The organism is Aliidiomarina sedimenti (assembly GCF_003986955.1).
Classification (GTDB): domain Bacteria; phylum Pseudomonadota; class Gammaproteobacteria; order Enterobacterales; family Alteromonadaceae; genus Aliidiomarina; species Aliidiomarina sedimenti.
Window position 1 is genome coordinate 230,687 of record NZ_PIPN01000001.1, and the last position, 461,373, is coordinate 692,059.

Below are 461,373 nucleotides of genomic sequence, written 5' to 3' on the forward strand. Positions count from 1 at the left end.
GCTCCCCCAAGGTTGCCGGACTAATGACATTTGTAGTCAGTTGTATCAAATGACTGCTGAAGTAGAGGTTACGGCGCGTTGCTTCAAACTGGCTAATAATCTACATAGGCTGCGGGCACGCGCGGTGGATGTCGGGGCGGTAAACTGAAGCCGCCACTTTGGTAACGCAGATAGAGGGTGCCGTTATTCGGCGCAAAGGTGTCCGACCGTTGCGCCGTAATAGTGGCGCCAAGATACCAGCGTGAAGTAAGGCGGTACTCAAACTGACCGGACAAACTGTAGTTAAAGCCTGAGCTTGTGCCACCGTTGAAAACGGGTTCGATAGAGCCGTTGTTAACAGCCTCCCATGCCTGCTGTTGCAAGTCGGGATCGTTCGGGTAGAAGTCACTGGCGTGCTGACGCGCAGTGGAATAACCACCCGCCAGGCGGACACTGTAACTGAGTCGATTACGGCGGCCAAACAGGGTGATGGGTACACTGAGCGAATTGTACTGCGCCGGACTGTAATACCCACCATGGCCAAAGGTATTTTCGCTTAACGTTTTCTGAAAACCCCAGTTGAGGTTAGTCAGGCCAACAGTTACTGCCAGCGCTTCGGTGTCATATGCGCGCAGGTAGACACCATTGTGTGCATACCAGCGCGAATTCGAGGCGACATTATGGCCGGTATAGTATTCGGCACCAGCAACACCCCACCAGCCGACCAGGCCACCCTGATCCCAGCTTAAACTGGTGTACAGCCCATTGCGCGTGACGCCACCCCAGCGTCGATCCGAGTAGGGGTCGCGACGGCCTGCAAAGCTCAGTAAATTAGCACTCTGAACACGGCGCTCGGCACCGGCCCGCCAACTGAAACTGGCCAGATCGCCGTCGACTTCAATACCGCCGACCCAGGTCGAGAGTTCAAACCCGATGGGAGAAACGCCCAAATCAGCCGTCACCCGCGAGCCGGTACGACTGATACCCAAGGCGATACCCGAATCTTTCGTTTCGCTCTGAATACCGTTTACCGGGCAGTCTTCAAGTACACAGATAAGCCCGCTGCCGACTCGCGGGCGCCAGAAGCTATCGTCGCTATCAAACTCACCGGCTGACACCGAGGTTGGGTCGATGCGCAGTTGCCAGCGGGCACCAGATTCAGTGGTGGGTAAATCGATTCCGATAAGCAGGGTACGCGACTGCCAGTCTGTCACCCCTGCGGTGCCTGAACTGGATTGGTTTTGCCAGGCTAGATCAACCGCATATTCACTGGCCTGCGCCGATCGCTCTAATCGCGAACGGGCATTGCTAACCTGCCAGTCATCGCCACTGCCGTATTGCCAGATAGTGTTCTGGCTTGAAGCGAGCCGCGACTCGAGTGCCTGCTGGCTCCAGTTTGCAGCGAGCTGTGTTGAGTCAGTGGCTTCAGCAATGCGGCTGGCAGCGAACAGAACCTCGCTGCTATCCTCGCTACGGTTTTGTTCGGCGTGTTCGGTCAGCGCCTGAATCTGCGGCAGGACCCATTTGTCGCTTGAAGTCACCTGATCCGCAATAGCATTCAAGGCTCTGTGCTGGTCATTTTGCGCCAGGGTCTGTAGTAACTCAGGTTCTTCTCTGAGCACCTGGCGCCAGTCATTTTGCAGGCGGCTGATGGTTAATTCGGTCTGCACCCGGGACTCGAGTTCATTGATCGCGTCTGTGCGTTGAGGCTGATTAATCGCATTCAACTGAGTGGCTGCCTCAGGCCAGCGTTGCTGGCGGGAGAGGGTTAGCGCGTAGGCATAATGTGTGTCCGCTGTCGCCTCGGACGCAAGCAGTGGCGCAAATAACGCGCGGGCGGCCTGGTGCTCGCCGTCAGCATCCAGTTCGCGAGCGAGGCGGAACATCAGCCAGGGATCAGACGGCGTCAGTTGTTGCGCCTGCTGCCAGAGTTCAACCGCCTGAGCGGTATCGCCGCGGTCATAGAACTCATCACCCCTTGCGATCAGTGCCTGAGCGCGCAGGCGATCAACTTCGCCGGCAATGCTGGCATACTGGGCCGGCGATAAACCAGCTAGCCATGCGTTAAGCGGCGGGGTCAGCTGATTGTCGTGTTGCTGCAGCCGCAGCTGGAAGCTCCCCCACAGTGCGGCTTCACTGTCGCTATCGCTGGCCAATACCTGCTCATAAAGTTGAATCGCCTGGGCGCTATTGCCGAGCATTGCCTGCAGGCGAGCCTGACGTAATTTAACTTCCAGTGGCGCTTCGCTGCTGCTGGCCAGTAAGTCTAATAAGTGGCGAGCTGATTCCAGATCCTCATTGTCCAATGCGCTATCCACTTGCTGTAACCGCCACCAGAACAAGGCGATCTCGCGTAGCTCCATCCACACCTGCTGTTGCGGGGCCAGGTACGCCGCCTCTGAGAACCAGTGGTGAGCCTGCTCGTGTTTGCCCTGGCGCATAGTCGCGTAACCGAGATTGCCGTAAAGCTCCGGGAAGGGGTCTAACTCGCGGTAGGCTTGCTCGAAAATTCGTTCCGCCTGTTCATTCTGCTCCGCTTCCAGGGCGTCCACGCCGCGCTGATAGCGTTGATAGGCCGGGTCGCTTTGACGTTCCTGTAACGCCTCATAGCTGCGTTGAAAGCGAGCGCAGTTCGCCGCTATCTCATCGCTGTCGGGATGCAAACTAGTTAATGTGGTAAACAGCTCAAAGTACTCGTCTGTCAACGGCAATGTAGAGTAAAGCCGTTGCCAAAGTCCGAGTGCTTCGCTGCCAAAGACCGGATCGGTGGTTAATTGCGTCAGGGCTGCTAAGTGCTCAGGTGTCAGCGAGTCGTTCAGATAGTGCATCCGGTAGAGCGCAATTTCGACCCGGCCGTTATAAGGATGCCGGGTATGCAGATCCTGCAAAGCGTCCACAGCGGTTTCCGGTTCTCCGGCAAGGCTTCGTGCCTGCCAGTAATCAATGGCGAGCCCTGTTTGTCGGGGTGGGGTCGGAAACACACTTTGATACTGCTGCGCCGCCTGCTGGTATTGACCAGCAAGAAACAATAGCCGTGCTTCGCCCAGCTTTGCGCCTGATTCGCTTTCCAGCTGCAGTGCTTCCGTGGCACGCGCGGTAACCGGATGGTCCGCCGCTATCGACTGCAGTCGTTCGACGTGGCGGCGGGCGCTGTCGAGATCATTGCGTTGCAACGCAAGCGAGAAACTGGCTTCAATCAGGTAAGGGTTATTGGGGTCGACCCGTAGCAGCTGTTCTAACATCGGCTCCATACGGTCCGGACGGCTGCGCTGGTACCAAAGCGAGAGGTTGTCCTCAAGCAGACGCACGGACTCGCGTTGCAGCGAATTCTCTGCGGCGGCCTGAGTACTCAGCGCAAGCCAGCCTATCAGTACAAGCAGGCTAGCAGTTTTCAGCATGCCAGTTAACCTCAAGGGTGCCGTTGTTGTTGAAGCCGAAGCATTGCTGAGCAGCCAGCCCAAACAGGATCAACATGCTGTCATAGTAACGCTGGTCGTAACCGGCAGCACCGCGGGCGAGCAGCCGTTGATACTGCAAGCTTTCCAGTTCCGGGTCAAAGCGACTCAGGTAAGGAGCGAGGGCAATTGAAAACCCAATTGGTCCGGTCCCCGACGTCTTGCCATTGGGGTAAATATGCTCGGGTGGCGTCTGCTGCTGTTCGATGTAGTCAACCAGTGGCTGAGTCTTGTCCAGTAACGCCTGAACCTCAGGGCTGGCATTCGACCGAGTGGCATCAAGGTGCAACCATAAGTAGGTGCGTATCGCATCATAGCTGCCATGCAGGGCGTCCTGGTTAATCACGTTAAGGTCATAGTCGATGCTTACCCAGTCGCTGAAGAAGCCGCCAAACACATCGGCGTTTGCGCTAAGCTGACGCAGGCTGCTTTGGTAGATACCCTGCCAGCGTTCGTCGTCGAGTATATGAGCAAGCCCGGCAAAGACACTTAAGCTGAAATAGCTTGGGTTTAAGGTCACCCGCTCAGACTTAACAAAGCCGTAAGGGGCTGGCAACAGCACCGTCTCGTCGCCAACCTCTGCAACGGATTCACGCAGAATGCGCGATGCAAGCAAGCTACCAAGCTCTCGGTAATCTGCTCTGTCCCACAAGCGGCCTGCTTCCAGTAGTGAGAACGCCATCCAGACGTCGGCGTCAGAGGCCGGGTTTGAATCAAGAATACCCCAGCGGTCGGTGTCCTCGTCGTGGCCCCATTGCCAGGCGGGCAGCTGCGCATCCAGTCCGGCCGGTGCGAGGTTGTTTTCAGTCCATTGCAGCAGGCGCTGGAAGGTCGCCTGATCATTGGCGACCAGGGCGAAAAACATGCCGTACGACTGTCCTTCGGAGGTGGAAATACTTCCCTCTGAACCAAGGTCAATCACGCGCCCGTCTGCACTGACAAAATCATCGACCAGGCGCTGCCAGTGGTACGCAAAGGTGGCCTCTTTGTCGACCGTCGGTGGCGGTTGAAACTGATAGTCCCGTGTGTTGCCGCCGGTATCGGCGCAGGCGCTCAGCGGCAAGCTGAAAAGCGAGGCGACTATCAGTGTATGCCGGATAAATACCTTCATGAGTTAGCAGCCTGTCGTTTTTGAGCGATCCGCGCCAGGCCTGCGTAGACCATTAAGGCAATTAAAATGACCGCAAGCAAGGCAAAGAAGACCACCACCACCGGGTGTTGCGCCACGTGATAGGTCATTCGGTTCCACCAGCTAAGCTCACCGACATAATAGGGTGAACGGGGCTCATAACTGACAATGCGCGACGGCGTGAGCATCGTTAAGAAGCCGTCGATCTGGTCACTGAGCTCGGCCGAGGTAAGCACCTGGCGTAAGCGAGGTAAATACTCATCGTCAGATGCCAGTAGCGCCACCACACTTCGCTCATCGTTTAACGGAGACTCAAAAGCAAGAAAGGCAGCGCCGGGGCCATCGCTGGTAAAGGTCAGGTCAGCACCACTAAGGGTGTCCGGGTGCCCAGCCAACTGCTGACCGCGCAACTGGCGCTGCAGCGTGTCCTGGCCAAAGCGGTCGCTGAACTGCTGCAAGGCGTAATGGCTAATCAGCACAAAGTCTTTTTCAGGGTGTTCGGTGTCAGGCTGGTAGTCGTCGATCGTACGGACCTGCAACAACACACCCGGGTAGCCAGTTGATGCCCCCATATGAGCAACGGTGTCGAGCAGCGTGATCATTTGCTCTGAGCTGGTTAAATCACCAAGCAAAAATACACTTTGTGAGAGGTCATCGTAACGGGTGAACGGGAACCCAGCCTTGGCAAATAAATGCAGATTGGGCAGCGCGGTGTAATGGTGATAGCCACGCAGATCAATGGTGGAATTGCCATCAATCACACCCATGGTGTTGTTCGCAGGCTCGTAGTCACACCCGCCAATAGGCCGCGGGAATGAATACTCGAGACTCAGGTTATTAATAGTTGAGAGCTGAAACGCCGGTAACTGCAGGCGGTTGGCGTCATTAATATCGCTCACCAGCGGAATACGCACGCGCTCGGTGGAGCTTTGTCGGCCGGACTGGTTCAGGGTATAGGCCTGAGTGAACTGCCCATTGATGAACACGCGCAAGCGGCTTTCATCTGCTTGCACAGGGGGCGTGTAACGAAAACGAAGGTCAATCGGAATGCCGTAGCGTTGCCAGGTAAAGAGATCAGGCGGTAAGCGCAAGCCGACATTGATCGGGGCCGGGCGGTACCCTTCACGTTGCAACTCTGAGGGGTGGCTTACGAGTTCGCTAAAAGAAACCTTGCGTTGCGTACTGACCCAGTTTGGAGCGGCGTACGGCTGACGCGGGTCGATAGTTTGCGGGCGCAGGTCAGCCTGGTCACCACTTAGACCAGCGCGGGTCAGCACCAGCGACTGTGCAGTTTGCTTTACTTCGCTGTCATCAGACCCGGTGACCAGCATCACTTTGTAAGCAGGGTGCTGCGGGTTATCGGTCATCAGCACTGCACCCGTATCCGGCGTTTCGACTGGCAAGCCCAGTTGGTCTAATTCAGCGTGCGTTGCAAACACAATACTGTGGTACTCCGGCCATTCCGCGTCATCGTTCAATGCCGTGTAGGTAATATCGAGATCGCGCCAGTAGGCCTGGGCACCAAAATAGCCCGCAACCATTGCCATGGCTTCAGCTTTGCTGCTGGAAGGCTGCTCAGGGGTGAGTAAATTAAGCTGCACTGGGTCAAAGCTGCGTTCATCGAAAAACGGCTCAGGGAAAAAGGCCAGTTCGTTTTCCAGTCGTAGCTGTTGCTTGGTCAGCTCCAGGGTACTGGCGCCGGACATTTCCACCCAGGTGCCCGGTGACGCGGCACCGCACTGCATGGCCGCGCGGCCAGCAATCAGCTCAATGCTAAGTTCATTGTAGGTCGAGAAGTAATGCGGTTCGATATCGAACTGGTAGCGGGTCAACTGACTTTCATCATCACTGCGAACGCTGCGCGCGCCAATCGTCTCGCCATTCAGGTTAATCACCAGCTGTGCGGTATCGCTTTCAATCAACGGCGAACTGCGCACCAGCAGGGTAAGCGACGCCGCGGTTACCAGTTCATCGATACGACTGCCGAACGCCACGGTAATGACAGGGTTCTGGCCGCTGATGCGCAGGTTGTCGAGGTCAAAGTCGCGCAGTTCGATACTATCCAGCCGGGTTGGCAGGCTGTCCTGCGCCTCGCTGGCCGCTTCATCCTGACTAAACGACGGCAGCGAGACCGTGGCCAGTACGGCGAATGCAAACACAAAAGACAGATACGAATTAACCATTGTCAGAAACCTTTTTGCCAGGAGTGCGTGGAAGTACGCTTTTACATTTTGCCCAGAACCTGATGATGACACTGATAACCGGGTTTAAAATTGGGGTGAATTGATTAACCAGTCGTTTGTAGCCTTCAAGGCTAATGGTGATCACTTCACCAAAACTGGTTACAGGTGAATCTTTTTGCTCTGGCCGCCAATCGGTCCAGGCATCCGCACGCGAGAAAGTTGCCGTGATAAAGCTCTGCTCCTGCGCCAGGCTGGCAAAGCGAAATTGGACGCCCACTTTGTTTTTACGAACACTCACCACGTCCGCGTTAAAGGCATTTTCCGTTTCTGCGCTGATTAATGCAACTTGTACCTGGCTACCCGGTTTAATGGTGACCCCGTCAGGGACACTTAAACCAGCACCGTTGTCAGAGAAGTCATCGAGGGTAACCTGGTAACTGTGGCCACTGTCGGTAATCAGGGTGGCGGGTCGGTTAACCGATATACGGTGCGACACACGCACCTGTTTCGCTTCTTCGGCAACTGAAATAGCGCCGCCTAGAATAATCAGGTTGTAGGTTAGCCAGACCAGGTTCAGGGCAATACTAAGGTACTCATCTGCTGGGCCATTAATGAGGCGCCAAATACCGAAGGCAGCCCCAATCAGACTCAAACTGATCAGGATCAGGTACGGGCTGGAGATTTTCCAGTCATAAAACTCTGATTCGTTCAGCCCGCCTTTTTCAGTTACGTTGAACTTGCCCTGTTTGGGGGCAAATAAGGCCACGGTGGTTGGGCGCAGAATATACCAGGCCAGTACGGTTTCATACATTTCGGCCCAGAATGAATGCCGGTAAGGGCCCTGATGGCGCGAATTGGTTAAATAAGAATGCACAATATGGGGCAGCGCGTAGGCCGCAATCATAACCGCCGGGGCAAAAATGATATAGGCACCGAACAGCAAAAAGGCTAACGGAGCGAGCATAAAGATCATGCGTGGAATGCCATTAAAGAAATAGAGCATCGCATTGGCGTAGCATAGCCGCTGGCCGAGGTTAAGACCTTTGCCAAACAGCGGGTTATCGAGCCGGAAAATCTGTGCCATGCCTCGTGCCCAGCGAATACGCTGACCAATATGGCTGGATAAACTCTCGGTCGCCAGGCCAGCCGCTTGCGGAATATTAAGGTAGGCCGAGTTATAGCCCAGGCGGTGCAGTTTCAGCGCGGTGTGGGCATCTTCGGTGACGGTCTCGGTTGCGATGCCGCCGATCTCTTCCAGTGGGCCACGCTTTAAGACCGCGCATGAACCGCAGAAGAACGAGGAATTCCATAAGTCATTGCCGTCCTGAATCAGGCCGTAGAAGAGTTCGTTCTCATTCGGCTTGGAACGGAAAATAGACAGGTTGCGCTCGAAGGGATCAGGCGAGAAGAAATGATGCGGTGTTTGCACCAGTGCCAGCTTGGGATCTTTCAGAAACCAGCCCATGGTCATTTGCAAAAACGAGCGGGTAGGGATGTGATCACAGTCGAAAATAGCGATGTAGTCGCCGCCGGTTTTGCCCAGCGCATGGTTGAGGTTACCGGCTTTGGCGTGGCTGTTGTCCGGGCGCACCATATAGTCGACCCCAGCCTCATCACAGAACTGGCGGAACTCGTCGCGCTTACCGTCATCCAGAACATAAACGTTGAGTTTGTCCTTCGGCCAGTCGATGGCCAGGGCCGCCAGAATAGTCGGCCGAACCACTTTGAGCGGTTCGTTGTAACTGGGAATGAAAATATCGACACTGGGCCATTCGGTAAGGTCGTCAGGCAGTTTGGCCACGCCGCGTTTTAATGGCCAGGCGGTTTGGATATAACCAAGAATAAGAATGGTCCAGGCATAGATTTCGGCACTCAGCAGAATGATCGCGAAGGTGGCGTCCAACGGCACATCCCAGTTAATGGTCTGGGTCACCCGCCACCAAAGGTAGCGCGAACTGACCAACACGGAGAGCACTATCATCAGTAACAGCGGCAGCCGTCCTGAGGTATCACGAACCCACAGCGCAACCGCCCAGAACGCGAGCAACATCAGCGCCTGTGCGCTGGCATCCATAGGCAATGAGATGGTAAAGGCCACAAACAGCGCTGATACCACGGTCAATGCCACGCGCATAAGGGTCGAGCCCAGTAATTTGGGTGCCAATGCGGTTAGCGCACTGAATGACGAAGTGGTCAGGCGTTGTAAAAGACGCACTGGCCGTGCATGGCGGGCCTGATAGGCCGACAGCTTGAGCGCGGTAAAGCCTTGGTTATCAGTTTTTTGCCGCGGTGCCCGGTTGGCAAAAACCAGCCAGACTACCTGAATGACAATGCGCAGGGGGTCCAGTAAGGACCAGCGTTGCCGCGCCACATGAGGAAACCAGAAACGCGCCTGAAGGCCCTGCATCGAGGTGCGTTCCGACAACAGCACGAGCCCGATCAGGGCAGCACTAAGCACGCCAACTGAATGGGTTCTTGAATGGTTGCGGCGCAGGGTTTTCCATTGCGCCTGAAGTGTCTTTAGCACACTCATTCAGCCACCGTCACTTCAGCACCGTTTTTAGCCACAGTGCGAGGGCTTCAAAATCGCCGGCGGCGCGTGAAGCGATGGCGTAATCGACCACAGGCTGCTGTGTGGCGAGCGCCTCAGGTACATGCTGGTCATGGTGTACCATCATCGGCGCAAGAATACGGGGGTTCAGTTCTGCTTTTAACAGGTTAAGGATGTCTTTGTTCAAGGTTAAATTAGGCGCCACTTTATTAAACACAAAATACACCGAGGAAAATGACTGCGGCGTGCTCCTTAAGTCCCGAGATAACCCCCGATACAGGTAGGCGTAGGTTAAAGGCGCTGGTTCAAGCACACACAACAGGATATCAAGGCTGTTTTGCAGCTCATGGAGGTCGTTCAGATCCCGTGTGCCGAGGCTAATAGTGCCGAGGTTAATACAGCAATACGTATAGTCATCCGGCAGTCGCTCAAGTACCTGCGTCAGTTGCGAGCCGTTTGCAGACTGATCTCTGTCGAGCTGAGAGCTGGCGCCCTGCAGGCTCTCTCCGTAAGGCAGGTAATGAACACCGGACGGATACTCGAATACCTCCAGCGGATCCTGGTTTATCAGACCACGGCGGTCCTCTAACGGCATGCCAAAATGCAGCCGCAGCATATTTTCTGGGGTTAAGTCCACCGCCAGCGTAGGGGAGGCCGCCGTCGCCAGCTCATTGGCGAGGTTCGCACACAGTGTTTTCGCGCCCGCCCCGGGAGTCAACGAGACAATACCAATCGAAAGCATACTTAACGGTCGTCTTGGACTGGGTCGGATGCTGCTTCAGCGCTGGCAACCAGGCTTGAAAGCGGCGAATGGAAGAGCCGCCATTTAGTGCGTGTTGTGGTGATTTGCTGAGAAAGGTTTAATTCGCGAAATTGTAGCCCCTGCTCACCAGTGTGAAGCTGCAACATGGCGATATCTTCCGCTTCAGAAAGGCGGGTCGTCGCCGTTGTGCCGGACGGAGGGGTGAGCATACTTTTTGTGATCATGTTGCTCCTTGCTTATTTATAAGCAGTTCTTTATATAAACAGGCGTTATAGTACTTGCTTAACAACTTCTTTTCTTTAATCATAGGGACCTGTACCCCCTGATGGCAAGGAGAATTCATTGCTAACACTGAAGCATTCGACGGACAGTGCGCATGATCAGTTTCCTGATGTTAAAGCTGGCGAAGTCCATGCCGTATCGGTGCTCTCTAAACAACGTGCATTTCAGTTAGCGGAATTCATTGCCGTTCAACAACCCAGCCTGGTTATTTCGCCGTGGCATGACGAGCGAAATGACGAACCTGATGCGTTATCAGCCAACTGCACCCTCGCCACATGGAAGTACACCAAGCGCCTCAAAACCAGCTCGATCCGACGCTCGTTAGAGGTGTTAAGTAAAGGGCTCGAAGCCATCGTTTATATTATCGAGAAACAGGCCTCTGATGAGGCACCGGCCAGGCTGCAAATGGTGGTACAGGGTGAGCTGGCGCAATTTGCCCGGCGTCATATGCTACCGGTGGTGGTCCTCTTAGTCGACTTTCCCCTTGATCAGGTGCGTACCGCACTGATAACCCCGCTAAGCCAGCTTACCAGCGTGCAGTCAATCGAACCGGCTGAACACGGCGACGACTGGCTGGTTCATTACTGGTTTAGCCATGGTCGCGTATTGCAGTTTGATATTGATGTACTGGATGAATCCGCCAGCGCTGAAGCGGCTGGAACAACCTCGTCACACGCTGCAGCCCATGAGCCGGTGTTGCTTGGAAACCGTGCGCCTAGGTATGCAGTGGCGGACGCACTGGCGAGCACTGAATCGCTGCCGAAAGAATGGCGGGTGATCGAGTCCTATAACGATATTCAGGATTACATCGAGCCCGGGGTCGATGGCGTTATTTTACTGCCTTTTACTAAGCATTCAGAAATACAAACACTGCTTAAGACCGTGCATGGGATCCGAAAGTACGCCGGACCTTACTGGAAAATTGTCATTCGCGAGCGCAACTCAAGCGTTCGTTTGTATGAAGAAAAAGTCTTGCTGCAAGCCGGGGTGACCCTGGTGGTGCCGCAGCAACTGCCACTGAATCGTCTGTTGAGTCTGGTCGAGTCAGTGTCGGGCTGGAAATTTGAGCAGCGCCTGGCGACCCTGGAAACACTCAGTGGCCGGCTTAAGGTGTCATCGTACAAAGGGTATCTGGAAGCAGCCGAATTCTTTCAGGTGGTGCCTCAAATAGCCCAGCGCAATGCCGCTTACAAATTGGATTTCTCATTAATTTTTGCCCATCCCGCTGCAGGGGTTAGCAGCTCAGAGATCCTCTCGCGCTGTAAGATCCAGCGTGAGGGTGATCTGATAACCAGCACCCGGGAGGGGGTTTATATTTTCCTGCCCGCGTGTCGCGCAAACGATGTCGACAAAGTTCTGTTTAGCTTGTTCAGCATGCCGGTGTCTCATCTTTTCTCGGGGGAAGACAGAGCACAGTCGCTGCATGCCGTGCAGTTTATCTGTGAACGGGCGCTGCAGGCAGAACGGGCTTTGCCAAGTAAACCCATGCCTGTGTTAGCCTTGTCAGACGACGAGGATTCCCGGCGTACTCTGTTCTACCCGCAGCCAGCTCCGGTTTCGTCAATTCAGCTGCGCAAAAAAGGGGGCGGCAATGCTACCAATTGATCTGGTGATGGTATTGGTTGTACTGGCTTTTGGTTGCGGTATTTTGTTTTTTGTTCTGCTCAAAGCAATTAGCGCCCGGGTCTGGCGCCGGAACTGGGCGCTGCTGACCATGAATCGCCACTTCCGTGTAAAAAAAAGATATAGCAACAAAGAAGGACGTTCCGAATGACCAGCCATTCACCCGCTGCTTTTCGACGTGAGCTTGTGGATGCAGGCTGGCCGCTACTTTCCATCGGCGGTTGGAGCTTTTACTTCCTGCTTAAGGCGGTACTGGCGTTTACCGACAACATCGAACTGATGCTGTGGGAGAACCTGGCGTTAATTGCTGTTCTGCTGGTTCCGATTGAACGCAAATGGCTGCGCTATACACGGCATGTGCTAATGGCGGTGTTAGCCGTTGCTGTGTTGTATCAGGAAAGCTTTCTGCCGCCGTTTGAGCGACTGACCGCGCAGTGGGACTTTGTCAGCGGCTTTACCTTCGGCTATCAGCTCGAATTGCTGCTGCGCTTTGTCGATGCACAGGTCGTCGCCGCAATGCTGGTTTTCGCCATTATTTACTGGTACCTGAGTAAGCTGCTCAACCTGACGACCGTTTCCATTGTCGCTATTCTCGGCGTGAGTCTGTGGGGGCCTAATCAGTCTCAGGTGTTTGTCACCGCCTCTGAACAAACCGAGGACGATGCTGGCGCTTCAGAGCAAAATACCGGGCAGAGTGCCGGCCAAAGTACCGGAAAAAACCGCGAGAAAAATCAGGATGAAACAAATACACCTGATCAGGCGTTGCAACAATTCTATCAACAGCAGCAGGATCTGGCCTGGAGCGATCAGGTAAACGCACCTGAAGACGGCGTCGATGTATTGTTGCTTAATATCTGTTCGTTATCGTGGCAGGACTTAGAAATTAGCGGCCTGAGTGACCATCCGGTGCTGACAGGGTCTGATCTGACCTTTACCAACTACTACAGTGGCAGTTCCTATTCTGGTCCTTCAACCTTGCGTTTAATGCGCGGCGCCTGTGGCCATGAACCTCATAATGGGCTGTTTACGGAGGACTCATCGTGCGCTTTAGGGTCGATGTTTGCCGACGAACAGTGGGATCAGCAGGTGGTGATGAACCATCACGGTGACTTTGACGACTACCTCGACATGGTGCGCCAATACGGGCAGTTGCAGGAGGCTGCATTTTACCCACTGCAAGACGTTCCGCAAACCATGCTCGGTTTTGACCAGATGCCAGTGTATTCGGACGCCCACCTGTTAAATCAGTGGCAGTCGGAGCGGGCAGGGAGCGGCTCAGGCTTTACCCTGTACAACTCGGTTAGTTTGCACGACGGCAATCAGTTGTTTGGTTTCCGCGGTAATTCGATGGCCAGTTATCGGGAGCGGGCTGAACAGTTACTGGATGATATTCAGGAGCTCTACGACCGGGTTGAGGCGAGCGGTAAGCCGACCATTATTGTGATGGTGCCTGAACATGGTGCAGGCCTGCAGGGCGACCGTTTCCAGGTTCCAGGCATGCGTGAAATTCCTAGCCCGGCTTTGACCCATGTGCCAGTGACCGTGCAGTTTTTCGGTATGCCAGTTGAAGGTGACGGCGTTCGCTTCGAACCCGTAACAGGCCCTTCAGCCGTGGCGAGCCTGGTGCAGCAGGCAGTGGACCAGTTAAACGGCGAACCGCAGCCGCTGAACTTAAATGAGCTGAGTCGTAATCTACCCACCTCGAAGGTAATCAGCGAAAATGACCAGGCCATTATGTTCGAGTTTCAGTCGGAAATTCTAATTCAAACCTCGGCTGGCAACTGGGTTCGCTATGCAAGGTAAGCAACTAAGGGAGTTCGCATAATGCAGTCGCAAACACCTGATAACAAGCAGCTAGATTGTCTGATTTTAACCGACAGCAACGGGCCGCTGGCAGAGGTCAGGGACGCCTTGCACGATGAAGGTCTGCAAACCCGCTGCGCTGACAGCCTGAGTGACTTTCAACGGCAAAGTTCAGAGCAAGTACCAGACCTGGTTCTGATTGACCTCGATTTACAAGGGCAACGAGTCAGCGCCAGTGACGAGCTACTGTCGTTTAAAGAAGAAAACCCCGGAGTGCCTTGTTTCATGCTAAGTGAACGTGGTGATTTTAAATCACGTCTTGCTGCCGTTCGCGCCGGCGCCAGTTTCTTCTTTCAGGCACCGCTCAATACCGCGCAGTTAATTGAAAAAATACGTCAGGCCTGCGGCCAGAGCGAGCCCTCGCAACGGCTTATCGTTGTGCTTGAAGACGAGCCCGTACAGGCCGATCTGTATGGTGCCGTATTGAAAAGCGGCGGCTTTAACGTGGTCATCGCCGATGACCCGGAACAGGCGCTGCAATACCTGCTCGACAACGACGCCGGCCTGTTAATTACCGACGTCCACCTGCCCAAATGCTCCGGCCTTGAGTTCGGCCAGTTGCTACGCCAGCACGAAGCACTTGCAGACTTACCAATCCTCTTCATGTCCAACGACACCGCCGTCGACATCAAGCTCGCCGCCCTAAGCATCGCCTTCGACGAATTCATCACCAAACCCATCGAACCCTGGCGCCTGCTGATGATCGTCGAAGCGCGAATGATGCGGCTCTACGGCTAATCAGTCAGCCCGGCCTAACGTTGCTAACGCGTCGTAAACTTTCCGGCACCATTGCGCCGGAAAGCGGGCGCATTTGTGCTTGCCTGGTAAAAATAACTCTTGTAAGGTCAATACAATAAGAAAGCGTAGCCAGGGATATCAGGCATAGCGTAAAAGCAACACGAGCATGCTCAGATTGTTTTCCAAGGGAAAGAGCCTCCTCAGTAAAATCCTCTCGCTATTTCAATGACCCGCTGCCTTTTCCGCTCGAAAACCCGAGCTGGGGGGGTGTGCTGGCACACTATACAACTGTTAAGGATATTATGGTCAAGTTTGAGCTAGAGAGCGGAGAACAACTCCACGCAGAAGCCCCGGATACCTTTTGGATACCGCCATTGGATGCTAGACAGTCTCTTTCCTCAGGGGACATCGTAAAGCTTGTGTTCCGTATAGAAGAGGATGGTGAGGTCAACGTCGAGAGAATGTGGGTGGTGGTTCAAAAGGCAACCACAGAGGGGTACGTCGGTTTATTGGATAATGACCCATACTGCACTGATCGAATCCAGGCAGGCTTGGAGCTAGAATTTGCTCCAAAGCATATTATCGATATCTATGCTGACGACTGACATCCTTAACAAGGCCAGTCACGGCGACGTCTAACTACATTGCGGCTTCGCCTCCATTACGTAGCCGCGCGTGCTGAGGGGCGTTATGGCATATGACTATGGAAAAAATTGTCAAAGGTCCTGATGACTGTAACGATGCTGAACTCAAGTCATTTGAAAAATTGGTGACTGAGGGTGGAGAAGTTGCGTTGGCAGGTCTCCGACAAAGAATTCAACGCGCAGAGAAGCTTGTATTTATCAACGATGGTGAATGCGTGGCTGTTGGGGCAATTAAGAACCCTAATGCCGGGTATAAAGCTCGTGTATTCGAAAAGTCGGGAGCTCCTGAGCCAGATAAGTATGAATATGAGCTGGGCTGGCTTTATGTGTCGAAAGTAGCGAGAGGCCGAGGCTACGGGCGTGCTTTAATGGAGTCAATTAATGACTCGTTGTCTGGCAGAGCGTGTTTCGCCACGACTCGTGCGGATAATGCTTCTATGCATCATTTGTTCAGTCGATTTGGCTTTTCTAAGCTCGGGCAGCCATACCAAAGCGAAAATGGAAGTTATTCTCTTGTACTCTACGCAAAGCCATAACAAGGCCAGGCACAGCGACGGCTTTTCCGTTACGGCTGAAGTAGCGTCTAGTTGATGCGAATGCATTTTGCTAGAACAATCAAATAAACCAAGATAAAAGTGGATTACACAAGAAATGGCAGCGGATGGAAAACAGCTCAGTAACCCTTTTTCGACAGGGAATGGTGGCCCAAGATTTGAAGCCAATATTCAGGCCACATTTGTTACCTTGATGCTAAGTGGTGGTTACGCTCCCTGCCTGCCATCATGGCCAATTGTGGAAATAAAGTTACAGGGCGCAGTAGCAGGCTATGCCACAGATGATCTGATAGTTTTCGTTGAAAACCCGGCAAACAATGATCGTCGACGGTTGCTTGGTCAGGTAAAGAACTCGATAGCAATTACCGCCAAGAGCACATTATTTTCTGAGGTTATTCGAGCAGCTTGGAAGGATTTTAATAACGCCAATGTTTTTACTAAAGGAAAGGACGTAATTGCTCTGATTACGGGGCCAATCAATGCCACCGACACCGATGGGGTTAATGGGCTATTAGAGCAAGCACGCCATACACGTGACGCTGATGAGTTTTTAACTCAAGTCGAACGGGCTAATTTTTGTTCAGAGAATGTAAGGAATAAACTGGCTGCATTTAAAGCTCAACTCAAAGTCGCTAATAAAGGCAATGATGTTGAAGAGCAGGACTTATATGAATTCCTTAAACATTTTCACTTACTTGGTTATGACCTTGCGAAAAAGGGAAGTATCGTTTCGTCACTTTTGCAATCGCATATTGCACAATTCAATAAGGATATTCCCGATAAGATTTGGTACCAGATAGTCACGGAAGTACAGGATTTTAACCAGTATGCAGGGACAATTACTTTCGATACCCTATCTGATGATTTGCTCGAACATTTTAGAGAGCCTGAGATCGCATACATTCCTAAAGAGTTTGCCAAGGAAAAAGTAGTAGTTCACCGGACAGTACAGCCAATCGCAACTGATTGGAATCTGCACGCTTGTGCTCAAAAGTTAGCAGTTGCAAATCTAATCGGCAGCTGGAATGAAAGTAGTAAGGATGATATTGAGGTTGTCACGCAGATTATTAGAGAGGATTACAGCAGCTGGATAGCGGGTCTGAGAGAGACATTACATGTCCATGATTGTCCGTTATCTTATAAAAATGGCGTATGGCGCTTCAAAGATCGTTTAAAGTCTTGGCAAGAGTTAGGAAGCAGGCTTTTTGACGATCACTTAGATACTTTTAAGGCCGTTGCACTAGAGGTTCTCCGAATTGACGACCCTTCTTTTGAGCTACCTGGTGAAAAACGATATGCCGCTGCCATCTACGGTAAAGTGCTACCGCATTCTGGAAATATACGTGAGGGCTTGGCAGTAGCGTTAGCACTCATTGGTAGCCAAGCAGCTTCATTAACTAATTGTACCCAGGGCAAGGCAGGTGAAATAGCGGCGTTATCAGTGCGTGAATTATTGGATGAAAGCGATTGGATCCGCTGGGGCAGTCTCAATAGCTTACTACCAAGCCTTTCTGAAGCGTGTCCAGACGAGTTTCTATCGGTTGTAGAAAGCTCTATCGCTGCCACACCTTCGCCCTTTGAAAAGTTATTTGAGCAAGAAGACACGGTTTTTTCCGGCAGAAACTATATTACTGGTCTTTTATGGGCGCTTGAGGGAATCGCTTGGGAGGAAGCTTACTTGAGCCGCACTGCCGTTGCTTTAGCAGAAATAGCATCACATGACCCCGGAGGTAACTGGGCAAACAGTCCTGGCAATTCACTGACAGATATTTTTCTTCCTTGGATGCCGCATACATTAGCGTCAGTTGAGAAACGACAAGCAGCACTTAAGACCATCTGCTTTGAGCAGCCCGAAGTGGCCTGGAGGTTGCTGGAGAGCCTGCTTCCAAAGCAACATTTAACAACTTCAGGTACTCATAAACCGAACTGGAGAAAAACGATACCTGAAGACTGGAAGAAAGGTGTTACGAATGGAGAGTATTGGGAGCAGTCTCGATTTTGTGCTGAGTTGCTTGTTGAGCAAGCAGGTAGTGATCTCGTCAAACTCACGTCTTTGGTGGGTAACTATGATCATTTGCCACCGCCTGCCTCTGAAGCATTGAGAGATAAGCTAAAATCTGACTATTGCTTAAACCTCCCTGAGCAAGAGCGTATGCCGCTCTGGACGGCATTATGCAAATTGATTGCGCACCACCGCCGTTTTCCTGATGCTAGTTGGTCGTTGGGGGATGAGTATTTGCTTCCAATCGAGGAAATAGGCAGGCAACTTGCGCCCCAAAGTCCAACTCTCCTCCATACACGCCTGTTCTCAGACGCTGATTCTTATCTCTATGAAGGTGATGGGGATTGGGAAGAAGAGCAAGAGAAACTATTCCAAATACGAAAAGCTGCCATAGGGGATATCCTGAGTGAAGGGGGTCTCCCTCTGGTATTAAAGTTTGCTTCGTCGGTTCCTAATGCCCACCTTGTGGGTGACGTTTTGGCGGATATGGATCAACCTGAGTTTGATGCAGAGCTATTACCTGCTTTGTTACGTAAGGCAGATCAAAAACTTTGGTCTTTAGTTGCGGCCTACGCATGGCGTCGCAGGTTCATGGGCAACTGGCAGTGGTTTGATGATATTAACAAGGTAGGCTGGGAGCCAAAACAGATAGCCTTACTGTTGTGCGCTTTGCCATTTGATAAACATGCCTGGGATAGAGCAGCACAGTTGCTTGGTGAAAACGAAGGTGAGTACTGGAGTATTACAAGCGCTCATACCTATCAGACAGAGGACGATACCGAATATGCTCTCAGGAAGCTGCTTGAATTCGGACGTCCAAATGCTGTGATAGATGGTCTCAGCAGAGACTTATTTAAGAAGAAAGATATAAACACGGACTTAGCGTGTGATGCTCTGTTGTCGCTGGTCCAAACTGAAGAACTTACCCGAGGAATTGACGGGTACCAAATCACCAAAATAATTAAAGCTCTTCAAGAGAATGGTGCTACCGATCAAGATAAGCTCTTTCATGTTGAATGGGCATATGTGTCTTTGCTTGACAGGCACAGTGATGGTTCCCCTATCACCTTGGAAAATAGGCTAGCTTCCGACCCCCATTTTTTCTGTGAACTTATTCAAATTATCTATCGTGCTGAGGGTGCTGAGCCAGAAGAGCCTTCGGAACAGCGTCGAAATATTGCCACTAACGCATACCGCTTACTTTCTACGTGGCAAGTTATCCCCGGTTCTCAAGCGGGCGGTGAGTTTGAGCCAGATGTATTTACGGAATGGCTGACTGCTATGGAAAAGATAGTCAAAGCCTCGGGGCACCATGATGTTGCGATGATTCAACTTGGTGATGTGCTCGTTAATGCACCAGAGGGGCCGGATGGTTTATGGATTCATCCTGTGATTGCAGAAGCAATGAATAGCAGAGCGCGCACTAGCCTCCGCGATGGATATAGCACAGGTATTTTCAACTCTCGAGGAGCCCACACAGTTGACCCAGAAGCTAAGCCTGAGAGAGCACTGGCCGAAAAATACAGGCAACGAGCCGATCAGGTTGAAAATGCTGGATACCAACGATTAGCAACTACCTTGAGGGGTGTAGCCGATAGTTATGACCGAGATGCTGAACGAATCATTTCTCGCGGTGGTATTCCATATTGAGGAACCGTATAACAAGCCACTGCACTCGGAAATTTTACTCGTTTTGCTCCTAAAATTCTGGTGAGTGGAGCGTTAGGCATTCAAGGAGGAAAGATGCATTCTGCAAATAATAAGTACCTTCTGGCTGCGGCAATATGTTGTTTTGCGGCCGCGTTTGCTCATTTGGGCTGCATAGTATTTGGTGGCGATTGGTATCGTTTCTTTGGTGCAGGTGAGCAAATGGCTCGGATGGCGGAGGAAGGGCTTTGGTATCCGACAATTATAACCGCTGTCATTGTCTTGGTGCTTTTGGTTTGGGGGCTTTATGGCCTGTCGGGTGCGGGTGCAATCAAACGTTTACCTCTGACAAAACCAGCGTTAATAGTCATAACCAGTATATTTTTACTGCGTGGCGTTTCCTTCGTCGGATTAATGCCAATGTTTCCAGAAAACAGCCTGACGTTTTGGTTAATTAGTTCTGGTATATGCTTGTTTATTGGCGGCCTTTTTGTTGTAGGTACTTGGCAGCAATGGTCAGTTTTAGGCGGCAAAAATGCCTGACAAAGCACAGCACTCGCGGCTTGCCGCCCGTGTACTTGGGGTTAGGAATTAGTATGAGACTTTACCATTTTCTCAATGAACAATTTGGCCTAGAGGACATTCGAAAGCGCCGTCTGAAAGTTGCCAGAATTGATGAACTGAATGACCCCTTTGAGTTTGCCGGAGTTAACTTTAAAGACAGGCCGCTACGTGATGCTTTTCGGAAAATGAAAAGAGAAATTTCGCAAAATAGCGGCCTCCTCTGCTTCAGCACCAAATGGAGCAACCCGGTAATCTGGAGCCACTACGCAGATAGACATAGAGGCCTTTGTCTGGGTTTTGATGTGGCCGATATGTCCGTAGGTCCGGTTTCTTACTCAGGAAGGCGCCTCGCCGTAGAGCTTGATAGCCTACGAACACCTCGTGATTTGTCGGAGGAGTATGTCAGAAAGATACTTTTCACCAAGTATGCGCATTGGAGGTACGAGAATGAATATCGAGGCTTCGTTACTCTTGATGAAGTAGATGAGGCCACTGGCCTGTATTTCGTTGAATTCTCGGAACGCTTAATTCTTAGGCAAGTAATAATCGGTGCTGAATCAGCTATATCCAGGAAGAGTCTTTCTGAAGCATTAGGGGAGGAGCTGCAAGATGTTGAACAGATCAAGGCACGATTGGCATTCAAATCATTCTCTGTTGTTCCTCAGAGAAGTAGCAAGCTCTGGCCCTAACAATCTCAGTCACAGCGACAGCTTTCCATCGCGGCTTTGCCCTCATTTTGTCGCCGCTGCGCTCAGCGTTTTCAAAGCTAGACAACAGTTTGGCAGTTATGAGAATCAAAAATGATACGTGAATATATTACTTCAGATATGGATAGTGTTTTGAGTATCTGGCTTGAATCCTCGGTTAAGGCGCACGACTTTGTTGAGCGTGCGTTCTGGGAATCCAGACTGGATGATATGAGAAGTATTTATATACCAAACTCGGAAACTTATGTGTATGAATCGGACAGTGAAGTAAAAGGTTTCTTCTCATTGCACGATGACACGTTGGCGGCTATTTTCGTGGCTCCTGGTTGCCAGGGCGAGGGGATAGGCCAGAAGCTGATAGCAAAGGTCAAATCGCTTCGTCAGCATATTAGATTGAATGTTTATAAAGAGAATCAAAAGACCGTGGCATTTTATAAGCGCTGTGGCTTTCGCGAAGTATTGGAAAGAAAAGACCCGCATACAAGCCACCTTGAGTTGGTGATGGAGTTCAACTGAACCAGTTCAGTTAGCAGGAGCATTCACTTAGCAGCAATAGAAGCGCCGGCATACTGGCTTGGCGTCTGGCCCAGCCGCTTTTTAAACGCGACACTGAAGGTGCTCGACGAGCCGTAGCCTACCAAGTGGGCGATTTCAGCGATTGGTAAGTCCCCTTGTTGCAGCAGGGCTTTTGCCAGCTCCATACGCCAGCTGACGACATAGTCCATTGGCGTCATGCCGAGGGTGCTGGTAAAACGTTGAAAGAATGCAGAGCGGGACAGGGCAGCGAGTCTGGCTAGCTGAACAACCGTCCATGAGTGCGCAACATCAGCGTGAATGGCCTGCAATGCCCGCGCCAGGCGCTTATCGCCGAGACCCCGCAACAGGCCGGGTGGTGCGCTGTCGGATGTGGTTGCTCGCATTGCTTCGATCAACAGTATTTCTGCCAGCCGTGAGAGCATGTAGTCGCTGCCTGGTTGGTCGTTGGCGGTTTCTTCTGCTACCAACTGCACCAGCTGCAACAGTCTGCTTGAATCTTGTACGTGGATCACGCCCGGCAACATGCCCACCAATAAATCCGGGTTGGCGCAATTAAACTGAAATGACCCTCCTAATGACCGCATATCGGCAGCACCGCTTTGCTCACCATAACGCAGCTCGTCTTTTCGTCCTGCCACGGCGTTAGGGTCCAGGAGCACCGGCGGTGCCGGGGTGAAGCTTGAAATCATAAAGCCCGGTGTCGCGGGCAGCAAGATGAAGTCGCCGGCATTGATGGTGATAGGTTCATGGCCGTCGACCGTTAGCAGGCAGCTGCCTTCGAGCATGATGCAGAAACTGGGTAGGCCGAACTCCGAGTAGCGAACAGCCCAGTCGCCACGACCGCTAATAATGTTGGCTAACAGGGCCTGAGGCTGAAGGAATTTAACGACTTCGGATAAAGGATCAGACATAAATGGACTATCTCTAAAATTATATGGACTTTACATTAGCAAAAGTTCTTAAAGGCTGAATTATAGTTCACTCCAGGTCAACCACTATGAACGGAGTAAATTATGAAAACAGTACTTATCACTGGCTGCTCGTCTGGCTACGGTTTAGAAACTGCACGCTATTTTCTAGCCCGGGGCTGGAATGTCATCGCCACCATGCGTAACCCTGCTATCAACGTTTTGCCGCAGTCCGCTAACCTTAAGGTGCTCGCGCTGGATGTTACCCAGCCCGACAGTATTGCCCAGGCTTTGAGCGACAGCGGGCCCATCGATGCGCTGGTCAACAACGCTGGCATTGGTCTGTTCGGTGCGTTTGAGGCGACGCCCATGAGCACGGTGCGCGAGGTATTCGAAACCAACACCTTTGGCGTGATGAACATGTGTCAGGCGGTCATTCCGCAGTTTCGCAGTAAAGGGGCGGGCACTATCGTGAATGTCACCTCCAGTACAACCCTGGCGCCGTTTCCGCTGGTAGCGGGTTATACCGCCAGCAAGACGGCGGTCGAGGGCTTTACCGAATCGCTGGAGCACGAGCTGAAGTTTCTGGGTATCCGGGTCAAACTGGTGGAACCTGGTTACGGGCCTTCGACCAGTTTTACAGCGAATGGTCAGGAGCGTATGCAGGGGCTTATTCCAGAGGCTTACGAGCCGTTTGCGCAGGCCGTGTTTAGCGGCATGTCGACGCTAAGCGCAGTCACCCAGGCAACCGACGTGGCCGACGTGGTTTGGCGCGCTGCCAACGATGAGTCCGGCCAACTGCATTTTCCTGCCGGAGCCGACGCCGTCGCGCTGGCAGATAAAAAGTAACAGAGGCCTCCATGACCGTTCAATCCTCAATCCTGGCGGTTGAGGATTGAATTCCTGCCATTCAGGAAATCCTTTGTTGTAAGCCATTACCCGCTGGGCTAGCTTAGCGGGTAAATCACTCCATGTATTTTCTATGAATTTGAATTTTTATTTTAATAACAGAGAAAAGCTTTTTATCTCGGCGCTGTTGCTGCTTTTGTATCTTATTCCGGCAGGTCTGGAGTGGCTGCAGTTAGAGAAAGAGCAGCTGTCGCGGATTCTAATTAGCCTGCCCATTTGGCTGACGTTCTTTTTCATTGGGCCATTCTGGCTGTTTTACCTTCTGCAAAAGGTGAAGCCGGTAGCTAACTTCAACGTTGTCGCGCAAGGTGTTGTGTATGTGCTGATGATGTTTGCCGGGGCGCACATGGTTAGCAGATTACACCTTCTGGCGTTTCCGCAGTACCAGTTTCCACTGGAAGAGCAATTTGTGTCGGCGTTGCTGTGGGGTGTGTTTATCTTCTCGATGACCCACATGTACCTGTTGTATCAGCGTTTTTTGTCAGAGCAGAAGCTGCGCAAAGAAGCGCAGTGGGCGGACTTAACCAACCGGCTTAACCCGCATTTTCTGTTCAATTCGCTCAATACTATCTCGGCGTTGATTTATTCGTCGCCACAAAAAGCCGACGACGTATTGCACAAACTTGCCGACATTTTGCGTTACTCGGTTGATCAGCAAAAAGAATGGGTGTCGCTGGATCAGGAGCTGAGTATTTGCCGAACCTATCTGGCGATCGAGCAAGCGCGTTTTACTGACAACCTGGTGATCGATTGGCAGCTCGACGAGTCGCTCAACCCCGCGTTGTACAAAGTTCCGCCGTTATTGCTGCAACCCCTGATTGAAAATGTGGTGAAGCATGTGAAGCGCCGGCCTATTGAGCTGACTATTAGTGTGTATACAGAGAAGAGTGTGCATGCAAAGAAGGGTGTCCATGCAGATAGGGGCAGCCTTATCTTCCTGGTTTGCGACAACGGGGACGGCTTCAATGAATCGGTGCTAAGCGAGCAGGAACAACAAGGGCAGGGGCTCGATATTGTGAAGAAACGGGTGGCTATTGCGGGTGGTAGCATGACGCTCTCCAACCAGGATCAGACTAAAGGAGGGGCGGTTTGCAAAATCAGCCTGCCAATACATTGATGCGCGTGATCATTGTTGAAGACGAAGCGCCGGCACGATTAAAGCTGAATATGCAGTTGCAGCAGCTTGACGGCGTGTCGGTTATCGCGGAATGTGATGATGCGGTGAACGCAATAAGCGAGATTAATGCGCTAAAACCCGACCTTGTATTCATAGATATCGAGCTTGGCCAGTTATCGGGCTTTGATGTGCTTGAGGCGATCAGCCAGCCATGCCATGTGATCTTTACCACTGCGTATAGCCAGTATGCGGTGAAAGCGTTTGAAAAACGCGCCCTTGATTACCTGTTGAAGCCCTTTGATCTTAACCGTTTGCGCGAGGCACTGGTGCGCGTCGTGATGCCCTATGAGCAACGCTCAGATGAAAGTTCTGATCAGCTAATTGCCAAAGCGGGCGACAAAATGAATGTACTACAGGCATCGGATATCTTCTTTGTCAGCTCTGTTCAGGGCATTTCGGTGGCGCAGTGTCTGGAGCGGGATTATCACCTCGATCTGAGTCTGGAAGCGCTGTCTAACCAGCTGCCTTCAGCATTTTTACGCGTGCACCGCAACTGCATCGTCAACACCAAACTCATTAGCCAGATAGAGAAGTGGCACAACGGCACCTTTCTGCTGCGTTTTAAAGACTTAAGGGCCACCGTTACCACCAGCCGAAGTGGTGCTGTGGCGATTAAAAAGTACTTCAGGCTTTAAGCAACACCACAACAAGGAAAATCAGATGAGAAACCAACGCTTACTGCTCGTTTTGTTCCTGTGCTTGGTAAGCTCGCCGAGCTTTGCCACCAGCTTCGTATTAAACAATGTGTTGCTGCCAGACTTCGCCACGCGCGAATTAAACCCGGTGAATGTTGAGATTGCCGACGGCGACATTAAGCGCATTGTGGATATTGACGTTAACCTGTCGCATGCAGATGTCCGTGACGGGCAGGGTAAGGTGATCATGCCTGCGTTCATCGATATGCATTCACACAGCATGGGAAATTCGTCGTTAGACCGAAGCGACTACCAGTACATCGGGGTTCGGGGCACGGCGAATGCGATGATGTATGCCGGTGTGCATGGCTGGCTGGATCTGTATAGCAACGAAGAGGACATTTTCGGCTATCGGGATGAGCAATTCCCCGGCGAGCGTAATGAAGCCTTCGTGTTCGCTGCGGGCCCATGCTTTACGGTGCCAACAGGGCACTGTGACTTTGGCGAAACACGCCTTATCAGCACGCCTGAAGAAGCAATTCATGAACTGCGGGATCTCAATAATGCCCGGCCAAACGTGGCAAAAATCGTGTATGACAACGCCGGGCGTCGACCTACGGTTGACAGAGCGACCCTTGAAGCCTTTTTGAGTGAAGCAAAGCGTTTGGGTATTAAATCGGTGGTGCATGTGGGCTCATGGGATGATATTCGCACCGCAACCGAACTGGGTGCCGATGCGGTGACTCATTTACCAATGGACGCCATGCCCGACGATATTCCTCAGCTCATGGCAGCACAGGGCACAGCGTTTATTCCAACGACCGGCGTGGTGGCGGAACTGATGCTATTACATCAACCCAGCGACAGCGAGTTAGCCGCATCGGTACTGGCAATCCCGATGACAGAGAAACTGGTTAAGGACGACCTCTTGCAGGACTACCCAGTGGTAGCGGGCAATGAGCGTCATCAAAGTACTTTTGACTGGCTCGCCGGGTTAAAGACTGAGGGTGTTTTCAGTATCCGGCACGACGCCATGAGCCAGCTGGATCAGGCCGGTGTGGAGATATTGGTCGGTTCTGATGGAGGAAACTTTGCAGTGTTTCAGGGCGTAGGCTTTCACCGCGAAATGTATTTCCTGCAACAACTGGGTATGTCGCCATGGGATATCGTGATGGGCGCGACTCATAACGCCTACGACTTCCTCGGCCTGGAGTGGGGGCTTGAAGAAGGCCGCCCCGCACACTTCACCCTGCACGACAGCCGCATTTTCGAAGACCTAAGCCTTTCAACGGAGTTCGAACACATGTACCTGCACGGCAGAGAAGTAAGCAGAGAGCCTTTGCTGCGCTACGCCAAACCAGGTTTCTTTCAGTACATGAAACTGTTTTTTGGCTTTGAGGTGTGAGGTGTTGAACGCTAAGCACTCGGATTCGTCTGCAATGGCGCATATACAACTGTTAAATTGCCTTTCTGACACTCGAAAACTACAATGTATTACATTGTTATTAGTTGGAGAGGTTCACCATGAGTGTTACTACGGTTCGATTACAAGCTGAGGTTGAGCATCAGTTAGAAGCAATTGCGAACAGGCTTCACCGGAGCAAAGGATGGGTGATCAACCAGGCTTTATCGGAATACGTTGAAAAACAGCAGTTAGAGCAAGAACGCTGGCAACAAACCCTGGATGCTATGGAATCAGCTGCTCACGGGAAAGTGGTGGATGCTCAAGAAGTCCACAGCTGGTTGAGCAGTTGGGGTGCAGAAAATGAACAGGATGCACCAGGGTCTGATAAGTGAAGTTAGTTTATACCGACAACGCAATCGGAGATTTAAAGTGTTTGCGAGCGTTTATCGGGGCTCACGATGGAGCGGCAGCTAACAGAATCGCGGCAGAGTTGATTGCCAGGATTGCTCTATTGCCAGACTTTCCAAAGCTGGGCACTCCGGTTCAAATGGCGCCAGTACCTGAAAATATCCGTGATATGGTTTTTGGAAAATACGTAGTTCGTTATTCACTGCATACCAATACCATCATTATTCTTCGGGTATGGCATGGACTGGAAAATGAGCGCCGGTCATTTTCCAGTGAGTAACTTCGAGCCCAGACTTTTGATTGCGCAGGTTAATGCTTGAGCGTGAGTACGGCATTTAACAACTGATTGCGCTGAAGCAAAAGGAATTTTATATACTCCAGGGGAAGCCTACTCTTGGAGATGCAACATGGCACTCAAAAAGCAAAATGGCAATGAAAATGGATTTGTCCATCATTCTAACTAGTTTGATAAAAGAGCAGGGCTGGACTCAGAAAGAAGCGGCTGAAAAACTGAAAATCCAGCAGTCCAGTGTCTGACTTGAAAAATGTCAAGATTCAAAAATTCACCATTGATGCGATGTTAGACATGCTTGACGTGTTAGGTTTTAAGGCTGAGATGTCGATGCCCACCCTACATGAGGCATCAATATCTATCTCAAAAGTCAACGCTGCCTAAATTAATCAGAGTTCGACTTTTAGACTTCTTAAGCGTTGCTCGGCTAATTTCATAGCTTGCCGATCAATGCCATTTAAGTCCTCTATGGTAATTTCTGGGGCCTGGCCATACTGAATTCTCCGCAGGTCTTTTCCAAATTCATCCTGATAGAGTGTCACGCCGTGTTTTATCAAGTGCTTGAAGCCGAAGTCCTTCTTGTCGTGTGCTGCACGAGAATATGGAAGCACCTCAAAGGCGTCTGGATTACCGAATACGCCGCGCATTTATTCTTGCCTGGATAAATTAAGTCTTGTAAGGTCAATGAGATAAGAAAACGTAGCCAGGGATATAAGGTGCAGCGTATAAGTAAAATGAGCCTCCTCAGTGCGAATTCTTCGCTATTTCAATATCCTGACTCCACGCCTGGCTGCAACAACGGTTTGAGAAAGCGTGCTGGCACATTATACAAATGTAGGTTTCCATATGTACCCTGAAGATATCGAACGTTGGATAAACGAAAAATTCGCAGAGCCTGAGAGAGCCAAAGCTGCTCTGGCACCATTAGCCGGCATGGAGTTTCAGAGGGAAAGGGTAATGCGTAGTATCTTGTCACTTTCAGAGAGTGATTACGACTCAGTGGTAGCATGGGCAAGGAAGGCGAAAGCGAATCCAAAGCATGTGATTGGCCTTGCAGAGTACGATAATAGAGAGGTTAGGAAATTTAATTTTCATAACGAGCTCTTTTCACAGAAACCCTACTCATATACTGATGAAGCCTAACGCTTTCAAAGAAAACATCGAGGGATGATGGTACCTACTGAGTTATTCAAATATAAAAATTTCGAAAAGTACACAATCCTAAGTCTATTGAATAAGGGACTTTGGATACCAAAACCTGTTCAGCTTAATGATCCATTTGATTCACAGCTTAATTTACTGGTTAGCGATGTGAGTAAAGCTGAGTTTATCGAATATTTTGGTAAGTTCCAGCACTGGTACAAAAATAAGACTGGCAAGTTTATCACTTACAATGGTTTTGATGATTTATTTGAAAATGGAAAGCCAGCTACATACCTCAAACAAAAGGCTGGTATGGTGGCTGATTACTGGAATGAGAAAGCGGAAACAGCTGGAGTGCTGTCGTTATCATCAGACCCAATTAATACTTTGATGTGGTCACATTACGGAAATAATCACTCAGGTATTTGTATCGGTTATTGTCCTAAAAAAATATTTCCAAAGTCTATTTCAATGGTCAGTGATTGGTTACACGAAGTTGAGTATAAAGAAGAAAGTGAAATTACCAGAAACGCATATTTGTTGTATGCTGCAAGTGGAATGTGGCATTCCAACGATGCCGCATTCAGATTGTTCTTTAAGACTCTTTGCACTAAATCTATAAATTGGAAATATGAGAAAGAGTGGCGTTACTTATTACCAGAAAATGGTGGGCGGGTTTTCAATTTAAATATTGAAGCCATCACGAGTATTACTTTTGGACTTAATACTTCGATTGAAACTAAGACAGCGATAAGCCATTTGCTTAGGTATCATCAAAAGAAAACACGCTTTTACCAAACCGTTCGTGATGATCACAGCGCAAAATTATGTCGATATATCATGGATATAAATTCACGATATTGGGGGGAATCCCCAGAAAGGCACTAACAAGCATGGGCAGCCGACGGCTACCACGCAGCTGCTTTGAACGTTATGCAGGAGAAACAATGAGTTCGATTGACGCTCTGATTGATTACACAAACGAATTTTTCCTTCGGCACTGGACGTCTTGCATTGGACATTCTACGCCAGAATGGAAAGCCGACTGGGACTGGAAAGGCTCGGTGCCACATCATGATAAGCGCGGTGTTTACGCGCTCTTTGACGAAGCAGGTAAAATTATATACATAGGTCTTGGCGCTTCGGTAGGTGGTGGAGATCGCATAGGCTATGGAATCTCGCGACGGTTGCTGGGGCATGTAATAACCACTGACAAGACGAAAGGTCGGGGGCATTATGTCCCTCAAAGGAAGTGGTCGGAAGTTAGCTCGTTAGCTGCTATCGGCTTCCCTAATGAGTATTCCTATTTAGCTCCAGCGCTTGAGGATTATCTAATCGAGAGGCTTGCACCGCCAAGAAATAGCAGCAAGAGAAGAAAAGAAAGCGTTGACACTAGCAACGCATAACAAGGTGTATCAATTTGCGCCTCACGCGGACACTTGCTTTGCTCCCGCAGTTTTTCGCGGCATTAGGCACCACCTGAAAGGAAAGATGATGGGCAGGCACATTATTCGAACGGAAGTTGAGATTGACGCGTCGGCTGAGCAAGTGTGGAGCGTTTTGTCCGACTTTAACTCCTATCCCGAGTGGAACCCTTTTATTAAGTCTGCCGTTGGGCAGCCAGTCAAAGGGGAGAGACTCCAAATTACGATTCAGCCTGGTGGAGCTAAGCCAATGCGTTTTTCTCCCAAGGTTCTTGCTTCAGAGCCAGGGCGCGAGCTCCGCTGGATTGGGCGGTTAATCGTTCCGGGCATATTTGACGGGGAACACTGTTTTATTATCGAGAAACTATCAGACACTAAAGTCCGATTCGAACAGAGCGAGAGGTTTAGTGGCCTTCTCGTTGGGTCGCTGCGTGCTACTTTGGAGCGTGATACCAAGCGCGGATTCGAAGAAATGAATCAAGCCCTCAAGACAAGAGCAGAAACAATAGTGTTCGATAAACGTGCCTAACCAAGTGCAGCAGGCGAAGCTATGCGTGAAATTATGAACGAATCTAAATGCAAGGCTGAAGCTTATCTCTATGGCTTATTGAATGATCTCGTATCCGATCAGGATGTGATTGCGTGGGCAGATTCTTTGATTATGGAATATGATGTTCCAAATGATTGGTTGATTGATCTTTGTGGCTGCAAGAAGGGGGAGTCTAAGAAAATCATAGGTATTCTTAATAGCGTAAAAGGTACTGCGGATACCGCTCGTATTAATGAAGAAATACTCTCTCTTTATAGTAATAAGACACGGCCATTTTCTTTATATAGTATAGATGAGCTCCCTGATGGCTTTATCTATCCAACTGATTTAGAGAAGATGGCAATGAATGGAGGGTATGTCTATAACGCATTAGTAGAATGGCTGGATAGAAAATGGTCCTACATGGGCAGACTCTTACGGCATGTTCAGGAAGTTAATCCCTCTTTCGTGCCATTCGCCAAGCTTGATGATCGATTCTTATGTCTAGACGAGAAACATGAAGTCTATATTGCGGATATTCTTGAAAAACAACAAGTTAAAGTTGGTAGTTTCGGTCAATGGTATGCAGACTATGTTAATGAGGCAAGACAAGGGGTCTGGCATGCTGGGGCATAATAGGCGCTAAAGATGCAGTCCTTGATTATGACCATCGAAGAGTCTTTTCAGATATCTGGTGCAATACGAGGGCGGAGCGGTATCCATTGATGACTAAGCGCTCTAACAATGCTAGTCAAAACGAGTCCGCAAGATGCGTCAAAGCGTCAGGCTTTTCGATGCTCCTTATTTTGCTGCTGGCAGCGCCAGCGTAACCTCGAGCCCGGCCTTTTGATTGCGCAGGTTAATGCTTCCACCGTGTGCTTCAATAATGTCACGGCAGAGCGTTAGGCCAATACCAGACCCGGTTACTTTTGTGCTGTAGAAGGGGATCAGTGCGTGCTGAAGCTGCTGGTCGCTCATTCCGCCGCCTGCATCCTGCAGAGTGATTTGTAACTGAGAGCTCTGCTCGCTTATACGAAGGCTGATATGCTCTGGTGGGGAACCGCTTTCATGGGCATTTTTTAGCAAATTCAGCAGTACCTGATGCAGCTGACCTGGGTCTGCCTGCCACGGGCGTTGTGGTAGGTCGCCGAGCAATTCGAACTCGTATAGGTTCTGCAATTGGTTGACTAACCGGGGCCAGTTCACGGTGCTCATGGTGGGCGGTGGTAGTTTGGCAAAGTGGATATAAGCCTGCACAAACTGATTGATATCTGTGGCTCGTGCACTGATGGTTTCAAACAGGCTGGTCAGTTCCGTTTGCTCTAATTGCTGGGCCCGTTGCTGACCTGAATAGGCTAATGACGACAAAGGCGCCAACGAATTATTCAGCTCGTGACCAATTACCCGCAGCAGTTTCTTCCAGGCGGTTAGTTCTTCCCGTTGGATCTCGCGGGTCAGCGGTTTCAATAAGTACAGCCAGTGCTGGCTATGATTGAGCTTAAATTGGTTAACTGACAGGTGCCACACACTCTGCTCGGGTAAACGCAGCAACCCCGGTTGCTTATTAGCTATGGCATCAGCCAGAACCGCAACCTTTGACGCGGCCTGAGTTAGCTTGCTGCCTTCCATTGCGCTACCTGCAGTCAAAAGCTGACGCGCTGCCGGGTTGCTCATGAGGATCGTATCCTTGTCGTCCGTTAACACCAACGCCAGTGGGCTGCTTTGCAGCACCGTATCTAACAGCAGTTCGCGCTGATACAGGCTTGCACGCTCTGCCCGCAGCTGGGCCGACATGCTTTGCAGGGTCTCTGCCAGACTACCAAGCTCACGGATGTTGAGTTGATTGGCACTGGTATTAAAGCTGCCGTCCTGCAGGTTCTGTGCGTGCAGGTTGAGAGCCTGTATTTCTGTCATTAAAGGCTGCAGCATCCAGCGCAGCAATAACGCCAGAAGTATCCCCGCCACGCAGATACCAATGCTGATTAAGGGGGCGCTTCCGGAATCAGGAATCCCTGAATCAGAAAAACCGGGGTAAGCATACTGAACGCCTAACGCCAATAGCGTCAGCAGGAGGCAAAGCAGGTAGAGCCGATGGCTCGTGCCCAACCTGAGTTTGAACGGAATAGGTTTAAGGCGTTTCAATACCGTAAAACTCCATGCGTCGGTAGAGTGCCTGGCGGCTGATGCCAAGCTGCTTAGCCGCGCGTGAAATAACGCCGCCAGCCTGCAACAGGGCCTGCTCGATAGATGCGCGGTCAATATCATCCAGCACGCGCTTTGCCGCAGTTGCGCTCTCCGGAAGGCCTAAATCGGCGCCCTGAATGTCGTTCCCGTTACTCAGTAAAAGTGCTCGCTGACACACATTTTGCAGTTCACGCACGTTACCCGGCCAGTGGTAGCTAAGCAGCAGTTGCTCGGCATCATGAGCAAGGCTTTTTTTGCCGCTGATAAAATACCGTGCCAGTGGCAAAATATCATCAGGTCGTTCAGCCAAAGCGGGCAGGGCGAGCTGCACTACATTGACACGATAGTACAAGTCCTGGCGAAACTGCCCCTGGGCAATGGCGTTGGTTAAATCGGTATTGGTGGCACTAATCAGGCGCACATCGACGCGGCGGGTGGTACTGGAACCTAAGCGTTCATATTCACCGGTTTGCAGCACGCGCAGCAGCTTGGCCTGACCCGATAACGACAAATTACCAATTTCATCTAAGAATAAGCTGCCTCCGTCGGCGGCCTCGAAGCGTCCAATGCGGGTTTTGTTGGCACCACTGTAGGCACCTGCTTCCGCACCAAACAGCTCAGCCTCCATCAAATCGGCTGGCAGGGCACCCATGTTCACCTTGATAAAAGGCTTGTCTTTGCGTGGAGAGTTGGCGTGCAAGACATTGGCGATGCCTTCTTTACCGGCGCCATTGGGGCCGGTGATCAGCACCGCAGCATTGGCCGGTGACAGCTGCAGTGTCATCTGCATCAGTTGCTGCATCTGACTGCTGGCGAAGACCAAACCACAGAGATCTTTGCCAGCAAAGGCGGCTTGCTGCTCTTCGTCTCGGCGTGCTTGTTGTTCGCTCAGCTGTTTTAACTTCAGCGCATTGGCGACTGTGAGTAGTAACCGCTGGTCGTCCCATGGCTTGGCGATGTAATCGGTCGCCCCGGCCTTGACCAGTTCGACCACCATGTCCAGCTGGGTCCAGGCGGTCATCAGCACAATCGGTAAGGAGGGATACTGCTTCCGCAGTTGGTAGAACAAGACTCTGCCCTGATCACCCTGCATTTCACCGGCGGAGAAATTCATATCCTGCAGGATCAAATCGACAGGCTGTTCGTTTAACAGTTGCCATGCCTGTTCTGGTGTTGTCGCGCAGCAGACCTGGTAGCCCTGCAGCGAAAACAGCGTTTGCAGGGCCTGGCAAATGGACGAATTGTCATCAATAACCAATATATTCAGCATGGGTTACAAGGCTTTGGTGGCAGTGGCGGGCGACACCCGGGTAGCAATGGCAGCAGGATACCATGTGGCCAGGGTGACAGAGAATAGCAAAATCGCACTGGTTATCAGCGGTAACCACCAGTTGAGCGGAGGTAAGCTTATAACCTGTGCTAAGGCCTGGTTCAGGATCAGCGCGCAACCGATGCCAAGGACCGCGCCGACCAGGGTACACACCCAGCTTTCACTTAGTAGCTCAATAAAGATCAACCGCTTGCTGGCACCTAACGCACGTTTAACACCAATTTCCTGATGTCGCTTCAAGACATGAAAATGCGCGCTGCTGTAGCTGGATACCATGGTGACCAAAAGCATTAATGCGGTCAGGATGGTGAGCAGAGCGGCCAGTCCGTATTCATTGCGATAAAGCTGGTGTTGTTGCTCAGCCAGGCTGCGTATGTAGTAGATTTCGATGTTCGGTTCTACCTGCTGCAATACACTGGTTAACTGCTCGCGAACCGCAGTGGTTTGACCCGGCTCCGTTCGTAGCAATAAGGTATAGCCCCAGTCTACGGAATAGGGCGGGGCGACCTGCATACTGTTGTACATTACCTCGTCCGCACCATGCATGCGTTGGCCATAAAAATCACTAATTACGGCACTAACCGGCCCCAGATTAAGCTGGCGGCCGACTATGGATGACTGCCCCTGAAAAAGCTGCTCCGCCAAACTTTCCGTGAGCACCACACCGGGCTGAGTCTCGCTATCCAGAAAGCCAGAGTGCTGCGGCAACTCGCCCTGCAGCACGTCGACATTCAGTACCTTGAAAAAGTCTGGCGAGACAAAGTAGGTTGGCACACCTGGAATGTTGCTTCGCTCCTCGTTATCGACGTCATACAGATTGTTATTATTACCGCCTTGGGTAAGCATCGGCTGGTTACTGTAGGCAGAGGCGACAACGCCCGGAATATTTCGCAGGGCGCGAAGTTGTCGTTGCAGTAAGTCCTCAAGTAACGGGTAGGTTCGAAGTTGCGGTGTCGTCGGCTTTAGCTGCACCAGCACGGTTTCTTCCAGTTCAAGACCGGTCGGCCGGTTGAGTTGCTGGTGGGTTTGCTGAGCCAGCAGCACACTGTTAAGCAACAGCGCGAGGGTGATAGCCAGTTGTACCAGCAGTAAGATGGTGACAACTTTGCGGTTGAGCATCACTTTGAGCAGTAGTGATAATGACATGGTGGTTATTCCTTCAATTGCTGGTTCAGCGAACCAAACGAGGCACGCAGTGACGGGTATAAAGTCACCAGATAACTGCAAACCAGTGCGGCCAGGATGAGCGCTGTGATTAAGGTCAGATCCCAGGTTGAGAACAGGCTATTTTGGGGTAGCAGCGCGTTCATTAATGAGACGCCTGCATAGCCAATCAAAAGCGCCCCAAGAAGGGAAAACACCGTCATTAGCAGCACGTCGGCCAGCATTTGTAACTGCAGCTGGCTTCGGTTAGCCCCCAACGCCCGACGCAGACTGAACTCATATTGGTTGCTCAGGTAGCGATTGAGTGCCAGGTGGCTGGCATTAAAAAGACAGACCACCAGGAAAAGCAGGGTAACCAGAGCAAAGGCTTTGATATCGCCGGGGTCGTCACCAAAATAGTCAACGATCTCGTTCATCGGCACTAACTGGTTATTGATCGGGGCCGGGTGACGTCCCGCCGCTTTTTCGTCTTCCGCCAGGCTTTGCATATACTGCTGATAATCGTGCTGCTGTGCCGCGGTATCAAGCTGTACCCAGTATTGCAGCTGGTGCAGGGCGCCCGAGCGGCCTTCAGTGGCTAACTGGCGGTAATCCGTATCGTCATAGGTTTGTGAGTAGGAGTTCGACAGATAATTCAGGTCGTACCCTGTTTCCAGCGGCAGAAAAATATCTTCGGTAGGACTCAGGTGGTTGCGGCCATTGGCATCGTATAATCGCGGCAACATCTGCCATTCGTCGAGCACCCCGATAACACTGAAGTTTCTGTCGTCGAGCACCAATGATTCACCGACTACCCCGGTCCGGCCAAACAGTTTCAGCGCCATCGACCGACTTAGTATGACCTGATTATGAGCATTGTCGTCGGCCCACACTGAGCCATGTAATAGGGGTACTTCAAACATCTGAAAAAAGTCGCGTTGGGTAACCCGAACCCGCGCTGGTGTCGGTGGCTGATCTATGGTCAGTCGGGCATAGCCAGCGGAACTGTACATGGCAGCCTGAGCTGACGGGATATCACTTGCGGCCAGCTTTTGTACATTGCTGTAGCTAAGTGCTCTGGGCGGGCGACAGTCGTTACATTGATAGGGCGCTATCAGCGTCATCGGGAAAAACAGCTTGTCACTTTTACCCGGCAAAGGGTCAGAATTCAGTTGGTAGTAAAAGGTGGCATTGGCAAAAAACACCCCCAGGCCTACGCTGAGAATGAAAACCGTTAAGGCATAGGGCAGCGGGGCCCGTTTAATGCTCAGCAGGCTCACTTTAAGGTAATAAATAAACTGTTCCATGGGTTATCCCTTATGCGCTTTGCGTTGCCAGCGGTTCATACATGGTGCTGTCATGCAGCTGACCGTCGATGATTTGAATATTGCGCCCAGCGCGACGAGCCTGGTCCGGGTCATGGGTGACCATCAAAATGGTGCAGCCTTGCTGATTGATCTGTTCGAGCAATTCCATCACCTGGCGCGCCATTAAGGAGTCGAGGTTACCAGTGGGCTCATCCGCTAACAGAATGCGCGGCCGACCTGCAATTGCACGGGCAATCGCGACCCGCTGTTGCTGTCCGCCGGACAGCTGGGCGGGCAGATAGTCACGCCGTGCGTGCAGGCCGACTAGCTCTAGCGCCTGTTCAATACGCTGCTTGCGCTCCGCTGCTTTTAACCCGCGATAGCGCAATGGCAGTTCGATATTGTCGTAAATACTGAAGTCTTTAATTAAGTTAAAGCTCTGAAAGATAAAGCCGATTTTCTCGTTGCGCAGCTGTGACAGCGCAGCATCTGATAACCCTTTCACCGATTTACCATCGAGCAGGTAGTCACCGCTATCAAAGCTCTCCAGCGTGCCAAGAATATTCAGCAGCGTTGATTTGCCGGAGCCCGATGGCCCGGTCAGGGCGGCAAACTCACCTTCGTTGATCTGCAAATTCACGTCGCGCAACGCATGGGTTTCAATCAGTTCAGTGCGAAAAATTTTGCTCAAGTTTGTTAGCGTAATCATTGCTTGGTCCCTGTGTTAATTAAGATTGACCCGGTTTTGGTCTTTAAAATCGCTTAGGTTTGAAATCACCCATTGCTCGCCCTCGGTGGCGCCGTCGAGTATTTCGACCCACTGCACTGACAGTGCGCCAAGCTCCACCTGCTTGCGCACCGCCTGGTCGTCGATAACCTGGTAAGCCTGACGCCCACCCCCTGAACTGACAAAGTCACCGCGGGCTATTTTCAGCACGTCTGCTTTATGTTCTAGGATTACGCGCGCTGTCAGGCGCTGACTCTGCCGCAACTGGCTGCTGTCGGCCTCTGTGAAACGCACGCGGGCGCTCACCTGGCTATTGCGCACTTCCGGTGCAATGTAGCTAATCGCACCACGCAACTGCTGGTTTCCAAGCTGCACTTCGACTTGTTGGCCTGCCATTAGATCACGGGCGTAGCTTTCAGGCACCGCAAGTTCCGCTTCATACTGACTCAAATCAATCACCGTCAGTAGCGGCTGGCCCGGCAACACATGGCTTTGTTGTTCAACCAGCCAGTTACCCAACTGGCCAGTTACCGGCGCGGTAATATTGAGTGCAAAAACCTTGCGCTGCAGTTCGTCCACTATCAGCTGCTGGCGGTGAATGGACTGAGCGCGCGAGCTTTGCTCAAAATTCAGCATATCGCGCGCCAGTTCGACCTTGCGTTTGGCATGGTCAAACTCCAGTTCGGACGTGGTCAGGTTGTCTTCGGCGATATCAAAATCAAGCTGGCGGATGACCCCCAGCTCAATCGACTGACGGGCGCGCTGCAGTTCGCGGCGGGCAGCCAGCAGATTGATTTGCGCTGTATTCATAACCTGTTCCATATCCAGTTGCTGATTGCGCGCTTCCAGCTCCGCACGTTCCGCGTCACTTTGCATGCCGGCCAGTACTGCCTCTTGTTGCTGTAAATCATTTTGTAATGCCGGGCTGGTAATAGTCGCCAATAAATCGCCCTGATTTACGGCTTCACCGGGCTGCTTGAACAACTGCACCTGGCCAACCTCCTGACTGTAGAGGGTAGGGGCGTTGGCGGCGACAATTCGGCCCTGCACTGAGATATCCCGAACCAGATCCCCCCGTTGTACCGTGGCGAACTGCATCTGATTCCGCGGCAGTACCAAGCTGGCACCTTCTCCAAACGATTGAAAAAAGACCACCGCCAACACCATCAAGGTGCTGACGATGGCAACACTTGGGAAGAAGCGACGCAGCGCACTCTTTGCCTGGCGCTGGATAATATGGTCTTGCTGGCTGGTGCCCTGGATCATGTGCGCTTGTCCTGACGTTTCAGTAATGCTTAATTTCATCCTGTATTGCACCTTTAATGCCAGGTTTCACATTGTTGATTTTAAAGGGGTTTAGACGGCTTTTGGACGAAGAAAGAGTGTCCGCGGACACTCACAGTGTCCGTTGAAAACAGGCGGACACTGCGTAGTTGCGGCACCGGAATAACTTTAGTAAGGTCAGTTACATAGAGTTAACCTGCCATGGATAGCAGACATAGGCAGAGAGTACCTTCCGCGCTGACAACCTGTGCTGGCGCACTATATAAACGTTAGGCTCTGCAGAGAATACGATGACAGATGTGAAAAATAACGAGCACTATTTTGACCTTGCGTTTGAGAAGCTTTCTTTACCTGATGAGCACTACAGCGGCATCGAGTTTGAAGATTGCCAGTTCTCCGACTGTGATTTCTCAGCGTCTAAATTTCAGAAATGTAAATTTATAAACTGCACATTTGAACGCTGTAATTTAAGCTTGGTTGATTTCTCAAACTCAAATCTATTTGAGCTTAAATTTGAAGATAGCAAGTTAGTTGGTGTGGACTGGACAAAAGCAACCTGGCCGGTTTATCACTCAGATTTTGAGTTAAGTTTTAAGCGTTGTATTTTGAATGACTCGTCTTTTTTTGGGCTGACCTTAAATGAACTGGTTTTTGACGAGTGCAAGTTGCATGATGTTGACTTTCGTGGCGGTAACTTTGTAGGTTCGACAATGACTTATAGTGACTTCAGTCATAGTTTATTCATGGGAACAAATTTACAGGCAGTCGATTTTAGCGAATCAACGGCGTACACAATTGACGTCCTGGAAAATAATGTAAAAAAGGCCAAATTTTCACGATATGAGGCCTTGAGCCTGTTAGAAAGCTTAGGTATTGAGTTGGTTGATTAATAGCTTGACATCCGCTGCAGGAGGGACCGCCAACGCGTCTCCTTCTCAGTTTAAATAAGTATTTTGAGTACGGCTATTATATTTTAGTCCAGGGCTTTGTTTGGTCTGCTTAAGCAGACGTTAAGAGGCGAGTAACCAGTGCAACCATCGCAGATTAAGAAAGATGAAATTGTTTCAGCAATAAAGAATTGTTCTAACTCGATAAATTCGGAACGAAAAGTCGTAGCTGATATTTCTTCATTAATTGATGTGACATCTCAGTTGCCTCTCTCCAGTTTTGATTTTTGGGAGCGGTTGATTCGTTCTGAATTCTCCTTAGCTCTAAGAGAATCTACTCCACCAAAGTGGAAAATATGGTCAAAATCCAACGAATTGTTAACTTGGCTAGACCTGGTTAGCTGGGATGGGCATAGGCGCGAGAAAAGCCTACGAGCTTTATCCGGAGCGGCACCAAATACATTCTTCTTTTCGCTTGCTGTTCGTAGGCTTAATGATTGGGTACCGCAAGTACGTGCTGCCGCAGGAGAAAAGCTTCCGGAGATAGCAAAAGCGACTGATCCAAGATATGTAGTTGAGGCTCTGTGTATTGCGCTTTCCAATTGGACTTCGTGGGGTAGGATTGAGGAAGCAGGTAAAAAGGTTCTTTTACAAATAATTTGTGAAAAAGAAATAGCAGACTCGCTTAGGTTTAAGTTAATTTCATCGACATCAGGGCCTATGCCTTCTCTTTTTTCTCAACTTGGACGCACTCCGATCCTTGATGGATATGTCAATGAGATAGCCAGTCTTGCCATCCAGCCATCTGTCCGTGCTAAGGCTTACCGAAGCTTATTTGAAGGCCGAATTGCGTGGGTTGAAGGTCGTAAATGGGAATGGACTGATAAAAGTTATGGTGAAGGAAGGTTAAAGCCCGTCGTTGCTGAGCGAAAACTGGACGTTCAAACCCCGCTGTACGACTTGATTAAAAAATCTTCTGAGGATCGTTCGTCTATTGTTCGTCGTATTTCAGCAGAGATACTAATACGAGAACTAGAAAATCTGGGGTCTGTTGCTTGGGAATTAGCTGAACAGTTTATTTCGGATAAGTCTCACCCCGTATCTGAGAGAGGGCGATTTGCAGTAAGAAAGCTTGAAGAAGCGGAACGTGCCAATGCCTCTTAACAAACAACTTCAGCGGAGCAATTTACGCTGTGCTCCAATTACCTGTTGAGCTAGGCGTTAGGTGGCTGAACCGGAGGCTCCGTGAAGCCTGAAATACAAACCAAATTTGCGACATACCCTGCTGAAGCGCAAACGCAGCTGGATGCCGTCCGTCTTCTCATCTTTGCCGTCGCGGAAGAGAATGATTTGGGCGCAGTGGAGGAAACGCTTAAGTGGGGTGAGGCCAGCTATCTGGTAAAAGGTGGCACTGCGATTCGAATCGACTGGAAGCCAGCAGATCCCGCCGCCATAAAGATATATTTCCACTGCCAGACCAGACTGATCGAAACCTTCAGGGAAATATATCGGGATGAATTCGAATATGAGGGGAAACGAGCGATTATTGTCCCCCTGGACGCTGCTATCCATGAAGGGCCTCTAGCCCATTGCCTGCAAATGGCATTGAAATACCATAGTTTGAAACACCATCCATTGCTTGGCGCTTAGGCTGCCCAAATACGTAGCATAGCCATTACATAGAGGTTTACTGCAATGGCAGATTCAGATGCCATTGAGATAAGTGGTGAAATGAATGAATGGAGCAGGGTTGCTGCGAGTGGAAATACAAGCTCAGCCAAGTTCTGTCCGGTGTGCGCTAACCACATATACCATTACAACCCAGGCAATCCTCAGCATCTTATGTTAAAGCCATCTACGCTTGCAGATACAAGCGATATAAACCCAACCATTCACTTGTGGGTTTGTGAAAAACAAGACTGGGTACAAATACCTGAGGGTGTCATGACCTATGAGACGCAACCATAGGTAGCTAACTAACACGTTAATTAAGGAATACCCTATGAAGGGAGAGTGTCTTTGCGGAGCGGTGAAATTTGCGATCGACGGGGAACTGCCGAATTTATATCAATGTCATTGCTCGCTATGCCGTAAAACCACGGGAGCAGCGGCTAATACGGCTACATTTGTAACTCAGGAGCGCTTTCAGTGGGTTACAGGTCTATCTAAAATCAGTTCCTTTCAAAAACCAACAGGGTATCGGAATGATTTCTGCTCGCATTGTGGTAGTTCAGTACCCAATAAATTGAGAAATACTGATTTAGTATGGATCCCTGCTGGCTTACTTGATGAAACAACGACATCCGAAGTAGCCGTTCATCTTCACCTATCATCATCGGCTACTTGGGAGTCTGAATCAGGTAGCTGCGTTCGACTAGACGCTGGACCCGACAGTCTGCAAGCACTTAACAACGCATTGCAGCGGACAAGCCGGTAAGCGCCCTGATTTCTTGGGAGCCGGTTAGAGTTAGCAACGATGAGATGATAGAAGTGCAGCACCCCTTAAGTACCTCGAACTGTGCATACTGTGCCGACCTTGTAACCGGGAATAATGGCGCAGAACTTGCTTATTGTTACTGACTAAGAACAAGCAATCAGCAGGGATGTGACCTGTTGCCACACTTTAAAGGAGTAAAGTTAGTACGCGATCACAGACTAAACCTATAATATTCGCCGTGTTGGCGGTGATCTTACTATCGATTTTACGTGTGGAAGTGGAAGTACGTTTCGGAGTAGATCTTTTATATGTTTGGTTGGGCGCTATCTGCGCGATCATTGGGGTTTTTGTTGGTCGACTCTATAAGTAAACGTAAGCAGCATTGATCAACCGTGCATGTCATGTAGATACATGTAGGTCATAGCGCCCTTAAAACTTAAACACCACACAAACAAAAAGGCCCACAGCTTTCACTGTGGGCCTTTTTTGAATTTGGTGCGTCCTAGTAGACTCGAACTACCGACCTCTGCCATGTCAAGGCAGCGCTCTAACCAACTGAGCTAAGGACGCAAATGCTTCGGCAGCGTTGCTGCGTTGAAGACGGCGCTAATAATAGTGAGTTGGGCCTGGTGGTGCAAGTACTTTTTCCTGTTGCCTGAACTGTTTGCACAAAAGCTGAGCGGTGCGCGGCGATAGCTCGGCTACACTGGGAGTTGGTTAACAACTGTGGAGTAGCTGCCGGTGCAAAAGATTAATGAGGATATTTCCGCGTTCATGGAGCAGGTGGTTGAGGAAGAAAAAGCCATTGAACATCAGGGTGAGCGGGTAACTACGTTCGGCGTGAGTGATAGCAATGAGCATGAGTTGTTTGGGGTCTGTGCGGTGGGGCTGGATGGTAAAACCTGCTGTGGCTCGAATGACAGGGTTCGTTTTCCCCTTGAAAGCACCTCAAAAGCGCTGACTCTGGCGCTGGCACTGGAAGATGTTGGTCATGATGAGTTCTTTCGCCATATTGGTCAGGAGCCGCGTGGCGATGCGTTTAACTCGGCGGCTGCAATAGAAGAGGGCATTCATGGTATTCCGTCGAACCCGATGATCAATGCGGGTGCCATTGCGACCACGGCCATGATCCACGGCCAGAACGGCACCGAGCGCTTTGCCCGTATTCTTGATTTTGTTCGTCGTCTGGCGGACAACGACAGCATTGATTACAACCATACAATGTACGAAGAGGAAGACAAGGATCTCAACCGGGGGCTGTTTTATATAATGCGCAGCCATGGGGTGCTGCAGGGTCGCGAAGAGGACAAACTGACGCCGTATTTTAAGCAGACCTCGATTGAAATGAACTGCGTGGATCTGGCGCGGATTGCCGCGGTGTTTGCCAATTACGGGCGTGATTTGAAAAGCGGCAAACAGCTGATTTCCGAGCGTACTGTGCAAACGGTATTAACCTTGATGTTTACCACGGGCATGTATCAGGCATCGGGTCAGTACGCTCTGGAGGTGGGAATGCCCTCAAAAAGTGGTATTTCCGGCTGTATTATGGCGGTGGCTCCGGGCCGAATGGGGCTGGCTACTATAGGCCCGGCACTGGATGACAGTGGTAATAGCATTGCCGGGGTCCGGATTTTGAAAAAGCTCGCTCAGCGCTGGCAGCTGGGTGTTTTTTCACGTACCTAACTATCCAGTGGATCTGTGGTGAGCTGACATTGAGCGCGCAGCTGCTGCCATAGGCGGCTGTGCTCAACTGTTAACGCACGAACCTGTTCAGCATGGCTGTCACTGCCAATCAGCTGATTAATATACTGCTGCCACTCAGGCTGAACACTGAACGCGCTTAACTTATTGAGCTGCGAGGTAATCAGCTGTTGGTCTGCGTTCCAGCGTGTCAGGCGTGGCTCAACCTGAGCGAGATAAACAGTCTGCATCAGCGTCTGCAGGCGTTGCGATTGGGCAGGGGATCCAGAGGCACTGGTTGAGGTGCATTCAAGCTGCTCGGCGGCGCCAGCAAGCTGTTGATTGATAGCGCGCAGCCAGGCTTCGGTCTGGTGCATGGTTCGCCATTGCCGCGGCAGCGCGTCTGATTGCGCTAAGGTTCGTAAGTGCTGATTGTAGGGTTCGAGATCCAATTGGCCGAAGTGGCCTGCCACCGCCTGCGTGAAAAGCTGTTGCAGATACTGAAGCGCAGCCAACGCTGCCTCTAAATCAGAACTGTCGTCGCTGGCATGGCCGGCAGAATGGGCGCGCAAGGCCTGACGAAAGCTGTCGCCACGGGTGAGTAGCTGGTCGATGTAAAGTGGCAGGGTTTGCACTTTGTGCGCTCGGGCGTCGGTCAGCATGCTATGGATACGCGGGTCGTTGTCCACTGCACTTTGTGCATTTTGCAGGCACTCGTCAATAGCTTTAAGACTGTCCAGTTCATAGCGCAGCCTGGCTTGTGGCGACTGCGCGATACCCAACGCACTGTTACGCTGCGCAATTAGCTGGCTTAGTCGGCAATGGTCGAGGCGCAAGGTATCGAGCAGACCGACACTGAAGCGCTCAATTTCAAGGCGCAACGCGTCTGAACGCGGCATTACTGGCAGCGGAGTCGGTTGGACGGGGACGGGCTGTTCACTGAGACTGTCACTCAGCGCCTGGTGGTAGCGCTGCCACAGCCGTTCGCTGTCACTGCCACCTGAGCAGGCCACCAGCATAAGCAGACTGGCAATGACAATGGACTTTCCCAGCCTGGCTAAACTGAGTACACTTGTGGTCAATTTTACTGACTGAGGTTGCTGCATGTTCACCGGTATTGTCCAGACTCAGGCGCGTGTTGACGCCATCGAAGATAAGAACCAGTTTCGCCATTTACGCCTGGCCGTCAACCCCTTGCATCTGCAAAACCTGGAAGTGGGCGCTAGTATTGCAATTAATGGCTGTTGTTTAACGGTGACCCGCTTCGAAGAGCAGGGCGAACAGGGATTTGCTGAATTCGATGTGATTGACGAAACCTTGCGGTTAACCAACCTCGGCCGTTTGCAGCAGGCTGACACCGTTAATTTTGAACGCTCGCTGACCGTAGGCCGTGAGCTGGGTGGCCATATCGTGTCGGGCCATGTGCATTGCGTCGCCACCGTGACTGAGCGCAATGACAGCGCCAACAATTGCAGTATGCGACTGGAGGTGCCGGTAAAGTGGATGGACTATATTCTGGCGAAAGGCTTTGTTGCGGTGGATGGGGCCAGTTTAACGGTCGGCGAAACCGACGAAAATGGCTTTTGGTTGCATCTGATCCCGGAAACCTTGTCGGTCACTACGCTGGGCCGGGTTCAGGTTGGTGACAGCTTAAACATTGAAGCGGATCAGCAGACTATCACCACTGTTGAAACCGTGAAGCGTGTTCTGGCTAAACAAATGGCTGGCTAAAAAGGCACCTGACACTCAATAATATTGTTCATCATCGGCGTCGACGCTGACATGCAGTTTACCGTCGCCGATGTCACGGTGGATGCGGATGTGGATATCGCCGCCACACGCCGCGCACTCGTCCTGATAGTCCTGTTCTTCCTCACTAATATCAATATCGAGATGAACATTATGTCCACAATGCGGACAGTGTAAAATTGCGTCTTTTAACTGCGTAGTTGCTGCCATGGCGCGCCTCGGTTGCCTTTTTGTTGTTTGCTGCCCGGATTCGGATAGCTTGGCTTGGTAAATAAGTGTAGCAAGCAGGCGAGATTTTGCCTGCTGCTATGCCAGCACGGCTATGCCAGCAAAACTATGCCAGCAAGCAACCAGAGGCGGTTAACGTAAAAACAGCAGTGCAATACCAGCCAGAGCCAGCAGGGTTCCGAGCAGGGCTCGTAGCGACAGTGTTTTTCCCAGAAGTACATTAATTGCAATCATGAACAGCGGTGCTGTGGCGAGCAGGGTTTGCGCAATGCCGGGTGTCACATAGGCAATAGCCACCTGCTGCAGACCAATGGCCATAAAGGTGCCAAAAAAGATTGCCACCATCAGCGGCAGCAAGCGGGTTTTCGCCAGTGCCTGACGGGTACTGGTTAGAATGCCGGGGGCGACCAGCAAAAGGCCGATGGTTAAGGCTAAAGTGCCACCGCCGAGCCGCACCAATGCTGCCTGCAAGGCGTTAATTTCAAAGGCCTGCAAGGCGTGAAAGGCCATCACCAGACCCACCGCCTGACACCAGGCCGCGGTGACCGCAAAGGCCAGTCCGGAACGGCTCAGGCGCGCGGGCATCTGGTCGTGTTGCATACGTTTCTCGCTGAGCACAAAGATTACCCCGGCAATAACGGTTAATGCGGCGATAATTTCCAGCAGGCTGAGCCGCTCACGCAGAAACATCCAGGCCAGTACGGCAGCAAAGGGTGGGGCCAGGTACTCAAGCAATATGGTGTGTGCAGGACCAAGGCGACGCAGGGCGGAGAAGTAACAGGTGTCGCCGATGGTTATACCGATGACACCGCTGAGCAGTAACCACCACAGGGCCGGTGAGCGCAGGTCAAGTTCAAAGCCAAGACCAAACAGGTACAGGCTGCCAAGTAACAGGGGGCAGGCAACCAGGCCTTTTACCAGGTTTAACTGCGCGGCACTGAGGTGCAGGCTTGAGCGATTATAGAGTAAGGTCGCCAGCGCCCAGAACAGGGCTGCCAATAACGCGGCTAGTTGGCCAATAAGCAAAGTCATAATTGAACTGCATTCATGTTTGCAAACAAAGTCGCTAGCTTACGTGGTTAATGGCATCCGGGCAAAGGTTGCGTTGCGCTAAGGCCCTGCTTTAGGTATAGTTTCTGCCACGTTATAGCCTTACCGACAAACAATGCATGTGGCACTTGGTAGGTGTCACCACTGTGAAAGGAACTATCATGCCTGTAATTACACTTCCTGATGGCAGTCAACGCGAGTTTGACCGCCCTGTTTCCGTGTTAGATATTGCGCTGGACATTGGTCCCGGCCTGGCCAAAGCAACCGTAGCTGGTCGCGTGAATGGTGAACTGGTTGACGCCAGTGACCCCATAGATACCGATGCAAAAGTCGAAATTATCACCCCAAAAAACAGCGAAGGCATCGAGATAATTCGCCATTCGTGTGCGCATTTACTTGGCCATGCCATTAAGCAGCTGTGGCCAGACACCAAAATGGCCATCGGCCCGACCATCGATAACGGCTTTTATTACGATGTCGATATCGATCGGCCATTGAGCCAGGACGATTTGCAGGCACTGGAAAAGCGCATGCAGGAACTGGCTAAGACTGACTATGACGTGGTCAAAAAGAAAGTCAGCTGGGCTGAGGCGCGGGAAGTGTTCGTCGAGCGCAGTGAACCGTACAAAGTTGAAATCCTGGATGACAATATCAGTAAAGATGATCGTCCAGGGCTGTATCACCACGAAGAATATGTCGACATGTGCCGCGGTCCGCACGTGCCGAATATGCGTTTTTGCAGGCATTTTAAAGTCATGAAAGTGGCCGGAGCCTACTGGCGCGGTGATTCTGATAACAAGATGCTGCAGCGTATTTATGGTACCGCCTGGGCCGACAAAAAAGAGCTCAAGGCTTACCTGCAGCGTCTGGAAGAAGCAGAAAAACGGGACCACCGTAAAATCGGCAAGATCCAGAATCTGTTCCACTGGCAGGAAGAAGCGCCGGGAATGGTGTTCTGGCACCACAACGGCTGGACTATTTTCCAGGAACTGGAAAAGTTCATCCGCGAAAAGCTGCGTGAATACGATTACGATGAAGTAAAAGGCCCATTTATGATGGACCGGGTGCTGTGGGAAAAATCAGGTCACTGGGAGAAGTTCTCCGAGCTGATGTTTACCACTCATTCTGAATCGCGCGATTATGCCATTAAGCCGATGAACTGCCCGGGGCATGTGCAGATCTTCAACCAGGGTCTGAAGTCGTACCGTGACCTGCCATTGCGCATGGCCGAGTTCGGCTGCTGTCACCGTAATGAACCTTCAGGCGCGCTGCATGGCTTAATGCGTGTGCGCGGGTTTACCCAGGATGACGCCCATATTTTCTGTACTGAAGAACAAATTCAGGAAGAAGTCGCTGGCTGTATTCGTATGGTTTACGAGACGTACCAGGCATTCGGTTTTGATCGTATTGACGTCAAGCTGTCAACGCGGCCGGAGAAACGGCTGGGTGATGACGCCATGTGGGACCGCTCAGAAGCGGCGCTGGCTGAAGCACTGAAAAGTCATGACATCGAATTTGAATACCTGCCAGGCGAGGGCGCTTTCTACGGTCCTAAGATCGAGTTTACCTTGTTCGATTGTCTCGGCCGGCACTGGCAGTGTGGCACCATTCAGCTAGACTTTGCCTTGCCTGAGCGTTTAGGCGCAACCTATGTGGGCGAAGACAACGAGCGCCATACGCCGGTGATGATTCACCGTGCAATTCTGGGCTCGCTGGAACGTTTTATGGGTATTTTGATTGAAGAATATGCTGGTTTCTTCCCGACCTGGTTATCGCCGAGACAGGCAGTGGTGATGAATATCACCGATAAACAGGCCGATTATGTCAATGAAGTGGTCGCAGATATGAAAAAACAAGGATTTCGCGTGACCGCCGACTTGAGAAATGAGAAGATAGGCTTTAAAATTCGCGAGCATACTTTACAGCGTGTTCCCTACCTCATTGTCGTTGGTGACAAAGAGGTCGAAAACGGCGAATTAGCCGTCCGTACGCGCAAAGGTGACGATTTAGGAACATTCAGCGTGGCTGAGTTTACTGAGCACCTGCGTCAGGAAGTGGATACACGCAACTTATAATTCTGTTTGGAGGAATACACAATTAAAGGCGGAAAAAGAGGCCAAAAGGTCGATAAAACCCGAATTAATGATGACATCACTGCTGCTGAGATCCGTTTAATCGATCTGGAAGGCGAGCAGGCTGGCATCGTAAGTTTGAATGAAGCACTAGACGCTGCAGCAGAAGCGGGGGTAGACCTCGTCGAGATCAGTCCTAATGCAGAGCCGCCAGTGTGTCGAGTAATGGATTACGGTAAGTTCCTTTACGAAAAAAGTAAGGAACAAAAGGAAGCGAAGAAGAAGCAAAAACAGATTCAGGTTAAGGAAGTTAAATTCCGACCTGGAACTGATGAAGGCGATTACCAGGTAAAACTGCGCAACCTGCGTCGCTTTCTTGAGGGTGGTGACAAAACGAAAGTCACTATACGTTTCCGTGGCCGGGAAATGGCACATCAGGAACTGGGTACTGAGCTGTTGGAACGGGTCAAAAAAGACCTTGAAGACATTGCTTTGTGCGAGTTCTTCCCTCGCCGGGCCGAAGGTCGCCAGATGATTATGGTGCTGGCACCTAACAAGAAGTGATTGAGGTCTTCAAGTAAGCGCAGCTGTTTACAGCTGCGTTTCACCCTGTCACACATTTAACTGTTACCCCGTTAATGGGGATTACAATGCGGAGTTTTAGCAATGCCTAAAATGAAATCGGTAAAAAGTGCAACTAAGCGCTTTAAGAAAACTGCTTCAGGCGGTTACAAGTGCAAGCAGTCTCACCTGCGTCACATCCTGACCAAAAAGAGCTCTAAGCGTAAGCGTCATCTGCGTGCCAAGTCCATGGTACACCAGAATGATAAAGCCCTAGTTGATCGTATGTTGCCGTACGCGTAAGCGTACGAAAGAGGAGAGATAAAGCATGGCACGAGTAAAACGTGGTGTGGTCGCGCGTGCGCGTCACAAGAAAATACTGAAGCAAGCGAAAGGTTATTATGGTGCACGTAGTCGTGTTTTCCGTGTAGCGAAACAGGCTGTCACGAAAGCAGGTCAATACGCATACCGTGACCGTCGTGTGAAGAAACGTACGTTCCGTCAACTGTGGATCGTTCGTATCAACGCTGCGGCGCGTCAAAGTGGTTTGTCTTACAGCCGTTTTATCAACGGTCTGAAGAAAGCTTCTGTTGAGATCGATCGCAAGATTCTGGCTGACATCGCGGTTCACGATCAGAAAGGCTTTGCCGCTCTGGTTGAGAAAGCAAAAGAAGGTCTGGCGTAAGCTAGTCACTCTCGCGAGTAAGTAAGAATAGAGAAAGGGAGCCAGTGGCTCCCTTTTTTGTGCCTGTTTGCTGACAATTTTCACAAGCATGCCCATTTACACCTGCATTTCGTACTGACATTCAGGTATCATGAGCACTTTATTTTTCACGTGAATCAATGCATTGGCTGCGGTGCAGAGCCCGTTCTCAGGTGCTAGTCGCCAGCCCAGTGCAACTCAAACCCTGGTTGAGGAAAATCATGGATTTAAACGAAATACTGACGCAGGCGAAAGCGGCGGTTGCAGCCGCCAGTACGCCCGCAGAGCTAGATGACGTTCGGGTCAACTACATGGGTAAAAAAGGCCTGTTAACCGAACAGCTAAAGCAGCTGGGCAAGCTTTCTGCTGAAGAACGTCCCCAGGCTGGCCAGGCGATCAACCAGGCAAAACAAGAGCTGCAGCAGATCCTGAATGCGCGTAATGACGAGCTTAAGCAGGCGGAAATGAACCAGAAGCTTGCCGCTGAGCGCATTGATGTCACCTTAGCAGGGCGCCGTGCTAACCGCGGTGGTATGCACCCGGTTACACGCACCATTCAGCGCATTGAAGACTACTTTGGCCAGTTAGGCTTTAGTGTCAAAGTTGGGCCTGAAGTTGAAGACGACTTCCATAACTTTGATGCCCTGAATATTCCGGCGCAACATCCTGCGCGGGCTGATCACGACACCTTTTATTTTACCCCGGCAACCATGCTGCGGACGCAGACCTCGGGCGTGCAGATCCGCACCATGGAAACTGAGCAGCCGCCGCTACGAATCATATCGCCGGGCCGGGTCTATCGGAATGACTATGATCAGACCCATACCCCGATGTTCCATCAGGTTGAAGGCCTGATGGTTGACACCGATGTCAGCTTTACCGAGCTTAAAGGTATTTTGCACGACTTTCTGCATCACTTTTTTGAAGAAGATCTGGAGATCCGTTTCCGTCCGTCGTACTTCCCGTTTACTGAGCCGTCGGCTGAAGTGGACGTGCGCCGCGCCGGTGGTGACTGGCTGGAAGTATTGGGCTGTGGAATGGTTCACCCCAATGTATTGAAAGCAGTTGGCATTGATAGTGAAAAGTACACCGGTTTTGCCTTTGGTATGGGCGTTGAGCGCCTGACCATGCTGCGCTACGGCGTGAATGACCTGCGTGCATTTTTTGAGAATGATCTTCGTTTCCTCGAGCAGTTTAAATAAGGACCAGAGCCAATGAAATTCAGTGAACAATGGCTACGTGAATGGGTCAGCCCGGATTTAACCAGTAACCAACTGGCCGAACAGCTTAGTATGGCCGGTCTGGAAGTAGACGCCGTGGAACCGGTTGCCGCCGCCTTTGATCAGGTGGTGGTGGGTGAGGTTGTTGAATGCGGTCCACACCCGGATGCCGACAAGTTGCAGGTGACCAAAGTAAACGTCGGTGGCGACGAGCTGCTTGATATCGTCTGCGGTGCGCCTAACTGCCGTCAGGGTTTGAAAGTGGTCGTGGCCACCGTGGGTGCGACACTGCCTGGTGATTTTAAGATCAAGAAAGCCAAACTGCGCGGCGCGCCGTCACACGGCATGCTTTGCTCCAGTAAAGAACTCGGTCTTGATGACGAGCATGCGGGTATCATTGAGCTACCGGCTGATGCGCCTGTGGGTAAAGATTACCGTCAATGGCTTGGTCTTGATGATTCCATGCTGGATGTCGATTTAACCCCAAACCGTGCCGATTGCCTTGGTATCAAAGGTATTGCCCGTGAAGTAGGGGTACTGAATAACCTCGACGTGAAAGAACTGGCAGTTAGCCCGGTCGCCCCGACGATTGACGACACGCGACAGATCACTTTGCAGGCACCGCAAGCCTGCCCGCGCTATCTTGGCCGTGTGGTGCGTGGTATTGACGTGACCAAGCCAACACCGTTGTGGATGAAAGAGCGTTTACGCCGCAGTGGTGTGCGCTCAATTGATGCCGTGGTCGATATTACCAACTATGTCTTACTGGAGCTTGGCCACCCGATGCACGCGTTTGATTTAGCGACGCTAGAGGGTGATATTCAGGTACGCATGGCGAACACCGATGAGTCGCTGACGTTGCTGGATGGGCAAACAGTTAGCTTGCAGGACGACGTACTGGTGATTGCCGATGAGAAAAAAGCACTGGCGATGGCGGGTATTTTCGGTGGTGAACAAAGCGGTGTGACTGCAGCGTCCAGCGATATATTCCTTGAAAGCGCCTTTTTTGCGCCGACTGCGATTATGGGCCGTGCGCGCCGCTTTGGTTTACATACCGATGCTTCACATCGCTATGAACGTGGCGTTGACCCGGAATTACAGCGCACTGCGATGGAGCGCGCGACTGAGCTGTTGCTCGAGATCTGTGGTGGTCAAGCTGGCCCGGTCGTCGAAGCCGCTTCAGCGGAACACGTGCCAAAGGCTGCTGAGGTGTCATTGCGCCGCGAGCGTCTGGCCGCGGTGCTAGGTATTTCGGTTGCGGATACTCAGGTCACCGAAATCATGCAACGGCTTGGTTTTAAAGTGACCGCAAATGACGCTGGCTGGCAGGTTGAAGTGCCTACCTATCGCTTTGACATTGCGATTGAGGAAGATTTGATTGAAGAAGTAGCGCGGGTGTATGGCTACAACAACATTCCGTCGGTGGCACCTAAAGCCGCGCTGAAAATGTCCCGTCGTAACGAGGCTGAACTAAGTTTGCGTGACGCGCAGCGTAGTTTACAGGCGTTGGGTTATCAGGAAGCTATTACCTACAGCTTTGTCGACCCGAAACACCAGGCGGCACTATTCCCGGAACAGGCAACACTGACTTTGCCTCATCCGATTTCGGTAGAGATGTCATCGATGCGCTTGAGCTTATGGCCGGGCTTATTAAGTGCAGTCGGCTATAACCAGAAGCGTCAGCAGGCCAGTGTGCGCATGTTTGAGTCGGGACTGAGCTTTGTCCCCGACGCAACAGCTGAAAATGGTGTCCGTCAGCAGTCGATGATTGCCGGTGTGATTGCCGGCAGCGTGCAAGGTGAACATTGGGCGGATGGTGAGCAGGCGGTTGATTTCTATGATATCAAAGGCCATGTCGAGAACCTGTTGCGGCTGACAGCGCACGCCGCTGATTTCCGCTTTGTCGCCAGTCAACACAGTGCGTTGCATCCGGGGCAGAGCGCCGCTATTTACTTAGGCGAGCGTTTAGTTGGTTATGTCGGAGCGGTTCATCCGCAGTTCAGTAAAACCTTTGGTTTAAAAGGCCGGGTGTTTGCCTTTGAATTGCAGCTGGATGCAATTTTGCAACGGACATTGCCCAAAGCAAGCAAGATTTCACGCTATCCATCGATTCGCCGCGACCTGGCTTTACTCGTTGATGAGCAGGTTGCAGCAGGGGAAATCCTTGTTGTTATTGAGAAATTTGGCGAAAGTCGTTTAGTTGACCTAAACTTATTTGACGTTTATCAGGGTGAGAATACGCCTGCAGGTAAAAAGAGCCTGGCGATTTCGATGGTTTTGCAGGATGTTGAACGAACCCTTGAAGAAAACGAAGTGAACGAGTTTGTTAATGGCGTTGTCGAATTGCTGAAAAACGAATTCGACGCGGTACTAAGGGATGGCTAATATGGCACTGACGAAGGCTGAAATTGCAGAACACCTGTCTGAAAAGGTTGGACTGAGCAAAAAAGACGCCAAGGACATGGTGGAACTGTTTTTTGAAGAGGTTCGGGCTGCACTGGAAAGCGGAGAGCAGGTTAAGTTATCAGGTTTTGGTAACTTTGAGCTACGTGATAAAGCGGAGCGACCGGGGCGGAATCCAAAAACTGGTGAAGACATTCCAATTTCAGCCCGTCGTGTTGTTACTTTCAGGCCCGGTCAAAAGCTTAAAGTACGGGTCGAAGACGCGAAAATCTGAGACAAGTCCGAGACTGTCTGAAACGAAAAAAGCACGCCATAATTGGCGTGCTTTTTTGTGACGCTACCGAGCGTGCTCAGCGGTATGTACTAGCGAAAAAACAAATTGCTGAATGGATTCAACAAGCGGCTAATACCTGAGGTGAAATGGAGTGGAGCGTCCATGACCGCTAAAATCAGGCAATCTTCGTCGTTGGTATGCGGTGTATGTTTATGGGTGCCGTCGAGTAGCAGTAAATCGCCATCTGAATATTGGCCGTACTCGTCCGAAAACGTCCCGTTAATAACTACCTGCAGTTCGCTACCACGGTGGGTATGCTCAGGTACGCTGCAATGCTGACCCATATAGATAAGGTTAGCGACTTCGTCAGTACCCAGAGAAAGCGATGCCCGCCACATATTGCCGATCATCTTATTCCAGGGGCCAATACGGGCTTGCTGACGTGCCAGCGAGCGGGGCAGTTTAAAGCGCTTGCCTTCCAGTGAAATCATACCATCATGGCTGGTTTCAGCGGTGAGGGGGCGCTGCTCAACGGCGCTCTCAGAACTGAATATGGCATCCAGCATCAGCTGCATGTCACTGTCACCAAGTTGGGCAGAGTTCTGAAACACTTCTGCGCTCAGTTCAGCCTCGATAGCACTACAATGGCGCTGACAATGTGGGCACATATCAACATGGGTCGCAACAACCAGGGCCGACGCGGAGTTAAGGTCACCGGCTACGTAATCGCGCAACAAATTCTGGGCTGGGTGTGATTTAATCATTCGGTAATCAACTCTTTTAGTTTACGTAATGCGAGTCGAGTCCGTGATTTAACGGTACCCAGCGGAATTCCAAGTGAATCGGACACTTCCTGTTGTGACTTGCCTTCCACATAAATCTTTTCGATGACGACGCGTTGTGCATCAGGCAGTTTGGCGTAGTAACCGCTGATCTCCTGCATCAAAATACCATGGTCGAGGGCATAGTCGTCCCCCCACGAATCCGAGGTTTCTGCCAGTACTGGCCATAATTCGTCGGCACTGATTTCGTCGCGGCGATGTTTGTTCTTACGCAGGATATCGAAGCGAATGTTACGCGCTATGGTAAAAATCCAGGTAGCAGGGGCGCCTTTGTCGGCGTTGAATAAATGCGCTTTATGCCAGACATTGGTCATCGTTTCCTGAACCAGATCGGCAGCAATTTGTTCGTTGCCAAACTGGCGTGAGCCATAGGCAAGTAATTTAGGCGCAAAATGGCGGAACAGTTCACTAAAGGAACGGCGACACCGATCACCGGCTACTGTCGCCAGCAACCTTGTCAGGTGCTCTGCTTCGTCCGGCTTGGTCGTTTTCATAACGGTACGGGGCGCATCTCTGTTTGGTTGTAACTGCATATCGTTTCAGCCTGTTCGCTACTCACTAAGGAGTTTAATGCCACTAGTTATTACTAACCATTACGTGTGTATAGATGTAAACAGATCACTCTACCAGCGAACGAATGAATTCTTTCACAGGTTGGGTATTGTGGCTCGCTAAAAGTTCCTGTTTCTTTTGCGGCTCCAATGGAAGAATCTCCAGCCAACGTTGACATATCCAGGGTTCATCGTCGAGCTTTTTTTCCGGGTAAAGCTCTGCCAGCTCAGGGTAGGCTTCAAATACTTCCTGTAAGCGCTGACGTAACAGAATGTCCTCATCGCTTAATTCAGTTGCCTGCCATTCTTCGCGCAGCGTGACATTGGCGGTGCGCAAACCATCTTTGGCGGTGTCGATATGTCCGACTTCGAACAGTTGCTCGCCAGCCACGGTGATCCCCAACATGCCGTCGGGCAGTGATTCAAAGTCGATGATATTGACCAGAGTACCAATTGGCAGTATGTGTGAATTGTTGTCACTGCGGCCTTTTGGATTCAGCATGCAGACGCCGAACCCTTTCTGTTCGGACAGGGCCTCTTTGATCATTCGAATGTAACGCTGCTCGAAAATTCGTAATTGTAATCTGCCACCGGGAAGCACGTGCGACGTCAGTGGAAACAGAGCTATCGATGTTGGCTTAAATGGTGTCATAGTATACTTCTAACGTTTATGAACCTGATGACCATATTTTACGCACCAAGTTTAAAGATGGATCTCAAATAAAGCGCGATCCATTTAATTAAAACACACGTATTTTTCGAACAATCATAGAATAATGAGGATGAGTCTAGTGATCAAAGTGGGCATCAGCTCCTGTTTAGTTGGCGAAAAGGTACGTTACGACGGTGGCCATAAACGATCGGATTTTTGTGATGTCGAGTTGCGACGTCACCTTCAACTGGTTCCTTACTGCCCTGAAGTGGGCATTGGCCTGGGTGTTCCGCGACCGACTATACGCTTGCAGGGTGACAGTCACGCCCCCGATGCGGTGATTGTAAAAACGGCTGAGTCGGTGACTGAGCGGCTGGCCGACTTTGCGAGCAACCGGGAACGTCAGTTTGAGCAGCTAAGTGGCTATATTCTTTGCGCGAAGTCGCCAAGCTGTGGCATGGAACGCGTCCGGGTATATAAAGAAGGAAGCAATGAAAATACCCGCGATGGAATGGGCATCTTCGCACGCCGAGTGCAGCAGATGTTTCCCGCTATGCCGTTGGAAGAAGACGGACGCCTGAATGACCCGCTGCTGCGGGAGAATTTTATTCTTCGGGTGTATGTGTATTCTGCCTGGCAGCAATTACCACGACCATTAACGGCGTCGGTTCTGCAAGGCTTTCATGCGCAGCAGAAATTCACTTTGCTTGCTCACAACCAGCCTGTGTATCGCGAACTTGGGCGTAAGCTGGCGGAGCAACGGAGTTTTGATGAGGACTTTACCACCTGGTATATCGAGACCTTAATGGATGCCTTGTCAAAACCAGCATCGCGGAAGAACCACACCAACGTTTTACAACATATCCAGGGCTTTTTCAGCGACCAGATGGACGCCGATGAGCGACAGGATTTGACCGAAGTGATACTAGGGTACAATAGTGGACAGCTGCCGCTGGTGGCGCCGCTGACCTTAATTAATCACTATCTGCGTAAGCACCCGGATACGTACCTGCAAGAGCAAAGTTACCTCCATCCGTACCCGGATGACCTTAAATTACGCTACGGTTTGTAAGCCATGACTGGATTAGTTTGGTTCCGCCAGGATTTACGTCTGGACGACAATGACGCCTTGCTACAAGCCATGCAAAACCACCGCAAAGTGGTCGCTGTGGTGGCGTTAACTGAGGCTCAATGGAGCGACCATGAATGGGCACCGATTAAGCGTGATCTCTACCAACGGCAACTGAATTTTCTCGGTGAGGCACTTGCTGAGCTGGGGATCGAACTGCGGGTAGTGCAGTGCGATTATTACCGCGAACTACCGCGCTTGTTATTGCAACTGGCAAACGAGGTTCAGGTTTCGGCGTTGTATGCCAATCGTGACTATGCGTTGGATGAACGCCGTCGTGATGCTGCCGTGGATGCCTGGTTTGAACAGCATGACCTGCAATGCCACTGGTTTGACAGTAACTTGCTGGTGCGACCGCTGGAGGTTAAGCCGCAAACCTCCGGGTACTACAAAAAATTTACGCCGTTTTTCAAATCCTGGTGTGCGCGCCTGGCCGAGCTGGGTATAGCCGAATCCAGTAAGCGAACGCTTGCCGGTTATAAGGGAAAGGCCGAGGCGCTGAATTTCACGCCGATAGATCTCGACGCAGCGAAAAGGGATGCCAGCCAATGGGCCCGAACTGAGCGTGATGCGGGCGTCCAGCTACAGGGTTTTATTGAAGAGCAGGTGGCAGATTATCAACGCAAACGCGACGTACCCGCCGACGATGCGACGTCGCGACTGTCGCCACTGTGGGAAGTGGGCGTGTTGTCACCGCGTGCCGCCGCCCGGGCACTGCAGGCACTCAGCCCAGAATTTCCCTATGGCTTGGACGAGGGTGCGAAAACCTGGCTTAGTGAGCTGGCCTGGCGTGAGTTTTATCAGCATCTGATGTTTCATGTGCCAGCGTTGAGTATGGGCAAAGCGTTTCAGGCGTATACTGAAGAATTCCCCTGGCGGTATGATAAAGCGGATTTCGCTCGCTGGTGTGAAGGACGTACCGGGTACCCGATTGTGGATGCGGGCATGCGACAGCTGCAGGCCGAAGGCTGGATGCATAATCGGGTCCGCATGATAGTGGCAAACTTCCTGGTCAAAGATCTGCATATAGACTGGCGCTGGGGTGAGCGCTTCTTTATGCAGCACCTGGTTGACGGTAGCTTTGCGGCGAATAATGGTGGCTGGCAGTGGAGTGCGTCGACGGGGACTGATGCGGTTCCTTATTTTCGGGTGTTTAATCCGACCCGACAAAGTGAACAAGTTGATCCGCAAGGTCTCTATATTCGTAAATGGGTAAGTGAATTAAATAATGTGCCTGCGAAGTATATTCATACCCCGCATGATTATTTACGAGCCAAGGGTTCAACCGACTACCCGCAACCTATGGTTGATCACAAAGCAGCCAGAGAAACATTTATTAGCACCTTTAAAGGATTAAAAACGGCGGTCAACAAATGAGGTTTACACAATGAAACACGATGAACTGCTAGACCAGCTTAAAGAATTCTACGCTGAGATGGAGAAAGGTAAGCTGCAGTCGCTGGGTGATTTTTATCATCAGGAAGTAACCTTTGAAGATCCGGTGCAACAGGTTTTGGGACTCGAAGACCTAAAGTCCTACCTGGAACATAGCATTGAAAATGTCGACTACTGTCACTTTACCTTTGAAGATGAACTGGTCAACGAGAAAGGTGGTTTTCTGACCTGGCAAATGCGCTTTGCCCATCCCAAAATCCGCGATGGTGCGGAAATTGTGGTTCCCGGCGTGACCCAACTGAAATTCGATGACGACAACGGCCTGATCCGCGAGCATCACGATTACTATGACATGGGTGCGCTGGTCTATGAGCACATCCCTGTCGTCGGCTGGCTGACCAACAAGGTCAAAGACCGGATGAAAACCTCATGAACATTCTTATTACTGGCGCGACCTCCGGAATTGGCGAGCAGGTTGCGCGTGACTACGCAGCGGCAGGGCATCAGGTCTGGGTCTGTGGCCGTAACCAAGAAAAGCTTTCGCAACTGGCTGCGCTTGGCGATGTGCATCCGCTGCAGTTCGATGTGACCGATACAAAACAATGTCAACAGCACCTCGGTGGTCTGCAGGGTCTGGACCTGGTGATTTTGAGTGCGGGTGTCTGTGAATACATCGACTATGCTCAGCATTTCGAGGTTGAGCTGGTAGAACGCGTGTTTCAGGCCAATTTCTTTGGCATGGTCAACTGTGCCCAAAGCCTGTTACCAAACCTGAGTAAGGGCAGTAAATTAGTCTTTATTGACAGCATGAGCCGACTATTGCCATTTACCCGTGCGCAAGCCTATGGCGCGAGTAAAGCAGCGACTTTTTACTTCGCCAAAAGTCTCGGTGTCGACTTAAAGCCCAAAGGCATTGAGGTGGTCACGGTGTCGCCAGGCTTTGTCAAAACCCCAATGACCGATGCCAATGATTTCGCTATGCCAATGCGGGTTACGGTGGCCCAGGCGTCTGCCGCATTGCGCAGTCAGTTGGCAAAGGGCCGCAGAACGATTTACTTCCCCCGTGTATTCGGCTGGATACTGCGCTTTATGCATAAATTACCTACCGCCATGCAGCTCTGGCTTGCACAGCGAATGAAAGATTAACTCTGGGTTCACCTGAACCTTATCTGAGCATCATTTGAGGAATAAACGAACGATGAAAATCGCCGTAGTCGGCAGTGGAATTGCCGGGCTGACCAGTGCCTATCTGTTGAGTAAGCGTCATGACGTGGATGTATTTGAGGCCAACGATTATATCGGTGGGCACACGGCCACGGTCGATGTCGATGGCCACGCCATTGATACCGGATTCATTGTTTTCAATGACCGCACCTACCCGAAGTTCCGTTACTTGATGCGTACCCTGGGCGTTGAGTGGCGCGATACCGAGATGAGTTTCAGCGTACATAACCCGACCACGGGACTTGAATACAACGGCCACACATTGGCCACCATGTTTGCGCAGAAACGCAATCTGCTGCGCCCCTCGTTTTATCGCATGCTGTGGGATATTGTGCGCTTTAATAAGGCGGCTAAGCAGGCGTTGGCCACGCTTGGTGAAGATGCGGATCAGCGTACTTTGGACGAGTTCGTTAACAGCCTCAGAGTAGGCACGCTGTTCAAAGAAAACTACTTGTATCCGATGTGCGCAGCGATCTGGTCGGCCAGCTTACGGGATGCGGCACAGTTTCCGCTCGGTTTTTTCCTGCGCTTTTTTATGAATCATGGCCTGCTTAATGTGACCGACCGGCCGCAATGGGCGACCATTTGTGGTGGTTCACGTGCGTACATTGAGCCAATGACGGCGTCATTCAAAGAGCGTATTTACCTGAATACCCCCGTACGCTCAATCGTCCGCGATGAGCAGGGGGTGCTGTTGACCACCGACGATGGCGAAGCACGGCGCTACGATGAAGTGATTCTGGCCTGCCACAGCGATCAGGCCCTTAAACTGTTAGCTGATGCCAGTGACGATGAAAAACACGTACTTGGGGCGATAGGCTACCAGGCCAACGAGGTTGTACTGCATACAGATACCAGCCTGTTACCGCAGCGAAAAGCCGCCTGGGCGAGCTGGAACTACTGGCTTCCGCAAGGTGATAAACGCGAGCAGAAACTGAGTTCGGTCACCTACAACATGAACATTCTGCAGGGGCTGCAAAGTGATACCACCTACTGCGTGACTCTGAACAACAGCGAGCGAATTGATCCGGACACCATCCTGCGCCGTTTCCAGTATCATCATCCGGTTTATTCGCTGTCGTCGATGGCAGCGAGAGAACAGCGTCCGTCGATTTGTGGCAAACGCCATACCCACTTTGCCGGGGCGTACTGGTACAGCGGTTTTCATGAAGACGGTGTGCGAAGTGCGTTTGATGTGGCGGCGCGCTTTGATCTGGCACCAGAGGTTGAGAGCAACTAACTATGCACAGTGCAATTTATACCGGGCAGGTTCGTCACCGCCGTTTTCAGCCAACTCAGCACCAGTTTACTTACAAGCTGATGCAATGGTGGCTGGCGTTGGATGAACTTGAGGAAGCGGGGGCGCAGAGCAAGTGGCTCAGCACCTCAGCCAGCTTTGCGCCACTGCACTTCAAAGCGACTGATTATCTGCGCGACCAATGGCAGGGAGCGCCGAATTTAAGTGCTGCAGTACTGAACAAGATCAATGCGCTGAATGAAGGCGAGCCGCTGCAGGGGCGTGTTTTCTTTCTCGGCAATATACGTTGTTGGGGGCTGTTTTTCAGTCCTCTCAACTGCTATTTCCTGCAGCAGTCGGATGGCCGCTTCAGCCATATGCTCGCGGAAGTTTCGAATACCCCCTGGAATCAGCGTCATTACTATTTGGTCGACCTGGCTGAGCAGGCACCGACTGAAAAGGCGTTCCATGTTTCCCCTTTCAACCCAATGAAAATGCAGTATCAATGGAAGATCAACCAACCCGGTGAACGTCAGTTTGTGCATATTGAAGCCCATCGCAGTGAGCGGGAATTCGATGCCACCATGGCATTAAAACGCCAGCCATTGAACCGAGTCGGCGTTCGTGACGTATTAAAGTCGTATCCGGTGATGAGCCTGAAGATTGTTGCAGGGATTTACTGGCAAGCATTGAAACTTTTCGTTAAACGGACCCCGTTGTATGGGCACCCGGGTAGCGGCAAGCGTTAAAAGAAACCATTAAAAAAATTACGTGTTAAGCAGGACGAAGTAATTATGGCAGAGCAACAACGAGCGATTGGTGCCCCATTAGAGGCACGGGGTATAGAGAAGTGGAGCCGCGAGATTGCCTTGCGCGCGTTCGCCCGGTTGAAACATGGCCATCTGATACTGACTGAGCAGGGCCACGTGGTGGGGGAGTTTGGTAACAAGCAGGACCCGCTGCATGCCCGTATTGATGTGCAGAGCGCCCGCATGTATCGCCGCTTTTTACTGAACGGAGATATCGGCGCAGGTGAGTCGTATATTGACGGTGACTGGCAAACACCTGATCTGGTTGCGGTGATTCGCATTTTTGCCCGTAATCTGGATGCGATGGACGAGATAGCGAGCCGCTTTGGCTGGCTAACCTGGCCGTTGCAAAAGCTTACGTTCATGTCGCGACGCAATTCGAAGCGCAAAGCCAAAGAAAACATTCTGTCGCACTATGATCTGGGCAATGAGTTATACAGCCGTTTCCTCGATCCGCAAATGCAATACTCCAGCGCAGTCTATCCAGACCAGGATGCTTCGCTTGCGGATGCTCAGAGTTATAAACTGAAGCGCCTTTGCGACATGCTCGACCTGCAGCCTGGCGATCATTTGCTGGAAATTGGCACGGGTTGGGGCGGACTCGCTGTGTACGCGGCTAAGCACTACGGCTGCAAAGTGACTTCTACCACTATTTCCGATGCACAACTGGCGTACGCGCAAACGCGGGTTAGTGCGGAAGGGTTAGATAAGCAGGTGACATTGCTCAATCAGGACTACCGTGACCTCGAAGGGACCTTCGATAAACTGGTCTCGGTGGAGATGATAGAAGCGGTCGGGCAGCAATATCTGGCTGGATTCTTCCGCAAGTGCAGCCAGTTGCTGAAGCCTAGCGGCCGTATGGTGCTGCAGGCTATTACTATTGCCGATCAGCGTGCCGAGCGTTACAACCGCGATGTCGACTTTATTCAGCAGCATGTTTTTCCTGGCGGGTATTTACCCTCGGTGGAGTTAATTGGCCGCCTGACCCGCAAGAAAACCGACATGGTTATTCGCCAGCTTGATGATATCGGTCTTGATTATGCACAGACGTTAAGTGACTGGCGTCAGGCGTTTAATCAGCATGCGAAAGAACTTAGCGAGCTTGGCTACGATGAGCGCTTTACTCGTTTCTGGAATTATTACCTCTGTTATTGCGAAGGTGGCTTTAGCGAGCGCCGGGTCAGTGCAGTCCAGCTGCTTGCAACCAAGCCAGCTGATAAGGGGGCCTTACGAACAAAATTAGCAACGCACTAAAGCACTTAACCAGGCTGGTTCACTTCTTTCTGTTTGATCTGATCTGGTTCCTTGCCGTCTGGGGACGGGAGCAATGGTTGTGGCTGACGATTGGGCTGGTCGTTGTACTCTATCTCAGTGCCTGGCGTTATTTATGGGCACGCAGGCGAACACTGGCCCTTTATATAGTGCTCGGCCTGGCCGCGGAGTATCTGGTGGTGCAGGCGGGTATTATAAGTTTTACCGGCACTGACCACTTACCCTGGTGGCTGGTTGTGCTTTGGTTTGGCTTTGCCGCTATGGCGATGGTGGTGTTTACCTGGTTGCGTGAACGCTACGTACTGGCCGCTATTGCAGGTCTGGTATTTGGCCCTGTTACCTATTTTGCCGGTGTTGGGCTGGGGGCAGCACAGCTTGAGGTTGACGCCTTCTGGGTTGGCGTTACGTATTCGCTGGTCTGGGCGTTACTGATGATGGTGCTGGTTTACCTACTGGCGCGGGATACTGATAAGGAGCAACGCTATGTTTAGAACGATTACAGGGCTGGTCGCATCACTTGGATTGGCACTATGCACCTTAGCATTTACAACCTCGACCGCCCACGCGGCCTGTCAGGTCGGGGTCGTTGAACCCTTGGAAAAAGTCGGTGAAACCCGGTTACGGGTCTATTTTTTCAAGGTGTATGACGCTGTCCTGTACACCGATAGCGGTAACTACCCGGAGGACCAGTCACTGGCGCTGGAGCTTAGTTACCTGCGTGACATCGAGGCCCGACAGTTGGTCGATACAACACGTGATGAGTGGCAGTCACTGGGCTATTCGATGGGTCAGCGGGAAGAGGCCTGGCTCGAAACTCTATCCGAAATATGGCCAGATGTAGCGGATGGTGACTGTCTGCTGGCGTATGCCGGTGAACAGGAAGGTGTTCGTTTTTACAACGCCGAGGGCGAGTTAGGAGGAATCGACGACGACGAGTTCAAACAGCGCTTTTTTGCGATTTGGCTCAGTGAAGATTCCAGCTTTCGTCGTAATCGTGATGAGTTAACAGGAGAACGATAATGATCGTGAAATCTATACTAATTGCCGTCGCTACTATGGCACTGCTTACCGCCTGTTCAGCCAGTATTGATGACTATCAGGGCGAGAGCCCGGAACTGAAACTGGAAACGTTTTTTAATGGTCCGCTGGTTGCCCATGGCATGGTCCAGAACCGTTCAGGTAAAGTCACTCAGCGTTTTACCGCGACCATGGAAGGCACCTGGGACGGTAATGAAGGTGTCCTCGATGAGCAGTTCTATTGGGACGACGGGCGCGAGCAGGAACGGGTCTGGCGGCTGACCAAGGTGGATGAAAATACCTATGAGGGGCGCGCAGGCGATGTCGAGGGTACTGCCGTTGGCACCACCGCGGGAAATGCACTGAACTGGGTCTACAAGCTGCAGGTTGAAACGGGTGGCCGAACGCTGAACGTGACGCTGGATGACTGGATGTATTTATTGGACGACGATCGCATGATAAACCGGACTAAGATGACCTATTTCGGTTTCCATGTTGGCGATATCACTTTATATATTGAACGGACCCAGCCATAATGGCTGAAGATTTTTGCGTGGCGGCCGATAGTAATAGGACGCAGCATTTCAATAAATAAAGAGGTAGGTCCATGGCAGGGGTATGTTTTACCTATAACAGTCGCCAGTTTCTGGGGCAAACCGTGTTTGTTAAACGCGGTGCGCATCAGGGCAAAATGGGCCAGGTTATCCGAGAGCTGGACGATGAACGTTACCAGGTATCGCTGGGCGATTTTGGTCAGGAAACCGTAGTTTTCGACCGCAGTGACTTTTTGGTCCACCGGTATCGTAAAATTAAAGTGCCGGTTTCACGTACCTGACGTCGACTGACCTGAGAACCTGAGAAAAACAAATAAAAAAGCTGAGCCTTATGCTCAGCTTTTTTGTTGCCTGATATCAGATCCACATCTTGGTAACGATCCGAACCTAACGCACACCGCGTGGGAGGCGGGCAGTACCGTCTTGTTCTTCAAGACGCTGACGCCAGAGTTCTTTCGCGGTTAAGCCACCGTTTGAAGATGAACTCTTTTTGCTTTCAGTTTTCTTGCTAGCGGTTTTTGTCTTAGCTGCTGGTTTCTTTGCTTTACTACTAGTCGCTTTTTTTGCTGCAGGTTTGCTTGCAGCTGGTTTGGCTGGCGTGGCTTTCTTGTTACCGGCCCCGCTTTTTAATTCCTGGGTCCACTCGTCGAGCTGGGCAAGACGCATGTTTTTACCACCATCTACACTGTACCAGCCATTTGCTGCTTCCACGTCGGGCGCTTTGCCATTGGCTGCTTTGTAGGCTGCTGTAAATTCGTCGAGTACCGCTTCTTTGTCGAGATTGCTCATTCGGATTATCCTGTTGTGATACTATATGATTGCTATATCTATATTTTTATACATTCTTTTTGCCGTCCTGTCTAATTTGCATCGGGGGTTTAATTGTCGCTATGAGTATTCAGCGTGATGCACTGCATAAATTACTTAACCAGTGGACTGACGCTGGCCAATTTCAGGATTATTGCCCCAACGGGTTGCAGGTCGAAGGCCGCTCCCATATTCAAAAAATAGTCACAGGGGTCACCGCAAGTCAGGCACTTATCGATCAGGCGTTAGCCCGTAACGCGGATGCCATCCTGGTTCACCACGGATACTTCTGGAAGGGTGAGTCGGCCTCGGTGACCGGCATGAAAAAACGTCGTCTGCAAGCACTGCTCGGTGCTGATGTTAGTTTGTTTGCCTATCATTTACCTCTGGATTGCCACCCTGACTTTGGTAACAATGCCGAACTGGCACGTCGCCTTGGTTTGACTGAGCTGAGTCCTGCCGATCAGGCGCCACCGGGTATTCTTATGCTTGGAGATGTCACTGGCGAGGTTACCCTGAATGCATTTGTCGAGCAGCTGGAAAGCGCTGTTGAACGAAGCCTGATAGCCCGGGTTGACGGTGGCGAGCATGCAGTCAGGCGTGTCGCTATTTGTACCGGTGGTGGTCAGGGCTTTATTGAAGCGGCTGTTGAAGCCGGTGCCGATACCTTTATCAGTGGTGAAATTTCAGAGCAAACGGTACATGTGGCGCGCGAACGCGGCATTCATTACCTGGCGGCAGGGCATCACGCGACTGAGCGCTATGGGGTCAAAGCGCTGGGTGAGAAACTAGCGCGTGAAGCAAACCTGGACGTGGAGTTTATTGACATTGACAGCCCCGCGTAAAGGTCAGGATCGAAGCTTTGCGGTTGACGTGCAGCGCTTTGAAAAGAATATTTATCACACCTCGAAAGGGCGTATACGACAGGCCGTGCTCGCTGCCGACCTGGCTGCTTTGATTGCCAGCCAGCGGCCTTTGCGAGTACTCGATATTGGCGCGGGCTTAGGTCAGGTAAACCAGTTATTCGCCGAGGCCGGGCATCTGGTCTGGCATTCTGATATAGCTGCCGAAATGGTCGCGCAGGCGAAAGAACAACATTCACAGGCCGGTCTTAGCGCGCAGTACCAGTATATAACTGCGCCGCTACAGGACTTACCTGCTCAACTTGCCGACCAGCCCCCGTTTGATGTCGTACTTTGCCATGCGGTGCTGGAGTGGCTTGAGCAACCTGCCGCAGCGATATCAATTCTAAGTCAGTTAATGGTGAAGGGCGGTTGGCTGTCGCTGATGTTCTACAACCGTCGGGCCAAAGAAATGGCTAACCTGATTTATGGCAACTTTGACTATGTTAAAGCGGGCCTGCAGGTTAAAAAGAAAGTTCGTTTTAGTCCACAGACGCCCCTTTATATTGAGCAGGTCAGTGACTGGACCTTACGTCACCGCTTGCAGCTGGTTGCGCATAGCGGGGTACGCTGTATCCATGATTACCTGCGTGACCTTGAGCACCAGCAGCGCGACGATTTAATTGAGATGGAATTAAGGTATCGGCGACAGGAGCCTTTTCGTCAGCTCGGGCGATACCAGCATTTTTTATTACGTAAAGAAATTGAAGGAGTATCAGGATGACAACAAAAGTAGCCTTTATCGGTATGGGTGTAATGGGATACCCAATGGCCGGCCACTTGCAGCGCGCAGGGTACGATGTCTGCGTGTACAACCGCACTGCCAGCAAGGCAGAAGCCTGGTGTGACGAGTATGCCGGACGTGCAGCCAGCACACCAGCAATTGCAGCGGAAGACGCTGATGTAGTGATGCTCTGTGTCGGCAACGATAACGATGTACGCAGTGTTGTTTATGGTGATGACGGTGTGCTGGCTGGGATGCGTGAAGGGGCGGTGCTTATCGACCATACTACCGCCTCGGCAGAGCTGGCCCGGGAGCTCGGTGCTGCCTGTCAGGAGCAGGGCTTGGAGTTTCTCGATGCACCCGTATCCGGCGGTGAGGCAGGCGCAGTGAATGCCAAACTGACTATGATGGTGGGCGGCGACGAAAAGGTCCTGAGCAAGGTTCAGGCAATGCTTGAGGTGATGGCGCACCATGTTGGTCTGCAGGGGCCAGTCGGCAGCGGGCAGTTGGCAAAGATGGTCAATCAGGTATGTATCGCCGGGGTCTTAGCCGGGTTGTCTGAGGGGCTTGCCTTCGGCAAAAAAGCGGGACTTGATCCGGAAGCACTGGTTGCAGCCATTAGCAAAGGGTCGGCAGGCAGCTGGCAGATGGAAAACCGCTCTCATACCATGTGGAATGGCGAGTATGACTTTGGTTTTGCAGTGGACTGGATGCGCAAAGATTTGAATATTGCGATGACCGAGGCACAAAAAAATGGCGCAAGTTTACCGGTAACCGCGTTGATTGATCAGCTTTATGCAGAAGTGCAGGCGTTAGGCGGTAATCGCTGGGACACCTCATCCCTGATGCAGCGTTTAGTGAAACTGCATTAAACCAGGCACCCTGGAAACGCTAAAACGAAAAGGCCAGCTTTACAGCTGGCCTTTTTATTAACGAACTTGCGTTAGCAATAACCCGGATTAACGGATACCCATACGACGTAATGCGTTGGTGCTAAAGTCACTGCGACGTGGTTCGATATCGAAGTCCATGTACTCATCTTCTTCGTTCGCCAGACCCAGTGAAATGTAACGGCCGTTGTTCAGGTCGTAAACTGATTCCATTGCCATCCAAGGCACGTCGTTACCATAGAACTGAACATGGTAAGCCTGAGACACACGCCATAGCTCGCCGCGACCATCGTATTGATCAATCACTGACGCAGTCCAGGTATCTTCATCGATGAAGAATGAACGGCGTGAGTAAATCATCCGCTCGCCTTCTTTCAGCGTTGCTTCAACGTGCCACACGCGGTGCAATTCATAGCGCGTGTATTCTGGGTTTTCATGACCAGGCTGAATGATGTCGCTGTATGCAAGATCTGTATTCAGCAGCTCATAGTTGTTGTACGGAATGTACATCTCTTTCTTGCCAACCAGTTCCCAGTCGTACTTGTCTGGCGCACCGTTGAACATGTCGAGCTGATCTGAAGTACGTAAGCCGTCAGCCGCTGTACCCGGACCATCGTACGCTACGTTAGGAGCACGACGGACACGACGCTGACCCGCGTTGTAAATCCATGCACGACGTCCTTCACGAACCTGATCGATGGTATCGTGAACCAGCAGTACGGTACCGGTCAAACGGCCCGGAGCCAGTACTTGCTGTAAAAAGTAAAAGAGGATGTTGTCATCGGCAGATTCGTCGCGGCCGCCTTGCAGGTATTCAGGCCACACCAGCTGTTCACGCAAACGAACTGCTTCAAAATTACCGTTTGACTGCACTGGCAGCTGGTTTACCAGGCGCTCAACCTTACCACCACGGTAACGGGTCAAATGGTTCCAGATAACTTCCAGACCAGTTTGCGGGATAGGAAATGGAATCGCCATTTCAAATCCTTCAAGGCCAGATCCGCCTTCTACCAGGCTTGCCTCGGTCGCGTTTTGTTTGACCAGGTCAAAGATTTCCTGAGGGTAGGTAGACGTACGTCGAGTTTCATAGACCGGCATGTAGAACGAATCGTAACGTTCAAACATCGCGATCTGACCTGGAGACAAGCGATCACGATGCTCATCCAGATTGTCATGAGTAATGGTATACAGAGGTTCATCGTCGGCAAATGGGTTGACAGGACGTTCGACGTCTTCCCCCGGACGTGACAAACCGCCATCCCATGCAGGGATTCGCCCGTCAGCGCCACCAGCGCGTTCTGCGCCAATCGGCGTTAAATCGTTACCAAGGCGAGCGGCTTCTTCGTTGGAAACGGCTGCCACAACACTGGCAGAAACCAGCGATAGCGCCATTACGCCAGCGGTAAGAATTGTTTTTCTCATCGTGTTTATCCTTGTTACTGTGCTTATGCTTATAAACGTGGCTTATATAAAGTTAAGCTACACCAAAAAATGTAAAAATTAAATAAGCGTTGCCTCACCTGCCTAGGATGAAACCAACGTTACAAATTTGCAACTGTTTGTAAGACCAGCTGTTAAAAAATTAGTTTCTTTTGCAAATGCTGATCTCTGCCGATAGTCATAGCTGAGCAAAACTCCGACGATTAACGCTTTTTTTGCACAAAGGGGTTTTCAAACGCTTGTTAGACTATACAATCGGGTGTCTGAAGTAAGATAGACTCCTTAGGAGAAATACATGAAATGGATCGCGATGTGCGCAGCTTTGCTGTCGGCGACCGGAACCTCGGCGTACGCCAGTCAGGCTGGTGACGATTATGATGTTATTTTTGCACCATCCCCTCAGGCCCAGCGGGCCGAGCACGGGGTGCTAATCGGGTTAGAACGTTATTTAACGAAAACCATCGCGGTTGGTGCATTTGGTACCGTGCTGGTGCGTGAAGGCAATGAAGACTGGCAGCAAGCCGAGGTGCCAACCAGTGTGCTGTTGACCTCGCTGCATTATGTCGACGCGAATACTATTTGGGCTTCCGGCCATGACGGCGTATTGATTAAAAGCACCGACGGTGGTCAAAGCTGGCAGCGGATGATGGACGGTTACCAGTTGCTGGAAATGGAACTGGACTGGCTGCAGCAACGCGAAGACTATTTGACCGAGGCCATGGAAAACGCTGACGACGAAGAGCAAGCCTACGAGTATGAATACCTGCTTGATGAATTATCATTTCAGCTGCAGGCCGCTTCAATTCAACAGGAAGTCGGTCCAACCAAGCCATTTCTTGATGTGTTCTTCATCGATAATCAGCATGGTTTCGCGATCGGAGCCTACGGCACCATGCTGGAAACCACTGATGGTGGCAGCAGCTGGACCATGGTCAATGAACGTCTGGAAAACCCAACCGCTTTCCACCTTAATAAAATGATTACCAATGAGCGTGGTGATTTGTTCATTATTGGTGAAGCCGGGCAGCTGTTCCGCAGTGAAGACTCGGGAGCCAACTGGGATATCCTTGATTCTCCTTACCACGGTTCTTTATTTGGTGGTCTGTTTGACCAGCAGGGGCGTCTGTGGGTTTATGGCCTGCGTGGCAGCGTCTTTGTCTCGGATGATAACGGCGATAGTTTCCGCCAGATCGATGCCAATACCCGCTACAACCTCAATAGTGGCACCGTGATGGCAGATGGCACCGTAGTACTGGCAGGCCATTCCGGCACTATGGTCTTTTTTGACCCGCAAAACTTGCAGCCACAACGCTATGAACATAGCAGTAACGTACCGTTAAGCGATGTGCTACAGGATGCCGGGAATCAAATGATCATGGTCGGTCGCTCTGGCCTGATGCAATTCATCTATCCTGCAACTGCGCGCTAATTAAGGATGCTGTAATGACTCAATCAACTAATGCTTTCGCGCAGGGGCGAGCGTCACTCGTCGAGAACCTGCTGTTTCGTTTTCGCGGTTTTTGGCTGCTATTTTTCGCCGTAATTACTGCCTTTTTATTGTACAACGCATTGCAGGTTCGTCCGGATGCCAGTTTCAACAAAATGATCCCGGAGAACCACGAGTTCATTCAGAACTACTACGAGTATGCGGATGATCTCTCCAGTCTAGGAAATGCAATTCGGGTCTCAGTAGAGACCACCGAAGGAAATATTTTCGATCAGGAGTACCAGGACGTTTTACGCCAGGTGACAGATGAATTGTCCTATATCCCCGGGGTAAACCGCTCTCAGATACGTTCGGTGTGGACTCCTAACGTGCGTTGGTCCGAGGTTACTGAGGACGGCTTTGTTGGTGGTCCGGTCATCCCGGACACCTATGACGGTTCTGAAGAGTCCCTTGAGCAATTACGCCAGAACGTGTTGCGCTCTGGTGAAGTGGGTAACCTGGTTGCCAATAACTTCGAATCCGCACTTATTTATGTGCCGCTCAACGAAATTAACCCGGAAACCGGTGAGCAGCTGGACTATGCGGCCTTTTCAGAGAATCTGGAACGGTTAATTCGTGACCAGTACAGCTCAGACACCATCAATATTCAGATTGTTGGCTTCGCCAAAGTCGTTGGTGACTTGATCGACGGTGCAAATCAGGTCGGGATGTTCTTTGTCCTGGCGATGATTATTACCTTCATAATGCTGTTTTTATACAGTCGCTGTGTCCGTAGTTCGTTAATTGTCCTGAGCTGTTCGGTTATCGCCGTCATTTGGCAGCTGGGGATCATTCACCTAATTGGCTCGGGTATTAACCCGTATTCAATGCTGGTGCCGTTCCTGGTGTTTGCCATCGGCGTCAGCCATGGTGTGCAGATTATAAATGCGGTGATGGCAAACCGGGTCGATGGCGCCGATAAAATGAAGGCCTCGCGTTATGCCTTTCGTGGGCTGTACGTCGCCGGCCTGACCGCATTGGCGAGTGATGCTATCGGTTTCACCACCTTAATGGTTATTGATATCGCGGTGATCAAAGAGCTGGCGATTGCTGCCAGTATCGGTGTGGCCGTTATTGTTCTGACCAACCTTGGCTTACTGCCAATACTGACTTCTTACCTCGACGTTTCAAAACGCGGTATTAACTACCTGGATAGTAAACGTCACGGTGCACACCCGGTCGTTCGTGTCTTTTCGCGGTTTGCTGAGCCTAAATGGGCGGCTGGTGCGATCATAGTCTCGCTGGTGATGGTTACCTTTGGTTTGTATAAAGCACAGCACCAGGAAATTGGTGATCTCGACAGCGGTGCGCCGGAACTGCGCGCGGATTCGCGCTATAACCTTGATAATGCGTTCATGGTTGAGAACTACAGCTCGAGCACCGATATTTTCGTGGTTATGGCGGAAACGGCTCCGGGAGAGTGCATTGCCTATCAGAATATGGCGCTGATCGACCGCTTCCAGTGGCACATGGAAAATGTCGAGGGTGTGCAGGCTGTGCGCTCCATCGTGTATGCGTCAAAAATGGGCATGGCGGGGATCAATGAAGGTAATCTTAAATGGTATAGCGTTAACCGCGATGACTTCATTATCAATGCCTCTATTTCTCGCGCACCGGGCGGCTTAATGAGCCGTGACTGCTCGATGGCGCCGATCATTATCTATTTAAATGACCACAAAGCGGCAACGCTGGAGCGAGTGGTTGGAAATGTTCGTTCGTTCGGCGATGAGTATCCGTCGGAAGAATTAGATTTCTTACTCGCGGCGGGTAATTCAGGTATTGAAGCGGCCACCAATAAGGTTATTGAGCAGGCACAGCTGGAAATGCTGATCTGGGTTTACGGGGTGGTCATTGCACTTTGTCTGATTACCTTCCGTAGCATTCGTACCGTGCTCTGTATCGTCCTGCCATTGTTGTTCACTACGATTATGAGCCAGGCGCTGATGGCAATGCTCGGCATTGGTGTGAAGGTTGCGACGCTGCCAGTGATAGCCTTAGGCGTTGGTATCGGTGTCGATTACGGCATTTACATTTACAGCAAGATGCGGGAAGCGATGCGGGAAGGCTATGGCCTCTACGATGCCTACGAATACGCGTTAACTAAAACAGGTAAAGCAGTCGGTTTCACCGGTCTGACCCTGGCAATTGGGGTTGCAACCTGGATTTGGTCACCAATTAAATTCCAGGCTGACATGGGGATCTTGCTGACCTTTATGTTCCTGTGGAATATGTTGGGCGCGTTAATACTGATCCCAGCACTGGCCCGGCTGTTTAAAGTCGGTCCTAAGGTGGCGAATAAGGGCACTGATAAAGCCTGATAATCAGTGCCGCAAGCTAGCTGCGATCCGCAGCTAGCGCTCGCGACAGCAAACAAAAAAAGCCAGTTCGTTACGAACTGGCTTTTTTATTGCGCTTCGGCTGGAAGGACTGGTGTTCGGGAGTCAGAGCTCCTGAATATACTCAGCCAAGGCTTTTATGATCGCCATGTTACGGTCATTTTGGGCATGCTCTTGCGCTAGTTGCTCAAGACGCAGAACGAACTCGTCCACACTCAGATGATACTGAGTGCCCTGGGTCAGTCGCTGGCGGCAGTGTTGTCGCCAGCGATCGACTTCCTGCTGGTTCAGGGTTTGTGGATAGTTTCTCGCCCGGTAGCGAAATAACAGTTCTGCGAAACGAGGATCGTCCCAGTTGATATCAAGGGTCGCGAGTTGCTCAGGGCTGGCATGGCGGATCATCTCCATCTGGCTCTTCGCCTGAGCACTGAAAAACGGGCCGGAATACAGCTGCATTTCGACATCGTCCGGCGCAATTTTTTGCTCCCGCTCTATGGCATATGCCGAGACTATCAGTTCACGCAGGGCAGGCTGTTGCTGAATTGTCTGCAGGTGTTGTTGCGCCTGCTGCCAGTTCAAAGCAAAGCGTTCGGCCTGCTCTGAACTTAAGGTATTGACCGGGGCTACAAAGGGGCACTTGTTACTGACAATGACCACCAGGCCCGGACGTTCCTCATCATCACCCAACAAATCCCGCGGGGTGTAGAGTTTTTCGATAAGCTGTTGCGGCGTTAATCCGGCAATTGCTTGCGGGTCACGGTCGAGCCGCCAGGCGATGACGGCATTGGCCTGGGTTGGGTGGTGTGCGACTGGCATAATCCAGCTGACGTTGCCCTGATCAGTACCATAGTAGCTGCTGACATGGACCAGCGGCTTGCTCTGCACCATGGCTTCGTCAAGCAACTGCTGCACGGCCGCTTTTCGGCGCAGGCGGTAATAAAAGTCGTACAGCCGCGGTTGCGCTTCTTTAATTCGTTTGGCCATGCCGATGGTGGCGTATACATCTGACATCGCATCGTGCGCCTGCCCATGTTCAATGCCGTTTGCTTTGCTGAGCAGTTCCAGTTTGAAACTAACCCGGCCATCGACGGTTGGCCACTCAATACCGTCCGGCCGCAGCGCGTAACAGGCACGAACCAGATCCACCAGATCCCAGCGGCTATTGTTGTTCTGCCAGCTATAAGCATACGGGTCGTGAAAATTGCGATAGAACATGACCCGGGTCATTTCATCGTCGAAGCGAACATTGTTGTAACCGACAATAGTCGTGTCAGGCTGGCTGAATTGTTGTTCAATTAGGTTACAGAACTCCGCCTCGCTGCGACCTTCACGGCGCTGTTTTTGCGGTGTAATCGCGGTAATTAAACAGGCTTCCGGGTGGGGCAGGTAGTCGGGGCTCGGCTGGCAATACTGAACCAGAGGTTCACCGATAATATTCAGCGATTCGTCGGTTCGAATGCCTGCAAATTGGCTGGGCCGGTCCACTCTCGGGTTTGCACCACCAGCCTCAAAGTCGTACCAGTAAAGGGTTTTAGTCATGGTGTTTTCTATATAGCCGGTTAGTTAGACTGAGTTAAGGGCAAGGATAGCATTTGCGATGGCTTGTACGCGAGGCTTCTTCGTGGTCATAATAAGTCACACAGCGAGTTAGATGCTAAGCTAATTACTTGAATAATAAAGGGCGACAACATATGAAAACGAAAATATCTGTATCCGTGGGGCTGCTTTTTGCGCTTGGACTGAGTGGTTGTGGACCAGCCGCTGATGCCTCTGCAGAGTCGGAAACTGAGTCGCCACTGGCCATAGCGATTCACGGCGGAGCCGGCACTATAACGCGGGAGAATATGTCAGCGGAGCGCGAAGCTGAATTTGACGCGGCGTTACGCGAAGCAACCGAGGCTGGCTACGCGATACTGGAAGCGGGCGGTGATAGCGTAGATGCGGTAATCGCAGCGGTACAGGTGATGGAAAAGAACCCGCTATTTAATTCAGGAATTGGCGCCGTCTATACTTATCAGGGGGAACATGAACTGGACGCGTCTATTATGCGTGGTGACAGCCGTGAGGCTGGGGCGGTCGCCGGGGTCAAAACGGTGGAAAGCCCGATAGCCTTAGCGCGTGAAATTATGCAGAATTCAAGACATGTCATGTTAAGCGGTGAAGGTGCCAGTCAGTTTGCGCGGGAGCAGGGGTTGTCGGAAGTAGAGAACAGCCACTTCAATAGTGAACATCGTTATCAGCAGCTGCAGGATGCGCTAAAAGAACTGGAACGTAGTCAGCAGGCAGGTGAACAGATTGCCAGTAATCCAAACTGGGACCCAAATTTCAATATGGGCACCGTTGGTGCGGTCGCACTCGACAGTGCAGGGAACCTGGCAGCAGCCACGTCCACCGGAGGCATGACCGCAAAGCAATATGGCCGCATTGGTGATTCGCCGATTATTGGTGCAGGTACCTGGGCTGACAATGAAAGCTGTGCGGTGTCCTCGACCGGCCATGGCGAGTATTTTATTCGTTATCAGGTGGCCGCTGACATTTGCAGCCGTGTATTGTATCAGGACAAAGACATTGTCACCGCCGGGGATGAAGTGATTCATCAGGTACTGCCAGCGGCGGGGGGCACAGGTGGAGTGATCATTGTGGATAACCAAGGCAATGTTCATATGCCGTTTAATACGGAGGGGATGTATCGGGCCAGTAAAACATCAAGCCAACCCCTGACGGTAGGAATTTACAACGACGAGGAGTAGCTACCTATGCCACTACGGTCATTGAAAGTGGGCGATTATATGAGCCGCCACCCGGCTGTATTAACCGCCAATATGCCGATTGAAGAAGCCGTCGAGCGCTTATTGCGCGCCAACCTTGCAGGAGGCCCCGTTGTCGATGCGAAGAAGCAGGTCATCGGTTTTCTCTCCGAGCAGGATTGCCTCGCTCATATGCTTGAAGGGACTTATCATAAAGAGCGTTCAGCCACAGTTGCTGACTGTATGAATACCGAAGTGGTCACCGTGAACAGTGACACTGCCATCCTGGATTTAGCGCAACGGTTCGGTTCTAATCGCCCCAAAATTTATCCGGTGGTTGATTACGAGAATCGGTTGCAGGGGGTAATTTCGCGAACTCAGGTGATGATCGCGCTGGATTTACACCTGCGCGACTCCTATCACAAGCCATAATTCCATCTAACCAGAGCAACGCCTTGCAGGATGCGCCTGTAAGGCGTTGGCGCTTGCCATAACCCTTGCTACACTACGCGCTCATTTGTTTGTAAAGGTTGTTCATGAACGCTCTCCCTGCATCCCTTTTCTCTGCGCTTCCCTTGTGCCGAACCGCAGACCGTCATCGTTTCCGTCAACAGTTGCGTCGCTTGCAGAAGCAGCCGGATGCGGCCCGTGAAGCTGCACTTAAAAAAGAGATGGAACAATCGGTGCAGTCTGTGGCTACCCGCAGCGAACAAATGAGCGCTATTGAATTTCCTGCGGAGCTACCGGTGGTTGAAGCCCGCGACGAGATCGCCGAGGCTATTGCCAGTAACCAGGTAGTAATCGTTGCCGGGGAGACAGGCTCAGGCAAAACAACTCAGTTACCGAAGATATTATTGCAGATGGGATTCGGTGCGGCGGGGCTTATCGGCCACACCCAACCACGTCGACTAGCAGCCCGATCGGTCGCAACCAGAATAGCAGAAGAGCTTGGCCAAAGCATCGGAGGCCACGTTGGCTATAAGGTTCGCTTCCAGGATACATCTAGTGACCAGGTGTCAGTTAAATTAATGACCGATGGTATTTTACTTGCAGAGCTGCAGCGGGATCGCTTTTTAAGCAATTACGAAGTCATCATTATTGATGAAGCGCATGAACGGTCATTGAACATCGACTTCCTGTTAGGGGTCCTGCATCAGCTCCTCGCCAAGCGTCCGGATCTGAAAGTTATCATTACCTCAGCGACGATCGAGACGGATCGTTTCTCCCGCCACTTCAACAATGCCCCAGTGATCAGTGTATCCGGCCGCACCTTCCCGGTAGAAACACGCTATCAGCCAGTTTCAGAGCGCGACGATCAGGATCTCTATCAGGGTATTATCGACGCCGCGGGTGAGCTGATCAACGAAGGGCCGGGTGATATTCTGGTTTTTTTAAGCGGCGAACGGGAAATTCGTGACAGTGCGGATGCCCTCAACGATGCCCATCGGCAGGGTTTACTCGGGCGACAGCCGATGGAAATCCTGCCTCTGTATGCGCGTTTGTCAGCCAACGAGCAGAACCGCGTTTTTCAGTCCCATGGCGGGCGCCGTATTGTGCTGGCGACCAATGTGGCGGAAACCTCGTTGACGGTGCCGGGGATCCGGTATGTGATTGATCCGGGGACTGCGCGCATAAGTCGTTACAGCTATCGCACTAAAGTGCAGCGGTTGCCTATTGAAGCAATTTCTCAAGCCAGCGCGAATCAGCGCCAAGGGCGCTGTGGCCGGGTGGGCCCCGGGATATGCATTCGTTTGTACAGTGAGGATGACTTCCTTAACCGGCCGGAGTTCACCGATCCGGAAATTCTGCGCACCAATCTGGCGTCGGTTATTCTGCAAATGACGTCATTGCGACTAGGTGATATTCGCCAGTTTCCATTTTTGCAGAAGCCAGACGAGCGATTCATTAATGACGGTTTAACCCTACTTGAAGAGTTGCACGCTATTGACTCAAGACGTCGGCGGCAACTTGAACTGACCAGCATCGGTCGTCAATTGGCTCGCTTACCGATTGACCCAAGGCTGGCGAGAATGGTGTTGGCGGCGCCGTCGTTTAGTGCAGTACGCGAAGTGATGATCATTACTGCTGCGCTGTCCATTCAGGACCCACGAGAGCGGCCAGCCGACGCGAAACAGAAATCAGATGAAAAGCACAGCCGCTTCCATCACCCGCAGTCGGATTTTATGGCGTTTCTTAATCTGTGGAACTATCTGCAGGAGCAACGTAAAGCACTTTCGTCCAGTCAGTTTCGCAAGCTGTGTAAGCAGGAATTTATTCATTATCTGCGGGTAAGGGAGTGGCAGGATCTATACACTCAGTTACGCCAGACGGTGCGTGAACTGAGCCTGCCGATTAATGACGAAGCAGCGGATACGGACCAGGTTCATCAGGCGATGATAACGGGTTTGCTGTCTCACCTGGGGACCAAAGACGAAGGGCACGAATACACCGGCGCCCGTAACCGAAAATTTTATGTTTTCCCCGGATCAGGACTGTTTAAGAAGCCGTCGAAGTGGATTATGGCAGCGGAGCTGGTGGAAACCACACGTCTCTACGCCCGCGTGGTGGGCGCCATTAAACCGGAATGGATTGAGCCGGCGGCTGAACACCTGGTGAAACGAAGTCATTCAGAACCGCGTTACGAGAAGAAGCGCGGGGCGGTAGTGGCCAACGAACAGGTGACGCTGTACGGACTTATTGTAGTACCTAAACGTCGGGTTCAGTATGGGCCGGTTGATCCGGTAGTCGCGCGCGAGGTGTTCATTCGTGAAGCCCTGGTCGGTGGTGAGATAAAACAGCGACTGCCTTTTATTGATAAGAACCTGGCCACCATCGCCGATGTACAGGCGTTAGAAGAGAAATCGCGGCGGCGCGATATTCTGATTGATGAAGACGCGCTCTTTGCCTGCTATGACCGACATATTCCAGAGGCTATTTACGATGATCGCAGCTTAGCCGCCTGGTACCGCAAAGCGGTCAAACAGTCACCGGATTTACTCTGTTTTGATCGCGCTCAGTTAATGATGCAGGATGCGGCCTTTATCACAGACGATGCCTATCCTGACACCTGGCAGCAGGGAAATCTGCATTTACCGCTCAGTTATCAGTTTGACCCACAGTCGGTCGATGACGGCGTTAGTCTGGAAATACCGCTGGGTATTCTGAACCAGGTCAACGATGCTGGCTGTGACTGGTTGATCCCGGCCTTGCGTGAAGAGCTGGTGATAGCGCTGATCAAAGGTCTGCCTAAGCGCCTGCGGAGGAACTTTGTTCCTGCCCCAAATTATGCACAAGCGGCGCTGCAGGCGATGCAGGTCGGTGAGGGTCGTTTAACCGAGAGCTTAAGCAAGCATCTGTTACGGATGACAGGGCAGCGGGTCGAAGCGGACGAGTGGGATGTCGCAGCCTTGCCAGCGCATTTACGCTTTAACTTCAAGGTCCTTACGAATGAAGGCGAGCTAGTTGCTCAGGGCCGGGATCTGAAAGCACTGCAACATCAGTTGCAGGGGCAGGTTAAGAAGACTTTGGTTGAGACAGCCGGTGACAGTATTGAGCAGAGCGGGTTAACCAGCTGGAGCTTTGGTGAATTACCCGCCAGCATCGAGAAGAACCAGGGGCAGTTCGCTATTCGGGCGTACCCTGCGTTAGTCGACAGTAAGGACTCTGTTGCGATTGAACTCTATGACAATCCACAGCGCGCCGCGCAGGCGAACCGACAGGGCTTACGCCGCTTGGTACTGCTCAATGTGCCGTCACCGGTGAAATACCTGCGCGATAACTTACCCAATAAATCTAAACTGGCGATGTATTTTAACCCCTGGGGCAAAGTCGATGCACTGGTAGGCGATTGTATCTATGCGGCCATCGACAGTTTGCTGCAGGTGCACGACATTACCAACGAGGAGGCGTTTGCCACGGCACTGGAGGATATCCGGGGGCAGTTGAACGATACTACGCTGGCAATAGCGCAACAGGTTGAACGTTGCCTGGTGTTGAGCCATGAGATCCAAAAACGTCTAAAAGGAAAGATACCACTGGATCAGGTTCAGTCGTTCGGTGACATCAAAGAGCATCTAAACCAGTTGGTTTTCAAAGGTTTTGTCAGCGAATTTGGCCAGGCGCGGCTGACTGATATTGAACGTTATCTGAAGGCATTGAAATACCGGCAGGAAAAACTACCGGTTGACCCCAACCGCGACCGGTTACGCATGCTGACCATGCAAAAGCTGGAGCAGGCCTGGCAGGCTAAATTAAATAAAGTAGCGGCAGGGGACACCCCTTCAGTCGACTTACTTGAGTTTCGCTGGATGCTGGAAGAACTGAGGGTGTCGTTATTTGCGCAGCAGCTTGGAACCGCGTATCCGGTTTCGGAGCAGCGCTTACGTCAGACTCTGGAGAGTTTTTAGGTGGCAGTACCGGCGTTTATCGGTGCGTCAGATAAACAAAAGGCAGACGCTAAACGTCTGCCTTTTGTCCGCACTGGTGAAAATGCTCTCTCACCAACTACTCTCACTCACTCTTAACTTATCGGTACCAACGGCGCTTATGCAGACTGATACAGACCAAGGTTCTCACGCGCATAGGCTTCGAACTCAGTGCAGCCGCCAATATGTTGCTCGTCGACGAAAATCTGTGGCACCGTTAATACAGGTTTGCCTACGGTTTTCTCTAAATCAGCTTTGCTGATGCCTTCGGCGTGGATATCGACGTATCTAAACTCGAAATCATCGCGTTCTTCGCTTAATTGTTCGGCGATTTGTTTAGCCCGAACACAAAAAGGGCACGCGGGGCGACCGAAAATTACAGTTAACATAATGACTCCCAAATTTGATGGATAAAACGAATCTGACTGACGCCAGTATGCCAAAGGTCGCTATGTAAGGAAAACTGATTAATACGATTTGTTTAATCACTTTTATCTATATAGCCTTAACAACGGCGTTTACCAGCTCAGTGTTCTAACTCAAGATCACTGGTGGCAATGCAGACACAGGGCAGAATATCGCCCGGGCGAACATATGCCAATGGTTCTGTTATGTAGGCAACCTGCCCGGAAATCAAGTGGCTTCGGCACGCGCCGCAGAATCCATTGCGGCAGTGGAAGTGAGTCTCAAGGCCAGCCTGCTCCATTGACTGCAGCAAGCTGTCCTTATTCTGCGCCGGTACCTCGAACAATGGTTCACCGTTCACCTTGACGCGCAATGGCTTACTCATGCTGGCAGGTCATAGTTACAAGTCGAAATCGCCAAAGTCTGTGACACTGACTTCACTGTCGATTTGTCCGACCAGATAAGAACTGATTTCAGATTCCTGAGGCGCTACCTGCACGTTGTCAGAGACCAGATATTTGTTCATCCAGGGCAGGGGGTTATTGGTTTGCGAATAACCAGGCTCAAGACCAATCGCGGCCATGCGCATGTTGGCGATGTACTCAACGTACTGGCACAGCATTTGTTCGTTAAGGCCTATCATAGAGCCATTTTTAAACAGGTAACGGGCCCATTTTTTCTCCTGCTCAACGGCAGATTTGAAAATCGCCATGGCTTCGTCTTTCAACTCTTCGGCGATTTCTTTCATCTCAGGATCATCCTCACCATATTGCCACAGGTTCAGAATATGCTGAGTGGATGTCAGATGAAGGTTCTCGTCGCGCGCAATGAGGCGAATGATCTTCGAATTCCCTTCCATCATTTCGCGTTCAGCGAAGGCGAAGGTGCAGGCAAAGCTGACGTAGAAGCGGATAGCTTCCAACGCATTGACCGAATTCATGCACAGGAAGAGTTTCTTCTTCAGTTCGCGTCTGGTGACGGTATAGGTTTCCCCGTCAAGGGTAATGTCACCTTCACCCTGGGTTTGCCACAGCTGGGTGTGGAAAATTAAATCATCGTAGTACTTGGAAATATCCGTAGCGCGTTCACGGATTTCATCATTCGCCACGATATCGTCAAATACTTCACTTGGGTCACTGAACAGGTTACGCAAAATATGCGTGTATGAGCGTGAATGAATGGTTTCTGAGAACGACCAGGTTTCGATCCAGGTTTCCAGTTCCGGCAGCGATACAATTGGCAAAAAGGCAATGTTCGGGCTGCGGCCCTGGACTGAATCGAGCAGGGTCTGATATTTCAGGTTGGAAATGAAAATATGCTTTTCACTTTCGCTCATCGCCTGGAAGTCGACACGGTCACGGCTGACATCGACTTCTTCCGGGCGCCAGAAAAAACTCAGCTGCTTTTCAATCAGCTTTTCAAAAATGCTGTGGCGCTGCTGGTCGTAACGCGCCACGTTGACTGAATTACCGAAAAACATCGGCTCGCCTAATGCATTGGTATGAGCCTGGTTGAACGTTGAGTATTTCATTCTGAGTTAGTACCTGTCTGAGTTATATTTTACAGGCGCCACCGGCGCAATCGTCATCTTCTTCAATGGTGGCGGTGACCGCTTGCTGCTCTGGTTCGGCTTGACGCGCTTTCATGTCAGCCTGGTTGTCCGCAGCACCGTCGCGGGTATTGTGGTAATACATGGTTTTCACGCCAAGTTTGTAGGCATACAGAAGGTCCTGCAGTAGCTGCTTCATCGGAACCTTGCTGCTTTCGAACTTGCCCGGATCATAGTTGGTGTTTGCAGAAATGGTTTGATCGACAAATTTCTGCATGATCGCGACCAGCTCAAGATAGCCTTTGTTGTTCGGAATACTCCAAAGCAACTCATAGGCGTCTTTAAGATTCTCGTAATCCGGTACAACCTGTTTCATCACCCCGTCTTTCGACGACTTAACACTGATATGGCCACGCGGTGGCTCAATGCCATTGGTCGCGTTAGAAATCTGTGACGAGGTCTCTGATGGCATTAATGCAGACAGGGTCGAGTTACGCAGACCATGCGCCTTGACAGATTCGCGCAGGGCGTCCCAGTCGTAGTGCAGTGGTTCATCGCAAATGGTATCGATATCTTTTTTATAGGTATCGATAGGCATAATGCCCTGAGCATAAGTGGTTTCATTGAATTTCGGACACGCGCCTTTTTCTTTCGCCAGGTTGTTCGAAGCTTTCAACAGAAAGTACTGCATCGCTTCAAAGGTGCGGTGAACCAGACCGTTGGCGCTGCCATCCGAATATTTAACCCCATTCTTGGCCAGGTAGTAGGCCATGTTGATAACACCAATACCAAGGGTACGACGGCCATTTGTGGCGTTCCAGGCTGCCGGAACCGGGTAGTCCTGATAGTCGAGCAGGCTATCCAGTGCCCGCACACCCAAATCAGCCATTTCTTCAAAGTCGTCTAATGATTCGATTGAACCGAGATTAAACGCTGACAGGGTACACAGCGCGATCTCACCTTCTTCGTCGTTGACGTGTTGCAACGGCTTAGTTGGCAGGGCGATTTCAAGGCATAGGTTGCTCTGACGGATTGGCGCAACCTTAGCGTCAAACGGGCTATGGGTATTGGTGTGGTCGACGTTCTGCAGATAGATACGACCGGTACTGGCGCGTTCCTGCATAAATAAGCTGAACAATTCGATCGCTTTAATACGTTTCTTACGAATGCTGTCATCCTGCTCATACTGCACGTACAAGCGCTCAAACTCGTCCTGATCAGCGAAGAAAGCGTCATACAGGCCCGGTACATCGGACGGGCTGAACAGGGTAATGTAATCGTCTTTAATCAAACGCTGATACATCACTTTGTTAAACTGGACGCCGTAGTCGAGGTGACGTACACGGTTCTCTTCCACACCGCGGTTATTCTTCAGCACCAGTAAGGATTCGACTTCGAGGTGCCACAGAGGATAGAACAGTGTCGCAGCGCCGCCACGAACGCCACCCTGCGAGCAGCTTTTGACAGCCGTCTGGAAATACTTAAAGAACGGAATACAGCCGGTGTGAAAGGCTTCGCCATTACGGATAGGGCTGCCAAGGGCACGAATACGGCCCGCATTGATGCCGATACCGGCACGCTGGGAAACGTATTTCACGATAGCGCTGGCGGTGGCGTTAATGGAATCAAGGCTGTCGCCACATTCAATCAGTACACACGAACTGAACTGCCGGGTAGGGGTGCGCACGCCTGACATAATTGGCGTCGGCAGTGAAATCTTAAATTGTGAGGTCGCATCGTAGAAGCGGCGGATATAGTCCATCCGGGTTTCTTTTGGATACTTAGCAAACAGGCAGGCCGCAACCAACAGATAGAGGAACTGGGCGCTTTCATAGACTTCGCCGGTAACCCGGTTCTGCACCAGGTACTTACCTTCCAGCTGTTTTACCGCGGCATAGGAAAAATTCATGTCACGCCAGTGGTCGATAAAGTCATTCATCTGGTTGAACTCTTCTTCTGAATAGTCCTCCAGCAGATGCTTGTCGTAACGGTTACCTTCCACCATTTTGCTCACATGAGTGTACAGGTGAGGCGGCTCAAACTGGCCATAGGCGCGTTTACGCAGGTGGAATACGGCGAGTCGGGCTGCCATGTACTGGTAGTCCGGGGCTTCTTCCGAAATCAGGTCTGCCGCAGCCTTAATAATCGTTTCATGAATATCAGCGGTTTTAATCCCGTCGTAGAACTGAATATGTGATTTTATCTCAACCTGAGATACCGACACATTGTTGAGGCCTTCTGCAGCCCAACTGATAACACGGTGGATTTTATCCAGATCTAGGGGTTCGCGGACACCATTACGTTTAGTGACTTCGATCGATTGGCTCATGGTTTCTTTACCTGTTTAGCGCTGCCGTCTTTTGGCGAAGTTATTACCACTATATATAGTGTCTAGGTCTGGGTGCTGACTAGAAATTACACTATATATAGTGTTTAAGGAATTGCCGGATATACTAGACCTGAGCGGGGGCTTTCTCAACCTTAAAATCACCTGAAATCAGGATTTTTCATCTTGCCATTTTTGATTTGAGGCTATAAGCCTTAGCTGGCGAGGGGTGGAGAGGTAATACTATTTGGTTATTAAAATATCCAACATTATTCTACGAGCAATGCGCTAGAGCGAAAGTATTCACTTACATAAAATTTACAATGCGGCATCCGTTAGTTTAAGCAGATCAAGCAGTTGCAGTGCATCTGAAATAGCATAACTGGCCTGCCAGCTATCCGGCTGGTCATGCTCGGCAATATACCCGTAGGCAGCAAGTACGGTGGTCATTCCGGCGCGGCGGCCGGCTTCGATGTCACGCTCGGCATCGCCGACATACCAACAGCGGGCCGGATCGACCTGACTTAACTGGGCGGCATACAACAAGGGCGCCGGATCGGGTTTGGCGACTTTAAGGGTATCACCGCAAACCACCGCCGATGACGCCTGCAACTGGGTAAAATGGGGTAATAGGGCATCGGTAAACTGAGTCGGCTTATTGGTGACAATTGCATATTTGATGGAGGCGCTCTGCAGCCTTGCCAGTAGCGTCTCGACACCGGCGAAGTAGCGGGTATCACGATGCGGGTCGTCCGCATAAGCCTCTAAAAAAGCCTGTCGTAGCGGAAGCCGGTTATGTTCGTTAAAATCATCACCAAACCCAAGTTCAAGTAAACCCGTCGAGCCATGCGATGCCACTGGTCGCGCCTGTTGCAAGGTGACCTCAGGGCGCCCATGCGCCGCTAAAACGGTGTTCAGTGCCCGCTGCAGATCTGGGGCGGTGTCCAGTAGGGTGCCATCGAGATCAAACAGGATTGCTTCTGGCTTTATCACTGAGTTAGTCCTTTTTGCAGTACACAATGTAGTTCACGTCGACATTGCGGTTGCTGAGAAAAAACTGCCGTGACAATGGGTTGTAGTGCAGGCCAGTCATATCACTGGCGCGGATAGCATGGCGTTCAGCCATGGCCAGCAACTCGCTTGGTTTTATAAAGCGCTGGTAGTCGTGGGTACCTTTGGGCACCCAGCGCAGCACATATTCAGCCGCAACGACACCCAACAGGCGTGATTTCAGATTGCGGTTAAGGGTCGAGAAGAACAGTTCCCCACCGGGCTTAACCAGCTTTGCGCAGGCGGCGATCACCGCTTCAGGATCGGGCACGTGTTCCAGCATCTCAAGGCAGGTAACGACATCAAACTGGCCCGCGTGCTGTTCTGCGAATGTTTCTGCGGTGTTTTGCTGATAATCAATGCTGACGCCGCTGTCGAGCGCGTGCAAACGCGCTACGTCGAGTGCTTCCGTACTCATATCGAGGCCAGTCACTTCGGCGCCCAGTTTGGCCAACGCTTCGCTTAACAAGCCGCCGCCGCAACCAACATCAATCACCTTTTTACCGAACAGACCATTACTTTGAGTTTCGATGTAATTCACACGCAGTGGATTAATAAGGTGCAGTGGCTTAAATTCACCGTCCGCATCCCACCAACGCGAAGCGACGCTGCTGAACTTATCAATTTCATTAAGATCCACATTTTGCTGCATGCTGTTTACTTCCTGTTCAAAGTGAAAATCAACGGCGCACAGTGTACTCAACCTCAGGGTTTGATACTAGCTTTGTGACTACTCAAGGTAATCAGGCTATGGTATGCTCACTCGATTAAAACGAGCGTGCATGCGTGGCTTAACCAACTATTCTGGTGCGGTCGTGCAATGTCGATTAGAAGCAAACAAACAACGCTAATTTGTAGGGAATTTCTGTATGAGCGATCATGCCCAGGAAGTGGTTCCGGTCAATATTGAAGACGAACTGAAGAATTCATACCTGGATTACGCAATGAGCGTAATCATAGGCCGCGCGCTACCGGATGTACGCGATGGTCTGAAACCAGTACACCGTCGCGTACTCTTTGCGATGAGCGTGCTCGGCAACGATTACAACAAACCCTATAAAAAATCGGCTCGTGTAGTCGGTGACGTGATTGGTAAGTATCACCCACATGGTGATACCGCTGCCTATGACACCATTGTTCGGATGGCACAGCCTTTTTCCTTGCGTTACATGCTGGCTGACGGACAAGGTAACTTTGGTTCAGTCGACGGTGACAGTGCTGCGGCCATGCGTTACACCGAAGTACGGATGTCAAAAATTGCCCATCAGTTATTAGCGGATCTGGATAAAGAGACCGTTGATTTTGTGCCGAACTATGATGGCACTGAGCAAATTCCTGATGTCATGCCAACGCGAATTCCAAACCTGCTGGCCAACGGTTCGTCTGGTATTGCCGTGGGCATGGCCACCAATATTCCGCCACACAACCTGAACGAAGTCGTCAATGGTTGTCTGGCGATGATTAAAAACCCGGATATCAGCTTTGAAGAGCTGATGGAATACATTCCAGGGCCAGACTTCCCGACGGCGGGTATCATTTCAGGCCGCCAGGGCATTATCGATGCGTACCGCACCGGTCGCGGCAAAATTTATATTCGTGCCCGCGCCGAAGTGATTGTTGAAGACAATGGCCGTGACACCATTATTGTTCACGAATTGCCGTATCAGGTGAACAAAGCCCGACTGATTGAAAAAATAGCCGACCTGGTGAAAGAAAAACGCCTTGAGGGTATCAGCGGACTGCGCGATGAGTCTGATAAAGACGGACTGCGTGTCGTGATCGAAATGAAACGCGGCGAGTCCGGCGAAGTCATGCTTAACCATTTGTATCGCAATACCCAAATGCAGGTGGTATTCGGTATCAATATGGTCGCGCTGGATAAAGGGCAGCCGAAACTGTTCGCGCTGCGTGAAATGATCGAAGCCTTTATTCTGCACCGTCGCGAAGTGGTTACCCGCCGTACCGTCTATGAATTACGTAAAGCACGTGAACGCGCGCATATCCTTGAAGGTCTTGCCATCGCGCTGGCCAACATTGAAGAAATTATTGAGCTGATTAAAGGCTCATCGTCCCCAGCAGAAGCAAAAGCAGCCCTGGTTGCACGTGGCTGGAGCCTCGGTGATGTCGCCATTATGCTTGAGCGTGCCGGTGTTGACGCTGCACGGCCAGATTGGCTGGAAGACGGTTTTGGTGTTATTGATAGTATCTACCACCTGACTGAAAACCAGGCTCAGGCAATCCTTGAACTGCGCTTGCACAAGCTGACCGGCCTTGAGCACGAGAAGATCCTGGGTGAATACAAAGAACTGCTTGAGCGCATCGCCGAGTACCTGCACATTTTGTCCAGTGCAGAGCGCTTAATGGAAGTGATTGAAGAAGAGTTAGAACAGGTTAAAGCGGAATTTGGTGACGAGCGTCGCACTGAACTGAGTGCAGCCGCCCATGATATTAACCTGGAAGATTTGATCGAGCAGGAAGACGTGGTTGTGACGCTGTCGCATCAGGGCTACGTGAAGTACCAGCCGCTGACCGAGTACGAAGCGCAGAAACGTGGTGGTAAAGGCAAAGCCGCGACGAAGATGAAAGACGAAGACTTCATCGAGCGTCTGCTGGTGGCCAATACCCATGACACCGTGCTTTGTTTCTCGACCCGTGGACGGGTTTACTGGATCAAAACCTATCAGTTGCCGTTGGCAAGTCGCGCCTCGCGCGGCAAGCCGATTGTTAACTTACTGCCGTTGGAAAATGACGAGCGGATCACGGCTATTCTGCCGATTGGCAATTTTGATGAAGACAAGTTTGTGTTCATGGCAACCCGCAACGGTACTGTCAAGAAAACCCCATTGGTCGACTACTCACGTCCACGTGCCAGCGGCATTATCGCGCTGAACTTGGCCGATAACGACGAATTGATTGGCGTTGATATCACCGATGGTCAACAGGATATTCTGTTGTTCTCGGACGCAGGTAAGGTGGTTCGCTTTAAAGAAGAACAGGTTCGCTCGATGGGCCGTACCGCCACCGGCGTACGTGGTATTCGTCTGACCGACGAGCAAAAAGTTGTGTCATTGATTGTACCGCGCAGTGTGGAAGGGACCGAGAACGAAGGCGCTGTGCTGACCGTGACCGAAAATGGCTTTGGTAAACGCACCATGTTGAGTGAGTACCCAGCGAAAAGCCGGGCCACCATGGGGGTTGTCTCGATTAAAGTCAGTGAGCGTAATGGTGCGGTAGTCGGTGCGTTGGAAGTGGTTCCGGGTGAGCAGATGATGATCATCAGTAACCGCGGTACGCTGGTTCGTACCCGTGTTGACGAGGTCTCACTGGTGGGCCGTAACACCCAGGGCGTGACGTTGATCCGTACTGCCAGTGACGAGTTTGTAGTTGGCTTGCAGCGCATTGCAGACAGCGATGAAGCCGAAGCGGAAGCTGGCGTGGAAATCGAAGGTGAGGTTGCCCAGCAGGGTGACACGCCAGCCGCAGACGATGCGACAGAGACAGGTGGCGATGACAATTCATAACTTTTCTGCAGGGCCGGCGATGTTGCCGGCCGCTGTGCTGAAAAAGGCACAGGCTGAATTACTTGATTGGCAGGGCCGTGGCGTGTCGGTGATGGAAGTTAGTCACCGTTCGCCGGAATACGTTGCGATGGCAGAAGAAGCGGAGCAGAACCTGCGTGATCTGATGGCCATTCCGGACAATTATGCGGTGTTATTTATGCATGGTGGCGGGCGTAACCATTTCTCAGCGGTACCGCAGAATATTGCCAGTGCGGATGCCACTGTCGATTACGTCACCACTGGCAGTTGGTCACAGATTGCGTTTGACGAAGCGAAGAAGTATGTCGGCAAGGTCAATCTGGCAGCCAGCGCTGAAGATACAGCCCAAGGTAAAGCCATTCCGCAGTTCGAAAACTGGCAGTTAAGTGACGGCGCCGCCTACTTGCACTATTGCCCGAATGAGACCGTCGATGGGATTGCCTTGCATGAGATCCCGAATAGTAAAGCACCACTGGTGGCTGACATGTCATCGGTGATCCTTGCAGAGCCGCTCGATGTGAGTAAATTCGGTGTGATTTACGCCGGCGCGCAAAAGAATATCGGACCGTCAGGCTTTTCGGTGGTTATTATTCGCAAAGACCTGCTTGAAACCCGGCAAAACCGTGTCTGCACAGTAATGAATTATCAGGTGCAGGACCCAGAACGTTCAATGTACAACACCCCCAACACCTGGGCCTGGTATCTGTCTGGTGAAGTATTTAAGTGGCTTAAAGCAGAAGGTGGCGTCGCCGCTATGGGTGAGCGCAACCATGCCAAGGCTCGCTTGTTATACGAGTGCATTGATAATAATCCGTTTTATCAGAATCAGGTCCACCCGCGTAACCGCTCAATCATGAATGTGCCTTTTCAGCTGGCTAAGCCTGAGCTTGACGCTACTTTCTTAAAAGAAGCGGCGGAGGAAGGTCTGGTGGCGTTGAAGGGACATCGTTTTGTCGGTGGCATGCGAGCCAGCATGTACAATGCGATGCCGTACGAAGGTACCCGGGCGCTGGTCGATTTTATGACCCGCTTTGCTCAGCGAAACCGCTGATAACGAACAATAAAAATTACTTTAAAACACCAACAAGTAGGATAACAAGATCAATGACTACTAGCTTTAACCCTGCAGAGTTGGCCTTACCAGGCATACGCGAACTACAGCCGTATCAGGCCGGTAAGCCAATTGAAGAGCTCGAGCGTGAACTAGGTATCAAAGATATTGTGAAACTAGCGTCCAATGAAAACCCGTTAGGGGTAAGCCCGGCTGTTCAGGCAGCGCTAACCACCGCCATTAGTGGTCTGGCCCGTTACCCGGACGCCAACGGCTTTTATCTGAAAGACGCCTTAGCGACTAAATTTACGGTTGATATCAACCAGGTTACGCTGGGCAACGGCTCCAACGACGTGTTGGAATTACTGGCCCGGACCTTCGTTCAGCCTCAGCATGAAGTAATCTTTTCGCAGCACGCGTTTGTGGTGTACCCCCTGGTAACTAAGGCCATAGGCGCTACGCCGGTGCAGGTCAAAGCGAAAGACTATGGCCATGATCTGGATGCAATGGCAGCCGCTGTTACTGATAAAACCCGGATGATTTTCATCGCCAACCCGAACAACCCGACCGGAACCTTCCTGCAGAAACAGGACATCGAAGCGTTTTTACAGAAAGTACCGGCGCATGTTTTGGTGGTGCTGGACGAAGCCTACTATGAGTATGTGCCAGAGCATGAACGCGCGCCGTCGATGCAGTGGATTGACCGTTTTCCGAACCTGGTAGTCTGCCGCACCTTTTCAAAAGCCTATGGGCTTGCTGGTTTGCGTGCTGGTTTTGCGGTGTCACATGCTGCAGTAGCAGACCTGATGAACCGTATCCGTCAGCCATTTAATATGAATCAGCTGGCACTAACGGCAGCCCTTGCAGCGCTGACCGATGAGCATTTTTTAGCGGAATCTATCGACGTCAATCAGGCCGGTATGACGCAGCTGATTGATTTTTGCGACCAGCATGGCCTTAACTATATTCCGTCGCATGGTAATTTCCTCACCATCGAAGTAGGGCCGAACGCAGCGGATATCTATCAGAAGCTGTTGCTGGCTGGTGTCATTGTACGCCCAGTGGGCGGCTATGAGCTGCCAAATCATCTGCGTGTGAGCATCGGCCTGGCTGATGAAAATGACGCGTTTTGCAAAGCAATGGAGTCTATTCTTAGCGAATGAACACCCTAAAACTGGATCCGCAACGGTTAGCCAGTGGCAAAGTCCGCTTACCAGGCTCGAAGAGCATGGCTAACCGTGCCTTATTATTGTCCGCATTAGCCAGTGGTACGACGCGTTTGCGTAATATGCTGGATAGTGATGACACGCGCTACATGCGTAGGGCGCTGATTCAGTTAGGTGTCGGCTTGCGCGAGCAGACGCTGGATGGTGAGCTGGTTATTGAGGTCGATGGCCTTGGCCGGTTGTTCCAATGCTCAGAGTCGCAACAACTCCATCTGGGGAACGCAGGAACCGCGATGCGGCCGCTGGCGGCCGCACTCGCATTCAGTCAGGGTGACTATGTTCTGACTGGTGATAAGCGCATGTTTGAGCGGCCAATCGGGCCGCTGATTGAAGCCCTGACTGCAATGGGTGCTGATATAGAGTACCAGCAGAACGAAGGCTACCCGCCGTTGTTGGTCCATGGCCAGGCGTTTAGCGGCGGCAGTGTCTGCATTGACGGTAGCCTTTCCAGCCAGTTTATTACTGCGTTGTTAATGGTATTGCCGTTTAATCAAGTAGCGACACATGTCACCCTGACCGGAGAGTTAGTGTCGCTGCCGTATATTGAACTGACCCTTGCTATGATGGAACGCTTTGGGGTGGTGGTCGAGCGCATATCAGACCGCGAGTTCATGGTACCTGCCACCGGCGGCTACCAGTCGTCCGGTGAGTTTCTTATCGAAGGGGACGCCTCCAGCGCATCTTATTTTCTTGCCGCAGCAGCGATCGCAGGCGGCACCGTGCGGGTCGAAGGCACTGGTCAGAAAAGTCTGCAGGGTGATATAGCCTTTGCCAGCGTGCTCCAGCAAATGGGCGCAAAGGTGACCTGGGGTGACGACTTTATTGAAGTTGAGAAAGGCCGGCTGGAAGGCGGTCAGTTTGATCTCAATGCCATTCCCGATGCGGCAATGACCATAGCAACCACCGCGCTTTTTGCTGCGGGGGCAACCGAAATACGCAATGTCTACAACTGGCGCCTGAAAGAAACCGACCGTCTTGCCGCGATGGCCACTGAATTGCGCAAAACAGGCGCTGAGGTGGAAGAGGGCGAAGACTATTTACGCATTGTCCCACCCACCACTATTAAGCATGCTCAGATAGCAACCTATGACGATCATCGCATGGCAATGTGCTTTGCATTGCTTGCCTTTGCGCCGGCAGGCGTTGAAATTGAAGACCCTGCCTGCTGTGCAAAAACCTATCCCGACTTTTTTCAAGACTTCGCGAAAATCTGTCATCTCTAGCTGCCAACATGGCTTTTTCGGCCAAAGTCCGTATAATTACGCCGCCTGATTCATGCACTGGTGAAGTTCCCGGTGCGTGACTACATGTTCCAAATACGTAAGAGGAAGTTATGTCAGCGAACCCACCTGTAATTACCATTGACGGTCCAAGTGGCTCCGGGAAGGGCACTATCAGTCGTATGCTGGCAGATAAACTGGGGTGGTACCTGCTTGACAGTGGAGCCATTTATCGAGTGTTAGCCGTGGCCTCACTGCATCATAATTTTGGTCCTCAGGATGAAGAAAGCCTGGTCGCACTGGCGACCGATCTGGATGTTAAGTTCATTGCTAATGACGAAACCGGCCTGACCCATGTGATACTGGAAGGTGAGGACGTCACCATGGCCATCCGGACGCAGGAAGTGGCTAATCAGGCGTCAAAAATTGCGGCGTTACCACGGGTGCGCGAAGCCTTGCTTAGGCGCCAACGTGCGTTTCGTGAAATGCCCGGCCTGGTCGCAGACGGTCGCGATATGGGCACCGTGGTTTTCCCTGATGCCGAAGCGAAAATATTTTTAACGGCGAGCGCCGAGGAACGTGCCCGGCGACGTTTTAATCAATTGCAAGAAAAAGGCATGGATGCTAATATGGACGCACTCGTCACAGAAATTCGTGAGCGTGACGAACGGGATATGAATCGCTCCGCGGCACCATTAAAGCCAGCGGAGGGTTCGCTTATGTTGGATTCGACAGCGATGTCAATCGATAAAGTCTTGGACGAAGTGCTGCAGTACGCACATCACAAGCTTTCAGCATAAGCCGGTACATGTTCTGAAACCTGTGTAAGCAGGTTTTCACGGTCAGCGCCAGGAGGGTGCTGATAATCATTCACAACCCCATTCGACAGTGACGTCAATGGATGTAACCTAACCTAAAGTATCTAATCATATGACCGAAAATTTTGCCCAGCTTTTTGAAGAAAGCTTACAAGAAGTCGAAACACGTCCTGGTGCCATCATTAAAGGCACTATCGTTGCCATTCAGAAAGACCTTATTTTGGTTGACGCAGGTCTTAAATCTGAAAGTGCTATCCCAGCTGAACAGTTCCTGAACGCCGAAGGCGAGCTGGAAATCGAAGTTGGTGATGTAGTTGATGTAGCATTGGACGCGGTAGAAGACGGCTTCGGCGAAACCATCCTGTCTCGTGAGAAAGCGAAGCGCTATGAAGCTTGGCTGCAGCTTGAGAAAGCCTACGAGAACGAAGAAACTGTTATCGGTGTTATCAACGGTAAAGTTAAAGGCGGTTTCACTGTTGAACTGAACGGTGTTCGCGCATTCTTACCAGGTTCTTTGGTTGACGTACGTCCAGTACGCGACACGGCACACCTGGAAGGTAAAGATTTAGAATTCAAAGTGATCAAGCTGGATCAGAAGCGCAACAACGTTGTTGTGTCTCGCCGTGCTGTTATCGAGAAAGAGAACAGTGCAGAGCGTGAAGAGCTGCTTGAGAACCTGCAGGAAGGCCAGGAAGTTACTGGTATCGTTAAGAACCTGACTGACTACGGCGCGTTCGTAGATTTAGGCGGTGTTGACGGTCTTCTGCATATCACTGACATGGCCTGGAAGCGCGTTAAGCATCCAAGCGAGATCGTAAATGTCGGTGATGAAATTAACTGTAAAGTATTGAAGTTTGACCGTGAGCGTACTCGCGTATCACTGGGTCTGAAGCAACTGGGTGAAGATCCGTGGAGCGATATCGCTACTCGTTACCCAGAAGGTGCTCGCCTGACTGGTCGCGTAACTAACCTGACTGACTACGGCTGCTTCGTTGAAATCGAAGAAGGCGTTGAAGGCCTGGTTCACGTGTCTGAAATGGATTGGACCAACAAAAACGTTCACCCATCTAAGGTTGTAAACCTGGATGACAGCGTTGAAGTAATGGTTCTTGAAATTGACGAAGAGCGTCGTCGTATTTCTCTGGGTCTGAAACAGTGCAAGCCTAACCCTTGGGAAGAGTTTGCGAAGACCTACCAGAAAGGTGACAAAGTTAGCGGTAAGATCAAATCTATCACTGACTTCGGTATCTTCATTGGTCTTGAAGGCGGTATCGACGGTCTGGTTCACTTGTCTGACATTTCCTGGAATGCAAACGGCGAAGAAGCTGTTCGTGAGTACAAGAAAAGTGAAGAAGTGGAAGCCGTGGTACTCCAGGTTGACGCAGAACGTGAGCGTATCTCATTGGGCGTGAAGCAAATTTCTGAAGATCCAGTTAACAACTATCTGACAGCTACCAAGAAGGGTGCTATTGTTACTGGTACTATCACAGAAGTTGACGCTAAAGGTGCAACTGTAGAGTTGACTGAAGGCGTTGAAGGTTACATCCGTGTAGCAGACATTTCGCGTGACCGTATTGAAGATGCATCAGACGTGCTGAAAGCTGGCGAATCTGTTGAAGCACGCTTCATGGGCGTTGACCGTAAGAACCGTGTTCTTAGCTTGTCTATCAAAGCGAAAGACGAAGCTGAAGAGAAAGTTGCGGTTGAGTCGGTTAACAACCAACAGGACGACAAAGCATTCGGTAACGCAATGGCTGAAGCGTTCAAAGCGGCAAAAGAAGACTAAGCTTCTTTTGAAAGGCGATGTGGCTGCGCGCGAGTTGAAAAGGATCAGGTATGACTAAATCAGAGTTGATCGAACAACTGGCAGATAAGCAGCCGCATTTAAGCCCCAGAGACGTGGAACGCTCGGTTAAAGAGGTGCTTGAGTCATTGATTCATGCACTCTCTAACGGAGACCGGGTCGAAGTTCGCGGCTTTGGGAGCTTTTCATTGCATTACCGCGAGCCCCGCATGGGGCGTAACCCGAAAACGGGCGATAAAGTGCAGTTGGACGGTAAGTACGTTCCACACTTTAAGCCAGGTAAAGCGTTACGGGATCGTGTGAATGCGGTGCACGCTGGCTAAACGTAGGTTTGTGAAAAAGGCATGCTATAATGGCATGCCTTTTTTTTAACATGTACTGATTAACTTGCGAAGGAAAGCCTATGTGGCGAGCGCTTTTTGTTCTCTTACCCTTGGCGGTGTTATTTATTTTTGCACTGGTGTTTGGTGCCCATAATAAAGTAGTGGTTCCTGTTAATTTTATTGTTGCTCAAAAAGAGATGACCGTAGCCAGTTTATTGGCGTTGTTCCTTGCCGTCGGTTTTGTCTTTGGTGCATTGAGTCTGTCGCTAAGTTATTGGCGGGAAAAGCTGAAGAACCGTCGCTTGCGCAAAGAACTTAATAAACGTAAGCACTGAGAGTCCTATGCTTGAGCTGTTGTTTTTGCTGCTACCAATTGCTGCTGCCTATGGCTGGTTCATGGGCCGCAATAGTGTTCGCGCTGAGCAGCGTAAAGAGCAGGAACAGTTTTCACAGAAATATGTTACCGGTATCAACCTGTTGCTCTCTGATCAGAGCGACAAAGCGGTTGACCTTTTCGTCGATATACTCGATGTCGACAGTGAAACCCTTGATACGCATTGGGCCCTGGGCAAGCTATTTCGCCGCCGTGGCGAAGTCGAGCGAGCCATCCGTATCCACCAGAACCTGATATCACGGCCATCACTGGCCGACCACGACAGGCATCAGGCGTTGTTCGAATTGGGCGAAGACTATTTATCTGCCGGTTTATATGACCGGGCAGAGAATATGTTTAGTGACCTGCAAAACCAACCCCGTTTTCGTGAACCCAGCTTATATAATTTAATCGCCATCTACGAGTCAACGCACGAGTGGCATAAGGCGATTAAAGTTGCTCTGAAAATTTCCCGCACCGACAAAAGCGTTGAACCTACGGTGGCTCAGTTTTACTGCGAGCTCGCCGACTTGCAGGAAGATGCTGAGACCTCCTTAAAATATTATGAAAAAGCGCTTAAACATGACCGCAGTTGCGTGCGTGCGGCTCTTGCACTTGGCCGCTGGTGGTTAGGCCAGGCCCGTTATAAAAAGGCGCTGGGCTATTTAACCCTGGTTAAAGATCAGGACATCGACTTTGTCAGCGAAGCGCTGCCGTTAATTCGGGATGCCTACCATGCCATGGGCGATACGCAAAGTTTCGCGGCATACTTACATGAGTGCCTGCAGATCTATCCCTCGGCCAGCGTGGTGAACATGCTAGCCGATTTAATTGCAGAGCAAAATCACGTCGAAGAAGCGGAGAATTTTCTCACGCAGGCGTTGGCTGAGAACCCAACGGCGAAAGGGTTTCATAAGTTGATTCAGTTGCATGTTCGCGAAGCAGAGCAGGGCAGAGCCAGAGAAAGCCTGGTGATGTTACAGAAAATGGTTGCTGAACGGTTGAAACTGAACGCGAAGTATCATTGCCGTCATTGTGGCTTTGCGACCCAGACATTGTACTGGCATTGCCCTTCCTGCAAGGCCTGGGCAGCAATTAAGCCGAGTAAAGGGCTGGATGGTGAATAAAGGAGCTGGAACTGAATGAACAAAGTGATTGTGGCGCTGGACTATGCGCAAGCGGATGAAGCGCTGACCTTCGTTAAAACCCTGGATAGTTCGCTATGCCGGGTCAAGGTAGGCAAAGAACTTTTTACCAGCGCAGGGCCGGCGCTGGTCGATGAACTCCATCGGCTGGGATTTGAAGTGTTTCTTGATCTCAAATTCCACGACATCCCAGCCACGGTGGCGAAAGCTGTCGCTGCGGCAGCACAACTTGGTGTGTGGATGGTCAATGTTCACGCCAGTGGCGGCGAAGAGATGATGAAAGCCGCGGCGTCTGCATTGCAACCGTTTGCCGGCAGCGCGCCCAAGCTGATTGCAGTGACGGTCCTTACCAGTATGTCGGAAAAGGAGCTGCACCAACTGGGTGTGCAACGATCGCTGCGGGAGCATGTTAGTGCGCTGGCTAAATTAAGCAAAGACTGTGGCCTTGATGGCGTCGTATGCTCGGCACAGGAAGCGGCAGATCTTCGGCGCGAACTGGGTAGTGACTTTCTGTTAGTGACCCCGGGGATACGCCCTCAGGGTAGTCAGGCGGATGATCAAAAGCGGGTGATGACACCTAAACAGGCTATCGACGCCGGTGTCAGTTACCTGGTGATGGGCCGCCCGATACGTCATGCTGATGACCCGGTTGCGGCTCTGCATGCAGTCAATCAGAGCATTGCGGGTTAACTCAAAGATGTCAGTTATTGCTGAAAGATAATTCAGCGTAGCAAAGCAGGTATACACTAAGAAGGCTGCAATGGATGCAGCCTTTTTGTTTATAAGGACGATGCTATGTTATATAAAACGCTGATGTTTGCTTCTCTGTTAACTCCAATGGCCTTTACCGCACCCGCTCTGGCTGAGCCGTGGCAACCTGCTCAAGCACAGGCAGAAGCAGCACAACAGGCTAAGGTTAATATCAATCATGCGTCTGCTGAGCAACTTGCTCAGGCATTACGCGGGGTGGGTATGGCCAGAGCCCAGGCGATCATTGAATTACGTGAGCGTCTGGGCGGCTTCACCGAAATCGAGCAGCTGTTACAGGTGAAAGGCCTGGGAATTCGAACACTGGAAAACAATAAAGATAAAATTGAGCTGTGATCTGCTGGCACAAAAAAGCCAGGCGATGGCCTGGCTTTTTTCTTTTAGCTAACCGCTACGCCTTTTAGTCCGGCGTGACCGTGCACTTGGCCATGCCAGAGGTGGCGTGGTTCTTAGCCTGAGTCACTGTGGCTATCTGCTGTGGGCGAGGAAAGTCACCACGGGTCTCTATGCGAGCGGCAGATAACACCTGACCCAGGTCATCAGACGCAGATGGTGAGGCTTTCGCCATTTCTGCTCGTGCATGATTGCGGGCTGGTTGTACTACTTTAGTTTCAGCCTTAGGTGTCGAGGCTGGAGCAGCCGGTGTTTTGGCTGGCTCTGCTTGCTTAGCAACCGCAGGTTCATCCATGGAAGCTTCAGGGGCAGGGGTCTTCTCTGCCGAAGCTTCTGCGTCTTGCTTGTTACTTGCTTCAGCTACTTCAGCTGGTTGCTCTTGCTCAGTAACCTTGGCTTTCTCAGGCTGCACTTCAGCAGTTTCCGCCTGCTTAGCCGCGTCGTCCTTAGCCTGGTCGTCACTGGCGGTGGTCTCTGCTGCAGTGGCTTCATGATTTACGTCAGGCGCACTAAGCTCAGAAGACGGGGACTTTTCTTCACTTGTGGCTTGTTCAGCGACAGTGGTGTCAGTATGCCCTTTGTCAGCAGTGTTTTGTGAGCCATCCACAGACTGAGACTCTTCGCGTTCATGCTTACGTCGTTGTCCGGCTGCTCGCATGTGACGAGGTGAGCGACGGTCCCGCTTTTCACCTTTTGCTGGTTTACTGTCAGCATTCTCTGCGTCAGCACGCTCTACTTCCGTATTATCTTCTGTTGAAACCTCTGCTGAAGACGGCTGGGCAGAAGACGATTCGCTAGTTGCTTGCGCTGGTTTCGCTGCAGGGGCAGTCGCATTATCGTTGACGGCTTCAGGCTCGGAAGCCTGCTTGTTCTCAGTTTCAGCAACTTCAGCTTCAACCACAGTCGCTGCTGGTTTGGTGGTCGCTGCAGGCGTTTTCGTTTCTACAACCGAGCTCTCAGTGGCAGAGGTATCTGACGAGGCCTCTTGCTCACCCTGAACTGGCTGCGATTCAAGACGTACCGATTTCGCCAGTTTGCGACGCGAACGGCGCTCTTTCAGCTGTTCGGTTTGCGGCTTGCTCTCAGTCGATATGGTTGCGCTTTTTTCTGCAGCTACCGGCTCTGAAGTCGGTGCAGCATTATCGGCTGCAGTATCAGCCCGATTATCAGTCCGCGTGTCGCTATTTTTACGACGACGGTTGCGTCTGTTACGGGTTTTCGGCTCTGCCTTTTGCTCAGTTGATGAAGACTGTTCGCTGGCTGGCGACGTCTCGGTTGCATCATCACGGCCGTTGCTTTCGGGCTTCGCTGACTTTCTGTCCTGATTGCGATTGTCAGAACGGTTGTCAGCAGGCCGACGTCGGTTCTGGTTACCGCCACGACGGTTATTGCTGCTATTGCGGCGACGCTCGCTGTTGTTACGCGATGGGGCAGAGCGTTCTGAGGCCTGCTGGCGTGATGACGTCTGCGTTTTGGTATCGTTTTCGTCAACGGTAAACAGTGCTTTTAACCACTTCGCTAAGCGACTAAATAAAGACGGTGTGCTCGCAACTTTGCTGCTGGGTGCTGCTGCAGTCGGTTTAGGAGCCGGTGCTTCAGGGGCAACCAGAGTTTTCAACGCGGGTTCATCCGTGCTGCGTTCTTTGGTTGGTGTGATAACAATGCCGCGTGCTTCGCTCTGAGTTATTAATTCGATACTTTGCACACCGTCTAACTCATCATGGCGTAAACGCTGCACGTCAAAGTGAGGAGTGTCCAGGTTCGGATTTGGAATAATCAGAACTTTTACTTTATGGCGGCTTTCAACGTCGTTGACCGAGCCGCGCTTTTCATTCAGCAGGTACGTGGCAACATCCACCGGTACCTGCGCATTGATTTGCGCGGTATTGTCTTTCAGCGCTTCTTCTTCGATTAAACGCAGAATTGATAGTGCCAGCGACTCGTTACTACGAATCGTGCCCTGACCATTACAGCGTGGGCAAACGTGATTTGATGACTCGCCAAGTGACGGACGTAAACGCTGACGAGACATTTCCAGCAGACCAAAGCGAGAAATCCGGGCGGTCTGGATCCGTGCCCGATCCTGCTTAAGCGCTTCTTTTAAACGGTTTTCGACTTCACGCTGGTGGCGTGGCGGGGTCATGTCGATAAAATCAATCACGATCAAACCACCGACATCGCGTAACCGAAGCTGGCGGGCGATTTCTTCTGCCGCTTCCAGGTTCGTTTGCAATGCGGTTTCTTCGATATCACCACCTTTGGTTGCTTTGGCAGAGTTGATATCGATAGAGGTCAGCGCTTCTGTCGGATCAATCGACACCGAACCGCCTGACGGCAGACGCACTTCGCGTTGGAAGGCTGATTCGATCTGTGATTCGATCTGATAGTGGTTAAACAACGGCACGTCGCCCTGGTAGAGTTTTACCCGCTGAACAAAATCAGGGCGGACCAGGTTGATGTGTTCTTTTGCACGTTCAAAGATGGTTTCGTCATCGATCAGGATCTCGCCGATATCACGACGCAGATAATCACGAATAGCGCGGAAGATGACATTGCTTTCCTGGTGGATCAGGAATGGAGCAGGGCGCGATTCCGCGGCTTCTTCAATCGCCTGCCAGTGGTGACGTAATACTTTTAAATCCCAGGCAAGCTCTTCTGCGGACTTACCAACACCTGCAGTACGCACGATAAGGCCCATGCCATCTGGCAGTTCCAGTGTTGATAATGCGTCTTTTAACTGTGTGCGCTCGTCACCTTCGATACGGCGAGAGATACCACCTGCACGTGGGTTGTTCGGCATTAGTACCAGGTAGCTACCTGCCAGTGAGATAAAGGTTGTTAGTGCCGCACCTTTCTGGCCGCGCTCTTCTTTATCAACCTGGACAATAACTTGCTGGCCTTCTTTGATAACTTCCCGAATATTCGGGCGGCCATCAAATTTATAACCTGCAGGGAAGTAGGTTCGGGCAATTTCTTTAAGGGGGAGGAAACCGTGCCGGTCGGCACCATAATCGACAAAAGCGGCCTCTAAACTAGGCTCAACGCGGGTAATCTTACCTTTGTATATATTAGCTTTTTTTTGTTCGTGACCCGGGCTTTCGATATCCAGATCATAGAGTTTTTGGCCATCGACCAGCGCAACGCGGAGTTCTTCCTGCTGCGTGGCATTGATTAGCATTCTTTTCATAGTTTGTGACTCTTCAAATAAGTTACGAAAATAGCCACAACACTACACGACACACAGTAATCTTAGCCTGTGTACGCACGTATCTGTTTGCTTTATATGCTTTTTCAACTGCTCACAGGCTGCCGATGGTATCTAATTATTGCCATTGCTGCCTGTTTACCTACCCGTTGCTTTCAAATTGAAAACAACGTGTAGTAAAAATTTTTTACTAAGCCTACACACGTTACGCCGTGTTGGTGCTGTTGCTTCGAAATATGTACCTATGGAATGAACCGAGCGTGGCGACACAGCATTAAACATGTACGCACTTTAATGCTGTTTGCGGGACCTGACACATCAACATCTCTAACCGTATGCTGACGAGGTACTCACAGCTAGCCATTCCAATGACTTATTGTGCATGGTTTAGCTGGCTTTGACAAGCAGAGTTTAATAGAATGCGCGCCATGAATGAGAGCACTCAAGATACACATCACCAGGTTCGCTGGCTGGACATCGATGCCGATATGGCTGGCCAGCGCATCGACAACTTTTTACGCACCCAGTTAAAAGGGGTGCCTAAGAGCATGATTTACCGCATTTTACGCAAAGGCGAAGTGCGCGTGAATAAGAAACGGATTAAACCAGACTACAAACTGCAGGCTGGGGATCAGGTTCGGGTTCCGCCCGTGCGGGTCTCGGCGCCGACTGATTTGCCCAATCCGAACCTCGCCCAGGTCAGCCAGCTTACGGATCGTATTCTGTATGAAGACGATTATTTGCTGGTGGTGAATAAGCCTGCCGGGATGGCTGTGCATGGCGGCTCCGGAATTAGCTTTGGTTTAATTGAAGCACTACGTAGCCTGCGTGGCAGTGACACCCTGGAACTGGTTCATCGTCTGGATCGGGAAACATCGGGTTGTTTATTGGTGGCGAAGAAACGCTCCATGTTACGTTTACTGAATGCCCAACTGCGTGAAAAACAGATGAAGAAAATCTATCTGGCACTGGTGCAGGGTGAATGGAGCAAGTTGGATCGGGCGGTAACGGCTCCATTGAGAAAACAGGTTCTGCAAAGCGGCGAACGTATGGTGCGTGTTGACGGTGAAGGGAAACCCTCGGAAACGCGGTTTAAAATTCGCCAGCGTTTTGCCGAAGGGACCCTGGTTCAGGCAAGCCCGGTGACAGGGCGGACGCACCAGATCCGCGTTCATACCCAGGCGGCGGGCCACCCTATTGCAATGGATGACAAGTATGGTGACCAGGAATTCTCAGCCGCGATGCGTTCACTAGGTCTGCAACGCCTGTTTTTGCACGCAGAAACATTGAGCTTCTATCACCCGAAAAGTGAAGACTGGACCACCGTCGAGGCGCCCCTTGATGCAGAGTTAGTTCAGGTGTTGGACAAGTTAACCAAGGTTTGAGGCAGGCGATGCAGTATAAGCTGGTAATTTTTGACTGGGACGGGACCTTGATGGACTCGGTACCGCGGATTGTTTCTTCATTGAAGTCGCTGGCTCAGCATTGTCAGCTTCCGGTGCCCAGCACGGAGGCGATTCACGATATTATTGGATTAAGCCTGCCGATTGCCCTTGAATGTTTATTTGATTGTCATGGCGACGAGGCCCAGCAGGCGCTGATTGACGTCTATCGTGATTTTTACGTGGAGCGGGACACCACGCCGACGCCAATGTTTGAAGGGGCTACAGCCACTTTGGACTATTTAAAGCAGAGTGGTTATCAGCTGGCGGTTGCAACCGGCAAAGCACGCCCTGGTTTGCAGCGTGCCTGGTTAGCCAGTGATACTGAGCACTTTTTCCTCAGCTCGCGCTGTGCCAAAGAAGTTCCTTCAAAACCTCACCCGGCGATGCTGGAAGAAATCCTCGAGGAAACTGGCTTCGCTAAAGAACAGGCGGTGATGGTCGGGGATTCGATTCACGATCTGATGATGGCACAGAACGCCGGAGTGGATAGTATTGGGGTAACCTACGGGGTGCACTCGAAAGAACGTCTGCAAAGTGCAAACCCCAAACTCATTATCAATGCTGTTGCAGAGCTTCGTCAGCATTTATAAGCCAGTTAAGCGAGTACGTCAGCCCCTTGCTGGCGGAGTAGTTGCAGCAGCCTTATTAAAGGCAGACCAATCAGGGCATTGGGGTCATCGCCATGCAAATAGTCAAATAAAGCAATGCCTAGACCTTCACTTTTAAAGCTGCCAGCGCAGTTATAAGGTTCTTCCTTATCTACGTAGGATTCAATTTCTCGTTCAGATAGGGTTCTGAACCCAACTTCATAGGGTTCAACCAGCGTATCGATACGGTCACTCTTACTGTTATATAAAGAGAGGCCGGTTAAAAACGTCACTGTTTGTCCACTGCAACGTTGCAATTGTGCAATCGCATTGTCTTTATTACCTGGTTTACCAAGGGTCGTGGTGTCGTTATCCAGCACGGCGACCTGATCGGAGCCAATAATTAGATGAGCGGGAAAGGCTTCTTTAAGCGCTTTTGCTTTAGCCGCAGCAAGCCGGGCCACCAGTTGGCGCGGTGACTCATCCGCCAACCGGGTTTCATCGATATCGGGCGACTGACAACTAAAGGACAGACCAAGCTTCTCTAATAAGGCCTTACGATAGGGTGAGCTGGAAGCGAGTACAATGGGTAGCGGGTGTGACATGTTTAATCGGTGCTCCACAAATGAAAGGTGTCAATATAGGGTTGTGTGCAAAAAGCCGGCATAGTGTAGCGAAAACCTTGTCCGCTCACGAATTTCTTTTGACTCCAGGCCTGACAGGCTATATCATTCGCGCGCTATGCAAAAGGTTCGAATACCGATATCGGTAGACCCCGTTAAGAGCGCACAGAAGCAGTTGACCTACGATGGCCTTGTGCCAGCAGGTAATATGCAGCGTTTAGGGGAAGCACTCATAAACACACCACAAGATATTGCGGTGTCGCTACGGTTTGATATTGATCAGCAACGTGTTAGTTATTTCGCAGGTCATGCGGAAGTAACCGTTGATGTTATATGTCAACGCTGCAACCAGCCGATGCAAATTCACTTAGTAAGTGACTTCGCCTATGCGCCCATTACGAAGCGCCAGACCGAAGAGAACTTGCCAGAAGCCTATGAGGCTGTGGAGTTGAATGAGCTTGGTGAAGTTATGTTGCACGATGTTGTGGAAGATGAACTTCTTCTGGAAATGCCAATCGTAGCCATGCATGCGCAGGAAGATTGTGAAGTTGACCGTGATGCCATGACGTTTGGTGACCTTCCGCCTGAGGCAGAAGAGAAAGCCAACCCGTTCGCGGTGTTACAAGGTTTAAAACGAAAGTAAATAGTTAGGAGATAGGGTAAATGGCTGTACAAAAAAGCAAAAAGACACGTTCAAGACGTGGCATGCGTCGTTCACACGATGCGCTGAGCGGGCCTACACTGTCGGTGGATTCAACCTCTGGTGAAACGCATCGTCGTCACCATGTGACTGCTGACGGCTATTACAAAGGCAAGCAAGTTATCGCCAAGTAAGGCGTATGACTGAACTAACCATTGCGTTAGACGCGATGGGGGGCGACCAAGGCCCCGGCATCGTGGTGACAGCGCTCGAAAGAGCGCTGTCTTCGTTTACGCATGTGCATTTCATTCTGGTCGGTGATGAAGCCGTCCTGACCCCGTTGTTGCAACGCTATCCTAAAGTTGCGGCATCTTCCCGCGTTTCTCTGCAACACGCCAGCCAGGTCGTGGCGATGGACGACAAACCCAGTGCGGTGCTTCGTGCCAAGCCGGATTCGTCAATGCGTGGCGTGCTCGAACTGGTTCATAACGGAACCGCTCAGGGATGCGTCAGTGCCGGTAACACCGGTGCCTTAATGGCGATGTCCTACCTTACCCTGAAAACCTTGCCTGGTGTCTTACGACCAGCCCTGGTGGCATCGCTGCCGCAGCAGGACGGTGGTCAAAGCTTGTTGCTTGATCTCGGCGCGAATCCAACCTGTGATGCAGAAACCCTGTGCCAGTTTGCGGTGATGGGCTCTGTCATGGCGCAGCAGGTAAATAAGCAGGCGCAGCCCCGGGTTGCTCTACTTAACATGGGGCGGGAAGACCTCAAAGGGCACGATGTGGTTAAACACGCGGCTCAGCTGCTGAAGGCCTCCACCCATGTGAATTACATTGGCTTTGTGGAAGGCAACGATCTCTTCTCGTCGACGGCGGATGTCATAGTCTGTGATGGCTTTACCGGCAATATCGCGCTTAAAAGCTGCGAAGGCCTGGCTGAGCTGCTATACGATAACCTGCGCAAAAGCTTCAGCGGTCATTTCTTTACCAAGCTGGTGGCTAAACTACTGTTCCGTCGCCACCGTAAATCCTGGCAATGGCTCAACCCCGACCAGTATAACGGTGCTAGTCTGTTAGGATTGCGCGGAGTGGTCATGAAAAGCCATGGGAATGCTTCTGCGAACGCCTATTTTAGCGCGATTTCTCACGCCATTGACGAAGCCGCGGCGGATCTCCCCAGTCTTATTCATGACCGAATTGAAGATGCGCTGCTCGAACGGGTTACCGACCAACGAGATTGAGTAGCGCGTAAGCTGGGACAGTGAGCGCTATGTACGCACGAATTTCTGGAACTGGGCATTTTCTGCCTGCCACGCGCTTGACCAATCTGGATTTAGAACAGCGCGTCGACACCTCAGACCAATGGATCCGCGAACGCACCGGCATCCGTGAACGACGTATTGCGGACCCCTCTGAGTCGGTGGTTTCTATGAGCGTGCCGGCTTGCCAGCAGGCCCTTGAGGCGGCCGGGCTCAGCGCTGATCAACTGGATATGATTGTAGTCGCGACCACCTCCGCCGAGCGCGCCTTTCCGAGTGCTGCCTGCGAGTTGCAGCATGCACTTGGGGTTACTAATATTCCTGCCTTTGACGTAGGGGCTGCCTGTGCGGGTTTCATGTTTGCCATGAGTATCGCCGATCAGTACATACGCAATGGGCAGGCAAAACATATTCTGGTGGTTGGCGCGGATGTACTTGCCCGCTTATGCAATCCAAATGATCGCAACACCATTGTTTTATTCGGTGATGGTGCCGGTGCCATGGTATTAAGTGCCAGCGATGAGCCAGGTGTGCTCTCGACCCATTTGCACAGTGCCGGCGAGTTCGCCAGTTTACTTGGCTCTGGTCATACGCCAAGCGTCGACGATGAAGCCTGGTTGTATATGAAGGGCTCCGAGGTTTTCAAAGTAGCGGTCAGTAAGTTAAGTGAACTAGTCAGTGAAACCTTGCAGCATAATAGTATGACCAAGGCTGATCTCGACTGGTTGATTCCGCATCAGGCCAACCGACGCATCATCGAGGCGACAGCAAAGAAACTCAGTATGCCAATGGAGCGGGTGGTGATGACGCTGGAATATACCGGCAATACCTCTGCCGCGTCGGTACCTATTGCGCTCGATGTGGCAGTACGTGATGGTCGCGTTCAGCGCGGCCAGCGGCTATTATTGGAAGCCTTCGGCGGCGGTTTTGCCTGGGGTTCTGCTCTTGTTGAGTATTAACGTAGAGTATTGAAATCCGGGTATCCGCCCCATAGATTGAGGTGTCCGCACCGCAGAAACGAATAAACGAAAGCGATTAACTTAAACGAACAACAATGAGGCTTTATGGCAGAACGATACGCACTTGTGTTTCCCGGACAGGGATCACAGACCGCCGGCATGTTGGCTGATCTGGCTGACGAGTACGATGAAGTGAAGCAAACCTTTGCGCAGGCATCCGATGTGCTGGGTTATGACTTGTGGGATTTGGTTCAGTCCAATCCTGAAGACAAGCTTAACCAGACAGAGTTTACCCAACCGGCATTACTCGCAGCCAGCGTGGCCATCTACCGCTGTGTTGAAGATCGGGTCAGTAAGCCGGCGATAATGGCAGGGCATAGCCTGGGTGAATATTCTGCGTTAGTCTGTGCAGACGCGCTGGATTTCCAACAGGCCATTAAATTAGTTCAGCTGCGCGGCCAGGCAATGCAAAAAGCCGTGCCAGAGGGCACCGGCGCCATGGCGGCGGTAATTGGCCTCGATGACGCAGCGATCGAACAAGCCTGTGCTGACGCTGCGCAGGGCGATGTTGTCGCGGCGGTGAATTACAACTCGCCGGGTCAGGTGGTGATCGCGGGGAGCAAAGATGCCGTAGCCAGAGCAGCGGATGGCTGTAAAGAGGCGGGTGCTAAACGGGTATTGCCGTTACCGGTCAGCGTGCCGTCGCATTGTGAGTTGATGCGGCCCGCGGCTGAAACTCTGGCTTCAGAGTTAAAAGATATCAGTATTAACAAGCCAGTGGTTCGCGTATTGCACAACGTTGATGTGAGCGAAGCACAGGCTGAGCATATCGCCGACAATCTGGTGGCGCAGCTCTATTCACCGGTTCGCTGGACACAAATCATGCAGGCAATTGCCGCTGAAGGTATTACCGAGATTTATGAATTCGGTCCAGGTAAAGTATTAACCGGTTTATGCAAACGGATTGATAAATCGTTAAATGCCAGCGCAGTAAACGATGCAGCGTCGGTGCAACAGTTTTTACAGGAGCAGGAGAGTTAATGTTTTCATTAAATGAACAAGTCGCGCTGGTAACGGGTGCGAGCCGTGGTATCGGTCGTGCCGTTGCCGAAGCGTTAGCTGAGCAGGGTGCCTTTGTTGTGGGTACTGCGACCTCAGAAAAGGGTGCTCAGGCAATTAGTGATTATCTGGGTGAGAAGGGCACAGGGATGGTTCTGAACGTCGCTGATGCAGCCTCAGTCGAGCAGGTCATCAGCGAAATTCAGAAAGTCCATGGCGGGCTTGATATTCTGGTCAACAACGCCGGCATCACGAAAGATAACCTGCTGATGCGGATGAAAGAAGATGATTGGAATGAGGTACTGAATACCAACCTGACGTCGGTATTCCGGACCTGTAAAGCGGTCATGCGTGGAATGATGAAAAAACGCAATGGGCGTATTATTAATATTGGTTCAGTGGTTGGAACAACAGGTAACCCGGGGCAGGCCAATTATTGTGCAGCAAAAGCTGGTTTAGTCGGCTTTACCAAGTCGTTAGCCAAAGAAATTGCAGCGCGCGGCGTCACTGTAAATGCTGTTGCACCGGGTTTTATCGACACTGATATGACCAAGGCCTTGACTGACGAGCAAAAAGAGAGCATTTTTAGCGGTATTCCGGCCGCTCGTTTAGGCAAGCCCGAAGAAATTGCGGCGGCAGTCGTATTTTTAGCATCGCCAGGCGCAGCCTACATTACAGGCGAAACCATTCATGTAAATGGCGGTATGAGCATGGTTTAACGGGTGAAAAATTGCCCTTGCGAGGTAAGACCTCGTGTTGAAAGGGCAATTTTTGCTTTTAACTGATGCTTGGTTTTACTACACTACTCGCAAATTAAGACGAGCTATACCTATTTGAGGGATAACAATGAGCACTATCGAAGAACGCGTAAAAAAAATCATCGTTGAGCAACTGGGCGTTAAAGAAGAAGAAGTAAAGCTTGAAGCTTCTTTTGAAAATGACCTGGGCGCCGATTCTCTGGACACCGTTGAACTGGTGATGGCACTGGAAGAAGAATTCGAAACTGAAATTCCTGACGAAGAAGCTGAGAAAATCCGCACTGTTCAGGCTGCAATTGATTACGTATCTGCTCATTCTGAAGACTAAGCAGCTCCGGTAAAAAAAGGCGGAATGCTTATATTCCGCCTTTTTTTGTGTCTGCAATTCAAGTAATTCGAGCTATAAGATAGAACTATAAAAATAACGAGGACGTGGCAATGACAAAACGACGCGTGGTAGTCACTGGGTTAGGTATGGTAACGCCGCTCGGCCTGAATGCTGATTCAACCTGGTCTGCCTTACTTGACGGGCGCTCTGGAGCGGGCCCGATAGAACACTTTGACACCAGTGCTTTTGCCACTAAGTTTGCCTGTCTGGTTAAAGACTTCGATGTGTCGCAGTATATGTTGGCAAAAGATGCCAAGAAAATGGATGTGTTTATCCAGTACGGTGTGGTTGCGGGGATGGAAGCGGTCGCTGATGCGGGGCTTGAAATCACCGATCACAACCGTCATCGCATTGGCGTGATGGTCAGTTCAGGCATTGGCGGGATTCTTGGCATTGAAGAAAATCACACTAAATTGCTGAACAGCGGGCCCCGTCGCGTATCGCCATTTTTTATACCCGCCTCGATCACGAATATGTTATCGGGTCAGTTGTCGATGCATTATGGTATCACTGGTCCCAGTCTGGCGATTGTCACTGCCTGTACCACGGGTGTGCATAACATTGGCCAGGCGGCTCGTATGATCGCCTACGGCGATGCAGACGTTATGTTAGCAGGGGGTGCTGAAAAAGCCTCCACGGAGCTTGGCATTGGCGGCTTTAATGCTGCCCGGGCACTCTCCACGCGGAACGATGACCCTCAGGCTGCCAGTCGTCCTTTTGATGCCGACCGTGATGGTTTTGTGCTCGGTGATGGCGCGGGTGTCGTAGTGCTGGAAGAGTACGAACAGGCGAAAAAACGCGGAGCGCGGATTTACGCCGAACTAACTGGTTTCGGAATGAGTTCAGATGCCTATCATATGACGCTGCCACCGGCCGATGGCCGTGGTGCCGCCGCGTCAATGAAGAATGCGTTGCAGGACGCAGGCATCAACCCACAGCAAGTTGGCTACATCAATGCCCATGGCACCTCGACCGGCGCAGGGGATGTTGCTGAAACCGAGGCGATTAAGTCGGTATTCAGCGAGGCTGCGTATCAAATTCCGGTAAGCTCGACAAAGTCGATGACCGGTCATTTGCTTGGGGCTGCAGGGGCCGTTGAAGCCATTTTCAGTATTCAGTCGCTGTATTACCAAAAAGTGCCGCCGACCATTAACCTGGACAATCCGGACCCTGACTGTGATTTGGACTATGTGCCGCATACGGCACGGGATCTGGCATTTGATGTCAGCTTATGTAATTCTTTCGGCTTTGGTGGTACCAATGGCTCGTTGCTGTTTAGCCGAGTCTAGCTGTTAAAGGAGCCTGTGTTGACGCAAATCCTGCTTAATGGCAAACCTGCCGAGTCCATTGCATTGCAGGACCGGGGTTTGTTGTATGGCGACGGCTTTTTTACCACTATCCGCCTGCTCGATGGCGAGCCTCAGCTCTGGCAGCGTCATCAACAGCGTTTACTGCTCACCGCACAACGCCTGCGTTTTGAACTGGCTGACAGTAGTCTGCTTATGCAACAATGCTTGCAGGAGTGCCGTCAGCTTGGAGCAGACAGCGCAGAGTGCGCAGTCCGTATTACGCTGACCCGTGGCTCAGGCGGCCGGGGCTATCAGGCGCCGGCAACCAGTCAAACCCAGCGTATTCTGAGCCGAACGGCAGTACCAGCGCATTACGCTGAATGGCGGCGACAGGGCATCGCGCTGCAACTGAGCCAGCAGACCCTTGCTATTCAGCCCATGCTCGCTGGATTAAAAACCCTGAATCGTCTGGAACAGGTACTGCTGAAGCAGGAGCTGGCCGAGACGGACAACGCTGATGAGTTAATTGTCTGTGACAGCAACGGCTTTGTCTGTGAAAGCACCGCGTCAAATCTGTTTTGGCGGCGCCACAATACTTGGTACACTAGCAAGCTTGATAAAAGTGGTATCAAAGGTGTAGTACGGGCTGAATTGCTCGCTCACAATTCGGTCGCACAGGGCGATTATCCACTGCACCACCTGCAGCAGGCTGAACAGGCCTTTATTTGTAACTCGCTGATGGGGCTGGTACCGGTTCACACCATAATGGGCCGGCGATTAGCCCAGACTGCGGACTATCCTGACCAACTTACTACGCGCTTAAATGAGGGCCGTTAACAGCATGGCACGACTATTGAAGTATATTTTGATTCTGCTGGTGCTGGGCGCATTGCTGGCCGGCGGATCGGTTGCTGCGCTTTACTGGTGGTTTAATCAACCCCGCGTCACTATGCAGGAAGCCGATCTGTTTTCGCCTGTGTTGTTTGAAGTACCGCGGGGGTCTAACGGTCGTCAGCTGACAGAAAAGCTGGCAGCCGAAGGCTATATAGAACACAGCCTGATGAATTATGTGGCGGCGCGCCTGTTTATGAATGCTGACCATATCCGGGCTGGTGTCTATGCCGTACACCCGGCCGATAGCCCGCGTTCGATTTGGCAACGGGTGGTGAACGGACAACAGCACTTGTTTCAAATGACCTTTATCGAAGGCAGTGAATTTAGTCAGTGGCGCGACCAGCTTGCTACGCACGACTATCTGGAAACGGTGACTGAGGGCCTCACTGATCAGGATATTGTCGCCATGATTGATCCGGATGCGCCGGCGCAACATCCGGAAGGACTTTTCTTTCCCGACACCTACCGTTTTACCGCAGGCACCACAGACCTGCAGTTGCTACGGCAGGCGTATGGTCGAATGCAGCAAACTCTTGACGAATTATGGGCTGAGCGACAAGACGGGTTGCCGATAAGCGCTCCGTATCAGGCACTGATCCTGGCGTCCATTGTGGAAAAAGAAACGGGTGCAACGCATGAACGGGGTTTAGTTGCCTCGGTATTTGTAAACCGGCTCCACACCGGGATGCGACTGCAGTCGGACCCGACCATTATTTATGGGCTGGGCGACGATTATCGGGGCGTTATTTACCGCTCTGATATAAATCAGTATACGCCCTACAACACCTACCGAATTAATGGTTTACCACCAACACCGATTGCGATGCCAGGGTATGAAGCGATTCGCGCAACCCTGAACCCGGAGCAATCGGACTATTTCTATTTTGTCAGTAGCAACGATGGTCAGCATATATTTTCGCGTACGCTGGAAGAACATAACCGGGCGGTTTATCAGTATCAGAGGAACCAATGAGCGGTCAGTTTATTGTCATCGAAGGTTTGGAAGGCGCGGGTAAAAGCACGGCTGTTGCCTGCCTCGAGGAGGTCCTCAACCAGGCTGGGATCCGCCATGTCCATGTTCGCGAACCTGGCGGCACCCCCATGGCCGAAGCGTTGCGCGAGCTGGTCAAGGGTGACTGGGAGGAAAAGGTCAGCGCAGATGCTGAACTACTTATTATGTATGCGGCCCGTTTGCAGTTGGTGGAAAATGTAATTAAGCCAAACCTGGCAGCGGACACCTGGGTCGTTGGTGACCGCCATGACTTGTCATCGCAGGCCTATCAGGGCGGCGGACGACAGTTGGGGCGCGCCAAACTGCAGGCATTGCGGGATATTACCTTAGGTGATTTTAAGCCCTCGTTAACTCTATATCTGGATATTCAGCCCGAAGTAGGGCTTCAGCGCGCGCTAGGCCGTGGCCAGTTAGACCGTATCGAACAGGAAGACATCAGCTTTTTTCAGCGGACCCGTAACCGCTACCTCGAACTGGCCAGCGAAGATCCGACGATTAAGGTGATTGATGCGGGCCAGCCGTTGCATGAGGTAAGCGCGAGTATTCGTCAGCAGGTCGAACAATTTATGCAGGGTCTACCAAGCGCATGAAACTACCCTGGTTACGAGCAACCTGGCAAGCCTTGATGCAGGCGGCGCAGAATCAGCGCCTAAGCCATGGTCTGGCGATAATCTGGAATCCTCAGCTTGGCAGCGACCGTTTGCTTGACCAGTTGAGCCAGTGGCTGTTGTGCCAGCACTCACAGGGCCAGATGAAAGCCTGTGGGCAGTGTAAAAGTTGTTTGTTGTGGCGTGCTCAGGGACACCCTGATTACCATCGTATCGGCGACAATGATGACAGTAGTATTGGAGTTGATGCCATTCGCCAGTTGCAACAGCGTCTCAGTACCTCGGCCAACCAGGGCGGTCATAAAGTTGCGGTGATTGCAGAAGCGGAAAAACTTACCGTGGCGGCTGCCAATGCCCTGCTAAAAACACTCGAGGAGCCCCCCGCAGCGACTACTATCATTGTCGCCAGCCGTCGTTATCAGGCGCTGTTACCAACGATCCGCAGTCGCTTGCAGTATTATCCTGTGACCCGTCCGGGTATAACCCAGTTAGCACAGTGGCTAACCCAGTACGGGGAGCAGCCGGTGAATGCGACTGAGACCTTGCGTGTCTGGTGTGATGCGCCGCTGACCGCGCTGGAGAGGCTCGGTCAGGGTACATTGCAAAGCGCCAATAGCATGGCGCGTGTGGTTGGCGGAGAGACGCCCGATACTAAGTCCTGGGCGAACAAAGAAGGTGCGCTGGGCGCACTCGATGAGATGGAACGTTTACTGCGTGATACGTTGTGCTATCAGCAGACACATAATGAAAGCCTGCTGATTGACGCGGACGGCCTGATGCAAAGCGGGCTTGTCGGCGACACCCGGGAACCGGTTGCAACCGCGGCGCTGAATGACTTTTTACAGCAGTGTCATCAGTTAAGAGCGCGTCTGCGCCAGCAAAGCGGTCTCAATACGCAGCTGGCTATTCAGCAATTGCTAAATCAGCTGCGCCAGCTTGCCCAGCGTTGATAGTTGACTAGTAGTAGCAATTTTTAATGAAGTGGAAGCCCTTATTATGTTTGTAGATTCCCATTGTCACCTGGATAAAATAAAGCGCGTCGAAGAGGTCGGGCTTGAGACGGTACTGAATGATGCAGCGGCTGCCAAGGTTGAGCATATGCTCTGTGTTGGCGTAACCCTGGATGACTTCTATCCGATGGCTGAGCTGATAGCTGGTCGCTCTAACATCAGTATGTCCTGCGGTCTTCATCCCTTGTATGTAGCTAAGAATCGCGTCGACTACGACGAACTGACTACTATTTGCCAGCGGGACGATGTGGTAGCGGTGGGTGAGACCGGGCTGGATTACTACTATGATAAAGACAATCACCACACCCAGCAGGAAAGTTTTGCTAAGCATATTGAACTCGCCAACCAGGTAAACAAGCCGTTAATTATCCACACCCGCGACGCTCGCGAGGACACCATTGCGATGCTCAAAGAAGGGCGCGCTGAGCAATGTCGTGGCGTGCTGCATTGCTTTACCGAAAATCAATGGATGGCCGAGCGGGCACTGGAACTTGATTTCTATATCTCGATTTCCGGCATTGTCACCTTTGCCAGCGCCTCTGAACTGCGCGAGGTGGTAAAATCAGTCCCGTTGCAACGTTTACTGATAGAAACTGATGCGCCCTGGCTGGCTCCGGTGCCGCACCGCGGCAAAGAGAATCAGCCTGCTTATGTAACTGAAGTCGCCAAATGCATTGCTGAGCTAAAAAATATTGACGTTGAAGAAGTGGCAGCGGTCACCAAGCGTAACTTCTATGAGCTTTTTCACCAGGTAAAGGCGGGCGCTTAAGGTCGGGTAGAAAAAAAAAGGCTCGGGGCCAGGGGGACCCCGAGCTCAGGGGAATGGCTCAATGGGATTGAGCCGTGCGCTAACTGGTGCAGAATTTGTACAATTTGAGTGTAGAACAGAGTTTATATTTTGCTAGTTTTTTAACCTGATATTGCAAAAAAAAGACAACATTAGTTGAGCTTACCCGGTCATTTAGTATAGAGGCTGCTCACTGCACTTTTTATCTGCTGCTCCATTCTGTATTCTTATCTAATATAAGCAGTTATTAAGGTACGGTAGTGAAATCAGTGGCCCGTCGTTTGTCGACGCGACTTTATTGGATCGTAGGTTTGTGTGTCACTCTGACTGTGCTTATTCTGATCAGTGTGTCAATGAGTGTGCAGCAGCGTACGTTGATAGCACAGGCTGAAGCCAAACTTACGCAAACCGCAGACGTTTTTAAAACAACGCTGGATGTGATTCTTCTCACCCGCCAGGAAGCGCTCCGTAACCTGGCAGCGAATTTGAGTCGTTGGCAGGACAATACCCATCCGATGCTCGAAGATGAAGCGGCGCTGAAGCAGCTGTTCGACCATTTGTGGGTGGTCGATGCCAGAGGCAGGGTGGTCGACGAATACCCGAAGCTTGGTGCTCTGGATGAAAATCTAAGCATTGAGCGCAATGCCATGTTTCTGCGCGCTCAACAAAGCGATGACTATTTCCTTACCTCCCCGCAAAACTCCTATTACACCAGCGAATTAATTGTCAATGCAGTGGTGCCTGTGCGTGATGCTGACGGGTCCTTTGCCGGTGCTGTGGTGGGGGCATTTTCGCTGCATAATAATATGGTGCTGAACCGGATTATTACCACGCCTATCGGGCGTAACGGCTATGTAGCTATTGTGAATCGACAAGCGCAGGTTATTGCGCATCCGGAGCCGCGCATGGTGGGGATGCCATTGGGGGATGATTTTGAGTTTTTGCAAGGTGCCATTTCAGACTCCCGCCAGCAGACAGGTATGACCGAAGATGCGCAAGGTACCGAAAGTATACAGGTTGTGCGTTCACTGGCCGGAGGCGACTGGTTCCTGGTTACCTCACTAAGTCTTGCTGAAGCGATGCAGCCCGTGCATCAGCTGCGCCGGGTGCAATGGATAGTGGGGGGGATTACGATCGTCATGAGCTTGCTGTTCCTGACCTGGATTGTGCGTACCTCGTTACGCCCCTTGGTCAGGTTGCAAAATGAAGTATCCGCAATTAAAGAAGGGCGCCTGATCCAGCTTACCGAGCCGGGCCTGGATGAACTGCGTCAGTTAGTCTTTCGCTTCAATGGCCTGTTGGCACAAAATGAAGCGGCTCAACATGCTTTGCAGCAGCGCCAGGCTTATCTCGATCAGATCCTGAAAACCTCGTCGGCGGGTCTGTTTATGGCCGATGTAACTGGTCAGATTGAATATGTTAACCCTCGCTTAACCACGATTACCGGCTTCAACGCGCGTGAATTGCAGCAAAGTGGCTTTTTACCGCATCTTAGCGGTATTCACCGCGACCGCTTTGCGCAACGGGTTCACTTAGCACTGGAAGAAGAAGCCTCGCTTAGTCTGGAACTCGAAATGCGTCACAGTGAGGGGCAGCTGCTGTGGCTGAGCCTGGAAACGGCTCCGGTCTTTTCCGAAGGGCTTTGCATTGGCCATGTCGGTACCGTCACTGATATCACGGCACAGCAGCAAAAAATCGAAGCCCTGCGTCATGCCGCTCATGAGGATACGCTCACCGGGCTATTGAATCGCCGCGGTATCGAAAAAGCGATGCATAATCTGTTTATTGAAGCGCGTTCGAATCAACAGGCACTGATGGTACTGGCCCTTGATCTGGATAACTTCAAGCAGTTAAATGACGACTACGGCCATGCGTTTGGCGATTCAATTCTGAAAAACGTTGCCGCTATGCTGCGTCGCTTTACCCGTGACACCGATGTGCTGGGTCGTCTTGGCGGCGATGAGTTCGTTATATTCTTACCAAACTGCCCGTTGCAACAAGGGGAACGTATTGCCAGTGAGCTGGTTCGTGCGATTGGCAACCTTAAAGATACTAAAGGGACGGTCTTACCGGTAACGGTCAGCATTGGCGTAGCCGCCTTGCAGGACGACGACAGTTCAGTTGCAATGTTGCTTGGTCGTGCAGATATAGCGGCCTACGAAGCTAAGCATGCAGGCCGCAATCAGTGGGCTACCGCGTCTGACTAGACAGCGATCAATGGTCTTTTAACAGACGTTCCTGTCTATTGGGTGGATTACTGGTCAGTTCACCACGCAACGACTGTTCCAGCGCAGCTTTCAAGTCATGGCCACGGATGTCACAGCTAAGCAGATAGTGCAGTTTGGTCAAAGCGGCCTCAATGGTCATGTCATGACCGCTAATCACGCCAATATCCGCTAAGGCGTTGCCAGTCGCATAGCCTTCCATGTTCACTGTGCCTTTGTAGCACTGTGTACAGTTAAGCACCACCACCTGTTGCTCAATAGCGCGGCGCAGGCTATCCAGCAATCCAGCGCTTTGAGGTGCATTACCAACGCCGTAGCTGAGCAGAACCAGTGCTTTAACCGGTTGCTGCACCAGGCTGTCGATGATCGCGGGGCTCATTCCCGGATACAGGGTGACCACACCAATGTCCTGGGGGGTCACTGACTGCACCCGTAAGGATGATTTAATATTCTGCGCCAGCTCGGTGTTCAGCACCTCAATTTCTATGCCTGCTTTAACCAGTGGCGGGCAGTTTGGAGATGAAAATGCATCGAAACCATCGGCGTCAGACTTGGTCGCGCGGTTACCTCGAAAGAGGCGATTATTAAAAAACAACGTCACTTCGTGAATAGGGTAGTAGGCCGCGATATACAGAGCATTCAACAGGTTGATCTGACCATCCGAGCGCAACGCCGCTAACGGGATCTGTGACCCTGTGATGATGACGGGTTTATCCAGATCTTCAAACATAAAGGATAATGCGGACGCGGTGTAGGCCATGGTATCTGTGCCATGCAACACCACGAAAGCGTCGTAATGGGCATAATTAGTCTGAATATCTTCGGCTATTCGCTGCCAGTCAGCCGGCGCCATATCTGACGAATCCATTAATGGATTGTATTCATGAATGACAAACTCGGGCATTTCCGGACGCGTAAATTCGGGAAGGCTTGCTACAGTTTCGGTCAGAAATCCCGGCGCAGGGACATAGCCCTGCGCCGATTTTTTCATCCCGATAGTACCGCCCGTGTAGGCGATATAAACCTTCTTACGAGAAGTCTGTGAAGTCACTAGTCAACCTTACATTGCAGGCAGCGCATATAAACGCCTTCCTGATCATTAAACTGGTTGAGGATTTTCACATCTTGCCACACTTGCAGCAACGCTTTTTCGGCCAGACCTGATGGTTGAACTGCTGTTTCGCGTTCTGGCAACCAGGTCATTGCAGTACCAAACATTTCAGCCACGAAGGCTTCTGCAGGGCTAAGGTGGGTTTCAGGCCAGCTCACTTTAAAACTGTCCGCTTCCAGCTCGGCTAACTCAGCAACCCGGGCAATTGCCGAATCAATTTCACCCAGCGCGTCGACCAGGCCCAGATCCAGTGCTGCCTGTCCGGTCCAGACACGGCCCTGGGCAACCTCATGAACTTCAGCGGTTGTCATGTTGCGAGCATCCGCAACCAGGGTTAAAAATTGCTGATACACTTGCTCAATCGAGTTCTGAATGAGCTGCTCAGCAGCTGGCTCAAGTTGTTTAGCCGTGTTGAAGTAGGGCATTTCAGTGGTCGACAGACCGTCCATATTCACGCCGATATGCTCAAGGCTGTCTTCGAACGTAAGGAACAGGCCAAAGACACCAATCGAGCCGGTAATTGTGGTCGGTGCTGCAATGATTTCATCGGCACCTGCTGCGATCCAATAGCCGCCTGACGCCGCAGTAGAGCTCATCGAGGCTACCACTGGTTTACCGGCTTCACGCAGTTCGACGATTTCCTGACGAATAATCTCTGACGCAAAGGCACTGCCACCTGGGCTATCAATGCGCAACACAACAGCTTTCACATTATCATCGAGGCGAGCTTCACGAAGTTCAGCGGCCAGACTATCGCCACCAATCTCGCCGGCGCGACGTGAGCCGTCCATGATCGCGCCACGGCCGACAATAACCGCAACTTCCGGTTGCCCGGTTTCACCGATTTGTGGGCGCTGGGCAGCACGTAACGCGTGCTGGTAGTCCTCGAGCGTAATATGGCGATAGGTATTCTTGTCCGTATCCAGCCCTGCCATATTGATTAAATCAACCCGCATTTCCTCGCGGCTTGCCAGTCGGTCAACCAGACCGCTGTCTAAAGCCATCTGGGCCTGATCGTTGCCAGCGCGCTCAAACACCCGCATGAAGTCTTCAATCCGACCTGAGGCAATTTCAGGGGCGATGTCACGATGCAACTGAACACCGTTAAGATACTGTGTCCATAGCTCGTTTAACCAGGCCTGGTTCGCTTCCCGGGCTTCGGCGGACATGTCTTCGCGCATGAAAGGCTCGACCGCCGACTTATATTGGCCAACCTGAAAAATGTGCTGGTTGATCTTAAGTTTTTCCAGCAGATTCTTGAAATACATCTGATAGTAATGGAAACCTTCGATATTGACCGCACCCATTGGATTCAGGTACAGAGTGTCGGCGTGGCTTGCCAGGTAGTACTGGCTCTGCGTGTAATAGTCGCCGACTGCAAAGACTGGGCGGCCACTTTCACGAAACGCATTCAGTCGTTCGCCGACCATTTGCATTTTACTCAGCCCGCCACCTGAAAAGTGGCGCAGGTCGAGGACAATCCCGCCAATCCGTTCATCGTTAATCGCTTCATTAATAGTGGCGACTAAATGATGAACATTCACTTCAGGAATTTCGGGGCCGCTGTTAAAAGCTTCCTGGAAAAATATATCGAAAGGCGCAACATAGGTTTCTTCTTCAACCAGGATGCCATGCGGGTTTATTACCAGCAGGCCATCTTCAGGCACTTCAGGGATATTCTCACCGGTACTTAACACCGCAATAAAGAGAATCAAAAGAACAAAGAAGATTACGTTAAGTAAAACAATTCGCGTGGCGTTAATGATTCGCCACAGCTTGCTCAAGAGGTTGCGCAATAATTTCATAAGAATCCGCCTGTGAGGCCTGACAAGTAAAAATAAGGGGGTCTATGGTAACCAACTTAGACCTTTAGTACAGCTTAAACTTTGTAACAAAAGACTTCGTTTATGCTATGTTTGCGGCTTTCCGAAGCTAGTTACCAAGGTAGATTCCCATGCAGGCGATAGACTTACTGACCCAGCGCTCCTCAATGCCTCGTTTGATTGCGCCGGCTCCGGATGAGGCGGCGTTGCAACTTATTCAACGGGCTGCATTGCGGGTGCCCGATCATATGAATTTGCTGCCGTTTCGCTGCCAGTTGGTGGGCGGTGATGAACTGGTCAACTTAGGTCTGCTATTTCAGCGAGCCTGCGAGCAGGAGAGTGGTTTTAACCTTCGCGATCGGGAACGCGCGGGGCAGCTACCGTTACGAGCGCCGTTGATCATTGTCGTTAGCACGGATTATAAGGAACATCCTGCGGTGCCACGGCAAGAACAGTTTGCCAGTGCGGCATGCGCAACTATGGCGATGCAGCAGGCTTGCTTTGCGCTGGACTATGGCGCTATCTGGCGCACCGGGCCCTACGCTGAATCGACAGTGGTTAAAAAAGGGCTTGGTATTCGTAGCGATAATGATCTGGTTGGCTTCCTCTATGTTGGCACCCCCGCTGTACCGACCCCGATCAAACCTGAACGAGAAGCCGCGCTGTTGCAATGGACGACACTGAAGCTGGATGAATAAAGTGAATATTAATATCAAATAACTGAATAAAAATTCTTTACAGCTGCATTTGTATCCCGTATTCTGCTGCCATTGGTTTAAACAATGCGCAGCTAGTCGGGAGTACGCATGCAACAGTCTCATCAGGTTTGGGTTTTAGGTGCCAGTGGTTATAGTGGTGCGGCCTTGTGTCGCATCCTGGCGCGACATCCCTCGGTGAACATTGCTGGTGCCTTTAGTTCCGCAGGATCCTCGCCGGTTGAAATAAACAAACTCTATCCAGAATTAAGCGGCCAGCTCGAGCTGATGGTAGAGCCATGGTGTGACAGCCTGATAGCCGAGGCCGCTTCTGCAGTGGATAGTGTTTTCCTCGCGCTACCCCATGAAGCAAGCGTTTATCTGGCTCCCTTGCTGTTACAACAGGGCTGTCGGGTGTACGATCTGTCCGGCGCGTTCCGTCTCAACGATGTGAATAACTATCCACTTTATTATGGTTTCGAGCACACGCACCCCGAGTTGCTCGCTGCTGCCAACTATGCGCTGCCTGAGCTGAATCAATCCAGCGCAGCCTACGATGCGCCTTTGCAAAGTCTCCCCGGTTGTTATCCCACCGCTGCAACACTTGCGCTTGCCCCGTTGTTGCAAAGTGGTCTCTGCGATTCAGCCCAGATGCCGGTTGTGACCGCAGTAAGCGGTGTGTCCGGCGCAGGTCGCAAAGCATCTCTGACCACTAGTTTCTGCGAAGTAAGCTTGCAGCCCTATGCTGTGCTGACCCATCGTCATCAGATTGAGCTTGAGCAAAACCTGAACTGTGAACTGATATTTGTCCCTCAGTTGGGTAATTTTAAGCGCGGTATCGTGGCGACCGCTGTGGTAACGCTGAAAGCCGACCCGGACGGCCGTGTCCCGGACAAGGCGGTGGTAGAGGCGTTGTACCAGCAGGCCTATGGTCATCAGCCGGCGATTCGGCTGCGCGATCAGCCAGCAAAGATCGATGATGTCGCACATACCCCATTTTGCGATCTCTACGTGCAGGTTGTTGGCCGTAAAGTGGTCATTATTGCTGCGCTGGATAACCTACTCAAAGGTGCGGCCTCGCAGGCGGTGCAGGTATTTAATCTAAGCAACGGATTTGACAGCATGGAGGCACTGCTATGAAGCAACCTTCTTTAGTTGTCAAAATCGGCGGGCGGGCGCTGAACGATCTGGCGGCCCTGGAATCGCTGTTAACCAGGCTGGCAGCAACTCACCAGACCCGTCCTACTGTGCTGGTGCATGGCGGCGGTGATCTGATCGATGCCTGGCTGCAACGTTTCGAGCGTCCGGTGGTTAAAAACCAGGGACTCAGAGTCACTCAGGCGAGCGACATGCCAGTGGTGGCAGGGGCCTTAGCTGGTGCGCTCAATAGTCAGCTGGTTGCTACCATCAATGCGTTAGGAACACCGGCTTGTGGTATGTCGTTAGCCGACGCCCATTGGTGTCGCCTGGTTGAGGACACTGCCCGTGGTGCTGTGGGCATACCCGACATCGCGCAGAGCAATGCAGGGTATCTGACGACCTTGTTAGATGCCGGTTTGCTGCCCGTGGTGAGTTCCGTGGGGATGCTGGCCAGCGGCCAGTTGGTTAACGTCAACGCGGATCTTGCGGCAGCGGCAGTTGCCGCCGTGCTGGAAGCTGATCTGCTGTTGCTGACTGATGTGGATGCCATTCTTGACCAGCAGGGCAACCCGGTGACTGATGTTACACCGCTGCAGGCGCAGGCGCTGATCGACAGCAATGTGGTCCATGATGGCATGAAAGTAAAACTGGAAGCAGCGCTGCAGGCTGCTCAGCTCTCCCGACGAAGCACCGCGGTAGCGGCCTGGTATAGCCAGGCGCCGCTTACCGCCATCCTCAATGGCCAGGCTCTGGCCAGCCGGATCGTTCTCGACGATTCAGCGTCAGCTTAATCCAATTTATTTTAATTCAAGGAACTTCAATGCAGTCTAAACACTGTTTATCACTGCTTGATCTGTCGCCAGCCGATATCCGGGATGTCCTCGATTTGGCCAGACAGATGAAAGCAGAACCGGCCGCGTACGCGAATTGTCTGCGTGGTAAAAGTATCGCACTGTTGTTTGAAAAGCCGAGCCTGCGCACCCGGGTTAGCTTTGACGTGGGGATCTATCAGTTAGGCGGCCAGGCTATTTACCTCGATAGTAAGCAGGTTGGCCCTGGTTCACGCGAAACGGTTCAGGACATCGCCAATAATCTGGGTTGCTGGACCCATGCCATTGTGGCCCGGGTCTACCAGCATGCGACTCTGAAGGCCTTAAGCCAGGGGCGTATTCCCGTGGTCAACGCGTTGTGTGATCAGCATCATCCCTGTCAGACACTAGCCGACTTACTGACCTTGCAGGAACTTTATGGCGACGACCTCAGCGAGACCCGGGTTGCCTACCTGGGCGATGGCAATAACGTATGCCAGTCGCTGATGGTCGGCGCCGCGGCGATGGGCCTTTCGTTGCAGGTGGCAACGCCGCCATCGTTGCAGCCCACTAAGGAAATTCAGGCGCAATTGGATCAGTTGTATCCGGCTCACCGGGTAACAACCCACAATGCGGTCGATGCACTCCACACGGTGGATGTCCTCTACACCGATACCTGGATCTCGATGGGTGAGGAAGGCGGCGAGGTTGAGGCAAAGAAAACGGCGCTAAGCGGTTACCAGGTCAACGCCGGGCTACTTAAGCAAACTGGTGCCCGTCATGTCATGCATTGCCTGCCGGCCCACCGCGATGAAGAGATCAGCAGTGAGGTCCTGAATCAGCAGCAAGCTGTGGTCTTGCGCCAGGCAGAGAACCGCATGCACGTACAAAAAGCACTTTTAACCATTATGATGAACGAGGAATTCCAATGAGCACGTCTATTAACAAAGTTGTTTTAGCCTATTCGGGCGGTCTGGATACCTCGGCGATTGTGCCTTGGTTAAAAGAAACCTACCAATGTGAGGTCATCGCTTTCGTTGCTGACGTGGGTCAGGGCGACGCCGAATTAGAAGGCATTGAAGACAAAGCGCGTAACTCAGGTGCGTCAGCCTGTTATGTGGTCGACTTGAAAGAAAAAATGATGCAGCAGGTGGTGGTTCCGGCGATGCAGGCAGGCGCCATTTATGAAGGTGATTACCTGCTTGGTACCGCACTGGCACGGCCGGTGATTGCCCAGGCTCAGGTCGAGCTTGCGCTGGAGCTGGGAGCGGACGCGGTGTCGCATGGCTGTACCGGGAAAGGCAATGATCAGGTACGTTTTGAAGGAACCTACGCAGCATTAGCGCCGCAGCTAAGCGTGATTGCGCCATGGCGCGAATGGCCCTACAAGTCACGTGAAGATTTGCTCAATTACCTCGCTGAGCGCCAGATCCCCTGTGCCGCGAGTAAAGAAAAAATGTACAGCCGGGATGCTAACCTGTGGCATATCTCGCATGAAGGTGGGGAGCTGGAAGATCCATGGCAGTCGCCGAGCGATAAAGTCTGGACCTTAACCAACAGCCCGAAGGAGGCACCCGACGAACCTCTGGAGGTCAGCTTACGCTTTGTGCAGGGATGTCTGAATGCCGTCAACGGACGCCAGGGGACACTTAGCTCCATGCTCAGTGAACTGAACGAGCTGGCTGGCACCCACGGCGTAGGGCGGATTGATATTGTGGAGAACCGGCTGGTCGGCATGAAGTCTCGCGGTTGCTACGAAACTCCGGGTGGAACCCTCTGGTACCGCGCGTTGCAGGGGCTCGAGCAGCTCACGATGGATCGTCCCAGTGTGCAGTTGCGCAAGTACCTCGGCAATCAGTTGGCCCAGGTTCTGTACGATGGTAACTGGTTTACACCGGTTCGCCATGCACTGACTGCCGCTGCAGGCGAACTGGCAGCGGTGCTAACCGGCGACGTAGTGGTGGAGCTGTATAAAGGGCAGTGTACCGTGGTGCAGAGACGATCGCCGCAAAGCCTCTACTCAGAAGCATTTGCCACCTTTGAAGATGACGATGTCTATAATCAGAAAGACGCCGCGGGCTTTATTCGTTTGCACAGCTTACCGAGCCGGATCCGGGCGCTGCAGCAAACCAAAGGAGGTCAGCTATGAGTATGTGGGGTGGGCGCTTTGCGGCGCCTTCGGCGGAGGTTTTTACCCGTTTTAATGACTCATTACCGTTTGATTATGTGCTGGCACCGTATGAAATAATCGCCAGCAAAGCCTGGTCAAAATCGCTGCAGGGCGCTGGCATTATTAATGCCGATGAATGCCAACAGTTGCTGCAGGGGCTTGATGAACTGGCTGAGGAGCTCAAGCAAACGGCGGACTTGCCGGTACGCGACCGCGCCGAGGACATTCATAGCTGGATTGAAGCTAAGTTACAGGACAAGTTGGGCGCGGTGGGCCGTAAGCTGCATACAGGGCGAAGCCGCAACGATTTGGTGGCGACCGATCTCAGGCTGTGGCTAAAGGCTGAGTACCAGGCTTTGCAGGCCTCTCTTATCAGCTGCATTAACGCGCTTATCCAGTTTGCTAAACGCCACCAGGCGACGGTATTGCCCGGCTATACCCATTTGCAACGGGCACAGCCGGTATTGCTGGCCCACTGGGCACTGGCCTACGTCGAGATGCTGGAACGTGATCATATGCGTTTGCAGGCTGCTGTCCTGCACATGGATCAGTCACCACTTGGCTGTGGCGCACTGGCCGGGACCGGACTGGATATTGATCGCGAGGCACTGGCGCAGGAGATGGGCTTTCAGAGTGCGTGTGAGAATAGCCTCGACGCAGTCTCTGATCGCGATTTTGTAGTGGAGTGTCTTAGTGTTGCCAGCCTGTCAATGGTCCATTTGTCGCGGCTGTGTGAAGACGTGGTGTTCTATGCCTCCGGTGAAGCGGGCTTTTTCCTCCTTGGCGATGCCATAAGTAGTGGCTCGTCATTGATGCCGCAAAAGAAAAACCCGGATGTTTTTGAGCTGGTACGGGGTAAAAGTGGCCGCGTTGCGGGCCACTTGCAGGCGATGCTGATGACGCTGAAAGGCTTGCCACTGGCGTACAACAAGGACCTGCAGGAAGACAAAGAAGCCTTATTTGATGGCGTCAGTCAATGGAAAAATAGCCTCGATATCATTACCTACAGTTTGGCTCATATTGACGTCGACTCCAACGCCACCGCGGAGGCTGCCAAACGAGGCTACAGCAACGCCACCGATTTAGCCGACTATCTGGTCAGCAAAGGCATTCCGTTCCGCGATGCGCATGAGCAAAGCGGTAAGCTGGTGCTGCAGGCGATCGATAAAGGGGTGAGTCTGGAACAGCTTCCGCTCGAGCAGATGCAACAGATCAACCCGGCGATTGCAGAGGATGTCTACCCGGTACTGGAAGTGGAAGCTGGCTTGCAGGCACGTAATGCACTTGGTGGTACGTCACGGCAGCAGGTGAAACAGGCGTTAGTGCGTGCAGAGACTCAGTTAAACGCGCAAAAAGCTGAATTGAAACAAGTTCGCCAGGCCAGGTTGTCTGATGTCGATGCAATATATGAGCTGATCACCTACTGGACCGGTAAAGGCGAGCATCTGCCACGGCCAAAAGCCGATATTATGCAGGCCATTCACACCTTTGCAGTGGTTGAAGTGGAGAATAAGGTGGTTGGCTGCGCCGCGCTCTATGTCTATGGAACTGGCTTAGCGGAAATCCGTTCGCTCGGCTTAAAGCCAGGGCTGGAAGGGCGTGGATTAGGTGCTGCCATTGTTCACTTCTTGCTTGGCCAGGCCCGTGATCTGCATATCAACCGGGTTATCGTACTCACCCGGGCTGCTGAGTTTTTCCGCCGCCTTGGCTTTAAAGACGCGGATAAATCCCGTTGGCCAGAAAAAGTAATGAAGGACTGTGAGCTGTGTCCGCGTAAGCATAATTGCGATGAAAGCGGGCTGGAGTTCTACCTCTATACGGACTGATGTAAAAAAGCCCGCAACCAGTTGTTTGCGGGCTTTTATCTGTGGTGCAGTATTGCCGATTTGCTGCTTTAGAAATCAGCGCTTTTCGGCGCACGCGGGTAGGGGATAACATCGCGAATGTTGGTCATGCCGGTGACATAGGCAACTAGGCGCTCGAAACCAAGACCAAAACCAGCGTGAGGTACCGTGCCATAGCGGCGTAAATCACGGTACCAGCTGTACTCTTCAAACGGCAAATCCATCGCGGCTAAGCGGTCGTCCAGTACATCCAGTCGCTCTTCACGGGCGCTGCCGCCGATGATCTCACCAATACCCGGCGCGAGTACGTCCATCGCGGCCACTGTTTTGCCGTCGTCGTTCTGACGCATATAGAAGGCTTTAATGTCACGTGGGTAGTTTTTCAGGATAATTGGTGCGCCAACGTGTTCTTCGGCAAGATACCGTTCGTGCTCGGATTGCAGATCGACACCCCACTCGACAGGGTAGTTGAAGGTTTTGCCACAGTTTTTCAGGATCTCAATGGCATCGGTGTAATCCATATGGACAAACTCATTGTCGACCACATGCTGCAGGCGTGTAATGGCTTCCTTGTCGATACGCTGGGCAAAAAACGCCATATCGTCTGCACGCTCTTCAAGCACCGCTTTGAACACGTACTTGAGCATGTCTTCAGCTAGTCGGGCGATATCATTTAAATCGGCAAAGGCCACTTCCGGCTCGATCATCCAGAATTCAGCCAGGTGACGGCTGGTGTTAGAGTTCTCAGCGCGGAAGGTTGGACCGAAGGTGTATACCTTGGACAGTGCCGAGGCAAAGGCTTCGACATTGAGCTGACCTGATACGGTAAGAAAGGCTTCTTTACCGAAGAAATCTTCGCTGTAGTCAATCTCGCCTTTGTCAGTGCGTGGCAGGTTCATCATATCCAGCGTTGAAACGCGGAATAACTCACCGGCACCTTCAGCGTCACTGGTGGTTATAATCGGAGTGCTTATCCAGTAATAGCCCTGTTCATGAAAGAAGCGGTGAACCGCCTGCGCCAGGCAATGACGAACCCGGGTGACCGCGCCAGCGACATTGGTGCGAGGGCGCAGGTGAGCGTATTCACGCAGGTATTCCATGCTATGGCGCTTGGGTGCCATCGGGTAGGTGTCGGGGTCTTCAACCCAGCCGTACACATGCACGTTAGTAGCTTGCAGTTCAAAGTCCTGGCCCTGGCCTGCCGACTCTGCAATAGTGCCTTCAACAGCCACCGAACAGCCCGTGGTCAGTTTGAGCACATCGCTGCTGTAATTGTCGAGTTCGCTTGGGACGACCGCCTGAACGGCATCAAAGCACGAACCATCATGCAGATTAACAAAAGAAATGCCGGCCTTTGAGTCCCGTCGGGTGCGGACCCAGCCGCGCACGGTTACTGTGTCGCCGATGGCAAACTTGCCAGCGAGAACGTCCTTAACAGCAGCATATTGCATGAATGATTCACTCCGGTTTATACATTCTGGATACGTTTAATTGGGCTGCTATGTTACCGCGCTTTGCGCTAGACTCAAGTAGGCAAGGGCCTAAAAGCATGGAAATTTAACAAAAAAGCGTCTCTTACTTCAGTTTACTGCTCAAAGCGCCGATAACCAGGCAAAGGTAAAGCATTGGAACCGGTTTTGGATGACACGGATTGCACGGCATGAATTGAAAAAATAACCAACGCGACATTAAATGGAATAGGTGGGATGGAACACTCATGATGAAGCAACAATCACCTGCAAGGTTACGCAAGCTTAATAAAGTGCTTGGCACACTCAGCCTGGTCGGCTGGTCCTTCTTTATCGTTGCGCTTTATATGTACCATTACGCAGCGCCAAACCCGGACAATTTTTACGACCAAATCCTCGATAGTTCAGTTAAGACCACCTGGAACGCCACTTATGCCGATATGTTTATGTTTTTTATGAGCGTCGGTGTGTTAGTCACCTTAGTGGCACTGACGCTCAATGTGTATCTTTACCGTATGCACCGTACCCATATCTGGATAAACCTTATCCTCCTGTTATTGGCTGGTTGCGGTATCCTGCTTTACTTTGTGCGTGCCATCTCCAGTTAACAGAATCAGCTAACACAGACCGTTACCTGCTGAGTCGCTGGCACAGTGCAAGCATGGCGTCGGTTAACCGGCGCAGCTGATCCCGCTCAATAATGTAGGGAGGCATGATATACAGCAAGCGCCCGAAAGGCCGGATCCAGACCCCTTGCTCGACCAGCCACGCCTGGGTGGAGGCCATCTCTAAAGGTTCCGCCAGTTCTATTACACCAATTGCTCCGAACACCCGAACCTCGTTTACCGCGGTTAACCCCTTACAGCGCGCCAGTTCATGCTCCAGTTGCTGCGAAATGGCGGCGACCTGGTGCTGCCAGTGGCCCTCTGCAATAATATCAAGGCTGGCACAGGCAACTGCACAGGCTAATGGATTGCCCATGAAGGTAGGGCCATGCATTAATGATCCGCCGCCAGGTCCCTGACCAATTTGCTCAGCCACATGCCGCTGGGCAACGGTCGCCGCCAGGGTCATATAACCGCCAGTAAGGGCTTTACCCACACACATAATGTCAGGCACTACATCGGCATGCTCACAGGCAAACAATTTGCCGGTGCGACCAAAACCGGTGGCGATCTCGTCGCATATTAATAACACATCGTACTGGTCACATAGCTCGCGCACCCGTTTGAGATAAGTAGGGTGATAGAAACGCATACCGCCTGCGCCTTGCACCACCGGCTCGAGGATAATTGCAGCCAGACTGTTGTGATTGTTCTCCAGCAAGGTTCGTAAACTGTCAATATCGCTTTCGTCCCACACATCCTGCGGGCTCAGTGTCGGTGCATCGGCGAACAGGTGTTTCGCTAACACCCCCTGAAACAGGCCATGCATTCCATTCACCGGATCGCACACTGACATCGCCGCGAACGTATCGCCGTGATAGCCACCACGAACCGTCAGTAACATGTTTTTGTCACTGCGCTGGCGGCTGACCTGATACTGCAATGCCATCTTAATCGCTACTTCCACACTGACCGAGCCGGAGTCGGCCAGAAACACCGCATCCAGCGGGGTAGGGGTCATTGCAACCAGTCGGCGCGCCAGTTCAACCGCCGGTTTGTGGGTAATACCGCCGAACATGACATGACTTAACTGAGTAGCCTGCTGTTGCAAAGCCTGATTGAGTTGCGGGTGGTTGTACCCATGAATAGCGGCCCACCAGGAGGACATGCCGTCGACCAGCTGACGGCCATCATCGAGGATCAGGGTTGCGCCACTGGCGCTGTTAACGGGGTAACAGGGTAGCGGGTTGGTCAGTGATGTGTAGGGATGCCATAGATGAGTCTGGTCAAACTGCAGATCATCATTTGTACAAATATCCACCATAAGTAAACCTGGCTAACTTCATTTGGTTGACAGTGTAAAGCGGATGCCTAAGCTAGTCGAGTATTGCGTCGTGCAAAGGTGACTTAAACACCGGGCACGCCAACCAGTCAATCAACCCAACGATTAGAGTATTGCCGTGACTATACAAACTTTATCCGCCAGTGATTCATCAGCCAATCCACCGACTCGCCGCCGCTGGACGCGTGCTGACATCGATGCGCTATTCGCCAAGCCGTTTATGGACCTCGTGTTTGAAGCACAGCAGGTGCACCGTCAGCATTTCCGCGCCAACGAAGTACAGGTCAGCACCTTGCTGTCGATTAAAACCGGCGCCTGTCCGGAGGATTGCAAATACTGCCCGCAAAGCGCGCGCTATGATACCGGGCTGGAAAAAGAACGCCTGATGGAAGTTGAAAAGGTACTCGAAGCCGCCGAACGCGCTAAATCGATTGGCTCGACCCGATTCTGCATGGGCGCTGCATGGCGTAACCCGAAAGATCGCGACATGCCCTATATCATTAAAATGATCGAAGGCGTGCGCGATTTGGGTCTGGAAACCTGCATGACTCTGGGCATGCTGTCACCGCCGCAGGCGATGGCGCTGAAAGAAGCAGGACTGGATTACTACAACCACAATCTGGATACCTCTGCGGAATACTACGATCAGATTATTACCACCCGAACTTTTGCGGACCGGCTGAATACCCTCGACAACGTGCGTCAGGCGGGGATGAAAGTCTGTTCCGGCGGCATTGTTGGGATGGGCGAAGAGGCGGCTGACCGCACTGGCCTGTTAATGGAGCTGGCGAACCTTGAGCAACCGCCGGAAAGCGTACCGATTAACATGCTGGTCAAAGTCGCAGGCACGCCAATGTCTAATGTGGAAGACCTCGACCCGTTTGAATTTATCCGCTGCATAGCGGTGGCGCGTATTCTCATGCCGCAATCTCATGTTCGTCTGTCGGCGGGCCGCGAGGAAATGAACGAACAAATGCAGGCGTTGTGCTTTATGGCCGGAGCGAACTCGATTTTCTACGGGGAAAAGCTACTGACCACGTCGAATCCAGACGCAGAACGCGATCAGAAATTGTTCGAACGCCTTGGGATCACACCTGAAGCTCGTCAGGACTATTCCGATGAAGTTCATACCGCGGTGGCTGAAGAAGCGATTCAGGCAAGTCGGCAACCGGCGAGTAAGCCACTGTTTTATGATGCATCCTGAGCGCCAGCATGGACAGGTTTCGAACTAAGCTGCAAAGCAACAAACAACAGCGGCTGGCGGCTGGCCTTTGGCGCCAGCCGAATGTTGCCGACCCTGATCTGCTCAATTTTTGCAGCAATGACTATCTTTCACTGCGCTCACACCCGGCGGTGATTGAAGCCTATCAGCAAGGCCTTGCCCGGTATGGCACCGGATCCGGGGGCAGCCCGTTAGTCAGCGGCTATCAGCAACCGCATTATGCGCTGGAACAGCGTCTGGCAGAATGGCTGGGGCGCGACGCTGTGGTATTACTGGGCAGCGGCTATGCAGCCAACCATGCAGTGGTATCGGTGCTGGCCGAGCACGATGTGAGCTTTCTATTTGATAAACGCAATCACGCTTCCATGTATGACGCCTGTACGGCGAGTCAGGCTGTGATGCAACGCTTCAACCACAACGATATGGATAGCCTGTGTAAGCGGGCGTCACGCCAGTCCGGGGGGACCTGCGCGATTGCCAGTGAAGGCATCTTCAGTATGGATGGCGACGCAGTCCCATTAGCGAAATGTGTGCAGACCAAAGCCAGCCTGAGTAGTCAGCATCGCGAAGTACTGCTGTGGCTTGACGATGCCCATGGGCTTGGCGTAACAGGGCCGGGTGGGCGAGGTGTTGGTGGCATGACCACCGCCGATGAGGTGGAGATTATCAGTGCGACCTTCGGTAAAGCCTTTGCCATGAGCGGCGCCTTTGTCGCTGGTGATAAGGACTTTATCGAGGCTATCTGGCAGAGCGCACGGCATTATATCTATAGCACCGCATTCAGTGCGGCGCAGGCGATGGCCATCAGCAAAGTGCTCGATATTCTGCAGTCAGAGCCCGAGCACCTACAGCGTTTGCAGGCTAATATTGAGCACTTCAAACAGGGCCTGTTGCAGCGCGGCTGGCGCACGCCACAGAACAACCTCCTGCTCAACCATGCGATTCAGCCGGTGCTTTGTTACAGCAATCAACGCGCACTGGCGCTGAGCGAGGCGTTGCGCCAGCAAAACATTCTTTGCTCAGCTATTCGCCCGCCTACAGTTCCGCCAGGCCGGGCCTGTCTTCGTTTCACTCTGAATTCGGGTCATACCCGCGAACAGCTTGATCATGTTTTAGATGCGCTCGGAGAATCTCCCCATGCTTAGTCAGGTAGCCATCGATAAGCAGCATATTCAACACAGCTTCGACCGCGCCAGCACAAGCTATCAGCGGTATAACCAACTGCAACAGCAGGTGGCCAGCTCCATGCTAACCATGCTGGGTGCAACGAATTACCCCAGTCTGCTTGACGCGGGCTGTGGGCCGGGGATTAATTACCCGGCCCTGGCAGGCCATTGTGGTGACTACATTGGCCTCGACCTGAGCCGAGCCATGGTTAACAAAGCGGTCGCCGTATTGAGTGCTGCGGAAGCTAAGACTAACAGTACGCTCATTCAGGGTGATCTGGAAGCTATCGGATTAGCCACCAACAGCGTCGATGCGGTGTTTTCGAGTCTCGCCATTCAATGGGCGCACCAGCCTGCTGAGGCATTGGCTGAACTGGTTCGGGTCAGCAAACCGGGCAGTCCGATTCTGATAAGCACCGTGCTGGCAGACAGTTTACAGCCACTTAGCCAGTTACGGACGGCAATTGACGGTCAGCCCGGTGCTAACCCGCAATTGAGCCTGAGTGACTGGCGTTATTTGCTGACACAACAGCAGGGCCTGGCACGCTGGCGCTGTGTTGAAGAACAACTGACGGTATACAGTCCGGATCTGAAAACCCTGCTACTGGGCATTAAGGGCGTGGGGGCAACCGCACGCAACGGAGGGACTTTAAGCCCCGGTACCTGGCGACAATTAGCCGCCGATTACGAAGCGTATCGCAGCGTGGCAGGGTTGCCGCTGACCTATCAGATTGGCTTTATTGAGGCATATAAAGAGTAAACAGAGTCGCTAAACGCGTTGCTAAACTGGCTTTTTGTTGTCTATTTTGGTGAGAAAAACTCATAATGAAGAAACTTTTTATCACAGGCACCGATACGGATTCGGGTAAGACGCTCATTTCATCCCTTATTTTAAAGGATCTGAAGAAGGAGCGCTTACTAACTATAGGCTTCAAGCCTATTGGTAGTGGCGGTCAACCCAACCCGGACGCAGAGCAGTTACGCCAACTCAGTACTATCGCGGTGCCCGCGCAGGCGGCAAACCCGTTTTGCTTCACACCGGCAATCGCCCCCCATATTGCAGCAGCCCAGGCAGGGGTGCAAATTGAACCGGCTGCACTCACGAGCCATTTGCACCAGCTTAGCCAGCATAACCCCGATCTGGTACTCACCGAAGGCGCGGGCGGCTGGCTGTTACCGATCAATGACGATGACTATTTGAGTGATTGGGTAGTTAGCGAAACCATGGATGTCATCCTGGTAGTGGGGATGAAACTAGGCTGCCTTAACCACGCCTTGCTGACCGCTAAAGCCATTGCCGCAGACGGTGGACGTTTAATAGGCTGGGTCGCGAATCAATGTACTCAGCAGCCGATGGATTATTTGCACGACAACCTGAGCTACCTGAAAGCACATATGCCAGCCCCTTGTCTGGCGTATGTGCCGTACCATAGCGATACTCAGCAGGCTGAATTTACTGAGGATGAACGCCGGGCAGTGCTTACAGCCATTGACTGCAATCCTGCTGTGGCTGAATAGGGCGTTTAACGCCTGCATGAAAGGAGTAGCCGGGTTTACTGCCAAGTAAACGCATGCGGCCATTGCTAACGTCCAGGGCCGTGCCTTCCTGAATGGCCAGCACCGGGGTATGACCGTCTAGCGCCATGAATTCAGCAAGTCGTTGATCGCGGGTTTCGCCGTGGAAGCCAACAGGCGTGAAATCGGAATAGTGCGGGTTAATCTGCACTGGCAGCAACGCAAGGGCCTTGAACGACGGCGGTTGAACGATCGGCATGTCATTGGTCGTACGGATACTAAGGCCCGCCAGGTTCGACCCTGCACTCCAGCCAGCGTATGGCACGCCCTGATTAACCCGGCGTCGTATCACATCGAGCAGACCGTAGCGGTACAGAGTATCGAGGAGTACGAAGGTGTTGCCGCCACCGATTGCAATCGCATCCGCCTGCTCAAGAGCGGCTTTAGGGTCGCTGTAACTTTCGATACCACGCAGATTGATCCCTGCCGGGCGCAAGGCTGTGGCGACTTTACTGGTGTAGGCCTGATGAGACATGCCCACGCCGGCATAGGGAATAAAAAGCACTTCACGGTCCGCGAAGTGGTCTGCAAGCCAGCTGCGGGCGTGTTCAAGGTAGGGCGTGTTATCGGCTTTGGATGCGCTGATCAGTAACAGTCTGGCCAGTGGGGAGACAAATTTAGACATGGAAATACCTCGTTGATGATGAGCTACTAGCTTAACGTCCCCAATTAAGCATGGCAAAGACTTGATTTAGCAGACTTAAGCCGCATATTAACGGAAGTATATAGAGCCTGTTCGCCACTCTTTGCAGCAAAGAGGGCAACCTGACTAAGAGGAACATCGAGCATGAAACGTATCGCGTTGTTTTTAGCCACTAACCTGGCTGTTATCCTGGTGCTTAGTGTCGTACTAAACATCCTGATGACGGTATTCGGCGTGGAGTTTGGCAGTTATCAGGGGCTGCTTGTATTTGCAGCGGTATTTGGCTTCGGCGGTGCGTTCATCTCACTGTGGATGTCCAAATGGATGGCGAAGCGTTCAACCGGTGCTCAGGTTATTGAACGACCCCGTAATGAAACCGAGCGCTGGCTGGTTGAGACGGTCGCCGCACAGGCTCGCAAAGCCGGTATTAAAATGCCCGAAGTTGCGGTGTATCAGTCGCCTGAGCCGAATGCTTTCGCCACCGGCGCGAGTAAAAACAATTCATTGGTGGCGGTGTCCAGTGGCCTGCTGCAAAGCATGAACAAAGACGAAGTTGAAGCGGTGCTGGCGCATGAAGTCAGTCACGTTGCCAATGGTGACATGGTCACTCTGACCCTGATCCAGGGGGTGGTAAATACCTTTGTTATTTTCCTTGCCCGGGTCGTGGCCGGTTTTATCAACAATGCGTTGCGCGGTAATCAACAGGGTGGTCAGCAGACCATAGGTGGTGGTTTTGCCTATTACGGTATTGTGATTGTACTGGAAATTCTGTTTGGTATTTTAGCCAGCATCATTGTGATGTACTTTTCCCGTCAGCGTGAATACCGTGCCGACGCAGGCGCCGCAAACTTAGTCGGTGCGCATAAGATGATCAGCGCGCTGCAGCGCTTAGCTGGCGGCCGCGACTCACAGCTGAACAGCAGTATGGCGGCGTTCGGCATTAAGGGGAAACGCGCGAAGAGCGAGTTATTTCTGAGTCACCCACCGATTGAAAAGCGCATTGCCGCGTTACGGGGAGGAGGCCAATGATTTTATCGACGGATTCGATGAGCCCGGAGCAGATCTACCATACGACGGTACAAACTCTACTACCAAGGCCGATTGCCTGGGTCTTAACCGAGCATGAAAGCGGCCACTATAACCTGGCGCCGTTCTCCTATTTTACCGCGATATCCAGCGACCCGGCGTTACTGATGTTCTCGGTCGGTGACAAAGCACCGGGCGAAGGGAAAGATACCAAGGTCAATATTGCCCGACTCCCGTACTTCACTGTGCACATTCCATCGTTTCGACACGCCGAAGCGGTGACAGAAACCTCGCGGACATTGCCAGCTGAGCAGTCAGAATTGCAGCGGATAGGGTTACAACTAACTGACTTTGAAGGTTTTTCGATGCCACGCCTGGCCGACTGCAGTGTCGCGTTTGGCTGCAGCCTGCATGACATACAACCGGTTAAAGGGGCTCCTCAGAGCATGGTGTTTGGTCGTGTTGAGCATATCTACATTGCGGACCAGTGTGCCCGCAATGAAGTAGTTACCAAAGCAGACGGCAGCAGTAGCCAGCGGTTGACTGTCGATGCCACGGCGATTGATCCCTTAGCGCGTTTAGGTGGTAATCAATATGGACGTCTCGGGGAAACCCTGAGCGTGCCACGCCCCAGATAATACAAGCGGTTGCCTTGCTTTTGGCAAGGCTTCTTTATACATTGGAAAACCATATAAAAGCACTCGTGCATGAACAACAGGTGGTAATGCAGTATGACCTCATGGAAAGCTAACAGCTGGCGCTCGAAATCTATTCAGCAGCAACCCAATTATAAGGATAGCGAGCAGGTAAATTGGGTAGAAGGCCAGCTCCGCAGCTTTCCTCCACTGGTTTTTGCCGAAGAAGCACGCCGTTTACAGCAGCATTTAGCAGATGTGTGTCAGGGGCAGGGCTTTTTGCTGCAAGGCGGAGATTGTGCGGAGTCGTTTACCGACTTCAATGCGCCGAAAATTCGTGACACCTTTAAAGTCATGCTGCAGATGGCTGTGGTACTGACTTTTGCCGGGTCATGCCCGGTGACCAAAGTGGCGCGAATGGCAGGGCAGTATGCCAAGCCTCGTTCCAGTGATATGGAAACCATTGACGGCGTGACACTTCCAAGCTATCGCGGCGACATTATCAATGGCATTGACTTTACCCCGGAGGCCCGCGAGCCGCAGCCGGAGCGTATGCTAACGGCCTACAACCAAAGTGCGGCAACACTCAACTTACTGCGTGCGTTTGCCCAGGGCGGGCTGGCCGACCTGCACAAGGTTCATAAATGGAATATGAGTTTTGTTGCGGCGAACCCGTTAAAAGACAAGTATCGTCAGGTCGCTGAGCAGATTTCTGAAACCTTACATTTTATGGAAGTGCTGGGTATCAATGCGCAGAGCCATCCGACCATTCATGAGACCGAGTTATTTACCTCGCATGAAGCCTTATTGTTGCCCTATGAAGAAGCATTGACCCGCATTGACACGCTGACCGGGTTACCCTACGACTGTTCCGCGCATATGCTGTGGATCGGCGAGCGGACACGACAGCTTGATCATGCGCACATTGAGTTCTTTCGTGGCATTCACAACCCGGTTGGGGTTAAGATCGGGCCAACCATGGAGCCTGACGAGCTGATGAAGCTGTTGGATGTACTCAATCCAGGCAACGTCCCCGGACGGATCACACTGATTACCCGGATGGGTGCTGATGCACTGGGTGAGCGACTACCGGCCCTAATCCGTCGCGTCCAGCGCGAAGGCAGACAGGTGGTGTGGTCGAGTGATCCTATGCATGGCAACACTGTGAAGGCTGAGAACGGCCTTAAAACGCGCAATTTTGACGCAATCATTCGTGAGTTAAAGCAGTTCTTTGCGGTGCATCAAGCCGAAAACAGCTATGCTGGTGGTATACATTTAGAAATGACCGGGCAGGATGTGACTGAATGCACCGGTGGTGCGTATCAAATCAGTGAATCTGACCTGGCTAAGCGCTATAAAACCCAGTGTGATCCCCGTCTCAACGGCGACCAGGTACTGGAACTGGCGTTTCTTATTGCGGACACCCTGCGTGATGCACGCAATGGCCGCGTTTAATTTGCAGTGAAAGCAGGTGCGGCGCTAACGCCCACCGCTTCCCATACAGAACAAGGAATTATTAACATGTCGCAAGACGCTGAGCAGTTTTTCGCTAACTTATGGCAAGACTATATTGGCAAAACACCGAGTGCCGAAAAGGTCCATCAGGTGTTAGGCGGCGGTGCTGAGATCATCAACGATCACGTGGCTTTCAGAACCTTTAACATAGCCCCGGTGCGTTTGGAGAAACTGGCTGAACTGTTTGAAAACATGGGCTACTTCGCAAATGGCGATTACCATTTCGAAGCCAAAAAGCTGCGTGCGAAGCACTATGAGCATGCCAACAAAGACTTACCCAAGATTTTCATCAGTGAGTTGCTGGTAGAAGAATTTTCCGAGGACACGCAACAGGTGATCGCCGATATGGTGGCGTCTATTGACCCCTCAGTGGTTGAACAGCCGGAGTTCCTGTATTCCGGAACGCATTGGCAGGTGACTCACGCCCAGTATGAAAAATTACTGGAAGAGAGTGAGTACGCCGCGTGGATGAGCGCGTTCGGTTTTTGTGCCAACCACTTTACCGTTAGCATTAATCGTTTACCTGGTTATACCGATATTGAGGCGGTGAATGCAAAGCTGAAAGAGGAAGGCTTTACCCTTAATAGTGCAGGCGGTGAGATCAAAGGAAATCCTGAGGTCTATCTTGAGCAGTCATCGACCATGGCTGACCGTATTCCGGTGTCCTTTGCGGATAAAGTTGCTGAGATCCCAAGCTGTTTCTATGAGTTTGCTAAACGTTACGAAATGGCGGACGGTGAACTCTATACTGGCTTTGTCGCGGCCTCGGCCGATAAGATCTTTGAAAGCACTAACGCCAAAGGCTAGGCCAAAGGCGCTGAGAGGCAAGCACTGCAATAGTCGCTTACAACAAAAAAACGCTGGCATTTTGCCAGCGTTTTTTTATGGAGCTACCCATGGGGTGGGAAAGCCTAGTATCTGTGGCGCTCCAGTTTCGCTTCATCCATAATTTTGGCCGCAAGCTCTTCAACTGACGCATGGGTTGAATTAAGAAATGGAATCGCTTCCTGACGGAATAAATGTTCAATTTGATTAATTTCTAACTGACACTGTTCAAGCGAGGCATACCGGCTATTGGCGCGGCGTTCCTGGCGGATTGACTGCAAACGCTCGACGTCGATGGTAAGGCCGAATAGCTTGTGGCGATGCATTTTCAGATCATAACTGAGCTGCAGGTTATCCAGGTCGTCCTCAGTAATAGGATAGTTCGCCGCTTTGATCCCGTATTGCAACGCCAGATACAGGCAGGTTGGGGTTTTACCGGTGCGGGAGGCGCCAATCAGAATAATATCGGCCTGACCATATTCTTTGGTGCTGACCCCATCGTCATTGTCCAGGGTGTAATTTACCGCGTCGATACGAAAGTTATAGTCCTGATGAATACCATGAGTGCGGTTGGTTTTCGGCTGTGCTTTGATACCCAGCTCAGCTTCCATCGGCTCCACGTAATGATCAAGAAAGTCATAGCTTATGCCCTGACTCTGATTGATGATGTGTTTGATTTCAGTATTGACGAAGGTGTGGAAAATTAACGGTTTTTCGCCATCTTCACTGGCGGCGGCGTTGATTTGCTGGCAGCAACGGGTGGCTTTTTCTGCGCTATCGATAAACGGCAAAGTTCGGTGTTTAAATTTCATCGGAAAGAGCGACAGCATGGCGTGGCCAAAGGCTTCAGAGGTGAGTGCAGTGCCATCAGAAATGTAAAACGCAGTACGCATGGGTATAAATCCTTAGTCAATGTGACACAGATATTAACTTGTTGGTGAACACCGTGTAAAATAGCCGCCACTCACCACGCATACATTAAATCTCAATAAGGACTGTATTGTGCAAGATTACGTGCTTTGGTACCAGCAGCTGGGTATGAACGATGTCGGCCGCGTAGGGGGCAAAAATGCCTCTCTCGGGGAAATGATCAGCAACCTGGCAGGTGCTGGCGTAACGGTTCCCGGGGGCTTTGCTACCACTGCCGACGCGTTTAACGAGTTTTTAGAACAAAGCGGGATCAACGAAAAAATTCACCAACTCCTCGACACCCTTGACGTCAATGACGTAAAAAAACTCGCAGAAGTTGGCAAACAAATCCGTCAGTGGATTATTGATACCCCCTTCCAAGCCAATTTAGACCAAGCCATCCGCACCGCCTACAACGAACTCACCACCGACAATGCAGACGCCAGTTTCGCCGTGCGCAGCTCAGCTACCGCTGAAGACATGCCGGATGCCTCGTTTGCGGGTCAGCAGGAAACCTTCCTTAACGTGAAGGGCATCGATGCGGTGATGGAAGCTATTAAGCACGTATTTGCCTCATTGTTTAATGACCGCGCCATTTCGTACCGTGTTCATCAGGGTTACGACCACCGTGGTGTTGCACTGTCGGCGGGTATCCAGCGCATGGTACGCAGTGACTTAGCAGCCTCTGGCGTGATGTTCTCAATCGACACTGAGTCAGGTTTTGACCAGGTGGTCTTCGTGACCTCGTCGTACGGCCTTGGCGAGATGGTGGTGCAGGGCGCGGTAAACCCGGACGAATTCTTTGTTCATAAGCCGACATTAGCGGCCGGACGGCCAGCGGTTATTCGTCGTACCTTAGGTAGTAAGCAGATTGAAATGGTTTACTCCGATGACAGCAGTCACGGTAAGCAAGTCAAAACTCAGGACATCGATGCCGAACGCAGTGGTCGTTTCTCATTAAACGACGATGAAATCGCAGAGTTAGCTAAACAAGCGGTTATCATTGAAAACCATTATGGCCGCCCGATGGACATCGAGTGGGCCAAAGATGGTCACGATGGCAAGCTGTACATTGTTCAGGCGCGCCCTGAAACGGTGCGGTCCAACGAGTCATCACAGTCGATTGAACGTTTTACCTTGCAGGGTAAATCAGAGGTAGTCGCTAGTGGCCGCGCGATCGGGCAGAAAATTGGCCGGGGTAAAGCGCGCTTATTGAGTTCAATTGACGAGATGGATCAGGTGCAGCCGGGTGACGTTCTGGTAACGGATATGACCGACCCGGACTGGGAACCGATCATGAAGCGGGCGAGTGCAATCGTGACCAATCGTGGCGGACGTACCTGCCATGCGGCGATTATTGCCCGTGAGCTTGGCATTCCGGCGGTTGTTGGGTGTGGCGATGCGACTGACTTAGTTAAAGACGGTCAGATGGTGACGGTTTCCTGTGCTGAAGGTGACACCGGTCTGATTTATGACGGCGAGCTTGAGTTTGATGTGACTCAGTCAGAAGTTGGTGCGATGCCTGCGCTGCCACTGAAGATCATGATGAACGTGGGTAACCCTGACCGCGCTTTTGAGTTTGCCCGTTTGCCGCACGCCGGGGTTGGTCTGGCGCGTCTTGAGTTTATTATCAACCGAATGATTGGGGTTCACCCTAAAGCCTTGCTCAACTTCGATCAGCAAAGCAGCGAACTGCAGGCTGAGATCACAAAGATGATGGCGGGCTACAGTGATCCGGTTGAATTCTATATTCAGCGTCTGGTTGAAGGTATTTCTACCATTGGTGCATCCTTCGCGCCGGAGCGGGTCATTGTGCGCATGTCTGACTTTAAGTCAAACGAGTATGCGAACCTGGTTGGCGGCCGTCAGTATGAGCCTGAGGAAGAGAACCCGATGCTCGGCTTCCGTGGCGCATCACGTTACATTTCTAAAGACTTCCGCGATTGCTTCGCGCTTGAATGTGAAGCAATTAAGCGTGTGCGTAATAGCATGGGTCTGACTAACGTCGAGATTATGATCCCGTTCGTTCGTACCGTGGATGAAGGGCGGCAGGTTATTGAGATCCTGGCTGAGCACGGCCTGGTTCAGGGCGAAAATGGTCTGCGTGTGATTATGATGTGTGAATTGCCATCGAATGCGTTGCTGGCCGATGAGTTCCTCGATATCTTTGATGGTTTTTCGATTGGTTCAAACGACCTTACTCAGCTAACCTTAGGGCTGGATCGTGACTCAGGCTTAATCGCGCATCTGTTCGAAGAACGTGACCCGGCGGTCAAAGCGCTGTTATCGATGGCCATACAGACCGCGAAAAAACGTGGTAAGTATGTCGGCATTTGCGGCCAGGGCCCATCTGATCACCCCGACTTTGCCAAGTGGCTGGTCGAGCAGGGCATCGATTCGGTATCACTGAACCCGGACACCGTGCTGGATACCTGGCTTTACCTGGGTAAAGAGCTGGGTAAATAGCTCGGCAAAGAGCAGGCTTAAGCGCTGGTTTACCAGCAGTAAGCCAAGCACAAATCAGGCGGATTTTGATAACCATTATCGAAATTAAGCTTACTTAGTAAACAGCCTGGTCTTTGCCAGGCTGTTTTGTTTTACGCTTAGAGACACTTAAGAAAAGGACCCGAGATCTTGATACTGCCAACTTTATCGCCTGAGCAAACCCTGCAACCTGAGTATGAGGCCTTTATTCAAGCCCTGGAACGCACAGCGTTCAGTGGCGATATTGACCTCACATACGCTGGTCGTCTGATTGCATCAACAGATAATAGTATTTATCAGCAGCTTCCGCAGGGGGTGGTTTACCCGCGTACCCAGGAGGATGTTGGCATTGTGATGGCGCTGGCGGCGCAGGCCGCTCACCAGCAGATTCAGTTCTCCCCGCGCGGCGGTGGGACTGGCACCAATGGACAGTCGCTCACCAGCTGGCTGGTGCTTGATTTGAGCCGCTATCTGACCCGGGTTCTTGAAATCAATATTGAAGAAGGCTGGGTGCGTGTTGAAAGTGGCCTGGTCAAAGATGCCCTGAATAAGGCACTCGCGCCCCACGGTTTCTTTTTTGCCCCAGACACCTCGACCAGCAACCGTTGTACATTGGGGGGCATGATCAACACCGATGCCTCAGGGCAGGGCTCGCTGGTATACGGTAAGACCAGCGACCATATTCTTGAACTGGCCAGCTACACGCTGCATGGTACACGCTTAACCACCCGTCCGGTTCCGCTGAAACAGGCCCGGGAGCTGGCACAGCTGGCCACACCTGAAGGCGGCATCTATCAGCAGGTGATTAAAAGCTGTGTCGACCTGCGCGGTGAAGTGGTAAAACGCTTCCCGCCACTTAACCGTTTCCTCACCGGCTACGACCTCAAGCATGCCTATGATGCAGACAGTGAACAGGTGGATCTCAGTCGGCTGATTGCAGGTTCGGAAGGAACGCTGGCGGTGGTCACTGAGGCCAAACTTAATATCACCCGCATTCCACGGCATAAAGTCCTGGTCAACGTCACCTATAGCAGCTTTCAGTCGGCCTTGCGCCACGCACCAGCGTTAGTCAAAGCGCAAGCCACGTCAGTTGAAACCATCGACAGCAAGGTGCTTGACCTGGCCCGCAATGACATTGTCTGGCATGGGGTTAAAGACCTGCTGGAAAGTGATTCAGCGACGCCGATGGACGGCATCAATATGGTCGAATTCACCGCTACGTCTGAGTATGCGCTGGAGAAAAAATTAACCAGTTTAACCAGCATGCTGGACGGCAGTATACGCCAGCAAAATGGGGTGATCGGGTATCAAATTTGCGATGACCCTGCCAGTATCGGCCGAATTTATGCGATGCGCAAAAAGGCAGTTGGCTTACTCGGCGCGACAAAAGGGGCGCGTAAACCGATTGCTTTTGTCGAAGACACCGCAGTACCGCCGGAGCACCTGGCTGACTACATCAGCGAGTTTCGCGACTTACTCGATGCGCACCAGCTTAACTACGGTATGTTTGGCCACGTCGATGCCGGGGTCTTGCACGTCCGTCCGGCGTTAAATATGCAGGACCCGGAGGACGAAGCGCTGGTGCGGACGATTAGTGATCAAGTGGTTGCGCTGACCGCGAAATACAAAGGTCTGATGTGGGGTGAGCATGGCAAAGGGTTCCGTTCAGAATACGGCCCGGAGTTTTTTGGTGAGCTGCTGTATCAGGAACTGTGTAAGCTAAAAGCGGTGTTCGACCCATTAAATCGCTTAAACCCCGGTAAGATATGCACACCGTATCAAAGCCAGCAGGCATTGGTGAGTGTCGATGCCACCAAACGAGGCTGGTTTGATCGCCAGATCCCGCTGGCTACCCAGAGCGTTTATCAAACAGCGATGGACTGCAATGGCAATGGCTTGTGCTTTAACTTCGATAAAGATACCCCAATGTGTCCGTCCTTCCGCGTCACCGGCGATCGCCGCTACTCGCCGAAAGGCAGGGCCAGCCTGATCCGCGAATGGCTGCGCCTGACAAGTATGGCGGGTCTGGATGCGGCGGTTGAACCCAAGGCGCGTGCGTCCTGGTGGCAGCGCTGGCGTAACCGCAAACAGACAGATGATTTTAATCATGAGGTCAAGGCCAGCATGGATGAATGCCTGGCCTGCAAAGCCTGTGGCTCACAGTGTCCGGTTAAGGTTGATATCCCCAGTCATCGGGCGCGGTTTTTAGCCCATTACCATAGTCGCTATGGGCGACCGCTGAAAGATTATCTGGTCAAGAATATTGAACACTGGCTACCGCGCATGGCGGCGCACCCGCGACTTGTAAATAGTCTGATGGGTGGACGGCCCGGACGCTGGGTTTCGGCTGAATTGCTCGGCTATGTTGATGCCCCCAATTTGTCGGTGCCGGCACTGACCCGTCGGGATGCCTACCGTAAGGCACTCAGCTGGCAGCAGTTTCTGGAATTACGCCAGGGTAATGCGCTGAATGAGGCTGAGCAGTCTCATTTTGTTGGTATCGTGCAGGACCCGTTTACCTCATTTTATGAGGCAGAGCTGGTTGAAGATCTGCTTAAACTTGCCGCACGCCTCGGTGTGCAGGCGGTGATCCTGCCGTACCGGGCGAACGGCAAAGCGGCGCATGTGAAAGGGTTTTTAGCCGAGTTCCGGCAGCTTGCCAGGGTTCAGGCGCAGCAGCTACAGCAAGCGGCCGACATGGGCTTACCGCTGGTAGGCCTCGATGCATCGACGGTGTTATGTTACGCCGATGAATATAAGCAGTTCCTAGGCGCTGAACGCGGTAACTTTAAGGTTAAGTTAGTCCAGCAGTGGCTGCAGGAGGATGTCGATGAGAGCATCCTGCGCGATTTTATTAAGCCCGTACCGGCACCAGCCAGTCACGAACAGCCGGTGGACTTATTGCTGCATTGTACGGAACAGACGGAACTGCCGCAGAGTGGCGCTAGCTGGCAACAGATCTTTGCTAAAGTAGGTGTTGAGTGCCGTCCACTGCAAACGGGATGTTGCGGTATGGCAGGGACGTATGGCCATGAAGCCGAGCACCAGGCGAAAAGTAAACAGCTGTATGCAATGAGCTGGCAGCCTAAGCTGGCATCCAGCGACAAGCCTCTGGCGACCGGCTTCTCGTGCCGCTGTCAGGCTCAGCGAGTGGACCAGCGGCGCTTGCAGCATCCGTTGCAACATTTACTGCAAGTGCTCAGTTAGGGCGTTTACCCGCTACAATTTACCAGGCACAAAAAAAGGGCTCAATTGAGCCCTTTTTCTATCGAACTGCTTGCAGCGGATTAGCCGCGGCTAGCAGCCTTGGCTTTAAGGATTTCCCGCGCCATTTCATCCGCAATTTCACCGGTAGGGCGGTCTTCCGCTTTAGCCCGGCTGAAGATACGGTCCAGCGTGTCGTAAATAGCACGCACACGGGCCGCGGTATCTTCGGTAGTCATGGCAGCGGCTTCTGAACAGACGTGAATAACACCACCCGCATTAATAACGTAGTCAGGCGCGTACAAAATACCCATATCTTTTACGATACGGTCATGTGCAGGGGTCGCCAGCTGGTTATTTGCACTACCAGCGATAACTTTCGCTTTGATCCGCTTTAAGGTGCCGTCATTAATGGTCGCACCCAGCGCACAAGGGGCATAGATGTCCATCTCGACGTCGTAGATTTCATCGATGCCGACAGCAGTAGCACCAAGCTCCTTCACAGCGCGATCAACCGCCTCCTGATTAACGTCACAGACAGTCAGGATAGCGCCGTCTTTCGCCAGGTACTTGGCAAAATCGTAACCCACAGCACCAAGGCCCTGGATCGCAATCTTAAGACCTTTGATGTCATCACTGCCAAACTGATGCTTGGCTGCCGCTTTCAGGCCGAGGTAGCTTCCCAGCGCGGTATGTGGTGATGGATCGCCGGCTTTTCCTTCGGTACCAGCGACATAGCGAGTCTGGGTAGCGACCAGCTCAATATCGCTGGTGCGAATATTAACGTCTTCCGCAGTGATATATTTGCCGCTCAATGAGTCAACAAAACGACCATAGGCTTTAAACAGTTCCGGTGACTTGTCGGTTTTTGCATCACCGATGATAACGGCTTTACCGCCGCCTAACGGCAGTCCGGCGAGGGCGCTTTTGTAAGTCATCCCGCGTGACAAACGCAATACGTCGGTTAAGGCTTCGTCAGACGATGCATAATTCCACATCCGGGTGCCACCTAAGGACGGACCCATAGTTGTGTCGTGTACCGCGATAATGGCTTTGAGACCGGTCGCTTCGTCGTGGCAAAAAACCACTTCTTCGTGATTATCAAATTCCTGATGATCAAATACTGACATACGTTCCTTTCAACCTCATTGTGTTGGTATCTGCGGGCACGACAACTGCCTGGCCCCTTAAAATGCGCGTAAACTACCACTTTCAACTGGCTAAAACCAGTTTAGGGTGTCGAAATATTGCGTAATTCAAACAGATGTTTAGCAACTAGAGTTTACACTTGTTGCAGACCGCGAATTTCCTGTGGTTGGCGCTTCCTTGTCAGCGCGGATATTGGTACGATTTAGCTTTGAAATGTAAACAAGACGTAGGCTTATGAGCGAACAACAACCAACTCCGATGACAGAAGAACAAAACCAGGCGTGGGTGCGGGAGCAATTTCAGAACGCCAACCGCTATCTGGCTGAACGCGGCATGCTAAGTGACCGTATTTTAACCAAAGATTCCCGTTACCTGATCCCAGATGTGGCGATCTGGAAGTTTAAGCTGCAGGACGGTAAAAAAGTGTGGGTGGTTAACGGTGCTGTGACCATGGATCATGTATCAGCCGACGTGGCCAAGTCTGCCCGTGAAGCGCTCCGCCATTTTAGCCTCAACTGGCAATTGAAAGCAGAAAACATTCATGCCTTAGGGGATGCTGCCGGAGAAACGGAATTAAAAATGGCGCAATTACTTATTCGCCATGCAGAACTCTTATATGCAGTGGGGAATGACGAACGTTTGTGGCAGAACGCGCCGGTTTAACGTCAGGCACGGCAAATCATTCAGTCAAAAGCAAAGAGCAGGCGTTATGCCTGCTCTTCTGTTTCGACAAACCAGAACCCTTCATTAATGAACTGGGTCAGCAGTTGCAGCGCCGCTGAGCTCAGATTGAGTTCAAGTAAACTGGCCGTAGCAATTTGCAGATGGGTATTCAGCAACAGGGTAAAAAGCTGCTGACTGCTTGCGTCAGTCAGCTCGAAACGCTGTCCCTGCACCAATCCATAGCGTTGACCAGCTACGTCAGTGGTTAGCATGCGCAAGCCCACTGCGCGCTGAAGACTTGGGTAGCGTTGCAGATAGCGTTTCACCCCGGACTCGGTTACTGCTGTTTCAGGCCACACCAGCAAAGGTGGCCGTGGATTTTGCGACAACAGCTGACAAATCACTTCATCCAGTACCTTGTTGTCATTCAGTGCATCACGCATGAGTTGACGAAACCCTTGCAGGGCATTTTCATCCAGATGCCAGCCCGCAGGTTTAGCGTTGGAGTTGTCATCGCCGACTGAATCTTTGAAACGGCGTTCAAGGGCATCGTTATCCAGTGCGTAATCGGCCAGTGCGGAGAGCAACTCAGCCTGGCTTGGGGCGCGAAAACCGACCGAATAGTTGATGCATTCACTCAGTGACTCGCCAGCATGCGGAAACCCGGCTGGTATATAAATCATATCGCCAGGTTCAAGCACCTCATCCAGCTCAGCCGTAAAGCCCTCAATCTGCTTTAAATCCGGATGCGGGGTAATGGTGGTATAGTCGCCGGGAGAACCGATCTGCCAGCGTCTGCGCCCCTGACCCTGAATAATAAACACATCATACTGGTCAAGATGTGCACCGACTCCGCCACCCGGCGTTGAATAGCTAACCATCAGGTCGTCAATGCGCCAGTCGGGGAGGAAGCGAAAGGGCTCTATCAGGGCCTGCGCCGGTGGGAAGTGTTCGTTAACCGCCTGCACCAGCAAAGACCAGCCCTGATCGGGCAGATACGAATAGTCTTCAACAGGACCATGTTGTAAATCCCATTGACCGTCCTTGCTACTAATCACGCGCGAATCAACCCCGGGTTCGAGAGCGACACCGGCCAGCTCGTCTGCTGAGATTGGATCTGCGAAATTCAGGAATGCCTGACGAATGACCCGCGGCCGCTTTTGCCAGTCGTTACGTACGAAGTCGCTAACATCGAAAGCGGCTGGGTTTAGTTTAAATTCACTCATTCGCTTTGCAGTGCTGCCATCGCCGTGTCTAACTCATCGACAAACTGAATCGCCTGGCCAATATAGGCCGCCGGGGTCCAGCTTTTTAAGTCGGTTTTAACCGCCTCTGGCAGCGCTAAGGTATCGATAAACTCAGCCATCGCCTGTTGATTGACGCGTTTGCCACGGGTCAGTTCTTTCAGTTTTTCGTAAGGCTTTTCAATCGAATAGCGGCGCATCACGGTCTGAATAGGTTCTGCCAGCAGTTCCCAGTTTTGATCAAGTTCACGCAGCAGGCTGGCCTCGTTCACTTCCAGCTTATTAAGGCCTTTCAAGGTGGCATGATAGGCAATCAAGGAGTGCGCGACACCGACTCCCAGATTACGTAATACAGTCGAGTCAGTCAGATCCCGCTGCCAGCGCGACATCGGCAGCTTTTGTGCGAGGTGAGCCATGATCGCATTGGCGATGCCGAGGTTGCCTTCAGAATTTTCAAAGTCGATAGGGTTTACTTTATGCGGCATGGTCGATGAGCCAATTTCGCCGGCCACTGTTTTTTGCTTAAAGTGGTTAAGGGCAATATAGCCCCACAGATCACGGTCTAAATCGATAAGAATCGTATTGAAGCGAGCCAGTGCATCAAACCACTCGGCAATGTAATCATGCGGTTCAATTTGGGTGGTATACGCGTTCCAGTTCAGTCCAAGCGATTCCACGAACTGTTGTGACACCTGATGCCAGTTGACGTCAGGGTAGGCGGCCAGGTGCGCATTGTAGTTACCCACAGCGCCGTTAATTTTACCTAGCAGCGGAACGGCTTTGAGCAGTTGCAACTGACGCTGCAAACGAATGGCGACGTTGGCAAACTCTTTACCCATAGTGGTCGGCGTAGCCGGCTGGCCATGGGTTCGTGCCATCATGGCGACTTCTTTATGTTCTTTGGCCAGCGCAACAACTTTATCAACCACCTGTTGCAACACCGGCAGGATGACCTCATCCCGCGCCGTCCGCATCATTAACCCATGGGACAGGTTGTTAATGTCTTCAGAGGTGCAGGCGAAGTGAATGAACTCGGTCACTTTGGCCAGTTCAGGCTGGTTGGCAACTTTTTCTTTAAGCAGGTATTCCACCGCTTTAACATCATGGTTGGTGGTGCGCTCAATTTCTTTGACCCGTTCAGCGTCAGCTTCGCTGAATTCATTTACGATGGCATCAAGGTGGGCATTGGCTTCAGCACTGAGCGCCGGCACTTCTCCGATGGCGTCGATTGCCGCGAGTTTTTGCAGCCAGCGCACCTCAACCGTAACGCGGAATTTGATCAGGCCGTACTCACTGAATATTGGACGCAGTGCGTCGGCTTTGTTGCCGTAGCGGCCATCAACAGGGGAAATTGCAGTCAATGCAGATAATTGCATGAGCGGAGCTCCATGGTCAAAGTAAGTAAAAGTATCGTAGCAAGCGTTCTGCTAGCGGCCACAGGCCACTAGTTATGTGGTTAAACGCTCAGGGAATTCAGTATATCGCGTGTCGCATTCAGCATCTGCTTGCGGTTCAGCACCACCTGGCGACGTTTGCCACCCAACTGGCGCCAGAGCACGGCACTTCGTATACCAGCCAGTAGCATGGCCCGAATACGCTTTTGTATTTGAGGCTGAGTTAAAAAGTTCGAGTCACCCTGAATCTGAATGCGGGGGCCGATGCCGCTAATGATATCGGAATAGGCCGAACCCAGATTGGCAGTGATATCACTGTCCTCAAAGGCAAAGGTTTCGCGCTGGCGTTTTATCTGGCTAATAGCAGAGCCAAGCTGGTTCATAGCTTTGTCATTGCGTGCTAAACGGCGTTCCAGTTGCAGCATACCGACGACATAACGGGTTTGTTCGACATCTTTGTCGCCGCTAGCGTCAAGTTGGCGTAACAGGACTTTTAAACCAGGTAGCAGGGCGCTGAGCGGTTGATAAATACTTTCAGTGTCTGCAGCATCCACAATCAGGGTTGAGTCGATGAGCACCTGCGCCGCTTCTGGTGGGTTGACCTGGCCACGTCGGGCAAGCTGCTGGACACAGACCGAGGCCAGACACACGCCGGAGAACGCCAGCATCCGTTGATGCCAGATACCACTGCTTAGCTCACTCATAAAGCGACCTCGTGCTCGGTAATTCGTGCCTCGATAATACCGCCACCTAAACAAACCTCGTTCAGGTAGAAAACCGCTGACTGCCCGGGCGTAACTGCCGCAACAGGCTCGTCAAAATGCACTTCGACACTGTCATCATCAAGCGGCACCAGGCGACAGGCAATGTCTTCCTGACGATAGCGTGTTTTTACTGTGCAGGTGAAGGATTCATCACATACCTCGCGGTCAAGCCAGTGTAACTGCTTGGCGATCAGGCCGTTCGAATAGAGGCGAGGGTGGTCACGGCCCTGCGCGACAATCAGTTGATTGGCGTCGACATCTTTATCAACCACATACCAGGGGTCTTCGCCGGCGTTGGCTAAGCCGCCAATTAATAACCCTTTACGCTGCCCTAAAGTATGGTACATCAGACCCTGATGTTGCCCTAATACGTCACCGTCAACACTGACAATGTCGCCCGGCTGCGCTGGCAGGTACTGTTGTAAAAAGTCTTTAAACTTACGTTCGCCGATAAAGCAGATCCCGGTCGAGTCCTTTTTATCATGGGTAATCAGGCCCTGAGCCTCGGCAATAGCGCGTACTTCTGGTTTTTCCAGGTGTCCGATGGGGAACAGGGTCTGGGAAATATGCTGATGGGACAGGGTATACAGGAAATAGCTCTGATCCTTGTTTTCATCCAGGCCACGCAGCAATTGCCAACGCTCGCCGTCAAAGCGACGCTGGCAATAATGCCCGGTCGCAATGTAGTCGGCACCCAGGGCGTCCGCTGCAAACTCAAGGAAGGCTTTGAATTTAATTTCTTTGTTGCACATGATGTCGGGGTTTGGCGTACGTCCGGCTTTGTATTCTTCAAGGAAATACTCGAATACGTTGTCCCAGTATTCAGCGGCAAAGTTAACCGTGTGCAGTTCGATACCGAGTTTTTCGCAAACTTTTTCAGCATCGGCTAAATCCGTTGCTGCTGCGCAATATTCGTCGGTGTCATCCTCTTCCCAGTTTTTCATAAACAGCCCTTCGACCTGGTAGCCCTGCTGCATAAGCAGGTACGCCGAGACAGAAGAGTCGACACCGCCGGACATACCGACAATGACTTTAATTTGAGAAGGATCACGTTCGTCTAGCACTTTGCCTACGACCTCATGGTTAGTTTAAAACGCGCGGATCCTATCACTTTTTCAGGCTTTGCGCCATGTTTGGCGGCAGCTTTGCAGGCACTTCGCGACTAGTTTCCGGGGCCAGACCTTGCAGATCCCAGGGGCCTATCTGATAGCGAATCAAGCGCAGCGTCGGCAAGCCGACCGCTGCGGTCATACGCCGCACCTGGCGGTTTTTACCTTCGCGGATGGTTAACTTCAGCCAGCTGTCGGTGATGCTTTTTCGCTCCCGCACTGGCGGGACACGTGGCCATAGCCAGCTTGGTTCGGCACAGGTTTCGACCTCGGCCGGTAAGGTGATGCCGTCCTTTAGTTCAACGCCTCGTGCCAGGTGCTGCAGTGCCTGTTCGTCAGGTTCGCCCTCGACCAGAACAAAATAGGTCTTTGCCAGTTTAAATTTGGGGCTGCTGATTCTGGCTTGTAACTGGCCGTCATTGGTCAGCAGCAACAAGCCTTCGCTGTCTTTGTCTAAGCGTCCGGCTGGATACACGTCGGGCAGGTCGATGTAGTCTTTTAACGTCTGATCGCCCGGCTCACCACTGAACTGAGAAAGCACGCCAAATGGTTTATTAAACAACAGCAAACGCGGGGTTTGCGGGCGCGGGCGGCGGCTCTTGTGGCGTCGTTGTGCAGGGGGCGTTGTATTCATAACCAGTTAACTCTGCTTGTTCAGTTGTGATTTTGCGGCGTTCTGCATGCTATGATGCGCGCTAAATAGTGTTGAGAATGAACTTTTTAACTGGACGAAGTATACATGAAGCAGGACAAGCGTGTTGGTGGCAATCTGGAGCGGGCCCTACAAGAGAATCACAGCTTTAAACCACTGGATGTGCTGGTGGAGGGCTGGCAACTGACAAAAGTTTCTTTTTTCAGTCTGCTCGGTGCGATTTTTTTTGGGTTCCTGGTATTTTTAGCCATCGCGATGGTGCTCATGCAGGTGTTTATTGGTACCCCGGATCCAGAAGACGCGCGCACGGTCATGACACTGCAGTTAACTCAGACACTGGTTATGCCGCCGTTATTTGCTGCTATCCACGTCATGGGGTTACGCCATAGCGTAGGCGAAAAGACACGGTCCATGGATGTCTTTAACTTTATTCGCCAGCCATTTTCCTTTATTACAGTAGCGGTCATTAGCCAGTTACTCACCTTACTGACTGCCGGGATCTTACCGCCGTTAGTGGCGCTGCCTGTGATGGGCTTCATTCTGCTGACGTTATCAATGGCGTTGCCACTGGTCGCTGACTATAAACTTCACCCGTTCGCAGCGGTTAAGTCCTCATTCATTGCGACCACACGTCGCTTCGGCTCCTTCCTGCTGGTCTACGTGGTTATGTTTGTGCTCTTTTTGCTAAGTCTGCTGACACTGGGGATTCTTTTAATTGTGGTGGCGCCGTATTTTTATAACGTTAAAGCAGTGATGTACCGCGAGGTATTTGGCGTCGCAGTGGGGCAGGACCCACTGGGTGACGGGCCGGACCATGGAATTAAGTCAGAGAGTAGCCGCCGGGGAGCATCCTCAAATACCTTTGATGCGTAGCGACGACGACCTCGTCGCAGCGGAGTGCGAATGACGGATGAATTGTAAAGATAACCTTGGTATAGTAAAGCCTCATTTGTAACGAGGTTAATGCATGAAATGGTTTGTCAGAAGTGCAGCAGCACTGATTGTCGCCGCCGCCATAGCGGTTCCCTTTGTTCAGCATAGTGGTCGGGATGCTCAACAGGACGACACAGCTGGATCACCCAGCCAGATTGAGCGCCAGTCCCAGCCACCGATAGACCAGCCGTTATCGCAGCAAACAGACTTCGTGCCAGCATTCGCTGACATTTATGATGTGACAGAGCGCAAGCGCGAATTCTTCGCCTACTTACTGCCTGCCATTGACGAAGTAAACCAACGCATTACCGAACAACGTGCCTACCTCAATCAGCTGCAGAACAAAGTTGAACAGGGCGAGTCGCTGAACCAGCGTGAACAACGCTGGATAGAAGCCATTGTCAGCTATTACCGGGTCGATGAAGAGCAACTGCAGGAGCAACTCGCGGTATTGAATCGCCGGGTTGATATTGTTCCGGGTACACTGGTATTGATCCAGGCCGCCAATGAATCAGGTTGGGGTACCTCTCGGTTTGCTACCGAGGGTCTGAATTTCTTTGGTCAGTGGTGCTGGACTGACGGTTGCGGTATTGTGCCGGGCTCCAGACCTGATGGTGAGCGTTATGAAGTTCGCCGCTTTGATAGTATGGAAGCCTCGGTAGAGTCCTTTATTCGTAATTTAAATACGCATTTTGCCTATGCAGAATTGCGGCAGATGCGGCTCGAAGAGCGAGAGCAAGAAGACAGCGTCAGTTCAACCACGCTAACCGCGGGTTTAATGAGCTATTCTGAACGCGGCCAGGACTATATTGATGAGCTAAACCAGATGATCCGGATTAATCGTCCGATCATTGAGGATGTTCGTGATGAAGGCCTGCAAGTCGAGGCAGAAGGTACTGCTACAGTCGACAGTTAAGTCGGCTGTAGCAGGTTAACGACCTGGATTTGCTGTGCGTTGGTTGAAGAGTCTTGTGACGCCTCAGCAAATGTATGACTGCCAGGTACCGTTGGCGCATCAAAGGCGGTGTCCCCGTGTTCGGTTTGCTCGCCCGTTGCGCTGACGCTGGCAAAGTCAAAAAGCGCTTTGTCTGCCAAATGAGATGGCACCACATTTTGCATCGCGGTGAACATGCTTTCGATGCGGCCAGGGAATTTGCGATCCCAGTCTCTTAACAGTTCTTTGATTTGCTTGCGCTGCAGGTTTTCCTGCGAACCACAAAGATTGCATGGAATGATCGGGTAGCCCTGTCCCTGCGCATAGCGCTCAATGTCTTTTTCTTTCACATAGGCCAAAGGCCGGATTACCACATGCTCACCATTGTCGCTGGCGAGCTTCGGCGGCATGGATTTCAGCGTTCCACCATGAAACATATTGAGGAACAGCGTCTCCAGCATATCGTCACGGTGGTGACCGAGCGCTATCTTGGTCGCGCCAAGCTCAGCCGCAGTGCGATACAGAATGCCCCGACGCAGTCGGGAACACAGCGAACAGGTGGTTTTCCCTGCAGGGATCTTGTCTTTTACAATTGAGTAGGTGTCTTCTTCGACAATTTTATAGTCGATTGCCAGGGTATCCAGATAAGCAGGCAACACGTGTTCAGGGAAGCCTGGTTGTTTCTGATCGAGGTTAACTGCAACAATGTCAAAGTGAATTGGCGCCACCTTTTTCAGATACATCAGTACCGACAGCAAGGTATAGCTGTCTTTGCCACCGGACAAACAGACCATCACCTTGTCACCATCTTCGATCATTCTGAAATCGCCAATGGCCTGGCCGGCTAAACGACGTATCCGCTTTTCCAGTTTATTCATACTGTATTGCTGCTTGGCGTTCTCTGACATGGTTTTACCTGTGTAACTGCGGGCAAAAAGAAAGGGCGCCAGTATACAGTTCCACTCGCGCCCTTACAATTTAATGCCTGTGTTAACTGGCTTTTAGCGGTGACTTGAAGCCTTCAGGTTTAATCGCGAGAACGTCGCAGTTGAGTTGTTCAATCACGTGCTCGGCGGTATTTCCCAGTAATGCAGCGGTAAAACCAGTGCGACCAATGGTTCCCAGAACTACCAGTTCAGCATCTATTTTCTCAGCCAGTGCCGGTACCTGATCTTCAGGAAGCCCCTCACGGACGTGCAAATTGGCATGATCAATGTGATGTCGGTCAGCCAGAGTGGCGAGCGATTTCTGGTGATAGTCACGAACATTAGCCTGATAATCACTGGTATCGAACTCGGGAATCTCTATCGCCATGTTAAGGGGGGCAGTGGGGTAACAATTCAGCAGGTGCAATTCAGCCTGTAGAATTTCACTCATTTGTTTACCCGCAGCAATAATACGTTCATTCAATGATTGATGTGATTCGTCCTCTGCGCCTGCATTAACGGCACCAATGATCCGGCCATTTGGCGGCCACTCATGCTCTTTAACCAGCAGCACCGGGCACGGGGCTTTGCGTAGCAGATGCCAGTCGGTGGGGGTGAAAATAACACTCTGTAATTTGTCGTGACGGCGGGTGCCTTTGATAATCAAATCATGACCGCCATCAAAGGTGGCCTTAATAATGGCTTCAAAGGGACGGTGGTGCCAGACCACCTCAATGTTGACTGTTAGATCGCGGACATCAAAGGCTTTTAGTAAATCAGCTGCCCATTCACGCTGTTCTTCAATCAGCGCTTTACGCATATTCTCACGCTCTTCCCCGGACAGCATGGTCGTCATTTCATAGGAAAAGTCGTAAATCGAAACAAATAAGGTAAGTGCACTGTGTTCAAGTCGGGCTAATTTGACGGCCCGCGCAAGGGCTTTTTGTTGATCCTGATTAGGATCAAGAACAACTAAAATTCGGTTATACATGAGGCCTCCAGCTCGCTGATATTATTACTTATTTATCAGTGTAGCCGAGACCAACGAATTAGCTATGATGTAGCGCAAGCTCTTAACTGAACACCAGCAATGCTCTGCAGGCGGTCGACGTCGCGCAACAGAATAAACTTCCCGTCTACCTGAATAGCGGCTTCTTTATGCAGTTTGCTCAGGAGCCGACTTACGGTTTCAACGGTTAAACCTAAATAATTGCCAATTTCAGCCCGGGTCATACTGAGGCGGAACTCTTTTGACGACAGACCGCGGCTTTTAAAGCGTTCAGAGAAATCAAGCAGGAAGGTCGCCAAGCGCTGCTCCGCACTTTTATTATTCAGCAAGGACAACATCTGTTTGTCCGCACTGATTTCTGAACTCATCAGGCGCATCATTTGACGGCGCAGTAAAGGAAGCTGGTCACTCAGGGTTTCCAGGCTGGAATAGGGTATCTCACAGACCATTGAGGTTTCCAGTGCTTCTGCAAACGAGGTGTAGTTATTACTGTGCACCGAGTCGAAACCAATTAGATCGCCAGGTAAATGAAAGGCTGTAATCTGGGCGTCGCCGTCGTTGCTGACGGTATAACTTTTAAAGCTTCCTGAACGCACCGCATAGAGTGAACGCAGGGGTTCGCCAGCCTGAAAAATCAATTCGCCTTTATGGTAGGGACGCTTGCGCTCAATAATATTATCAAGCTTATCCAGCGATGAATTATCCAGCGTATAAGGCAGACACAACTGGCTGATACTGCAGTTCTGACAATTGATATTATTTAACCAGTTTCGATCTGACATGCCAACATTCCTTGCGCTTTACGCTACTGCATAAAAGAGGTTCCGTTCAGGCTCCTTCTGCATGGTTGCTGTTACCATTGTTTAAGTGCAACCCAACAAGTCATAACGCCATAGATAAATAAGGCGCCGCCTGCAATCCAGCGGAATCCCTGAGAACGGACAAACGCCCCTAGTGTGCGGCTAAACATGCCGAAAATCAACATCGACGGTAAGGTTCCGAGACCAAAAGCGAGCATCGTCAGTGCACCGTATCCCGGGTGGCCGGACAACGCCGCCCAGGACAGTGCGCTGTATACCAGACCACAGGGCAGCCAGCCCCATAACATCCCGGCAATTAATAACTTCGGCGCCGGTGCGTTAGGTGGAAAATGACGGGTAAGCGGTTGCAGATAGCGCCATAACACAGCGCCCCCGCGTTCAAGGAAAGTCAGCAACATCCACACCCGGGTTAAATAGAGAGCGAACAGAATCATCATAATGCCAGCCCCCAGCCGAACCATGAGCATAGCCTGCTGATGGATCTGCACCACGGCAAGAATTGCTCCGGCGACAATGGCACCGGCTAGCATGTAGGATAGAATACGACCGCAATTATAGAGTAGTAAGCGGGCAGGGGACTGATGCAGGCCCATGGCGCCGGCAAGCCCGCCGCACATCGCCAGGCAGTGGCCGCTTCCGGCCAGGCCCATCAGAAAGGCTGATACAATATCAAGATTCTGCATTGGGCTTCTTGGTTTTCTTTGCCTTTTTTGGCTCTTCATCGAGCAGTATATTCATACCCTGCCGTTCAAGATCATCAAACTGTCCGTGGCGTACGGCCCACCAGAAAATTCCGATGGCGAACGCGACCAGTAAAATGGCTGCTGGTACCGCAATATGTAAAATTTCCACGCAAGCCTCCTTATGATTTACGCATCAGGCGCAATGAATTGGTTACCACAATCAATGAGCTCGCCGACATGCCTAACATAGCCCATAACGGACCGACATGACCAGTCACGGCCATTGGCAGCACCACCGCATTGTATCCCAGTGCCCAGATAAAGTTCTGCCGAATAACCCGCTTAGTCAGCGCCCCGACATCAAACACCTTTTGCAGCGCGTTGAGACGACCATTCAGGATCACGCCATCACTGCCTGCCTGAGCCAGCTCAGTGCCGCTGGCGAAGGTTAATGATGCATCTGCCTGGGCCAAAACGGGTGCGTCGTTGATACCATCACCGACCATCATTACCGGTCCATCCTGCTGCAATGCTTTAACGGCATTCAATTTGTCCGCCGGTTTAAGTCCGGCACGGACGTCTTCAATACCCAGTTCGCTGGCCAGTGACTGGGCCCGGCGCTGGTCATCACCGGTTAGCATCACCACGTGGATACGGCGCTGCTTAAACCAGTTTATCATCGCCAATGCGTCAGGCCGCAGTTCATCGTCTACCTGAAAGGCGGCTAGCAGATCGTTGCGGTCACACAGAAAGACGTTGGCCTTCGGTAGTGGTGAGGTAAGATCCGGATGCCACTGGCGAATATAGGCCAGGCTACCAATCCGGAACTCGGTGTCCGTATGGGTTGCTGAAAGACCTTGCCCGGGCAAGTTATCCACCTCGCTGAGCTGGACGGCCTGTTCCGCCAATTGCTGGAACGGGCGCGCTAACGGATGTTCTGAGTAGTTCTCAATACTGTGCACAATCTGCTTCAGGTGATCGCTGTCCTGATCCGGGTGGTACCAGGCGTCGATAATGGAAAAACGGCCCTGAGTGAGCGTTCCTGTCTTATCCACACAGAGCGTTTTTATCCGTCCCAGACCTTCGAGAATAGTGGCATTTTTAATCAGGATCCCACCGCGGTTGAGGCGATTGATGGCTCCACTCATCGCAGTAGGCGCTGCCAGTGCCAGCGCACAGGGGCAGGTTGCAACCAGCACCGACAGGGTAATCCAGAACGCATCGGCTGGGTCCAAAAACATCCAGCTGGTAAACGTAAGGGCGGCGATTAACAGGGTGGCAAAAACAAAATAACGACCGACAACATCGGCAAAACGGGCAAAGCGGGGCTTTTGCTCCATCGCGGTGTCCTGCAATGAGACAATGCTCGATAGCAGGGTGTCCTGATGAGTACCGGTGACGGTCAACGTAATCGGACTGTGCTGGTTGACGCTACCGGCATATAGTTGGTCACCGGCGCGTTTTGCGACCGGTCGGCTTTCACCGGTTAACAGGGATTCGTCGCACCAGGCCGTCGCAGTCTGCAGGCGCCCGTCAACTGGTAGAGGCTCACCTGGTTTGACTCGTATAGAGTCACCGGCCTGCAGGTACTTGACCATGACTTTGTGCCACTGGCCCTCTTCTTCGCGCTCTGCGATGGCCGGGATAAGCTTCATCAGGTTGGCTGCGTTGGCGATGGCCCGGTGTTTTGCCAGCAATTCAAGGTAACGCCCCGACAGCAACAGAAACGCAAACATTGAAACGCACTCGTAATAGATCTCGCCGGTATCGAAAATGGTGGCATAGAAGCTGGCTACAAAGGCGAGCGCCATGGCCAGCGAAACCGGCACATCCATATTCACCGTGCGGGCCCGCAAGGCGCGAATGGCGTTGGCAAAAAATGGCTGACAACTGTAGACGATAACCGGCGCGGTAAACAGCAGTGACACCCACCAGAAATAGAGCCGGTGCATGTCATCAATGTCGTCGTAGTAGAGACCAAAGGCGACCATCATGGTCTGCATGGAAGCCAAACCCGCCACCCCTAAGCGAAGAATATAGCTGCGTCGTTTTTTCTCAAATGACTGTTCCAGATCCGCTTGCTGGAACGGCAGGGCACGGTAACCAACGGCGTGAATGGCGGCGAGTATATCGCTTAGCTGACATTGGTTGGCGTCCCATTTCACGTGCACCCGGTCAGTGGAGGCGTTGACTACGACATGTTCGACCCCCTGGGTCGCATTGAGCTGGCGTTCGATCAGCCAGGCACAGGCCGCGCAGGTCATGCCTTCAACGGCCAGGGTTACTTCGGCCGTGCTGCTATCATTTGAGGTGCGTACAAATTCGCGTTGAATATCCGGGTCGTCATAGGCTTTAACCTGTTCATTCAGGGCCTGCAGCTGGTCAGGTACCAAAGCCTGGGGGATGCCGTCGGCGTCCACCTCACGGAATTTGTAGTAATGAAAAAGGCCCTGATCAATGATGGTTTGAGCCACGGTCTGGCAGCCGTAACAACACATCGGCTGCTCGCTGTCCTGGATGGTAACAGTCAGGTTCAGCCCGCGGGGGATAGGCTGATGGCAATGAAAACACTGGCTTTCCTGTGTTTGCGGGCGTGCAATGGACTGCATATCGTTTGCGTACCTTCCGTTACCTTAGTGTGCCTGGGACTTCATGACCTTAAACACCGTAGTTTTCAGGTGCCAGGGTAAAGTTTTCTTCCTGGGGCAGTTGAATGTTGTCACTAACGCGCCATTCTTCATCGAAGGGCTCGATAATTATCCGCCAGTGACCGGAAATCTCCCGTGGCAGTTCCGCGCGGTACCAGCCATCCCCAGCGTGCGGTACGCGTAGCTCGAAGTCTTTTTCATCCAGCGTTGGATGATACATAACGACATGCAAAGCGGCTCGTTGCTGAGGTTCATACTCGGTAAAGCGGAACATTAACTGACGCTCACTGATACTGACATCAAACGCAATTCCGAGCTCTTCAGCACGGGCGACTTTGGTCAGCTGGAGGTTTATGGTGCGACCTTCTTTGTAGTAGTCGTCGATAACCATAGAGGCGGGGTTATTATAAATAAGCCAGCCGGTGTAGAAACAGGCACTGATAACGGCAACCTTAGCCCCAATGATCCACCAAACCCAAAAATGTTTGTACCACGGGGTGTTCTCTGCTGATGGTTGGATGGACGATTGCATAGTAGTAGACCTCACCGTTAAGTGCCGGGCAGGGACCGTATCGCCTTGCCAAGCGTATAAAAAAGCCCCGTTGTCGGGGCTTTCCTTAGCACTAAATCCTTGTTTTGACTTAGTTATTTAAACTGTAAATATAACCTGAAAGAATCTGAACTTTGTCTTCGCCGAGAATACTATCCCAGCGTGGCATAACACCGTTGCGACCATGGCGCAGGGTTTCTTCGACGGCTCGTTGTGAGCCTCCGTACAACCATACGTTATTGGTCAGGTCAGGTGCCCCCATTGCTGGAGTGCCTTTGCCATCCATGCCATGACAGGCAGCACAGACTGCGAACTGAGTTTCACCGGCGCGAGCCAGCTCCCGGTCCACATTGCGGCCACTCAGACTCAGTACATAGGCAGCCATTTCGCGAATGCCTTGTTCACCAAGTTGCTCACCAAATGCAGGCATCGCTGCTTCACGCCCGCCCATGATGGTGGTTTTGATATCAGCAGGGTTGTGGCCCCAGTTGAAAACACCATCGGTCAGGTTGGGGAAGCCAATTCCGCCACGCGCATCGGAACCATGACACTGAGCACAGTTTTGCAGGAACAAACGTTGGCCTATGCGCAATGCTTCACTGTCATCGGCAATGTCTTCAATGCTCATACTGGCATATTGCGCAAAGATAGGGCCATAGACGTCTTCAGCACGGGCACGCTCGCGGTCGTACTGTACAATCTGACCGTCTTCAATGGCTTGCAAACGCGCTTGTTCAGACTCTTCCAGTGAACGCACATCCTGGTTGGAACTCGACCAGCCCAGCAAGCCCTGGAAGTTACCCAGGCCAGGGTAGAGCGCCAGGTAGAGGAACGCCCATCCCAGACAGATCCAGAATAAGTATGTCCACCACTTGGGCAGCGGGTTGTTGAGTTCAGAAATACCATCGAACTCGTGGCCCATGTTATCGCCTTCAGCTACATCCGTGTAGTTCTTCATGTTCCAGCGCAGCAGCACGATCAACGCTATCAGGTGACCTATGGTCAGAACAATAATCCATCCGCTCCAGAAGCTACTCATCGCTCTTTGACTCCCGTTTCTGGTTTTGACCTTTGTCGTCGGCTTTTTCGTCTTCTTCGAAGATCGAGTTGGCGTCGTGGTCAAATTTATCTTTGTTTTTACTGCTGTAAGCCCACAGGATGACAATAATAATCACCGCAAAGACTAACAGTGTGTAATACGCATTAAATGTTGGACCGCCCATAGTGATTACCTAAGTGCTGTGCCTAAGGACTGCAAGTACGCAATCAAGGCTTCAATTTCTGTATGTCCCTGAACATCTGTCTGCGCATTTTCGATATCTTCATCCGTGTAAGGCACCCCAAAACGGCGGAAGATTTCCATTTTCTGTGCGGTCAGGGCGCCATCTAAGGTGCGCTCAGCCAGCCACGGATAACCAGGCATGTTTGATTCAGGAACCACTGCACGCGGGTCCATCAGGTGAACATAGTGCCATTCGTCCGAGTAGCGGCCGCCAACACGGGCCAGGTCAGGTCCGGTTCGCTTCGAGCCCCACAAAAACGGATGCTCCCAGACGGACTCACCCGCGACTGAATAATGACCGTAACGTTCTGTTTCTGCACGAAAAGGACGAATCATCTGGCTGTGGCAGCCAACGCAGCCTTCGCGAATATAGATGTCACGACCTTCCAGCTCCAGTGCGGTATACGGGCGCAGGTTCTTTACTGGTTCATTGACCTGATCCTGAAATAACAGGGGAGTAATTTCCACCAGACCACCGATGGAAATTGCAATGATCGACAATATCGCAAACCAGCCTACGTGTTTTTCTACTAATTCATGTTTGTTTTTCTTCATGATTCAGCGACTCCTTAAACTGATTGTGCAGCTGGCAGTGGCTCGCTTGCGCGAACTTTATCACTGCGAATTGTCTTGTAGGTGTTAAATGCCATCAGCAACATACCAGCGACGACAAACACACCACCTAAGAAACGCACGAAATAGAACGGGTACGAGGCTTCCAGGCTTTCCACAAAGCTGTAGGTCAGGGTGCCGTCAGAGTTCACCGCACGCCACATCAGACCCTGCATAACACCGGAAATCCACATTGCAACGATGTACAGAACCACACCAATGGTATGTAGCCAGAAGTGGGTGTTAATCATTTTCACGCTGTACATACGGTCACGGTCAAAAAGTACCGGAATTAGATGGTAGATAGCGCCAATACTGATCATGGCTACCCAGCCTAACGCGCCTGAGTGAACGTGACCTATGGTCCAGTCCGTGTAGTGCGACAGGGCGTTCACCGACTTAATCGCCATCATCGGGCCTTCGAAGGTCGACATGCCATAGAAGGACAGGGAGACGATCAGGAAGCGCAGAATCGGGTCGGTGCGCAGCTTATGCCAGGCGCCAGACAGGGTCATAATACCGTTGATCATACCACCCCAGGACGGCACAAACAGAACCACAGACATCACCATACCAACTGACTGAGCCCAGTCAGGTAGCGCAGTGTAATGAAGGTGGTGAGGACCTGCCCAGATGTAGATTGAAATCAGTGCCCAGAAATGGACGACCGACAAACGGTAGGAGTAAACCGGACGCTCTGCCTGCTTCGGCACGAAGTAATACATCATACCGAGGAAGCCAGCAGTCAGCAGGAAGCCTACGGCATTGTGCCCGTACCACCACTGCATCATTGCATCGACCGCCCCCGAGTAGATCGAGTACGACTTGGTAAAGGACACTGGAATAGCCAGGTTATTACCAATGTGAAGCATCGCCACGGCGATAATAAATGCGCCATAGAACCAGTTCGCCACGTAAATATGTGAGGTACGGCGAATGGCCAGGGTTCCGAAAAATACAATCAGAAAAGCAATCCAGACCACAGCGATCAGAATAGAGACCGGCCATTCCAGCTCGGCGTATTCTTTACTGGTAGTCATTCCCAGTGGCAGGGTAATAACCGCAGCCACGATAACAGCCTGCCAACCCCAGAAGGTAAACGCAGCCAGTTTGTCGGAAAAGAGTCTGACCTGACAGGTTTTTTGCACCACATAATAGGCGGTAGCAAATAACGCACTGGTACCAAACGCAAAAATAACCGCATTGGTATGCAGTGGGCGCAGGCGAGAGTAGGTCAGATACGGAATGTCAAAATTGAGGGCAGGCCACACTAGCTGTGCTGCAATCAGCACGCCGACGGCCATCCCTACAATCCCCCAAATGATGGTCATAACAGTGAACTGCTTGACCACTTTAAAATTATATTCAGTGTTCTGTGGAATAGTTTGGCTCATCACTTAATAGTCCGATACCGTTAAAAAACAGCGCCATTTTACGGTTTTTACAGCCGGAAATATAGCGCTAAAGGGTGAAATAATGATTTCTATCAATATGCTGAGTAGTATATAGGCAATCTTTTGCCTGCAACTCAGTGAGTTAACCCCATGTTGCCGATTTCTCTAATTAAATCATTACTTTTACTTATGCTTGGCGGTGCTGCTTTAGTAGCCTGTACCCCGCAAGAGCAGACCGATGTTAGCAAAAACCCCTTCTGCGCACAGCCCTCCGAGTTGGATAACCACTGCTTATTTGAGCCAGGTCAGGGTATTGCTTTGTGGTTAGTCAGCAGTGACGTCGATATGCCGATTGAACGGGGCATAAAAATCAGCCTGGTAAGCAATGATCCGGTTGAGATCCTGCACAGCGAAATTCGTGGTTTAAGCATGTACATGGGCCGACTGCCAGTTAGCTGGGAGCAAGCTGAAAATGGATTATGGTATGCGGATATACTGTTAGGCGCCTGCACGGATCCGAAGATGGTCTGGGAACTGCGGCTGGAGGTAGCACACGCAGGGCAGTCTTACTCCCTGCGTGTGCCATTTACGTCGTATATTCCCTAGCGTTATTCAGTTCTGAAACGGCGTACCAGTTTGCTAAGTTCCGCACTACTGCTATTTAACGATTCGCTTAAATCACGCAGCGACACATTGTTGCTTTCATTATTTGATGACAGATCACTAATATCGGTGACGTTTTCGTTGACCTCCATAGTGACCCGGCTCTGTTCGTCAGTGGCGTTGGCTATCTGTATGTTCATGGCCGAAATATTTTCCACTGCACGACGAATTTCGGCGATAGCGTTTTCGGCCTCTGCCGCTTCATCGCGGGTGTCGTGAGACGCCTGCTGCACATCATAGATAACGGTCGAAACATCCTTAATCGATTTTTGAATGGTCTGCACCAGGTCATTAATTTCCTGGGTCGAGGCCTGAGTACGCGTTGCCAGCGTACGTACCTCATCAGCCACGACTGCAAAGCCACGACCAGCTTCGCCAGCCCGGGCCGCCTCGATCGCCGCATTCAGTGCCAGCAGATTGGTCTGCTCGGCAATATTCACGATCACACTTAAAATATTACCGATCTTGTCAGAGCCTTTTTGCAGAGTTTCTGCCTGTTCCGCCGCGGTATGCAGCTGTTTAGCCAGTTTCCCGACATTGCTCACCGAGGAGTGAACAATAGTGGCCGAGCGTTCGGCTTCTTTGTCAGCTTCGTTAGCAGATTCGGCCGCATCACGGGCATGACTAGCCACTTCACTGGCGGAGGATGACAGCTCAGTGATTGCGGTGGCGACGGAATTGGTTTGCGTGGCTAATCGACCGCTCAGCTCAGAACTGGAAACCGTCAGCTCGCGTAATCGGTTGGCTGCTTCCTGTTCGTGTTCCGCACTTTCCTGAACCGATTTAACCAGTGCCTGAATTTTACCAACGAAATTGTTGAAGCTGCGGGCTAGCCGCGCTATCTCATCATTGCCGCTGTCGTCCAGGCGGTGGGTGAGGTCACCTTCACCTTCAGCAATATCATCCATGGCTGCAATGGTGGTACGTAGCGGTTTGACGATACTGCGAATAATAACCAGGAACAGCAGTAACAGGGGGACCGATAAAAGCAGCGCAAACATCGCCAGGCGCCAGAACTGGGCCCATAGCTGGCTTGCGACATCATTTATATATACACCACTGCCAAGAACCCAGTCCCATTGGTCAAAGGTCCGCACACGCGTGATCTTAGGACCAAGCTCAGAACTGTTGGGCAATTCCCAGATGTAGTTTACTGTCGCGCGCTCCTGATTTTCGGTGCGCTCCAGCATCAGTCGGAATAACTGAGTGCCATTGGAGTCGGAAAAGTTCAGTACGTTGCGCCCGCGCTGGCCGGAGAAGGGGTGCTGTATCAATACACCGGCCCGGTTTAGGGTGAAGACGTATTCCTGGCCTTCGTAACGAATTTGGTCAAGTCGCTCAATGGCGCCTTGCTGGGCTTCTGTTTCCGTCATTTCACCGTCGCGGAAACGATTGTAGTAGTCCTCGACAATTGTCATCGAGGCATCATTGAGTGCATCCAGTTTCTGCTGTTCACCATCAATAATGACAGTGCGCAAATTAAACAGCATGAAGGTAACCATTAACACGGTGCCCGTTGCCGCTATTACCAGTAGCAGCAGCAAACGGACACTGATGGGCATTCTCTGTAACCATTGGTTCATATACAACTTCCCTCTATAATCCCTGAACATTTACCCCGATCTGTTGTTTTGTAGTTTTCGTACGTGACAGTTGTTACTGTCTTATTAGTATTTGTCGGGGAAACTACGACTATCATCATACGCAAAAGCGACTGCAAGTACAGTTAAGAAAAAACTAATAATAAAGGTTTTTTGAGTCTAAAAAGGAATAAGTTAGATGCCTGATATAATTAAAAATCAGATCCGCTGTGCGTTGCTGGCGACCACGCTGTTCACGCTGAGCGCTTGTGGTGAGAATGCACAGCAGCCATCCGTTTCCGAGGCAGCCGATAGCGCAAGCTATTTCAGCGACGCCAGGGAAACCGGGCAGGGCAGATTGAAAGTTCTGTATGTTCCCGCCCCGGGGTTCGCGTATGAGAATGAAGAAGGCCAACTGAGCGGCGTTAGCATTGCTATTATGAACGACTTTAAAGCCTGGTTTGAGCGCTACCATGGCGTTCGTTTGCAACTGGACTTTGTCGCCGAAAATGACTGGAGCCAGATGTATCAGCGGGTCGCTAATGGCAACGGTGGTGTCTTTGGGCTGGGCAATGTCACCATTACTGAGCAGCGTCGTGAGCAGGTCGCTTTCTCGCCGGCGTATCTGCACAATGTGGCGGTACTGATAACCCCGGACGATGTTGAAACCGTCGAAGATGATCAAGGTCTGGCCGCTGCGCTGGCTGACTTACAGCCGGTGGCCTTTGCCGGCACCTTGCATGAAGTGCGGGTCGGCGAACTACGTGACCAGCTTCAAGGTGATACGCCGTTGCAACGGGTAGATACCAACCAGGCGGTTATCGATCAGGTGGTCAACGGCCATTACAGCTACATCGACGCCTATAACTATCATCGCGCCATAGAGCAGGGGGTTGCTATTCGCCATCACCCTGCCTTTAGTATCGAAGGCGAGCGCTTCGGGATTATTATGCCCAAAGATAACGACTGGCAGACGTTACTAACTGCATTTTTTGCCGCCGAAGGTGGTTACCTGAAAACCGGGCGATACCAACAAGTGCTGCAGGAGCATTTAGGTGACGAAGTGGCAGCGACCTTGTTAAAGGCGCAGTAAACCGATCATTTGCTTTCTTAACAGGGTTTGAATCAAATCCTGCACCTGTGTAAAGGCTGGGTAAATAACGTGCAATAACAAGTCTGTTCTTCAGATTGATGCGTAAACATGTATGAATCAACAACACGAGGAACGACCGATGTTAAATACAAAACTGAATACTAAACTAGCCACTATGGCTGCCGTTGTAAGCATGAGCGTATCCTTCGGTGCGTTAGCAAATCATCATGGTGACCATGATAAAAGTGAATACGATATCGTTAAAGTTGCTCAGCATGACGAGCGTTTTTCCACCTTTGTAACGGCTCTTGAAGCAGCCGGAATGAGCGACGCGCTGGACAAAGACGGTAGTTATACGGTGTTTGCACCGACCAATGATGCCTTTGCGGCGCTACCGGAAGGTACCCTGGATGCTTTACTCGACGATACCGACCAACTGCGTACGATACTGAGCTATCACGTGGTGGCCGATGAAATAGCAAGTAGCGACGTGCCTGAAGAGCAAACCGCGATCGAGACCATTAATGGTGGTCAGCTTCAGGTTCAGGCCAGCTATGGTAACGTCATGGTTAACACCGCGACTGTGGTACATGCTGACATCGAAGCCAGTAACGGCGTCATTCACGGCATTGATGCAGTGATTGTACCGGCCGAATAAAGCGGGCGATGCGGCAAACGACGTGCTTCACTAAAAAACCAGCCTTTCATGGCTGGTTTTTTTTATGCCCTTCAGCGGTTGCAAAAACCTGGTAAAGACGAAGTGATGAGTTCATACCAGTGTAAAATAATGCGCTTCCAAATACTGCATTTGCTACAATACGCAGGTGCCAAGCCTGTGGCACTGGTTAGAAAGGAGTTCCATTCATGCAGCAATCTGCTTTGCCCCCATTGCCAGGTATGCTGGTTCGCGCGTTGCCCACCATAGTTCGCTCAGGCAAGATTGCAGACGACCTGACAGCGATTGAAGCACAGTTTAGCCTGGACGCTATCCGCCCCGCGCACTTAGCCGACTATAAAAGCCAGTTCCCTGGCCTCGTTAGTGCCTACCCGTTGACGTATTTTTACCTGCTGGCACAGCGTGCCCACTTAGCGGCGATGCTTGATAAACGCTTCCCATGGCCCATTCTGGGAATGGTACACGTTGCCAACCGAATGGAGTGGCTGGGAACCTTAAAGCCAGAACAAGGCTTTGTGATTAATGTCCGTATAGAATTACCTGCCAGGGCTTCAACCCGAAAGCGGGTGCGCCCGGTCTACATTGTCGATTTTACTCAGAATGGACATACGATTTTACGCTGCGAGAGTACCTACCAGGTTGGAACTGGTGGTAAAACGCCCGCAAACCGTCGGGTTCGCGCGGAGTCACTCGATTTGAGCCTCTGGCAGCAACTGGATATCTGGCAGTTAAATGCATCGCTTGGTCGACGCTATGCGCGCTTATCCGGTGATTACAACCCAATTCATATCCACCCCTGGTTATCCCGCTGGTTCGGCTTTAATCTGCCGATTATTCACGGTATGTATTCAGTGGCGAGGATGCAGGCGGATCTTGAAAAGCAGTTTCAGAGTCAGGTAACCAGCATGGACGTTACCTTCAAACGGCCTTTGGAACTGCCCAATACCGCAGTTTCACACATCCAGAAGGACAGCGGCCGTTTAATGGTAAGTGACGGGCAGGGCGCGAAGACGTTCCTGGAAGGCACCTTTCATCTCTAGCGGTGCTATTTAGCCGCCAGGGATGAATACAAGCCATCTATTTTTCGCTGATTATCTGTCGCTGAAACGCGGCAGAATATGCGCTTCAACAAAACGGTGCTGGCGGTTAATGTAACCACCCTGAGATGGCGGCGTTGGATCAGATGTCATCACAATACTCAGCTTGTACGCCGGTATAACATACAGTAGTTGCCCGCCATAACCTCGTCCGTAAAACGCCTCGACGTCATTAAACTGGTACGAAAACCAGCCAAGACCATAGGGGTCATCGGTATAAACTGAGTTGGTTCGCGGCTGGAAACTTTGCTCAATCCAATTTTCACTCACCACCTGTTGTCCGTTTGCCATCCCCAGGTTGACATACAGCTGGCCGATCCAGGCCAGACCGCGCGCCGAGATACGCATGTCATTGCCGCCAAAGTAAATGCCTTCGGGGCTTTGTAGCCATGGGTAGATACGAATATTCAATGGACTGCCGACCCAGCCACGCATCAGTTGCAACAGGCTACGTCCGGTTTGCTCAGTTAGAATAGCCGCCAGAATATGACTGTTACCGGTCGAGTAGAGCATATCGCCGCCCGGTTCATCCACCATCGGGCGGGTCAGTGCATACTGGGTCCAGTTGTCGCTGTTCACCCAGGTTCCGTAATTGCGACCCGATGTACGTTGTAAACCAGACTGCATGCTGAGCAAATGTTCGACCTGAATCTGATTTAAATCAGCAGGTGTTTGTGCCGGCTGATGACGACCAAGCAATTCTGAGATTGGCTGGTTGAGCTCGAAGTATCCTTTATCAATAGCAATGCCCGCGAGCAGTGAAAGGATCGACTTAGACAGCGATTTAATATTTGCAGCCTCTGCTGGCTCGGGTCCGGCCTGATGATGCTCGAGCACAATCTCGCCGTCCTGAATGACAACCAGGTTATGCAAACGGGACAGAGCGTTTAAGTCGTCTTCATAACTGGCCATGAGCGGAGTGCTGAAAATTAGCATCCAGCCAACAACAAAGAGTGGAGCTCGAATTGGTCGCGTATTTAGTGCCATATATTCAGTTCCTCTCAATTCTACTCTAGAATACCGTATTTAACATAATATACATTATGCGAAGTCATATAACTAGCGCAATAAGGCCGGTCAGAGCCGGCACGCTGGTTTTAGAAACTGTATGAAACAGCCAGTATCGCGGTGCTGATATAGCGTCCGTCAGCCATTGGGCTGTTCGCAATCTTACTCGACAAGCGTGACGCGCTTATCGCGCCGAACAGATTCCATCGTTCGTCAATCCGATAATAGCCACTCAGACGCAGATTCGGATTAAAGGCATCCTGGCTGCCATATTCGGCAAGACCACTGCGCTCAGCTTCGGTTGCAGACACACCATAGTAATAGTCGGTGTAACCGCTGCTGATATAGGAGACACCAATAGACGGGCTTAACTGCCATTTACGTGGGTTGGGCGACAACGGATAGGCATAACTTGCACTCAAGCGATGGCCATTCCCCCGAATGTCATGCCCGGCACGGGCATCAAAGACTCCAAACGGGGTACTGAACTGGTAATCTAAAGCAAGTTCAGCGGAAAACGAACGACTATCGAGCAGCCTCATTTGCGGGTCGCGACTGTCATTCGGACGGAATCGGAATGGCGCGCCGGTAACGACCACAGCCCACTGGTGTGGAGAGCGTCGACTAGCCTGGTTTAACCGGTAGCCAAGTTCGAGGCCGCGAAAATAGAGCCGCTCGCCTTCATAGCCAACCACCGGAATGACAAAGTTATCACGGTCAACACCGCGATAGCTGGCGTCTGAGCTGATGCCCCCTGCCCCTAAATTCCATTGCGCCTGAGTTGACGAGACAACTAACAGAGTGGCGATTGCAGACAGTCTTACGGCTGTTTTTTTGATCTTCATTGTAATTTTAAATCCTATGCTACGGGCCATCGCTTCCATAATTTACGAAGCGGGGAATAAAAAGTTCAGTATAACCAGCTAATTTTACTGTGGTTCAATTTGTTGAACCCGGTAGCTTGCCGTATCATTGCGGCAACAGAATTACTTAGGAACATTTGTGACCAAGCTACCTATCGAACAACTACGCGCGCAAGCCGGGCGATGGATGCAACAACGACCAAGCCGGGTAACCGCAGACATGCTGGTTGGCCAGCAACGTGCTTTACAGGCAATCGCTCAGGCACAGGCTGTACCCGGGCATTATGCCCATGTGTTCGCGATTGTTCCTGCCGGCTGCGAGCCCGAAGCCATGTTTAGTGCGGTTGCCGAGCAACAGCAATGGCCCGCCCACGATCTGCACGACTGGGTTTATGTGGTAAATCCAGTCGATGAAACCCAACCGATATGTCTCCACTTGCCTGCTGGCAGTGCCAGAGCTGTCGTTGAACGTTTATGGGCGCTGCTTGATACTGAACCGGATAATCGTGCGCCACTTCTGGACAGTCTACAAGCGCAGTTTAACTGGCCGCCATTGAATCGTTATTTGCAGAGTATCAGCGACAAGAAGTTTGAAGATCTGCCGGGCAATGAACTGGCCAATATTGTCGTTACCCAGGACAGCAAGGTCGCCTGGCATTACTGTCCGCGCGTAACTGAGGCCGATTTGTTCGGTGAAATCCGCTTGCAGACGATCTCCGGGACCGTCAGTAGCGAACTGCATTTGATACAGCCCGGCGCCCTGCTGAAAGCGAACGGCGGCACGCTGGTGATTGATGCAGAACAGTTATTACGCCAGGGCGATTACTGGCAACGCCTGAAATACATTCTTAAACGCGGGGAATTTAGCTGGCAGCTACCTGAACAAGGGGCATTTTATGCGCCTCAGCCGGTGCCTGTTCATCTGAAGGTTATTCTTGCTGGTAGCCGCGCCCTACTCGCCCAGTTGCGCGATCTGGACGCTGACTTTGCCAATCTGTTCCCTTACCTGGCGGATTTCACAGATCATTACCCAGCGCAACTAAGCCCGGTGGCTAACTACTTCCAGTATTTAAGTTACCTTCAGCAACGGGTTGAACATCGTCCGTTAACAGACGACGGCATGCATCGTTTGCTGACATTGTCCTCCAGCTTTACCGAGCATCAGGAGGAACTGAGTCTGGATACCTTGCGTTTGATCCAGTTACTGCAGGAAGCTGACGCTATTGCAGCCAGTGAGCACGAATCACGAATTAATACCGACCACTTGCTGCAGGCGGTGAGTAACGATCAGCAACGTGAGCACTATCTGGCAGAAATGAGCCGCCAGGCAATGCTCGAAAACCAGGTCAAAATTGAAACCAAAGGTGAAGTGGTCGGGCAAATAAACGGTCTGACGGTTGTTACCATGGGCGGCAGTGAATTCGGTGAGCCTTCACGTATTACCGCGACGGTTCACTATGGGGACGGTGATATCATCGATATTGAACGCAAGTCCGAGTTAAGCGGCAATATCCACACCAAAGGTGTGATGATTCTGATGGCGTACCTCGCCAACCTGTTTGCCGGCAAAGATCCCATGCCACTGTCAGCCACGCTGGTATTCGAGCAATCGTACCATGAAGTGGATGGTGACAGCGCGTCACTGGCTGAGTTGTGCTGTCTGGTATCGGCATTGTCTGATACCCCGGTGCGTCAGGCACTGGCAGTTACCGGCGCAATTGACCAGTTTGGCAACGTGCAGGCTATTGGGGGAGTAAACGAGAAAATTGAAGGCTTCTATCGCCTCTGTAAACAACGCGGCTTCAGCAAGGATCAGGGGGTGATAATTCCGCGCTCGAACCAGGTTAACCTGCATTTGTCAGATGAACTGGTTGAGTCGGTGGCGGCCGGTGAATTTTCGGTGCACGTTGTTGAACATGTCAGCGAAGCCTTTGATCTGTTGATGCAATGCCCTTGTGGTAACGCCACCGACAGCACCAAAGACACCTTGTTTGGACGAATAAACAAGCGCATCCGGCAAGCCCAGCATCAGGAAATAATTCGCCGCTGGTGGCAGTTTTGGTAATAAAATTCACTGCTCAGAGTTGTGTAGCTTACACATGTACGCTAGATTAGCGCCAGATTTACTGACCATTGGTGCTGAATGAAACAATCAAGTTATACAAAAGAAGAATTACTGGCATGTAGCCGTGGCGAGATGTTCGGTCCTGGCAACTCTCAGCTGCCAGCCCCGAATATGCTGATGATGGACCGGGTTACCGAAATGAATGACGACGGCGGTGACTTCGGCAAAGGCTACGTGGAAGCAGAATTGGATATCCATCCGGATTTATGGTTCTTTGCCTGCCATTTCCCCGGCGACCCGGTTATGCCTGGGTGTCTTGGACTCGACGCGATGTGGCAGCTTCTTGGCTTTTTCCTGGCTTGCTCTGGTGGCCCGGGTCGCGGTCGCGCGTTGGGTGTGGGTGAAGTGAAATTTACCGGTCAAATCCTGCCTACAGCAAAGAAAGTGACTTATCATATTCATATGAAACGCGTTATTAAGCGTTCATTGTATATGGGCGTCGGTGACGGCGAAGTACGAGTCGATGGCCGCACGATCTATACCGCTAAAGACTTAAAAGTGGGTCTGTTTACTGATACCACCTCGTTCTGATGTGCAGTCGGGGCCGTTGAGCCTTTACTTGCGTTGCAGAAACAAGAAAGCCCCTGCTTAACAGGGGCTTTCTTGTTTCTGATAACCTATGTCGGAGAATTTTTAAAGTTTAAATCGAATGGTGGTATGAACGCTGTGGGGTAAAATCTTAGCGGAAATGACCGTCATTGCGAGCTTCTATTGCGTCTCGCCAACCGCCTAGCCATTGAGAGCGGGGATCCCCCGTACTATAGGGGCAGAATTCTTTAGAACGACCTCCGATACCTGCTTTGTAACCTTGGGCGTGTGCTCTTTCTAAGCGGTCTCGTTTCTGTCTTTTCATTATCACTTCCTCTTCTTGGTATAAGATATTGCAAGATGAAGATGAGCGCTTCTCAGCAGGTCATAGTTAATTGATAATGACATTCCGATGAAAGTTCAATGAAAAAAAAGCTCAAATCAGAATGGCTAGCGTAAGCACCTGATTTGAGCGTTGTTTTTTGATAGACGAATTTTATTTAGGAGCGAGCTCTGAACCGACGTAGTGTAATAAGTAAGGCAAACAGTGCCATACTGCCTGCTACCAACGGGTGCATACTCGCCCCCTGCCGTTCCCGCGTTTCCTCTTCGACGCCACACGCCTCGCCACTACCGGCTTGCAGGCGCACAGCCCGGATTCGATCCGCACTGCTTTGAGTATCGTCGATGGGAATAATAATCTCGGTTAATGCAATGGCTAGAATTTCACCACGGTCATTAATATCAACCGCATCGATAATCTGGTAACCGCTGTCACAGGGTAACAAGGTATTCAAATCGGTGATGGTATCGCTTTCAATGTCATACAAAAAACCGACTGTGGGCCGGACTGCAGCCTGCAACGTTGACACTTCACCCTGACCTACCACCTGCTTGTTGTTATTGATAGCACGCGGGCGCCACGAGGAGGTATTGAAAAAGCCCAGTGGATAGGTCGGCTCCGCTGACGGATCCTCGATATCGACATAAAACGCGCGGTCACGGTTAAACAGTCCGGCTCGTTCGGAGGTATAGCCAACCACGATGTTGTCGTCATTAATAGCTGTTGCAAGGGTGTTCTGCGAACGGTACTCGTCTTGCAGATCCTGCAATTCACCATCGCGGAAAACCACAGCGGTGTTCACCAGCACATTCTCGGTCCCTTCGAAATAGGTCACCACGCGCTGGGCCGTACCTACGGCAATACCCTGCTCGTTGATATCGTAAGCCCGGCTGGTTAACAGGAGTCGCTCAGCATCTTCGTCAGTCGGCTCAGGTGCTTCATAGGCTCCGAGGTGACGTGCTTGCCATTCGCCCTGCTCGCTCTGCTCCCAGGCATGCGCCTGTTCAACAAAAATTGGGCTGCGCGAGCCTCCGTTGGCTACGGTGCCAACTTCCTGGCTGTACCAGTAACGCCAGATGCAGACATTGAGTTCTTCATAGCTGGGATCTGACTCGGCGTCGTCCTCTGATGGCTCTGCACATACGTCAAAGCGATTAGTCAGGTTGGGCGTGTTAGCGACAGCAGCATAACCAACAGCCTGGTTTTGATTATTGACTGCGGTGGCACGGCTGGTACCGCCCTGGTACAGGTCACTAACAGACGAGGGCAAGAACGTAATCGCATCTGCTTCTTTGACAAAGGCTCGAGGAAAGCTATCACGCATGAAGTACTGCACTTCCTCTTGTTCCCGGTTTGTGGTCACGCGGCGCTCATAGGGTTCACCCGCCTGGCCGACAATCACATCAAGGTCATTAATATCAGTGCCGATATAATTCACAGAGTCGGTTTCGCGGTTGGTTTCCGCATCAATACTGTCGAAGCCTTCCAGTGCAACTGGCTGGCCGTCGTACTTATGTGAAATTTGCTGGCCCAGTTTTTGCGAGGCCGGGTCACCACCAAGCACACCTGGATCATTTAATGCGTTGCGTACCAAACGATACGTATTGTCATCAGGATTGTCTAAATCTTCGTCTTCAAAGCGCTCTGGGTCGATTAGCTCAAAGCGAATGTTCTGGTTCCAAAGGTTGCGGTTGACGACGACAGCGATGCCCGCATCATTCATTCCAGTTGGATAGGTCTCATAGGCACCCTCTAAGGCGCCAAGGTCGACGACCTCAAGACTATCATTGGCATTACTGGCGAAACTAACACTGGCGGCGATCGACGCTGCCAGCAGACTTACCGAATACTTCTTGATCATGCCTGTTCATTACCTTGTTGTTGTTCCAGTTCTTCCCAACGCTCTAAGACATGCATTAATGCCTCTTCTAATTCTGCTACGCGGCTCAGAACTGGCTCTGTGTGTTCATGCGCTTGCTGAAAAAAATCAGCCTCGGCAATAGCTGCCTGCAAATTTCCCAGTTCAGCTTCGATGGCTTCAATTTGCCCGGGCAACTCTTCAAGTTCACGCTGCAGCTTATATGATAGCTTTTTCGGGCGAGACGCTGAAGCCTTGCCCTCTGACTGTTGCGGTGCACTTTTGGTTCCACTGCCTGCGGCACTTTTTGACGCCTGTTGAGTCGCTTCCTGCGCTTTATGCTTGAGGTAGTTTTGCACATCTTCATAGCCGCCCGCTACCTCAGTAATACGCCCTGCTCCTTCAAACAACAATATGCTGCTTGCGGTGTTATCAACGAACTCACGATCATGGCTTACCAGCAATACGGTGCCCTGATAGTCATTGATAATTTGTTCCAGCAGCTCGAGGGTATCCACATCGAGATCATTGGTGGGCTCATCGAGCACCAGCACATTGCTTTCCGGCAGGAACAGCTTGGCCAGCAGCGCGCGATTGCGCTCCCCACCCGACAGCGCTTTAACCGGGGTTTGTGCCTGACGCGGCGAAAACAAAAAGTCCTGCAGGTAACTCAGAATATGGCGCGGCCGCCCCTGATGAATAACGTCCTGCTTGCCATCGCCGACATTCTCGGCGACTGACTTTTGCGGGTCCAGAGCCGCACGGTGCTGATCAAAGTAGGCCACCTTGAGGTTAGTACCAAACTTCACTTTGCCGCTGTCGGCCTCAAGCTGGTTAAGGATAACCTTAATCAGGGTACTTTTACCGCACCCGTTTGGACCCACCAGGGCTATTTTGTCGCCGCGCTGAATAGTCAGATCAAGGTCATCAATAATGCATTTATCAGCAAAACTCAGATTAATATGCTCACCGGCAAATACAATCTTACCCGAGCGGCTCCCTTCACTGACGTTCAGCCGTGCACTGCCAAGCAGCTCCCGTCGTTCAGCACGTTGTTTGCGCAATGCCTGCAATGCACGGACGCGGCCTTCATTTCGGGTTCGTCGTGCTTTAACCCCTTGCCGTATCCAGGTTTCTTCCTGCGCTAACTTTTTATCAAACTCAGCACGTTGGCTCGCTTCTACTTCAAGCAAACGTTGCTTTTCTTCAAGGTAGGCATCGTAATCGCCGGGGAAACTGGTTAACTTCCCGCGGTCGAGGTCGACAATTCGAGTCGCCAGATGACGAATAAAGGCGCGGTCGTGACTGATAAAGATAATGGCGCCGTTAAAATCAAGCAGCTGGCTCTCCAGCCACTCGACCATTTCAATATCCAAGTGGTTGGTAGGCTCATCCAGTAACAGTATCTGCGGCTGAGTAACCAGCGCGCGGGCCAACGCCACGCGCCGCAGCCAACCCCCTGACAACTGCTCAAGGGTGGCATCCGGATCCAGATTTAAGCGAGTTAAGACCTGATCGATGGCAGTGGTAAACTGCCATCCATTCTGTGCTTCGATGCCCTGCTGAACCTTGCCGAACTCAGCAAGAACCTGATCATCACAGTCTCCGAGCTGCATACTTAACTGATGATACCGCTTTAGCAATGCACCAACTTCTGCAAGCCCTTCGGCGACATAGTCATACACTGTATCTTCCGACTGGGCCGGCGGGTCCTGGGGTAAACGCGCGACCCGCGACCCGCTGCTATTCAGGCTCCCGCCGTCGAGCTGGACGTCGCCATCGATAATTTTCATCAGGCTGGATTTACCAGCACCGTTACGACCAACGATACAAACCCGTTCGCCATGCTCGATAGCAAAATCAGCATGGTCCAGAATTGGGTCCGAACCGAAGCTCAGCTGTGCATCTTTTAACTGCAGTAAAGTTGTCATTGCTGCAAAAACTCCGCTAACCGTTGTGGATCAAAAGGCCATTTCAATTCGGCATCGTCACGCTGCCGGATCAGCACCGGAATCAGCCAGCCATACTCATCCTGTAACTCAGGTTGTTCGTCAATATCGATCATATGCAACGACACCGGCTCTTCCAGCTCTGTCTGATGGATCATCAGCAGAGCCTGTTGGCACAATGGGCAAGGATGCCTGGTCAGTAGATAGAACTCAGGCATGACGCAGGAACCAACATTGGTGAATGTGCTTGTTACGTTTGAAATCTTCAGGAATAGACCAGGCACTGCGGTCTTCAGCCACCAGTCCGGCTGTTGCTAAGGCGTCTGTATCGAGCTTAAACTTACGTTTATTGGTCGAGAAAATCAGTAACCCATCGGTAGCCAGTAAGGATGCTGCGTGCTGCAACAGGCCAACATGGTCACGTTGCACATCAAAGCTGTTTTCCATTCGTTTTGAATTCGAAAACGTTGGTGGGTCAAGGAAAATCAAATCCCACTGCTGCTCGCCCTGTGTTGCTTCATCCTCAAGCCAGGTCAGGCAGTCGGCCTGAATAAAGTCGTGTTTGCTGATGGTCTGGTGGTTAAGGCGAAAGTTATCTTTTGCCCAGTTCAGGTAGGTGCGCGACATATCCACTGTGGTAATATGCTCGGCCCCTGCTATAGCGGCATGTACCGATGCACTACCTGTGTAAGCAAACAGATTAAGCACCCGTTTGTCTTTCGCCAGACGTTGAATTTCTTTACGCACTAAACGGTGATCAAGAAAGAGTCCGGTATCCAGGTAATCAGTCAGATTAACTTTAAAGCGTGCGTTGTATTCGGCGACTTCGAACTCGATGCTTTCTTTCGCCTCCTGCTTTTCATACTGCGCTTTACCAGCCTGCCGTTTGCGTTGCTTAACCACCATATGGGCTTCATCAAACGGCAGCACCGCAGGAATTGTCTCAAGAATATGCCAGAAACGGTCATCAGCGACACCGTCCGGAATGTCGGAGGGCGCCGCATACTCCTGAACCACCAGATAGTCACCATAGACATCAATAGCAGCGTTGTATTCAGGCAGGTCCGCGTCATACAGACGATAGCAGTCAACGCCCTCTTTGCGCGCCCACTTCGCCAGCTTCTGTGCATTCTTGCGCAGTCGGTTGGCGACATCATCGTTATGAGTTTTTGTAAACTCAACTTGCGATTCGTTCATATCAAATAGCGCCAAAGTCACTGGAATCGCGCCATTGAACAATTTGTACTTTTTGTGGCTGGTCAGCTTAAGACGTTTTAGCAGTACTTCTTCCGGCGCTAACAAGGCGGCCTGCCAGCCCTGGTAGTGGCTGCGTAAACGCTGACCTAGTTGACGGAATAACAGCAATACCGCAAGTTCATCACCGAGCCGCTCGCCATACGGCGGGTTGCCAAGGACAAGTCCGGGGGTAAGCTCCGATGCGTCGAACTCAAGGGCATCTGCACAGTGAAATTCAAATAAATGCTCCACTTCGAGTGCCTGCGCATTTTCTCGCCCGGCATCGAGCACTTCAGCATCTAAGTCGACCGCAACAAAACGGGTCGCACATTGTGTACGACCGCTTTCAAAACGTTCGATCGCGTCCTGCCGCAAAGCCTGCCACACGGCAGGACGGTGTCCGCGCCAACCTTCAAAGCCCCAGCGTTCACGAGCCAAACCTGGTGCGCGATCGGTCAGTACTTGCGCGGCTTCCAGCAGCAGTGTTGCGGAACCAGCAAAAATATCGAGAATAGTTTGTTCTTTCTGTGCATCCGCCAGCGTTAACCCACACCGAGCTACTACCGCTGCGGCCAGAGTTTCACGCAATGGCGCTGCACCTTTTTGCAAGCGGTAACCACGCTTATGCAGGCTTTCACCACTGAGATCGAGATAAAAGGTGGCCTGATCCCGGGATAAACGGACGTTAATTCGAATATCGGGTTGCTGCGGATCCACATTGGGCCGTGCATGCTGATCTTCACGGAAGCGGTCAACCACGCCGTCTTTTACCACGCGGGCAGAAAACTGAGTGTGATTAAGTTCGGTGGAGGTACCACGGAAATCGACTGCAATGGTCGCGCGGTCCGAAAACAGCGACGGCCAGTCGATATTGGTTGAGGCTTGTAACAGGTCATCCCGGTTGAGAACGTCCTGCTTATCGAGTTGCAGTAGAACGCGACTGGCTAGGCGGGACCATAGGCAAATTCGGTATCCGATTTCTTGCTCGCCACGGAAATAGCAACCGGCTAGCGTTTGTTTAACATCGGATGCACCGAGGGACTGAATTTCTTCGAATAGCAGGGGTTCAAGACCTTTAGCGCAGGTCGCGAAATAATTGAGCATGTAGTTTCTTGGTTTGAAATTGTGCGCTGATTATAGCGAAATAGAAGGAAGAAGTCTTTTTATCTATTGGCACTGGATGTGCCTTGATTGAGTCTTTACTTAAGAGAATCTATACAGAGAATTGGTTGCGGGGGCAGGATTCGAACCTACGACCTTCGGGTTATGAGCCCGACGAGCTACCAGACTGCTCCACCCCGCGTCCGATGAGGTGCACTATACTGATAACCTTGTTCCAGCGCAAGCGGGATTTTACTAAACTAAGTAAATACTTGATTAAGTGCTGATTTTCTCGCCAAAGCGGCTAAAATGGAAGCTATTCACTCTTAAAACGGACCTTCTAACGGATGATATCATCGGATTTACTCTTCATCCTCTACTGGCTTTTTATCGCCAGCGTGACGTTACGTGTGATTTTTAAACGTCAAAGTATGAGCGCGTCACTTGCCTGGCTCCTGATCATCTATATAGTGCCTCTGATAGGCGCTTTCGCGTACTTCTTCTTTGGCGAAATGCAGCTGGGACAACGTCGCGCTGAAAAATCCGAGTCTATGCGCGAACCCTATATGAACGCGCTTAAATCGATGACCGAGCAAATGCATGATGACAGCGATACCCTGCCCGATTCGTCGCTATCGAAAGCCATCCAACAGCTATTGATTAAACGCCTGGGTGTTGGAGTTCTGAATTATCACGACTTTACCCTGTTAAACAGCCCGCAAGCGATTTTTGATTCGTTACGAACAGACATTGAGAATGCGCAGCGCACTATTGATCTGGAATTCTATATCTGGCACTCCAAGGGGCAGGTCAATGAGATCGAGGCTGCCCTGATCAAAGCAGCCGAGCGTGGGGTTGAGGTACGTATTCTGGCGGATGACGCAGGTTCCTGGCCATTTTTCTTTAGTAAGGGGCATAAAGCGATGAAAGAAGCAGGTATTCATATTATACCTGCTTTGCCGGTTTCACCCTGGCGCTTAGCTCTGCGCCGGGCCGATATCCGCTTGCACCGTAAGATTATCGTGATCGATCATCAAATCGCCTACACGGGTTCCATGAACATGGCGGATCCGACCGAATTCAATAAACATGCGAATGTCGGTCAGTGGATTGATGCCATGGCAAGGTTTCGCGGAGCCGCCGCTGTTGGTATGGCTAAGGTGTTTGCCTGGGACTGGGAGGTCGAAACCGAAGAGCATTTGCCGACCTCAATTGAGGTTGAGAAACACGTAAGCCAGCAATGGCTCGCCACCATTCCCTCCGGTCCTGGCCTGGGTCATGATCTGATTACCGAGGTTATGCTCAGTGCAATCTACCGCGCCGATACCAGCATAACCATCTGTACCCCCTACTTCGTCCCACCCGAGCCAGTCTTTGAAGCCTTACTGCAGGCACTCGCCCGCGGAGTCAAGATGACGATACTGGTCCCAAGACGCAACGATTCGCGCCTGGTCAGCTGGGCCAGTCGGGCTTTCTATGACGACTTGTTGCAGGCAGGCGCGGAAATTCGCAATTACCATGGTGGTTTATTGCACACCAAAGCCTTACTCATTGATGATCAACTGGCAATCTTTGGCAGTGTGAATCTGGACGCCCGCAGTTTACAGGTCAATTTTGAAATATCACTGGCCCTGTTCCATCCGTCCAGCTGCAAAGCTATCTGTGACCTGGTTGCATCCTATATAGAGGACAGCGAAACCATATGCCCGGAGCGCTGGCATAAACGCTCAATCTTCTCCCGGTTTCGGGAGCGGCTGGTGTTCTTTTTAAGTCCCCTGCTCTAAGTGCGCATGGCGGTGCTCAGGCAGACGAGGACCAGTTACGGGTGAAAGGACGTTCAAGCGGGTGCATCCGGCTGAATTGTAAGCGGTCATTGAGAACCCGGATACATTCATACCGGTTCAGCGTTTTGGTCGGCGACAGGCGCATGGACTGGTCGAGCAATAAACACAGGCTGCTACGCTCATCCTGCTCCAATAGCAACATGTCACAGCAATCTAACCCCGAATCAAGCGCACAGCTAAGATGGTCTTCAGGCCATGGCTCATGATCGGCGAATTGAAAGTGCCAGCTTTGCGGTAAACTGGGCTTTAGAAAATGCAGTGCGGCCGTGGCATGCAGGCAGGCCTGGAACTGCTGACTAACTGAAAGGCTTGAATACTGTTCAAGGTAGTCCTGGAAACGGTTAAAGTGTTCCACGTCATCCATGCTAAACGCTTCCTGCTCAGGCAGATACTGCTGCAACTGCCGCCGCCGGTAGCTTACATCGAGTAATACATCATCGGTGCTTAACTGTAAGCACTGACGCTCGTCATCAAAAATCCACAACCAGTTCAGGTACGACATCCTGTCCCTCTAAACAAACACATATGATAGTAACGAGGTCACACTTTAACCGCTTATATTAGGTATTACAAGCTGTTAACAATATCCTTAACTAAGCGCGGGCCCTGGTAAATAAAGCCGCTATACACCTGAACCAGACTGGCGCCGGCCTTTAAAACGGCGTTTGCCTGGGCTGAACTATCAATACCACCGACCCCGATAATCGGGATCGCAGCGTCAAGCAGCGGGCGTAACTGAGTAATGACGTGCAGGCTCAAAGGCGCAACAGGTTTTCCACTCAGGCCCCCTGCTTCGTCCGCATGCTGGTGCCCTTTTACCGCCTCCCGGCTCAACGTGGTGTTGGTTGCAATCACTGCATCAACGGCATAGCGGTTAAAGGTTTCAGCCAGACTTCGAATCTCATCGTCACTCAGATCAGGTGCTATTTTCACCGCCAGCGGGACGTACTTCCCGTGTTGTTCTTTGAGTGCCGCCTGACGTTCTTTCAAGGCCGCCAACAACCTCTGTAAATGCTCGCCATGTTGCATGTCGCGCAAACCAGGTGTGTTGGGTGACGATATATTAATCGTTATGTAGTCTGCGTAAGGGTAAACTTTATCCATGCAGAGCAGATAATCCTGCGCGGCATCCGCTTCGGCGGTGTCTTTATTCTTGCCGATATTGATCCCAAGGACGCCTTTATAGCGTGCTTTGCGGACCTGCTCGACAAGAAAATCAACGCCCTGATTGTTAAAGCCCATGCGGTTAATAATGGCGTCATGTTGCGGTAAACGAAACATCCGCGGTTTCGGGTTACCGGGCTGCGCTCGCGGCGTCACTGTACCCACTTCGATAAAACCAAAGCCCATCTGCGCAAACGCATCGATGCAGGTGCCATTTTTGTCCAGGCCAGCAGCCAGCCCAACCGGGTTGGCAAACTCGATCCCCATGCACTGCACCGGCTTATTCTTCACACCCTGACGTAAGAAAGCACGCAAGGGGCTATGCCCGATGCGTGCTAACCAGTTCAGTGTCCAGTCATGTGAAGCTTCGGCGTCAAGCTTAAACAGCTGACGCCGGACCAGACTATAGAGCCCCATTATTTTTGCGTGCCACAGATATGGCTCAGTAACATCAGTTCACGTAAGGCAACTGAGAACTTGGCAAATTCATGGCTCTTGGTTGTTTTGAAGTCCGCCAGAATGCCTTTCCAGCGCTCAATTGCGTTTTTGTTCAACTCCATCCAGTTATCCAGCATGGCATCGGCATCGGTTTCGCCATTTGCAAGTTTGAAGACCGTCTGGGTCAATGACCGCTGCTGCCAGTCCAGTTCTTCACGGAACGCAGCCCGGGCCAACGCCTGCCAGTGGTTTGCTACCGGCTGACTATTGACCTGGTCAAGGAACCAATGCAATTCAACACGAGCACCAAGGCGGAAATACAGTTGCGCCACCAATGGAATGTCGCGTGACTTGTCATCCGCGGTCACATCGGCGATATCAAGCGCTGAGAAGACCGTGCTCAAGGTGCCGACCTCGGTTGCCAGCTCTTTTGGCAAGCCATGCTCAACCAGCTTGTCGATGTTCTTGCGTAGCGCATCGGCTTCTTTCTCCGCCATATAACTCAACGCATTTTTACGCAGGTCATCAAACGCCGGACGATAGAAATCAATGCTCGCCTGTATATTGGCCAGTTCAGTGCGACGATGGCGCAGCATCCAGCGAGTGGCGCGACGAACCATACGGCGTACCTGGAACAGCACATCATTCTGTACATTCGCAGGAACCACATTGTCCAGAGCCCAGATTTCGTTCCAGATGCGTTCACAGCCGAACACTTCACGAGCGACCACATAGGCGTTGGCAACTTCCGCAACCGAGGCTCCGGTCGCTTCAATTTTACGACTGACGAAGTTCGGTCCCATGTCGTTGACAATGTTATTGGCCAGCTTGGTCGCAATAATCTGTCCACGCAGTGGGTGATCTTCCATCGCGTCGCTGAATTTGTCGCGCAGAACCTGCGGGAATGACTCAAGAAGTTCCTTACCGTGGAACGGATCCTGAGTGATTTCGTCGGTTAACAGCTCTTCTTTCAGCACCATTTTGCCGTAGGCAGTTAACACCGCCAGTTCAGGACGGCTTAAGCCCTTACCTGAGGCTGTGCGCTCTGCCAATTCATCGTCATCCGGCAGGAACTCTAAGCTGCGGTCAAGCAAACCATCGCGTTCCAGCTGGTGAATGAAGCGCTGCATTTCTTTGATCTGATCCGGTCCACGCAGTGCGGTGATAGAAATTGACTGGGTCTGACGATTGCAGTCTTCTAAAACCAGTTCAGCAACATCATCGGTCATCTGATACAGCAGCTTGTCGCGCTGCTCGCGGGTTAGTTTGCCTTGGTTGACTAAACCATTCAGCAGGATCTTAATATTGACTTCGTTGTCTGAACAGTCGACCCCACCAACGTTGTCGATGAAATCGGTATTGATGCGGCCACCTTTATTGGCAAACTCGATACGGCCAAGTTGGGTGAAGCCAAGGTTACCGCCTTCACCAACAATTTTCGCCCGCAGCTCGCTACCATTAATACGCAATGCATCGTTGGCACGGTCCCCTACTTCGGTGTCCGTTTCTTTGGCACCTTTAACATAGGTGCCGATACCACCGTTCCACACCAGATCGACTTCAGCAGTCAGCAACGCCTTAATCAGGTCATTCGGTGCCATCGACTTTTTCTGGGTGCCGATCAGTTTCTTTATTTCCGGTGACAGCTCAATCGACTTCGCACTGCGCGAGAACACGCCGCCACCCTGGCTGATCAGTTTTTTATCGTAGTCATCCCATGACGAACGCGGCAGGTTGAACAAACGCTCGCGCTCTTTCCAGGATTTAGCAGCATCCGGATCCGGGTCGATAAAAATATGCATATGGTTAAACGCACCGACTAGTTTGGTGTGCTTCGATAACAGCATGCCGTTACCAAACACATCGCCGCCCATGTCACCAATGGCAACGCAGGTGAAGTCGGTAGTCTGGCAGTCAACGCCCATTTCACGGAAATGGCGCTTAACAGATTCCCAGCCGCCACGTGCGGTAATACCCATTTTCTTATGGTCGTAACCCACTGAACCACCAGATGCGAACGCATCACCAAGCCAGTGTTTGTACTCGGCGGCGATACCATTGGCGATATCCGAGAAGGTTGCGGTGCCTTTATCCGCCGCTACGACCAGATAGGGGTCATCGTCATCATGACGAACCACAGCGTCCGGGTGAATAACTTCGCCTTCAATGATGTTATCGGTAATGTCTAACAGGGCGCGAATGAAGGTACGGTAGCAGGCTTTGCCTTCTTCAAAGAAGCCTTCCCGATCGTCCGGCAATTGCTTACAGACAAAGCCGCCTTTGGCACCTACAGGTACAATCACCGCATTCTTAACTTGCTGTGCTTTAACCAGACCCAGTACCTCAGTACGGAAGTCTTCGCGACGATCTGACCAGCGCAAGCCACCGCGGGCAACCTTGCCGCCCCGCAGGTGAACACCTTCGATCCGCGGTGAGTATACGAAAATTTCGTATTTTGGTAATGGCAACGGCATATCCGGAATGTTTTCCGGTAAGAACTTAACTGAAATATACGGTTTCTCGTTGCCATCCTGATCAGGCTGGAAGAAGTTGGTCCGTAAGGCAGCCAGAATTAAGTCCATGTAACGGGAAATAATACGGTCATCGTCGAGGCCGCTGACGTCTTCCAGTCCGGCCTGAAGCTTCGCAACCAGGTTCTCGAGTTTCTTCTCGGTAAATTTGCCTTTGGGGTCAAATTTGGTGGCAAACATTTTGACCAGCAATTTACCCAGTTGCGGGTAACGGGTGAAGGTACTTTCAATGTAACTTTGACTAAAGGTGACCCCGATCTGGCGCATGTACTTGGCGAACATCCGTAGTACCAGGACATCACGGCCTGTCATACCAGCACCCAGAATTAAGCGGTTGAAACCGTCATCTTCGTAATGACCATCCCACACTTTAGCGAAGGCATCCTGGAAGTTATCACGGCTGTTTTCCAGATCCAGTTTGCCTGCGGTGTGCAGCATAAAGAAGTCAAGAACCCAGAACACATGACCTTCATGCGTCGTAATTTGATACGGGCTTTCATTAATGATGCGCAAGCCGAAGTTTTCCAGCATCGGCAACACATCAGACAAATGAATCGGCTCATCTTTATGGAATAGTTTCAGTTTGACCCGGTTGGAATCGTCCTGAACTTCCTGCGCGCGATAGAACAGCATGCCCAGCTTGTGGTCGTCGTTCAGGCGCTCAAGTTGAGCAATATCGGCCAGCGCAACAGAAGGCAACACTTCTTCTTTATAGGCGCGGGAAAAGCCCTGCGCGTAGCGGCGGACCAGTTCGCGTGCTTTTGATTCACCATGCGCACTGACTAAAACGCGTTCTAAATTGTCTTCCCATGAACGAGCAGCTTCCACTAAGTTGTCCTCTAATTCTTTTACATCAATATCTTGTTCGCTGTCTTTAACACGAACGGTGTACTGCGTGCGGGCCAGTGCCGATTCGGAGAAGAATGTGGTGAAGTCTACTTCTTCATCGCTGCGCAGGGTTCGTGCAAGAATCGCCTGTGTTTTTTGCCGTAACAGGGTGTTGTAGCGCTCACGTGGCACATACACCATGACCGTAATGAAACGACCGAAAATATCGCGGCGTAAAAAGACCCGCGTCATATCGCGTTCCTGGATCTGCAGCACACCCATACCGATTTTTAACAGATCATCATCGCTGGTCTGAACAATTTCATCGCGCGGATACGTCTGCATGATATTGAGCAGCGCTTTGGTCGCATGTGAACCCGGCTGGAATTTTGAATCGCGGATGACCCGTTCGATTTTGTCCCGGACCAACGGGATATCCATCGCGCTGTCGTTGTAAAAGCTGGCCGAATACAAGCCAACAAAGCGATCTTCACCGATCACGTTGCCGTCTTTATCAAACTCTTTAATTCCAACGTAATCCGCATGTGCCGGGCGATGAACCCGCGAGCGTGTGTTGGTTTTGGTTAACAGCAATAACTCGTCCTGCCCCAACGCAGTATGTCGCGCATCTTCTGACATTTTGGACAACAGCAAGGGTGACTTACCCGAGGTGTTTTTCATCAGACCCAGACTGGACTTTTCATCCTGAACCAGTTGGTAGTCGCCTTTAACCGGTTCAACCCGGTAATGGCGATACCCGGTCAGGGTAAAGTTATCTTCAGCCAGCCAACACAAAAAACGCTGAGCTTCTTCGAGCTTCTCTTTGCTACCGGGGAAATTACGCGCCGCAAGGTTGTTAGCAATCTGCTTTAATTTTGCACGCATCGGCTTCCAGTCAGAAACTGCCAGAGTGATTTCTTCCATCACTGAGACCAGCTCTTCCTTCAGTGCCTTAAGATCGCTCTCTTCATGCTGACGATCCACTTCGATCAAAAACACGGTATCAACCTGGGTATCTTTGGCCGTTTCTCCGGCCGCCAGGATTTCAGTGATTCTGCCCTTTTTGTCGCGCTTATGGGCCAATGGTGTATGCAATAACAGATGCGAGGTAATACCAAGACGATTCAGCACCATGCGCACTGAGTCGACCATAAATGGCATATCTGTCTGAATTATTTCAATAATAGTATGTGGAGATTCCCAGCCGTGTTTGCTCACTTCCGGATTATAGACTTTGATCGTCGCTTTACTATTAGAGACATACTTAGCGAAGCTGTGCCAGAGCCCTACTACGGCTCCGTACATATTGCTTTCGTCACGATCCTTTAGATCGCCGGAAGAGATGGTTCGATATAGTCGCCTTGCGAACATATCAACTGTGGCAGCCGTTTCAGACGGCATCTTTTTGCGAATGATTTCAGAGACTTTTTCAAGGAGTACCGGAGGCTGACCGTCGACCAACGCCATTATGCTAATTTCCTTGTGGGCTAGCAGAGAGTGAAACCGTAGCAATGGACTTGCGCAAACCCCTTGCCACGGGGATACGTTATATGAGTATTCTCGGACGTTATGTTAGGAATTGCAATGCTTTATTAGCTGGTGCGAGGAGTCTTTTACCAGACCGCATCAAAGGTTATATATCGTTGGTTTTTTGTAATGAAATAAAGCGGTTGTGGGCATCTAAAGTGAGCAGGAAATGGCCTCGTATACCATGTCCTGTAATAAAAGGAACAAACCTGCGCAGTGGCAGTTGCACGCGCAGGCCTTGCTCTGTTGTTACAACAATGTTTTCAAGCCCCTCCCGGTAATAACGACGTTCCAGTTCGGCGGGGCTGAATACCAGGGCAAAAGTAAATTGCCGGGTCATTGTCGGTCCTCTATTCGGCCAGACTTTGTTCGACTTTCTCAAACAGGTCGTTGGCCAGGTTGGGCAATTTACGCAACGCCTGCAGTTCTGCCTGCAGTAAATCCTGGCGTTGCTGATCGAAACGTTTCCACTGCAGCAACGACGACAATAACCGTGATGCAACCTGAGGATTACTTTCGTTAAGACGACGAATAACCTCAGTCACCAGGCGGTACCCTTCCCCGTCTGCGCGATGTAACTGAGCGAGGTTGTGAGTAAACGTCGCCAGCAAGGCATAGACCCGGTTCGGATTATCATAGCTAAAGGCAGCGTGCCCGGTCAGCGCCTTAACCTGCGCTAAGGTGGAGGCATGTGGCGCTGCGGCCTGAACGGCTAACCACTTATCCATCACCAGAGCTTCACCCTGCCAACGCTCAGCAAACTGGTCGATAAAGTCAGCGGCACAAGGATGGTCCGCCATCACCACGGCTTGCAACGCAGCCAGTTCATCGGTCAGGTTATCGGCTTTAAAGTGGTCAATTAAAGTGTGCTCTATTTCAGCATCCGGGTGCAGGGCGAGGTAGCTTAAGCAGGTGTTAGCCAGCATGCGACGGGCGATATCGTCGGCGTTGAACTGGTACTCGCCACGTGGTTTAAACGCTTTCCAGGTCTGCCACAAGGTCGTTTTCAGCTCGGTTGCAAGCTGCATCTTGAGTTGCTGACAGGCGCTGTGAATCGCTTCCACCGGAATTTGCTCGTACTCACCACTGACCGCTTCCTCACTTGGGATTTGCAGCAATAGCGCGAGCAGTGCCGGATCACGGTCCGGTTGTGTGAGCTGGTGCTGCAAGGCCTCAATTGCATCGCCGGAAAGCTGCAACGGACTATCGTTGGTTACCGCGGATTTAATCGCGCGCAGATAGATCTGTTGGGCACTGTCCCAGCCGATAAAGGGGTCATCGCTATAGGCCAGTAAGTTGAGTAGCTGGCCTTCCGTGTAACCGGCATCAATCCGTACCGGGGCAGAAAAACCAGCGAAGAAACCAGTCACCGGTTTGCTCGCTGCGCCGCTGAATACAAAGGTCTGTTCTTCTTTCTGCAGACTGATCACATCATCGTTAAGCTCAGCACACTGCAACTGCATCGCATCGCCTTGCTCAGTATAGAACTGAACACGCATCGGAATATGAAACGGTTGTTTTTGAGGCTGACCAGGCGTTGCTGGCGTGTGCTGGGTACAGTGCAGACGGTATTGCTGGTTCGCCTCGTCGTAGCTTTCTTTAATCCGCACGGTGGGTGTTCCGGCCTGCTCGTACCAACGGCGAAACTGAGTAAAATCGATCTGGTTGGCGTCTTCCATTGCGCTGATAAAGTCTTCGCAGGTGACCGCCTGGCCATCATGGCGCTCAACATAGAGCTTCATGCCGGCCTGAAAACCTGTTTCGCCAAGTAGCGTATGCATCATCCGAATCACTTCGGCACCTTTGTTATACACAGTCACGGTATAGAAGTTATTCATTTCAATAACTTTATCCGGGCGTATTGGGTGCGCCATCGGGCTTGAGTCTTCAGCAAACTGGTGAGTGCGCATAATACGAACGTCGTTGATGCGGTGTACCGGCCGCATCGACATATCGCCACTGAATTCCTGATCCCGAAACACCGTCAGGCCTTCTTTCAGGCTCAGCTGAAACCAGTCACGACAGGTAATCCGGTTGCCGGTCCAGTTATGAAAATATTCATGACCGATCACCGATTCAATATTGAGAAAATCCTGATCCGTCGCGGTGCGCGAATCGGCCAGCACGTACTTCGCATTGAAAACGTTCAGGCCTTTGTTTTCCATTGCGCCCATGTTGAAAAAGTTAACGGCTACGACCATGTAAATATCGAGATCATAGGCCAGTCCAAAACGCTCCTCGTCCCATTTCATCGACGCTTTCAGCGATTCCATGGCGAAGGTTGCCCGGCCCAGGTTGCCCTTATCAACAAACAACTGAAGGTCGACGTGACGCCCTTCCATGGTGGTAAAGGTATCTTCGAGCAAGTCAAAGTCGCCCGCTACTACGGCGAACAGATAACAAGGCTTCGGATGCGGATCATGCCAGGTCACGAAATGACGGCCTTGCGCTTCATCACCCTGAGCAACCGGGTTGCCGTTGGCTAGTAAATAGGGAAATTTGCTTTTGTCAGCATGCAACGTGGTGGTAAACACCGCCAGCACATCAGGCCGATCTAAATAGTAGGTAATGCGCCGGAATCCTTCCGCTTCACACTGGGTGCAAAAGGCACCGCCTGACTTATAAAGCCCTTCCAGTGCGGTATTGTTTGCCGGGTCGACCAGGGTTTCAATACTCAGCTCACATTCGTCAGGTAACCCGGTAATGGTCAGCTCGGCGTCCGTTTGCTGGAATTCATCATTTGTCAGTGTTTCACCGTTAACCGCGACCGTCTGCAACTGCATATTTTCACCATCCAGCACCAAGGGTCGCTGGTGCTGCCCGTTGCGGCGCACTCGCATGACATTGCGTATGGTGCTGGCATGATCATCCAGTTCAATATCCAGATCGACGGTGTCGATAAGGAAATCGGGAGCCTGGTAATCCAGGCGATACTTTGCAGTCGGTAACTTACTCATTTAGGAATAGGCCTCCTGGCGACTCTGGTTATCACTTAAACGTAGGATTTTGAAATTAGTGAAGGCGAAAATCATCGCTATCAATGGCGTCAGGTAAAGGAAGAATGCAAACGGTGCGTAGGTTAACGGGAACACACCTAGCACTGCAAACATATAGGCACCACAGGTGTTCCATGGAATCAATGCGGAGGTAATGGTACCGCTGTCTTCCAGGGTACGTGACAGGACCCGGGGGTCGAGATCACGATTTGCATACTCTTCACGGAACATCCGTCCCGGCAGAACAATCGCCATATACTGATCGGCGGTCAGCAGATTCACACCGAAGCAGGTAAACAAGGTGGCCGTAATTAAGCCCCCTGTTGAATGAACAACTTTTAACAACCCTTTCAACAGCTGACGCAATAACCCGGTGCATTCCATAACAGCGCCAAACGTCATTGCGGTAAGAATCAGCCAGACGGTGTTGAGCATGCTGACCATACCGCCGCCACTAAGCAGCGATTCCAAATCCGGGTTGTCGGTACTGACCCGGGTCCCGTCGAACAGGGCCACCCAAACTGCACCAATAGGCCCTAACCAGCTGCCTTCTACGGATTCCGGCACCAGCGTTGCGACCACATCGGGCTGAAAGATAATCGCCCAGAGCCCCCCGAGTAGGGCTCCGATAAAAATAGTTGGTAATGCCGGCTTTTTCATCACCGCAAGGGTAAATAAGATCGCCAACGGCACCAGCATCAAAATATTAATATTGAAAATAGAGAGCAGCTCATTCTGCATCACTTCAAGGCTTTGCAAATTGGCGCTGGCAGAGCTGGTAAAGCCGATGAAAGTAAACAAAAGCAGCGAGATAACGAAGGCCGGTACTGCGGTTAGTGTCATATAACGAATGTGGGCAAAAAGCTCGCTTCCGGAAACCGCCGGCGCCAGGTTAGTGGTGTCTGACAGGGGCGACATTTTGTCACCGAAATAGGCGCCGGAAACTACCGCACCGGCAGCAATCGCTATATTCAGCTCCATTCCAGTGGCAACGCCGATTAACGCCACACCAATGGTCGCCGCCGTGGTCCAGGAACTACCAATGGATATCGCCACAATGGCACAAATCAGACAACTGGCCGCATAGAACCAACTTGGGCTGAGCAGTTCGAGACCGTAATAAATCAAGGTGGGGACGATCCCAGACAGCAACCAGGTACCAATCAGTGAACCAACCATGAGGATAATAAGGATGGCACCCAGGGCTACCGAGATCCCCTTGGTAATGCCCTCTTCGATCTGCTCCCAGCTGTAACCATTGCTAAACGCGACAATACACGCCAGTGCGGCTGCGGTTAACAGTGCCAGTTGATTGGGTCCGTACGATGAATCGGCACCAAACATAAAAACCGATGTCGCCAGCATGACGATAAGTGCTATCAGTGGCGTCGCAGCCTGTATGTAAGTTGGCTTTTTAATTGAATCCGACATCTGAAATTATTCCTGAGTTAAAAAGTAAGCACGCCGATAAGTTGCAAAAAGACCAGAGTAATAGCGACCGGTGCCACATACCGCACCGCGAAACGCCAAAGCCTGAATACCTTTGTGCTGGTGTTAAGTTCTTCGCGCATGTAACGGGACTCTATCGCCCAACCTGTAAATAATGCCACCGCCAGGCCGCCCAGCGGCAACATAATATTAGACGTCAGATGGTCGATGACATGAAACAAGGTCGGCGTTTCTTTGCCCATGAAGGCCCAGTCGACCTGAGCCCACCCTGCACCGGCAAACGAGTATATGGTCATCAGGCTGAAAGTAAACAGGATCACACAGGAACCTGCGGCAGCCTGCCACCGCGTTACGGCAAACCGCTCCACCACAAAAGCTGCAATCGACTCGATCATAGAGATGGCAGAGGTAAAGGCCGCTAACAATAGCATAATGAAGAAAACCGTGCCGACGAAGGCGCCGCCCGGCATGGTTGCAAAGGCAAGCGGCAAGGTCTGGAAAATTAGCCCTGGCCCCTCGCCCGGGGTCAGTCCGTAACCAAAAACCAGTGGGAATATAGCCAGACCGGCAATGATAGCAACTAAAGTGTCAGCGACCGCAATCCAGATCGAAGTCGACACTATGGAGGTCTTTTTCGGCAGGTAGGCGCCATACATAATCATCACCCCCGAGGCCAGGCTGAGGGTGAAAAAGGCATGTCCGAGCGCAATCAGTACACTGTTTACGGTCAGTTGACTAAAATCCGGCTTGAAAATGAAGTTTAGGGCTGAGCCTAAGTCACCCACGTTGGCCGAATAGATAGCGATGCCAATCAACAGCAGCAGCAACATCGGCATTAACCACTTTACGCTACGCTCAAGGCCATGTTTAAAGCCTTTGCCGACAATCACCGCCGTCGCGAAAATCAGTAACGCAGTAAACAGCAGCATCTCGCCAGCTGAGGCAGTCATCTGCTCGTAAATGCCGTTAATAAGCTCGGCTGAGGGGCGATCGAAGGTGCCCTGGGCACTTTTGACTACATACGAAAACGCCCACGAGGCTATCACCACATAAAAGGTGAGAATTAAAAAGCCAGCAAGCATGGTAGCCCAACCGGTTAGTTGCCACGACCAGTGGCGGCCGGACTCGACTGCCAGCTTACGTGCCGCATACCCCGGGGAGTTGCGCCCACGCCGACCAATCAGAAGTTCACCGATTAGGACAGGTATACCCAGTGCGAAAATACATAGCAGATAAACGAGAACAAAGGCACCACCGCCGTTCTCGCCCATGATGTAGGGAAATTTCCAGATATTGCCTAAACCAACCGCGGCGGCGGTGGCTGCCAGCACGAATGAAAGACGACTACTCCAGCGTTGACTGGTGGCGGGTCTTGTTGGTGTTGTCATGAGAGACCTTTAACGGTTCTTGTTCTTATTGTGACTGACCGGTGTCAGAAACAAGTAAGCGGGCCTCGCGTCACCACGGGCCCGCTCAATATTCACAGGTTAGCTATCTTGCTTGTGGGCTTCGATAAAGTCTATAGCGATGCGTAGCGTCTCCTGCAAATACGGATCTGCTTCGCGGTAACGCTCATCGGCATCTTCCGCTGCCTCGACAGGCTCTTTGCCGGCCCGCTGCAAACGTTCGTTAATCCGCTGCAAACGGCGTTCGCTGTCGGCATCCGACTCGGCTTCACGTTCACTTTGCACTAAAGACACATAGTCGCGGTCCCGGCGCTCACGAAAACGCTCGATATCATCCAGCACATATGCAAATTCCGGGTCATCCACAATACGGCCGTCATGGCGTTGCTGTAACTGGGTCAGCATGTCGTCATTCAGCCAGTCAAACCGCTGGTACTCAACTGAATCAATTTGATCCCAGGGTAAGGCATTGTCCGCGCGGCTTTCACCGAATTCATCCGGCTCCAGTGCAGACGGGAATAAGATATCAGGCATTACTCCCCGGTGCTGCGTGCTGCCACCGTCAATTCGGTAGAATTTGGCAATCGTGTACTGAATGCTGCCAAGCGGGTTGGAATAAAAATCAAAGCGGCGTTGCAACGGACGGTGTTGCTGGACCGTTCCTTTACCAAAGGTTGGCTCGCCCACTATCAGGCCACGATTGTAGTCTTGAATGGCTGCGGCGAAAATTTCCGACGCTGAAGCGCTAAAGCGATCAACCAGTACCACTAACGGGCCGTCGTAATACGCCTGGCCATCGTCGTCGCCATTGACTTCAACCCGGCCACTGCTATCGCGTACCTGAACCACAGGCCCTTGCTCGATAAACAGCCCGGTCAGGTAAATCGATTCGCTCAGGGAACCACCGCCGTTGCCACGCAGGTCAACCACTATCCCTTCGACGTCTTCTTCTTTCAGCTCACTGATAAGGGTACGAACGTCCTCGGATAAATTATTGTAGAAGCCTGGAATTTCGATGATACCCATACGGCGGCCGGCATAAGCGCCGTCTTCCATGGTTTCCACTTCAGCTTTTGCTTCGCGGTCTTCCAGGCGTACTTTATCCCGAACAATCTCAACTGTCTCTGGCGTGCCGCCGGAACCCTCGCTCTCTTTCAAAACCTGCAAGCGAACGGTGCTACCTTTCGGCCCGGTAATTAAATCAACTACGTCATCAAGTCGCCAGCCGATAACATCGACAAATTCTTTGTCGCCCTGGGCGACAGCAATAATACGATCATCCGGTGCCAACATGCCGGTTTGGTCGGCCGGGCCGCCGGGTACCAGTGAGCGGATAACGGTATAGTCATATTCCGCCTGCAGGACGGCGCCAATACCTTCCAGTTGCAAGTTCATATTCTGCTGGAATCGTTCGGCATTACGTGGCGACAAATAGCTGGTGTGCGCTTCAACACTGCGTGCAAAGGCATTCATGACGGTCTGGAAAGCGTCTTCACTTTGTGACTGCGTTAAACGCTGAATCGCACTTTGATAGCGACGTTCCAGGTTATCAATAATTTCCTCCGTCTCGCGACCTGCCATGGCAAGATTCAGCGCGTCATTCTTTAACCGTTGCTGCCAAATCTCATCCAGTTCATCTTCGCTTTCTGGCCAGGCTTCTTCTGTACGGTCGTAATAATAACGCTCCCCTTCAACTTCAAAGTCGAACTCTGCGTCGTCGAGCAGTTCCAGTGCGTACGAATAGCGTTCATAACGGCGTTCCAGGCTAAGCTGATAAATCTCGTACGGGACCTCAAGTTCGCCTTCCTGCAGATAGTTATGGAACTGCCCTTTTGCGTCAGCAAACTGATCAATGTCAGATTGCAAAAAGAACATACGGTTGTAATCCAGTTGGTCGAAATAACGCTCAAAGACCTGCTCGCTCATCGACTCGTCCAGATCCACCCGTGAATAATGGTAACGGGTAAAATAGGAAGAAATACGCTTGCTCGCCGTTACATGCTGAGACTCAGCGGCCAGCGTTGGCAAATCATCCAGCGTGTAGTTCGGAGAAATGGCAAAGCTTAACGGCGCAACCAAAAGGCTACTGAGGATCAGGCTTCGTAACAATGGCTTACTCATGCATAAACTCCTAAGATTCGGTAAACAGGTTCTCAGCTTTAACTTTTACAGTGATGCCTGACACCAACTGTACCTGCACTTCTGACTTCTCAATCGCGGTAACAGTTCCCGCCATAGGCGATTGTCCCAGTTTAACCTGCACCGATTGCCCCACTTTAATGGCATCGTCAGCCAGTGGCGCTAATTTAATATCGGCTTTTGCAGCAGTGGCTTTACCTTTGCTATTGCTGCGCGACTTGCCAGCAGTCGCCGCGCGTTTCGCTGCGGGGCGCTTAGCCGCTGATTTGGTTGTTTTGTCACCCGGCTCTTTCGCTGCGTGCTCGGCTTTACGCTTTTCAACCCGCTTTTCGGCTGCGCGGGCTTTAGACTCAGCCAGTTCTTCCTGCGCATGTTTGGCATGGTCTTCTTCTACAATACCTGCCGCAGCGCCATCCAGATCAACCCGTTCGGTGCCGGCAGTGACACAGCGCAGATAGCGCCATGAATTGGTGTACTGGCGAAGCGCGCCACGCAACCGCGTTTTGCTAACCTTAGGGTCATCTTCCATACGACTCGCCAGGTCTTCAAAAATACCTATTTTTAAAGGCTTAGCTTCACCAGCGACACTAAAACACTGGGGGAATTGTTCTGCCAAATAAGCGATAACCGCTTTGCTTGTTGGCAATTTCTCGGTAGTTTGCTGGTTTTCCATGTACTAAACCTTGTTACTCATCATCAGGGGTTTCGTTGTCTTCATCACGCTGCTGCTCCATGCGCCGCGCAACACTAAAAACATAATCGTCTATTTCGTCACTTTCCAGTTCGGTCAGTGCTGGTTCACGGAACCAGATAAAGCAAAGCTCTTCTATCAACTCAATTATCTGAGCGTGGGTCCATTCGCGCGACTCACCTTGCGCCACAGCACAATGCAACATGCCGTTCAGCTGGTCAGCAGCTAACTCTGCCTCTTCTTCAAACTCATCCATATCGGCCACCGTGACCAGATACGGGTGAACTACAAACTCATCTAACATACGCCGCCCAGTTAAGTCCCTGAATGACTGGCAATAATGCCTCAAGACCTTGTTGGTCTTCGGCGCTAAAGCGGTCCAGTGAGGGGCTGTCGATATCAAGTACCGCGACCACCTGCCCTGACACTTCGATCGGTAGCACAATTTCTGAGTTGCTCGCGGCGTCACAGGCTATGTGGCCAGCAAAGGCATGAACATCAGCAATTCGTTGGGTCGTCTGTTGCGCCGCCGCGGTGCCACAAACACCTTTGCCAATGGCAATGCGGACACAGGCAACTTTACCCTGGAAAGGACCTAATACCAGCTCGTCAGCACTGTCAGCCAGATAGAATCCAACCCAGTTAATATCATCCAGATTGTCATTCAATAATGCGCTTAGATTTGCCAGGTTGGCAATTAGATCAGGTTCGTCACTGACAATGGCCTTGGCTTGTTCAACGAGTAAAGGGTAATCAGGGGTTGAATAGCTATTCACGTTTTATCAGACTCCGGGGTCTCAGGCTGGATACTAAAGCGGGTAATTTCCTGCTCTCGTTCACGCCGCATTTCTGCTTTCGATTTACTAATAAACTGACCATCTTTGCCAATAGAAAAAGGCTCGGTCTGGTCTAAATGACGGGCCTGGTACATCATCACCAGGCTCAGACTGTCTTCACGCTGCTGCTCCGTTAATGGATTTCCGTCCGGCCAGCGGCCTGTTTCTACCGCTTCGCGCAAGCGCAGGTAAAGCGCGTCTGACATATTTTCAATAAGTTGTTCGGGTTGCATCAGGCCTACTTCCGTCGCGTATTTAACAATCGTACACGGTTGACAATATACCAGATAAAGCCAATCGCCATTAGACCAATTGAAATCTGAGACTGCCAGGTCGGATCAGGCGAGGTTTCATCGCGAAAATAAAACAACCCTCCAATGCCGACTACAAACACCAGCATTGCCAACATACTCTGTGCCGTCAGCTTATTGATATAATCAGCGCGGGCGCGACGACGCTTTCGCTCCAGCGTATTTGCATCAAGACCATCTACGACAAATCCGCAATGCTCACACACCGCGGCCTTATCGGACATTTTCTTATTGCACTCGGGACAATTCACAATTGCCATCACCCACTCCTAGCCTGTTACTTCTCTACGACCTTACTACTGTTACATTGTGCCATAAGCCACAATATCAAGGTAGCCATTAACGTGAACAGCCAGCAAAACAAAAAAACAGCAACAAGTCAGCACGTCAACCTGTTGCTGTTCTATCACAGTACGCTTGCCTAGTCTTTCGAATCAGGCAGTTTGTGCTGGTTTTCAGCCCAGTATTTATCCACTGTCTCTTTCATCTCGCGACGCATCAGCATGATCCCAAGCAGGTTAGGCAAGGTCATCAGGACAATCGCCACCGCCGCAATCTTCCAGATCAGGGTGGTATCGGCAATCGCGGCAATGAAAAAGCCTGCTACATAAATCACCCGGTATGGCATCACCGACCGTGGACCAGCCAGGTAAATCATCGCCCTGTCGCCATAGTATGACCACGCAATCGCGGTCGAGAAGGCGAACATCAGCAGAGCGACAGCGACAATGTACTGACCGAAGTCACCGAAGAAGCCTCGGGTGAACGCAACCGTGGTTAATGCAGCTGAGTGAATTAATGACTCTCCAAACACCTGCACGTTATCGCGGGTAAAACGTCCATTTGTAACATCGAGAGTGCCATTGTACGGGGTATCACCACCGATCAGAATGCTGACATTTTCAGCCACTGAGCGCGCATTCAATATAGTGTAGTTGCCAGGTTCAGGTTCGCCGGCAACGACGTCTATCTGTCCCTCGAACACCTCAATGGTGTTATCCTGATTATTCAGATAACGCGACAATTCTGCACGGTCAGTGTCAATCTGGTCATCGTAAACACCTGAAATAATCCGCATATCGGAGCGATCAAAGTGGTTCTGATGCTTTTCGTGCCACACACCAGAAGCCAGAATAACCAGACCAGTCAGGGTACAGATAAGAATGGTGTCGATAAAGGGTTCCAGAATAGAGACCATGCCTTCTTCAGCAGGTTCTTTGGTTCGTGCCGACGCATGCGCAATGGCAGCCGAGCCCTGACCTGCTTCGTTGGAGTAAAGTCCCCGCGCGACGCCCATATTGAAGGCGTAGGCGAAACTGGCACCGACGAACCCTCCAATTGCCGCTGTGCCGGTAAAGGCGTCAGCGAAGATGGCAATAAACGATGGAATAATATTGTCGACATTATAAAAAATAACCGCAAACGCACCCAGCACATACAGCACTGACATCAACGGCACAATGCGTGAGGTTACCGCTGCAATACGACGAATACCGCCGAGGATAACCAGCGCCAACAGGACGGATAAAACGCCACCAACCCAAATGGTTGGAATACCAAAGGTGGCTTCCATGGCCTGGGCTATATTGTTACTTTGCGGCATGTTGCCGGTACCGAATGAACTTAGCACCGTAGCAAGCGCAAAAATCACCGCCAGCCATTTCATATTCAGGCCACGCGACATGTAATACATAGGGCCGCCAGCCATGGTGCCATCTTCGGTCTGAACACGGTATTTGTGCGACAGCGTGACCTCAACGAACTTGGTCGTCATGCCGAAAAATGCCGTCATCCACATCCAGAATAACGCGGCCGGGCCACCGAGGAACAAGGCCAGCGCGACGCCACCAATGTTACCCGTACCGATGGTGCCTGACAGGGCCGTGGTCAATGCCTGAAAATGAGTGGTGTCGCCCGGATCACGGCTACGATCAAATTTACCGGTAATAACGCGCCACCCATGGGCAAAGAAACGAATCTGAGGGAATTTCAGATAAATCGTGAAGAACAGACCTACACCCAGCAGCAGAAACGGGAAGTAAACCGCTCCGCCGAGAACGCTGTTCATCCAGTCCAGCATATTGTTGATAAAGTTCAAGGTAGCCCCCTGCTGTTATTATCGTTATTTATTGTTTGTATAAACTGGTTTACGTCATTACGCCAAGGGCACTACCAGTAAAGGCCAGGCGTTTTTGCCCGCCTAAAAAGTAGTGCCCCGACATACTAGCGCAACTTGTCTGCAACTGCGAGAACTGCAGCCAGCGTATCGTAGCCAAACTGCTGGCTGCGCACGTCCGACCAACCCGTTTCCGGGTTGGCAATGTCGTTATTATCTTTAAATGGCATTTCTACCGTGAACGAGAGACAGTTAAAGGTCTCGCCCACATTGGCTGCAGCCACCGTCAGATTCGACTGACCCGGTGCATCGAGCTCATAGCCGTGGGTAACCTGAAACTCGGGTGTTGCGTTCAGCAGCGCCTGTTTAAAGTCGCCTTCTAAGCTCTGCAATCGCTGATCGTACGACGGGTTGCCTTCACAACCGGCGACAAAGTTGTATGGAATGGCTTCATCGCCATGAATATCAAGGTACATATCGACCCCGATGCGAACCATTTCCTCGCGAACCAGGTAAACTTCCGGGCTTTTCTCCATGCTCGGAGTCTGCCATTCACGGTTCAGGTTAACCCCTTTAGCGTTGGTCCGCAGGTGACCGCGAACGCTGCCATCCGGATTCATATTCGGCACCACATAAAAGACCGCTTTATCCAACAACAAACGGGCGACCCCATCGTCCTCGTCTAACAAACGGTGCAGCAGGCCCTCGATGAACCATTCAGCCATGCTCTCACCCGGGTGTTGGCGTGCGGTAACCCAGATTTTTTTCTTTCCTTCAGCCGGCTCTCCGATTTGCAGCAGCGTCATATCACGCCCATCCAGAGTCTGCCCCAGCACTCGTTGTTCAACCCAGCTCGACTGCTGTGCCGCTTGCAGCAAATCCAGATGACGCTCATAGCTATACGGCACGAAGTAAGCATAGAACACGGTTTCCTGCTCGGGAGTGTGCTCGATGATCAGGTTTTTGCCATCAAACGAAGTATCGACACGGAACCAGTGTTCACGGTCATAACTGGCCATTGCCCGATAGTCTTTCCAGCCATCCGGGTACGCGGCAGTATCAACCCCTTCAATGGTCAGGCGGTGGGCGCGTTCTGCTTCGCTATAAAGTTTAAAATGGAACCACTGAAAGAAATCAGACTCCGCGTCTTTGCGAATACGTAAACGAATGTCGCTGGCATCTTCAGCCTTAACGACTTCAATGTTGCCACTGTCAAACTGACTGGTAATAAACATAGATGTATCACTCCAGATTCAAACTTACGGCGCCCTGCCCTTGCCATAAGTGGAAAGCAAAAAATAAAGCGCCCTCTGAGGGCGCTTTGCGATAGGTTTAGTTTATTTAGGTAAACTAATCATTTTTTGACCAGCCATGTCCTGCACCACACGCAGTACCTGGCAGCTGTAGCCAAATTCATTGTCGTACCAGATATAGAGCACCGCGCGATTGCCTTCTACAATCGTCGCTTGCGAATCAACAATACCGGCGTAGCGGCTACCGACCAGATCCGAGGAGACAATTTCAGTCGACGCTGTGTAATCCACCTGGTTTTGTAAGTCAGAGAACAACGCCACTTCACGCAGGTATTTGTTCATTTCTTCTTTGTCAGACGATTTTGCCATATTCAGGTTCATAATCGCCATCGACACATTCGGCGTCGGTACGCGAATGGCGTTACCAGTCAACTTACCTTTCAGTTGCGGGAAGGCTTTAGCGACGGCTTTGGCCGCGCCAGTTTCGGTCAGAACCATGTTCAGTGGTGCTGAGCGACCGCGACGGTCTGCTTTGTGGTAGTTATCAATCAGGTTCTGATCGTTGGTGTACGCGTGCACGGTCTCGACGTGACCGCTTTCAATTTCATATTTGTCATGAACTGCTTTTAACACCGGAGTGATGGCGTTGGTGGTGCAGCTGGCCGCTGACAGAATCAGATCATCCGCGGTAATATCCTGGTCGTTGACACCATGCACGATATTTTTGATCTCGCCTTTGGCCGGGGCCGTGAGCAGAACTTTCTTCGCGCCTTTCGCTTTCAGGTGCAGCCCAAGACCCTCTTCGTCTTTCCAGATACCGGTGTTATCAACGATGATCGCGTTGTTGATACCGTATTTGGTGTAATCGACCTGATCCGGACCGTCCGAGTAAATCACCTGAATTTTGGTGCCGTTGGCTTTAATCGCCTGAGCTTCGTGGTCCACGGTAATAGACCCATTGAATGGTCCATGTACAGAATCACGGCGCAACAGACTGGCGCGTTTTTCAAGATCACCTTCACGCCCGCCACGAACCACAATGGCACGTAAACGAAGCTTGTTATTTTTACCGTTTTTCTCAATCAGCAACCGGGCCAGTAACCGGCCAATGCGGCCAAAGCCATATAAAACGACGTCCTGAGGCTCGATATCGTCTGGCTTACCAATCACGTCAGCCAGTTCCTGTTGAAGGTACTCTTCTACAGTCTGACCGTCGTTGTCGTTTCTGAATAAGAAGTTGAACGCCAGCTTACCGATATCAATTCGTGCCGGAGCCAGTTCCATCTCTGAAATTGCTTTTAACAACGGGTAGCTTTCGCGCAAACGCAGTTTATTGCCTTCGTGCTGACGAACCAGGCGATGCGCTTTGATGATGTCGATGGTGGAACCATTCAGTAACGAACGGCCATAAACCAGAATCTCAACGCCTTTGGTGCGATACAGGCGACCCACCAGTGGCTGCATCAGCTCTGCATATTCCTGCCGTTCTTCCCAGCTGGATAACGTACGATCGTTTTGCGCTTCAGTCATTCCAAAAAACCCTTTCCGTTGCAAAAATTTCGCCGGGCATTGTACTGAATTTCGCCTCCGCCCACCACTTAAAAATCAACCTTCGTCCGCTTTGAACTCAAGCGCAACCGAATTTACACAGTACCGCTGGCCCGTTGGTGCCGGACCGTCAGGAAAGACATGGCCCAAATGCCCCCCACATTGTTTGCATGTAATCTCGATTCGCTGCATGCCATGAGTGGTATCTTCGTGATACTCCACCTGTTCGCCCAGCGACGCGTAAAAGCTTGGCCAGCCGCAGCCTGCATCAAACTTAGTTTGTGCTGAAAAGAGTTCTTGTCCACAGCCCGCACAAACATAAATACCCGGGCGGTTTTCATCCAGTAAGGCACCGCTGAATGGCCGTTCGGTGCCCTTCTCACGCAAAACCCGGTAGGCCTCTGGTGTCAGTCGCTTGCGCCATTCTGCCTGGTCGCTCATTTACATCCCCTTCATCGTAATGTCATACCTGTAGAGTCTGGCTTTATGGTAGCATTAACCCCATGCCTAGCAAGAATCATCTCGTCAGGACTCAAGGAGCACCGCATGTTAAGACGTACAAAAATAGTTACTACCCTAGGCCCTGCCACCGACAATCCGGATGTGCTTTCCAGGCTTATTGCTGCAGGAGCTAATACGGTACGCTTAAACTTTTCCCACGGCACCGCGGAAGACCATGTGAAACGGGCCGCGATGGTTCGTGAACAAGCAGCGAAGCATGGTCGTCATGTGGCTATCTTAGGTGATCTGCAAGGTCCAAAAATACGAGTCGCCCGCTTCAGTAATGGTTCCGCTATGCTTGAGCAAGGGCAGACCTTTATTCTCGACGCCAGTCTGGATAAAGACGCCGGTGATTCGAATCAGGTAGGCCTTGATTACGCTGACTTACCCCAGGATGTAAATACCGGCGATGTGTTGCTGCTCGACGATGGTCGGCTGCGCTTGCAGGTCGATTCGGTGAGCGGCAGCCAGGTCATTACCAGCGTGCTGGTTGGCGGTACCCTGAGCAACAATAAAGGGATTAACCGCTTAGGCGGGGGCCTGTCAGCCGCCGCACTGACCGATAAAGATTTACGTGATATTCAGACTGCCGCTGATATCAATGTTGATTTTCTCGCGGTCTCCTTTCCCCGTTCCAGTGACGATATAAATCGCGCCCGCGCCCTGCTTCGGGAAGCCGGCGGTAAAGGCGGTATTTGCGCCAAGATCGAACGTGCTGAAGCAGTCGCCACCGAAGCGGCCCTGGATGATATTATTCATGCCTCCGATGTGGTCATGGTGGCGCGTGGCGATCTCGGTGTTGAAATTGGCGATGCACAACTGGTCGGTAAACAAAAACAGATTATTCAACGTTCACGGGCACTCAATAAAGTCGTCATTACTGCCACCCAAATGATGGAGTCGATGATCGATAATTCGATGCCAACACGGGCCGAAGTCATGGACGTAGCCAACGCCGTGCTTGACGGCACAGATGCAGTAATGCTCTCTGCAGAAACGGCAGCGGGCAAGTTTCCGGTTGAAACCGTACTGGCGATGGCTGACATCTGTAAGGGGGCCGAAACTCACCCCAGCGTCACCATGTCCTATCACCGCGCGGATGAAACCTTCACCTCGATTGCGGAATCAACCGCGATGTCGGCAATGTACGCTGCAAACCACCTCAGTGGCGTCAGTGCTATTATTGCGCTGACAGAATCAGGTCATACCGCCAAGTTGATGTCACGGATCAGTACCGCACTACCAATTTTCGCTCTCACCCGCCACCACAGCACGCTGGCAAAAACGGCGCTGTACCGTGGGGTTTATCCGGTCTATTTCGATACGCGTGAATCAGCCCTGGATACGCTGATTGCGGATGCAATGGCCGTGGTGGAATCGCGTGGGCACTTACAGAAAGGCGACTATGTGATTATTACCTACGGTGATTTAATGGGCACCATAGGGTCCAGTAACACCGTTAAAATCATGCAGGTTTAAAAGGTCATTGTTGCTATATCGAGGTCGCGGCTGCGCAACATACTGCGTAAGTCGCGACGCAACTCTTGCAACTCTGCCGCGAAATGCAGACGTTGGTCGTCAGTGAGCAGGCCATGCAGGGTCATTAAGCGCTCCTGACTGGCTTCTTTCGCTGCGCTGGTCTGTGTTATCAACACATCGCCGCGCAGGTTCTCCGGTTCTAAGAACAGCCCATCCAGATGTTCACTCAACAAATCTGACTGACTGCGCTGTTCAAGAGCTGAGGCAAACTGCTCCGCCCATTCCAGCCGGTACTCAATCCAAAGCATAGTGCTGTCATCGATGCTATCAGCCCACTCATCGAACAACGCCTGCTGCTCCCCGGTTACTGCTCCCAGCCAACGCTGAGCCTGTTTCTGAAACATATCGCGCCGCTCTGCAACACGCTCATCGGCGGTTGAGTCCTGATACTCATCGAGACGCTGCTGAATGGAGTCGGCCACACTCTGAATGAGCTCGTCGACCTGAGCATCACTTAAGTCAGGTAACAAACGCAGTGCCGCTGGCAACGCACCGGAACGCACCTGAAACCAGAAGTCGGCTGCTAGATCGCTATACTGGCGCACCGCTTCCGGGTCGAGAGTGGCCTCAGTAATATCCGCTTCGAGGGTTTCAAGTGTCAGGTGATACCGTGGTATTTGGGTCTCTGCGTGCCATTGTAAAAACGCCTCAACCTCTTCGTTCAACGCTTCATGCTGCTCGCGTTCCAGGCTCACGTAATCGCGTGCCTGCCAGACTATATACGTGTCCGCAAAACGGTAGGCGAAACTTCGCGAACAGGCACCTACCCCAAGAACAATCAGCGCCACGACAATCAGTTTAAGTAGTCTATGCATAAGCTTCACAGGCAAAAAGGGCCGCTATTCTAGCGGCCCAAAATTAATTGTTTGATCTTGTCTTTATAACTACGACTGACCTTTAATTCTTCACCATTATGTAGAATCAGATGGTACTCACCGTTTTGCCTGCTACAGAGTTTCTGCACCTGATTCAGGTTAACAATCGCGGAACGATGAATGCGCTGAAAGCTTTTCGGGTTCAGCTCTTTTTCCAGCTCTTTCATGGTGCGTCGAAGAATATGAGTTTCATTGTCAGCATGAATACACATGTAATCGCCGGCAGCGTCTACCCACTCGATCGCACTGATAGCGACCCGGGTAATCTCGCCACTTTCCTTAATCGCGATATGCTCTGGATAGTCATCGACCCGCAGTGACTCGCCGTCCGCCAGTCGCCGAAGAATATCTTCGCCATCTTCGCCAGTCATTTCTGCAACAAGGTCAACCAGCTTGTGCTGCTGTTCTTTCTCAGACACGTTGACCATGGCCAGCTCAATCCGCTCAAGAGCTGCCGCTAAGCGCTCTTCATCGACGGGCTTGAGCAAATAATCCAGCGCCCGCACATCGAACGCACGAATTGCATACTGGTCATACGCGGTAACAAACACAATCAATGGCATCTGGCTCATTGACTGACTGAGCGCCCGTAATACTTCAAAGCCGTTTAAACCAGGCATCTGAATATCCAGGAAGACCAGATCAGGCGCCGTCTCGGTGATACGTGTCACCGCGTCACGGCCGTTACTGCATTCAGCAACCACCTCAACCTGCTCAAACTGATCAAGACGCACCAGTAAACCGCGTCTTGCCAAAGGCTCATCATCCACTACAACTGTTCGAATTTTCTTACTCATGTCTTCACACAACTTGCCACGGAATCCGAATCTCAACAATGCAACCTGTTGGATCATTTGCAAACAGATTAAAGGAGTACTGCTTTCCGTACAAGGCCTTTAATCGTTCAGCGGTATTGCTCAGCCCGACGCCCCCGCCTTTATTGCTCCGTTTCGGTATCTCATGCACCGCGACCGGCCCGTTGTCTTTAACTTGGATGACCAGAGTCTCCACCTCAACCCGGGCATTTATCTCGATAGTGCCCTGCTCTTCGAGACGTGCAATGGCGTATTTTATAGAATTTTCGATAAGTGGCTGCAAAAACATACTGGGAACCAGCGCGCGCGCTGCATCTTCGGTTATGGCGGTGAAGACCTGCAATCGTTCTTCGAAGCGGACCTTCTCAATATCCAGATACAGCATCAGAACCTCAACTTCGCGCGCTAAGGTAATCCGTTTAATGGGTTCGTTATCAAGGGAAAAACGCAGGAAGTCACTCAACCGTGACATCATTTTATTGGCGGCCTTGTTCTCCTCCACCAGGATCAAGGTGGAAATAGCGTTCAGGGTATTAAACAGAAAGTGCGGATTTAACTGATAACGCAGCATTTTCAGCTGTGACTGATGCGCCATCGACGCGGCAGTGAGCGCTTTTTGCTTTTCATCCTGGAGCATCTGGTAATACTTAATAACAAAGTACAGCCCGCTCCAGCTGAGAATGATATACCACTTAGCGATGGTGTAATTGAAGTAGAACAAGGGATTGATCGGACGATAGCCGAAACGGTAGATCTCCCAGTTGGTGGCGTTATCGATAACTGCCCACAGTGCGGCAGTGACGAAAGATGCCACCAGCACCACAAGGAAAAGCCACGCCGGACGTCGGTTCCAGATGCGCCGATAGAGGTAACGTAACGGAATCGTCAGCAGGAAACCGGCATAGGCGCCCAACGCGACAATTACCATGTAAATGTCACGCATCTCCTGAGTAAAAGAGCCAAGGTACTGAATCAGTCCGTAGCCGATCCAGCCGGTTAGCTGCAATACCCAGAAAAATTTATTGCGGTCGTCGAAAAGTTGTCGCCAGTTCAAGATGTGTTACTGCACCAATACAAAATTTTAACAAAGTATACCGAAATCAGCGTAAAGCTCCGACCCTCTTTATCTCGCGATTGTCGCGCTTGGTCGCATTCGTTACACTGACTAGCTTAAACGGACGATCAGGAGAATCCATGTCGGCTTGCCCATTGCACTATCATATCAAAGCAGCGGACTGCTCGGGACACTATTTCGACGTGTGCCTGCGCATAGAAAACCCCGACCCGGAAGGGCAAACGCTACGTCTCCCTGCCTGGCTACCCGGCAGTTATATGATCCGTGATTTTGCTAAACATGTGGTTGAGTTCAGTGCCAACCATAACAACCAGATCCTGCACTATCACCGGGTCGACAAGCAGACCTGGTTGCTGCAGGCAAGTGACGGTCCGATTGAGGTACGTTACCGGGTCTACGCCAATGACTTATCCGTGCGTACGGCCTTCCTTGATGACACCTTTGGCTTTTACAACCATAGTGCCCTTTGTCTCGAGGTGGTTGGACAGAGCCGGCAACCCTGCGAAGTCGACATAGAGCTGCCGAACGGGTATGACAATTGGTATCTCGCAACAGGGATGCCGCGACTGCGCGGGGATGCCTTCGGCAGTGGTCGTTTCCGTGCCGACGATTATCAGCAGCTGATTGATTTTCCGGTGCTGATGGGCGAATTAACGCTGGATGACTTCATCGTCCATGGTACCCGTCACCGAATCGCCATTGCCGGCCGCCACTTCGCCGATATGGACAGGATCAGCGCTGATCTGGCGAATATCTGCGAGAACCAGCTTGATATGTTTGAAGGCGCAGCGCCGTTCGACGATTATACCTTTCTGGTCATGGTCACCGGGCAAGGCTTTGGCGGACTTGAACATCGCAATTCCACTGCCCTGCTGTGCAGTCGTAAAGACCTGATCCATTCACAGCAGGCTGGAATGACAGATAGCTATCGCACCTTCCTCAGCCTCTGCTCCCATGAATACTTTCATTCGTGGAATATAAAACGTTTACGCCCACGCGAATTCATTCCATTTCACCTCGACAAAGAGCAGTACACAGAGCAGCTTTGGTTTTACGAAGGGGTGACCAGTTATTACGACGACTACATGGTTCACCGGGCTGGTTTAAGCAGCCCCCAGCAGTATCTGGATACCTTGGCGACAACCCTCACCCGTGCACTGATGGGCCAGGGTTCGCAGCGTCAGACGCTAACCGAGTCCAGTCAGCTCGCCTGGACCACCTTCTACCAGCAAAACGAGAATGCGCCGAACGCAATTGTCAGTTATTACAGCAAAGGCGCCATTGTTGCGCTTTGCGCCGACTTGTTAATTCGAAAACAAAGCAATCATAGCTTTACCCTTGATGACGTGATGCGCCAACTGTGGCTGGAGTATGGCAAAGACGAGCGCGGCACCACCATGGACAGCCTGATTGACTGCCTCATCGATGCCGGCGGAGCGGAAATGCGCAGTCTGTTGCAGCGTGCCCTGCACACTACGCATCCGCTGCCGCTCAAAGAACTGCTTAGTTTTGTTGGTGTTGAGGCGCAGACCCTGGCCCTTGAAAGTGACAACGGACCCTTTGGCAAAGCGCCCCGGGTTGAATTCCAGGTTAGCTTAGGGGCTCGTTTTACGGCGCGCGAACACGGGCTTGAGTTAATTCAGGTTTATGAGGGTGGTAGTGCGTATGAGGCAGGCCTTAGTGCCGGTGACCTGCTGATTGCGATTGATAATCTGCAAATTAATGCAACCAATCAACTGGAGTTTTTCAGCCGCTACCAGGCCGGAGACAAGGTGGTGGTGCATGCATTTCGGCGTGACGAACTGAAGCAACGAGAGTTGCAGTGGCAGGCCCCAGAGCGTATCAACTGGGTGCTAACCCTGGCTGACCCGACGAAGGCCAGCCCCTGGTTATCAGTCCCGCGGGGGTAACAAAAGCTGGGGATCGACTCGTGTTGATTCCCAGTTCATGCGCCAGTCCAGATGAGGCCCGGTCGCGCGCCCTGTGGCACCTATTTCAGCAATAGGATCGCCCTGTTGCAGATAATCGCCGACATCCACGTAAATACGATGCAGGTGCAAAAAGCTCGAAAAAACCCCATGGCCGTGGTCAACGATCAAGGTGCCGCCGGACATCAGCATATCCGGGTGAGCCAATACCACGATACCACCTATCGGCGCATACACTGGCGTGCCGGTAGGAGCGGCAATATCGATGCCCCAGTGCGGTGCCCGTGGTTCGCCATTAAGAATACGTTGCGAACCGTACACACCGCTAATACGCCCTTCTGCCGGCCAGGCGTATGGGCCGGTAAAATACGTCATCTCGCTACGAACCTGACGGGCCTCTGCAACCTGCTGATTCTCAGCACGGATTCGCTCCTGAGCCGCAGGATCCGGCGTCACTGTCTGTTGCGGTAACCCTTCGATACGTTGAATATTAAACTCACGTGACGCAACATCCAGTGTCGAGCTATGTTCAGTCCCCTCTGCATCCGTTACCGTGAGCGTTTGTTCAGCATCCGCTTCCCGAGGCAAACCAAAAACAAAATAGCCATACTCACCGACCGTTAATTCTTCGCCGTTCAGGCGCACCTTAAAGCCCGGCTCGGTTTTACCGACCACCAGCGCCCCCTGGGTCAACTGACCTTGCAACTGAACATAGTCGTTGAGGCGATGCTCGCTCTCGTGCTCGTCCGCCTGCACCGACCCAAGTCCAGCGAGTAGTAGCAGTATTCCCGGTAAACCGTACCATTTACGCATAGCCAATAGCTCCTTTGCCAACACCTTCATAAGCGATGACCTTAACGTCAGCCTCAGGTTCCGCCATTTTAATCGTCGCCGCCAGGTAGTTAGAAATGCATTCAACGGTTGAATCGGTATCAATTACCGTATTCTCAGTTCGTGGCACAGCCAGCTCAAATAGCCCCTGATCAGCCTGATAACTATAGCAGACATGATCGTCGCCCACGCTCTCGCGGCCATACTCAGACAGTTGCATTGTGTCCGGCATCACCACGTCCTCGACGGAGCCAACATAGATATCTTCCCACTTACGCGCCCAGTGTTGTTCCAGTCGTGGGGTTCGCATGCCATTCAGATAAACCTGAATCGCCGAGCGGTGGCCGTGGGCAATTCGTTGACAGTTGCCGTCATGTTTCTTCAGGCCATGGGTGTAGTGATAATAAAACCCGTTGATCTGTTCAGCCCGCAATGTCAGTTGCAGACCTTCAACGTTGGTTGGCAGCTGACGTTTTATTACCCCATGCAAATAGGCCTTAACGGTGTCCATCGTCACTTCATCGGCATCGACAAAGGCATAGGCGTCGGCAGGACAGAATAAATGAATAGAGCCATTATCCGGGCGCATGAAATCGACCCAGTAACCACTTTCATCCTGGTTCCGGCTGACTTTGGTAAAGGGGTGTTCAGCGGGGACTGCCAGCTTATGGTCGACGGAGTCGTCAATAATCGCTTTGATTTGCTTTTTAACGCGGCCGAAATCCAGCACCATCGACTGGTCGTTCAACGACCCGTCTAACGTGATATCGACGATCCAGCTTTCGCCGACTATACCCCGCTGTGGACAAAGGTAAGAAAAGTCGATAACAGTCAGATCATTTACAAATAATTGCATGCCGGTGGCGGTCCTTGATTCGCGTTACTACAAAGGCGTTAGTATAACGGAAGTTCAACTCTGCCACCATTGCCACAGCAAGTGCGCTGCCAGTAACCACAGAAACGCCCCCATTACCCGATCAAACCAGTAGCCCTTCGCCAGCAATAAACGACGCATCCAGTCATTGCCGAGCATCAATGCCAGCAAACAAAACCAGGCCATGGTGGCCAACGCCATATACAGGCCATAGCCAGCCTTTACCAGCATCGGCGTTTGCGGCGCTATCAGGGTGGTAAAAAGCGCCAGAAAAAACAACGTCGCCTTGGGATTGAGTGCATTGGTGATAAAGCCAAGCACAAACGCCTTGCCCGCACTCAGTCGATCCGCTTGCTCGGTATCAATGGTCTGAGTCATCGCCGGCGCCCGCATCGCGTTCCAGCCGAGCCAGATGAAATAGCCGCTGGCAGCCAGCAGGAGGGTCTGATAAAGCCAGGGGGTGCGATGGATGACCAGCGCTACACCGAGCAGCGAATAAGCAATATGAACCAGAATACCGGTCCCCACACCGATAGCAATAATACAGCCAAGCCGGATCCCATAACGCACCGCGTAGCGACTGACGACGGCAAAGTCCGGACCCGGGCTCATCACGGCCAATAAGTGCGCGACGGCAATGGTGGTAAACTCGAAAAGATACTCAGACAACGGCTTGTGTCCCCTTAGTTAGCCAGCTAAAATTAACTGTAATTCATACCAGAATGAGAAAAACTCACAATGAAACGCGCCTCACTCAATGCGCTGCGAGTCCTCGCCGCTGTCGCCGAAACCCGCAGTTTTAAAGGTGCCGCCGACAAACTCGGGGTCACTCAATCGGCCGTCAGCCGGCAAATTCAAACACTCGAAGAGCAACTCGGCCTGCGGTTAGTCCAACGCGACAACCGAATGCACGCATTAACCGACGCAGGCAGTCTGCTCGCCCCGGAGTTGCAGCGCATTTTTTCCCAACTCGACGAGCTTATCAATACCTTAACCCAAAGCAAAGCGGCTGATATACGTACCTTGCGGCTGGCAGTGCATGAAAACTGCCTGCAATGGTTTCTCGCCCCCTGGCTGGATGACTTCCACTCGCTGTACCCTCACCTCAAACTGCAAATACAGCAGGCCGACGAATACCTCACTGAAGCCTCCGCCAATGACTGGCGTAACGCGCTGGAACGCAACGAAGTGGATGTGGTACTGAGTTGTGGCCAGATGCGCGGCAAAGGCGTGGTGATGACCCCGGTGCAGGAGTTTCACTGGCAACTCCACGGCGACGCTAAAGGGCCCCTGTTTTCAGTCATCGGCAGTGGCGACTTAAGCAACCTGACCCAACAGCAGCGTAACGCAGGCACCACGCTGACCTATCGCGGCGTACAGGAAGTGGCAAACACCGGCATGGCATTGACCCTGGCGCAGTTGCAACATGGTCAGCTGCTGATGCCCAGTCATTATTCGCAGCCACGTCAGGGGCAGCGTCTCGCGCTTGATTTACCCGCACAGGAACTGACGGTGGAGGCACCGGGCATGTTGCAAACCTTTCATGCGCGGCATAAAGAAAACGAACTGGCGGTGGTCGCCTTTACCAATTGGCTGCGCCATGTGGTCACGGTTTAAACCGTCGTTGCAGCCATTTTTCCAGCTCAAGAATAGCGAACAGAATAACCCCGACCGCAACGCATAGCAGACCATGCTGCATGCTTAAGGGTTCGCTGGCAAACAGTGCTTGTAACCAGGGGCTATAGGTAAACAAAAGTTGCAGCACAAATACCGCCATCACTGCCAGCAAAACAGGTGGCGTGCCTTTCACATCGGGTATTGAGAACGACGCGCGGCGCAGGTAACGCACACTAAACAGATACCAGACTTCCATCGCCACCAGCGTATTGACTGCCATCGTGCGAGCGTAGCCGTCGCTATAGCCTTGCCATTGTGCCCATTCAAACACCGCAAAAATGCCTGCGGTAAAGAGTGCCGACACCAACCCAATACGCCAGATAATAAATCCCGACAACCAGGGTTCAGTAGGCGCACGCGGAGGACGGCGCATGACGTCGTCCTCACTGGCCTCAAACGCCAGCGCCAGAGCCAGCGCGATTGAGCTAACCATATTCACCCAGAGGATCTGCAACGGCATAATCGGCAGGGTTAGCCCTATCAGTAGCGCCAGAATAATAGCCAGCGACTCACCGCCGTTGACCGGGAGCAAAAAGGTGATCGCTTTCTTCAGGTTATCGTAAACCGTACGTCCTTCGTGAACGGCTTTAACAATGGTGGCGAAATTATCATCCGTCAGCACCATTTCACTGGCTTCACGAGCCGCCGCGGTACCGCCCTTGCCCATTGCAATCCCGATATCGGCCCGTTTCAAAGCAGGCGCGTCGTTCACCCCGTCCCCGGTCATCGCCACTGCTCTGTTCCCGGCCTGCAGCAACGTCACCAGGCGCAGCTTATGCGCCGGCGTGGTACGGGCGAATATGTCGGTGTCCTGTAAAGCCTGTGACAGCGCCTCATCGTCCATCTGGTCAAGCTCACTGCCAGTCAATGCATTATGCGGATATTTCAGGTGCAGCATGCGACCAATGGCCGCAGCGGTCTGTACATGATCGCCGGTGATCATTTTCACCGCAATGCCAGCCTGATGGCACTCTTCAATTGCGCTAATAGCTTCATCGCGCGGCGGGTCCATGATCGCAACCAGGGCCACCAGCTGCAAATCACTGGCGATACTATCGTGGCTTAGCGTCGCGTCTGCTGTGAAAGGTTTACAGGCCAGCGCCAGTACCCGATTGCCCTGCCTGGCAAGCATATCAATATGCGCATGCCAGGTATCGATTTCAAACGGCGCTGCGCTGTTATAGAGACGACTGCAGCGCTGCAAAATGGCTTCCGGTGCGCCTTTCACCAGAGCCAGTGCACCGCCACTGTCAGCTGAATCATGCGCGGTATCACGATGCAGCGTTGCCATGTATTTATAGCCACTATCGAATGGGATTTCGTCGCTACGCGGCCATTGCTGACGAATGCTTTTTGCATCCAGGCCCGCTTTGCCGGCCAGCGCAAGCAAAGCACCTTCCATTGGGTCACCGCGCACCTGAAAGCCGTTTTCATCCTCCACCAGGTGAGCTTCATTGCAGAGTAAGGCGACCTCAAAAATCCGTTGCTCTGCACTAACCCCACTGTCGCCCTGAATATCCCCATGCGGCGCATAGCCTACACCGCTTACCTCAAACCGGCCCTGAGGTGACACCAGTGCGGTCACGGTCATCTCGTTGCGGGTCAGGGTGCCGGTTTTGTCTGAGCATATAACCGACACCGCACCAATGGTTTCGACAGCAGGCAAGCGCCTGATAATGGCATGCCGGGACGCCATTCTGGTCACGCCAATCGCCAGCGCCACGGTCAGAATGGTTGGCAATCCTTCCGGGATAGCTGCAACCACCAGACTCACCACCGCCATAAACATATAGCTGGCGTCGTTACCACGCAGCATACCCAGCGCAAATACCAGCACCCCAACCAGCAAAATAGCCATGGTCAGGTACCGGGCAAACTGGGCCATCTGGCGCAACAGGGGTGTGGTGAGCTGTTCGACACTGGCGAGCATTTGATTGACCTGGCCGAGTTCGGTGTTGGCCCCGGTAGCGACCACGATGCCCTGCCCCTGGCCCTGAGTCACTAAAGTGCCAGCGAACGCCATGTTGCTGCGCTCGGCCAACGGCATAACTTTGTCCAAGGTGCTGCTGTGCTTGTCTACCGCAACCGACTCACCGGTTAACGCGGCTTCCTGCAGCGCCAGATTGTTGACCTTGATCAGACGCACATCCGCCGCGACCTTGTCACCCGCCTCAAGCAATAACAGGTCACCGGGTACCAACTGAGTGCTTTCAATCTGTTGCTTGTGCCCCTGGCGAATGACCTGGCTGTATTCTGCCAGCATCCCCTGAATGGCTTGCAACGCCTTTTCCGCTTTACCTTCCTGAAAAAAACCGATCAGCACGTTGACCAGCACCACCGCCAGAATGACCATGACTTCGAGCCACTCAGCTAATACAGCAGCCAGTGCCGCCGCCACCAGCAGCACCACAATGAGGAGGTTATTCAGTTGTTTGAGTAAACGTTTCCAGGCCGGGTCACGCTTTTTATCTGGCAGGCGGTTGTCACCATACTGCTCTCTCAGCTGGCCAGCCTGGGCGTCCGTGAGCCCGTGTTTATGATCAGTAGCAAAGGCTTTGCTTACCTGATCGACGGTCGCCTGGTACCAGGCGGTTTGTGCCCGCTGTACTGAATCCGAATCCTTGTTCGCCATCTACCCATTTCCTGTTAGCTGAACGTTAGTGGGTTACGCCAGTACCATCATAGCGAAAGACCCCAGTCCTGCCAGAACGCCTGTTCCAGTGTCTCGCGAAAGTTCGGGTGTGCGATTTCAATCAATGCCTTTGCACGCTCTTTAATACTGCGCGCGCGTAGATTCGCAATCCCATACTCAGTGACAATATAGTGCACATGCGCACGTGTGGTAACGACCCCTGCGCCAGGCGACAACATGCTACTAATTCGGGACACCTGGCCGCCTTTGGCGGTCGACGGCAATGCAATAATGGCTTTGCCGCCTTCGGCAAGTGCCGCGCCACGGACAAAATCCATTTGGCCACCCACGCCGGAGTAAATTGAAGTGCCCATCGAGTCGGCACAAACCTGGCCACTTAAGTCGACCTGCAATGCACTGTTAATCGAAACCACTTGCGGGTTTTTGCGAATCACACTGGTATCGTTGGTGTACTCAACATCAAGGAAAGCCACGTCGGGATTGTCGTCAACAAAGTCATACAAGGCCTGAGTCCCCATTGCGAAGGTGGTAACTATGCGGCCTCGATGCTTGCGCTTATTGCTATTGTTAATCACCCCGGACTGCACCAGCGGCAGCACACCGTCTGAAAACATCTCGGTATGGATGCCGAGATTCTGATGGTGCTGCAGGCAACTCAGGGTTGCATCCGGAATCGCGCCAATACCAAGTTGCAAACAGTCACCATCGTCGATCAGGCTGGCCACATTGGCACCAATTTGGCGGGTAATCTCATTTTGTCGGGCCGGCCGGTGTTCGTGCAAGGGGGCCTGATATTCAAAGGTACGGTCAAAATCGCTCAGGTGCACAAAGGAATCACCGTGCGTCCGCGGCATTGACGGATTAATCCAGGCAATCTTACGCTTCGCCACCTGTAACGCAGCACGGGTGGCTTCGACCGAAATACCCAGACTACAGAACCCGTGTTTGTCCGGTGGAGAAACCTGGCATAGAACCGTATCAACGGGTTGTTCGCCACTGCGCATAAGTTTGGGGATTTCAGACAGGAAAATTGGTACGTAGTCAGCCAGTCCCGCCGCCACCGCCTGGCGGGTCGACCCACCAACAAAGAATGCGCGCTGACGCAGGTGCCCCTGCAACGCAGGGTCGGCCAATCTTTCACTACCCTCGGTATGCAGTTGCAGTAACGTCAAATCACGCCGCTGCAGCGCAATATCTGCCAGCCCGTGCAACAACAAATAAGGGGTGGCTGCCATCGAATGACACCAAATAATGTCCTTGTCCTGAATAAGCTCCAAAGCCTGTTGCACTGAGGCTGCCTGCATATTGATCTCCCTGATAAACCATTGGTTGGGTGGAAACTACCGCAAGCCTAGCACATTGATTGGGGGCCGCAGGCTGACCCATATCAAAGCTTTATAGCAACCAGTCAATTGGCAGCCAGGAGAAAAACCGCACTGAGGCACGTTGTAACAGCGTGCTATCGGGTTCTGTATCATGCCGCTGAAGGTGCCCCGGGTTGCGTTCCAGCCAGTACATCCGGCCCGATGGTGCGAGACGAAGCTCATAAGAGTTAAAAGGTACGTCCCTGGCAAAAATATCAGCGGTCTGCTGAGCCAGCATCTCGCTTTCAATAACAAAGCCAAGTTCAGTATTCAGCGCGGCGGAACGGGGGTCAAAGTTAAACGAGCCAATAAACACCCGTTCCCCGTCAATGGCGAAGGTTTTCGCATGTAAACTGGACGCAGAGCTGGCAAAACGAGGTATATCAGGATTGCCATTGTCAGGCTGAACCACACTGGGGCGCATTTCATAAATACGGATCCCCGATTGCAGCAAACGTTGACGCCATTTAGCATATCCAGAATGCACAATCGCGACATCGGTGGCGGCAAGTGAGTTGGTCAGAATATGGATTTCAACTCCACGGGCGGCCATTTCCTCAAGGGTTTCAACCCCCGTTCGGGTGGGTACGAAGTACGGCGAAACCAGATAAATACTCGCTTCTGGTTTGCCCATAATGTCGCGTAAGGCATAGGTCAACAGCTGGTTTTCGTCGACCGTACCCAGCACTTTGCGCGGGTCATCGCTGACCATGCTGGTCTGAGCCCACTCAAGCGGTACCTCACCATCCAGCATTTGATTAAAAAGCTCGCGATCCCGGATGCTTTGCATAAACAGCGTAGCGGCTTCTTCATGTTCAAATAACGTCGCAATAGTGCTCGCTTTCTGCGCGGAAGAGACCGGTGACGTCAGCAGTTCCAGAGGGTAAGCAGACTGACTGTTCCAGAAGTCATCAAAATCGGCGGACACGTCGGCTACGACGTCACCAATTGCCAGCGCATCGAGGTCAGCAAAAAGGACTCCGTCGGCACCGCTGAAATAGTCATCGCCGACGTTACGGCCACCGATAATAGTGACCTGATTATCAGCGGTGAATGACTTGTTGTGCATACGCCGGTTAGCCCGCGCAAAGTCAGTAATAAAACCTAAACTACGTGGGCCACGGATGGCAAAGGGGTTGAACAGGCGCACTTCAATACTGGCATGCTGATTCAGTGCGACCAGCTTGTCTTTAATAGGCGCGCTATTCAGATCATCAATTAACAGCCGTACCCGCACCCCACGCTGGGCAGCATCATACAGAGACTGCATCAAAAGCTGGCCGGTGTTGTCATTGCGCCAGATGTAATACTGCACATCCAGGCTGCGCTCGGCGGCGCTTGCCAGTAATAGACGGGCCGCAAAGGCGTCCTGCGCCTGCGGCAGGGTTAAAATGCCACTTTGTTGCGGATGCGCGGTAACCTCATCCGCTATTGCCTGCCCGATTGCAGTACTCTGTGTAACCGACACTGGGTAGGCAAAACTGTCACTACGACCATCAAGCGCTGGCAGACTTGAGCAGGCTATAAGCACCATCAGGGTAACCACCCCAAGCCCAAGCCAGCGAATCGGTCTCATTAGTTGTTGCGCTCTTTTTCGCCCTTAATAACGGTCGCAATCAAAAACCATGCAAGCAGGGCAATAAACACCACTGGAAAAGCAACTAACATAAATACGCCCATACTAATTAAATCCTCAAAATACTCATGTGATCTGGAATGTCGACGTCAAAACTGGTGGTTTGGGACAAATAATCGCGCATGGCTTCCAACGCATCAGGTTCGCCATGAACCAACTGAATATTGGTCCCGGGGCGAAGCTTGGATTGCTGCAGCCATTGCCCGAGCTCCTGGTAATCGGCATGGCCGGACAGCCCTTCAAGATTACGAATCGATGCCCGAACTTCTATCCACTCGCCGTGCAGCTTAATTCGCTCAGTGCCGTTGATCATTTTAGCACCTCGCGTGCCCCCTGCCTGATAACCGGCAAATAAGACAGTGCTGCGATGATCAGCCAGCCAATGTTTAAAGTGGTGCAGAATACGTCCGCCGGTCGCCATGCCGCTACCCGCAATAATAATATGCGGGCCAGTCTGCTTGCCAATCGCTTTGGACTCATCAACGCTGTGCGTATAGGTCACCACATCTTCGGCATGGCTGCATTGAGCACCGGTTAAGCGAAGATGTTCATGGTAGTCACCATACATATCGGAGACTCGTATCGCCATTGGGCTGTCGAGGAAAATAGGCAAACGTGGGACCTTATTTTCATCCATCAAGGTGACCAGCATGTGCTGCAGCAACTGGGCACGGCCAACAGCGAAACTTGGAATCATCAGCACCCCACCCGCTTTGGCCGTTTCATTGACTACGTCAGCCAACTCCGCAAAGGGGTCATACTCTGCGTGTTTACGGTCGCCGTAGGTCGACTCCAGCAACAGGCAGTCAACCTCTGGCAGTGGTTCCGGCGGGTACATCATAATGTCATTGGGTCGTCCGACATCGCCGGAGAAGCCAACCCGCTTACCGCCGTGCGAAGCAATGACGCTGGCGGCTCCCAGAATATGACCAGCCGACTGCAATTCAAACTCGATGTCGCCAATGCTAAAGCGTTGTTTGAAATCCACCGGCTGCAATAACTTCAGCGCCTTCTTCGCGGTGTCTTCGTCATACAACGGCTCTGGGTCTTCGTGACGGCTTAGCTTATGTTTTTTCAGATACTTAGCGTCTTCTTCCTGAATTCGTCCGCTGTCTGGCCAGAGCACCGAACAAAGCGCCGCCGTGGCGGGATGGGTCCAAACCTGACCACGGTAACCATGCTTATACAACACCGGGAGATAACCAGAATGGTCAAGATGGGCATGGGTCAGGACCACCCCATCGACATGGTTGATCCCCAAAGGTAAGGGTTGCCGGTTGCGTCGGCGCAACCATTTATATCCCTGAAACAGACCACAATCGACCAGCACCCTGGTAGTTTTTGTTTCCAGTAAAAAACGCGAACCGGTAACGGTTTCTGTGCCACCTAAAAACGTAATACGTAAGTCATGCTGATCTGCCATGCCGATAGTCCTATTGTAGTTCGTCAATTGCTGCGGAAATGCCATCCAAGGTTAACCCGTACATGCGACCCTCCATAATGTGCTGGATCAACTCAATGGACTGGTAATACGGCCATCGTGCAGAGTCCTGAGGGTTTAACCAGACAGCTTTCGGGTAGACATCCAGCAAACGACGTAACCAGACTTCACCCGACTCTTGGTTCCAGTGCTCAACGCTACCACCCGGGTACGCAATTTCATACGGCCCCATGGTCGCATCGCCAATAATCAACACCTTATAGTCACTGCCGTAGGTATGCAAAACATCGTTCAATGGTATTTGCTGATTAAAACGCCGCTTGTTGTCTTTCCACACCCCTTCATAAATGCAGTTATGAAAATAAAAGAACTCAAGATGTTTAAACTCACTGCGAGCAGCGCTAAATAACTGTTCGCACTCGTAAATATAGTCATCCATCGAGCCGCCAACATCAAAAAACAGCAACACTTTCACTGCATTATGACGTTCAGCCTGCCATTGCAAATCTAACAGGCCACCCTGGCGCGAGGTTGCGCGAACGGTGTTCTCTAAATCCAGCTCGTTGGCAGCGCCGCTGCGCGCGAAGCGCCGTAACTTGCGCAGAGCCAGTTTCATGGTGCGGTTGTTTAACGCCGCTTCATCATCGAGATCACGAAACTCCCGCTTATCCCATACTTTCACCGCACGCCGGGCATTGGAACCCTCCTGACCGATACGGATCCCTTCCGGATGATACCCATAGGCGCCAAACGGCGAACTACCACCAGTGCCAATCCATTTGTTACCTCCGGCATGACGCTTTTGTTGCTCATCCAGCCGTTCACGAAACTTATCCAGTAACGACTGCAAATCGCCCTCGCCTTCAAGCGCGGCTTTGTCTGCCTCACTAAGCTGTCGCTGAATAGTGCGCTGCAACCACTCTTCAGGTATCGCGCTGGCCAGATCGACGTCATGTACACCCTCGAAGTACTCAGCAAAAGCGCGATCAAAGCGATCATAATGGCGCTCATCCTTCACCATCACCAGTCGTGACAGGGTATAAAAGGCTTCAATATCGGCAAACACCAGTTGCTGGTTCAGCGCATTCAACAGATCGAGCAGCTCAGTTAAGCTGGCCGGCAGACCGTGTTTACGCAGACATAAAAAGAATCCAACCAGCATTAGCGCCCCTGACGGCGGCTCATGAACGCCAGCTTTTCAACCAGTTCAATGTCCTGCTCGTTTTTCAACAAGGCGCCAAACATCGGCATCAGTCCGCCTTGTTTCTGTTCTGCCTGTAACGCTGGCGCATCGATTTGCTCAGCCAGCAACAGCTTAAGCCAGTCCAGTAACTCAGAGGTCGACGGCTTTTTCTTCAGGTTTGGCATTTGCCGTACATCGAAGAAAATATCCAGCGCTGTACTCAATAAGTTTTTCTGAATATCAGGGAAATGAACTCCCACAATAGAACGCAATGTCGCTTCATCAGGGAAACGAATATAGTGGAAGAAACAGCGACGCAAAAATGCATCCGGCAGTTCTTTTTCGTTATTTGAGGTGATAATAACAATGGGCCGTTGCTCGGCACTGACCTGCTCACCGGTTTCATACACATGAAACGACATCTGGTCGAGTTCGTGCAGCAAGTCATTGGGGAATTCAATATCCGCTTTATCAATTTCATCGATCAGCAGCACCGGCCGCTGTGCGGCGGTAAACGCCTGCCATAGTTTGCCCGGGCGAATGTAATTGGCGATGTCATGCACTTTGTCGCTGCCCAGCTGGCTGTCGCGCAAACGCGAGACCGCATCATATTCATAAAGTCCTTGCTGAGCTTTCGTGGTCGACTTAATTTGCCACTGAAGCAGCGGGGTATCCAGCGCTGCTGCCAGTTCTTCTGCAAGCCGGGTTTTACCGGTACCAGGCTCACCTTTTAATAATAATGGTTTTTCCAGCGTCACTGCCGCGTTTACAGCCAGCGCCAGTTCATCAGAAACAATGTAATTATCGGTACTACTGAAGGATGTCACATAACCACCTGTCTAACTAAATTGGGCACTCATCATACCCACCTCACCACGTTACCCCAAGTACAAAAAACACCGGTGCTAACGCAGCCGGTGTTTTTCGTTTGCTAGTGACGGTTAATACCTTAAGGTTGTTACGTTAAGTCATTAACCTTGGCGTTGGGTAATTATTTGCTGCGTACAAAGCCGCGAATGACGCCACCAATGCCGATAATTGCCAGCACAGCGCCGGAAATCAGAAACCAGATAGAGTTATCGGTCGGTTGCCCCTGGAATGTTTCGCTTACCTCAGATGCAATAGACTGTGACTCCTGGTAACCGAAGTACAATAAAATTAAACCAGCAATGAGAATGGCGAGTGAAATAAACTTATCCATAAATTGACTCCTGTATTGTTGTCATAAACAACCGTAGAACAAGACCTTAGGGAACGCCAACTTAATAACTAAGATTTTCGATAGGTTAACTCATGAACATGGGTCAAAGCCTGACGGATTTCGGTCAGACGAAAGGGCTTGGTCAGGTAGGCATTCATTCCCGCCGCCATCGCACGCTGGCGCATGGTCGGCATTGCATTTGCGGTCAGTCCGACAATGTAAGGTTGCTTTAACGCTTGCTGGCGGATGCGAATCGTTGCTTCAACCCCATCCAGATCAGGCATATGAATATCCATAAAGACAACATCAAACTCCTGGCTTTGCAGCACCTGTAGCCCCATTTCCGCTGAGGAGGTGGCCACGTAAACCTGCTCCAGGCTGCTTAGCATTTCACCGAGAATCAACTGGTTGACGTCATTGTCGTCGATGACCAGAATCCGATACACAGGCAGCCGTGTTATGCCTTTACTGGCCGCCATGGCAGGCTCGGTTGCCGCGACCGGTAAGGTGATGGTAAAGGTACTGCCGAAGCCGGGTTCGCTCTGCACCTCTGCCAGCCCTCCCATTAACTGCACCAGGCTGCGCACTATACCCAGGCCCAACCCGCCTCCTGGCTTAGGGTGCATGGACTCCTCGCTTTCCTGCTCAAATACATTCCAGACTTTTTCGGTGTCTTCAATGCCCATCCCTGAATCGGCTACCTGCAAGGTCAGAACATCGTTGTGCCAGCTTAAGGTGACCCGAATAAAGCCGATTTTGGTGAATTTGAATGCGTTATTCACCAGATTCACCGCAATCTGTAAAAAGCGTGACTTATCCAGCAATACCCAGTCGGGTACCCCGTCCCGCCGTTCAACCTGATAGTCAATGCTACGCCGGCGCGCCTGTTCACCGAATAACGACTGCAAATGGGTAAGCAAACTATCGCAACTCTGTACGCTTGGTTTAATCTCCAGCTTGCCCTGGTCGGCGCGGCTGATATCAATGGCATCGTTCAGTGTGTTGAGAAGATAGTCGCCACTTTCCTGAATAGTCTCCAGCAATTGCCGCTGGTAGTCATCCAGTTCAGTGCTCGCTAAGACGGATGCCAGGCCGAGAATACCGTGCAAGGGGGTACGGATTTCATGCGACATATTGGCCAGAAACAAGGTGCGCGAACGGGCTGCTTCGCGTGCGTCCAGTTCCGCCTGACGCTGCTTAGAGATATCAGTGTGGGTTCCGGCAACGCGTACCGGTTCAGCGCCATTCCATTCCACGACTTTACCGCGGTCAAGTACATGCAGGTAGTGGCCGCGGGTGTGGCGAATACGGTAAACATGCTCATAAAACGGTGTATTAGCGGACAAATGCATCTGCAGTGCACGATGCCAGCCGAGGCGGTCTTCAGGGTGGATCAGGCTTTCCCATAGGGCCACAGACACCTGCGGCGGATTTTCGTCGAGCCCGTACATGGTCAGCCAGCGTTGATTAACCTGCAGCGTGTTGTGTTGCGGTGCCCAGTCCCAGCTGCCGAGCCGGGTCCCTTCAAGAACCATCTGTAGCTGACTGCGTTCCGCCAGTAGTGCCAGTTCCAGGTTTTTACGCGTGGTTATATCCAGCAGATAGCCGATCATGTAACGCACGGTCCCCTGCTCGTCCCGCTCCACCATGGTGGTATCAGCCACCCAGACTTCGCGGCCGTCAGCACGCAGTAGCCGATAGTCCTCGTGGGAAAACGAACTCGACGTCTGATCCTCTAGTCCGGCCCGCACCTCGTCACTGACCCGCTCGACGTCATCCGGGTGGACGATATCAATGAACGCCACCCGGCGGCTGTAAAAATCCTCTTTACTGTAGCCGATCAGTTCTCGGACATTGTCAGTGCAATGCAGCACCGGCCAACCCGGCAAATGGTCCCACACGAACAGAGTAATGTCGTCATTCGCCGAAAACAGCTCAGCCAACTCACGGGCAATAATCATCAGCGCTGCCAGAGCTCCACATGCTCGCCCAGGGTCCCTTTTTGCTGCCATTCAGCAAATTGATCCGCCATCCGGTAGCCGACCTCGACCGCTTTTTTCCAGTATGCCTGACGCGTGTCGGCATCCAGTTTAACGAAGTCATTGCGGTCCGGGATTTTGCCGTAGGGTAGAGCGTCGAGGAAAGCCTGACTGGGATGCATAAAAATCACATTTGGCCATTGCTTACCTGAGGTTCGGCGCCAACTCAGCTTTTTATCAAACCAGCCTGGAATCACCTCTGAGTGGAAATGCGGATAGAGCACCAGACCGGACTGTCGCGACAGATCAACATCGAAATGATAGTCGGTAATGCCACCATCGCGATAGACCCCTGGTGGCGCGCCCGGAATATCCCGTACTCCTTCCAGCACCATAGGAATAGAGCCCGTTGCCAGTAGCGTCTGGCGGAAGTTCCTGCTGCTTAACGCAACGCGGCTGGTCGGCAGATCGTCCCAGTGCTCACCCAGATCCGTTCCCGCCTGCGGGTGATGGAAAATAACCCGTTCAAAGGCAGACTTGAGGGCTCGCCGGCTGAGTAAATTGCCGGCCGCCGCCCGGGCCAGGCCTATCGCCTGACGGCGACGCGACTCAAGCGCCGCCCAGCCATTGCAGCGGGCAACAATCATATGGTGGAGAAAGGTCTGCTGGTTCAGTATTTCACTGATATCCTCATCGCTGACGTAGTGCTCAAGTAAGGTTTTGGCATTGTCGGTGATTTCTGCTGCGGTCGGTTTGGCACTGTAGGTTTGTGCCCGATAAAGCTCGCAGAACAGTTCGCTGGCTTTCGCCGCATGCGCGCGACCGAGACTGGCAAAGCGCCACGCCCCGGCTGAGGTACCGAGTAACTGCAGTGGCGTTTTGCGCTGGGCAAAAAACTCTCCAAACAGATAGTTATCCAGGCCCTGCAACACAAACCATTTCGGTCCGCCTGAGGCACCCAGCAACAAATTTATATCTTCCTGCTGCAGCCCCTTTTCCTGAATATGTAAGTACGCCTCCGCACCGGCTTTAATGTCTAACCACTTTGTCATTGCAAATCCTTAAGCCTGACCTTTGCGTTCAGCCAGTACACCCAGCGTAATAGTAACAATCAGTACCACTGGTGCCAGATAGTAATTGGGCAACTGTGCCAACTGACGAGCAAAAAACGGGGTCAGTAAACTGGTTAACAAGCCATATCCAAAGGCACATAACAGGATGAAAAGCGTCGTTCGCAGGACAAAATGATAATGATGAATCTGTCGCCGCACTGCAGCATTAATGTTATTGCCATACAGTACCAGTAAGGTGGCAACGACCATCAGCGAAACCGCCATAAGGTGCGGTCTAACCCACTGACTGGCTTGAACAATCCAGCTCTCAAACATGTTTCTACTACCCTGTTTCCGGTTCACAAAAGGGGGCAGTATAACGCGCTTTGCGGGCTAACGCATAGCGTCTGAGAGTGCTATCATGAGCTCTTCTGAACCCCGTTCGCTAACACAATTGGATTCGTTTTCATGAAAGTCATTAGTTTTAATATCAACGGCCTGCGAGCCCGGCTTCACCAGCTTCAGGCACTTATCGAGAAACATCAGCCAGATGTCATCGGGCTGCAGGAAACCAAAGTACATGACGATGCTTTTCCGTTGCAGGACGTTGAAGCCATGGGTTACCAGGTCGTTTTTCACGGCCAGAAAGGTCACTACGGCGTCGCCTTAATGAGCAAATTGCCGATACAGGACGTGAGCTACGGTTTCCCCACCGACGATGACGATGCGCAGCGGCGTATGATCATGGCAACGGTGACGGCTGCCAACGGTGAACTGGTGCGCGTTATGAATGGCTATTTCCCGCAGGGCGAGAGCCGTGACCACCCGGTCAAATTCCCTGCCAAAGAGAAATTCTACGCCGACCTGATGAATTATCTTGAGCAGGACTTAAGCCCGCAACAGCCTGTCGTGCTGATGGGCGATATGAATATTTCATCCAAGGATTGCGATATTGGAATCGGCGATGCCAACGCCAAACGCTGGTTGCGTACCGGTAAGTGCAGTTTCTTACCGGAAGAGCGAGAGTGGATGCAACGGTTGATGGATTGGGGTTTTAGCGACACCTTCCGTGACGCAAACCCGGATGTAGACGACCAGTTCAGCTGGTTTGATTACCGCTCAAAAGGCTTTCTCGACAACCGCGGACTGCGGATTGACCTGATCCTGGCCACCGCCCCCTTAGCACCCAAGTGTGTCGAGACGGGGATCGACTACGAACTGCGCGGTATCGAAAAGCCATCGGATCATGCGCCGATCTGGTCAACCTTTAAGCTAAGCGACTCATAACAACACTCAGTATTGATCAGGTGGTAACTCGCTAAGCGCTTTACGCAGGATAAGCGCCAAGTCAATATAACAGGGCCCCGGGCGATGTGACGGCAGACGCACATCCTGCCCGGCGACCTGCAGCTTACTTTGCAATTCAAAGTACCAGCCGCGAAGATTCAACGGCAGCTCACTATAAGCCCGCTTGCCCAGCCAGTAATACCCTTGCAACGGCAGCAGCAATAAAAACATAGACGCCATAATAATCATCGGTAAATGCTCAGTACCGAGCCAGAACCACTGCACGCCAAAATTTGTAACCGCCGCAGCTGGTAACATCCAGCTTACCAAGCGGGTTAACGGAATAATCTGCGCTTCGGGTAACGCGCCAACCACCGCATGGTTTGGCCACAGTTTCATATACCGCCAGCCGTTTGCAAACACCTTCATCACCTACCTGCCTCTTTACGTATCGCTGAGCTAGCCCTCATGAGCTTAGTGTAATCCTTTTCCACACAACCACCAATGGCCGTTTTTAGCCCACTACGTTCACAATCTGAGCGTAGCGGACAGATATCAACCAGTGGTATTACTGTTTAATTATCAGTAACTTGCAATCTTGCGGTCAGGTAACTAACAAAGTTATCCACAGAAAATGGGGATAGCCTGCAAATTGCCAAACGGCCAGCGATTTGTCACACTCAGGCTTCTGCTCACAAGGATAAGCTGACACTGTGTATTTATTAGACCATCCGACTCAATATGGCACGCTGCAACAGCGGATTCTGTCACCTGCCAACGGCGTTGCTTCAGCGCTAAGCGAGAGCCCGTTAGCACTCGACCGTCTGGCGATTCCCGGACCAGGTGCGCGAATTAAACTGCGCACCCAACGCATCCTGGCACCGGCCCGCTGCAAAATATTGAGTGTGTCTGCGGACCGCTGTGAATGGCGCTTAGCGCTCAACAAATCACTCCAGTTACGTCTTCTGCTAAGCAGCAGTGCAGCCTTGCCACTGGCAAACAGTCCCTGTCAGCCGGGCGATATTGTAACCCCCAAAGCAACCCTGTTTACACTAACCCCAGAGGCATTGCGTCAGGACCCGGTATTAACCCTCAATCTTCTCAGCGAACAGACTAAGCTCGGCCTTTTTGTCCATAGCGGGCAACACCGTGCCGGTGAAGATGTTTTATTCAGTTTAATTGAGCTTTCACAAGAGGTTATAGAACACGACTTATGAGCACAGTCCTATTTGGTATAAAAAACTGCGATACGGTGAAGAAGGCTCAGCGTTTTCTTACCACTCATGATATCCCGTTTGAATTTTCCGATTTTCGCGACGAGCAACCAACGGCTGAACAAATCCAGAGCTGGATAGCCATCCTCGGCCTGGAAACCCTGGTTAATAAACGCAGCACCACCTTTCGCCAGCTTGACGACGACGCTAAGCAAAGCAACGACGCCGAACGCTGGGTTGAGCTTATTCAGCAACAGCCAACCCTTATCAAACGTCCCTTGTTAACGCACGACGGGAGCCTTTATTGTGGCTTCAGCGATAAAAAGTATCAGGAAATCTTCCATGTCTGAGCAGACGCACCCAACCCTGCAACTGGCCCGCGAGCTCATCGCCCGAGCCTCGGTCACTCCTGAGGACGCTGGTTGTCAGCAAATCATCGGTAAACGTCTGCAGGCACTCGGTTTTCAGCTTGAAAGCATGGTCTTTGAAGATACCACCAACCTTTGGGCCCGGCGCGACAGTCAGCCCGGCGGCCTGTTTTGTTTTGCCGGTCACACCGATGTGGTGCCGGCAGGTGATCTCGACAAATGGAATACCCCGCCCTTTGAACCAACTGACATTGATGGTGTTTTGTTTGGTCGTGGGGCTGCTGATATGAAAGGTAGCCTGGCCGCTATGGTAGTGGCCTGCGAACGTTTTATCGCAAAGCACCCAGAACACAAAGGCTCGATCAGTTTTCTGATCACCAGCGATGAAGAAGGCCCGTTTATCAATGGCACCACACGGGTTATCGATACGCTGGAAGCTCGTAACGAAAAAATACGCTGGTGCATTGTCGGTGAACCTTCCAGTACCAGTTATTGTGGCGATATCATCAAAAACGGGCGCCGCGGCAGTTTAACCGGTGACCTCCAGGTCTGGGGTATTCAGGGTCATGTCGCCTACCCTCACCTGGCCCGTAATCCGGTCCATCAGGCGGCACCAGCGTTGCACGAACTGGCAGAAACAGTCTGGGACGAGGGTAACGACTACTTCCCGCCGACCAGTTTCCAGATCTCCAACCTGCATGCGGGAACCGGTGCAGGCAACGTCATTCCCGGCACGCTGCATGTCTCGTTTAACCTGCGCTACAGTACCGAGAATACCGCTGAGCAGCTAAAAGACCGCATTTTGCGTATTTTTGATGGGTACGGCCTAGACTACGCTATCCACTGGACCCACAACGGGCAGCCGTTTTTGACCACCGACAGTGGCGAACTGGTTCAGGCCACCCGCGAGGCTGTTAAATCGGTGACCGGTCATCTGCCCAAACTGTCCACTGCGGGTGGCACCTCGGATGGCCGCTTTATTGCACCAACCGGCGCTGAGGTGCTGGAACTGGGCCCGGTCAATGCATCGATTCATAAGGTCAATGAATATGTCAGTCATAACGATCTGATCGAGCTGACTGATATGTATGAACAGACTCTAATCAACCTATTGGTGAACGACAAAGAATGACAAACCCGGACTACCAGACGCTGACCGGACTCACTGCGGCCCATGTAGCGGCAGAGGTTGACGGCTGTCCGCTCCACCCTGAGACGGTCGCTGCCTTTACCCGCATGCAGCAGGAAGCAGCAAGTGCAGGCCACGACTTGCGCGTTGCCAGCGGGTTTCGCAGTTATCAGCGTCAACTGGCAATCTGGCAGCGCAAAGTTGAAGCTCTGGGTACTAACCCGGCTGATGAGGATTTGCTGAGCATTTTACACTGGTCGGCCATGCCCGGCGCCAGTCGCCACCACTGGGGGAGCGACTTGGATGTTTTCGACAAGACAGCATTGGGAGAGCAAGGCTTACGGCTGGAGCCCTGGGAATACCAAGCAGGAGGCCCTTGTGCCCCCTTGTATGACTGGCTGCAACAGCACGCCCATCGCTTTGGCTTTTACTGGCCATATGATACAGACCGCGGCGGTGTAGCGCCGGAACCCTGGCATTTAAGCTATGCCCCGGTTTCGCAGCCGTTTCAACAGGCGTTCACGCTCGAACACTTGCAAGCCGCCTGGCTTGAACAGCCACCAGCTGCTTTTGACTGGCTGCAACAAAAAGCGCCTCAGCTATTTGCCCGTTATGTGCAACGGGTTGCTGAGGCGCCTCGCGAGTCAGGTTAGCGAACCGGTTGCCTTAAAGCTCGACACCAATCCGTTTGGCGACGGCTTCATAGGCTTCAACCACCCCACCAAGGCCCTGGCGGAAACGGTCTTTGTCCATTTTATCCAGGGTTTCTGCGTCCCACAGGCGACATCCGTCCGGGGTAAACTCATCACCCAGAACGATCTGGTCGCCAAACAGGCCAAACTCGAGCTTGTAATCCACCAGCAACAAACCGGCTTTTTCAAATAACGAGGTCAGCACCTGGTTCACTTTAAAGGTCAGCGCTTTCATCTGTTCGATTTGTGCCTCAGTGGCCCAGCCGAAGGTAATGATATGTGACTCGTTGATCATAGGATCATGCAGCGCGTCGTTTTTGAGGAAAAACTCAAACGTCGGCGGATTCAGCGCCTGTCCTTCGGTCACACCCAGACGGCGGACCAACGAACCAGCGGCACGATTACGCACCACGCATTCAACCGGGATCATCTCCAGCTTTTTAACCAACGACTCAGTATCCGACAGCAGTGCATCTACCTGAGTAGGCACACCAGCCGCTTCCAACTGCTGCATAATAAAATGATTGAACTTGTTATTGACCATACCTTTGCGGTCAAGCTGGTCAATCTTCTCACCATCAAACGCAGAGGTGTCATTACGAAACTGCAGGATCAGGCGGTCAGCGTCGTCTGTGGTGTATACAGTTTTTGCCTTACCGCGGTACAGCTCTTCTCGTTTTTCCATGATTGTTTCTTATCTCACAGCGTTGGTTAATCAGCGTGCTCACTGAAAGCTTCAGCAAACACTGGGAACAATTTATCGATGGTTTCTTCATCCAGTACTTCATCGTCGTGGCGGATCACGATGTAAAATACATCATCCACTGCATCGACCTGGAACTCATACCCACTGCCTCGGGGTAAACCAAGTAACCCACGATCTTCAGAACTCCAGAACGCCAGACGACTCCAGAAACCCGGGCGTCCACCCGGCTGGTAATTGGCATAGTAAACACCATCGCGCTGGTTGAGGTCTTCAACTTCAAAACCAAGGTATTCAAGCGCGCCAGGCATTAAAACCCAGCCCGCTTCAAAGTTTACATCGAGCGCATATGCGGGGTCACCCTGTGGGCTTTCAGCATGGCGTAAAGCGCGCGTGGCACGAACCTGAGCAACCCGTTGGTCTTCAAAGTTACGCTGCATACGTAACGATAAATCATTCAGGAAACCCGCTTCTACTTCACGTTGCAAACTGACCGGAACCTCCTGCGGTTCACCATCTTCCAGCCAGCTGACATCAGCCGCCGTCACATCCAGGCGGGCAGAACGACCGTGGCTTGGTGCTTGCATTTCGATGCGCAGGCTATACTCAGAGGTCTGTTCAATCCGGTCGCGGCGTAAACGAGCCCAGAAGCCTCCACGGGAACGACTGCCTTCAACCGTTTCAATGGTGCCAGTCTGGATATATTCTAATTCGCTTTGCTCAGTAATTTCGATATCGCGTTCAGCCAGCAAGGTCTGCATCTCTTCCCAAACCCATCCGGCCACGTCGTCCATATCTTCGATCGCATCAAACCAGATCCGTGCGTCGCGGCTTCCCTCTTCAACACGGCTACCTGGCACCAATGGCATAACCTGCCGTGGTGAGCGAATACTCTGTTCAGTGCCTACCGGCCCCTGAGCAGTGTCCAGATTAGGAATACTAAAATCCGGATTCTGGGCAACATTCTGCATACCTTCCGGTACCAGTAATGCTCCCCGTTGATTAATATCGACGTACTCAAATCCACCTTGGGCCTGGTCACGCTGTGATGTGCACCCTGCCAGTGCGATGACCGTTGTTGTAACGGCTAAACCTCGCCAGAACTTCATGCAAACTCCGTTATTTTAGTAATCCAGCATTATGTAACGCTGCTTCGATAGCTTTCTGGCTCTCAAGTTCCGGAGATGTCAGCGGTAAGCGGTAAAACTCGTTAATCCAGCCTAACCGTGCCATCGCCCACTTCACCGGAATCGGGTTCGCTTCAATGAAAAGTTTGTCATGCAATTCGCGCAGTGGCGCGTCCAGTGTTTCAGCCTGCTCCCGCTCACCGCGGCGTGCGGCGTCGACCAATGCTTTGATCGTTTTTGGCACCAGGTTGGCAGTGACGCTGATAACACCATCCCCGCCCTGTAATAAAAACTCACACGCGGTGGGGTCATCGCCACTGAGCAAAATAAACTCGTCACCACAGGCGTCTTTCAGTGCTTTTACCCGGGACACATCACCGGTTGCTTCCTTAATACCTACCACATTGGGTATTTTCGCCAGCTCTGCGACCATCTCAGTCGACAGGTCACAGCACGTACGGCCCGGAACATTATATAGAATCTGCGGAATATCAGCGGCTTCGGCTGAAGCACGATAATGGGCAAGCAAGCCGGCACGGCTTGGCTTGTTGTAATAAGGAGTCACGTTCAGGAAGGCATCAACGCCGAGGTTGGCCATCCGTTCAGTCAGTTGTACTGACTCAGCAGTGGCATTGGAGCCGTTACCGGCAATAACCTGAATGCGGCCATTGGCAATCTCAACGGTGGCCCGCACTACATCGACATGCTCGTCATGGCTCAGGGTTGGTGACTCGCCCGTGGTACCAACCGCAACAATAGCGTCGGTGCCCTGTTTAATGTGCATTTCAATCAGTTCGGCGAGCAAAGTGTAATCAACATTCCCCTGCTTGGTGAACGGCGTCACCAACGCGACCATACTACCTGTCAGCATAATTTCTCCCAGCGTTGTTTAAGTGCTCAATCTTACTTGCGCAACACCCTAAACACAAGGGTGTAAACAACGACTGGCGGAATGCTTTACCCTATGTTTAGATAGATCACAGCAAACAAGATAACCACAAGGAGTTCCCCCATGAAGACCCTGCAAGCGGGCGATCAAGCCCCAAAATTTGAACTACCGGATCAGCAAGGCAACCAGGTTGCACTGAGTGACTTATTAAAGTCGAACCGTGTTCTGGTCTATTTCTACCCAAAAGCGATGACCCCGGGCTGCACCGTCCAGGCACAGCAGCTGCGCGATCACAAAGACCAGCTGGCAGCCAAAAACACCGTTGCAGTGGGTATTAGCCCGGACGCTCCGAAACGGCTGGCTAAATTTACTGAACGCGATGACCTGAATTTCATTCTGCTGGGTGACGAAGACCATCAGGTGGCTGAACAGTTTGGTGTCTGGGGTTTAAAGAAATTCATGGGCAAAGAATACGATGGCATCCACCGGATCAGCTTTCTAATTGAGCAGGACGGCACTATCAGCCAGGTTTTCGATAAATTTAAAACCAAAGAGCACCATCAGGTGGTCCTCGACGCGCTCTAATTCACCATGGTCTAATCAGGCAGCTGCAACAACCAATTCAGCAGCTGCCGGTTCACCTCACTTAAGGTACCGCTCATCGCCGCCACCGCTTCATCAGCGTTTCCCGATCTGAATTCAACCTCAGCACTAAAACTTTCTGCGGCCAGTGACTGGCGGTTTGAGCGTTGCATTACGCCGACATGCAGTTCAATTCGTGCCACGGTTTGTCCGCTTTGCTGACGCACCGAAAAATCACCCAGTTCGGTCAACAAAATCAGTTCACCCGACGCGCCATCCCGTTCATGGGTGACCGATTCAAATGCGCCGCTTGCCCGCAGCTCCTGCACTATCCGGCTCGCCAGCAGAATCGGTGCGCGGTCAGCGAGGCGCAAATTCTGCCAGTAGGCCTGGCCCTGAGCCGTTTGAAATACGCTCAGCCGCGCGCTGTCAAACGCCTGCACGGTTTCCGGCAGCCGCACTTCAAGGCTGTATGGCAGGCGTTGCTCAGCCTCAACGGCAGCCACCTCTGACGGCGCTGGTAAGTGGTAAATGCGGACCCGTTCTGGTTCAGGTAAAATGCTGCAGGCAGTGACAAGGCAGAGCCCAACCACAACTAGTATGAGCTGTTTCATGGGTCCACTTCCTCCACTCGCTGGCGTTGTAGTAAGAACCCTTGCGGATTCTGCTCGATCTCACGAATTAAACGCTGTAATGAACGCATGGTGCGGCTGACATCTTCAATCGCCGGGCCGGTTTGTTGCATTCCCTGCAGCGTACGTTGCAGGGCTTCGTCGTTCTCCTGCAGTAAGTTCTGGATCTCCGTGCTGCTCTGAGCAATCGAATCCATCGCCCGTTGCAGTGACTGCAGCGATGCGTTTCCTTCTTCCTCTAACAAGCGTGCACTCTGCGTCGCCAGAGCGCCAAAGGCATTAATACTGACCCGTATCTCGGCCAGGGTCTCGCCAAGTTCATCGCGCTGTTCAGTCAACATCGCCGTCATTTGCTCGACATTATCGAGAATTCCCGCAACCCGCTGCGAGTTGTCATCAGAAAACATTGCATTCACATTCTGCACCAGGTTGTTGATGTCGCCCAACAGGCTCTCACTGTTCGCCAGTAAGCGGTTCAGGCCCGACTGCTCAGCATGAATCACCGCCGGGTTCTCTGCGCTGCCGGTGAGACGCGGGCTCTCCGGAGTACCGCCATACAAACGGATCAGCGCACTCCCTGTGATATTAGCCAGACCCAACCGGGCGCCGGTATCTTCGCGCACCGGAGTATCAGCATTGACCCGGATACGTACCCGCACCACCCGCGGGTCGTTGTCATCGAGGCGCAGGTTTTGCACGTCGCCCACGGTAATGCCACTGTATTCCACCGGACTGCCAGGGGTCAGGCCACTGACTTCATCGCTAAAGACCACCTCGTAGTAATGCAGGTCCCGATCAATGTTGCTTTTACCTAACCACAGCGCGACCGCCACCATCAGCGCAACCGCGAGCAGGACAAAACTGCCGACTAACACATGGCGTGCATTTGTTTCCATTTAAGCGTCCTCTTTTGCATTGACTGGGTGGCTTTTTCCATGTTGTGCGGCGCGACCGCGCGGCCCCTGAAAGTATGACTGAATCCATTGATCCGGATGCGTCGCCACACGTTCTGGGGTGTCCACCACCAGCACTTTGCGCTCAGCCAGCACCGCGACCCGGTCACTGACTTTAAAAATACTATCTACATCGTGGGTGACCAGAAATACAGTTAATCCGAGCGCGCGCTGCACCGTGACTAACAGCTCATCAAAATCATTGGCGCCAATCGGGTCCAGCCCGGCGGTGGGTTCATCCAGAAACAGAAAATCCGGTTCCAGTATCAAGGCTCTGGCTAGCGCGACCCGTTTGATCATGCCCCCTGATAATGACTGCACACTGTTGTCAGCAACTGCAGACGACAGACCGACCAGACGCAACTTCATCAGCGCCAGTGCTTCCGCATCCTCTGCTGGCAATGACAAATGCTCCTGCAACGGCAGCAATACGTTTTCCAGCACAGTCAGCGACGAATACAGTGCTCCGCGTTGAAACAGAACTCCCATCCGCCGCTCCAGCTGCACGCGTTGCTCGCTGTCGGCGCGCAACAGATCAACGCCATCGACCTCAATCTGGCCTGCACTCGGCCGATGCAGCCCAAGAATACTGCGCATCAGCACCGACTTACCGGACCCCGAACCGCCCACCACGGTTAGAATTTCACCCTGCGCGACATCAAGATCCAGCTGCTCGTGAACCAGGTTGTCACCAAATTGGTTGTGCAGCCCCCGAACGCTGATAATTCCCTTGCTCACCATCCCATCTCCAGGAAAAACAAAGCAAATAAAGCATCCAACAGGATTACCATAAATATCGACTGCACCACGCTGGAGGTTGTATGTTCACCCACTGACTGCGCGCTACCCGCCACTTTAAAGCCTTCCAGACAGCCTATCAGGGCAATCACAAAGGCGAACACCGGCGCTTTACCCAAACCTACCCAGAAATGAACGGGTTCAATGTCGCGTGAAAAAATATGCATAAACAGCGCCGGTGAAATATCCAATGCCAGCCAGCACACCAACATGCCCCCCAACACTCCGCATAGCATCGCAATCAAGGTCAGTACCGGCAGGCTTATCAACATCGCCAGTACACGCGGCAACACCAGCACTTCAACCGGGTTAAGCCCCTGCGCGCGCAATGCATCAATTTCCTCATTGGCTTTCATCGAGCCGAGCTGAGCGGTAAAAGCACTCGCGGTTCGCCCCGCCAGCAGTATCGCTGCCAGCAGGACTGCAAACTCGCGTAAGAAAGCAAACCCAACCAGGTTTACGGTGTAAACCGCGGCGCCAAATTCGTCCAGTACCCGGGCGCCGAGAAACGCAATCACCGCCCCGACCAAAAAAGTCAGCAGGGCAACAATTGGAATCGCGTTGACGCCAATCTGTTCAACCTGCGCCGCGGTAGCGGTATAACGCCAGCGTGAGGGGCGAAAAAGAGTCCTGCTCAGGTTATCCAGCGCCAGTCCGAGAAAGGCCAGTAGCTGCTTTTGTTGCTGCAGGACACTGCAGGTTACCCGGCCTATCTGCTCCAGCCATTGCAGTAGCGGGTTGTCCCCGCGGTGCTGCGGTGCTTGCTCGTCTTTACAGGCTTGCAATACCAGTGTCGCCAGCTTCTGTTGTTGCCCGGCTAACTGCGCAGTTTCAATCAGTTCAGTACCAAAATACTGCTGCAGGAGAAACACCCCTGCACTATCAAGGCGACTGATATCACGACCATCCAGTGTTCTGACCGCAGTGATTTGCGTATCGCTCAGCGCATTCAGCGCCGCTTTTGCCTGCTCATACTGCTGCAATGTCCAGTCGCCGCATAAGCGCAGTTGCTGTTCCGCGGAGTCCTGATTATCGCTCTGCTCAGAGTGCTCGATATGCGGTCGATGCGACACGTTGCGATCCTTTTAATTGACTGTGGCCGACAAAGTTTTCTATAACCATTACGTCATAAACATATCACAGCGCTGAATTGCCGCCAGTTCACCGCCCGTTTAGTTTGCTATGGAACAAGTAATTGATTCATAGTGCTAATCACCTGTTCAACCTGAGCACTGCTGATATCAAGGTGGGTCACCAGACGCATCGCCTGTTGCGGCGGTACCAGAATGCCCTGTTCGCGTAATTCAGCCGACAATTGTCTGGCCTGCTCAGGATCCACAAAATTCAGATACACCATATTGGTTTGTGCTGGCTCGACGCTAAACTGGCCATGTTTTGACGCAATTTCACTTAGTCCCTCAGCCAGACGCTGCGCGTGGTGATGGTCTTCCGCCAGGCGCTGAACATGATTATCCAACGCATAGTCGACCGCTGCGGCAAGCACTCCGGCCTGACGCATACCGCCGCCAAGCATTTTCCGCCAACGCCGGGCGCGCCCGACAATCGCTGCAGACCCACATAGCATCGACCCAACAGGCGCACCCAGGCCTTTCGAAAAGCACACCGACACACTGTCAAACGGGGCCGCTAATTCAGCCACCGACAAACCAGTTGCTATGCTCGCATTGAATAAACGGGCACCATCAAGATGCAAATTCAGGCCGTATTTATCCGCCAGCTCGCGCGCTTCCAGCATTGCCTGCTGTGGCACAACTTTGCCAACGTGGGTATTCTCCAGCGCTATCAGCCGCGAAATAGGAAAATGCGGGTCATCGGCCTTAATCGCGCCTTCAATATCGCTAATCTGCACACTGCCATCAGCCTGCAGCGGAAGCGTTTGCGGCACAATACCGCCCAGCACCGCCGCGCCACCCGCTTCATATTTGTAAGTGTGGTATGGCGCCCCGACCAGATACTCTTCACCGCGCTGACACTGACTCATAATACCGAGCAGGTTACTCTGCGTGCCGCTGCTGCAGAACAAGGCTGCCTCCTTGCCAAGCAGTCCGGCGACGCGTTGCTCAAGGGCATTCACCGTCGGGTCTTCCCCGTACACATCGTCGCCGACTTGCGCGGAGGCCATGGCATCGCGCATCGCCGGGGTCGGTTTAGTTAGGGTATCGCTGCGTAAATCAATCATGGGTTCCGGCTGCATTCAGCATCTCCTGAAATTTTAACTACACTTATTTCGACTACACGTATTTTAACTACACTTATTAGTACACCGTTGTACACAAGGAGTTTTTTACTATGCGAATTCTTATCGCGATCTTATTACCCTGGCTGGCATTTTTCACCATCGGCCGTCCATTCGCAGGTATTATTTGTCTTATCCTTCAGTTGACTTTGATCGGTTGGGCTCCAGCCGCTATCTGGGCCGCTTTCTCAGTCAACAAGCATTACGTTGATAAAAACACCTGATTAAAGAGCGTGATAATTTTTCTAACCAACGTGTTTCTAAATAAAAACGCCGGCGCTTGAGAAAACGCCGGCGTTTTGCTGTCCCCCACCCAGGTGTCTAACCTAAGTGTCTAACCTGAAACATGCACTAAGACTACCAGATTTTTACCCGCACCTCTTCACCACGGTACATGTCATCATCTTCACTGACATCATAGGCTTCATAGAATTCAGGCATATTAGACAAGACACCTAACACGCGGTATTTACCCGGCGAATGAGGACCCTGCACCACCTGACGACGCAAGGCTTCATCGCGGAATTTAATCCGCCAGATCTGACCCCAGCCAGCAAAGAAACGCTGCTCCGCAGTCATGCCATCAATCTCAGGTCCGGCTTCACCATTCAGTGAGTTCTGGTAAGCGCGGTAGGAAACCGTTAAGCCACCCAAATCAGCAATGTTCTCACCCAGCCCCAGGGCGCCCTGCAATTGCAGGTCGTCGATGGGATTAAAGGCACTGTACTGATCAATCATTTGTTGAGCACGCTCGGTAAACTGGCTCTCGTCTTCAGCGCTCCACCAGTCACGCAGGTTGCCCTCGCCATCTGAACGACGACCCTGGTCATCAAAACCATGGGTGATTTCATGGCCAATAACGCCGCCAATGGCGCCGTAGTTAACCGCGTCATCCGCTTCTACATTGAAAAACGGCGGCTGCAGAATAGCGGCCGGGAATACAATCTCGTTCATGGTGGAACGATAATAAGCATTCACCGTTTGTGGCGTCATGCCCCAGTCATCCGGATCAACTTCTTCACCCAGACGGTCAATCATGCGCTGATATTCACACTGACTGCTGCGCTGCATATTGCCGTACAGATCGTCAGCGACAATGTTGAGGCAGTCATAGTCACGCCACTTGCTCGGGTAGCCAATTTTAGCGGTAAAGGTCGACAGCTTGGCCTGCGCTTCCTCTTTTGTTTCGTCCGTCATCCACTCAAGGTCATTGATTGCACCTTCGAACGCTACCATCAGGTTATCGATCATGTCCTGCATACGTTCGGCAGAGGCTTCCTGATAATGGCGGGCGACATACTCTTCACCCACCATAAAACCAAGTGCGTTCTCAACCATTGAAACACCACGCTTCTCGCGGTCACGCTGTTCTTCTAAACCTTGTAAAACCCGGCCATAAAAGTCGAAACTGGTGTCTGCAATTGCAGCCGGCAGGATCTCTGCAGACTGACGCAAAGTATGAAAACGCAGATAGGTTTGCCAGTCGGCCAGATCTACGTCGTCATACATCGCCGCAAAATCAGCAAAATAGGTCGGCTGACGCACTACCACCTCATTAATATCGACCTCAGCGGCAGCAAAGAAAGCGCTCCAGTCAAAGCCTGGCGCCTGTTCAGCCAGTTCATCCACAGTCAGTTTATTGTAGGTTGCCTGACGGTCACGGTTCTGTACCCGGCTCCACTGTGACTGCGCCAGTTTGCTTTCCAATGCCACTATGGTCTCAGCAGCCTGCTCGCCGCCTTCCCACTCAGCCGCCTCATACAGGGCCACAATGAAGGCTTTGTATTGTTGCAGCAGTTGCTGATTGCTTTCGCTGTCGTTGACGTAGTAATCGCGGTCCGGCAACCCAAGGCCAGCCTGACTGATACCGGTAATATACTGATCAGACTGCATTTGATCCTGGCCCACGAACAGCGCCACCGGAATACCAGCGCGACTGCGTTGCTGCTGGCCCCAGAACGATGCCAGCTGGTCATGGCTCTCAAGTTCGTCAATACGCGCCAGGGCGTCATCCAAGGGGCTTAAACCACGCTCTTCAATTTGCTCTTCATTCAGGAACGAGCGATACAGATCGCCAATTTTTTGCGCATCGCTGCCTTCTTCTGCATCCTGCTCAGCAAACTCTTTCACGATCGCCAGAACCTGCTGTTCAGCGCGTTCGCGCAATTCATCGAAACTTCCCCAGCGCGCCCGATCCGTCGGAATGTCCGTGCGTTCCAGCCACTGGCCATTGATATAACGAAAGAAATCGTCCTGCGGGCGAACACTGGTATCCATATTCTCCAGTTCAACGCCGGAGGTCAGTTCACCATATTCGCTGCTAACTGTGCTGCTCTGCTTGTCATTGTCTGTCGAAGACGGTTCCGAACAGGCGGCCGTTCCCAGCGCCATTGCTACACTAAGTGCGAGTAAAGATGTGCGTGTGATCAAAATGAGTCCCCTATAATTTACGAGCGCTTTCTATGGCCTTATGCCGACGCTCTTGATACATCTTGCTAAAAATACTGGTGAAGTTACTGATATTAAACAACACCCCAAAAACACTGCCGACCGCTACGGCATAGATAAGCCCCAGGCCTTCGGCGAGAATAAACCAGCGACGGATACTCTGCGCACTTTCCAGCACGATCGAGCCGACCGTAAAGACCAACGAAGAGGCGTAGGCGATAAAAAGTAACGCGCTATTGCCAATAACAAACCACTCCCACAGGCAAAACACCACATTGAACAGGACGAACAAATACAGAATCCAACGCTGACGGTACTTCATCGCAACGATATTGCGCACCGCGCCTAACAGCAGCGTTATGCCCGCGGCCATCGCCCCGAGCAGGAAAAAATGCCAGCTTAAAAACAGCAGTGCCAGCGCGGACACCAAACGATATCGATTAATCGTATTCTGGCGGTAGCCAATGAAGTTGACGATCAGTGCCAAAGCACCGAACAGATGCAGCGCGTAATCCAAGGTTTTTACCCTTACTCTATGGCGAAGGTATTGTTCTGAAACTCGTAGTCGACCACCAGCCCGGACTGATTAAAAAGCACATTAAGAGCCTTCAGCCCTGCCTGACCGCGGCCTTCGTCACGAAACTGATGCGAATAATTCCAGTAAACCTCTTCACCACTGCGGGTTACCGAATGGGGCCGCCCGAACCAGTTGGCGATTTGCCCGCTGTGGGTTTGCCCGCGAATAATAAGTCGATCCACATCGTCCTGTTGCAGGGTATCAAAGGATTGTCGTTGTCCGGCGGAGCTCCGGGCCGAGTCGCGCTGGCCAGGGATCTGGCTGGTAGCCGGGTCAGTCGGTGACTCATTCACCGAGCGCGTTGTCGTGGTACAGGCCGCAAGCAACAAGGATACTGTAAAAATCAGACCCGACTGTAGGGTGTTCATCGCATCCTCCTCACCAGTTATCCCACGGCGACTGCTGGCATTCCTGGTCATAGACATAATCACCGACCTCAATACCAAAGTCAGCGAAGGCCCCGGCGTTTAATTCAAGTGCCGCTCGAGCCGGTTGCTCGGAGGGGTAGCTGCGACACTGTGCAGGGTCGCCACTGCCACACGGCTCCATCGTTTCAATCTGCAGGATCTCGCCATCCGCGGCCAGATACGCAATATCCAGCGGCAACAGAGTCTGATACATCCAGAACGCGCGACGTTCGCTAAACAGGTAATAGAACAACATACCGCCCCGCTCGTCTAACTCTGTGCGCTGCATCAGGCCGCGGGCGCGGCTTGCAAAGTCACGGGCCAGCTCAACCTTAACCATTTCTGTCTGTTCCTGAGCCGAGCCCTGTTGCGGACTATAAAGGCACAGATCAATTTCCTGGACAGAGTCGCTTTCCAGGCTGGCTGAACAGGCCAGACTACCGCCCAGGCCCAACACTATTACACTCGCCAGGCTTATACGTCGTGTCGAATTCACTGTGCTGTCTCCCCAGCTTGCTGATAGCCGCTCATCAGCGCCTGCCAGTCAGTTTCAGTAAACGCAAAGTGTTCAATGCGTTGCTGTTCTTTATGCAGCGAGCGAAGCAACCGTTGCAGGTTCTGGCTTTTCCACTGCTCGTTATATGTCGTGTTCTGTTGCTTAGACTCTGTCACCCGGTGGCACTTATCAAAATCAATCAACCACACCCGCACCTCTGTGTCGTTCTCAGCCGGGTCGGCCAGCAAGATATTATGGCAATTCAGATCTGAGTGAAAAACCTGCTGCCGATGCAGCGCGCCAATCGCGCGTCCAACCTGCGCCCAGCCAGCTTCAGACAAGGGCTTTTGCGACAGATAAGCAAACAGATCAGAGTTACAGGGCAAACGCTCAATCAGAATGTCGGCGCGGTAAAACAACCCTTTGCTCTGCACCAGCGCCGCAATCGGCCGTGGCACCGGCAGTCCCTGCCCGTGCATCCAGTCTAGCAGTTCAAACTCAGCCACACTGCGTTTTGCGCCAGTGCGCAGAAACCAGTCGCGATTCACCTTACCGACCATGCCACCACGATAATAATGGCGCAACACCATGGGTAAGTCACTTAACTCGTTGTCAGCGGCAATAAAATAGGCCAGGTTTCGGCCGCCAGCCGAGCCACTGAGCATGCCTTGCTGTTGCCAGTATGTCATCTCAAAGTGCGCGGTTTTGGCCGGTGCTTTTAGTAGTGCCTTGTTCTCAACGATGCTCATTGTGCAGAGTCCTTTTGTGCGCGCTTTCTACCCGGCTCAGACCGCGCTAACAGCCCGGTTAACGCCGCCAGACTGCGTTCTGTGGCCCCACGATGACGGGCAAACAGTTGTTGTGCCTGGGCGCCCAAACGCTGTGCCGTGGCAGGTTCCACCAGTAAACCTAACCAGGTCTCGTGCAGGCTTTGGGTGTCATCGACCCAACGTACGGCCTGACGCGCATCGAGCTGACTATAGACGTCGGCAAAATTAAACACATGTCGACCGGAAACAATGGGTAAACCAAAGGCCATCGCCTCAAGCGGGTTGTGCCCGCCGCGTTCAATCAAACTGCCGCCAATGGTGGCAATGGTCGAAACCCCAAACCAGAGCAGCATTTCGCCCATGCTATCAGCCAGCAGTACCTGAGTATCAGCGGCCAGTGCTTGCTGGTCGCTTCGTCGCTGCATCCGCAGGCCACTGACGGCAACCAGTCGCGCCACCTCATCAAAACGCTCCTGATGGCGTGGCACCAGAATCAGCAAGCTGTCAGGCCGTGCCTGCAGCGTTTGCTTAAAGGCATCCAGCGCGATGCGCTCTTCCCCTTCGTGAGTACTGCCCACGGTAATCACCTGACGCCCGCCAAGTTGTGGTTTAAATTCGGCAACAGCGGCCTGTACCGCCTGACTGATCTGCACATCAAACTTAATATTGCCCAGTGCCTGCACCCGCTCCGGCTGACAACCTAAGGCTTTAAAGCGTTCGCTGCTGTCTTCATTCTGCGCGATGACCAGGCTTAGTGCCTGCCACACCGGTTTCATCAGTGCCCTTGCTTTGTGGTAGCCGCGCGCTGAACGCGCTGACATTCGTGCGTTGGCCAGCGCCACCGGAATCCCATGCTGATGGCATTGTGCGACCAGATTCGGCCACAGCTCAGTTTCCAGAATAACAAAGCCACGCGGTTGTACCCGCGACAAAAAGCGGCGCACCGCTAAGGGGGTGTCAAACGGCAGGTAGCAATGGTAAACACGCTCGCCGTACCAACGTTGCACCAGCTCCGAGCCCGTCGGCGTGGTGCAGGTTACGGTCACAGGTTGCTGTGGATTCAGGCTCAGGCAAAGGTCAATCAACGGCTTTGCCGCCATTAACTCGCCCACCGATACACAGTGGAAGACCCAACTGCCGCGAGCGCTTTGCGGAACCTTTTGCCAGCATCCGCGCTCTGACCAACGTTGACGGTAGCCCGGGTTATTGCGCCCGTGCCACCACAAATACAGGTAGATAAAAGGTAAAGCAAAGCTAAGCAGGATGCTGTACAGGGCGCGTAGCCATCCGCCTGGGATGCGCCCTGATCTGGGTTGTGACTTCACTGACAACTCTCTTTTTATTGATAAAAGGCCGGCTGCTGCCGATACACCTCGTTAACTGCCTATGATGCCAAAGGCCGCCGCGCAATTCTATGCATGGGCCCCGGAAAAAAGTACAATGACATTATGCATATTCAACAACTTCGAAAAGTAACAGCGATTGGTGGTGGCCATGGGCTTGGCCGTTTGATGTCGACGCTGTCCTTTCTTCGCCATCGCCTTATCGGCGTGGTTGCGACCACCGACAACGGTGGCGCCACTGGTTTACTGCGTCAGGCGCACAAATGTATTGCCTGGGGTGATATCCGTAACTGCTTATCGCAGCTCTCCAATCAGCCACTGGCCGCCGAAGTACTGAGTTATCGTTTTAATTCAGACTCCTCTCTGCATGGCCATAATTTTGGTAACCTGCTGCTCTACACCCTGGACGAACTGAGCGCGCGCCCGTTAGACGGTATTCAGCTACTCAGCCGCCTGTTAAAAGTCGACTGCCGTGTGCTGCCGATGAGCGAAGCGCCCACCGATTTAATTGCCGCCACCAACGAGCAGTTTGACTGCCATGGTGAAATCAGCGTCGATGATCTACCGCGCATGCCAACCCGATTGCAACTCTCGCCGCAGGTTAAAGCAACTCCCGAAGTACTGCGCCATATTCTGCACAGTGACCTGATTATCATTGGCCCCGGCAGCTTTTTAACCTCGGTGATGCCACCGCTGCTGGTCGGAGAAATCACGCGAGCTATCGCTGAAACGCCCGCAAAGGTAATTTTTATTGATAATCTGCTGGCAGAGTATAGTCCGGCTGGTCAACTCAGCCTCGACGATAAATTGCAGTGGATGAGCAATCAACTGGGGCTCAACCCGGTCGATTTAATTATCAGTAACAAGCCGCAGGGCTACCATGGCACGCTGCCGGTTATTACCGGAGTTGAAGCCGAGCCAGGTATGCCGCACCGGCATCAGCCAGACAGTTTACTGCAAGCACTTGAAAAGGCATTAGCCCAATTATCAAAATTAAAAAGGACAGCCGTATGACACCTCGTGCCCATTGCACTTCAAAGCCCTTAGCATCCCCTCTGAAACAAACGCTTTCTCCGCTCAAAAAGACCTTATTAAGCACCTGTCTGCTGGCCGGCACCGCCGCCATCAGCAGCGCGGCAGCACAAACCCTGCCGGTATTTCCGGATTCCGATTACAGCGACCAGGTCGCCACCGTTGAAGACATTCTCGGCTACCCGTTAGCCAGCAAGGTTTCTACCCCTGAAGCCATTCAGCGCTATTATCAACACCTTGCCGACCAACATCCGGATCGCATTCGCCTGCTGCCCTACGCGACCAGCTGGGAAGGTCGCCAGTTGTTCTATGTGGTAATTTCCAGCGCCGAAAACCTGGGTCAGCTTGACCAGTTCGAAAGCAATATGCGCCAACTGGCCGACCCACGCCAGTTGAACGATGACGACGCAGAGTCGTTGATTGAGCAAACCCCAGCTTCTATCTGGATCGCCAACAGCGTGCATGGCAATGAAATCAGCCCGGCCGAAGCCTCGATGGCAACCGCCTACCATTTACTCGCCGATCAGAGTGAGCGAACTGCTTCTCTGCTGGACGAGACGCTGATTTACATTGACCCAATGCAGAACCCCGACGGTCGCGCCCGCTTTGTCAGCCGCTATTACGCCACGGTTGGCCTGAACCCGTCGACCGACCGTATTTCCGCTGAACACAACGAGCCCTGGCCGAACGGCCGCACCAACCATTACCTGTTCGATATGAACCGTGACTGGCTGGCATTAACCCAACCAGAAACCCGTGGTCGTATCGACGCACTGTTAAACAGCTACCCGCTGATTTTTATCGATTCACACGAAATGGGTGGTGATCTCCCCTACTATTTCAGCCCCGAAGCCCATCCGTTCAATCCGCATATTACCGAGCCTCAGCGCGAAGTGTTGGAATGGGTTGGGCGCAGCAATGCGGGCTGGTTTGACGATTTCGGTTACGACTATTTCACCCGCGAGATTTTCGATGCCTTTTACCCCGGTTACGGAGCCAGCTGGCCGCTGTATCAGGGCGCTATTTCGATGACCTATGAAATGGGGTCCGCCCGCGGTCACCATTTCCGCACCCGCGACGGTGAAGTCCTGACCTACGGCGACGGCGTACAACAGAACTTCGTCGCCTTTATGTCGAGCATCGAGCTGGCGGCGGAACGCGGCGATGAACTGCAACAACGTTTCTACCAATACCGCAAAAACGCCATTGAACAAGGCAGCCGCGGTGACGTACGCAGCTATGTATTCCCGGCTACCCGCGATGCCGCCGGCCATCAAAAGCTGGCTGCTGTATTAAGCGAACAAGGCATTGAGGTTAAGGTTGCCGATGAAGGTTTCAGTGCCTGCGGCACTGACTATCAGGCCGGTGCTTATATCGTCAATGCGGCGCAGCCTACATACCATCTGATCCGCACCCTGCTGGATGAAAATGTGCCGATGGATGAAGACTTTATTGAAGAACAGGAACGGCTGCGGGCCAACAACCTGCCAGACCAGATTTACGATGTCACAGCCTGGTCACTGCCATTGATGTTCAACCTCGATGTCGAAGCCTGTGCAAGCGCACCACGTGTTGCCAGCACCACCTTTAGCGGTGAACGCATCGCCGCAGGCTCGGTAGAAAACCCGGACGCGGAATATGGCTATATCGTGCCCTGGGGCGATATGAATGCAGTTCGTTTCCTCTCGGCAGCAATCCAGCAAGGCTTACGCGTGCGTTCCAGTGATCTTGAGTTTATTCATGACAGCAAAGCACGCTTCCCTTCTGGTAGCCTGGTGCTGAGCCGCGCTGGTAATCCAGATGATCTGACTGAGGTTGTCACTCAACTGGCCAGCGACACCGGCGCTGAAGTCACCGGCATTGATTCAAGCTGGATGCGACAAGGCCCGAATGTGGGTTCAGCCAACGTCAAAACCATGCACGCACCCAACATTGCCATGGCCTGGGACGAACCTACCAATGTACTCAGTGCCGGTAGCACCCGTTTCGTGATTGAGCGTGAAGGCAACTACCCGGTCACTGCCATTCGCCCTGCCCAGCTGCGCAGCGCCGATTTAAGCCGTTACCAGGTGCTGATCCTGCCGGCCACTGCTTCGGGTGACTACAGCCAGGCATTTGGCGAACAAGGCAGTGAGCACATTCGCCGCTGGGTAGAAAACGGCGGTGTCCTTATCACTCTGGGTAACGCCACCCGCTTTGTAGTAGACGGTGAAAACCCGATGCTGAACTCGGCGGTTGAAAACAAAGTTCAGCCGGAAGAAGTGGCACGAATCAACCGTGATACCGCCGAACTGATTACCAATGACGCTCAGCTGAACCACCGCATTCAGGATCACGAAGCAGCACCGGACTGGGTCTCTGGGGTACTGGCCCGGGTTAATGTCGATCAAGAACATTGGCTGACCGCCGGAGTGCCTGAACAGGTGCATAGTTTGTTTGTCGGCCGTGACATTTATAGCCCGCTAACCATCAATCATGGCCGCAACGTGGCTTATTTTGCAGGCCCCGATGAGGTCCTGGCCAGTGGCTACCTGTGGCAAGAGAACCGTGAGCAAATCGCCTACAAACCCTTAGTAATGGTTCAGCCTCAGGGCCGCGGCATGGTCATCAGTTTCACGCAGGAGCCGAACTACCGCGCCTACATGGATGGCATGCAGGTGTTGCTGTTTAACGCCATTTTCCGTGGCGCCGCCCACGCGCAGCCAACGCGTTAGTGCCAAGCCTCGGTTAAGAGTGTTTAGATATGCAAACGGCCCCATTCGGGGCCGTTTTTTGTTCCGTGGGACGTCGTTTAGGTCAGTCACGACATTATGATAAACCCCCGTCACCTGCGAAATAATGGCGTAGACGACGAGCGCTATCAAACAGCGAAAAAAGTTATTCATTTAGTTCTCCTGTTGCCAGCTGGTCCTCAAACCAGGCTGCAGTCTCTGAGTTGGTTAATGAGGTGAGTAAGTCAAGCAAGTCTATGGTTTCTGTAATGTCGCTTGTCATGTAGTCAGCAATAAACTGATCGAACGTCTGCGCCCCCACTCTATTTTCCAGCTGCAGCAGCTTCAACGGCCCTAACCCGTAGTTCACCCGGTGCGAGGCGCGCTGATGCACATTTTCACGCCAGACAAATTCGGTGCCATCAGCCCGTTCCTGCCAGCTTTGCTTTAGTGACTGAAAGGCGTCGTCACCAAACTGAGATTGAATCTCGCGGGCGCCAACCAGCTCTGCAAATGACTCCGGTATCCAATAGTCATGCGACATCACGTTACCAATCGCGGTCCAGTTATGTGCCAGTTCATGACAGACCAACTGATAGCCAAACGGTGGTCGCTGCACATTGTTGCTGTTAATCGATAAGAAGTTAGCCCGCGCGAAACTTGGTCCCTGACGCTGCAAAAGCACCAGCGAGGCTGAATCTAACGGCCTGTTCTGACCAAATTTCTCGTTCAGTGAAGCGAGACAAGTCGCCCCAACTGAAGATAATTCGGTAGCAAGCTGCGTATTGGCGTCGTCGTAGATGACCGTAAACCCGTTTTCTTCCACCGCATTGTCATTTCGCGTGGCAAAGAAAGCTACATCAAGCTGAGGCGATGCACTTTCCAACAGTACCCAATTTTCTGCTCTGGTCGTCGAGCCAGGTGCATACACCCGCCAGGAATCGTCCAGCTGAATAGTGACCGTGCCCTGCATTGGCGTAGCAAAATTGGCAAATATCGGATGCCAGGCAGAATCAATCGTCAGGTGAATTCGCTCATCCGACACTTCATTGCCGTGGCCATCGTCGACATTGAGCTCGCCTGAATAGCTAAAGCTAACCCTGTGCGTGTCGTAACCAGATTCGAATTCCAGCACATGCTCGTTCCAGGGCGGAATCTGCGCGGACGCCTCACTTGAGTGACCCGCCAACGTTTCGCCTTCCACAGAGGCAACGTCAAAGCTGCCATTGAGAAACAACGTGACCTGATTGTTCTCGACAACTGCTTTAGGAATCGTGAGAGACAGTTCCACATCCACCTGACTGGTTGCGTGATTGAAACTTACATCAGTTACGTAGGCTGGTTCTTGGGCGTAAAGCACGCCTGAGGCAAGGGCTAATGCAATAGCTATGGCGTTGGCGCCGAGGTAAGCGTTGTTCATGGCATCCATTCCGATGTTAATTTATGGTTATAAACACCCTGTCCTATGCCATGTTTTGTTCCGTGTACAACCGTTAAAAAGGTACGGTAAGGCATGCTGCGCATGCCAACACGCCATATCCAACGTAGGGCATGCTGTGCATGCCACCGAGCGATATTTAACGGCATGCACAGCATGCCCTACAGAACGTTTACGAGCCGTCGGCGCTGATGCGGCTGGCGACGGCGCCGCGCTGGTCTTTGTATTTGGCGTCTTTGCGGGCGCTGTAGGGGCGTTCGCATGGCTCACTTAGGGTTTCGAAGCTGAGTGCGCCGATTTTCATCAGCGGGCGCAGTGCTAATGGCAATTTGCCGCTGTTGAACAGCTCGAGCACGATTTGCCCTGACCAGCCCGGGTCAATCCGGTGTGCGGTTACGTGCACCATCAGACCTAAACGAGCCAATGACGAGCGACCGTCTAACCAGCCGACCATATCAGCAGGTAGCGTCACCGACTCATGGGTCACCGCGATGGCGAATTCGCCCGGGTGAATAAAGAACTGGTCTTTCTCAGTCAGGATAATCTCGTCGCCGGTTACCCGGTCAATCGCGTTATTAATTTCATCGCGCGTGCCACTTAAATCAATGTAAGCCGCCGCGTGATCCTGCAATACCCGAAACTCGTTGCCGAGATGAATATCCACCGTCACCCCACTGATGTTGCGGCTCTCGGGCGCAGGCTCAATGGCAATGGTGCCCTTGGCTAGTTCTTGTTCTATTTGGGCATCGGTTAATCGCATATCTGAAGTGCTCTCCGGTGGTTTAAAACTCTAATTGTTCTTTGTTTGCTGTCTGTTGCAGCAGCGCATGCGCCCTATTCGGCCGCCTCATGCAACAGCTCCCAGGCGCTACTCGCCATCAACTGTGCGCTGCGCATAATGCGTTCGTTGTAGGGATGCTCCGGTTGATGGTACACCAGCGGCTCGCCCTCATCCATACTCAGGCGCAATGCCTTTAACAACGGCCACTGACCAAGCAGAGGAACTGACTGTTCACTTGCCACCATGGCGCCGCCGTCATGGCCAAAAATATCATCCAGCTTGCCGCAGGCGCTGCACTCAAAGCCGCTCATGTTCTCAAGTACGCCCAAAATAGGTACATCCACTTTGCGGAACATCGCAATGCCCTTCTCAGCATCGTTAAGTGCCACCGTTTGCGGCGTGGTCACCACCACAGCACCGGTCAGCGGTAGTTTCTGCGCCAGAGTCAGTTGCACATCACCAGTACCCGGCGGTAAATCAATTAGCAGATAATCAAGTTCCTGCCACTGGGTGTCGTTATACAGTTGCTGCAGCGCACCGCTTGCCATTGGCCCACGCCACACCGTCGCGTCTTTCGCATCCACCAAATACCCCAGCGAATTAACCTGCATATCGAAGCGCTGCAGCGGCAGCATTTTACGGTTGGGGGTGAAAGTCAGCTTCGCGTCCTGGTTCCCCAGCATGGTTGGCAGCGACGGGCCGTAAATATCCGCATCCAGAATTCCAACCCGGGCGCCGGTACGGGCCAGAGCCAGCGCTAAGTTAACGCAAACCGAGGATTTACCCACGCCCCCTTTACCTGAGGCTATCGCAATCACGTTCCTAGCCGCAGACGCCTGCCCGGCCCCTTTGCTTTGCGGCAAGGCTTCAACCGTGGTGGTGATACTCCAGTCATACTGGTTTAACTCGGTATCATCCGCAATTAAGCGCCTCGCTTCAGGCTCTGCGGCAAATGGTAAGGTCAACGCAATGCTGTCCCCGTCAACCTGCAACCACTTTGGTAAGAAACCCTGACTAAATATTTCGCTGCGTAACGCGCCACAGTGCGCTTTCAGTGCATCTGACATAGCAACCCCTGCTGAATTTCGATAAGATGTCGCCTATCGAAACGAACCTAACCTGATTGAGAAGATTCATGGCAGACACAAAACGACAGATTCTGGTGACCAACGCCCTTCCCTACGCCAACGGCCCGATCCATATAGGCCACATGCTAGGCTACATTCAGGCCGATATTTGGGTTCGCTATCAGAAAATGCGTGGTCATGACTGCCACTTCGTGTGTGCCGATGACGCTCATGGTACGCCTATTATGCTGAAGTCTCAGCAACTTGGCATTACCCCTGAGGCAATGATAGCGCAAATGAGCGACGCACATCAGGCCGATTTTGCCGAGTTCGGAGTGAGTTTTGATCACTATCATTCAACCCACTCGGAAGAGAACCGCGAACTGGCGTCGCTGATATACACGCGCCTGCGTGACAACGGTCATATCCAGACCCGCACCATCGAGCAATTGTTCGACCCTGAGCGCGAAATGTTCCTGCCGGATCGTTTCGTGAAAGGCACCTGCCCGGATTGCGGCGCTGAAGATCAGTACGGCGACAACTGCGATGTCTGTGGCGCTACTTATGGCCCGACCGACTTAAAAAACCCGGTATCCGCGGTGTCAGGCGCAACCCCGGTACTGCGTGAATCCGAGCATTACTTCTTCGACCTGCCCGCTTTCGGCGACATGCTCAAAGCCTGGACCCGTTCAGGTTCCTTGCAGGACGAGATGGCCAACAAGCTCAACGAGTGGTTCGAACAAGGCCTGCAACAGTGGGACATCAGCCGCGACGCACCGTACTTTGGCTTTGAAATCCCCGATGCGCCGGGCAAATACTTCTACGTCTGGCTCGATGCGCCAATTGGCTACATGAGTAGCTTTAAAGCCTATTGTGCGAAGAACGGCCTGAACTTTGACGACTACTGGCAGGAAGACAGCAAAGCTGAGGTGTACCACTTTATCGGCAAAGACATTATCTACTTCCACAGCCTGTTCTGGCCTGCGATGCTCAAAGGCGCGCAATTCCGCCAGCCGACCAATGTGTGGGCGCACGGTTTTATCACCGTCAACGGCACCAAAATGTCGAAGTCCAAAGGCACTTTCATTATGGCGCGCACCTACCTGGATCATTTAAACCCAGAGTACCTGCGCTACTACTTCGCCGCCAAACTGACCTCACGCATTGACGATCTCGATCTCAACCTGACCGACTTCGCCCAGCGCGTGAACTCTGACTTAGTAGGTAAAGTGGTCAATATCGCCAGCCGCTGTGCAGGCTTTATCGCCAAGAAGTTCGACGGCAAGTTATCGGACACCGTGGCCGAGCCTGAGCTGCTCAAACAGTTCACCGACGCCGCCGACAGCATTGCCGAGAGCTTTGAAAAGCGCGAATTCAGCCGCGCGATGCGCGACATCATGACCCTCGCCGACCGTGCCAACGAATACATTGCGATTAAAGAGCCATGGCAGCTCGCCAAAGACGAAACCAAACAGCAGGAAGTGCAGGACGTCTGCTCTATGGGCATTCATATGTTCCGTGCGCTGATGATTTACCTGACCCCTGTGGTGCCAGAGCTTTCCAAGCAGGCACAGGAATTCTTAAACGACGACTTTACCTGGGACAGCGCTAAACAAGTACTGACCGGCCACAAAATCAGTAAGTTCAAGGCGCTGCTGCAACGCGTGCCAATGGAGAAGATTGAAGCGATGATCGAAGACTCAAAAGAAGCGATGCAAGCCCAACAGGCACCGGCCAACCCGCATATGGCCGATGACCCGATTAGCGAAGAAATTGAGTTCAACGATTTCGCCAAAGTCGACCTGCGCGTGGCTAAAATTGCCAACGCCGAGCACGTTGAAGGCGCGGATAAGCTGTTAAAGCTGACCTTAGACTTAGGCGGCGAAACCCGTCAGGTGTTTGCCGGCATTAAATCAGCCTACAACCCGGAAGATTTAATTGGCCAGCACACCGTGATGGTCGCCAACCTCAAGCCTCGCAAAATGCGCTTTGGTATGTCTGAAGGCATGGTGCTGGCAGCAGGCCCGGGCGGTAAAGAAATTTACATCATGAACCCGCACGACGGTGCCGAGCCTGGGATGCGAGTAAGTTAATGGCCGGACAACTGATTATTAAGCAGGGCAAAGAAAAAGCCCTGCTGCGCAAGCACCCGTGGGTATTTACCGGCGCTGTGGCGAAAATTAAAGGCAAACCAGGCCTTGGCGACACCGTTGAGGTGCTCGACACGCGCGGTAACTTCTTAGGCCGCGCCGCCTACTCGCCGCACTCACAAATTTGCGGGCGCATCTGGACCTTTGACGCCAACGAGCAAGTGGACTTTGAGTTCTTCAAAGGCCGCATTGAACGAGCGCTGCGCATGCGCCAGGCGGTATTGCCTGAAGGCACCACCGGCTATCGTTTAATTGCAGGTGAGTCCGACGCATTGCCGGGCATTACCATCGATATATACGCCAACTGGATTGTCTGCCAGCTGTTATCCGCCGGTGCCGAACTGCAACGCGGCGTGATTGTTGAGGCGCTACGCAGCGTGTTCCCTGAGCACAACGTGTATGAGCGCTCAGACGTCGACGTGCGCAAAAAAGAGGGCTTAGAGCAGGTTACCGGTGTGTTGCATGGCGGTTCCCACGGCAAGAACGACGTGCCAGAAGAGCTGGTAATTGAAGAGAACGGATTGAAGCTATACGTGGATATCGTCAAAGGCCACAAAACCGGTTACTACCTGGATCAGCGCGACGCCCGCCAGGCGATTAAGAAGTACGCCAAAGGCAAACGCGTACTCAACTGCTTTAGCTACACCGGCGGATTTGGTTTGTATGCCGCCGCCGCAGGAGCAAGCTTCGTGCGCAACCTGGATATGTCACAGCCATCGCTCGATATCGCCAAGCGCAATCTAACCTTAAACGGTCTGGACGACGTTGACGTAGAGCACGTGCAAGGTGATGTGTTCCAACTACTGCGTGAATACCTTTCCGAAGACAAGGGTGGCGAGAAGTTTGACGTCATCGTGCTCGACCCACCCAAGTTCGTCGACTCCAAAGCCAGCCTGACACGCGCCTGCCGCGGCTACAAAGACATCAACCGCTTGGCAGCTAAACTACTCAACCCAGGTGGCATACTGATGACCTTCTCATGCTCAGGCTTACTCAGCACCGAGCTATTCCAGAAAGTCGTCGCCGATGGCGTACTCGACGCAGGCCGCGAGATGCAAATCATCGACCGCACCTACCAGGCCGCCGACCACCCAGTGTCACTGCCCTACCCTGAAGGGTTGTATTTGAAGGGGTTGGTGGTGAGGTTGGTTGGTTGATAGCATATTTACGGTTTCGGGTTTATTTTCCCAAAGACCATGGGTTAAAATGACACAATGATATTTTTTTATTAAATTTATAGGCGAATTTAAGTGCCACTAGCAGAATTAAGAAAGCTGATAGAGCGTTTTAAGCAACAGGGAGATAACACCCCTATAGCGCTAAATGATATAGATGCTCGTATTTGTGCGATTCAAGAGATTATAAGTATGTGTACTAAAGAGATACGTGCATTTATCTTTTTTGATGAGCATGGAGAAAGTGAGCTTTTTGATGTACTAGCTGATGAGCATGTAAGTAGACAGCTCTCTAAAGCTTTAAACCATACCTCGATAAAAATAGTTACTAATAACACCTCGGAATTAAAAAAACTAAGCTTTGTTAATAGGAATCTTGATGATGGAACTAAAAAGCTATTTATCAACCCCATCCCCAGAAAGCTCAAAGATGAAATAATTCAAGATACTCTTGATAATGAATTTTTTTTAGCAGCGCCCGGACACTTAGTTTTTCTAGGTCGGTATGCAATTGAAAATAATGAGAAACTTGCAGAGGTAAGCTCATTTCTTAGTCTCTTCGACTCAGGTTTTTACGAAACTTTAGCTCAGTACTTTGATACCACAGTGTCTAGAGTTACGGATGGAGAGTTTCGCTAAATGTCTTCGCTAATTGAACCTGTACTACTTAATGATTTTGCACCATTTTTAAGTGTAGCTATGGCTATAAATTTTGTATCATCATTTTGGGATGGAGTTAGAAATAAAGCGGTTAACAATCTTGACTCTCACAGAGATAGCTTCATCTCTGAACTAAATGCTGTTTATACTAGTGGTGATTCTGAGCGGTCTGAGTCTGTTGTAAATTTAAGCAATGAGGCTGAAACTTATAAGCAGAAACTATCCTGGCTATCAATTCTTGCAACTACTATCAGCGTTCTCGTTGTAATATCTTTATTTATTTTATTAGCCTGGATAGGTTTCGTCCCAAAACAGGAGCTTACTGTAGCTCAAGCAATGTTGATTACGAGTTTAAGTATCATCCCATCCGCCTTATTAAGAGCCTATGGAACATATTATTCTAAAATATCCGTCAACAAACTTAAAATAAAAAGCGAAATCATGAAGTCGGCTGCAAAAGCGGCGATACAAGATAATCAGCAAGCCGCTTATAAGAAAAGCCCAAAGAAATAGATTTTTCAATCGATACAGCAGCGGTGAGATTTAAAGTTATCACTTATCGCAATTCCGGGCGTCCGTGCTGAACGCTTTGCTTCCAGCCTAGGTTCAAGCACTACGCCTACATCTTTGTATCGCGCCAAAACATTATCATAGTGTCGGTACCCTTGTAGAAAGAAGCCTATTGTATTTTCCTGCTGAGTCGACCTTTCTCCTGAAATACCACCACATTATCAATGAGATTTCAGTTTTAATGCCAAATGTTTTGCATATTCAGCTGGCGGAAAATATTTCAGTCAGGCGCGAAGCCGCTATTCGTTGAAGTGACCCTGCCACTGTTCAATATGGTACCGAGCTTCATCCAAGGTTCTGAACCAATGCCGATTCAGGCACTCGTTCCTAAACTTACCTTTAAGGCTTCCCCAAAGGCATTCTGTCTTAGTTTACCTTGTTGAATATCGCTCAGGCGAAGACCTTTGGTTTTGCTCCAGAAGAACATCGGTTTGCTAGTAAGTTCAATGCATTCTCGCAAACAATCGATTCCGGCTGACTGCGAGTCTATGTTATCTGAATTAAATAGTGTACCTTGCTGAACTGAAATTGACACTGAAATCGTAGGACATTTATGCGTTACCACTACAAATAAAGAAGTCAAAATGAAGTGCTATCACTTATAGTTCTAGGGTGACCCAAGCCCCTCGAAAACCTGATCCGTTTTCTGGCCTTCGCTTTCGACAACAGAATTTGGGTTAGACCAAACTCTATCAGCCATCTTAGTAGTGGCAACACCGATGACCGCGCCAAACAGTGCTGATACAACAGCGACAATTATCGCGTCAATATTTCTTTTAAAGAAGCCAGGACAATGCTCTCGATGCAACGGACGAACTAGTGAATAACGCCAGAGATGTATAAATGCGACGTAGAGTACCCATGAAAATGTCAAAGCCAAAACAGACAAATAAAGGAAATCATATGATTTGAGTAGCGGCAGATGGAAAGAGTTAGGGATAACGATCGCACTACCTACCACCCACGCGTACTGGTAAAGAATTTTAGGTTTTCGCTGACAGCGACTAAGAATTAAGTCCATCTTGACGAAAAGACCTGACGCTTGTATCTCTCCAGGTGAAGTGATTAGCTATCACTGTAACCGAGAAGTGAGTGAGGACGGGCCTGACCGAAGCTTTAAAAGCTGATTGGTAGATTGTCCCCTTGCTTCAATATCTCATTAACTGAATGGTATCCAAGCGCCTTCTATGAAGTGACGCTGAATGAGAAAGGGGAGTACAAAGAGATGATGCAATACGTTGGCGTTGATGTGAGCAAAGAAAAAGTCGACGTGTGCTGGTTACGCAGCAAAGATAGCGAGTCCGGTAAGACAAAGATTAAAACAAAAGTCTTTAAGAACAGGGACTTTGAAATTATTACCAAATGGCTGAAAGACACGATTGGCGAGGACTTTAGCAATATCGTAGTTGTGTTAGAGCCGACCGGCGTTTATCACGAAGGCTTAACTTATTTCCTGCACGAAGCGGGTCTGCAGGTCTGCATTGGCAATCCGAGTGACGCCAGGGCGTATGCTAAATCGGTTGGATTTAAACATAAAACAGATAAAGAAGACGCTAAAGTGCTGGCTTATTACGCCTCTCACGAGCCTCGCAATCTAAAGGTGTGGGAGCCAGAGCCACCCCTGGTTCGTGAGCTGAAAGCGATGCTAAGACGCCTGGATGCTCTGGACAAAGACCAGCAGCGTGAAATTAACAGGTTAGAAGCCAGTGAAATCAGTGGTGCTTCGCTGCGAGTTACAGATTCAATCCGAGGCATGATTGACGCATTAGAAGAGGAAATACAAAGGCTTAAACAAGACATTGATGACCGGATTAAGAAAGATCCGGTGCTAGCAAAGAACCGAGAGCTGCTGCAGAGCATTAAAGGTGTTGGTGACGTACTAAGTCGTGAAATGGTCGTGTTGTTTGCAGCAAAGAAATTCTCCGACGCTAAGCAAGTCGCGGTATACCTAGGCCTAACACCGGTATTTAGGGACTCTGGTACGCAAAAAGGTAAAACCGTATTGAGCAAGCTGGGCCCGGCCAGAATACGCGCGAAGCTCTACATGGCAGCGGTGGTCGCAGGCCAACACAACATGGATATTAAGCGCCAAAAACATCGCTTAATCGCCAATGGTAAAAGCAAAATGGCCGCTCTTGGCGCGGCCATGCGAAAGCTGGTTCAAATCTGCTATGGCGTGGTGAAGAACCAGCAAATGTATCAACCCCAAACGGTTTAGCAACCGGTTGAGGTCGATGTGGAGAGATGGTATCTACCAGTTCACTCGATGAAACATAAATTCGAGCCCAGCGATGGTACAGCTCAATACTTAAATAGGGACTCCTAGCTGTTATCTTTATATTGGACGGACTTCTACCCCTACTAACCTCAATGAACTCATTAACAGACTCATATCTGACATCCTCTGCAATAAGCTCGATCTCGGAACAACTTTTAAGTTTAACAAGCAGATCTTCGAGGTCACTAGCCCACATTATGAGAGGGCCATATTCTTTAATTTGTGGTTTATCTAGCTTTTGCATTGAAAATTGACTCCTTCTATCCTCACCCTTAAAAACTAAGACTCAGGTCACCGGAGAGTTGGAAATAACGCAGAAAATCCATCGAAGTAAACCAGCTGATTAAAAAACATCCTCAATAGATCTCTTCATGTTTGATTCGAGACCTTACATTTGTCAGCTATTATTCAACAAACTCTTGACCTTATATTTAACATTACTGGAAAACCTACCTGTTTCAAATTCTAATTCTGGCAGTCTTGAAAATTCGATGAGATACTTGACGGGTTTCTGGCCATCAATTTATATATTGAATCATATTCCATCATTACGTTTCGACAATATTACTGATATTTAAAAACGAGTTCATCGTCGAATAAAACTACGTTATTCAAAAAATTGTCACTTAACTCATCTTTATTTTCTAAATATACAGGATACAATTTAAAAAAGTAGCTCGCCTGATGCTAAATTACATCTTGTGATATTTTTCTATTGATGTTTCGTACTCTTGCAAACAAGCATAAACATCCAATAGAGCATTAATTTTTCTTTCATAAATTGAAGAATACCTAAAGATTCCCAATTCAAAACCAATGCTCCTTGAAATGGCTAACGCTTCAATAACCGGTGCAGCTTTGCTGCATCCGGCGCCGAAGGCGCGAAGTTGATTGACTTGTTAAACGTTTTTCTTGCCATGAGTCAACGGAATGCCCGCCCATTCGTTTTGCTTCTTTTCATGCATTACGCCTTGTATGACTACAGGTTTGTTTGTTGGTGAGGTTACCTCGACCAAAAAAGGAAACCCGGGAACTGTTCCTTTTTCGACACCAATGAATTGCCCGTTGTATGTCTTTCCATCATTTAGAGTAATATTTTCATGGAATCCAGTATTACACATGTTTCCTGACTTATATTGGAAGTTGACATCAGACTTATCCATATTGGTTAGAAATATATAATGCGAAATTGGCTCTAGGTAATGTTCAGCGTGAATCTCTACGAATGTCGAGCTGCCCTCAACATATTGATATGCTCGGACATTTGAAAATTGCTGTGGGCCAGAATTAAACGTATTACGACCTGAAAGGACATCTACGACTTGTCGAATCGCAACTTCTAAACCGTTGCCAAATAAATCTATATAGAGGCTTTGCATGAGGAGAGGGGGCATTAAACAGTCATCGAGTTTAACAGGAATTATTTTGGTATCCCCACTTGCAGCTTTCATTACCGCATTTTGCCACTCAAGCTTGACCATGTTGCTCCGCAAGCTGTTCTTCGAAACAAAAAAAGGAAAAGTTTGCACTCACCTAGACCTTCATTCATTTTGTCTACGATGCCGTCACCGGGCTGCATAGACCAAGAATCGTAAAAAACATTATCTTGACCAAAGGCATCACGCAATCTCAGTGCTACCTGCTCTACTATGACTTTATCCTTGTGATTGTGTGATACGAAGATCAATGGGATTCTCCTTGTTGTGAACATTTAACCTTTGTATAGTGCGCCAGCACGCTTTGCCCACACGGCTTTTCGAGCGGTATCGAAGTCAGATAATTGATATAGCGAGGATTTCGTTATGAGGAGGCTCTTTCCCTGAGGAAACAAACTGAGCATGCTCGTTTTGCTATGTCGCTATGCCTATTATCCCTAGCGTACGTTATTATTATGTTATTGACCATATTAAAATTAATCCCTACCCGCAACTCCGAAGCGTGCGCCCTGCTTCGGCTATGCGCGCAGTGCCAGCAGATGGTGAATAAGCCAGGGTGACCACAACCTGTCAGTCATCTCTTTAAAAAGGGCTGGTGCAGTGACCATGACACGGCTCGCCGGTCACCGGATGTTGAAAATATAAATCGCTGGCGTGCAGTAGCAATCGATCTGCCAGCTGTTGACTGGTTGCGCTGTGATATAAATCACAACCAAGAATGGGGTGGCCCATAAAAAGGCTATGGATTCTTAGCTGATGCGTGCGGCCGGTCTCAGGGGTGAATTCCACCAGGGTCCGCTGCGGTTGAGTGAGCCGGTCTATGACACGGAAGTGACTGGTTGCCGCCTTGCCTGTGCTGCTGCAAATTTTAACCCGCGGAAACTGACTTTTATCTTTAGCGATAGGCGCGCTGATGACGCCCTCGTCATCCTTCACCCACCCTTCCAATATCGCGAGATAGCGCTTTTGCACTGTCCCGACCTGGAACTGATGATTAAGGTGCTGTGTCGCCTGCTGGTTGAGGGCAACCACCATCACACCTGAGGTGCCAAAATCGAGCCGGTGCGGTAATTTAGCCTCGCAAAACGGAGGGCTAACCCCTGGCTGACCATTTACCAGTCGATAATGTACCGAGTCGAGGTTACGTGGGTTTTTACCGGATAGAGTAAGCAGGCCCGCAGGCTTGTTAATCAATAAGATGGCTTCGTCCTGGAATAAAATATCCACAAACGCATCGCAGGCGGGCGCGATAAAGTCATCAATACTAGTTGCAGCCCCCAAAAAACCTCCGAAACGTAAAAACGAACCATCATGGCTAGAGCAGTTACAGCGCTAAAGCGCGCTTACCCTGCCAACGACGCCACACTATAAAACTCCCGCCGGTCAGATACATTGCCAATGAATACATGGCAGCAGGCAGTGCAATGGTGCCGTCATTGAGCACGGTGGAGGCAATTAGAATCGCCAGGGTGGAGTTTTGTATGCCCACTTCAACGGTAATAGACGCACGTTGACGGTCATTAAGGTTGAACCACACGGCCAACATAAAGCCGACTGCCATCATCGCCACATTTAATAACAGCGCAGTCGGCCCTGCACTCACTAACTGGCCGAGTAAGCTGTCGCCCTGCTGATACAGGATAATGATGATCAGCAGGCCTAAAAATATCGCGCCAAAGGCGCTAATTTTAGGCTCTAAACGCTGCGCTAGTTGTGTGCGTATAGCACGCACCAACATGCCGAGGAAAATGGGCAATAAGGTAATCAGAAAGAGTGTCAGCACCATGCGTGCGATGGGTAATTCGATTGGTACTTCAGTATTCTTAAATACGGCAAGTGCCAGGCCCACCACAATCGGAATTGTGATGATGGTCAGCACGCTGGTAATAGCGGTCAGGGTCACCGACAACGCAAGATCGCCGCGCGCATGGTATGCAATTAAATTCGACGTGGTGCCGCCAGGGCAAGCTGCCAGTAAGACCAGGCCGACTGCCAGCGCTGGCGTGCCGAGAAACAACGCCGCAATGAGAAAGCCCATCGCCGGTAACAACACCATTTGACCTAACAACCCTATAGCCACTGCTTTGGGGAATTTCACTACACGCGCGAAGTCCTGGCGCTGCAAGCTAAGGCCCATACCAAACATAATAATAAACAGGCTTAGCGGTAATACTAACTGCGAAAAAATACTACTGGTCATAGTGTCGGCTGGCGGTTATTGATTTTATGAGACCCACCATAGCGGATTGAGAGCTAAAAGGCGACCAGGGTAAATGCATGGCAATGATTCACCATCAGCATCTGACTGCCGCCTACATTGGAGCTCGCAAACTGTTGTTCTTCAGGATGCAGGCATCGCTGTAATAGCTCCTCATAAATGAGTTGCCCCTGCACATCAAAAACAGCCAATGCAGAACGCTGAGAGGTAGGTCGCAGCGTCATCAGTACCGCCAGATACTCGTTGTCATGCCACACCACGGGTTGAACCCTGATGAATGATACGTAGCTTATTTCAGGCTTATAGGAAATGGGTTGTTGCAGAAACGGCACACGAATACTAACCGCCCGATCAGCATCGATTGTCAGCGTCGCCTGTTCTGAATTCCAGTTAAACGCATGAGGCCAGTTCCTTTGCGTCGGGCGCATCTCGCTGAGCTCTGGTCCCCCAGGGCTGAGTGTTTGCCTGACAAGGCCTTCTGAATTTAAGATAACCCGCGGTTGCCACCGCTCGGCAACGACCTGCCCCACCTGAGTGCCAAAGTGATAACCCGTGGCCGCTCCGGCTATGGTTAACGCTATCGCAGCAATACTAAATTTCAACGCAGATACTGACGGAGGGCCGCCTAACTTAGCGTAAACACGCATCAGTATACGCCCTAAAAGGTTTCCTACGCCCCACAACACAACCAACACCAACAAAAGGAAAATAGAGCCAAGCGCCGCCGTTGAACTCAGTGGCACATGCTTATTAACGATGGAACCCTCGCGAACCGAAAAGCTCAGCACCAGCACGACAGGAAGCAAGCCAACGAGGCGTGGCAAGTATTTTTGCAGCGATATCGCTGATAATGCAGTGTGTTTCATAATCACAACCTTATCTGGAGAGTTCCCCCGGGAGTACTGCTCACTTTACCCCGTGTATGCAGCCGTAACTCGCTATTTTAATCCATTGCCTTCCGCCGCTACGGGGCGCACACTGCCCTGACCAACTAACTAATTAAGCTACAAAATAAAAGGACAAGATTATGACTCTGCACATCACTCTTATTCCGGTACTCTCCATCATAGCTGGCATTCTGATATTGATTAAGCCTAAGCTGCTTAACTATGTTGTGGCTATTTACCTTATTGCTATCGGCGTCATCCAAATTTTGGGGCTGTAAATCAGGCAAGCGACCCGGGGCAGTTTCTCGACAGTCCTTAAGCCTATGAACGACGGAGCGGCGCCACGTTAGGAACCGCTCCGTTTTTTTAGCTCTCTTTCACGGTGATCTTTGCGATGCTGGCCGCGCTACCTCGCAGTGCTGTTTGGCTTTTTGCCCAGGCATCCTGCTCGATGGAGAACATGCTCCGCAACCAGGCCAGTGTCAAACGCCGGGTTGTTTCCAATGCCTCGGGATCTTCTGCCTCGGTCTCTCGTGCGTCTAGCCCGGCGACTCCGCCCAGCCCATGGCCCACACCATTGATCGTCAGCAGAGCATCAGCCCCCGGCGCATCATAAAAGGCATCCGCGTGCCATTCGGGGCCGCGCGGCGTGAAATGGGGATTATCCTCCGCACCGCAAACTACAAGCGTCGGCAATTCGATAGCGCTAAAGTCCACGTCGAAAAAGGAAAACCGCGAGGCATAGTCGGGCATTAAATCGGCACCGCCGCGGCCCGGAGTCGCCAATAGCATGCCGGCGCGGATGCGCGGATCGGAGAAACTCTCACCCTGCAAACTACCGCCAAGTAGCAGACTGCAGGTATGCCCGCCGAAGGAGTGACCCGCTACGGCTATCCGCTCGTGGTCCAGTCGCCCTGCGAGAGCTGGAGCCTGTCGCTCAATTTCAGCCAGTTGGTCGAGAATAGCGCGCATCTCGGCCACGCGCTCGCGCCAGAAGAAAGGGCCTTCAGGCAGATCGGGGTTAAGTCCGCCAACCCGTGAACTGGCGTGTGTCGGCTGAATCACAGCGATGCCGCGTTCGGCCCAGAACTGGACGAGTGGAGCGTAACCGTCCTTAGAGGGGATATAGTTCGATGGACCATAGCCGTGCGACAGGATCACGATCGGCAAGGCGTCCCCAACTGCGGGCGCGGTAAGTCGCAGTTCCAGAGGTTGGCGGTCAGGCATTTCCAGGCGGATCGGCGTGTAAGCGACTGTCATGGCGGGCTCTGGTGTTGGCAGAGCGCGGGACAGATTAATTAGTCGGTTCATTTAATAGCCTCTTTTGAAATTGCAGCTGCGGTGGCGATGGTCTGGCCAAAGCCCGACGAGGTGCCAGTGATGAATAGAGGGGGCATATCTGATCTCCTTGTTTGATGAACAGGGATAGTATAAATAGTGATTTCCGTGCATTCTATATACAAAAGTCCGCAATAATTCATTAGGAGTCCAAAAGTATGCTTAATGCTAGTGATGATCCCCTCTCAAGTGTGGTCACCCTGCTCAAACCGGCGCTGTCTATATCAAAGATGGTCGAGGCCGGTGGCCTGTGGCAGGTCGAGCGGAAGAATATGGCAAGCCCCTTCTATTGCGCGATGGTCGAGGGGGTCTGCCAGCTTAAGGTGAGCGGTCGCACGCCGGTCACGCTGACAGCTGGAGACTTCGTCCTGATCCCGGATTTGCATGACTTTAGCATGACCAGCGAGGTGCCCCCGGAACTGAAGAGCCCCGGTCAGCCGCTTGAAATCGGGCCCGGACGAGTTCGCCTCGGCCCGGCGGACGCCCCGGTGGAGATGCGCGCCCTGGTCGGGCATTGTCGCTTCGAAACGCCCGCACGCGATTTGCTGGTGTCACTGCTGCCTGAGATGATCCATATCAGCGGGCACGAGCGCCTGATGGCTTTGGTACCGGCGATCCACGATGAGACCCGCGCCGACCGGCCGGGTCGGGAGCTTATCCTCCAGCGGCTGCTGGAGGTGTTGCTTATTGAGGCACTGCGCTCGGAGCCTGCCATAGACATGCCGCCGGGGCTGCTGCGGGGCCTGTCCGATCCGCAACTGGCCACCGCCTTACAGCGCATCCATTCGAATGCAGGGGGTGAGATTTCTGTCGCTGGGCTGGCGAAGGACGCAGGCATGTCCCGCTCCGGTTTCTTCGAGAAGTTTCGCAAGGAAATTGGACAGGCACCGATGGAATACGTAACGGCCTGGCGCATGGCCATCGCCAGGACCCTGCTGCGCCAGGGCAAACTTAACAACACGGAGATCGCGCTGCGGGTCGGTTACGGAAGTGCCAGCGCCTTCGGGATGGCATTCGTCCGGCACGAAGGCCTTTCTCCCGGTGCGTTTGCAGGTAAACGATGACGTTAGCGATAACCATCCAGGCGCCCTAAGATACGAGCCGCTGAGGTTAGTCAATCCCAGGCATGCTGATATAACCAGGCAGAGCCTTGATGCGCTCGACCCAGGCCTCAATAGCCGGGTATTGTTCCAGCGTCACGCCCCCTTCCCAGCCCACTGCAATATAGGGATACACCGCACAATCCGCGATGGTTGGTCGGCCTAATGCCAGCCATTTATGTTTGCCCAGGTGCTGTTCAATCAACGATAAAACCTGAGTGCTGACTTCCAGCGCGCGTTCTTTGTTTAGCGAGGCCCCAAATTTGTCAATTAGACGCGCTGCGTTAGGGCCACTATGAATCTCATTGGCAGCCGTCGACAGCCACTGCATCACCTCACCCTGTTGAGCTGCACCATCCGGCCACCACTGATTGCCGCCATATTGACGGGCCAGATAGACCAGAATTGCCTGCGAATCTCGCAGTACAACCTCACCGTCGCTAAGCACTGGTACCTGACCCCAGTGGTTTAGATCAATTAATGGTGAGCGTTTATGTTCACCAGCGGCAACATCCACTGATTCCAGTTCCAGATTAATGCCTGCCAGAGCAGCGAACAGGCGAACTTTGTAGCAGTTACCGGATACATCCAGATCGTATAATTTCATGGTTTAGTCCTTGATTAAAGTTGGTCTTCGGGCACTAGCTGATTGAACTCCAATACGTTCCTGTCAGGGTCGCGAATAAACAAAGTGATTCGACGTGGCCCAAGTCGGTGAATCCCCTCGGTAATAGGTATGCCCGCCTGCTCTAGCCAGTCTTTCAGCGCATAGAGATCATCGACAATAAATGCAGGATGAGTCACGCCGGGTAGCTTTATCGGCTCATCCAGCAACACGTTGCGGCCGTGGTGTAACTTTGTCGCGTTGTAGATTAGATTAATGCGCACACCATCCGGTGATTCCATCTCATTGGCTTCGTACTTCTCAAAACGGCGCACCTCTTTGAATCCAAGCTGCTCGTAGAATGCCACCGCCTGCTGGCGGTCACTTACCCGAATGCCAACATGGTCGTATTGACGAATGGGCTGCGGTTGCTTCATTGCTGACTCCTGGTGGAAATAGTGTTGCGCCAGTAAACGCCATTTAGCAGATTCAATAAATGCCGCCAGCCTGATATGATTATTCAGCTTTTTGCACAAACCTGATATCTGACGCTGCGGTCCTTACACTGCGATGGTGCCTGCCGATGGACAAACTCAAAGCCATGACTACTTTTGTCGCCATTGTTGACGAGGGCAGTCTGTCTGCTGCTGCAGATAAACTGAACCGGTCCCCTGCTGCGGTGGTGCGAACTCTTGCTGCTCTGGAGCAGAACCTTGGCGTGCGTCTGCTTAATCGCAGCACTCGTCGTATAGCTCTTACTGATGAAGGGCACGAGTACCTGCAACATTGCCGGCGGATTTTAACGGACATTCAGACTATGGAGTTCCAGCTCGAAAGCCGGCGAGCGGAGCCCGCGGGTAAATTGTCGATTACCGCACCGGTAACCTTTGGCCGCTTGCATATAGCGCCACTGCTGAACCAGTGGTTAAAGCAAAACCCCGCCATGCGGGCCGAATTAATTCTGCTGGATCGGGTCGTGGATGTGATTGAGGAGGGCTTTGATTTAGCTCTGCGGATTGGTCACCTGGCGGACAGCTCACTAGTGGCACGACAGATTGGCAGCACACCCTATATACTCTGCGCGAGCCCAGCGTTTATCGAGCAACACGGAGCACCCAGCCACCCACAACAACTGTCAGACTGGCCGACAATCTGTTTCGCGCCATCCGGTGAAGTATGGCAGTTTCAGGTGGACGGAGCGCTCTGGGAGCAGCCAGTAACCCCCATCATCAGCGCCAACCAGATTGATACGGAGCTGGCTGCGGCCCGGGACGGACTTGGCATCTGCAGGGTACTAGGTTATCAGGCCCAAGAGGATTTAGACCGGGGTGCGCTGGTGCCAGTACTAACAAAATACAACCCCGTTCCCCTACCCGTTCAGTTCGTGTTTCCCCACAGTCGCTTGCTGTCGTCCAGAGTGCGACAATTCCTGGATTCAGTGGTCGAGCCCCTGCAGAAACGTTTAAATACTCTGCCCGACCAACGTTAGTGCTCTTTCTCCTCTGATGCTTGGGAGCCAGCTGTATCTGCGACGTAGGCACCACGCTCGCCCATCGGCTTGTCGTCGCCGACCGTTGAGTCGAGTTCGGTTTGGTGCTCCATTTCAGCGTTTATTTCGGCTCCTAGCAGCACCACAAAAGCGCTGATATAGAACCAGAAGATAAGAATAATCACGCTGCCGATAGCGCCGTAGGTTTCATTGTAATTGGAGAAATTTTGTACATAGACAGTGAAACCGATAGACGCCGCCAGCCATAGCAATGTCGCAATAACCGCCCCTACGCTGACCCAGCGCCATTTGGCATTCTCTCTATTGGGGGCGAAGCGGTAGATGCATTCAAGTACAAAAATTAACAGCATTGCCAGAATGGGCCAGCGCAGCGTCCGCAGTAGGGTTTCCAACGCGTCGCCCATAGGTATCACTCCAAGCACGATGGGCAGCAAAATGGCGAGCAGCCCCAGAACTACAAACCCGAAAATCCCTACCACGGTAAATAAGAGCGAGAGCAGCAACAAGCCCCAGAATGGGCGCTTTTCATGTTCATCGTAAATAATATTGCAGGCCTTTATGAGCGCCATCGCGCCCTTACGCGCTACCCAAAACCACACCAGCAGCGACGCTACCAGCGTTAAACTAAAGGTAGCACCGCCAGTTTCAGCAAGTTCGGTCAGCTGCTCGGTTATTATTTCGAATGCCTGCTCGGGCAGCAGCTGCCGCAGCGGTTCGACCTGAGAAATGATGTTTTCCGGGGATGAGAAAAGCGCATACAGCGATACTGCGACATTCAGCGCCGGGAAGATCGACAACATAATGAATAACGCCACCCCGGCTGCGAGCAGCGAAATATCGTGCCGCATCACGTTGTTCATGACTCGTTGCGCGATTTCCCACCAACCTCGCCAGGAGATCTCCCATGGCTTCCTCGCTTGGCGCCCATAACTATCGCTGGACGATGAGTCTGTTTGATTCGCCGTACCGTCATTTGGTGGCATAGAGGCTTCCTTATGTTGCTGGCGTTAGATTCTTTGCTGAAGAAAGTTTAGCAACATAATCGGAGGCTATTCAGTTAATCCTGGTCACACCCACGGTATTTTCATGCTACGTCCTTGTTACCTGGTTGCGGTCTGTTAGGAAGTTTCACGCATAAAAAGTACGCCCAAGCGATTAAGAGAACCTGCAGTGGGGTGCGTATCAGTAAATACTCAGGGCCCCATTGATGGCCGCCAAGACCAACACCGTTTAAAGCAGCATAAACATTGGCCGGAAAGAACACAATAAACACCAAAATGGCGACTTTTGCTGCAGCCTGCTGGTATTTTGGAACGAAAAGCGCGCCCCCTATTACTAACTCGATCAAACCAGTTGCATAGATAAGCTGCACCCGAAGTGGCACCCACTCAGGCAGCATTTGAACCATTCCATCGGTTTCAACGAGATGACCAATGAAAAAGTAAATAAAAGCTATGCCGAGCCCCCAACAAGCATACTTCCTGACAGCTAGCTCGCTATTGGTAAACCTCGACACTATAAATGCCACCAATAGAGGTGATGACAATAAACACAGGATAATAATTGGCGTTATCATAAGTCCCTCATAGAACCCAAAATTTGAACAACTGGTTAAATGTCAGCATTACATTAGCGTAGTTGACGTTGAATGGTCGACATACCAGACAATATTTTCAACTAAATCAAAGGGTCCGCACTACTGGCGCGTATAGTTACCTGCTCACCTGATGCTCACCTTTAAAAAATACGCCATTGTCCCAGTGCTAGCCTTCATGCCCAACGCTAGAATCTGTACGTACCCTTATTCAAGCTACGCATCATGGAAGCAAGGACGCAGTCATGTTGAGATATTTTAAATTCCCGTTCATCTATTTTACTTGTCTGTATTTCGCTACGTTTTACACCTGTGCAGCATTTGCTGCGCAAGCACCGGTGCAGCCCCAACTCGCCAATGTGTATGACCAGGACAGCGCCAACTCCGTCAGCGACTATTTGGTTAGTGAAAAATATGACGGTGTGCGGGCTATCTGGACCGGCGAGCACCTGTTGACCAGGCAAGGCAATTTGATTCCCGCACCTGACTGGTTCACTGCGCCCTTACCTGCCGGCGTATGGCTAGATGGCGAGTTATGGACACAACGTCAGGATTTCGAAGCCCTGACGTCTATCGTGCGAACTCAAACACCGGACCATGAACGCTGGCGTCAGGTACGTTATATGGTGTTTGACATGCCGGATGCGCAGCTTCCTTTTGCACAGCGCTATGCAAACTATTCGGGCTTAATCGAAAGGATAAATAGCGGGCATATCAGGGCGGTGAATCAGCAACGTTTTCACTCAAACCATGCCTTGAACGACCACCTGCAAACCGTGGTTGAAAACGGAGCGGAGGGCCTGATGCTGCACTTAGCCTCTGCACATCATCCAGGTAGAGGCCAGCCCGCTAGAAGCAACGCATTGTTGAAGTTAAAACCTTACTATGATGACGAGGCCGTGGTGATCGCGCATCTGCCGGGCCGCGGCAAATACACCGATATGCTGGGTGCGCTGCGGGTAAGAAACAACCAGGGAATCGAGTTCTCGATTGGCACTGGTTTCACTGACAGTGAACGTGCGGACCCACCACCGATCGGCAGTACCATTACCTTTAAATATCACGGCTACACCAACAACGGTCTGCCCCGCTTCGCCAGTTTCCTGCGCGTCCGGCACGATCCCGGGGATGAATGAGGAAAACAGCATGGTAAGCGTAATTGATTTGCAGTGGCTTGCTCGCTACACTGTACCGAGTTTCCGTACGTTTGAGGTGAGCCCGATGGACTCTGTAAGTGTAAACCGGTTCCGAGATAACCTGAAAGCCTTTGTAGAAGAAGCAATTAGCAACCATACCCCACTAAAAGTGACTCGTCGGTCTGGCGAAGCATTCGTGGTCATGAGCGCCGATGACTGGGAGCGGGAACAAGAAACTCTTTATGTCCTGCAGAACAGTAGCCTGATGCGGCAGCTGGCAGAATCTGCAGCTACCCATACCCAAGGCTCTGGGTACGCCCCCAAGGACGAGGAAGTCGATGAGATCACTCGTCTTTGAAGGCAGCACTTGGGCTATCTATGAACAGTTACGCAAAGAAGATAAAAAGCTGCACTTAGCACTTTGCAGACTTCTGAAGGAAATGCTTCGCGGCGACCCGGCAAAAGGAGCGGGAAAGCCCGAGCCACTCAAACATAACCTTTCCGGTCTGTGGTCTCGCCGCCTCTCACAAAAGGATCGGGTAATTTACAAATTTGACCACCACTATGTCTATATTTTCGCCATCGGTGGGCACTACGATCACAAGACTTAAATAAACACCGCCCGACAAGTTTTGTGCAGTACCATTTTCCTTACAGATTAAACATTAGCGCGCGATGAGCGGCGACGCCGGCCATCGTGCCAGAAGCTATTGCAAAGGTTCCATTTTGCATAGGATTGGACATATCACCCGCAACAAAGACGCCCTTCAACGAGCTTTCCTTAAATTCGTCTACAGCGATAAATGTTCCCATGGGGGTTTCGTTCAACTCCAGGTCCAGTGCATCAACCAATGGCGACTGTATAGTAATGGTCGGAGCAACATACAATCCCCGCAGCACGATACTGCGACCGTCTTTAAGCATGACAGACGAAAGCTGTTCACCATCACCGATAACCTCTCTAACCGGCGTCCGTTCAATCGTCACCCCGCGGTTACCTAATGTTTCTGCCTGCTCACTGCTTAGTTCGAGATTTCCCTGGGTGAAAAACGTCGTTGCCCCCCAGTCAGGGATCATGGCGGCTTGATGTGGCGACATAACGTGAGTCGCCAGCACGCCCAACGGCCCGCCACTTAACTCGTAGCCATGGCAATACGGGCAATGGATGACACTTCGACCCCAGTGAGCGTGCAGACCTGGTATATCAGGCAACTGGTCTTTTACACCGCAGGCGAGAATTATCTTCTTCGCGCGGTATCTGCTGCCTGTTTTGGTGGTAACGGCAAAGCCTTTGTTTATGGCGTTAACCGTTACCGCTTCGTCCTCCTTGTATTCAAACGTCGGATATTGCTGCAACTGGGATAACGCGACAGCGTGAATTCCAGCCGGCTGCTGTCCGTCCAGACAGAAAACGCCGTGAGACACCCGGGCGAAGCGATTGCGCGGTGTTTTAGTATCCAGTACCACCACCTTGCGATGCCCCCGAACCAAAGGCATTGCGGCCGCTAACCCAGCGAAATTTCCTCCAACTATCAGTACATCTAACATCATCAGGTGCTCCTATTATTTAAAGTAACTTTTATTGTTACATCAAAAGACAGTAAAGCACAACACATGTAACTCGAAAAGTTTCATGATAAACTCAACATAGTTTATTTCGACGGCAGCACAGGGTGAACGATGAGAAAAGACAGCAGACTATCCCGGGTCCTCCATATACTTGTGCATATGCAAGCTATCGACCGGCCGGTGACGTCCGAGCAAATGGCCGAGATGATATCGACGAATCCTGTGGTGGTTCGCCGCACTATGGCGCTTTTGCGTACAGCAAATTATGTCACCTCGACCAAGGGTCACCATGGCGGCTGGAAGCTCGCCAAGCCACTTGCGAACATTACGTTACTGGATATTCACCATGCACTTGGGGACGGAAGTATTTTTACGATTGGGTTAAGCGACGAACACACCCAGTGTGTGATTGAACAAGCCGTTAATGAGGCTCTGAATGACGTCATGAACGAAGCAGAAGCGTTAATGCTGAAGAGATTCGGTCAGATCACACTGGACAAGCTAGGGGCTGACAAAATATCCAGCTATCTAAAAGAACGCTAGAAGATGCTCGACGGTTTGTGCCAGGGCCAAACTGGCACTGCTCACTCATCCGTCTACACTTCCCCTATTACTCATTTCCAGCAAGGCGGTCCTATGCACAGTGGTTATTTGCGAACAAAATGGGCCTCTCCGCGTCGCATTCGCTTTTGGCTGCTGGTGCTGCTTAGTCTCTACACCCTGCTTGGCTTCTTCGCTGTGCCCTGGGCCGTTCACTACGTTGCAACGAACACGGCTGAACAAGACTTTGACCGCGAACTGCAAATTGAGGCGGTACGTGCCAACCCTTTCACTCTCACCCTTCGCGTCGATGGCCTTGTGCTGAACGACATCGACGAGCAAGAGCTGATTAGCCTGGACCGGCTGTCCGTGAATTTTGCCTGGGCAAGCATCATCAACAGAGCCTGGACGTTCAACAGCATTCGCCTCGATGAACCTACCATTCACGAAGAACGTTTTGAATCCGGTGAAACGCGGTTTACCCGGCTCGCTGCGGCGGCAACTGACACATCCGGCGAAGAGTCAGACGATGGGTCTGCCCCACCTGCATTGCGTGTTAACAATCTGCACGTTGAAGGCGGTGAGTTGCGCTTCAAGGACAACTTCGACATTGAAGCCGATAGCACCGAAAAAGAGAGCAACGAAACAAACGGAGACACGGATACACCGCAACAGGTGTCACTGGCGCTTGAGAATATCAGGCTGACCTTAGAAAATTTCACCCTGCATGACGACACGCGAGCCGCCCTGCGCGTAGAAGGGCAACTCGCTGACGGCGGTATGCTCGATTTTAACGGCACCCTGCAAATGGTACCCGACCCCACCCTGGAAGGTGATCTTAGTATCGATGAACTGGCACTGGCACAGGGCGCGCCTTATCTGCAGTACTTCGCCGGCGTACGGCTGGATAGCGGAGCCCTGTCGTTGAATGGCCAACTACATACAGGTGCAGAGCAACCTTTTGCATTTGAAGGCAGCGCAGGTATTCGTGAACTGCGTATCAGCCAGGGAGAGGATGATGAAACACTCATCGGCTGGGAAAGTTTACAAACCGAGCAGATTGACCTCAACATACGTGAGAGCGAGCTTGAGACCGGGGTGATTGCTGTCAATGAACTGTCCGGTCAGATCATCATTAACGAGGATAAGACCACCAATTTCGGCAACCTTGGGAAGACTCCCCCGGCCGATCCCGAAGCCAGTGCCGAAGCAAAGGACGAAGAGAGCGAGGCCGAGCCATTCAGTATCACCATTGAAGGCATTGAACTGACTGACGGCGCCATCCATTTTGCGGACAACTCGCTGCCGTTGCCCTTTTCAACCAATATTCAGTCGTTGAATGGGAACGTGTCGACTATCAGCTCTACTTCCTCTGAACCTGCACGCATAGAGCTTGAAGGTCAGGTCGAGGATTACGGACTGGCTCGTGCTGAAGGCAGTTTTCACGCCTGGCAGCCAACCCGCCAGACCACTGTAACAGTGACGTTTCGCAATCTGGAAATCCCCGAGTACTCACCTTACACCGTCGACTTCGCAGGGCGGGCGATTGCAGGCGGCACCATGGATCTTGATCTTGAATACACCATTGACAACGAGCAGCTGGACGGAGAAAACAAGCTGGTACTGCGTAATCTCGAACTGGGCGAGCAAATTGAGTCCAGCGACGCTATGGATTTACCACTGAACCTCGCCATCGCCCTGCTCGAGGACAGCGAGGGTGTAATAGATATCACGCTACCGGTAACCGGGGATGTCAGCGATCCGGAATTCGACTTCAATGCGGTTATCCGCGAGGCGATCGGGCAAGCAATTACCTCGGTTCTGGAAGCACCCTTCAGCTTCCTGGCGAACCTGATTGGCGCTGATTCAGAGGACCTCGGCCAGATTGGATTTGCGGAAGGCAGCTCAGAGCTGAGCCCTCCTCAACGCCAGCGTATCACCGAGCTGCGTGAAGCTCTTAACCAGCGCCCCGCGCTAACCCTGGAGCTTGCTGGTCCGTTCAGCCGAAACTTTGATGGTCAGGCCATCAAACGTGAAAAAGCCATCGACGCCTTACGCCAGCGTCTGGTTGACGCAGACCGCGATGTTGAAGACCCAAGCCTGACCAGCGAGGACAATCAGGACATAGTCGAAGCGATGTTCAGCTCATCCTATCCGGACAGTGACCTTGAGGCCGTGCGCTCACGGTTTACTGAGGAGCAAAATGGTTCATCGGATGAAACAGAGTTCGACGCCCTCGCCTACCGCAATTACCTGGCTGAACAAGTCATCGCCGTGCAATCCGTTAGCGATGAGGAACTGCAAGCCATTGGCAACGCCCGCGCAGCATCGATACGAGATGCATTGGTCAATTCAGACGAGGATTCCGATTTCGCAGCCGACCGCGTGCGTATAATGGAGCCCGAAGCAATCGATTCCGTGGACGACGAACTCATTGCCCTCGAGGTCGGTATCACCACGAATTAAGGTAATCATGCGATCCGCCCCTGCCATCGGGTCGGATCACGACTCCCATGCATCACACCAAAAATGAGGATAAATCCCTCTTCAACTCTATAAAAAATTCCAAATGGAAACCTAGGCATCAACGCACGCCTAATTTTTTTATGAACGGCGGGGTACTTTAGAGGGGTATCTGCGATTGAATTCAGGAAATAAAGCACGGTATCTAAAAATTCATGACCCAAGCCAGGCAATTGACGCTCATACCAGCTGGCTGCTTGTGTCAAATCTTGCGTCGCTTCTTCCCTGAAACGAATTTCATAAGTCATAGCCGAGAACGTATATCCTCTATTGTCTCAGCCGCAGGGCGGCCGGTATCCCCATCTGTAGCATAAGAAGATAGTCTCTTATCCAGTTCATCTCGCTGCTCGTGAGTTAATGGGAGGGAGCCTTGATCAGAGGCAATACTATCCCACAAGTCTTCTACAAGGCGGACTCTTTCAGTGATTGGAAGCTCTTTGATATCTATATTCATATTCAAATATTACTCCTGACTTTAAAGGATAGCAAAACACAAATCGTCATGGCTGCTTTTCCTACATTAGCCACTATGAAGCGGGCAACGCGCCGATGGTGAGCAAAATTTCACGGGTAATTTGTTCACGTTTCGCGAGGTCGGCCATTCGATTTGGTGTGTCTATATTGAGGGCGAAAAAAATCGGCCCGGTTGGCCATTCTACCCAGCCGACCCACCAGCCGAGGCTCCCGTCCCAACCTGTTTTTGCCCGTAGAATCCAGTCGCGTCCGGCTTCCACTACCATCAGATCTTTTACCAGTCTCTGATCCTCGACTGAAAAAGGCAGTTCGTTACGATACAGCCGTTGCAGAAACTCAATCTGCTCATGCGCCGATATGGCAAGCTCCCCATCAATCCAATACATGCCATTTTCTACTGTAGGGTCGGCGTTGCCATAGTCGCTACGCTCTAAATAGCCTTGCGCATTCTCAGCGCCGATTTGTTCTGCAAATCGCTGATACACCCATACCGTCGAGTTACGCATCGCTGAGCGTAAATCCTGATCACCATTATGCCCGGCGAAATCGCGCTCTACCTCGTCCCACTCAAAGACCTGAAATTCATCCTCAACTACCCCTGCGTCCAGAGCAAAAAGCGTATGCGGGATCTTAAAGGTCGACGCTGGTGAAAAGCGTGTTGCAGCCCGCTCCTCATCAAACACCATCGCAGGCTGACGGTCCGAACGCCCGTCAACCACAACGATGGTGCCTTCAGCATCATGCTCTTCAAATACATCGCTCCATTCAGGGCGTTCCTCGCTGGCCGCAAAAGCGGGAAGTACGATGCTGACCAGTAAGAGTGGGAATAGATTAAGTTTCATTTTATAGCTCGCTCACTTAGGCACAACTGGAAAGCGCATTGAGATCACGTTGGATATCGTCATCTAATTCAGTCACATCCATGTTTCTTAAAAACAGAAAAAAACTCTCGTCATCGGTGGTTTTCAAATACACATTCAACTTCGAATCGCTCCAGGAGAAATTCTCATCCCGGCAAGCGGAAACCAGTCTTAAATCGATATTACCGGCGCCACCTTCATGATTACGGCGATACTCTTTTACCGCTTGCTGTGCGTTGTACATGGTAAGAGCGTCGTCTTCTGACAGCTGCATCACGGTTATGCTTTCATCGTCGTCGAGGTCTTTTGTTAAGCTCTCAGGCACCGCATAGTCATCGTTGATCACGACCGGAAACTGATGATCAAAGCTGACATCTGGGTCGTCGGTCCGGAAACTAAAATCAATAACAACATCACCCTCACGTACTTTCAGTCCCTCAGGCGTTTTCACCGCAACCACCAATTGCTGCGGGTCCATATCCAACGGGTTCAGCCTAACCATTTTGATCATAGTGCCAAGCGGAATGCTGCTACATGCAGTCAACACAACAAGCGCACCGATTAATAAGAGCATTTTATTATTTTTCATAATTAATCCAACTATATAAGGAAGGTTGAACAAAACTGAGCGTCAGACGCCTTCCTGCTCTCAAAGTTTCCTTTAAGAGATTTTATGAGCTTAGATTGGGGAATTGTTAAAGTTTGCTTAAGGCTAACTGAACAGCCTGCGCGGCATGAATTTCGGTAGTATCATAGAGCTTCACTGCTGTGTCCGATGCCTGGATCAAAAGACCAATTTCCGTACACGCCAGGATCACCCCTTGAGCGCCACGCGCTGCCAATGACGTCACTGCATCCAAATACAGGGTTTTCGAATCAGGTTTAATCACACCCAGGCACAATTCATCGAAAATAACAGAGTGAATATCGTCTCGTTGTTGTTCCTCTGGCACAACAACCTGAATACCATGATGCTGGAGGCGCTCGATATAAAACGTCTGCTCCATCGTAAATTTGGTGCCGAGCAAGCCGACACAGGTTATCCCATCCTTTTTAAGCACATTGGCTGTTGCATCGGCGATATGAAGAAAAGGGATCTCGACTGCCTGCTCGATGTCGGATGCAACTTTATGCATAGTGTTCGTACAGAGCACTAAAAAGTCAGCACCTGCCGATTCAACCGACTGGCCAACTGCGCTTAGTATTTTAGCTGTTGCAGGCCAGTCTCCCTGGTGCTGTAACCTCTCAATTTCGGCAAAATCGACGCTGTAGAGAACCAGCTTTGCCGAATGCAATCCACCAAGCTCATCTCTTACTTTCTGGTTTATCAGCCGATAATACGTCTGCGTTGACTCCCAGCTCATGCCCCCAATTAAACCTATGGTTTTCAAGATGAACCTCTTTATTCGCCGGATGACTCTTGATAATACTAAAAATAGACTCGAAATCGACCGCGCTGAAACTCTATTTTACCTTCGCAGTTGGCGCCGTCCTGATTTTTAACCAGGTGCGCTAGTAGGCGCTGCAGCCGTGCTGTGATCCCCAGTCTGGTAAGATGGTGCTGGACCGCACTATCAAGACTCCAGATCAGAGTGCCAGGTTGTGATTCTCCCTCATTCATTCGAAAGGCCAGTGTGCCCTGAACATCGTTCAGAATGGGGAATTCGTCGTGCAGTTTTGCTAATTCAACTTGTGGTGCGCCAGTCATACTCATTTCCCTTACTTGGGACTCTTAAACAGGGTGTCGTTTAAGTATCAGTAACTGGTTGTTTTTTGTCCGATAAGAAAGAGAAAAAGCGGCGTAAAGTTATTAAAGGGACTGTAAGCACAACATACTCAGTGATTTCTAATCCTTTCAATTACAGCGCCAAGAATGACCCAGAACCCATACGTTGCGATCGCAAAAATAGGCACGTAGATGAAGTAAAGTACCCCATAAAGTGCGCCTACAGCATCGGGATCGAAATATGGTATAGCGGTTATAACAATCACTGGTACCAGAATACCAACCAAAATAGCGGTTCTTTCTGCAAAAAGCTGAAGAACGCAAGCTAGCAAGAATGGCACTACGATCAGAACAACAAACATCGCAAACATTCACTATCCCTCCATAGAAACTCCGCTTCATACGACGCTACGGTGCCGTAGCAACCACATACCGCTGCACAACCTCGCCGTTTTCATTGAGCTCCGACTGCAGAACCCCGCCATTGGCGAGAATCATCTTGGCTGATGCTTCATTGTGTTTATGGCAATGGATATGAACTGGATTTATACCGCGCTCAAACGCCTTTTCTAAGGTTAGTTTGAGCAACAAACTACCAAGTCCATGCCCTCTTCGAGCTGGCCGAATGCCAAGCCCAATATGGCCGCCGGCGTGTCGTATACGATCATTCAGATAATGCCTGAGATTGGCCACTCCGACAATTTCATCGCCATCCACAAGCCAGTAGGTCGTCGACGCAACAAAGCCGTCGGGAAGATCAGTACCATTTCTGAAGCGCTCTACCTTGGCGAGCAATTCAGCAAAATCGGAATGGTCAAAATCGAGCGGGAACGGGTAGCGCTCTTCATCGCCAAGCTCCGCGATGTAGTCGCGGTAGCTCTGCTCGTAGTTTGCGTGGGGGAGAACTAATTGCACTGTCTATGTATTCCTTAATTAGGAGACCCTATTCGTAGTGGCTCCATATCCGAAGATCAGTGTACGCCTTCAGGTACGTACTTCAAAATGGACGCTTTATACTTCAGTCACATAGAGTCAGGAACCTACCTCTTCGTTTTGCATCGTTTCAAACAGCGATGCGCCCTGACTGTCTTCCCCGGCAATATCATGGGGGTTGCGCAGCGGACAGGCTTTGAGCGACAGGCAACCGCAGCCGATGCAGTCATCCAGCTGGTCTCTTAATAGCTGCAGCCGTTCGATACGCTCATCAAGCAGACTGCGCCAACGCGTGGACAGGTTATGCCAGTCTTCTACCGTTGGCGTGCGGCCATCCGGCAATGCCGAAAATGCGGCGGCGATGTCTTCCAGCGGCATGCCCAGCCGTTGCGCCGCTTTTATCACCGCCACCCTGCGCAATACCTCACGAAAGTAACGGCGCTGACCGCCCGCATTGCGGGTGCTGGTGATCAGGCCTTTCTTCTCATAGAAACGCAGGGCTGAAGCGGCAACGCCGCTGCGTTTTTCAACCTGCCCGATAGATAGAATTGCACCTTCAACCTTGTAGTTATCCATACCTACTCTTGCACCGGGTAGCGACTGGAAATGGCAATCCGATTCCATGTGTTGATCACTATAGCTAGCCATTCAACAGCTGATATCTCCTCTTTACTCAAATTATCTGCTGCGTGCTGATAGAGCTCATCCGGCAACTGACCGTCTGAAATCATGGTTATTGCTTCGATGAGCTCCAGCGCTGCGCTTTCTTTTACACTGAAATACGCAGTTTCTCTCCACGCGGGAAGTACTGCGATTCGGTCACTGCTCTCCCCGCTGGCCAGTGAGTCCCGTGTATGCAACCTGACACAAAATGCGCACTGATTAAGCTGGGACGCACGCAAACGCAAAAGGTGGGAAAACCCTTCGTCGATACCGGCCTTGTTGACGGCTTCCGACGCCAGCCGGTCCAGCTCGATAACTGCCTGATACAGGTCAGGCGCAGACTTTCCAAGGTTTACTCTATCTGGCATTGTCTTTCTCCTTTAAGCCTTGATGCAGGCTTAACTCTTATTGATCGCTTTATCTTCTACTGACGTTACCCATTCATCGACAACCTGCTCTAAAACCAACAGCGGCAATGCGCCATTCCCGAGGACCACGTCGTGGAAGCCGCGGATGTCAAAATGCTCACCCAATCGCTCTCTGGCATTTTCACGCAGGCTTAGCATTTTGAGGTGGCCGATCTTGTAGGAACTAGCCTGCCCCGGTTGCACCAGATAACGATTGATTTCAGCACGGACATCGCGAGGGTTCATACCCGTCTTTTCAATCATATAGGTTTCAGCTTGCTCCGGCGTCCAGCGCTTGCGATGTAACCCAGTGTCGACCACTAAGCGCACGGAGCGGAACATCTCGGCCTGCAACCGACCCAGGTCGCCGAGCGGATCGTCGTCGTATACTCCCATTTCAGCAACAAGCTGCTCGGCATACAGTGCCCAGCCTTCGGTAAACGGACTGGGGTTAAGAATACGCCGTAATAAAGGCAGATCCTCAAGAGTCTGATTCAGCGATATCTGGAAGTGATGTCCGGGCGCACCTTCGTGGTAAGCAAGGGTCGGCAGACTCCAGCGATTGTTCGATTCGATATCACCGAGGTTAATAAAGAAGGTACCGGGCCGCGACCCATCCATCGCGGGCGGAAAGTAGTAACCACCGGGAGACGTTGCCTCCGCATGTTCGGGTACAGGGAGCACCTGCAATGACTGCTCTGGCACCCGGTTAAAGTACTCTGGGATATAAGGTTCAAGACGTGCAAGTGCTGCTTCAATATCGGCAATCACCTCGTCCCTGCCTGCATCAGAGTCTTCATAACCATAGCGCGGGTCCTTTGCTAATTCCGTCACCCGCTCTCCGACGCTACCTTCGTTCAGTCCCTGAGCACGCAGTAATTCATCCATCTGCTGTTCAACACGGGCTACTTCTTCAAGACCTATCTGGTGGATAGCTTCGGCATCAAGATCGGTGCTGGTATTCCAGCGTAGTGCAGCATCATAAAATGCTTTGCCGTCGGGTAACGCCCATACGCCTCTATTCGGTGGGTTGTCATCCAGTGTGCCTTGCAGACGCTCCAATAACCGTGCGTACGCTGGGTTAGTATGCTCTTCAACAGCGGTTTCGGCGTCGCTCAACAGGGCCTGGCGGCGCTCCGCATCGATCTCAGGAACACCTTCCAGTTTTTCCCGCAGAGCTTCAACAAACACACTGGAGCCGATTTCCGCTGCCAAGAGCTGGCGTATTTGCGTAGCCGCACCTTCCAGTGCGACCTTGGGCGGTATCACCCCATGCTCAGCCTGCATGTCAAAGTTGGCGAGAACCTGATCCAGTTTTTGACCAATGGCCTCGAGTCGGGCGATGTAGTTCAGTGCATCGTCTTCATCGCTGATGGGATGATGGTTCTGCATAAACTGTGGGATCATCACCGGGATGCTAAACAGCTGGTCGACTGCATAGACTGAGCCTCCACCCGGCATCCAGGCCGGGGCCCAGTCAAATGCCAACAGATCGAGTTGAGTCCGATACAACCAGGCTGCCATGTCATGACTCCAGCGCTCCTGCCCCTGCAAATCGTTGCGGTCGTATTCCGCCAGCGCTTCCAATGCCTGCCCGAACTCTGCGCGCAATTGCGCTCGCCGTGATAGTGAAACGTCGCTCATCAGGTGAGACAGATCGCCAATTCCGTCGTCGGTCAGCCCTAGTACGCTGCGCAGTTCCGGATCGGCATTGATAATCTGTGAGGTGAAGTCATCCAGCTGCTGGTGGAAGCTGGACGCATCATCCTGTTTCTCCTCAGCCATGGCTGCCGTTCCCAAAGGAACGGTCAGCGCGAGGCTCAAGGCTAACAACAGTTTTTTCATCAGGTTTTCCTTATTATTGTTAGGACCTATTTTGTTAGGACCAGGCAGCCCGGGACTTACCGGTCGTCATAGGCACGATGCAGCGCCGCAAGATCCAATTTCTTCATTTGCAACAAGGCCTGAGTGACTCGGTTTCGTCGCTCGGGGTCGTTATCGTGAATCATCTCGTTCAAAGCGCTGGGGACTATTTGCCAGGAAAGACCATATTTGTCTTTCAACCAGCCGCATTGCTCAGCTTCAGCGACTGCTGAAAGCGTTTGCCAGTAGCTATCTATTTCGTTCTGATCATCACAATTCACCATAAACGAAATAGCTTCGTTAAACGCAAAGTCGTGCTCCTGGGCACTTTCCATAGCCGCAAACCACTGTCCCTCGAGCGTGAAGTCTGTGAACATGACCGCACCTTCTTGATCCGGCTCCATGCCCGCCGGATAGCGCACCAGCTCACCGCGTTTGCTGTCATTGAAGGTAGCAAGATAGAAATCAGACGCCTCTTCGGCCTTCGCGTATACATCGCCGACGAACATAAGCGAGGGGATAATAAAGGGTCGTACTTCAGCGTCAGGATCAGTGAGAATCAACTGCCACGAGAGACCGTATTTATCCTGAATCCATCCGTAACGCTCGCTAAATGGATACTTATCGATAGGCATCAGCACCTTGCCGCCTTCCGACAGTTTCGCCCACACCTCGTCAATTCGTTTCTCAGCATCGTGATCCTGTAACGGATCGAAGTTCAGCATAAACGACACTGAAGGATTGAACTTGAATAACGGTTCGGCACTAATGGCCATAAACGAGTACCCAGACAGCGAAAAAGACACCAGATCACAGTCACCCGACGGGGTATCCTGCAAGGTCGTGGTGTGGGTGATGGCAGAATCTGGAAAAATGGAACAGTAGAAGTCCGCTGCTTCTGTTGCTTCTTTATCGAACCACAGATTAGGCACGATTTTTTGTTTACTCGCAGTCATTGTATTTTCTCCCGTAAAAGCTGACGAGGGGCATCCAGGTTCGCTGTGGGCCCCTCGCCAGTTAGTCGAATGACGTTGCGCCCAATCGACATACTCTGAAACTGCTGTCAGAGGTTGTTAACCGAAGTCAGTTAACGCCAGTCACGGAAAAGCGGTTCGTTACGCTCCAGTAAAGACTTCAGGCCCGAAAGAATCGCTGGCCAGCCCATGCTGATACCCTGCAGTACTTTACTACCCTCTTCAAAGTGGTCATGAGTCAGTGTTAAACGTACTTTACCCATGTACTTGTCGATCTCGAAAGTCACCCGGGATGGTTTTTCCGGATGGTTGAGGTCGATTTTGTCGCCCTCATAATCCGGCATCTCGTCGTCCACTGCGGGGTCAAACGTATAAGACAGACGTTTGGGCGGATCCGCCTCCAGCACTTTGCCAGACCAATCCAGGGTTCCGTCCTCTTTGAGGTGTTTTACTGGCGAGTCTTTCTTCCAGTCTGATTCTATCGTTCGCCCACCCCAGTACTGCCGGGTGAATTCGCCACTGGTCAGTGCTTGCCACAGCTTATCCTGCGTGGTGTCAATGTAAGTTACATATACAAATTCTGGTTTAGCCATGATTAGCTCCTTTTGAATACTTACGCATCATTTTGATCATCAAGAGCCTTCCTTAGCGTGTCCAGCGCTTGCAAACGCTCGCCTTCAAACTTACCAATCCAGCGGTCGTGAATTTGTTGAATTGGCACAGGGTTGAGGTAATGCAGCTTTTCTCTGCCCTGCCAAACCACCACCACAAGCTGAGCAACCTCAAGCAGCGCCAGGTGTTTTGCAACTCCCTGCCGACTCATTGACATGCACTTACAAAGATCACCCAACGTCTGCCCATTCTCTTTATACAAAAGGTCCAGGAGTTCCCGGCGATGAGGGTCAGCGAGCGCTTTAAATACATTGTTCATATCAGTAGTCATAAACCTCATTATGCAACCATATGGTTGCATGTCAAATTGTATTTAAAGCGATGTGCAAAATATGGTTATATTGATTATGCAAAATGAGGCCACAACGGCGGTGTTAAGCGATGTCAGTCTTGAATACGTCTGTAATTTGCAATATCTGCCTCGATGCCAAGTCTTGCCATCGTTTCCTGCGGATTAAATCCGCTCTCCGCATGAGCCTGCACCACAACATTGCGCGCTGCATCAATTGATTGCTGATTTTCCCATTCAGCTATGGTGACTATATTGAACTGGCCCGGGCCGGCAACCTGCTCAAGAAGCGTATCCCGAATGAAACCTGGCTGGCGGCGAAGCACCTGGTCAGTGTCACGCACTTTTTTCAGGAACTCGTCCTTTGCAGCCTGTGGGACTGAAAATTTATCCACCCGGTATATACCTGTTTTAGTTGGCACACTCGACCTCCTTAGTCTGGTTCTGAAGTTTCGCTTGTTACACAAGTGCCAAGCATAAAACTTAAACCTAAGTTGAGGTCAAGGCGCGCCGCCGGGCTTTTTTATCTATGACTCTGATGTCTGTCTCTTCACCGCCTGAAGAATCACTTGCCACTCCTCAGCATGCAGTTCATGCCCTGTGCCTTGTAGTGTAAGCAGTTCCGAATTAGTTATAGCTCCCCCGGTTGCATATAAAACCAACTGGTTAGGGTTTCAACGATCGCGGCAGCTCTTCTGACTGCCACAGCCCTAAACCAAAACCATCAGGGTCCAGAAAATCCGCGCTCCAACCACCAGGCGCTTCCGAAACCGGGGTCACAATAGTCACACCGGCGTCTGTCAGCTCAGCAACCACATCATCAATCCCGCCTTCAATGACATCAAATACTAAGGCCGGCGTATTTCCCCGTTTGCCTTCCATCTGAAAGAAGATCAGGTCCAGGCCATTTTCCAGACGCCCCTGCAACCAGAAGGGTTCAGCGCCTTCCATTCGTTCCAGATCAAGAGACAGAGTGTCGTTGTAGAATTTTTCTGTACGCAGGATATCGCTGACATAAAAAACGATGCTGGCGTGCTTGGGTTTAAAGCTCATAAGGTTTTCCTCATTGGTTTAGTTACCTTAGTATTGCCACCAGACTCCGTTTTGTGAGCACGAATCACAAAAAGATGACCATCTAGGTCATGACTGGCCAAAACTCCCTCCTGATGAAGCAGCTTTGACAACAAAGCACTGCGAATACAGCCGTAATCTACCTCTTTATTTAACCCGATCAATTCAGAGGGCATCACGGTATCAGTTGTGGTTATCCGACATTTTAGATCTTGAATACGCTGGCGAAGCGCGACGTCTGTCAGGTTCAGCAAGTACGCGATCTCTTTTCGAGTATGACCCGACAACACTAACGCTGCGACCGCTTTAAGAGCTGGCGTCAAGGTATAAAGCAGTTGGGAGATCTCCTGCTGATCGTCAAGCGACAAGTTCGAAGGCTCCATTTGCCACTGGCTTTCACGGCTTCTTCTACGAACCGCTCCACGTAAGGCCATTCGCGCTTTATTGCGCACTGTGCCCACTAACCATTTTCTGGTTTCAACGGCGTCGAAATCTAAGCGATTAGACAGAAAAGCCGCCACATAGGCGTCCTGTACAACGTCTTCCGCTTCACTGACATCGTTCATGATATGTCGCGCGAGCGAGCAAAGCTGAGCATATTGGCTGAGGCGCACCGAAGGACTCCAATCGAATACTAACAGGCAGCATTTGGTTAACTGATAACGCAGCATAAGACAGAAATTGGCCAAAATACAGCCAGCTAATAAATTGAAACTTCCTAAATAAGTTCTAAAAACCTCTTTCCTTAGAATTTTTCCTATTGTATATTTTAGACGTCTAGACATCTATATATCTATAATGCAAAAAAGAGGATTTATTTTTATGCCCAAAACGTTCGTGCTCTCATCATTAGCCTACCTGGTAGGAGTCGCTGCGGCTGCAGCATCTCCATCTCTTCTGGCCGTCGATGCCAATTCAGAGATGGAACGTGTTCAGGTCACCGGATCTCATATCCGTCGCACCCACAATGAAGACGCCACCCCGCTGCAAATTCTCTCTGCAGAGGACATTGAACGAAGTGGAAAGATCACCCTGACTGATGTCTTACGTGATCTCACGGTGAACACCGGTAATAGCTATGATGAACAGTTCACCAGTAGCTTTTCCGCAGGTTCCGCCTCTATTGGTTTGCGTGGATTAAGCCCCAAAAACACGCTTCTACTGGTCAACGGCCAGCGCGTCTCCAACTACGGGTTCGCTCTGGGTACGCAAGACACTTTTGTGGACTTAAATGCCCTGCCCCTGGGCGCCGTTGAGCGCATTGAAGTGCTGAAAGACGGCGCTTCGGCTGCTTATGGTTCAGATGCAATTGCCGGAGTGGTCAATATTATTCTGCGTCGTGACTACGAAGGCGCGCGTTTATCAGCTTCCGCCGGTGGCGCGACTGAAGGCGGCCTGAACCAATACAGCGCGGGCATTCTGGCTGGTACGGGTGATTTGTATGACGATGGTTTCAACGTCACCTTAAGCATCGACTTGCTCGAACGCGACGAGCTGAACGCCGGTGAACGAAAAATTACCCGCAGCGGTGACTTCAGGCACCAGCCTGGCGGGCGTTTGGCGGGTTGGTTGACTCAAGGCGGCAATTACCTTGATGACCCTCAGAATCCACGGCCCTTTGAACAATGCCCTGGCGAATCGGAACTGCGCAACTGGACCGATTTTACACCAGGTCGCGACGGTCAGGTCTGTGCCTTTAATGGCCAGCCTTACAACACTCTGCAACCTGAAGTCAGTCGCCGTCAACTTTCACTGCAAAGCACGTATCGGATTACCCGGCAGGTAGAAGCCTTTGCTGAAGCTCTGTATAGCTACAACGAATCGAGCCACACCTTTGGCGCTCCGTTGAGTATCGGGCCAGGCCTGCGTGCTTATGATCAGGCCAGCGGAACCTTAGTCAACATTCCCGTGGTTTTTCCGGTTGGTCACCCCAATAATCAGGGGGACGAAACTTTACCCTTTGAGTACACCTTCTTTGATGTCGGCGAACGGCTTAAATCGAATACCCAGATCTTCAATCGCTTTTTAGTCGGGGCCCGTTATCGCGGCGACGTCTGGGACGTTAATTTTAACGCCCTGCAGTCGCAAAGCCGCCAGCGGGAGTATGTTGACAACTTTATTAACCGATATGCCTTCGAAGAGCTGCTCGAGAGTGGCGATTACGACTTTGTGGGCGGTAACAACAGCGCCGAGGCTATTGAGTCATTACGCCTCGACACCCGTCGTCCGGGCTTTTACCAGACCCAGTCGGTGAATCTGAATGCTTCCCGCACCTTAGCTCACTGGCGCTACGGCGATGTCGGTTTCGCTACCGGCGTCGACTGGCGTAACGAGAAAATGGATGCTGGCACGTCACCAGAAGTGCTCTCAGGTACAGAGCTACGCCCTGCTATTAATCTGGTCAATGGTGAGCGCGATGTGGTGGCAGGCTATGTGGAACTAGACTTTCCACTTCTCGAGGGACTGAACGTAAACACCGCCGTGCGCGCTGATCATTATGATGATTTTGGTAGCGCTGTTTCACCCAAGATTTCAGCTGATTACCTGCTCAGCGATGACTGGTTACTGCGCGGTTCGTGGTCACGTGGATTCAGAGCACCGTCGCTACCGGAAATATCACAAAGTAACACGATTAGTTACGGCTCAGTCATTGACCCTAATGACCCCGTCGAACCCGGCGTCACCCGCGGCTTCACTCAGTTAAGAAGTGGTAACCCTGATCTCGAAGCGGAACGCTCAACCAACGTCAACGTCGGTCTGGTTTGGTCACCGCAACGTGGCTTAAGCGCTGCTATTGATTACTTCCGCATTGAACAGGATAACGTCATTTCGCCTGATAATGCGCAGTTCATTATCAATAATGAAGCGGACTTCGCTGACCGCATTCAGCGTGACGATGCTGGCAGACTGCAAATTATTACCAATCAGTATGCCAACCAGGGAACCCGCACCACCTCCGGCGTCGATCTGGATCTAAGTTACCGTTTCAGTTTCTTGGGCGGTGACACTCAACTCAGTACCAGCTGGTCTCGTTTGCTCGAATACCAGCAAGCTCTGGTGGCTGACCAGCCTGCCGTGAACGGCGCAGGTAACAATCAATTTGGCGCACTGCCCAAATGGAAAAGTAGCAGCGTGGCAAACTGGCAACGCAATGACTGGTCTTTAACATTAAGCGCCAACTACACCCATGGTTATGCACAGCGTATCGCAAGCGAAAGCAGCAACCCTGGCCTTAGTGACCGGGTCAGTAGCCACACCTCGATTAATTCGCAGGTAAGTTATGCCGGTTTTGCGCGCACCGTAATCAGTTTGTCAGTACAGAACCTGTTGGACCGACAACCGCCGTTCGACCCGTCGGCGGGGTCTTACTTTTATGACATTACTCAATACAACGCGCGTGGACGCTTTGTTGACTTAGCCGTACGTTACGAGTTCTAACCCACCAGCCCGGCACTTAGGTTTTTTCTTTGAATCAAGGTGTCGGACTTTTACTTGCAACCGTTACGTTACAGGTTAAGTTTCGAATCCGCGGCTGCATAAAACGCCAGCTGGTCTGCATGAGCTTTTGCAAAGGCTGGGCGAGCAGTCGCTCGCGCAATGTAGGCACGGCTCGCACTGTGTTGCTCTAATCCATTGAATCGATCAACCAGACGCAGCGCGTCGACCATGACAATATCAGCGACTGAAAAGTCATCGGCCAGCCATTCACGCTCAGCCAACTCCTGCTCCATGTGGTGCAGTCGACTTTGCAGAAAGTTATCCAGGATTTTACGCCCGGGTGTAGCTTCATGGTCGTCTGAAAACATAAAAAACGACCAGGGTACCGTTGCCATTTCTACAGAGTTGAGTCCGGCGAATAACCATTCGATCACCTTATTACGACCTAGAGGCTCATGAGGCATTAAAGCAGTACTTCGCTCCGCCAGATACAACAGGATAGCACCGCTCTCAAAGATAAAAACATCACCATCACTCAGCCACGGAACCTGACCAAAAGGTTGTCGTAAAAAATGCTCTTTTTGCCGGTTGTTGAATGGAGTGCTCTCGACACGATAGGCTAAACCCGCCTCCTCCAAAGCCCAACGCAACCGTATGTCACGCACGTAACCACGGGGCGTTTCCGGCACCCAGTCAAAGGTAGTAATAACAAATTCAGACACGTTGTTTCTCCTTTTAGCCTATTTTTCTAACCACTTTCAGGAATTCCAGCCGGGTCCATCCACATAGCTTCCCAGACGTGACCATCGGGATCCATCAGGCTGCGACTATACATCCAGCCATAATCCTGAGAAGAATTGATATCTTTTTTACCACCATTTTCAGCAGCTACGCTGTTCATCGTATCAACAGCTTCCCGGCTATCACACGACACGGCAAGTAACACTTCGCTCGAGGTAGCAGGTGGAATAGGACGGTCGGTGAAGGTACGCCATTTGGCATGAGTCAGTAACATGACATTGATCGCCTCACTCAAAACCATGCAGGCGGCAGTGTCATCAGTAAAGTCGGGGTTATTCTCGAAGCCGATAGCTTTGTAGAAATTCATCGACGCAGCAAGATCAGTGACAGGCAAATTTATGAAAATCATTCGGGACATGGGGTAATTTCTCCGTAATGTTGAAAAGGAGACAGCCGCATACGCTGTCTCTCTGTAGTCGAACAAGCGGAGATGATATCGACAGTGTCGGGAAAATTATCTGCTTAGCTATATCGCGCCTGTCGCATTACTTCACGTAGGCAAAATAGTCAGTAACCCCTGAGTCGCAGCCAAGCTGGTTCAGCAGTGTGGTGATTTGGCCACGATGATGGGTTTGGTGATTAAACATATGAATAGCTGCCAACCAGGCAGAATGTTCGCGTTGTTGCCCCTTTGAATTGCTATAGCGCATGGTTTGCGCAAGCAATTCGTCTGACAATTCCTCAACCCATTGCGTAATGACCTGGTCAGTAGCCTGTCGCTGAACGAGTAATTCGGAGAAATCACTGCACAGTTCCTGCCTCAATGATGAGAACTCATGAACCAGCGCCGCGCCACTCAGCGACGACATCTGCGGAAAGGCGATAGCAAAACGCCCCAACCAAATCCTGTCCGCCAGCAGAATATGATTCAGCGTGCTGTGAATAGAGCCGAAGAACGCACCCATGTCCTGCTTGCGTTGCTCATCGCTAAGTTTTGCAATTTGCCCCAACAGCAACTGATTGAACTCGCGATTGTATTTAGCGAACCCGCGAAACTGCTCTTGATGCGCTCCCATTCAACCTCCTCCCCCGAGTATCTAAATCCTTTTCGCCATTGGATGATCGGGATTCAGTTGCAGTAAATCCCAACGATTTCCATATAAATCCTCAAATACAGCCACTGTGCCATACTCCTGACTTTTCGGTTCACGAATGAATTTTATATCAACTGATTTCATGTATTCATAATCTCGCCAAAAGTCATCAGTACTGAGAAATAGAAATACTCGGCCGCCCGCCTGGTTACCAACCACATCACGCTGCTGTGGCTTTGACGCCTTTGCGAGAAGCAACGTCGTCCCTTGTGAATTCGGCGGAGCAACTACCACCCAGCGTTTATCTTTTTCAGGTTGATAACTATCTTCAATAAGCTCAAATTTCAGCTTATTCACATAAAAATCTATCGCTTCGTCGTAGTCTTTTACTACTAACGCGATATGAATGATGCTCTGTTTCATTTATCTTCCTGTTAAAAGGCGTCAATAGGCACAACGCCTGTGCGCACGACTACGGAGTCCTGTTGTTTTACGCAAGAGCCATTGGGAGGCGTAGCTGCCGCCGCATAAGGGTTGTATTCTATGATTGAAGTTACTGAATTAGTTTTATGACAGCAAGTTCTAAGGCTGAATTTGTTCCGGGTTGAGTCGGTACAAACGCACCGAGCGGCCGTAAAACTCAAGGACTTCGAATGCGCTGAAGCCGGCTTTCTGAGCGACTTTTAATGACGCCACATGCTCGGGCTCGATGATGACCACGACCGATTTACAGAGTTTATGAGTGAATACATAGTTCAGCACGCCTTCGGCGGCCTCGGTCGCCAGCCCCTTGTTCCAGTAGGCTGCGGCGAGCCGGTAACCAAGGTTCATTTCTTCGATGCCGGCGACCATCTCCGGTGAAACACCACAAAAACCAATCAGCGTGCCATCTTCTTTATCGATGAGCGCCCACGGCCCGACGCCATAGGCTTCGTAGCATGCCATACACCATTGAATGAATCCTCGGGTCGCTGTCTCGTCACAGACACCGCCAATCGAGTGTTTCATTACTTCAGGATCATTCAGGATCGCAGTCAATTCGGGAACGTCTGCTAGCGTTAGCGGCCGTATGATCATTCTTTGCGTTTCACAAATCACGCACCTTTTCCTCACTTAAGGTTCCGCTCTTGCAACGCGGTGGCCAGGGTCGTTACAACCTTCCGTCCGGCACATACCAGGTCTTCACCACAACACTAAACCGCCCTGCCTGCACCGCAGGGTCGTTATTTGCGATTCGCTCAGCGTCTTCCAGCGACTCTGCACGCAACAACGTTAGCCCGCTAATGCCATCGCTCGCGTCAGCAAAGCCGCCAGCGGCGACAGCGGTGCCTGAATGCTGCAATCCAAGTTGGTACTGGATATGCTGTTGCATAATCGCCTGAGTGGCGGCCGGGTCACTGTCATCCGCATGCTTTGGCCCTTGTTTTACGACCACTGCATAAAGGGTGTCCCACTCGGTGGGCATGTCATAAATGGTTTCACCATCACCCTGTGTATGTTCATCCTGCGCGTTCGATGCGGCAGTAAAAACTAACAGTGCGCTAACTAATAGTAGTAAGGATCGATACATTGTTTCAGCCCTGGTTTCAATCGTACTGTGGTAGCCATCTTACGCAGGTTCAGACCACACCGCATATTCGTTGCCATTCGGATCGGCAAAATGAAAGCGCTGGCCGCCAGGGAAATCATAGGTATTCTGCACAATGATGCCGCCTGCCGACTTCACCCGCTCCTGGGCTTGGTCAAGATCGGCACTGTACAGCACCACTAATACGCTGCCGTTTTCTGTCGTTGCGACATTGTCTGATTTATAAAACCCACCATCGAGCCCTGCGTCCTGAACTGCCACGTAGTCCGGGCCATAATCAACAAACGACCAGTCAAACGCAGCACTGAAAAACCGCTTCGTCGCTTCAATATCCCGCGACGGTAATTCGACGTAATTTATTTTTCCATTCTCTTTCATATCGTTCTCTCTCAATAATTTGTCCATTAGCCAACTACTGTTCGTTCAGGTACGCTCCTCATCACGCAACGTCAGTACTTCAAAGCCGTTGGCGGTGACCGCGATGGTGTGCTCCCATTGAGCAGACAACTTTTTGTCACTGGTGACGACGGTCCAGCCGTCTCTTTTGGTTTTAATTTTAGCCTTTCCCTGGTTGATCATCGGCTCAATGGTGAAAGTCATTCCTTCGCGCAACTCCAGGCCTTTGCCTTTCTCACCATAATGAAGCACCTGGGGATCTTCATGCATTTCCCGACCAATACCATGACCGCAGTATTCACGCACTACCGAATAGCCGTTCCTGGTCGCGTATTGCTGAATAGCGTAGCCCACATCACCCAGGGTTGCACCGGGCTTCACCACCCGGATGCCTTCCCACATGGCGGCGTAGGTTTTGTCGACCAGGCGTTTGGCTAAGGGGCTAACATCACCAATCAGGTACATTTTGCTCGAATCAGCAATAAAACCGCCTTTTTCCAGCGTAATATCGACATTGACAATATCGCCGGATTTCAGTTTTTGGGTGCTGGCCGGGACCCCGTGACAGACTACCTGATTCACTGATGTATTCAGTACATACTGGTAGCCATACTGCCCTTTACTGGCTGGCCGGGCGTTCAGCTCATCAACGATATAGCGTTCAGCCCAGTCGTTGATTTGCATGGTGGAAACGCCAGCCTCAATTTTATCGTCCAGATACGCAAAAACTAACGCCAGCAAGCGCCCGGATTCACGCATGAGTTGCAGTTCACTCTCACTTTTCAGACTTAGGTTATCCACCGGCAACCGCCTTTATTTCAACATCAGCATGCTTCAATTGCTCACTCATGATTTGGCTAAACGACTTCGACGGATTGGCCTCAGCCAGCATTCCGACTTTAATCCAGAATTCGGCCTGGGCGTTGATTGAACGCACCATAACCGAACTCGATTTTCTGATTTCCTCATGCAGTTCGTCACTGATTTTAACGATACCCATAGTCACCCTCTGTTATACGATCTATATATGAAGCGTATAACAACAAACAGCAGTCCGCAATAGCTCGTCGAGCTGGCGTTACCAGGGGAAATATGGGTTACGGAATACGGGCAATAACTTTTATTTCAAAGTCAAAGCCAGCTAACCAATTTACCCCGATTGCGGTCCAGTTTGGGTACGGCGCTTCGGGGAATACGCTTTGTTTGACTTGCATAATGGTCCCGAACTGATTCTCTGGATCGGTATGAAATGTCGTCACATCGACAATATCGTCCAGTGTGCAGCCCGCTGCAGCCAGTGTTGCCTGCAGGTTTTCAAAAGCCAGTTCAACCTGACGTGAAAATTCCGGCTCCGGGCTGCCGTCTTCACGGCTGCCAACCTGCCCCGAGACAAACAGAAGATCGCCGGAGCGAATAGCAGCCGAATAGCCATGCTCCTGATAAAGTGCATGTCTGTTGGCCGGGAAAATAGCTTCACGTTGTTGCATAACTCAGTCCTCATTTTGGTAAACATTGAATAATTGAAGTGTCGCTTGTGCTATACCCTACTGCGATATTGAAGTAATATACGGCACGTATGTAGAATGAATTTATACGCGTCGTATGTCAATATTTTATACGCGACGTATGTGAAGTATAGGGAGAGACAAGTGAGTAAACGAGCCCAAAGCATGGCAGAGAACCGTGCGAAACTTATTTCGGCAGCGCGTAAAGCCTTTGCGGATAAAGGCTATACAGCGTCATCGATGGATGAGTTAACCGCCGCCGCAGGCTTGACGCGAGGCGCGCTGTATCACAACTTTGGTGACAAACGCGGGCTTCTGGCTGCAGTGGTCGATCAAATTGATACCGAAATGGCTTTGCGGGCGAAGGAAGCAGGTGCTCAGACTGAAGACCTTTGGCAGGGGTTACTTGCAGAAGGCATAGCCTACATACGCATGGCGCTGGATCCTGAAATACAGCGTATTGTATTACTTGATGGACCTGCAGTTCTTGGCGACCCGTCGCAATGGCCGAGCCAGAACAGTTGCCTTGAAGTGACCAGGCAAACAGTCGAGCAGCTTATTTCTCAGGGTGTTCTGCAGCAGGTTGATACAGAGGCCGCCGCCAGACTGCTTAGCGGTGCGGCACTCAATGCGGCGTTGTGGATTGCTGCCAGTGGCACCCCAGAAGAGGTTACCCCTAAAGCGGTCGAAGCATTTCAACTAATGGCATCCGGCTTATTGCGGGACCCCACATAAGCCGTATTCAAATCATTGTATTTAAGAACCTTAAGCAATGAATTGATAGACAGCGATTTATAAAAATACCAGCCCTGAACATGAGCAGAGGAAAAGTACTTCAAAATGACATCAAGCTCACCCTGGGTTTCTACCCCTTCGAAGGTCACTTGCCTGCGTAGGCTTGAAACCATTTCTATGATAGAGAACACCATTTTTTCTTTAAACTTGTCGTTCAGGGCCTGAGTAAAAACCCGATCAATTTTTATGTCATCGAAGGCTATTTCGGTTAACCAGACAAGGTTAGCAACCCCGGTACCGAAATCATCCAGGGAAATACGAAAGCCATACTTCCTTGCTTGCTTAGAGAATTTTGAAAGCGTATCCAGCGGCACTGATATTTCTTCCGTCATCTCAATTTTAATCTGTCTCGTCGCGAGACCTGAACTCTCGACTTTATTCTTCAGAAATAACAGGAAATTCTCGTCGATGACCTCAAAACTAGTGACATTGAGGGAAACGAAAAACTCTTTATTGTGCTTTAGCACAGGGGTCATTTCTGCAATAGATACGGCTGCTATGTGATAAGTAAGGTCCTTATAGATGCCAAGCTTATCGGCGATACTAATAAATAGTTCGGGCGATACATTGCCATAGACCGCATCTCTCCATCGCACCAGGCTCTCGACGCCAATAATTCTGCGCGTGTCTGCCTGCAAAATAGGTTGGTATTCGACTTTAATTAGCTTGCGGTGGATGGCGCGGCGAAACCTAAACTCCATTGAGTTTTGCTTGTATAAATACGACTGCACGGCGTACGCAACTACGAAGCTAAAGGCGAGACTGATAATAAACAGGAGCAGAATAACCGGAGCACTAAAGTAAAAGACCCCTCCCCTGTTACTTTCTGTATAGACACAGTAGCCGAAACGTTGACTGCAACGTGTTGTAACGACTTTAAATAAGCCTAGACTGACGGAGGCGCTAAGCGGCGTTTCCGATTCTTCTGACTGATAGTTTAAAAAGTTATGCTGCCGGTTTGCCATTTCAATCGAGTAAGAAAAGCCATGGTCCTTAGTGACGAAATGCTGAAATGAGAAGTCAACGGTGAACGCGACGATATCGAGAAATCGACTGATATCAAAACTCTGAGGAATGGGAAAAATAGATTCAGCCTGGGAATAGAGTTGGAATTCAGATGACACCTGATAAGACGTATCCGGTAATGTGGCAGGCGGATAAAAAACACCCCAGTTGGCTGTGCATCTAACTTGATTGTCGGCAACAATACCTAAATCGTAAACATACAGATATTGATTAGCAATTTTTCTGAGCTGATCAATATTCTCATCCGTACAATCAGCAATATCGCTCTCTTTCGCGCTTCTGATTGCCTGGATTAACTGCGATGAGACAAGTTCAGCATGTGATAAAAGCTCTTTAGAAAACTCATCCTGAACGTTTCGCTGATACACTTTTGTCAGCGCATGCACAGCGAACATCAGAATTATGAACATGACTAATCCGCTGGCTTTCGCCCAAAATCCATTTATCTTCACTGAACAGCCTCACCTGGTCGAGCAGACAACAGCTTTCATGCTGTACTTAGCGTACAAGGCCCGTGAGAATTGCTCTCTTTAAAATGGACGCATGATGCCTACCCGATAGATATCGGCAAACTTAAGCAAACCTTTATGTAAGCCCGATAATTCCTATCCGTTATTCGTCCTGCAGGCAGCTTCAGCAGCTTCCTTTACCTGGTGCTTAGCCACCCTACTCCGCAGCTTTGGGCGCGCTTAGCGCTTTGCTGTAATACCCGGAGGGGTCAAAACAGCAAACCCGCCGCTTACCGGATGCTAACATGTCACAGGCATCCGCAATCCGTTTTGCCCGTGTTTTTGCTTGCTTCGCTGTGACGATCCAGTGGATCCAGTCGACCCGGGCGATAGTGGTGGTATCATCCCACACAGCCCGAGCCTCTGGCGCAGCGGCCAGTGCCTGCTGAAAATCTGCTGGAATGGCAGGCTCCGGCTCTTTCTCAACCGCAATGATACTAAAGCTGACCAAATCACCTACCCCAACAGACGCTGCATCAAGCTGGTCTTTGCGGATCGGCAACCAATGGCTCAGCTGACCATCAGGCTCAAGGGTGGCCTCAAAGTCATAGCCATTCATGCTCACGTCCACGCTGGTACGGCCCCGCCTGGGCAAGGCCGCACTCGCGCTGTTTGGTAACACAATGAACGCACTGAGGTCATCTGGGCCTGATTTCAAAGGCCGCAGAATAGTCGTCTCAAACTGAGAGTGCGTGTTGTTTTTTGCCATTGTGCTTCTCCCGGGGCGCCATGATTAAAACCAACCATGGGCGTACCACATCCATAATGCCATACCGATCATCATCAGGTTTTCGGTCAGCGAAACGAAACCAAGCGGAACATTGTTGGCGCCGCCAACGCAGGCGCACTTAAGTTCACGTTTATCCACGTACACGGCTTTAAATACCGACACTGCGCCGACGGTACCAATAAAGAGCGCCAGCGGGATCGACAGCCAGTTCAGCAAACCGCCCACCATCAGCACACCTGCCAGGCCTTCAGCATAGGGGTAAACATACCCATAGGGGACCCAACGCCGTGCCACCAGGTCATAGTTGAGAAACATGGTGGAAAAACTTTCCACGTCCTGCAGTTTTAGTAGCGCCAGCACCACCATCGACAACGCAATAAACCACTCCACTGCCTGCACCGACAGCCAGCTTCCATTTACGCCCATATTCAAAGCCAGCGCGGTTAATGCGGTCATCGCGAACAAGGCGGCTACTGGCCGGTAACTGGTCGCATCAGGATCGCGTACAGGCTTTCCGAGGTGCTTACGAACCTCCTCGTAACCACCGATACGTTGATCGCCGATAAACACCTGAGGCGTGGTTTTTACATCGTGCTTTGCTTTAAATTCATCAATTTCCTGCCGCGAGTTCAGATGATGATCGTCCACCTCATACCCAGCCTGATGCAAAAGATGCAGCGTTTTACGGCCGTACGGGCATTGATGCTTGCTTGTCATCATGCGATATAGCGTCGCGTGTTTGGTATTTGTTGTCATGGAACATTTCCTCTGCTTGCTAATGTTAACGAGAAGCTTAAACTACGTACTATGGTACGGAGTCAAGAGGTTGTTATGCTTACTATTGGAAAGTTAGCATTAAATGCAGGTGTAGGGGTGGAAACCCTGCGATTTTACCAACGTGAAGGGTTACTGCAGGTGCCTGAAACCACTGGCAAGGTGCGCCAATACGACGGCACACACCTGCGCCGCATTACTTTTATTAAAGGCGCCCAGGCCGCCGGTTTCACCTTAAAAGAAATCAAACAGTTACTAACAATGGATGCCTCACAGGATCACAGCAAAGCACGTCAGCTGGCGCTGCAGCGCCTCACCGCTATTGATGAGCAACTAGCTCAGCTACAAACCGCGCGCTCTGCCCTGGAAAAGCTCGCTCATGAGTGCGAACACAGCCGCAATCAGCCCTGCCCCATTATTGAGTCATTCGTTGCGGAGGCGAATTAGTGTCGGTAGTTCTGTTCGCGCGCGCGAGCCAATGCTCAATGGGGGCTGGCTTACCAAAGTAGAAGCCCTGAAAACGGGTGAAGCCCATTTGCAGTAACAAAGCGAGCTGAGCTTTTGTCTCAACCCCTTCGGCAATGGCTTCCATATCAAGCGAGTTGGCCAGCTCCAGTGTCATTTTGACAATCTTGCGGTGGCGCTCTGAGGTTTCAATTCGTTCCACGAAATCTCGATCCACTTTAAGAACCGACGCTGACAAATCAATAAGCTGCGATAGCGACGCATGGCCGGTTCCAAAATCATCGATAATAATGGTGGCCCCTACATTGGCCAGCGAGGTCAGTCGTTTTTTGGTTTCATCAAGACTGGATAAGACCGAGGTTTCGGTAAGTTCGAGCTTTAGCATATCGCGCAGCAGCGCGCTCTCCGAATAGCGCCGCAGCAGTTTTTCATAAAACAGATCATCGAGTAGCTCTGGCCCGGCGAGGTTGACCGACAATGGCACCTGAGGTAGTTCAGCTGGCCAGTTTTCCAGTAACGAAATGGTCTTTTCGAGCATTTTCTGACTGAATAAAACGAACCATTTGTGTTTCTCTACCTGAGGCAAAAATTGGTGTGGCTTGAGCGTCTGGTTTTGATTCGGCTCTTCGAGGCGAGCCAGCACCTCGAACCCGGTCATGCTTTGATTCTGATCCACCTGCGGCTGTAACCAGAGTGCCAGATGCCCCTCATCCAACAGCTGCTTAACGCGGTCCTTTCTCCGCGTGTCCTGACGTATTAATTTGACGATGGTCGAATCATAGCGGGCGAATGGCTGGTCAATACTAGTCTGGCTCAATGCAATAGCGCACGCCTCGGCCAATAGTGCCGCCGCATTAAAACCAGCCGCTGTGCAATAGCCTGCCCGCCACTGCAAGTTGAACACCAATCTGGCTTCACCACTACGCTGAAATGCGGTTAATGGCAAGTGTTTATCCAGCCAAACCGAAATCTCGTCGATATGACACTGGTCCTGATCAACGCTAAGCAGAAACTTTGCGCCAGGGAAGCGATACAGGTTCACCGCGGAGGGCAGCTGATTCTGCAGTAACGCGGCGACATCGGCCAGCACCTCATCGCCACGGGAAAACCCGTATTGCAGGTTAATGTCTTTCAGATTGGCAAGCTTTAGCAAAACAACCGCATGCTCCCGGGTTTTATTTTGCGCAAACTGGTGGCTCCAGAAATGATGATTCTTTAGATCGGTTGTAGCGTCAGAATAGTGTTGAGTGAAGTGCTGTCGTCGCAGTTCGCCGATTCGTCGGTCGGTTTCTGCAGTGTGGGTGATATCAAAGCAATGGATTAACTGCTTTTTATGATGAACCAGGCTTGCCGGTTGGATCTTATACATAATGTGACTGTCCGAGCGCAGCCTGGCATCAATTGTCTCCCCGGCGACCAGCGGCTTATTCAGGGTGAAAAGCTGATCAATATACTCACACTCTGTCGGCGCTTGCTGGATTAAATCACGGCCACTTTTATTAGCCTGCAGAATACGGCCTTGCTGGTCGCAAAAAAAAGAAGGTATGCCGCCATTATTAAAAATCTCCTGATACTGCTTAACCAGTTGCCCCAGTTTCCGGCTTTGTTCGCGGTTAAGTGACGATTGCTTCTGCAGCGACGCAAGCACGCGAATAACAGCAACAGGCAGGCAAAAATTAAAGAATAAAAATACCAGAGAACTTAGATAAACATGAGTACCGGGCAAGGTAATATCAATACCAAACAAGGGCGCCACAGATTCGTTTCTGAGCAGCACAAAATACGGAATGATATTAAACAGCATACCCGCCACAGCGGCTTTGTTGCCGTAAAAAAGGCGCAGTATAATTGGCAAAGTGAAGAAGAATAACAGGCCGTAGCGAGCGGACGAGAGCTCGATGGTGAAAAATAATATGGAGCACCCAGCTAAGATGATGGTCAGCGTTAATGACGCTGAGGCAATTGCTATTCGTGCTTTACCCAGTGCCAGAGTCATCCACAGCACGGCGGAGAAACCGAATGTCATGACTAAAACATAATAAAGACTTTGGGTGTACGCGGCATACGAGGAATGAACAATAATAGCAAAGGTAAGTACCACGCCGCTCAGCAAAATTAATCGGAGAACGCTTAGTTTCCAGGTATCTTCATCAGGCGTTAGAAGATGATGCTGTTCAATTAACAGATACTCTTTAATCGCCCTGATCATGCGTTTCAGCAAGAGACAACTTCCTGTTTTATTATTCTTTTTTAGCGCAAAATGCGTTTGCGCTCAGTTGTTAGTGCATAACTATGCACGCTATACCAGAAATAAGAAGTTGTCGAGCAAATGCTGAATTCCCACCAATTTCTGCAAACGGCTGCTCAATTTTGATCCTAAACAAAATACTGCGCGCTTTTTAAACAAGCGCAGCCAGCTCAACTACACTATCCATAAGACAGTGCCCTTCTGTCCCTTATCTCTCAGCGGATACGACCCGAATGACCAAACTCTGAGGACCCATTCCTGAACCAGGTTATCACGATGAACTTGCGCCAATATTATGTTGCTATGAGATATAAGAACCAAGCGCTATGGAAGGACAGAGAACCGATCCGGGAAGAACTGTTTGGCCTCGAACGACTGGAGCAACACGCCGCGAGCCTGGCGCAGGCTCAACAGGTAACCGACAAACCAGCCGCAGTACTTTCACTACGAGACCGCCTGGAACAAAACGCCAGCGCATTGATTAGGATATACCGGGACTGTGTCAATGACATGGAAGCAGGCAAGGAAATGGTACCGGCTGCAGAGTGGCTGTTAGATAATTACCATTTGGTCGAAGCCCAGATCCGTGAAATCCGACAGGATTTACCGGGAGGGTTTTATCACCAGTTGCCGAAGCTTGCCGCCGGACCCTTCGCCGGTTATCCGCGCGTATTTGGTCTGGCCTGGGCGTTTATAGCGCATACCGACAGTCATCTGGACCCGGACATCCTGAGTTTATTTATCACCGCGTATCAGCGTGTCCAGCCACTCACCATCGGTGAACTTTGGGCCGTTCCTATTACCTTGCGCATTGTACTGGTGGAGAACCTGTGTCGTCTCGGTGATCAGATTACCCGTGAACAGGCCCGGCGTGATAAAGCAAACAAGCTGGCGGACCGTTTACTGCAGGGGGAAGGCGCCGACCAGGCACTGGCTGATTATCTCAGCGGTCACCGCGATCAGCGTCTGTCAGAAACCTTTGCCGCACAACTGGTCACCCGTTTACGCGCGCAGGACCCGGTCACGACGCCGGCACTCCGCTGGTTAGATAAAGAGCTGCAACGGCTGAACCTGTCTGTCGACGTTATTGTCGACCATATCGAGAAGCGCCAGGGCGGTGCCAATGTCACCATCCGCAATGTAATTACCAGTATGCGTTTAGTCTCTGACATTGACTGGTCACAACTATTTGAAAGCATCAGCTTGGTCGATGCCGAATTGCGCGCCTGCAGTAACTTTGCGGCGATGAATTTTGCAACCCGCAACCTTTATCGAAATGCCATCGAGGAACTGGCCCGTCATTCAGATCACACCGAGTTGGAGGTGGTACATAAACTTCAGCAAGTCGCACATCAGCAGTCGGACCCTGGCTTCTTTCTGATTGGTCAGCAACGGCCTGAATTTGAACAGCTACTTGGCTTTAAACCGCCGTTTCGGCTGCGCCTGGGTCGTTTCATCGGGCACGTCGGCATCAGCGGTTTTGTCGGCACCGTTATAGTAATCACGCTGGCTCTGCTCGCGCTTACGGTCTGCATGCTCAATAGCACGAATAGCTCAATTGCGACCGGCTGGTTATTTCTCTTCGCCCTGCTCGCCTTTTTGCCAGCCACCGATGTTGCCATGACTCTAATTAGTCGGGTTATCGTCTGGGGGTTTAACCCAACTATCTTGCCAGGTATGGCGTTAAAAGACGGAATTCCGCAATCCTCTCGCACGCTTATCGCCGTGCCAACCTTATTAACCAGCCCTGATGACATCCAGAAGCTGGCTGAACGACTTGAGGTCCATTTCCTGACCAGTGCCGGAACTGGGGCTAATAACCTCTATTTTGCGCTAGTGACTGACTGGGTCGACGCTGACCATGAGCGGAGCCCGGCCGACGACAATTTACTCGAAATCGCCACCTGCGCCATCGATAAACTGAATAAACGCTATGCGGGCGATAAATTTCTCCTCCTACACCGTCGTCGTACCTTCAATCAGTGTGAGAATGTGTGGATGGGCTGGGAACGAAAGCGCGGGAAACTGCATGAACTCAACCGCTTGTTACGCGGCGCCACCGACACTACCTTTCTCTGCAACCAGCAAGAGCTGGCACAACTCCCTGAACACATTCGATACGTCATAACCCTGGACTCAGACACACGCCTTGTCAGTGACACCGTCGTCAGTTTGATTGGGAAAATGGCACACCCGCTCAACCAGCCTTATCTGGATAAGTCACAGGGCCGTATCACCCGGGGCTATGGTATTTTACAGCCGCGGGTAACGCCGGCGTTCCCTACCGACCATCGCGGCTCGCTTTTCCAGCGAATTTTTTCTGGCCCAGGCGGCATTGATCCCTATGCAACCGCCGCGTCCGATATCTATCAGGATCTGTTTCAGGAGGGGTCATACACCGGTAAAGGCATCTACGATGTCGACGCGTTTGAAGCAGCCCTGGAACATCGCATTCCCGAAAACACCCTGCTCAGTCATGACCTTTTTGAAGGTATTTATGCCCGCGCTGGTCTGGCGTCCGACGTTGAGGTGATTGAAGACTTTCCGGCCAGTTACGATGTCGCTATCAAGCGCCAGCATCGATGGACCCGGGGCGACTGGCAGCTCTTGTCCTGGGTATTGAATCTGTCCTCATCCGTCCCGCAAACAGGCTCACAGGCGGTGCCTTTGCTTGGCCGTTTTAAAATGCTCGACAACTTACGCCGTTCCCTGATTGCCCCTTTTACCCTGGCCGCGCTCGTCAGTTGTCTGCTCTTGCCCTGGCCGTCCGCCGTTGTGGCTGCGGCGCTTGTTCTTCTCACTATCATCCTGCCAGCGTTGATACCCGTTCTTGGTAACCTGTTACCCCATCGTTACATGAGCGCGCGAAGCCACTTCAATGCCTTGGTAGCCGATTTTAAACTCGCCTGCTGGCAAATATTGCTGTCCATTGCTTTGTTGCCTGACCAGGCCTGGCGAATGGGCGATGCCATTGGCCGAACCTTAATTCGGCTTTTTATTACCCACCACCACCTGCTCGAATGGACCACCGCCGCTCAGGTTGCTGCGAAACCCTGCCGCACTGTCGCGGAATTCTACCAACAGATGCTTGGCGGTACATTACTCGCCCTGGCTATCGTATTGTTACTGATACTGCCCTCTTTCTGGCCATTGACCCTGCTATTAGGCACGCTCTGGCTGGGTGCTCCATTCCTCGCATTCTGGACCGCCCGCACCACCCCAGTCGACAGTCAGGAGCTGTCCACACAGCAGGCAACGGAGCTACGCTTGATTGCCCGACGTACCTGGCGCTACTTTGAGGTATTTGTCACTGAAGACGCCAATATGCTGCCGCCGGATAATTTTCAGGAAACCCCGGAAGACGCTATCGCTCAGCGCACGTCTCCGACCAATATCGGCGTCTACCTGTTATCGACTCTCGCCGCACGTGATTTTGGCTGGGCCGGAACGGTGCAGACCATTGAACGGCTTGAAGCGACATTTGACACCATGCAAAAATTGCAGCGCTTCAATGGCCATTTTCTTAACTGGTATTCAACCGAAACACTGACCCCCCTTACCCCTGCTTATATTTCCTCGGTCGACAGCGGCAACCTGGCCGGGCATTTACTTGTGGTTGCAAACGCCTGTGAAGAATGGCTGGCAGAGCAAAGCGTAACCGCCCCGTTGACTGGATTAGCAGACAATTGCCAGTTGGCCCAACTTGCACTGCAGGATGTGAAGGGAAACCACACTGAAATTGCATCGTTAATTCGCAACATAGAAACCCAGGCTTTAGCAAGTCCTGCAACGCTCCCCGACGATACCTTGGTTAATCAGCTGCTGACCCAGGTGGACATGATCGCCGACGACCAGGCTGCCTATTCTGAACTTCACTACTGGGTTCGTGCTATCAAGCAGAGTGTTCAGCAGCATCAACGTGACACCCGCTATAGTAACGAAATCGAGTTGTTGCACCAACGCTTACACCTACTGGCCGCGAATGCACGTCAGTTTGCCCTTGCGATGGATTTTGCGTTCCTTATCGATCCACAACGCAAATTGCTCGCCATTGGTTATTCGCTGGAGACCAATAGCCGCGACGAAAGCTGCTATGATCTGCTGGCCTCTGAAGCCCGGTTAGCCAGCTTGTTCACCATTGCAAAAGGCGATGCGGAGAGTAAACACTGGTTTCGCCTTGGTCGTTCCGCGACCCCTGTACTCAAGGGCTCAGCATTGATTTCATGGTCCGGTTCAATGTTTGAATACCTGATGCCATCGCTGGTGATGCAAACACCAGCAGGTAGCTTACTTGCCGGGACCACAGAGTTGGCGGTCAAATTACAACAAAGCTATGCCCGGGCAATGAATATCCCCTGGGGCATGTCCGAGTCCGCTTTTAACGCCCGAGACCACGAATTCACCTACCAGTATTCGAACTTTGGCGTCCCTGAACTCGGCCTGAAGCGAGGGTTAAGCTCCGATCGGGTTATTGCTCCCTATGCCACAGGGCTTGCCGCTATGATCGACCCTGTCGCGGCGGTGGCCAACTACAGCCAATTAACTAAGTTAGGCGCTATGGGCCGCTACGGGTTTTACGAAGCGCTCGACTATACCCGCAGCCGGGTTCCCGAAAATAAGCCCTACGCCATTGTGCGAAGCTTTATGGCTCATCACCAGGGCATGACCATCGCCGCCATCCTCAATACACTAAAACAGGACGTGCTGTGTAAACGTTTTCATCGCGAGCCAATCATTCAGGCTTGCGAGTTGTTGCTACAGGAGCGGATGCCACGCGAAATAGCAGCCCCTCATCAACTGGCTGCGGCTGTTAAATTACCGCTCCACCCCAACGCTGGTGGCAGCTCGACCAGACGTTTTCTGCATGTCACACCGAGTACGCCACTGACCACCCATATACTCGCCAACGGCCAGTATTCGGTGATGCTCACCGCCACAGGGGGCGGGTATAGTCTATGTCGTGACACGGCGATTACCCGTTGGCAGGCCGACCCCTGGCACGATGCCTATGGCACTTTTTTCTTTTTTCGCGACCTGCAGACAAACCGGCAATGGTCCGTCGGTACTGCTGCTGGTTCCGATGAGAATGAAGACGACGAGACCACCGTCGAATTTGCCGAAGACCATGCCGAGTTCATTCATCACCACCCTAAATTAACCACTAGCATGGATGTGGTGGTATCGATGGAAGATGACGGCGAAGTCAGACGCCTTTGCATTAGCAATTTTGACAGCAAAGCAAAAGAAATCGAGGTGACCTCATACGCCGAAATCGTGTTAAACACGCCTGCGGCTGATCAGGCTCACCCTGCCTTTAGCAAAATGTTTATCCAAACCGATTACTTACCTGAATTTGATGCCATTATTGCTACGCGCCGCACGCCAGCAATAACGGACAAGCAAATTTGGGCCGCCCATCTGGTGGTCGTGGAAGGGCAACTGACTGCAGAACCTGAATTTGAATCCGACCGTGCTCGCTTTATCGGCCGCGGACGTACTCTAAATTCAGCCTTAAGTCTGCAACCCGAACAACCGCTATCCAACACCGCAGGTACCGTGCTCGACCCGATTTTTTCATTGCGCCGACGGATTAAGGTCAACGCGGGCAGCGTTGCACGGCTAGCATTCTGGACCCTGGTTGCGGACTCCAGAGAGCAACTGCTAGCCCTGCTTGACAAACATCACGACCGCAATGCCTTTGCCCGCGCCAAAACCTTAGCCTGGACCCAGGCTCAGTTGCAGTTGCGTCATCTTGATATCGGCAAAAACGAAGCGGTAGATTTTCAGCGACTGGCCACACCGCTGCTATATCAGGATGCCGCCTTTCGCTCCTCAGCAGAAATAATTCAACAGGGCGCCGCCCCGCAATCTGCATTATGGGAAACGGGCATCTCCGGTGACTTGCCGATTATTCTTCTCTATATCGACAATATTAAACACATCGGTCAGGTTAAGCAGCTCATACGGGCGCATGAATACTGGCAAATCAAGCAACTCTGCGTGGATCTGGTCATTATAAATGAACAGCCTTCGTCGTATATTCAGGAGTTGCAGGACGCCATCGAAGCAGCGATCCGCAGCAACCATCTGCGTGTCAATATTGGCGCGCCGACTCGTGGGGCTATTTATCCATTGCGCTCCGACCAGCTCAGCCTGAGCGCTCGCGCCCTGCTCGCCTCGATTTGCCGGATAAAACTCTATGCCGCGGCCGGTGCCTTGCGGACACAACTCAACCGAATGAAGCAGAAAACGCCGGTTGCAGAAGCACAACCAGAGCGTGCCCGGCTACACCCTCGCAAGACCGCAAGCACAGCAGCTAAACCCACCACCAGTGCCCCTGAGCTGGAACTCTTTAATGGCACAGGCGGTTTTGCCAACCACGGCTCAGAGTATGTGATTTTGCTTGAACCCGGCGAAACAACACCGGCGCCCTGGATCAATGTGATTGCCAACCCTCAGTTTGGCTTTCAGGTTTCTGCCGAAGGCAATGCCTATACCTGGGCTCTGAATAGCCGTGAAAACCAGCTAACGCCCTGGTCCAATGATCCGGTCAGTGACCCCAGCGGCGAAAAGCTCTATGTATATGATGAAGACAGCATGGTGGAATTCAGTGCCACTGCCAACGGCGTCTCTGCAGAGACCGTTCAGGCCGGGTCGTCGTTTATAGCGCGCCATGGTTTCGGCTACAGCCGCTTCCAGCACCAGGTTGACGACATTGAGCTGGATTTACTGCAACTGGTGCCACTAGAAGACCCGATCAAAATTTCCCGTTTGACGCTACACAACCGGTCGGCCAAGACCAGGCACTTGTCAGTAACTGGGTATGTTAGCTGGGTGCTGGGCGCTTCACGTTGCAATAACGCACCTTTTATTCAGACCGAACAGGACAGTAGCGGCGCTATCCTGGCACGTAATCCCTGGAGCCTGGATTTTTCAAAGCGGGTTGCCTTCGCCGATCTGGCCGGTAAACAAACCAGCTGGACTGCAAACAGAAATGAGTATTTAGGTTCAGCCAGCAATAAAACGCTTTCCGGGATGACTGGCGTCGCGCTGGATCCCTGTGGCGCATTGCGCCAACCGATAACGCTGGCGCCTGGTGAGTCAGCCGACGTTCTCTTCCTGCTCGGCCAGGGGGATTCAGCACAGCACGCCCACCAGTTACTTGCAACCTATCGCCAGTGCAATGCAGATACGCTGCTAGCCGAGGTTCAACAGCACTGGCGTGAGATACTTGGCAGCGTGCAGGTAAAAACACCAGACCGGGCTATGGATATTATGCTGAATGGCTGGCTTACCTATCAGACCCTTGCCTGTCGAATATGGGCGCGCTCCGCATTTTATCAGGCCAGTGGCGCTTATGGCTTTCGTGATCAGCTGCAGGACGGTATGGCACTGGCGTTTGCCAAGCCGGATGAGACCCGTGCTCATATTCTGCGTGCAGCGGCGCGTCAGTTTGAACAGGGCGATGTTCAGCACTGGTGGCTGCCCCATTCTGGTACAGGGGTGCGGACCCGTATTTCCGATGACAAAGTCTGGCTTGTGTATACCACTGCCAGTTACATCCAAAGCTCCGGCGACATTGCCATTCTCGACCAACAGGTACCCTTTGTTGAAGGTCCGACACTGGACGATGAGCAACATGAAAACGTCTTTAAAGCCGAAACCTCCAGCCAAACTCTCTCGTTATTTGAACATTGTGCCCGGGCATTAGACTGCAGCATTGCACAACGGGGTGAACTCGGCTTGCCGTTAATTGGTACCGGTGACTGGAATGATGGCATGAATAACGTCGGAGCAGCCGGCAAAGGCGAAAGCGTGTGGCTCGGCTGGCTGCTGCTGAAGACTCTGAAACTGTTTGCGCCGCAGGCAATGGCTCACGACCGTGAGCGGGCACAGGCATGGGAGGATTACGCCAAAACCCTGAATAAAATTATCGAGCATGTCAGTTGGGATGGTGAGTGGTATCGCCGCGCGACCTATGATGATGGGAGCTGGTTAGGCTCATCGCAAAGTCAGGAGTGTCGCATCGACTCCATTGCGCAGTCCTGGGCAGTGCTGTCGGGCGGTGCGGACCATGCCCGAGCTATGCATGCCATGTCGTCACTGAAGAAGCAGCTCATCTCAGAGCAGGATGGTCTGGTCCTGCTGTTCGCGCCACCCTTTGATTATGCCGGCAAACACCCCGGCTATATTCAGGGCTACCCACCGGGCCTACGCGAAAATGGGGGCCAGTACAGTCACGCCGCAATGTGGGCAGTGGAAGCCTACGCCGAACTAGGCGAAGGCGACCAGGCGACGACCATGTTTAATCAGCTAAACCCAGTCAACCATGCGCTGGATGCTGACGCGGTAGCCAGATACAAAGTCGAACCCTATGTCGTAGCTGCTGATATCTATTCGGTGGCGCCGCATAGCGGACGCGGCGGATGGACCTGGTATACCGGCGCTGCGGGCTGTATGTACCGTGCCGGGTTAGAAGGTATTTTGGGGCTCAAGCGCCGTGGCAACAGGCTGATAATAAAGCCTTGTATCGCCCGGCACTGGCCCGGCTACGAGATCAGCGTCAGGCTCGCTGGTAGCCACTATCAGATAACCATAAAAAACCCGCAGAAACGTTGCCAGGGCATTAGCCACGCAGAACTGGATGACGTCGCGATTGAACACAGCGACACCAGTGTTGAAGTGTCGCTGGACGGCAACTCACATACGCTTTCTATTACGCTTTGATGCTTAGCTTACTTAATCCCAACGCTGGTCACGGTCATTTTCGTCATCCACAGGACGACGGTTAAATACCTTCTTCCCGGTAAACATCGCGGACGTCAGGCTCCCTCCTTCTTTTACTTCAGTGATGATGACCGCCGCTATATGTAAAATAATAAAGAACGTCAGCACAAAGAAATTGTATTTGTGGACAAAAATAAAGGGACTCCGGACGTTGCGCATACTTGCATAGGCTTGCGCATCATACATCTCCGGTGCATACGGCACGAGGGCGTCTGGCTGAACCCCCTGCACCGCGACCCATTGCGCAATCCAGTGCCCGAATGGAGGATAAAACAAATCAGTACCAGCAAGAACCAGCCCGGTAATTGCCTGAATAGTAAGAAGAACAAACAGGACAAATACGCTTAGCCGTCCGAGCGGGTTGTGGCCCAGATAATTCTCCGGGCGCCCGGCGATGAATGCAATGACATAGCTACGAACGGATGAGAAAAATCCTCTTCTCCCCGGAAGTATGGCGTGCCATCGTGCATATCGGTTTCCAAAGAAAGCCCAGATAAAGCGAACCATCAAATTCAGCAAAAAAACATAGCCCACCCAGACGTGGATGACTTTGAGCATTATCTTGCCGTCGTTTGAGACCCCAAGCGCGCCGGCGTTATAAATCACCAGCCCGACCCCTATAAGCAGAAGCACACACAGCACGTTGATCCAATGAAACCAGCGGGTAACAGGATCCCATACAGAATAGGATTTTAATTCAGTCACGGCGGCCTTCCTCAAAAGTTAACGCTATGAGTATGCGCTGCCCCCTTCAGATATCAATGATCTGCGTCAACCATATTCCTTATTTTTAAGGCTTTTTCGAAGTGATCAAGCTGGTGAGTTTGAATCCACCAGGTTGCTGCTTCCATCAACAGTTCCGGATCATCGTTTTTGTTGGCAAAGAACGCATAGAACGACACCCCGACCGTCTCCCCCTTGGTTGCTATTTTCTTTGAGCACACTTCAATTATTTTCTGTCGCAGTTCCTGCCGCATTTAATTTTCCTATCAGTAACTATTCATCAACTCTGGGTAAGAGCATCTCTGAGTTCACGTTCGTAATCTGCGAACTCCATATCATCAATCAACTTCGGTGCATGTTCACGCACGTGACTATAATCCTCGGCGGCACCTTGCAGGTCGCCTTCAAGCTGGCGGATCCGCGCCCGAAGCAGGTAGACCGACTCTGGTAACAGACGGGCCGGAGCGGAGCCGTTATTCTCTAAAAGTTGAGCGATGATGTCGTGCAGATCTGGCGGGATAGATTCCTTCAACACATGGTAACGCGCATATTGATAAATAAGTGGCTGACAATCTTCAGCTGCGGTTCAGCCGGGTTGCCGGTGTCAGCGAATCCGGTAGTCGCGCCCATCAGTAGCGTAAGTAGTAAAATCCGTGTGAGCCAAACCATTGATATGTCCTTAGTAGTCGCCGTGGCATAACATCATGTTTACAAGAATCAAGAGTTTTGTCACTATCAGGAACTAACTAGTTACCAGGCTGAGCAAAAGCATGACCAGCAACCTCAATGGATAAGAAAAGGATCCCAGCCATGACAGTCAGCAAACTAACAATAATAGCGCTTAGCACCGTCACGGCGGCGTTAATCAGCATGACCTACCTGATGTCTAGTTCTACTGGGAACGACGCCGTTGTTGAGACTGAAAAGCCGCAAACAGAGAGTCGCAAGGACAATCCTCAACGGGCAGAGTCGCAGTTGGTTCAAGTCGTGAACCCCGATCAGTCTGAACAGGACGATGTGCAGGCTGCTGAGCCATCGCCACCTGCGGATGACGAAGACACCCACGCCGAGCCGATTAATTTCAGCGACGATGACATTTTCGCCTCTACGGACTCACTGGAGGACATTTTTATTGATAGCACGGGCCGGGTCTCGCAAACAGCATTAACCAGCGCTTTAGAGCAGGATAATTTCGACGGTTTTGTGACCCGAATAAACAGAATTGAAGCCACTGAGGCCGCGGCAGAACGTGAAGCAAAAATGAACCAACAACTAATTGATACCTTCGGTAGTGATGTGTACCAAAGCAATCACGCCTGCAGCGAACGGATATGCGCAATAACTTTTACCTCGACCACGCGAATTGATGAAGAACGCCTTGCCCGCTTCTCAGCATTCGGTTCGCACTACCGTTTTACCAGACTGGACAGCAACGAGTACGACGAGGACGTACTCAAAGCAATCTATATCTCAACAGACAATCCAAGTAACCTGGTATTCAGCCCGAACTAGCAGTCAACACGAACGTATCTGTAATATCCGGCGAGGAACATCTTTTAAACTTACCACATGCGTCGCCGCGTCAATTGCGATCGCTTCTTTCGGCATACCGAAGACGACTGAACTGGCTTCATCTTGTGCATAGGTCACCGCACCAGCGTCCCGCATTAGCTTAAGACCACGTGCGCCATCATCGCCCATGCCGGTCAGAATGAAACCTGTCGCATTGCGACCTGCACAACGCGCAACAGATTTAAACAGCACATCTACTGACGGTTTATGCCTGTTTACTAAAGGCCCGTCTTTGATTTGCACCTGGTACTGAGCGCCGCTGCGCACCACGCTCATATGCTGACCACCCGGGGCTATTAATGCCTGGTTTGGTAAAATACGATCGCCATTGCGAGCTTCCCGCACTTCAATTTTAGCCAATTCGTTAAGGCGTTGAGCGAACATCGCAGTAAACTGAGCGGGCATATGCTGGACAATCACAATGCCGGGGGTGGCATCAGGTAACGCGGTTAATACGGCTTCTAACGCCTGAGTGCCACCTGTTGATGTGCCGATCGCGACAATATGCTCAGTCGTCTGCGCCATTGACTTCGTGTTGTTACGAACAGCCTGAGGTCGTAAGTGCTCCGCTGCCGGTACAAGATTACCTAAGTTGGCGCGAGCCGCGGTTTTGACGGCCTGGATCAAATCACTACTGGCATCCTCTAAAAACTGCTTGAGGCCGACCTTTGGCTTAGTCACTATGCTTACCGCCCCAGCTGACAATGCATCCATCGTAGTAGACGCTCCCTGCTCGGTCAGGGTTGAGCATATCACCACCGGCGTGGGGCGTTCGTGCATGATTTTCTTTAAAAACGTGATGCCATCCATGCGTGGCATTTCAACATCAAGAATAATAACGTCAGGCCATCGTATGCCCATCTGGCGCATGGCAAATATAGGGTCAGATGCGACGCCAACCACCTCGATGGTTTTTTCAATCGCCAACACCTGCTGCAAGACCTGACGCACCACCGCCGAATCATCAACAATCAGGACTGCAATGGTCACGCGACCCGACTCCCGGGATAAGGTCCATACCGGACCCATACATCTCCGGTCCAGACATCGAAATGCAGTGTCCGATAGCGAACGCCGCCGACATCCTGCTTGCTTACTTTAAAGCCTTGCTGACGCAGGCTATTCAAGCCCTCTTCGACATTACGTGCTGCCACATCCATACCACTCTGACGATACACCAGGTCATGAAACATATTGCCGCCGCCAAATACTTTGACTTCGACAGCGTCGGGCTTCACACCCCATTTTTTTATCGTATCGTGAAAAAAGCTCATCGCGCCGCCCATGAAGTAGCCCGGATTTTGCTTTAGTTTTGATTGTCCACTGGCGAGTAAGTAGTGACAGATTGCGCCGCGTTGCGTAGCCGCATGCCAAAGGGTAATCGCAACACAGGATCCCAATAAAGTTTTGACCCTGGTTTGTCCTTGCCCCTGCCACAATTCTCCCGGTTGCAGATAGACTTCACGTGGAACCATAACTATGACGCTCACCCGTCCACAACCTTCTGATATACCGAATTCTGCATAAGTCGTAATCCATCATTCAATCCCTGTAGGCTCTCTGAATGCCCGACCATTAAGGTGCCACCGGGTTTCAATTGCCGGCACACACTGGCCACGACTCTGCGCTTAGTTTCTTGATTGAAATAGATCATCACATTGCGCAGCAAAATCAAGTCAAACTGACCGAGTTCGTGCTGAGATTGTTGCAGATTTGCTGCTTTAAACTCTACCAGCTCTCGCGTCGCTTTATCCACCTGCATGATACCGCTCATGCTACCGATACCCTTTAAACAGTACTTTTTAAGATAGTGCTGAGGGATACGATCCGCCTTCGCCAGCGGGTAACGCCCTCGTTCAGCCGTCGCCAGTACCCGGCGCGAAATATCGGTACCAACGATCTCTACCGGTGCATTACCAGAGTCCCGACAGACCATTGCCAGACTATACGCCTCTTCGCCCGACGAGCTTGCGCCACTCCATATTCGTCGTCGTTGCGAGCTTTCGTTCCATACCGGGATCAAGGTGTCTTCAAGGTAGTCAAAATGCTTGGGCTCACGAAAGAAATAGGTTTCATTGGTGGTCAGTAAATCAACCGCGAGCTGACGTTCTTTGCTCTGTTCATCATCGGGTTCCGGTGCGTTGATATAGTTGTAATACGCCTGGTAACTCGCAAGTCCTAAGTTGCGCACCCGGCGGTTCAGTCGCCCGCTAACCAAAGCCTGTTTAGCATCAGACATCGAAATCCCAGCCTCATCATAGATAAGTTGCTGAAACACTCTGAATTCGGCCAGGGTTAACGGGCAGCTTTGACCAGCTTCCGACTGCATTATTGTAGCGGTTGCGTTCATTGGTCGGTATCACTGTCCGTTTCAATGTGCATCGTATCGCTATCCGGCTGGTCCTCGTCATCAGGCGACTGGGTCTTAGGTTCAAATGGTAATGCCTTCGCATGTGCATCATTCCCAGATCCCTCAAGACGCGACAATTCATCAACTGACAAGACGTTGTCGACGGCTAAAATAATGACAAAGTCACCTTCCAGTTTACCCATCCCCGCAATAAAGTCGGTTCGTATGCGCGTACCAAAAGATGGAGACGGCTCGATTTCTTCCGCAGGGATCGAGACCACCTCCGAGACTTCGTCCACGATAATGCTGATATCCTGGCGGCCGTTATTACCTTCAACCTCTACAATGACGATGCACGAACGTTTGCGTATCTTAGTTCGCGCACCATCAAACCTCATTGCAAGATCAATTACCGGTACCACTGCACCGCGCAGGTTTATTACACCGTGAACAAAATCAGGCATCATCGGCACCTGAGTAATGGGTCGATACTCAAGAATTTCTTTCGTCCGCAAGATGCCAATGGCGTACATTTCATCACGCAAGCGAAATGTTAAGTACTGGTTCGCTTCCTCGCTGACATCCTGTTTTTGCTGTGGAGTCAAATCAGCTGTAGCCTTTTCAATGGGCAACGTCATAGCTTCGCTCCTTTTAAAACCGGACAAACTCAGCTTCGTCGTCGGCTAATGCAGCCAAGCCGTCTGCTTCACCTGACTTACGTGCCGCAACTGGAAGCTCCCGCCGTGTGCCCTTCTCCACCGAACTACTCTGCTTGTCCCGGTTCGTATTACTTGACGCTGAGTTTTGTTCAGACTGACGCGCGTTGCGGTCAAGTTTAAAGAAGGCCATTAACTGCTGCAGTTGCTCAGCCTGCGAACTCATTTCTTCAGACGTCGACGCCAGCTCTTCTGACGAGCTTGCACTTTGCTGAGTAATGCTGTTTAGCTGCTCCATCGCCGCGTTAATTTGCGTCGCACCGCTACTTTGCTCTTCCGAGGCTGCATTGATTTCCTGAACCAGATCAGACGTTTTCTGAATAGATGGCACCATTTCGTTTAACAGATTACCCGCTCTCTCAGCCAATTTAACGCTGCTTCCGGCGACTTCACCAATTTCCTGCGCAGCAACCTGACTACGTTCGGCAAGCTTGCGTACTTCAGCCGCGACCACCGCGAAGCCTTTACCATGTTCACCTGCTCGAGCCGCTTCAATTGCGGCATTCAACGCCAACAGATTAGTTTGGTAGGCGATGTCATCGACAATCGATATTTTTTCGGCAATTGACTTCATTGCATCCACCGTTTCGCCAACAGCATCGCCCCCTTCCTGTGCTTCGCTTGCCGCTTTGGACGCCATATTGTCGGTGATTTTTGCATTCTCGGTGTTCTGAGTAATGGACGCCGACATCTGCTCAATAGAGGATGTAGTTTCTTCTACACTGGATGCCTGCTCACTGGAGCCCTGGCTCAGGCTTTGTGCGGTCGCTGACACTTCTTCGGAAGCCGATGCCAGCGAATCACTGGCTGAACCAACATCCCGGATAACCTGGCCCAGCTTGTTAACCATGGCTTGCAAAGCCTGCATCATTTGGCCAATCTCGTCTTTCCGGTTGGTATCAAGTTCCACCCGTAAGTCGCCATCTGCCAGTTTCTCTGCCGCGTCACGTGCCATTGCAACAGGGCCGGTGATCCCTTTGGTAATAACCAGCGCGAGGAAGATGGCTATAACCACAGCCCCGACAGCGATAATAATCATCAAACGGAAAGCCGCATCGAAACTATTCATCGCTTCAGCTTCGTTTTCATTAATCAGCCGCTCCTGGTGAGCCAGCATTTCTTCAGCGGCCGCAAAGTATTCATCCTGCGGTGCCTGGGCGTCTGTCAGAAGATGTTCAACAGCCTCTTCAAGCCGCCCCGCCATGGCCAGATCAACCACCGTATCAAGCTCCGGACGAAACGCTCGCTGAGCCGCTGTTATTCGATCCATCAGCCGCTGACCATTCTCAGTGACGATCCGGTTATCGAGATCATTGGTCCATCTGACCGCTTCTGCGCGCGCATTATCGATTCGATCAAGCTGTGCTTGTCGCTCAGCGGCTCCATCAACCAACATCAGGTTACGAACGGCCCGCGCGGTGATGTTGGTTTCATGCAAAACGAAGTTCGCTGCACGTGTATTTGGATAGCGGTCATTCGCGATTAAGTCGAGATCGCCGTTGGAGGCATTTAACGCCTGCAAAGCGATAGCCGCTATAGCCACAATGAGTGCTGTGAGGATGGCATAGCCAATTCCCAACTTGAGGCTGATGCGTAGATTTTTAAACATAATGTGACTCCTAAAAGTCCTTTTCTTGTTGTTATGAAATGCCGCTGTTGCTAGTGGATAACATGATGCGGCTGTTTGTCTTTTACCAATTGCATGAGCGTGGGAATATCCAGAATAAGGGCGACTTCGCCATTCCCCATAATGCTGGACCCCCCAATTCCCTGAAGCTGGCTGAACAATTGTCCCAAGGGTTTAATGACGGTTTGCAGCTCACCGTGGAGCCGGTCGACGACAATGCCGGCCTTCTGGTTGCCATAATGAACCACGACTACATTTTCACGAATTGGTCGTTCTGTTTTCATTCCAAACAGCTCGCGGAGGCGTACGAACGGCAACACTTCATTTCGTAAATTCATATACTGACGACCATTTTTCTCAACAGCGTCGTCCTGTTGCAACTCGACGCATTCGCGTATCGAGTCAAGTGGGATTACAAAGGGAGATTCTTCGACGCCGACCAAAAAGCCATCAATGATTGCCAGAGTCAGTGGCAAATGGAGCGTCAACTTGGTCCCTTTTCCCTGCTCGCTGTCGATATCAATGCGCCCACCGAGCTCGACAATATTGTTACGCACCACGTCCATGCCGACGCCCCGACCGGATAAATTAGTCACGGCGTCCGCGGTTGAAAAACCGGGCGCAAAAATAAGCTTATAAATATCCTCTTTATTGAGTTCATAGGTTGAATCGATAAGGCCTTTTTCAATCGCTTTTGCCCTGATACGTTCAGCATCAAGACCGGCGCCATCGTCAATTATCTCGATAACAATGGAGCCCGAGTCGTGATATGCATTCAGCTTAAGCTGTCCATTGAGCGGTTTGCCTTTCGCCTCGCGTTCAGCCGGTGATTCGATTCCGTGATCCAGCGCGTTTCGTACCAGGTGCATGAGTGGATCACCAATCTTCTCGACCACGGTTTTATCAAGCTCGGTATCGGCCCCAGTTATTGACAGGGTCACCTGTTTACCAAGCTCATTGGCTACATCACGAACCACGCGCTGGAAACGATTAAAAGTGGCACCGATTTCAACCATGCGCAGGCGCATGGATGCATCACGCACTTCCTCAATCAGTTCATTCAGCGTGCTCACGGACTCCGTCAACGCATCATTGTTACTGTCTTGGGAATGGATAGCGGTGCTAGCACCGGAAATCACCAACTCCCCTATCAAATTAATGAGTTCATCAACCCGATCCGCTTCCACACGCAACGTACCGCCGTCTTTGCTGGCTGCTCGGTCCTCGTTCTGCGAGCGACCTGCGGTACTTTGCGCTTGCTTTGCAATGGCCGCTTCAACAACCTGAGGTGCAGTGTTACCCCGATTGATTAGAATTTCTCCAAGTGCGTGCTGCGGTTTGCTGCTCTGAATAGCTAATGCCTGCTCCAGTTCTTCGGGGGTTAAGCTTCCGCACTCAACAAGGATCTCACCTAAACGCCTGGGTTCCTGATCCAGTTCACTGATAAGGCTCAGATAACTTTCAAGCTCAGCGAAGGGCGGAATAATACGGACCTGACTATCGTCACGAATAAACTCAAATACATCTTCAATGGTTTGCTTGCTCTCATGACTGACAAAACCGATTTCGAAGCCGAGATAACAAGCTTCCGGGTCAAACTTTTCAAAGTTATCCGGCATCTCGTTACTGACGGTAACAACACTGACAATCTGCCCGAGTTTTTGCAGGTAACGTAGGAAGGACATCGGGTCCATACCTTCGCGCAACGCCTCTGCATGAAAACGAAGCGAAATATGCCAGTGTCCACTGCCGTTGTTACCCAGACGTTCAATCGCCGGAGACTCATTATTATTAGACTCACTGACTGCGAAGGATTGGTTATCCTTCTCAGCTGGCGGCGAGAACGTCTGCAGTTCGTTGACCAGACGCTCTGCCCGCTGAGGGTTGCTCTCTTCCTCTACTCCGTCGGCTAAGCATTCAATTAAGTCCAGACAATGGTCTTTGCACTCGAGTAAGGTCGCAATAAGGGAACTGGTTAGGGTGATCTTTTCTTCACGCAGCTGGTCCAGGAGGGTTTCAACTTCATGCGTAAATTCAACAATATGGTCAAGCCCAAAGACCCCCGCCGATCCTTTCACCGTATGCGCGGAGCGAAATATCCGGTTGATGAGCTCACACCAGGCTATTTCGTTGTCATCTTCTGTCTCCGTCGTTGAGTCGTCGCTAGTATCTAACCCACGCTCCAGCGCCAACAGGTCTCCTTCCATCTGTTCAAGTAATTCGCGGCACTCCTCGACATACGTGATTAAAGCGGCGTCCATACTCATTCGCTTGTCCCCTTAGTAACAGGCACAGCCGTTAAGCCGAAGAATCCATTGAGTCCAAAAAGTCCCACTGCGTCTTTAACTGCCTCACTGCATGTGACAATACGTAATTCCTGATGATGGCGGGCAAACACTTTTTTTAACAAAACCAATAGCTGTACGCCCGAGCTATCAACTAATGAGACCTGACCCAAGTCCAGGTCAAGAGGAGCCTCACCCATATTCGCGGAACTCAGTGCCTGATAAAGCTCGAACGCATGGTAAATCGTCAGTTCGCCCTCAAGTCGGGCGTGCCAAATCATTGTGCTGTTGTCTAGGTTAAACATCGTTTTCCCTTACATGACTAGCTTTTCAACAGCGGTCAGCATTTGTTGCGGTTGAAAAGGCTTCACTACCCAGGCCTTCGCTCCAGCAGCCTTACCCTGGGCTTTTTTGTCTTCCTGTGATTCAGTCGTCAACATGATTACGGGGGTAAACTTATAAGCGGGGTTTGCTTTTAGCTCTTTCACAAAGCTAATCCCATCCATCTTGGGCATATTAACGTCACTGATAATCAGGTTAATTTTGCTCCCATCAAGCTTTTTCAAACCATCCATACCGTCACATGCTTCAATGGTTTCGTAGCCTGCTCCCTGCAATGTTGTACTTACCACCTGACGAATAGACGCTGAGTCATCAACAATCAGAATACGCTTAGTCATTAGTCACCTCTTTTTTCCTATACGCTTTTTTACAGCGGCCCGGCAGCTTAAAAAAATGTAATATCATTATCGTCCGCGTCGCTATTGTGCGATTTCTGCCCAGCATGGTTGGTCCGCTGTTCCTGCATTGCGTAGCTTGATTCCATATCATCTAACCAACTCTGCACATCAATTTGTTCGCTTGGTTGCTCGAGTTTGTCCGACAGCCCTTGCATACTGCCCGTCACCTGCAACAGAATTTGACTGAGTCGATCCTGAAACTGGAGGTTGACCAATATGTCCTCGACATCACGCTGTGTTTCAGTCGCTTTGTTTTGCAACAACACGGATGATTCACTATGTTCCTTCATCAGATGCTTAAGCTTTTTCAGCACCTCTTCCAAATCCTGCTCAGCACGGTTCATTAGTTCCGTCTGGGTATTAATAGTCTGCTCGGTCGCAGCCTGAGTGCTGGCAATTGACTCGTGAATGCGATTGACGTTGTCCGTCATCCTGGCTGCGGTATCTTTAGAGCGAGAGGATAAGGTGCGAACTTCGTTGGCAACCACCGCAAAACCTCGCCCAGCCTCACCAGCTCTGGCGGATTCGATAGCAGCATTCAGAGCAAGTAAGTTGGTCTGTTCAGCGATCCCAACGACTTCCTGGGCCATTCGTTTAAGCTCCCCGGTGTAGTCGGATAGCGCATCCATTTTACTTAGAATGTCGCGACGACTATTTTGGCTCTGCCGCAGCTCTTTCATCACCGTGACAATTTCGTTTTCACTGCTTGCAAAGAGTTTGCTTAACACCTCCGCGTCAGACTGGAAATCACTCGAACCGCTGTCGGACAAACGGTTTACAATGGCTTTAAATCGTTGACTCAACTCCATTACGGCGATTTCAGACTGCTCATTGGCCGTCCGAAGCTGTCGAGACCAGATAGGATGCGAAACCCGGTACATTTCCAGAGTCTGCCTGGATTCTCGTTCGAAACGCTGTTCGATTGCGCTGCGTTCCGCACTCAGCTGCTCCAGTTGCTGCTTCTGTACATTCGCTACCTGGCGCCCCAGCCGTATAGTAATAATGAAAGATAGAACTCCTAACACACTAGCCGGAAGCCACCAAAAGCCGGAAAAAAGTAGCACTGTGGAGAGTGCAAACTGAGGTAGAATCATGTGCCGACAAACTGGATCTATCCATGGATTTTTCCAATCTGATGATACCGGCATGGGTTGAGCGATTTGCTGCACGCGACCTCCAAGATCAACGCGGATTAACGAACAAACAATCAATGTAAAGAGTTCGTAAAGAGATGCGCTAATAATAGAGAAGAAGTAAGAAACGAAGATAGTCGTAAACACCCCGATTGGGGTACGTAGTAATACCTAGACACTGAACCTATACTCAGTGCATTAACGTACGCGGGAGTGAAGAAGCGCTTGGATCCGGGCAATAAGTTCATCGCTTCGGTACGGCTTCATCAATATGCTATTCCGCCAATCTTTGTGAATATGATGTTTTGCCGCCATGTCTGGATAGCCGGAGGTTAGTAGCACGGGTAGTGAGGGGTCCAGTTGATTTGTTTGTTTTGCAAGTTCAAACCCATCGATCTGACCAGGCATGATCACATCTGAAAATAGTACATCAACGGCATTCTGCGAGCGTAAAATCTGCAAAGCGAATTCGCCATTTTCTGCGCTGATGACCTTGTACCCCGCATCCTCTAACGCTTGTTCAGCATAGGTTCTCACCATAGGATCATCTTCAACTAATAAGACAGTGTGGTCGCGTTGCTCTGAGGTATCCTTGTAGCGCGTCAACGCTTGTTTTTCACGATTCGGCAAAGCGTTGCTAAGCGGTAAGTACAGGCGAAACACGCTGCCTTCCCCCAGGTGCGAGGACACATTGATATGGCCGCCTGACTGTTTAATAAAACCATAGGCCGAACTCAGACCCAGACCCGTTCCTTTCCCTGTCTCTTTAGTCGTAAAGAAGGGTTCAAAAATACGGTGCTTAATCTCATTAGGGATACCTGTCCCCGTGTCCATCACTTCTATCAGTGCATAATGACCAGGTACCAGAGAGTCCCGATCGAGCGTGCTCTGCTGAAAACCAGCAAAAGGATACACGCCAACGGTTACCGCTCCTGAACCTGCCATCGCATCACGCGCGTTGATGACTAAATTCAATAAGACATGTTCCAGTTGCCCTGCATCAATACAAACGTGGAGAGGCTCTGAATGCAGTTTCAGAGCGAAGCTATGCTCTGCCCCTAATGTCGTCACTAGTAAATACTCAAGCTCCTTAAGTAGCAGATTCACATCTACCACTTCCGGGGTCAGCTTTTGTCGACGCGAAAATGCCAGCAGTTTATCGGTTAAAGTCACACCGCGCTCAGCTGCATTCATAACCAGAGTAGTCACCTTTATAAGCTTTTCATTATCCGGTTTTTGCTGATCAAAGTAGCGCAGTAGTAAATCTGTATTCCCCACAATAACCGTCAGTAAGTTGTTAAAGTCATGGGCAACTCCGCCGGTAAGGTGGCCAAGTGACTCAATTCGTTGGGCATGATTCAGCTGTTGCTGCAGTTCTCGTTCTTGAGTAACGTCACGAAGAAAGACCGAGAGGCCTTCTGAAGAAGGATAGATACTTACTTCAAGCCAGGTTTGGTTATGTGTAAGGAGTTGCGTGAATGAAATGGATTCCTGCATACGATACGAGGATTGCATGGGCTCAAAAATCTCTTCGCTTAGCCCCGCACTCGGAAACCAGACTGGTTTTCCAAGCAAATCACCGACGGATACCCCGAGCATTTTGCCCGCCTGATTGTTGACATAGGTAAAGTTGAATAAGGTATTCAGGGTAAAAAAACCGTCGGTAATACTTTCCAGTACGTTGTAATAGCGCTTCGCCTGCTTCAGAGTTTGTCCCTGCAGTTCTTTTAAATCCGCGATATTAATCCCGCTCCCATACCATTTCAGGACGCGACCCTGGGTATCGAAAACAGGCTTGGCCTGAACAACAAACCATTCATAACCGCCGGTACGAACCTTAATTCGAAACTCAGCCCTGAACTCTGTTTTTGTTGAAACTGCTTTTAACCAGGCATGCTCACTATGAGCTCTGTCGTCTTCATGCACCATTACCTGCCAGTTTTTTAGCATGGTCTGCTGATCGACCCCGGTATATTCAGCAACAGGTCGAGCAAAATAGTCGAACTTACCATTCGCATCGGCGGTCCAGATCAGGATCGGGAGGTTGTCCGACAGGCGCTGGAATTCACTTTCAGAACGAGCCGTTTCAAGACGACCAATTAGAGACGCGTACTTTTCAATTAAGCTGTGTACTGTCAACAGTACAAGCACTGATAACAGACGATGACTGGCAATCACGTGCAGTGTGGCTTCATCGTCCCACGGCGGTGCCGACCACAGGCTACCGGAAAAAATGAAGATAATAGATACTGCCGTTATCCACCGTAGGACGGTACGATTCTGCAGCGTAGCAGCTAACAATAAGACCGGAAGATATAGAAATCCATGGGCAAAGCCGAGAGGAGTCAAGCTATCCAACACCGCCAGCAAAACTAGCAGTATCGTAATCGCTGCCCCCACCACTATGTTTGTAATAGTAAAATTACGTTTGCCGTGCAACGATATCCCCTCATCCCACTGCTGATTTGCATACCCGTCACTTGCAATGGCATTTCAATGTGCATAGAGTTGTCATCATAGATGCGCAAGCAGAATGCTTCTATGGGTCATACTACCAAAGTCTGTCGGTATTATTACGGATAGTAATCAATCTTTTGTAACGTATCAGAACAACTTACCCCCCTTTCTAGCCAGTTAATTCAGGCGCTGAAGTAAGTAAAGGATAAAAAATGAGTCGAAAAACGCTCGTCTACGTCGTTGATGACGAGCCCGAGATACGCGAAACCCTGCGGAATGTATTTGAATTTTCCGGGTTCGAGGTGCAGTGCTTCGCCGACGCAAATGCATTTTTAGGGTCGACGATACGCAGTATCAACAGCTGTATCGTTTTAGATTTACGTTTACCTGAAATGAGCGGTCTCGAATTACAGTCACGACTACGCCAATTAGACCTTAATTTGCCAATCGTTATTTACACTGGCAATGCAGATGTCGGAACCACCGTAAAAGCGTTGGGTGACGGGGCTTTTACGCTGCTGCAAAAACCCGCTTCTAACGACGAACTTATCAAAACCGTGAAGAATGCAGTTGAGCACAGCGATAAAGAAAATACCCAGAGAGTTCAGATTGAAAATGCACACGAACATTTGCGCTCGCTCTCGGACAGAGAACGTGAGATTGCTGAGCTCCTGGCTGACGGATATCGGGCGGCAGAAGTCGCACAAAGCCTTACCATAAGCGCCCGTACTGTGGAAACTCATCGAACCCATATCTTTCGCAAACTGAACATAAAATCAGTAGCGACCTTAGCCAAGCTCGTTGTATTATCCGATCTATAAAGTAAACAAAACTACAGGGTCAAGGGCCGAACCTGTCAGCGTTCGCCTTTTTCTATCCACTTTACGATAGTTGGCGCTTCATAACTGGCAAATCTGTCTAGTAGCGTATCGGCAACCGCATCCACAATTAGCATGTCGCGATGGGGTTGCTGAACAAACTGCTCCGCTACTGCGTTATCCAGAAAAGCAATCAGCGAGTCAAAATAGCCATCTACATTGAGCAGCCCACATGGTTTTCCATGAAAGCCTAGCTGAGCCCAGGTCCACACTTCGAAGATCTCCTCCAACGTCCCTATCCCGCCAGGCATGGCGATAAAACCATCGGACAGTTCCGACATCAGAGTTTTACGCTCATGCATCGACTGGGTGACAAACAATTCGGTCAGGTTCGCGTGTGCGACCTCCTTACGAACCAGAGCCTCGGGAATCACGCCAACCGCCTCTCCTCCCAGCTCAAGTACAGTGTCCGCAATCAGCCCCATAATACCAACGCTGGCTCCACCATAGACAAGCTTCAGGTCTCTGTTCACCAATTCCCGGGCAAGTTCCCGTGCGGCGCCAGCATACACGGCACCCCGCCCCGGATTAGACCCACAATAGATGCATATACTTTTCATGCGTATTCTCGCTAACGAAACTCTAAACTGACGCTTACCATTCTAGTGCATCATGCGCCAACACCACTAACCTCTTGAGCAACGTCCATGCTGCACATGATTAGCGGCTTTTTGTCTGTAGTGGAATCGAGAGATTCACATTCTTTCAATTGAGGGTACGCTTGTTCGAAGATTGGGGAAGTCTCTGGATGTTGATCTAAAATGAAACACACTTCCATTCGATACATTGCGTGAACGTCTACGTTAAGTGGTTCAGGCGTTGAGTAAATTTCGTCCACAATGGATTGCATGATCACCCCCGCCCAAGGTATCTGAGCCGCTACGAGTGGCACATGGGTTTCTAGCTCTTCCTTTGTCTGTCCGTTATGTCTCGCTTCAATTATTTCCTTAACCATATCGACAGACGCTCGCATCCCTTCCGGTAAAGGACACTTAGACTGTGCTTGACTAATAGCCGGAAATAACAACGCAAACAAAGTAACTATCAGCAATATTTTATTCATCGACTTCCTAAACGAAAGCTTTTATTTGAGCTCAATTTGAGTGAGACCTTCTTCTAAAAAGTAATCAAACCGAATAGAAAAACATTCCATGCTTCCTGGTTCCTGTCCTGATTTAAGCTCATATCTACTTCGAGACAGGCTTCTAATGGACTCGAGATCAAAAAAGTATTCAGGATAGGATTCAATTATATTTATTTCTACAGGAATGCCATCAGCCGTCAAATCAAACTCCATTACTACGAAACCTTCCCTCTTATCAAACAAAGCGGCAGGAGGATACCTGGGGCCCGGCTGCATCCGCATAGCATACTTACCACTCTGAAGGACGCTTGAGTGACTTACACAACGAGAAGGTCTTTTAACTGAATTATCCTCGAACATTTCCAGCTTGTCCTCCATCGATAAGACCTTCTCTTCCTCCGATACGCTTGAACATCCAGATAAAAGCAAAACAATGAACATTACCTGCATCCGGTACAAATTAATTCTCCTCATGAATTCCATTTTTTAAGTAAAACAGGAGCCCGTTGGGTAAGGTCTTGGTTCTGACCGAGCTAAGGCTAATTGCGGAGGGCTAGTCTCTTGAAAGACAAAACGAGATTGCGTGTTTCGAATGCCTTATATCCCTGGCGCATTTTTATTAGTTATTGATACTACAAAGGATACTTACCCTGCGCAACTGAAAAACAGTCGTACTGCAGCAACTATCCGTCGACCGGGTTTTATTGGTGCTTGGGGGCTTTGTGTTGTGGTTATAGCTGAATTGAGAAATAAAAAACCCTCAATGTTGGGAGCCAACAATTGAGGGTTTGATCAATCATACCGGGCTGTGAAGTTCAGTTTACTCAGCGTTCTCCGAACTTATCAGGTATGGGCCCTGCCCGTCCCAGCCGCCGCCCATGGCTTTGAACAGGTTGGCGGAGGCAATGAAGCGCTGGCTTAATGCCTGAGTCAGATTAAGCTCGGCATTTAGTTTTTCGCGCTGCGCATCCAGTAGCTCATAGTAACCGATGGCACCGGCATCATACTGCACCTGAGCCAGCTCTGCGGTTTCACTGATAGCTTCAGTCTGACTGCGCACGGCGTCGACGCGTTGTTGTGCATAGCCGTGCATGCTGATGGCATCCCGCGCATCACGCAGCGCACTTAAAACCGCCTGGCGATACTGCGTTTCGGCCTGAGCTGAAGCGGCTTCGGCACTTTCTACCCGGGCACGATTGCGACCGAAGTCGAAAATCGGTCCGGCCAGATTGGCACCCAGACTCCAGGTTTCGGTGCCATCAGCAAACAAGTCACCGGCCTCCAGTGCCGTACTACCAAACATTCCGCTCAGGTTCAGACTTGGAAAACGGGCCGCCTGTGCCACACCGATCTGTGCGTTGGCTGCAACCATATAGGCCTCAGCAGCACGCACGTCCGGACGACGCTGTAAAAGCTCGGATGGTACTACTTCAGGCAACACATCCGGTACCTTGATGTCTGTTAACCGGACATCACCGAAATCCAGCGCTGAGAGCATTTCACGCGGGCTGTAACCAACCAGCATGGCTAACGCCGTTTGAGTGGACTCCAACTGCTCCAGCAAGTCCGGCAACATGGCCCGCGCACCTTCGGTCATGGCTCGCGCCTGACGCACACTAAGCGGGTCAACCGCGCCGCCCTCGTAGCGCATTTCCATCAGTTCCAGGCTTTCTTCGTAACTGCCAATGGTGTTTTGTGCTACCGCTACCTGCTGCTCTAAAGCACGCATGGTGAAGTAGGTTGAAACCACATCTGTCACCAGGTTGAGGCGAATCGCCTGAGTCCCGTACAAAGACTCTTCAAGCAGCGCAACCGAGGCTTCACGTTCACGCCGTAAGCGGCCCCAGATATCGAGCTCATAGCTTAGACTACCCGCGACGGTAAACTGATTGCGTGGTCTGCCACCGCCAAATTCAGCAGGTAATAAAACGCCAGCCTGCTGAGTTCGGGTTGCTTCGGCCTGGCCACCTAAGGTCGGCCAAAATGCAGCATTACTTAACCCTAACTGAGCACGCGCCTGTTCAATACGCTGGAGTTGCAGCTGCAGCTCCAGACTGTCGTCCAGCGCTCGCTCAACCAGGCTGTTCAGCGCCTCATCGTCAAAACGCTTCCACCATTGTTGCCAGTCACCAAGCTGAGCGTCAGCCTGCTCTACCTGAGCGGGCCAGTCCTCAGTTAAGTCCAGCTCAACTGGCTGATAATCAGGGCCCATGGCGCAGCCCGCCAGGGCTACGCTCAAACTGAAGGCCAATATTGTCTTACCCATTTTGTGTCTCTCCTTTGCGCTCTTTGCGCTCACTGCGCCAGGTTGAGATGTCTTCGAACAGCTTGTAACCAAGCGGCACAAACAACAGGGCCAGAGTTGAGGCTGCTATCATGCCGCCTACTACCACGGTACCGATTTCCTGACGACTGGCTGCGCCTGCGCCAGTGGCGAAGACCAATGGCAAGGTACCAATGATAAAGGTCATAGCGGTCATCAGAATCGCACGGAAACGCTGACGAGCAGCAGTAATAGCCGCTTCTGATGAAGACATGCCTTCTTTGCGGTTTTGTGCTGCGAATTCAACAATCAGAATTGCGTTCTTCGCGGCCAGACCAATCAGTACCAGCAAACCAACCTGGAAATACACGTCATTCGGGAAGCCACGTAGCAACGACGCCAGTGCCGCCCCCAGAACGCCGAACGGTACCGCGGTGCCCACTGCCAGTGGCAGCGTAATCCGCTCGTACTGGGCAACCAGGATCAGGAACACCATCAACAAACCAAGCCCGAACGCAGCACCACCAGCACCAGCTGCTTCATCCAGCTGATAGGCTTCACCGATCCAGCCCAGCTGCATGTTAACGTCGCGGCTGCGTTCATTAACGATACGTTCCAGGGCTTCTTTGGCCTCGCCAGTGGTATAACCCGGCGCCGGATCAGCCATGATTTTCGCTGCTGCATAGATGTTGAAGCGGTTAATAATGTCAGCACCACGCTGACGCTCGACAGTAACCAGCGAGCTCATCGGCACCATGACCCCATCCTGCGAACGAACGAAGACATGACGTAAGTCTTCCGGCTGGGTACGGTACTCGCCCATCGCCTGCACGTTCACCTGCCACAAGCGCCCTAAGTAAGTGAAATCATTCACATACAGGCTACCTAAGGTCGACTGCAGGGTGCTGAACACAGCTTCCAGGTTGACACCCATAGCGTAAGCTTTATCGCGATCCACTTCGATCTGGTAACGCGGCATGCTGGTATCCAGCGTGGTTCGCGCGCCGGTTAATTGCGGACTTTCGTTCGCTGCCTGGGCAATGCCCTGAGCGATTTGCTCAATTTCGGTGACCGACAGATCTTCACGAACTTGCAGGTAACCTTCCACCCCACCAGTCAGAGACAAGCCCTGAATCGGTGGCGGTACGAACACCATTACATTGGCTTCCTGAATACCAAAGCCCATGCCCATAATACGGCCAGCTAACGCCTGCGCATGTTGCTCCGGTGCGGTACGATCCGCCCAGTCCGCCAAATCAATAAAGCCGGCCATGGTATTACTACGCAGGGAACTGGCAATGATGTCGAAACCGGCAAACGAGGTGAAGTTATCCACTTCGTCCATGTCCAGCAGCATCTCAGCAATCCGATCGCGCACTTCTTCGGTGCGGGCCAGATGTGAATTTGCAGGCAGTTGCGCGTACAACATGGCAACACCCTGATCCTCTGCAGGCACCAGGCTCGATGGCAAACGGGTTAACAGGAAGATAGCCAGCACCGTACAGCCAGCAAAAAGCGCAATACCAATCACCCAGCGACGAACCAACCAGGCTACCGTCCCTACGAAACCATTGGTCAGCTTCTCAAAAGCGGCGTTAAACCATTGAAATGGCTTGGCCACTTCCTTTTTCTGTCCATCCAGGAACAGTGCACACATGGCGGGTGTCAGGGTGACCGCAACCACACCAGAGACCACCACTGAGACCGCAATAGTCACTGCGAACTGACGGTATAATTCACCACTTAAGCCGCCGAGGAAGGCAACCGGGGCAAATACAGCAACCAGTACCAGGGTTGAAGAAACAACCGCACCCGTTACCTGCTGCATGGTTTCAACAGAGGCATCGCGCGCTTTCATGCCTTTTTCGGAGATCAGCCGCTCAACGTTTTCCATTACGATAATGGCATTATCAACCACGATACCAATCGCCAGGACCAGACCAAACAAGGTCAGCATGTTGATCGAGAAGCCAAGCATCTGCATACCAGCAAAAGTACCGATAAGAGAGACCGGAATCGCTGCGACCGGGATCAGCGTAGCGCGGAAACGTTGCAGGAACAGGAAAGTCACCAGAACCACCAGCAATACCGCAATCAGTAAAGTGGTAACTACCTCTTTAACTGAAATTTCGATAAATTCTGTGGTGTCATATGGCACATAGTAATCCAGGCCTTCCGGAAAACGACTGCGCATATCGTCCAGTGCTTCATGCACCACCGACGCTGTTTCTAACGCGTTCGCGCCCGGTTGCAGGAAGATCCCCATTGGCACCGCACGCTGACCATTGTAGATGGCTGAGAAGTCATAGTTTTGCGACCCCAGCTCTACGTCCGCGACATCGCGCAAGCGCAGATAACCGCCATCGCCGTCGGTACGCAAAATGATATTTTCAAATTGCTCGGGCTGATTGAGCTGAGTATCCGTAGTCGCACTGTAAGTAAACGCCTGTCCTTCCGGAGCCGGGTTACCACCGAAACGGCCTGCTGCATACTGCGCGTTTTGTGCACCGACAGCCGCGGCCAGATCCTGCGGGATCAGTTTATTTTCAGCCAGTTTGGCCGGGTCGGTCCAGATCCGCATTGAATAGTCCTGCGGTCCGAACAAGGACGCATCACCTACGCCAGGTAAGCGGGACAATTCGTCGAGCACATTGATCAGCGCATAGTTACTGATTTCCAGCGTTTCCATGCTGGCATCAGGTGAATACAGCACTGGCACCATCAGAATGTTGGTCGAACGTGCTTCGACCTGCACCCCTAACTGGCGAACAACCTGAGGCAAGCGCGATAATGCCGCCTGAACCCGGTTATTGACGTTAATCTGTGCCTGATCCGGGTCTGTGCCCATAGCGAAGGAAATCGAAATTTGCAGCATACCGGCATCAGAACTGGTCGATTCCATGTAAATCATGTCATCAACGCCGTTGATTTCCTGCTCCAACGGAGCTGCCAGCGAGTCGGCTATAACTTGCGAGCTTGCCCCCGGGTAGGTTGCAGAAACCACCACCTGCGGTGGCACCACATCCGGATACTGCTCAATTGGCAAGGCGCGCAAGGCGACAATACCAACCAGCATAATAATCACTGAGATGACCGTCGAAAACAGCGGACGGTCAATAAAAAAACGTAGCATCTAGCTCTCCCCGTTACCTTGGTTGGTAACCTGAACATCTGCACCATCACGCAAGGCGACATGGCCATTAATCACCAGTTGGTCACCGCTCGATAAACCGCTTATAACCAGTTGACGACCGTCGATCACCGGACCAAGCTCAACCGGCTGCGCACGCACCTTGGCATCGCCGTCAAGGACAAATACCTGAGCGCCGTCCTGACTTTGGCTGACCGCAGTCGGCTCAATCATAAACACGTCGTCGTACTGACCAACCACAACCCGAACACGAATAAACTGGCCCGGGATTAGTTGCCGTTCGGCGTTGCTGAATTCAGCCCGCATCGCGACGCTTCCCGATTGCTCATCAATTCGCGGATCGATAAAATTGATCTCGCCAACTTCGGCATATTCGCTGCCATCGGGCAGGATAGCCCAGGCTTTATTCACCACATCATCCGCGCTGTCATTGTTATGAGCACTGCGGTGACTAAACGCATCGGTTTCGGGAATGGAAAAGTGCACCCGAATCGGATCAACCTGGGTCACGTGGGTTAACGTCATGCCACTTTGAATGAGGTTACCAACGGTGACACGCTCACTGCCTGCCATGCCGTTCACTGGCGATTCAACGCGGGTGTACCGCAGATTACGTTCTGCATCCTGCAGCGCAGCCCGGGCACGGGCGACGCTGGCTTCCGCTGTATCACGGTTACTCTGAGCCTGTTCGAAATCACGACGGCTTACCGCATCACGCTCGAACAGTCCCGACACCCGGTCCCATTCGCTTTGCGCCTGGCGGTTCGCTGATTCCGCATCGCTTAACGCAGCACGTGCGGTAGCCAATTGAATCTCGTAAGGTTCAGGGTCGATTTGAAACAGCGTTTCGCCCTGTTCAACTTCAGTGCCTTCGTCGAAGCGGCGCTCCTGCAAAATACCTGAGACCTGAGCAGCAATTTCCACTTCGCGTGCGCCACGTACCCGGGCGGCATACTCACCAAAATAGGTTACGTTTTCGCTATCCACCTCGGCTACTGTCACTGGCGCTGGCGGCATTCCACCTTGCTGTTGCTGTTGTGGCTGGTCGCCGCCACATGCAGTCAGGCCCAGTGCGGCCAAACTGACTGCCAGAGCCAAAGGGACTGGCCATATTTTTGTTGCCATCGGTGTATACTCCATCAACTATTAACTAGATATTGTCTTGGCCCGGTTTAATAAAACCGTGCATAAAAATTCTCATCATCAAATCCACCCGTTGCCGGGTGCTTTGAGTAATCGCTGTGTGCTGGCTCAATAAGACAGCGCCATGCACTAACTGGCCACTAATGTCCATCAGCTCCGACGCCGTTACTTCATCGTTTGGATAGACCCGCAGGATATCTTCAAACAAGGCTCGCCACTCATCGCGTGAGCGTTCCAGACGGGTAAAGTAGAGGCTACGTTCCTGATCACGAAAGTAGAGACGCTCTTCGATAAAGAGCTCAATAATATTGTTGTTCTGCTCGAAGAAGCCAATATAGGCGAGCCAGGTGGCTCTTAGCTTCTCCAGCGGATCCTGCTCGCTCTCACGGGCACGCACAACGGTCGCTCGCAACTCGTCAAGGTGCATATCAAGCGTGGCTTTGAACAACTCTTCTTTGGATTTAAAATTACGGTACAGGGTGCCTTTGCCGACACCGGCTTTGTCAGCAACCGTCTGCGTATCGGTCGACTGAAAACCATGCTCAGCAAAAAGTTCGGAGGCAGCTGCCACAATATCGTGGCGGCGCTCTTCTGCACTTTTCTGTGGACGTTTAAGTTTCGCTTTCTCGGTAGTCATCAACAGTAACCATAAATTTCAAGGCGGACCAGCCAGTCCGCGCTATTTTAGTCAGCAAAAACTGACTGTCAATCCAGTAACTACGCGAGTTTCAGAAAACTGGACCAACTAGTGAAGAAATTGATGGATACTGCAAGAAAAATAGAACGAACCAATCAGGTTAGCGAGGTGATTTTACAGCCAAGCAATACTCGCCCATTGTCGGTTTCATCGACTCTGAGTATCTCAGCTTTAGCATCCAGAGGTTTAACGTTGACGCCTTCAATCAGTACTTCTATTGATTCACCCACTGCAATCGGCTTCTCTACTTCCAACGAAAGGCCGGTTGCGCTCAGGTCACGGCAAATCGCTTTTACTTTATGCATCTCATCGTTGTCCGCATAAATCACCATTGCTTCAGCGTTGATCGCCATTCGATGGAAGTTACGTTGATCTTGATATCGCATAGAAACCTCATTTGTCAGGAAAACATCTGCAAGTGCTTGAGTATAGGCTAGTAAATATCTAGAGTAAGATCAGTTATTGGTACAAGCAAGGGCATATTATGAGCAACGAAACTATTTTCGATAAAATCATCAATCGCGAAATCCCCGCTACCATTGTCTATGAGGACGATATAGCACTTGCCTTTGAGGACATTAACCCGCAGGCGCCGACTCATTTATTGATTATTCCGAAGCGCCGCATCGCCACCAGCAATGATATTCAGCAGGATGACCGGGAAACCGTTGGCCACCTGTTCTGGGTAGCCGGGGAAATTGCACGGCAACAAGGTTTTGCCGAGGAGGGTTACCGCACAGTTATGAATTGCAATGAGAACGGCGGCCAAACCGTTTACCATATCCATGTGCACCTGCTGGCTGGTAAAGCGTTTGGCTGGCCGCCCTATCAGGACCGTAAAAAGCAGGCCTGATTAATTTAGTTCATTGGACCGTCAAGGATCCGCGCCAGGTACCATTTGCCGCCTTCGCGCACCATCAGCACGTCGCGAATGGTCTCCACCCGGCGTGAACCGGAAACGCCACCCAGACTGACCTGAACGCGAGCGGTGTTGGCTTGTTCATTGAACAAGGTAACACCCTGGCGGTCAGCATTGACTTCTACTTCGTCAAAATCCATGTTGTAAAGATAACGTCCTACCGAGGCTACTGAGCCATAACGCATGATCAGTTGCCGATGCTCTTCCGTAGCCAGCTTTGCCGCCGCTTCGATATCGCGTTCATTGTAAAGTAATTCAAAGTAATCAATGGCTCGTTCGTGCGCCTCTGGCTCCTGAATTTTCTGTTCCCAGCAGCCAGTCAGTAGTAATGCCCCCATGACTGTCAGCGCTGCCGCCCATGTGTTGCGTAGCTTCATAATGCTCTCTCTTTTTATTGCTCGGTTTTGTCCCCAAGCGCGACGCCTTCACGACGCGGATCAGCACCTCCGAGCAGGTACCCTTGACCACGGGTTATTCCATGCACACCACTGTTCAAATCACGCATGTCCAGCGGATGGCCACGGCTTTCAAATTCATCCTGCCACGAGCCAGGCACGACTTCCAGCTCTATTGCAGTGCGACCGTTTAAATTGGTCACATTCGGCAGCTCAATTGCACTTTGCATATCCAGTTCAAAGTCGATCAGGCCGATCAGTGTTTTCCCCACGTAGTTGATAATTCTGGGTCCGCCCGGCGAGCCCAGCACGTGTTCCACGTCACCCTGCGGGTTAAAGGTAATCACCGGGGTCATTGAACTACGCGGCCTTTTACCCGGTTCAACCCGGTTCGCCACCAGGCCTTGCCCATTTTCAGGCTGCCGCGCGAAGTCCGTCAGCTGGTTATTGAGCAGAAAGCCACCGACCATCACCGCCGAACCAAAGCCCATTTCGATACTACTGGTCATTGACAAGGCATTGCCTTCGGCATCGATGATGCTGATGTGGCTGGTACTCGGTTGTTCATAGCTAATTCCAGCGCTGTACTCCTGGCTAAAGGACTCGGGCGCTCCGGGTTCAGCATGGCCCATGTCCTGCTCGCCAATCAGCGTAGCGCGCTGTCGCAGATACTCAGGGTCAAGCATTGCAGCGACCGGGACATTGCTAAAATCAGGATCGGCCAGATAGTGATCGCGATCGGCAAAGGCAAGCCGTGATGCCTGAGTAAACAGATGCCAGGGCTCCGCATCGCTGACCTGATACTGACTAAAATCAAAATCCTCAAGCATGTTCAGTGTTTGCAATAAGGTAACGCCACCTGAACTTGGTGGTCCCATGCTGCATATGTCGCGTTGACGGTATTCACTGCACACAGGTTCACGCCATTGGGTGGAGTAACTGGCCATGTCCTCCACGCTTAACTGCCCCGGCTCAACCGCTGCATTGTTAACCGCTGCGACAATGGATTCGGCTAACTCTCCCTGATAGAACCCTTGTGCTCCCTGCTCCGCAATAACGCGTAAACTGGCCGCTAATTGAGGATTGTATTTAGTGTCGCCAGCGTGCAACGGCTCTCCATCAGGAAAGAAATAGTCACGGGCAGTTGGCAGACGACGAACACCAGGGTTAATTTCCAGTTCGACCAGCCGTGCCAGCCGCGGTGACACAACGAAGCCCTGCTCTGCTTGCTCAATACTGGCACTGAAAAGTTGCTTCCACTCAAGCTGGCCCCAGCGTTGATGGGCATCTTCAAGTCCTTGTACCAGGCCAGGCACGCCCACCGAGCGACCGCCGACGACCGCGTCTATCCAACTGACCGGCTCGCCACTGTCATCGAGAAACAGTTCAGCGTCCGCCGCCATCGGCGCCGTTTCCCTGGCATCCAGGCTATACAGGCGTTTTTCTTTGGCATCCCAGTACAGAATAAATGCACCGCCGCCGATCCCCGAGGACTGCGGTTCAACCAGCGTCAGCATGCTTTGCACCGCGACCGCCGCATCAATGGCACTACCGCCTTGCGCCAGAATGTCACGTCCTGCCTCGGCAGCATATGGGTTGGCTGCTGCCACCATATAGTTCGAGCTTTGGACCAGCTGATGCTCTTGAGTACCAGTGGCCGCTTCAGGTTCGTAGGCTTCATACTGAGTCGTTGTCGGGCTACAGGCGATCACCAGTGTGCTGCTAATCGCCAGCACCAGGGTTGTCATCGGGCGCATAATCTTCCTTTTGAGAATTGTCATCAAAGCAGGCTACAATCAGCCTCAATTGAGCATACCAAAGTCAACCAAGGAAAACATATGCTTTCAGCCAGGCCCGGTGCAAACCTTGTGCAAAGCCATGCTGCCTGGGCAGTGCCGTTGCTGTTGATTGTCGGCATGCTGTACCTGCAGCAATGGTCTGCTGCACTAGATCTCCTCGACTACGCACCTGAGCGACTGAGCAGCGACCCCTGGCGCTGGTGGAGCGCCCACTTTGTCCATCTCAATGCGACTCATCTGGTGGCTAACCTGCTGGCCTTCACCGCAGTCTGTCTGATCTTTGCTCCCTGGCTACGCGGCTTTATGCTTCTTGGCGTCGTCCTGGTAAGCGCGACCTGTGCATCCTTGGTGCCCTGGCTGGCTAACCAGGACCTTCATTTTGCCGGCTTCTCCGGTGTGCTGCACGGATTACTCCTGTATGGCTGTGTTCGCGTTGCTCGGGAGCATTGGCTTGGCTTTGCCATGCTGGCGTTACTCGCCGCCAAATTACTCGCGGAACTCTGCCTTGGCTACTTCAGCGGCAGCCAGCTTGCCATTGCCTGGCTGGGCAGCCCGACCGCCTATCTAGCCCATCTCGGTGGTGCCCTCGGCGGCGGTTTATCCCTCCTGGCCTTGCTTGCTGGCACTCGTAAAACGTAGCGACAAAAAAACGCGCCCAAAGGCGCGTTTTTTAACCGGGATTTTGTAGCAGGTATCCCTTACTTCAGGTTGCTTTCAAACAGCTTATGAATTCGCCGGTATTGGTTCAGCCAGCTACTTGGCTGTACAAAGCCATGCGGCTCAACCGGGAAAATAGCCGTTTCAAAGTTTTCCTTTTCCAGCTCAATCAAACGTTGCACAAGGCGTACCGAGTCCTGGAAGAAAACATTGTCGTCAACCATCGGCGCGTTAATCAGCATCGGCGTATTCTCATACTGTTCGGCAAAGTAAATCGGCGAACTACGACGGTACGCAATCATGTCGTCCTGCGGTAGGTTAAGAATATTGGACGTGTAACCCGTATTGTAGTGAGCCCAGTCCGTTACCGGACGCAATGCAGCCCCAGCCTGAAACAGATCAGGTTCTTTAAACAGCGACATGAACGTCAGGAAGCCACCGTACGAACCACCATAGGTTCCCACACGCGACGTATCCACGTTGACCTGATCACCCATCCAGCTCACTACATCGACCAAATCTTCAACTTCCGGGGTCCCCATCTGACGGTAAACCGCCGTCCGCCAGTCACGGCCATAGCCTTTCGAGCCACGGAAATCTAAATCCAGTACCACATAACCTTGCTGGGTCAGCATGTTATGGAACATGAATTCGCGACTGTAGTTTGACCAGCCCGAATGCGCATTCTGCAGGTAACCCGCACCGTGAATAAAGACCACTGCCGGGTACCCTTCAGCCTGGTTTGGATCGAAATCATCTGGCAAATACACCCGCGAGTAAATCGGCTCGTCCACGTGACTGGATGGCACAGCAACGATGTCACCCTTCTTCCACGGGATCGAATTAAATTCATCGCTGACCGTGTGAGTCAGACGCTCAGCGTTCGACGCACCCAGCTCCTGCAGATACAGCTCATGGGGCTGCACCGCAGTGGAATGCGTTATCAACAACTGGCTTTCGTCCGGGCTCAGGGCGAAGGTATTAATACCGCCCAGGTCGGTTAACTGCTCGATGTCACCGCTGCTGATAGCAACCCGATAAACTTCATACACCCCAGGGTGTGGCTGGTTCGCCGTGTAGTAGAGGTAGTCACCATCCTGACCGGACACCACATTATTAACTACATACTGACCCTGAGTTAACTGACGGCTGCGACCACTGTCCAGGTTACGCACATAGAGGTGGCCATAGCCGTCCTCTTCCGAGCCATACCACAACGCGTTTTGTCCCGGTACCCAGTCGAAATCATTGTAGTCACGGTTGATCCAGGCCTCATCATGCAAACGGTGCTGGCTTACCAGACGCGCATCGTCAAAGTTTACGGTCGCAATCCAGCGGTCTTTGTTGTCCCAGGCGCGCAGCATAACCGCCACCTGACTGCCATCATGGTTCCAGTTTATATTACCCTGTGGTGCAGACCAGGCAGCCATCAGGTTAATCGCCCGCGGCTTGCGCTCGCTGCGGTAAGTCTCACCGCGTGCCGCATAATTCTCTTCACGCACCGACGCCAGTACATCCTCATCAAAGCCCGGCAGGCTATCAAAGCCTAACGCCTGTTTTTCACCGGAATCCAGGTCGAGCACATACATTTGGTGCTCAACCGGCTTAGCATCAGCCACCCGACGACGCACATCCTGGTTCTCAATACGCCCAGTTTCAGTGACGTATCGCGGCATCAGATCGCCGTCCGCACGCCAGCTTTGTGGTTCCGTAATCACCACAATCGCCTTATCACCAGCCGGCGACAGGCTCAGGTCAACCAGCTCCATGCCCTCACCCATGTAAAATGGCTGTGGTGCCAACGTTGAATTCTGTGCAGCCAGCTGTTGTTGATGTTCAAAACGCTCCGTCCGTTGACGGCGCTGGATCTGGTTGTACTCCATCAGATCGATTTCTTCTTCGGCAATCAAATCCGCAGGCTCCTGAGTGGCCTCAGGTTCGTCACTAAACGCCAGCGTCAACAAAGTTTGGCGGCGTCCACTGGCTGGTTCAATCGCAACCAACCGATTCTCAACGCGATAGCTTAAACGACCATCATGCAAAAATTGCAGCGCCGTTTTGCTTTGTGCGTCACCCGTCAGCTGACTTAGCTCACCGCTGCGCAGGTCGCGCACAAATATATTATTTTCAAATACATAGGCATGCATACTCTGGTCGTCATTCACCACCGCATCACGGTGCGCATAGCCGTGTAATTGCGCCAGCGCCACCCGCTCACCGTTGCCATCCGCAGTCAGGTCGCGAACATAGAGGTCGCGCATCGGCGAACCCTGACGTTTACGCTCAAACAAAATCTGCGAGCCATCATAGGACCAGTAAGCAGACTCAGGTGAACGTGCCACCCAGTCCTGATCAGCCATAATACGCTCCAGAGTCAGCGTGCTCGTTTCGTTGCGCGGTCCCGTTTGCTGTGCCTGCGCCTGATATTCAGTGGCCGCTCGTTCCGTCGGCTGAGCTGAACTTTGATCCGTGCTGGCACAGGAAACAGTCATCAGGGTCGCCGCGACCGCAATGGCTAATTTTGTTTTTAAATGAGTTACTTGCATGGATTGCTTGATCCTTCCAGTTAGTCGTGAGCCTATTAAAACAAAAGCGCCCGCCAATGGCGAGCGCTGCTGCGTTGAGTCGCAGGTTAGGCTGGTTAAAGCACAGCGTCGGGCTGTTGATCAGGCTGCGCTTTCTGAAATGCGTCAATCTGCTGCAAGTTTTCATAAACCTGCAACAGCCGTGGATACGGCGACAAATCAATCTTAAATCGCAGTGCGTTGTACACCTGCGGCACCAGACACACATCTGCCAGGCTCACTTCATCACCCACGCAACATGCACCCGCATGTTTCTCCAGACGCTTTTCAAATGCCGCAAACGCCGACGACACCCAATGCTCGATCCAGGCCTGACGGCCCTCATCACCGGCATTCAACGTGCCACTAACATACTGCAGTACCCGTAAATTGGTAATCGGCTGCAAATCACACGCCATATCCAACGCCAGCATGCGCACAATCGCCGCCTCTTTCGGGTCCTCCGGCACCAGCAACGGCCCCGCCTTGCTGTCCAGATACTCAATAATCGCCAGCGACTGATTAAGCTCCAGCTCACCATCAACCAGCGTCGGCACCAGCTTAGCCGGATTCAGCTTCGCATAGTCGGCACTTTTCTGCTCGCCGCCATCTTTAACCAGATGCACCGGCTTGTAGTCAAACGCCAACTGCTTCAGGTGCAACGCAATCCGCACCCGATAACTAGCCGACGAACGCCAATACCCATAAAGTTCCATAAAACCTCCTAGTTGCGCACTCGGCGCGAACGGGCGTCGCAGTTGGACATTGAGGAAAAGGCTGGCTTCCGTGGGCGCCGGCAGACTCGTTGCTGGGGACGCCGTAAATACATCCCTGTAGGCTCGGCTCGCGCATCCATGCGCTCAACGCCCCAACAACGAGTCCTGCCGTCTCCCACACGCCAGCCTGTCACTGTCCTGTTTATCTTGCCCGAACTTGTCAACAATCCACGCAAGCGCTCTCAAGGCTGATCGCGATGCTTGCAGCATGCAGGATTGGCGCGTGGCGGATGGCATGTTTCCCTGGCGGGGTGTCGGCAGCATGGATGCTGCCGTCAAGCCTACAGGGATGTATTCACGGCGTCCCCTCCAGGGAATATGCCAGCCGCCACAGAAGCCAATCCCTGCATGCTCCCCCGATGCGCGGTTATTCAGGCCCGTCGTAGCGGACGACTTTTTGTTCGATGGAGCCGAAGATGCTTTGGCCGCTGGCGTCGAGCATTTCCATGTGAATGGTGTCGCCGTATTTCATGAAGCCTGTGGCTGGTTTGCCATCGCGGATGGTTTCAATCATGCGCACTTCGGCAATGCAGCTGTAGCCGACGCCGCCTTCTGAAATGGCGCTGCCATGATCGGTGCCCTGCTTGTTAGATACAGTGCCTGAACCGATGATTGAACCGGCCGCTAATGGGCGACTTTTCGCTGCGTGTTCTACCAGGCGCGAAAAGTTAAAGGTCATATCAACGCCGGCGTTCGGTTCACCGAACAATTCACCGTTGTAGGTTGAACGCAGTGGCAAGTGCAGTTTGCTCTCTTTCCATGCATCCGCTAACTCATCCGGGGTTACCGCGACCGGTGAAAATGCTGACGAGGGTTTGGACTGGAAGAAGCCAAAGCCTTTTGCCAGTTCGCCTGGGATCAGGCCACGCAGCGAGACGTCGTTCACCAGCATCACCAAGCGAATGTATTTCTCGGCGTTGTCGGCTTTAACCGCCATTGGTACGTCACCGGTAACAATTGCGATTTCGCCTTCAAAATCGATGCCCCACTCATCCGATGGCATCTCGATATTATCACGCGGGCCTAAAAACGAGTCAGAACCGCCCTGATACATAAGCGGGTCTTCCCAGAAGCTTTCTGGCATTTCTGCATTACGTGCCCGACGCACCAGTTCCACATGGTTTACATACGCACTGCCGTCGGCCCATTGGTAGGCGCGTGGCAACGGTGACTCACACTCGTCCTGATGAAAGGCGATGTCGTCACTGAATTTGCCGTTGTTCAGCGCCATGTAGCTTTCACGCAGTTTTTGTTCAACGTCATCCCAGTGATCCAGCGCGTACTGCATCGTCGGTGCGATTTCCGGCACCATCACCGCCCGTTTCAGATCTTTACTGACAACGACCAGTTGACCATCGCGACTGCCATTTCTATAGGTTGCTAACTTCATAAACTATTTTTTCTCCTGCCAGCTGTACACATAGTCTGGATTCTCCACCCCATCAGCGGCCTGGCCGGCTGACAATGAATCACGGGTGTCCAGCATTACAGCGACTTCGTCAGTGAATTTTTTCTTGTGCTCACGCCCTGCCTGAAAGGCTTTCGGGTGTGGGCCATGGGTAAAGCCCGCTGGGTGAAAGGTTACCATACCGCGATCAATATTATCGCGGCTGAAGAAATCCCCAGCGTGATAGAACAAGACTTCATCATAGTCGTCATTGTTGTGATAGAAAGGTACTTTGAGCGCGCCGGGGTCGCTTTCGATCGGCCGCGGTACAAAGGTACAGACCACAAAACGGTCGGCGACAAAGGTGGTATGCGCCGATGGTGGTAAATGATAGCGATGGCTCATCAGCGGCCGGATATCACGCCAGTTAACACGCACCGGCGCTAAATCACCATGCCAGCCAACGGCATCCAGTGGGTTGTAGGGGAAGGTCACGACGGACACTTCACCATGGCGTTTCACTTCCACCTGCCATTCGTCTTCGCTGTACTGTGCTTTAAAAGCCTCGTTGATTTCCGGTACATCCAGTACCGCCGGATCAAAGATCGCATGGTTACCGACTAAGCCTTTATCGGGCAGCTGATAGGCACTGTTGGTGGCCTCAATCATCAGAATCCGCATTTGTTCATTCGGCACCAGACGCCAGTTGGTAGACCGTGGAATGACCACGTAATCCCCATCGCGCAGACTCATGTGGCCATAGTCACAAAATAGTTCAGCACTGCCGTCATGAATAAACAACAGATCATCACCGTCGGCATTACGCGCGAGCTTTTTCATCGGCTCGCTGATATCCCACAGGCGGAACTTACAATGCGCATTGTGCAGCAAGGTTGGCACCGCCCAGGGTGACGCCGGGTTGATGTCTTTGAGCTGGTTAAAGTCAAACAGGCGCGGACGCAACGGGCCTTGCCAGTCGCTCCACCCGGTTGGTGCATGTTGGTGATGAAAGTGGGTGGCGGGACCGAAGAAGCCACTACGGCCCGCTTCCCGCTCATATATCGCTTCCTCAGGGAAGTCTGCATGCGCCTGGCGCGATGCAGTCCCCTGTTTTTGAGGAAATGAAATCCACTTACGCATCGCTTAACACTCCACGACGGATTTGATCTTCTTCAATCGATTCAAACAGTGCTTTGAAGTTACCTTCACCAAAGCCTTCGTTGCCTTTACGCTGGATGATTTCAAAGAACACCGGACCAATCACCGTCTTAGTAAAGATCTGTAACAGGATACCGTCTTTCATTGGCGCGCCATCGATCAGGATACGCAGATCACGCAAGTCATCGAGGTTTTCGCTATGGCCTTCTACGCGCTCGTTGACTTTGTCATAGTACGTATCTGGCGTGCTCATGAATTCCATGCCCTTGTCACGCAGGCTGCGCACCGTGTTATAGATATCGTCTGTGCTCAGAGCGATATGCTGAATGCCTTCGCCTTTGTATTCGCGCAGGTATTCTTCAATCTGTGATTTATCGTCATGTGATTCGTTGATTGGGATGCGGATCTTACCGCACGGCGAGGTCATGGCGCGGCTCAGCAAGCCAGTCAGCTTACCTTCGATATCAAAGTAACGCACTTCACGGAAGTTACCGATACGCTCGTAGAAACCAGCCCATACGTCCATGTTGCCACGGAACACGTTGTGGGTCAGGTGATCGACGTAGTCCATACCGGCACTGTTTTTGTCCATTTCAGCTTCCCAGTTGTCATAGAACTGGAAGTCGACGTCATAAATGCTTTTGCCGTCTTTATAACGGTCAACAAAATACAGTGCACTTTCGCCGATGCCATAGACTGCCGGAATATTCAGCTCCATTGCGCCGACATCCGGGCGGAACTCTTTCGCCCCATTGGCCAGTGCATGCTTCATCGCAACGTTGGCGTCAGCAACGCGGAATGCCATACCACAGACACTTGGTCCGTGTTCGCGGGCGAATTCTTCGGCCTGTGATGACGGTTGTGCATTAACGATAAAGTTGACGTCATTTTGCTTGTACAGCCAGACATCTTTACGACGGTGCTTGGCGACCTCGGTAAAGCCGAACAAGGTGAACAGCTCTTTTAAATCGTTAATGCCCTTAGGATCAGCTGCGGTGTATTCAACGAATTCAAATCCGTCAGTGCCTAATGGATTAATAGTCTTGTCGCTCATGGGGAAACCTCTTTGTTGTCGCATATCAGTTGTGCGGACTGGCCTTAGCCAAGCCGTTTTTAATTCGAATAGTCAGCCTAGTTGTATCTTCTGTAGGTAGGAAGTGCCAGTACTCAGGAGGTACTACCAGACGCGTAAAAAACAGGCTAACTGGATAGATATGTTTACATACGAGGAGAGTAGCCTGTAATCAGGGGTAGTGTACGGATTAGTTTACACTACCCCTTGAAGGCTGTTCTGAAATCTTTACAGGTCAGCTTTTACGTTGTTTGCCAATTCCGTACTCGCGCAGTTTATTAGCGATGGCGGTATGGCTTAAGCCCAGTTTTCGTGCCAGCTGGCGGGTACTGGGGTAATTCGGATAAAGGCGTCGCAAGAGGCTGGCTTCAAAGGTTTTAACCGCCTCTTCCAGTGAGGTCTGCTCAAGATCGATATCAATCCCTGAAGCCAGGGGCGGTGCTTCCGGCAACTGAATGTCACTGGCCTCAAGCTGCTCCCCTTCAAGCATGGATACAGCGCGAAACAGAGTATTCTCCAACTGACGAATATTGCCCGGCCAGCTGTACTGATTAAGCAGGTTACGCGCCCCGCTGCTAAGACCGACTAAGGGTCTCCCCAGACGCTGACAGGCCTGTTGCAGAAAGTGCCCGGCGAGTAGCAGAATATCACCACGGCGTTCACGCAATGGCGGCAGCATCAGGTTCAGCACATTCAGACGATAATACAGGTCTTCACGAAAATCACCGGACTCAACACGGTCAATTAAAGCGCCACGCGCTGAGCAAATAACCCGCACGTCGACAGTCACTTCAGCTTCTTCGCCAATCCGGCGAAAGGTACCATCCTGTATAAAACGCAACAGTTTTGCCTGCAACTCACGCGACATATCAGCGACCGAATCGAGCAATACGACACCACCTGCCGCCTGCTCGAAAATACCTTTTTTTCCGTCCGGATGGTTATCAAAAATACTGGCACCGTACCCAAATAGTTCGCTTTCTGCCACGTTGTCAGGCAAAGCACCACAGTTCACCGCCAAAAAGGGCTTATCGCCACGCCGACTGGCTTTATGGCAGGCCCGAGCGAGGAGTTCTTTACCGACCCCGGTTTCACCTTCAATCAATAACGGAACATCCAGACTGGCCATGCGTTCTGCATCTTTGAGCACTTTGCGCATCCCCGTGTGCTGGGTCAGGATCCCAGCGAAGGCGGCAGCGGTCGGGCTACTCAGTGACGGCACTGCAATTGGTTCAGACTGACAATGAATCACAGCACCAGCAAAAATGGGTTCACCTTCATCATCGGTAAGCCAGATCGGGAATAGATTGGCATAGTAGCTGGAGCGACCACATTTAACCTGCGCGTTATCGGCCTCGGTCGGTTTGCGTTCGAGCCAGCGTTGAATAGAAAAGCCGCCAAGCCAGTCATCCACCAACTCGCCTTTCAACGCGTTCTTATCCGTGGTCAGTAAGGCTGCACCGGCTGCATTGATAACGTCAATGTGCCCTTTTGCGTCGACCGAAATAACCGGGTTGGGCAAGGTGCTTAGCAACAGATTGAATTCGTAGTGCTCTCGCTCTGAAGGCATGTACGAGGTGGTTTTTACGTCTTCGACGTTGGGAATACGGCGGATCTTAGGCATCAATGCCTGGAAATCAGCAAACTCCATCGCTGGAAAATTAAGGAAAATCTTACCGATGGGGTCGACTTCAATGCCCCGCAAATCGATTTCATTTTCTCGCAAAATGGCAAGGACTTCCTGGCATAAGCCAAGACGGTCCTGGCAGGTAATCTCTAAACGCATAGGTTCTCAGCGCGGCTAAAAAGTGTAAAAAAAATTATACAGGGGCAGCAACAAAAAAGCAGCAACTGTCGACCGACAGATTGCTGCTTGCGATAAATGTAGAAAGGCGGAGTTAACTATCCAGCTTTTCCAGTAAGGCGTCGGTTTTCGCTGCCATAATAAAGTCGTTGCGGTGCAGCCCTTTGATAGCATGGGTCCACCAGGTCACGGTCAGCTTACCCCACTCCAGGGTCAGGGTCGGATGGTGAAATTCATCTTCGGCCATCTGCGCCACCAGCTCATGAAATGCCCAGGCTTTCTTAAAGTTCTTAAACTTATAAGCTCGCTCAAGTTGCATCACACCGTCGCGGCTGACTGGCGCCCATTCCGGGATTTCGCGCATGAGTTCTTTCAGCTCCTGGTCAGACACTGCGGGAGCATCAGCCTGACAGGCTTCACAGGTTTGGTTCTTTAAATCGCTCATTGGTAGTCCTGTTGTTTAAATAAATAGTTTACTTGTTTACGCGGCGTCATTTTTTTCTTTCGGCGGAAACTTCGGCTCGTACAAGCCCAGTTCCATCGCTTCATGGACCATACTCATGATGTCCATATCGGCTATTTTAAACAGCTCATCGACGGACTCAATGGTGTAATACAACGGCTGCATAATATCAATTCGGTATGGCGTGCGCAGCGCATCCAGCACCGTTAGCGGGTGACGCTCAGGGGTGTCACTGTTAACTGAGTAATCGGTTTCGCCAGGCGAGGAAAGAATACCGCCGCCATAAATACGCAGGCCATCTTTCGTTTTCAGCAAACCGAACTCAACTGTAAACCAGTATAGCCGGGCCAGATAAACCCGCTCTTTCGGCGTCGCCGCGTAACCCAGCTTACCGTACATATGCGTAAATTCGGCAAACGCAGGGTTAGTTAGCAGCGGACAGTGACCGAAGATCTCATGGAATATATCCGGCTCCTGCAGGTAATCAAATTCTTCACGGGTACGAATAAACGTCGCAACCGGGAACTGCTTATTCGCCAGCAAACGGAAGAATTCGTCAAACGGGATCAACGCCGGTACCTGCGCTACTTGCCAGCCAGTGGTTTCACCCAGCACTTTATTGATTTCACCCAGCTGAGGAATACGGTCACGGGGAAAATCAATTAAGCGCAGACCTTCCATATACTCATCACAGGCTTTACCGGGCATGAGTTTCAGCTGGCGTTCCACCAGGTCACGCCAAACGGCATTTTCCTCGTCACTCCAGTGAATGATGCCCTGCTCGTCAGGTTCACGGGATACATACTGAGTTTGCTTCTTAGCCATGTTGCACCTTGTTGTCTGTTGTTGCTGACAGTCGCGTGCTGTCGCTGTACTTAGAACTCACGTTAGCCGAGTCTGCTGCACCCTGGCAAACTGCACTCGCCGGAGTGCTGTAAACTTAAAGTTCCATTAATCGGTATTCACCGCCGTGTTTTCAGCGCTGTTTTTCAGCGAAGTAAAGGCCTGACGCAAATCCGTAATAATATCGTCTGCGTGCTCTAAGCCGACTGACAGCCTCACCAGGCCATCACCGATACCTGCGGCAGCGCGGGCTTCCGGCGTTAGCGGCGAATGCGTCATCGATGCGGGGTGCTGAATAAGGCTCTCGGCGTCGCCCAGGCTAACCGCTAATTTGATCATGCTGAGTTGGTCAAGCAGCCGGGTCGCGGCGCGAAAGCCACCAGTCATATCAAAGGCGATGACCGCACCAGCGGCTTTCATCTGGGTCTGCAGCAAGTCACTCTCATGACTTTGCTCATCCTGGTTAACCCCCGGGAAATACAACCGGCTAATCATCCCGGCCTGCTGCATTTCCTGCAGAAAGGCCACCACTGCCAGCGCATTTTCGCAATGCCGCTGCATTCGCACGGGCAAGGTTTTCAGGCCGCGCAAAATCAGCCAGGCATCATGCGGCGACATAGTCGCGCCCATGTCTTTTAAGGTGGTGAACTTAATCAGCTCAATGTCTTCGCTACGCCCGGTAACCAGTCCGGCAACCACATCACCATGGCCATTGAGGTACTTAGTCGCGCTGTGCACGACCAGATCTGCGCCGAACTCACCTGGTCGCTGTAGGAGCGGGGTCATAAAGGTATTGTCGACCACCAGACGGGCCTTGTGCTGATGTGCAAGCTTGCTGACCGCGGCAATATCGACCAGCTTTAGATGCGGATTGGCAGGGGTTTCCAGAAACACCAGTTGGGTGTTGTCACGAAAGGCCGCTTTGGTTTGCTCCAGATCGCTCATATCGACAAAGCTGACGTCGACACCGAAACGACGAAACAAATGGTCAAACAAAGCAAAACTGCAGCCGTAGATAGCGTCCGAGGCCACCACATGGTCACCTTGCTGCAAAAAAGCCATCATCGTCGCGGCGACTGCGCCCATACCTGTCGCTGCCGCAGCACCCGCCTGCATGCCTTCCAGCTCAGCAATACGCTGCTCCAGCTGGTTGACAGTGGGGTTGCCTAAACGGGAATAGATATAACCCGCTTCTTCACCGGCAAACCGCTGACCACCCTGGTGGGTACTATCAAAAACAAAGGTCGAAGTCTGATACAGCGGCGCCACTAACGCACCATGTGGATCCTGCGGCGCATCGCCACCATGAATTGCGATGGTATCGGCGTGCCAGCCAGCGGTCGGTTTATGCATATCTTAGAAGCCATAGTTATAGTTATTTGCGGCTAGAGTATGCAGACATAAAAAATGGCGCAATATGCGCCATCTTCTCGGACCAGTTACCTATGTAACGTTTTTTTGCCAATCAGGTTACAAGCGGTTGATCTCCTGCCGAACCTTGTATTCACTCGAGGTTACATAGCTTTCCATGGCACGTACACTTTGTTCCATGGTCGCAAAACGACCCGCAATATCTTTAATCGCTTCTTTAGGCACCTCACCGGCTTCCCATACCCGGGTCTTTACTTCTATTGAACGGCCATCTTCGGTGCGCTCAACCGTGGTTGTTTCTCGCACCACACGTGGCTCACCGCTGGCAGACTTTGGGCCCTGATCAAGCACCACCCAGGCAATAATGTACCCCAACACAATAAATTTCGTCAGCAACAAGGCGGACGTCACGGCCACGATGCGAACCACCCAGACTTCCCAGCCGAAATAGCGCGCTATACCTGCACAGACGCCGCCTAACTTGCCGCGTTGAACATCGCGGTAAAATCGTTTCTTTTCATCACTCATGCTCCACCTCCCTGATGCTTATGGCGCCAGCTAGGGTGCTCCGCATCAAGAATAGACTCCAGCGTCTGAATACGGTCCTGCAAACGTTCTGCGGTCCGCGCCAGATCCTGCAACGACTGCCGCTCATCATCATTCAGCCCGGCATTGATTTTATTGCGGCTGCGGTAATGCAGTATCAACCAGATGGGAGCCACGAAAATCATAAAAATAATAACTGGGGCCGCCATGATGGCTACTAATCCTTCCATTGTCTCAATCCTCACCTGAGAGTAGATCGGCTGGCCTTGCGATGCTTCTCAGCATGGCCTGACCACCTCTCTTGTGCATTGCTTACGCGTCGTTGCTCTGTTTACCTTTCGCTTCGTTCACCTTCGCCTTCAGAGCAGCCAGTTCATCCTCAACTTTAGCGTCGTTTTCTAACGCTTTGAATTCATCAGCGAGCGTTTTCTTACCCAGGTCATAGGCATCAACCTGCGCCTCGATACCATCAATTTTAGCTTCATAGCGGTCAAATTTCTGCAGTGCTTCATCCACTTTGCCACTGTCCAGCTTGCTCTTCACCGATAACCGCGAAGACACGGTACGCTGGCGCATCAGAATCGACTTCTGGCGAGCTTTGGCGTCTGACAGCTTTTCCTGCAACTGGCCAATCTCTTCACTTAGACGGTCAACATGCTCATCGACCCGGTCGATTTCGCGCTGCACACTGTCCATGGTTTCCTGTAACTTCTTTTTCTCTAACAAAGCTGAACGTGCTAAATCTTCCCGATCTTTGGACAATGCCAGTTCCGCTTTGCTCTGCCAGTCCTGAGCTTCCCGCTCGATCTGTCCCAGATGGCGTGCCAGTTCTTTCTTCTCGGCCAGGGTTCGGGCCGAATTTGAACGAACTTCAACCAGAGTGTCTTCCATTTCCTGGATAATCAGACGCACCATTTTTTGCGGATCTTCAGCTTTATCCAACAGGGAGTTCAAATTAGCGTTTACGATGTCTGTAAAGCGTGAAAAAATACTCATGACCTTTACCTCTGTTTCTCAGTGTATGCTTCCAGTGAAGAACATTCAGGAATTGAGCCAACTTGTGAATTATTTATAATACGTTGAAAATAAAAGATTTTAAATAATAGGCTGAGTAGGTCATTGACTGCTACATTAACTAAAACAACTAAAAGTTAGTCAAAAACACTAACCTTAAGGTAGATCATGAGTCCCCGACGCAACGACAATCTGATTGGTCAGGCGAATAGTTTTCTCGAAGTTCTCGATCGTGTTTCCCAGGCGGCTCCGCTCGGCAAACCGGTATTAATCATTGGAGAACGCGGTACTGGTAAAGAGTTGATTGCAGCGCGACTACACTATTTGTCCCAGCGCTGGGACCAGACCTATATCAAACTCAACTGCGCGGCATTGAACGAAACGCTGCTTGAAACCGAACTTTTTGGCCATGAATCCGGCGCCTTTACCGGTGCCAGCAAACGTCATGAAGGTCGCTTTGAACGTGCCAATGGCGGGTCGCTTTTTCTTGACGAACTGGCTACGACATCGTCGCTGGTCCAGGAAAAGCTGCTGCGGGTCATTGAATATGGTGAATTTGAACGGGTCGGTGGCAGTAAAACGATTAAAACCGATGTCCGTCTGATTGCTGCCACCAATGAAGACTTACCGACGCTGGCGGAACGTAATGAATTCCGCGCCGATCTGCTCGACCGACTGGCGTTTGATGTTATTACCCTGCCCCCGCTACGCGAGCGTCGCGAGGACATCATGGTATTAGCAGAGCACTTCGCGATTCAGATGGCGCGGGAACTTGATCTGGAGCTGTTCAGTGGCTTCACCAGCAAAGCTAAGCAGCATCTGCTTGATTACCATTGGCCGGGCAACGTGCGTGAGCTTAAAAATGTCGTCGAACGCAGTGTCTATCGACTGAATAACGCCCATTTACCAGTCAGTGAAATCGTCACTGACCCGTTTGAAAGTCCCTACAGACCAGGCACACGCCCGCCTAAAACGGGCTCATTGAGCCGTCAGGCCAGCCATATTGTTGAGCAGGATGCAAATGCGACAAGTTCTGCGGAGACCCCGTCGCCACGAATGAATGGCAACGGCGCAGACGAGCATTTTGTGCTGCCTGATTTAAACGACAATTGCGACTTTAAACAGCTCACCCAGGACTTTGAAATCAAAATGCTACGTTGTGCACTGGAAAAAGCGCAGTTTAATCAGAAGAAAACAGCAGAAAAGCTTGGGCTGACCTATCATCAGCTGCGTGGTTACCTTAAAAAATATGCGCTGCTGGATGCTCAAAGTGAATAAACAGACCCCATTCGACCACGCCATAAGAGCCGTCAGCATCCTGTTATCGGCGCTGACAGCGATAGCTTGCAGCCCATCGCCGGAGAATGACCCGCAAATGCTCAGCGAGGGGCTACTCTACTGCGCTGAAGGTAACCCCGAGTCGTTTAACCCGCAGTTGGTGACCTCGGGGACGACCCTCGATATGACCGCCAATCTGCTCTATGACCGTTTAATTGAATACAGTGACGAAGCGAAAGAATATGTCCCTGCACTGGCCGAATCCTGGCAGATCAACGAGGACGGCACCGAATACAGCTTCACCCTGCGCGAAGGGGTCGAATTTCATCAGACCCGCTATTTCACTCCCACCCGGCCGCTGACGGCGACCGACGTTCAGTTTAGTTTTGAACGCTGGCTCAATACCGATCACCCATTCCATTTGATTTCAATGACCGGGTATCCGTTTTTTTCTGCAGTGGGCCTGGATCGCCTTATTCAACGCATAGAAGTGAAGGACGATCATAATTTCACTATCCACCTGCACGAACCTGACAGCTCCTTCATTGCCAATTTGGCCACCGACTTTGCAGTCATTTTATCCGCCGAATATGGCGAGCAACTGATCGCAGAAGACAATCGCGTGGCGCTGGATAACCTTCCGGTCGGCACCGGTCCTTTTAAATTCCAGCATTTTCGCAAAGACGTCAGTCTGAGTTATCGACGCCATCCGGACTACTGGCAAGGAGCGGCGAAATCAGAACGCGTGGTTTTCCGCATCATCCCCAGCGACCACAAACGCATTCTGATGCTGCTGACCAAAGACTGCGATATCGTGCCGTATCCACCGGCACGTGATTTAGATAACCTCGATGCGCGCGACGACATAAATCTATACTCAACGGTTAGTCCAAACACCGCATTCTGGGCCTTTAACACCCAAAAGCCACCATTTGACGATGTCAGGGTACGGCAGGCGCTTATTCATGCAATTGACCGCGAATCCATTGTCAAAGCAGTCTATTTCGGCCATGCGGCGCTGGCTCAGAGTATTTTACCCAACACCTCCTGGGCTCATTTTAGTGATGAAGAGGCCTATACCTATGACCCGGTCGCGGCGCGTGAACTGCTTGCCGACGCGGGCTACCCGAATGGGTTCTCAATGAACATCTGGGCCTTGCCAGTGCAACGTGCTTACAACCCGAATGCGCGCAAAATGGCAGAGCTGATGCAGTCCGATCTGGCGAACATTGGTGTTCAGGTCAATATTGTCAGCTACGAATGGAGTACCTTCCGTCGCCGCCTGGCTGACGGCGACCATGATTCGGTATTAATTGGCTGGTCAGGCGATAACCCGGATCCGGATAATTTCTTTCGCCCACTGTTAAGTTGTGCCGCCGTTCAGTCGGGTAGTAACCGCGCTCGTTGGTGCGAACCGCGCTTTGACCGCCTGGTAATGAGTGCCATTCGTACCGCCGACCGCGACGAGCGTCTTGCCTTTTATCGCGAAGCACAGGAGCTGCTCAATAATCAGGTCCCATTAATGCCTATTGTGCACTCGATGCGTTATAAGGCGACCCAGCCCTATATCGAGGGCATGCATCTTGAACCCTATGGGGGCACCCGCCTGCTGAATACGCATAAGGGGCAACCATGACAAGGTACTTGCTGCGTCAACTTAGCCTGTTACTGGTGACCTTATTTTTGCTTACCGTGCTGTCTTTCAGCCTGGGTTACTGGTTTCCCGGCGATGCGCTGGTTAACTTAAGCGGTGTTCAGACCCTCGACTCGGCGCTCTATCAGCAGGTCGCCAGCAGCCGTGGCTTTGACAGCAATATTCTGGTCCAGTATTTCCGTTACCTCAGTCATTTGCTGCAAGGCGACTGGGGCGTGTCGCTGCAGGACGGAACACCAGTATGGAATGAGGTCAAAGCACGCTTCCCGGCGACCATGGAACTGGCTGTACTGGCCAGTATTCTGGCGCTGATGCTTGGCATTCCGATGGGCATTATCAGTGCCCTCAATCTGGGCCGCTGGCCGGATCGTTTTTTAATGGGCCTTAGCTTGTCAGCCTACTCGATTCCCGTGTTCTGGCTCGCTCAGCTGTTTATTCTGGTCTTCGCCGTCAATTTGCAGTGGTTTCCGATAGCCGGTCAGATCAACCCGCTTTACAACATCGAACCCGTGACTGGCTCCATTGTTCTGGATTTGGCGCGTGCTGATCATCCGGCGAAATCGGCTGCGCTGGTTGACGTACTGCGTCATCTGCTACTCCCATTGCTGGTTCTCGCGGTCATGCCTGCAACCCTGTTAGCTCGCCTTACCCGGGCCGCCATGCATGATGTCCTGCGGCGCAATTACATTAAATCGGCACGAGCCAAAGGACTTACCGCCTCACAGGTGATCTTTAAGCATGCGGTACCTAATACCATGCAGTCAGTTACCCGTGACCTGGGTGTTATTTTTAGTTTTCTGATTACCAATACCATGATCACCGAAGTGATTTTTTCCTGGCCAGGCCTTGGCAGCTGGTTAATACGCAGTATTTACGAACGCGACTATCCGGTAATGCAAGCGGGCCTGTTAACCCTGGCAGCACTCATTTTGCTGGTCAACGTATTGCTCAACCTGCTCCACGCCTGGCGATACCCTCAAATAAGGCAGGAACTCTATGCCAACGCCTAAGCTGTATTACGAAGAACGGACACCATCGCCGCTGGAGCAGGTTTGGGTCCAGTTCCGGCACAATATGTGGGCTATGATTGCGCTTCATATTCTCGGCGCGATCGTCCTGTTTACACTGTTTGCCCCGGTGCTGGCGCCCTATTCACCCAACACCCAGTTTACCGATGCGCTGTCGATGCCGCCGGCCTGGACCGAAGAAGGGACCATCCGCTTTCTGTTAGGCACTGATGAGCTCGGCCGCGATATGTTATCGCGCCTTTTATACGGCGCCCGGCTTAGCTTTGGGCTGCCGTTTCTGGTGGTATTGGCGGCCGCGGCCATCGGCATTCCGTTGGGTGCGCTGGCGGCGATGAGTGTGGGTGTCAAAAGCTCAACCCTGAAGCATCTGCTCGACGTGCTGTTAAGCATTCCCTCGTTACTGCTGGCGCTGATTATTGTGGCCATTCTGGGGCCAGGGCTGGACAACGCCTTGCTCGCTATCTGGCTGGTACTGATTCCGCAGTTTTTGCATGCCACGCGCAACGCCGTGCATGACCAGCGCCATCGTGAATACGTTATTGCCTCGCGCTTAAATGGCGTCAGTCAGTGGTACCTGCTGAGCGTGGTTATCTTTCCAAACACGGTCAAGGTGCTGGTAGTACAGCTGACCATGGCGTTATCTACGGCGATTCTTGATATTGCGGCGCTCGGCTTTCTTGGCCTTGGTGCACAGTCACCCGCACCTGAATGGGGTAGCATGCTGGCGAAGTCAGTCGAGGTTGCCTATAGCTCGCCATGGGTGATGGCGTTACCTGGGTTTGCATTGTTTATGACCCTGGTCAGTGTCAATGTAGTCGGTGACAGTCTGAAATCGGCGATCGATGAAAGGATAAAACGCTAATGTTGCTCGATGTGCGAAACCTGACCATCACCGGTGATAGCGATCACGGCCCTATCGATGTGATTGACCGGGTCAGTTTTAGTGTTGCTGAAGGCGAAGTGCATAGCCTGGTCGGTGAATCGGGCTCGGGTAAAAGCCTGATTGCCAGTGCCATTATGGGCTTTCTTGATCCGCGATGGACCGTTCGCGCTGACCGCCTCTGGTTTGACGGTAAAGACCTTCTGAGCATGCCTGCTGCCGAACGACGCCGCATTATCGGCGTCGATATCGCCATGATATTTCAGGATCCGCGCAGCTACCTGGACCCCAACGACACCGTCGAAGCGCAACTGGGCGAAGCCATTCTCGACAGCGATCTGTCCAGCAAACACTGGTGGAGCCGGCGCAAAGAACGTCACAAGAAGGTGATTAAACTGCTTCATCGGGTTGGAATTAAAGAGCATCAGGCGGTAATGGAAAGTTTTCCATTTGAACTGTCTGAAGGCGCGGCGCAAAAAATCATGATCGCATCCGCCATCGCCCACCGTCCGCGGCTGTTAATTGCCGATGAGCCCACGACCGCGATGGAGCCGTCAACCCGGCAGCAAATTTATCGACTGCTTGGGCGGTTCCATGCCAGTCATAAAATGTCGATCCTGCTGATGTCTCAGGATATGGGCACCATTATGCCCGAGAGCGAGCGACTGACATTGCTCTATAGTGGCCAGATCATGGAATCCGGTCCGGCTCAGGCTTTGTTGAAAGAACCCTTTCATCCGTACACCGAGGCACTAACCTCGACCTCGCTGTACCAACAGAGTCGCTGTGAACCAAAAACACATCTACCAACGCTGACCGGGGCGTCTCCACCGATGCAGCATTTACCGATCGGATGCCGGCTCGGCCCACGATGCCCGAACGCCCGGCGTAAATGCGTGACCACTCCGCAAACACGCAAGTTGCGTTCGCATTTTTACGCCTGTCACTATCCATTAAATAGCGCAGCTAAGGTACAAGGCAATGACTAGTCTGCTCCGCGTTGAGAACCTCAATAAAGCGTACCTGCACAAAGGGCGCTGGTGGGCGCCCAAACGGATTCGTGCGCTCAATAATGTGTCGTTTGACCTCGAAAGTGGTCAAACGCTGGCCATTATGGGCGAAACCGGCTCTGGTAAAAGTAGCCTGGCAAAAATAATTGCCGGTGCAGAACGCCCCAGCAGCGGCACCGTGTACCTGCGCGGGAAGCCGCTCAAAGCGCAGGACTATCGCTTTCGCTGTCGCCATATCCGGATGGTGTTTCAGGACACCGATGCATCGCTCAATCCGCATCTGACGATTGGTCGACAGCTGGAAGAACCCCTGCTTTTTAACACGCATTTAAGCAGTGAACAGCGCCGCGAAACTGTTTCCGAAGCCCTTCTTAAGGTCGGTTTGCTTCCTGAGCACGCGGTTTTCCACTCCCACATGATGTCGACCGGACAAAAGCAACGCGCCTGCATTGCCCGTGCTATCATGCTTAATCCCGATGTCATTGTAGCCGATGAAGCCCTGGCAGCACTGGACTCCTCCATTCGGGCCCAGATTATTAACTTATTACTCGATCTGCAGCGTGATATGAAAATGTCCTATGTGTTTGTTTCGCACAGTCCGGAGATTATTCGCCACATCGCCGACAAAGTAATGATTATGCGTCATGGTGAGATTGTGACCTATGAAGATACCGCCAGTGTGTTTAACAAGCCGGTAGACGGTTATACCGAAAGCCTGTTGCAACAAACCTACACGCTCAGCTAATTAGTGTCAGCTTGATGCTTAGTAAAGATTTTGTTAGCGTAATCCGCTTTCAGTAAGCGCTGCATTTAAACGATGCGGTAACTTTTAATTGTTACAGGAGTTTTTTGTGGAAACAGGTACTCTGATTTCATTAGCGCTCTACTTCATTGCCATGCTCGGCATTGGTGTGTATGGCTATTTCAAATCAACCAGTGATCTGGGTGATTATATGCTCGGCGGTCGCCGTCTCGGCCCTGGTGTTACAGCACTATCGGCTGGTGCGTCGGACATGAGTGGTTGGATGTTAATGGGCCTGCCCGGTGCATTTTTCGTGTCAGGGTTCGCAGAAGTATGGTTGGCTTTAGGCCTGCTTATCGGTGCATACGTAAATTACCGGTTAGTAGCCCCAAGGCTTCGCACGTACACTGAGGTCGCCAAAGACTCGATTACCATTCCTGATTATTTTGAAAACCGCTTCCAGGATAAAAGCCGCGTGCTGCGTCTGGTGTCCGCTGTGGTGATCATTATCTTCTTCACCTTGTACACCGCTTCAGGAGTGTATGCAGGTGGCACCCTGTTCGAAAACGCCTTTGGTATGAACTACCACACTGGTCTTATCGTGACCGCTGCGGTCGTAGTCGCCTACACCCTGCTTGGCGGCTTTCTCGCCGTCAGCATGACTGACTTTGTGCAGGGTTGTATTATGTTCATTGCCCTCATTATGGTGCCCCTGGTGGGCTTTAGCGTGCTTGGTGGTATCGAACCCGTCACCGCTGAAGTTCGCGAGATCGATCCGGCGATGCTCAATCCATTCCATGGCATTACCTTTTTAGGTACCGTCTCATTATTGGCATGGGGTCTTGGCTACTTTGGTCAGCCACATATTATCGTTCGCTTTATGGCAATCAAATCAGTTCGTGATTTCAAAGCCGCGCGTCGTATTGGTATGACCTGGATGACGGTCGCTATCATTGGTGCCATGCTGACAGGCCTGTTGGGTGCAGCCTACATGTCGATCAACGCTGAAGACGTCGAAGTAGGCGCCTATGTCACCGACGGCACCCTGGATAACGCAGAAACTATCTTTATCGTTCTGTCGCAAATCCTGTTCCATCCGTTTATTGGTGGTTTCTTACTGGCGGCGATTCTGGCAGCCATTATGAGCACAATTTCGTCGCAACTGCTGGTGACCTCAAGTGCACTGACTCAGGACTTCTACAAAAGCTTCCTCAATAAAAATGCAAGTGACAAGATACAGGTCGCCGTTGGCCGCTTGTCGGTGTTCCTGGTTGCGATTGTGGCAATAGCCATTGTCTGGGTACCTCAAGGCACTATTCTTGACCAGGTCGGTAACGCCTGGGCTGGTTTCGGTTCCGCATTTGGCCCGCTGATTGTGCTTAGCCTCTACTGGAAGCGCATGACCATGCAGGGAGCTCTGGCTGGTATGCTGACAGGTGCAGTGACAGTGCTGTTCTGGATATACGTCCCTGTGCTTGAAGATGGCGCTACGCTCAGCTCAGTGCTTTATGAAATGGTCCCTGGTGTCTTGTTAGCCACCCTGGCAATTGTTGTGGTCAGTCGGATGACTAACAAACCAACCAAAGCCGTTGATAGTGAATTCAACGATATGGAAGACGAACTGCAAACACAGATGGATAAAACGAGCTAGCTCATTCTCTGTCGACAGATAAACCTAAAAAACCCCCGGTCCACGTCATCCGTGCCGGGGGTTTTTATTGTCTGCTTCCACTCATCATGTAGTGCGCTTAGTGAAATCGCGACAGCTTAATCAACCACCCGCTCGCCGCGTCGGAAGCGGAGCATTTTAATGTCTTCTTCGATCAGATCTTTCAGTCGTCTGGTGGTTTCATAGCCGACATCAATCGCATCCTGGCCACGTTCGAATTCAAGAATACCAATATGACCCAGTTTAGGCTGCAGTAAAATATCCGGTGGATCGCCTGCCATACGCGCTTTGGTGACCCGTTCCTGCATAATATCAATCGCTCCCGCCATGACCCCCATCACCCCGGGCGTCTGATGGTCTTTTTTGAATTTCTGCTTCACATTGTCAAAGTAGGTTTGCCCTTGCGCGAGGAAGCTTTTAAACGGGTTGGTGTCATCAGCACTCGCTTTGTCAGCCGACTGTGGCGCTCTGCGCTTATCTTCTTCCTGCTCAACCTGCTCATTGAGACCCTGGGGGTTCATATCCTGAGGCGGCAGTTTGGGCGGCGACGTATTAAGTTGAGAGTTTAAGTGCACCGCAATCACAAATTCTGCTTCCAGCGCCCTGCATAACGAGACCGGAACCGGGTTGACTAACGCGCCGTCAACCAGCCAGCGATTGTCCATTGGTTTCGGTGACAGCAGGCCGGGCATGGCACATGAGGCGCGCGCAACGTCGTAGACGTCACCTTTTTTTAACCAAATTTCGCGACCGGTATACAGGTCAGTGGCAACGGCCGCAAAGCGAATCGGTAGATCTTCGATGCAAATTGCCCCAAAGTGTTCACGTGCGAAATTAAAAACCCGTTCGCCGGAGACGATTCCACCATTACTAAAACCAAAGTCGAGCAGGTTAAACACCTCCCAACGGTCCATATCGCGAACCCACTTTTCCAGTTCGTCTAATCGACCAGCACAGTACGCGCCACCGACCAGGGAGCCGATCGAGGTTCCGGTCACCACATTGGGTTTAACACCCATTTCATGCAATGCCCGGAGCACACCAATATGGGCCCATCCCCGTGCCGCGCCTGAGCCTAACGCAATTCCAACCTTCATATCCTTCTTCACTTCTAGGCTCCTTTGCTTTTATCTGCTACCATCCGAAAATCGATAACAATATAAGATGCTATGTTCTTTTATCTAGCGCGACAACCAATTCTTGACCGCCATCAAAAGCTGTACGGTTATGAGCTGCTTTTCCGTGATGGCGAAAGCAATGCATTTCCTGATATTGACGCTGATATTGCTACCAGCACTTTAATTCAGGACAGTGAGCTGCAGCATACATTAAGCGAGATCACCGATCATTGCCCTGCCTTCATTAATTTTGCCAGGGGCGGTTTATTAACCTCACTACCCACCCTGCTTAACCCGATGGAAGTGTATATCGAGGTGTTGGAAAATGTTGAACCAACGCCTGAAGTACTCACCCGTATCCGCGAGCTGCGTAATCTTGGTTATCATATCGCATTGGACGACTACCGTTTTCAAAGCGAATGGCTTGAAGTATTCGATTGCATTTCTATTATCAAAGTCGATTTGCAGGCGTACACCTTCCGTCAGTTACAGGCGCTAAAATACCAGGTTCGCGATTACAGTATCGAATTACTGGCGGAAAAAGTGGAAACCCAGGAACAGTTCAACGATGCGCTGGAAGACGGTTTCAGTTATTTTCAGGGCTATTTTTTTTCACGGCCTGAGTTAATTAAGCGTCGGCGAATTAACCCGACCAAAGCAGCCTGCACTGAATTACTGGCGGAAACTGCCCGCGAAGAGTTTGATTTTCGCCGGATGACGGTCATCCTGCAAAGGGACGTTGCCCTCTCCTACCGTCTGCTTCGTTTCGTCAACGCTGCCGCCTTTGGTTTACGCGAAAAAGTGACCTCGTTACAGCAAGCAGTGGTGTTTTTGGGCGCTGCCGAGGTTAACCGCTTTGTGACCATGGCTGTCACCGCCGCACTGACCGATGACAAGCCAAATGAACTCATCCGCCTTAGTATCACCCGAGCACGTTTTTGCGAATTAGTCGCCGAATACCACCAACAACCCAAAGTACAGCCTAATCAGGCCTTCCTGGTCGGTATGTTTTCGTTGCTTGATGCTATGTTTGACGAGGATCTGGAAACGGCTATCCGGCGCATTAATCTCAGCCCTGCTATTACCCAGGCGCTGACTCAACGGCGTGGACTACTGGCGTTCTATCTCGGCTTGATTCGCTGCTATGAAGAGGCGCACTGGCGTAAAGTTGAAGCCATTGCCCGTCGTTTGCAAATTGCCCACAACGAGATTGCCAGAATGTATTTGCAGGCCAGCGAATGGGCACAGGAAATTATTCCAACGGATTATCGCAACGCAGAGTCAGAGAAGTGATGCAGGCGGTCAGGCAGTTCCAGTACCGTTAACTCGCCGCCTTGCTCCTCCGCACGGTAGGCTCCTGTATCGATAAGCCAGACATTACCGCTTTGATGAGCGCCCTGTACGATCTGATGCCCCGCTACAACCTGGCGTACCCCTTCAACCCGATCAGACCGCAGGCCCCGGCCACGTTCACGCGCCCACAGGGTGTCGTATTGCAGCCGGCTGTTCTCGCCGATCGCGCTGGTAAATTGTGACCAGCTCATTCCAACAGGTACATCCGCGTGCACAATACCGGTTTCTGCATGGCCATTCTGATCGCTGATTTCGACGGCGTAGCTGCAGTGTTGCAGCACTCGTTGAGCCAGTGATGTCTGCATTTTAAATGACAGGTCAAAGAACCACTCGCCACCAAAACGACACCAGGTATCCGCAAGGTCTTCGTCCTGGCTGTAAAGGTAATCCAGTAATACCGACTCGTGATTTCCCAGGCAGGCGTAAAACCAGGGCTTACCGAGCCAGCCCATACTGGCTATTGAATCAGGTCCGCGGTCAATCAGGTCACCGACGCTAAACAAGCGGTCAACACGCTCGTCAAACGCCAGTGAATCCAGTGCCGATTGAAGCAAATCAAAACAGCCGTGAATATCGCCGACCACCAGGTCACGCCCTTTCAGATTGGCCTTAACCCGTCGCACGGGGTTAGCAAGTTGCCATCCGCTCATGCTTGCTGATCAGCCACCCAACGCTCGATCTGCTGGCGTAGCACGGACAACGGCAACGAGCCGTTACGCAGAACCTCGCGGTGGAAGTCACGGACATTAAACGAGTCACCCAATGCCTGCTCTGCTTCCGTGCGCAATTTACGAATTTCAAGCTGCCCTATTTTATAGGCAAGGGCCTGACCTGGTAGCGCCATAAAACGCTCGGCTTCAGAAATCGCCCGAGCGTCTGCTACTGGGGCGTTGCTACGCATGTAATCAAGTACCTCGTCTCTCGACCAGCCTTTGGCATGAATGCCGGTGTCGACGACCAGGCGAATCGAACGCCACAGCTCAGCTACCAGCGCACCAAATTGGTCATAGTCATTGTACACACCGAGTTCGTTGCCAAGTGACTCTGCATACAGTCCCCAGCCTTCGATAAACGCAGTTTCACCGCCAAAGCGACGGAACCGTGGCAGGTTCTCCATTTCTCTTTGCAACGCTATCTGATAATGGTGACCCGGCGCGGCTTCATGCAGAACCAGCGCCCCTTTTGCCCAGGTGGGTCGGGCCGACAAGTCATAGGTATTTAAATAGAAAATACCAGCGCGTGAACCGTCTTCCGGTGGTGCCTGATAGCTTCCCGAACTTGCGCTTTGCTCACGAAATTCCTCTACCTTACGAATCTCATAGTCAGCGTTTGGAAACATATCCTGATGGAAAAGCTGGGGCGTCACTTCATCAACCTGTGCGGCGAAGGTACGGTAAGCCTCCAGCATGGCGTCGCGGCTGGCATAAATAAATTGCTCGTTACTCTGGGTAAACTCAAAAAACTCTTCCAGCGTCCCTTCAAACTCAACACGCTGCATAATGTCTTCGATTTCACCATGAATGCGGGCGACTTCATCCAGCCCGATCTGATGGATCTCGTTGGCACTCAAATCGGTGGTGGTACGCCAGCGAACATTAAAGTCATACCATTCCTCACCACCTGGTAAGGCGCCCAGCCCAAAACTATCAGTTCGAGTATGTTCAAGGTAGGTCGTGCGGATAAAATCAGCTAAACGCTGATAAGCAGGTAACACTTCATCGGTCAGGATCTGTTGATACTGAGCACTCAGCTGTTGCTTTTGCTCGTCGCTAAAGTCTGACGGAAATTCCTGCAACGGGGCGAAAAACATGCTGTCTTCCAAATCATCAACAACATGCGCGTCGATTTGCGGCAACGCTTTTTCCATCAGTATACGGGGCTGCACGATATCGAGCTCGATGCCCTGCTCCATGTTGCTGATGGCCTGATCAAATATGGCCGGGATACGACGCAGACGAGCGGCCCAGTTCTGGTAATCTTCGACGCTATTAAAAGGCTGTGCGGATTGACCGGAGCCGAGCATTGCAAAGCGGCCAGCAATATTATAGAACTGATCAACCGGTAATAAATGGGTAGGATATTCTAACTGCTCGAGGGTTGTTTCACGGTCACGCTTAAAAATTTCATAACTCAGTCTGTCTTGCTCTGTCAGATCATCTGGATCCGTTTCTGTCACAAGACTCAGGTATTCTTCTTCCAGCATTCGCTGTCGGGTTCGATGCTCTTCAGTGAGAAAATTTGCCAGCTTATTATTGTACCTGTGTTCGCCGACAAAGGTCGCCTGCAAAGGATTCAGCTGCAGATTAGCGGTAAAGTACTCCGCATAAATGGTCTCCAGGTATGCTGACTTTTGTTCGCTTTGCTGTTGCGCAGACGGGTTTTCAGCCTGGCTACAGGCGGTGGTAACCCCAAGGGATAGCGCAGCAACCAAAGCCATTTTCAAGATAGAATACTTCATCACTTTACTCGACATCTATTTTTACGGTTCAGGATCCTAACCATTACATAAATTTGTCATCGAGAAAAGAAAAACCCACGGTCAGTTATTTAACTGACCGTGGGTTTTTAACTTTAAATTGCAGAAAACCTTATAGCAGGTCGTCTTGCTCTTCTTTCGCAGCACTTGCTGCTTTTGACGCTTTAGTGCTTTTTGTTTCTTTGGCTACTACTGGCTCTCCGTTGGCATTTACATCGTCCAGCTTAGGCTTCAGCAGCAACATTTCACGTAAGCGTGCTTCAATATCTTTAGCGATTTTAGGATTTTCAGCAAGGAAGTTCATTGAATTGGCTTTACCCTGACCTATTTTATCGCCCTGATAGCTATACCAGGCACCCGCTTTTTCTACCAGCTTATGTTTAACCCCCAGGTCAATCAACTCGCCTTCTTTCGAAATACCTTTGCCGTACATGATCTGGAATTCAGCCTGCTTAAAGGGAGGTGCGACTTTGTTTTTCACGACCTTAACGCGGGTTTCGTTACCAACCACTTCATCACCTTCTTTCAATGCGCCGGTACGACGAATATCAAGACGAACCGATGAATAGAATTTCAGGGCATTACCGCCAGTGGTGGTTTCAGGATTCCCAAACATCACCCCGATTTTCATCCGGATTTGGTTGATGAAAATACACATGGTGTTGGACTTTTTCAGGTTCGCGGTTAATTTACGCAACGCCTGAGACATCAGACGAGCCTGCAAACCAACGTGGCTGTCACCCATTTCACCTTCAATTTCAGCTTTCGGTGTTAACGCGGCAACCGAGTCAATAATGACCACATCGACGGCAGCAGAACGTACCAGCATGTCACAAATTTCCAGCGCTTGTTCACCGGTATCCGGCTGTGACACCAGCAGTTCATCGACCTTAACCCCAAGGTTTTCGGCATAAACAGGATCCAAAGCATGCTCAGCATCGACGAAGGCACAGGTTTTACCTACCCGCTGTGCTTCTGCAATAACCTGCAGCGTTAACGTGGTTTTACCACTTGATTCAGGGCCATAAATTTCAACCACACGACCCGTTGGTAAACCACCAATGCCCAACGCAATATCAAGGCTTAAAGAACCAGTCGAAATAGCCTCGATGTCCATTGCTTTGTTATCACCTAAGCGCATGATAGCGCCTTTACCAAACTGACGTTCAATCTGGCCTAATGCTGCGTCTAATGCTTTTGATCTGTTATCACTCATATTCTTGCTCCAAACAATGATGGGCTCCACCCAATGATGGGAGGTCATTTGCACCTAGTATACTGTAGATACATACAGTATCAACCCAGTAGTGCTGATTTCTTACAAAACCGTCTAATAAAAACATGTATCATTTTGATTTAATTAGTTTTAATAACACATTCAGGGCGTAAAAAGTGGTCTCAACACGAACCGTATCACGGTTGCCAGCGAGCAGAATACGCTCACTACGGGTAAAATCAGGTCCCTGCCAGGCAAGCCAGACCGTCCCCACAGGTTTATCATCTGAGCCGCCACCCGGGCCGGCAATTCCGGTGGTTGCGATACTGTACTCACATCCACACAGACGGCGCACCCCTGCCGCCATTTGCTCAGCACAGCTTTGTGAAACGGCGCCATGGCTTTGCAGAGTAAATGGACTGACTCCAAGCAGCTGCTTTTTCATCGCATTGCTGTAACTAACAACCGCGCCTTCAAACCAGGCGGAGCTGCCCGCCTTATCAGTAATTCGGCTTGCAATCATTCCACCCGTGCAGGACTCCGCCGTAGCCAGCCTGGCCCCCTTAGCAGTAAGACAGCCTGCCAGTTCATCAAGTACGCCTGTTAACTCGCTATGCATGGTAAATTCTCTTCGTTTTATTCACCCTGAGGGTTGGCTTTTGCGGACGAAAACGGGATCATACAGACTTCGTATCGAACGCACTATTTCTGGGCAAAGGATAACAAGACAACGACCATGGTGGCGAGTACTCATACCCCAATGATGCAGCAATATCTGCGTATCAAAGCTGAACATCCGCAAACCCTGCTGTTTTACCGTATGGGAGATTTTTACGAGCTGTTTTTTGACGATGCAAAGAAAGCCGCTCAGCTGTTAGACATCTCCCTGACCAAGCGCGGTCAGTCTGCGGGTGAGCCCATTCCAATGGCCGGGGTGCCCTACCATGCGGCAGAAAGCTACCTTGGCCGTTTATTAAGATTGGGTGAATCCGTTGCTATCTGTGAACAAATTGGCGATCCCGCGACCAGTAAGGGACCGGTCGAACGTAAAGTAGTGCGGGTTCTGACACCAGGTACGCTGAGTGACGAAGCACTGCTCGACACCCATCAGGAAAGTCTGTTGGTCGCCGTGAGCGACTACGACAATACCTTTGGCGTTGCCTCGCTGGAGCTGTCCAGTGGACGTTTCAGTGTGTCCGAGCATGCCAGTACCGAGAATCTGCAAGCGGAACTGCAACGCCTTCAGCCCGCCGAGCTATTGATTGCGGAGCAAAGTGACGTGCAGGCGCTGGCGAAAGGCTTCATCGCTGCCTCAACCCCCCTTCGCGCTCGCCCCGCCTGGGAATTTGCAGCAGACTCAAACACCCAGGTGCTGTGCCGCCAGTTTGCCACTCAGGATCTGACCGGCTTTGGCTTACAGCAGGCAGAGGCGGCTATCGCAGCCGCCGGTGCAGTGCTGCACTACGTCAAAGCGACCCAGCAAAGCAGCTTACCGCATATTCAAAGCATCCAGTTTGAGCACCATGACGATGCCATTACCATGGATGCAGCGACACGGCGCAACCTAGAATTAACCGAGAATCTGTCCGGCGGCAAAACACACTGCTTAAGCGCGGTCCTCGACCGCAGTGTCACCGCCATGGGCAGTCGCCTGTTAAAGCGTTGGCTGCATCGTCCATTGCGTAACCAGCAGCTTATTAATCAGCGTCTGGACGCGGTCAGCTGGCTGGCCAGTGAATTTCAGGCTGAAAGTCTGCAGGACAGTCTGAAAGCCGTCGGCGATATGGAGCGTATTCTGGCTCGTGTAGCCTTACAAAGCGCGCGGCCACGTGACCTCACCCGCCTGCGTCAGGCCCTGCAGCAGGTTCCGGCTATTCGCCGTGTACTCAAAGCAAAGCCGGTGTCTTTTCTGGCTGAAGCCATGGACGACTTCACTGAGCTTGAACGCTTGTTAAGCAACGCTATTGTCGATAACCCGCCGGTGGTTATTCGTGACGGTGGCGTGCTGGCCAGCGGCTATCATGCTGAGCTGGACGAACTGCGGGCGTTAAGCCAGGGCGCGACCGATCAACTTGACAAATTGGCTGAACGGGAACGCCAGCGGACCGGAATTAGCAGCCTCAAAGTCGGTTACAACCGGGTCCATGGCTTTTACATTGAAACCTCCAGACAAGCGGATGTGCCTGCAGATTACCAGCGCCGGCAAACGCTGAAAAATGCTGAACGCTATATTATTCCAGAGCTAAAAGCGTTTGAAGACAAGGTGCTGCGCAGTCAGAGCCAGGCGTTAGCCTTGGAAAAACAACTCTACCAACAACTACTTACAGATCTGCTCCCGTTTGTTCCTGCTCTGCAGCGCTGCGCCGCCGCGCTGGCCCAGCTCGATGTCCTGACTGCCTTTGCTCTGCACGCCGACGAACAAAACTACTGCCGCCCTGAACTGCATAGCGGCATGGGCATTCAGATCGAGCAAGGCCGCCATCCGGTCGTCGAGTTTTATAGCGAGAGTCCGTTTATCGCCAATGATCTGCAAATAAATGAGCAGCGCCGGCTGAATATAATCACCGGCCCCAACATGGGCGGTAAATCAACCTACATGCGCCAGGCAGCGCTGATTACGCTACTTGCTCATATCGGCTGTTTCGTGCCGGCGCAAAGGGCCCGAATTGGCGTCATTGAACGGATTTTCACTCGTATTGGGGCCTCTGATGAACTGGCCTCAGGCCGCTCGACCTTTATGGTCGAAATGACTGAAACCGCTAATATTCTGAATAATGCCAATGCCCGCAGTCTGGTTTTAATGGACGAAATCGGGCGCGGTACTTCCACTTACGACGGGCTGTCGCTGGCCTGGGCCTGTGCCCATGCCTTAGCCTCAGACCGTCAGTGTATGACGCTGTTTGCCACCCACTATTTTGAATTAACCGAATTAGCTGAGCAGTTGCCAGCCACCGTTAATCTGCACGTGGATGCCTCAGAGCACGGCGATACTGTCGCCTTTTTACACCATGTCAGAGACGGAGCTGCAAACCGTAGCTTCGGTTTACAGGTGGCGCGTCTGGCTGGAGTTCCGTACGACGTAATCCGCAATGCCAAGGTCAAACTCAGCGAACTGGAAAAGTCTGCCGCCCGCAACGACAAACAAATACCATTATTCGCCGCGCAACCCGAAACCGTGCCGAGCGAAGCGGACCAGGCAGCGGTGCAAATTGCCGATGCACTGCGTGAGCTGGATGCTGATGAGCTAACACCGCGGCAAGCGCATGACCTGCTCTATCGGTGGAAGAAGAAACTTAACCAAATCTAATCTGTGAAACAAAAAAACAGCGCCAAAAGGCGCTGTTTTTGTTTGTAACTTTGCTGCTGTTATTGCTCAGAAGCAAATACAGATTCCAGTGATAGTCCTTGCTGACGTAGTGTTTCACGCAACTTACGCAACGCTTCGACCTGGATCTGACGAACCCGTTCGCGAGTCAAACCAATTTCGCGACCGACATCTTCTAACGTCGAAGGTTCGTAGCCGAGCAGACCAAAACGACGCGCCAGTACTTCACGTTGTTTTGAGTTCAACGTCTCCAGCCAGTGCAGAATATTTCCGCGCATGTCCTCGTCCTGTACTTCGACTTCAGGTCCAGAGGCTTTCTCATCTGCAATAATGTCCAGCAGACCTTTATCAGAGTCGCCACCAATTGGGGTGTCAACGGAGGAAATACGCTCGTTCAGACGGAGCATTTTAGTGACATCTTCAACTGGCTTCTCAAGGCTTTTTGCGATGTCTTCAGCGGTCGGCTCATGATCCAGCTTGTGCGCCAGTTCGCGCGCCGCACGCAAGTATACGTTTAACTCTTTAACCACATGAATCGGCAGACGAATAGTCCGTGTCTGATTCATAATGGCACGTTCGATGGTCTGGCGGATCCACCAGGTTGCATAGGTTGAAAAACGGAAACCACGTTCCGGGTCAAATTTTTCAACAGCACGGATAAGACCTAAATTACCTTCCTCAATCAGGTCCAGCAGTGCAAGGCCGCGGTTATTGTAGCGGCGGGCTATTTTCACAACCAGTCGCAGGTTGCTTTCTATCATTCGTTTGCGGGCCGCTTCTTCGCCGCGCAGCGCTTTACGCGCGTAATAAACTTCTTCTTCTGCACTAAGCAGTGGCGAGAAACCAATCTCGCTCAAGTACATTTGCGTGGCGTCCAACTTCCGTTGTGACTTGCTACTGCTACTAGCCAGCGCGTCAGTTAACTCCGCATCGTCCTGCGCGCGTTCCGCATTTTCTGTTGACTCAACTTCTTCAACTGATGCTATATCGTTAATAATATTCTTAGGTTCTTCACGCATGTACCTTTCTCCTTATTGTGAGACCGGATGACAGCGCTAGCGAGACCTCGGTAAATACTGCTCAGGGTTCACCGAACTGCCTTGATAGCGTAACTCGAAGCGTAAACGAACATCGTCCGCGTCTGAATCACCCATTGTGGCTATTTGTTGCCCTGCTGAGACCCATTGTTGTTCCTCAACCATGAGTTCATCATTGTGAGCATATGCCGTTATATAATCATCGTTATGTTTCAGAATGATTAAGCGACCAAATCCACGCAAAGCACTTCCAACATAAACCACTTTACCCGCTGCCGCGGCTGTCACCGGATCGCCTTTAAGTCCTGAAAATTGAATCCCATTGGCGCCGGGTCGGTTGGTAGAAAATCGCTGTACAATGCGCCCTTGTGAAGGCCACTGCCATTCAATGTCGCCATTTTCAGCCATTTGCCGTGAAGGCGTTTGAGCTGAAGAAGACGAACGTTGAGTGGCATTATTTTGCTGTACTGTTCGATTTTCACCATACTCCTGTTCGATATTACTGGCAACGGAGCCGTTTAGATCATTATTAACGCTATTTTTACGCTCACTACTACTATTCGGACTATTGGTGGTCTGACTACCCGCTGACTGAGCAATCGCGACCGGGCGGGACGCAGCCTGTCGGTCAAGGCGCAGCACCTGGCCCGGAAAAATTTGATACGGCTCCTGCAAATTATTCAAACGTGCGACATCGCGTAAATCCATTTCAGCGCGAAAAGCAATCGAGTACAGCGTATCACCACGCTGCACCTGATAGGTGTTGCTACTGAGAGAACCACGGGCAAAGTCGTGCACTGTACGCCCCTGGTAGACAGCGTCTACCGGCGCAGGCTGACCACGCTGAGCACATCCACTCAGCGTCGCTATGGTAAAAATTGAAAAAAGCAGTGTTGCCCTCAGTCTCATCACCTTTTTGTCGTAGTACATGACACTATTCAGTGTCACCTTCAATTAAAGGGACAAAGCGAACGTCTTCCAGTTCCCGGTAACTGAAATCGTCCCCATCTCGTTCGATCACTAACAGACGCTGCCGCTCTTCACCGACTGGAATCACCATCACTCCGTGTTGCGGCGACAACTGATGGAGCAAAGCTTCCGGAATACGGGCCGCCGCCGCAGTGACAATAATGCCATCAAACGGTGCCTTTGACGCCCAGCCCTGCCAGCCGTCGCCAAGTCGGGTGCGTACGTTGTGCAGGTCGAGCTGCTTAAAGCGACGTTTCGCCTGATACTGCAAATGTGAGATCCGCTCGACACTGTAAACCTGCTCGACCAATGCCGCCAGGACTGCGGTCTGATAGCCGGAGCCAGTGCCAATTTCGAGCACGCTGCGAGCCCCTGCTTTGGTCAGTACGCTGGTCATCACCGCAACCATATAAGGCTGGGAAATAGTTTGCCCGTTGCCAATCGGCAATGCCGTATTCTCGTACGCTTTATGTGCCAGCGATTCCGGCATAAAGGCATGTCGCGGCGTCTGTTCAATGACCTTCAGTACCTGGTCATCGTCAATGCCCAGTGCGCGCAATTGCTCGGTTAAACGGCGGGCGACCCCTTGAAAGTTTGTTACCATCATAAATCGTCTGTTAACCAATCCCTGACGTTGTCTTGTTGAGTCACTGGCGCAGTCATATCCACGGTCAATGGTGTAATCGAAACATAGTGGTCGCGAATCGCAGCAAAGTCGGTATCCGGGCCATCATCCTGGTGCTGCCCTACAGGCCCATACCAGAATAATTCGCGGCCCCGCGGGTCAGTCCCGCGAACCATACCTTCGGCACGGTGGCGACGGCCAAGACGGGTAATCCGCGTCCCTTTTATCCCTTTTAGGCTGCAATATGGCACGTTGACGTTGAGCACAAAGTCCGCGCTTAGCGGTTTCTGCTGCAAACGCAGGACTAAATCAGTGACCACTTTTGCTGCCGTTTCGTAATAGTCATGACCCGGCGCCCCCATCGAAACAGCAATCGCCGGCAAGCCCATAAAACGGCCCTCTGTCGCCGCTGCAACGGTACCAGAATAGAGTACATCGTCGCCCATATTCGGCGCATCGTTAATACCGGAAACGACCAGATCAGGGATCTCCGCCAATGGCGAATTCGTGCCTAAATGGACACAGTCTGTGGGCGTCCCATTAACCGAAATAAAGCCATTTTCAAGTTGTTCAACCCGCAGCGGGTCATGCAGGGTCAATGAATTACTGGCGCCACTGCAGTTGCGCTCCGGTGCGATCACGCGAACATCTGCAATCTCGCTGAGTGCTTTATAAAGTACCGTAATACCCGGCGCACGTACGCCATCGTCATTACTTAAGAGTATTTTCACCTAGTCGTCTCCTGTGCTAACGGGGGCTGAGCGTAATTGCGCGACTTCGCGCAAGACACTGGTAGCGTACGCGCCCGCTGGAAGGTTCATGCGCACTTCGCAGTCAGCGCCTGACCACTGCCACTGCAACCCGTCCGGTATGACTCGCAAAGGCCGCCGTTCCTGCTTTAACCCTGCTTTTTCCAGACCATCCTGCAATTCATTCATCGCGGTCAATGCCTGCTGTTCAAAGTCTGCTGCGCTTCCCTGACTGAGCCGCTCGCCACGGCCCCATAATGGCCCGCCAATATCAATATCGCCTTCGCTAAAACGTTGCAGTAACGCATCGTCCACTTCATCGGCAATAAAATAAGAGTGGCTGCCACGCAACGTCATCACGTCGCCCTCGATGGGCGTTTGCAACATGCCCTGCCGGATCCGCTCGCTAAGGTAATGGTTAAATATATAGGAGCGTGCCGCTGAAATTAAAAGGCCGCGCAGGTTTCTGTCTTTGATCCGCTTACCCGCGAACATGGTCAGCGCCTTGCTAATATTATTGCCCTGATGGCCAAAACGCTGTTCGCCAAAATAATGCGGCGCTCCCTGCTCCTTCACCTGCTGCAACGCTGCGTTTAGCGCCTCTATGTCTGACACATCGCGCAGGGTGATGACAAATTCATTGCTCTGGTGGCTACCGCGGCGCAGCTTACGCCCGCAACGCTTGACCTCAACAATACGAAATTCGTCATCAACCAGTGCCGACCAGTCCACTTCACGAGTCGCCGGTAACTGCACCGAAAACCATTGCCAGGTCCGTGCCTGTCGATCTTTAATCCCGGAGTAACTCACTTCACGAGCCGGAACATCAACAAAGCGGGCCAGCTGCTTGGCAACAAAGTCGGTGTTGGCACCGCTTTTCTCTATCCACAGCCAATGGTGCTGACCTTTCGGCTCCTCTTCAATCTCAAAACCCAGTACTTCACGCACCTGAAAGTCGTCAGGTTGCTGTTTAAACAATGCCTGAGCGGTCGGGGCCGCACCACAGGCATAGGCAAAATCAAAATTAATTGTCATCAGACAGCGCCATTTTCTCAAGGAGTACCACCGCAGAGCAGGCAATGCCTTCCTCACGGCCGGTAAAACCAAGTTTTTCTGTTGTCGTCGCCTTCACACTCACTGCATCCACTGCACAGTCCAGTAAGGCACAAATCGACTGGCGTAGCGCCAGGTTATGCGGTTTTAATTTGGGAACTTCGGCCATCACGGTGACATCAGCATTGACCAGTTGATACCCGGCCTCCTGCACCCGACGGTAAACCTCGCGGGTCAGTTCTTTGCTGTCAGCCCCTTTGTAAGCCGGATCGGTATCCGGAAATAAATGACCGATATCACCCATGGCTAACGCGCCGAGCAATGCATCACACAGCGCATGCAGCAGCACGTCACCGTCGGAATGCGCAAGCAACCCGTGTGCATGCTCAATCGCCACGCCGCCTAAATATACAGGGCCGTCCCCGCCAAATTTATGAACGTCAAAGCCCTGACCAATTCTCATCATACTGAGTAAACCTTACAGATGGTAAACGATTACTGATTACCAATGAATTGTTGCAGCCATAGATCGACAAAGTCCAAGTCGTCAGGTTGCGTTACTTTTATATTACTCGACCGCCCGCTGACCAAATGCGGCTGCCCCCCGGCCCATTCCATCGCAGAAGCTTCATCCGTGATCTCAACTTTGGCCTGCTCGGCTTTTAGTAACACCTCGAGCAATGCTGTTGCCGAAAATACCTGAGGCGTTAACGCATGCCACAGATGCTCCCGTGACACGGTTTGCAGGACCCGTTGTTGCACCGTGCTGCGCTTCATTGTATCGCGCACCGGATAGGCCAGCAGCGCCCCGTCGTCGGGATACTCAGCAGCCGTATCCAGTAAACAGGCCAGATCAGAAGGTTGTAAGCAAGGCCGGGCCGCATCATGCACCACGGCATGCGCATGCGGCCAGTGTTGTACCAGATAGCGCAAAGCCGAGGTTACTGAACTGGCTCTGCTGGCACCGCCAATGACGGTATGCAGGCGCGTATCCTGAGCCAGCGGAAGTTGGCTGAACTGATCATCGTCGGCGTGCAGGGCCACTACCACGGCCTGAATGCGAGGCTCAGCGAGCAAAGTCGCGATGCTGTGTTCAAGAATCGTTTTCCCAGCCAGTTGCAGGTACTGCTTAGGCTGTTCCAACTGCATTCGGCTACCAATACCGGCAGCCGGAACCACTGCGATATAGGGTGTCGCCGGGGTTTGTCGGGTTGTCATTATAATGCTGCTCAGTGCGGGGTTTTAATTGCTATTAACGGGTTGCAACGATTCATCGGGCTGCAAACGAACCAGGCGAAAAAACGTCTCGTCTTCTTTAATCAGTCCCAGCTCATTGCGGGCGAACTCTTCAACGGCTTCCTGCGCATTGCGCAAGTCGTGGATGTCAGCTCGTAATAGCTGATTGCGTTGTTCCAGCTGCTCGTTAGACGCCTGCTGACGTTCTATATCCTGCTGCATTGCGTGCAATTCTGCCAGGCCATTGTCGCCAGCCCAGAACCGATATTGCAATGCCAGCAACAAGGCAAGAGTAATCAAAGTTAATAAACGCATAGTTCAACCTAAGCAGGTAACGGGACAACCTGAGTAAAACGCGGCCACTGTAATGTGGTGGCCAGCAACACCTCACGCAAGCTTAATGTACGCGGCAGCTTACGTCCAGCCACCGACCACTGATGACCGCAACAGGCTGCCGTCATGCTCTGCCTGGTCGGTTTCAGTAACAGCGCCCCGGCTTCATCTAACGGCCTGCCATCAAGGTAGAACCAGCCATAGCGGTTCAGATGAACACGGCCCGCTTCGCTGGCCTCCAGATCTAACTGGTCAATGCTATCCAGGTATACGCTTTGTAGCTGCTGATGTTCAACCTGTACCGGCATCACCAGACCCAGGGCAGCGTTTTTTTGCAACCAGTGTTGCAGTTTCTCGCCCTGATGCTTCCTGGCTGGTGCGTGGGCGGCTTGTTTGCCCTGCCAGCTGGCATTCTGCACATCCAACAACAAACCCTGGTAGCCGCCGTTCTGGTGCTGCTGCAAACGCGTTTGCTCTAAACGAAGTAAAGCGTGCGAGGCACGCTTTACATACGAAGGCAGACTGGCCAGACGGCGCTTCAAAAAGCCCGCGTTGTCTGGCCCATTCCAGCTTAAATCATGCAGCTCCCGTTCATACAGCGCATTGCAAAGCTCAGCAAACTGGCTTTGCCCATAACCGGAGAGAAAGTCCGCCTGATTCATCACTGGTGCCGGGTGGCCTAACTGGCCGCCTTCACTTCGCTACGGCCATTATAAGGCGCGGCATTACCCAATTCACCTTCAATCCGTAGCAACTGGTTGTACTTAGCAACACGGTCTGAGCGACACAGACTACCGGTTTTTATCTGCCCGGCACTGGTACCCACCGCCAGATCAGCGATAGTGGCATCTTCTGTTTCACCAGAGCGATGTGAAATAACCGCGGTAAAGCCCGCATCCTGCGCCATACGAATCGCATTTAAGGTTTCGGTCAGGCTGCCAATCTGGTTGAACTTAATCAGGATCGAGTTACCGATTTTCTCATCGATACCGCGTTTTAGAATCGCCGTATTGGTCACGAACAAATCGTCTCCCACCAGCTGTACGCGATCACCCAGTTTCTCGGTCAGTACTTTCCAGCCCGCCCAGTCACTTTCATCGAGACCGTCTTCAATTGAGATAATTGGGTAGCGTTCACACAAGCCAGCAAGGTAATCCGCAAACTCTTCAGCATTGAAGGTCTTGCCCTCACCTTTGAGGTTGTAGACACCATCCTGATAAAACTCAGAGGCGGCACAATCAAGCGCTAAGGTGACATCGTCACCCATCCGATAGCCTGCGTTTTTAACCGCTTCGACAATCACCTGCAGTGCTTCTTCATTCGACGCCAGGTTCGGTGCAAAGCCACCTTCGTCACCAACCGCAGTGCTTAAACCACGGCTGCGCAAGACCGCTTTCAACGCATGAAAAATTTCAGCGCCCATGCGCAGGCCTTCGGCAAAGTTTTTTGCACCGACGGGCTGGATCATGAATTCCTGAATATCGACGTTGTTATCAGCATGTTCGCCACCGTTGACAATATTCATCATAGGAAGTGGCATGCTGTAGGTATCTTGCTGACCATAGAGTTTAGCGATATGCGCGTACAACGGTGTGTCACTGCTAATAGCTGCCGCTTTGGCTACTGCCAGAGACACCGCCAGAATCGCATTAGCGCCTAACTTTTCTTTGTTGTCAGTACCGTCCAGCTTCAGCATCACGTCATCAATGGCCTGTTGATGCATCGCATCATGACCCTTCAGTGCTTCGGCAATAGCACCGTTGATGTTAGCTACCGCTTTTAATACGCCTTTACCCAGGTAACGACCCGCGTCTGCATCGCGCAGTTCCAGTGCCTCACGGCTGCCGGTCGAGGCGCCGCTTGGCGCACAGGCCCGACCCATCGCACCGCATTCAAGGTAAACATCGGCCTCAACCGTCGGGTTACCGCGGGAGTCCATAATTTCACGACCAATAACTTTTACAATCTTGCTCATCTTGAACGTCCTGTTTATTTACTACGTTGTTTTTTCTGATAATCGCCAGCCGCTGCAATAAAGCCACTGAATAGCGGGTGCCCATCGCGGGGGGTTGAGGTAAATTCCGGATGGAACTGAACAGCAATAAACCAAGGGTGATCTTTAACTTCAATCGCTTCCACCAGACGTTTGTCGTGGGACAGGCCAGAGACCACCAAACCTGCTTTTTCGAGCTGGTCACGGTAGTTATTGTTGACCTCGTAGCGATGACGATGGCGTTCTTCAATCAATTCGCTGCCGTACATTTCATGGATCTTAGTCCCGGCGATGAGGTGACAGCTTTGTGCACCTAAGCGCATCGTGCCGCCCAGATCAGAGCCTTCATCGCGCATTTCGGTCTGTCCGCTTTCGGACATCCATTCGGTAATTAAACCAACCACCGGATGTGCTGACTGTTCATCAAATTCTGTGCTGTTCGCGCCTTCCAGACCTGCCACATCGCGCGCATACTCAATCAGCGCGATTTGCATACCCAGGCAGATACCCAAATAAGGAATGTCGTTCTCACGGGCATAGCGGGCCGCCATGATCTTGCCCTCAATACCGCGACCACCAAAGCCACCCGGCACCAGGATCGCATCACAGCCTTCCAGTTTGGTTAAGCCCTTGCTTTCAATATCCTGTGAATCAATATAGCGGATATTCACCGTTAAACGGTTGTGCAAACCGGCGTGAGCCAGCGCTTCATTGACCGACTTGTAGGCGTCCGGCAACTCGACGTACTTACCGACAAAGCCAACTGTCACTTCACCACTAGGATTGGACTCGAGGTATAACACTCGCTCCCATTCCGCCAGGTCCGCTTCTTTGCATTTAATCCCGAAGCGTTCGATCACCAGTTCATCAAGCCCTTGCGCTTTCAAAATCGCCGGGATCTTGTAGATGCTGTCGACGTCTTTAAGTGAAATAACCGCGCGTTCCTGTACATTGGTGAACAGCGCGATTTTAGAGCGCTCATTCGCAGGCACGGTGCGGTCAGAACGACAAATCAGCACATCTGGCTGAATACCGATGCTGCGCAGTTCTTTTACCGAATGCTGAGTAGGTTTGGTTTTGACTTCGCCGGCGGCACCCAAAAATGGCACCAGAGTGAGATGAATAAACATCGCCCGCTCGCGGCCTATTTCAGTGCCTAACTGACGAATCGCTTCGAGGAACGGCTGCGATTCGATATCACCGACCGTACCACCGATTTCAACCAAAGCGACATCGTAGCCTTCAGCACCTTCAATAACGCGACGCTTAATGTCATTGGTAATATGCGGAATAACCTGAATGGTTGCACCAAGGAAGTCTCCGCGGCGCTCACGACGCAAAACATCTTCGTACACACGTCCGGTAGTGAAGTTGTTTTTCTTGGTCATGCGGGTACGAATAAAACGTTCGTAGTGACCAAGGTCCAGATCCGTTTCAGCACCGTCGACGGTGACGAATACTTCACCGTGCTGAATCGGGCTCATTGTGCCCGGATCCACGTTGATGTACGGGTCCAGTTTAAGGATTGTAACGTTAAGGCCACGGGCCTCGAGAATTGCTGCTAGAGAAGCCGCCGCAATACCTTTTCCCAGCGAGGATACAACACCGCCGGTGACGAAAATATATTTTGTTGCCATGCATAACCTGTAGAGTCAGGGAATTTTTAGGAAAAGTACTTAAGACGGGGAAATAGTATACCCGTTATCCGCACCCGCAACAATCACGATTGTTTCGCCAGCTGCCAGAAAGTCTCTAATTCAACTAAAGAAAAGTCGGCCAGCGGACGTTGCGCGGCCTCGGCCTGGCGCTCCACCGCGTTAAACCGATGAATAAACTTCTGGTTCGCAGCCCGTAACGCTGATTCCGGGTTCACTTTGGCATGGCGCGCCAGGTTGACCACTGAAAACAGCAAATCGCCAATTTCTTCCGCCAGTTTGTCCTCATCCAACTGCGCTGCATCAAGCTCAGCCTGGACTTCATCGACCTCTTCACGCACTTTATCCAGCACTGGCCGAATATCGTTCCAGTCAAAACCAACACTGCGGCAGCGCTTTTGAATTTTCACCGCCTGCAGCAGTGCCGGTAAATTGGCCGGCACATCGGCAAATACACTCGCAGAGGCGTCTTTTTCTGCACGCTCGTCGCGTTTAATCGCTTCCCACTGCTCTTTGACTGCATCGGCGGTCATGCCATCAGAGCCCGCGGCAAAGACATGGGGATGACGTCGAATCAGTTTATCGCCGACACCGGCAGCAATGTCATCAAAGCCAAACCAGCCTTGTTCACGTCCCAGCTGAGCATAAAAAACCACCTGAAACAGCAAATCACCCAGCTCATCCTGAATCGCCTGAGGTTCGCCCCTGGCAATGGCATCTGCTACTTCATAGGCTTCCTCAATGGTGTGCGGCACTATGCTGGCAAAATCCTGCTTTAGATCCCAGGGGCAGCCGGACTCTGGGTCGCGCAACGCCGCCATAATCTGCAGCAAGCGTTGTAGTGGAGATGAATCGGTCGGTACTGATACCTGCATTACCCTTTCCTCAGGTCTGTTATAACTGCATCCGTTGGACGCTGATAACGTCGGTCAACTGGCGAATACGCCCCAGCACACGCTGCAGCTCGTCGTGGTCGCGAACAAACAGCGTCAGCAGCAGGCTCACCTGCGACGAGCGCGGGTCCAGCTTCGAATTAACCTCACTGACGTTCACTTTTTCATTCGACATAATGGTGGTAATTTCGTGCAGTAAACCGCTGCGGTCCATCGCCTGCACTTCGATGCGTGCTTCATATTGTTGTTGCGTGCCACCTGACCAGTGCACGTCGATTCCCCGTTCAGGGCTTATCTCGAGAAGCTGTTGCAGTTGTTCACAGTGTTTCTGGTGCACCGAAACGCCTCGCCCCTGGGTCACATAGCCCATAATGGGGTCGCCCGGCAACGGCTGACAACAGCGGGCAAAGCTCATCATCAGATTGCCTATTCCTTCAACCTGAACGCCTTCTTTACCTTTTTTGCTCGCAGTTTTGCGTTTAATGACCTTTTTCAGCACCTGCTCAGCCGACTGATCTTCGCTTTCCGACGGCGGTTTAAGGTAATTGACCACCTGATGCAACCCTATATCACCAGCACCAATTGCTGCCAGCAGGTCATCGGGGTGGGTCATATTAAAGCGCGACACCGCTTTATCCGCATCGGCCATGGTCAGCTTCTGTCGGGCCAGTTCCGCATCAAGCAGCTCTTTACCGGCATGAATATGTTTATCGCGGTCGAGCTTTTTAAAATAGGTGGCAACCTTGGTTCGCGCCCGACCGGAATTGAGATAGCCCAGGCCCGGGTTCATCCAGTCACGCCGCGGTGACGGTTCTTTCTGCGTCAGTATTTCAACCCGTTCACCGTTTTGCAGATGATAGGTAAAAGGCACAATGCGTCCATCGACCTTGGCCCCAATACAGCGGTGGCCAACCTGGCTATGAATGTAATAGGCAAAATCCAGCGGCGTCGAACCGGCCGGCAGATCAATTACGTCCCCTTTTGGGGTAAACACATAGACCCGGTCTTCGAAAACCTGACTGCGAATTTCCTGCACCAGATCCTCGTTTTCGGCCATGTCTTCATGCCAGGCTAACAACTTACGCAGCCAGGCAATGCGTTCCTCGTAGCCCTGACCACGGCCGCCAGGTGCGCCTTCTTTATACACCCAGTGCGCCGCGACTCCCATTTCGGCGTCGTCATGCATCTGCTCTGAACGGATCTGGATCTCGACATTCTTACTTTCCGGCCCAATCACCACCGTATGAATAGACTGGTAGCCGTTTGCTTTCGGGGTCGCCACATAGTCATCAAACTCCGACGCCAGATGGCGCCATCTGGTGTGGACCACCCCCAGCGCGCCATAGCAGTCTTTCAGTGACTGAGTGACAACCCGCACCGCCCGGATATCGAACAGTTCATCAAAGCCGAGGTTCTTTTTTTGCATCTTGCGCCAGATGCTGTAGATATGTTTGGGCCGCCCATAGACGCTGGCATCGACGTGCTCTGCATCAAGATGGGCCTGTAAATCGGTGACAAACTCGTCGATATAGGCTTCCCGCTGCAGACGTTTTTCGTCCAGCTGTTTGGCGATTTGTTTGTAGGTTTGCGGATGCAGGTAACGAAAGGCGAGGTCTTCCAGCTCCCATTTAAGCTGACCTATGCCTAAACGGTTGGCCAGCGGCGCATAGATTTCACTGCATTCTTTCGCTGCCAGTACACGCTCTTCTTCATCGGCATTTTTCAGTAAGCGCAACTGGCAAATCCGTTCGGCCAGCTTAATCAGCACCGCGCGGACATCTTCCACCATGGCCAGTAACATGCGGCGCACGGTGTCGATCTGAGCGGCATTGGGTTTACCGTGCTGGAAGTGTTGCAGCTCGCTGATACTCTGCATCTGATGCACGGTATCCACCATCGCCACCAGCTTGTCACCGCCCTGCTCATGCAGCCAGTCGTTGTCTATGGCGGCGTGTTCAAACGCCGGCAGACACAACGCCGCCTGCAGTCCCAGCTTATCAAGGTTGAGATCGGCCAGGATCTCAACCATTTCTTCGCCTTTAACCAACAAGGAAGGGTTTTGTTCAATCGCAGGAAGGCGTTGCAACGCTGCAGCCAACGCTTTCAGGTTGTCGCGCACCTTGTCACGTTTAATCGCGGCCAGCCAGCCACCCTGCTGCTGAACCCCTTTGTCGACGTGAATACTGCGAACCTGAACCATGTTATTCCTACCTGCTACCAGAAAAAGCGACTGCCGTAGCTACAATGTGCGAAATCAGGCCTGCCCTGTCAATCAAATAGCAGACAAAACCACGTAAGCTATGGCAAATTCGCGTTCATCGCTGAGGGAAAGGTGAAATTGGGTCGCTCCAAGGGCGGTCGCCTGCGCCTGAGCAGCACCATGCAACTGCAACTGAGGTTGCCCACTCGGCAAGCGGGTGACTTCGATATGCTGGAAGGAAACCTGCCCAATGCCAGTTCCCAGCGCTTTCGCTGTCGCTTCCTTTGCCGCCCAGCGCTTGGCCAGAAAAGCTACCGGCTGGCTGTGTTGAGCAAAGGTTGCACGCTCTGTCGGGGTCAGTACCCGCTCAGCAAATGCCGGGTTGCGTTGCAGTAACCCGGCAATTCGTTCAATGCTGACAATGTCGGTCCCGATCCCAAGCACGCTCATAGTTACACTCGCGCACTTTGCAGAATGTGTTTCATTTCCCGCACCGCCTGCTCCAGCCCGGTAAACACAGAACGGGCTACGATGGCATGACCGATATTCAGTTCATAAAACTCTGGGATCGCCGCGATTTCCGCAGTGTTGTGATAATGCAAACCATGCCCGGCATTCACTGTCAGCCCCAGCGCTTTCGCTTCGCGTGCCGATTTTCTCAGTTGCATCAAAGCATCCCGCTGAGCCTGGCCCGACACCTCGGCGTAATGGCCTGTATGCAGTTCAACCAGCGGTGCACCCACTTCACGGGCGGCTTCCAGTTGACGGGTGTCAGCATCAATAAACAGACTTACCTGAATACCCGCCTCAGTAAGTTGAGTTACCACATCGCGGGTCCGGGAAATCTGACCGGCCACATCGAGCCCGCCTTCCGTGGTCAGTTCTTCGCGTTTTTCCGGTACCAGACACACATAAACCGGCTTCACCCGGCAGGCAATGGCAACCATCTCATCGGTCATCGCCATTTCCAGGTTCATTCGGGTCTGCAGAGTTTCTGCCAACATCTCGACGTCGCGGTCAACAATGTGGCGACGGTCTTCACGCAAATGAATGGTAATTCCATCTGCGCCGCCCTGCTCAGCTACCGCAGCTGCCTGCACCGGATCAGGATAGGCTACCCCACGTGCGTTACGCAGTGTCGCTACATGATCAATATTTACCCCTAATAAAGGTCCCTGCATGCTGCATGCTCCTCTTATTATTTGCTGTTAGTATCGGTTGGTTGATCGTCCGCGGATGCTGCTCCGGCATTGCTTTCGAGCTTTCTCCCGGCGTTGCCTGACGCCGGCTTACCCTGGAAAAGTTCGCGGCTGCGCAATGGCTTATTGCCTAAATAGGCGCCCAGCGCTCTGCGCATCACAAACTTGAACTGGTTAAGAAGCTGCGGGTCCTGCAAGGCAAAGTCGGCCATCCGGGCAATATCTGCACCGCTAAAATGGGGAGTCGGTTCGCGTCCGTGCCAGACCCGTGCAAAGCCTTCACCGGGACGAAAGTAATATACTCCGTCAGCGACCATCGGCTCGCCCTGTTCAACCTCATGCTGCCAGTCAAACTCAAGTTCCAGGTGGCACAACAGTCGCCATTCAAATTTACGCAGCACAGGCTCCATCGGAAGCCCCTGACGCAATAAATCAATGGTGTGCTGATAATCATTAAATAAGGCGGGTATCGCTGCGTGTTCCGGCATTAAACGTTGCAGCAGTTCATTGATATAAAAGCCGCAGTAAAGATAATCGCCAGCCAGGTTAGCGACGTATTCACCGGTGTCGACGCTGGTCAGCGTTTTTAAGTCGCTGCGCCCCCGCCATTCAACCTGTAACAGCCGAAACGGCTGCAGCAACGCTGCCTGACCCTTCTTACTGCGTCTTGCGCCGCGTGCAACCACGCGAACGCGGCCCTGCTCTGCACTGAATAACTCAACGATCAGGCTATGTTCCTGATACGGCCAGCGGTGCAGGACATAAGCTGGCTGCACCTTTTAGTCCTCGCCGTACCCTAAGCTTCGCAATGCGCGTTCATCGTCAGCCCAACCGGACTTCACTTTGACCCACAGGTTCAGGTGAACTTTGCCACCAATCAATTTCTCAATATCGCGTCGCGCCTGCTGACCCACTTCTTTTAATTTCGAGCCGCCCTGGCCGATAACCATGCGTTTTTGCGATTCTCGTTCAACCAGAATCAGGGCATGAATATGGGTGGTGCCCGACTCATGGGTCTCATATTTTTCCACTTCAACGGTCGTTGAATAGGGCAACTCGTCACCGGTTAAACGCATCAGCTTTTCGCGCACCGCTTCCGCCGCCATAAAACGCACTGAACGATCGGTAACATAGTCGTCCGGGAACATGTGAACGCCTTCCTGAAGAAAGCCTTTAACAATCTTTTTCAGTACCGGAATATGCTCGCCAGAACGGGCAACCATCGGCAGAATATCAGCAAAGGTGTGCTTTTCACTCAGCATCTGAATATGCGGCAACAAACTGGATTTGTCTTTCAGCTGATCAATTTTATTGAGGATAAGTACCACGGGTCGCTGGCTGCGGCGGATTTTTTGCAGCACCATTTCATCGTCTTCACCCCAGGTCGTTGCCTCGACCACGAAAAGCACCAGGTCGACATCGCCTATTGATGAGCTTGCAGCACGGTTCATCAGACGGTTTATCGCCTTTTTCTCGTCGCTGTGTAAGCCGGGGGTATCAACATACACCACCTGATCTTCACCCTCAGTCTCAATACCGAGAATACGGTGGCGTGTGGTTTGGGCCTTTTTCGAGGTAATGCTGATTTTCTGCTTGAGGATCTGGTTCAGCAGGGTCGATTTACCCACGTTTGGGCGGCCAACAATGGCGACGAAACCACTGCGTGTGTCTTCTGTCATGATACATTACCTTCTATCTGTTGCAGTGCGGCACTGGCCGCTGATTGCTCCGCTTTGCGGCGACTGGTCCCGGTGCCTTTTACAGGCGTCTCGAGACCGTCAAAACTGCAACTCACGGTAAACTTCTGATTGTGTGCCTGGCCTTGTCTGGCCACCACTTCATACAACGGCAACGGCAACTGCCTTGCCTGTAAATGTTCTTGCAAACGGGTTTTCGGATCTTTTTGGCTAACGCCTGGCTTAATCGTCTCTAGCATCGGCTCAAACCAGTTAAGGATCATTGCCTTGCAGGTATCCAGATCACTGTCTAAATAGACCGCACCAATAATGCCTTCCACCGCGTCCGATAAAATCGACTCACGCCGAAAGCCGCCACTTTTCAATTCGCCGGGACCAAGCTGTAAATGGTCACCAAGTTCAAACTGCTGCGCCAGTTTCGCCAGGGTCGGGCCACAAACCAGCGTAGCCCGCATCCGGCTCAAGTCACCTTCGTCCTGTTTGGTAAAGCGCTGAAACAGGACCTCGGCAATAACCATGCTTAAAATGGAGTCGCCAAGAAATTCGAGTCGTTCGTAATGCTTGGTCGATGCACTGCGGTGCGTCAACGCACGCTTAAGCAGCGCGACGTCCTTGAATTCATAACCAATAACGTTATTTAACTGGCGAATGGCTGTTGCCGTTAAACTCACTCAATGCCTCCCAGACGGTCAAAACGAACCTTGCTGGGCACCCAATCAGGCATCCAGCTATTACGATCACGGTCAAATTCGAAACTCATCCAGATAAAGGTTGCCCGGCCGACCAGTAAATCCTCATGCACAAAGCCCCAAAAGCGGCTGTCGATGGAGTTATCACGGTTATCGCCAAGCATGAAATAATGCCCTTCAGGCACAATCCACTCGTCATCACGGGTGCCGTCCTGACGCGCATAAATGCCCAAATGCGGACGGCTGGCATGGTTAATCAGGATATCATGCTCGCGCCCGTCCAGTGCTTCGCGGTATCGGGTAAGCGGGTAACGATCTTTAAAAAACTCACCCTGACTCAGCATTTCCCGCTCGGCGACCAGAATCTCTGGTTCCTCGCAAGGCGCTTCACACTGTGCTGGCTGCACATAGACCTTCTTTTCACGGTAGATAACCCGGTCACCGGGCAGGCCTACAACACGTTTAATATAGTCCACATCCGGTTCTTCCGGATATTTGAAGACTGCAATATCACCACGCTCAGGGCGGCCTGTTTCAATAAACTCATTGCGCCACACGGGATCGCGCAGGCCGTAGCGGAATTTTTCCACCAGAATGAAATCGCCTTCAAGCAAGGTCGGCATCATCGAACCGGACGGAATACGGAATGGCTCATAAATAAACGAACGCATGATCAGTACAAACGCCAGGATCGGGAATGCCGCCTGAGCAAACTCCGCAATGCTTGACTGCGGTGCTGCCTGGTCTTTCTGGTCATCCGTAAATGGGGTGCCGGTTTGCGATTCCAGTGCGGTTATTTTGTCGTTCCGTTTTGGCTTCCAGACAAAATGGTCGATGGCCCAAATAATACCAGTTGCTAACGTCAGCAAAACCAGAAAAATGGAAAAATACACAGTCATACTGTCATCCTTGTTGCCCTACTTGCTAGTTTTTAACACTGCAAGAAACGCTTCCTGAGGAACTTCCACATTACCTACCTGCTTCATCCGTTTCTTACCTTCTTTCTGCTTCTGCAACAGCTTTTTCTTCCGACTCACGTCACCACCATAGCACTTCGCGGTAACGTTTTTGCGTAATTGTTTGACCGTACTGCGCGCAATGATGTGATTTCCAATCGCCGCCTGAATAGCAATATCAAACATCTGCCGCGGGATTAGTTCACGCATCTTGTCGACCACTTCACGACCGCGGAATTCTGCGTTGTCACGGTGCGTAATTAATGCCAGCGCATCGACCCGATCGCCGTTAATCATAATATCAACGCGAACCATGTGTGACGGCTCAAAACGTTTAAACTGGTAATCCAGCGAGGCGTAACCACGACTGGTTGACTTCAGACGGTCAAAGAAGTCCATGACCACTTCCGCCATCGGCAACTCGTAAGTTAACGCTACCTGATTGCCATGGTACTCCATTTTGGTTTGCACACCGCGTTTTTCCACGCACAGGGTAATAACATTACCCAAATGCTCCTGCGGCACCAGAATATTGGCTTCAACAATCGGCTCATAAATCGTATCGATATCGTTTACCGGCGGTAACGCAGACGGGTTGTCGACTTTAACTTCGACACCTTTGGTAGTGGTAACTTTATAAATCACCGTTGGTGCCGTGGTAATCAGATCAATATCATATTCGCGTTCGAGGCGCTCCTGAATGATTTCCATGTGCAGCATACCAAGGAAGCCACAGCGGAAACCGAAACCAAGCGCGGTCGAGTTTTCCGGTTCATAGAACAGTGACGCGTCATTCAGGCTAAGCTTACCTAACGCATCGCGCATGTTCTCATAATCGTCTGAGCTGATCGGGAACATACCGGCGTAAACCTGTGGCTTCACTTTTTTAAAGCCAGGCAATTGTTTTTCCGCCGGATTTTTCGCCAGGGTCAGCGTATCACCGACCGGTGCACCCAAAATATCTTTAATCCCAGCGATCACAAAACCAACTTCACCGGCATGCAATACCCCAGTATCAAGGGGTTTCGGTGTGAAAATACCAACCTTGTCAATCTGGTGAACCTGGCCGGTACTCATCACTTTCATTTTGTCACCGGCACGTAACACACCTTTTTTAATCCGCACCAGCGACACCACGCCCTGATAATTATCAAACCAGGAATCAATAATCAGTGCCTGCACAGGCGCATCGTCATCGGCTTCGGCTTGCGGGGAAGGGATCTGAGTAACAATGCGCTCCAGCACTTCTTCAATGCCAATTCCGGTTTTCGCTGAACACTGCACCGCATCGATGGCTTCAATACCGACAATGTCTTCAATTTCCTGCGCCACGCGCATCGCGTCCGCCTGTGGCAAATCGATTTTATTCAATACCGGGACTACTTCCAGATCCATTTCGATCGCGGTATAGCAGTTTGCCAGCGTTTGCGCTTCCACCCCTTGTGCCGCGTCGACGACCAATAAGGCACCTTCACAACCAGCGAGGCTGCGTGAAACTTCGTAGGAAAAGTCGACGTGACCTGGAGTGTCGATAAAGTTTAACTGGTAACGCTCACCGTCTCTGGCGTCGTAATACAAGGTAACGCTTTGCGCTTTGATGGTGATACCGCGCTCGCGTTCGATATCCATCGAATCAAGCACCTGTTCTGCCATTTCGCGATCAGCCAGACCACCACAATGCTGGATCAGACGATCCGACAGTGTCGATTTTCCGTGGTCAATGTGGGCAATAATGGAAAAGTTGCGAATATTCTTCTTGGCAATGCCTGGCTGGCTCATTCAAACCTCGTTATAGAACCGCTGAATTCGTTCCTCTGGCGCCAGTCATGGGGGCGCCAGAAATAGTGATAGCGCGAAATTTTACTCGCTTTTCACCATCCATACAACGAAAGTCGGCAGGCTTAAGGCGTCGTTGACAATCCTCTAACCTGTAATAAGGCCTGAACTTTGACATCTTTGTGGCGTAAATAACGACGAAGAAGGTAAAAACTAAAGGCAAATGCGGCAAACCCGAGCCCGATGGAACCACCTTCATGGTCCGCAAACCACCATTGCCCAAGCAGAGCGCCGGCAAATAACGCCAGCAGTGGCAACATGTAAACCGCCAGTGAAAAACGCGTCAGCGCCTCTTCCGGCAACTGCAGCTCGACGTCCTGCCCCGGGCTTAGCGACTCATTCGTCACCACACTGAAATGCCCGCGACGCCCTGGCAACGCTTTCGATAACAAGCCTGCACCACAGGTATTTTGTTTGCTACAGCCGGAACAGCCGCTTTTTAACTGGGTCTGAATGTCAACGCTGCGTCCGTTGACTGCGGTGACTGTGCCGATTTCACGGATCATGGTGAGCCCCTCATCGCGGCGTACGAACTGACTGCGCAATTCGTTGTGCGGTCTCAGCCGGTACTCCGCCAACCACTGTCACCTGGTACTCACCAAGCTCAGTCGAATGCAGTGATTCGGCACCTTCTATCTGCATCGCCGAAGTCGCCTGATTGCGGGCGCTGATATAGATAGACAATTTGGCCAGACCATCAGTATAGAGGTAGTAATCGACCGGCTGTCCGGTTACCGCCATACGATGATTATTCGAGCGGATCAGCTCAAACCCCTGTGGCAACCAGCCTATCTGCCACTGTTGGGCAAGAGGCCGTCGATTCGAGTTGTCATCAACCAGGGGTGGCCGTGACACCTCGCTTACGTCGCGTAAGTTATCCAGAAAGCTGTCACTGGTAAATAAGGTGGTTAACTGCACCTGCTCCAGAACATCGCCATGAACTGACAAGGTTGCCGTACGCAATAACATGCCAGTTTCGCGGTCAACCCAGATCGAGTAGCCATAACGCTGACGATCCCGGGCAATCACCCGAATATGGTCTGCGGCACGGTCCATCACCCGGCCACCACCGACAGCCATGACGTTATAGGCCCCTGCTATTTTTTCAAAGGGCTGAAAAAAACCGGCGGGCAACGGTCCATTAAGCACGGTTGCGCGCAAACTATAAGGGGAACCAAGCGAATGATAGTAAGAAACGTGATTATTGTGACGCAGCGCACGGTATTCAGGTCCGTTAAGCGTAGCCAGAACTTCAACTTCATTGCCGTTCTCTGAACGGCTGTGTAACCAGCGGTAGGGTTCAATACGTTGCCCGCGAACATGCACAAATGAGGCATCGAAATTTAATTCACGCAAAGCCTGCTGCATACGGTCAAATAACGCTGCACCCTGTGCACTCTCGCTACTGTCAGTCTGGTTCTGCGTCTGTGCCTGCACCGCGTGCATGCTCAGCGTCAACGCCAGACATGCGAACGCATACTGTACCGCTTGTTTCATCACTACCGTCCGTTATTGTCTGGTATCGGGTCTTGCGACGCCGCGTCCTGGGCCTCGGCTTCTTCCTGTTCCTGCTGACTTAACTGGGTCTGCTGTTGATGATCAAGGAAGAATGATTGGATCTGACGGCGCTGATCACTGCCGCTGGATGGTACCGCAGGCGCTTCCGTTGCATTAAAGCTCACGGGATTTGCCATGCCATCAAAAGGTGCGGTTTCAAACACCGGCGACGAACCAGACTGTGGAATATCATTGCCCGGTTCGAGTTGGTAATTGGTTACCCCAATCACGGTCACTAACGCAACACTTGCGGCGACTGCAAAGCTTGCTGCAGGGCGCCACCATGCATCGTTTGCGGCAGATTTCCACCAGCCAGCCTTGGCTGTAGCTGCCACAGCTGCGCGGTGCGCAGGTTCAGCGGCTACCTGAGCGGCAACGGCCGCCGAGATATCAATCGCCATACCCGGTTGTACATCGTTCCGAATAATAGAGCTTGCCAGCTGGTAACGCTGTAGAGTCGACTTCTGTTCGTCGTCTTTCAGCATGCGATCAAGCAGACTATGATTAACATCTTCACCGTCCAGCAGTGCTGACAGATGTTCATTATGCTTGTCAGTCATACGCGTTTCCTCAACAGTTTAACCTTCTAAAAGGGGTTTTAACTTTTTATCGATGGCCTCGCGTGCTCTGAAAATACGAGAACGTACGGTACCAATCGGACAATCCATGGTGACTGCTATCTCTTCATACCCCATGCCATCCAGCTCCCTCAGGGTAATTGCCTGCTTCAGGTCATCTGGCAAGGCATTGATGGCGTCGAGCACCACGGCTTTAATTTCATCAGATAACATCTGACTCTCAGGTGAAGCAATGTCCTTCAGACCATGACCGTCATCCAAAAACTCTGCATCCTGAGCATCAATATCGGTACCAGGTGGCTTACGACCACGCGATACCAGGTAATTTTTCGCGGTATTCACCGCAATACGATACAGCCAGGTATAAAATGCGCTATCACCACGAAAGTTCGGCAACGCACGATACGCCTTAATGAATGCCTCCTGCGCTACATCCGGCACATCACCTTGCTGCTTAACGTAACGCGAAATCAAACTCATGATCTTGTGCTGATATTTCTTTACCAGAATATCAAACGCAGCCTGATCACCTTGTTGTACTCGTTCTACAAGTTGTTGATCTATGTCCTGTTCGCTCATCCGAGCCATCTCTCCCGTTCCCTTGCTCGTACTACAAGTAGCACTGGCTCGAGCTGCGTGTCACCTACCTAGACCGACAGCCTTTTAAAAAGTTCGCATTTACTGCACGAACAAGGGTAAAATTCATTTTCAATCTTCACAACAGTCTATGGATACTATGACCTCTCGTCACGCGTTCCAATGCGATGCGCTGATTATCGGCAGCGGCGCTGCCGGCCTGTCACTGGCTCTTAAACTTGCCCAACACCTGAACGTTATAGTACTGAGTAAAGGTCCTCTGGTCGAGGGCTCGACCTACTATGCGCAAGGCGGTATCGCAGCGGTATTCGATGAAAATGATAGCATTGAATCTCATGTCAACGATACCTTAAAAGCTGGCGCAGGCCTGTGTGACGCCGAGGTCGTGCACTTTACCGCATCGCGTGCCAAAACTGCGTTGCAGTGGCTGATAGAACTTGGCACTCCGTTTGATCAGGAAACCGATGCCAAAGGTGAAGCCCGTTTTCACCTTACCCGTGAAGGCGGTCATAGCCATCGCCGCATTCTGCATGCGGCCGACGCCACCGGGCGTGCTGTACAAACCACCCTGGTCAGTCAGATCGAACGCCACCCCAGAATCAAAGTGCTCGAAGGGTACAACGCCATCGACCTGATTAGTGCCGGCGAAGGCAACCAGCGCCGTTGTGTTGGGGCCTATGCCTGGAGCCGTGAAGAACGGCTGGTCTACACCATTAGTGCACCCTTTGTGACCCTTGCCACCGGCGGTGCGAGTAAAGTGTACCAGTACACCAGCAACCCGGATGTCGCCTCCGGCGATGGCATAGCCATGGCGTGGCGTGCGGGCTGTCGGGTCGCGAACATGGAATTTAACCAGTTTCACCCGACCTGTTTGTACCACCCCAGAGCCCAGAACTTTCTGCTGACCGAAGCCTTGCGTGGTGAAGGCGCGATATTGAAACGCCCGGATGGCTCAGCATTTATGGCCGACTTCCACCCGGACAACGAGCTGGCCCCACGGGATGTGGTCGCCCGAGCTATCGATTACGAGATGAAACGACTTGGCGCCGACTGCATGTTCCTCGATATTTCGCATCAGGACAGTGATTTTGTTAAGCAACACTTCCCCACTATCTATCAGCGTTGCCTCGATTTAGGCATCGACATTACCAAAGAAGCCATGCCGGTGGTGCCAGCTGCACATTACACCTGTGGCGGGGTGATGGCCGATAAAAATGCCCAGACCGATCTGGCCGGGCTTTATGCCATTGGTGAAGTGGCTTACACCGGTCTGCATGGGGCCAACCGTATGGCCAGCAATTCGTTGCTGGAGTGCATTGTGTTTGCTCATGCGGCGGCAGAACATATGTTAGCCGAGCATGCCACCGTTACACGGCCACCTGACCTGGCCCCCTGGGATGAAAGCAAAGTCACAGACTCAGATGAAGAAGTCATTATTCAGCACAACTGGCACGAGCTGCGCTTGTTTATGTGGGACTATGTCGGAATTGTACGCACCAATAAAAGGCTCGAACGCGCGGCACGGCGGATTGAACTGTTGCAGCAGGAAATCCATGACTATTATGCCAATTTCCGCGTCTCAAATAACCTGCTGGAACTGCGTAATCTGGTTCAGGTTGCAGAGTTAATTGTGATGAGTGCTATGCAGCGTAAAGAAAGCCGCGGCCTGCACTATAATCTCGACTATCCGGATTTACAGCCGAACCCACAACCTACGGTCGTTGCCCCGGGCCATAAGGCTTAACGCCCTGCTGCTGACAATTCAGACAGACCCGGCGCAGGCGCGCCCAAGCAGCGTCGTCCAGTTGATCCCGATACAGCCAGCGCCACGGCAATGGCTGTTGCTCGCAACTGAATTGAACAAACACCACAAACGGTGTCAGTAACCCCTGTTTAAGTTGCAACCGCTGCTGCGTATCAGAGACGTAGTAACCACGGCCCTGCTCGCTGAGGCACAAAGTGTCGCCGTGCTGCGGCTGACTGCTTTGTCGCCAGCAACAAAATGCACTTACCAACAGCAAAGGCCAGCACCATAACCAGTCCAGCCACCAGGTCTGCAGGCTTCGCCAGAAAACCCAGGCTGCTGTACACGCGGTCACGGCGGCACACGCCAGAATAAGTTGCCTGCGCATCACCGACGGCTGAAGGCGCAGGCTCCACATCAGACTTTAACCCGACTTAGCATCAGCTTAACCATTGCATCCAGCTCCGCATCCTCACACACCTGGTGGCCCATGAACCAGCCGAACAAATCCGGATCATCGCAGGTAATCAGGCGACGGAAGACGGCCTTCTGCTCATCCGACAGCTCGTCATACGCCTCTTCAACAAAGGGCAGAAAAAGCACATCCAGCTCAAGCATGCCTCGACGGCAGGCCCAACGCAGGCGTTTTTTGTCAATCAACACATCGGCAGATTGTTTGATGTACTCCATGGGTACTCCTCATGTCACTCCAGGCTGATGCCTGGTTTGGACGCTATTTTGTGCCGCCATGATACCATGGGAAAAATTTCCCCTGCAGCTTGTAATTCAGATTTTTGCCCCAAACTAGAGCTGTATACGCAATATCGCTGTGCTTCGGTGCGGGATATAACTTAATTCAGGCTGTTAGCTTAACGCTAACTCAAGGTAACTATAACGCTATGCAATCATACCTCGTTAGTCAGCTTGCTGTTGTTGTCGCCAGCGGCGCCGACGCCGAAAGTTTTCTTCAGGGCCAGTTAACTGCTGATGTGCAGAAATTGCCACCTGAACAGTGGAGCTATGCCGGCCATTGTGACGCCAAAGGTAAACTGCTGGCGGTGATGCGCTTGTGGCGCAGCGGCGGGGATTTCTACCTGCTGATGCCGCGGGCGAGTATTGAACATTCACTCGGCCAGCTGAAAAAATTCAGTGTCTTCAGCAAGGTCGAATTAGCTGAGCAAAGTGGTGAATTTGAGGTTGAACTAAGCCCCGTCAGTTCGCCGTTGTTTGCACTGGAGACAGCAGATGATGCTCACTTCAGTCTCGGCTTAGGCGATGCGCAGCTGCGTATCCGACCGGCTGGCATTGATACCGATGGCGACGATACCACAACTGATGAGCCAGAAATCGACGATGAAGCCTGGCTTCGTTATGAAATTGAACATGGCGTCGCCTGCCTGACGGACGCTACCGTACAGCAGTTTGTGCCACAAATGGTCGGGCTCGATCGACTTGCTGGCATTAACTATAAAAAAGGCTGTTATATCGGCCAGGAAACCATCGCCCGCATGCATTACCTTGGGCAGAATAAACGAGCCGCCCGCTATCTGGTCGGCTCCGCAGATAAAATTCCCGCGGCAGGCGCCGACTTAGAACGTAGTCTCGGTGAAAGCTGGCGCCGTGCGGGTGCAGTTCTTAACGCAGTGCGTTATGATAGTGGCGAAGTTGCTGTATTAGCCGTTCTGCCGGCTGATCTGGAAAATGACGCAACCCTTCGCATCAAGGGCGATGAAGCGAGTCGACTGACCCCGCGCCCAAAATTCGACAACCAGGAAATTTCTAATGAGTGAAGCAATAACCGCAGATAAAGCCGTAACCATCCATTATGCTGTAAAAAACCCAGCAGGTGAGGTGTTAGACAAATCCAGCGAAGAACAGCCTTTGGCCTTTATTTTTGGCCGTGGCATGTTGATCCCAGGCCTGGAAAAAGCATTGGAAGGCAAGACCGCGGGCGACACTTTCTCAGCGGACGTAGCAGCAGAAGAAGCCTACGGTGAGCGTCACGACGGCCTAATCCAGGCTGTTCCTCGTCAAATGTTTGGCGAAAATGAAGTTGAGCCTGGCATGCAGTTCCGTGCCAGCACCGACCAGGGTGAGCAATCCGTGCTTGTCGTCGAAGTCAACGACGACACTGTCACTGTTGACGGTAACCACCCTCTGGCAGGCGTTAACCTGAGCTTCGACGTCGAAGTAGTAGACGTTCGTGAAGCAACAGCTGAAGAACTTGACCATGGTCACGTTCACGGTAAAGGAGGCGTTGAGCACTAATCTGCTCCCCGCATCCGCAAAAAGGCACCGAAAGGTGCCTTTTTTGTTGCGCGTTCCGTCGCATTGCCCTTGAGCTTCCCTGCCCCGACAGCCACTATCAGTGTGAATCAACTACGTCCCGTGTACATCTGTGGAGAGTAAGTTGTTGTAAAAGCAAAAACCAATGAGGCAATGTCATGAACTATAAAATACAGGGTTCAACCCTGAGTTGCTGTGTGCTGCTCGCCGCATCCAGCAGTGTCAGCCTGGCCAGCCAGACTGACTCAGGCTATCAACAACCACCGCAGGAAGTCATCGATATAGTCGATGCAGCCCCTGCGCCGAATGCCAGTGTCGCACCCGGCGGCGAGTATATGCTAATCCAGCATCTTCCAGCCCTGCCCTCATTGACTGATTTAGCGACCCCCGAATATCGTCTGGCTGGGCGACGTATTAACCCGGCGAACAACAGCATCAGTCAGGCCCGTTACGCCGAACGGCTGGAAATTCTGACTATTGATTCCGGCGAGCGAGTGGAGATCACAGGGCTACCTGACGATGCCCGTGTTTTAGACAGCAGCTGGTCACCGAACGCTGAACACCTTGCCCTCTTGAATATGGCAGACGAGCAGGTTGAGCTTTACCACGTTGATGCCAGCAGCGGCGAAGCGTCACGTTGGAGCGATGTGCAGGTCAATGCAGTGTGGGGGGCTAATGTGCACTGGAACCGCAGCAGTGATGCCGTTTATACCATGGCGGTAACCCCTGAACGCGGTGATGAACCAGCAGCCAGTCCAGTTCCCAGCGGGCCTGTGATCACCGAAAGTCGGGGCCGTACCGCGCCTGCCCGTACCTATCAGGACTTGCTCGCCAACAGCCACGACGAAGCACTGTTCGACCATTACTTTAGCAGTCGTATCGCCCGCATCAGTCTTGACGATGACGTGAAGTACCTGGGTGATGAAGCCATTTACAACGATCTCGCTTTGTCTCCGGACAGCAATTATCTCTTGGTTACCGAGCTACAGCGGCCTTATTCATACTCAGTTCCACATTTTCGTTTTGCCCGCCGCAGCGATGTCTGGAACCTGGATGGCGAGCGCATCTATCAGGTGGTTGATCAGGCATTAGCCGACAATCTGCCAATTTCATTTGACGCAGTCGTGCCCGAACGTCGCAGTATCAGCTGGCGCAATGATGCACCAGCGACTCTGGTGTGGGCACAAGCTCTGGATAGCGGGAACCCAAACGAAGAGACTGACTATCGGGACGCTGTCTATCAGCTCAGCGCACCTTTTGAGGATGACCCCGAGCAGCTTATTCAGTTGCGTAATCGCTTTGCCGGCATACACGCCGGTGATGATGAAAACGCGATTATCTCCGAGCGCTGGTGGGCCAGCCGTGAAGAGCGGGTCTGGCACCTCAGTCCAAACCATCCAGAGAATCCTAAAATGTTGTGGGAACGCTCCTGGCAGGACAGATACAGTGATCCGGGCGAACCAGTAATGCGCCGCAATGAGTTTGGTCGTTCGGTGTTACGAATTGAAGATGGTCACCTGCTAATGATTGGTGACGGTGCTTCAGACCAAGGTGATCGGCCGTTTATCGACCGCTTCTCACTGCAGGACTCCAGCAGCGAGCGCTTATGGCGTTCAGAGGCGCCTTACTACGAAATGCCCCGTGCTCTGCTCGACGCCGCCAGCATGACTTTTCTGACCCAGCGTGAGGCCGTTGATCAGCCTGCTGACTTTTATAAGCGCAGCCTTACCAACGACAGCCTGGTCGCCCTGACCGAAACTGAGCATCCAATGCCACACACCCTGGGCATCAGTCGTGAACTGATTCACTACGAACGTGAAGATGGCCTGGCAATGTCAGCGACCCTGTTTTTACCCGATGGCTATGACGCTGAGCGCGATGGGCCCCTGCCAACCATAATCTGGGCTTACCCGCGCGAATATCGCAGCAACGCCGATGCGGCTCAGGTCTCCGGCTCACCGTACGAGTTCAACCGAATCAGTTACTGGCGTCCGCAGTTCCTGGCAACCCAGGGCTATGCAGTGATGGACAATGCGACCATGCCAATTGTTGGTGAAGGCGACGCATTGCCAAACGACACCTTTATCGACCAGTTGATTATGAATTCGGAAGCAGCCATTCAGGCAGGTGTGGAACGCGGCGTTACTGATCCGGAACGGGTCGCCCTTGGGGGGCATTCCTACGGTGCCTTTATGACTGCCAATGTGCTGGCTCACTCTGATCTCTTTCAGGCTGGTATCGCTCGTAGTGGTGCCTATAACCGCACCCTGACACCTTTTGGTTTCCAGCGTGAAGAACGCACGGTATGGGATGACCCGGCGCTGTATCAGACCATGTCGCCATTCTTTTCGGCCCATCAGATTAAGACTCCGCTGTTGTTAATCCACGGCCAGAATGACAACAACTCAGGAACCTTTCCGATGCAGAGCGAGCGACTTTTTCAGGCGGTTAAAGGACTTGGCGGGACTACCCGACTGGTCATGCTACCCTTAGAGTCACATGGCTACCGTGCACGTGAGTCCGTGCTCCATATGCTTTGGGAAACCATTGAATGGTTAGATGAGTTCGTTAAACAGGCTGAGGACTAAACTCACCAATGGCTAATTCATAGCCAGCGAACCCAGCCAAAAAGCAAGCAAGAAGGCGTCTGCAGGTATCCAGGCGCCTTTTCTTTTTCTTGAGAAAATGGCCAACTAAGCCTAGGCTTAGGCGATAATAATTAGCCCAAACGGAGTTGAAATGTCTGATCACGAGTATGTAAGTCAAGATGCTACCAGTTCAAACGAGCGTACCCCTACCCCACCCACTGATTACCATGCGGCACAACCTGTCGAGCAAACAGACGCCGATAACAACCTCGGTATAGTGATTTCCATCTGGTGGTCGTTTACCTGGCGCTTTACCGTTATCAGCATAGTCATTGGTCTGGTTGCCGGCATTATATTAGGGATTGTTAGTGACAGCCCTGAAAGCGCACAAAATCTCGCTCTGATAAGCAATTTCGTGATCGCTATTCCAATTAGTATCTGGTCACTTGGGTCTGCCTTAAGCAAACACCACAGAGGCTTTAGCGTTATTTTCGTAAAAAAGGATAGTCACCATGATTAACCGCTTAACCCCAGTACAACTGGGCATGTTTACCTTGTTAATGGGGTTCAGCTTGTCAGCCAATGCAGCCGACTCGACCAGTCAGGACGAGGAAAATCGCCGCGGACAGCAAAATGGCGACGAAGAAAGCCGTGTTGATAAACGCGCTGAAGCAGAGCGGGACAGTGCAGACAATCCGTATGTATTAACCCCGCACCGACAAAACTATGTGCTGCCAGCGAAGTACACCACCCGCACCAACCCGGATGCATTTGAAAATATTCCCAATGCCCGTGACATTGAAGACGTTGAACTGCAGCTGCAGTTCAGCTTTAAATACCCCATTGATACCAACTTATTTGGTACCAAGCACTCGCTCTGGGTCGCTTATACCCAGCAATCCTACTGGCAGGCCTACAATGGTTCTGCATCTCGGCCGTTTCGTGAATCCAATTATGAACCCGAAGTCTTTGTTGCCTTTGACCTTGGTGACTGGTCCTTCCTCGGTGTCGACCCGAAATTTCTTAATATCAGCCTCAACCACCAGTCAAACGGGCGCTCCGAGCCTGGCTCCCGCTCCTGGAACCGGGTGATTGCAGAACTCGTTTTCGAACGTGACAATCTTGTGTTTGCATTTCGTCCCTGGTGGCGTATTCCCGAGAGCAGCGAGGACGACAACCCTGATATTCATAAGTATTTAGGGTATGGTGACTTCAGCTTCGTTTACACCTGGGACGACCTCTCGGTTGACGTAACACTGCGTAACAACTTTCGCAGCGACGACAACCGTGGAGCATTGCGTGTCGGATTCAGCTTCCCGTTGTGGGAAAACTTCCAGGGCTACGTGCGTTATTTTAACGGCTATGGCGAGTCACTGATTGATTACGATTACCATACCCAAAGCATCGGCGTCGGTATTATCCTGACGAACTGGCTCTGACATTCTGCCGCCGCTAGTTCAGCAAGTGATTGACAGATGCCGTTAACTTTATCATTGTGAAAGACCGGATGGCGCACGTGCTAAGTCACTCGCGCCGTTGCTTTCTTGCCACTCACGAGGTAGTTCATGTTTAAATCTCTAACCAGCACACTGGCCCTGACTATAGGTCTTAGTGTCGGCTTAAGTGCCAGCTTGCCCGCATCCGCCAATGACGACAGCCATTCCATTTCAGCTCAGTTAGAACAACGCGTCATCGACTGGCGACGTGATCTTCACCAACACCCTGAACTAAGTAACCGGGAGTTTCGTACCTCTGCTCTGGTCGCTGAACATCTGCGCGAACTGGGCATGGAAGTTCAGACCGAAATTGCCCATACCGGTGTGGTTGGCTTCTTACGCGGTGGCAAACCAGGTCCGACTATCGCACTGCGTGCCGATATGGATGCCCTGCCGGTCACAGAACGCACTGACGTCCCCTTTGCGTCCACTGCTGTTGGCGAATACCGCGGCAATGAAGTGGGTGTGATGCATGCCTGTGGTCATGATTTACACGTCGCGATGCTAATGGGTGCGGCTGAGTACCTCGCTGGTATTCAGGAGAACCTTGAAGGCAATATCATGTTTATCTTCCAGCCTGCTGAAGAGGGCGCGCCGGGAGACGAAGAAGGTGGTGCCGAATTAATGCTGGAAGAAGGACTCTTCGCTGAACATACCCCGGATGCCGTGCTCGGTATCCACGTTTGGTCGGCCGGAAATACAGGGCAGATCGGGTATCGCCGTGGCCCCCTGATGGCATCCTCAGACCGCTTTGAGATCCGCGTTCAGGGCCAGCAGACTCACGGATCTCGGCCATGGGGTGGGGTTGACCCTATTGTCGCTGCGGGTCAGATCATTACCAACTCGCAAAGCATCGTAAGTCGTCAGATTGATATTACCAAAGCTCCAGCCGTGCTCAGCTTTGGTATCGTCGAAGGTGGTGTACGCAATAACATTATTCCGGATGAAGTCTATCTGGAAGGTACCATTCGTAACTTTGACATGGATAACCGCCAGCAGATCTTCGAAAAGCTGACTCACACCGCAGAGCACACTGCCCAATCCAGTGGTGCAACGGCTGAGGTCACCATTCATGAAGGGTACCCGGTGACCTCGAATGACGCTGCGTTAGTGGACCGCCTGATGCCTACGACCTTGCGTGTGGCAGGTGAAGACAATGTGCATGAGAACGCACTGGTGACCGGGGCCGAAGACTTTTCGTTTTTTGCCAACGAAGTACCAGGCATGTTTGTGTTCTTAGGTATTACTCCGCCGGATCAGGATGCCGCCAGCGCGCCAAGCAACCATTCGCCATATTTCTATGCAGACGAAGACGCACTCAAAGTCGGTGTTGAGCTATTTATTAACTGGGTGGTTGATTACCCCCAGCAATAGTCAATGACTAGCGCAGGCTTACGGCTCAAGTCTGGCGCAAAAAAAAGCCCCCAGTGTAAATACGCTGGGGGCAAATCCTAAATTCCAGGGAAGTGAGATTTAGGGATACACAGTTAAAAAGCTTGCGAGCCAAACTTCAATGTCAGACATGCTACCTAGGTTAAATGTCACTTATCAGGCAGTATGATGACAATTTGATGAATCGCTATATATAGTATCGACATCCCCCTGCAAAGCTTGAATCGCCCTAGCAAAGGGCATGCTCGAATAAATAGTTCTCATCCGAACTTCCCTGTACCTCTCAAGCAAGTCACGTATAATAACCTCTGTGATTATCAGATAACTAATAAGCAACAAGCTTGAATTACTATTAGTTATCCTTCCAGGCTCCTCAATATGATTGATTTGCTTGCAGCTAACACAAATTAGGCGAACGGCAGGTTATCAACTTGCCTTAAACATTGCCCTGGACCGCCCCAACCCGGTCCAGGGCTTTTTTTTTGCCACAAAGTAAGTTGCCCCAAAGACAGCACCGCAATACTTGAGTAAAACACTCGGGTATGCCATAGTATTGACCTGTTATTTGACGGTGAGTAAAGGCTATGAGACTGACATCGAAGGGACGTTATGCAGTAACCGCAATGCTTGATGTGGCCTTACATGCAGACAAAGGTCCGGTACCACTGGCGGATATATCCGAGCGCCAGGAAATCTCCCTGTCCTATCTCGAACAATTGTTTTCCCGTCTTCGTCGCCACCAGCTGGTAGACAGCGTACGAGGCCCGGGTGGTGGTTATCGGCTTGGCCGCAGTGCTGACTTAATCGCGATAGGTGAGGTTATTCGTGCCGTCGACGAGTCAGTCGATGCGACCCGCTGTCAGGGTAAGTCCAACTGTCAGCAAGGCGAACGCTGCCTGACCCACAGCTTATGGTCCGACTTAAGCGACCGTATCTCTAACTTTCTGGATAACATCACGCTCGGTGAGCTGATGGCCAAAGGCGACGTTAAAGCCGTTGCCAGCCGCCAGGAATCATCGCTGTTCCAGCAGCTCAAAGTGACATAAAAGAGACGTAACGAGAGTTGTTAGCTGGCGCTACGCCAGCTGTTTAATTTTGGCCACCATAGCGCGCAGACCATTGCCCCGCGTGGGTGAAATATGACGCTCTAAATCAAGTTGCTTAAAGTAGCCGTCGATATCAAACTGCTGGATCTCGCTGCTGGTTTTGCCATCGTAGGCTGCCAGCACCAGGGCAAGTAGCCCCTGCACTATGATCGCATCGCTATCAACTTTGAAAAACAATTTATCGCCACGAGCTTCGCTGATCATCCATACACTGCTCTGACATCCACGTACCAGATACTCATCTTTCTTTTGCTCATCCGGCAGACCAGGTAATTGCTTACCCAGATCAATGATGTACTGGTAGCGTTGCTCCCAGTCATCAAGAAACTCTAAGTCATCGATAATTTCTTCAGTGCTAGGCAGGCTCATGTGACCTTCTGTCCTTTAACTACAATTTTTTAGAAAAACACGCCAGCTTCAAGCTGGGCTTCTTCGCTCATCATCTCGCGCGACCAAGGCGGATCGAATACCAGCTCGACCTTCACCTCTTCGACGTTTGGTACCATACCCACGCGGTACTCTACGTCACCTACCAGCACCGGACCCATGCCACAGCCAGGCGCCGTCAGGGTCATATCAATGCGCACCGTTTTCGCCGCCTGATCGATCTCGACTTTATAAATCAGTCCAAGCGACAGCAGATTAATTGGAATTTCCGGATCATACACGGTTTCCAGAGCATCCCACACCTGCTGTTCATTGATCTGGCCATCGATTGGCGCCTCGAAGCTAAGCTCAGTCGGCTTGCGACCCAGGGCATCTGCATCGGTGCCATCAATACGCAACATATTACCCTGCCAAGTGACCGTGTAATTGCCACCTAAGTCCTGGGTAATGGTTACAAACTCGCCTTTGGGAATGATCTTAACGTCGCCGGTTGGGACACGACGCGACTTCACTTCCCGCGTCGTATTAACCATTTTTTGCATCGACATCAACTACACCGCCGATTTCACATTAAAGCTCTCACCACAGCCACACTCATCCAGCACGTTAGGGTTGTTAAACTTAACTACCCCGTTGACACCTTCTTTGACATAGTCAATTTCGGTATTACGGACTACATCCAGTGCATCGCCCGCCACCGCGACTGTGATCTCATCATTAATTGGCACTACCACATCATTTTCAGCCGGCGCCTCTGCGTAATCAAGCACATAGGCAAAGCCAGTGCAGCCGCTAAGCTTAGTTGAAAAACGGATAATCTTACCTGGCTGATCCGCCAGTTTCGCCGCAAAATGGCGTTGAGCCGTATCTGTCATGCTTACGACCTGCGATTGCGGTACAAATGTTTCTACAGACACAATGACCTCCTGCCCTCAGGCTAACATCATGGATGCTTTCTTGAGGCCTTTAAACAGCGCCTCAACATCTTCAAATGTGTTGTAAATGGAAAACGACGCGCGCGCGGTGCCAGGGACACCTAAACGCTTCATCAGAGGTTGCGCACAATGGTCGCCAGTACGAATAGCAATGCCCTGGCGGTCCAGTAAAAAGCCAATATCGGCCGGATGTGCACCTTCAATTACAAAACTCAGAATACCAATTTTTTTCGGTGCATTGCCAACGATACGCATGCCCGGAATATCTTTCGCCAGTTCCAGTGCATAGTCTAGCAAGGCCTGCTCATGGGCTTTCACCGCATCGACATCGAGCGCCTGAAACCACTTAATCGCAGCGGCCATGCCAATAGCACCAGCTATATTCGGCGTACCGGCTTCAAGCCGGTTCGGCAACGCGCCCCAGGTTGCATCCTGGTAGGTTACCGTTTCGATCATCTCGCCACCGGTTAACCACACGGGCCAGGTTTCCAGCACCTCTTTACGGCCCCAGAGAACACCAATCCCCGTAGGACCAAACAGCTTGTGGCCGGAAAAGGCATAAAAGTCACAGCCAATCGCCTGCACATCAACATCACCATGGGCTACGCCCTGCGCACCATCGATCAGAACCAGCGCCCCTTTGGCTTTGGCCTGCGCGGTCAGCGACTGAATCGGGTTAATCGTACCTAATGCATTAGACACATGCGGCATCGATAAAATCCGTGTGCGTTCCGATAACAATTCCGTAAACGCCTGCTCGTTGAGCTCGCCAGTGTCGTGAATCGGTACCACCTTAAGGGTTGCACCTGACAGTTTACAAGCCTGTTGCCAGGTCACCAGGTTGGCATGGTGTTCCATTTCGGTAACCAGCACTTCGTCACCAGCTTGTAGCTGTTGCGCCATGCCTTTGGCAACAATATTAATGCCTTCGGTGGTACCGCTGGTCCAGATCACTTCTTCTTTCGCCGGCGCATTAATAAAGCCCGCAACCACCTCACGCGCTTCTTCATAGCGACGAGTCGCTTCGTCAGACAGCTGATGCGCGCCACGGTGGACATTGGAATTGCACTGAGTATAAAACTCGACAATAGCGTCAATCACCGCCTGCGGCTTTTGCGTCGTCGCTGCGTTATCCAGATACACCAACGGGTTACCACTAACTTCACGCTTCAGGATCGGAAACTGCTCGCGGATATGGTTTACATCAAATGCCACTGGCTGGTCGCTCATTTGACCTCCATGCCTTCAAAGCGAGTCTTCAGCTTAGGCTGTAACCAGTCGCGCAATGCCTTATTTGGCATTTGTTCAATCAGTTCCTGAACAAATCCGAAATTCAGCATGACCAAGGCCTGAGAACGGCTAATACCACGTGACAGCATGTAGTACAGAGCTTCGTCGTCAATCTCAGCGACCGTAGCACCGTGCGCACACTGAACATCGTCGGCATAGATTTCGAGCTCAGGTTTGGTATTGATCTGACCACGACGCGAGAGCAACAGATTGCGGTTATTCAGTTCAGCCAGCGTTTTCTGTGCATCCGGGTGAATGTGAATCCGACCGTTAAATACCGCTTTGGCATTATCACCAACAATACCGCGCGCGTTTTCTTCGGTCGTGCCATTCGGCACCGCGTGCTCAATAGTACTGTGCAGATCAAAGTGTTCGTTTTCAGCCAACAGGTAAATGTTGTTAAACTTGGCGAAGGCATGCTCACCGGCATGATGAATATCGACGTCCAGCCGCGATAGCTGGCTACCATAGCCCACCAGCGTGCTGTTCAGACGCGACTTCTCGCCCATCTGAAAGTGACTGCCACCTATATGAATGGCATCCGCACTGTGCAAAGCAAAGCGATAATGCTCAAGTCTGGCTTCATAGCCCAGCTGATATTCAGCAAAGGCGGTGTTCATGCTCGCGCCGTCACCGCTGCCATGTTCAATCACAGTCGCCGTTGCCTGTTTACCTAAGCGCACCAGTACACGGTTGTGTGACTCGACTTTATCCGTTACCAGGTTAATCACCCGCACTGGCGTCTCGACGCTGGCACCGTCAGCGATATCGATGATCACGCCTGAGGTGGCTAATACATCGTTGACCAGACCGAACAAATGGCGCTCGGGTTTTACCTGAGTAAAGACCTGCCCGGCGACACTGCGTGCATTGTCAGTCGGTTGGTCCAGAGCACTGATACTCAGCCCAGCAGGCAATGACAGGCTACCAATGTCGGTGTGCAGTTCACCGTTTACAAACACCAGGTCTAAACTTTCTAAACCCTCAATGGCAAACTCTCTGCTATCCACCTGGACAGATGTGCTGCCAGGTTGAGCCAGCAACGCATCAAACGGGTGCAATGAGGTATAACGCCAGGCTTCAGTGCGCCGTCCCGGCCACTGCTGGTTCTGCAGCGTTGCCAGGGCTTCGCCTCGAACCGGGCTTAACCAATCCTGAACTGAGCCGGCACGGTCAATAACATCTGCTAACCACTGGCTCATGCATCCGCCTCCTCGGCTTTTGCGCCCAACCAGGCATAGCCGGTCTTTTCCACTTCTTTGGCCAGTGACGCATCGCCACTTTTAACAATTTTGCCGTCCGCCAGAATATGTACATAATCCGGTTCGATGTAATCCAGCAAACGCTGGTAGTGAGTAACCACGATAAAGCTTCGTTTGCCGTCACGCTGGCTGTTGACACCATTGGCGACAACCTGCAGCGCGTCCACATCCAGCCCGGAGTCGGACTCATCAAGAATACACAGCTTTGGCTCCAGCAAGATCATCTGCATGATTTCGTTGCGCTTTTTCTCACCACCAGAAAAGCCTTCATTGACACCTCGCTTCAGGAACGCCAATGGCAAGTCCACCTGCTTACAGGCTTCCTTGGCTTTCTTTAAAAAATCTGAGGCGCTGAGTGGATCGTCGCCACGCTTTTCGCGAATGGCATTCACCGACTCTTTCATAAATTCCATATTGCTGACGCCAGGGATCTCAACCGGGTACTGAAACGCCAGAAACAGACCCGCCTGGGCGCGCTCTTCAACTTCTAAATCAAATAAATCTGCACCATTGAACTGGGCAGTACCGCTATCGGCTTGGTAGCCGTCACGACCTGATAAGACATAACCCAGGGTACTTTTACCGGCGCCATTTGGCCCCATGATGGCATGCACTTCGCCAGGTTTAATGTCCAGGTTCAGCCCTTTAAGAATCTCTTTGCCGTCAATACTGGCATGTAAATCTTTAATACTTAACATCATTACCCCACTGAACCTTCAAGACTAATTTCTAGCAATTTGCCCGCTTCCACAGCGAATTCCATTGGCAATTCTTTAAACACTTCTTTGCAGAAGCCATTCACAATCATCGACACCGCTTTCTCCGGATCAAGACCACGCTGACGACACAGGAACAACTGGTCATCACTGACCTTCGAAGTTGTTGCTTCGTGCTCAACAATGGCTGACGGGTTGCGGCTTTCAATATACGGGAAGGTGTGTGCGCCACACTTATCTCCAATCAGTAGCGAATCACACTCGGTGAAGTTCCGCGCCCCATCGGCATTTGGTCCCATCCGCACCAGACCACGGTAGGCATTGCTGCTATGGCCTGCTGAGATCCCTTTGGAAATAATGGTCGAACGGGTGTTCTTACCCATGTGGATCATTTTGGTCCCGGTGTCCGCCTGCTGGCGACCACGGGTCAGAGCGACTGAGTAAAACTCACCGACACTGTTGTCCCCTTTTAAAATACAGCTTGGATACTTCCAGGTAATCGCCGAACCAGTTTCAACCTGGGTCCAGGAAATCTTCGCATTGGTTTCCGCTAAGCCACGCTTGGTCACAAAGTTGTAGATACCACCTTTGCCATTTTCGTCGCCCGGATACCAGTTCTGCACTGTCGAGTATTTAATTTCTGAGTCGTCCATCGCCACCAGCTCAACCACAGCGGCGTGGAGCTGGTTTTCATCGCGTTGCGGCGCGGTACAGCCTTCCAGATAGCTTACGTAGCTACCCTCTTCAGCGACAATCAGGGTACGCTCAAACTGACCCGTGTTAAGCTCATTAATACGGAAATAAGTGGACAGCTCCATCGGGCAGCGAGTGCCTTTTGGAATGTAAACAAAGGAACCATCGGTAAACACAGCGCTATTCAGCGCAGCAAAATAATTATCACGTTGCGGAACCACAGTACCCAGGTATTTTTTAACCAGGTCCGGGTATTTTTGAATTGCTTCTGAGATCGGGCAGAAGATTACGCCCGCTTCTTCCAGCTTAGCGCGGAACGTGGTCACAACCGAGACTGAATCAAAAACTGCGTCCACCGCAACACCAGCCAGCATTTCCTGCTCATGCAGTGGAATGCCAAGTTTTTCATAGGTGCGCAGCAATTCAGGATCAACTTCATCCAGCGACTTAGGCTTGTCTTTCATGCTCTTCGGTGCTGAATAATAGGAGATCGACTGGAAGTCAATTTTCGGGTAATCGACATGGGCCCAGTCCGGTTCATCCATTTTCAGCCAGCTACGGTAAGCCTTCAGACGCCATTCCAGCATCCATTCAGGCTCATTTTTCATGGCTGAAATACGACGAATAACCGACTCGTCCAGACCCACCGCAAAGGTGTCTGACTCAACTTCGGACACGAAACCGGCATCGTACTTACGTGCTATCGCCTGCTCGATTTGTTCACTCATGACAAACTCACTCGGTTTATTCTAAACATGCCCTGATTATATAGTACCCGAGTATTTCACTCAAGTATTGAGACCGCGGCCCGTCTGGGTTCTTTAGTAGTAGGCGTGTTTATACGAGGGAGTGTAGAAGATAACATCAGGGTAACAACTACCGGGGCCAGGGCTGTCAGAACAACAGCGCCTGGTCCCGGGTCGATAGGATAAAGGACTACCTGCTTACACCAGCTTAAAGGCAACGGCCAACTGAGCCAGAATGACCAGCCCACCGATAAACATCGCCAGATACAAGCCAAGGTTCCCCCCGGCAACCTGATAGCTTGCCTCGTCGTAGTCTAAACGAGCTTTACGCACCATCAGCACCGGCAGAATAATCGCAATCACCACCAGCGCTATCGCTGCGTAGCCAAGCGCAATGATAAAGCCCTGCGGGTAGAACAGTGCGAACACCAAAGGCGGCAGAAAGGTAATTAAACCAGTTTGCATCCGTCCGCGTTTATTGTTCGGACGTTGGAATTTCTCCGCGAGGAAATCAAACAGGCCCAGGCTGACCCCTAGAAATGAGGTTGCCAGAGCCAGATCGGCAAACAGAGTAATAGCCGCAACCACCCATTCGGACTGCACCACAGCAGCAATCGAATTAACAAAGTCAGGCAGGTCATTATTTTGCATCAGTCCCGTCTGGCCAACCGCGCCAAAGCTTAATCCTTGCCAAATGATATAAATCACCAGCGGCAGGCTCGAGCCAATCAGCACAATCTTACGCAGCGCCGCCATGTCTTTATTGGTATAACGAACCAGCGAGGGAATGCAGCTATGGAAACCAAACGAGGTAAAAATAACCGGCAATGCGGCAACCAGAAGGCCTTGTTCAACTGGCAAATTCAACAGGTAACCGCCACTGACCTGAGGAGTCAGCATCACCATAGTTACCACCAGCACAATCAACTTAAGCACAAACAAAATACGATTAATAAAATCGACCTTGCTGGTTCCAAGTGATACCACCAGACCAATAATTAAGGTAAATACCAGTGCGCCACTAAAGCCGGGCATGCCTGGCAGATGGCCAATGATGCGCTCCTGCATCAAGGCGCCTCCACCGGCAATATAGGCCGCACACAGCGCATAGAGCAAAAACAGCATCGCCACGGTCGCAGTCGCCCGCCCTTTCCAGCCAAGAAACTGCTCCGCCAGGCCATGCAGTGTTGCGGTAATCGGCACATGCTGGTGCAACTCAAGCATCAACAATCCGGTATAGGCCATCAACACCCAGATCCCGACCATAATCGCGACCGAGGTACCAAAGCCTAATCCAGCTGACGTTAACGGAAGGGCCAACATACCGGCACCAATAGTGGTACCGGCAAGAATAAAAATACTGCCAATAGTTTTACTGCGGGAAGTCAAAACGCTGTCGTCCTTATTCTAATTTTTCTGACAAAGAGGCTAGCTGACTTTGACGTAAAGGGGAAGAGTAAAAAGCGCTGACAAATGCCTGTTACTATACCTGGTCCTTCACTACGACCCCATCCAGCACGCGCTCGACTTCGCTTTGAATTGCTTCTACCAGCTCATCGGGATGAAATTTGGCGATAAAACGGTCGGCTCCGACCTTCTTCACCATGGCTTCATTAAACACACCCGACAATGACGAATGCAGTACCACGGCCAGGTCTTTTAACTGAGGATGGGCCTTGATTTCAGCGGTCAGGGTGTAGCCGTCCATTTTCGGCATTTCAATGTCAGAAAGTACCACAGGTACCTTTCGCACCAGGTCATCGTTGTTTTCCAGCTGCTGCTCAAGCCATTCCAATGCCTGCTTGCCATCGTTGGCCAGGTGGCATTTCAAGCCAACTTCTTTCAGCGCCCGCTCGACCTGTTTGCGAGCCACCATCGAATCATCCACCGCCAGCACCACAATACTGTCTTTATCAATTTCAGAATGGCGGGCCCGTGCTTCATCGCTGACATGGGCTTCTTCACCTGAAACCTCAGAAAAGACTTTCTCGACATCGATAATCTGAACCAGCTGGTCGTCGACTTTAACCACCGCCGTTAAGTAATGGCCTCGCCCTGCACCACTTGGTGGGCTCATCACCTCTTCCCAGTTAAGGTTCACTATCCGCTCGACACCGCCCACCAGGAACCCCTGCACATGGCGGTTATACTCACTCACAATAATGAATGACGGCGCGTCATCAGGAATCCCGGCGCCACCCATGGCATAATCCAAATCGATCACAGGTACGCTTTCGCCACGTAAATGCGCCACCCCTTTTATTTGCTTACCAGCTCCCGGCATTTCTGCCAGCTCCATGGTCGGGATGACCTCGCGCACTTTAAACACGTTGATACCAAATCGTTGCTGACCCCGTAAGCGAAACATCAACATTTCCAGTCGGTTTCTGCCAGCCAGATTGGTTCTGGCATCAACCGATTTCATAAATTCACTCATGGGCCTTCCTCACTACTTTTTGTGATTTCTTGTACGTGTCGCACCTATGCAATAACTAACTATCACAGGCAGATAACCTTGACTAGTATTAAACTTCGTTAATTTTATCGAACGGTTCATCCCTGCCAGTTGCGCAGGAACTCAATTTGACGTTGTTCCTGTGCATCCGGTTGATAGGGACTGGTATCTATATCGGCAGGATTAACTGTACCAAGAGGCCAGCTAGTACGATTACTTTGCCCAAAGCCCTGTTCATCCCCCGGGTGGGACGACATTCGCTCGAGCACAAGGTCAGTTAAATAGAGCTCCGCTGCATGCTCAGGCAAGACACTATGGTGAGCCCTGATTAGGAATCGCTGCTGCCCTGTGGCCAGTCTCTCCCGTGCTGTTAACACAGCCAGAGGCTGGCTTTCGTCTTCGGACAACACCGCTCGTAACCGGTAAATGCCGGCCTGTTCTACTTCAGCCGTGACCTCTGCGACCACATCATCGCCCTCTACGCTCGCTTGACCCACCGCGGTTACCCTGGCGGCCGGATAATGAAAGGTTAAATCAGTGCTGAGTTGCTCTCGACCACCGCCAAAACTCACTTCCGCACGTAACCGCAGGTTACGCGGCCAGTCCGCCTCAAGCGCAATTGCAAATGACGGCTCGTCGCTGCTCACGCTGTACAACAGCGTACCGCTATCGGCATCTACAAGCTCCAGCCGCACCACATCAATCGCCATACTCGCTACCAGCTCGCCCTCAATAGCTTGCGGGTAGATATGGTGATAACGCTGCAACTGCAGCGACAGCGTTTCATCACCGTCAAGAACTGGAATCTCTACCGGATAGCTTCGGTTCCAGTTACGGTGCGCCGCGCCAATATACTCATAGGGCTGCGAATACGAAGGGTACTGCAAAATAGCCTGCTGCTGCGAGGCCATTGCCTGCATCGCTTCCGCGGCTGGGGTTTCTGCAATATCGTCGTAACCGTCATCGTAGGCTGGTTCGTCATCCGTTGACGCGGTATTTATCGACCCAGGCGTCGCTGTGGGTTGCGCCTGAGCAGATAAAACCTGAGCAAGCTCTGGCTCGGTCGCAAGCGGTTCGTCAGCATCTACGGCGATATCTAAGCGGGCTGACCAGGTGGTCAACCCGATAATCAAAAGGGCAGCGAACGCCGCCCCTATCAACCAGTACTTTTTCACTGTTCGAGTTACCTGCTAGGTTACTTTGGACTTAACGCAACAAGCCTTGCGCCACTTCCGACATGGTTTGTTGCTGCGACCCCTGAATGTATTCAAAGCGACGCCCAAACCAGCCCGACTCGCGTTCATAGGCCACCGACACAGTTTCGCCGTTGGCCAGATTCAGTAAACGCTGCACCGAGCCTAAGGGACCCTCGTGCTGCGCCGCGATTGTACCGCTATGGCTGTAACCGGAGCCCATCGCAATCGGATAATGGTATGGCATAAATTGCTCAACACCATTCGACATGCTGGTCAGGCGACCACTGAAGTTCATGGTTGGTGAACAACTATTAAAGTTACTGACATCCGCCGCACCGCAGGTTGAATGAGCAGACACCACACCGTCATCATGGCCCGGTAGAAATGGCGCTGTAACACTCCAGAAGTCGCTGGCATCGCCGACAAAGCGCAGCCGCGGTACCCGTTCGTCAGGTAAACGGGCAAGTTGACGCGCGTTCGCAACACGCAAATCACTTAGCACTCCAAGGTTACCCTGAGTAGGAGTAATTCCAAGCCAGAGCGAAATGGCATAACGCATGGCTGCATTGGTTAAACCACCGCCTTCGGCGACATTAATAGCAATATCAGCCAGTTCAGAGCCACCACCCGCTCCTGCAAAATCAATCGTGGCAACAAAGTTCAGCGGTTCAAGTCCTGCATTTTCGAGCCAGTTACGCTGATTCTCAAGGATATGGCGTGCAATAAGATCGCCTGTTGAGTGGGTCACCAGTAAGCAACCATCACGGCAGAGACCGCTGGTAGAAAGTTCCTGCAGCTTAGGCCAGACATACTGCATAGAAATCTGCTGGGTAATCCGCTGATGCGACGGCCAGTCAATCCGCGCCGCTGCCCGTGGGCCCCAATACTCCTCCCAGTACGCAGCGCCGTCCAACTTAACCTGATCTGCATTTGGCTGCGCCTGCAACTGATGCGGCTGGAAGCCATGAATTAATACCACCGGATAGTCTGAATCGGCCGCTGCCGGCATTGCCGTTATTAACAGCATTCCCATTGCTATAAAGATGAACATTGTTCGAACCATACCCGCCTCACTTAATGATTGAGTCAATTAACCGCTTAGGTGGACCTGCGTCGTACTGCAGTAGCAAGTTACGCCTATAAAAGCACGTTGACAAAATTTTAACAAGCGAGAGAAAAACAGAGCAAAGTCAGCCTAGGAAGGTTTCAATTCAGTCACGTTCAAATACACAGTAAATGAACTTCTGTTCTGCGCCAGCTGGGGTAAGATGTGTTTCGTGTTGCTGCTGCAACAGGGTGAAGCCCTCGGCGAAAACCTGTGCCAGCTTGTCGGCGTCATAACGCTCCACCGGCAGGCCACTGCATTTACTGGGGCCATCATCAGCGAAGGTTGCAATAATCAACCAGCCACCCGGCTTAAGGGCACTTTTAAGCTGCTCTACGTAGCGCACACGGTCGGAGGCATTGGTAAGAAAATGAAAGACTGCACGGTCATGCCAGATATCAAACGGCGCCCCTTTCAGTCTGCTCAAATCAGCATCCAGTACATCCGCCTCAACCCACTCTATCGCCTGTGCGGGATCACCGGATTTCGACAAACGAGCTTGTGCTGTTCTCAGCGCAGCAGCGGATAAGTCCAGCACCGTGATCTGGTTATCCGCATCCTCAATTAAATCATCCACCAGCCGCGAGGCGCCGCCACCAATATCAATAATCCGTCGTGGCCCCTCGCAAACACACGCATGGATCAACGCCAGTGAACGCTCAGCCTGCGGCTGAAACCAACTAACCTCGTCCGCCGCTTTGGTAGAATAAACGCCTTCCCAGTGATCTTTGTTCGTCATCAGATCCTACACCTCTATGAAATCGCCCAGGCCAGCAGCATCAATGTGTGTCGCACGGGCGACATAGCCATCATTACCAATGAGTAGCGTTTTAGCTTGGGAAAGACATTGTTGCAGACCACCCCGTCCGGGCCATACAGGGAAAACTGACAGAACGGCAGCATCCAAACCCTCAGGGTGTAACGGACATCAGCAAGCTCAAATCGGTAGTTGCCGTAAGGCAACCACAAATATTTTCTGTATATCTGAATGCCACCACTGCTAACCGTAATTTTCGAAGTCAGCTTGTTGTAGCTGACTTCGATAGCTGTACCGTTAACCTCTAGCGTCCGCTGGCTAACTAGTTTCATAAGTCCCTTTCATTACTTTCCATGTCATCAAGCACCCCGCTCAGCAAACAGTCAGCTCGCCCCGTTGTCAATCCGCCAAGGCAAAAACTAAACTTAAAAATTACCGCTTTCTGATATTGGCACCTAATCTAAACATGCACATTGATAAAATCAAGGAGCTAGTTATGACAATAAAACCGGGACCAAAACCCAAAGCAGACTCTACCGGAAAGACCGATAAGCGGAGACGAGTAACTGAGGAGAATAAACCTAAACATCCATCGTTGAAAAAGCACGAACATAAATAAACATAAAGCAACGAAGCCTGACAGTTAAGTCAGGCTTCGTTGTTAAACTGCCAGCGAAACCCTGTGCGCTTCCACATAAGCGCTACAAACGGAAAATGCAGGGACATGCACAGGGCGAAGAACCACTCGATGTTGTTTTCCATCATGTCGGCCCAGCTGAAGCCGATGCCTTTAATCACCAGATTACCCATCGCCAGCACCCAACAGAACATAATCAGCGCCAGTTGCAGCTGCATGTAACGCTGAATAGCAGGCTCTAGCGTGTTGCGTACTTTATGCAGGGATGAAATGCTCATAATTTGCGCCAGCACCGTGAGGCCAAAATAGAAAATCACCCCATACCGACGCAAAAATCGATTAAAATCGCCCTCAGTGCCCAAGAAGTCGACATAGAGGATCAGGAAAAGCGCGCCAATACTGCCCAGAATAAAAATCAGCCAGTGTGACTTGCCCGTCATCCGCTGCAGCCACACGGATTGCAGGCACCAAAACAATACCAATACCGCCGCCAGAGGCATCATCAGCGCACGAAAGAAAAAAATAGCATTGCCTTCACGGGCGGCACGGCTGATCGTAGTGCACCCCTGAATATACGGGTTACACTGGTAGGCTACCCCTTCCCACCAACCAATACCGTAGGCGCCGTGTACCGCAATCACCGGCACCCAGAATACCAGCCACGGAATATACTGAGGACGCATAATGCCTCCTTTGGGTTTCCTAATTCAGCGACCTACTTACTCAAACGACTCAACAATTAGTCCGGTAGCACCGCAGGATTCTGTTGATTCAGAACCATATTCAGCATAGAAACTCAGCGGGAAACCAAAGTTGGGATCATAAGCAATAGGAGCATCACTTTGAGCCGCTGCAACCAGGGTGTCCGGCAGTTGTGCCATAGCATAGGTTAGCTCGTAAAATACCATCCCCAGAGTGGCATCGAACAAGTCTCGATCTTCATCGCCGTCCCACTCAGTCGCTGATTCATCAACCATACCATCAACAACCCGAATAGTGGCCAGTGACGACGTCTGCGGCTCTGCACAGCTGCCGCGAATAAAACGCACCCGGTAAGTGTAGTCCTGCAGATCTGCCTCAATCCAGGTTTGCGCACCCTGGTTGAATTCATGAACATAGTTAGTCAGCGGGTAGCTCAATTCATCAAGGCCTACCAGGCGCCGGGTCGATGCCTTATAGGTACAGCCACTATTCTCTCGACTATTCTCTTTGTGAAACCATTCAGTGACCACGCCACGATCATCAAAAGTAGGCAGTTCGTCGATGTTATTGCGGTTGCGGCCCAGCAACACAGGTCCTTCATCAAGAATATCCATCAGCGCTTCATGCAGGCGCTCATAGCCATCGTAGCGATAGTTGTCACCAATCAACCGGGCTTCATTATACCAAGGTGAGATCGCGTAGGGTTCGTCTGTGTCCAGTACCACGTTAACCATGGGAGGCGGAGCATCCGCGACAATCCCTCCATCACACTCGCCAACCATAAAGGTGCGGGTAAACGCATAGTTCTGCAATCCTGAAGCTTGCCAGTCAAGCTGGGCCTGTTCGACAAGGTCTTTTGTATCAGCAATATTAGGTGATACAGCCGGGTCGTCAGACGAGTTGCAACCTAGCAGAGGAAATGTGCACGCCATAGCGAGCATTGATACGATTACGCGGGGTTTCATATGACTGTCCTTAGTTCATGGCATGCACATTTAACTTTAAGCTAAAATCGCTATTCCTCAAGGACTATCTGGAAGCCGCCGAAAATAACCCGCTTGCCGTCAAATGGCATCGGGTTATTCTCCTTGCTCAGGCGCGGATCATTCATTGATTTTTCCATGCCCGCTTTGCGCGCTTCTTTCGATGGCCAGATAATCCAGGAAAATACCACCGTTTCCCCTTTCTCGCATTTCACCGCCATCGGAAACGAAGTCACCGTGCCATCCGGCACATCGTCACCCCAGCATTCCACCACCCGGGTCGCGCCATGCTCCTTGAAGATCTTCGCCGCATCACGGGCATGCTGAATAAACTTCTCTTTGTTTTCATTGGGCACTGCGGCCACAAAACCGTCTACGTAATCCATTGTCTTCTCCTCAATTGGTCAATTTGGCGCAACCAATACGGCGCGCTCTGACAGCATAATCGTTCGCGCCGTGCGGAAATCGACAGCCAGGATTACCTAGTGAGATTTTTACAATGGTCGGTTAACGGGTCTCTTGCAAAGGGTTCCTAAACTCAAAATCTACTGTGACGTAGACTGGTGTGCTGTTAGGGTTGCTCGCTGCCGGGCGATAGCTGGCGGCCTGCATCGCGTTTAACGCAAACTTATCCCACATTCTTGCCGGGGTCGACTCGACGATTTCGCGCTCAAACACGCGGCCATTCGAATCGATTAAATACCGGACCGTGACAACGCCAGGCTCAGTCGGCTCATCCACGTTACCTGTCCTAAAACTAAGTTGATTATTCTCCAGCACCCAGTATTCATCTAGCTCAGGCCCCGAAATCTCCACCGGCTCCTGGGTTAAATGTTTTTCAGGAGTTGCTGTACAACCAACCGCGAATATCAGCGTGGCTAAGATAAGAATATAAAGTTTCATTTTGAGCTCCTTTTGATTTCCATTTCATAGCGCTCTACGACTGTTCAGGCTCATATGCCCGCCACACCAGACTCTCGCTATCCCTTGTATCGACGCACTGCATCAAGCTATCTTCCTGCTCCATGAGCGAACCTTCAGAGTACTCTTCGTTTGCGTAGTAACAGTACTTAGTATTGTCCATTAGGTTAGCGTCCAGCTCGGCGGTGGTATTGGCCGTTTGCGCATTGACGGCAGTTGATGCGAGCGCAGCGGTAAGGCCTAGTAGTAGTCCTTTCATCGTTATCTCCTTGGTTTACTAATCCTTTAACGCCTGAACTGATTTCTGGGTAGTGCTAAGATTTTCAGCCAGTTCGTCCAGTAGTTTTTGAAAATCCGCTGACTTCTCCCCGAGCTCGGTCTCTTTGACCAACTCAGCGAGCTTCTCATCTTCCTGCAGACATTTATCCAGAATAGCGTTCTTCGAATCAGCTGAAAAAAACTGGGTAAGCTCTCCGCCGATTTTTTGCAGGAGTTCTTTATCAGGATCCGGTTTAGCTGGCAGCTCGCCTAGCTCCTTAACCATGTTTCGACATGGCTCGATATAGGTGGCTCGTTCGCTGGCGATGTTGTCGAGTTTGTCAGCAAGACTCTTGTCCTCGACCACATCCGCCATCTCACGATAGTAATCCGTTGTCTCGATGACTAACTTTAGAATTTCCACCCCATCGGCTTCATTCTCTGTGCGCATTATCGACATATTAATCCTTCTTTATATTTGGCAGAGGCATATCACCAACGATCACTTCTATCGCTTTCGGTATCACTTCGAACTCAGCTGGCGTATCCGTTTTAAATTCACCATCAGCATGAAGCTGTCTCGGTTTAGATGTTTCAATACTAATCTTTTTAGCGGTTTTACATATCACCCGCTCTGCAGTTCGCAAGTTACCGTTGCGCAAGTTCGCGCCCAGCAAGAGCAACTGCCACCACCGTTGTGGTTTCAAGCAAAATAAATTCAGTTGTCCATCCAGTAATGTGGAGTCGTCATCCACAATATTTCCGCCACCATAGTAGCGGCCATTACCGACTGCCAGATGGATGGCTCTCAACGAGCAGTCCCAATCATCGGCTTTTATATCAACTCTGAAGCTCTTGTTGCGTTTGAACACGCTGATAAACGCGCCCAGATACGCAAACACGCCAAAGTATTTTTTTGTTTCTGACGTCAGCTCATGAGTTACATCGACCCCTAAGCCGACATGAGCAACATTCACAAAGTACTTACCATTCACTTTCGCCAGGTTTATCTTTTCTCGTTTATCATCAACAATAACCTGCGCGGCTTCAATAATATCCTGCGGAACCCCCAGTGAACGAGCCAGGTCATTCGCCGTTCCCATCGGGAAAATGGCTAACGTTTGCTTGCTCTCATACACGGACTCCAGCGCCGAACTAATGGTTCCATCGCCTCCGGCAACAATAACCACCCCATCTTGCTGATGGTAATCGGCAATCCTTGAAACCATCTGAGATGCGCTTTCAGACACACAAACGTCGACTTCAATACCCGAGCGTCTAAGCACGTCGATGGCTTCATTTAACGCCTCAGACTGGCCATTCCGGCTCTGCGGATTGACAATTAACAAGGCATGCTGCAATGCTCTACTCCCTTCCTATTAAGCGCCCTTTTAAAGGTAAACGGTTTATTCAAAGGGTGCAAAGCGCTGCCACAATATTTACCTTACAGATTAGGGTGCCCAGGCAGATGCAGTGTCTGGCTAACCAGCCTGAGAGTAGCTTTGCCCATCCTGGACAGGTAAATCAACCCAGTCAGAAAGTTGATGTTTCCGAGCGGACCACCTGTAATACGCGGCCATGAATACACCGAAAAAAACACCTCCGACTAATGCGGTCACAATAGCAGCAGATACAGGGAAACCTTGATGACGCCACTGCAGAAACCACATTAAGAGGCCCCAAACAACAGCAAACCATACCCCCAATGGAAGCGCATTCTGCATAAAGCGCTTGTAATGCGGTGGCTTAGCCTTGATGCCTAGCTTCCAGAGAATAATCAATGCCGGAGGCATGCTGTTCGACTTCCAAATGCCTGACGCTTTGAGCTCCTGCATCGCAGCTTGCTTTCTTATTTCAAACGACATACAAACTCCTGTTGCTATACCGCAAATTTGCCAGCAAAACCGATAACTACCAATAGCATACCTACATAAAAAACCTCAACGGCCGCTACTGATACGCCTTGCTATCTGCTGCTAAGCAAGTCATTTACCACCTCTGATGCCTTTTTTAGCTCTGCACCAGTCATTTTGCGATATAGCCTGATGGCTTTAAGCCGATGGCCCGCTTTTACAGCCTGGTGTACCTCAGCGGGCACCAGACTGGTATCATCAAACTCAATACCTGTGCGCTTGAGGAGTGCATCCACTTTCACTTCCAAAAAGTGAATTCTCTTGCGATAAACACCAAGTTGCATACTTACGAGGAAATACAGTGCAACCAGCACTGGAACTAAAAACCATGGGAATTCTGCCAACCCAACTACTCCTTAACACCCAGAATCAGCCGCCGCGTTTAGCGGTCGGCTGAATTCGCTTTTAAGCATTGTATCAGCTCAATTTACTTGTAATACCATGTAACTGATGCCGACATACCGCAGCAATTTACCCGCAGTAACCAATATAAGAAACCACTGTAAGCGAACCCGTAAAACACCTGCCATAACGGTTAATGGGTCACCAATTATTGGAACCCAAGCAAAGCATAAGGACAACATGCCGTATTTAATAAAGCGCTGTTCTGCTCGCAGGAAATCACTTTCCGACATCCTTAACCACTTTTTTACCACCACCAAGCTAGCCCAGTAACCTAAGGCATAGTTTGTCAGTGAACCCAACACATTTCCTGTTGTTGCGATTATTACCAGCGTGGTGGGTGATAATCCACTCAGCAATAAAGCACTCAAAACAATTTCTGAGCTTAAAGGTAAAATAGTTGCGGCTAAAAATGAAGCGAGGAAAAGACCAATATGTCCTAGCTCTGAAAAATATTCCATTATACTTAACGCCCCGGTGCATCAGCGAGCGTAGCGAGTCCGGGGCCGTTAGGCGCGAACTGCCACGGCTTGATAGGTGCTCACTCTGGCAGCTCCTCAAATTCTGGCACATTACCTAAACCTTTATCCCAAACAGCTTTGCTAGATGTAAAGATGCGAGCTGTTGGTAACATAAAGACTGCCGTATCCAAACACCCAGCGGGAATGGCGAGCAGACCCACCTCATCAATGCTTGGCAATGCGGAACCGCAGAACTTACAAAAACTTTTCTTGTGGCGAGTGCCTGGAAGCGTGAAGGTAGTCACAGAATCTGAGCCTGCCAACCAGGTCAACTTTGCTGACTTCGAAAATAAATTGGCCGCATGAGCAGACCCGGTATCCTTTTGGCAATGCTGACAGTGACAAAGGTAAAAGCCGTCGAACTTCCCTTGCACTTCAAATTTTGCATTGCCACACAGGCAAGAACCAAAGTAATCAGTCATCAGGTTTTCCTCTAAAGCCGGTAGTTCGCGCGCATATAACGCCCAAGCACAACGGCAACAGCGACGCTGTTGTCCAGTGCCGCAGACGCGTGCTGATGCGTCTTGTTATATTTCATTCAGCCGATACTCGAAAGATTGAGCTATACTTACTTCCTCAAAGTTTTCCGGATTAGGCATCAGAAAGCGCGCGGCAAAATCAGCAGCCAGACCAAAGGGCTTCTCAGTTACTTCTCTGACAAACTCCACTGAATTACTTTCTTGCTCGGTCAAATAATCGAAGGCTCGCTGGTTGCACTCCTTTACCCAATCTATTGTGCTGGCAACCTCTTTCGAACGCGGACGACACTTTAAAGCAACTTCAGTTGTTTTATGCTCCACGATAAAATCAACTGCTTCAGAACGACTGTGAACCAGACTGTCAGCATCTGTCTCGGAGTTAGCCGAAGCGCAACCAGTAAGCAAAACAGCTGTTAATAACATCCCATACTTCATTCAAGCTCCTTGAGAAATATAACGACCGCAACAGCGCCCGAGCGCAGCGAGGCCCCGGCCCGTAGGGCCGAACTGATTGCGCTTGTTAGAGTTCCTAGACAAGAATGTCATGGAGCTCACCATTGATATTGAATTTAATTTTAGGCTGTTTAATAACCAACTCAGAAAGTTGATTTGCGTCAACTTTAAAACATAGCGGTTTCAATTCTGATTTATCGCACCGATCAAATGCAAAGCGGTACTCTCTTTGATAACTGAAATCAGATCTTTTTTTGAACATCCCTCTAGTTAAATCGTCATCAGTATACTTTACGGGTCCATTTTCCATTCTATGCTCAGTTTTTGACAGCAAACTGTGAAACGGAATAAATGACTCAGACGGTAAAAGTACATAATCATCTCCAAACTCTTGTAAAATTCTTTGCAAGTCCCTTTTTAGCGAAATAATCTCCAATTCGGACTCTGGAACTTCTAGAATAAACCAGCAACTCAACCATGAATCGTAGTAATCTTGATCTAGGAAGGTAAAAGCCTCAGTTGCTCTAGAAAGGTCAAGTTTTTTGCCATCCATGATTATTGTTGGCATTCGCTGGTCAAGTGATCTACTGAAGTAACCAATACATGCCTCGAACCGATCTGATATCCCTTGTTCATAACAGTTCCGGTAATAATGCGGCGTGTTGCAAAATAATTTACCTTGCAGAAAGTCATCTAAGTATTCTGGCCTAGAAAAAAACTTTAATAATCCAGCAATCGCAGGTGGCTCCTTCATGTCATTAAAAATTCTAACAGTTGTATAGTGCGCCAGCACACTTTCTCAGGCCATCTTTTCGGTCAAACGGGAAGTCAGGTTATTGAAATAGCGAGGGGTTTTACTGAGGAGGCTCTTTCCCTTGGAAAACAAACTGAGCATGCTCATTTTACTGCGTCGCTATGCCTATACCCGGGGCGAACGTTAATATTATGTTATTGACGTTACTAAATTTACTTACCTGCTGCAAGGCTAAAAATTGCACACTAGTCAAGGGGTTTGCTGCTCCTCGCAGTCTCCATATGCCTCGTCATAACGTTTGCCGAAACAAGCTACTAGCCGTTCTACCACATGCATATTAAGCGGCCAGTCGAGTTCTACCGGGTTGCCATGTTCGTCTTTTGGCAGTATTTCATCGTCTGGGTAAGGTACACGGCTTAGTGCATCGCGGGCGTCTTGCAAGCTTGCATAGTCGTCCTCTAGAAATGCAACAGTGGCATCGAGGTATGGGTTCCAGCCAAATAAATCCTGCTCGGCTGGCCGCCGTGTTTGTTCAAATAAAGCGATGGCCTGATCGTATTGGTCAGCGTACGCTCGCATCTGACCTTCGTGCCAAAGCATAGTTGTAGAGTCGTTGTCGTGGACCTGCCGATAGTCACGAATGAGATCAGCAGCTACCTCTCTACACTCCGGATGTCGCGCAAGTACGCGCCAACCGCCATGAGGGTCCTGATCAAACGCCTGCTGATCAAGAGCCAGCATCGCCTCTCGGTCATACTCGCAGGTGTTTTCTGTTTCATCAGCACTGGCCACCCCGGTGAAGCTTAGGCTGAACGCGATTAGCAGTACTTTAATCCAGGAAGCCTGCATGTAAATGATAGTTCGTAGTTGGAATGCCATGGTTTTAAAGTCCTTTTCATAAGGTCGCAAAGTCATACTCTGTTTGAGTGACCGATCTGTTCTGCAATTTGCTGCGTATATCCTGACACTGTTAGGGAATGAGATACAAGGAGCCTGCCCATGCAAAGCATGCAGAACGAACACAAAGCAAACCGGATTTCACTGAGTCAGATTGCCTATGTGGTGCTGACGGTAGGGGCTGCCATCTGGTTTACTGTGGATTTGATGTCAGTATGACGGTTTCCACCTTTACCCGTGATGATCTTGAGACGCTGCCGAGCCGCTTTCGTGCCCGCTTGATCAATAGTCTGTCCGGCTTTAAAAGTGCCAACCTGGTTGGCACTGCCGATGATGCTGGGGTGGCAAACCTGGCGATGGTTAGCTCTGTGGTTCATCTGGGCGCTTCCCCACCCTTGTTCGGCATGGTAATGCGGCCGGAGACTGTGCGCCGTGACACCCTGAGTAATATTCGGCAGCATGGTGTCTGGACCCTGAATGCAGTAAGCCAGCCTATTTTGCAACAAGCGCATCAAAGTTCGGCTGGCTATGAGGCCAATGTGTCTGAATTTGATGCAGTCGGCCTGACAGCAGACTGGCTGCATGGTTTTGCAGCGCCGGCCGTGGCTGAATCACCACTGAGTATGGGCATTGAACTGGTCGAGATTGTACCTGTTCATCACAATCAGACCCGCTTTGTCATTGGTAAGTTAAGCTGGCTGGAGATTCGCCGGGATGTCATTCAAAACGATGGCTTCGTTGATATCGAAGCACTGGACTTGGTCGCCATTTCAGGTTTAGATGGCTACCACAGCACCAGCAAGCTTGGTCGCTTACGTTATGCAGTGCCGGATGAAACCGCCGACTGGTTACCCGATGAGGGTGCTGGCGACATCGAACCGGCAGTGGATTTAACCCGTTTTAAGAGCGCCCTTCATAGGTAGCAGTCAATTGATAGCAGTCAATGGCTAACAATGAACGGGCGACGTTAGTAGAGAATCAGGCTAATCCATGGCGTACCGCTTTGAATTTGTAACCCGTATTAGCGACATTGAACCGCACGCCTGGGACGCTCTATTTGCACCCAATGATTACCCGTTTACCCGCCATGCGTTCTTTCAGGCATTGGAAGATGGCGGGAGTATTGGTGGACGTTCGGGCTGGCTGCCTCGGTACCTGTGTATTTATGAGGATACCGACGCCAGGTTAGTGGCCGCGGCGCCCTTCTTTATTAAGCTGCATTCCTACGGCGAGTACTTTTTTGACTGGGGTATCGCTGATGCCTACGCCCAGCTTGGTCTCAATTATTACCCTAAGCTGATTTGCGCGATTCCTTTTACCCCCTGCGAAGGGCCACGGCTTGGCACTGGCGGGCAGGCATTGGAGCCTTTCTGGCCGATAATCACTGAAGCCCTGGCTGCACTGCAGGACCAGCATGCCTTTGCCTCGCAGCAGCTGATGTACTTACCGCCCGCTGATTTTTCGTCGATTACAGCAGCTGAAAACACAAAGAAAACTCAATCTAACCAAGCGCCCCCGTGGCTGCACCGCACCGATTTGCAATTTTTGTGGCACAACCGCGGCTACAGTCAGTTTGATGATTTTCTGGCGGCTCTTACCTCGCGCAAACGCAAACAATTACGCAAAGAGCGCACGAAAGTGCGCGAGCAAGGCATTCATTGTGTCTGGTTCACCGGTGAGGAGCTTCAGGCTGATAACTCAACTTATAACTCTGACGGAGCGCCAAGCCAGTTGCAGCGGCATCTGGTTGCTTTCTATCAGCTGACCTACTTAAAGCGCTCCGGTCACCATGGCTACTTAACCCCGGAAACCTTCGCCCGCTGGCTTGCAACCATGGGCTCAAGCATTCGAGTGCTGATGGCGTTTGGTGAGGGTGAGTCGCAGACACCCGTGGCGATGAGTTTCTTTTTTGTTGGCGGCGACACCCTGTACGGGCGCTACTGGGGTTGCTTAGACGAGTTCGACTTCCTCCATTTCGAGTGCTGCTATTATCAGGGCATCGACTATTGCATTGAGCATGGCCTGCGCTACTTTGACGCCGGTGCCCAGGGTGAGCATAAACTGGCGCGCGGCTTCGAACCGGTGTTACGGCATGGCTATTTCAACTTTGCACTGTCTGCGTCTGATCCTACATCACGGGACTTGCGCCTCGCCATAGAAGATTTCTGTCAGCGCGAACGTACTGCCCATCAACAGGCGCTGCAACAGGCTACGACCTATCTGCCGTTTCGCCGCGATTCAGACTGAGCATTGATTACTGTTGCCGCTGCAGTTCCCGGTACAAATTAAACTGTTCCAGCTGGCGCGCTTCAAGCTCGGCAAAACTGGCTAACACCAGCACTGCTGCCTCGTTATTTAACTGCGCTTTGAGTGTGTCACGCTGTTCGTGCAGCGAAAGCAATAGTGCCTCACGCATGTCGTCGCGATTGAGCTTCTCATCGCCGTAGTTGATCACCAGATCGGTGCCTAACCAGACTAAGCCACCAGCAATCAGACTACAGCCCGGTCCACACACTGAGCCCACGGTGGCGGCGCTGCCTGCGGTACCAGCTCGTGCAGTCAGGCGTCCCATAATCGCGGCAAACATACGGCGCATACCGCTTCGAGCCGCGACCGCACTGCCCGGAGCTAATGCTCGGCTCATTAACAACAGTCCCGGCGCCACGCCAGCACCAACGCCAGATTTTTGCATCAGTTCTGGCACATCCACAGAGACCGGCTGCAACGCCAGGCAAAAACGCTGTGCACCAAGACCTTCTGCCTCAAGTTCCTGACCTAAACTACGTTGATACGCCCGGGCACCCTGTTCGATGCGTCGCAACAAGGCCGCATTGAGGCTATTTTCGGCTTCCAGCATGGCGTCACTTTGGCTCAGCGCGACAAAGCTGTTGATCTGCTCAGCCATCAGCTCGTTAAAGCCCTGTTCACCAAAACTGCCGCGCATTAAGTAGGCCAATTGGGTGTACTGGCCCAGCAGGGAGAAGTTCCAGTCTAAAAAGTCGTCCGCTGGCTGATCGATATTGGCATAGGCATCATCAACTATACGGTCAATATCCTGCTCAATTTGCAGCAATGCTGCCTGTTCCTGTTCACTACGAACCCGCTCGCTCTGGCCCTGTACGGCAGTCTCGGCGGCGGCCAGTCGTTCTGGGGCACAAGGGTCGATAGCCTCACGCGACTGTCGACCTGCCTGCTCGTTTTGCTGCAACCAGCGGTGGGCGTTTTCGCTGTTGAGCTCGAGAGCAAACCAGCCAATACCTGCCGCTATCACCACAAGCAACCAGCTAAAATGCGCTCGCTTGTATGTCTTTTTGTGGTCGTTGAGATATAAAAATCGATTCAACCAGGCGTAACTACCCAGCAACACCAGCCAGATAAAACTGACCTGCACCGCGATGCCCAGCATCACTACCAGCCACACAGCCAGCGTCAGCCACCAGACCGCACCAAGCGAAAGCAACTGAATGGCATGCCAGAACAGGCTATACAAGGCGGCGTTAATGCCCAACAGCCATCCGATTAACTGCACGTCTGCGCGGGCACTTTCCACCTGATAGGCCTGGGCCATAACCTCCGCCACACTGAGATGGCGGGTATCGGGTACTTCGGTCAACCACAGGTGGACTGCCAGCATTGCAATGACGACCAGTACCATATTCAGCAGGTGGCTCAGACGCAGTAATACGCTGGCACTGTGTTCGCTGGTGATATGGCGTTCAATCGAAGGGCGCACCAGGCGTTGGATCAGTTGAAAGGTTAGAATAGAGGCGCCGAGCACCGCCCATTCCGGCCAGCTTAGCCGCGCTGCAGCACTCAATGCAGCCAGTGCTACTGCCACCGAAGCAAACGCGGTCAGCAACTGTACCCATACACTGCTCCACAGCCGCTGTCGCCAGTGGCTGTCGGTCTGCGTCACAAAGCCCAGGTACGCTCGGCGTCGCAGCAACATGACATCAGCCAGATGCCAGTACACCAGGTAGCTCGCTGCCGCTGCCACCAGCGCAAAGCCCCACGCCGACATCTGCGCCAGCGGATAGAGGGCGAATAAAAGCAGGATGACCGCACTGCTTACGGTGCTAATTAACGCGCGGGACAGCCAGTACCGGGGGATATGTTCTGAACGACTCAACAGCTTACCTTTCTATGTAAATCACACCATACAAATGATGCAAAAGCGAGTGACGCAAACCCATTTGCCCATTGTGGCCCCTTCATGACCCTTTGCCAACTTTTACGTAAACCACGTTGCCCTTAAGGGCAACCCTGATTATGCTTGACCTCATGCGCCGATTTTTTATTGTGATCAGTATCTTAGTTGCCCTGTTAGCGCTTGCTGCCGGGGTTGGCTATGTCTATGTAAAACAGATGCTAAGCAAACTGCCGGTGGAAAACTTAGAGTTCTCCATCGCTGGCTTTGCCTATAAGCATGTTCGTCTTGATCACCTCGAATTTACCTATATCGACAACACTCAGGAACCGGCCCTGCGCGCGCCAGTGCGGCTGGACGATGTCTTCATTACCTGGGAGTGGCAGGCCTTCAGGCCTAACTTGCAGATTATCGAAGTCGGCCAGTTGCAGGCATCGCTGAACCAGTGGCCTACCCTGGCCAATGAAGTAGTTGGCGAACTCGTGGAAACAGATGCTGAGGATGGTTTCGAACTCGAAAAGTGGCAGCTGCCGGATAACTGGCGCATTACCGCTGACATCCCGCATCTGTTGCAAATTGAACAACTGTCGCTGGATCTTCCCTGTGCTGAACAACGCTGCCAGTATAGCGGCGAACTCTATTTCGAAAGCACCAACAAAGAACGCCTGATCGTGCCCGATGAACCTCAGGTCACCAACCTGCGCCTCAAGCTGAGCCCATATCGGGACTTCGCAGAAATGGAGCAGATTGACCTGTTGATCAATTATGAGGTTGCCGGTGAACTGCCCTCACTTGCAGTTAACCTGCATAGTCCCGGCCACCTGCAGGTGGTCATGACCCAGCACCTTGATCGCTCTAATCGCCTGCGGGGCGAAATCGAGGCACAGTTTGAGCCCTCGGCAGTGTGGATAAGCGACCATCTGACCCTCTGGTACCCTGAACTCGAGCAAACCCTGCCCCGCGCCCTTGAGCTCTTTAGCGACAGCGTCAATATTGATCTGGATATACAGGCGGAGCTGCCCGACACACAGCTATCGCGCTGGCAAAACGAACTCACGGGCGCTCTGCAGGGCAGTCTGGAACTGACTAACCAGGTGATTATCGGCGTCCAGAGCAGACTTGAGCGCGGCGCTGAGATTCAGTTCAGTGGCGACACCACGCTTACGCTATTGCCCGGCCTGTACCCCAACTTGAGCGGCTATCTTAATGATTCACTTGGCGGTTCGCCGGGGGATGCTTTCTCTAGCTATGCCGCCCAGCTCAGCGAACCTGTGCAGGGTGAGTTTAGCTGGCAATTTGAGTTTCCTCCGGGCACCGTACCCGGCAGCTGGCACCGGCAAGTGGATGGCCAGGCAGATTTTAACCTGACCCCGGCTAACTGGCTGCAAATCGATGATATCGGTCGTATTCGTCCGCAGGCCTCAGGTGAAGTCCATTTTACTGCCGGTCAACTGGCTCACCTCGATTTACTGGCTGAAGGTAAGTTTGAAGCAACTGAGTTGACCGATGCTATGGCTGAGCTGGGCCTTGAACCCGGTATTGTAAGCTGGAGTCTGCATGCTCAAAGCGAAAATCAGCTCGATCTGGGTGCTCTTCCAGTGCTGCTTAAGCTGCAAAGCCAGGGTGCTACCGATGTCAGCCTCGATAGCCGGCTGCTGCTCAATATTGATATCGACAATGGTACCCTGGCAGCCCATAGCGAGCATGGTTTGTTGTCACTGCGTCAGGCCGCGATGCAAATAGGTGATGCGCAGCTAACCGGGCTTACCTTGCACGCCCCCTTTACCCTGCAGCTTAGCCCTGAGCTTGAATTGCAGCTGAGCAGCGAGACACCCGCCGCCGGCTCGACTGCGCTGCGCCTTCCCTTGCAGGACGATAACATTGAAGCCCCTGCGGTGAAGCTTGAGCTCGCTAACTGGATCTGGCGTAGCGACTTAGGTGCCGCCGACGGGCTGAGCCAGAGCAGCTTTCAGTCTGACATCGATCTCAATGCTGATGCTGTGGTTGCACCCGGTCTCAAAGCGATTAACTGGCGCTGGTATGGCTCACTGCAGAGCCAGCCTTTAGCGCCCGCTCCCTTAGCGAGTCTTGACGGGCGCCTGACCAACAGCGCCGGTCTGGTGCTGCGCAATCAATCTGATCTGGCTGCCGAGCATCTAGTCGTCGACTGGCAACTGACCGATATATTCTGGCTCGCCGGCAACCCGATTGCGGGAACCCTTGCAGACTGGCCAGAACTGGTTAGCCTTGAACGTGGCCGCGGCCGTGCCGCTGGCCAGTTTACCCTGCCGCTGGACGGCAGCGCGCCTCAGCTCACCGCCACTGCTGCACTTAGTGACACCGCCGGCATTTATGACACCATTGACGTTGGCGGGGTCAATGCTGATCTTGAACTAAGCACCGATTTTGACACCCTTGATGTGGCACTCACTAACGCTTCCATGCAACGCATTCAGTTCGGTCTGCCTATGGGACCGGCGCGATTTGCTTTCAATTACACCGCCTCAATTGATCAGCTACTGGCGGGGCAGCTCGAACTCACTGACAACCGGCTGAGCTTGTTAAGTGGCGATGTTGGCATTGAAAACCGGATCTACGATTTAAGCCGTGATGAAATAACGTTGCGGGTCGATATTGCTCAGCTTGACCTGCAACAGCTGCTAAGCGAGTACCCTGCCACTGACATTCACGGTCAGGGTCTGATTTCCGGGGCCATTCCAATCCGTTGGCGTGCCGGGCGAGGCTTTATGGTCGATGACGGGCGTATTCATGCGCTGGCACCCGGAGGCGTTATTCAGTACCGTGCTGAACGGGCGCAACAGCTCCGTGAAACCAATCCGGCGCTGCGCATCGTAATGGACGCTCTGGATGACTTCCATTACTCTGTGCTCGAAGGCGGCGTTAGCTACAATGAAGATGGTACGCTGGAACTTGCCTTATCAATTGAGGGTCAGAACCCTGAGTTAGAAGGCGGGCGTCCGGTGCGCCTTGATATCACGATTGCCGAGGATTTACCGGCGCTGCTGGCCAGCCTGCAGTTGACCAACCAGCTCAATGACCTGATACAGGAACGTGTGCAACAACGCTTAATTGAAAGCCTGCGCTAAGCACACACCGCTTTAACCGGCGTTTACACAAGAGAGGACGCATGAAAAAACTTGCACTAGGAAGTCTGGCCCCGGCCTGCCTGGGCGTGCTGATGATGTCAGGCTGCACCCCCACGGTTCAGGTTGCAGCCCCCAGCGAACCCATTCATATCAATCTTAATGTACGTATTGAACACGAGATTTATATTCGCGTCGCTGAAGAACTGGATTCAATCTTCAGCGGTTCAAGCGGGTTATTTTAAGGAGTATTTGTCATGACCACGAGTAAATATGGCCTGTTTGGCACCTTCTTCGTATCACTATTATTAGTGATGAGTAGTTTGTCTGCGTCAGCACAGGGCCAGATGAGCCTGCAGGAAGCGATGTCTGAACTGGGCGCGGCGAAAGAACAGGGCTTCCTCGGCGAGCGCCAAAATGGCTATCTTGGTGTAGTCCAAACGGGCGAAAATGCTGAGCAGATAGCAGATTTGATTAATGATGCACGTCGCGCCGAGTATACTCGCATCGCAGAGCAAAATAACATTGCAGTATCCGATGTTGAGGCAATGGCGGGCAAACGTGCAATCGAACGCACATCCGCGGGGCATTATATTGAAGTCGACGGAGACTGGGTCGTTAAACGCTGACAGTAAAGGCGGGAAGTATTTCTTGCGACTTGTCAGTTAGATACAAACCTTCGCACCTTCTTTACAGTTGATCCCCACAAGGGCACCTATACTTCCCCGTAGAGTGCCCTTGTTTTTACCCTTCGCACGGCTCAAAGCAATGGTAGCTCTGGCAACACAAATGGTGTTCAGAAAGGAGACTAACCATGAAGATGACACACGGACGGCTTCGCTCAAGCTGGTTATCATGGAGTAACGTACTCTATGGCATGTTAACGCTGCTCGCATTGGTGCTTTTTATGCGAGATGCTCAGGCAAACGAGGCCTTAGGGTCTTTTATAACCTTACTGAATTAGCTTCTGGCTTGTTGTATCAGATTTTGTTGTAGTTGACTCTGTTGTACCAAACGCAGTATTCCAGCCGCGGCGCAGGCGTCGTCTAAGGCACGGTGATGGCGAACCAGTTCGATTCCCAACTGCTCACACAAGCGCCCCAGTGAGTAGGATGCGAACCCCGGGAATTGTTTTCGCGCCATTCGCACCGTGCACAGTTTCGGAAGATTAAGACGGCGTCCTGCCCGCTCCATTTCCCGCTTCAGAAAACCGTAGTCAAAATTCACATTGTGGGCGACAAAGATTGCGTCCTGCCAGAACTCATCGATCGCCTCAGCCACAGCGTCAAAAACCGGCGCATCCGCCACCATCTCGTTGCTGATGCCTGTCAGTTCAGTGATTCGTGCAGGAATGTAACGCTGTGGATTGACCAGCGATTGCCAGCGGTCGACCACCTGACCATTAATGACCTTCACCATGCCAACTTCTGTTACCCGATGGCTGCTATGGTTACCCCCCGTAGTTTCCACATCAACCACAACGTAAGCCTGATCGGGGTTATACATCCACTCGACCCGCCGGATCGCAACTTCAAAGCCCGCCTTCTTCAGGCACTGCAACGTAATCAGCTGATTGCGTCGTAAGCTGTCGCCGGGTGCTTTTATTTCTTCGAAACGCAAACCTTGCTCATCGAGCACCATTAAATCCGCGAAGCCATCACTGAGTTGATGGTAGTCACGGGCCATCGCGCGCAACACTGCCTGGGTTTGCACCACGGGCGCCTTCGTAAGTAAGGGCTGTATTAGCTCAAGCAGTGATTGGTGCCAGCTAAACACCCCATTGACCTGACCATAATGCCGGGTGCTAACCTGCAGCAAATGGGTAAGCCACTGCTGCGGCGTTTGCAGCTGCGCCAGCCTGACTTCTATCTCGTGTTCCAGCTCAGCGTAGAAAGTATTCTGTTTCAGTAGCCGCGGCAGCCAGTCGAATTCATTGCTGACGCCCGCTTTCGGGTTCTGGTATAGCTCCGGCCAAAAGGTTAGTCCAAACAATGCCCGCCATAACACGTTTTCGCTGCGCAGAGCCGTGATGCTCTGACGCTCGTAATAGGCACAGACGCCCTGCTCGACATGGCTGACATAGGCTTCATCAAGCGGGATAGGCGCGCTGCTATCGCGCAGCATATCAGTCAGCATGCTGGTCCGTTTGCGATGGAACTTACGTTGATAAAAATCCACCGCAAACACATACAGGGTTTCACTGTCGGGGTCATCGATAATAGCTTCGAGTTCGCTTTTGACCTGGTCTTTGCTACCTTGCTGGTATTCAAGACGCAGCCGCTTTTCCACGGCATCGGCCGCCCGCGAGCGCTTGAGGATCTGAATTGAGTAATGATCATCATGCTGCTCAAGCGGGCTTTGCAGCAGACGTTTTGCCAGTTGCCAGTAAAAACGATCCCGCGCATCCAGCACACTGGCTATGCGGGTCCCCTTTGCCGGACCTTCCTCAAGCATGGCAATGAATTCATCCAGTGCTTGATCCAGCGTGTTTTTCAGCCTTAGCCCAAGCCAGCGATAATAAAACTGACCACGCGCTTCGTCAGCGGTCGTAAAACGTGCCTGGGCCTCATGGGACAGTTGACGGGTACGCATGACGCCCAAATCGCGCATCGATAGCTGATTCAGCCGCGCCCGCACATTGCCAAAATACAGAAACAGAAAATAGGCCAGCCGTTCTTCGTGCTGCTGCTCAAGATACTGTTCGCTCAGCCACTCTTCACTATCACTAAACACCGCATGTGCCTGAGCAAACTCAAACCAGAGGGCTTTCTTCGCCGACTTCGCTGGTGTTTTTTGCGGGCTCTCAGCCAGTAAACTCTGCAGTTCAGCTTTGTTCAGCTGTTCGAGTAAGCGTGCAAAACCAGTTTCAGAAACATCACTGACTAATCCGGCCGCAAACAGCTCTTCCAGACCCGAGCGAGGGTTATCAATCTCGTCATAGTTTAGCGAGTCTCGCCGCACATGCACCGACTGTCGATTATAGATACGCACCAGCACCAACTGCGCATCGTGACTAAGCGCTTTGAATCCATCAATAAAGTCTTTATCAGCAGCATTTAACAGGTGCGCACAGGAGCCTTCCAGATAGCCCAGAAACTCATAGAAGTGGTCAAGATAATAGGTCGGAGGCAAAGTTTTCATCGTGTCATTTTACCACATTCAACATTCAAGCGCGGGGCTTGAATGTTGAATTGGTAAGACCATTCAATGATCAAGCCCCGCGCTTGAACGTTGAATCAGAGGTGGAGGCGGCCGGCGCGGAGGGTTCGGCGTTGGATACTCTGGTGGAAGACGTGCCAGTCGGGCACGACCATGGTCAGCTGCTTTTTGGCGCGGGTGACGCCGGTGTAGACCAGCTCGCGGCAAAGCACCGGGTTGTCCTGCTCTGGCAACACCATCACCGTATGGGTGAATTCCGAGCCCTGAGACTTATGCACTGTCATCGCAAACACCGTCTGCACTTCACGTAAGCGACTGGGCAGGATCCAGCGCAGGGTGTTGTCGCTATCGACAAAGACTACCCGTTTTCGTCCGTCGCGCGGCGACACCAGTACCATGCCAATATCGCCGTTGCGCAAATTGAGGCTATAGTCGTTTTCAGTGACCATCACCGGGCGTCCTTCATACCATTGCTCACTCGCCTGGGCAGCTCCATTGCCCTTCTCAGTCGCTAGTGGGGGCTGAAGTGGCTCAGCTTCTCCAGCAGCAGTCTTTTTAAGCGTCTGTAATGCCGCTTTTAACCAGCGTTCGATTTGCGCATTTAAACCAGCCACCCCAAACTCACCTTCGCGCACCGGGGTTAGCAGTTGAAAATTGCTGTAACCGGCCAGTACTGAGCGCGCCCAGGTGTCGATGTCACCGTCGCTGGCCTGCGCATCCGGACGCTGTTTAATTTGCTGCAAATAACCACTGAAACCTTGCACACACAAACGGCGCAGGTCTTCAGTCAATGCTGGTTGCTGCTGAGCAAAAAGTTGTCGCTGACTCACAGCTTCCGTCCCCGTGCTCTGCAATACCGCAATGTCACTGAATGAGTTGGCGGTCTGTTGCTCATGGGAAGCCCCTGCCGCCTGCGAACCCAGCAATAGCTGCGCCGCTCGTTTACTGTCGCCAGCGTTAATCGCATACGCCAGATGGCCAACGCCGCTGCGACCGTCAAAGCGCCGGCTGACCCGCAACATGACGACATGCTGCAGATAGGACGGGCCGTCAGCGGCACGCAAAAAATCAGGTAACGGGGTGTCGCTGAATGACTGCAGGTAGTCGAAACTTTGTTGGTTGTAACCGCCCTGCTCGGCACCCTGACAAAGCTGGCCCAGCACCGCTCCCGCTTCCACTGACGCCAGTTGGTCTTTGTCACCAAGCAAAATAAGCTGGGCATGAGCCGGCAAGGCCTCCAGAGTCGCGTCCATCAGTTCGATATCGACCATGCTCGCCTCATCGACTACCAGTACATCCAGGCTTAACGGGTTGCCCCGGTGATGACGGAATTTTCGCGTACCCTGCTGCACGCCAAGCAACTTATGCAAGGTCGAGCTATCGCTCTCGATGCGCTGCAGTACCTGTTGCCACTCACTCAGTTCAGTACTTTGCTGCATCTCGTGCAATGCGTTACTAATAGATTCTTTAAGGCGCGCCGCGGCTTTTCCGGTCGGCGCCGCCAGCCGGATCCGTAATGGCTCAGCGGCCAAACGCTGCAACATTGCCAACAAACGCACCACAGTATAGGTTTTACCGGTACCAGGGCCACCAGTGATGACACTGAAACGACTGCGCAACGTATTAGCACACGCCAGCTTCTGCCAGTTAACCCGCTCTATCCCTGTCGCACTGCTGGTAGTCGAATCAGCAGCGTGCGGAAACAGCTCATCCAGCGCCTGTTGCAGGGTTTCTGCAGCGATATCTGGGGTAAGCGATCCGGGTCCGGAGACTTGCATACGCTTCTGCAACGCTGACGCTATGCGCGCTTCATAATGCCAGTAGCGACGCAGATACAGCGCACCGTGCTGATAAACCAGCGGTGTCACCGCGTCAGTTTGCGGGCTATCTGCGACGCCGTCACATGCGCTGAGTGCACCCGCCAGGTCAGCGTCGGTGGTTACGCCTAACCGGGTCAATAACTGCAATGGCGAGACAATCTCGTGCTCATCATCAGCGAAACGGCTGTGCGCAGGCGGTAAATTTAATAACAGCTGCGGACTGCCGAATAGCTCTTTAAGTGGCAGGCAAACATGCCCCCGCCCGACCTGATGCGACAACAACACAGCCAGTACCAGCACGCGCTCATCCGTTACCTGTTCAGCCTGTAAAAACCGCGCCAGATTCAAATCCAGTGCACGGATCCAGCCGGCGTTGTACCAGGCTTCAAGCTCAGTCAACGCAGTCCCCTCGTTATTCACATCATTAGTCATAAGGTTGGCTCCGTCTCGTTCACTGCCAGCAGATACTGCTCCAGCTCTTCGATCAGTTCCCGCGACGGCTTGTCGGTAAACGCCCCTCGCGATAACGCGTTGTGCCCGCGCAGGAACAGGTACAGCACACCGCCAACATGGCTGTCGTAATCATAGCCATCACCTAGCCGGGTTTTTAACAGCTTGTGTAAAGCCAGGCTATAGAGCACGTACTGCATGTCATAACGACTACCGAGGATTTTCTCGCGCATCGCTTCATCGGTGTAGGCGCTGTCATCCGCGCCAAGGTAATTGGATTTGTAATCAGCCACGTAATACCGCCCCTCGTGCTCAAACACCAGGTCAATAAAGCCTTTTAGCATGCCGTTGAGGTAGTTAGGCTGCAGCGCCGGGCGCGCAAATTCGCTTAGTACGTGTTTCGAGACCAGGTTATCGAGGCGCTCGGCACTCACTCCGCGAACCCCAAACCAAAACTCAGGTTCAGCTTTGTAGGCTGTTAAATCAGCCAGCCGCACGCTCGATGCAGCAGAAGCCGGGGCATTCGTTGGAGCACTTGTCGAAGGTAAGGGAAACTCAAGCTGCAAATACTGCTGCAGCCAGCCATCCAGCTGCTGTCGACGCTCTTTCCACTGACCATGTCTGCAACGTTTGTCGAGCAAAGCTGCCCGCACATCCGCATTCTGCGCCACATTGGCGAAACCCAGCTCCGCCGCGTCTTCGAACAGGTTATGCAGAAATGTCCCCGGCCCTGCTCCACGCGGTAAATCATGGATTTGAACATGGCGCTGATCGCTACCAGGCTGAACCAGCCCTGCCAGCGAACCTGTGCCCTCAGGGTCGTCGGCATCTTCCAGTAAATTTGCTTCGAGCGCGGTTTCCGGTTCGCGCAACGCGCCGTATTTAAGTGCAGAGTAACTGGCAATCCACCAGGGTTCGAAACGGTGATTTGATGGCATCCTGCAATACGAAGGGGCACTGATTTCTGCGGCCGGTGCCTGCCAGGGCTCACTGCTAGCCTCAGGTTGAGCCATCAGGGCCACCGCGTCTGATTTCCCCCAGGTTTTCGCCGCTTGTTGCAGTAGCATGTTCGCATCGGATGCATCTGCTTGATCTGCTAATGCCAGGTACGCCAACGCACTTTTCTGCCATTCACTGACCGGCGCCAGGCTAGCCCAACAGGCATATTTTGACCGGGTAAGTGCCACATACAAATGGCGGATCTCTTCGCCTAACCGTTCCTCGTCGGCACGAGCAAGTTGTTCCTCGGTTGGTTTGCTGCTGTGCAGGCGCCGCCCGTCGTCATCATGAAAATGAACCACCGGCCGTTTCTTGCTGATCGGCTTGCTGTCACTGCTGAATGGTAAAAAGACCAGCGGATATTCAAGTCCTTTTGACTTATGCACGGTGACTATCTGGACCAGCTCGGAATCACTTTCCAGACGCACCGTTTGTTCATCGGCACCGTCGTCGTCGCTTTGATAAATCTTGTCCTGCAGGTAACGCAGTAAGGCCTGTTCACCGTCTAACCGGCTGGCTGCCTGCTGCAATAACTCGGCAAGATGCAACAAGTCGGTGGTATCACGCTCGCCGCCCACCTGAGCCAGCAGGCGACTGGCAATATCAAAGTCATGAATAAGCTGATGCAGCATGGCCAGGACCCCTTGCTGCTGCCACACTTGCGCCAGCTGATAACATTGTTCGACCCGTCTGTCCCACGCCAGATCGTCATGTTGCAAACGCTCCAGCTCTTCCAGCGGTACTGCCAGCAAGCCGGTATAGAGTGCATTCGTCAGTGCCTGGCGCTGACCCGGATGGGCACAGGCATGCAAAATGCTCAGCACATCTTTGGCTACCGCCGTATCAAATACTGAGTTTCGATCGGACAGAAATACACTGGCAACGCCACGACGACGCAGGCTCTGTTGCACCATGTAGCCCTGCACGCGACTGTTAACCAGCACCGCCATATCAGCACTGCGCAAGGGGCGAAACCCCTTAGCTTTATCCTCAATGCCACTCTGTCCCTGGCTCGCACTATTGAGCAAATGCACAATATAGCTGGCACAGCTTTCCGCCTGGGTAGTGCCGTATGCTTCTTTGCTTAACGCCTTTTGCTCGTTCTGGCTATTAAGACTGGTCCACAAGGTCAGTGCTTTCTCTGCAGGCTGCCCATCAATCAGCAGATGTGATGTCTGACCCTGAGCCTCCACCGCGACAAAAGGCACCTCGTTATCTCGTTTCCCGTTGCGTTCGCCATTAAACAGGAACGCCTTCTTCGGTTGGTGTTCCTCCGCCGCTAAAAAGATCTGATTGCTCGCCTCCACCATGCTGCTGGTCGAGCGAAAATTACGCGCCAAGGTGAAGTGGCGCCCTTCAGTATCCCGCCGTGCCTGCAGGTAGGTGAAAATATCAGCGCCCCGAAACGCATAAATCGCTTGTTTAGGGTCGCCTATCAAGTACACCGCGACATCCTCGCGTTGCTGACGAAGCTGGTACACCGCATTGAAAATCGCATACTGATCCGGATCCGTGTCCTGAAATTCATCGATCATCGCCACCGGATACTGGGTGCGAACTAAATCCGCCAGGGTATCGCCCGTGTCCCGCTGCAGGGCTTTGCGACACTGCTCGATAATGTCATCGAAGCCCATCAGCGCCAGTTGCTGCAGCTTTTCGCTAAAGCGCTGCTTAACCCACTGTGCAGCATGGCTCAGTAATTCTTCGCGAATGCCTGCCGCCCCTTTGGCTAATTCCGCCAGCGCCGCCGTTTGATCCAGAAATGGCAAATCAGTAACAGGCTGGCTGATCAGTTCAGCAAAACCCGCACTCGAATAATTGGTCACCAGCGCATCACTAACCGGGGGCAACGCGTTTAATGCCTCCTTTTCATCCAGTTCAAGCCAGCTTTCAATGGCATGCATTCGTGTCCGCACCAGTTTGCTACTGAGTTTACGTTTGTTGGTCAGCCAGCCACTGGCATCAGCCTTGTCGACATAGTCATACAGTGCCGGTAAATACTGTTGCCACGCCTGATAAGCCTCGCCTACTGCGCGCTCATAGTCGGCCTGTTTTTGCCCACGCAGCGCGGTAATATCGATCGGCTCTGGCTGACCATCAGCAACCTGACCCCAGACACTGTATATCAGACTCAGTAGCGACTCTGGTGAGTTCGCCACCGCCGCCACTGCCAGATAATCCTGTTCGCGTAGCGGGTAGACAAAGTTGCGCCAGTAATCACGGGCCGCATCCAGTTTAAACTGACTTAGCTCGGTGGTGAGCTCCTGGCTAAACAAACTACCACTGCTAAAAGCATGCTCGCGCAACAAGGTCTGACACCAGCTGTGAATAGTTTTCACGCTCGCTTCGTCCATCCATTCACTTGCGACCTGCAGCGCCTGGGCACACGCCGCCCATTTTTCTTCCGCATAGCTGTCGCGCAGGGCATCCAGTACCGGGTCGCCGCTGCTGCCACCAACCGACTGGCGAAACCAGTGGGCCGATTCAACCAGACGCCGGCGAATACGGTCTTTCAGCTCTGCCGTTGCCGCTTTGGTAAAGGTCACCACCAGAATATTCGGCGGTAGCAAAGGTTCAGGCCGCACCGCCGACGCGTTTTTACTGTCAATATGGGCAAGAATAAAGCGCACGTAGAGCGCCGCAATGGTGTAGGTCTTACCGGTTCCGGCACTGGCCTCAATCAGTGCGCTACCAGTTAATGGCAGCTGCATGGGGCTGGAAAGCTGTTTGCTGGACATAGTCGCACTCATTCGGCATCCCCCTGGATCGTCGCGCCTTGCATCGCTTCTATAAAGGGCAGATAGAGTTCCTCGGCGACGCGGGCAAAGCCCGCCTCGAGTAAGTCCTGCCCATGCGGGAAAAAGCGCGCCAGATAAGGCAGACTGTCACGTTCGGCGGCGCTATAGCGGCCGCCCTCATAGGCATGCAACAAGGCTTGTTCGGCCAGTGGTAACTTATCCTCTTCCCGATCCGCATTCAGCCATTGCCAGGCCAGCGATAAAGCAACCGGTAACGGCGTCAGCAATGCCTGGTCCAGGTGCTTACCCAACGCCTGCAATTGCGCCTGAGCAGTCGCTGCAGACTGAGCCGGTAAACTAATACTGGCGCCATCGCCAATTAATACACTGCTAAGCTGCACATGATCACCCACGACGACCTGAGCAACTAGGTGCTGCAGCCATAATGGCAATGCATGGCGTGGGATTGCAGTCGCACTCTTTTTCTTGATATCCGCCACTTTGCTGACTTTCACTAGCAGTTGGGTCACCTGCGCGGGTTGATTTGGATTCTGGTACAGCTGACCCAATTCACCCTGCAACTGATAATTACCCAGCGCCAAATCAAATGGCTGCGCGGCAAGGGGCTTAAAGCCCGCATGCCAGTATCCACGCAACCGATCAGCAATAGCTTCTGCCTTGTCACTTAGCGTCTGTTGCAATAAATCGGCCTCAAACGAAAGTGGCAGTTGGGCGCGCCGACGAATACGGCTAAAACACTGGCGCACCACCTGCGCACTGTGTTCGCTGTTCTCGCCTCCCATCGGCGTCGTTGCCAACAGGGTTGTGACCAGCTCGTGCTTTACTTTCCACTCATCCAGTTTGTTAAAACTAAAGGTTTCATCATCAAATGACTCACTGCTTAAGTTGTCCAGTCGCACCCCGAGTCGTTTGCGCGCAAACAGTTCGGCGGGTTGTTTCAGGAGCAGTTCAAGCTCGAACAAACTGAACGATGATTCAGCCTGATACGGCGGTAGCACTGGCATTTTCTCAGCGTTGTCGCTTATTAATGCAGGATTCTGATTACCGGTCATATGAACAGCCGCCCATTCCCGTGCGTAGGTAAAATAATGGTCGGCGGCGGGCTCACTGCGCGCAAAATAAGCCGCCGAGAACGGCTGCAAGCGATGGCTTTGGGTCAGTTGCTGGCTCGGTAATGACTGCTCACCGTCCGCCCCCACGTCAGCCGTAGTCGACCAGCCCAGATCCAGGTGGTCCTGCAACTGGCCTATCAGCACCGAAGGCGGTAGTTCAGAGTTGTCCTGCGCGCTCATCCCGACCCAGCTGATATACAGCTGTTCACGGGCTGACAACAAGGCTTCTAAAAAGAGGTAGCGGTCGTCCTCTCGACGGGACCGGTCGCCTGGCTGATAATGACCAACCATCAGATCAAAGTCGGCTTTGGTGACGCTGCGTGGGTAGTCGGCATCGTTCATACCGAGCAGACAGACCTTGCTAAAGGGGATTGCGCGCATCGGCATCAGGGTCGCAAAATTCACCGCCCCGGCCATAAAACGCTGATTGAGATTGCCTTCATCAATGCCCGACAACCACACTTCCTGCACAATGTTGTACCTGAGCTCGCCATTGAAACTGGCTTCGTTTACGCTCTCAAGCCAGCTATCAAGGCCATCTCGCAGCCGGTTCAGCAACAGCCGCTCGCTGTCTTCATTGGGACGGAACAAATCATCCAGCAGGCCCTGCAGTAACGGGTGCCATTCTGCCGCACTGCGACTTTGCGCCAGTGCCTGCCAGTAATGCTCAAGCACGCGTACTAATTCAGCCAGTGCACCGGCGGCCTGAGCCTGCATTCCGGCCACTTCGCTGTAAGGTTCAATGCCCTGCCAGGGCTCACCCTCGACATCCCCAGCGGCATAGCCATAGAGCATACGTTTTAATGCAAACAGCCAGCTGTTTTCCTGATAGCTGATTTCAAGGCCCAGTGACTGGCGGTGCAACGCCTGTAAGCCCCAGCGAGCACCAGCTTCAGCAGACCACTGTTGCAACAGTTCGACATCGGAGTGCTGCAGGCCGAAGCGTTGCTGCAATGCCGGTACATGCAGTAAATCGAAGATATCACTATGGGTAAAGCGTTGCTGTGGCGCAGCCAGCACCAGATCCAGTGCAATCAGCATCGGGTTACGGTGGCGCTGGCCCTGATCGGCAATGGTATACGGAATGTAGCGCTTATCACTACGCTGCAAACGGCCAAACACTGCATCAATATAGGGGGCGTAGTTATTGATGTCCGGCACCATCACCATCACATCACGCGGTTGTAACTGCGGATCGCTGGCGAAAGCTGCAAGCAACTGATCATGCAGCACCTCGACCTCGCGCTGCGGGCTATGGCAACGATGGAAGGCGATCGAACGGTCGTTGGCCGCCAGTTGCTGGCCCCACATCTGTTGGGTCTCATGCAACGGCCGCAAATGCAGAATGTCGCTTTGCAATTGCTGCAACAGATTTTGCGGCTCGCTTTCGCTAAAGAGATCAAAGCGCAGATCAGTAAACTCGCCTTCAACCTGACGGGTTTCGTCGAACTCATCGAGCAAACGAATGTAGTCCCGCCCTTGTTTACCCCAGGACGCCAGCAGTGGGTGCGCATGCAAATGCAACTGGTCCCCCTCCACCTGATCTAAACTGGCCCCTTTGTTGGCATGCCGCGCCAGCAGGTTTTTACCAAACAACTCACGGCCGTCAATGATATCTGCCCAGTGGTACTGACACGGGTTATGCACACACAGCATCACCTGGCAGACCCCTTTCAACGCATGCAGCACCTCCAGCGTTTGCCGCGGCAGCGAGGAGATACCAAACACAATTACCCGCGGCGGCAAGCCCGCCGGACAGGCATCCAGCGCCTGAGCCTGTTCTATAAAGCGACGGTGCAAGGCGGCCCGGTTGCTGCAGATTTCTTCAATGCCGATATCCGCAACCAACGCACGCCACAGTGCGGGTTGCCAGCGTTGGTTCTGGTCTAAAGGCAATGCCTGCCCTTTTTCCAGTAACACATCTTCACCACGGGTCCATGCATCGAGCCATTCAGCGCGGTAGACCTGGTACTGGTCAAGTAAGTCGGCCAGTTTATCGCTGAGCTGGAACAGCTTGCGCTGATCACTGTCATCGGCGACATAGTTTTGTAACTGGGCGAAGATGGGATCGGACTGCATCAGGTCTGGCAGCAGGCGCATTAAACGCCAGCGCAAGCGGTCTTTGTCATACGGTGAGTGACGTGGAATATCGTCGCCAAGTACCGCACGGTAGGCACGCCAGACGAATCGCGCAGGCAAGGTTACATCGAGCATGGTAGCGATGCCGGTCGTCGTCGCCAGCTCGGTTTTAAGCCATTGGGCGATACCATTGGATTGCACCAGAATGGCTTCTTCCTGCAAGGGCGCCAGCGGATAGGCAGCCATCAGTTTGACCGCGACTTCAGTCAGATCTTCTAAACGATGGCTGTGAGCCGCGATAAACCCGGGCGTTAAGCTGTCCATGCGTGTCCTTGCGTGTTCTTTTTCGTTGTTAGTTGTCTCAAGTTCGACCTCAAGTCTGCCCTAATCGGACGACACTTTGTGTCCCACTCTAACCGGTTAAATACATCGCCAGGCCACCAAGCGCAATGGCAGTGGCAAAGCTGACCAGGGTTCCGAGCAACATATACTCGGTGAGCCGCCGTTCATGGGCCTGACTTAAATCGCCAAAGCGGAAAATGCTTTTCGCCGCCAGTAAAAAGCCAATACCGATAAATTGCCCGCTGAGCACGAAGCTGACAATCAGCCAACGTTCAACATAACCAATTAACCGCCCTGCTTCGACCAGTCCCTGGCTTTGACTCTGTTCTGCCAATGCCTGAGCCTGACGGCGCAGTACCATGGCGGTAAAAAACGACGCCGGACGCCCCGCCAGGAGGTAAATAATCAGAATGAGCAACATCTCGCGCTGCAACAGGACGCCGAGGCTCCACGCCATCACAAAAGGAGTAAACCCGGTAAGCCAGGCCCACACCGCTACAATAATTAACCCATGCGCCAGTTGATCAAGCAGGAATGCCATCGTTGAAGGAGCAAAACGTGATTTCAGCCAGTCGATAAGCAGATGACTGCCCACAACAACTGCCCAAGCCATCACCGCAGGCCAGGCAACTGACAACTGGTTCATTGCCATCGCGGCGAGTAATGCCAGAGCCGTGCAAAGCGCGTGCACCAGCGTATGTTTAATCAGCGCTGACCACAGGCCGCCAGCTTGCCCTTGCTCTCGTTGATCGACCCAGGCCTTAGGCTGCAGATAAAAATCAGCCAGCACATGAGCCAGCAGTAACCATACCAGTACTGTCATTTTTTCTCTCCATCCTGAGCTGAAGGCTCCCCATCCTGAGCTGAAGGCTCTCCGTTCTGGGCTGAAGGCAAGTCAGTCAACCACTGGGCAAAGGTCTGGCAATAGGATTCAACCAGATGCCCGCCCAGTTTGCGTAAGTGTAAACTGACATTTTGCCGGCTGGTTTGTAGCCGTTCGGCAACCAGATGATGTTCACAGAAGTCGTGGTTAACCCAATCATACAGAACTTCGGCTTGTTTCCGCGTCAGGTTCTGTAAAAGAAAGCTTAAAAACGCCGTATTTAGCTGCAATGACTGGTTAGCCGCTGAATGGTCGCTATGCACAGTCAGTTCGCCGCGGCTGGTTAGCTCAAGTCCCCGACCTGAGAGCACATACGCCTGCTGTTGCGCTGTCGCGGACCGCTTAGCCACCGGCCCGTCGCCAATCCCCACCGATAACGTTAATGCGACCCCGTTCGCACGCAGAGTACAGACCACCAGCAATGCGGCTTTAATAGCATCCCGGGCCTCTGGCAAAGCCAGTTGAAAGGCATCGCCCCGATAGAGCTCTCCGCGACCTCCGGACTGGGTATGGCGGTTAATCTGCTGCTGCAGAAGCTGTTGAGCCTGGTTTAGTTGTTGCTCAGATAATTTACTGGAGTGAACCAGGTCACCGGTTAACACGGCAATCATGGGCGATCCTTTTAGACTGGGGGTTATACACCATACTCTGATAAAGATACTGCACAAATGCAAAAAAGCAAGCTTTTAGGCTTGCTTTTGAATATGAAAGCTTTAAAGCTTGCTTTTAAAAAGGCAACCTGTATAGATTGCTTCGTATCCGCTGGGCTTTAGTCTTCATAGCCCCAGGGAACCGGCGGCAAATCAACCGGGTTGGTCAGGTCAAAATCAACCCGAAACTCACGGCCTTCTCGGATCAGGCGATAGCTAAACTGCTGCGGATAAATATACATTTGCCAGATATTGGTGTTAGAAGCTGGAATACCCTGGGCGAAAAACAACTCTTTTGAATATTGGTCAACCGGAAAAGACTGCGCCCGCTCATATCCTGCCTCCACCGTATGGCCCCCATACATAGTCTGCTCGTCGTAGCTGCAGTCCGCCATGCGATGGTCATGCTTGAGGCTGATACCCGAGCCTGTCTTAGTCAGGATCCAGGTCCGTGAGTGGTTGTCACCAACATGGAAAGGAATTTCCAGGCGGTTTTCTTCACATACCCGTACGTGCATAATCAGGCGTCCTTCGAAGCCTTCCGCTGCTGGGTTATTCACTGCTATCTGGCCTTCAAAGGCCTGGCCGCAAAGAGCAGCAAGATGCTCAAAAAATGCATCATGGCTTGGAATAGAAACCACTGGCGCTGGTTTAACGATTTGAGCACTGGCAGTTGGACTAGCAATAAGGCCAGTGGTTAGTATGGCCGTCGCGCTAAGCGCCAGCAACGGGGTCTTCAATAGTGAAGGTAGGTGCATGATGTTAATCTCCTGTTAGTCAACCCCCAGCCTAGCATGCTGGCTGAGGGGCGACTAGCAGCGAGCGGGATAAGCTCTATAATGCCTGGGCTATATCACGCAACAGGCTTTGGTCATCCGGACGTGTAGTGCTTGGGTAGACTCCCAGCACTTCACCATCGCGGCCGACCAGATATTTGTAGAAGTTCCAGCGTGGGGTTTGCCCGGTCGCCGTAATTAGTTCCGCAAACACCGGATTAACATCCTCACCGCGCACATTCGAGGTAGCCATCATCGGGAATGTTACGCCGTAGTTAATGAAACAGACCTCAGCGGTTTCTTCTTCGTCCCCGTGCTCCTGACGAAAACTGTCTGAGGGAAAGCCAACAACCTGAAAGCCTTGTTCGTTGTAGTCTTCATACAATGCCTGCAAGCCTTCAAACTGACCGGTAAAGCCACATTCACTGGCAGTATTCACCACCAGCGTCACCTTGTCGCGACCCAGCTCACATAAGTCAACGGTCTCTTCTGAACGCAGCAGGCGTTGCTCACCCTGCAAAGGGCCTTCGCACCCCTGAGCCACGGCATCATTCATCGCCAGCGCAAATAATAAAGATGTAAACATAATGGTACTCCTAAACTGATGTATCCACTCGGCGTGTGCCGGCATAAGTCAGACGCCGCCATACCCACTCCAGCGGCCCCTGACGGAAATGTTGTAAGTATAAAGGTAAAACCACCAACTGAACTGCCCAGACGAGCATCACAATCAGTATAAGATGAGAACGTTGCAACAGGCCAAAAAGACCAATATATTGAAACAGAATCACTCCAATCAGGGTCTGCATAATATACGCGCTAAACGCCATCCGACCAACCGCTTTCACCCGTTGCATCCAGCCAGCATCGGTTATGCGCAATGCGACCAGTCCGAGGATACCGATATAGCCAAGTGCAGTCATCAGTGACCCAAGGTAATTCCATAGTGGCCCGGCAAAACTCACCAGCGCGGAAAATTCAGCCTCCACTTGATAATAAACACCATGCGTTGACAGCGCCAGGCCCGGCAGCAGCCAACCAAGCAATTTATAATAGGTAGTCCGTGGTACCTGCAGACTTAACACACCAAGTTTGAATAGCGCCATCCCCAATAGCATGTAGCCGAGCACTAGCCACAAGGTACCAAACAACAGCCCGCCGGTTTGCTGCGACAGAATAAATTCGCGTTGATAGGCAACCCGTTCGGCAAGACCACCCTGCAGAGCTGCTATTTCAGCCGCCAGCTGCTCGGCTTCCGGGGTCCAGAACGCTGCCAGATCGGCTAAATCGGCCGGGTCCATCTGTGGCAGTGACAGGTGGACCAGATAAAGTAACAGAGCCGGGATTAAATACAGCGCAACCCCCCAGCGGATCAAACTGGCCACGGGTTTCGCCCGCCACAGCCAGGCCAGACAGCCCGCTACCGCATACGGGAAAAGAATGTCTCCGTACCAGAATAACCACGCATGCAGCAGACCGAACAACGCCAGCCAGCCCATTCGGCGAAAGTGCAGCGCGCGCGGCGCCAGCTGACGCGCCTCCGCGCGCTCTGCAAACAACAGAATACCGGCTCCGAACAGCATGCCGAACATGGCAATAAATTTCTGTTCAGCGAACACCTGGCTCAGGCCCCAGACCCATAAGTCAGCGCTGCTGACCGGGCCCATTGCGACCGGATTGTCACTCACCGCCGCCGGTAGACCAAGGGCGACGATATTCAGCAAAAAGATACCAAGCACGGCTATACCGCGAATAACATCAAGCTGCTGAATACGCGGCGCGTGTTCGCCAGGCATGGCGGTTCCATTTGTTGTCACCATCGATGACTCTCCTTTTTTCTTATAATTCCTGGTTAGTTACGCCTTTATACCTGTTTTTAGCGGGTAAATCCTGTTGCAGCTTCACACAGTCTGGTTAGACTAACCCGATGAACTCACGCAAGCCTTACTTCACTGCCTATCGCTCACATCGTCCGGTCGGCCGGCAGCAACCGCAACCCGCTGCTGAACTGGCCTACTTTGAGCGCGCTCTCGACCAGCTGCAGCAAGCCCCCGAACGGCTTGCTATTGTTAAGGCAAACCTCGCCCACTACGAGCGTCAAAGCCACTTGCCGAAATCAGCAAAAGCCGCTATTAAGCGCTTTCAGTATCTACTGAGCGTAACCGAAGACCCATTGGAAATGCGTCGTTGGATCCTTGAGGACAGCTATGAAGGGCGTAAATTCCGCCAACTGCCGTTGCTCCTGAAAGGCGTGTGCGACACGCCACTTTAGCGTGCCCATTGCTCATCGGCGGTAAATGACACTGTGTACCACCAACGGTACGGAAAGACCCGAATATCACGGTACAACTCAGCGCGAATGTCATCCTGCTGGTGAATAGAGAGGTTGCTCTGTGAAGGCTCGACGATAAAGTCTATTTCCAGATACACCGTGCTACCTACTTTCTGTAAACGCAGGTAATAATCTTTAAACGCATAACGCAGCACGATCTCCTCAACATGGATCCGCACATCCAGTTCAAGATCATCGGCGACTTTCAGACCCAGCACTTCTTTACCTGCCTCAAGCATCCCCCGTATCGGTATACGAATAAAAAACAAGGCGGCCAGAACCAGCATCAGCGGATCGATATACAAGGCAAATCGCTCAAAACCCAACCACATCGCGATAATGGCCAATGCGAAACCAAGCGTCAGCATGACGCTTAACCCGGTGTCCAGAAGCCATTCCCGCTGCTCGGCTATAAGCAGGTCAGAATGCTCAGGCTGGGTGCGATTGCGAATAAAACGAAAGGCAAGCAGGCACAATACGGAAGCCACCGCCGAGTACACAAACGCCTGATTGAAATCCAGAAAACGACCACCGCTGGCTAAGGTTTCCACCCCCTCAACAATGGACAAGACACAAAGTCCAAAGATAGCGAGGTATTTAAATACCAGCGTAATCGGCTGAATAATGCTTTTACCAAACGGATACCTGGCCTCATTGATGCGCCGGATATAGCGCCCGGCGACCAGGGAAATTAGCGATAAGCCAAGACTGATAAAGCTAAACAGCCCATCGAAAATAATAATCGACGACTGCAGCCACAAACCAATCGCGGTGCCGGCCACAGCAAATGCCAGCGACATCATCGCGGACATAAAAATCAGTCGATCTTCACTGCTAAAACGGTGCAACATTGCTAATTACCACAGGTTAAACCCGGTCGTTTGCCTGCCACTCTTTGATCAACGCCGCGGCGCGGCCTCCCCATAACCGGTAGCCCTGCGCGCTGGGGTGGAAGCCGTCACTGGCCATGTAGTCAGGAGTAAAGGGGAAATCGACCACCATCATATGAGCAATATTGTCCTGCTGACAATGCGCTCTCATTACTGAATTCAAGCCCTTGGCCTGCTGGCCCAGATACCATCGCAGCGGTTGCGGCAGAGCCGGAAATACATGCATCGGTGGCACTGCGGTATAGAAAGCACGTTGTACCTTAAGCCGTCGTTGCAGCTGATAACTTAGCGTCTGCAACTGACATAAAAACTGGTGTCGCTTGGTGCGCCCAGTCACGTCATTCACACCGGCTGAAATTAACGCGATATCAAACTCGCCCTCGAGCCGTTTGACCCGTTCAATCAGGTCATCTAGTTTATCCCCATTGCTGGCTTCAAGTTGCCATTCAATGGCCAGGTCATCCGGCAAATGGCTTACCAGCTGCCCTGCCAGGGCGTCTCCCTGAGCATCGACGCCAACACCTGCTGCGGCAGAGTCACCAAGGATTAGAATGCGCAGTGGCGGTGTTGTGGGCTGGTTTGTTGCCTTTTCTTTCGACCGGCTGCTACCCTGACGCGGCCCAGATGCCTCGGGCAAGCGCGGCACCTCTTTGCGTACTTTACGTCCCTGCCAGATTAGTACAGGTAGTAGCAGGATGGTCAAAGTCGGATGAAGCAGAGCAATTTGCATTATGATAGTTTAGCTGTAAATCTTCGTGGTGACAGTAACATAGACCAAATTTAAGGAACTATCATGGCCCACAGCCAACTTGTTCGACATACGTCATTGCCAGGGGCGGTTTTGCTTGGTTTAGGTGCCATTGTCGGCACCGGCGCCTATGTATCGATCGCGCTTGCCACCGAAATCTCCGGCTCCTGGGTAGTATTTGCGATTCTGATTGCAGCTTTTGTCGCCGCCTGCAACGGCCTCTCCAGTGCCCAGCTGGCCGCGGTTCATCCAGTCAGTGGTGGTACCTACGAATACGGCTATCAGTTCTTAAACCACTGGGCCGGTTTTACCGCCGGCTGGCTTTTTGTCGCCGCGAAAAGTGCATCTGCAGCAACCGCCGCGCTAGCCTTCGGCCTTTATCTGTTACCCGCGTTCGGGCTGCCAGCTGGCTTGCAGGTCCCGCTGGCCCTGTTGCTTCTGTTGCTACTGACGGTGCTGGTAAACGGCGGTATGCGGCGTTCCAATAAAGCCAATCTGGTTCTCGTTGTTATCGGCATCAGTGCGCTTGTGGTGTTTTCACTGCACGCCATTGGAACGGCCGACGGCACTCAACGCGAGCAAGTGCTTAATTTTGACTCCAGCATTGCTGAAAGTATTGGCTGGCGGGAGTTTCTGGGTGCTGCCGCTCTGCTCTTTGTTGCCTATACCGGCTATGGGCGTATTGCAACCATGGGGGAGGAAGTCAGCAACCCAAAACGCACCATTCCACTCGCCATTGTGGCGACTCTGATAGTCACGACGGCGCTCTACCTCCTGGTCGGCTATGCGCTATTGCACACAGACCTGTTCGTTCAGGGGCTGGCCGACGGGGAACAGGAACTCGCACTGGTTGCACTGACTGAGCAAAGCTGGCTGCGCATCATCGTATTAGTGGGTGCCGCCGTGGCCTTACTGGGTGTTATCCTTAATCTGATCCTGGGTGTCTCCCGAGTGATCCTGGCAATGGGCCGCCGCGGCGATTTACCGGCTGCTACAGCCAAATTAAACCAACACAACACTTCCTCCCCGAACTCTGTCTATGCTGCCAGCGCGGTGATGATGGTGCTGACCTTACTGGGGGATGTCCAGCTAGCCTGGTCGTTCAGCGCCTTCACGGTACTGACTTACTATGGCATTACCAACCTCGCCGCCTTGCAGGTCGCAAAAGAGCAGCGTTTCATTCCGAAACTGGTCTCGCTACTTGGCCTGATTAGCTGTATCAGTCTGGTCTTCTTTATCGACTGGTATGTCTTCGCTGCGGGTTGCCTGTTTATCGCAGTTGGGCTGCTCTGGCACTTTCTGCAACGAAAACCTTAAGCAGCAGACAAAAAAATAGCAGGCCCTGAGCCTGCTATTTTTTATGTCTTACTCGGTCGGCTTACTTTTGTGGGCGCATGTGCGGGAACAACAGCACATCACGGATCGACGGCGAGTCAGTTAACAACATCACCAGTCGGTCAATACCAATGCCCTGACCTGCAGTCGGCGGCATACCATGCTCAAGTGCAGTCACGTAGTCTTCATCGTAGAACATGGCTTCATCGTCACCGGCTTCTTTTTGCTGTACCTGTTGCTGGAAACGCTCAGCCTGATCTTCCGCATCATTCAACTCCGAGAACCCATTGGCCAGCTCCCGGCCACCAACAAAGAACTCAAAGCGGTCAGTTACAAACGGGTTGTCATCATTGCGACGTGCCAGTGGTGACACTTCCGCTGGGTAGGCGGTAATAAAAGTCGGTTGCATCAGGCGATGTTCAGCCGTTTCTTCAAAGATCTCGATCTGGATTTTACCCAGACCCCAGGACGGCTTCACTTCGATACCCAGTTCGTTTGCCAGTGCTTTGGCGCTGTCCAGGTTATTCAGTTGCGCTTCGGTCACACCCTCGTTGTACTTGATGATCGCATCCAGCACGCTCAAACGGTCAAACGGCTTACCGAATTCATAGACATCGCCCTGATAGGGTACTTCACTGCTGCCATGCACACGTTCAACCAGGCCACGCAGCAACTCTTCAGTCAGATCCATCAAGTCATTGTAATCCGCATACCCCCAATAGAATTCAAGCATGGTGAATTCCGGGTTGTGCCGGGTCGACAGACCTTCGTTGCGGAAGCTGCGATTGATTTCGAATACTTTCTCAAAACCACCCACCACCAGGCGCTTGAGGTAAAGCTCCGGGGCAATCCGCAGAAACAGGTTCATATCCAGCGCATTATGATGGGTGACAAAAGGTTTTGCCGCAGCACCGCCAGGGATTACATGCATCATCGGCGTTTCTACTTCAAGGAAGTCGCGATCAGCCAGATAGCGGCGAATGTAATCAACCACTTTTGACCGTACCAGGAAGGTATTGCGACTTTCCTGGTTCGCAATCAGGTCAAGGTAACGCTGACGATAACGGGTTTCCTGATCAGCCAGGCCGTGGAACTTATCCGGTAACGGGCGCAATGCTTTGGTCAGCAAGCGCACATCGTCGACCTGAATCGTCAGCTCACCGGTTTTGGTCACAAACAAAGTACCACTGGCACCCAGAATGTCGCCTAAATCCCACTTTTTGAATTCTTCGTTGTAAATGCCTTCGGCCAGGTTGTCGCGCGCCACATAAATCTGAATGCGACCACTCATGTCCTGCAAGGTGGCAAAGCTGGCCTTGCCCATAATTCGACGGGTCATCATACGCCCAGCGATTTTGACCCGAACGCCCTGCTCTTTCAGTGCCTCGCCTTCAGTCTCGCCATACTTCTGATGCAGCTCTTTGGCTACCGAGTCACGGCGAAAGTCATTCGGGAATGCATTGCCACGTTCGCGCAGAACTTTTAATTTTGCTTTGCGCTGGGCGATTTCACCCTGCAGCTCTTCATGGGATGGCGCGTCGTTGCCTTGCGTGTGCTCGCTCATGATGTTTCCTTCAATTCGTCTCTGATGTCATATAAAAGCAGACAGTGCTGCTTTACAGGCCTGATTTCAGGCTGGCTTCAATAAATTTGTCCAAATCGCCATCCAGCACGGCTTGGGTATTGCGTGTCTCTACTCCGGTACGCAGATCTTTAATTCGCGAGTCATCCAGCACGTAGGAGCGAATCTGACTGCCCCAGCCAATGTCCGATTTGGTATCTTCCAGGGCCTGGCGCTCTTCGTTCTGCTTTTTAAGTTCAAGCTCGTACAACTTGGCACGCAGCTGTTTCATCGCCTGATCTTTGTTTTTATGCTGCGAACGGTCATTCTGACACTGCACTACCACACCAGTCGGTTCGTGAGTAATACGTACCGCAGAGTCGGTCCGGTTAACGTGCTGGCCACCAGCGCCTGAGGCGCGATAGGTATCGATGCGCAAATCGGCTGGATTAATTTCGATGTCGATGTTGTCATCCACTTCCGGATAAACAAACGCCGATGCAAACGACGTATGGCGGCGATTGCCGGAGTCAAACGGCGACTTACGCACCAGCCGGTGAACACCCGTTTCGGTGCGTAACCAGCCAAATGCATAATCGCCGCTGAATTTGATAGTGACGGATTTAATACCCGCCACATCTCCTTCTGAGAGTTCAATTATTTCGGTTTTCATACCATGGGCTTCACCCCAGCGCAGGTACATACGCAGCAACATACTGCACCAGTCCTGTGCTTCGGTGCCGCCAGAGCCTGACTGCAGGTCAAGGTAGCAATCGCTGGTATCATTTGCCCCGGAGAACATACGCTGGAATTCAAGTTTATCCAGCTTAGCTTCCAGGTTGGCGATTTCTGCACGGGCTTCGTCGAGGGTGTCTTCGTCATCCGCCTCTTCTGCCATGGCAACGAAAGCTTCGCTGTCGTCGAGGCCCTGATCAAGGTCACGAATTGTGTTTACGACCTGTTCCAGAGACACCCGTTCTTTACCCAATGCCTGTGCTTTTTCGGGATTATTCCAGACCTCCGGATCTTCCAGTTCGCGTTCAACTTCTTCTAAACGTTCAACCCTGATATCGAAGTCAAAGATACCCCCTAAGCTGCTCAGTTCGCAGCTTCATGTCTTTAATCTGGGCGTAGACAGCATTGGTTTCTAACATGAAAACCCTTTTTTCGTTAAGTTAGCTAATAAACAGGCTCGGAAAACGGTCGATAGTGTAGCGAATTTCGCCGCCAAACAACAGCATGGCGAGCAAATTGGCGGGTCGCTACAGCGCCTCCAGATGCTCCACCAACAGCTGCAGCGAGGTCTTACCGCGGAACTCATTGAGCTGCAGTTTATAGGCCAGTCGCAGATAATTGCACTGCGGATCCGGCCAGCGTGTGGTATCCACATTGAACGCGATAGCATCCACCGTTTGTCCGCTGCCGCCCTCATTCGAGAACTGCGGCTGGACCACCAATTTAAGATGCTTCTCACCGACAATACGCTGCTGTGCGACGCGAAATACCCCGTCAAACACAGGCTCACTGAAACTTTGCCCCCAGGGGCCAAGTGCCGCCAGTTGTTCAGCAAAGCTTAAGCTCAGCTCTGCGGCAGTTAACTCACCGTCACTCCACAGCACCTGCTGCAGAATATCGTCATCTATCCAGTCGCTGGCGACGTCCTGCAGCACCTGGACGAACTCATCGTAATGGATCTTTTCGATGGTTAAGCCTGCCGCCATCGCATGTCCGCCAAACGCCTGAATCGTATGTGGTGCCAGCGTATACACGCGCTCCAGTAAATCGCGGATATGCACCCCGGGGACCGAACGGGCCGAGCCTTTAAGCAACCCCTGATCGGCATCAGCGAAGGCAATCACCGGCCGGTAAACCTGTTCTTTCACCCGTCCGGCAAGAATACCGATCACCCCCTGATGCCAGCCACTTTGATGCAGGCTAAGCACTGGTGGTAATTTTTGTTCAGCGAAGCTCAGCTCAGCCAGGTAAGCTGCCGCGTCTTCACGCATGCCCTGCTCGGTTTGCCGGCGCTCACGATTTAATCCGTCCAGTTGGCCAGCCAGGCGTTCGACCTTTTGCCAGTCATTGCTAAGCAAGCATTCAATTCCGATCTGAATATCATCCAGCCGACCCGCCGCATTAATCCGCGGCGCCACGGTAAACCCCAGATCGGTCGCCTGCAGCTTTGCCGGATCACGCCCACTGGCTTTTAACAATGCCAGGATGCCTGGCCGGCACTGACCGGCACGGATCCGCGCCAATCCTTGCTGCACCAGAATGCGGTTATTGTAATCCAGTGATACCACGTCAGCCACAGTCCCCAGAGCCACCAGGTCCAGCCACTGGGCTACATTGACCCCGGCTGCAGGATGTTGCTGCTGGCGATACCAGGCGCGTAACGCTAATAACAAATAGAAGGCCACGCCAACCCCGGCTAGATTCGGGCTGGCAAAGGCGCAGTCAGAACGGGTCGGATTCACAATTGCATAGGCGGGCGGCATGCTGTTACCGGGTAAATGATGGTCGGTAATAATGACATCCATACCCAGTTCGTTGGCTCGCTCGACACCAGTATGAGCTGCAATACCATTGTCCACTGTAATAATCAGCTGACTTCCTTCAGCGTGCGCCGCATCAACCAGTTTCGGAGTCAGGCCATAGCCGTCAGTAAAACGATTGGGAACCAGGTAATGCAGCTTCTGCGCGCCAAATTCGGGTAACGCCAGCATTAACAGTGCAGTACTGGTGGCGCCGTCTGCATCGAAATCACCGACAATGCAGATCCCCTGTTGTTCAGCAATAGCGCGGGCAATGCGTTCAGCCGCACGCTCACTGTCAGTTAACGCCGAGAAATGAAGTAAACCTTTTGCGTTGAGCAGCAGTTCCTGTTCACTGGCAACGCCTCGTTGCGCTAACAACTGGCGCAGCACAGGGGATAAATGCTGAGGTAGATGGCTATCATCAACCGGCGCGCGACGCTGGGTTTTTAATGAACTCAAGGTACTGCTACTCCGTTAACGGGACTCGTTGGCCGCTTCGATCTCAGCCAGAATAAAAGGGGCTGCGCGATACCCAGCGAGCAAACGCCCGTCGGGTAAAATCATCGCTGGGGTGCCGTTGACGCCAAGCTGGCGCCCTAACTGTAAATGCTCGTTGGTGGAAATATCACACTCAGCAGCGGCTGGTCGCTGACCTGCCTTGGCGTCATTCAGAGCCTGTTGCGGATCCTCGGCACACCAGATCGACTGAATTTCGCGCGCGCCACGGGAATCAGTACCACCACGCGGGAAGGCCAGATAATTCACACTGATCCCTAACTGATGAAACTGGTCGAGATTGTTGTGCAGCGTACGGCAATACCCACAGGTGTGATCGGTAAAAACCGTTACTTCATACTTTTCCTCGTCTGCCGGGTACCGAATGAGTTCGTCCTCGCGCTCAGCTATCGCCTGCAAACGCAAACGCCCATTGGCCTGTTCCGTCAGGTTTTCAACCACAGGTTCCTCGTCGCCGCCGAGGCTATACAGATGCCCGGTAATCATATGCTGTCCATCGTCACTGACATACAGCAGCCCCTGCTCGGTCACTACCTGATACCAGCCGTCAATTGGCGCCGGCTGCAGCGTTTGCACACGCAACCCGATTTTAGCAAGGCGCTCATGCAGGGCGTCGGTTGTGTCATTTTCCGTCGCCTGTGCGGCAGCGCTCCATACCCAGCTGCCGAGCACGATCAGCGCCGACACGCCGCTTAGTTGCAGATAGTTCAAAGCGATCCCCTTGAAGTTATGTTGCGGGCTCGAGCCGAGCCAGAGTATTGCCGCGGATTATACCTTTTCAGGCGCTCATTTTCAGCCTGTAATTCGCCGCTAACCGCGTGGATGATGGGTTTTGTGTAGCGCCTGCAAACGCGCCCGGGCGACATGGGTATAGATTTGCGTGGTCGCGATATCCGAATGGCCCAACAACATTTGCAACGCACGCAGGTCAGCACCATGGTTAAGTAAGTGAGTAGCAAATGCATGGCGCAGCGTGTGTGGCGATAAGTCTGCATTCAGCCCCGCCTGTGCGGCCAGTTGCTTGATCCGGTGCCAAAAGGTTTGCCGGGTCATCTGCTGTCCGCGCAGCGATAAAAACACCACGTCGGTGGGGCCTTTTTTCCCGCTGGCCAGTAACTCGGGCCGGCTGGTTTTCAGATACCGTTGCAGCCAGTCCATCGCTTCTTCACCCATGGGCACCAGACGCTCTTTGTCGCCTTTACCGGTGACCCGAATAACGCCCTGGCGCAAGTTTACTTCACTCACCTGCAAGCCGACCAGTTCAGTCACCCGTAAACCTGTAGCATACAGCACCTCCAGCATACAACGGTCGCGCAGGCCCAGCGCAGAACTGGTATCAGCCGCTTCGAGCAACGCCTCGACATCGCTTTCACTTAAACTTTTGGGCAGGTTCAGCGCTTGTTTGGGCGTACGCATATTGCTGGTGGGGTCATCCGTGCGTTGCTCGGTATGCAATAAATAGCGGTAAAATTTTCGTGCCGCACTAAGAAAACGGGCGCTGCTGCGCGAGCTTTTACCCGCACGTTGCATGGCCAGCATAGCCGCGTCGAGATCATCCCGGGTTATCTGATGAATAGGACGACCGGTTTGGCTCTGTAGTAACTGACTAAACTGCTTTAAATCGGTACGGTATGCCGCCAGCGTATTCTTGCTTACGCCCTGCTGCAGCCAAAGGTCATCCAGAAACTGTTCAATCAATCTCAGATCGTCGTCGGCGCTCATGCGATAGACCGTTCATGGGCCAACAGCCAAGTTTTCATATCTACCCGTTCTCCCTGCCCCCACTGCCCCGCATAGCCTCCAATGCCCTGGCGGCTGACAATGCGGTGACAGGGAATAAAGAATGCAATGGGGTTCGCACGGCAGGCACCGCCCACCGGCTGAGCTGCACTTTGCAGATGTTTGGCGGCGTCACCGTAGGTTAGCGTCTGGCCACAGGGAATACTCTGCATCAGCTGCCAGACCTGTTTTTGAAATGGGGTACCCTGTGCCTGCAGGGGCAACTCAAACGACGTTCGCTGACCAGTAAGGTAGTTATCAAGCTGATTTTGAATTTGCTTGGCTAGCGCAGAGTGACTGCTCGCCTGACTGGGGACGGGTTGCGGCTCAGCGCTAAGACGGCTTTGAAAAATAGCCTGCTCGTCATGCCATACCAGCAAGGTAAAAGGACCAACCGAAAAATGACTGCAGCGTTGCATGCGAACCTCCGCGACCTGGAGTGCATACTATATCAAGCCGCGTAGCGATCGACACCACGAATATTGTCAATCACGTCAATCAGATCTGCTTCACTGCCCTGCACTTGCTGGTAGGCTTCAGAACGCATTCGCAGCTGGACGAAATGAGAGCAGTTATTTTTTACCTCGGCGGGAATATGTTTGGCATCGTTGACCGGATTCAGTGCTTCCGGGCGCAGGGCATTCTGTAGCCGCCAACTCACTGCACTTTTTTCATACAACGCAGCCGGATTATGCGCGTAATCGCTGGCAGTAGCCGCTAGTGGAATCGCCGGGCCATAGGCAAACGGAGGCTTCCATTCAGGTGCGTCTGCGGCGACCCGTTGCAGACGGGCGAACCCCTGTTCCAGCACGTTGTCACTAAGCATCGCCAGCAGGTAGCCGAAATCAGCACGCTTATTCTGCTGAATAGCCTGATTGAGCTTGTCACCCAGCGCCAACTCATCGCTTATCCAGCGAGGCTGTATGCTGTGCATTTCTGTCTGACTGTGCTCGGCCGCTTGCATTGTGCTGCTGGCGCTCCTGGTTCAATGGACTGGGGCAAACTGACTTCATCCGGCAAGCCCGCAATGAGCCTGCTGTATTAACTATCGTCTGACCAGCTTAAAACTTAAGGTTTCTCTGAGATTTATAGTAAATACTTACGCCGACTTGCCGATAGCATGAGGATAGTGGAGTATGGAAAGGTATAGTAGCCTGTCTGAAGTAGCCTTTTCGAACCAAGAGACCCGATAGCCAATGAGCGACTCAATCCAGATTGCGGATAAGAAAATCCTGATTATCGACGACCAAAAACCCTTTCAGGTCATGCTCAAAGGCCTGTTATCCCAGCTTGGAGCCCGTGATGTGACCGCCGTCGGCTCTGGCGAAGCGGGAATTGCCGCGCACAACCGCGATGCATACGACATTTTATTGGTTGACTACAACCTCGGCCGCGGCAAAAACGGACGCCAGGTGCTGGAAGAAATGAAAGTGCGCGAACTGCTTCGCCCCAACGGTCTGTTTTTTATCATTACCGGCGAAAGCACCCGGCCGATGGTGCTAAGCGCGATTGAATTGCAGCCCGATGATTACCTGATGAAACCATTTTCAATTGGTGTATTGCGCAGCCGTTTGAAACGCAGCTTTCAAAAGCGCCATTCATTGCACCGCGTGTACCAGACATTGTTCGAAAAAGACTATGACGCCTGCATTCATGAGTGCATCGAGCACGTCGATGAAAACGGTCGCTACCGCAACTATTGCCGTCAGTTATTGTGCGAGCTCTACCTGAAAAAAGGACAACTCAATCAGGCAGAAGAAACTATCAACGAATTGCTGCGCGAACAGCGTTTCAGCTGGGGAGTACTGGCCCTGGCGAAAATTAAATATGCACAAAGCGATTTCAGTACCTCAGTAGAACTCTGTCATGAAGTCATTCGTTCCACGCCCAATGCAGTCGAAGCCTATGACGTACTAGCACGCTCGTTGCAAGGTGACGAACAGCCGGTAAAAGCACTCGAAGCTGGCCGCAAAGCAGTAACCCTGGCGCCATTTTCGATTACCCGTCAGCTCTATATGAGTGAATTAGCCCGGGACGGTGAACAATTCGAACTGGCTAAACAGGCGATGCAGAATGTACTCGATATCAGCCGCAAGTCGGTGTATCGCAATCCACGTCATTTGTGCAATTACATTCGCAGCATTCTCGATGCCGCGGAGCAGTGTGAATCCAAGCTGGAAATAAATAAATACCATCAGGAAGCGTCTCTCGCTTTACAACGGGCGCGCAGCGATGAGTCATTATTTGGCGGTAAACTGGACTATCCGCAACTGGAAAATGCGGTCATGGCGCGAATTGAAGCCTTTAACGGACGCTACCGTCAGGCTCAGGTCCATCTCAATATCGTGGCCAAAGAGTTCATTGAGAGCAACGCCGAAATAAACAAAGACATTGCCCCGGATGTAGCCATCGCTTTTCTCGACATTGGCGAATTTGAACGTGCCAATACCTTGATCCGCAAGCAAAAATCAGACAAACAGCTGGACCGATACAACACTCAGATGCTGGATCGCCGAGTTAAGGGCAAAGAATCTCAGCAGCAGGCCTATTCGGAGCACAATAAGAAAGGAATCAGCCTGTATACCGAAGGTGACTTCGGTGCCGCTATCAGCGAGTTCGAAAAAGCACTGGAACTGGCGCCCATGAACAGTGGCGTGGCGCTGAATTATATTCAGGCCGCATTGAAGATTCTCGGTACCAGCGATGAACCGTTGAAGTACCTGGTGGAAGGCTGCAAAGGCTGTCTGCGTGTACTTGACGGCCTAACCCTGCCAGCTAAACATAAAGAGCGTTTAACCACGCTTAAGTCAGAATTCGAAAACCTGCAGGCGCAGACATAACGTCGGCGCCTGAGTCACCGGATAGTATTGCTTAGTTTGTCAGTGTGCCCTGCTGATAATCACTAAACGCCTGGCGAAGCTCGTCTTCTGTGTTCATCACAAAGGGCCCGTATTGAGCAATGGGCTCGCCAATCGGCTTAGCCGCCAGTAGTAAGACCCCAGTGTCAGCGGTAGCAGACAACTGCAAAGTCCCGTCCGCATTCAGATCGGCCAGTTCTCCTGCACGCACGGTTTCACCATTGATACGCAGTTCGCCTTTATAGACATACATCAGCCGCGTCTGTTGGCCTTGGGAGTCGATTTCAGCCTGGTCAGCTTGCTCAAAACGCAGATCCAGATAAAGGAAATCGCGACCCGGGGCTTTAACCGGCCCTTCTGCGCCACCGAAATCGCCGGACAACACCCGCACCGAGGCGCTATTGAGTGCAACCTCCGGCACTTCGTCACCCATGATATCGGCATACTCGGGATCACTCATTTTCTCGTCAGCAGGCAGGTTTATCCACAGCTGAAACCCCCACATCAGGCCATCTTCCTGTTTCGGCATTTCCGAATGAATCATGCCCCGGGCTGCTTTCATCCACTGCAATCCACCAGCGTTAATTTCCCCGCTATTGCCTCGCGAGTCCTTGTGCTCCATGCACCCCGCCAGCATGTAGGTCAAGGTACAAAAGCCACGGTGCGGATGAGGCGGGAACCCGGCGATGTAGTCATTCGGATCATCGGATTTGAATTCGTCGAGCATCAGGAACGGGTCCTGATGCTTATACGAGGGTTGATTAATCACCCGACTTAGCTTCACCCCTGCCCCGTCCTGCGCAGGCATGCCACGAACTCGTTTACGAACCATAGTAGTACTCATCAGGAAAACTTCCTCCGATCGTGCGGCGCCGTGTAATCCACCGCCGGCCCTACCGGTACTACGCCTGTCGGGTTAATGGTGTCATGGCTGCCATAATAATGTTTTTTGATATGTTCCAGGTTGACCGTCTCCTGCACCCCGGACTGCTGATACAAATCACGCAAATAATTACTCAAATTCGGGTAATCAGCAATTCGTTTCAGGTTGGTTTTAAAGTGGCCTACATAGACAGGGTCAAAACGAACCAGTGTAGTAAACAAACGCCAGTCCGCTTCGGTCAGCTCCGCGCCAACCAGATAACGCTGACCAGCCAGCCGCTGCTCTATGGTATCCAGCGCATCAAACAAATCGGCGAAGGCGTCTTCATAGGCATCCTGAGTAGTGGCAAAACCGCACTTATAAACCCCATTGTTAATCCGGTCATAGACGAACTCATTGATCTCATCAATGGCGTTGTGCAACGGGTCAGGATAAAAATCAAGATGATTGCCAGTTAATCCGTTAAACGCGCTATTCAGCATACGGATAATTTCAGCAGATTCATTGCTTACAATGGTTTCGCGTTTTTTGTCCCACAGCACGGGCACCGTTACCCGACCGCTGTACTCAGGCTTGGTTTTGGTATAAACCTGATGCATAAACTTAAAGTCATGCAAGGGATCAGCCAGCTCACCGGAGCCAAATTCCCAGCCGTTCTTTAACATCAGCGGCTCCACAGCGGAGAAACTGATATGATCCTGCAAACCTTTTAACCTACGAAAAATAAGCGTGCGGTGAGCCCAGGGGCAAGCATAGGATACATACAGATGGTAGCGCCCGGATTCAGCCTCAAAGCCGCCTTCACCGGAGGGTCCCGCGCTGCCGTCAGCGGTTATCCAATTGCGGAACTGTGCTTCAGTACGGACGAAACGGCCGCCTGTTTTCGAAGTGTCATACCATTGGTCATGCCACTGACCGTCGACTAATAATCCCATGCTGCTCTCCTGACGTTGATTCTGTCATTTACTATAGAACATCAGTATAGAGCCTAAATTATGAGATGATAACCGCTAAACTTAGCTTTTTATTTTCGATTAATTAGAATTATTAACGGTATGGTAGGTCGTCAAAACCGCCTCTGCTGCAGTCTCTGCCGCGTTCAACTGGATGGCACTGTGCAATTGCTGAAAACGTTCGATGAGTGCATGCGGGGGGTGTTGCAGAAATTCGCTGGTAATAGCGGCCAGATTGTCCCCAGTAACCTCGTCCTGTAACAGCTCAGGGACCAGCGGCTCACCTGCGAGCAGGTTCGGTAATGAGAAGTGATCCAGTTTCACCAGCCAGCGCAGTAAATGGTAATTCATCCGACTAAACTTGTAGGCCACCACCATCGGCCGTTTCAGCAGCATAGCTTCAAGGGCGACCGTACCGGAGGCAAGAATAAGTGCCTCACTGGCAAGCATTACATCGCGTGACTGGCCGTCATAGATATGAATTGGTAAATCCTTTACGCCTTGTTCAGCCATTGCCTCTCGTAATTGCGTTTTGCGTGCGTCATTAACCACAGGAATAAGAAACTCCAGCTGCGGATGCTGCGCATGCAAACGCTTTGCCGCCTGCAGAAATGCGGGAGCCAGCATTCCCACTTCCGTACGCCGGCTGCCCGGCAGCAGTCCGATATAACGTATCGCCGGGTCAAGCTGAAGTCGTGCAATGGCCTCATCGCGACTGGTATGCAATGGTATTTCGTCCGCCAGAGTATGGCCTACAAAGGTTGCGGGCACCTCAAAGCGGTCGTAAAACTGTTTTTCAAAGGGTAACAGACAGAGCACGTTGTGAGTGGCGGCGGCTATCTTAAACACGCGCTTTTGTCGCCACGCCCAGACCGACGGACTCACATAGTGAACCGTAACCACGCCTGCTTTTTTAAGTTTCGCTTCAATCGGGATAGTAAAATCAGGTGCATCAATGCCAATAAAAATATCCGGCCGCTCGCTCAGCATGGCTTGCACCACTTGCTTCCGCGCCGCCAGTAAATCCGGTAAATTTTTAATCACGTCGACAACCCCCATGACCGCTAAACGGTCGAGGGGAAATAACGATTGCAGGCCTTCGGCTTCCATCAGCGGACCGCCGACACCGACAAAGGTAACGCCGGGACAGCGAGCCTTCAACGCACGCATCAGGCTGGCACCTAAAATGTCACCCGAGGGTTCTCCGGCTACCAGCGCGATCGTCTGCGGTGTCCCCGCTTGCAACAATGCGCCATCGGCTTGGACGTCCACTAACGAATAATGCCTCGCGACGAGTTCGCAATAAAATCCGTCATCAGCCGCACTTCATCTGCGTTCATCGCCTCGATTTCGGCGACCGCGGTGTCCAGGGTTAACCCCTGACGGTAAAGCAACTTATAAGCGCGTTTAATATTGCTGATCTGTTCACTACTGAAACCGCGCCGTTTAAGGCCTTCGGAATTAATAGTTCGCGGGACCGCATTATGACCCTGGGCCATGACATATGGAGGGACATCCTGCACCACCACGGAATTAACCGCGGTAAAGGCATGGGAGCCTATTTTGCAGAACTGATGAACCCCGGTGAAGCCACCCAGAATGACATAATCACCGACATGGACGTGACCTGCCAGCGTGGTCGCATTGGCGAGAATATTGTGATCACCAATTATACAGTCGTGAGCAACGTGAACATACGCCATCAGCAGGTTATCGCTGCCAATTTGAGTCAGGCTGTTGTCCTGTACGGTGCCCCGATGAATCGTGGTGCATTCACGAAAGATATTGTTATCGCCGATCACCAGCTCGGTTGGCTCACCAGCGTACTTTTTGTCCTGGCATTCCTCGCCGATCGAGGAAAACTGGAAAATCCGGTTGCCCGAACCGATTCGGGTCGGCCCCCGAACAACTACATGCGAGGAAATCTCACAGTTGTCGCCAATTTCGACGTCGTTGCCTATATAAGTCCAGGGGCCAACACGTACGTTCGCCCCTAGTCTGGCACCGGATTCAATAATAGCGGTTGGGTGTATCAAGCTGGTATTTTCCTTCTAGCACACATCAGATCAGCGGTAGCCGCCAATTTTCCATCGACTTTTGCAACACCTGAAAATTTCCAGATCCCACGTTTTTCTTTGACAAAGGTAACATGAAAATCGACCCGGTCACCAGGGATCACCTGACGCTTAAAGCGTGCATTATCGATACCGGCAAACAAATACATTTCGTCTGCGCCGACTTCATTTTCCATCATTTTAAAACCAAGCAACCCGGTCGCTTGCGCCATCGCTTCAAGCAACAGTACACCGGGGAAAATTGGTTCGCCAGGGAAATGCCCGGTAAATACCGGTTCATTCATAGTGATATTTTTAATCGCATGCAGCGATTCGCCTTTGCGATAACTAATCACACGGTCAATTAACGCAAACGGATAACGGTGCGGTAAAATTTTCTGGATTTCACGGATATCAAACCCTGCTTCTTCACCACTTGTTGTTTCCGCTACGTCGCCAGATACTTGCTCAGTCAAAAGATGCTCCTCGACGATTTAATCGTCTTTTAGTTTAGATTCCAGCGCTTTGACTCGCTTAAACAGCTCCGGTAATTGCTTATACCGAACGCCAACACGGGCCCACTCACCCTGAGCGACCGCAGGAGTGCCTGATGCGTAAACGCCTGGTTGACTAATGGATTTAGTAACCATCGCCTGACCATGCATCTGCACTCCGTCAGCAATCTTAATATGCCCGGCTAACCCAGCCTGTCCGCCAATCATGCAATTACGACCAACCTGGGTACTGCCGGCTATTCCGACCTGTCCAGCGATAGCGGTGCCTGAACCGATGACAACGTTGTGAGCAATATGTACCTGATTATCAATAATACAATTGTCTTCCACAATGGTGTCATCCAGCGCACCCCGATCAATGGTCGTCCCGGAGCCAATATCAACATGGTCACCGAGCACAACCGCGCCCAACTGAGGAATTTTAACCCATTTTCCGTTTTCAGTGGCCCAACCAAAGCCATCACTGCCAATTACGCTAGCAGAATGGACCGTACAGTGCTTACCCATGCGAACGCCATGATAAATAGTCGTGTTCGGCCACAGGCGGCTGTTTTCACCGATAATGACCTTTTCGCCAAGGTAGCAATGGGCGCCAATCTGGACCCCGTCAGCAAGTTTCACACCAGCCTCAAGCACAGCATAAGGACCCACTGCGACGTTGGCTCCGAGCTCTACGCCCTCTGCGATGACTGCTGTCGGGTGAACCACCGGTTGCATAACGGGCGTACTATCGAGTAACTGGGCAACCCGCGCATAGGTCAGATATGGGTTGTCCGTAAGCAACGCATTCGCCACGTGTCCGTCGTCATCCGCGGGACGCATAATAACGGCACCGGCACCTGTGCTGACCAGCAGTTCGCGGTATCTTTCATTGGCCAGAAACGAAATGTGCTCAGCCGAAGCTGAGCGCAAAGTCGCCAGGCCTTTCACCTGGAAGCTGGCATCACCGCGAACCTGAGAACCGGTCGCGTCAGCCAGCTGCTGCAATGTCATACTCTTCATTACTTAGTCGTTGCCCATCGCATCAAGAACACGTGAAGAAATATCGAAACCGTCACGAGCATAGGCAATGCCATTTGCTTCTAATACGACGTCATAGCCTTCTTCTTCAGCGATCTCTGCAATCACTTCCTGCATGCGGCGTAAAACGCGGTCACGCTCTTCGCCCTGACGGCGACGCATTTCTTCGTTTAACTGCTGACCAGCTTGCTGAGCTTCCTGCACACGTTGCTGGAAGTCCATCATTGCCTGGCTGTATTCCTCTTCGCTCATAATTTCTTCATCGCGCTGAATACGTTCCTGCAGCTGACCAATTTCTTGTTCACGCTCCTGCATATTTTCGATTCGGTCGGCGAACTCGCGCTGCAAGCTTTGTGAGATTTGCTCACGCTCTGGTAACTGCTGGAATACGGCGCCGACATCGACCACTGCAAATTTAGCATCCTGCGCACTGGCGGTTGCACTCGCACCCAGGGTCATAGCCATGAAAGCGGTCGCGACTAATACTGATTTAATCATATTTTTCAAAGTCCTATCCTCTTAAAATGTGTTGTTGCTAATTTAAAATGTCGTGCCTAAGTTAAAC

444 protein-coding genes, 2 tRNA genes and 4 pseudogenes (2 of these 450 only partly in view) are annotated in these 461,373 nt (G+C 51.8%); 170 read left to right on the forward strand and 280 right to left on the reverse strand.

The window, feature by feature from the left end; translation table 11 throughout:
• A protein-coding gene (locus CWE12_RS01090; protein ID WP_126787734.1) for a type II toxin-antitoxin system RelE/ParE family toxin crosses the window boundary here: on the forward strand, positions 1 to 24 show its final stretch. It extends 273 nt beyond the left edge of the window; only the last 24 of its 297 coding nucleotides appear in the window; its start codon lies beyond the left edge, outside the window; it ends in the stop codon at positions 22 to 24.
• Between the two features lie 68 nt (positions 25 to 92).
• Here CWE12_RS01090 and CWE12_RS01095 read toward each other — a convergent pair whose 3' ends face one another.
• Genes CWE12_RS01095 through CWE12_RS01120 form a run of 6 tightly spaced genes read right to left on the reverse strand, consistent with a single transcriptional unit; the run spans position 93 to position 10,284 of the window.
• Entirely contained in the window at positions 93 to 3,377 is a 3,285-nt protein-coding gene (locus CWE12_RS01095) for a cellulose synthase subunit BcsC-related outer membrane protein (protein ID WP_126787735.1), read from the reverse strand.
• Positions 3,361 to 4,545, reverse strand: coding sequence for a cellulose synthase complex periplasmic endoglucanase BcsZ (bcsZ, locus tag CWE12_RS01100; RefSeq protein WP_126787736.1), 1,185 nt, complete (start codon positions 4,543 to 4,545; stop codon positions 3,361 to 3,363). Before bcsZ ends, CWE12_RS01095 begins: the two co-directional genes overlap by 17 nt.
• Positions 4,542 to 6,746: a cellulose biosynthesis cyclic di-GMP-binding regulatory protein BcsB gene (gene bcsB, locus CWE12_RS01105; RefSeq protein ID WP_126787737.1), complete on the reverse strand. Its 2,205-nt coding sequence runs from the start codon at positions 6,744 to 6,746 to the stop codon at positions 4,542 to 4,544. Before bcsB ends, bcsZ begins: the two co-directional genes overlap by 4 nt.
• Entirely contained in the window at positions 6,739 to 9,279 is a 2,541-nt protein-coding gene (gene bcsA, locus CWE12_RS01110; RefSeq protein ID WP_126787738.1) for a UDP-forming cellulose synthase catalytic subunit, read from the reverse strand. Before bcsA ends, bcsB begins: the two co-directional genes overlap by 8 nt.
• Positions 9,280 to 9,289: 10 nt before the next feature.
• On the reverse strand, positions 9,290 to 10,039 hold the full coding sequence (locus CWE12_RS01115; RefSeq protein ID WP_126787739.1) for a cellulose synthase operon protein YhjQ/BcsQ: 750 nt from the start codon (positions 10,037 to 10,039) through the stop codon (positions 9,290 to 9,292).
• A gap of 2 nt (positions 10,040 to 10,041) precedes the next feature.
• Positions 10,042 to 10,284, reverse strand: a complete 243-nt coding sequence (locus tag CWE12_RS01120; RefSeq protein ID WP_126787740.1) for a hypothetical protein — start codon at positions 10,282 to 10,284, stop codon at positions 10,042 to 10,044.
• 118 nt (positions 10,285 to 10,402) lie between these two features.
• Here CWE12_RS01120 and CWE12_RS01125 point away from each other — a divergent pair, with 118 nt between their 5' ends.
• The 10 genes from CWE12_RS01125 (at position 10,403) to CWE12_RS01170 (ending at position 21,200) form a co-directional block, all read left to right on the forward strand.
• Positions 10,403 to 11,947, forward strand: a complete 1,545-nt coding sequence (locus CWE12_RS01125) for a BcsE family c-di-GMP-binding protein (protein ID WP_126787741.1) — start codon at positions 10,403 to 10,405, stop codon at positions 11,945 to 11,947.
• Positions 11,934 to 12,116 carry a hypothetical protein gene (locus CWE12_RS01130; protein ID WP_126787742.1) on the forward strand — a complete coding sequence of 61 codons (183 nt, stop codon included), beginning with the start codon at positions 11,934 to 11,936 and terminating at the stop codon, positions 12,114 to 12,116. Before CWE12_RS01125 ends, CWE12_RS01130 begins: the two co-directional genes overlap by 14 nt.
• Positions 12,113 to 13,768: a cellulose biosynthesis protein BcsG gene (gene bcsG / locus CWE12_RS01135; RefSeq protein WP_126787743.1), complete on the forward strand. Its 1,656-nt coding sequence runs from the start codon at positions 12,113 to 12,115 to the stop codon at positions 13,766 to 13,768. The genes CWE12_RS01130 and bcsG overlap by 4 nt, the downstream gene beginning before the upstream one ends.
• 21 nt (positions 13,769 to 13,789) lie before the next feature.
• The gene (locus tag CWE12_RS01140; protein ID WP_126787744.1) at positions 13,790 to 14,566 is read left to right on the forward strand and encodes a response regulator; all 777 of its coding nucleotides are present in this window, start codon (positions 13,790 to 13,792) and stop codon (positions 14,564 to 14,566) included.
• A 302-nt stretch (positions 14,567 to 14,868) separates the two neighbouring features.
• Positions 14,869 to 15,171: a DUF2314 domain-containing protein gene (locus CWE12_RS01145; protein ID WP_126787745.1), complete on the forward strand. Its 303-nt coding sequence runs from the start codon at positions 14,869 to 14,871 to the stop codon at positions 15,169 to 15,171.
• Positions 15,172 to 15,269: 98 nt separating this feature from the next.
• Positions 15,270 to 15,746 (forward strand): GNAT family N-acetyltransferase, encoded by a 477-nt coding sequence (locus CWE12_RS01150; protein WP_126788475.1) that lies wholly within the window; start codon positions 15,270 to 15,272, stop codon positions 15,744 to 15,746.
• A gap of 115 nt (positions 15,747 to 15,861) precedes the next feature.
• On the forward strand, positions 15,862 to 19,416 hold the full coding sequence (locus tag CWE12_RS01155) for a hypothetical protein (RefSeq protein WP_126787746.1): 3,555 nt from the start codon (positions 15,862 to 15,864) through the stop codon (positions 19,414 to 19,416).
• Between the two features lie 93 nt (positions 19,417 to 19,509).
• On the forward strand, positions 19,510 to 19,956 hold the full coding sequence (locus tag CWE12_RS01160) for a hypothetical protein (RefSeq protein ID WP_126787747.1): 447 nt from the start codon (positions 19,510 to 19,512) through the stop codon (positions 19,954 to 19,956).
• Between the two features lie 53 nt (positions 19,957 to 20,009).
• Positions 20,010 to 20,666 (forward strand): DUF2971 domain-containing protein, encoded by a 657-nt coding sequence (locus tag CWE12_RS01165; protein WP_157981903.1) that lies wholly within the window; start codon positions 20,010 to 20,012, stop codon positions 20,664 to 20,666.
• Positions 20,667 to 20,777: 111 nt separating this feature from the next.
• Positions 20,778 to 21,200 (forward strand): N-acetyltransferase, encoded by a 423-nt coding sequence (locus CWE12_RS01170; protein ID WP_126787749.1) that lies wholly within the window; start codon positions 20,778 to 20,780, stop codon positions 21,198 to 21,200.
• A gap of 23 nt (positions 21,201 to 21,223) precedes the next feature.
• On the opposite strand, the gene CWE12_RS01175 is transcribed toward CWE12_RS01170, so the two are convergent.
• The gene (locus CWE12_RS01175) at positions 21,224 to 22,132 is read right to left on the reverse strand and encodes an AraC family transcriptional regulator (RefSeq protein ID WP_126787750.1); all 909 of its coding nucleotides are present in this window, start codon (positions 22,130 to 22,132) and stop codon (positions 21,224 to 21,226) included.
• A gap of 102 nt (positions 22,133 to 22,234) precedes the next feature.
• Between CWE12_RS01175 and CWE12_RS01180 the strand changes: the two genes are divergently transcribed.
• The 7 genes from CWE12_RS01180 (at position 22,235) to CWE12_RS13740 (ending at position 27,339) form a co-directional block, all read left to right on the forward strand.
• Positions 22,235 to 22,978: an SDR family oxidoreductase gene (locus CWE12_RS01180; RefSeq protein ID WP_126787751.1), complete on the forward strand. Its 744-nt coding sequence runs from the start codon at positions 22,235 to 22,237 to the stop codon at positions 22,976 to 22,978.
• Between the two features lie 133 nt (positions 22,979 to 23,111).
• Positions 23,112 to 24,155 (forward strand): sensor histidine kinase, encoded by a 1,044-nt coding sequence (locus tag CWE12_RS01185; RefSeq protein WP_126787752.1) that lies wholly within the window; start codon positions 23,112 to 23,114, stop codon positions 24,153 to 24,155.
• Positions 24,128 to 24,850, forward strand: coding sequence for a LytR/AlgR family response regulator transcription factor (locus CWE12_RS01190; protein ID WP_126787753.1), 723 nt, complete (start codon positions 24,128 to 24,130; stop codon positions 24,848 to 24,850). Before CWE12_RS01185 ends, CWE12_RS01190 begins: the two co-directional genes overlap by 28 nt.
• 25 nt (positions 24,851 to 24,875) lie before the next feature.
• Positions 24,876 to 26,255, forward strand: coding sequence for an amidohydrolase family protein (locus CWE12_RS01195; RefSeq protein WP_126787754.1), 1,380 nt, complete (start codon positions 24,876 to 24,878; stop codon positions 26,253 to 26,255).
• Positions 26,256 to 26,374: 119 nt separating this feature from the next.
• Positions 26,375 to 26,647: a CopG family ribbon-helix-helix protein gene (locus CWE12_RS01200; protein ID WP_126787755.1), complete on the forward strand. Its 273-nt coding sequence runs from the start codon at positions 26,375 to 26,377 to the stop codon at positions 26,645 to 26,647.
• A complete protein-coding gene (locus tag CWE12_RS01205; RefSeq protein WP_126787756.1) occupies positions 26,644 to 26,943 on the forward strand; it encodes a type II toxin-antitoxin system RelE/ParE family toxin in 300 nt (99 codons plus the stop codon). Before CWE12_RS01200 ends, CWE12_RS01205 begins: the two co-directional genes overlap by 4 nt.
• Before the next feature lie 249 nt (positions 26,944 to 27,192).
• A complete protein-coding gene (locus tag CWE12_RS13740; RefSeq protein WP_420836622.1) occupies positions 27,193 to 27,339 on the forward strand; it encodes a hypothetical protein in 147 nt (48 codons plus the stop codon).
• Positions 27,340 to 27,344: 5 nt separating this feature from the next.
• Here CWE12_RS13740 and CWE12_RS01215 read toward each other — a convergent pair whose 3' ends face one another.
• Positions 27,345 to 27,602 (reverse strand): hypothetical protein, encoded by a 258-nt coding sequence (locus CWE12_RS01215; RefSeq protein ID WP_126787757.1) that lies wholly within the window; start codon positions 27,600 to 27,602, stop codon positions 27,345 to 27,347.
• Between the two features lie 199 nt (positions 27,603 to 27,801).
• On the opposite strand from CWE12_RS01215, the gene CWE12_RS01220 reads away from it, so the two are divergent.
• From CWE12_RS01220 to CWE12_RS01240, 5 genes are all read left to right on the forward strand, one after another.
• Positions 27,802 to 28,098 carry a hypothetical protein gene (locus CWE12_RS01220; RefSeq protein WP_126787758.1) on the forward strand — a complete coding sequence of 99 codons (297 nt, stop codon included), beginning with the start codon at positions 27,802 to 27,804 and terminating at the stop codon, positions 28,096 to 28,098.
• A 24-nt stretch (positions 28,099 to 28,122) separates the two neighbouring features.
• A complete protein-coding gene (locus CWE12_RS01225; protein ID WP_126787759.1) occupies positions 28,123 to 28,986 on the forward strand; it encodes a DUF2971 domain-containing protein in 864 nt (287 codons plus the stop codon).
• Between the two features lie 59 nt (positions 28,987 to 29,045).
• A complete protein-coding gene (locus CWE12_RS01230) occupies positions 29,046 to 29,504 on the forward strand; it encodes a GIY-YIG nuclease family protein (protein WP_126787760.1) in 459 nt (152 codons plus the stop codon).
• An 88-nt stretch (positions 29,505 to 29,592) separates the two neighbouring features.
• Positions 29,593 to 30,051 carry an SRPBCC domain-containing protein gene (locus tag CWE12_RS01235; protein ID WP_126787761.1) on the forward strand — a complete coding sequence of 153 codons (459 nt, stop codon included), beginning with the start codon at positions 29,593 to 29,595 and terminating at the stop codon, positions 30,049 to 30,051.
• 21 nt (positions 30,052 to 30,072) lie between these two features.
• Complete coding sequence (locus tag CWE12_RS01240; protein ID WP_126787762.1) at positions 30,073 to 30,687, forward strand: hypothetical protein; 615 nt, start codon at positions 30,073 to 30,075, stop codon at positions 30,685 to 30,687.
• A gap of 165 nt (positions 30,688 to 30,852) precedes the next feature.
• Here CWE12_RS01240 and CWE12_RS01245 read toward each other — a convergent pair whose 3' ends face one another.
• The 6 genes from CWE12_RS01245 to CWE12_RS01270 all read right to left on the reverse strand — a co-directional run bounded on the left by CWE12_RS01245 (position 30,853) and on the right by CWE12_RS01270 (position 38,047).
• Positions 30,853 to 32,016 (reverse strand): sensor histidine kinase, encoded by a 1,164-nt coding sequence (locus tag CWE12_RS01245; protein WP_241984102.1) that lies wholly within the window; start codon positions 32,014 to 32,016, stop codon positions 30,853 to 30,855.
• A 163-nt stretch (positions 32,017 to 32,179) separates the two neighbouring features.
• On the reverse strand, positions 32,180 to 33,505 hold the full coding sequence (locus CWE12_RS01250; RefSeq protein ID WP_126787763.1) for a sigma-54-dependent transcriptional regulator: 1,326 nt from the start codon (positions 33,503 to 33,505) through the stop codon (positions 32,180 to 32,182).
• Between the two features lie 3 nt (positions 33,506 to 33,508).
• Positions 33,509 to 34,711 (reverse strand): ABC transporter permease, encoded by a 1,203-nt coding sequence (locus tag CWE12_RS01255; protein WP_126787764.1) that lies wholly within the window; start codon positions 34,709 to 34,711, stop codon positions 33,509 to 33,511.
• A 5-nt stretch (positions 34,712 to 34,716) separates the two neighbouring features.
• Complete coding sequence (locus CWE12_RS01260) at positions 34,717 to 36,015, reverse strand: ABC transporter permease (protein ID WP_126787765.1); 1,299 nt, start codon at positions 36,013 to 36,015, stop codon at positions 34,717 to 34,719.
• 10 nt (positions 36,016 to 36,025) lie between these two features.
• Positions 36,026 to 36,724 (reverse strand): ABC transporter ATP-binding protein, encoded by a 699-nt coding sequence (locus CWE12_RS01265; protein WP_126787766.1) that lies wholly within the window; start codon positions 36,722 to 36,724, stop codon positions 36,026 to 36,028.
• A gap of 15 nt (positions 36,725 to 36,739) precedes the next feature.
• Complete coding sequence (locus tag CWE12_RS01270; protein ID WP_241984103.1) at positions 36,740 to 38,047, reverse strand: efflux RND transporter periplasmic adaptor subunit; 1,308 nt, start codon at positions 38,045 to 38,047, stop codon at positions 36,740 to 36,742.
• 269 nt (positions 38,048 to 38,316) lie between these two features.
• Here CWE12_RS01270 and CWE12_RS01275 point away from each other — a divergent pair, with 269 nt between their 5' ends.
• The 5 genes from CWE12_RS01275 to CWE12_RS13745 all read left to right on the forward strand — a co-directional run bounded on the left by CWE12_RS01275 (position 38,317) and on the right by CWE12_RS13745 (position 41,350).
• Complete coding sequence (locus CWE12_RS01275) at positions 38,317 to 38,916, forward strand: pentapeptide repeat-containing protein (protein WP_126787767.1); 600 nt, start codon at positions 38,317 to 38,319, stop codon at positions 38,914 to 38,916.
• Between the two features lie 138 nt (positions 38,917 to 39,054).
• Positions 39,055 to 40,077 (forward strand): hypothetical protein, encoded by a 1,023-nt coding sequence (locus CWE12_RS01280; RefSeq protein ID WP_126787768.1) that lies wholly within the window; start codon positions 39,055 to 39,057, stop codon positions 40,075 to 40,077.
• Between the two features lie 81 nt (positions 40,078 to 40,158).
• Complete coding sequence (locus CWE12_RS01285; protein ID WP_126787769.1) at positions 40,159 to 40,563, forward strand: DUF1801 domain-containing protein; 405 nt, start codon at positions 40,159 to 40,161, stop codon at positions 40,561 to 40,563.
• A 45-nt stretch (positions 40,564 to 40,608) separates the two neighbouring features.
• Complete coding sequence (locus CWE12_RS01290; protein ID WP_126787770.1) at positions 40,609 to 40,881, forward strand: GFA family protein; 273 nt, start codon at positions 40,609 to 40,611, stop codon at positions 40,879 to 40,881.
• A gap of 34 nt (positions 40,882 to 40,915) precedes the next feature.
• A complete protein-coding gene (locus CWE12_RS13745) occupies positions 40,916 to 41,350 on the forward strand; it encodes a GFA family protein (protein ID WP_126787771.1) in 435 nt (144 codons plus the stop codon).
• Positions 41,351 to 41,843: 493 nt separating this feature from the next.
• Here CWE12_RS13745 and CWE12_RS01300 read toward each other — a convergent pair.
• A tRNA-Val gene (locus tag CWE12_RS01300) sits at positions 41,844 to 41,920 on the reverse strand.
• 171 nt (positions 41,921 to 42,091) lie between these two features.
• Between CWE12_RS01300 and glsA the strand changes: the two genes are divergently transcribed.
• A complete protein-coding gene (gene glsA / locus CWE12_RS01305; RefSeq protein WP_126787772.1) occupies positions 42,092 to 43,033 on the forward strand; it encodes a glutaminase A in 942 nt (313 codons plus the stop codon).
• Here the strand turns inward: glsA and CWE12_RS01310 are convergent.
• Positions 43,030 to 44,136, reverse strand: a complete 1,107-nt coding sequence (locus CWE12_RS01310; RefSeq protein WP_126787773.1) for a DUF3080 family protein — start codon at positions 44,134 to 44,136, stop codon at positions 43,030 to 43,032. The genes glsA and CWE12_RS01310 overlap by 4 nt on opposite strands.
• On the opposite strand from CWE12_RS01310, the gene CWE12_RS01315 reads away from it, so the two are divergent.
• Complete coding sequence (locus CWE12_RS01315; protein WP_126787774.1) at positions 44,135 to 44,761, forward strand: riboflavin synthase subunit alpha; 627 nt, start codon at positions 44,135 to 44,137, stop codon at positions 44,759 to 44,761. The two genes, CWE12_RS01310 and CWE12_RS01315, sit on opposite strands and share 2 nt — an antisense overlap.
• 15 nt (positions 44,762 to 44,776) lie before the next feature.
• Here the strand turns inward: CWE12_RS01315 and CWE12_RS01320 are convergent, their stop codons facing one another.
• A complete protein-coding gene (locus CWE12_RS01320) occupies positions 44,777 to 44,989 on the reverse strand; it encodes a CPXCG motif-containing cysteine-rich protein (protein ID WP_126787775.1) in 213 nt (70 codons plus the stop codon).
• A gap of 150 nt (positions 44,990 to 45,139) precedes the next feature.
• On the reverse strand, positions 45,140 to 46,039 hold the full coding sequence (locus CWE12_RS01325; RefSeq protein ID WP_126787776.1) for a DMT family transporter: 900 nt from the start codon (positions 46,037 to 46,039) through the stop codon (positions 45,140 to 45,142).
• Between the two features lie 179 nt (positions 46,040 to 46,218).
• On the opposite strand from CWE12_RS01325, the gene thrS reads away from it, so the two are divergent.
• The 7 genes from thrS (at position 46,219) to CWE12_RS01360 (ending at position 53,290) form a co-directional block, all read left to right on the forward strand.
• Entirely contained in the window at positions 46,219 to 48,132 is a 1,914-nt protein-coding gene (gene thrS, locus CWE12_RS01330) for a threonine--tRNA ligase (RefSeq protein WP_126787777.1), read from the forward strand.
• Between the two features lie 6 nt (positions 48,133 to 48,138).
• Positions 48,139 to 48,693 carry a translation initiation factor IF-3 gene (infC, locus tag CWE12_RS01335; RefSeq protein ID WP_198675661.1) on the forward strand — a complete coding sequence of 185 codons (555 nt, stop codon included), beginning with the start codon at positions 48,139 to 48,141 and terminating at the stop codon, positions 48,691 to 48,693.
• Between the two features lie 102 nt (positions 48,694 to 48,795).
• On the forward strand, positions 48,796 to 48,993 hold the full coding sequence (rpmI, locus tag CWE12_RS01340; RefSeq protein WP_126787778.1) for a 50S ribosomal protein L35: 198 nt from the start codon (positions 48,796 to 48,798) through the stop codon (positions 48,991 to 48,993).
• Between the two features lie 25 nt (positions 48,994 to 49,018).
• The gene (gene rplT / locus CWE12_RS01345; RefSeq protein ID WP_126787779.1) at positions 49,019 to 49,375 is read left to right on the forward strand and encodes a 50S ribosomal protein L20; all 357 of its coding nucleotides are present in this window, start codon (positions 49,019 to 49,021) and stop codon (positions 49,373 to 49,375) included.
• 239 nt (positions 49,376 to 49,614) lie between these two features.
• The gene (gene pheS / locus CWE12_RS01350; RefSeq protein WP_126787780.1) at positions 49,615 to 50,595 is read left to right on the forward strand and encodes a phenylalanine--tRNA ligase subunit alpha; all 981 of its coding nucleotides are present in this window, start codon (positions 49,615 to 49,617) and stop codon (positions 50,593 to 50,595) included.
• A gap of 12 nt (positions 50,596 to 50,607) precedes the next feature.
• Complete coding sequence (pheT, locus tag CWE12_RS01355) at positions 50,608 to 52,998, forward strand: phenylalanine--tRNA ligase subunit beta (protein WP_126787781.1); 2,391 nt, start codon at positions 50,608 to 50,610, stop codon at positions 52,996 to 52,998.
• A 1-nt stretch (position 52,999) separates the two neighbouring features.
• The gene (locus tag CWE12_RS01360) at positions 53,000 to 53,290 is read left to right on the forward strand and encodes an integration host factor subunit alpha (protein ID WP_126787782.1); all 291 of its coding nucleotides are present in this window, start codon (positions 53,000 to 53,002) and stop codon (positions 53,288 to 53,290) included.
• Positions 53,291 to 53,379: 89 nt separating this feature from the next.
• Here CWE12_RS01360 and CWE12_RS01365 read toward each other — a convergent pair whose 3' ends face one another.
• From CWE12_RS01365 to CWE12_RS01375, 3 genes are all read right to left on the reverse strand, one after another.
• The gene (locus CWE12_RS01365) at positions 53,380 to 54,054 is read right to left on the reverse strand and encodes a ChrR family anti-sigma-E factor (RefSeq protein WP_126787783.1); all 675 of its coding nucleotides are present in this window, start codon (positions 54,052 to 54,054) and stop codon (positions 53,380 to 53,382) included.
• Positions 54,051 to 54,665, reverse strand: coding sequence for a sigma-70 family RNA polymerase sigma factor (locus CWE12_RS01370; protein WP_126787784.1), 615 nt, complete (start codon positions 54,663 to 54,665; stop codon positions 54,051 to 54,053). Before CWE12_RS01370 ends, CWE12_RS01365 begins: the two co-directional genes overlap by 4 nt.
• A gap of 85 nt (positions 54,666 to 54,750) precedes the next feature.
• Positions 54,751 to 55,335, reverse strand: coding sequence for an LON peptidase substrate-binding domain-containing protein (locus CWE12_RS01375; RefSeq protein WP_126787785.1), 585 nt, complete (start codon positions 55,333 to 55,335; stop codon positions 54,751 to 54,753).
• A 130-nt stretch (positions 55,336 to 55,465) separates the two neighbouring features.
• Between CWE12_RS01375 and CWE12_RS01380 the strand changes: the two genes are divergently transcribed.
• The 11 genes from CWE12_RS01380 to CWE12_RS01430 all read left to right on the forward strand — a co-directional run bounded on the left by CWE12_RS01380 (position 55,466) and on the right by CWE12_RS01430 (position 64,253).
• Positions 55,466 to 56,407 (forward strand): YbgA family protein, encoded by a 942-nt coding sequence (locus tag CWE12_RS01380; protein WP_126787786.1) that lies wholly within the window; start codon positions 55,466 to 55,468, stop codon positions 56,405 to 56,407.
• 3 nt (positions 56,408 to 56,410) lie between these two features.
• Complete coding sequence (locus tag CWE12_RS01385; RefSeq protein ID WP_126787787.1) at positions 56,411 to 57,841, forward strand: cryptochrome/photolyase family protein; 1,431 nt, start codon at positions 56,411 to 56,413, stop codon at positions 57,839 to 57,841.
• A gap of 10 nt (positions 57,842 to 57,851) precedes the next feature.
• Positions 57,852 to 58,292, forward strand: a complete 441-nt coding sequence (locus CWE12_RS01390; protein ID WP_126787788.1) for a nuclear transport factor 2 family protein — start codon at positions 57,852 to 57,854, stop codon at positions 58,290 to 58,292.
• Positions 58,289 to 59,005: an SDR family NAD(P)-dependent oxidoreductase gene (locus tag CWE12_RS01395; protein ID WP_126787789.1), complete on the forward strand. Its 717-nt coding sequence runs from the start codon at positions 58,289 to 58,291 to the stop codon at positions 59,003 to 59,005. Before CWE12_RS01390 ends, CWE12_RS01395 begins: the two co-directional genes overlap by 4 nt.
• Positions 59,006 to 59,057: 52 nt before the next feature.
• Positions 59,058 to 60,323, forward strand: coding sequence for an NAD(P)/FAD-dependent oxidoreductase (locus CWE12_RS01400; RefSeq protein ID WP_126787790.1), 1,266 nt, complete (start codon positions 59,058 to 59,060; stop codon positions 60,321 to 60,323).
• Between the two features lie 2 nt (positions 60,324 to 60,325).
• On the forward strand, positions 60,326 to 61,069 hold the full coding sequence (locus CWE12_RS01405) for a DUF1365 domain-containing protein (RefSeq protein WP_126787791.1): 744 nt from the start codon (positions 60,326 to 60,328) through the stop codon (positions 61,067 to 61,069).
• A gap of 45 nt (positions 61,070 to 61,114) precedes the next feature.
• Positions 61,115 to 62,383 carry an SAM-dependent methyltransferase gene (locus CWE12_RS01410; protein ID WP_126787792.1) on the forward strand — a complete coding sequence of 423 codons (1,269 nt, stop codon included), beginning with the start codon at positions 61,115 to 61,117 and terminating at the stop codon, positions 62,381 to 62,383.
• Between the two features lie 14 nt (positions 62,384 to 62,397).
• Positions 62,398 to 62,892 (forward strand): DUF2878 domain-containing protein, encoded by a 495-nt coding sequence (locus CWE12_RS01415; protein WP_275540976.1) that lies wholly within the window; start codon positions 62,398 to 62,400, stop codon positions 62,890 to 62,892.
• Positions 62,885 to 63,421 (forward strand): chalcone isomerase family protein, encoded by a 537-nt coding sequence (locus tag CWE12_RS01420; protein WP_126787794.1) that lies wholly within the window; start codon positions 62,885 to 62,887, stop codon positions 63,419 to 63,421. Before CWE12_RS01415 ends, CWE12_RS01420 begins: the two co-directional genes overlap by 8 nt.
• 5 nt (positions 63,422 to 63,426) lie before the next feature.
• On the forward strand, positions 63,427 to 63,954 hold the full coding sequence (locus tag CWE12_RS01425) for a DUF3833 domain-containing protein (protein WP_241984104.1): 528 nt from the start codon (positions 63,427 to 63,429) through the stop codon (positions 63,952 to 63,954).
• 71 nt (positions 63,955 to 64,025) lie between these two features.
• Entirely contained in the window at positions 64,026 to 64,253 is a 228-nt protein-coding gene (locus CWE12_RS01430) for a DUF3912 family protein (protein WP_126787796.1), read from the forward strand.
• 106 nt (positions 64,254 to 64,359) lie between these two features.
• Here CWE12_RS01430 and CWE12_RS01435 read toward each other — a convergent pair whose 3' ends face one another.
• On the reverse strand, positions 64,360 to 64,761 hold the full coding sequence (locus CWE12_RS01435; RefSeq protein ID WP_126787797.1) for a hypothetical protein: 402 nt from the start codon (positions 64,759 to 64,761) through the stop codon (positions 64,360 to 64,362).
• 101 nt (positions 64,762 to 64,862) lie between these two features.
• Here CWE12_RS01435 and CWE12_RS01440 point away from each other — a divergent pair, with 101 nt between their 5' ends.
• The 3 genes from CWE12_RS01440 to CWE12_RS01450 are packed head-to-tail and all read left to right on the forward strand — an operon-like array spanning position 64,863 to position 67,277.
• Positions 64,863 to 65,624: a Nif3-like dinuclear metal center hexameric protein gene (locus CWE12_RS01440; protein WP_126787798.1), complete on the forward strand. Its 762-nt coding sequence runs from the start codon at positions 64,863 to 64,865 to the stop codon at positions 65,622 to 65,624.
• Positions 65,602 to 66,405, forward strand: a complete 804-nt coding sequence (locus CWE12_RS01445) for a methyltransferase domain-containing protein (protein WP_241984105.1) — start codon at positions 65,602 to 65,604, stop codon at positions 66,403 to 66,405. Before CWE12_RS01440 ends, CWE12_RS01445 begins: the two co-directional genes overlap by 23 nt.
• On the forward strand, positions 66,402 to 67,277 hold the full coding sequence (locus CWE12_RS01450; RefSeq protein ID WP_126787799.1) for an NAD(P)-dependent oxidoreductase: 876 nt from the start codon (positions 66,402 to 66,404) through the stop codon (positions 67,275 to 67,277). Before CWE12_RS01445 ends, CWE12_RS01450 begins: the two co-directional genes overlap by 4 nt.
• 87 nt (positions 67,278 to 67,364) lie before the next feature.
• Here the strand turns inward: CWE12_RS01450 and CWE12_RS01455 are convergent, their stop codons facing one another.
• The gene (locus CWE12_RS01455) at positions 67,365 to 68,717 is read right to left on the reverse strand and encodes a DUF1329 domain-containing protein (protein ID WP_126787800.1); all 1,353 of its coding nucleotides are present in this window, start codon (positions 68,715 to 68,717) and stop codon (positions 67,365 to 67,367) included.
• 313 nt (positions 68,718 to 69,030) lie between these two features.
• Here CWE12_RS01455 and CWE12_RS01460 point away from each other — a divergent pair, with 313 nt between their 5' ends.
• Positions 69,031 to 70,164: a WD40/YVTN/BNR-like repeat-containing protein gene (locus CWE12_RS01460; protein ID WP_126787801.1), complete on the forward strand. Its 1,134-nt coding sequence runs from the start codon at positions 69,031 to 69,033 to the stop codon at positions 70,162 to 70,164.
• Between the two features lie 14 nt (positions 70,165 to 70,178).
• Entirely contained in the window at positions 70,179 to 72,539 is a 2,361-nt protein-coding gene (locus CWE12_RS01465) for an efflux RND transporter permease subunit (protein WP_126787802.1), read from the forward strand.
• Between the two features lie 123 nt (positions 72,540 to 72,662).
• On the opposite strand, the gene sbcB is transcribed toward CWE12_RS01465, so the two are convergent.
• Entirely contained in the window at positions 72,663 to 74,096 is a 1,434-nt protein-coding gene (sbcB, locus tag CWE12_RS01470) for an exodeoxyribonuclease I (protein ID WP_126787803.1), read from the reverse strand.
• Positions 74,097 to 74,248: 152 nt separating this feature from the next.
• Here sbcB and CWE12_RS01475 point away from each other — a divergent pair, with 152 nt between their 5' ends.
• From CWE12_RS01475 to hrpA, 3 genes are all read left to right on the forward strand, one after another.
• Complete coding sequence (locus tag CWE12_RS01475; protein ID WP_126787804.1) at positions 74,249 to 75,307, forward strand: isoaspartyl peptidase/L-asparaginase family protein; 1,059 nt, start codon at positions 74,249 to 74,251, stop codon at positions 75,305 to 75,307.
• A gap of 6 nt (positions 75,308 to 75,313) precedes the next feature.
• Positions 75,314 to 75,736 carry a CBS domain-containing protein gene (locus tag CWE12_RS01480; protein WP_126787805.1) on the forward strand — a complete coding sequence of 141 codons (423 nt, stop codon included), beginning with the start codon at positions 75,314 to 75,316 and terminating at the stop codon, positions 75,734 to 75,736.
• A 104-nt stretch (positions 75,737 to 75,840) separates the two neighbouring features.
• Complete coding sequence (gene hrpA, locus CWE12_RS01485; RefSeq protein WP_126787806.1) at positions 75,841 to 79,710, forward strand: ATP-dependent RNA helicase HrpA; 3,870 nt, start codon at positions 75,841 to 75,843, stop codon at positions 79,708 to 79,710.
• Between the two features lie 137 nt (positions 79,711 to 79,847).
• Here the strand turns inward: hrpA and CWE12_RS01490 are convergent, their stop codons facing one another.
• The 6 genes from CWE12_RS01490 to ubiG form a co-directional block, all read right to left on the reverse strand.
• Positions 79,848 to 80,117: a GrxA family glutaredoxin gene (locus tag CWE12_RS01490; RefSeq protein ID WP_126787807.1), complete on the reverse strand. Its 270-nt coding sequence runs from the start codon at positions 80,115 to 80,117 to the stop codon at positions 79,848 to 79,850.
• A gap of 137 nt (positions 80,118 to 80,254) precedes the next feature.
• Positions 80,255 to 80,518 carry a class I ribonucleotide reductase maintenance protein YfaE gene (gene yfaE / locus CWE12_RS01495; RefSeq protein ID WP_126787809.1) on the reverse strand — a complete coding sequence of 88 codons (264 nt, stop codon included), beginning with the start codon at positions 80,516 to 80,518 and terminating at the stop codon, positions 80,255 to 80,257.
• 15 nt (positions 80,519 to 80,533) lie between these two features.
• Positions 80,534 to 81,664, reverse strand: a complete 1,131-nt coding sequence (gene nrdB, locus CWE12_RS01500; protein WP_126787811.1) for a class Ia ribonucleoside-diphosphate reductase subunit beta — start codon at positions 81,662 to 81,664, stop codon at positions 80,534 to 80,536.
• Positions 81,665 to 81,686: 22 nt separating this feature from the next.
• The gene (gene nrdA / locus CWE12_RS01505) at positions 81,687 to 84,011 is read right to left on the reverse strand and encodes a class 1a ribonucleoside-diphosphate reductase subunit alpha (protein WP_126787813.1); all 2,325 of its coding nucleotides are present in this window, start codon (positions 84,009 to 84,011) and stop codon (positions 81,687 to 81,689) included.
• Between the two features lie 315 nt (positions 84,012 to 84,326).
• Positions 84,327 to 85,001: an HAD family hydrolase gene (locus tag CWE12_RS01510; RefSeq protein WP_241984106.1), complete on the reverse strand. Its 675-nt coding sequence runs from the start codon at positions 84,999 to 85,001 to the stop codon at positions 84,327 to 84,329.
• Between the two features lie 4 nt (positions 85,002 to 85,005).
• On the reverse strand, positions 85,006 to 85,710 hold the full coding sequence (gene ubiG / locus CWE12_RS01515) for a bifunctional 2-polyprenyl-6-hydroxyphenol methylase/3-demethylubiquinol 3-O-methyltransferase UbiG (RefSeq protein WP_126787816.1): 705 nt from the start codon (positions 85,708 to 85,710) through the stop codon (positions 85,006 to 85,008).
• A 217-nt stretch (positions 85,711 to 85,927) separates the two neighbouring features.
• Here ubiG and gyrA point away from each other — a divergent pair, with 217 nt between their 5' ends.
• From gyrA to CWE12_RS01570, 11 genes are all read left to right on the forward strand, one after another.
• A complete protein-coding gene (gene gyrA, locus CWE12_RS01520) occupies positions 85,928 to 88,579 on the forward strand; it encodes a DNA topoisomerase (ATP-hydrolyzing) subunit A (protein ID WP_126787818.1) in 2,652 nt (883 codons plus the stop codon).
• A complete protein-coding gene (serC, locus tag CWE12_RS01525; protein ID WP_420836623.1) occupies positions 88,545 to 89,648 on the forward strand; it encodes a 3-phosphoserine/phosphohydroxythreonine transaminase in 1,104 nt (367 codons plus the stop codon). The genes gyrA and serC overlap by 35 nt, the downstream gene beginning before the upstream one ends.
• Positions 89,649 to 89,701: 53 nt before the next feature.
• The gene (gene hisC, locus CWE12_RS01530; RefSeq protein WP_126787822.1) at positions 89,702 to 90,811 is read left to right on the forward strand and encodes a histidinol-phosphate transaminase; all 1,110 of its coding nucleotides are present in this window, start codon (positions 89,702 to 89,704) and stop codon (positions 90,809 to 90,811) included.
• Positions 90,808 to 92,097, forward strand: coding sequence for a 3-phosphoshikimate 1-carboxyvinyltransferase (gene aroA / locus CWE12_RS01535; RefSeq protein WP_126787824.1), 1,290 nt, complete (start codon positions 90,808 to 90,810; stop codon positions 92,095 to 92,097). The genes hisC and aroA overlap by 4 nt, the downstream gene beginning before the upstream one ends.
• A gap of 110 nt (positions 92,098 to 92,207) precedes the next feature.
• A complete protein-coding gene (cmk, locus tag CWE12_RS01540; protein ID WP_126787826.1) occupies positions 92,208 to 92,894 on the forward strand; it encodes a (d)CMP kinase in 687 nt (228 codons plus the stop codon).
• Positions 92,895 to 93,024: 130 nt separating this feature from the next.
• The gene (gene rpsA, locus CWE12_RS01545) at positions 93,025 to 94,698 is read left to right on the forward strand and encodes a 30S ribosomal protein S1 (RefSeq protein ID WP_126787827.1); all 1,674 of its coding nucleotides are present in this window, start codon (positions 93,025 to 93,027) and stop codon (positions 94,696 to 94,698) included.
• A 50-nt stretch (positions 94,699 to 94,748) separates the two neighbouring features.
• Positions 94,749 to 95,039 (forward strand): integration host factor subunit beta, encoded by a 291-nt coding sequence (ihfB, locus tag CWE12_RS01550; protein WP_126787829.1) that lies wholly within the window; start codon positions 94,749 to 94,751, stop codon positions 95,037 to 95,039.
• Positions 95,040 to 95,119: 80 nt separating this feature from the next.
• The gene (locus tag CWE12_RS01555) at positions 95,120 to 95,374 is read left to right on the forward strand and encodes a LapA family protein (protein ID WP_126787831.1); all 255 of its coding nucleotides are present in this window, start codon (positions 95,120 to 95,122) and stop codon (positions 95,372 to 95,374) included.
• A 7-nt stretch (positions 95,375 to 95,381) separates the two neighbouring features.
• A complete protein-coding gene (lapB, locus tag CWE12_RS01560) occupies positions 95,382 to 96,539 on the forward strand; it encodes a lipopolysaccharide assembly protein LapB (RefSeq protein WP_126787832.1) in 1,158 nt (385 codons plus the stop codon).
• A gap of 15 nt (positions 96,540 to 96,554) precedes the next feature.
• A complete protein-coding gene (gene pyrF, locus CWE12_RS01565) occupies positions 96,555 to 97,247 on the forward strand; it encodes an orotidine-5'-phosphate decarboxylase (protein WP_126787834.1) in 693 nt (230 codons plus the stop codon).
• 105 nt (positions 97,248 to 97,352) lie between these two features.
• Positions 97,353 to 97,661: a ComEA family DNA-binding protein gene (locus CWE12_RS01570; protein ID WP_126787836.1), complete on the forward strand. Its 309-nt coding sequence runs from the start codon at positions 97,353 to 97,355 to the stop codon at positions 97,659 to 97,661.
• Between the two features lie 64 nt (positions 97,662 to 97,725).
• On the opposite strand, the gene rne is transcribed toward CWE12_RS01570, so the two are convergent.
• Positions 97,726 to 100,905: a ribonuclease E gene (gene rne, locus CWE12_RS01575; RefSeq protein ID WP_126787838.1), complete on the reverse strand. Its 3,180-nt coding sequence runs from the start codon at positions 100,903 to 100,905 to the stop codon at positions 97,726 to 97,728.
• A gap of 446 nt (positions 100,906 to 101,351) precedes the next feature.
• Between rne and rluC the strand changes: the two genes are divergently transcribed.
• Both rluC and CWE12_RS01585 read left to right on the forward strand, forming a co-directional pair.
• The gene (gene rluC / locus CWE12_RS01580) at positions 101,352 to 102,308 is read left to right on the forward strand and encodes a 23S rRNA pseudouridine(955/2504/2580) synthase RluC (protein ID WP_198675662.1); all 957 of its coding nucleotides are present in this window, start codon (positions 101,352 to 101,354) and stop codon (positions 102,306 to 102,308) included.
• Between the two features lie 8 nt (positions 102,309 to 102,316).
• Entirely contained in the window at positions 102,317 to 102,958 is a 642-nt protein-coding gene (locus CWE12_RS01585) for an HAD family hydrolase (protein ID WP_126787841.1), read from the forward strand.
• Positions 102,959 to 102,963: 5 nt separating this feature from the next.
• Here the strand turns inward: CWE12_RS01585 and CWE12_RS01590 are convergent, their stop codons facing one another.
• Positions 102,964 to 103,560, reverse strand: coding sequence for a Maf family protein (locus tag CWE12_RS01590; RefSeq protein ID WP_126787843.1), 597 nt, complete (start codon positions 103,558 to 103,560; stop codon positions 102,964 to 102,966).
• 136 nt (positions 103,561 to 103,696) lie between these two features.
• On the opposite strand from CWE12_RS01590, the gene yceD reads away from it, so the two are divergent.
• The 14 genes from yceD (at position 103,697) to CWE12_RS01660 (ending at position 116,450) form a co-directional block, all read left to right on the forward strand.
• A complete protein-coding gene (yceD, locus tag CWE12_RS01595; protein ID WP_126787845.1) occupies positions 103,697 to 104,221 on the forward strand; it encodes a 23S rRNA accumulation protein YceD in 525 nt (174 codons plus the stop codon).
• 20 nt (positions 104,222 to 104,241) lie between these two features.
• Positions 104,242 to 104,412 carry a 50S ribosomal protein L32 gene (gene rpmF, locus CWE12_RS01600; RefSeq protein ID WP_126787847.1) on the forward strand — a complete coding sequence of 57 codons (171 nt, stop codon included), beginning with the start codon at positions 104,242 to 104,244 and terminating at the stop codon, positions 104,410 to 104,412.
• A 5-nt stretch (positions 104,413 to 104,417) separates the two neighbouring features.
• Positions 104,418 to 105,461 carry a phosphate acyltransferase PlsX gene (plsX, locus tag CWE12_RS01605; protein WP_126787849.1) on the forward strand — a complete coding sequence of 348 codons (1,044 nt, stop codon included), beginning with the start codon at positions 104,418 to 104,420 and terminating at the stop codon, positions 105,459 to 105,461.
• 29 nt (positions 105,462 to 105,490) lie between these two features.
• Positions 105,491 to 106,438, forward strand: a complete 948-nt coding sequence (locus CWE12_RS01610; protein WP_126787851.1) for a beta-ketoacyl-ACP synthase III — start codon at positions 105,491 to 105,493, stop codon at positions 106,436 to 106,438.
• A 105-nt stretch (positions 106,439 to 106,543) separates the two neighbouring features.
• The gene (gene fabD / locus CWE12_RS01615) at positions 106,544 to 107,479 is read left to right on the forward strand and encodes an ACP S-malonyltransferase (protein WP_126787853.1); all 936 of its coding nucleotides are present in this window, start codon (positions 106,544 to 106,546) and stop codon (positions 107,477 to 107,479) included.
• Positions 107,479 to 108,216 carry a 3-oxoacyl-ACP reductase FabG gene (fabG, locus tag CWE12_RS01620; RefSeq protein ID WP_126787855.1) on the forward strand — a complete coding sequence of 246 codons (738 nt, stop codon included), beginning with the start codon at positions 107,479 to 107,481 and terminating at the stop codon, positions 108,214 to 108,216. Before fabD ends, fabG begins: the two co-directional genes overlap by 1 nt.
• A 127-nt stretch (positions 108,217 to 108,343) precedes the next feature.
• Positions 108,344 to 108,583 (forward strand): acyl carrier protein, encoded by a 240-nt coding sequence (gene acpP / locus CWE12_RS01625; RefSeq protein WP_126787857.1) that lies wholly within the window; start codon positions 108,344 to 108,346, stop codon positions 108,581 to 108,583.
• Between the two features lie 110 nt (positions 108,584 to 108,693).
• Entirely contained in the window at positions 108,694 to 109,932 is a 1,239-nt protein-coding gene (gene fabF / locus CWE12_RS01630; RefSeq protein ID WP_126787859.1) for a beta-ketoacyl-ACP synthase II, read from the forward strand.
• Positions 109,933 to 109,947: 15 nt separating this feature from the next.
• Positions 109,948 to 110,769 carry an aminodeoxychorismate lyase gene (pabC, locus tag CWE12_RS01635; RefSeq protein ID WP_157981904.1) on the forward strand — a complete coding sequence of 274 codons (822 nt, stop codon included), beginning with the start codon at positions 109,948 to 109,950 and terminating at the stop codon, positions 110,767 to 110,769.
• Positions 110,770 to 110,773: 4 nt separating this feature from the next.
• On the forward strand, positions 110,774 to 111,799 hold the full coding sequence (gene mltG / locus CWE12_RS01640) for an endolytic transglycosylase MltG (RefSeq protein WP_126787862.1): 1,026 nt from the start codon (positions 110,774 to 110,776) through the stop codon (positions 111,797 to 111,799).
• Positions 111,796 to 112,428, forward strand: a complete 633-nt coding sequence (tmk, locus tag CWE12_RS01645) for a dTMP kinase (RefSeq protein ID WP_126787864.1) — start codon at positions 111,796 to 111,798, stop codon at positions 112,426 to 112,428. The genes mltG and tmk overlap by 4 nt, the downstream gene beginning before the upstream one ends.
• A complete protein-coding gene (locus CWE12_RS01650) occupies positions 112,425 to 113,396 on the forward strand; it encodes a DNA polymerase III subunit delta' (RefSeq protein WP_126787866.1) in 972 nt (323 codons plus the stop codon). Before tmk ends, CWE12_RS01650 begins: the two co-directional genes overlap by 4 nt.
• A 46-nt stretch (positions 113,397 to 113,442) precedes the next feature.
• On the forward strand, positions 113,443 to 114,225 hold the full coding sequence (locus CWE12_RS01655) for a TatD family hydrolase (RefSeq protein ID WP_126787868.1): 783 nt from the start codon (positions 113,443 to 113,445) through the stop codon (positions 114,223 to 114,225).
• Positions 114,226 to 114,503: 278 nt separating this feature from the next.
• A complete protein-coding gene (locus CWE12_RS01660) occupies positions 114,504 to 116,450 on the forward strand; it encodes a sensor domain-containing diguanylate cyclase (RefSeq protein ID WP_126787869.1) in 1,947 nt (648 codons plus the stop codon).
• Between the two features lie 7 nt (positions 116,451 to 116,457).
• On the opposite strand, the gene ansA is transcribed toward CWE12_RS01660, so the two are convergent.
• Both ansA and sppA read right to left on the reverse strand, forming a co-directional pair.
• Positions 116,458 to 117,519, reverse strand: coding sequence for an asparaginase (ansA, locus tag CWE12_RS01665; protein WP_275540972.1), 1,062 nt, complete (start codon positions 117,517 to 117,519; stop codon positions 116,458 to 116,460).
• Entirely contained in the window at positions 117,519 to 119,384 is a 1,866-nt protein-coding gene (sppA, locus tag CWE12_RS01670) for a signal peptide peptidase SppA (RefSeq protein WP_126787871.1), read from the reverse strand. Before sppA ends, ansA begins: the two co-directional genes overlap by 1 nt.
• A gap of 149 nt (positions 119,385 to 119,533) precedes the next feature.
• Here sppA and CWE12_RS01675 point away from each other — a divergent pair, with 149 nt between their 5' ends.
• The 6 genes from CWE12_RS01675 (at position 119,534) to argH (ending at position 126,042) form a co-directional block, all read left to right on the forward strand.
• Positions 119,534 to 120,100 (forward strand): nitroreductase family protein, encoded by a 567-nt coding sequence (locus CWE12_RS01675; RefSeq protein ID WP_126787873.1) that lies wholly within the window; start codon positions 119,534 to 119,536, stop codon positions 120,098 to 120,100.
• 108 nt (positions 120,101 to 120,208) lie between these two features.
• Entirely contained in the window at positions 120,209 to 121,237 is a 1,029-nt protein-coding gene (gene argC, locus CWE12_RS01680; RefSeq protein WP_126787875.1) for an N-acetyl-gamma-glutamyl-phosphate reductase, read from the forward strand.
• On the forward strand, positions 121,234 to 122,028 hold the full coding sequence (argB, locus tag CWE12_RS01685) for an acetylglutamate kinase (RefSeq protein ID WP_126787877.1): 795 nt from the start codon (positions 121,234 to 121,236) through the stop codon (positions 122,026 to 122,028). The genes argC and argB overlap by 4 nt, the downstream gene beginning before the upstream one ends.
• 29 nt (positions 122,029 to 122,057) lie before the next feature.
• Positions 122,058 to 122,978 carry an ornithine carbamoyltransferase gene (argF, locus tag CWE12_RS01690; protein WP_126787879.1) on the forward strand — a complete coding sequence of 307 codons (921 nt, stop codon included), beginning with the start codon at positions 122,058 to 122,060 and terminating at the stop codon, positions 122,976 to 122,978.
• Positions 122,975 to 124,195 (forward strand): argininosuccinate synthase, encoded by a 1,221-nt coding sequence (locus CWE12_RS01695; protein WP_126787881.1) that lies wholly within the window; start codon positions 122,975 to 122,977, stop codon positions 124,193 to 124,195. The genes argF and CWE12_RS01695 overlap by 4 nt, the downstream gene beginning before the upstream one ends.
• Complete coding sequence (gene argH, locus CWE12_RS01700; protein WP_126787883.1) at positions 124,192 to 126,042, forward strand: argininosuccinate lyase; 1,851 nt, start codon at positions 124,192 to 124,194, stop codon at positions 126,040 to 126,042. Before CWE12_RS01695 ends, argH begins: the two co-directional genes overlap by 4 nt.
• Positions 126,043 to 126,110: 68 nt before the next feature.
• Here the strand turns inward: argH and asnS are convergent, their stop codons facing one another.
• The gene (gene asnS, locus CWE12_RS01705) at positions 126,111 to 127,511 is read right to left on the reverse strand and encodes an asparagine--tRNA ligase (RefSeq protein ID WP_126787885.1); all 1,401 of its coding nucleotides are present in this window, start codon (positions 127,509 to 127,511) and stop codon (positions 126,111 to 126,113) included.
• A 266-nt stretch (positions 127,512 to 127,777) separates the two neighbouring features.
• Here asnS and CWE12_RS01710 point away from each other — a divergent pair, with 266 nt between their 5' ends.
• Positions 127,778 to 128,137: a hypothetical protein gene (locus tag CWE12_RS01710; protein ID WP_126787887.1), complete on the forward strand. Its 360-nt coding sequence runs from the start codon at positions 127,778 to 127,780 to the stop codon at positions 128,135 to 128,137.
• A gap of 22 nt (positions 128,138 to 128,159) precedes the next feature.
• Here CWE12_RS01710 and bioA read toward each other — a convergent pair whose 3' ends face one another.
• On the reverse strand, positions 128,160 to 129,458 hold the full coding sequence (gene bioA / locus CWE12_RS01715) for an adenosylmethionine--8-amino-7-oxononanoate transaminase (protein WP_126787888.1): 1,299 nt from the start codon (positions 129,456 to 129,458) through the stop codon (positions 128,160 to 128,162).
• 136 nt (positions 129,459 to 129,594) lie between these two features.
• On the opposite strand from bioA, the gene bioB reads away from it, so the two are divergent.
• From bioB to bioD, 4 genes are all read left to right on the forward strand, one after another.
• Positions 129,595 to 130,680, forward strand: a complete 1,086-nt coding sequence (bioB, locus tag CWE12_RS01720) for a biotin synthase BioB (RefSeq protein ID WP_420836624.1) — start codon at positions 129,595 to 129,597, stop codon at positions 130,678 to 130,680.
• Positions 130,681 to 130,688: 8 nt separating this feature from the next.
• Positions 130,689 to 131,843: an aminotransferase class I/II-fold pyridoxal phosphate-dependent enzyme gene (locus CWE12_RS01725; protein ID WP_126787890.1), complete on the forward strand. Its 1,155-nt coding sequence runs from the start codon at positions 130,689 to 130,691 to the stop codon at positions 131,841 to 131,843.
• Positions 131,836 to 132,624: a methyltransferase domain-containing protein gene (locus tag CWE12_RS01730; protein WP_157981905.1), complete on the forward strand. Its 789-nt coding sequence runs from the start codon at positions 131,836 to 131,838 to the stop codon at positions 132,622 to 132,624. Before CWE12_RS01725 ends, CWE12_RS01730 begins: the two co-directional genes overlap by 8 nt.
• Positions 132,625 to 132,689: 65 nt before the next feature.
• Positions 132,690 to 133,382, forward strand: a complete 693-nt coding sequence (gene bioD, locus CWE12_RS01735) for a dethiobiotin synthase (protein ID WP_126787894.1) — start codon at positions 132,690 to 132,692, stop codon at positions 133,380 to 133,382.
• Here the strand turns inward: bioD and pepE are convergent.
• On the reverse strand, positions 133,345 to 134,064 hold the full coding sequence (pepE, locus tag CWE12_RS01740; RefSeq protein ID WP_126787896.1) for a dipeptidase PepE: 720 nt from the start codon (positions 134,062 to 134,064) through the stop codon (positions 133,345 to 133,347). The genes bioD and pepE overlap by 38 nt on opposite strands.
• A 162-nt stretch (positions 134,065 to 134,226) precedes the next feature.
• Here pepE and htpX point away from each other — a divergent pair, with 162 nt between their 5' ends.
• The 4 genes from htpX (at position 134,227) to CWE12_RS01760 (ending at position 138,065) form a co-directional block, all read left to right on the forward strand.
• The gene (gene htpX, locus CWE12_RS01745) at positions 134,227 to 135,111 is read left to right on the forward strand and encodes a protease HtpX (protein WP_126787898.1); all 885 of its coding nucleotides are present in this window, start codon (positions 134,227 to 134,229) and stop codon (positions 135,109 to 135,111) included.
• Entirely contained in the window at positions 135,108 to 135,746 is a 639-nt protein-coding gene (locus CWE12_RS01750; RefSeq protein WP_126787900.1) for a flavin reductase family protein, read from the forward strand. Before htpX ends, CWE12_RS01750 begins: the two co-directional genes overlap by 4 nt.
• Before the next feature lie 93 nt (positions 135,747 to 135,839).
• Positions 135,840 to 137,198 (forward strand): class II 3-deoxy-7-phosphoheptulonate synthase, encoded by a 1,359-nt coding sequence (locus tag CWE12_RS01755; RefSeq protein WP_126787902.1) that lies wholly within the window; start codon positions 135,840 to 135,842, stop codon positions 137,196 to 137,198.
• Between the two features lie 66 nt (positions 137,199 to 137,264).
• Positions 137,265 to 138,065, forward strand: a complete 801-nt coding sequence (locus tag CWE12_RS01760; RefSeq protein ID WP_126787903.1) for a DUF1338 domain-containing protein — start codon at positions 137,265 to 137,267, stop codon at positions 138,063 to 138,065.
• Between the two features lie 104 nt (positions 138,066 to 138,169).
• Here CWE12_RS01760 and ppsR read toward each other — a convergent pair whose 3' ends face one another.
• Positions 138,170 to 138,976: a posphoenolpyruvate synthetase regulatory kinase/phosphorylase PpsR gene (gene ppsR, locus CWE12_RS01765; RefSeq protein WP_126787904.1), complete on the reverse strand. Its 807-nt coding sequence runs from the start codon at positions 138,974 to 138,976 to the stop codon at positions 138,170 to 138,172.
• A 109-nt stretch (positions 138,977 to 139,085) separates the two neighbouring features.
• On the opposite strand from ppsR, the gene ppsA reads away from it, so the two are divergent.
• Together ppsA and ydiJ are read left to right on the forward strand one after the other, a co-directional pair.
• Positions 139,086 to 141,458, forward strand: a complete 2,373-nt coding sequence (gene ppsA, locus CWE12_RS01770; RefSeq protein ID WP_126787906.1) for a phosphoenolpyruvate synthase — start codon at positions 139,086 to 139,088, stop codon at positions 141,456 to 141,458.
• Between the two features lie 168 nt (positions 141,459 to 141,626).
• Positions 141,627 to 144,683 carry a D-2-hydroxyglutarate dehydrogenase YdiJ gene (gene ydiJ / locus CWE12_RS01775; protein WP_338024160.1) on the forward strand — a complete coding sequence of 1,019 codons (3,057 nt, stop codon included), beginning with the start codon at positions 141,627 to 141,629 and terminating at the stop codon, positions 144,681 to 144,683.
• An 80-nt stretch (positions 144,684 to 144,763) separates the two neighbouring features.
• On the opposite strand, the gene CWE12_RS01780 is transcribed toward ydiJ, so the two are convergent.
• Positions 144,764 to 145,810, reverse strand: coding sequence for a Glu/Leu/Phe/Val family dehydrogenase (locus CWE12_RS01780; RefSeq protein ID WP_126787910.1), 1,047 nt, complete (start codon positions 145,808 to 145,810; stop codon positions 144,764 to 144,766).
• A 253-nt stretch (positions 145,811 to 146,063) separates the two neighbouring features.
• Between CWE12_RS01780 and CWE12_RS01785 the strand changes: the two genes are divergently transcribed.
• On the forward strand, positions 146,064 to 146,492 hold the full coding sequence (locus CWE12_RS01785) for a DUF4826 family protein (RefSeq protein WP_126787912.1): 429 nt from the start codon (positions 146,064 to 146,066) through the stop codon (positions 146,490 to 146,492).
• Between the two features lie 44 nt (positions 146,493 to 146,536).
• Here CWE12_RS01785 and CWE12_RS01790 read toward each other — a convergent pair whose 3' ends face one another.
• The 5 genes from CWE12_RS01790 to CWE12_RS01810 all read right to left on the reverse strand — a co-directional run bounded on the left by CWE12_RS01790 (position 146,537) and on the right by CWE12_RS01810 (position 151,637).
• Complete coding sequence (locus CWE12_RS01790) at positions 146,537 to 147,718, reverse strand: cupin domain-containing protein (RefSeq protein ID WP_126787914.1); 1,182 nt, start codon at positions 147,716 to 147,718, stop codon at positions 146,537 to 146,539.
• The gene (gene purB / locus CWE12_RS01795) at positions 147,715 to 149,112 is read right to left on the reverse strand and encodes an adenylosuccinate lyase (RefSeq protein ID WP_126787916.1); all 1,398 of its coding nucleotides are present in this window, start codon (positions 149,110 to 149,112) and stop codon (positions 147,715 to 147,717) included. Before purB ends, CWE12_RS01790 begins: the two co-directional genes overlap by 4 nt.
• Positions 149,113 to 149,192: 80 nt before the next feature.
• Entirely contained in the window at positions 149,193 to 149,834 is a 642-nt protein-coding gene (gene hflD, locus CWE12_RS01800) for a high frequency lysogenization protein HflD (protein ID WP_126787918.1), read from the reverse strand.
• Positions 149,831 to 150,958 carry a tRNA 2-thiouridine(34) synthase MnmA gene (gene mnmA / locus CWE12_RS01805; protein WP_275540973.1) on the reverse strand — a complete coding sequence of 376 codons (1,128 nt, stop codon included), beginning with the start codon at positions 150,956 to 150,958 and terminating at the stop codon, positions 149,831 to 149,833. The genes hflD and mnmA overlap by 4 nt, the downstream gene beginning before the upstream one ends.
• A 43-nt stretch (positions 150,959 to 151,001) precedes the next feature.
• A complete protein-coding gene (locus CWE12_RS01810; protein WP_126787919.1) occupies positions 151,002 to 151,637 on the reverse strand; it encodes a pseudouridine synthase in 636 nt (211 codons plus the stop codon).
• Between the two features lie 105 nt (positions 151,638 to 151,742).
• Between CWE12_RS01810 and CWE12_RS01815 the strand changes: the two genes are divergently transcribed.
• Both CWE12_RS01815 and CWE12_RS01820 read left to right on the forward strand, forming a co-directional pair.
• Positions 151,743 to 152,528 (forward strand): hypothetical protein, encoded by a 786-nt coding sequence (locus tag CWE12_RS01815; protein ID WP_126787921.1) that lies wholly within the window; start codon positions 151,743 to 151,745, stop codon positions 152,526 to 152,528.
• A gap of 94 nt (positions 152,529 to 152,622) precedes the next feature.
• Entirely contained in the window at positions 152,623 to 153,504 is an 882-nt protein-coding gene (locus tag CWE12_RS01820; RefSeq protein WP_126787923.1) for a glucosaminidase domain-containing protein, read from the forward strand.
• On the opposite strand, the gene ttcA is transcribed toward CWE12_RS01820, so the two are convergent.
• The 11 genes from ttcA to ccoN form a co-directional block, all read right to left on the reverse strand.
• Entirely contained in the window at positions 153,501 to 154,430 is a 930-nt protein-coding gene (ttcA, locus tag CWE12_RS01825) for a tRNA 2-thiocytidine(32) synthetase TtcA (RefSeq protein ID WP_126787925.1), read from the reverse strand. The two genes, CWE12_RS01820 and ttcA, sit on opposite strands and share 4 nt — an antisense overlap.
• An 82-nt stretch (positions 154,431 to 154,512) precedes the next feature.
• Positions 154,513 to 155,439 carry a universal stress protein UspE gene (uspE, locus tag CWE12_RS01830; protein WP_126787927.1) on the reverse strand — a complete coding sequence of 309 codons (927 nt, stop codon included), beginning with the start codon at positions 155,437 to 155,439 and terminating at the stop codon, positions 154,513 to 154,515.
• A gap of 62 nt (positions 155,440 to 155,501) precedes the next feature.
• Positions 155,502 to 156,239, reverse strand: coding sequence for a fumarate/nitrate reduction transcriptional regulator Fnr (gene fnr / locus CWE12_RS01835; protein WP_126787929.1), 738 nt, complete (start codon positions 156,237 to 156,239; stop codon positions 155,502 to 155,504).
• A gap of 71 nt (positions 156,240 to 156,310) precedes the next feature.
• A complete protein-coding gene (locus tag CWE12_RS01840; RefSeq protein ID WP_126787931.1) occupies positions 156,311 to 156,961 on the reverse strand; it encodes a sulfite exporter TauE/SafE family protein in 651 nt (216 codons plus the stop codon).
• A complete protein-coding gene (ccoS, locus tag CWE12_RS01845; protein ID WP_126787932.1) occupies positions 156,948 to 157,130 on the reverse strand; it encodes a cbb3-type cytochrome oxidase assembly protein CcoS in 183 nt (60 codons plus the stop codon). Before ccoS ends, CWE12_RS01840 begins: the two co-directional genes overlap by 14 nt.
• A gap of 10 nt (positions 157,131 to 157,140) precedes the next feature.
• Positions 157,141 to 159,570, reverse strand: coding sequence for a heavy metal translocating P-type ATPase (locus CWE12_RS01850; RefSeq protein ID WP_126787934.1), 2,430 nt, complete (start codon positions 159,568 to 159,570; stop codon positions 157,141 to 157,143).
• A gap of 49 nt (positions 159,571 to 159,619) precedes the next feature.
• Positions 159,620 to 160,141 carry a FixH family protein gene (locus tag CWE12_RS01855; RefSeq protein ID WP_126787936.1) on the reverse strand — a complete coding sequence of 174 codons (522 nt, stop codon included), beginning with the start codon at positions 160,139 to 160,141 and terminating at the stop codon, positions 159,620 to 159,622.
• Positions 160,142 to 160,250: 109 nt separating this feature from the next.
• Complete coding sequence (gene ccoP / locus CWE12_RS01860) at positions 160,251 to 161,198, reverse strand: cytochrome-c oxidase, cbb3-type subunit III (RefSeq protein WP_126787938.1); 948 nt, start codon at positions 161,196 to 161,198, stop codon at positions 160,251 to 160,253.
• Positions 161,191 to 161,382, reverse strand: a complete 192-nt coding sequence (locus CWE12_RS01865; protein WP_126787939.1) for a cbb3-type cytochrome oxidase subunit 3 — start codon at positions 161,380 to 161,382, stop codon at positions 161,191 to 161,193. Before CWE12_RS01865 ends, ccoP begins: the two co-directional genes overlap by 8 nt.
• Positions 161,383 to 161,387: 5 nt before the next feature.
• Positions 161,388 to 161,996, reverse strand: a complete 609-nt coding sequence (ccoO, locus tag CWE12_RS01870; protein ID WP_126787941.1) for a cytochrome-c oxidase, cbb3-type subunit II — start codon at positions 161,994 to 161,996, stop codon at positions 161,388 to 161,390.
• Positions 161,997 to 162,010: 14 nt separating this feature from the next.
• Positions 162,011 to 163,447: a cytochrome-c oxidase, cbb3-type subunit I gene (gene ccoN, locus CWE12_RS01875; RefSeq protein ID WP_126787943.1), complete on the reverse strand. Its 1,437-nt coding sequence runs from the start codon at positions 163,445 to 163,447 to the stop codon at positions 162,011 to 162,013.
• A gap of 150 nt (positions 163,448 to 163,597) precedes the next feature.
• Between ccoN and CWE12_RS01880 the strand changes: the two genes are divergently transcribed.
• Positions 163,598 to 164,053, forward strand: a complete 456-nt coding sequence (locus CWE12_RS01880) for a hypothetical protein (protein WP_126787945.1) — start codon at positions 163,598 to 163,600, stop codon at positions 164,051 to 164,053.
• A 2-nt stretch (positions 164,054 to 164,055) separates the two neighbouring features.
• Here the strand turns inward: CWE12_RS01880 and CWE12_RS01885 are convergent, their stop codons facing one another.
• Positions 164,056 to 165,693 (reverse strand): methyl-accepting chemotaxis protein, encoded by a 1,638-nt coding sequence (locus CWE12_RS01885; RefSeq protein WP_126787947.1) that lies wholly within the window; start codon positions 165,691 to 165,693, stop codon positions 164,056 to 164,058.
• A gap of 196 nt (positions 165,694 to 165,889) precedes the next feature.
• On the opposite strand from CWE12_RS01885, the gene CWE12_RS01890 reads away from it, so the two are divergent.
• From CWE12_RS01890 to CWE12_RS01900, 3 genes are all read left to right on the forward strand, one after another.
• Positions 165,890 to 166,783, forward strand: a complete 894-nt coding sequence (locus tag CWE12_RS01890) for a substrate-binding periplasmic protein (protein ID WP_126787949.1) — start codon at positions 165,890 to 165,892, stop codon at positions 166,781 to 166,783.
• 139 nt (positions 166,784 to 166,922) lie between these two features.
• Positions 166,923 to 167,441: a fasciclin domain-containing protein gene (locus CWE12_RS01895; protein ID WP_241984107.1), complete on the forward strand. Its 519-nt coding sequence runs from the start codon at positions 166,923 to 166,925 to the stop codon at positions 167,439 to 167,441.
• A 206-nt stretch (positions 167,442 to 167,647) separates the two neighbouring features.
• Positions 167,648 to 168,499: a MaoC/PaaZ C-terminal domain-containing protein gene (locus CWE12_RS01900; protein ID WP_126787951.1), complete on the forward strand. Its 852-nt coding sequence runs from the start codon at positions 167,648 to 167,650 to the stop codon at positions 168,497 to 168,499.
• A gap of 51 nt (positions 168,500 to 168,550) precedes the next feature.
• Here CWE12_RS01900 and CWE12_RS01905 read toward each other — a convergent pair whose 3' ends face one another.
• The gene (locus CWE12_RS01905) at positions 168,551 to 169,543 is read right to left on the reverse strand and encodes a serine hydrolase domain-containing protein (protein WP_198675663.1); all 993 of its coding nucleotides are present in this window, start codon (positions 169,541 to 169,543) and stop codon (positions 168,551 to 168,553) included.
• A gap of 110 nt (positions 169,544 to 169,653) precedes the next feature.
• Entirely contained in the window at positions 169,654 to 170,409 is a 756-nt protein-coding gene (locus tag CWE12_RS01910) for a MipA/OmpV family protein (RefSeq protein WP_157981906.1), read from the reverse strand.
• A gap of 157 nt (positions 170,410 to 170,566) precedes the next feature.
• Between CWE12_RS01910 and CWE12_RS01915 the strand changes: the two genes are divergently transcribed.
• Together CWE12_RS01915 and fabA are read left to right on the forward strand one after the other, a co-directional pair.
• Positions 170,567 to 172,492, forward strand: a complete 1,926-nt coding sequence (locus CWE12_RS01915; protein ID WP_241984108.1) for a Lon protease family protein — start codon at positions 170,567 to 170,569, stop codon at positions 172,490 to 172,492.
• Between the two features lie 78 nt (positions 172,493 to 172,570).
• Entirely contained in the window at positions 172,571 to 173,083 is a 513-nt protein-coding gene (gene fabA, locus CWE12_RS01920; protein ID WP_126787955.1) for a 3-hydroxyacyl-[acyl-carrier-protein] dehydratase FabA, read from the forward strand.
• 148 nt (positions 173,084 to 173,231) lie between these two features.
• Here the strand turns inward: fabA and rmf are convergent, their stop codons facing one another.
• The 6 genes from rmf to CWE12_RS01950 all read right to left on the reverse strand — a co-directional run bounded on the left by rmf (position 173,232) and on the right by CWE12_RS01950 (position 179,769).
• Positions 173,232 to 173,405: a ribosome modulation factor gene (gene rmf, locus CWE12_RS01925; protein ID WP_126787957.1), complete on the reverse strand. Its 174-nt coding sequence runs from the start codon at positions 173,403 to 173,405 to the stop codon at positions 173,232 to 173,234.
• Positions 173,406 to 173,580: 175 nt separating this feature from the next.
• On the reverse strand, positions 173,581 to 175,284 hold the full coding sequence (locus CWE12_RS01930; protein ID WP_126787959.1) for a DUF3466 family protein: 1,704 nt from the start codon (positions 175,282 to 175,284) through the stop codon (positions 173,581 to 173,583).
• Positions 175,281 to 177,212 (reverse strand): ATP-binding cassette ATPase Uup, encoded by a 1,932-nt coding sequence (gene uup, locus CWE12_RS01935; protein WP_126787961.1) that lies wholly within the window; start codon positions 177,210 to 177,212, stop codon positions 175,281 to 175,283. Before uup ends, CWE12_RS01930 begins: the two co-directional genes overlap by 4 nt.
• Complete coding sequence (locus CWE12_RS01940; protein WP_126787962.1) at positions 177,209 to 177,448, reverse strand: glutaredoxin family protein; 240 nt, start codon at positions 177,446 to 177,448, stop codon at positions 177,209 to 177,211. The genes uup and CWE12_RS01940 overlap by 4 nt, the downstream gene beginning before the upstream one ends.
• A complete protein-coding gene (gene rlmKL / locus CWE12_RS01945) occupies positions 177,441 to 179,570 on the reverse strand; it encodes a bifunctional 23S rRNA (guanine(2069)-N(7))-methyltransferase RlmK/23S rRNA (guanine(2445)-N(2))-methyltransferase RlmL (RefSeq protein ID WP_126787964.1) in 2,130 nt (709 codons plus the stop codon). The genes CWE12_RS01940 and rlmKL overlap by 8 nt, the downstream gene beginning before the upstream one ends.
• A 122-nt stretch (positions 179,571 to 179,692) precedes the next feature.
• A tRNA-Met gene (locus tag CWE12_RS01950) sits at positions 179,693 to 179,769 on the reverse strand.
• 145 nt (positions 179,770 to 179,914) lie between these two features.
• Between CWE12_RS01950 and cls the strand changes: the two genes are divergently transcribed.
• Positions 179,915 to 181,351, forward strand: coding sequence for a cardiolipin synthase (cls, locus tag CWE12_RS01955; protein ID WP_126787966.1), 1,437 nt, complete (start codon positions 179,915 to 179,917; stop codon positions 181,349 to 181,351).
• Between the two features lie 16 nt (positions 181,352 to 181,367).
• Here cls and CWE12_RS01960 read toward each other — a convergent pair whose 3' ends face one another.
• The 17 genes from CWE12_RS01960 to msrB form a co-directional block, all read right to left on the reverse strand.
• Positions 181,368 to 181,913, reverse strand: a complete 546-nt coding sequence (locus tag CWE12_RS01960; protein ID WP_126787968.1) for a cell division protein ZapC domain-containing protein — start codon at positions 181,911 to 181,913, stop codon at positions 181,368 to 181,370.
• Positions 181,914 to 181,978: 65 nt separating this feature from the next.
• The gene (locus CWE12_RS01965) at positions 181,979 to 182,992 is read right to left on the reverse strand and encodes a quinone-dependent dihydroorotate dehydrogenase (RefSeq protein WP_126787970.1); all 1,014 of its coding nucleotides are present in this window, start codon (positions 182,990 to 182,992) and stop codon (positions 181,979 to 181,981) included.
• Positions 182,992 to 187,839 (reverse strand): NAD-glutamate dehydrogenase, encoded by a 4,848-nt coding sequence (locus tag CWE12_RS01970; protein WP_126787971.1) that lies wholly within the window; start codon positions 187,837 to 187,839, stop codon positions 182,992 to 182,994. The genes CWE12_RS01965 and CWE12_RS01970 overlap by 1 nt, the downstream gene beginning before the upstream one ends.
• 166 nt (positions 187,840 to 188,005) lie before the next feature.
• Positions 188,006 to 188,239 (reverse strand): DUF2835 family protein, encoded by a 234-nt coding sequence (locus tag CWE12_RS01975; RefSeq protein WP_126787973.1) that lies wholly within the window; start codon positions 188,237 to 188,239, stop codon positions 188,006 to 188,008.
• Positions 188,240 to 188,249: 10 nt separating this feature from the next.
• Complete coding sequence (gene pepN, locus CWE12_RS01980) at positions 188,250 to 190,856, reverse strand: aminopeptidase N (RefSeq protein WP_126787975.1); 2,607 nt, start codon at positions 190,854 to 190,856, stop codon at positions 188,250 to 188,252.
• The gene (nhaC, locus tag CWE12_RS01985; protein ID WP_126787977.1) at positions 190,857 to 192,326 is read right to left on the reverse strand and encodes a Na+/H+ antiporter NhaC; all 1,470 of its coding nucleotides are present in this window, start codon (positions 192,324 to 192,326) and stop codon (positions 190,857 to 190,859) included. It lies immediately after the preceding gene.
• Positions 192,327 to 192,343: 17 nt separating this feature from the next.
• Positions 192,344 to 193,732, reverse strand: a complete 1,389-nt coding sequence (locus CWE12_RS01990; protein WP_126787979.1) for a sodium-dependent transporter — start codon at positions 193,730 to 193,732, stop codon at positions 192,344 to 192,346.
• Positions 193,733 to 193,831: 99 nt separating this feature from the next.
• Entirely contained in the window at positions 193,832 to 195,871 is a 2,040-nt protein-coding gene (prc, locus tag CWE12_RS01995; protein WP_126787981.1) for a carboxy terminal-processing peptidase, read from the reverse strand.
• 10 nt (positions 195,872 to 195,881) lie between these two features.
• Positions 195,882 to 196,562, reverse strand: coding sequence for an RNA chaperone ProQ (gene proQ / locus CWE12_RS02000; protein WP_126787982.1), 681 nt, complete (start codon positions 196,560 to 196,562; stop codon positions 195,882 to 195,884).
• A gap of 13 nt (positions 196,563 to 196,575) precedes the next feature.
• Entirely contained in the window at positions 196,576 to 196,884 is a 309-nt protein-coding gene (locus CWE12_RS02005; protein WP_126787984.1) for a hypothetical protein, read from the reverse strand.
• A complete protein-coding gene (locus CWE12_RS02010) occupies positions 196,874 to 197,356 on the reverse strand; it encodes a GAF domain-containing protein (protein WP_126787986.1) in 483 nt (160 codons plus the stop codon). The genes CWE12_RS02005 and CWE12_RS02010 overlap by 11 nt, the downstream gene beginning before the upstream one ends.
• The gene (locus tag CWE12_RS02015; protein WP_126787988.1) at positions 197,353 to 197,649 is read right to left on the reverse strand and encodes a YeaC family protein; all 297 of its coding nucleotides are present in this window, start codon (positions 197,647 to 197,649) and stop codon (positions 197,353 to 197,355) included. Before CWE12_RS02015 ends, CWE12_RS02010 begins: the two co-directional genes overlap by 4 nt.
• 5 nt (positions 197,650 to 197,654) lie before the next feature.
• Positions 197,655 to 197,987, reverse strand: a complete 333-nt coding sequence (locus CWE12_RS02020) for a zinc ribbon domain-containing protein (protein ID WP_126787989.1) — start codon at positions 197,985 to 197,987, stop codon at positions 197,655 to 197,657.
• A 161-nt stretch (positions 197,988 to 198,148) separates the two neighbouring features.
• Positions 198,149 to 199,807 (reverse strand): alanine/glycine:cation symporter family protein, encoded by a 1,659-nt coding sequence (locus CWE12_RS02025; protein WP_126788486.1) that lies wholly within the window; start codon positions 199,805 to 199,807, stop codon positions 198,149 to 198,151.
• A 143-nt stretch (positions 199,808 to 199,950) separates the two neighbouring features.
• On the reverse strand, positions 199,951 to 201,078 hold the full coding sequence (locus CWE12_RS02030; protein WP_126787991.1) for a M14 family metallopeptidase: 1,128 nt from the start codon (positions 201,076 to 201,078) through the stop codon (positions 199,951 to 199,953).
• A gap of 102 nt (positions 201,079 to 201,180) precedes the next feature.
• Complete coding sequence (locus CWE12_RS02035) at positions 201,181 to 202,626, reverse strand: glyceraldehyde-3-phosphate dehydrogenase (RefSeq protein ID WP_126787993.1); 1,446 nt, start codon at positions 202,624 to 202,626, stop codon at positions 201,181 to 201,183.
• 75 nt (positions 202,627 to 202,701) lie between these two features.
• Positions 202,702 to 203,085: a peptide-methionine (R)-S-oxide reductase MsrB gene (msrB, locus tag CWE12_RS02040; RefSeq protein WP_126787995.1), complete on the reverse strand. Its 384-nt coding sequence runs from the start codon at positions 203,083 to 203,085 to the stop codon at positions 202,702 to 202,704.
• Positions 203,086 to 203,190: 105 nt separating this feature from the next.
• Between msrB and pyk the strand changes: the two genes are divergently transcribed.
• A complete protein-coding gene (gene pyk, locus CWE12_RS02045; protein ID WP_126787997.1) occupies positions 203,191 to 204,624 on the forward strand; it encodes a pyruvate kinase in 1,434 nt (477 codons plus the stop codon).
• On the opposite strand, the gene CWE12_RS02050 is transcribed toward pyk, so the two are convergent.
• The 3 genes from CWE12_RS02050 to CWE12_RS02060 are packed head-to-tail and all read right to left on the reverse strand — an operon-like array spanning position 204,621 to position 207,428.
• Positions 204,621 to 205,499 carry a DUF6279 family lipoprotein gene (locus tag CWE12_RS02050; protein ID WP_126787999.1) on the reverse strand — a complete coding sequence of 293 codons (879 nt, stop codon included), beginning with the start codon at positions 205,497 to 205,499 and terminating at the stop codon, positions 204,621 to 204,623. The two genes, pyk and CWE12_RS02050, sit on opposite strands and share 4 nt — an antisense overlap.
• Before the next feature lie 29 nt (positions 205,500 to 205,528).
• Complete coding sequence (locus tag CWE12_RS02055) at positions 205,529 to 206,356, reverse strand: LytR/AlgR family response regulator transcription factor (protein WP_126788000.1); 828 nt, start codon at positions 206,354 to 206,356, stop codon at positions 205,529 to 205,531.
• A gap of 4 nt (positions 206,357 to 206,360) precedes the next feature.
• Positions 206,361 to 207,428: a sensor histidine kinase gene (locus CWE12_RS02060; RefSeq protein ID WP_126788002.1), complete on the reverse strand. Its 1,068-nt coding sequence runs from the start codon at positions 207,426 to 207,428 to the stop codon at positions 206,361 to 206,363.
• 140 nt (positions 207,429 to 207,568) lie between these two features.
• On the opposite strand from CWE12_RS02060, the gene CWE12_RS02065 reads away from it, so the two are divergent.
• Positions 207,569 to 209,359: a M61 family metallopeptidase gene (locus CWE12_RS02065; RefSeq protein ID WP_126788004.1), complete on the forward strand. Its 1,791-nt coding sequence runs from the start codon at positions 207,569 to 207,571 to the stop codon at positions 209,357 to 209,359.
• On the opposite strand, the gene CWE12_RS02070 is transcribed toward CWE12_RS02065, so the two are convergent.
• Genes CWE12_RS02070 through CWE12_RS02080 form a run of 3 tightly spaced genes read right to left on the reverse strand, consistent with a single transcriptional unit; the run spans position 209,342 to position 211,751 of the window.
• Positions 209,342 to 210,190, reverse strand: coding sequence for a M23 family metallopeptidase (locus CWE12_RS02070; RefSeq protein ID WP_126788005.1), 849 nt, complete (start codon positions 210,188 to 210,190; stop codon positions 209,342 to 209,344). The genes CWE12_RS02065 and CWE12_RS02070 overlap by 18 nt on opposite strands.
• Positions 210,183 to 211,064 (reverse strand): 6-carboxytetrahydropterin synthase, encoded by an 882-nt coding sequence (locus CWE12_RS02075; protein ID WP_126788007.1) that lies wholly within the window; start codon positions 211,062 to 211,064, stop codon positions 210,183 to 210,185. Before CWE12_RS02075 ends, CWE12_RS02070 begins: the two co-directional genes overlap by 8 nt.
• Positions 211,065 to 211,118: 54 nt before the next feature.
• Positions 211,119 to 211,751, reverse strand: a complete 633-nt coding sequence (locus CWE12_RS02080; RefSeq protein ID WP_241984110.1) for a LysE family translocator — start codon at positions 211,749 to 211,751, stop codon at positions 211,119 to 211,121.
• A 69-nt stretch (positions 211,752 to 211,820) separates the two neighbouring features.
• Between CWE12_RS02080 and CWE12_RS13585 the strand changes: the two genes are divergently transcribed.
• A complete protein-coding gene (locus CWE12_RS13585) occupies positions 211,821 to 212,699 on the forward strand; it encodes a LysR family transcriptional regulator (protein WP_157981907.1) in 879 nt (292 codons plus the stop codon).
• Here CWE12_RS13585 and CWE12_RS02090 read toward each other — a convergent pair.
• The 10 genes from CWE12_RS02090 to CWE12_RS02135 form a co-directional block, all read right to left on the reverse strand.
• Positions 212,689 to 215,391 carry a cation-translocating P-type ATPase gene (locus CWE12_RS02090; protein ID WP_126788009.1) on the reverse strand — a complete coding sequence of 901 codons (2,703 nt, stop codon included), beginning with the start codon at positions 215,389 to 215,391 and terminating at the stop codon, positions 212,689 to 212,691. The genes CWE12_RS13585 and CWE12_RS02090 overlap by 11 nt on opposite strands.
• A 47-nt stretch (positions 215,392 to 215,438) precedes the next feature.
• The gene (locus tag CWE12_RS02095) at positions 215,439 to 216,716 is read right to left on the reverse strand and encodes an acetyl-CoA hydrolase/transferase family protein (RefSeq protein ID WP_126788010.1); all 1,278 of its coding nucleotides are present in this window, start codon (positions 216,714 to 216,716) and stop codon (positions 215,439 to 215,441) included.
• A 91-nt stretch (positions 216,717 to 216,807) separates the two neighbouring features.
• Positions 216,808 to 218,352: a phospholipase D family protein gene (locus CWE12_RS02100; protein WP_126788012.1), complete on the reverse strand. Its 1,545-nt coding sequence runs from the start codon at positions 218,350 to 218,352 to the stop codon at positions 216,808 to 216,810.
• Positions 218,353 to 218,461: 109 nt separating this feature from the next.
• On the reverse strand, positions 218,462 to 219,835 hold the full coding sequence (locus CWE12_RS02105; RefSeq protein ID WP_126788014.1) for an MBL fold metallo-hydrolase RNA specificity domain-containing protein: 1,374 nt from the start codon (positions 219,833 to 219,835) through the stop codon (positions 218,462 to 218,464).
• 10 nt (positions 219,836 to 219,845) lie between these two features.
• Positions 219,846 to 221,015: a vWA domain-containing protein gene (locus CWE12_RS02110; protein ID WP_126788016.1), complete on the reverse strand. Its 1,170-nt coding sequence runs from the start codon at positions 221,013 to 221,015 to the stop codon at positions 219,846 to 219,848.
• Entirely contained in the window at positions 221,015 to 221,863 is an 849-nt protein-coding gene (locus tag CWE12_RS02115; protein ID WP_126788018.1) for an AAA family ATPase, read from the reverse strand. The genes CWE12_RS02110 and CWE12_RS02115 overlap by 1 nt, the downstream gene beginning before the upstream one ends.
• Positions 221,864 to 222,027: 164 nt before the next feature.
• A complete protein-coding gene (locus tag CWE12_RS02120; RefSeq protein ID WP_126788019.1) occupies positions 222,028 to 222,237 on the reverse strand; it encodes a DUF3185 family protein in 210 nt (69 codons plus the stop codon).
• Between the two features lie 68 nt (positions 222,238 to 222,305).
• Positions 222,306 to 224,249, reverse strand: coding sequence for a PAS domain-containing protein (locus tag CWE12_RS02125; protein WP_126788021.1), 1,944 nt, complete (start codon positions 224,247 to 224,249; stop codon positions 222,306 to 222,308).
• Positions 224,198 to 225,268: an alpha/beta hydrolase gene (locus CWE12_RS02130; RefSeq protein WP_126788022.1), complete on the reverse strand. Its 1,071-nt coding sequence runs from the start codon at positions 225,266 to 225,268 to the stop codon at positions 224,198 to 224,200. Before CWE12_RS02130 ends, CWE12_RS02125 begins: the two co-directional genes overlap by 52 nt.
• 9 nt (positions 225,269 to 225,277) lie before the next feature.
• Positions 225,278 to 225,604, reverse strand: coding sequence for a DUF3392 domain-containing protein (locus tag CWE12_RS02135; protein WP_126788023.1), 327 nt, complete (start codon positions 225,602 to 225,604; stop codon positions 225,278 to 225,280).
• Between the two features lie 132 nt (positions 225,605 to 225,736).
• Here CWE12_RS02135 and xthA point away from each other — a divergent pair, with 132 nt between their 5' ends.
• Positions 225,737 to 226,555, forward strand: coding sequence for an exodeoxyribonuclease III (gene xthA / locus CWE12_RS02140; protein ID WP_126788024.1), 819 nt, complete (start codon positions 225,737 to 225,739; stop codon positions 226,553 to 226,555).
• A gap of 6 nt (positions 226,556 to 226,561) precedes the next feature.
• Here the strand turns inward: xthA and yfbV are convergent, their stop codons facing one another.
• On the reverse strand, positions 226,562 to 226,984 hold the full coding sequence (gene yfbV / locus CWE12_RS02145) for a terminus macrodomain insulation protein YfbV (RefSeq protein WP_126788025.1): 423 nt from the start codon (positions 226,982 to 226,984) through the stop codon (positions 226,562 to 226,564).
• A 284-nt stretch (positions 226,985 to 227,268) separates the two neighbouring features.
• On the opposite strand from yfbV, the gene CWE12_RS02150 reads away from it, so the two are divergent.
• From CWE12_RS02150 to CWE12_RS02165, 4 genes are read left to right on the forward strand one after another with little or no spacing between them, the layout of a single operon-like run.
• Positions 227,269 to 227,772, forward strand: coding sequence for a hypothetical protein (locus CWE12_RS02150; protein WP_126788026.1), 504 nt, complete (start codon positions 227,269 to 227,271; stop codon positions 227,770 to 227,772).
• On the forward strand, positions 227,769 to 228,119 hold the full coding sequence (locus tag CWE12_RS02155) for an arsenate reductase (RefSeq protein ID WP_126788027.1): 351 nt from the start codon (positions 227,769 to 227,771) through the stop codon (positions 228,117 to 228,119). The genes CWE12_RS02150 and CWE12_RS02155 overlap by 4 nt, the downstream gene beginning before the upstream one ends.
• Positions 228,112 to 229,269, forward strand: a complete 1,158-nt coding sequence (gene dapE, locus CWE12_RS02160) for a succinyl-diaminopimelate desuccinylase (protein ID WP_126788028.1) — start codon at positions 228,112 to 228,114, stop codon at positions 229,267 to 229,269. Before CWE12_RS02155 ends, dapE begins: the two co-directional genes overlap by 8 nt.
• Entirely contained in the window at positions 229,266 to 229,919 is a 654-nt protein-coding gene (locus tag CWE12_RS02165) for a M15 family metallopeptidase (protein WP_126788029.1), read from the forward strand. Before dapE ends, CWE12_RS02165 begins: the two co-directional genes overlap by 4 nt.
• Before the next feature lie 13 nt (positions 229,920 to 229,932).
• On the opposite strand, the gene purC is transcribed toward CWE12_RS02165, so the two are convergent.
• From purC to dapA, 3 genes are read right to left on the reverse strand one after another with little or no spacing between them, the layout of a single operon-like run.
• A complete protein-coding gene (gene purC, locus CWE12_RS02170; protein WP_126788030.1) occupies positions 229,933 to 230,643 on the reverse strand; it encodes a phosphoribosylaminoimidazolesuccinocarboxamide synthase in 711 nt (236 codons plus the stop codon).
• Positions 230,644 to 230,669: 26 nt separating this feature from the next.
• Positions 230,670 to 231,770: an outer membrane protein assembly factor BamC gene (gene bamC, locus CWE12_RS02175; protein ID WP_126788031.1), complete on the reverse strand. Its 1,101-nt coding sequence runs from the start codon at positions 231,768 to 231,770 to the stop codon at positions 230,670 to 230,672.
• Between the two features lie 10 nt (positions 231,771 to 231,780).
• Positions 231,781 to 232,659, reverse strand: a complete 879-nt coding sequence (gene dapA / locus CWE12_RS02180; protein ID WP_126788032.1) for a 4-hydroxy-tetrahydrodipicolinate synthase — start codon at positions 232,657 to 232,659, stop codon at positions 231,781 to 231,783.
• A 141-nt stretch (positions 232,660 to 232,800) separates the two neighbouring features.
• Here dapA and bcp point away from each other — a divergent pair, with 141 nt between their 5' ends.
• Positions 232,801 to 233,262 carry a thioredoxin-dependent thiol peroxidase gene (gene bcp, locus CWE12_RS02185; RefSeq protein WP_126788033.1) on the forward strand — a complete coding sequence of 154 codons (462 nt, stop codon included), beginning with the start codon at positions 232,801 to 232,803 and terminating at the stop codon, positions 233,260 to 233,262.
• 11 nt (positions 233,263 to 233,273) lie between these two features.
• Here bcp and CWE12_RS02190 read toward each other — a convergent pair whose 3' ends face one another.
• The 5 genes from CWE12_RS02190 to ltaE all read right to left on the reverse strand — a co-directional run bounded on the left by CWE12_RS02190 (position 233,274) and on the right by ltaE (position 237,857).
• Entirely contained in the window at positions 233,274 to 233,873 is a 600-nt protein-coding gene (locus CWE12_RS02190) for an ABC-type transport auxiliary lipoprotein family protein (protein ID WP_126788034.1), read from the reverse strand.
• Positions 233,870 to 234,787, reverse strand: coding sequence for an MlaD family protein (locus CWE12_RS02195; RefSeq protein WP_126788035.1), 918 nt, complete (start codon positions 234,785 to 234,787; stop codon positions 233,870 to 233,872). The genes CWE12_RS02190 and CWE12_RS02195 overlap by 4 nt, the downstream gene beginning before the upstream one ends.
• Positions 234,788 to 235,585: an ABC transporter ATP-binding protein gene (locus CWE12_RS02200; RefSeq protein WP_126788036.1), complete on the reverse strand. Its 798-nt coding sequence runs from the start codon at positions 235,583 to 235,585 to the stop codon at positions 234,788 to 234,790. It lies immediately after the preceding gene.
• A complete protein-coding gene (locus CWE12_RS02205) occupies positions 235,579 to 236,715 on the reverse strand; it encodes an MlaE family ABC transporter permease (protein ID WP_126788037.1) in 1,137 nt (378 codons plus the stop codon). Before CWE12_RS02205 ends, CWE12_RS02200 begins: the two co-directional genes overlap by 7 nt.
• A gap of 107 nt (positions 236,716 to 236,822) precedes the next feature.
• Entirely contained in the window at positions 236,823 to 237,857 is a 1,035-nt protein-coding gene (gene ltaE / locus CWE12_RS02210) for a low-specificity L-threonine aldolase (protein ID WP_241984111.1), read from the reverse strand.
• A gap of 95 nt (positions 237,858 to 237,952) precedes the next feature.
• Between ltaE and CWE12_RS02215 the strand changes: the two genes are divergently transcribed.
• Positions 237,953 to 238,123, forward strand: coding sequence for a YqaE/Pmp3 family membrane protein (locus CWE12_RS02215; protein WP_126788038.1), 171 nt, complete (start codon positions 237,953 to 237,955; stop codon positions 238,121 to 238,123).
• A gap of 133 nt (positions 238,124 to 238,256) precedes the next feature.
• Here the strand turns inward: CWE12_RS02215 and CWE12_RS02220 are convergent, their stop codons facing one another.
• The 6 genes from CWE12_RS02220 to waaA are packed head-to-tail and all read right to left on the reverse strand — an operon-like array spanning position 238,257 to position 243,922.
• Entirely contained in the window at positions 238,257 to 240,329 is a 2,073-nt protein-coding gene (locus tag CWE12_RS02220; RefSeq protein ID WP_241984112.1) for a M13 family metallopeptidase, read from the reverse strand.
• Between the two features lie 10 nt (positions 240,330 to 240,339).
• Positions 240,340 to 240,864, reverse strand: a complete 525-nt coding sequence (locus CWE12_RS02225) for a YgjV family protein (RefSeq protein ID WP_126788039.1) — start codon at positions 240,862 to 240,864, stop codon at positions 240,340 to 240,342.
• 11 nt (positions 240,865 to 240,875) lie between these two features.
• Complete coding sequence (locus tag CWE12_RS02230; protein ID WP_126788040.1) at positions 240,876 to 241,292, reverse strand: hypothetical protein; 417 nt, start codon at positions 241,290 to 241,292, stop codon at positions 240,876 to 240,878.
• A gap of 10 nt (positions 241,293 to 241,302) precedes the next feature.
• Complete coding sequence (locus tag CWE12_RS02235; RefSeq protein WP_241984113.1) at positions 241,303 to 241,827, reverse strand: DUF192 domain-containing protein; 525 nt, start codon at positions 241,825 to 241,827, stop codon at positions 241,303 to 241,305.
• The gene (locus CWE12_RS02240) at positions 241,824 to 242,576 is read right to left on the reverse strand and encodes a 3-deoxy-D-manno-octulosonic acid kinase (RefSeq protein ID WP_126788041.1); all 753 of its coding nucleotides are present in this window, start codon (positions 242,574 to 242,576) and stop codon (positions 241,824 to 241,826) included. The genes CWE12_RS02235 and CWE12_RS02240 overlap by 4 nt, the downstream gene beginning before the upstream one ends.
• Positions 242,573 to 243,922, reverse strand: a complete 1,350-nt coding sequence (waaA, locus tag CWE12_RS02245) for a lipid IV(A) 3-deoxy-D-manno-octulosonic acid transferase (protein WP_157981908.1) — start codon at positions 243,920 to 243,922, stop codon at positions 242,573 to 242,575. The genes CWE12_RS02240 and waaA overlap by 4 nt, the downstream gene beginning before the upstream one ends.
• 123 nt (positions 243,923 to 244,045) lie before the next feature.
• Here waaA and CWE12_RS02250 point away from each other — a divergent pair, with 123 nt between their 5' ends.
• Together CWE12_RS02250 and CWE12_RS02255 are read left to right on the forward strand one after the other, a co-directional pair.
• Positions 244,046 to 244,954, forward strand: coding sequence for a gluconeogenesis factor YvcK family protein (locus CWE12_RS02250; RefSeq protein WP_126788043.1), 909 nt, complete (start codon positions 244,046 to 244,048; stop codon positions 244,952 to 244,954).
• Entirely contained in the window at positions 244,951 to 247,686 is a 2,736-nt protein-coding gene (locus CWE12_RS02255; RefSeq protein WP_126788044.1) for a M14 family metallopeptidase, read from the forward strand. Before CWE12_RS02250 ends, CWE12_RS02255 begins: the two co-directional genes overlap by 4 nt.
• Before the next feature lie 163 nt (positions 247,687 to 247,849).
• On the opposite strand, the gene CWE12_RS02260 is transcribed toward CWE12_RS02255, so the two are convergent.
• The 3 genes from CWE12_RS02260 to apbC form a co-directional block, all read right to left on the reverse strand.
• Positions 247,850 to 249,103 (reverse strand): gluzincin family metallopeptidase, encoded by a 1,254-nt coding sequence (locus CWE12_RS02260; protein ID WP_126788045.1) that lies wholly within the window; start codon positions 249,101 to 249,103, stop codon positions 247,850 to 247,852.
• Positions 249,104 to 249,293: 190 nt separating this feature from the next.
• Positions 249,294 to 249,881, reverse strand: coding sequence for a dCTP deaminase (dcd, locus tag CWE12_RS02265; protein WP_126788046.1), 588 nt, complete (start codon positions 249,879 to 249,881; stop codon positions 249,294 to 249,296).
• Between the two features lie 74 nt (positions 249,882 to 249,955).
• Positions 249,956 to 250,969 (reverse strand): iron-sulfur cluster carrier protein ApbC, encoded by a 1,014-nt coding sequence (gene apbC / locus CWE12_RS02270; RefSeq protein WP_126788047.1) that lies wholly within the window; start codon positions 250,967 to 250,969, stop codon positions 249,956 to 249,958.
• 68 nt (positions 250,970 to 251,037) lie between these two features.
• Between apbC and metG the strand changes: the two genes are divergently transcribed.
• From metG to CWE12_RS02290, 4 genes are all read left to right on the forward strand, one after another.
• Positions 251,038 to 253,062, forward strand: coding sequence for a methionine--tRNA ligase (gene metG, locus CWE12_RS02275; protein ID WP_126788048.1), 2,025 nt, complete (start codon positions 251,038 to 251,040; stop codon positions 253,060 to 253,062).
• Positions 253,062 to 254,276, forward strand: coding sequence for a class I SAM-dependent rRNA methyltransferase (locus tag CWE12_RS02280; protein WP_126788049.1), 1,215 nt, complete (start codon positions 253,062 to 253,064; stop codon positions 254,274 to 254,276). The genes metG and CWE12_RS02280 overlap by 1 nt, the downstream gene beginning before the upstream one ends.
• A gap of 93 nt (positions 254,277 to 254,369) precedes the next feature.
• Positions 254,370 to 254,933, forward strand: a complete 564-nt coding sequence (locus CWE12_RS02285; RefSeq protein ID WP_126788050.1) for a hypothetical protein — start codon at positions 254,370 to 254,372, stop codon at positions 254,931 to 254,933.
• Positions 254,934 to 255,467 carry a hypothetical protein gene (locus CWE12_RS02290; RefSeq protein ID WP_126788051.1) on the forward strand — a complete coding sequence of 178 codons (534 nt, stop codon included), beginning with the start codon at positions 254,934 to 254,936 and terminating at the stop codon, positions 255,465 to 255,467. It abuts the gene before it with no gap.
• Between the two features lie 296 nt (positions 255,468 to 255,763).
• Here the strand turns inward: CWE12_RS02290 and CWE12_RS13640 are convergent.
• Positions 255,764 to 256,065, reverse strand: a pseudogene (locus CWE12_RS13640) (integrase core domain-containing protein); the annotation flags it as partial.
• Between the two features lie 687 nt (positions 256,066 to 256,752).
• Between CWE12_RS13640 and CWE12_RS02300 the strand changes: the two are divergent.
• A complete protein-coding gene (locus CWE12_RS02300) occupies positions 256,753 to 257,742 on the forward strand; it encodes an IS110 family RNA-guided transposase (protein ID WP_476723722.1) in 990 nt (329 codons plus the stop codon).
• A 959-nt stretch (positions 257,743 to 258,701) separates the two neighbouring features.
• Here the strand turns inward: CWE12_RS02300 and CWE12_RS02305 are convergent.
• The 4 genes and pseudogenes from CWE12_RS02305 to CWE12_RS02325 all read right to left on the reverse strand — a co-directional run bounded on the left by CWE12_RS02305 (position 258,702) and on the right by CWE12_RS02325 (position 262,322).
• A pseudogene (locus CWE12_RS02305) lies at positions 258,702 to 259,513 on the reverse strand (toll/interleukin-1 receptor domain-containing protein).
• 307 nt (positions 259,514 to 259,820) lie between these two features.
• Positions 259,821 to 260,519, reverse strand: a complete 699-nt coding sequence (locus CWE12_RS02315; protein WP_126788054.1) for an RluA family pseudouridine synthase — start codon at positions 260,517 to 260,519, stop codon at positions 259,821 to 259,823.
• A gap of 43 nt (positions 260,520 to 260,562) precedes the next feature.
• Complete coding sequence (locus CWE12_RS02320; protein ID WP_126788055.1) at positions 260,563 to 261,438, reverse strand: bile acid:sodium symporter family protein; 876 nt, start codon at positions 261,436 to 261,438, stop codon at positions 260,563 to 260,565.
• Positions 261,439 to 261,491: 53 nt separating this feature from the next.
• Positions 261,492 to 262,322 (reverse strand): hypothetical protein, encoded by an 831-nt coding sequence (locus CWE12_RS02325; RefSeq protein ID WP_126788056.1) that lies wholly within the window; start codon positions 262,320 to 262,322, stop codon positions 261,492 to 261,494.
• A 161-nt stretch (positions 262,323 to 262,483) separates the two neighbouring features.
• Between CWE12_RS02325 and CWE12_RS02330 the strand changes: the two genes are divergently transcribed.
• On the forward strand, positions 262,484 to 262,621 hold the full coding sequence (locus CWE12_RS02330) for a DUF3096 domain-containing protein (RefSeq protein ID WP_126788057.1): 138 nt from the start codon (positions 262,484 to 262,486) through the stop codon (positions 262,619 to 262,621).
• An 88-nt stretch (positions 262,622 to 262,709) separates the two neighbouring features.
• Here CWE12_RS02330 and CWE12_RS02335 read toward each other — a convergent pair whose 3' ends face one another.
• Complete coding sequence (locus CWE12_RS02335; RefSeq protein ID WP_198675664.1) at positions 262,710 to 263,408, reverse strand: alpha/beta hydrolase family protein; 699 nt, start codon at positions 263,406 to 263,408, stop codon at positions 262,710 to 262,712.
• Positions 263,409 to 263,839: 431 nt separating this feature from the next.
• On the opposite strand from CWE12_RS02335, the gene CWE12_RS02340 reads away from it, so the two are divergent.
• Positions 263,840 to 264,745, forward strand: coding sequence for an AraC family transcriptional regulator (locus tag CWE12_RS02340; protein ID WP_126788059.1), 906 nt, complete (start codon positions 263,840 to 263,842; stop codon positions 264,743 to 264,745).
• A gap of 46 nt (positions 264,746 to 264,791) precedes the next feature.
• Here CWE12_RS02340 and CWE12_RS02345 read toward each other — a convergent pair whose 3' ends face one another.
• Complete coding sequence (locus CWE12_RS02345; RefSeq protein ID WP_126788060.1) at positions 264,792 to 265,388, reverse strand: glutathione S-transferase family protein; 597 nt, start codon at positions 265,386 to 265,388, stop codon at positions 264,792 to 264,794.
• Between the two features lie 14 nt (positions 265,389 to 265,402).
• Positions 265,403 to 265,822, reverse strand: a complete 420-nt coding sequence (locus tag CWE12_RS02350) for a VOC family protein (RefSeq protein ID WP_126788061.1) — start codon at positions 265,820 to 265,822, stop codon at positions 265,403 to 265,405.
• Positions 265,823 to 265,968: 146 nt separating this feature from the next.
• Here CWE12_RS02350 and CWE12_RS02355 point away from each other — a divergent pair, with 146 nt between their 5' ends.
• Complete coding sequence (locus tag CWE12_RS02355; protein ID WP_126788062.1) at positions 265,969 to 266,874, forward strand: LysR family transcriptional regulator; 906 nt, start codon at positions 265,969 to 265,971, stop codon at positions 266,872 to 266,874.
• On the opposite strand, the gene CWE12_RS02360 is transcribed toward CWE12_RS02355, so the two are convergent.
• Together CWE12_RS02360 and CWE12_RS02365 are read right to left on the reverse strand one after the other, a co-directional pair.
• Positions 266,871 to 267,878: a YihY/virulence factor BrkB family protein gene (locus CWE12_RS02360; protein ID WP_126788063.1), complete on the reverse strand. Its 1,008-nt coding sequence runs from the start codon at positions 267,876 to 267,878 to the stop codon at positions 266,871 to 266,873. The genes CWE12_RS02355 and CWE12_RS02360 overlap by 4 nt on opposite strands.
• A 101-nt stretch (positions 267,879 to 267,979) precedes the next feature.
• Positions 267,980 to 268,471, reverse strand: coding sequence for a DoxX family protein (locus CWE12_RS02365; protein ID WP_126788064.1), 492 nt, complete (start codon positions 268,469 to 268,471; stop codon positions 267,980 to 267,982).
• A 263-nt stretch (positions 268,472 to 268,734) separates the two neighbouring features.
• Here CWE12_RS02365 and CWE12_RS02370 point away from each other — a divergent pair, with 263 nt between their 5' ends.
• From CWE12_RS02370 to CWE12_RS02380, 3 genes are read left to right on the forward strand one after another with little or no spacing between them, the layout of a single operon-like run.
• Positions 268,735 to 269,625: a DNA ligase gene (locus CWE12_RS02370; protein WP_126788065.1), complete on the forward strand. Its 891-nt coding sequence runs from the start codon at positions 268,735 to 268,737 to the stop codon at positions 269,623 to 269,625.
• 10 nt (positions 269,626 to 269,635) lie between these two features.
• Positions 269,636 to 269,983 (forward strand): type II toxin-antitoxin system Phd/YefM family antitoxin, encoded by a 348-nt coding sequence (locus tag CWE12_RS02375; protein WP_241984114.1) that lies wholly within the window; start codon positions 269,636 to 269,638, stop codon positions 269,981 to 269,983.
• On the forward strand, positions 269,964 to 270,236 hold the full coding sequence (locus tag CWE12_RS02380; RefSeq protein WP_126788066.1) for a Txe/YoeB family addiction module toxin: 273 nt from the start codon (positions 269,964 to 269,966) through the stop codon (positions 270,234 to 270,236). The genes CWE12_RS02375 and CWE12_RS02380 overlap by 20 nt, the downstream gene beginning before the upstream one ends.
• Before the next feature lie 40 nt (positions 270,237 to 270,276).
• Here the strand turns inward: CWE12_RS02380 and CWE12_RS02385 are convergent, their stop codons facing one another.
• Positions 270,277 to 271,176 (reverse strand): NAD(P)/FAD-dependent oxidoreductase, encoded by a 900-nt coding sequence (locus CWE12_RS02385; protein WP_126788067.1) that lies wholly within the window; start codon positions 271,174 to 271,176, stop codon positions 270,277 to 270,279.
• A 129-nt stretch (positions 271,177 to 271,305) separates the two neighbouring features.
• Here CWE12_RS02385 and CWE12_RS02390 point away from each other — a divergent pair, with 129 nt between their 5' ends.
• Entirely contained in the window at positions 271,306 to 271,737 is a 432-nt protein-coding gene (locus CWE12_RS02390; protein WP_126788068.1) for an Rrf2 family transcriptional regulator, read from the forward strand.
• A 93-nt stretch (positions 271,738 to 271,830) separates the two neighbouring features.
• On the forward strand, positions 271,831 to 274,200 hold the full coding sequence (locus CWE12_RS02395) for a DUF748 domain-containing protein (protein WP_126788069.1): 2,370 nt from the start codon (positions 271,831 to 271,833) through the stop codon (positions 274,198 to 274,200).
• Positions 274,201 to 274,205: 5 nt separating this feature from the next.
• Here CWE12_RS02395 and CWE12_RS02400 read toward each other — a convergent pair whose 3' ends face one another.
• The 17 genes from CWE12_RS02400 to CWE12_RS02480 form a co-directional block, all read right to left on the reverse strand.
• On the reverse strand, positions 274,206 to 274,505 hold the full coding sequence (locus CWE12_RS02400; protein ID WP_126788070.1) for a type II toxin-antitoxin system RelE/ParE family toxin: 300 nt from the start codon (positions 274,503 to 274,505) through the stop codon (positions 274,206 to 274,208).
• Positions 274,502 to 274,711, reverse strand: a complete 210-nt coding sequence (locus CWE12_RS13750) for an addiction module protein (RefSeq protein WP_126788494.1) — start codon at positions 274,709 to 274,711, stop codon at positions 274,502 to 274,504. The genes CWE12_RS02400 and CWE12_RS13750 overlap by 4 nt, the downstream gene beginning before the upstream one ends.
• A 73-nt stretch (positions 274,712 to 274,784) precedes the next feature.
• The gene (blaOXA, locus tag CWE12_RS02410) at positions 274,785 to 275,573 is read right to left on the reverse strand and encodes a class D beta-lactamase (protein ID WP_126788071.1); all 789 of its coding nucleotides are present in this window, start codon (positions 275,571 to 275,573) and stop codon (positions 274,785 to 274,787) included.
• Positions 275,574 to 275,589: 16 nt separating this feature from the next.
• Positions 275,590 to 276,180 (reverse strand): hypothetical protein, encoded by a 591-nt coding sequence (locus CWE12_RS02415; protein ID WP_126788072.1) that lies wholly within the window; start codon positions 276,178 to 276,180, stop codon positions 275,590 to 275,592.
• A 106-nt stretch (positions 276,181 to 276,286) separates the two neighbouring features.
• Positions 276,287 to 276,982, reverse strand: coding sequence for an aspartate/glutamate racemase family protein (locus tag CWE12_RS02420; RefSeq protein ID WP_126788073.1), 696 nt, complete (start codon positions 276,980 to 276,982; stop codon positions 276,287 to 276,289).
• A 38-nt stretch (positions 276,983 to 277,020) separates the two neighbouring features.
• The gene (locus tag CWE12_RS02425) at positions 277,021 to 277,299 is read right to left on the reverse strand and encodes a hypothetical protein (RefSeq protein ID WP_126788074.1); all 279 of its coding nucleotides are present in this window, start codon (positions 277,297 to 277,299) and stop codon (positions 277,021 to 277,023) included.
• 128 nt (positions 277,300 to 277,427) lie between these two features.
• Positions 277,428 to 277,688, reverse strand: coding sequence for a hypothetical protein (locus tag CWE12_RS02430; protein ID WP_126788075.1), 261 nt, complete (start codon positions 277,686 to 277,688; stop codon positions 277,428 to 277,430).
• Positions 277,689 to 277,725: 37 nt separating this feature from the next.
• Complete coding sequence (locus CWE12_RS02435) at positions 277,726 to 278,232, reverse strand: GNAT family N-acetyltransferase (protein ID WP_126788076.1); 507 nt, start codon at positions 278,230 to 278,232, stop codon at positions 277,726 to 277,728.
• Positions 278,233 to 278,349: 117 nt separating this feature from the next.
• Positions 278,350 to 278,826 (reverse strand): redox-sensitive transcriptional activator SoxR, encoded by a 477-nt coding sequence (gene soxR / locus CWE12_RS02440; RefSeq protein ID WP_126788077.1) that lies wholly within the window; start codon positions 278,824 to 278,826, stop codon positions 278,350 to 278,352.
• Between the two features lie 2 nt (positions 278,827 to 278,828).
• Complete coding sequence (locus tag CWE12_RS02445; RefSeq protein ID WP_126788078.1) at positions 278,829 to 279,281, reverse strand: carboxymuconolactone decarboxylase family protein; 453 nt, start codon at positions 279,279 to 279,281, stop codon at positions 278,829 to 278,831.
• 30 nt (positions 279,282 to 279,311) lie between these two features.
• A complete protein-coding gene (locus CWE12_RS02450; protein WP_126788079.1) occupies positions 279,312 to 281,165 on the reverse strand; it encodes a DUF885 domain-containing protein in 1,854 nt (617 codons plus the stop codon).
• 56 nt (positions 281,166 to 281,221) lie between these two features.
• Positions 281,222 to 282,139 (reverse strand): VOC family protein, encoded by a 918-nt coding sequence (locus CWE12_RS02455; protein WP_126788080.1) that lies wholly within the window; start codon positions 282,137 to 282,139, stop codon positions 281,222 to 281,224.
• A gap of 131 nt (positions 282,140 to 282,270) precedes the next feature.
• Positions 282,271 to 282,750: an SRPBCC family protein gene (locus CWE12_RS02460; protein ID WP_126788081.1), complete on the reverse strand. Its 480-nt coding sequence runs from the start codon at positions 282,748 to 282,750 to the stop codon at positions 282,271 to 282,273.
• 20 nt (positions 282,751 to 282,770) lie between these two features.
• Positions 282,771 to 283,088, reverse strand: coding sequence for an ArsR/SmtB family transcription factor (locus CWE12_RS02465; protein WP_241984115.1), 318 nt, complete (start codon positions 283,086 to 283,088; stop codon positions 282,771 to 282,773).
• A gap of 125 nt (positions 283,089 to 283,213) precedes the next feature.
• Positions 283,214 to 283,540 carry an antibiotic biosynthesis monooxygenase family protein gene (locus CWE12_RS02470; RefSeq protein WP_126788083.1) on the reverse strand — a complete coding sequence of 109 codons (327 nt, stop codon included), beginning with the start codon at positions 283,538 to 283,540 and terminating at the stop codon, positions 283,214 to 283,216.
• Between the two features lie 244 nt (positions 283,541 to 283,784).
• Entirely contained in the window at positions 283,785 to 284,171 is a 387-nt protein-coding gene (locus CWE12_RS02475) for a VOC family protein (protein ID WP_126788084.1), read from the reverse strand.
• Positions 284,168 to 284,974 (reverse strand): RNA polymerase sigma factor, encoded by an 807-nt coding sequence (locus CWE12_RS02480; protein ID WP_126788085.1) that lies wholly within the window; start codon positions 284,972 to 284,974, stop codon positions 284,168 to 284,170. Before CWE12_RS02480 ends, CWE12_RS02475 begins: the two co-directional genes overlap by 4 nt.
• 37 nt (positions 284,975 to 285,011) lie before the next feature.
• Here CWE12_RS02480 and CWE12_RS02485 point away from each other — a divergent pair, with 37 nt between their 5' ends.
• Positions 285,012 to 287,627, forward strand: a complete 2,616-nt coding sequence (locus CWE12_RS02485; protein WP_126788086.1) for a TonB-dependent receptor plug domain-containing protein — start codon at positions 285,012 to 285,014, stop codon at positions 287,625 to 287,627.
• 68 nt (positions 287,628 to 287,695) lie between these two features.
• Here the strand turns inward: CWE12_RS02485 and CWE12_RS02490 are convergent, their stop codons facing one another.
• The 10 genes from CWE12_RS02490 to CWE12_RS02535 all read right to left on the reverse strand — a co-directional run bounded on the left by CWE12_RS02490 (position 287,696) and on the right by CWE12_RS02535 (position 292,933).
• Positions 287,696 to 288,349, reverse strand: coding sequence for a glutathione S-transferase family protein (locus CWE12_RS02490; protein ID WP_126788087.1), 654 nt, complete (start codon positions 288,347 to 288,349; stop codon positions 287,696 to 287,698).
• 26 nt (positions 288,350 to 288,375) lie between these two features.
• A complete protein-coding gene (locus CWE12_RS02495; RefSeq protein ID WP_126788088.1) occupies positions 288,376 to 288,786 on the reverse strand; it encodes a VOC family protein in 411 nt (136 codons plus the stop codon).
• A gap of 127 nt (positions 288,787 to 288,913) precedes the next feature.
• The gene (locus tag CWE12_RS02500) at positions 288,914 to 289,444 is read right to left on the reverse strand and encodes a DinB family protein (protein WP_126788089.1); all 531 of its coding nucleotides are present in this window, start codon (positions 289,442 to 289,444) and stop codon (positions 288,914 to 288,916) included.
• A 21-nt stretch (positions 289,445 to 289,465) separates the two neighbouring features.
• Complete coding sequence (locus CWE12_RS02505; RefSeq protein ID WP_126788090.1) at positions 289,466 to 289,885, reverse strand: VOC family protein; 420 nt, start codon at positions 289,883 to 289,885, stop codon at positions 289,466 to 289,468.
• A gap of 159 nt (positions 289,886 to 290,044) precedes the next feature.
• A complete protein-coding gene (locus tag CWE12_RS02510; RefSeq protein ID WP_126788495.1) occupies positions 290,045 to 290,539 on the reverse strand; it encodes a GNAT family N-acetyltransferase in 495 nt (164 codons plus the stop codon).
• Between the two features lie 73 nt (positions 290,540 to 290,612).
• Positions 290,613 to 291,032 carry a YciI family protein gene (locus CWE12_RS02515; RefSeq protein ID WP_126788091.1) on the reverse strand — a complete coding sequence of 140 codons (420 nt, stop codon included), beginning with the start codon at positions 291,030 to 291,032 and terminating at the stop codon, positions 290,613 to 290,615.
• 39 nt (positions 291,033 to 291,071) lie between these two features.
• The gene (locus CWE12_RS02520) at positions 291,072 to 291,428 is read right to left on the reverse strand and encodes a VOC family protein (protein ID WP_126788092.1); all 357 of its coding nucleotides are present in this window, start codon (positions 291,426 to 291,428) and stop codon (positions 291,072 to 291,074) included.
• A gap of 45 nt (positions 291,429 to 291,473) precedes the next feature.
• Positions 291,474 to 292,247, reverse strand: a complete 774-nt coding sequence (map, locus tag CWE12_RS02525; protein ID WP_126788093.1) for a type I methionyl aminopeptidase — start codon at positions 292,245 to 292,247, stop codon at positions 291,474 to 291,476.
• The gene (locus tag CWE12_RS02530) at positions 292,240 to 292,446 is read right to left on the reverse strand and encodes a ParD-like family protein (RefSeq protein ID WP_126788094.1); all 207 of its coding nucleotides are present in this window, start codon (positions 292,444 to 292,446) and stop codon (positions 292,240 to 292,242) included. The genes map and CWE12_RS02530 overlap by 8 nt, the downstream gene beginning before the upstream one ends.
• Positions 292,447 to 292,543: 97 nt before the next feature.
• Positions 292,544 to 292,933 (reverse strand): RidA family protein, encoded by a 390-nt coding sequence (locus CWE12_RS02535; RefSeq protein WP_126788095.1) that lies wholly within the window; start codon positions 292,931 to 292,933, stop codon positions 292,544 to 292,546.
• 162 nt (positions 292,934 to 293,095) lie between these two features.
• Here CWE12_RS02535 and CWE12_RS02540 point away from each other — a divergent pair, with 162 nt between their 5' ends.
• On the forward strand, positions 293,096 to 293,686 hold the full coding sequence (locus CWE12_RS02540; RefSeq protein ID WP_126788096.1) for a TetR/AcrR family transcriptional regulator: 591 nt from the start codon (positions 293,096 to 293,098) through the stop codon (positions 293,684 to 293,686).
• Here CWE12_RS02540 and CWE12_RS02545 read toward each other — a convergent pair.
• The 3 genes from CWE12_RS02545 to CWE12_RS02555 all read right to left on the reverse strand — a co-directional run bounded on the left by CWE12_RS02545 (position 293,647) and on the right by CWE12_RS02555 (position 296,767).
• On the reverse strand, positions 293,647 to 295,224 hold the full coding sequence (locus tag CWE12_RS02545) for an EAL domain-containing protein (protein ID WP_126788097.1): 1,578 nt from the start codon (positions 295,222 to 295,224) through the stop codon (positions 293,647 to 293,649). The genes CWE12_RS02540 and CWE12_RS02545 overlap by 40 nt on opposite strands.
• 214 nt (positions 295,225 to 295,438) lie before the next feature.
• Complete coding sequence (locus CWE12_RS02550; RefSeq protein WP_126788098.1) at positions 295,439 to 295,990, reverse strand: YdeI/OmpD-associated family protein; 552 nt, start codon at positions 295,988 to 295,990, stop codon at positions 295,439 to 295,441.
• Between the two features lie 24 nt (positions 295,991 to 296,014).
• The gene (locus CWE12_RS02555; protein ID WP_126788099.1) at positions 296,015 to 296,767 is read right to left on the reverse strand and encodes a glutaredoxin; all 753 of its coding nucleotides are present in this window, start codon (positions 296,765 to 296,767) and stop codon (positions 296,015 to 296,017) included.
• A gap of 75 nt (positions 296,768 to 296,842) precedes the next feature.
• On the opposite strand from CWE12_RS02555, the gene CWE12_RS02560 reads away from it, so the two are divergent.
• Entirely contained in the window at positions 296,843 to 297,232 is a 390-nt protein-coding gene (locus CWE12_RS02560) for a MerR family transcriptional regulator (protein WP_198675666.1), read from the forward strand.
• On the opposite strand, the gene CWE12_RS02565 is transcribed toward CWE12_RS02560, so the two are convergent.
• Positions 297,201 to 299,471, reverse strand: coding sequence for an EAL domain-containing protein (locus CWE12_RS02565; RefSeq protein ID WP_126788101.1), 2,271 nt, complete (start codon positions 299,469 to 299,471; stop codon positions 297,201 to 297,203). The genes CWE12_RS02560 and CWE12_RS02565 overlap by 32 nt on opposite strands.
• A gap of 330 nt (positions 299,472 to 299,801) precedes the next feature.
• On the opposite strand from CWE12_RS02565, the gene CWE12_RS02570 reads away from it, so the two are divergent.
• A complete protein-coding gene (locus CWE12_RS02570) occupies positions 299,802 to 308,225 on the forward strand; it encodes a glycoside hydrolase family 94 protein (RefSeq protein WP_241984116.1) in 8,424 nt (2,807 codons plus the stop codon).
• Positions 308,226 to 308,237: 12 nt separating this feature from the next.
• Here CWE12_RS02570 and CWE12_RS02575 read toward each other — a convergent pair whose 3' ends face one another.
• The 5 genes from CWE12_RS02575 to CWE12_RS13700 all read right to left on the reverse strand — a co-directional run bounded on the left by CWE12_RS02575 (position 308,238) and on the right by CWE12_RS13700 (position 309,880).
• A complete protein-coding gene (locus tag CWE12_RS02575; RefSeq protein WP_126788103.1) occupies positions 308,238 to 308,990 on the reverse strand; it encodes a cytochrome b/b6 domain-containing protein in 753 nt (250 codons plus the stop codon).
• Between the two features lie 53 nt (positions 308,991 to 309,043).
• Positions 309,044 to 309,262 (reverse strand): DUF6500 family protein, encoded by a 219-nt coding sequence (locus CWE12_RS02580; protein WP_126788104.1) that lies wholly within the window; start codon positions 309,260 to 309,262, stop codon positions 309,044 to 309,046.
• 26 nt (positions 309,263 to 309,288) lie between these two features.
• Positions 309,289 to 309,543, reverse strand: a complete 255-nt coding sequence (locus CWE12_RS02585) for a hypothetical protein (RefSeq protein WP_126788105.1) — start codon at positions 309,541 to 309,543, stop codon at positions 309,289 to 309,291.
• A complete protein-coding gene (locus CWE12_RS13590) occupies positions 309,537 to 309,677 on the reverse strand; it encodes a hypothetical protein (protein WP_157981910.1) in 141 nt (46 codons plus the stop codon). Before CWE12_RS13590 ends, CWE12_RS02585 begins: the two co-directional genes overlap by 7 nt.
• A gap of 77 nt (positions 309,678 to 309,754) precedes the next feature.
• The gene (locus CWE12_RS13700; RefSeq protein ID WP_275065546.1) at positions 309,755 to 309,880 is read right to left on the reverse strand and encodes a hypothetical protein; all 126 of its coding nucleotides are present in this window, start codon (positions 309,878 to 309,880) and stop codon (positions 309,755 to 309,757) included.
• A gap of 10 nt (positions 309,881 to 309,890) precedes the next feature.
• Here CWE12_RS13700 and CWE12_RS02590 point away from each other — a divergent pair, with 10 nt between their 5' ends.
• A complete protein-coding gene (locus tag CWE12_RS02590) occupies positions 309,891 to 310,520 on the forward strand; it encodes a hypothetical protein (RefSeq protein WP_126788106.1) in 630 nt (209 codons plus the stop codon).
• A gap of 3 nt (positions 310,521 to 310,523) precedes the next feature.
• On the opposite strand, the gene CWE12_RS02595 is transcribed toward CWE12_RS02590, so the two are convergent.
• The 11 genes and pseudogenes from CWE12_RS02595 to CWE12_RS02640 form a co-directional block, all read right to left on the reverse strand.
• Positions 310,524 to 311,609: a protein-glutamate methylesterase/protein-glutamine glutaminase gene (locus tag CWE12_RS02595; RefSeq protein ID WP_126788107.1), complete on the reverse strand. Its 1,086-nt coding sequence runs from the start codon at positions 311,607 to 311,609 to the stop codon at positions 310,524 to 310,526.
• Positions 311,567 to 312,070, reverse strand: a complete 504-nt coding sequence (locus tag CWE12_RS02600; protein ID WP_126788108.1) for a chemotaxis protein CheD — start codon at positions 312,068 to 312,070, stop codon at positions 311,567 to 311,569. Before CWE12_RS02600 ends, CWE12_RS02595 begins: the two co-directional genes overlap by 43 nt.
• Positions 312,067 to 312,930, reverse strand: a complete 864-nt coding sequence (locus tag CWE12_RS02605; RefSeq protein ID WP_198675667.1) for a CheR family methyltransferase — start codon at positions 312,928 to 312,930, stop codon at positions 312,067 to 312,069. The genes CWE12_RS02600 and CWE12_RS02605 overlap by 4 nt, the downstream gene beginning before the upstream one ends.
• Positions 312,927 to 313,568 carry a chemotaxis protein CheW gene (locus CWE12_RS02610; protein WP_126788109.1) on the reverse strand — a complete coding sequence of 214 codons (642 nt, stop codon included), beginning with the start codon at positions 313,566 to 313,568 and terminating at the stop codon, positions 312,927 to 312,929. The genes CWE12_RS02605 and CWE12_RS02610 overlap by 4 nt, the downstream gene beginning before the upstream one ends.
• A gap of 169 nt (positions 313,569 to 313,737) precedes the next feature.
• A pseudogene (locus tag CWE12_RS13780) lies at positions 313,738 to 314,475 on the reverse strand (methyl-accepting chemotaxis protein); the annotation flags it as partial.
• A gap of 18 nt (positions 314,476 to 314,493) precedes the next feature.
• Positions 314,494 to 315,255: pseudogene (locus tag CWE12_RS13785) on the reverse strand (MCP four helix bundle domain-containing protein); the annotation flags it as partial.
• 50 nt (positions 315,256 to 315,305) lie between these two features.
• Positions 315,306 to 317,540: a chemotaxis protein CheA gene (locus tag CWE12_RS02620; protein WP_126788111.1), complete on the reverse strand. Its 2,235-nt coding sequence runs from the start codon at positions 317,538 to 317,540 to the stop codon at positions 315,306 to 315,308.
• Entirely contained in the window at positions 317,537 to 317,863 is a 327-nt protein-coding gene (locus tag CWE12_RS02625) for an STAS domain-containing protein (RefSeq protein ID WP_126788112.1), read from the reverse strand. The genes CWE12_RS02620 and CWE12_RS02625 overlap by 4 nt, the downstream gene beginning before the upstream one ends.
• A 9-nt stretch (positions 317,864 to 317,872) precedes the next feature.
• Entirely contained in the window at positions 317,873 to 318,238 is a 366-nt protein-coding gene (locus tag CWE12_RS02630; RefSeq protein WP_126788113.1) for a response regulator, read from the reverse strand.
• A gap of 47 nt (positions 318,239 to 318,285) precedes the next feature.
• Entirely contained in the window at positions 318,286 to 319,323 is a 1,038-nt protein-coding gene (locus CWE12_RS02635) for a methyl-accepting chemotaxis protein (RefSeq protein ID WP_198675668.1), read from the reverse strand.
• 306 nt (positions 319,324 to 319,629) lie between these two features.
• Positions 319,630 to 321,870, reverse strand: coding sequence for a hybrid sensor histidine kinase/response regulator (locus tag CWE12_RS02640; RefSeq protein ID WP_126788115.1), 2,241 nt, complete (start codon positions 321,868 to 321,870; stop codon positions 319,630 to 319,632).
• 230 nt (positions 321,871 to 322,100) lie between these two features.
• Here CWE12_RS02640 and CWE12_RS02645 point away from each other — a divergent pair, with 230 nt between their 5' ends.
• On the forward strand, positions 322,101 to 322,709 hold the full coding sequence (locus CWE12_RS02645) for a response regulator transcription factor (protein ID WP_126788116.1): 609 nt from the start codon (positions 322,101 to 322,103) through the stop codon (positions 322,707 to 322,709).
• 35 nt (positions 322,710 to 322,744) lie between these two features.
• On the opposite strand, the gene CWE12_RS02650 is transcribed toward CWE12_RS02645, so the two are convergent.
• From CWE12_RS02650 to CWE12_RS02660, 3 genes are read right to left on the reverse strand one after another with little or no spacing between them, the layout of a single operon-like run.
• Positions 322,745 to 323,326: an LOG family protein gene (locus CWE12_RS02650; RefSeq protein ID WP_126788117.1), complete on the reverse strand. Its 582-nt coding sequence runs from the start codon at positions 323,324 to 323,326 to the stop codon at positions 322,745 to 322,747.
• A 50-nt stretch (positions 323,327 to 323,376) separates the two neighbouring features.
• The gene (locus tag CWE12_RS02655; RefSeq protein ID WP_126788118.1) at positions 323,377 to 323,829 is read right to left on the reverse strand and encodes a hypothetical protein; all 453 of its coding nucleotides are present in this window, start codon (positions 323,827 to 323,829) and stop codon (positions 323,377 to 323,379) included.
• Between the two features lie 21 nt (positions 323,830 to 323,850).
• Entirely contained in the window at positions 323,851 to 324,291 is a 441-nt protein-coding gene (locus CWE12_RS02660) for an energy transducer TonB (protein WP_157981911.1), read from the reverse strand.
• 142 nt (positions 324,292 to 324,433) lie between these two features.
• Here CWE12_RS02660 and CWE12_RS02665 point away from each other — a divergent pair, with 142 nt between their 5' ends.
• A complete protein-coding gene (locus CWE12_RS02665; protein ID WP_126788120.1) occupies positions 324,434 to 324,634 on the forward strand; it encodes a hypothetical protein in 201 nt (66 codons plus the stop codon).
• 36 nt (positions 324,635 to 324,670) lie between these two features.
• On the opposite strand, the gene CWE12_RS02670 is transcribed toward CWE12_RS02665, so the two are convergent.
• The 5 genes from CWE12_RS02670 to CWE12_RS02690 form a co-directional block, all read right to left on the reverse strand.
• Positions 324,671 to 326,116, reverse strand: coding sequence for an efflux transporter outer membrane subunit (locus tag CWE12_RS02670; RefSeq protein ID WP_126788121.1), 1,446 nt, complete (start codon positions 326,114 to 326,116; stop codon positions 324,671 to 324,673).
• Positions 326,109 to 329,246, reverse strand: a complete 3,138-nt coding sequence (locus CWE12_RS02675) for an efflux RND transporter permease subunit (RefSeq protein WP_126788122.1) — start codon at positions 329,244 to 329,246, stop codon at positions 326,109 to 326,111. The genes CWE12_RS02670 and CWE12_RS02675 overlap by 8 nt, the downstream gene beginning before the upstream one ends.
• Positions 329,247 to 330,389, reverse strand: a complete 1,143-nt coding sequence (locus CWE12_RS02680) for an efflux RND transporter periplasmic adaptor subunit (protein ID WP_198675669.1) — start codon at positions 330,387 to 330,389, stop codon at positions 329,247 to 329,249.
• A 25-nt stretch (positions 330,390 to 330,414) separates the two neighbouring features.
• The gene (locus CWE12_RS02685) at positions 330,415 to 331,044 is read right to left on the reverse strand and encodes a TetR/AcrR family transcriptional regulator (RefSeq protein ID WP_126788123.1); all 630 of its coding nucleotides are present in this window, start codon (positions 331,042 to 331,044) and stop codon (positions 330,415 to 330,417) included.
• 155 nt (positions 331,045 to 331,199) lie between these two features.
• Positions 331,200 to 331,490, reverse strand: a complete 291-nt coding sequence (locus tag CWE12_RS02690; protein WP_126788124.1) for a PilZ domain-containing protein — start codon at positions 331,488 to 331,490, stop codon at positions 331,200 to 331,202.
• 98 nt (positions 331,491 to 331,588) lie between these two features.
• On the opposite strand from CWE12_RS02690, the gene CWE12_RS02695 reads away from it, so the two are divergent.
• Positions 331,589 to 331,957 carry a histidine triad nucleotide-binding protein gene (locus CWE12_RS02695; protein WP_126788125.1) on the forward strand — a complete coding sequence of 123 codons (369 nt, stop codon included), beginning with the start codon at positions 331,589 to 331,591 and terminating at the stop codon, positions 331,955 to 331,957.
• Between the two features lie 5 nt (positions 331,958 to 331,962).
• On the opposite strand, the gene CWE12_RS02700 is transcribed toward CWE12_RS02695, so the two are convergent.
• Together CWE12_RS02700 and ggt are read right to left on the reverse strand one after the other, a co-directional pair.
• Entirely contained in the window at positions 331,963 to 332,400 is a 438-nt protein-coding gene (locus CWE12_RS02700) for a hypothetical protein (RefSeq protein WP_126788126.1), read from the reverse strand.
• Positions 332,401 to 332,414: 14 nt separating this feature from the next.
• Positions 332,415 to 334,175: a gamma-glutamyltransferase gene (ggt, locus tag CWE12_RS02705; RefSeq protein WP_241984117.1), complete on the reverse strand. Its 1,761-nt coding sequence runs from the start codon at positions 334,173 to 334,175 to the stop codon at positions 332,415 to 332,417.
• Positions 334,176 to 334,256: 81 nt separating this feature from the next.
• On the opposite strand from ggt, the gene rrtA reads away from it, so the two are divergent.
• Positions 334,257 to 334,856, forward strand: coding sequence for a rhombosortase (gene rrtA / locus CWE12_RS02710; protein ID WP_157981912.1), 600 nt, complete (start codon positions 334,257 to 334,259; stop codon positions 334,854 to 334,856).
• 59 nt (positions 334,857 to 334,915) lie between these two features.
• Here rrtA and CWE12_RS02715 read toward each other — a convergent pair whose 3' ends face one another.
• From CWE12_RS02715 to pspA, 12 genes are all read right to left on the reverse strand, one after another.
• Positions 334,916 to 337,420 (reverse strand): S9 family peptidase, encoded by a 2,505-nt coding sequence (locus CWE12_RS02715; protein ID WP_126788128.1) that lies wholly within the window; start codon positions 337,418 to 337,420, stop codon positions 334,916 to 334,918.
• A gap of 95 nt (positions 337,421 to 337,515) precedes the next feature.
• Positions 337,516 to 338,154 (reverse strand): maleylacetoacetate isomerase, encoded by a 639-nt coding sequence (gene maiA, locus CWE12_RS02720; RefSeq protein WP_126788129.1) that lies wholly within the window; start codon positions 338,152 to 338,154, stop codon positions 337,516 to 337,518.
• A gap of 427 nt (positions 338,155 to 338,581) precedes the next feature.
• Complete coding sequence (locus CWE12_RS02725; protein ID WP_126788130.1) at positions 338,582 to 339,604, reverse strand: fumarylacetoacetate hydrolase family protein; 1,023 nt, start codon at positions 339,602 to 339,604, stop codon at positions 338,582 to 338,584.
• Positions 339,605 to 339,607: 3 nt separating this feature from the next.
• Positions 339,608 to 340,741, reverse strand: coding sequence for a homogentisate 1,2-dioxygenase (locus CWE12_RS02730; protein ID WP_126788131.1), 1,134 nt, complete (start codon positions 340,739 to 340,741; stop codon positions 339,608 to 339,610).
• Positions 340,734 to 341,813: a 4-hydroxyphenylpyruvate dioxygenase gene (gene hppD / locus CWE12_RS02735; protein WP_126788132.1), complete on the reverse strand. Its 1,080-nt coding sequence runs from the start codon at positions 341,811 to 341,813 to the stop codon at positions 340,734 to 340,736. The genes CWE12_RS02730 and hppD overlap by 8 nt, the downstream gene beginning before the upstream one ends.
• Positions 341,814 to 342,066: 253 nt before the next feature.
• Positions 342,067 to 343,617: a transcriptional regulator TyrR gene (gene tyrR / locus CWE12_RS02740; protein WP_126788133.1), complete on the reverse strand. Its 1,551-nt coding sequence runs from the start codon at positions 343,615 to 343,617 to the stop codon at positions 342,067 to 342,069.
• A 112-nt stretch (positions 343,618 to 343,729) separates the two neighbouring features.
• A complete protein-coding gene (locus tag CWE12_RS02745) occupies positions 343,730 to 344,080 on the reverse strand; it encodes a 4a-hydroxytetrahydrobiopterin dehydratase (RefSeq protein WP_126788134.1) in 351 nt (116 codons plus the stop codon).
• 36 nt (positions 344,081 to 344,116) lie between these two features.
• Positions 344,117 to 344,923: a phenylalanine 4-monooxygenase gene (gene phhA / locus CWE12_RS02750; protein ID WP_126788135.1), complete on the reverse strand. Its 807-nt coding sequence runs from the start codon at positions 344,921 to 344,923 to the stop codon at positions 344,117 to 344,119.
• Positions 344,924 to 345,049: 126 nt separating this feature from the next.
• Positions 345,050 to 346,294, reverse strand: coding sequence for a trans-sulfuration enzyme family protein (locus tag CWE12_RS02755; RefSeq protein WP_126788136.1), 1,245 nt, complete (start codon positions 346,292 to 346,294; stop codon positions 345,050 to 345,052).
• Between the two features lie 117 nt (positions 346,295 to 346,411).
• The gene (pspC, locus tag CWE12_RS02760) at positions 346,412 to 346,840 is read right to left on the reverse strand and encodes an envelope stress response membrane protein PspC (protein ID WP_126788137.1); all 429 of its coding nucleotides are present in this window, start codon (positions 346,838 to 346,840) and stop codon (positions 346,412 to 346,414) included.
• Positions 346,837 to 347,088: an envelope stress response membrane protein PspB gene (pspB, locus tag CWE12_RS02765; RefSeq protein WP_126788138.1), complete on the reverse strand. Its 252-nt coding sequence runs from the start codon at positions 347,086 to 347,088 to the stop codon at positions 346,837 to 346,839. The genes pspC and pspB overlap by 4 nt, the downstream gene beginning before the upstream one ends.
• A gap of 82 nt (positions 347,089 to 347,170) precedes the next feature.
• Positions 347,171 to 347,854 carry a phage shock protein PspA gene (pspA, locus tag CWE12_RS02770; protein ID WP_126788139.1) on the reverse strand — a complete coding sequence of 228 codons (684 nt, stop codon included), beginning with the start codon at positions 347,852 to 347,854 and terminating at the stop codon, positions 347,171 to 347,173.
• 186 nt (positions 347,855 to 348,040) lie between these two features.
• Here pspA and pspF point away from each other — a divergent pair, with 186 nt between their 5' ends.
• The 7 genes from pspF (at position 348,041) to putP (ending at position 356,115) form a co-directional block, all read left to right on the forward strand.
• The gene (gene pspF, locus CWE12_RS02775) at positions 348,041 to 349,150 is read left to right on the forward strand and encodes a phage shock protein operon transcriptional activator (RefSeq protein WP_126788140.1); all 1,110 of its coding nucleotides are present in this window, start codon (positions 348,041 to 348,043) and stop codon (positions 349,148 to 349,150) included.
• Positions 349,143 to 350,786, forward strand: coding sequence for an ABC transporter substrate-binding protein (locus tag CWE12_RS02780; RefSeq protein ID WP_241984118.1), 1,644 nt, complete (start codon positions 349,143 to 349,145; stop codon positions 350,784 to 350,786). The genes pspF and CWE12_RS02780 overlap by 8 nt, the downstream gene beginning before the upstream one ends.
• Positions 350,783 to 351,814 carry an ABC transporter permease gene (locus CWE12_RS02785; protein ID WP_126788142.1) on the forward strand — a complete coding sequence of 344 codons (1,032 nt, stop codon included), beginning with the start codon at positions 350,783 to 350,785 and terminating at the stop codon, positions 351,812 to 351,814. Before CWE12_RS02780 ends, CWE12_RS02785 begins: the two co-directional genes overlap by 4 nt.
• Entirely contained in the window at positions 351,801 to 352,694 is an 894-nt protein-coding gene (locus CWE12_RS02790; RefSeq protein ID WP_126788143.1) for an ABC transporter permease subunit, read from the forward strand. Before CWE12_RS02785 ends, CWE12_RS02790 begins: the two co-directional genes overlap by 14 nt.
• Positions 352,694 to 353,701, forward strand: a complete 1,008-nt coding sequence (locus tag CWE12_RS02795; protein WP_126788144.1) for an oligopeptide/dipeptide ABC transporter ATP-binding protein — start codon at positions 352,694 to 352,696, stop codon at positions 353,699 to 353,701. The genes CWE12_RS02790 and CWE12_RS02795 overlap by 1 nt, the downstream gene beginning before the upstream one ends.
• Positions 353,694 to 354,467, forward strand: a complete 774-nt coding sequence (locus CWE12_RS02800; RefSeq protein WP_126788145.1) for an ATP-binding cassette domain-containing protein — start codon at positions 353,694 to 353,696, stop codon at positions 354,465 to 354,467. The genes CWE12_RS02795 and CWE12_RS02800 overlap by 8 nt, the downstream gene beginning before the upstream one ends.
• Before the next feature lie 106 nt (positions 354,468 to 354,573).
• Positions 354,574 to 356,115, forward strand: coding sequence for a sodium/proline symporter PutP (gene putP, locus CWE12_RS02805; protein WP_126788146.1), 1,542 nt, complete (start codon positions 354,574 to 354,576; stop codon positions 356,113 to 356,115).
• Positions 356,116 to 356,231: 116 nt separating this feature from the next.
• On the opposite strand, the gene rssA is transcribed toward putP, so the two are convergent.
• Complete coding sequence (rssA, locus tag CWE12_RS02810) at positions 356,232 to 357,242, reverse strand: patatin-like phospholipase RssA (RefSeq protein ID WP_241984119.1); 1,011 nt, start codon at positions 357,240 to 357,242, stop codon at positions 356,232 to 356,234.
• Between the two features lie 60 nt (positions 357,243 to 357,302).
• Between rssA and CWE12_RS02815 the strand changes: the two genes are divergently transcribed.
• Complete coding sequence (locus CWE12_RS02815) at positions 357,303 to 358,544, forward strand: EAL and HDOD domain-containing protein (RefSeq protein ID WP_126788148.1); 1,242 nt, start codon at positions 357,303 to 357,305, stop codon at positions 358,542 to 358,544.
• Here the strand turns inward: CWE12_RS02815 and CWE12_RS02820 are convergent.
• The 4 genes from CWE12_RS02820 to CWE12_RS02835 all read right to left on the reverse strand — a co-directional run bounded on the left by CWE12_RS02820 (position 358,517) and on the right by CWE12_RS02835 (position 362,915).
• A complete protein-coding gene (locus CWE12_RS02820; RefSeq protein ID WP_126788149.1) occupies positions 358,517 to 359,254 on the reverse strand; it encodes a metallophosphoesterase in 738 nt (245 codons plus the stop codon). The genes CWE12_RS02815 and CWE12_RS02820 overlap by 28 nt on opposite strands.
• Positions 359,251 to 361,062 carry a DUF885 domain-containing protein gene (locus CWE12_RS02825; RefSeq protein ID WP_126788150.1) on the reverse strand — a complete coding sequence of 604 codons (1,812 nt, stop codon included), beginning with the start codon at positions 361,060 to 361,062 and terminating at the stop codon, positions 359,251 to 359,253. Before CWE12_RS02825 ends, CWE12_RS02820 begins: the two co-directional genes overlap by 4 nt.
• A 130-nt stretch (positions 361,063 to 361,192) precedes the next feature.
• Positions 361,193 to 362,296, reverse strand: coding sequence for a recombinase RecA (recA, locus tag CWE12_RS02830; RefSeq protein WP_198675670.1), 1,104 nt, complete (start codon positions 362,294 to 362,296; stop codon positions 361,193 to 361,195).
• A 130-nt stretch (positions 362,297 to 362,426) separates the two neighbouring features.
• Complete coding sequence (locus tag CWE12_RS02835) at positions 362,427 to 362,915, reverse strand: CinA family protein (protein WP_126788151.1); 489 nt, start codon at positions 362,913 to 362,915, stop codon at positions 362,427 to 362,429.
• Between the two features lie 117 nt (positions 362,916 to 363,032).
• Between CWE12_RS02835 and mutS the strand changes: the two genes are divergently transcribed.
• On the forward strand, positions 363,033 to 365,603 hold the full coding sequence (mutS, locus tag CWE12_RS02840; RefSeq protein WP_126788152.1) for a DNA mismatch repair protein MutS: 2,571 nt from the start codon (positions 363,033 to 363,035) through the stop codon (positions 365,601 to 365,603).
• 59 nt (positions 365,604 to 365,662) lie between these two features.
• On the opposite strand, the gene rpoS is transcribed toward mutS, so the two are convergent.
• The 24 genes from rpoS to rpoE form a co-directional block, all read right to left on the reverse strand.
• Complete coding sequence (gene rpoS, locus CWE12_RS02845) at positions 365,663 to 366,640, reverse strand: RNA polymerase sigma factor RpoS (RefSeq protein WP_126797798.1); 978 nt, start codon at positions 366,638 to 366,640, stop codon at positions 365,663 to 365,665.
• A 36-nt stretch (positions 366,641 to 366,676) separates the two neighbouring features.
• On the reverse strand, positions 366,677 to 367,567 hold the full coding sequence (locus CWE12_RS02850; protein ID WP_126788153.1) for a peptidoglycan DD-metalloendopeptidase family protein: 891 nt from the start codon (positions 367,565 to 367,567) through the stop codon (positions 366,677 to 366,679).
• 25 nt (positions 367,568 to 367,592) lie between these two features.
• Entirely contained in the window at positions 367,593 to 368,231 is a 639-nt protein-coding gene (locus CWE12_RS02855) for a protein-L-isoaspartate(D-aspartate) O-methyltransferase (protein ID WP_126788500.1), read from the reverse strand.
• On the reverse strand, positions 368,231 to 368,983 hold the full coding sequence (gene surE / locus CWE12_RS02860) for a 5'/3'-nucleotidase SurE (RefSeq protein WP_126788154.1): 753 nt from the start codon (positions 368,981 to 368,983) through the stop codon (positions 368,231 to 368,233). Before surE ends, CWE12_RS02855 begins: the two co-directional genes overlap by 1 nt.
• Positions 368,984 to 370,036 carry a tRNA pseudouridine(13) synthase TruD gene (truD, locus tag CWE12_RS02865; protein ID WP_126788155.1) on the reverse strand — a complete coding sequence of 351 codons (1,053 nt, stop codon included), beginning with the start codon at positions 370,034 to 370,036 and terminating at the stop codon, positions 368,984 to 368,986.
• Complete coding sequence (ispF, locus tag CWE12_RS02870) at positions 370,026 to 370,517, reverse strand: 2-C-methyl-D-erythritol 2,4-cyclodiphosphate synthase (RefSeq protein WP_275540977.1); 492 nt, start codon at positions 370,515 to 370,517, stop codon at positions 370,026 to 370,028. Before ispF ends, truD begins: the two co-directional genes overlap by 11 nt.
• Positions 370,518 to 370,549: 32 nt before the next feature.
• The gene (ispD, locus tag CWE12_RS02875; RefSeq protein ID WP_126788157.1) at positions 370,550 to 371,272 is read right to left on the reverse strand and encodes a 2-C-methyl-D-erythritol 4-phosphate cytidylyltransferase; all 723 of its coding nucleotides are present in this window, start codon (positions 371,270 to 371,272) and stop codon (positions 370,550 to 370,552) included.
• 24 nt (positions 371,273 to 371,296) lie between these two features.
• Positions 371,297 to 371,605, reverse strand: coding sequence for a cell division protein FtsB (ftsB, locus tag CWE12_RS02880; protein ID WP_126788158.1), 309 nt, complete (start codon positions 371,603 to 371,605; stop codon positions 371,297 to 371,299).
• A gap of 8 nt (positions 371,606 to 371,613) precedes the next feature.
• Positions 371,614 to 372,285 carry a hypothetical protein gene (locus CWE12_RS02885; protein WP_126788159.1) on the reverse strand — a complete coding sequence of 224 codons (672 nt, stop codon included), beginning with the start codon at positions 372,283 to 372,285 and terminating at the stop codon, positions 371,614 to 371,616.
• Between the two features lie 17 nt (positions 372,286 to 372,302).
• Complete coding sequence (gene eno, locus CWE12_RS02890) at positions 372,303 to 373,598, reverse strand: phosphopyruvate hydratase (RefSeq protein WP_126788160.1); 1,296 nt, start codon at positions 373,596 to 373,598, stop codon at positions 372,303 to 372,305.
• Positions 373,599 to 373,612: 14 nt separating this feature from the next.
• Positions 373,613 to 375,253 carry a CTP synthase gene (locus CWE12_RS02895; protein ID WP_126788161.1) on the reverse strand — a complete coding sequence of 547 codons (1,641 nt, stop codon included), beginning with the start codon at positions 375,251 to 375,253 and terminating at the stop codon, positions 373,613 to 373,615.
• An 83-nt stretch (positions 375,254 to 375,336) separates the two neighbouring features.
• On the reverse strand, positions 375,337 to 376,146 hold the full coding sequence (mazG, locus tag CWE12_RS02900) for a nucleoside triphosphate pyrophosphohydrolase (RefSeq protein WP_126788162.1): 810 nt from the start codon (positions 376,144 to 376,146) through the stop codon (positions 375,337 to 375,339).
• A gap of 19 nt (positions 376,147 to 376,165) precedes the next feature.
• Entirely contained in the window at positions 376,166 to 378,364 is a 2,199-nt protein-coding gene (gene relA / locus CWE12_RS02905; protein WP_126788163.1) for a GTP diphosphokinase, read from the reverse strand.
• Positions 378,365 to 378,436: 72 nt separating this feature from the next.
• Complete coding sequence (gene acpS / locus CWE12_RS02910; protein WP_126788164.1) at positions 378,437 to 378,814, reverse strand: holo-ACP synthase; 378 nt, start codon at positions 378,812 to 378,814, stop codon at positions 378,437 to 378,439.
• Between the two features lie 2 nt (positions 378,815 to 378,816).
• The gene (pdxJ, locus tag CWE12_RS02915) at positions 378,817 to 379,545 is read right to left on the reverse strand and encodes a pyridoxine 5'-phosphate synthase (protein ID WP_126788165.1); all 729 of its coding nucleotides are present in this window, start codon (positions 379,543 to 379,545) and stop codon (positions 378,817 to 378,819) included.
• Between the two features lie 17 nt (positions 379,546 to 379,562).
• On the reverse strand, positions 379,563 to 380,339 hold the full coding sequence (recO, locus tag CWE12_RS02920) for a DNA repair protein RecO (RefSeq protein WP_126788166.1): 777 nt from the start codon (positions 380,337 to 380,339) through the stop codon (positions 379,563 to 379,565).
• Between the two features lie 3 nt (positions 380,340 to 380,342).
• Positions 380,343 to 381,242 (reverse strand): GTPase Era, encoded by a 900-nt coding sequence (gene era, locus CWE12_RS02925; protein ID WP_126788167.1) that lies wholly within the window; start codon positions 381,240 to 381,242, stop codon positions 380,343 to 380,345.
• Entirely contained in the window at positions 381,239 to 381,931 is a 693-nt protein-coding gene (gene rnc, locus CWE12_RS02930; RefSeq protein ID WP_198675671.1) for a ribonuclease III, read from the reverse strand. Before rnc ends, era begins: the two co-directional genes overlap by 4 nt.
• Positions 381,928 to 382,848, reverse strand: a complete 921-nt coding sequence (lepB, locus tag CWE12_RS02935) for a signal peptidase I (protein WP_126788168.1) — start codon at positions 382,846 to 382,848, stop codon at positions 381,928 to 381,930. The genes rnc and lepB overlap by 4 nt, the downstream gene beginning before the upstream one ends.
• 18 nt (positions 382,849 to 382,866) lie before the next feature.
• The gene (lepA, locus tag CWE12_RS02940; RefSeq protein WP_126788169.1) at positions 382,867 to 384,684 is read right to left on the reverse strand and encodes a translation elongation factor 4; all 1,818 of its coding nucleotides are present in this window, start codon (positions 384,682 to 384,684) and stop codon (positions 382,867 to 382,869) included.
• A gap of 122 nt (positions 384,685 to 384,806) precedes the next feature.
• Positions 384,807 to 385,319, reverse strand: coding sequence for a SoxR reducing system RseC family protein (locus CWE12_RS02945; RefSeq protein ID WP_241984120.1), 513 nt, complete (start codon positions 385,317 to 385,319; stop codon positions 384,807 to 384,809).
• Positions 385,258 to 386,238: a MucB/RseB C-terminal domain-containing protein gene (locus CWE12_RS02950; protein ID WP_126788170.1), complete on the reverse strand. Its 981-nt coding sequence runs from the start codon at positions 386,236 to 386,238 to the stop codon at positions 385,258 to 385,260. The genes CWE12_RS02945 and CWE12_RS02950 overlap by 62 nt, the downstream gene beginning before the upstream one ends.
• A 2-nt stretch (positions 386,239 to 386,240) precedes the next feature.
• Positions 386,241 to 386,858, reverse strand: a complete 618-nt coding sequence (locus CWE12_RS02955; RefSeq protein ID WP_126788171.1) for a sigma-E factor negative regulatory protein — start codon at positions 386,856 to 386,858, stop codon at positions 386,241 to 386,243.
• Between the two features lie 18 nt (positions 386,859 to 386,876).
• The gene (gene rpoE, locus CWE12_RS02960; protein ID WP_126788172.1) at positions 386,877 to 387,455 is read right to left on the reverse strand and encodes an RNA polymerase sigma factor RpoE; all 579 of its coding nucleotides are present in this window, start codon (positions 387,453 to 387,455) and stop codon (positions 386,877 to 386,879) included.
• Between the two features lie 157 nt (positions 387,456 to 387,612).
• On the opposite strand from rpoE, the gene nadB reads away from it, so the two are divergent.
• Positions 387,613 to 389,217, forward strand: a complete 1,605-nt coding sequence (gene nadB / locus CWE12_RS02965; protein WP_126788173.1) for an L-aspartate oxidase — start codon at positions 387,613 to 387,615, stop codon at positions 389,215 to 389,217.
• On the opposite strand, the gene CWE12_RS02970 is transcribed toward nadB, so the two are convergent.
• Together CWE12_RS02970 and CWE12_RS02975 are read right to left on the reverse strand one after the other, a co-directional pair.
• On the reverse strand, positions 389,186 to 389,635 hold the full coding sequence (locus CWE12_RS02970) for a protein YgfX (protein WP_126788174.1): 450 nt from the start codon (positions 389,633 to 389,635) through the stop codon (positions 389,186 to 389,188). The genes nadB and CWE12_RS02970 overlap by 32 nt on opposite strands.
• Positions 389,635 to 389,907, reverse strand: a complete 273-nt coding sequence (locus CWE12_RS02975) for an FAD assembly factor SdhE (RefSeq protein ID WP_126788175.1) — start codon at positions 389,905 to 389,907, stop codon at positions 389,635 to 389,637. Before CWE12_RS02975 ends, CWE12_RS02970 begins: the two co-directional genes overlap by 1 nt.
• A gap of 209 nt (positions 389,908 to 390,116) precedes the next feature.
• Between CWE12_RS02975 and ygfZ the strand changes: the two genes are divergently transcribed.
• From ygfZ to iscR, 7 genes are all read left to right on the forward strand, one after another.
• Positions 390,117 to 391,007: a CAF17-like 4Fe-4S cluster assembly/insertion protein YgfZ gene (ygfZ, locus tag CWE12_RS02980; protein ID WP_126788176.1), complete on the forward strand. Its 891-nt coding sequence runs from the start codon at positions 390,117 to 390,119 to the stop codon at positions 391,005 to 391,007.
• Entirely contained in the window at positions 391,000 to 391,485 is a 486-nt protein-coding gene (locus tag CWE12_RS02985) for an FKBP-type peptidyl-prolyl cis-trans isomerase (RefSeq protein ID WP_126788177.1), read from the forward strand. The genes ygfZ and CWE12_RS02985 overlap by 8 nt, the downstream gene beginning before the upstream one ends.
• Before the next feature lie 176 nt (positions 391,486 to 391,661).
• Positions 391,662 to 394,091 carry a prolyl oligopeptidase family serine peptidase gene (locus CWE12_RS02990; RefSeq protein WP_126788178.1) on the forward strand — a complete coding sequence of 810 codons (2,430 nt, stop codon included), beginning with the start codon at positions 391,662 to 391,664 and terminating at the stop codon, positions 394,089 to 394,091.
• Between the two features lie 151 nt (positions 394,092 to 394,242).
• Positions 394,243 to 394,611 carry a hypothetical protein gene (locus CWE12_RS02995; protein WP_126788179.1) on the forward strand — a complete coding sequence of 123 codons (369 nt, stop codon included), beginning with the start codon at positions 394,243 to 394,245 and terminating at the stop codon, positions 394,609 to 394,611.
• Positions 394,604 to 395,530, forward strand: a complete 927-nt coding sequence (locus CWE12_RS03000; RefSeq protein ID WP_126788180.1) for a phospholipase A — start codon at positions 394,604 to 394,606, stop codon at positions 395,528 to 395,530. Before CWE12_RS02995 ends, CWE12_RS03000 begins: the two co-directional genes overlap by 8 nt.
• A gap of 126 nt (positions 395,531 to 395,656) precedes the next feature.
• A complete protein-coding gene (locus tag CWE12_RS03005; protein WP_126788181.1) occupies positions 395,657 to 396,961 on the forward strand; it encodes an amidohydrolase in 1,305 nt (434 codons plus the stop codon).
• A gap of 602 nt (positions 396,962 to 397,563) precedes the next feature.
• Complete coding sequence (gene iscR / locus CWE12_RS03010; RefSeq protein WP_126788182.1) at positions 397,564 to 398,025, forward strand: Fe-S cluster assembly transcriptional regulator IscR; 462 nt, start codon at positions 397,564 to 397,566, stop codon at positions 398,023 to 398,025.
• 30 nt (positions 398,026 to 398,055) lie between these two features.
• Here the strand turns inward: iscR and CWE12_RS03015 are convergent, their stop codons facing one another.
• The 27 genes from CWE12_RS03015 to CWE12_RS03145 form a co-directional block, all read right to left on the reverse strand.
• On the reverse strand, positions 398,056 to 398,454 hold the full coding sequence (locus tag CWE12_RS03015) for a SufE family protein (protein WP_126788183.1): 399 nt from the start codon (positions 398,452 to 398,454) through the stop codon (positions 398,056 to 398,058).
• A 29-nt stretch (positions 398,455 to 398,483) separates the two neighbouring features.
• A complete protein-coding gene (gene sufT, locus CWE12_RS03020; protein ID WP_126788503.1) occupies positions 398,484 to 399,014 on the reverse strand; it encodes a putative Fe-S cluster assembly protein SufT in 531 nt (176 codons plus the stop codon).
• Positions 399,015 to 399,023: 9 nt separating this feature from the next.
• Positions 399,024 to 399,389, reverse strand: a complete 366-nt coding sequence (locus tag CWE12_RS03025; protein WP_126788184.1) for a HesB/IscA family protein — start codon at positions 399,387 to 399,389, stop codon at positions 399,024 to 399,026.
• A gap of 15 nt (positions 399,390 to 399,404) precedes the next feature.
• Positions 399,405 to 400,637 (reverse strand): aminotransferase class V-fold PLP-dependent enzyme, encoded by a 1,233-nt coding sequence (locus CWE12_RS03030; RefSeq protein ID WP_420836625.1) that lies wholly within the window; start codon positions 400,635 to 400,637, stop codon positions 399,405 to 399,407.
• The gene (gene sufD / locus CWE12_RS03035; protein ID WP_126788185.1) at positions 400,634 to 401,899 is read right to left on the reverse strand and encodes a Fe-S cluster assembly protein SufD; all 1,266 of its coding nucleotides are present in this window, start codon (positions 401,897 to 401,899) and stop codon (positions 400,634 to 400,636) included. The genes CWE12_RS03030 and sufD overlap by 4 nt, the downstream gene beginning before the upstream one ends.
• A complete protein-coding gene (gene sufC, locus CWE12_RS03040) occupies positions 401,896 to 402,657 on the reverse strand; it encodes a Fe-S cluster assembly ATPase SufC (RefSeq protein ID WP_126788505.1) in 762 nt (253 codons plus the stop codon). Before sufC ends, sufD begins: the two co-directional genes overlap by 4 nt.
• A gap of 2 nt (positions 402,658 to 402,659) precedes the next feature.
• Positions 402,660 to 404,096, reverse strand: a complete 1,437-nt coding sequence (sufB, locus tag CWE12_RS03045; protein WP_126788186.1) for a Fe-S cluster assembly protein SufB — start codon at positions 404,094 to 404,096, stop codon at positions 402,660 to 402,662.
• Between the two features lie 216 nt (positions 404,097 to 404,312).
• Positions 404,313 to 405,503: an aromatic amino acid transport family protein gene (locus tag CWE12_RS03050; RefSeq protein WP_126788187.1), complete on the reverse strand. Its 1,191-nt coding sequence runs from the start codon at positions 405,501 to 405,503 to the stop codon at positions 404,313 to 404,315.
• A gap of 94 nt (positions 405,504 to 405,597) precedes the next feature.
• Positions 405,598 to 406,551 carry a chemotaxis protein gene (locus tag CWE12_RS03055; RefSeq protein WP_126788188.1) on the reverse strand — a complete coding sequence of 318 codons (954 nt, stop codon included), beginning with the start codon at positions 406,549 to 406,551 and terminating at the stop codon, positions 405,598 to 405,600.
• A 116-nt stretch (positions 406,552 to 406,667) separates the two neighbouring features.
• Entirely contained in the window at positions 406,668 to 407,744 is a 1,077-nt protein-coding gene (locus CWE12_RS03060; protein WP_126788189.1) for a hypothetical protein, read from the reverse strand.
• Positions 407,745 to 407,775: 31 nt separating this feature from the next.
• On the reverse strand, positions 407,776 to 408,816 hold the full coding sequence (locus CWE12_RS03065; protein ID WP_126788190.1) for a hypothetical protein: 1,041 nt from the start codon (positions 408,814 to 408,816) through the stop codon (positions 407,776 to 407,778).
• A 160-nt stretch (positions 408,817 to 408,976) separates the two neighbouring features.
• Positions 408,977 to 409,609 carry a class I SAM-dependent methyltransferase gene (locus tag CWE12_RS03070; RefSeq protein WP_126788191.1) on the reverse strand — a complete coding sequence of 211 codons (633 nt, stop codon included), beginning with the start codon at positions 409,607 to 409,609 and terminating at the stop codon, positions 408,977 to 408,979.
• A gap of 14 nt (positions 409,610 to 409,623) precedes the next feature.
• Entirely contained in the window at positions 409,624 to 409,959 is a 336-nt protein-coding gene (locus tag CWE12_RS03075) for a hypothetical protein (protein ID WP_126788192.1), read from the reverse strand.
• A gap of 316 nt (positions 409,960 to 410,275) precedes the next feature.
• Positions 410,276 to 410,947 carry a hypothetical protein gene (locus tag CWE12_RS03080; RefSeq protein ID WP_198675673.1) on the reverse strand — a complete coding sequence of 224 codons (672 nt, stop codon included), beginning with the start codon at positions 410,945 to 410,947 and terminating at the stop codon, positions 410,276 to 410,278.
• Between the two features lie 36 nt (positions 410,948 to 410,983).
• Positions 410,984 to 411,931, reverse strand: coding sequence for a DUF6174 domain-containing protein (locus CWE12_RS03085; protein WP_126788193.1), 948 nt, complete (start codon positions 411,929 to 411,931; stop codon positions 410,984 to 410,986).
• A gap of 50 nt (positions 411,932 to 411,981) precedes the next feature.
• Positions 411,982 to 412,335 carry a DUF1428 domain-containing protein gene (locus CWE12_RS03090; RefSeq protein ID WP_126788194.1) on the reverse strand — a complete coding sequence of 118 codons (354 nt, stop codon included), beginning with the start codon at positions 412,333 to 412,335 and terminating at the stop codon, positions 411,982 to 411,984.
• Between the two features lie 121 nt (positions 412,336 to 412,456).
• Complete coding sequence (locus CWE12_RS03095) at positions 412,457 to 412,852, reverse strand: energy transducer TonB (RefSeq protein ID WP_126788195.1); 396 nt, start codon at positions 412,850 to 412,852, stop codon at positions 412,457 to 412,459.
• Between the two features lie 34 nt (positions 412,853 to 412,886).
• Positions 412,887 to 413,129 carry a DUF1496 domain-containing protein gene (locus tag CWE12_RS03100; protein WP_126788196.1) on the reverse strand — a complete coding sequence of 81 codons (243 nt, stop codon included), beginning with the start codon at positions 413,127 to 413,129 and terminating at the stop codon, positions 412,887 to 412,889.
• A gap of 18 nt (positions 413,130 to 413,147) precedes the next feature.
• The gene (locus CWE12_RS03105) at positions 413,148 to 413,588 is read right to left on the reverse strand and encodes a DUF2383 domain-containing protein (protein WP_126788197.1); all 441 of its coding nucleotides are present in this window, start codon (positions 413,586 to 413,588) and stop codon (positions 413,148 to 413,150) included.
• A gap of 1 nt (position 413,589) precedes the next feature.
• Positions 413,590 to 414,489 carry a lipid kinase gene (locus tag CWE12_RS03110; RefSeq protein WP_126788198.1) on the reverse strand — a complete coding sequence of 300 codons (900 nt, stop codon included), beginning with the start codon at positions 414,487 to 414,489 and terminating at the stop codon, positions 413,590 to 413,592.
• A 120-nt stretch (positions 414,490 to 414,609) separates the two neighbouring features.
• Positions 414,610 to 414,993: a DUF6404 family protein gene (locus tag CWE12_RS03115; RefSeq protein WP_126788199.1), complete on the reverse strand. Its 384-nt coding sequence runs from the start codon at positions 414,991 to 414,993 to the stop codon at positions 414,610 to 414,612.
• A 101-nt stretch (positions 414,994 to 415,094) separates the two neighbouring features.
• Positions 415,095 to 415,385, reverse strand: coding sequence for a hypothetical protein (locus CWE12_RS03120; protein ID WP_126788200.1), 291 nt, complete (start codon positions 415,383 to 415,385; stop codon positions 415,095 to 415,097).
• 78 nt (positions 415,386 to 415,463) lie between these two features.
• A complete protein-coding gene (locus CWE12_RS03125) occupies positions 415,464 to 415,904 on the reverse strand; it encodes a YqaA family protein (RefSeq protein ID WP_126788201.1) in 441 nt (146 codons plus the stop codon).
• An 80-nt stretch (positions 415,905 to 415,984) separates the two neighbouring features.
• Complete coding sequence (locus tag CWE12_RS03130; protein WP_126788202.1) at positions 415,985 to 416,386, reverse strand: GFA family protein; 402 nt, start codon at positions 416,384 to 416,386, stop codon at positions 415,985 to 415,987.
• 105 nt (positions 416,387 to 416,491) lie between these two features.
• Entirely contained in the window at positions 416,492 to 416,878 is a 387-nt protein-coding gene (locus CWE12_RS03135; RefSeq protein WP_126788203.1) for a hypothetical protein, read from the reverse strand.
• A 94-nt stretch (positions 416,879 to 416,972) separates the two neighbouring features.
• Complete coding sequence (locus CWE12_RS03140) at positions 416,973 to 417,689, reverse strand: hypothetical protein (RefSeq protein ID WP_126788204.1); 717 nt, start codon at positions 417,687 to 417,689, stop codon at positions 416,973 to 416,975.
• A 210-nt stretch (positions 417,690 to 417,899) separates the two neighbouring features.
• Positions 417,900 to 418,529 carry a hypothetical protein gene (locus tag CWE12_RS03145; protein WP_198675674.1) on the reverse strand — a complete coding sequence of 210 codons (630 nt, stop codon included), beginning with the start codon at positions 418,527 to 418,529 and terminating at the stop codon, positions 417,900 to 417,902.
• A 233-nt stretch (positions 418,530 to 418,762) separates the two neighbouring features.
• Between CWE12_RS03145 and CWE12_RS03150 the strand changes: the two genes are divergently transcribed.
• Complete coding sequence (locus CWE12_RS03150; protein WP_126788205.1) at positions 418,763 to 419,470, forward strand: flavin reductase family protein; 708 nt, start codon at positions 418,763 to 418,765, stop codon at positions 419,468 to 419,470.
• A 67-nt stretch (positions 419,471 to 419,537) separates the two neighbouring features.
• Complete coding sequence (locus CWE12_RS03155) at positions 419,538 to 420,794, forward strand: GNAT family N-acetyltransferase (RefSeq protein ID WP_126788206.1); 1,257 nt, start codon at positions 419,538 to 419,540, stop codon at positions 420,792 to 420,794.
• Positions 420,795 to 420,801: 7 nt separating this feature from the next.
• Here CWE12_RS03155 and CWE12_RS03160 read toward each other — a convergent pair whose 3' ends face one another.
• Positions 420,802 to 422,676, reverse strand: a complete 1,875-nt coding sequence (locus CWE12_RS03160; RefSeq protein ID WP_126788207.1) for a hypothetical protein — start codon at positions 422,674 to 422,676, stop codon at positions 420,802 to 420,804.
• Positions 422,677 to 422,828: 152 nt separating this feature from the next.
• On the opposite strand from CWE12_RS03160, the gene CWE12_RS03165 reads away from it, so the two are divergent.
• From CWE12_RS03165 to CWE12_RS13595, 4 genes are all read left to right on the forward strand, one after another.
• A complete protein-coding gene (locus tag CWE12_RS03165; RefSeq protein ID WP_157981913.1) occupies positions 422,829 to 425,801 on the forward strand; it encodes an intermembrane phospholipid transport protein YdbH family protein in 2,973 nt (990 codons plus the stop codon).
• Positions 425,802 to 425,842: 41 nt separating this feature from the next.
• Positions 425,843 to 426,043, forward strand: coding sequence for a YnbE family lipoprotein (locus CWE12_RS03170; protein WP_126788209.1), 201 nt, complete (start codon positions 425,843 to 425,845; stop codon positions 426,041 to 426,043).
• Between the two features lie 12 nt (positions 426,044 to 426,055).
• A complete protein-coding gene (locus tag CWE12_RS03175; protein ID WP_198675675.1) occupies positions 426,056 to 426,427 on the forward strand; it encodes a YdbL family probable chaperone protein in 372 nt (123 codons plus the stop codon).
• Between the two features lie 185 nt (positions 426,428 to 426,612).
• Positions 426,613 to 426,762 carry a hypothetical protein gene (locus CWE12_RS13595; protein WP_157981914.1) on the forward strand — a complete coding sequence of 50 codons (150 nt, stop codon included), beginning with the start codon at positions 426,613 to 426,615 and terminating at the stop codon, positions 426,760 to 426,762.
• Here the strand turns inward: CWE12_RS13595 and CWE12_RS03180 are convergent.
• The 9 genes from CWE12_RS03180 to CWE12_RS03220 form a co-directional block, all read right to left on the reverse strand.
• Entirely contained in the window at positions 426,759 to 428,939 is a 2,181-nt protein-coding gene (locus CWE12_RS03180) for an exonuclease domain-containing protein (protein ID WP_126788210.1), read from the reverse strand. The two genes, CWE12_RS13595 and CWE12_RS03180, sit on opposite strands and share 4 nt — an antisense overlap.
• Before the next feature lie 95 nt (positions 428,940 to 429,034).
• A complete protein-coding gene (gene recD / locus CWE12_RS03185) occupies positions 429,035 to 431,209 on the reverse strand; it encodes an exodeoxyribonuclease V subunit alpha (protein ID WP_126788211.1) in 2,175 nt (724 codons plus the stop codon).
• Positions 431,206 to 434,976, reverse strand: coding sequence for an exodeoxyribonuclease V subunit beta (recB, locus tag CWE12_RS03190; protein ID WP_241984121.1), 3,771 nt, complete (start codon positions 434,974 to 434,976; stop codon positions 431,206 to 431,208). The genes recD and recB overlap by 4 nt, the downstream gene beginning before the upstream one ends.
• Entirely contained in the window at positions 434,973 to 438,500 is a 3,528-nt protein-coding gene (recC, locus tag CWE12_RS03195) for an exodeoxyribonuclease V subunit gamma (protein ID WP_126788212.1), read from the reverse strand. Before recC ends, recB begins: the two co-directional genes overlap by 4 nt.
• A gap of 88 nt (positions 438,501 to 438,588) precedes the next feature.
• Entirely contained in the window at positions 438,589 to 439,341 is a 753-nt protein-coding gene (locus tag CWE12_RS03200; protein WP_126788213.1) for a DUF3307 domain-containing protein, read from the reverse strand.
• A complete protein-coding gene (locus CWE12_RS03205) occupies positions 439,338 to 440,012 on the reverse strand; it encodes a hypothetical protein (protein WP_126788214.1) in 675 nt (224 codons plus the stop codon). The genes CWE12_RS03200 and CWE12_RS03205 overlap by 4 nt, the downstream gene beginning before the upstream one ends.
• Before the next feature lie 158 nt (positions 440,013 to 440,170).
• The gene (locus tag CWE12_RS03210) at positions 440,171 to 440,809 is read right to left on the reverse strand and encodes a hypothetical protein (RefSeq protein ID WP_241984122.1); all 639 of its coding nucleotides are present in this window, start codon (positions 440,807 to 440,809) and stop codon (positions 440,171 to 440,173) included.
• Positions 440,810 to 440,885: 76 nt separating this feature from the next.
• Positions 440,886 to 441,413, reverse strand: a complete 528-nt coding sequence (locus CWE12_RS03215; protein ID WP_198675676.1) for a glutathione peroxidase — start codon at positions 441,411 to 441,413, stop codon at positions 440,886 to 440,888.
• Positions 441,414 to 441,423: 10 nt separating this feature from the next.
• Positions 441,424 to 442,647: a DUF418 domain-containing protein gene (locus CWE12_RS03220; protein ID WP_126788216.1), complete on the reverse strand. Its 1,224-nt coding sequence runs from the start codon at positions 442,645 to 442,647 to the stop codon at positions 441,424 to 441,426.
• 107 nt (positions 442,648 to 442,754) lie between these two features.
• Here CWE12_RS03220 and CWE12_RS03225 point away from each other — a divergent pair, with 107 nt between their 5' ends.
• The gene (locus CWE12_RS03225) at positions 442,755 to 443,099 is read left to right on the forward strand and encodes a hypothetical protein (protein WP_126788217.1); all 345 of its coding nucleotides are present in this window, start codon (positions 442,755 to 442,757) and stop codon (positions 443,097 to 443,099) included.
• Here CWE12_RS03225 and CWE12_RS03230 read toward each other — a convergent pair.
• Positions 443,096 to 444,010 carry a cation diffusion facilitator family transporter gene (locus CWE12_RS03230; RefSeq protein ID WP_126788218.1) on the reverse strand — a complete coding sequence of 305 codons (915 nt, stop codon included), beginning with the start codon at positions 444,008 to 444,010 and terminating at the stop codon, positions 443,096 to 443,098. The two genes, CWE12_RS03225 and CWE12_RS03230, sit on opposite strands and share 4 nt — an antisense overlap.
• Positions 444,011 to 444,026: 16 nt before the next feature.
• On the reverse strand, positions 444,027 to 444,779 hold the full coding sequence (locus tag CWE12_RS03235; protein ID WP_126788219.1) for an SGNH/GDSL hydrolase family protein: 753 nt from the start codon (positions 444,777 to 444,779) through the stop codon (positions 444,027 to 444,029).
• 63 nt (positions 444,780 to 444,842) lie between these two features.
• On the opposite strand from CWE12_RS03235, the gene CWE12_RS03240 reads away from it, so the two are divergent.
• Positions 444,843 to 446,114: an APC family permease gene (locus tag CWE12_RS03240; protein WP_126788220.1), complete on the forward strand. Its 1,272-nt coding sequence runs from the start codon at positions 444,843 to 444,845 to the stop codon at positions 446,112 to 446,114.
• A 61-nt stretch (positions 446,115 to 446,175) separates the two neighbouring features.
• Here CWE12_RS03240 and lysS read toward each other — a convergent pair whose 3' ends face one another.
• From lysS to CWE12_RS03275, 7 genes are all read right to left on the reverse strand, one after another.
• Positions 446,176 to 447,696 carry a lysine--tRNA ligase gene (lysS, locus tag CWE12_RS03245; protein ID WP_126788221.1) on the reverse strand — a complete coding sequence of 507 codons (1,521 nt, stop codon included), beginning with the start codon at positions 447,694 to 447,696 and terminating at the stop codon, positions 446,176 to 446,178.
• A 52-nt stretch (positions 447,697 to 447,748) separates the two neighbouring features.
• Positions 447,749 to 448,847 (reverse strand): peptide chain release factor 2 gene (prfB, locus tag CWE12_RS03250; protein ID WP_126788222.1). Its coding sequence is split into 2 segments (ribosomal slippage): positions 447,749 to 448,771 and positions 448,773 to 448,847, totalling 1,098 coding nucleotides; the frame shifts between segments, so codons are not numbered across the junction.
• 108 nt (positions 448,848 to 448,955) lie between these two features.
• On the reverse strand, positions 448,956 to 450,689 hold the full coding sequence (gene recJ / locus CWE12_RS03255; RefSeq protein WP_126788223.1) for a single-stranded-DNA-specific exonuclease RecJ: 1,734 nt from the start codon (positions 450,687 to 450,689) through the stop codon (positions 448,956 to 448,958).
• Positions 450,690 to 450,704: 15 nt separating this feature from the next.
• Entirely contained in the window at positions 450,705 to 451,457 is a 753-nt protein-coding gene (gene dsbC, locus CWE12_RS03260) for a bifunctional protein-disulfide isomerase/oxidoreductase DsbC (RefSeq protein ID WP_157981915.1), read from the reverse strand.
• Positions 451,458 to 451,556: 99 nt separating this feature from the next.
• Positions 451,557 to 452,468, reverse strand: a complete 912-nt coding sequence (xerD, locus tag CWE12_RS03265) for a site-specific tyrosine recombinase XerD (RefSeq protein WP_126788225.1) — start codon at positions 452,466 to 452,468, stop codon at positions 451,557 to 451,559.
• On the reverse strand, positions 452,465 to 452,944 hold the full coding sequence (locus CWE12_RS03270) for a methylated-DNA--[protein]-cysteine S-methyltransferase (protein WP_126788226.1): 480 nt from the start codon (positions 452,942 to 452,944) through the stop codon (positions 452,465 to 452,467). Before CWE12_RS03270 ends, xerD begins: the two co-directional genes overlap by 4 nt.
• 32 nt (positions 452,945 to 452,976) lie before the next feature.
• A complete protein-coding gene (locus tag CWE12_RS03275; protein WP_126788227.1) occupies positions 452,977 to 453,489 on the reverse strand; it encodes a VC2046/SO_2500 family protein in 513 nt (170 codons plus the stop codon).
• A 232-nt stretch (positions 453,490 to 453,721) separates the two neighbouring features.
• Here CWE12_RS03275 and CWE12_RS03280 point away from each other — a divergent pair, with 232 nt between their 5' ends.
• Positions 453,722 to 455,365, forward strand: a complete 1,644-nt coding sequence (locus CWE12_RS03280) for a tetratricopeptide repeat-containing response regulator (RefSeq protein WP_126788228.1) — start codon at positions 453,722 to 453,724, stop codon at positions 455,363 to 455,365.
• Between the two features lie 31 nt (positions 455,366 to 455,396).
• Here CWE12_RS03280 and CWE12_RS03285 read toward each other — a convergent pair whose 3' ends face one another.
• The 8 genes from CWE12_RS03285 to bamA all read right to left on the reverse strand — a co-directional run.
• A complete protein-coding gene (locus tag CWE12_RS03285; protein ID WP_126788229.1) occupies positions 455,397 to 456,227 on the reverse strand; it encodes a pirin family protein in 831 nt (276 codons plus the stop codon).
• Entirely contained in the window at positions 456,227 to 457,201 is a 975-nt protein-coding gene (locus CWE12_RS03290) for a glutathione S-transferase family protein (protein ID WP_126788230.1), read from the reverse strand. The genes CWE12_RS03285 and CWE12_RS03290 overlap by 1 nt, the downstream gene beginning before the upstream one ends.
• A gap of 99 nt (positions 457,202 to 457,300) precedes the next feature.
• Entirely contained in the window at positions 457,301 to 458,491 is a 1,191-nt protein-coding gene (lpxB, locus tag CWE12_RS03295) for a lipid-A-disaccharide synthase (RefSeq protein ID WP_241984123.1), read from the reverse strand.
• Positions 458,491 to 459,255, reverse strand: coding sequence for an acyl-ACP--UDP-N-acetylglucosamine O-acyltransferase (gene lpxA / locus CWE12_RS03300; protein WP_126788231.1), 765 nt, complete (start codon positions 459,253 to 459,255; stop codon positions 458,491 to 458,493). Before lpxA ends, lpxB begins: the two co-directional genes overlap by 1 nt.
• A complete protein-coding gene (gene fabZ / locus CWE12_RS03305; RefSeq protein ID WP_126788232.1) occupies positions 459,252 to 459,749 on the reverse strand; it encodes a 3-hydroxyacyl-ACP dehydratase FabZ in 498 nt (165 codons plus the stop codon). Before fabZ ends, lpxA begins: the two co-directional genes overlap by 4 nt.
• 18 nt (positions 459,750 to 459,767) lie before the next feature.
• On the reverse strand, positions 459,768 to 460,790 hold the full coding sequence (lpxD, locus tag CWE12_RS03310; protein WP_126788233.1) for a UDP-3-O-(3-hydroxymyristoyl)glucosamine N-acyltransferase: 1,023 nt from the start codon (positions 460,788 to 460,790) through the stop codon (positions 459,768 to 459,770).
• Between the two features lie 3 nt (positions 460,791 to 460,793).
• Positions 460,794 to 461,306: an OmpH/Skp family outer membrane protein gene (locus tag CWE12_RS03315; RefSeq protein ID WP_126788234.1), complete on the reverse strand. Its 513-nt coding sequence runs from the start codon at positions 461,304 to 461,306 to the stop codon at positions 460,794 to 460,796.
• 42 nt (positions 461,307 to 461,348) lie between these two features.
• Positions 461,349 to 461,373, reverse strand: the end of a protein-coding gene (gene bamA / locus CWE12_RS03320) for an outer membrane protein assembly factor BamA (RefSeq protein ID WP_126788512.1). The gene runs 2,453 nt beyond the window's last position; 25 of the gene's 2,478 nt are visible here — the last part of the coding sequence; the start codon falls outside the window, past its right edge; the stop codon is at positions 461,349 to 461,351.

Coding starts and splice junctions, on each gene's coding strand:
- CWE12_RS02425 (WP_126788074.1), bottom strand. CDS start 277,299: ATGACTGGCGCACCACAAGTTGAATTAGCAAAACTGCACGACGAATTC.
- CWE12_RS02125 (WP_126788021.1), bottom strand. CDS start 224,249: ATGGCAGCAAAAAGGGACCCTGGGCGAGCATGTGGAGCTCTGGCAGCG.
- rpoE (WP_126788172.1), bottom strand. CDS start 387,455: ATGAGCGAACAGGACATAGATCAACAACTTGTAGAACGAGTACAACAA.
- CWE12_RS02300 (WP_476723722.1), top strand. CDS start 256,753: ATGCAATACGTTGGCGTTGATGTGAGCAAAGAAAAAGTCGACGTGTGC.
- CWE12_RS02755 (WP_126788136.1), bottom strand. CDS start 346,294: ATGCATAAACCGACCGCTGGCTGGCACGCCGATACCATCGCAATTCAT.
- CWE12_RS02015 (WP_126787988.1), bottom strand. CDS start 197,649: ATGCAACCCGAACAACTTATTGAAAATATGTCAGACGCGCTTTACCTG.
- CWE12_RS02590 (WP_126788106.1), top strand. CDS start 309,891: ATGTCTAGTTCTACTGGGAACGACGCCGTTGTTGAGACTGAAAAGCCG.
- ttcA (WP_126787925.1), bottom strand. CDS start 154,430: ATGTCAGAGAACGCCAAGCAGCAATACAGTATGAATAAACTGGAAAAG.
- CWE12_RS01990 (WP_126787979.1), bottom strand. CDS start 193,732: ATGACAACACCAACAAGACCCGCCACCAGTCAACGCTGGAGTAGTCGT.
- pspA (WP_126788139.1), bottom strand. CDS start 347,854: ATGAGTATTTTTTCACGCTTTACAGACATCGTAAACGCTAATTTGAAC.
- CWE12_RS02365 (WP_126788064.1), bottom strand. CDS start 268,471: ATGATAACGCCAATTATTATCCTGTGTTTATTGTCATCACCTCTATTG.
- CWE12_RS02050 (WP_126787999.1), bottom strand. CDS start 205,499: ATGCATAGACTACTTAAACTGATTGTCGTGGCGCTGATTGTTCTTGGG.
- CWE12_RS01730 (WP_157981905.1), top strand. CDS start 131,836: ATGCTTAGTCAGGTAGCCATCGATAAGCAGCATATTCAACACAGCTTC.
- CWE12_RS01145 (WP_126787745.1), top strand. CDS start 14,869: ATGGTCAAGTTTGAGCTAGAGAGCGGAGAACAACTCCACGCAGAAGCC.
- iscR (WP_126788182.1), top strand. CDS start 397,564: ATGAGACTGACATCGAAGGGACGTTATGCAGTAACCGCAATGCTTGAT.
- CWE12_RS02375 (WP_241984114.1), top strand. CDS start 269,636: ATGGTAAGCGTAATTGATTTGCAGTGGCTTGCTCGCTACACTGTACCG.
- CWE12_RS01450 (WP_126787799.1), top strand. CDS start 66,402: ATGACAACAAAAGTAGCCTTTATCGGTATGGGTGTAATGGGATACCCA.
- CWE12_RS02715 (WP_126788128.1), bottom strand. CDS start 337,420: ATGCAAGTAACTCATTTAAAAACAAAATTAGCCATTGCGGTCGCGGCG.
- CWE12_RS01865 (WP_126787939.1), bottom strand. CDS start 161,382: ATGGGCGGTCCAACATTTAATGCGTATTACACACTGTTAGTCTTTGCG.
- CWE12_RS03130 (WP_126788202.1), bottom strand. CDS start 416,386: ATGACTGATTACTTTGGTTCTTGCCTGTGTGGCAATGCAAAATTTGAA.
- CWE12_RS03165 (WP_157981913.1), top strand. CDS start 422,829: ATGCGCCGATTTTTTATTGTGATCAGTATCTTAGTTGCCCTGTTAGCG.
- CWE12_RS01465 (WP_126787802.1), top strand. CDS start 70,179: ATGACTCAATCAACTAATGCTTTCGCGCAGGGGCGAGCGTCACTCGTC.
- CWE12_RS01905 (WP_198675663.1), bottom strand. CDS start 169,543: ATGGCACTAAATACGCGACCAATTCGAGCTCCACTCTTTGTTGTTGGC.
- era (WP_126788167.1), bottom strand. CDS start 381,242: ATGACAGAAGACACACGCAGTGGTTTCGTCGCCATTGTTGGCCGCCCA.
- CWE12_RS02535 (WP_126788095.1), bottom strand. CDS start 292,933: ATGCAACAACGTGAAGCTATTTTCCCGGCCAACAGACATGCACTTTAT.
- bcsZ (WP_126787736.1), bottom strand. CDS start 4,545: ATGAAGGTATTTATCCGGCATACACTGATAGTCGCCTCGCTTTTCAGC.
- CWE12_RS02135 (WP_126788023.1), bottom strand. CDS start 225,604: ATGTTTGAGAGCTGGATTGTTCAAGCCAGTCAGTGGGTTAGACCGCAC.
- CWE12_RS03275 (WP_126788227.1), bottom strand. CDS start 453,489: ATGCAAGCGGCCGAGCACAGTCAGACAGAAATGCACAGCATACAGCCT.
- CWE12_RS02520 (WP_126788092.1), bottom strand. CDS start 291,428: ATGAAAGAGAATGGAAAAATAAATTACGTCGAATTACCGTCGCGGGAT.
- sufT (WP_126788503.1), bottom strand. CDS start 399,014: ATGCAAAAAATGGTTAATACGACGCGGGAAGTGAAGTCGCGTCGTGTC.
- hisC (WP_126787822.1), top strand. CDS start 89,702: ATGACTACTAGCTTTAACCCTGCAGAGTTGGCCTTACCAGGCATACGC.
- CWE12_RS01130 (WP_126787742.1), top strand. CDS start 11,934: ATGCTACCAATTGATCTGGTGATGGTATTGGTTGTACTGGCTTTTGGT.
- pspF (WP_126788140.1), top strand. CDS start 348,041: ATGAGTCCCCGACGCAACGACAATCTGATTGGTCAGGCGAATAGTTTT.
- CWE12_RS02655 (WP_126788118.1), bottom strand. CDS start 323,829: ATGAATAAAATATTGCTGATAGTTACTTTGTTTGCGTTGTTATTTCCG.
- CWE12_RS02625 (WP_126788112.1), bottom strand. CDS start 317,863: ATGTTTAACCTAGACAACAGCACAATGATTTGGCACGCCCGACTTGAG.
- CWE12_RS01410 (WP_126787792.1), top strand. CDS start 61,115: ATGGCAGAGCAACAACGAGCGATTGGTGCCCCATTAGAGGCACGGGGT.
- plsX (WP_126787849.1), top strand. CDS start 104,418: ATGACTGAACTAACCATTGCGTTAGACGCGATGGGGGGCGACCAAGGC.
- CWE12_RS01460 (WP_126787801.1), top strand. CDS start 69,031: ATGAAATGGATCGCGATGTGCGCAGCTTTGCTGTCGGCGACCGGAACC.
- soxR (WP_126788077.1), bottom strand. CDS start 278,826: ATGGATAACTACAAGGTTGAAGGTGCAATTCTATCTATCGGGCAGGTT.
- CWE12_RS02480 (WP_126788085.1), bottom strand. CDS start 284,974: ATGTCTAGACGTCTAAAATATACAATAGGAAAAATTCTAAGGAAAGAG.
- bcsB (WP_126787737.1), bottom strand. CDS start 6,746: ATGGTTAATTCGTATCTGTCTTTTGTGTTTGCATTCGCCGTACTGGCC.
- sufC (WP_126788505.1), bottom strand. CDS start 402,657: ATGTTAAGTATTAAAGATTTACATGCCAGTATTGACGGCAAAGAGATT.
- CWE12_RS01555 (WP_126787831.1), top strand. CDS start 95,120: ATGTGGCGAGCGCTTTTTGTTCTCTTACCCTTGGCGGTGTTATTTATT.
- CWE12_RS02630 (WP_126788113.1), bottom strand. CDS start 318,238: ATGACTAAGCGTATTCTGATTGTTGATGACTCAGCGTCTATTCGTCAG.
- CWE12_RS02955 (WP_126788171.1), bottom strand. CDS start 386,858: ATGACTGACAAGCATAATGAACATCTGTCAGCACTGCTGGACGGTGAA.
- pyrF (WP_126787834.1), top strand. CDS start 96,555: ATGAACAAAGTGATTGTGGCGCTGGACTATGCGCAAGCGGATGAAGCG.
- CWE12_RS01385 (WP_126787787.1), top strand. CDS start 56,411: ATGACTGGATTAGTTTGGTTCCGCCAGGATTTACGTCTGGACGACAAT.
- CWE12_RS03125 (WP_126788201.1), bottom strand. CDS start 415,904: ATGGAATATTTTTCAGAGCTAGGACATATTGGTCTTTTCCTCGCTTCA.
- nadB (WP_126788173.1), top strand. CDS start 387,613: ATGACCTCTCGTCACGCGTTCCAATGCGATGCGCTGATTATCGGCAGC.
- CWE12_RS02400 (WP_126788070.1), bottom strand. CDS start 274,505: ATGACTTATGAAATTCGTTTCAGGGAAGAAGCGACGCAAGATTTGACA.
- CWE12_RS02620 (WP_126788111.1), bottom strand. CDS start 317,540: ATGAGTATGGACGCCGCTTTAATCACGTATGTCGAGGAGTGCCGCGAA.
- nrdA (WP_126787813.1), bottom strand. CDS start 84,011: ATGAGCCAATCGATCGAAGTCACTAAACGTAATGGTGTCCGCGAACCC.
- rne (WP_126787838.1), bottom strand. CDS start 100,905: ATGAAAAGAATGCTAATCAATGCCACGCAGCAGGAAGAACTCCGCGTT.
- CWE12_RS02690 (WP_126788124.1), bottom strand. CDS start 331,490: ATGCGATATCAAGATCAACGTAACTTCCATCGAATGGCGATCAACGCT.
- CWE12_RS03215 (WP_198675676.1), bottom strand. CDS start 441,413: ATGTTTACATCTTTATTATTTGCGCTGGCGATGAATGATGCCGTGGCT.
- bcsG (WP_126787743.1), top strand. CDS start 12,113: ATGACCAGCCATTCACCCGCTGCTTTTCGACGTGAGCTTGTGGATGCA.
- CWE12_RS01890 (WP_126787949.1), top strand. CDS start 165,890: ATGCCTGATATAATTAAAAATCAGATCCGCTGTGCGTTGCTGGCGACC.
- CWE12_RS02995 (WP_126788179.1), top strand. CDS start 394,243: ATGTCTGATCACGAGTATGTAAGTCAAGATGCTACCAGTTCAAACGAG.
- dapE (WP_126788028.1), top strand. CDS start 228,112: ATGTCTGAGCAGACGCACCCAACCCTGCAACTGGCCCGCGAGCTCATC.
- rpmI (WP_126787778.1), top strand. CDS start 48,796: ATGCCTAAAATGAAATCGGTAAAAAGTGCAACTAAGCGCTTTAAGAAA.
- CWE12_RS02645 (WP_126788116.1), top strand. CDS start 322,101: ATGAGTCGAAAAACGCTCGTCTACGTCGTTGATGACGAGCCCGAGATA.
- CWE12_RS03085 (WP_126788193.1), bottom strand. CDS start 411,931: ATGAAACCCCGCGTAATCGTATCAATGCTCGCTATGGCGTGCACATTT.
- CWE12_RS02450 (WP_126788079.1), bottom strand. CDS start 281,165: ATGAAAAAACTGTTGTTAGCCTTGAGCCTCGCGCTGACCGTTCCTTTG.
- CWE12_RS03225 (WP_126788217.1), top strand. CDS start 442,755: ATGAACTCACGCAAGCCTTACTTCACTGCCTATCGCTCACATCGTCCG.
- bamC (WP_126788031.1), bottom strand. CDS start 231,770: ATGAAGTTCTGGCGAGGTTTAGCCGTTACAACAACGGTCATCGCACTG.
- pepN (WP_126787975.1), bottom strand. CDS start 190,856: ATGAGTAAGTTACCGACTGCAAAGTATCGCCTGGATTACCAGGCTCCC.
- bioD (WP_126787894.1), top strand. CDS start 132,690: ATGAAGAAACTTTTTATCACAGGCACCGATACGGATTCGGGTAAGACG.
- CWE12_RS02785 (WP_126788142.1), top strand. CDS start 350,783: ATGACAAGGTACTTGCTGCGTCAACTTAGCCTGTTACTGGTGACCTTA.
- CWE12_RS03175 (WP_198675675.1), top strand. CDS start 426,056: ATGACCACGAGTAAATATGGCCTGTTTGGCACCTTCTTCGTATCACTA.
- truD (WP_126788155.1), bottom strand. CDS start 370,036: ATGACAATTAATTTTGATTTTGCCTATGCCTGTGGTGCGGCCCCGACC.
- CWE12_RS02360 (WP_126788063.1), bottom strand. CDS start 267,878: ATGCCACCAAATGACGGTACGGCGAATCAAACAGACTCATCGTCCAGC.
- CWE12_RS02475 (WP_126788084.1), bottom strand. CDS start 284,171: ATGAGCTTTAAACCCAAGCACGCCAGCATCGTTTTTTATGTCAGCGAT.
- CWE12_RS02990 (WP_126788178.1), top strand. CDS start 391,662: ATGAACTATAAAATACAGGGTTCAACCCTGAGTTGCTGTGTGCTGCTC.
- CWE12_RS02320 (WP_126788055.1), bottom strand. CDS start 261,438: ATGACCAGTAGTATTTTTTCGCAGTTAGTATTACCGCTAAGCCTGTTT.
- CWE12_RS01490 (WP_126787807.1), bottom strand. CDS start 80,117: ATGTTAACTGTAATTTTCGGTCGCCCCGCGTGCCCTTTTTGTGTTCGG.
- sufD (WP_126788185.1), bottom strand. CDS start 401,899: ATGAGCCAGTGGTTAGCAGATGTTATTGACCGTGCCGGCTCAGTTCAG.
- CWE12_RS02330 (WP_126788057.1), top strand. CDS start 262,484: ATGACTCTGCACATCACTCTTATTCCGGTACTCTCCATCATAGCTGGC.
- tyrR (WP_126788133.1), bottom strand. CDS start 343,617: ATGCGTTTAGAGATTACCTGCCAGGACCGTCTTGGCTTATGCCAGGAA.
- pdxJ (WP_126788165.1), bottom strand. CDS start 379,545: ATGCAGGGACCTTTATTAGGGGTAAATATTGATCATGTAGCGACACTG.
- CWE12_RS02895 (WP_126788161.1), bottom strand. CDS start 375,253: ATGGCAACAAAATATATTTTCGTCACCGGCGGTGTTGTATCCTCGCTG.
- CWE12_RS03220 (WP_126788216.1), bottom strand. CDS start 442,647: ATGGTGACAACAAATGGAACCGCCATGCCTGGCGAACACGCGCCGCGT.
- CWE12_RS02495 (WP_126788088.1), bottom strand. CDS start 288,786: ATGTCCCGAATGATTTTCATAAATTTGCCTGTCACTGATCTTGCTGCG.
- CWE12_RS02985 (WP_126788177.1), top strand. CDS start 391,000: ATGAGTGAAGCAATAACCGCAGATAAAGCCGTAACCATCCATTATGCT.
- sbcB (WP_126787803.1), bottom strand. CDS start 74,096: ATGACTAAAACCCTTTACTGGTACGACTTTGAGGCTGGTGGTGCAAAC.
- CWE12_RS02075 (WP_126788007.1), bottom strand. CDS start 211,064: ATGCAATTATTTGTAAATGATCTGACTGTTATCGACTTTTCTTACCTT.
- CWE12_RS01480 (WP_126787805.1), top strand. CDS start 75,314: ATGCCACTACGGTCATTGAAAGTGGGCGATTATATGAGCCGCCACCCG.
- mltG (WP_126787862.1), top strand. CDS start 110,774: ATGGCACGACTATTGAAGTATATTTTGATTCTGCTGGTGCTGGGCGCA.
- CWE12_RS03065 (WP_126788190.1), bottom strand. CDS start 408,816: ATGTTCATCTTTATAGCAATGGGAATGCTGTTAATAACGGCAATGCCG.
- ispF (WP_275540977.1), bottom strand. CDS start 370,517: ATGAGAATTGGTCAGGGCTTTGACGTTCATAAATTTGGCGGGGACGGC.
- CWE12_RS02820 (WP_126788149.1), bottom strand. CDS start 359,254: ATGAGCGGATGGCAACTTGCTAACCCCGTGCGACGGGTTAAGGCCAAT.
- fabD (WP_126787853.1), top strand. CDS start 106,544: ATGGCAGAACGATACGCACTTGTGTTTCCCGGACAGGGATCACAGACC.
- CWE12_RS01390 (WP_126787788.1), top strand. CDS start 57,852: ATGAAACACGATGAACTGCTAGACCAGCTTAAAGAATTCTACGCTGAG.
- CWE12_RS03315 (WP_126788234.1), bottom strand. CDS start 461,306: ATGATTAAATCAGTATTAGTCGCGACCGCTTTCATGGCTATGACCCTG.
- CWE12_RS03210 (WP_241984122.1), bottom strand. CDS start 440,809: ATGCACCTACCTTCACTATTGAAGACCCCGTTGCTGGCGCTTAGCGCG.
- CWE12_RS02500 (WP_126788089.1), bottom strand. CDS start 289,444: ATGGGAGCGCATCAAGAGCAGTTTCGCGGGTTCGCTAAATACAATCGC.
- htpX (WP_126787898.1), top strand. CDS start 134,227: ATGAAACGTATCGCGTTGTTTTTAGCCACTAACCTGGCTGTTATCCTG.
- CWE12_RS02030 (WP_126787991.1), bottom strand. CDS start 201,078: ATGTTTATTACCAGTCAGTTTGACAGTGGCAACATTGAAGTCGTTAAG.
- gyrA (WP_126787818.1), top strand. CDS start 85,928: ATGAGCGATCATGCCCAGGAAGTGGTTCCGGTCAATATTGAAGACGAA.
- CWE12_RS01930 (WP_126787959.1), bottom strand. CDS start 175,284: ATGATCAAGAAGTATTCGGTAAGTCTGCTGGCAGCGTCGATCGCCGCC.
- CWE12_RS01815 (WP_126787921.1), top strand. CDS start 151,743: ATGAAGCAGGACAAGCGTGTTGGTGGCAATCTGGAGCGGGCCCTACAA.
- CWE12_RS03080 (WP_198675673.1), bottom strand. CDS start 410,947: ATGCGTCCTCAGTATATTCCGTGGCTGGTATTCTGGGTGCCGGTGATT.
- CWE12_RS01175 (WP_126787750.1), bottom strand. CDS start 22,132: ATGTCTGATCCTTTATCCGAAGTCGTTAAATTCCTTCAGCCTCAGGCC.
- CWE12_RS02240 (WP_126788041.1), bottom strand. CDS start 242,576: ATGAGCATCGTTGAGAACAAGGCACTACTAAAAGCACCGGCCAAAACC.
- CWE12_RS02605 (WP_198675667.1), bottom strand. CDS start 312,930: ATGAACGCAACCGCTACAATAATGCAGTCGGAAGCTGGTCAAAGCTGC.
- CWE12_RS02190 (WP_126788034.1), bottom strand. CDS start 233,873: ATGAAACAGCTCATACTAGTTGTGGTTGGGCTCTGCCTTGTCACTGCC.
- CWE12_RS01585 (WP_126787841.1), top strand. CDS start 102,317: ATGCAGTATAAGCTGGTAATTTTTGACTGGGACGGGACCTTGATGGAC.
- CWE12_RS03115 (WP_126788199.1), bottom strand. CDS start 414,993: ATGTCGTTTGAAATAAGAAAGCAAGCTGCGATGCAGGAGCTCAAAGCG.
- CWE12_RS03270 (WP_126788226.1), bottom strand. CDS start 452,944: ATGCAACGCTGCAGTCATTTTTCGGTTGGTCCTTTTACCTTGCTGGTA.
- bcsA (WP_126787738.1), bottom strand. CDS start 9,279: ATGAGTGTGCTAAAGACACTTCAGGCGCAATGGAAAACCCTGCGCCGC.
- CWE12_RS03105 (WP_126788197.1), bottom strand. CDS start 413,588: ATGTCGATAATGCGCACAGAGAATGAAGCCGATGGGGTGGAAATTCTA.
- CWE12_RS02700 (WP_126788126.1), bottom strand. CDS start 332,400: ATGAAGCTACGCAACACATGGGCGGCAGCGCTGACAGTCATGGGGGCA.
- CWE12_RS02100 (WP_126788012.1), bottom strand. CDS start 218,352: ATGAGACCGATTCGCTGGCTTGGGCTTGGGGTGGTTACCCTGATGGTG.
- argB (WP_126787877.1), top strand. CDS start 121,234: ATGAAGCAACCTTCTTTAGTTGTCAAAATCGGCGGGCGGGCGCTGAAC.
- aroA (WP_126787824.1), top strand. CDS start 90,808: ATGAACACCCTAAAACTGGATCCGCAACGGTTAGCCAGTGGCAAAGTC.
- CWE12_RS02850 (WP_126788153.1), bottom strand. CDS start 367,567: ATGAGACTGAGGGCAACACTGCTTTTTTCAATTTTTACCATAGCGACG.
- dcd (WP_126788046.1), bottom strand. CDS start 249,881: ATGCGATTAACCGATGCCCAAATAGAACAAGAACTAGCCAAGGGCACC.
- CWE12_RS03055 (WP_126788188.1), bottom strand. CDS start 406,551: ATGAGTGAATTTATGAAATCGGTTGATGCCAGAACCAATCTGGCTGGC.
- ppsR (WP_126787904.1), bottom strand. CDS start 138,976: ATGCGTACTGCGTTTTACATTTCTGATGGCACTGCACTCACCTCTGAA.
- CWE12_RS01900 (WP_126787951.1), top strand. CDS start 167,648: ATGCAGCAATCTGCTTTGCCCCCATTGCCAGGTATGCTGGTTCGCGCG.
- CWE12_RS01155 (WP_126787746.1), top strand. CDS start 15,862: ATGGCAGCGGATGGAAAACAGCTCAGTAACCCTTTTTCGACAGGGAAT.
- CWE12_RS02355 (WP_126788062.1), top strand. CDS start 265,969: ATGGACAAACTCAAAGCCATGACTACTTTTGTCGCCATTGTTGACGAG.
- CWE12_RS01405 (WP_126787791.1), top strand. CDS start 60,326: ATGCACAGTGCAATTTATACCGGGCAGGTTCGTCACCGCCGTTTTCAG.
- CWE12_RS01570 (WP_126787836.1), top strand. CDS start 97,353: ATGTTATATAAAACGCTGATGTTTGCTTCTCTGTTAACTCCAATGGCC.
- CWE12_RS01750 (WP_126787900.1), top strand. CDS start 135,108: ATGATTTTATCGACGGATTCGATGAGCCCGGAGCAGATCTACCATACG.
- lepB (WP_126788168.1), bottom strand. CDS start 382,848: ATGACTGTGTATTTTTCCATTTTTCTGGTTTTGCTGACGTTAGCAACT.
- CWE12_RS02020 (WP_126787989.1), bottom strand. CDS start 197,987: ATGGCAATTGTGAATTGTCCCGAGTGCAATAAGAAAATGTCCGATAAG.
- proQ (WP_126787982.1), bottom strand. CDS start 196,562: ATGGAAAACCAGCAAACTACCGAGAAATTGCCAACAAGCAAAGCGGTT.
- CWE12_RS01240 (WP_126787762.1), top strand. CDS start 30,073: ATGCGTGAAATTATGAACGAATCTAAATGCAAGGCTGAAGCTTATCTC.
- lapB (WP_126787832.1), top strand. CDS start 95,382: ATGCTTGAGCTGTTGTTTTTGCTGCTACCAATTGCTGCTGCCTATGGC.
- pspB (WP_126788138.1), bottom strand. CDS start 347,088: ATGGAAGGATTAGTAGCCATCATGGCGGCCCCAGTTATTATTTTTATG.
- CWE12_RS02970 (WP_126788174.1), bottom strand. CDS start 389,635: ATGTGGAGCCTGCGCCTTCAGCCGTCGGTGATGCGCAGGCAACTTATT.
- argC (WP_126787875.1), top strand. CDS start 120,209: ATGCAACAGTCTCATCAGGTTTGGGTTTTAGGTGCCAGTGGTTATAGT.
- CWE12_RS01170 (WP_126787749.1), top strand. CDS start 20,778: ATGATACGTGAATATATTACTTCAGATATGGATAGTGTTTTGAGTATC.
- ggt (WP_241984117.1), bottom strand. CDS start 334,175: ATGCGCCCGATGACAACCCTGGTGCTGGCGATTAGCAGCACACTGGTG.
- CWE12_RS03155 (WP_126788206.1), top strand. CDS start 419,538: ATGGCGTACCGCTTTGAATTTGTAACCCGTATTAGCGACATTGAACCG.
- CWE12_RS01780 (WP_126787910.1), bottom strand. CDS start 145,810: ATGTCAGTATTTGATCATCAGGAATTTGATAATCACGAAGAAGTGGTT.
- CWE12_RS03150 (WP_126788205.1), top strand. CDS start 418,763: ATGACGGTTTCCACCTTTACCCGTGATGATCTTGAGACGCTGCCGAGC.
- prc (WP_126787981.1), bottom strand. CDS start 195,871: ATGAGTAAGCCATTGTTACGAAGCCTGATCCTCAGTAGCCTTTTGGTT.
- CWE12_RS02340 (WP_126788059.1), top strand. CDS start 263,840: ATGCTTAATGCTAGTGATGATCCCCTCTCAAGTGTGGTCACCCTGCTC.
- CWE12_RS01420 (WP_126787794.1), top strand. CDS start 62,885: ATGTTTAGAACGATTACAGGGCTGGTCGCATCACTTGGATTGGCACTA.
- pheT (WP_126787781.1), top strand. CDS start 50,608: ATGAAATTCAGTGAACAATGGCTACGTGAATGGGTCAGCCCGGATTTA.
- CWE12_RS03135 (WP_126788203.1), bottom strand. CDS start 416,878: ATGAAGTATGGGATGTTATTAACAGCTGTTTTGCTTACTGGTTGCGCT.
- CWE12_RS02835 (WP_126788151.1), bottom strand. CDS start 362,915: ATGCATAGCGAGTTAACAGGCGTACTTGATGAACTGGCAGGCTGTCTT.
- CWE12_RS01855 (WP_126787936.1), bottom strand. CDS start 160,141: ATGCAATCGTCCATCCAACCATCAGCAGAGAACACCCCGTGGTACAAA.
- CWE12_RS01095 (WP_126787735.1), bottom strand. CDS start 3,377: ATGCTGAAAACTGCTAGCCTGCTTGTACTGATAGGCTGGCTTGCGCTG.
- CWE12_RS02730 (WP_126788131.1), bottom strand. CDS start 340,741: ATGCGTAAGTGGATTTCATTTCCTCAAAAACAGGGGACTGCATCGCGC.
- CWE12_RS02675 (WP_126788122.1), bottom strand. CDS start 329,246: ATGCTACGTTTTTTTATTGACCGTCCGCTGTTTTCGACGGTCATCTCA.
- maiA (WP_126788129.1), bottom strand. CDS start 338,154: ATGGAACTTTATGGGTATTGGCGTTCGTCGGCTAGTTATCGGGTGCGG.
- lpxD (WP_126788233.1), bottom strand. CDS start 460,790: ATGAAGAGTATGACATTGCAGCAGCTGGCTGACGCGACCGGTTCTCAG.
- CWE12_RS01975 (WP_126787973.1), bottom strand. CDS start 188,239: ATGACCCGGCAATTTACTTTTGCCCTGGTATTCAGCCCCGCCGAACTG.
- CWE12_RS02260 (WP_126788045.1), bottom strand. CDS start 249,103: ATGAACAACGCTTACCTCGGCGCCAACGCCATAGCTATTGCATTAGCC.
- CWE12_RS01810 (WP_126787919.1), bottom strand. CDS start 151,637: ATGAATACAACGCCCCCTGCACAACGACGCCACAAGAGCCGCCGCCCG.
- pheS (WP_126787780.1), top strand. CDS start 49,615: ATGGATTTAAACGAAATACTGACGCAGGCGAAAGCGGCGGTTGCAGCC.
- CWE12_RS01265 (WP_126787766.1), bottom strand. CDS start 36,724: ATGATTACGCTAACAAACTTGAGCAAAATTTTTCGCACTGAACTGATT.
- CWE12_RS02530 (WP_126788094.1), bottom strand. CDS start 292,446: ATGGGTATCGTTAAAATCAGTGACGAACTGCATGAGGAAATCAGAAAA.
- CWE12_RS01395 (WP_126787789.1), top strand. CDS start 58,289: ATGAACATTCTTATTACTGGCGCGACCTCCGGAATTGGCGAGCAGGTT.
- CWE12_RS01655 (WP_126787868.1), top strand. CDS start 113,443: ATGTTTGTAGATTCCCATTGTCACCTGGATAAAATAAAGCGCGTCGAA.
- purC (WP_126788030.1), bottom strand. CDS start 230,643: ATGGAAAAACGAGAAGAGCTGTACCGCGGTAAGGCAAAAACTGTATAC.
- CWE12_RS01180 (WP_126787751.1), top strand. CDS start 22,235: ATGAAAACAGTACTTATCACTGGCTGCTCGTCTGGCTACGGTTTAGAA.
- CWE12_RS02110 (WP_126788016.1), bottom strand. CDS start 221,015: ATGCTGGTTGGATTCTTTTTATGTCTGCGTAAACACGGTCTGCCGGCC.
- CWE12_RS02280 (WP_126788049.1), top strand. CDS start 253,062: ATGGCCGGACAACTGATTATTAAGCAGGGCAAAGAAAAAGCCCTGCTG.
- ltaE (WP_241984111.1), bottom strand. CDS start 237,857: ATGCAGCCGGAACCCATGATTGATTTACGCAGCGATACCCTAACTAAA.
- CWE12_RS01195 (WP_126787754.1), top strand. CDS start 24,876: ATGAGAAACCAACGCTTACTGCTCGTTTTGTTCCTGTGCTTGGTAAGC.
- fnr (WP_126787929.1), bottom strand. CDS start 156,239: ATGTCAGATCGAAACTGGTTAAATAATATCAATTGTCAGAACTGCAGT.
- rplT (WP_126787779.1), top strand. CDS start 49,019: ATGGCACGAGTAAAACGTGGTGTGGTCGCGCGTGCGCGTCACAAGAAA.
- CWE12_RS02790 (WP_126788143.1), top strand. CDS start 351,801: ATGCCAACGCCTAAGCTGTATTACGAAGAACGGACACCATCGCCGCTG.
- CWE12_RS02215 (WP_126788038.1), top strand. CDS start 237,953: ATGCGAATTCTTATCGCGATCTTATTACCCTGGCTGGCATTTTTCACC.
- CWE12_RS02380 (WP_126788066.1), top strand. CDS start 269,964: ATGAGATCACTCGTCTTTGAAGGCAGCACTTGGGCTATCTATGAACAG.
- ygfZ (WP_126788176.1), top strand. CDS start 390,117: ATGCAATCATACCTCGTTAGTCAGCTTGCTGTTGTTGTCGCCAGCGGC.
- CWE12_RS02455 (WP_126788080.1), bottom strand. CDS start 282,139: ATGACTGCGAGTAAACAAAAAATCGTGCCTAATCTGTGGTTCGATAAA.
- CWE12_RS02290 (WP_126788051.1), top strand. CDS start 254,934: ATGTCTTCGCTAATTGAACCTGTACTACTTAATGATTTTGCACCATTT.
- CWE12_RS01725 (WP_126787890.1), top strand. CDS start 130,689: ATGGACAGGTTTCGAACTAAGCTGCAAAGCAACAAACAACAGCGGCTG.
- CWE12_RS01755 (WP_126787902.1), top strand. CDS start 135,840: ATGACCTCATGGAAAGCTAACAGCTGGCGCTCGAAATCTATTCAGCAG.
- CWE12_RS02415 (WP_126788072.1), bottom strand. CDS start 276,180: ATGAAAAATAATAAAATGCTCTTATTAATCGGTGCGCTTGTTGTGTTG.
- CWE12_RS02465 (WP_241984115.1), bottom strand. CDS start 283,088: ATGAACAATGTATTTAAAGCGCTCGCTGACCCTCATCGCCGGGAACTC.
- nrdB (WP_126787811.1), bottom strand. CDS start 81,664: ATGAAATACTCAACGTTCAACCAGGCTCATACCAATGCATTAGGCGAG.
- CWE12_RS02825 (WP_126788150.1), bottom strand. CDS start 361,062: ATGAAGTATTCTATCTTGAAAATGGCTTTGGTTGCTGCGCTATCCCTT.
- argF (WP_126787879.1), top strand. CDS start 122,058: ATGCAGTCTAAACACTGTTTATCACTGCTTGATCTGTCGCCAGCCGAT.
- CWE12_RS02230 (WP_126788040.1), bottom strand. CDS start 241,292: ATGAACACCCTACAGTCGGGTCTGATTTTTACAGTATCCTTGTTGCTT.
- recC (WP_126788212.1), bottom strand. CDS start 438,500: ATGGACAGCTTAACGCCCGGGTTTATCGCGGCTCACAGCCATCGTTTA.
- CWE12_RS13595 (WP_157981914.1), top strand. CDS start 426,613: ATGAAGATGACACACGGACGGCTTCGCTCAAGCTGGTTATCATGGAGT.
- CWE12_RS03180 (WP_126788210.1), bottom strand. CDS start 428,939: ATGAAAACTTTGCCTCCGACCTATTATCTTGACCACTTCTATGAGTTT.
- CWE12_RS03280 (WP_126788228.1), top strand. CDS start 453,722: ATGAGCGACTCAATCCAGATTGCGGATAAGAAAATCCTGATTATCGAC.
- CWE12_RS03005 (WP_126788181.1), top strand. CDS start 395,657: ATGTTTAAATCTCTAACCAGCACACTGGCCCTGACTATAGGTCTTAGT.
- CWE12_RS02650 (WP_126788117.1), bottom strand. CDS start 323,326: ATGAAAAGTATATGCATCTATTGTGGGTCTAATCCGGGGCGGGGTGCC.
- CWE12_RS03000 (WP_126788180.1), top strand. CDS start 394,604: ATGATTAACCGCTTAACCCCAGTACAACTGGGCATGTTTACCTTGTTA.
- yfaE (WP_126787809.1), bottom strand. CDS start 80,518: ATGAGTAAGCCATTGCGCGTCAAGGTGAACGGTGAACCATTGTTCGAG.
- CWE12_RS01250 (WP_126787763.1), bottom strand. CDS start 33,505: ATGCTGAATATATTGGTTATTGATGACAATTCGTCCATTTGCCAGGCC.
- asnS (WP_126787885.1), bottom strand. CDS start 127,511: ATGCAATATGCTGCTGTTAAGGACGTTCTCGCTGGCAAGTTTGCCATC.
- CWE12_RS02695 (WP_126788125.1), top strand. CDS start 331,589: ATGAGCAACGAAACTATTTTCGATAAAATCATCAATCGCGAAATCCCC.
- CWE12_RS01255 (WP_126787764.1), bottom strand. CDS start 34,711: ATGTCATTATCACTACTGCTCAAAGTGATGCTCAACCGCAAAGTTGTC.
- CWE12_RS03285 (WP_126788229.1), bottom strand. CDS start 456,227: ATGAGTACTACTATGGTTCGTAAACGAGTTCGTGGCATGCCTGCGCAG.
- CWE12_RS01910 (WP_157981906.1), bottom strand. CDS start 170,409: ATGAAGATCAAAAAAACAGCCGTAAGACTGTCTGCAATCGCCACTCTG.
- CWE12_RS01140 (WP_126787744.1), top strand. CDS start 13,790: ATGCAGTCGCAAACACCTGATAACAAGCAGCTAGATTGTCTGATTTTA.
- pspC (WP_126788137.1), bottom strand. CDS start 346,840: ATGAGTGATGAAAAGAAACGATTTTACCGCGATGTTCAACGCGGCAAG.
- CWE12_RS03145 (WP_198675674.1), bottom strand. CDS start 418,529: ATGGCATTCCAACTACGAACTATCATTTACATGCAGGCTTCCTGGATT.
- CWE12_RS01970 (WP_126787971.1), bottom strand. CDS start 187,839: ATGGCGTTGGTCGACGGTCAGCCTCCGGTACTCCTTGAAAAAGTCTCT.
- recB (WP_241984121.1), bottom strand. CDS start 434,976: ATGAGTGCGACTATGTCCAGCAAACAGCTTTCCAGCCCCATGCAGCTG.
- CWE12_RS01185 (WP_126787752.1), top strand. CDS start 23,112: ATGAATTTGAATTTTTATTTTAATAACAGAGAAAAGCTTTTTATCTCG.
- ccoP (WP_126787938.1), bottom strand. CDS start 161,198: ATGAGTAGCTTCTGGAGCGGATGGATTATTGTTCTGACCATAGGTCAC.
- CWE12_RS01320 (WP_126787775.1), bottom strand. CDS start 44,989: ATGGCAGCAACTACGCAGTTAAAAGACGCAATTTTACACTGTCCGCAT.
- CWE12_RS01455 (WP_126787800.1), bottom strand. CDS start 68,717: ATGAGAAAAACAATTCTTACCGCTGGCGTAATGGCGCTATCGCTGGTT.
- CWE12_RS02095 (WP_126788010.1), bottom strand. CDS start 216,716: ATGCAGGCAGCCTCAGTGCAACAGGCTTTGGAGCTTATTCAGGACAAG.
- CWE12_RS13590 (WP_157981910.1), bottom strand. CDS start 309,677: ATGGTTTGGCTCACACGGATTTTACTACTTACGCTACTGATGGGCGCG.
- CWE12_RS02385 (WP_126788067.1), bottom strand. CDS start 271,176: ATGATGTTAGATGTACTGATAGTTGGAGGAAATTTCGCTGGGTTAGCG.
- CWE12_RS03015 (WP_126788183.1), bottom strand. CDS start 398,454: ATGAGCCTGCCTAGCACTGAAGAAATTATCGATGACTTAGAGTTTCTT.
- CWE12_RS02800 (WP_126788145.1), top strand. CDS start 353,694: ATGACTAGTCTGCTCCGCGTTGAGAACCTCAATAAAGCGTACCTGCAC.
- CWE12_RS01590 (WP_126787843.1), bottom strand. CDS start 103,560: ATGTCACACCCGCTACCCATTGTACTCGCTTCCAGCTCACCCTATCGT.
- CWE12_RS02555 (WP_126788099.1), bottom strand. CDS start 296,767: ATGACAACAAATACCAAACACGCGACGCTATATCGCATGATGACAAGC.
- CWE12_RS02255 (WP_126788044.1), top strand. CDS start 244,951: ATGACACCTCGTGCCCATTGCACTTCAAAGCCCTTAGCATCCCCTCTG.
- xthA (WP_126788024.1), top strand. CDS start 225,737: ATGAAAGTCATTAGTTTTAATATCAACGGCCTGCGAGCCCGGCTTCAC.
- CWE12_RS02035 (WP_126787993.1), bottom strand. CDS start 202,626: ATGACTGAAGCGCAAAACGATCGTACGTTATCCAGCTGGGAAGAACGG.
- CWE12_RS02065 (WP_126788004.1), top strand. CDS start 207,569: ATGTCGGCTTGCCCATTGCACTATCATATCAAAGCAGCGGACTGCTCG.
- CWE12_RS01235 (WP_126787761.1), top strand. CDS start 29,593: ATGGGCAGGCACATTATTCGAACGGAAGTTGAGATTGACGCGTCGGCT.
- CWE12_RS01370 (WP_126787784.1), bottom strand. CDS start 54,665: ATGCAGTTACAACCAAACAGAGATGCGCCCCGTACCGTTATGAAAACG.
- pepE (WP_126787896.1), bottom strand. CDS start 134,064: ATGTCTAAATTTGTCTCCCCACTGGCCAGACTGTTACTGATCAGCGCA.
- CWE12_RS03205 (WP_126788214.1), bottom strand. CDS start 440,012: ATGATTGCCGTGTTAACCGGTGACCTGGTTCACTCCAGTAAATTATCT.
- hflD (WP_126787918.1), bottom strand. CDS start 149,834: ATGAGTGAGCTAAGCAGTGGTATCTGGCATCAACGGATGCTGGCGTTC.
- cmk (WP_126787826.1), top strand. CDS start 92,208: ATGTCAGCGAACCCACCTGTAATTACCATTGACGGTCCAAGTGGCTCC.
- uspE (WP_126787927.1), bottom strand. CDS start 155,439: ATGTATAACCGAATTTTAGTTGTTCTTGATCCTAATCAGGATCAACAA.
- CWE12_RS02460 (WP_126788081.1), bottom strand. CDS start 282,750: ATGGCTAAACCAGAATTTGTATATGTAACTTACATTGACACCACGCAG.
- ccoN (WP_126787943.1), bottom strand. CDS start 163,447: ATGAGCCAAACTATTCCACAGAACACTGAATATAATTTTAAAGTGGTC.
- CWE12_RS01200 (WP_126787755.1), top strand. CDS start 26,375: ATGAGTGTTACTACGGTTCGATTACAAGCTGAGGTTGAGCATCAGTTA.
- CWE12_RS01225 (WP_126787759.1), top strand. CDS start 28,123: ATGATGGTACCTACTGAGTTATTCAAATATAAAAATTTCGAAAAGTAC.
- ispD (WP_126788157.1), bottom strand. CDS start 371,272: ATGACAACCCGACAAACCCCGGCGACACCCTATATCGCAGTGGTTCCG.
- CWE12_RS03090 (WP_126788194.1), bottom strand. CDS start 412,335: ATGGATTACGTAGACGGTTTTGTGGCCGCAGTGCCCAATGAAAACAAA.
- CWE12_RS02975 (WP_126788175.1), bottom strand. CDS start 389,907: ATGGAGTACATCAAACAATCTGCCGATGTGTTGATTGACAAAAAACGC.
- mazG (WP_126788162.1), bottom strand. CDS start 376,146: ATGCAGGTATCAGTACCGACCGATTCATCTCCACTACAACGCTTGCTG.
- rpoS (WP_126797798.1), bottom strand. CDS start 366,640: ATGCGTGAAGAACCTAAGAATATTATTAACGATATAGCATCAGTTGAA.
- CWE12_RS02815 (WP_126788148.1), top strand. CDS start 357,303: ATGTTCTTTTATCTAGCGCGACAACCAATTCTTGACCGCCATCAAAAG.
- relA (WP_126788163.1), bottom strand. CDS start 378,364: ATGGTTCAGGTTCGCAGTATTCACGTCGACAAAGGGGTTCAGCAGCAG.
- CWE12_RS01380 (WP_126787786.1), top strand. CDS start 55,466: ATGAGTCTAGTGATCAAAGTGGGCATCAGCTCCTGTTTAGTTGGCGAA.
- fabF (WP_126787859.1), top strand. CDS start 108,694: ATGACAAAACGACGCGTGGTAGTCACTGGGTTAGGTATGGTAACGCCG.
- metG (WP_126788048.1), top strand. CDS start 251,038: ATGGCAGACACAAAACGACAGATTCTGGTGACCAACGCCCTTCCCTAC.
- rluC (WP_198675662.1), top strand. CDS start 101,352: ATGAATGAGAGCACTCAAGATACACATCACCAGGTTCGCTGGCTGGAC.
- apbC (WP_126788047.1), bottom strand. CDS start 250,969: ATGTCAGATGCACTGAAAGCGCACTGTGGCGCGTTACGCAGCGAAATA.
- sufB (WP_126788186.1), bottom strand. CDS start 404,096: ATGAGTGAACAAATCGAGCAGGCGATAGCACGTAAGTACGATGCCGGT.
- pyk (WP_126787997.1), top strand. CDS start 203,191: ATGTTAAGACGTACAAAAATAGTTACTACCCTAGGCCCTGCCACCGAC.
- CWE12_RS13750 (WP_126788494.1), bottom strand. CDS start 274,711: ATGAATATAGATATCAAAGAGCTTCCAATCACTGAAAGAGTCCGCCTT.
- CWE12_RS01880 (WP_126787945.1), top strand. CDS start 163,598: ATGTTGCCGATTTCTCTAATTAAATCATTACTTTTACTTATGCTTGGC.
- eno (WP_126788160.1), bottom strand. CDS start 373,598: ATGAGCAAGATTGTAAAAGTTATTGGTCGTGAAATTATGGACTCCCGC.
- CWE12_RS01695 (WP_126787881.1), top strand. CDS start 122,975: ATGAGCACGTCTATTAACAAAGTTGTTTTAGCCTATTCGGGCGGTCTG.
- fabA (WP_126787955.1), top strand. CDS start 172,571: ATGAAACAATCAAGTTATACAAAAGAAGAATTACTGGCATGTAGCCGT.
- CWE12_RS02595 (WP_126788107.1), bottom strand. CDS start 311,609: ATGGGTCCGGTATGGACCTTATCCCGGGAGTCGGGTCGCGTGACCATT.
- CWE12_RS02505 (WP_126788090.1), bottom strand. CDS start 289,885: ATGAAACAGAGCATCATTCATATCGCGTTAGTAGTAAAAGACTACGAC.
- CWE12_RS02105 (WP_126788014.1), bottom strand. CDS start 219,835: ATGGCAGATCAGCATGACTTACGTATTACGTTTTTAGGTGGCACAGAA.
- CWE12_RS02165 (WP_126788029.1), top strand. CDS start 229,266: ATGACAAACCCGGACTACCAGACGCTGACCGGACTCACTGCGGCCCAT.
- CWE12_RS03075 (WP_126788192.1), bottom strand. CDS start 409,959: ATGAAACTAGTTAGCCAGCGGACGCTAGAGGTTAACGGTACAGCTATC.
- CWE12_RS01260 (WP_126787765.1), bottom strand. CDS start 36,015: ATGGAACAGTTTATTTATTACCTTAAAGTGAGCCTGCTGAGCATTAAA.
- dapA (WP_126788032.1), bottom strand. CDS start 232,659: ATGCTGACAGGTAGTATGGTCGCGTTGGTGACGCCGTTCACCAAGCAG.
- CWE12_RS02510 (WP_126788495.1), bottom strand. CDS start 290,539: ATGATCATACGGCCGCTAACGCTAGCAGACGTTCCCGAATTGACTGCG.
- CWE12_RS02130 (WP_126788022.1), bottom strand. CDS start 225,268: ATGACAAAGTGGTTAGACATTAAAGCCGGTGCGGAGGCGTACTTACAT.
- CWE12_RS01230 (WP_126787760.1), top strand. CDS start 29,046: ATGAGTTCGATTGACGCTCTGATTGATTACACAAACGAATTTTTCCTT.
- CWE12_RS03200 (WP_126788213.1), bottom strand. CDS start 439,341: ATGACAGTACTGGTATGGTTACTGCTGGCTCATGTGCTGGCTGATTTT.
- CWE12_RS01790 (WP_126787914.1), bottom strand. CDS start 147,718: ATGAGTGAATTTAAACTAAACCCAGCCGCTTTCGATGTTAGCGACTTC.
- CWE12_RS02445 (WP_126788078.1), bottom strand. CDS start 279,281: ATGCCAGATAGAGTAAACCTTGGAAAGTCTGCGCCTGACCTGTATCAG.
- CWE12_RS01895 (WP_241984107.1), top strand. CDS start 166,923: ATGTTAAATACAAAACTGAATACTAAACTAGCCACTATGGCTGCCGTT.
- CWE12_RS13585 (WP_157981907.1), top strand. CDS start 211,821: ATGAAACGCGCCTCACTCAATGCGCTGCGAGTCCTCGCCGCTGTCGCC.
- CWE12_RS01430 (WP_126787796.1), top strand. CDS start 64,026: ATGGCAGGGGTATGTTTTACCTATAACAGTCGCCAGTTTCTGGGGCAA.
- CWE12_RS02795 (WP_126788144.1), top strand. CDS start 352,694: ATGTTGCTCGATGTGCGAAACCTGACCATCACCGGTGATAGCGATCAC.
- fabG (WP_126787855.1), top strand. CDS start 107,479: ATGTTTTCATTAAATGAACAAGTCGCGCTGGTAACGGGTGCGAGCCGT.
- CWE12_RS02855 (WP_126788500.1), bottom strand. CDS start 368,231: ATGGTAACAAACTTTCAAGGGGTCGCCCGCCGTTTAACCGAGCAATTG.
- argH (WP_126787883.1), top strand. CDS start 124,192: ATGAGTATGTGGGGTGGGCGCTTTGCGGCGCCTTCGGCGGAGGTTTTT.
- nhaC (WP_126787977.1), bottom strand. CDS start 192,326: ATGTCGGATTCAATTAAAAAGCCAACTTACATACAGGCTGCGACGCCA.
- CWE12_RS02195 (WP_126788035.1), bottom strand. CDS start 234,787: ATGGAAACAAATGCACGCCATGTGTTAGTCGGCAGTTTTGTCCTGCTC.
- CWE12_RS01475 (WP_126787804.1), top strand. CDS start 74,249: ATGAAAACGAAAATATCTGTATCCGTGGGGCTGCTTTTTGCGCTTGGA.
- CWE12_RS01440 (WP_126787798.1), top strand. CDS start 64,863: ATGAGTATTCAGCGTGATGCACTGCATAAATTACTTAACCAGTGGACT.
- hppD (WP_126788132.1), bottom strand. CDS start 341,813: ATGAGCGACAAGACTATTAATCCATTAGGCACTGACGGATTTGAATTC.
- CWE12_RS01610 (WP_126787851.1), top strand. CDS start 105,491: ATGTACGCACGAATTTCTGGAACTGGGCATTTTCTGCCTGCCACGCGC.
- CWE12_RS01710 (WP_126787887.1), top strand. CDS start 127,778: ATGATGAAGCAACAATCACCTGCAAGGTTACGCAAGCTTAATAAAGTG.
- lysS (WP_126788221.1), bottom strand. CDS start 447,696: ATGAGCGAGCACACGCAAGGCAACGACGCGCCATCCCATGAAGAGCTG.
- CWE12_RS01315 (WP_126787774.1), top strand. CDS start 44,135: ATGTTCACCGGTATTGTCCAGACTCAGGCGCGTGTTGACGCCATCGAA.
- CWE12_RS01435 (WP_126787797.1), bottom strand. CDS start 64,761: ATGAGCAATCTCGACAAAGAAGCGGTACTCGACGAATTTACAGCAGCC.
- CWE12_RS01275 (WP_126787767.1), top strand. CDS start 38,317: ATGACAGATGTGAAAAATAACGAGCACTATTTTGACCTTGCGTTTGAG.
- CWE12_RS02200 (WP_126788036.1), bottom strand. CDS start 235,585: ATGGTGAGCAAGGGAATTATCAGCGTTCGGGGGCTGCACAACCAATTT.
- CWE12_RS03070 (WP_126788191.1), bottom strand. CDS start 409,609: ATGACGAACAAAGATCACTGGGAAGGCGTTTATTCTACCAAAGCGGCG.
- yfbV (WP_126788025.1), bottom strand. CDS start 226,984: ATGAAGGTGTTTGCAAACGGCTGGCGGTATATGAAACTGTGGCCAAAC.
- CWE12_RS02250 (WP_126788043.1), top strand. CDS start 244,046: ATGCATATTCAACAACTTCGAAAAGTAACAGCGATTGGTGGTGGCCAT.
- rmf (WP_126787957.1), bottom strand. CDS start 173,405: ATGAAAAGACAGAAACGAGACCGCTTAGAAAGAGCACACGCCCAAGGT.
- thrS (WP_126787777.1), top strand. CDS start 46,219: ATGCCTGTAATTACACTTCCTGATGGCAGTCAACGCGAGTTTGACCGC.
- CWE12_RS01290 (WP_126787770.1), top strand. CDS start 40,609: ATGGCAGATTCAGATGCCATTGAGATAAGTGGTGAAATGAATGAATGG.
- CWE12_RS03095 (WP_126788195.1), bottom strand. CDS start 412,852: ATGAAACTTTATATTCTTATCTTAGCCACGCTGATATTCGCGGTTGGT.
- CWE12_RS03230 (WP_126788218.1), bottom strand. CDS start 444,010: ATGTTGCACCGTTTTAGCAGTGAAGATCGACTGATTTTTATGTCCGCG.
- CWE12_RS02055 (WP_126788000.1), bottom strand. CDS start 206,356: ATGAGTAAGAAAATTCGAACAGTTGTAGTGGATGATGAGCCTTTGGCA.
- acpS (WP_126788164.1), bottom strand. CDS start 378,814: ATGAGCGTGCTTGGGATCGGGACCGACATTGTCAGCATTGAACGAATT.
- CWE12_RS01965 (WP_126787970.1), bottom strand. CDS start 182,992: ATGGGGCTCTATAGTCTGGTCCGGCGTCAGCTGTTTAAGCTTGACGCC.
- CWE12_RS02610 (WP_126788109.1), bottom strand. CDS start 313,568: ATGACGTTGCCCATTGAAAAGGCTACAGCTGATTTGACTCCACAGCAA.
- CWE12_RS02370 (WP_126788065.1), top strand. CDS start 268,735: ATGTTGAGATATTTTAAATTCCCGTTCATCTATTTTACTTGTCTGTAT.
- CWE12_RS01820 (WP_126787923.1), top strand. CDS start 152,623: ATGAAATGGTTTGTCAGAAGTGCAGCAGCACTGATTGTCGCCGCCGCC.
- ubiG (WP_126787816.1), bottom strand. CDS start 85,710: ATGCAGCAAAATGTGGATCTTAATGAAATTGATAAGTTCAGCAGCGTC.
- CWE12_RS02350 (WP_126788061.1), bottom strand. CDS start 265,822: ATGAAGCAACCGCAGCCCATTCGTCAATACGACCATGTTGGCATTCGG.
- sppA (WP_126787871.1), bottom strand. CDS start 119,384: ATGAAATTATTGCGCAACCTCTTGAGCAAGCTGTGGCGAATCATTAAC.
- CWE12_RS01160 (WP_126787747.1), top strand. CDS start 19,510: ATGCATTCTGCAAATAATAAGTACCTTCTGGCTGCGGCAATATGTTGT.
- CWE12_RS02550 (WP_126788098.1), bottom strand. CDS start 295,990: ATGGCAAAAAACAACACGCACTCTCAGTTTGAGACGACTATTCTGCGG.
- CWE12_RS02395 (WP_126788069.1), top strand. CDS start 271,831: ATGCACAGTGGTTATTTGCGAACAAAATGGGCCTCTCCGCGTCGCATT.
- CWE12_RS03100 (WP_126788196.1), bottom strand. CDS start 413,129: ATGAAAGGACTACTACTAGGCCTTACCGCTGCGCTCGCATCAACTGCC.
- CWE12_RS03235 (WP_126788219.1), bottom strand. CDS start 444,779: ATGCAAATTGCTCTGCTTCATCCGACTTTGACCATCCTGCTACTACCT.
- CWE12_RS03290 (WP_126788230.1), bottom strand. CDS start 457,201: ATGGGATTATTAGTCGACGGTCAGTGGCATGACCAATGGTATGACACT.
- CWE12_RS01650 (WP_126787866.1), top strand. CDS start 112,425: ATGAAACTACCCTGGTTACGAGCAACCTGGCAAGCCTTGATGCAGGCG.
- CWE12_RS01310 (WP_126787773.1), bottom strand. CDS start 44,136: ATGCAGCAACCTCAGTCAGTAAAATTGACCACAAGTGTACTCAGTTTA.
- hrpA (WP_126787806.1), top strand. CDS start 75,841: ATGAACGCTCTCCCTGCATCCCTTTTCTCTGCGCTTCCCTTGTGCCGA.
- xerD (WP_126788225.1), bottom strand. CDS start 452,468: ATGAGCGCCGACGACGATCTGAGATTGATTGAACAGTTTCTGGATGAC.
- serC (WP_420836623.1), top strand. CDS start 88,545: ATGCGACAGAGACAGGTGGCGATGACAATTCATAACTTTTCTGCAGGG.
- CWE12_RS01850 (WP_126787934.1), bottom strand. CDS start 159,570: ATGCAGTCCATTGCACGCCCGCAAACACAGGAAAGCCAGTGTTTTCAT.
- CWE12_RS01940 (WP_126787962.1), bottom strand. CDS start 177,448: ATGCCTGAGTTCTATCTACTGACCAGGCATCCTTGCCCATTGTGCCAA.
- CWE12_RS01120 (WP_126787740.1), bottom strand. CDS start 10,284: ATGATCACAAAAAGTATGCTCACCCCTCCGTCCGGCACAACGGCGACG.
- CWE12_RS02070 (WP_126788005.1), bottom strand. CDS start 210,190: ATGCGTAAATGGTACGGTTTACCGGGAATACTGCTACTACTCGCTGGA.
- CWE12_RS02685 (WP_126788123.1), bottom strand. CDS start 331,044: ATGACTACCGAGAAAGCGAAACTTAAACGTCCACAGAAAAGTGCAGAA.
- bioA (WP_126787888.1), bottom strand. CDS start 129,458: ATGGTGGATATTTGTACAAATGATGATCTGCAGTTTGACCAGACTCAT.
- CWE12_RS02390 (WP_126788068.1), top strand. CDS start 271,306: ATGAGAAAAGACAGCAGACTATCCCGGGTCCTCCATATACTTGTGCAT.
- bcp (WP_126788033.1), top strand. CDS start 232,801: ATGAAGACCCTGCAAGCGGGCGATCAAGCCCCAAAATTTGAACTACCG.
- yceD (WP_126787845.1), top strand. CDS start 103,697: ATGCAAAAGGTTCGAATACCGATATCGGTAGACCCCGTTAAGAGCGCA.
- CWE12_RS03240 (WP_126788220.1), top strand. CDS start 444,843: ATGGCCCACAGCCAACTTGTTCGACATACGTCATTGCCAGGGGCGGTT.
- CWE12_RS02680 (WP_198675669.1), bottom strand. CDS start 330,389: ATGGCAACAAAAATATGGCCAGTCCCTTTGGCTCTGGCAGTCAGTTTG.
- CWE12_RS01215 (WP_126787757.1), bottom strand. CDS start 27,602: ATGCGCGGCGTATTCGGTAATCCAGACGCCTTTGAGGTGCTTCCATAT.
- rpsA (WP_126787827.1), top strand. CDS start 93,025: ATGACCGAAAATTTTGCCCAGCTTTTTGAAGAAAGCTTACAAGAAGTC.
- CWE12_RS01840 (WP_126787931.1), bottom strand. CDS start 156,961: ATGCAGAATCTTGATATTGTATCAGCCTTTCTGATGGGCCTGGCCGGA.
- CWE12_RS02120 (WP_126788019.1), bottom strand. CDS start 222,237: ATGGATAAGTTTATTTCACTCGCCATTCTCATTGCTGGTTTAATTTTA.
- CWE12_RS01325 (WP_126787776.1), bottom strand. CDS start 46,039: ATGACTTTGCTTATTGGCCAACTAGCCGCGTTATTGGCAGCCCTGTTC.
- CWE12_RS01760 (WP_126787903.1), top strand. CDS start 137,265: ATGTCGCAAGACGCTGAGCAGTTTTTCGCTAACTTATGGCAAGACTAT.
- mutS (WP_126788152.1), top strand. CDS start 363,033: ATGGTGGCGAGTACTCATACCCCAATGATGCAGCAATATCTGCGTATC.
- purB (WP_126787916.1), bottom strand. CDS start 149,112: ATGCAATTATCTGCATTGACTGCAATTTCCCCTGTTGATGGCCGCTAC.
- tmk (WP_126787864.1), top strand. CDS start 111,796: ATGAGCGGTCAGTTTATTGTCATCGAAGGTTTGGAAGGCGCGGGTAAA.
- CWE12_RS02090 (WP_126788009.1), bottom strand. CDS start 215,391: ATGGCGAACAAGGATTCGGATTCAGTACAGCGGGCACAAACCGCCTGG.
- CWE12_RS01165 (WP_157981903.1), top strand. CDS start 20,010: ATGAGACTTTACCATTTTCTCAATGAACAATTTGGCCTAGAGGACATT.
- CWE12_RS13700 (WP_275065546.1), bottom strand. CDS start 309,880: ATGCTGATTAACGCCGCCGTGACGGTGCTAAGCGCTATTATTGTTAGT.
- CWE12_RS03170 (WP_126788209.1), top strand. CDS start 425,843: ATGAAAAAACTTGCACTAGGAAGTCTGGCCCCGGCCTGCCTGGGCGTG.
- CWE12_RS01270 (WP_241984103.1), bottom strand. CDS start 38,047: ATGAAATTAAGCATTACTGAAACGTCAGGACAAGCGCACATGATCCAG.
- CWE12_RS02725 (WP_126788130.1), bottom strand. CDS start 339,604: ATGAAGTTAGCAACCTATAGAAATGGCAGTCGCGATGGTCAACTGGTC.
- CWE12_RS02885 (WP_126788159.1), bottom strand. CDS start 372,285: ATGAATCAGGCGGACTTTCTCTCCGGTTATGGGCAAAGCCAGTTTGCT.
- rlmKL (WP_126787964.1), bottom strand. CDS start 179,570: ATGCTCAATTATTTCGCGACCTGCGCTAAAGGTCTTGAACCCCTGCTA.
- CWE12_RS01365 (WP_126787783.1), bottom strand. CDS start 54,054: ATGATTAAATCACACCCAGCCCAGAATTTGTTGCGCGATTACGTAGCC.
- cls (WP_126787966.1), top strand. CDS start 179,915: ATGATATCATCGGATTTACTCTTCATCCTCTACTGGCTTTTTATCGCC.
- CWE12_RS03030 (WP_420836625.1), bottom strand. CDS start 400,637: ATGAGCGACCAGCCAGTGGCATTTGATGTAAACCATATCCGCGAGCAG.
- CWE12_RS01400 (WP_126787790.1), top strand. CDS start 59,058: ATGAAAATCGCCGTAGTCGGCAGTGGAATTGCCGGGCTGACCAGTGCC.
- CWE12_RS13745 (WP_126787771.1), top strand. CDS start 40,916: ATGAAGGGAGAGTGTCTTTGCGGAGCGGTGAAATTTGCGATCGACGGG.
- CWE12_RS02485 (WP_126788086.1), top strand. CDS start 285,012: ATGCCCAAAACGTTCGTGCTCTCATCATTAGCCTACCTGGTAGGAGTC.
- CWE12_RS02660 (WP_157981911.1), bottom strand. CDS start 324,291: ATGTTCATTGTTTTGCTTTTATCTGGATGTTCAAGCGTATCGGAGGAA.
- recA (WP_198675670.1), bottom strand. CDS start 362,296: ATGAGTGATAACAGATCAAAAGCATTAGACGCAGCATTAGGCCAGATT.
- CWE12_RS02580 (WP_126788104.1), bottom strand. CDS start 309,262: ATGCGGCAGGAACTGCGACAGAAAATAATTGAAGTGTGCTCAAAGAAA.
- CWE12_RS01960 (WP_126787968.1), bottom strand. CDS start 181,913: ATGTCGTACCTGAACTGGTTGTGGATTTTTGATGACGAGCGTCAGTGC.
- CWE12_RS01115 (WP_126787739.1), bottom strand. CDS start 10,039: ATGCTTTCGATTGGTATTGTCTCGTTGACTCCCGGGGCGGGCGCGAAA.
- CWE12_RS02155 (WP_126788027.1), top strand. CDS start 227,769: ATGAGCACAGTCCTATTTGGTATAAAAAACTGCGATACGGTGAAGAAG.
- CWE12_RS02570 (WP_241984116.1), top strand. CDS start 299,802: ATGAGATATAAGAACCAAGCGCTATGGAAGGACAGAGAACCGATCCGG.
- acpP (WP_126787857.1), top strand. CDS start 108,344: ATGAGCACTATCGAAGAACGCGTAAAAAAAATCATCGTTGAGCAACTG.
- CWE12_RS02430 (WP_126788075.1), bottom strand. CDS start 277,688: ATGTTTGCGATGTTTGTTGTTCTGATCGTAGTGCCATTCTTGCTAGCT.
- phhA (WP_126788135.1), bottom strand. CDS start 344,923: ATGGCTAAGAAGCAAACTCAGTATGTATCCCGTGAACCTGACGAGCAG.
- CWE12_RS02950 (WP_126788170.1), bottom strand. CDS start 386,238: ATGAAACAAGCGGTACAGTATGCGTTCGCATGTCTGGCGTTGACGCTG.
- CWE12_RS02005 (WP_126787984.1), bottom strand. CDS start 196,884: ATGTTAGATGAGTTTGTAGTTCACCCGTATCTGGTCACGGTGGCCGAT.
- uup (WP_126787961.1), bottom strand. CDS start 177,212: ATGACAACTTTACTGCAGTTAAAAGATGCACAGCTGAGCTTCGGTTCG.
- CWE12_RS02025 (WP_126788486.1), bottom strand. CDS start 199,807: ATGCTGGACTGGATGAACAGCGTTCTCGGCGGAGCGGTTTACTTCCCG.
- CWE12_RS02345 (WP_126788060.1), bottom strand. CDS start 265,388: ATGAAATTATACGATCTGGATGTATCCGGTAACTGCTACAAAGTTCGC.
- ftsB (WP_126788158.1), bottom strand. CDS start 371,605: ATGCGTTTATTAACTTTGATTACTCTTGCCTTGTTGCTGGCATTGCAA.
- CWE12_RS02515 (WP_126788091.1), bottom strand. CDS start 291,032: ATGTATCGATCCTTACTACTATTAGTTAGCGCACTGTTAGTTTTTACT.
- rpmF (WP_126787847.1), top strand. CDS start 104,242: ATGGCTGTACAAAAAAGCAAAAAGACACGTTCAAGACGTGGCATGCGT.
- CWE12_RS01785 (WP_126787912.1), top strand. CDS start 146,064: ATGAGCGAACAACAACCAACTCCGATGACAGAAGAACAAAACCAGGCG.
- CWE12_RS02325 (WP_126788056.1), bottom strand. CDS start 262,322: ATGAAACACACTGCATTATCAGCGATATCGCTGCAAAAATACTTGCCA.
- CWE12_RS01220 (WP_126787758.1), top strand. CDS start 27,802: ATGTACCCTGAAGATATCGAACGTTGGATAAACGAAAAATTCGCAGAG.
- CWE12_RS01675 (WP_126787873.1), top strand. CDS start 119,534: ATGCAGGCGATAGACTTACTGACCCAGCGCTCCTCAATGCCTCGTTTG.
- CWE12_RS01150 (WP_126788475.1), top strand. CDS start 15,270: ATGGAAAAAATTGTCAAAGGTCCTGATGACTGTAACGATGCTGAACTC.
- ccoO (WP_126787941.1), bottom strand. CDS start 161,996: ATGAAGAAAAACAAACATGAATTAGTAGAAAAACACGTAGGCTGGTTT.
- CWE12_RS02670 (WP_126788121.1), bottom strand. CDS start 326,116: ATGGGTAAGACAATATTGGCCTTCAGTTTGAGCGTAGCCCTGGCGGGC.
- msrB (WP_126787995.1), bottom strand. CDS start 203,085: ATGAGCGACCAGGCAGAATGGCGCAAGCGACTGACACCAGAGGCCTAC.
- rrtA (WP_157981912.1), top strand. CDS start 334,257: ATGCTTTCAGCCAGGCCCGGTGCAAACCTTGTGCAAAGCCATGCTGCC.
- lepA (WP_126788169.1), bottom strand. CDS start 384,684: ATGAGCCAGCCAGGCATTGCCAAGAAGAATATTCGCAACTTTTCCATT.
- recD (WP_126788211.1), bottom strand. CDS start 431,209: ATGACTAATGATGTGAATAACGAGGGGACTGCGTTGACTGAGCTTGAA.
- CWE12_RS02745 (WP_126788134.1), bottom strand. CDS start 344,080: ATGAGCGATTTAAAGAACCAAACCTGTGAAGCCTGTCAGGCTGATGCT.
- ihfB (WP_126787829.1), top strand. CDS start 94,749: ATGACTAAATCAGAGTTGATCGAACAACTGGCAGATAAGCAGCCGCAT.
- blaOXA (WP_126788071.1), bottom strand. CDS start 275,573: ATGAAACTTAATCTATTCCCACTCTTACTGGTCAGCATCGTACTTCCC.
- CWE12_RS01375 (WP_126787785.1), bottom strand. CDS start 55,335: ATGACACCATTTAAGCCAACATCGATAGCTCTGTTTCCACTGACGTCG.
- CWE12_RS01360 (WP_126787782.1), top strand. CDS start 53,000: ATGGCACTGACGAAGGCTGAAATTGCAGAACACCTGTCTGAAAAGGTT.
- CWE12_RS01885 (WP_126787947.1), bottom strand. CDS start 165,693: ATGAACCAATGGTTACAGAGAATGCCCATCAGTGTCCGTTTGCTGCTG.
- CWE12_RS02560 (WP_198675666.1), top strand. CDS start 296,843: ATGCTTACTATTGGAAAGTTAGCATTAAATGCAGGTGTAGGGGTGGAA.